General features: G+C 44.7%; 417 protein-coding genes, 13 tRNA genes, 3 rRNA genes, 1 other RNA gene and 4 pseudogenes (2 of these 438 running past the window's edge). 134 read left to right on the forward strand and 304 right to left on the reverse strand.

The features are described 5' to 3' along the window. Positions 1 to 1,238 carry the final stretch of a 6-hydroxymethylpterin diphosphokinase MptE-like protein gene (locus E0Z06_RS10370; RefSeq protein ID WP_165907394.1) on the forward strand. Its footprint begins 1,321 nt before the window's first position, so the window shows 1,238 of its 2,559 coding nt (coding positions 1,322-2,559); its start codon lies beyond the left edge, outside the window; its stop codon occupies positions 1,236 to 1,238. 33 nt (positions 1,239 to 1,271) lie between these two features. Here E0Z06_RS10370 and E0Z06_RS10375 read toward each other — a convergent pair whose 3' ends face one another. The 21 genes from E0Z06_RS10375 to E0Z06_RS10475 form a co-directional block, all read right to left on the reverse strand. After that, complete coding sequence (locus E0Z06_RS10375; protein WP_132584422.1) at positions 1,272 to 4,067, reverse strand: 6-hydroxymethylpterin diphosphokinase MptE-like protein; 2,796 nt, start codon at positions 4,065 to 4,067, stop codon at positions 1,272 to 1,274. Positions 4,068 to 4,083: 16 nt separating this feature from the next. Beyond that, a complete protein-coding gene (locus E0Z06_RS10380) occupies positions 4,084 to 4,389 on the reverse strand; it encodes a hypothetical protein (RefSeq protein WP_132584424.1) in 306 nt (101 codons plus the stop codon). Next, complete coding sequence (fliS, locus tag E0Z06_RS10385; protein WP_132584426.1) at positions 4,389 to 4,826, reverse strand: flagellar export chaperone FliS; 438 nt, start codon at positions 4,824 to 4,826, stop codon at positions 4,389 to 4,391. Before fliS ends, E0Z06_RS10380 begins: the two co-directional genes overlap by 1 nt. A gap of 22 nt (positions 4,827 to 4,848) precedes the next feature. Beyond that, positions 4,849 to 6,309, reverse strand: coding sequence for a flagellar filament capping protein FliD (gene fliD / locus E0Z06_RS10390; protein ID WP_132584428.1), 1,461 nt, complete (start codon positions 6,307 to 6,309; stop codon positions 4,849 to 4,851). A gap of 8 nt (positions 6,310 to 6,317) precedes the next feature. Then, complete coding sequence (locus E0Z06_RS10395; RefSeq protein WP_132584430.1) at positions 6,318 to 6,698, reverse strand: flagellar protein FlaG; 381 nt, start codon at positions 6,696 to 6,698, stop codon at positions 6,318 to 6,320. Between the two features lie 68 nt (positions 6,699 to 6,766). Next, complete coding sequence (locus E0Z06_RS10400) at positions 6,767 to 7,627, reverse strand: flagellin (RefSeq protein WP_132584432.1); 861 nt, start codon at positions 7,625 to 7,627, stop codon at positions 6,767 to 6,769. Positions 7,628 to 7,845: 218 nt separating this feature from the next. Next, entirely contained in the window at positions 7,846 to 8,673 is an 828-nt protein-coding gene (locus tag E0Z06_RS10405) for a flagellin (RefSeq protein WP_132584434.1), read from the reverse strand. Between the two features lie 156 nt (positions 8,674 to 8,829). After that, complete coding sequence (locus tag E0Z06_RS10410) at positions 8,830 to 9,696, reverse strand: flagellin (RefSeq protein ID WP_132584436.1); 867 nt, start codon at positions 9,694 to 9,696, stop codon at positions 8,830 to 8,832. A 197-nt stretch (positions 9,697 to 9,893) separates the two neighbouring features. Further along, the gene (flgL, locus tag E0Z06_RS10415; protein ID WP_132584438.1) at positions 9,894 to 11,129 is read right to left on the reverse strand and encodes a flagellar hook-associated protein FlgL; all 1,236 of its coding nucleotides are present in this window, start codon (positions 11,127 to 11,129) and stop codon (positions 9,894 to 9,896) included. 2 nt (positions 11,130 to 11,131) lie between these two features. Further along, a complete protein-coding gene (gene flgK / locus E0Z06_RS10420) occupies positions 11,132 to 13,165 on the reverse strand; it encodes a flagellar hook-associated protein FlgK (protein ID WP_132584440.1) in 2,034 nt (677 codons plus the stop codon). A gap of 42 nt (positions 13,166 to 13,207) precedes the next feature. Further along, on the reverse strand, positions 13,208 to 14,227 hold the full coding sequence (gene flgJ / locus E0Z06_RS10425; RefSeq protein ID WP_132584442.1) for a flagellar assembly peptidoglycan hydrolase FlgJ: 1,020 nt from the start codon (positions 14,225 to 14,227) through the stop codon (positions 13,208 to 13,210). Between the two features lies 1 nt (position 14,228). Then, complete coding sequence (locus tag E0Z06_RS10430; protein ID WP_132584444.1) at positions 14,229 to 15,320, reverse strand: flagellar basal body P-ring protein FlgI; 1,092 nt, start codon at positions 15,318 to 15,320, stop codon at positions 14,229 to 14,231. A gap of 10 nt (positions 15,321 to 15,330) precedes the next feature. Next, positions 15,331 to 16,008 (reverse strand): flagellar basal body L-ring protein FlgH, encoded by a 678-nt coding sequence (gene flgH, locus E0Z06_RS10435; protein WP_132584446.1) that lies wholly within the window; start codon positions 16,006 to 16,008, stop codon positions 15,331 to 15,333. 11 nt (positions 16,009 to 16,019) lie between these two features. After that, positions 16,020 to 16,808, reverse strand: a complete 789-nt coding sequence (gene flgG / locus E0Z06_RS10440) for a flagellar basal-body rod protein FlgG (RefSeq protein WP_132584448.1) — start codon at positions 16,806 to 16,808, stop codon at positions 16,020 to 16,022. Between the two features lie 36 nt (positions 16,809 to 16,844). Beyond that, positions 16,845 to 17,591 carry a flagellar basal-body rod protein FlgF gene (gene flgF / locus E0Z06_RS10445; protein ID WP_132584450.1) on the reverse strand — a complete coding sequence of 249 codons (747 nt, stop codon included), beginning with the start codon at positions 17,589 to 17,591 and terminating at the stop codon, positions 16,845 to 16,847. Positions 17,592 to 17,748: 157 nt separating this feature from the next. Continuing rightward, entirely contained in the window at positions 17,749 to 19,113 is a 1,365-nt protein-coding gene (flgE, locus tag E0Z06_RS10450; protein ID WP_132584452.1) for a flagellar hook protein FlgE, read from the reverse strand. 19 nt (positions 19,114 to 19,132) lie between these two features. Then, positions 19,133 to 19,831, reverse strand: coding sequence for a flagellar hook assembly protein FlgD (locus E0Z06_RS10455; protein ID WP_132584454.1), 699 nt, complete (start codon positions 19,829 to 19,831; stop codon positions 19,133 to 19,135). A gap of 12 nt (positions 19,832 to 19,843) precedes the next feature. Next, positions 19,844 to 20,269 carry a flagellar basal body rod protein FlgC gene (gene flgC / locus E0Z06_RS10460; protein ID WP_132584456.1) on the reverse strand — a complete coding sequence of 142 codons (426 nt, stop codon included), beginning with the start codon at positions 20,267 to 20,269 and terminating at the stop codon, positions 19,844 to 19,846. Positions 20,270 to 20,271: 2 nt separating this feature from the next. Beyond that, the gene (gene flgB / locus E0Z06_RS10465) at positions 20,272 to 20,673 is read right to left on the reverse strand and encodes a flagellar basal body rod protein FlgB (protein WP_132584458.1); all 402 of its coding nucleotides are present in this window, start codon (positions 20,671 to 20,673) and stop codon (positions 20,272 to 20,274) included. A gap of 75 nt (positions 20,674 to 20,748) precedes the next feature. Beyond that, complete coding sequence (locus E0Z06_RS10470) at positions 20,749 to 21,582, reverse strand: protein-glutamate O-methyltransferase CheR (RefSeq protein ID WP_132584460.1); 834 nt, start codon at positions 21,580 to 21,582, stop codon at positions 20,749 to 20,751. Between the two features lie 16 nt (positions 21,583 to 21,598). After that, positions 21,599 to 22,528: a chemotaxis protein gene (locus tag E0Z06_RS10475; RefSeq protein WP_132584462.1), complete on the reverse strand. Its 930-nt coding sequence runs from the start codon at positions 22,526 to 22,528 to the stop codon at positions 21,599 to 21,601. Positions 22,529 to 22,660: 132 nt separating this feature from the next. On the opposite strand from E0Z06_RS10475, the gene flgA reads away from it, so the two are divergent. From flgA to E0Z06_RS10490, 3 genes are all read left to right on the forward strand, one after another. Beyond that, positions 22,661 to 23,365 (forward strand): flagellar basal body P-ring formation chaperone FlgA, encoded by a 705-nt coding sequence (gene flgA, locus E0Z06_RS10480; RefSeq protein WP_132584464.1) that lies wholly within the window; start codon positions 22,661 to 22,663, stop codon positions 23,363 to 23,365. 77 nt (positions 23,366 to 23,442) lie between these two features. Beyond that, positions 23,443 to 23,763, forward strand: a complete 321-nt coding sequence (gene flgM, locus E0Z06_RS10485; protein WP_132584466.1) for a flagellar biosynthesis anti-sigma factor FlgM — start codon at positions 23,443 to 23,445, stop codon at positions 23,761 to 23,763. After that, positions 23,760 to 24,194, forward strand: a complete 435-nt coding sequence (locus E0Z06_RS10490) for a flagellar protein FlgN (RefSeq protein ID WP_132584468.1) — start codon at positions 23,760 to 23,762, stop codon at positions 24,192 to 24,194. The genes flgM and E0Z06_RS10490 overlap by 4 nt, the downstream gene beginning before the upstream one ends. A 27-nt stretch (positions 24,195 to 24,221) precedes the next feature. Here the strand turns inward: E0Z06_RS10490 and E0Z06_RS10495 are convergent, their stop codons facing one another. Further along, positions 24,222 to 24,680 carry an LPP20 family lipoprotein gene (locus E0Z06_RS10495; RefSeq protein ID WP_132584470.1) on the reverse strand — a complete coding sequence of 153 codons (459 nt, stop codon included), beginning with the start codon at positions 24,678 to 24,680 and terminating at the stop codon, positions 24,222 to 24,224. A 141-nt stretch (positions 24,681 to 24,821) separates the two neighbouring features. Here E0Z06_RS10495 and E0Z06_RS10500 point away from each other — a divergent pair, with 141 nt between their 5' ends. The 3 genes from E0Z06_RS10500 to E0Z06_RS10510 all read left to right on the forward strand — a co-directional run bounded on the left by E0Z06_RS10500 (position 24,822) and on the right by E0Z06_RS10510 (position 26,791). After that, entirely contained in the window at positions 24,822 to 25,958 is a 1,137-nt protein-coding gene (locus tag E0Z06_RS10500) for a flagellar assembly protein T N-terminal domain-containing protein (protein WP_243695491.1), read from the forward strand. A 47-nt stretch (positions 25,959 to 26,005) separates the two neighbouring features. Continuing rightward, positions 26,006 to 26,080, forward strand: a tRNA-Arg gene (locus E0Z06_RS10505). A gap of 294 nt (positions 26,081 to 26,374) precedes the next feature. Then, positions 26,375 to 26,791: a disulfide bond formation protein B gene (locus tag E0Z06_RS10510; RefSeq protein WP_132584472.1), complete on the forward strand. Its 417-nt coding sequence runs from the start codon at positions 26,375 to 26,377 to the stop codon at positions 26,789 to 26,791. A gap of 152 nt (positions 26,792 to 26,943) precedes the next feature. On the opposite strand, the gene E0Z06_RS10515 is transcribed toward E0Z06_RS10510, so the two are convergent. From E0Z06_RS10515 to E0Z06_RS10525, 3 genes are all read right to left on the reverse strand, one after another. Further along, entirely contained in the window at positions 26,944 to 27,486 is a 543-nt protein-coding gene (locus E0Z06_RS10515; RefSeq protein WP_132584474.1) for a cytochrome b, read from the reverse strand. Beyond that, a complete protein-coding gene (locus E0Z06_RS10520; protein ID WP_207903073.1) occupies positions 27,486 to 28,556 on the reverse strand; it encodes a catalase family peroxidase in 1,071 nt (356 codons plus the stop codon). The genes E0Z06_RS10515 and E0Z06_RS10520 overlap by 1 nt, the downstream gene beginning before the upstream one ends. Positions 28,557 to 28,645: 89 nt before the next feature. Then, positions 28,646 to 28,867 (reverse strand): hypothetical protein, encoded by a 222-nt coding sequence (locus E0Z06_RS10525; RefSeq protein ID WP_132584476.1) that lies wholly within the window; start codon positions 28,865 to 28,867, stop codon positions 28,646 to 28,648. A 103-nt stretch (positions 28,868 to 28,970) separates the two neighbouring features. Between E0Z06_RS10525 and E0Z06_RS10530 the strand changes: the two genes are divergently transcribed. Next, positions 28,971 to 29,408: an Rrf2 family transcriptional regulator gene (locus tag E0Z06_RS10530; protein WP_132584478.1), complete on the forward strand. Its 438-nt coding sequence runs from the start codon at positions 28,971 to 28,973 to the stop codon at positions 29,406 to 29,408. A 1-nt stretch (position 29,409) separates the two neighbouring features. On the opposite strand, the gene E0Z06_RS10535 is transcribed toward E0Z06_RS10530, so the two are convergent. Further along, positions 29,410 to 29,991, reverse strand: coding sequence for an SPOR domain-containing protein (locus tag E0Z06_RS10535; protein WP_165907395.1), 582 nt, complete (start codon positions 29,989 to 29,991; stop codon positions 29,410 to 29,412). A gap of 340 nt (positions 29,992 to 30,331) precedes the next feature. On the opposite strand from E0Z06_RS10535, the gene E0Z06_RS10540 reads away from it, so the two are divergent. Together E0Z06_RS10540 and E0Z06_RS10545 are read left to right on the forward strand one after the other, a co-directional pair. Further along, a complete protein-coding gene (locus E0Z06_RS10540; RefSeq protein WP_132584482.1) occupies positions 30,332 to 30,904 on the forward strand; it encodes a FlgO family outer membrane protein in 573 nt (190 codons plus the stop codon). Continuing rightward, complete coding sequence (locus E0Z06_RS10545) at positions 30,904 to 31,572, forward strand: FlgO family outer membrane protein (protein ID WP_132584484.1); 669 nt, start codon at positions 30,904 to 30,906, stop codon at positions 31,570 to 31,572. Before E0Z06_RS10540 ends, E0Z06_RS10545 begins: the two co-directional genes overlap by 1 nt. An 86-nt stretch (positions 31,573 to 31,658) precedes the next feature. On the opposite strand, the gene E0Z06_RS10550 is transcribed toward E0Z06_RS10545, so the two are convergent. From E0Z06_RS10550 to rppH, 11 genes are all read right to left on the reverse strand, one after another. Continuing rightward, positions 31,659 to 32,327: an SPOR domain-containing protein gene (locus tag E0Z06_RS10550; protein WP_132584486.1), complete on the reverse strand. Its 669-nt coding sequence runs from the start codon at positions 32,325 to 32,327 to the stop codon at positions 31,659 to 31,661. Between the two features lie 13 nt (positions 32,328 to 32,340). Next, entirely contained in the window at positions 32,341 to 35,535 is a 3,195-nt protein-coding gene (locus E0Z06_RS10555) for a sporulation protein (protein ID WP_132584488.1), read from the reverse strand. A 107-nt stretch (positions 35,536 to 35,642) separates the two neighbouring features. Further along, positions 35,643 to 36,479, reverse strand: a complete 837-nt coding sequence (locus E0Z06_RS10560) for a fimbria/pilus periplasmic chaperone (protein WP_132584490.1) — start codon at positions 36,477 to 36,479, stop codon at positions 35,643 to 35,645. Positions 36,480 to 36,515: 36 nt separating this feature from the next. Further along, positions 36,516 to 36,974, reverse strand: a complete 459-nt coding sequence (locus tag E0Z06_RS10565) for a DUF4402 domain-containing protein (RefSeq protein WP_132584492.1) — start codon at positions 36,972 to 36,974, stop codon at positions 36,516 to 36,518. A 57-nt stretch (positions 36,975 to 37,031) separates the two neighbouring features. Continuing rightward, the gene (locus E0Z06_RS10570; RefSeq protein ID WP_132584494.1) at positions 37,032 to 37,664 is read right to left on the reverse strand and encodes a hypothetical protein; all 633 of its coding nucleotides are present in this window, start codon (positions 37,662 to 37,664) and stop codon (positions 37,032 to 37,034) included. 12 nt (positions 37,665 to 37,676) lie between these two features. After that, positions 37,677 to 38,306, reverse strand: coding sequence for a hypothetical protein (locus tag E0Z06_RS10575; RefSeq protein ID WP_132584496.1), 630 nt, complete (start codon positions 38,304 to 38,306; stop codon positions 37,677 to 37,679). 458 nt (positions 38,307 to 38,764) lie between these two features. Beyond that, the gene (locus E0Z06_RS10580) at positions 38,765 to 39,598 is read right to left on the reverse strand and encodes a thymidylate synthase (RefSeq protein WP_132584498.1); all 834 of its coding nucleotides are present in this window, start codon (positions 39,596 to 39,598) and stop codon (positions 38,765 to 38,767) included. After that, entirely contained in the window at positions 39,595 to 40,413 is an 819-nt protein-coding gene (lgt, locus tag E0Z06_RS10585) for a prolipoprotein diacylglyceryl transferase (protein WP_132584500.1), read from the reverse strand. Before lgt ends, E0Z06_RS10580 begins: the two co-directional genes overlap by 4 nt. 9 nt (positions 40,414 to 40,422) lie before the next feature. Then, positions 40,423 to 41,217 carry a sulfite exporter TauE/SafE family protein gene (locus tag E0Z06_RS10590; RefSeq protein WP_132584502.1) on the reverse strand — a complete coding sequence of 265 codons (795 nt, stop codon included), beginning with the start codon at positions 41,215 to 41,217 and terminating at the stop codon, positions 40,423 to 40,425. A 60-nt stretch (positions 41,218 to 41,277) separates the two neighbouring features. Then, positions 41,278 to 43,536 (reverse strand): phosphoenolpyruvate--protein phosphotransferase, encoded by a 2,259-nt coding sequence (ptsP, locus tag E0Z06_RS10595; protein WP_132584504.1) that lies wholly within the window; start codon positions 43,534 to 43,536, stop codon positions 41,278 to 41,280. Positions 43,537 to 43,580: 44 nt separating this feature from the next. After that, positions 43,581 to 44,084, reverse strand: a complete 504-nt coding sequence (gene rppH, locus E0Z06_RS10600; protein WP_132584506.1) for an RNA pyrophosphohydrolase — start codon at positions 44,082 to 44,084, stop codon at positions 43,581 to 43,583. Between the two features lie 333 nt (positions 44,085 to 44,417). On the opposite strand from rppH, the gene mutH reads away from it, so the two are divergent. Beyond that, on the forward strand, positions 44,418 to 45,131 hold the full coding sequence (gene mutH, locus E0Z06_RS10605; RefSeq protein WP_347812427.1) for a DNA mismatch repair endonuclease MutH: 714 nt from the start codon (positions 44,418 to 44,420) through the stop codon (positions 45,129 to 45,131). 21 nt (positions 45,132 to 45,152) lie between these two features. Here the strand turns inward: mutH and E0Z06_RS10610 are convergent, their stop codons facing one another. The 3 genes from E0Z06_RS10610 to E0Z06_RS10620 all read right to left on the reverse strand — a co-directional run bounded on the left by E0Z06_RS10610 (position 45,153) and on the right by E0Z06_RS10620 (position 47,256). Further along, positions 45,153 to 45,977 carry a sterol desaturase family protein gene (locus E0Z06_RS10610; RefSeq protein ID WP_243695492.1) on the reverse strand — a complete coding sequence of 275 codons (825 nt, stop codon included), beginning with the start codon at positions 45,975 to 45,977 and terminating at the stop codon, positions 45,153 to 45,155. Between the two features lie 129 nt (positions 45,978 to 46,106). Further along, a complete protein-coding gene (folE, locus tag E0Z06_RS10615; RefSeq protein ID WP_132584510.1) occupies positions 46,107 to 46,751 on the reverse strand; it encodes a GTP cyclohydrolase I FolE in 645 nt (214 codons plus the stop codon). Positions 46,752 to 46,902: 151 nt separating this feature from the next. After that, complete coding sequence (locus E0Z06_RS10620) at positions 46,903 to 47,256, reverse strand: DUF2750 domain-containing protein (protein WP_132584512.1); 354 nt, start codon at positions 47,254 to 47,256, stop codon at positions 46,903 to 46,905. 159 nt (positions 47,257 to 47,415) lie between these two features. On the opposite strand from E0Z06_RS10620, the gene ettA reads away from it, so the two are divergent. Continuing rightward, a complete protein-coding gene (gene ettA / locus E0Z06_RS10625) occupies positions 47,416 to 49,077 on the forward strand; it encodes an energy-dependent translational throttle protein EttA (RefSeq protein WP_132584514.1) in 1,662 nt (553 codons plus the stop codon). A 220-nt stretch (positions 49,078 to 49,297) separates the two neighbouring features. Here the strand turns inward: ettA and E0Z06_RS15585 are convergent, their stop codons facing one another. Beyond that, positions 49,298 to 49,450 carry a hypothetical protein gene (locus E0Z06_RS15585; protein ID WP_165907396.1) on the reverse strand — a complete coding sequence of 51 codons (153 nt, stop codon included), beginning with the start codon at positions 49,448 to 49,450 and terminating at the stop codon, positions 49,298 to 49,300. Positions 49,451 to 49,870: 420 nt separating this feature from the next. Here E0Z06_RS15585 and E0Z06_RS10630 point away from each other — a divergent pair, with 420 nt between their 5' ends. Next, positions 49,871 to 50,710: an alpha/beta hydrolase gene (locus tag E0Z06_RS10630; protein WP_243695493.1), complete on the forward strand. Its 840-nt coding sequence runs from the start codon at positions 49,871 to 49,873 to the stop codon at positions 50,708 to 50,710. A gap of 51 nt (positions 50,711 to 50,761) precedes the next feature. On the opposite strand, the gene E0Z06_RS10635 is transcribed toward E0Z06_RS10630, so the two are convergent. Continuing rightward, positions 50,762 to 51,958 carry an amino acid aminotransferase gene (locus E0Z06_RS10635; protein ID WP_132584518.1) on the reverse strand — a complete coding sequence of 399 codons (1,197 nt, stop codon included), beginning with the start codon at positions 51,956 to 51,958 and terminating at the stop codon, positions 50,762 to 50,764. Between the two features lie 40 nt (positions 51,959 to 51,998). Then, entirely contained in the window at positions 51,999 to 52,706 is a 708-nt protein-coding gene (locus E0Z06_RS10640; protein WP_243695494.1) for a histidine kinase, read from the reverse strand. 149 nt (positions 52,707 to 52,855) lie between these two features. On the opposite strand from E0Z06_RS10640, the gene yciH reads away from it, so the two are divergent. After that, complete coding sequence (yciH, locus tag E0Z06_RS10645; RefSeq protein ID WP_132584520.1) at positions 52,856 to 53,254, forward strand: stress response translation initiation inhibitor YciH; 399 nt, start codon at positions 52,856 to 52,858, stop codon at positions 53,252 to 53,254. 112 nt (positions 53,255 to 53,366) lie between these two features. Here yciH and E0Z06_RS10650 read toward each other — a convergent pair whose 3' ends face one another. The 4 genes from E0Z06_RS10650 to E0Z06_RS10665 all read right to left on the reverse strand — a co-directional run bounded on the left by E0Z06_RS10650 (position 53,367) and on the right by E0Z06_RS10665 (position 62,519). Beyond that, positions 53,367 to 55,049 carry a M28 family metallopeptidase gene (locus tag E0Z06_RS10650; RefSeq protein ID WP_132584522.1) on the reverse strand — a complete coding sequence of 561 codons (1,683 nt, stop codon included), beginning with the start codon at positions 55,047 to 55,049 and terminating at the stop codon, positions 53,367 to 53,369. A 64-nt stretch (positions 55,050 to 55,113) separates the two neighbouring features. Beyond that, positions 55,114 to 56,418, reverse strand: a complete 1,305-nt coding sequence (locus E0Z06_RS10655) for an amidohydrolase family protein (RefSeq protein WP_132584524.1) — start codon at positions 56,416 to 56,418, stop codon at positions 55,114 to 55,116. An 11-nt stretch (positions 56,419 to 56,429) separates the two neighbouring features. Beyond that, positions 56,430 to 59,540, reverse strand: coding sequence for an amidohydrolase family protein (locus E0Z06_RS10660; protein WP_132584526.1), 3,111 nt, complete (start codon positions 59,538 to 59,540; stop codon positions 56,430 to 56,432). Between the two features lie 21 nt (positions 59,541 to 59,561). Continuing rightward, positions 59,562 to 62,519, reverse strand: coding sequence for an EAL domain-containing protein (locus E0Z06_RS10665; RefSeq protein WP_207903075.1), 2,958 nt, complete (start codon positions 62,517 to 62,519; stop codon positions 59,562 to 59,564). A 109-nt stretch (positions 62,520 to 62,628) separates the two neighbouring features. Here E0Z06_RS10665 and E0Z06_RS10670 point away from each other — a divergent pair, with 109 nt between their 5' ends. Then, entirely contained in the window at positions 62,629 to 63,078 is a 450-nt protein-coding gene (locus tag E0Z06_RS10670) for a cytochrome c (protein WP_132584528.1), read from the forward strand. A gap of 20 nt (positions 63,079 to 63,098) precedes the next feature. On the opposite strand, the gene E0Z06_RS10675 is transcribed toward E0Z06_RS10670, so the two are convergent. Then, a complete protein-coding gene (locus E0Z06_RS10675; RefSeq protein WP_132584530.1) occupies positions 63,099 to 63,746 on the reverse strand; it encodes a cytochrome b/b6 domain-containing protein in 648 nt (215 codons plus the stop codon). 55 nt (positions 63,747 to 63,801) lie between these two features. Here E0Z06_RS10675 and E0Z06_RS10680 point away from each other — a divergent pair, with 55 nt between their 5' ends. Both E0Z06_RS10680 and E0Z06_RS10685 read left to right on the forward strand, forming a co-directional pair. Next, the gene (locus tag E0Z06_RS10680; protein WP_132584532.1) at positions 63,802 to 66,147 is read left to right on the forward strand and encodes a penicillin acylase family protein; all 2,346 of its coding nucleotides are present in this window, start codon (positions 63,802 to 63,804) and stop codon (positions 66,145 to 66,147) included. Positions 66,148 to 66,331: 184 nt separating this feature from the next. Next, positions 66,332 to 67,486, forward strand: coding sequence for a chorismate mutase (locus E0Z06_RS10685; RefSeq protein ID WP_132584534.1), 1,155 nt, complete (start codon positions 66,332 to 66,334; stop codon positions 67,484 to 67,486). A gap of 228 nt (positions 67,487 to 67,714) precedes the next feature. On the opposite strand, the gene E0Z06_RS10690 is transcribed toward E0Z06_RS10685, so the two are convergent. Beyond that, positions 67,715 to 69,121: an MBL fold metallo-hydrolase gene (locus E0Z06_RS10690; RefSeq protein WP_132584536.1), complete on the reverse strand. Its 1,407-nt coding sequence runs from the start codon at positions 69,119 to 69,121 to the stop codon at positions 67,715 to 67,717. A gap of 87 nt (positions 69,122 to 69,208) precedes the next feature. On the opposite strand from E0Z06_RS10690, the gene E0Z06_RS10695 reads away from it, so the two are divergent. Continuing rightward, the gene (locus tag E0Z06_RS10695; RefSeq protein ID WP_132584538.1) at positions 69,209 to 70,090 is read left to right on the forward strand and encodes a TIGR00730 family Rossman fold protein; all 882 of its coding nucleotides are present in this window, start codon (positions 69,209 to 69,211) and stop codon (positions 70,088 to 70,090) included. Positions 70,091 to 70,146: 56 nt separating this feature from the next. Here E0Z06_RS10695 and tyrA read toward each other — a convergent pair whose 3' ends face one another. From tyrA to ffh, 8 genes are all read right to left on the reverse strand, one after another. Then, positions 70,147 to 71,280, reverse strand: coding sequence for a bifunctional chorismate mutase/prephenate dehydrogenase (gene tyrA, locus E0Z06_RS10700; RefSeq protein ID WP_132584540.1), 1,134 nt, complete (start codon positions 71,278 to 71,280; stop codon positions 70,147 to 70,149). A 1-nt stretch (position 71,281) separates the two neighbouring features. After that, positions 71,282 to 72,340 (reverse strand): 3-deoxy-7-phosphoheptulonate synthase, encoded by a 1,059-nt coding sequence (locus tag E0Z06_RS10705; protein ID WP_132584542.1) that lies wholly within the window; start codon positions 72,338 to 72,340, stop codon positions 71,282 to 71,284. Between the two features lie 176 nt (positions 72,341 to 72,516). Further along, positions 72,517 to 73,128 (reverse strand): DNA-J related domain-containing protein, encoded by a 612-nt coding sequence (locus E0Z06_RS10710; RefSeq protein WP_132584544.1) that lies wholly within the window; start codon positions 73,126 to 73,128, stop codon positions 72,517 to 72,519. 57 nt (positions 73,129 to 73,185) lie between these two features. Continuing rightward, positions 73,186 to 73,545 carry a 50S ribosomal protein L19 gene (gene rplS, locus E0Z06_RS10715; RefSeq protein ID WP_132584546.1) on the reverse strand — a complete coding sequence of 120 codons (360 nt, stop codon included), beginning with the start codon at positions 73,543 to 73,545 and terminating at the stop codon, positions 73,186 to 73,188. Between the two features lie 22 nt (positions 73,546 to 73,567). Then, the gene (gene trmD, locus E0Z06_RS10720) at positions 73,568 to 74,338 is read right to left on the reverse strand and encodes a tRNA (guanosine(37)-N1)-methyltransferase TrmD (RefSeq protein WP_207903204.1); all 771 of its coding nucleotides are present in this window, start codon (positions 74,336 to 74,338) and stop codon (positions 73,568 to 73,570) included. A 17-nt stretch (positions 74,339 to 74,355) separates the two neighbouring features. Further along, on the reverse strand, positions 74,356 to 74,883 hold the full coding sequence (rimM, locus tag E0Z06_RS10725; protein ID WP_207903077.1) for a ribosome maturation factor RimM: 528 nt from the start codon (positions 74,881 to 74,883) through the stop codon (positions 74,356 to 74,358). A gap of 29 nt (positions 74,884 to 74,912) precedes the next feature. Further along, positions 74,913 to 75,164, reverse strand: a complete 252-nt coding sequence (gene rpsP / locus E0Z06_RS10730; RefSeq protein WP_132584552.1) for a 30S ribosomal protein S16 — start codon at positions 75,162 to 75,164, stop codon at positions 74,913 to 74,915. 190 nt (positions 75,165 to 75,354) lie between these two features. Next, positions 75,355 to 76,722 (reverse strand): signal recognition particle protein, encoded by a 1,368-nt coding sequence (gene ffh, locus E0Z06_RS10735; RefSeq protein WP_132584554.1) that lies wholly within the window; start codon positions 76,720 to 76,722, stop codon positions 75,355 to 75,357. A gap of 149 nt (positions 76,723 to 76,871) precedes the next feature. On the opposite strand from ffh, the gene ccsA reads away from it, so the two are divergent. Next, complete coding sequence (ccsA, locus tag E0Z06_RS10740; protein ID WP_132584556.1) at positions 76,872 to 77,678, forward strand: cytochrome c biogenesis protein CcsA; 807 nt, start codon at positions 76,872 to 76,874, stop codon at positions 77,676 to 77,678. Between the two features lie 65 nt (positions 77,679 to 77,743). Continuing rightward, the gene (locus E0Z06_RS10745) at positions 77,744 to 79,012 is read left to right on the forward strand and encodes an HlyC/CorC family transporter (protein ID WP_132584558.1); all 1,269 of its coding nucleotides are present in this window, start codon (positions 77,744 to 77,746) and stop codon (positions 79,010 to 79,012) included. A 40-nt stretch (positions 79,013 to 79,052) separates the two neighbouring features. Here the strand turns inward: E0Z06_RS10745 and E0Z06_RS10750 are convergent, their stop codons facing one another. Then, positions 79,053 to 79,685, reverse strand: a complete 633-nt coding sequence (locus E0Z06_RS10750) for a hypothetical protein (protein WP_132584560.1) — start codon at positions 79,683 to 79,685, stop codon at positions 79,053 to 79,055. Positions 79,686 to 79,760: 75 nt separating this feature from the next. Further along, the gene (gene gshA, locus E0Z06_RS10755) at positions 79,761 to 81,365 is read right to left on the reverse strand and encodes a glutamate--cysteine ligase (RefSeq protein WP_132584562.1); all 1,605 of its coding nucleotides are present in this window, start codon (positions 81,363 to 81,365) and stop codon (positions 79,761 to 79,763) included. Positions 81,366 to 81,585: 220 nt separating this feature from the next. Here gshA and E0Z06_RS10760 point away from each other — a divergent pair, with 220 nt between their 5' ends. After that, entirely contained in the window at positions 81,586 to 83,130 is a 1,545-nt protein-coding gene (locus E0Z06_RS10760; protein ID WP_132584564.1) for a PAS domain-containing methyl-accepting chemotaxis protein, read from the forward strand. A gap of 91 nt (positions 83,131 to 83,221) precedes the next feature. Here the strand turns inward: E0Z06_RS10760 and pssA are convergent, their stop codons facing one another. The 4 genes from pssA to rluD all read right to left on the reverse strand — a co-directional run bounded on the left by pssA (position 83,222) and on the right by rluD (position 88,637). Then, a complete protein-coding gene (gene pssA / locus E0Z06_RS10765) occupies positions 83,222 to 84,100 on the reverse strand; it encodes a CDP-diacylglycerol--serine O-phosphatidyltransferase (protein ID WP_132584566.1) in 879 nt (292 codons plus the stop codon). A 133-nt stretch (positions 84,101 to 84,233) separates the two neighbouring features. Further along, positions 84,234 to 86,822, reverse strand: coding sequence for an ATP-dependent chaperone ClpB (gene clpB, locus E0Z06_RS10770; RefSeq protein WP_132584568.1), 2,589 nt, complete (start codon positions 86,820 to 86,822; stop codon positions 84,234 to 84,236). A 93-nt stretch (positions 86,823 to 86,915) separates the two neighbouring features. Continuing rightward, complete coding sequence (gene pgeF, locus E0Z06_RS10775) at positions 86,916 to 87,656, reverse strand: peptidoglycan editing factor PgeF (RefSeq protein WP_132584570.1); 741 nt, start codon at positions 87,654 to 87,656, stop codon at positions 86,916 to 86,918. Between the two features lie 6 nt (positions 87,657 to 87,662). After that, on the reverse strand, positions 87,663 to 88,637 hold the full coding sequence (gene rluD / locus E0Z06_RS10780; RefSeq protein WP_132584572.1) for a 23S rRNA pseudouridine(1911/1915/1917) synthase RluD: 975 nt from the start codon (positions 88,635 to 88,637) through the stop codon (positions 87,663 to 87,665). Between the two features lie 123 nt (positions 88,638 to 88,760). Here rluD and E0Z06_RS10785 point away from each other — a divergent pair, with 123 nt between their 5' ends. After that, positions 88,761 to 89,507, forward strand: coding sequence for an outer membrane protein assembly factor BamD (locus E0Z06_RS10785; protein WP_132584574.1), 747 nt, complete (start codon positions 88,761 to 88,763; stop codon positions 89,505 to 89,507). A 58-nt stretch (positions 89,508 to 89,565) separates the two neighbouring features. On the opposite strand, the gene radA is transcribed toward E0Z06_RS10785, so the two are convergent. Next, positions 89,566 to 90,927, reverse strand: a complete 1,362-nt coding sequence (radA, locus tag E0Z06_RS10790) for a DNA repair protein RadA (protein WP_132584576.1) — start codon at positions 90,925 to 90,927, stop codon at positions 89,566 to 89,568. Positions 90,928 to 91,047: 120 nt separating this feature from the next. Between radA and E0Z06_RS10795 the strand changes: the two genes are divergently transcribed. Beyond that, entirely contained in the window at positions 91,048 to 93,570 is a 2,523-nt protein-coding gene (locus E0Z06_RS10795; protein WP_132584577.1) for a PilZ domain-containing protein, read from the forward strand. Here the strand turns inward: E0Z06_RS10795 and E0Z06_RS10800 are convergent. Together E0Z06_RS10800 and serB are read right to left on the reverse strand one after the other, a co-directional pair. Next, a complete protein-coding gene (locus tag E0Z06_RS10800) occupies positions 93,541 to 94,434 on the reverse strand; it encodes an alpha/beta fold hydrolase (protein WP_132584579.1) in 894 nt (297 codons plus the stop codon). The genes E0Z06_RS10795 and E0Z06_RS10800 overlap by 30 nt on opposite strands. 2 nt (positions 94,435 to 94,436) lie before the next feature. Then, positions 94,437 to 95,519 (reverse strand): phosphoserine phosphatase SerB, encoded by a 1,083-nt coding sequence (gene serB, locus E0Z06_RS15865; RefSeq protein WP_132584581.1) that lies wholly within the window; start codon positions 95,517 to 95,519, stop codon positions 94,437 to 94,439. Positions 95,520 to 95,582: 63 nt separating this feature from the next. Between serB and E0Z06_RS10810 the strand changes: the two genes are divergently transcribed. Then, positions 95,583 to 96,185 (forward strand): AhpA/YtjB family protein, encoded by a 603-nt coding sequence (locus E0Z06_RS10810; protein WP_207903080.1) that lies wholly within the window; start codon positions 95,583 to 95,585, stop codon positions 96,183 to 96,185. Here the strand turns inward: E0Z06_RS10810 and E0Z06_RS10815 are convergent. The 14 genes from E0Z06_RS10815 to E0Z06_RS10880 all read right to left on the reverse strand — a co-directional run bounded on the left by E0Z06_RS10815 (position 96,165) and on the right by E0Z06_RS10880 (position 111,360). Continuing rightward, positions 96,165 to 96,977 carry a TatD family hydrolase gene (locus tag E0Z06_RS10815; protein WP_132584583.1) on the reverse strand — a complete coding sequence of 271 codons (813 nt, stop codon included), beginning with the start codon at positions 96,975 to 96,977 and terminating at the stop codon, positions 96,165 to 96,167. The two genes, E0Z06_RS10810 and E0Z06_RS10815, sit on opposite strands and share 21 nt — an antisense overlap. Beyond that, positions 96,968 to 97,606 carry a pyridoxamine 5'-phosphate oxidase gene (pdxH, locus tag E0Z06_RS10820; RefSeq protein ID WP_132584585.1) on the reverse strand — a complete coding sequence of 213 codons (639 nt, stop codon included), beginning with the start codon at positions 97,604 to 97,606 and terminating at the stop codon, positions 96,968 to 96,970. The genes E0Z06_RS10815 and pdxH overlap by 10 nt, the downstream gene beginning before the upstream one ends. A 2-nt stretch (positions 97,607 to 97,608) precedes the next feature. After that, positions 97,609 to 99,348 carry an arginine--tRNA ligase gene (gene argS, locus E0Z06_RS10825; RefSeq protein WP_132584587.1) on the reverse strand — a complete coding sequence of 580 codons (1,740 nt, stop codon included), beginning with the start codon at positions 99,346 to 99,348 and terminating at the stop codon, positions 97,609 to 97,611. A 12-nt stretch (positions 99,349 to 99,360) separates the two neighbouring features. Continuing rightward, on the reverse strand, positions 99,361 to 100,947 hold the full coding sequence (prfC, locus tag E0Z06_RS10830) for a peptide chain release factor 3 (RefSeq protein WP_132584589.1): 1,587 nt from the start codon (positions 100,945 to 100,947) through the stop codon (positions 99,361 to 99,363). A 136-nt stretch (positions 100,948 to 101,083) separates the two neighbouring features. Then, positions 101,084 to 101,527, reverse strand: coding sequence for a ribosomal protein S18-alanine N-acetyltransferase (rimI, locus tag E0Z06_RS10835; RefSeq protein WP_132584591.1), 444 nt, complete (start codon positions 101,525 to 101,527; stop codon positions 101,084 to 101,086). Further along, a complete protein-coding gene (locus E0Z06_RS10840; protein ID WP_132584593.1) occupies positions 101,517 to 101,831 on the reverse strand; it encodes a hypothetical protein in 315 nt (104 codons plus the stop codon). Before E0Z06_RS10840 ends, rimI begins: the two co-directional genes overlap by 11 nt. Before the next feature lie 12 nt (positions 101,832 to 101,843). Next, a tRNA-Trp gene (locus tag E0Z06_RS10845) sits at positions 101,844 to 101,920 on the reverse strand. Positions 101,921 to 102,074: 154 nt separating this feature from the next. Beyond that, on the reverse strand, positions 102,075 to 104,120 hold the full coding sequence (locus tag E0Z06_RS10850) for a S9 family peptidase (RefSeq protein ID WP_132584595.1): 2,046 nt from the start codon (positions 104,118 to 104,120) through the stop codon (positions 102,075 to 102,077). 159 nt (positions 104,121 to 104,279) lie between these two features. Next, a 5S ribosomal RNA gene (gene rrf / locus E0Z06_RS10855) occupies positions 104,280 to 104,394 on the reverse strand. A 152-nt stretch (positions 104,395 to 104,546) separates the two neighbouring features. Beyond that, positions 104,547 to 107,428 (reverse strand): 23S ribosomal RNA (locus E0Z06_RS10860). Between the two features lie 301 nt (positions 107,429 to 107,729). Beyond that, a tRNA-Ala gene (locus tag E0Z06_RS10865) sits at positions 107,730 to 107,805 on the reverse strand. 101 nt (positions 107,806 to 107,906) lie between these two features. Continuing rightward, a tRNA-Ile gene (locus E0Z06_RS10870) sits at positions 107,907 to 107,983 on the reverse strand. Between the two features lie 211 nt (positions 107,984 to 108,194). Then, positions 108,195 to 109,719 (reverse strand): 16S ribosomal RNA (locus tag E0Z06_RS10875). The 16S, 23S and 5S rRNA genes sit together here with 2 tRNA genes alongside, the layout of an rRNA operon. A 489-nt stretch (positions 109,720 to 110,208) precedes the next feature. Continuing rightward, positions 110,209 to 111,360, reverse strand: a complete 1,152-nt coding sequence (locus E0Z06_RS10880; RefSeq protein WP_132584597.1) for a peptidase C39 family protein — start codon at positions 111,358 to 111,360, stop codon at positions 110,209 to 110,211. Positions 111,361 to 111,524: 164 nt separating this feature from the next. On the opposite strand from E0Z06_RS10880, the gene E0Z06_RS10885 reads away from it, so the two are divergent. Beyond that, positions 111,525 to 112,991 (forward strand): RimK family protein, encoded by a 1,467-nt coding sequence (locus E0Z06_RS10885; protein WP_132584599.1) that lies wholly within the window; start codon positions 111,525 to 111,527, stop codon positions 112,989 to 112,991. A 54-nt stretch (positions 112,992 to 113,045) separates the two neighbouring features. On the opposite strand, the gene E0Z06_RS10890 is transcribed toward E0Z06_RS10885, so the two are convergent. The 5 genes from E0Z06_RS10890 to E0Z06_RS10910 form a co-directional block, all read right to left on the reverse strand. Beyond that, positions 113,046 to 113,130, reverse strand: a tRNA-Leu gene (locus E0Z06_RS10890). A gap of 82 nt (positions 113,131 to 113,212) precedes the next feature. Then, positions 113,213 to 114,157 (reverse strand): 2-oxoglutarate and iron-dependent oxygenase domain-containing protein, encoded by a 945-nt coding sequence (locus E0Z06_RS10895; protein WP_132584601.1) that lies wholly within the window; start codon positions 114,155 to 114,157, stop codon positions 113,213 to 113,215. A gap of 16 nt (positions 114,158 to 114,173) precedes the next feature. Further along, positions 114,174 to 115,382: a NupC/NupG family nucleoside CNT transporter gene (locus E0Z06_RS10900; RefSeq protein ID WP_132584603.1), complete on the reverse strand. Its 1,209-nt coding sequence runs from the start codon at positions 115,380 to 115,382 to the stop codon at positions 114,174 to 114,176. A gap of 19 nt (positions 115,383 to 115,401) precedes the next feature. After that, positions 115,402 to 116,037 (reverse strand): uridine kinase, encoded by a 636-nt coding sequence (gene udk, locus E0Z06_RS10905; protein WP_132584605.1) that lies wholly within the window; start codon positions 116,035 to 116,037, stop codon positions 115,402 to 115,404. Between the two features lie 116 nt (positions 116,038 to 116,153). Continuing rightward, positions 116,154 to 119,330, reverse strand: a complete 3,177-nt coding sequence (locus tag E0Z06_RS10910) for a TonB-dependent receptor (RefSeq protein WP_132584607.1) — start codon at positions 119,328 to 119,330, stop codon at positions 116,154 to 116,156. A 313-nt stretch (positions 119,331 to 119,643) separates the two neighbouring features. Between E0Z06_RS10910 and E0Z06_RS10915 the strand changes: the two genes are divergently transcribed. Then, positions 119,644 to 120,831 carry an endonuclease/exonuclease/phosphatase family protein gene (locus E0Z06_RS10915; RefSeq protein ID WP_243695495.1) on the forward strand — a complete coding sequence of 396 codons (1,188 nt, stop codon included), beginning with the start codon at positions 119,644 to 119,646 and terminating at the stop codon, positions 120,829 to 120,831. Between the two features lie 28 nt (positions 120,832 to 120,859). Here the strand turns inward: E0Z06_RS10915 and rlmM are convergent, their stop codons facing one another. The 6 genes from rlmM to mutY form a co-directional block, all read right to left on the reverse strand. Beyond that, positions 120,860 to 121,942 carry a 23S rRNA (cytidine(2498)-2'-O)-methyltransferase RlmM gene (rlmM, locus tag E0Z06_RS10920; protein WP_132584609.1) on the reverse strand — a complete coding sequence of 361 codons (1,083 nt, stop codon included), beginning with the start codon at positions 121,940 to 121,942 and terminating at the stop codon, positions 120,860 to 120,862. A gap of 1 nt (position 121,943) precedes the next feature. Then, positions 121,944 to 122,318, reverse strand: a complete 375-nt coding sequence (locus tag E0Z06_RS10925; RefSeq protein ID WP_132584611.1) for a hypothetical protein — start codon at positions 122,316 to 122,318, stop codon at positions 121,944 to 121,946. After that, positions 122,293 to 122,919, reverse strand: a complete 627-nt coding sequence (locus E0Z06_RS10930) for an alpha/beta family hydrolase (RefSeq protein WP_243695496.1) — start codon at positions 122,917 to 122,919, stop codon at positions 122,293 to 122,295. The genes E0Z06_RS10925 and E0Z06_RS10930 overlap by 26 nt, the downstream gene beginning before the upstream one ends. Then, positions 122,912 to 123,847: a transcriptional regulator GcvA gene (locus E0Z06_RS10935; RefSeq protein ID WP_132584613.1), complete on the reverse strand. Its 936-nt coding sequence runs from the start codon at positions 123,845 to 123,847 to the stop codon at positions 122,912 to 122,914. Before E0Z06_RS10935 ends, E0Z06_RS10930 begins: the two co-directional genes overlap by 8 nt. An 81-nt stretch (positions 123,848 to 123,928) precedes the next feature. After that, positions 123,929 to 124,201 (reverse strand): oxidative damage protection protein, encoded by a 273-nt coding sequence (locus E0Z06_RS10940; RefSeq protein WP_132584615.1) that lies wholly within the window; start codon positions 124,199 to 124,201, stop codon positions 123,929 to 123,931. Positions 124,202 to 124,203: 2 nt separating this feature from the next. Then, positions 124,204 to 125,325, reverse strand: a complete 1,122-nt coding sequence (gene mutY, locus E0Z06_RS10945) for an A/G-specific adenine glycosylase (protein ID WP_243695497.1) — start codon at positions 125,323 to 125,325, stop codon at positions 124,204 to 124,206. Between the two features lie 87 nt (positions 125,326 to 125,412). On the opposite strand from mutY, the gene trmB reads away from it, so the two are divergent. The 3 genes from trmB to E0Z06_RS10960 are packed head-to-tail and all read left to right on the forward strand — an operon-like array spanning position 125,413 to position 127,473. After that, positions 125,413 to 126,135 carry a tRNA (guanosine(46)-N7)-methyltransferase TrmB gene (gene trmB / locus E0Z06_RS10950; RefSeq protein ID WP_132584617.1) on the forward strand — a complete coding sequence of 241 codons (723 nt, stop codon included), beginning with the start codon at positions 125,413 to 125,415 and terminating at the stop codon, positions 126,133 to 126,135. After that, positions 126,136 to 127,155 carry a class I SAM-dependent methyltransferase gene (locus tag E0Z06_RS10955; RefSeq protein WP_132584619.1) on the forward strand — a complete coding sequence of 340 codons (1,020 nt, stop codon included), beginning with the start codon at positions 126,136 to 126,138 and terminating at the stop codon, positions 127,153 to 127,155. A 9-nt stretch (positions 127,156 to 127,164) separates the two neighbouring features. Continuing rightward, positions 127,165 to 127,473 (forward strand): hypothetical protein, encoded by a 309-nt coding sequence (locus tag E0Z06_RS10960; RefSeq protein ID WP_132584620.1) that lies wholly within the window; start codon positions 127,165 to 127,167, stop codon positions 127,471 to 127,473. Here E0Z06_RS10960 and E0Z06_RS10965 read toward each other — a convergent pair. Continuing rightward, complete coding sequence (locus E0Z06_RS10965; RefSeq protein ID WP_132584622.1) at positions 127,470 to 127,868, reverse strand: DUF3293 domain-containing protein; 399 nt, start codon at positions 127,866 to 127,868, stop codon at positions 127,470 to 127,472. The genes E0Z06_RS10960 and E0Z06_RS10965 overlap by 4 nt on opposite strands. A 144-nt stretch (positions 127,869 to 128,012) precedes the next feature. On the opposite strand from E0Z06_RS10965, the gene E0Z06_RS10970 reads away from it, so the two are divergent. Together E0Z06_RS10970 and arcA are read left to right on the forward strand one after the other, a co-directional pair. Continuing rightward, positions 128,013 to 129,635 carry an ATP-binding protein gene (locus E0Z06_RS10970; protein WP_132584624.1) on the forward strand — a complete coding sequence of 541 codons (1,623 nt, stop codon included), beginning with the start codon at positions 128,013 to 128,015 and terminating at the stop codon, positions 129,633 to 129,635. 199 nt (positions 129,636 to 129,834) lie between these two features. Further along, positions 129,835 to 130,542: a two-component system response regulator ArcA gene (gene arcA / locus E0Z06_RS10975; protein WP_132584626.1), complete on the forward strand. Its 708-nt coding sequence runs from the start codon at positions 129,835 to 129,837 to the stop codon at positions 130,540 to 130,542. 4 nt (positions 130,543 to 130,546) lie between these two features. On the opposite strand, the gene E0Z06_RS10980 is transcribed toward arcA, so the two are convergent. Next, on the reverse strand, positions 130,547 to 132,835 hold the full coding sequence (locus E0Z06_RS10980) for an ATP-binding protein (RefSeq protein WP_132584628.1): 2,289 nt from the start codon (positions 132,833 to 132,835) through the stop codon (positions 130,547 to 130,549). Between the two features lie 27 nt (positions 132,836 to 132,862). Continuing rightward, positions 132,863 to 134,713 carry a cyanophycinase gene (locus E0Z06_RS10985; RefSeq protein WP_243695498.1) on the reverse strand — a complete coding sequence of 617 codons (1,851 nt, stop codon included), beginning with the start codon at positions 134,711 to 134,713 and terminating at the stop codon, positions 132,863 to 132,865. Between the two features lie 616 nt (positions 134,714 to 135,329). Between E0Z06_RS10985 and gltB the strand changes: the two genes are divergently transcribed. The 4 genes from gltB to E0Z06_RS11005 all read left to right on the forward strand — a co-directional run bounded on the left by gltB (position 135,330) and on the right by E0Z06_RS11005 (position 143,494). Next, on the forward strand, positions 135,330 to 139,790 hold the full coding sequence (gene gltB / locus E0Z06_RS10990; protein WP_132584630.1) for a glutamate synthase large subunit: 4,461 nt from the start codon (positions 135,330 to 135,332) through the stop codon (positions 139,788 to 139,790). 9 nt (positions 139,791 to 139,799) lie between these two features. Next, the gene (locus E0Z06_RS10995) at positions 139,800 to 141,212 is read left to right on the forward strand and encodes an FAD-dependent oxidoreductase (protein WP_132584632.1); all 1,413 of its coding nucleotides are present in this window, start codon (positions 139,800 to 139,802) and stop codon (positions 141,210 to 141,212) included. Between the two features lie 87 nt (positions 141,213 to 141,299). After that, positions 141,300 to 143,039 carry a bifunctional isocitrate dehydrogenase kinase/phosphatase gene (gene aceK, locus E0Z06_RS11000; protein WP_132584634.1) on the forward strand — a complete coding sequence of 580 codons (1,740 nt, stop codon included), beginning with the start codon at positions 141,300 to 141,302 and terminating at the stop codon, positions 143,037 to 143,039. Positions 143,040 to 143,041: 2 nt separating this feature from the next. Then, complete coding sequence (locus E0Z06_RS11005; protein WP_132584636.1) at positions 143,042 to 143,494, forward strand: YaiI/YqxD family protein; 453 nt, start codon at positions 143,042 to 143,044, stop codon at positions 143,492 to 143,494. On the opposite strand, the gene E0Z06_RS11010 is transcribed toward E0Z06_RS11005, so the two are convergent. After that, entirely contained in the window at positions 143,491 to 144,393 is a 903-nt protein-coding gene (locus E0Z06_RS11010; RefSeq protein ID WP_132584638.1) for a pseudouridine synthase, read from the reverse strand. The two genes, E0Z06_RS11005 and E0Z06_RS11010, sit on opposite strands and share 4 nt — an antisense overlap. 116 nt (positions 144,394 to 144,509) lie before the next feature. On the opposite strand from E0Z06_RS11010, the gene E0Z06_RS11015 reads away from it, so the two are divergent. Further along, complete coding sequence (locus E0Z06_RS11015; RefSeq protein ID WP_132584640.1) at positions 144,510 to 145,202, forward strand: DTW domain-containing protein; 693 nt, start codon at positions 144,510 to 144,512, stop codon at positions 145,200 to 145,202. Between the two features lie 19 nt (positions 145,203 to 145,221). On the opposite strand, the gene kdsA is transcribed toward E0Z06_RS11015, so the two are convergent. The 6 genes from kdsA to hemA form a co-directional block, all read right to left on the reverse strand. Next, on the reverse strand, positions 145,222 to 146,070 hold the full coding sequence (gene kdsA / locus E0Z06_RS11020; RefSeq protein ID WP_132584642.1) for a 3-deoxy-8-phosphooctulonate synthase: 849 nt from the start codon (positions 146,068 to 146,070) through the stop codon (positions 145,222 to 145,224). A gap of 43 nt (positions 146,071 to 146,113) precedes the next feature. Then, positions 146,114 to 146,494, reverse strand: coding sequence for a SirB2 family protein (locus tag E0Z06_RS11025; protein ID WP_132584644.1), 381 nt, complete (start codon positions 146,492 to 146,494; stop codon positions 146,114 to 146,116). A gap of 47 nt (positions 146,495 to 146,541) precedes the next feature. Beyond that, positions 146,542 to 148,101 (reverse strand): response regulator, encoded by a 1,560-nt coding sequence (locus E0Z06_RS11030; RefSeq protein ID WP_132584646.1) that lies wholly within the window; start codon positions 148,099 to 148,101, stop codon positions 146,542 to 146,544. Positions 148,102 to 148,195: 94 nt separating this feature from the next. Further along, complete coding sequence (prmC, locus tag E0Z06_RS11035; protein WP_132584648.1) at positions 148,196 to 149,050, reverse strand: peptide chain release factor N(5)-glutamine methyltransferase; 855 nt, start codon at positions 149,048 to 149,050, stop codon at positions 148,196 to 148,198. Then, positions 149,050 to 150,141, reverse strand: coding sequence for a peptide chain release factor 1 (prfA, locus tag E0Z06_RS11040; RefSeq protein WP_132584650.1), 1,092 nt, complete (start codon positions 150,139 to 150,141; stop codon positions 149,050 to 149,052). Before prfA ends, prmC begins: the two co-directional genes overlap by 1 nt. Before the next feature lie 18 nt (positions 150,142 to 150,159). After that, entirely contained in the window at positions 150,160 to 151,410 is a 1,251-nt protein-coding gene (gene hemA / locus E0Z06_RS11045; protein ID WP_243695499.1) for a glutamyl-tRNA reductase, read from the reverse strand. A 4-nt stretch (positions 151,411 to 151,414) separates the two neighbouring features. Here hemA and lolB point away from each other — a divergent pair, with 4 nt between their 5' ends. From lolB to E0Z06_RS11065, 4 genes are all read left to right on the forward strand, one after another. Further along, entirely contained in the window at positions 151,415 to 152,095 is a 681-nt protein-coding gene (lolB, locus tag E0Z06_RS11050; protein WP_243695500.1) for a lipoprotein insertase outer membrane protein LolB, read from the forward strand. Then, positions 152,092 to 152,937 (forward strand): 4-(cytidine 5'-diphospho)-2-C-methyl-D-erythritol kinase, encoded by an 846-nt coding sequence (gene ispE, locus E0Z06_RS11055; RefSeq protein ID WP_132584652.1) that lies wholly within the window; start codon positions 152,092 to 152,094, stop codon positions 152,935 to 152,937. Before lolB ends, ispE begins: the two co-directional genes overlap by 4 nt. A 78-nt stretch (positions 152,938 to 153,015) precedes the next feature. Then, positions 153,016 to 153,951 carry a ribose-phosphate pyrophosphokinase gene (locus E0Z06_RS11060; RefSeq protein WP_243695605.1) on the forward strand — a complete coding sequence of 312 codons (936 nt, stop codon included), beginning with the start codon at positions 153,016 to 153,018 and terminating at the stop codon, positions 153,949 to 153,951. Between the two features lie 216 nt (positions 153,952 to 154,167). Beyond that, entirely contained in the window at positions 154,168 to 154,896 is a 729-nt protein-coding gene (locus E0Z06_RS11065; protein WP_132584656.1) for a PEP-CTERM sorting domain-containing protein, read from the forward strand. Positions 154,897 to 154,966: 70 nt separating this feature from the next. On the opposite strand, the gene E0Z06_RS11070 is transcribed toward E0Z06_RS11065, so the two are convergent. Continuing rightward, positions 154,967 to 155,158, reverse strand: coding sequence for a CsbD family protein (locus E0Z06_RS11070; RefSeq protein ID WP_132584658.1), 192 nt, complete (start codon positions 155,156 to 155,158; stop codon positions 154,967 to 154,969). Between the two features lie 338 nt (positions 155,159 to 155,496). On the opposite strand from E0Z06_RS11070, the gene E0Z06_RS11075 reads away from it, so the two are divergent. The 7 genes from E0Z06_RS11075 (at position 155,497) to E0Z06_RS11105 (ending at position 158,444) form a co-directional block, all read left to right on the forward strand. Continuing rightward, on the forward strand, positions 155,497 to 156,105 hold the full coding sequence (locus E0Z06_RS11075; protein WP_132584660.1) for a 50S ribosomal protein L25/general stress protein Ctc: 609 nt from the start codon (positions 155,497 to 155,499) through the stop codon (positions 156,103 to 156,105). Continuing rightward, positions 156,105 to 156,707: an aminoacyl-tRNA hydrolase gene (pth, locus tag E0Z06_RS11080; RefSeq protein ID WP_132584662.1), complete on the forward strand. Its 603-nt coding sequence runs from the start codon at positions 156,105 to 156,107 to the stop codon at positions 156,705 to 156,707. Before E0Z06_RS11075 ends, pth begins: the two co-directional genes overlap by 1 nt. Positions 156,708 to 156,750: 43 nt before the next feature. Continuing rightward, positions 156,751 to 157,842, forward strand: a complete 1,092-nt coding sequence (ychF, locus tag E0Z06_RS11085; protein ID WP_132584664.1) for a redox-regulated ATPase YchF — start codon at positions 156,751 to 156,753, stop codon at positions 157,840 to 157,842. A gap of 184 nt (positions 157,843 to 158,026) precedes the next feature. Continuing rightward, positions 158,027 to 158,103 (forward strand) — tRNA-Met (locus E0Z06_RS11090). A gap of 22 nt (positions 158,104 to 158,125) precedes the next feature. Next, positions 158,126 to 158,210: transfer RNA gene (locus E0Z06_RS11095), tRNA-Leu, on the forward strand. A 29-nt stretch (positions 158,211 to 158,239) separates the two neighbouring features. Further along, positions 158,240 to 158,314: transfer RNA gene (locus E0Z06_RS11100), tRNA-Gln, on the forward strand. Positions 158,315 to 158,369: 55 nt separating this feature from the next. Further along, positions 158,370 to 158,444, forward strand: a tRNA-Gln gene (locus E0Z06_RS11105). Positions 158,445 to 158,492: 48 nt separating this feature from the next. Here the strand turns inward: E0Z06_RS11105 and E0Z06_RS11110 are convergent. Further along, a complete protein-coding gene (locus E0Z06_RS11110; protein ID WP_132584666.1) occupies positions 158,493 to 159,677 on the reverse strand; it encodes an FAD-dependent oxidoreductase in 1,185 nt (394 codons plus the stop codon). A 204-nt stretch (positions 159,678 to 159,881) separates the two neighbouring features. Here E0Z06_RS11110 and aguB point away from each other — a divergent pair, with 204 nt between their 5' ends. After that, a complete protein-coding gene (gene aguB, locus E0Z06_RS11115; protein WP_132584668.1) occupies positions 159,882 to 160,778 on the forward strand; it encodes an N-carbamoylputrescine amidase in 897 nt (298 codons plus the stop codon). Then, a complete protein-coding gene (gene aguA, locus E0Z06_RS11120; protein ID WP_132584670.1) occupies positions 160,779 to 161,894 on the forward strand; it encodes an agmatine deiminase in 1,116 nt (371 codons plus the stop codon). Positions 161,895 to 162,005: 111 nt separating this feature from the next. Here aguA and E0Z06_RS11125 read toward each other — a convergent pair whose 3' ends face one another. Next, positions 162,006 to 162,566: a sel1 repeat family protein gene (locus tag E0Z06_RS11125; protein WP_132584672.1), complete on the reverse strand. Its 561-nt coding sequence runs from the start codon at positions 162,564 to 162,566 to the stop codon at positions 162,006 to 162,008. 186 nt (positions 162,567 to 162,752) lie between these two features. Between E0Z06_RS11125 and ppiC the strand changes: the two genes are divergently transcribed. Next, on the forward strand, positions 162,753 to 163,028 hold the full coding sequence (gene ppiC, locus E0Z06_RS11130; protein WP_132584674.1) for a peptidylprolyl isomerase PpiC: 276 nt from the start codon (positions 162,753 to 162,755) through the stop codon (positions 163,026 to 163,028). 22 nt (positions 163,029 to 163,050) lie between these two features. Here ppiC and E0Z06_RS11135 read toward each other — a convergent pair whose 3' ends face one another. Next, positions 163,051 to 164,301 (reverse strand): DEAD/DEAH box helicase, encoded by a 1,251-nt coding sequence (locus E0Z06_RS11135; RefSeq protein WP_132584676.1) that lies wholly within the window; start codon positions 164,299 to 164,301, stop codon positions 163,051 to 163,053. Between the two features lie 52 nt (positions 164,302 to 164,353). On the opposite strand from E0Z06_RS11135, the gene E0Z06_RS11140 reads away from it, so the two are divergent. Together E0Z06_RS11140 and E0Z06_RS11145 are read left to right on the forward strand one after the other, a co-directional pair. After that, positions 164,354 to 164,683, forward strand: a complete 330-nt coding sequence (locus E0Z06_RS11140) for a GIY-YIG nuclease family protein (protein ID WP_279432801.1) — start codon at positions 164,354 to 164,356, stop codon at positions 164,681 to 164,683. Next, positions 164,683 to 165,588 carry an AEC family transporter gene (locus tag E0Z06_RS11145; RefSeq protein ID WP_132584680.1) on the forward strand — a complete coding sequence of 302 codons (906 nt, stop codon included), beginning with the start codon at positions 164,683 to 164,685 and terminating at the stop codon, positions 165,586 to 165,588. The genes E0Z06_RS11140 and E0Z06_RS11145 overlap by 1 nt, the downstream gene beginning before the upstream one ends. 26 nt (positions 165,589 to 165,614) lie before the next feature. On the opposite strand, the gene E0Z06_RS11150 is transcribed toward E0Z06_RS11145, so the two are convergent. The 4 genes from E0Z06_RS11150 to tyrS all read right to left on the reverse strand — a co-directional run bounded on the left by E0Z06_RS11150 (position 165,615) and on the right by tyrS (position 170,914). Continuing rightward, positions 165,615 to 165,791 carry an Arc family DNA-binding protein gene (locus E0Z06_RS11150; protein WP_132584682.1) on the reverse strand — a complete coding sequence of 59 codons (177 nt, stop codon included), beginning with the start codon at positions 165,789 to 165,791 and terminating at the stop codon, positions 165,615 to 165,617. 12 nt (positions 165,792 to 165,803) lie between these two features. Beyond that, positions 165,804 to 166,658 (reverse strand): SPFH domain-containing protein, encoded by an 855-nt coding sequence (locus tag E0Z06_RS11155; RefSeq protein ID WP_132584684.1) that lies wholly within the window; start codon positions 166,656 to 166,658, stop codon positions 165,804 to 165,806. A gap of 164 nt (positions 166,659 to 166,822) precedes the next feature. Continuing rightward, positions 166,823 to 169,537 carry an aconitate hydratase AcnA gene (acnA, locus tag E0Z06_RS11160; RefSeq protein ID WP_132584686.1) on the reverse strand — a complete coding sequence of 905 codons (2,715 nt, stop codon included), beginning with the start codon at positions 169,535 to 169,537 and terminating at the stop codon, positions 166,823 to 166,825. A 174-nt stretch (positions 169,538 to 169,711) separates the two neighbouring features. Then, complete coding sequence (gene tyrS, locus E0Z06_RS11165; protein WP_132584688.1) at positions 169,712 to 170,914, reverse strand: tyrosine--tRNA ligase; 1,203 nt, start codon at positions 170,912 to 170,914, stop codon at positions 169,712 to 169,714. A 148-nt stretch (positions 170,915 to 171,062) separates the two neighbouring features. Between tyrS and E0Z06_RS11170 the strand changes: the two genes are divergently transcribed. Next, a complete protein-coding gene (locus E0Z06_RS11170) occupies positions 171,063 to 172,418 on the forward strand; it encodes a peptidoglycan DD-metalloendopeptidase family protein (RefSeq protein ID WP_132584690.1) in 1,356 nt (451 codons plus the stop codon). A gap of 68 nt (positions 172,419 to 172,486) precedes the next feature. On the opposite strand, the gene E0Z06_RS11175 is transcribed toward E0Z06_RS11170, so the two are convergent. From E0Z06_RS11175 to E0Z06_RS11225, 11 genes are all read right to left on the reverse strand, one after another. Further along, positions 172,487 to 173,032 (reverse strand): ABC-type transport auxiliary lipoprotein family protein, encoded by a 546-nt coding sequence (locus tag E0Z06_RS11175; protein ID WP_132584692.1) that lies wholly within the window; start codon positions 173,030 to 173,032, stop codon positions 172,487 to 172,489. Further along, on the reverse strand, positions 173,029 to 174,687 hold the full coding sequence (gene pqiB, locus E0Z06_RS11180) for an intermembrane transport protein PqiB (protein WP_207903083.1): 1,659 nt from the start codon (positions 174,685 to 174,687) through the stop codon (positions 173,029 to 173,031). Before pqiB ends, E0Z06_RS11175 begins: the two co-directional genes overlap by 4 nt. Further along, on the reverse strand, positions 174,671 to 175,987 hold the full coding sequence (locus E0Z06_RS11185) for a PqiA/YebS family transporter subunit (protein ID WP_243695501.1): 1,317 nt from the start codon (positions 175,985 to 175,987) through the stop codon (positions 174,671 to 174,673). The genes pqiB and E0Z06_RS11185 overlap by 17 nt, the downstream gene beginning before the upstream one ends. A gap of 118 nt (positions 175,988 to 176,105) precedes the next feature. Further along, positions 176,106 to 176,182 (reverse strand) — tRNA-Arg (locus tag E0Z06_RS11190). A 73-nt stretch (positions 176,183 to 176,255) separates the two neighbouring features. Continuing rightward, positions 176,256 to 176,332: transfer RNA gene (locus tag E0Z06_RS11195), tRNA-Arg, on the reverse strand. A gap of 10 nt (positions 176,333 to 176,342) precedes the next feature. After that, positions 176,343 to 176,432 (reverse strand) — tRNA-Ser (locus E0Z06_RS11200). Between the two features lie 165 nt (positions 176,433 to 176,597). Further along, positions 176,598 to 176,798, reverse strand: coding sequence for a carbon storage regulator CsrA (gene csrA, locus E0Z06_RS11205; protein ID WP_132584696.1), 201 nt, complete (start codon positions 176,796 to 176,798; stop codon positions 176,598 to 176,600). Positions 176,799 to 177,094: 296 nt separating this feature from the next. Beyond that, on the reverse strand, positions 177,095 to 179,719 hold the full coding sequence (alaS, locus tag E0Z06_RS11210) for an alanine--tRNA ligase (RefSeq protein ID WP_132584698.1): 2,625 nt from the start codon (positions 179,717 to 179,719) through the stop codon (positions 177,095 to 177,097). 23 nt (positions 179,720 to 179,742) lie between these two features. Then, complete coding sequence (locus E0Z06_RS11215; protein WP_132584700.1) at positions 179,743 to 180,162, reverse strand: regulatory protein RecX; 420 nt, start codon at positions 180,160 to 180,162, stop codon at positions 179,743 to 179,745. A 35-nt stretch (positions 180,163 to 180,197) separates the two neighbouring features. Next, on the reverse strand, positions 180,198 to 180,920 hold the full coding sequence (locus E0Z06_RS11220) for a hypothetical protein (RefSeq protein WP_243695502.1): 723 nt from the start codon (positions 180,918 to 180,920) through the stop codon (positions 180,198 to 180,200). A gap of 116 nt (positions 180,921 to 181,036) precedes the next feature. Then, a complete protein-coding gene (locus E0Z06_RS11225; protein WP_132584704.1) occupies positions 181,037 to 183,103 on the reverse strand; it encodes a S46 family peptidase in 2,067 nt (688 codons plus the stop codon). A 208-nt stretch (positions 183,104 to 183,311) separates the two neighbouring features. Here E0Z06_RS11225 and E0Z06_RS11230 point away from each other — a divergent pair, with 208 nt between their 5' ends. Further along, positions 183,312 to 186,851, forward strand: a complete 3,540-nt coding sequence (locus E0Z06_RS11230) for a hybrid sensor histidine kinase/response regulator (RefSeq protein WP_132584706.1) — start codon at positions 183,312 to 183,314, stop codon at positions 186,849 to 186,851. Between the two features lie 7 nt (positions 186,852 to 186,858). Here the strand turns inward: E0Z06_RS11230 and E0Z06_RS11235 are convergent, their stop codons facing one another. The 6 genes from E0Z06_RS11235 to E0Z06_RS11260 all read right to left on the reverse strand — a co-directional run bounded on the left by E0Z06_RS11235 (position 186,859) and on the right by E0Z06_RS11260 (position 194,009). Further along, complete coding sequence (locus E0Z06_RS11235) at positions 186,859 to 187,077, reverse strand: hypothetical protein (protein ID WP_132584708.1); 219 nt, start codon at positions 187,075 to 187,077, stop codon at positions 186,859 to 186,861. A gap of 101 nt (positions 187,078 to 187,178) precedes the next feature. Next, positions 187,179 to 189,797, reverse strand: coding sequence for a methionine synthase (gene metH / locus E0Z06_RS11240; RefSeq protein ID WP_132584710.1), 2,619 nt, complete (start codon positions 189,795 to 189,797; stop codon positions 187,179 to 187,181). Next, positions 189,797 to 190,861 carry a homocysteine S-methyltransferase family protein gene (locus E0Z06_RS15885; protein WP_132584712.1) on the reverse strand — a complete coding sequence of 355 codons (1,065 nt, stop codon included), beginning with the start codon at positions 190,859 to 190,861 and terminating at the stop codon, positions 189,797 to 189,799. Before E0Z06_RS15885 ends, metH begins: the two co-directional genes overlap by 1 nt. Before the next feature lie 15 nt (positions 190,862 to 190,876). Next, positions 190,877 to 191,803, reverse strand: a complete 927-nt coding sequence (gene metA, locus E0Z06_RS11250; protein WP_132584714.1) for a homoserine O-succinyltransferase — start codon at positions 191,801 to 191,803, stop codon at positions 190,877 to 190,879. 179 nt (positions 191,804 to 191,982) lie between these two features. After that, entirely contained in the window at positions 191,983 to 192,567 is a 585-nt protein-coding gene (locus E0Z06_RS11255) for a glutathione peroxidase (protein ID WP_132584716.1), read from the reverse strand. Positions 192,568 to 192,668: 101 nt separating this feature from the next. Next, positions 192,669 to 194,009 carry a TonB-dependent receptor gene (locus E0Z06_RS11260; protein WP_165907397.1) on the reverse strand — a complete coding sequence of 447 codons (1,341 nt, stop codon included), beginning with the start codon at positions 194,007 to 194,009 and terminating at the stop codon, positions 192,669 to 192,671. A 357-nt stretch (positions 194,010 to 194,366) separates the two neighbouring features. Here E0Z06_RS11260 and E0Z06_RS11265 point away from each other — a divergent pair, with 357 nt between their 5' ends. Further along, a complete protein-coding gene (locus E0Z06_RS11265; protein WP_132584718.1) occupies positions 194,367 to 195,407 on the forward strand; it encodes a glutathione synthetase in 1,041 nt (346 codons plus the stop codon). Between the two features lie 88 nt (positions 195,408 to 195,495). Next, positions 195,496 to 195,690 (forward strand): hypothetical protein, encoded by a 195-nt coding sequence (locus E0Z06_RS11270; RefSeq protein WP_132584720.1) that lies wholly within the window; start codon positions 195,496 to 195,498, stop codon positions 195,688 to 195,690. 50 nt (positions 195,691 to 195,740) lie between these two features. On the opposite strand, the gene fabB is transcribed toward E0Z06_RS11270, so the two are convergent. Then, on the reverse strand, positions 195,741 to 196,955 hold the full coding sequence (gene fabB, locus E0Z06_RS11275) for a beta-ketoacyl-ACP synthase I (protein WP_132584722.1): 1,215 nt from the start codon (positions 196,953 to 196,955) through the stop codon (positions 195,741 to 195,743). A 173-nt stretch (positions 196,956 to 197,128) separates the two neighbouring features. Between fabB and mnmC the strand changes: the two genes are divergently transcribed. Both mnmC and E0Z06_RS11285 read left to right on the forward strand, forming a co-directional pair. Further along, positions 197,129 to 198,985 (forward strand): bifunctional tRNA (5-methylaminomethyl-2-thiouridine)(34)-methyltransferase MnmD/FAD-dependent 5-carboxymethylaminomethyl-2-thiouridine(34) oxidoreductase MnmC, encoded by a 1,857-nt coding sequence (gene mnmC, locus E0Z06_RS11280; protein ID WP_132584724.1) that lies wholly within the window; start codon positions 197,129 to 197,131, stop codon positions 198,983 to 198,985. A gap of 16 nt (positions 198,986 to 199,001) precedes the next feature. Continuing rightward, entirely contained in the window at positions 199,002 to 199,334 is a 333-nt protein-coding gene (locus E0Z06_RS11285; protein WP_132584726.1) for a hypothetical protein, read from the forward strand. A 3-nt stretch (positions 199,335 to 199,337) separates the two neighbouring features. Here the strand turns inward: E0Z06_RS11285 and E0Z06_RS11290 are convergent, their stop codons facing one another. After that, positions 199,338 to 200,207, reverse strand: a complete 870-nt coding sequence (locus E0Z06_RS11290) for an OmpA family protein (RefSeq protein ID WP_132584728.1) — start codon at positions 200,205 to 200,207, stop codon at positions 199,338 to 199,340. A gap of 131 nt (positions 200,208 to 200,338) precedes the next feature. Here E0Z06_RS11290 and rnt point away from each other — a divergent pair, with 131 nt between their 5' ends. Beyond that, positions 200,339 to 201,028, forward strand: coding sequence for a ribonuclease T (gene rnt / locus E0Z06_RS11295; RefSeq protein ID WP_132584730.1), 690 nt, complete (start codon positions 200,339 to 200,341; stop codon positions 201,026 to 201,028). 58 nt (positions 201,029 to 201,086) lie between these two features. Here the strand turns inward: rnt and E0Z06_RS11300 are convergent, their stop codons facing one another. Further along, entirely contained in the window at positions 201,087 to 201,428 is a 342-nt protein-coding gene (locus E0Z06_RS11300) for a Grx4 family monothiol glutaredoxin (protein ID WP_132584732.1), read from the reverse strand. Positions 201,429 to 201,666: 238 nt separating this feature from the next. Here E0Z06_RS11300 and sodB point away from each other — a divergent pair, with 238 nt between their 5' ends. Further along, a complete protein-coding gene (sodB, locus tag E0Z06_RS11305) occupies positions 201,667 to 202,251 on the forward strand; it encodes a superoxide dismutase [Fe] (protein WP_132584734.1) in 585 nt (194 codons plus the stop codon). A gap of 46 nt (positions 202,252 to 202,297) precedes the next feature. Here sodB and E0Z06_RS11310 read toward each other — a convergent pair whose 3' ends face one another. Then, entirely contained in the window at positions 202,298 to 203,254 is a 957-nt protein-coding gene (locus E0Z06_RS11310; protein ID WP_132584736.1) for a sensor domain-containing diguanylate cyclase, read from the reverse strand. A 2-nt stretch (positions 203,255 to 203,256) separates the two neighbouring features. Then, positions 203,257 to 204,267 carry a response regulator gene (locus E0Z06_RS11315; protein WP_132584738.1) on the reverse strand — a complete coding sequence of 337 codons (1,011 nt, stop codon included), beginning with the start codon at positions 204,265 to 204,267 and terminating at the stop codon, positions 203,257 to 203,259. A 128-nt stretch (positions 204,268 to 204,395) separates the two neighbouring features. Here E0Z06_RS11315 and tpx point away from each other — a divergent pair, with 128 nt between their 5' ends. Beyond that, a complete protein-coding gene (tpx, locus tag E0Z06_RS11320; protein ID WP_132584740.1) occupies positions 204,396 to 205,016 on the forward strand; it encodes a thiol peroxidase in 621 nt (206 codons plus the stop codon). Between the two features lie 97 nt (positions 205,017 to 205,113). Here the strand turns inward: tpx and adk are convergent, their stop codons facing one another. From adk to E0Z06_RS11375, 11 genes are all read right to left on the reverse strand, one after another. Next, entirely contained in the window at positions 205,114 to 205,761 is a 648-nt protein-coding gene (gene adk, locus E0Z06_RS11325; RefSeq protein WP_132584742.1) for an adenylate kinase, read from the reverse strand. 233 nt (positions 205,762 to 205,994) lie between these two features. After that, positions 205,995 to 207,926, reverse strand: a complete 1,932-nt coding sequence (locus tag E0Z06_RS11330) for a methyl-accepting chemotaxis protein (protein WP_132584744.1) — start codon at positions 207,924 to 207,926, stop codon at positions 205,995 to 205,997. Between the two features lie 130 nt (positions 207,927 to 208,056). Further along, positions 208,057 to 209,991 (reverse strand): molecular chaperone HtpG, encoded by a 1,935-nt coding sequence (gene htpG / locus E0Z06_RS11335; RefSeq protein WP_132584746.1) that lies wholly within the window; start codon positions 209,989 to 209,991, stop codon positions 208,057 to 208,059. Positions 209,992 to 210,119: 128 nt separating this feature from the next. After that, the gene (gene recR, locus E0Z06_RS11340) at positions 210,120 to 210,722 is read right to left on the reverse strand and encodes a recombination mediator RecR (protein WP_132584748.1); all 603 of its coding nucleotides are present in this window, start codon (positions 210,720 to 210,722) and stop codon (positions 210,120 to 210,122) included. Beyond that, positions 210,722 to 211,048 (reverse strand): YbaB/EbfC family nucleoid-associated protein, encoded by a 327-nt coding sequence (locus E0Z06_RS11345; protein WP_132584750.1) that lies wholly within the window; start codon positions 211,046 to 211,048, stop codon positions 210,722 to 210,724. Before E0Z06_RS11345 ends, recR begins: the two co-directional genes overlap by 1 nt. A gap of 132 nt (positions 211,049 to 211,180) precedes the next feature. Further along, a complete protein-coding gene (gene dnaX, locus E0Z06_RS11350) occupies positions 211,181 to 213,313 on the reverse strand; it encodes a DNA polymerase III subunit gamma/tau (RefSeq protein ID WP_132584752.1) in 2,133 nt (710 codons plus the stop codon). Between the two features lie 45 nt (positions 213,314 to 213,358). Beyond that, positions 213,359 to 213,907, reverse strand: coding sequence for an adenine phosphoribosyltransferase (gene apt / locus E0Z06_RS11355; protein ID WP_132584754.1), 549 nt, complete (start codon positions 213,905 to 213,907; stop codon positions 213,359 to 213,361). Positions 213,908 to 214,266: 359 nt separating this feature from the next. Further along, complete coding sequence (locus E0Z06_RS11360) at positions 214,267 to 216,231, reverse strand: S9 family peptidase (RefSeq protein WP_132584756.1); 1,965 nt, start codon at positions 216,229 to 216,231, stop codon at positions 214,267 to 214,269. An 81-nt stretch (positions 216,232 to 216,312) separates the two neighbouring features. Next, a complete protein-coding gene (locus tag E0Z06_RS11365) occupies positions 216,313 to 219,318 on the reverse strand; it encodes a TonB-dependent receptor (RefSeq protein ID WP_132584758.1) in 3,006 nt (1,001 codons plus the stop codon). A gap of 666 nt (positions 219,319 to 219,984) precedes the next feature. Then, complete coding sequence (locus E0Z06_RS11370) at positions 219,985 to 220,932, reverse strand: class I SAM-dependent methyltransferase (RefSeq protein ID WP_132584760.1); 948 nt, start codon at positions 220,930 to 220,932, stop codon at positions 219,985 to 219,987. Between the two features lie 118 nt (positions 220,933 to 221,050). Beyond that, positions 221,051 to 223,750, reverse strand: a complete 2,700-nt coding sequence (locus E0Z06_RS11375) for a TonB-dependent receptor (RefSeq protein WP_132584762.1) — start codon at positions 223,748 to 223,750, stop codon at positions 221,051 to 221,053. A gap of 479 nt (positions 223,751 to 224,229) precedes the next feature. Here E0Z06_RS11375 and dinG point away from each other — a divergent pair, with 479 nt between their 5' ends. Genes dinG through E0Z06_RS11395 form a run of 4 tightly spaced genes read left to right on the forward strand, consistent with a single transcriptional unit; the run spans position 224,230 to position 228,545 of the window. Continuing rightward, positions 224,230 to 226,269 carry an ATP-dependent DNA helicase DinG gene (dinG, locus tag E0Z06_RS11380; protein WP_132584763.1) on the forward strand — a complete coding sequence of 680 codons (2,040 nt, stop codon included), beginning with the start codon at positions 224,230 to 224,232 and terminating at the stop codon, positions 226,267 to 226,269. 11 nt (positions 226,270 to 226,280) lie between these two features. Further along, positions 226,281 to 227,063, forward strand: a complete 783-nt coding sequence (locus E0Z06_RS11385) for a TSUP family transporter (RefSeq protein WP_132584765.1) — start codon at positions 226,281 to 226,283, stop codon at positions 227,061 to 227,063. Continuing rightward, positions 227,063 to 227,602: a primosomal replication protein PriC gene (gene priC / locus E0Z06_RS11390; RefSeq protein WP_132584767.1), complete on the forward strand. Its 540-nt coding sequence runs from the start codon at positions 227,063 to 227,065 to the stop codon at positions 227,600 to 227,602. The genes E0Z06_RS11385 and priC (E0Z06_RS11390) overlap by 1 nt, the downstream gene beginning before the upstream one ends. A 4-nt stretch (positions 227,603 to 227,606) precedes the next feature. Continuing rightward, a complete protein-coding gene (locus E0Z06_RS11395; RefSeq protein WP_132584769.1) occupies positions 227,607 to 228,545 on the forward strand; it encodes a histone deacetylase in 939 nt (312 codons plus the stop codon). Here the strand turns inward: E0Z06_RS11395 and E0Z06_RS11400 are convergent. Then, the gene (locus E0Z06_RS11400; protein ID WP_132584771.1) at positions 228,516 to 229,613 is read right to left on the reverse strand and encodes a tryptophan 2,3-dioxygenase family protein; all 1,098 of its coding nucleotides are present in this window, start codon (positions 229,611 to 229,613) and stop codon (positions 228,516 to 228,518) included. The genes E0Z06_RS11395 and E0Z06_RS11400 overlap by 30 nt on opposite strands. Before the next feature lie 143 nt (positions 229,614 to 229,756). On the opposite strand from E0Z06_RS11400, the gene E0Z06_RS11405 reads away from it, so the two are divergent. Further along, positions 229,757 to 230,017 (forward strand): late competence development ComFB family protein, encoded by a 261-nt coding sequence (locus E0Z06_RS11405; protein WP_132584773.1) that lies wholly within the window; start codon positions 229,757 to 229,759, stop codon positions 230,015 to 230,017. 151 nt (positions 230,018 to 230,168) lie between these two features. On the opposite strand, the gene ffs is transcribed toward E0Z06_RS11405, so the two are convergent. Together ffs and E0Z06_RS11420 are read right to left on the reverse strand one after the other, a co-directional pair. Further along, positions 230,169 to 230,265: signal recognition particle sRNA small type (ffs, locus tag E0Z06_RS11415), an RNA gene on the reverse strand. Positions 230,266 to 230,377: 112 nt separating this feature from the next. Then, positions 230,378 to 231,301: a DUF3014 domain-containing protein gene (locus E0Z06_RS11420; protein WP_207903084.1), complete on the reverse strand. Its 924-nt coding sequence runs from the start codon at positions 231,299 to 231,301 to the stop codon at positions 230,378 to 230,380. 64 nt (positions 231,302 to 231,365) lie between these two features. Between E0Z06_RS11420 and E0Z06_RS11425 the strand changes: the two genes are divergently transcribed. Next, positions 231,366 to 232,517, forward strand: a complete 1,152-nt coding sequence (locus E0Z06_RS11425; RefSeq protein ID WP_132584775.1) for a patatin-like phospholipase family protein — start codon at positions 231,366 to 231,368, stop codon at positions 232,515 to 232,517. A gap of 123 nt (positions 232,518 to 232,640) precedes the next feature. Then, positions 232,641 to 233,540 (forward strand): GGDEF domain-containing protein, encoded by a 900-nt coding sequence (locus tag E0Z06_RS11430; protein WP_132584776.1) that lies wholly within the window; start codon positions 232,641 to 232,643, stop codon positions 233,538 to 233,540. A 28-nt stretch (positions 233,541 to 233,568) separates the two neighbouring features. Here E0Z06_RS11430 and tilS read toward each other — a convergent pair whose 3' ends face one another. The 18 genes from tilS to rpsB form a co-directional block, all read right to left on the reverse strand. Then, the gene (gene tilS, locus E0Z06_RS11435) at positions 233,569 to 234,864 is read right to left on the reverse strand and encodes a tRNA lysidine(34) synthetase TilS (protein WP_132584778.1); all 1,296 of its coding nucleotides are present in this window, start codon (positions 234,862 to 234,864) and stop codon (positions 233,569 to 233,571) included. Between the two features lie 92 nt (positions 234,865 to 234,956). After that, positions 234,957 to 235,913: an acetyl-CoA carboxylase carboxyl transferase subunit alpha gene (gene accA / locus E0Z06_RS11440; protein WP_132584780.1), complete on the reverse strand. Its 957-nt coding sequence runs from the start codon at positions 235,911 to 235,913 to the stop codon at positions 234,957 to 234,959. 17 nt (positions 235,914 to 235,930) lie between these two features. Further along, positions 235,931 to 239,401 carry a DNA polymerase III subunit alpha gene (gene dnaE / locus E0Z06_RS11445; RefSeq protein ID WP_132584782.1) on the reverse strand — a complete coding sequence of 1,157 codons (3,471 nt, stop codon included), beginning with the start codon at positions 239,399 to 239,401 and terminating at the stop codon, positions 235,931 to 235,933. Then, positions 239,398 to 239,994 (reverse strand): ribonuclease HII, encoded by a 597-nt coding sequence (gene rnhB, locus E0Z06_RS11450; protein ID WP_132584784.1) that lies wholly within the window; start codon positions 239,992 to 239,994, stop codon positions 239,398 to 239,400. The genes dnaE and rnhB overlap by 4 nt, the downstream gene beginning before the upstream one ends. Further along, positions 239,975 to 241,141 (reverse strand): lipid-A-disaccharide synthase, encoded by a 1,167-nt coding sequence (gene lpxB / locus E0Z06_RS11455; RefSeq protein WP_132584786.1) that lies wholly within the window; start codon positions 241,139 to 241,141, stop codon positions 239,975 to 239,977. The genes rnhB and lpxB overlap by 20 nt, the downstream gene beginning before the upstream one ends. Further along, positions 241,141 to 241,911, reverse strand: a complete 771-nt coding sequence (lpxA, locus tag E0Z06_RS11460) for an acyl-ACP--UDP-N-acetylglucosamine O-acyltransferase (RefSeq protein WP_132584788.1) — start codon at positions 241,909 to 241,911, stop codon at positions 241,141 to 241,143. Before lpxA ends, lpxB begins: the two co-directional genes overlap by 1 nt. Positions 241,912 to 241,914: 3 nt before the next feature. Continuing rightward, complete coding sequence (gene fabZ, locus E0Z06_RS11465; RefSeq protein WP_132584790.1) at positions 241,915 to 242,367, reverse strand: 3-hydroxyacyl-ACP dehydratase FabZ; 453 nt, start codon at positions 242,365 to 242,367, stop codon at positions 241,915 to 241,917. 14 nt (positions 242,368 to 242,381) lie between these two features. Next, a complete protein-coding gene (gene lpxD, locus E0Z06_RS11470) occupies positions 242,382 to 243,434 on the reverse strand; it encodes a UDP-3-O-(3-hydroxymyristoyl)glucosamine N-acyltransferase (protein ID WP_132584792.1) in 1,053 nt (350 codons plus the stop codon). Next, complete coding sequence (locus tag E0Z06_RS11475; protein WP_132584794.1) at positions 243,431 to 243,952, reverse strand: OmpH family outer membrane protein; 522 nt, start codon at positions 243,950 to 243,952, stop codon at positions 243,431 to 243,433. The genes lpxD and E0Z06_RS11475 overlap by 4 nt, the downstream gene beginning before the upstream one ends. A 23-nt stretch (positions 243,953 to 243,975) precedes the next feature. Next, entirely contained in the window at positions 243,976 to 246,474 is a 2,499-nt protein-coding gene (bamA, locus tag E0Z06_RS11480; protein ID WP_132584796.1) for an outer membrane protein assembly factor BamA, read from the reverse strand. A 25-nt stretch (positions 246,475 to 246,499) separates the two neighbouring features. Continuing rightward, a complete protein-coding gene (gene rseP, locus E0Z06_RS11485) occupies positions 246,500 to 247,855 on the reverse strand; it encodes a sigma E protease regulator RseP (RefSeq protein ID WP_132584798.1) in 1,356 nt (451 codons plus the stop codon). Next, complete coding sequence (gene ispC / locus E0Z06_RS11490) at positions 247,855 to 249,048, reverse strand: 1-deoxy-D-xylulose-5-phosphate reductoisomerase (RefSeq protein WP_132584800.1); 1,194 nt, start codon at positions 249,046 to 249,048, stop codon at positions 247,855 to 247,857. Before ispC ends, rseP begins: the two co-directional genes overlap by 1 nt. Beyond that, positions 249,048 to 249,911, reverse strand: coding sequence for a phosphatidate cytidylyltransferase (locus E0Z06_RS11495; RefSeq protein WP_132584802.1), 864 nt, complete (start codon positions 249,909 to 249,911; stop codon positions 249,048 to 249,050). The genes ispC and E0Z06_RS11495 overlap by 1 nt, the downstream gene beginning before the upstream one ends. A 5-nt stretch (positions 249,912 to 249,916) precedes the next feature. After that, on the reverse strand, positions 249,917 to 250,681 hold the full coding sequence (gene uppS, locus E0Z06_RS11500) for a polyprenyl diphosphate synthase (protein ID WP_132584804.1): 765 nt from the start codon (positions 250,679 to 250,681) through the stop codon (positions 249,917 to 249,919). A 137-nt stretch (positions 250,682 to 250,818) separates the two neighbouring features. After that, entirely contained in the window at positions 250,819 to 251,376 is a 558-nt protein-coding gene (gene frr, locus E0Z06_RS11505; protein WP_132584806.1) for a ribosome recycling factor, read from the reverse strand. Between the two features lie 59 nt (positions 251,377 to 251,435). Further along, a complete protein-coding gene (gene pyrH, locus E0Z06_RS11510; RefSeq protein ID WP_132584808.1) occupies positions 251,436 to 252,176 on the reverse strand; it encodes a UMP kinase in 741 nt (246 codons plus the stop codon). 121 nt (positions 252,177 to 252,297) lie between these two features. Next, positions 252,298 to 253,170, reverse strand: a complete 873-nt coding sequence (tsf, locus tag E0Z06_RS11515; RefSeq protein WP_132584810.1) for a translation elongation factor Ts — start codon at positions 253,168 to 253,170, stop codon at positions 252,298 to 252,300. Between the two features lie 109 nt (positions 253,171 to 253,279). Continuing rightward, positions 253,280 to 254,008 (reverse strand): 30S ribosomal protein S2, encoded by a 729-nt coding sequence (gene rpsB / locus E0Z06_RS11520; protein WP_132584812.1) that lies wholly within the window; start codon positions 254,006 to 254,008, stop codon positions 253,280 to 253,282. 309 nt (positions 254,009 to 254,317) lie between these two features. Between rpsB and map the strand changes: the two genes are divergently transcribed. Beyond that, positions 254,318 to 255,106, forward strand: a complete 789-nt coding sequence (map, locus tag E0Z06_RS11525) for a type I methionyl aminopeptidase (protein WP_132584814.1) — start codon at positions 254,318 to 254,320, stop codon at positions 255,104 to 255,106. Positions 255,107 to 255,125: 19 nt separating this feature from the next. After that, positions 255,126 to 257,750: a bifunctional uridylyltransferase/uridylyl-removing protein GlnD gene (glnD, locus tag E0Z06_RS11530; RefSeq protein ID WP_132584816.1), complete on the forward strand. Its 2,625-nt coding sequence runs from the start codon at positions 255,126 to 255,128 to the stop codon at positions 257,748 to 257,750. 82 nt (positions 257,751 to 257,832) lie between these two features. Here the strand turns inward: glnD and E0Z06_RS11535 are convergent, their stop codons facing one another. The 6 genes from E0Z06_RS11535 to mpl all read right to left on the reverse strand — a co-directional run bounded on the left by E0Z06_RS11535 (position 257,833) and on the right by mpl (position 263,603). Further along, positions 257,833 to 258,051 (reverse strand): hypothetical protein, encoded by a 219-nt coding sequence (locus E0Z06_RS11535; protein WP_132584818.1) that lies wholly within the window; start codon positions 258,049 to 258,051, stop codon positions 257,833 to 257,835. A gap of 73 nt (positions 258,052 to 258,124) precedes the next feature. Next, the gene (panP, locus tag E0Z06_RS11540) at positions 258,125 to 259,771 is read right to left on the reverse strand and encodes a pyridoxal-dependent aspartate 1-decarboxylase PanP (RefSeq protein ID WP_132584820.1); all 1,647 of its coding nucleotides are present in this window, start codon (positions 259,769 to 259,771) and stop codon (positions 258,125 to 258,127) included. Positions 259,772 to 259,910: 139 nt separating this feature from the next. After that, entirely contained in the window at positions 259,911 to 260,684 is a 774-nt protein-coding gene (locus E0Z06_RS11545) for an ABC transporter permease (RefSeq protein ID WP_132584822.1), read from the reverse strand. Then, positions 260,681 to 261,607, reverse strand: coding sequence for an ABC transporter ATP-binding protein (locus tag E0Z06_RS11550; protein WP_132584824.1), 927 nt, complete (start codon positions 261,605 to 261,607; stop codon positions 260,681 to 260,683). The genes E0Z06_RS11545 and E0Z06_RS11550 overlap by 4 nt, the downstream gene beginning before the upstream one ends. Then, positions 261,604 to 262,245: a flavin prenyltransferase UbiX gene (locus E0Z06_RS11555; protein ID WP_132584826.1), complete on the reverse strand. Its 642-nt coding sequence runs from the start codon at positions 262,243 to 262,245 to the stop codon at positions 261,604 to 261,606. The genes E0Z06_RS11550 and E0Z06_RS11555 overlap by 4 nt, the downstream gene beginning before the upstream one ends. Continuing rightward, positions 262,242 to 263,603, reverse strand: a complete 1,362-nt coding sequence (gene mpl, locus E0Z06_RS11560) for a UDP-N-acetylmuramate:L-alanyl-gamma-D-glutamyl-meso-diaminopimelate ligase (protein ID WP_132584828.1) — start codon at positions 263,601 to 263,603, stop codon at positions 262,242 to 262,244. Before mpl ends, E0Z06_RS11555 begins: the two co-directional genes overlap by 4 nt. A 141-nt stretch (positions 263,604 to 263,744) precedes the next feature. Here mpl and E0Z06_RS11565 point away from each other — a divergent pair, with 141 nt between their 5' ends. The 3 genes from E0Z06_RS11565 to E0Z06_RS11575 all read left to right on the forward strand — a co-directional run bounded on the left by E0Z06_RS11565 (position 263,745) and on the right by E0Z06_RS11575 (position 267,076). Further along, positions 263,745 to 264,716: a class 1 fructose-bisphosphatase gene (locus E0Z06_RS11565; RefSeq protein ID WP_132584830.1), complete on the forward strand. Its 972-nt coding sequence runs from the start codon at positions 263,745 to 263,747 to the stop codon at positions 264,714 to 264,716. Between the two features lie 59 nt (positions 264,717 to 264,775). Next, on the forward strand, positions 264,776 to 265,303 hold the full coding sequence (ppa, locus tag E0Z06_RS11570) for an inorganic diphosphatase (protein WP_132584832.1): 528 nt from the start codon (positions 264,776 to 264,778) through the stop codon (positions 265,301 to 265,303). A 153-nt stretch (positions 265,304 to 265,456) separates the two neighbouring features. Further along, positions 265,457 to 267,076: a methyl-accepting chemotaxis protein gene (locus tag E0Z06_RS11575; protein WP_132584834.1), complete on the forward strand. Its 1,620-nt coding sequence runs from the start codon at positions 265,457 to 265,459 to the stop codon at positions 267,074 to 267,076. Between the two features lie 67 nt (positions 267,077 to 267,143). On the opposite strand, the gene E0Z06_RS11580 is transcribed toward E0Z06_RS11575, so the two are convergent. Next, the gene (locus tag E0Z06_RS11580) at positions 267,144 to 268,382 is read right to left on the reverse strand and encodes a malic enzyme-like NAD(P)-binding protein (RefSeq protein ID WP_132584836.1); all 1,239 of its coding nucleotides are present in this window, start codon (positions 268,380 to 268,382) and stop codon (positions 267,144 to 267,146) included. A 310-nt stretch (positions 268,383 to 268,692) separates the two neighbouring features. Further along, positions 268,693 to 268,905, reverse strand: a complete 213-nt coding sequence (rpmE, locus tag E0Z06_RS11585) for a 50S ribosomal protein L31 (protein ID WP_027670299.1) — start codon at positions 268,903 to 268,905, stop codon at positions 268,693 to 268,695. 204 nt (positions 268,906 to 269,109) lie between these two features. On the opposite strand from rpmE, the gene priA reads away from it, so the two are divergent. The 5 genes from priA to E0Z06_RS11610 all read left to right on the forward strand — a co-directional run bounded on the left by priA (position 269,110) and on the right by E0Z06_RS11610 (position 274,286). Next, complete coding sequence (gene priA, locus E0Z06_RS11590; RefSeq protein WP_243695503.1) at positions 269,110 to 271,284, forward strand: primosomal protein N'; 2,175 nt, start codon at positions 269,110 to 269,112, stop codon at positions 271,282 to 271,284. Between the two features lie 78 nt (positions 271,285 to 271,362). Beyond that, positions 271,363 to 271,959 carry an SPOR domain-containing protein gene (locus tag E0Z06_RS11595; RefSeq protein WP_132584838.1) on the forward strand — a complete coding sequence of 199 codons (597 nt, stop codon included), beginning with the start codon at positions 271,363 to 271,365 and terminating at the stop codon, positions 271,957 to 271,959. Between the two features lie 58 nt (positions 271,960 to 272,017). Next, positions 272,018 to 272,536 (forward strand): ATP-dependent protease subunit HslV, encoded by a 519-nt coding sequence (gene hslV, locus E0Z06_RS11600; RefSeq protein WP_132584840.1) that lies wholly within the window; start codon positions 272,018 to 272,020, stop codon positions 272,534 to 272,536. 11 nt (positions 272,537 to 272,547) lie between these two features. Next, complete coding sequence (hslU, locus tag E0Z06_RS11605; protein WP_132584842.1) at positions 272,548 to 273,882, forward strand: HslU--HslV peptidase ATPase subunit; 1,335 nt, start codon at positions 272,548 to 272,550, stop codon at positions 273,880 to 273,882. After that, positions 273,882 to 274,286, forward strand: coding sequence for a DUF971 domain-containing protein (locus E0Z06_RS11610; RefSeq protein WP_132584844.1), 405 nt, complete (start codon positions 273,882 to 273,884; stop codon positions 274,284 to 274,286). Before hslU ends, E0Z06_RS11610 begins: the two co-directional genes overlap by 1 nt. Before the next feature lie 25 nt (positions 274,287 to 274,311). On the opposite strand, the gene E0Z06_RS11615 is transcribed toward E0Z06_RS11610, so the two are convergent. After that, on the reverse strand, positions 274,312 to 276,309 hold the full coding sequence (locus E0Z06_RS11615; RefSeq protein ID WP_132584846.1) for a bifunctional diguanylate cyclase/phosphodiesterase: 1,998 nt from the start codon (positions 276,307 to 276,309) through the stop codon (positions 274,312 to 274,314). Positions 276,310 to 276,475: 166 nt separating this feature from the next. On the opposite strand from E0Z06_RS11615, the gene rraA reads away from it, so the two are divergent. Together rraA and E0Z06_RS11625 are read left to right on the forward strand one after the other, a co-directional pair. Beyond that, positions 276,476 to 276,961 (forward strand): ribonuclease E activity regulator RraA, encoded by a 486-nt coding sequence (gene rraA / locus E0Z06_RS11620; RefSeq protein ID WP_132584848.1) that lies wholly within the window; start codon positions 276,476 to 276,478, stop codon positions 276,959 to 276,961. Between the two features lie 13 nt (positions 276,962 to 276,974). Further along, positions 276,975 to 278,027: a formimidoylglutamase gene (locus E0Z06_RS11625; RefSeq protein ID WP_132584850.1), complete on the forward strand. Its 1,053-nt coding sequence runs from the start codon at positions 276,975 to 276,977 to the stop codon at positions 278,025 to 278,027. Here E0Z06_RS11625 and E0Z06_RS11630 read toward each other — a convergent pair. Both E0Z06_RS11630 and hutI read right to left on the reverse strand, forming a co-directional pair. Then, the gene (locus E0Z06_RS11630; RefSeq protein ID WP_132584852.1) at positions 278,014 to 279,543 is read right to left on the reverse strand and encodes a GGDEF domain-containing phosphodiesterase; all 1,530 of its coding nucleotides are present in this window, start codon (positions 279,541 to 279,543) and stop codon (positions 278,014 to 278,016) included. The two genes, E0Z06_RS11625 and E0Z06_RS11630, sit on opposite strands and share 14 nt — an antisense overlap. Positions 279,544 to 279,605: 62 nt before the next feature. After that, on the reverse strand, positions 279,606 to 280,832 hold the full coding sequence (gene hutI, locus E0Z06_RS11635; RefSeq protein WP_132584854.1) for an imidazolonepropionase: 1,227 nt from the start codon (positions 280,830 to 280,832) through the stop codon (positions 279,606 to 279,608). 97 nt (positions 280,833 to 280,929) lie between these two features. Here hutI and hutC point away from each other — a divergent pair, with 97 nt between their 5' ends. From hutC to hutH, 3 genes are read left to right on the forward strand one after another with little or no spacing between them, the layout of a single operon-like run. Beyond that, complete coding sequence (gene hutC, locus E0Z06_RS11640; RefSeq protein ID WP_165907398.1) at positions 280,930 to 281,658, forward strand: histidine utilization repressor; 729 nt, start codon at positions 280,930 to 280,932, stop codon at positions 281,656 to 281,658. Beyond that, positions 281,658 to 283,331, forward strand: a complete 1,674-nt coding sequence (hutU, locus tag E0Z06_RS11645) for a urocanate hydratase (RefSeq protein ID WP_132584856.1) — start codon at positions 281,658 to 281,660, stop codon at positions 283,329 to 283,331. The genes hutC and hutU overlap by 1 nt, the downstream gene beginning before the upstream one ends. Before the next feature lie 4 nt (positions 283,332 to 283,335). Next, complete coding sequence (gene hutH / locus E0Z06_RS11650; protein ID WP_132584858.1) at positions 283,336 to 284,871, forward strand: histidine ammonia-lyase; 1,536 nt, start codon at positions 283,336 to 283,338, stop codon at positions 284,869 to 284,871. Positions 284,872 to 285,036: 165 nt separating this feature from the next. Here hutH and E0Z06_RS11655 read toward each other — a convergent pair whose 3' ends face one another. The 6 genes from E0Z06_RS11655 to typA all read right to left on the reverse strand — a co-directional run bounded on the left by E0Z06_RS11655 (position 285,037) and on the right by typA (position 290,818). Beyond that, a complete protein-coding gene (locus tag E0Z06_RS11655; protein ID WP_132584860.1) occupies positions 285,037 to 285,654 on the reverse strand; it encodes a restriction endonuclease in 618 nt (205 codons plus the stop codon). Positions 285,655 to 285,764: 110 nt separating this feature from the next. Beyond that, positions 285,765 to 286,571: an NAD(P)H-binding protein gene (locus E0Z06_RS11660; protein ID WP_132584862.1), complete on the reverse strand. Its 807-nt coding sequence runs from the start codon at positions 286,569 to 286,571 to the stop codon at positions 285,765 to 285,767. Continuing rightward, on the reverse strand, positions 286,568 to 287,479 hold the full coding sequence (locus tag E0Z06_RS11665; RefSeq protein WP_132584864.1) for a bifunctional GNAT family N-acetyltransferase/hotdog fold thioesterase: 912 nt from the start codon (positions 287,477 to 287,479) through the stop codon (positions 286,568 to 286,570). The genes E0Z06_RS11660 and E0Z06_RS11665 overlap by 4 nt, the downstream gene beginning before the upstream one ends. Positions 287,480 to 287,497: 18 nt before the next feature. Next, positions 287,498 to 287,935 carry a D-aminoacyl-tRNA deacylase gene (gene dtd, locus E0Z06_RS11670; protein WP_132584866.1) on the reverse strand — a complete coding sequence of 146 codons (438 nt, stop codon included), beginning with the start codon at positions 287,933 to 287,935 and terminating at the stop codon, positions 287,498 to 287,500. A gap of 2 nt (positions 287,936 to 287,937) precedes the next feature. Beyond that, on the reverse strand, positions 287,938 to 288,849 hold the full coding sequence (locus E0Z06_RS11675; RefSeq protein ID WP_132584868.1) for a virulence factor BrkB family protein: 912 nt from the start codon (positions 288,847 to 288,849) through the stop codon (positions 287,938 to 287,940). Positions 288,850 to 288,979: 130 nt separating this feature from the next. Beyond that, positions 288,980 to 290,818, reverse strand: coding sequence for a translational GTPase TypA (gene typA, locus E0Z06_RS11680; protein ID WP_132584870.1), 1,839 nt, complete (start codon positions 290,816 to 290,818; stop codon positions 288,980 to 288,982). Between the two features lie 341 nt (positions 290,819 to 291,159). Here typA and glnA point away from each other — a divergent pair, with 341 nt between their 5' ends. The 4 genes from glnA (at position 291,160) to glnG (ending at position 295,780) form a co-directional block, all read left to right on the forward strand. Continuing rightward, entirely contained in the window at positions 291,160 to 292,569 is a 1,410-nt protein-coding gene (glnA, locus tag E0Z06_RS11685) for a glutamate--ammonia ligase (protein ID WP_132584872.1), read from the forward strand. A gap of 117 nt (positions 292,570 to 292,686) precedes the next feature. After that, positions 292,687 to 293,205, forward strand: coding sequence for a DUF4124 domain-containing protein (locus E0Z06_RS11690; protein ID WP_132584874.1), 519 nt, complete (start codon positions 292,687 to 292,689; stop codon positions 293,203 to 293,205). Positions 293,206 to 293,283: 78 nt separating this feature from the next. Then, positions 293,284 to 294,360: a nitrogen regulation protein NR(II) gene (glnL, locus tag E0Z06_RS11695; RefSeq protein WP_132584876.1), complete on the forward strand. Its 1,077-nt coding sequence runs from the start codon at positions 293,284 to 293,286 to the stop codon at positions 294,358 to 294,360. Positions 294,361 to 294,364: 4 nt separating this feature from the next. Then, positions 294,365 to 295,780, forward strand: coding sequence for a nitrogen regulation protein NR(I) (gene glnG, locus E0Z06_RS11700; RefSeq protein WP_132584878.1), 1,416 nt, complete (start codon positions 294,365 to 294,367; stop codon positions 295,778 to 295,780). A gap of 34 nt (positions 295,781 to 295,814) precedes the next feature. On the opposite strand, the gene E0Z06_RS11705 is transcribed toward glnG, so the two are convergent. Beyond that, entirely contained in the window at positions 295,815 to 296,282 is a 468-nt protein-coding gene (locus E0Z06_RS11705; RefSeq protein WP_132584880.1) for a Spy/CpxP family protein refolding chaperone, read from the reverse strand. 140 nt (positions 296,283 to 296,422) lie between these two features. On the opposite strand from E0Z06_RS11705, the gene E0Z06_RS11710 reads away from it, so the two are divergent. From E0Z06_RS11710 to E0Z06_RS11730, 5 genes are all read left to right on the forward strand, one after another. After that, positions 296,423 to 297,118 (forward strand): response regulator transcription factor, encoded by a 696-nt coding sequence (locus E0Z06_RS11710; protein ID WP_132584882.1) that lies wholly within the window; start codon positions 296,423 to 296,425, stop codon positions 297,116 to 297,118. Beyond that, positions 297,115 to 298,479, forward strand: coding sequence for an ATP-binding protein (locus tag E0Z06_RS11715; RefSeq protein WP_132584884.1), 1,365 nt, complete (start codon positions 297,115 to 297,117; stop codon positions 298,477 to 298,479). The genes E0Z06_RS11710 and E0Z06_RS11715 overlap by 4 nt, the downstream gene beginning before the upstream one ends. 22 nt (positions 298,480 to 298,501) lie before the next feature. Beyond that, a complete protein-coding gene (locus tag E0Z06_RS11720; protein WP_132584886.1) occupies positions 298,502 to 299,515 on the forward strand; it encodes an alpha/beta fold hydrolase in 1,014 nt (337 codons plus the stop codon). 37 nt (positions 299,516 to 299,552) lie between these two features. Continuing rightward, positions 299,553 to 300,020 carry a tRNA (uridine(34)/cytosine(34)/5-carboxymethylaminomethyluridine(34)-2'-O)-methyltransferase TrmL gene (gene trmL / locus E0Z06_RS11725; RefSeq protein WP_132584888.1) on the forward strand — a complete coding sequence of 156 codons (468 nt, stop codon included), beginning with the start codon at positions 299,553 to 299,555 and terminating at the stop codon, positions 300,018 to 300,020. Between the two features lie 85 nt (positions 300,021 to 300,105). Continuing rightward, a complete protein-coding gene (locus E0Z06_RS11730) occupies positions 300,106 to 301,707 on the forward strand; it encodes a GGDEF domain-containing phosphodiesterase (protein WP_165907399.1) in 1,602 nt (533 codons plus the stop codon). A 1-nt stretch (position 301,708) separates the two neighbouring features. On the opposite strand, the gene gpsA is transcribed toward E0Z06_RS11730, so the two are convergent. Genes gpsA through E0Z06_RS11750 form a run of 4 tightly spaced genes read right to left on the reverse strand, consistent with a single transcriptional unit; the run spans position 301,709 to position 303,922 of the window. Then, positions 301,709 to 302,716, reverse strand: coding sequence for an NAD(P)H-dependent glycerol-3-phosphate dehydrogenase (gene gpsA / locus E0Z06_RS11735; RefSeq protein WP_132584892.1), 1,008 nt, complete (start codon positions 302,714 to 302,716; stop codon positions 301,709 to 301,711). Beyond that, complete coding sequence (gene secB, locus E0Z06_RS11740; RefSeq protein WP_132584894.1) at positions 302,716 to 303,210, reverse strand: protein-export chaperone SecB; 495 nt, start codon at positions 303,208 to 303,210, stop codon at positions 302,716 to 302,718. The genes gpsA and secB overlap by 1 nt, the downstream gene beginning before the upstream one ends. 17 nt (positions 303,211 to 303,227) lie before the next feature. Continuing rightward, positions 303,228 to 303,485: a glutaredoxin 3 gene (grxC, locus tag E0Z06_RS11745; protein ID WP_132584896.1), complete on the reverse strand. Its 258-nt coding sequence runs from the start codon at positions 303,483 to 303,485 to the stop codon at positions 303,228 to 303,230. A gap of 2 nt (positions 303,486 to 303,487) precedes the next feature. Next, positions 303,488 to 303,922 carry a rhodanese-like domain-containing protein gene (locus E0Z06_RS11750; RefSeq protein ID WP_132584898.1) on the reverse strand — a complete coding sequence of 145 codons (435 nt, stop codon included), beginning with the start codon at positions 303,920 to 303,922 and terminating at the stop codon, positions 303,488 to 303,490. A 165-nt stretch (positions 303,923 to 304,087) separates the two neighbouring features. On the opposite strand from E0Z06_RS11750, the gene gpmM reads away from it, so the two are divergent. The 3 genes from gpmM (at position 304,088) to E0Z06_RS11765 (ending at position 307,637) form a co-directional block, all read left to right on the forward strand. Beyond that, complete coding sequence (gpmM, locus tag E0Z06_RS11755; protein ID WP_132584900.1) at positions 304,088 to 305,632, forward strand: 2,3-bisphosphoglycerate-independent phosphoglycerate mutase; 1,545 nt, start codon at positions 304,088 to 304,090, stop codon at positions 305,630 to 305,632. Continuing rightward, positions 305,633 to 306,781 (forward strand): peptidoglycan DD-metalloendopeptidase family protein, encoded by a 1,149-nt coding sequence (locus tag E0Z06_RS11760; protein ID WP_132584902.1) that lies wholly within the window; start codon positions 305,633 to 305,635, stop codon positions 306,779 to 306,781. It begins immediately after the preceding gene. 118 nt (positions 306,782 to 306,899) lie between these two features. Next, positions 306,900 to 307,637 carry a divergent polysaccharide deacetylase family protein gene (locus E0Z06_RS11765; protein ID WP_243695504.1) on the forward strand — a complete coding sequence of 246 codons (738 nt, stop codon included), beginning with the start codon at positions 306,900 to 306,902 and terminating at the stop codon, positions 307,635 to 307,637. A gap of 39 nt (positions 307,638 to 307,676) precedes the next feature. On the opposite strand, the gene E0Z06_RS11770 is transcribed toward E0Z06_RS11765, so the two are convergent. After that, positions 307,677 to 309,899: an EAL domain-containing protein gene (locus tag E0Z06_RS11770; protein ID WP_132584906.1), complete on the reverse strand. Its 2,223-nt coding sequence runs from the start codon at positions 309,897 to 309,899 to the stop codon at positions 307,677 to 307,679. Between the two features lie 161 nt (positions 309,900 to 310,060). On the opposite strand from E0Z06_RS11770, the gene E0Z06_RS11775 reads away from it, so the two are divergent. Next, positions 310,061 to 310,963, forward strand: coding sequence for a TIGR03899 family protein (locus E0Z06_RS11775; RefSeq protein WP_132584908.1), 903 nt, complete (start codon positions 310,061 to 310,063; stop codon positions 310,961 to 310,963). Here the strand turns inward: E0Z06_RS11775 and E0Z06_RS11780 are convergent. From E0Z06_RS11780 to rpe, 17 genes are all read right to left on the reverse strand, one after another. Beyond that, complete coding sequence (locus tag E0Z06_RS11780) at positions 310,931 to 313,081, reverse strand: hybrid sensor histidine kinase/response regulator (protein ID WP_132584910.1); 2,151 nt, start codon at positions 313,079 to 313,081, stop codon at positions 310,931 to 310,933. The genes E0Z06_RS11775 and E0Z06_RS11780 overlap by 33 nt on opposite strands. 141 nt (positions 313,082 to 313,222) lie before the next feature. After that, on the reverse strand, positions 313,223 to 313,978 hold the full coding sequence (locus E0Z06_RS11785) for a TIGR04219 family outer membrane beta-barrel protein (RefSeq protein WP_132584912.1): 756 nt from the start codon (positions 313,976 to 313,978) through the stop codon (positions 313,223 to 313,225). An 8-nt stretch (positions 313,979 to 313,986) separates the two neighbouring features. Beyond that, positions 313,987 to 314,964, reverse strand: a complete 978-nt coding sequence (locus tag E0Z06_RS11790) for a DUF2333 family protein (RefSeq protein WP_132584914.1) — start codon at positions 314,962 to 314,964, stop codon at positions 313,987 to 313,989. A 10-nt stretch (positions 314,965 to 314,974) separates the two neighbouring features. Beyond that, complete coding sequence (locus E0Z06_RS11795; protein ID WP_132584916.1) at positions 314,975 to 315,406, reverse strand: copper chaperone PCu(A)C; 432 nt, start codon at positions 315,404 to 315,406, stop codon at positions 314,975 to 314,977. 89 nt (positions 315,407 to 315,495) lie between these two features. Further along, positions 315,496 to 315,693, reverse strand: a complete 198-nt coding sequence (locus E0Z06_RS11800; protein WP_132584918.1) for a PspC domain-containing protein — start codon at positions 315,691 to 315,693, stop codon at positions 315,496 to 315,498. Between the two features lie 222 nt (positions 315,694 to 315,915). Continuing rightward, positions 315,916 to 316,188 carry a hypothetical protein gene (locus E0Z06_RS11805; RefSeq protein WP_132584920.1) on the reverse strand — a complete coding sequence of 91 codons (273 nt, stop codon included), beginning with the start codon at positions 316,186 to 316,188 and terminating at the stop codon, positions 315,916 to 315,918. Positions 316,189 to 316,366: 178 nt separating this feature from the next. Beyond that, positions 316,367 to 317,362 (reverse strand): tRNA dihydrouridine(20/20a) synthase DusA, encoded by a 996-nt coding sequence (gene dusA / locus E0Z06_RS11810; protein WP_132584922.1) that lies wholly within the window; start codon positions 317,360 to 317,362, stop codon positions 316,367 to 316,369. A gap of 3 nt (positions 317,363 to 317,365) precedes the next feature. Next, a complete protein-coding gene (gene speD / locus E0Z06_RS11815; RefSeq protein WP_132584924.1) occupies positions 317,366 to 318,172 on the reverse strand; it encodes an adenosylmethionine decarboxylase in 807 nt (268 codons plus the stop codon). Between the two features lie 55 nt (positions 318,173 to 318,227). Next, on the reverse strand, positions 318,228 to 318,656 hold the full coding sequence (locus E0Z06_RS11820) for an OsmC family protein (RefSeq protein WP_132584926.1): 429 nt from the start codon (positions 318,654 to 318,656) through the stop codon (positions 318,228 to 318,230). Between the two features lie 85 nt (positions 318,657 to 318,741). Then, positions 318,742 to 319,089 (reverse strand): DUF3802 family protein, encoded by a 348-nt coding sequence (locus E0Z06_RS11825; RefSeq protein WP_132584928.1) that lies wholly within the window; start codon positions 319,087 to 319,089, stop codon positions 318,742 to 318,744. 118 nt (positions 319,090 to 319,207) lie between these two features. Continuing rightward, positions 319,208 to 320,677: a succinylglutamate-semialdehyde dehydrogenase gene (gene astD / locus E0Z06_RS11830; protein ID WP_132584930.1), complete on the reverse strand. Its 1,470-nt coding sequence runs from the start codon at positions 320,675 to 320,677 to the stop codon at positions 319,208 to 319,210. 30 nt (positions 320,678 to 320,707) lie between these two features. Continuing rightward, complete coding sequence (astA, locus tag E0Z06_RS11835) at positions 320,708 to 321,724, reverse strand: arginine N-succinyltransferase (protein ID WP_132584932.1); 1,017 nt, start codon at positions 321,722 to 321,724, stop codon at positions 320,708 to 320,710. A 104-nt stretch (positions 321,725 to 321,828) separates the two neighbouring features. Beyond that, complete coding sequence (locus tag E0Z06_RS11840) at positions 321,829 to 323,046, reverse strand: aspartate aminotransferase family protein (protein WP_132584934.1); 1,218 nt, start codon at positions 323,044 to 323,046, stop codon at positions 321,829 to 321,831. A gap of 271 nt (positions 323,047 to 323,317) precedes the next feature. Beyond that, on the reverse strand, positions 323,318 to 324,448 hold the full coding sequence (locus tag E0Z06_RS11845) for an HDOD domain-containing protein (protein WP_243695506.1): 1,131 nt from the start codon (positions 324,446 to 324,448) through the stop codon (positions 323,318 to 323,320). A gap of 38 nt (positions 324,449 to 324,486) precedes the next feature. Next, positions 324,487 to 325,071 carry an aminodeoxychorismate/anthranilate synthase component II gene (locus tag E0Z06_RS11850; RefSeq protein WP_132584936.1) on the reverse strand — a complete coding sequence of 195 codons (585 nt, stop codon included), beginning with the start codon at positions 325,069 to 325,071 and terminating at the stop codon, positions 324,487 to 324,489. Between the two features lie 20 nt (positions 325,072 to 325,091). Beyond that, positions 325,092 to 326,096 (reverse strand): tryptophan--tRNA ligase, encoded by a 1,005-nt coding sequence (trpS, locus tag E0Z06_RS11855; RefSeq protein ID WP_132584937.1) that lies wholly within the window; start codon positions 326,094 to 326,096, stop codon positions 325,092 to 325,094. Positions 326,097 to 326,199: 103 nt separating this feature from the next. Next, positions 326,200 to 326,880, reverse strand: a complete 681-nt coding sequence (gene rpe / locus E0Z06_RS11860; protein ID WP_279432815.1) for a ribulose-phosphate 3-epimerase — start codon at positions 326,878 to 326,880, stop codon at positions 326,200 to 326,202. 175 nt (positions 326,881 to 327,055) lie between these two features. On the opposite strand from rpe, the gene E0Z06_RS11865 reads away from it, so the two are divergent. Both E0Z06_RS11865 and E0Z06_RS11870 read left to right on the forward strand, forming a co-directional pair. Continuing rightward, positions 327,056 to 327,313 carry a hypothetical protein gene (locus E0Z06_RS11865; RefSeq protein WP_132584941.1) on the forward strand — a complete coding sequence of 86 codons (258 nt, stop codon included), beginning with the start codon at positions 327,056 to 327,058 and terminating at the stop codon, positions 327,311 to 327,313. Next, positions 327,313 to 327,507: a DUF2970 domain-containing protein gene (locus E0Z06_RS11870; RefSeq protein WP_132584943.1), complete on the forward strand. Its 195-nt coding sequence runs from the start codon at positions 327,313 to 327,315 to the stop codon at positions 327,505 to 327,507. Before E0Z06_RS11865 ends, E0Z06_RS11870 begins: the two co-directional genes overlap by 1 nt. Here E0Z06_RS11870 and E0Z06_RS11875 read toward each other — a convergent pair. The 9 genes from E0Z06_RS11875 to E0Z06_RS11915 all read right to left on the reverse strand — a co-directional run bounded on the left by E0Z06_RS11875 (position 327,452) and on the right by E0Z06_RS11915 (position 336,314). Next, the gene (locus E0Z06_RS11875; RefSeq protein WP_132584945.1) at positions 327,452 to 328,324 is read right to left on the reverse strand and encodes a Dam family site-specific DNA-(adenine-N6)-methyltransferase; all 873 of its coding nucleotides are present in this window, start codon (positions 328,322 to 328,324) and stop codon (positions 327,452 to 327,454) included. The two genes, E0Z06_RS11870 and E0Z06_RS11875, sit on opposite strands and share 56 nt — an antisense overlap. A gap of 9 nt (positions 328,325 to 328,333) precedes the next feature. Continuing rightward, positions 328,334 to 329,671 carry an AAA family ATPase gene (locus tag E0Z06_RS11880; RefSeq protein ID WP_132584947.1) on the reverse strand — a complete coding sequence of 446 codons (1,338 nt, stop codon included), beginning with the start codon at positions 329,669 to 329,671 and terminating at the stop codon, positions 328,334 to 328,336. Further along, positions 329,658 to 330,728, reverse strand: a complete 1,071-nt coding sequence (aroB, locus tag E0Z06_RS11885) for a 3-dehydroquinate synthase (protein ID WP_132584949.1) — start codon at positions 330,726 to 330,728, stop codon at positions 329,658 to 329,660. Before aroB ends, E0Z06_RS11880 begins: the two co-directional genes overlap by 14 nt. 24 nt (positions 330,729 to 330,752) lie before the next feature. Beyond that, complete coding sequence (gene aroK / locus E0Z06_RS11890; protein ID WP_132584951.1) at positions 330,753 to 331,271, reverse strand: shikimate kinase AroK; 519 nt, start codon at positions 331,269 to 331,271, stop codon at positions 330,753 to 330,755. Between the two features lie 156 nt (positions 331,272 to 331,427). Further along, positions 331,428 to 333,494: a type IV pilus secretin PilQ family protein gene (locus E0Z06_RS11895; RefSeq protein ID WP_132584953.1), complete on the reverse strand. Its 2,067-nt coding sequence runs from the start codon at positions 333,492 to 333,494 to the stop codon at positions 331,428 to 331,430. An 18-nt stretch (positions 333,495 to 333,512) separates the two neighbouring features. Further along, positions 333,513 to 334,049, reverse strand: coding sequence for a pilus assembly protein PilP (locus tag E0Z06_RS11900; protein WP_132584955.1), 537 nt, complete (start codon positions 334,047 to 334,049; stop codon positions 333,513 to 333,515). Further along, positions 334,046 to 334,645 carry a type 4a pilus biogenesis protein PilO gene (pilO, locus tag E0Z06_RS11905; RefSeq protein WP_132584957.1) on the reverse strand — a complete coding sequence of 200 codons (600 nt, stop codon included), beginning with the start codon at positions 334,643 to 334,645 and terminating at the stop codon, positions 334,046 to 334,048. Before pilO ends, E0Z06_RS11900 begins: the two co-directional genes overlap by 4 nt. Next, positions 334,642 to 335,247 (reverse strand): PilN domain-containing protein, encoded by a 606-nt coding sequence (locus E0Z06_RS11910; RefSeq protein WP_132584959.1) that lies wholly within the window; start codon positions 335,245 to 335,247, stop codon positions 334,642 to 334,644. Before E0Z06_RS11910 ends, pilO begins: the two co-directional genes overlap by 4 nt. Next, complete coding sequence (locus tag E0Z06_RS11915) at positions 335,235 to 336,314, reverse strand: pilus assembly protein PilM (RefSeq protein WP_132584961.1); 1,080 nt, start codon at positions 336,312 to 336,314, stop codon at positions 335,235 to 335,237. The genes E0Z06_RS11910 and E0Z06_RS11915 overlap by 13 nt, the downstream gene beginning before the upstream one ends. 291 nt (positions 336,315 to 336,605) lie before the next feature. Between E0Z06_RS11915 and E0Z06_RS11920 the strand changes: the two genes are divergently transcribed. Further along, positions 336,606 to 339,101 (forward strand): penicillin-binding protein 1A, encoded by a 2,496-nt coding sequence (locus tag E0Z06_RS11920; protein WP_243695507.1) that lies wholly within the window; start codon positions 336,606 to 336,608, stop codon positions 339,099 to 339,101. 34 nt (positions 339,102 to 339,135) lie between these two features. On the opposite strand, the gene argH is transcribed toward E0Z06_RS11920, so the two are convergent. The 9 genes from argH to metB form a co-directional block, all read right to left on the reverse strand. After that, positions 339,136 to 340,527 (reverse strand): argininosuccinate lyase, encoded by a 1,392-nt coding sequence (gene argH, locus E0Z06_RS11925; RefSeq protein WP_132584965.1) that lies wholly within the window; start codon positions 340,525 to 340,527, stop codon positions 339,136 to 339,138. Between the two features lie 5 nt (positions 340,528 to 340,532). Beyond that, positions 340,533 to 341,741 carry an argininosuccinate synthase gene (locus E0Z06_RS11930; protein WP_132584967.1) on the reverse strand — a complete coding sequence of 403 codons (1,209 nt, stop codon included), beginning with the start codon at positions 341,739 to 341,741 and terminating at the stop codon, positions 340,533 to 340,535. 7 nt (positions 341,742 to 341,748) lie between these two features. After that, the gene (locus tag E0Z06_RS11935; RefSeq protein WP_132584969.1) at positions 341,749 to 342,663 is read right to left on the reverse strand and encodes an ornithine carbamoyltransferase; all 915 of its coding nucleotides are present in this window, start codon (positions 342,661 to 342,663) and stop codon (positions 341,749 to 341,751) included. Between the two features lie 42 nt (positions 342,664 to 342,705). Next, positions 342,706 to 343,476, reverse strand: a complete 771-nt coding sequence (argB, locus tag E0Z06_RS11940) for an acetylglutamate kinase (RefSeq protein ID WP_132584971.1) — start codon at positions 343,474 to 343,476, stop codon at positions 342,706 to 342,708. Next, the gene (gene argC, locus E0Z06_RS11945) at positions 343,469 to 344,509 is read right to left on the reverse strand and encodes an N-acetyl-gamma-glutamyl-phosphate reductase (protein WP_132584973.1); all 1,041 of its coding nucleotides are present in this window, start codon (positions 344,507 to 344,509) and stop codon (positions 343,469 to 343,471) included. Before argC ends, argB begins: the two co-directional genes overlap by 8 nt. 139 nt (positions 344,510 to 344,648) lie before the next feature. Continuing rightward, on the reverse strand, positions 344,649 to 347,639 hold the full coding sequence (locus E0Z06_RS11950) for a ligand-binding sensor domain-containing diguanylate cyclase (protein WP_132584975.1): 2,991 nt from the start codon (positions 347,637 to 347,639) through the stop codon (positions 344,649 to 344,651). Between the two features lie 84 nt (positions 347,640 to 347,723). Beyond that, the gene (metF, locus tag E0Z06_RS11955; RefSeq protein ID WP_132584977.1) at positions 347,724 to 348,623 is read right to left on the reverse strand and encodes a methylenetetrahydrofolate reductase; all 900 of its coding nucleotides are present in this window, start codon (positions 348,621 to 348,623) and stop codon (positions 347,724 to 347,726) included. A gap of 16 nt (positions 348,624 to 348,639) precedes the next feature. Next, entirely contained in the window at positions 348,640 to 351,030 is a 2,391-nt protein-coding gene (gene metL / locus E0Z06_RS11960) for a bifunctional aspartate kinase/homoserine dehydrogenase II (RefSeq protein ID WP_132584979.1), read from the reverse strand. Next, a complete protein-coding gene (gene metB, locus E0Z06_RS11965) occupies positions 351,020 to 352,207 on the reverse strand; it encodes a cystathionine gamma-synthase (protein ID WP_132584981.1) in 1,188 nt (395 codons plus the stop codon). Before metB ends, metL begins: the two co-directional genes overlap by 11 nt. Before the next feature lie 182 nt (positions 352,208 to 352,389). Here metB and metJ point away from each other — a divergent pair, with 182 nt between their 5' ends. Continuing rightward, positions 352,390 to 352,725: a met regulon transcriptional regulator MetJ gene (metJ, locus tag E0Z06_RS11970; protein WP_132584983.1), complete on the forward strand. Its 336-nt coding sequence runs from the start codon at positions 352,390 to 352,392 to the stop codon at positions 352,723 to 352,725. 57 nt (positions 352,726 to 352,782) lie between these two features. On the opposite strand, the gene E0Z06_RS11975 is transcribed toward metJ, so the two are convergent. Next, on the reverse strand, positions 352,783 to 353,352 hold the full coding sequence (locus E0Z06_RS11975) for a DUF2796 domain-containing protein (protein WP_132584985.1): 570 nt from the start codon (positions 353,350 to 353,352) through the stop codon (positions 352,783 to 352,785). 128 nt (positions 353,353 to 353,480) lie between these two features. Between E0Z06_RS11975 and E0Z06_RS11980 the strand changes: the two genes are divergently transcribed. Further along, on the forward strand, positions 353,481 to 355,010 hold the full coding sequence (locus E0Z06_RS11980) for a cryptochrome/photolyase family protein (RefSeq protein ID WP_132584987.1): 1,530 nt from the start codon (positions 353,481 to 353,483) through the stop codon (positions 355,008 to 355,010). 25 nt (positions 355,011 to 355,035) lie between these two features. Here the strand turns inward: E0Z06_RS11980 and glnB are convergent, their stop codons facing one another. Then, positions 355,036 to 355,374: a nitrogen regulatory protein P-II gene (glnB, locus tag E0Z06_RS11985; protein WP_132584989.1), complete on the reverse strand. Its 339-nt coding sequence runs from the start codon at positions 355,372 to 355,374 to the stop codon at positions 355,036 to 355,038. 148 nt (positions 355,375 to 355,522) lie between these two features. Here glnB and nadE point away from each other — a divergent pair, with 148 nt between their 5' ends. Both nadE and E0Z06_RS11995 read left to right on the forward strand, forming a co-directional pair. After that, positions 355,523 to 356,350 carry an ammonia-dependent NAD(+) synthetase gene (nadE, locus tag E0Z06_RS11990; protein ID WP_132584991.1) on the forward strand — a complete coding sequence of 276 codons (828 nt, stop codon included), beginning with the start codon at positions 355,523 to 355,525 and terminating at the stop codon, positions 356,348 to 356,350. 105 nt (positions 356,351 to 356,455) lie between these two features. Next, positions 356,456 to 356,959, forward strand: a complete 504-nt coding sequence (locus E0Z06_RS11995; protein WP_132584993.1) for a GspH/FimT family pseudopilin — start codon at positions 356,456 to 356,458, stop codon at positions 356,957 to 356,959. Here E0Z06_RS11995 and E0Z06_RS12000 read toward each other — a convergent pair whose 3' ends face one another. From E0Z06_RS12000 to pilV (E0Z06_RS12020), 5 genes are read right to left on the reverse strand one after another with little or no spacing between them, the layout of a single operon-like run. Beyond that, positions 356,960 to 357,367, reverse strand: coding sequence for a type IV pilin protein (locus E0Z06_RS12000; protein WP_132584995.1), 408 nt, complete (start codon positions 357,365 to 357,367; stop codon positions 356,960 to 356,962). Then, positions 357,368 to 358,435: a hypothetical protein gene (locus tag E0Z06_RS12005; protein WP_132584997.1), complete on the reverse strand. Its 1,068-nt coding sequence runs from the start codon at positions 358,433 to 358,435 to the stop codon at positions 357,368 to 357,370. Between the two features lie 4 nt (positions 358,436 to 358,439). Next, a complete protein-coding gene (locus E0Z06_RS12010) occupies positions 358,440 to 358,811 on the reverse strand; it encodes a hypothetical protein (RefSeq protein WP_132584999.1) in 372 nt (123 codons plus the stop codon). A gap of 10 nt (positions 358,812 to 358,821) precedes the next feature. Next, positions 358,822 to 359,778 carry a PilW family protein gene (locus E0Z06_RS12015; protein WP_132585001.1) on the reverse strand — a complete coding sequence of 319 codons (957 nt, stop codon included), beginning with the start codon at positions 359,776 to 359,778 and terminating at the stop codon, positions 358,822 to 358,824. A gap of 2 nt (positions 359,779 to 359,780) precedes the next feature. After that, positions 359,781 to 360,272 (reverse strand): type IV pilus modification protein PilV, encoded by a 492-nt coding sequence (gene pilV, locus E0Z06_RS12020; protein ID WP_132585003.1) that lies wholly within the window; start codon positions 360,270 to 360,272, stop codon positions 359,781 to 359,783. Positions 360,273 to 360,474: 202 nt separating this feature from the next. Here pilV (E0Z06_RS12020) and E0Z06_RS12025 point away from each other — a divergent pair, with 202 nt between their 5' ends. Continuing rightward, on the forward strand, positions 360,475 to 360,966 hold the full coding sequence (locus E0Z06_RS12025) for a GspH/FimT family protein (protein WP_165907400.1): 492 nt from the start codon (positions 360,475 to 360,477) through the stop codon (positions 360,964 to 360,966). A gap of 266 nt (positions 360,967 to 361,232) precedes the next feature. Beyond that, a complete protein-coding gene (locus E0Z06_RS12030; protein WP_347812428.1) occupies positions 361,233 to 362,099 on the forward strand; it encodes an IS66 family transposase in 867 nt (288 codons plus the stop codon). Here E0Z06_RS12030 and E0Z06_RS12035 read toward each other — a convergent pair. The 16 genes from E0Z06_RS12035 to murJ form a co-directional block, all read right to left on the reverse strand. Beyond that, a complete protein-coding gene (locus tag E0Z06_RS12035; protein ID WP_132585005.1) occupies positions 362,096 to 362,212 on the reverse strand; it encodes a prepilin-type N-terminal cleavage/methylation domain-containing protein in 117 nt (38 codons plus the stop codon). The genes E0Z06_RS12030 and E0Z06_RS12035 overlap by 4 nt on opposite strands. A 5-nt stretch (positions 362,213 to 362,217) precedes the next feature. Beyond that, entirely contained in the window at positions 362,218 to 362,706 is a 489-nt protein-coding gene (locus tag E0Z06_RS12040) for a hypothetical protein (RefSeq protein WP_132585007.1), read from the reverse strand. Positions 362,707 to 362,781: 75 nt separating this feature from the next. Further along, positions 362,782 to 363,195 (reverse strand): type IV pilin protein, encoded by a 414-nt coding sequence (locus tag E0Z06_RS12045; RefSeq protein WP_132585009.1) that lies wholly within the window; start codon positions 363,193 to 363,195, stop codon positions 362,782 to 362,784. After that, positions 363,188 to 366,532 (reverse strand): PilC/PilY family type IV pilus protein, encoded by a 3,345-nt coding sequence (locus tag E0Z06_RS12050; protein WP_132585011.1) that lies wholly within the window; start codon positions 366,530 to 366,532, stop codon positions 363,188 to 363,190. Before E0Z06_RS12050 ends, E0Z06_RS12045 begins: the two co-directional genes overlap by 8 nt. After that, positions 366,532 to 367,032 (reverse strand): PilX N-terminal domain-containing pilus assembly protein, encoded by a 501-nt coding sequence (locus E0Z06_RS12055; protein WP_132585013.1) that lies wholly within the window; start codon positions 367,030 to 367,032, stop codon positions 366,532 to 366,534. The genes E0Z06_RS12050 and E0Z06_RS12055 overlap by 1 nt, the downstream gene beginning before the upstream one ends. A gap of 11 nt (positions 367,033 to 367,043) precedes the next feature. Continuing rightward, positions 367,044 to 368,030, reverse strand: coding sequence for a prepilin-type N-terminal cleavage/methylation domain-containing protein (locus E0Z06_RS12060; RefSeq protein ID WP_132585015.1), 987 nt, complete (start codon positions 368,028 to 368,030; stop codon positions 367,044 to 367,046). Continuing rightward, entirely contained in the window at positions 368,030 to 368,467 is a 438-nt protein-coding gene (gene pilV, locus E0Z06_RS12065) for a type IV pilus modification protein PilV (RefSeq protein ID WP_132585017.1), read from the reverse strand. Before pilV (E0Z06_RS12065) ends, E0Z06_RS12060 begins: the two co-directional genes overlap by 1 nt. Beyond that, entirely contained in the window at positions 368,460 to 368,981 is a 522-nt protein-coding gene (locus tag E0Z06_RS12070; RefSeq protein WP_132585019.1) for a GspH/FimT family pseudopilin, read from the reverse strand. The genes pilV (E0Z06_RS12065) and E0Z06_RS12070 overlap by 8 nt, the downstream gene beginning before the upstream one ends. A gap of 119 nt (positions 368,982 to 369,100) precedes the next feature. Beyond that, a complete protein-coding gene (locus tag E0Z06_RS12075; protein ID WP_132585021.1) occupies positions 369,101 to 369,817 on the reverse strand; it encodes a LytTR family DNA-binding domain-containing protein in 717 nt (238 codons plus the stop codon). Further along, positions 369,817 to 370,851, reverse strand: a complete 1,035-nt coding sequence (locus E0Z06_RS12080) for a histidine kinase (RefSeq protein ID WP_132585023.1) — start codon at positions 370,849 to 370,851, stop codon at positions 369,817 to 369,819. The genes E0Z06_RS12075 and E0Z06_RS12080 overlap by 1 nt, the downstream gene beginning before the upstream one ends. A gap of 91 nt (positions 370,852 to 370,942) precedes the next feature. Further along, complete coding sequence (gene ispH, locus E0Z06_RS12085) at positions 370,943 to 371,872, reverse strand: 4-hydroxy-3-methylbut-2-enyl diphosphate reductase (protein WP_132585025.1); 930 nt, start codon at positions 371,870 to 371,872, stop codon at positions 370,943 to 370,945. 3 nt (positions 371,873 to 371,875) lie between these two features. Next, positions 371,876 to 372,313 carry an FKBP-type peptidyl-prolyl cis-trans isomerase gene (gene fkpB / locus E0Z06_RS12090; protein WP_132585027.1) on the reverse strand — a complete coding sequence of 146 codons (438 nt, stop codon included), beginning with the start codon at positions 372,311 to 372,313 and terminating at the stop codon, positions 371,876 to 371,878. Further along, on the reverse strand, positions 372,310 to 372,798 hold the full coding sequence (gene lspA / locus E0Z06_RS12095) for a signal peptidase II (protein WP_132585029.1): 489 nt from the start codon (positions 372,796 to 372,798) through the stop codon (positions 372,310 to 372,312). The genes fkpB and lspA overlap by 4 nt, the downstream gene beginning before the upstream one ends. Then, on the reverse strand, positions 372,798 to 375,626 hold the full coding sequence (gene ileS, locus E0Z06_RS12100) for an isoleucine--tRNA ligase (RefSeq protein ID WP_132585031.1): 2,829 nt from the start codon (positions 375,624 to 375,626) through the stop codon (positions 372,798 to 372,800). The genes lspA and ileS overlap by 1 nt, the downstream gene beginning before the upstream one ends. After that, complete coding sequence (gene ribF, locus E0Z06_RS12105) at positions 375,623 to 376,597, reverse strand: bifunctional riboflavin kinase/FAD synthetase (RefSeq protein WP_132585033.1); 975 nt, start codon at positions 376,595 to 376,597, stop codon at positions 375,623 to 375,625. Before ribF ends, ileS begins: the two co-directional genes overlap by 4 nt. A 50-nt stretch (positions 376,598 to 376,647) precedes the next feature. Beyond that, positions 376,648 to 378,222 (reverse strand): murein biosynthesis integral membrane protein MurJ, encoded by a 1,575-nt coding sequence (murJ, locus tag E0Z06_RS12110; protein ID WP_132585035.1) that lies wholly within the window; start codon positions 378,220 to 378,222, stop codon positions 376,648 to 376,650. Between the two features lie 175 nt (positions 378,223 to 378,397). Between murJ and rpsT the strand changes: the two genes are divergently transcribed. Then, positions 378,398 to 378,667, forward strand: coding sequence for a 30S ribosomal protein S20 (gene rpsT / locus E0Z06_RS12115; RefSeq protein ID WP_132585037.1), 270 nt, complete (start codon positions 378,398 to 378,400; stop codon positions 378,665 to 378,667). Positions 378,668 to 378,732: 65 nt separating this feature from the next. Here rpsT and E0Z06_RS12120 read toward each other — a convergent pair whose 3' ends face one another. Further along, positions 378,733 to 379,038, reverse strand: coding sequence for a metalloregulator ArsR/SmtB family transcription factor (locus E0Z06_RS12120; RefSeq protein ID WP_132585039.1), 306 nt, complete (start codon positions 379,036 to 379,038; stop codon positions 378,733 to 378,735). A gap of 210 nt (positions 379,039 to 379,248) precedes the next feature. Between E0Z06_RS12120 and E0Z06_RS12125 the strand changes: the two genes are divergently transcribed. Beyond that, positions 379,249 to 380,580, forward strand: coding sequence for a M20/M25/M40 family metallo-hydrolase (locus E0Z06_RS12125; protein WP_132585041.1), 1,332 nt, complete (start codon positions 379,249 to 379,251; stop codon positions 380,578 to 380,580). A 1-nt stretch (position 380,581) separates the two neighbouring features. On the opposite strand, the gene E0Z06_RS12130 is transcribed toward E0Z06_RS12125, so the two are convergent. Continuing rightward, on the reverse strand, positions 380,582 to 380,995 hold the full coding sequence (locus tag E0Z06_RS12130; RefSeq protein WP_132585043.1) for a hypothetical protein: 414 nt from the start codon (positions 380,993 to 380,995) through the stop codon (positions 380,582 to 380,584). 181 nt (positions 380,996 to 381,176) lie between these two features. Here E0Z06_RS12130 and E0Z06_RS12135 point away from each other — a divergent pair, with 181 nt between their 5' ends. Both E0Z06_RS12135 and smrA read left to right on the forward strand, forming a co-directional pair. Then, positions 381,177 to 381,464, forward strand: a complete 288-nt coding sequence (locus tag E0Z06_RS12135; RefSeq protein WP_132585045.1) for a hypothetical protein — start codon at positions 381,177 to 381,179, stop codon at positions 381,462 to 381,464. A 73-nt stretch (positions 381,465 to 381,537) separates the two neighbouring features. Continuing rightward, positions 381,538 to 382,116, forward strand: coding sequence for a DNA endonuclease SmrA (gene smrA, locus E0Z06_RS12140; RefSeq protein WP_132585056.1), 579 nt, complete (start codon positions 381,538 to 381,540; stop codon positions 382,114 to 382,116). A 293-nt stretch (positions 382,117 to 382,409) separates the two neighbouring features. On the opposite strand, the gene E0Z06_RS12145 is transcribed toward smrA, so the two are convergent. Then, positions 382,410 to 383,000 (reverse strand): GNAT family N-acetyltransferase, encoded by a 591-nt coding sequence (locus E0Z06_RS12145; protein WP_132585058.1) that lies wholly within the window; start codon positions 382,998 to 383,000, stop codon positions 382,410 to 382,412. Between the two features lie 3 nt (positions 383,001 to 383,003). Beyond that, positions 383,004 to 383,924: a glyoxylate/hydroxypyruvate reductase A gene (locus tag E0Z06_RS12150; protein ID WP_132585060.1), complete on the reverse strand. Its 921-nt coding sequence runs from the start codon at positions 383,922 to 383,924 to the stop codon at positions 383,004 to 383,006. Positions 383,925 to 384,166: 242 nt separating this feature from the next. Between E0Z06_RS12150 and E0Z06_RS12155 the strand changes: the two genes are divergently transcribed. The 3 genes from E0Z06_RS12155 to E0Z06_RS12165 all read left to right on the forward strand — a co-directional run bounded on the left by E0Z06_RS12155 (position 384,167) and on the right by E0Z06_RS12165 (position 388,420). Next, a complete protein-coding gene (locus E0Z06_RS12155; protein WP_132585062.1) occupies positions 384,167 to 385,540 on the forward strand; it encodes a DUF3300 domain-containing protein in 1,374 nt (457 codons plus the stop codon). A 106-nt stretch (positions 385,541 to 385,646) separates the two neighbouring features. Next, positions 385,647 to 387,503, forward strand: a complete 1,857-nt coding sequence (locus E0Z06_RS12160) for a bifunctional acetyl-CoA hydrolase/transferase family protein/GNAT family N-acetyltransferase (protein ID WP_132585064.1) — start codon at positions 385,647 to 385,649, stop codon at positions 387,501 to 387,503. Further along, positions 387,503 to 388,420, forward strand: a complete 918-nt coding sequence (locus E0Z06_RS12165; RefSeq protein WP_132585066.1) for a histone deacetylase family protein — start codon at positions 387,503 to 387,505, stop codon at positions 388,418 to 388,420. Before E0Z06_RS12160 ends, E0Z06_RS12165 begins: the two co-directional genes overlap by 1 nt. Positions 388,421 to 388,481: 61 nt before the next feature. On the opposite strand, the gene purL is transcribed toward E0Z06_RS12165, so the two are convergent. After that, entirely contained in the window at positions 388,482 to 392,375 is a 3,894-nt protein-coding gene (gene purL / locus E0Z06_RS12170) for a phosphoribosylformylglycinamidine synthase (RefSeq protein ID WP_132585068.1), read from the reverse strand. A gap of 152 nt (positions 392,376 to 392,527) precedes the next feature. Here purL and mltF point away from each other — a divergent pair, with 152 nt between their 5' ends. After that, on the forward strand, positions 392,528 to 393,970 hold the full coding sequence (gene mltF, locus E0Z06_RS12175) for a membrane-bound lytic murein transglycosylase MltF (protein ID WP_132585070.1): 1,443 nt from the start codon (positions 392,528 to 392,530) through the stop codon (positions 393,968 to 393,970). A 190-nt stretch (positions 393,971 to 394,160) separates the two neighbouring features. Here mltF and tadA read toward each other — a convergent pair whose 3' ends face one another. Then, positions 394,161 to 394,646 (reverse strand): tRNA adenosine(34) deaminase TadA, encoded by a 486-nt coding sequence (gene tadA, locus E0Z06_RS12180; RefSeq protein WP_132585072.1) that lies wholly within the window; start codon positions 394,644 to 394,646, stop codon positions 394,161 to 394,163. A gap of 189 nt (positions 394,647 to 394,835) precedes the next feature. On the opposite strand from tadA, the gene E0Z06_RS12185 reads away from it, so the two are divergent. From E0Z06_RS12185 to E0Z06_RS12195, 3 genes are all read left to right on the forward strand, one after another. After that, positions 394,836 to 395,048 (forward strand): hypothetical protein, encoded by a 213-nt coding sequence (locus tag E0Z06_RS12185; protein ID WP_132585074.1) that lies wholly within the window; start codon positions 394,836 to 394,838, stop codon positions 395,046 to 395,048. An 84-nt stretch (positions 395,049 to 395,132) separates the two neighbouring features. After that, positions 395,133 to 395,567: a transcriptional repressor gene (locus E0Z06_RS12190; protein ID WP_132585076.1), complete on the forward strand. Its 435-nt coding sequence runs from the start codon at positions 395,133 to 395,135 to the stop codon at positions 395,565 to 395,567. A 101-nt stretch (positions 395,568 to 395,668) separates the two neighbouring features. Then, positions 395,669 to 396,133 (forward strand): chemotaxis protein CheX, encoded by a 465-nt coding sequence (locus E0Z06_RS12195; protein WP_132585078.1) that lies wholly within the window; start codon positions 395,669 to 395,671, stop codon positions 396,131 to 396,133. Positions 396,134 to 396,176: 43 nt separating this feature from the next. On the opposite strand, the gene E0Z06_RS12200 is transcribed toward E0Z06_RS12195, so the two are convergent. The 21 genes from E0Z06_RS12200 to tsaE all read right to left on the reverse strand — a co-directional run bounded on the left by E0Z06_RS12200 (position 396,177) and on the right by tsaE (position 417,187). Further along, positions 396,177 to 396,680 carry a hypothetical protein gene (locus E0Z06_RS12200; protein WP_132585080.1) on the reverse strand — a complete coding sequence of 168 codons (504 nt, stop codon included), beginning with the start codon at positions 396,678 to 396,680 and terminating at the stop codon, positions 396,177 to 396,179. Between the two features lie 85 nt (positions 396,681 to 396,765). Beyond that, positions 396,766 to 397,854, reverse strand: a complete 1,089-nt coding sequence (gene alr / locus E0Z06_RS12205) for an alanine racemase (RefSeq protein ID WP_132585082.1) — start codon at positions 397,852 to 397,854, stop codon at positions 396,766 to 396,768. Continuing rightward, on the reverse strand, positions 397,854 to 399,236 hold the full coding sequence (gene dnaB / locus E0Z06_RS12210; RefSeq protein WP_132585084.1) for a replicative DNA helicase: 1,383 nt from the start codon (positions 399,234 to 399,236) through the stop codon (positions 397,854 to 397,856). Before dnaB ends, alr begins: the two co-directional genes overlap by 1 nt. Positions 399,237 to 399,390: 154 nt before the next feature. Continuing rightward, positions 399,391 to 399,843, reverse strand: coding sequence for a 50S ribosomal protein L9 (rplI, locus tag E0Z06_RS12215; protein ID WP_132585086.1), 453 nt, complete (start codon positions 399,841 to 399,843; stop codon positions 399,391 to 399,393). A gap of 18 nt (positions 399,844 to 399,861) precedes the next feature. Beyond that, on the reverse strand, positions 399,862 to 400,089 hold the full coding sequence (gene rpsR / locus E0Z06_RS12220; protein ID WP_008218940.1) for a 30S ribosomal protein S18: 228 nt from the start codon (positions 400,087 to 400,089) through the stop codon (positions 399,862 to 399,864). An 11-nt stretch (positions 400,090 to 400,100) separates the two neighbouring features. After that, positions 400,101 to 400,406 carry a primosomal replication protein N gene (gene priB / locus E0Z06_RS12225; RefSeq protein WP_132585088.1) on the reverse strand — a complete coding sequence of 102 codons (306 nt, stop codon included), beginning with the start codon at positions 400,404 to 400,406 and terminating at the stop codon, positions 400,101 to 400,103. 9 nt (positions 400,407 to 400,415) lie between these two features. Continuing rightward, entirely contained in the window at positions 400,416 to 400,796 is a 381-nt protein-coding gene (gene rpsF, locus E0Z06_RS12230; RefSeq protein ID WP_132585090.1) for a 30S ribosomal protein S6, read from the reverse strand. 158 nt (positions 400,797 to 400,954) lie between these two features. Next, on the reverse strand, positions 400,955 to 401,686 hold the full coding sequence (gene rlmB, locus E0Z06_RS12235; RefSeq protein WP_132585091.1) for a 23S rRNA (guanosine(2251)-2'-O)-methyltransferase RlmB: 732 nt from the start codon (positions 401,684 to 401,686) through the stop codon (positions 400,955 to 400,957). A gap of 186 nt (positions 401,687 to 401,872) precedes the next feature. Continuing rightward, positions 401,873 to 404,215: a ribonuclease R gene (gene rnr / locus E0Z06_RS12240; RefSeq protein WP_132585092.1), complete on the reverse strand. Its 2,343-nt coding sequence runs from the start codon at positions 404,213 to 404,215 to the stop codon at positions 401,873 to 401,875. 66 nt (positions 404,216 to 404,281) lie between these two features. Continuing rightward, positions 404,282 to 404,902 (reverse strand): tetratricopeptide repeat protein, encoded by a 621-nt coding sequence (locus E0Z06_RS12245; RefSeq protein WP_132585093.1) that lies wholly within the window; start codon positions 404,900 to 404,902, stop codon positions 404,282 to 404,284. 74 nt (positions 404,903 to 404,976) lie between these two features. Further along, entirely contained in the window at positions 404,977 to 406,284 is a 1,308-nt protein-coding gene (locus E0Z06_RS12250) for a S41 family peptidase (RefSeq protein WP_132585094.1), read from the reverse strand. A 94-nt stretch (positions 406,285 to 406,378) separates the two neighbouring features. Next, positions 406,379 to 407,674: an adenylosuccinate synthase gene (locus E0Z06_RS12255; RefSeq protein WP_132585096.1), complete on the reverse strand. Its 1,296-nt coding sequence runs from the start codon at positions 407,672 to 407,674 to the stop codon at positions 406,379 to 406,381. Positions 407,675 to 407,810: 136 nt separating this feature from the next. Then, positions 407,811 to 408,968, reverse strand: coding sequence for an aminotransferase class V-fold PLP-dependent enzyme (locus tag E0Z06_RS12260; RefSeq protein WP_132585098.1), 1,158 nt, complete (start codon positions 408,966 to 408,968; stop codon positions 407,811 to 407,813). Between the two features lie 62 nt (positions 408,969 to 409,030). Next, positions 409,031 to 409,915 (reverse strand): protease modulator HflC, encoded by an 885-nt coding sequence (gene hflC, locus E0Z06_RS12265; RefSeq protein WP_132585100.1) that lies wholly within the window; start codon positions 409,913 to 409,915, stop codon positions 409,031 to 409,033. A gap of 3 nt (positions 409,916 to 409,918) precedes the next feature. Further along, on the reverse strand, positions 409,919 to 411,073 hold the full coding sequence (gene hflK / locus E0Z06_RS12270; RefSeq protein WP_132585102.1) for an FtsH protease activity modulator HflK: 1,155 nt from the start codon (positions 411,071 to 411,073) through the stop codon (positions 409,919 to 409,921). Positions 411,074 to 411,113: 40 nt separating this feature from the next. Next, a complete protein-coding gene (gene hflX / locus E0Z06_RS12275) occupies positions 411,114 to 412,409 on the reverse strand; it encodes a ribosome rescue GTPase HflX (protein ID WP_132585104.1) in 1,296 nt (431 codons plus the stop codon). Positions 412,410 to 412,426: 17 nt separating this feature from the next. After that, entirely contained in the window at positions 412,427 to 412,687 is a 261-nt protein-coding gene (hfq, locus tag E0Z06_RS12280) for an RNA chaperone Hfq (protein WP_132585107.1), read from the reverse strand. Between the two features lie 82 nt (positions 412,688 to 412,769). Continuing rightward, positions 412,770 to 413,699 carry a tRNA (adenosine(37)-N6)-dimethylallyltransferase MiaA gene (miaA, locus tag E0Z06_RS12285; RefSeq protein ID WP_132585110.1) on the reverse strand — a complete coding sequence of 310 codons (930 nt, stop codon included), beginning with the start codon at positions 413,697 to 413,699 and terminating at the stop codon, positions 412,770 to 412,772. Then, positions 413,699 to 415,426: a DNA mismatch repair endonuclease MutL gene (mutL, locus tag E0Z06_RS12290; protein WP_132585113.1), complete on the reverse strand. Its 1,728-nt coding sequence runs from the start codon at positions 415,424 to 415,426 to the stop codon at positions 413,699 to 413,701. The genes miaA and mutL overlap by 1 nt, the downstream gene beginning before the upstream one ends. A gap of 2 nt (positions 415,427 to 415,428) precedes the next feature. Next, on the reverse strand, positions 415,429 to 416,727 hold the full coding sequence (locus E0Z06_RS12295) for an N-acetylmuramoyl-L-alanine amidase (protein WP_132585116.1): 1,299 nt from the start codon (positions 416,725 to 416,727) through the stop codon (positions 415,429 to 415,431). Continuing rightward, on the reverse strand, positions 416,717 to 417,187 hold the full coding sequence (gene tsaE, locus E0Z06_RS12300; protein WP_132585119.1) for a tRNA (adenosine(37)-N6)-threonylcarbamoyltransferase complex ATPase subunit type 1 TsaE: 471 nt from the start codon (positions 417,185 to 417,187) through the stop codon (positions 416,717 to 416,719). The genes E0Z06_RS12295 and tsaE overlap by 11 nt, the downstream gene beginning before the upstream one ends. A 170-nt stretch (positions 417,188 to 417,357) precedes the next feature. Here tsaE and queG point away from each other — a divergent pair, with 170 nt between their 5' ends. After that, entirely contained in the window at positions 417,358 to 418,485 is a 1,128-nt protein-coding gene (gene queG / locus E0Z06_RS12305; protein WP_132585122.1) for a tRNA epoxyqueuosine(34) reductase QueG, read from the forward strand. Here the strand turns inward: queG and E0Z06_RS12310 are convergent. From E0Z06_RS12310 to orn, 4 genes are all read right to left on the reverse strand, one after another. Further along, positions 418,454 to 418,654: a DUF1289 domain-containing protein gene (locus E0Z06_RS12310; protein WP_132585125.1), complete on the reverse strand. Its 201-nt coding sequence runs from the start codon at positions 418,652 to 418,654 to the stop codon at positions 418,454 to 418,456. The two genes, queG and E0Z06_RS12310, sit on opposite strands and share 32 nt — an antisense overlap. A gap of 20 nt (positions 418,655 to 418,674) precedes the next feature. Continuing rightward, positions 418,675 to 420,177: an acetyl-CoA hydrolase/transferase family protein gene (locus E0Z06_RS12315; protein WP_132585128.1), complete on the reverse strand. Its 1,503-nt coding sequence runs from the start codon at positions 420,175 to 420,177 to the stop codon at positions 418,675 to 418,677. Positions 420,178 to 420,338: 161 nt separating this feature from the next. Further along, positions 420,339 to 420,414: transfer RNA gene (locus tag E0Z06_RS12320), tRNA-Gly, on the reverse strand. 66 nt (positions 420,415 to 420,480) lie between these two features. Then, positions 420,481 to 421,032 carry an oligoribonuclease gene (orn, locus tag E0Z06_RS12325; protein ID WP_132585131.1) on the reverse strand — a complete coding sequence of 184 codons (552 nt, stop codon included), beginning with the start codon at positions 421,030 to 421,032 and terminating at the stop codon, positions 420,481 to 420,483. Positions 421,033 to 421,143: 111 nt separating this feature from the next. Between orn and rsgA the strand changes: the two genes are divergently transcribed. From rsgA to E0Z06_RS12340, 3 genes are read left to right on the forward strand one after another with little or no spacing between them, the layout of a single operon-like run. Continuing rightward, positions 421,144 to 422,178 (forward strand): small ribosomal subunit biogenesis GTPase RsgA, encoded by a 1,035-nt coding sequence (gene rsgA / locus E0Z06_RS12330; protein ID WP_132585134.1) that lies wholly within the window; start codon positions 421,144 to 421,146, stop codon positions 422,176 to 422,178. Positions 422,179 to 422,214: 36 nt separating this feature from the next. Next, positions 422,215 to 423,072, forward strand: a complete 858-nt coding sequence (asd, locus tag E0Z06_RS12335; RefSeq protein WP_132585137.1) for an archaetidylserine decarboxylase — start codon at positions 422,215 to 422,217, stop codon at positions 423,070 to 423,072. A gap of 37 nt (positions 423,073 to 423,109) precedes the next feature. Beyond that, positions 423,110 to 423,805, forward strand: coding sequence for a glycerophosphodiester phosphodiesterase family protein (locus E0Z06_RS12340; protein WP_132585140.1), 696 nt, complete (start codon positions 423,110 to 423,112; stop codon positions 423,803 to 423,805). Between the two features lie 34 nt (positions 423,806 to 423,839). Here E0Z06_RS12340 and E0Z06_RS12345 read toward each other — a convergent pair whose 3' ends face one another. Beyond that, positions 423,840 to 424,232, reverse strand: coding sequence for a MerC domain-containing protein (locus tag E0Z06_RS12345; protein WP_132585143.1), 393 nt, complete (start codon positions 424,230 to 424,232; stop codon positions 423,840 to 423,842). A gap of 167 nt (positions 424,233 to 424,399) precedes the next feature. On the opposite strand from E0Z06_RS12345, the gene priC (E0Z06_RS12350) reads away from it, so the two are divergent. Continuing rightward, positions 424,400 to 424,708, forward strand: coding sequence for a primosomal replication protein PriC (priC, locus tag E0Z06_RS12350; RefSeq protein ID WP_132585146.1), 309 nt, complete (start codon positions 424,400 to 424,402; stop codon positions 424,706 to 424,708). Between the two features lie 15 nt (positions 424,709 to 424,723). Here priC (E0Z06_RS12350) and E0Z06_RS12355 read toward each other — a convergent pair whose 3' ends face one another. The 3 genes from E0Z06_RS12355 to E0Z06_RS12365 form a co-directional block, all read right to left on the reverse strand. Further along, the gene (locus tag E0Z06_RS12355; protein ID WP_132585149.1) at positions 424,724 to 425,269 is read right to left on the reverse strand and encodes a DUF3016 domain-containing protein; all 546 of its coding nucleotides are present in this window, start codon (positions 425,267 to 425,269) and stop codon (positions 424,724 to 424,726) included. 209 nt (positions 425,270 to 425,478) lie between these two features. Further along, the gene (gene groL, locus E0Z06_RS12360; RefSeq protein ID WP_132585152.1) at positions 425,479 to 427,116 is read right to left on the reverse strand and encodes a chaperonin GroEL; all 1,638 of its coding nucleotides are present in this window, start codon (positions 427,114 to 427,116) and stop codon (positions 425,479 to 425,481) included. A 47-nt stretch (positions 427,117 to 427,163) separates the two neighbouring features. Then, positions 427,164 to 427,454, reverse strand: a complete 291-nt coding sequence (locus E0Z06_RS12365; protein WP_132585155.1) for a co-chaperone GroES — start codon at positions 427,452 to 427,454, stop codon at positions 427,164 to 427,166. 290 nt (positions 427,455 to 427,744) lie between these two features. Between E0Z06_RS12365 and E0Z06_RS12370 the strand changes: the two genes are divergently transcribed. The 5 genes from E0Z06_RS12370 to prmA all read left to right on the forward strand — a co-directional run bounded on the left by E0Z06_RS12370 (position 427,745) and on the right by prmA (position 432,981). Beyond that, complete coding sequence (locus E0Z06_RS12370; RefSeq protein ID WP_132585158.1) at positions 427,745 to 429,505, forward strand: protein-disulfide reductase DsbD; 1,761 nt, start codon at positions 427,745 to 427,747, stop codon at positions 429,503 to 429,505. A 220-nt stretch (positions 429,506 to 429,725) separates the two neighbouring features. Then, positions 429,726 to 430,178: a type II 3-dehydroquinate dehydratase gene (aroQ, locus tag E0Z06_RS12375; protein WP_132585161.1), complete on the forward strand. Its 453-nt coding sequence runs from the start codon at positions 429,726 to 429,728 to the stop codon at positions 430,176 to 430,178. Between the two features lie 25 nt (positions 430,179 to 430,203). Next, the gene (gene accB, locus E0Z06_RS12380) at positions 430,204 to 430,659 is read left to right on the forward strand and encodes an acetyl-CoA carboxylase biotin carboxyl carrier protein (RefSeq protein WP_132585164.1); all 456 of its coding nucleotides are present in this window, start codon (positions 430,204 to 430,206) and stop codon (positions 430,657 to 430,659) included. Positions 430,660 to 430,675: 16 nt separating this feature from the next. Next, positions 430,676 to 432,019 carry an acetyl-CoA carboxylase biotin carboxylase subunit gene (gene accC / locus E0Z06_RS12385; RefSeq protein ID WP_132585167.1) on the forward strand — a complete coding sequence of 448 codons (1,344 nt, stop codon included), beginning with the start codon at positions 430,676 to 430,678 and terminating at the stop codon, positions 432,017 to 432,019. A gap of 77 nt (positions 432,020 to 432,096) precedes the next feature. Next, positions 432,097 to 432,981 (forward strand): 50S ribosomal protein L11 methyltransferase, encoded by an 885-nt coding sequence (prmA, locus tag E0Z06_RS12390; protein WP_132585170.1) that lies wholly within the window; start codon positions 432,097 to 432,099, stop codon positions 432,979 to 432,981. A gap of 13 nt (positions 432,982 to 432,994) precedes the next feature. Here the strand turns inward: prmA and lepB are convergent, their stop codons facing one another. The 7 genes from lepB to E0Z06_RS12425 form a co-directional block, all read right to left on the reverse strand. Further along, the gene (gene lepB, locus E0Z06_RS12395; RefSeq protein ID WP_132585173.1) at positions 432,995 to 433,648 is read right to left on the reverse strand and encodes a signal peptidase I; all 654 of its coding nucleotides are present in this window, start codon (positions 433,646 to 433,648) and stop codon (positions 432,995 to 432,997) included. 167 nt (positions 433,649 to 433,815) lie between these two features. Further along, positions 433,816 to 434,403: an outer membrane beta-barrel protein gene (locus E0Z06_RS12400; protein WP_132585176.1), complete on the reverse strand. Its 588-nt coding sequence runs from the start codon at positions 434,401 to 434,403 to the stop codon at positions 433,816 to 433,818. Between the two features lie 277 nt (positions 434,404 to 434,680). Continuing rightward, positions 434,681 to 436,660, reverse strand: a complete 1,980-nt coding sequence (locus E0Z06_RS12405; RefSeq protein ID WP_132585179.1) for a response regulator — start codon at positions 436,658 to 436,660, stop codon at positions 434,681 to 434,683. Beyond that, positions 436,653 to 437,114, reverse strand: coding sequence for a response regulator (locus tag E0Z06_RS12410; RefSeq protein ID WP_132585182.1), 462 nt, complete (start codon positions 437,112 to 437,114; stop codon positions 436,653 to 436,655). Before E0Z06_RS12410 ends, E0Z06_RS12405 begins: the two co-directional genes overlap by 8 nt. Positions 437,115 to 437,117: 3 nt before the next feature. Further along, positions 437,118 to 438,596, reverse strand: coding sequence for a sensor histidine kinase (locus tag E0Z06_RS12415; RefSeq protein WP_132585185.1), 1,479 nt, complete (start codon positions 438,594 to 438,596; stop codon positions 437,118 to 437,120). 23 nt (positions 438,597 to 438,619) lie between these two features. Further along, on the reverse strand, positions 438,620 to 438,832 hold the full coding sequence (locus tag E0Z06_RS12420; RefSeq protein ID WP_132585188.1) for a histidine kinase dimerization/phospho-acceptor domain-containing protein: 213 nt from the start codon (positions 438,830 to 438,832) through the stop codon (positions 438,620 to 438,622). A 21-nt stretch (positions 438,833 to 438,853) separates the two neighbouring features. Then, positions 438,854 to 440,185, reverse strand: coding sequence for a sigma-54 dependent transcriptional regulator (locus E0Z06_RS12425; RefSeq protein ID WP_132585190.1), 1,332 nt, complete (start codon positions 440,183 to 440,185; stop codon positions 438,854 to 438,856). 543 nt (positions 440,186 to 440,728) lie between these two features. Here E0Z06_RS12425 and sul2 point away from each other — a divergent pair. The 3 genes from sul2 to E0Z06_RS12445 are packed head-to-tail and all read left to right on the forward strand — an operon-like array spanning position 440,729 to position 443,244. Continuing rightward, a complete protein-coding gene (gene sul2 / locus E0Z06_RS12435; RefSeq protein WP_001043260.1) occupies positions 440,729 to 441,544 on the forward strand; it encodes a sulfonamide-resistant dihydropteroate synthase Sul2 in 816 nt (271 codons plus the stop codon). A 60-nt stretch (positions 441,545 to 441,604) separates the two neighbouring features. Beyond that, positions 441,605 to 442,408 carry an aminoglycoside O-phosphotransferase APH(3'')-Ib gene (gene aph(3'')-Ib, locus E0Z06_RS12440; RefSeq protein WP_001082319.1) on the forward strand — a complete coding sequence of 268 codons (804 nt, stop codon included), beginning with the start codon at positions 441,605 to 441,607 and terminating at the stop codon, positions 442,406 to 442,408. Then, positions 442,408 to 443,244, forward strand: a complete 837-nt coding sequence (locus E0Z06_RS12445) for an aminoglycoside O-phosphotransferase APH(6)-Id (protein ID WP_000480968.1) — start codon at positions 442,408 to 442,410, stop codon at positions 443,242 to 443,244. Before aph(3'')-Ib ends, E0Z06_RS12445 begins: the two co-directional genes overlap by 1 nt. A 106-nt stretch (positions 443,245 to 443,350) precedes the next feature. Here E0Z06_RS12445 and E0Z06_RS12450 read toward each other — a convergent pair. From E0Z06_RS12450 to E0Z06_RS12520, 16 genes and pseudogenes are all read right to left on the reverse strand, one after another. Beyond that, a pseudogene (locus E0Z06_RS12450) lies at positions 443,351 to 443,755 on the reverse strand (IS91 family transposase); the annotation flags it as partial. A 111-nt stretch (positions 443,756 to 443,866) separates the two neighbouring features. Then, positions 443,867 to 444,172: a LysR family transcriptional regulator gene (locus E0Z06_RS12455; RefSeq protein ID WP_001255015.1), complete on the reverse strand. Its 306-nt coding sequence runs from the start codon at positions 444,170 to 444,172 to the stop codon at positions 443,867 to 443,869. 83 nt (positions 444,173 to 444,255) lie between these two features. Next, positions 444,256 to 445,470: a chloramphenicol/florfenicol efflux MFS transporter FloR gene (gene floR, locus E0Z06_RS12460; protein ID WP_132585192.1), complete on the reverse strand. Its 1,215-nt coding sequence runs from the start codon at positions 445,468 to 445,470 to the stop codon at positions 444,256 to 444,258. A 216-nt stretch (positions 445,471 to 445,686) separates the two neighbouring features. Beyond that, entirely contained in the window at positions 445,687 to 446,571 is an 885-nt protein-coding gene (locus tag E0Z06_RS15760; protein WP_001447541.1) for a DUF3363 domain-containing protein, read from the reverse strand. Positions 446,572 to 446,601: 30 nt separating this feature from the next. Then, a complete protein-coding gene (locus E0Z06_RS12470) occupies positions 446,602 to 448,095 on the reverse strand; it encodes an IS91-like element ISVsa3 family transposase (RefSeq protein WP_001120888.1) in 1,494 nt (497 codons plus the stop codon). 111 nt (positions 448,096 to 448,206) lie between these two features. Then, positions 448,207 to 448,512, reverse strand: a complete 306-nt coding sequence (locus tag E0Z06_RS12475; protein ID WP_001255015.1) for a LysR family transcriptional regulator — start codon at positions 448,510 to 448,512, stop codon at positions 448,207 to 448,209. A gap of 27 nt (positions 448,513 to 448,539) precedes the next feature. Next, positions 448,540 to 449,753 (reverse strand): annotated as a pseudogene (gene floR / locus E0Z06_RS12480) (chloramphenicol/florfenicol efflux MFS transporter FloR). A 216-nt stretch (positions 449,754 to 449,969) separates the two neighbouring features. Beyond that, positions 449,970 to 450,854 carry a DUF3363 domain-containing protein gene (locus tag E0Z06_RS15765; protein WP_001447541.1) on the reverse strand — a complete coding sequence of 295 codons (885 nt, stop codon included), beginning with the start codon at positions 450,852 to 450,854 and terminating at the stop codon, positions 449,970 to 449,972. 30 nt (positions 450,855 to 450,884) lie between these two features. Next, positions 450,885 to 452,376, reverse strand: a pseudogene (locus E0Z06_RS12490) (IS91-like element ISVsa3 family transposase). A 65-nt stretch (positions 452,377 to 452,441) separates the two neighbouring features. Then, positions 452,442 to 452,794, reverse strand: a pseudogene (locus E0Z06_RS12495) (LysR family transcriptional regulator). Between the two features lie 145 nt (positions 452,795 to 452,939). Then, entirely contained in the window at positions 452,940 to 453,362 is a 423-nt protein-coding gene (locus tag E0Z06_RS15890; protein WP_347812429.1) for a hypothetical protein, read from the reverse strand. After that, entirely contained in the window at positions 453,314 to 454,033 is a 720-nt protein-coding gene (locus tag E0Z06_RS15895) for a Bcr/CflA family efflux MFS transporter (protein ID WP_347812430.1), read from the reverse strand. Before E0Z06_RS15895 ends, E0Z06_RS15890 begins: the two co-directional genes overlap by 49 nt. A 216-nt stretch (positions 454,034 to 454,249) precedes the next feature. Continuing rightward, positions 454,250 to 455,134, reverse strand: a complete 885-nt coding sequence (locus tag E0Z06_RS15770) for a DUF3363 domain-containing protein (protein WP_001447541.1) — start codon at positions 455,132 to 455,134, stop codon at positions 454,250 to 454,252. A gap of 30 nt (positions 455,135 to 455,164) precedes the next feature. After that, positions 455,165 to 456,658: an IS91-like element ISVsa3 family transposase gene (locus E0Z06_RS12510; protein ID WP_001120888.1), complete on the reverse strand. Its 1,494-nt coding sequence runs from the start codon at positions 456,656 to 456,658 to the stop codon at positions 455,165 to 455,167. A gap of 210 nt (positions 456,659 to 456,868) precedes the next feature. Next, complete coding sequence (locus E0Z06_RS12515; RefSeq protein ID WP_000743213.1) at positions 456,869 to 457,093, reverse strand: hypothetical protein; 225 nt, start codon at positions 457,091 to 457,093, stop codon at positions 456,869 to 456,871. Next, positions 457,090 to 457,827 carry a recombinase family protein gene (locus tag E0Z06_RS12520; protein ID WP_001366550.1) on the reverse strand — a complete coding sequence of 246 codons (738 nt, stop codon included), beginning with the start codon at positions 457,825 to 457,827 and terminating at the stop codon, positions 457,090 to 457,092. Before E0Z06_RS12520 ends, E0Z06_RS12515 begins: the two co-directional genes overlap by 4 nt. 147 nt (positions 457,828 to 457,974) lie before the next feature. On the opposite strand from E0Z06_RS12520, the gene E0Z06_RS12525 reads away from it, so the two are divergent. From E0Z06_RS12525 to E0Z06_RS12545, 5 genes are all read left to right on the forward strand, one after another. Next, positions 457,975 to 458,307 (forward strand): metalloregulator ArsR/SmtB family transcription factor, encoded by a 333-nt coding sequence (locus E0Z06_RS12525; protein WP_000447876.1) that lies wholly within the window; start codon positions 457,975 to 457,977, stop codon positions 458,305 to 458,307. Continuing rightward, complete coding sequence (arsH, locus tag E0Z06_RS12530; RefSeq protein ID WP_001239389.1) at positions 458,304 to 459,071, forward strand: arsenical resistance protein ArsH; 768 nt, start codon at positions 458,304 to 458,306, stop codon at positions 459,069 to 459,071. Before E0Z06_RS12525 ends, arsH begins: the two co-directional genes overlap by 4 nt. Then, positions 459,068 to 459,574 carry an arsenate reductase ArsC gene (locus E0Z06_RS12535; protein WP_000140066.1) on the forward strand — a complete coding sequence of 169 codons (507 nt, stop codon included), beginning with the start codon at positions 459,068 to 459,070 and terminating at the stop codon, positions 459,572 to 459,574. Before arsH ends, E0Z06_RS12535 begins: the two co-directional genes overlap by 4 nt. Continuing rightward, positions 459,571 to 460,638, forward strand: coding sequence for an ACR3 family arsenite efflux transporter (gene arsB / locus E0Z06_RS12540; protein WP_001272375.1), 1,068 nt, complete (start codon positions 459,571 to 459,573; stop codon positions 460,636 to 460,638). Before E0Z06_RS12535 ends, arsB begins: the two co-directional genes overlap by 4 nt. Positions 460,639 to 460,752: 114 nt before the next feature. Continuing rightward, complete coding sequence (locus E0Z06_RS12545; RefSeq protein ID WP_000131871.1) at positions 460,753 to 460,956, forward strand: hypothetical protein; 204 nt, start codon at positions 460,753 to 460,755, stop codon at positions 460,954 to 460,956. A gap of 36 nt (positions 460,957 to 460,992) precedes the next feature. On the opposite strand, the gene E0Z06_RS12550 is transcribed toward E0Z06_RS12545, so the two are convergent. Next, positions 460,993 to 461,217, reverse strand: a complete 225-nt coding sequence (locus tag E0Z06_RS12550) for a type I toxin-antitoxin system ptaRNA1 family toxin (RefSeq protein ID WP_000211355.1) — start codon at positions 461,215 to 461,217, stop codon at positions 460,993 to 460,995. Positions 461,218 to 461,280: 63 nt separating this feature from the next. Next, positions 461,281 to 461,373, reverse strand: the 3' end of a protein-coding gene (locus tag E0Z06_RS12555) for a hypothetical protein (protein ID WP_000213809.1). The gene runs 156 nt beyond the window's last position; 93 of the gene's 249 nt are visible here — the last part of the coding sequence; the start codon falls outside the window, past its right edge; it ends in the stop codon at positions 461,281 to 461,283.

Consider the following 461,373-nt stretch of genomic DNA (forward strand, 5'->3'; position numbering starts at 1 on the left):
TTGAAAAGATTCAAAGCACTAATGGAAAAAATAGCTACTTTGAAAAGTATTATCGTTCTATCTCAAGAGTTTGCATAAATACAGAGCTACACCACTACGCTGTGAAAAAAAGCGAGGTAGCAATATCAGCCCCAATTTTTATTATCGGAAATGGCCCAAGCCTGGAAAAAGAAATTACAGCTCTGAAAAGCATCAAAGATAAAATAATGATCATTAGTTGTGGTACTGCGTTAACCACGCTATACAAAAATGGAATTACCCCCGATATTCATGTTGAATTAGAAAAGGAACACGACACTTTCATAAGCCTTAAACAACTCCCCCCAGACTACTTAAAAAAAATAACGTTGTGGGCAACTTCCGACATACTTCCAAGCATACCAGAGCTATTCAACTCCTGTAAACTGCATGGTGCATCTTTGTTTGAAGCTGAAATATTAATGCATCTTAAAACCGATTTTAAACCGCTAACACTCAATTACAGCTTTTATACTGTTACCAATTTTGCCTTAGATATTATCTTACAGCGAGGCGGCAACAACATTTATCTTGTCGGCGTTGATTATGGTTTTTCGTTAATTAATATGCATCATGCGAGCTCTTCTGGTTATTTTGATAAGAATGGTCAATCACTTTATGATTACGAGATGGTACATGGCGCGGCTTTTGAGACCCCTGCTAACTTAGGCGGAAACTGTTTAACAATTCCGGCGTTCCTGATTGCAAAAGAATTAATGCAAAAAGCGATACAAAATTGTAGTCAAAATACTTGTCTGTTCAATGTTGGTGCCGGGGCGGAGATTATAGGGACAAGACCGCTGGTAAAACTAGATATAGACTATTTCGAATCACAAGCAGGTATTAATAAAGCAAAGGTTTTTAATGCATTTGAATACTTATCAATTGAACCGGTGAGAAAGATGCGGAGCGATATTGTTAAAAATAGTGCAAACACCTTGGATAATTTAATTCTACTTTGGGATGAAGGCATCCGGCAAGATTTAAATAAGCCATTGCTATTGTTGCTTACGACTACTCAAAGAACAAATATCAATAGCTTATTAGCTATTTCAGACACTAATTATCAAATACTAGACGGTAGCGTACGCTATTTTGAAGCCATACTATATCGGTATATAGCGATAAATGCACCTAGAGATTTTTATATATATCTGGTTACTTACTGGCTTAATTATTTGAAAGACAGCCGTAAAATTCTTATTTTACAAAAAATCTGAGCTTTCTATAGGCCAGTGTTGTAGCGTTATTCGTTAGATCTCGACTGTTGAACTGTCAAACTTAAATGGCTCAGCAATAAACGCCTCAACCGCTTTTTCCAGATAGTTGTGCCACACGCTAAGTACCTGATTAAAGCGCCTGAGTTGCTCTTGCGTGCCATTAACAGGCAGAAGTTTAGTTAGCACACTTAGAAAATACATAGTACTGCCGTTAAACAGCAACATGGTCAAATTACCTTTTTGCTGAACGGAGCTACGCAAATGCAACCATTGTTGGCTGATAATATCACGGGCCTCTGCCAATGAAGCAACAGGAGTTTCAATCAATTTGCACCACTGATCTATCGTAATCCGTAAATATTCCAGATTATAATGCTGCAAAATATTCTCTACAGCAGAGGAGTAATGTTGATAAAACAGTACATTAAACATGTCGTTAAGAAGCTTTGCTGGCTGATCCGGTACATCTCGCAACAGAATATTGTCTGGTAGAAGTGGTGTTGCCCCGCTAATTCTTGCGCCATTACTGCAATTGTATACATCAGTTTTTTGCTGATGAGCGGCAATTACGTCTTCAATCAAGCGGCGCGAAACATCAAACTCCGGTTTGGTATATACCGTAGGCTGAAAGTTACCGGGGATAGGAATACCATCACCATGGACTTTTTTATAGTTGTACAGCTCTTTGCCATCAGCTTTGTAGTATGCCGAGTGCTTAGAATGGTGCTGCGACACATTTGCATAACCTAAATCAACACCAAACAAATAAATATGCTTAAAACCGGTTTTCAGTACAAAGTTTACCACTAAGTTTGACACTGTTGGGTAAGCAAACTCTAACGCCTCGGTATCAAACCCTGCTTGTTTAAGGGTAGACTGAAATAATACCGTAGAGGCTTCACCTTCTTTAAATACCAGATATACATCCTGAAATAACGCTGCAGTATCAGGATGAATACCATTTACAGATAACAACTTGATGCTTTTCAGATAGTCGCGATCTGGCACCTGTGTAACCCAGTCGTAGGTTGAACGGTTTTGTTCTATTTCTGCATGAATGTCGGGCTTAATGCCTAACGTATACAGTGCTTTAAGCGCGGTACCGCAACTGATAAGCATAACCTTGTCGCGATACTCGCGAATGTATTCTATGCAGTCATCAAGGCTTGGCCCATTACCGACAATAAAAACCGGGATATTTTGCGCAGCGTGCACAGGTAAAGTTGCAAGTTTTTTTAAGAAATGATGATTGGCTTGCATGCTGTGTGCGGTATGGGCAATGCCATAACGCACATGATCAAAATACTCTCCTAATGCCAGAATAACTCTTAACTGACTACGTAACATGCGTACAGCTTGAGCAAGCGCTGGTGTGTAGTAGCTGGTCATCATATAAGTATCAGCTATCGCATAAGCACCGCTATGATAAAATTGTTCAGCAAAGTCAGCGAAATACTCCTGACCGGTTCCGCCGATATTCAGATAAATTCGGCGGCCGTTTTTCTCTGCTGTTTCCAGCACCCCAGCCCAATCAGTAACATACAGGCTGGCATAGAAAAAATCGGTGTTAGGTTCGCAAAGGTATAAATTATTTACCTCATGTTGCTGTAACAACAGCTCCAGATGGCGCCCCAAAGCTATGCCAAATATAATCAAAGAGTTAACCTGGGATGGTAACGCTTGTTGCTGATGCTCAATGTCAGCGAATACTGCCTGTAACTCTTTTATCGCCTGATAATGCACATAATGACGAAACTTCCAGGTTACGGTTTGATTAACCATAATATCGTCTTTTGCTGGCTGCTTTATAAACTGCTGTGTTAACTCGGCAGACTCGTATTCAATATCCAGATAAAACGCGGCCTGGCGCCGAATGTGCTGCACGTTAACAGAGCCGTCGCTTTGATTGATAAGCTGCCACCGCGTTGGTTGGTATGCAATGAAGTTCTGGTAAACGTCTGGATACAGCTTTGCGATTGCTTGCATATTTCGCTCAAAACAGAGCCTCTGCTGCGCTGTATATTCAGTGCTGTAAGACTGGTTTGCCAGAATATTCCCCGGACGCTGAGGTAAAAAATCCTGAGCATGTTCAAAACCTAAAAACTGGTAACCCTGCTTCAGCAACTGTTGTGGTTTACCTGAGTTATTAAGCAGAAATTCAAAGACTTCGTCACTCACTTTATGACAAATATGTCGATATAAATAAACCTTTTGCATATCGGTAGACAATGCCTGCAACTCAGCAAGATCAGCACTTACCGTAGCGCCGTTATTACCTATCTGCAAAGAAATTAACGTACCAAGGGAATCGGCCAGCTCAAATATTTCCGCCCAATCTACAGCTTGAATAGAGCACAACAAAAAATCGACTTCAGGTTCATAAATAATCAGATATTTAATGCGTACATTACGCAGCAACTCAGCAATATGGTGCCCTAACCCCAAACCAAATACCATAATAGTATCAACAGCTACGGGTAAAGCTTCTGCCTGCGCTTTGCTAGATAAAATTGGTACTGAATTCAGATTTACATAGGGGGCCTGCAGCCAAAAGCTTTGTGATTCTGCAATAACCTCTTTTTGAGGCTGCTCACCGTACAGCACTCGTCCGGTAGTACAGTCAGTAATATTTAACTCACCGGCCCGTGTACAGAATACAAAATACTGTTTTGCCACAACTTGAAGCAGCGGCAATAAAGCTGGCTGATATTGTTTAAAGGCAACTATATTTTGTTGCAAGCGTTGCTGGATTGAAGCGGAGAGCTGTGTTTCAAGCTTTTGCTGCTGCATATCATCTTGCAACAGCTGATTATTAATATATTTAAGCATAACCGCCTTTATAGCATTAATTATTCTCGCTGTAGCCTTGTTTTGCTTTTCTTCCTTTCTGAATTTTAGTTAACTCAGTAGCAACAGCTAATTTTTCTGCTGTCAATTTATCTATAAAAGCGTTCAGCCAGTCAAGGTTTTTCTGAAGAAAGTCAGCATAGCCTACCGTACTTATATCAGTTGACTGCGTGTTAACCATATGTTTATGGTAACGCTGTGCCAAAGCCTCTAGCTCTTCTACCGGTATATTATCCTGAGATAATAGTGACTCCATCTGCTTGCGCAAATTTATAGTTAGTAGCTCTGGCTCTGATGCCATCATTAGGTTCCTACCGCCAATTGCTGCTGTTTCTGTGCTTGCAGTTGATAGCCTTTCTCTCTGTCGGCGACAGGTATTTGATCCCAAGCTGATTTAATCGTCAGCAAAATTCCCAGTATATCGTTCAACTTATCGAGACTACTTTCACGACTGGCTAGTATAAGGTGGTTTATCATAAAGTCGTATAAAGACCACAAATTGTCGGATATCTCGCCACCGGCCTCCATATCCAAAGAGTTTTGCAGTGCACTGACAATGGCCATCGCTTTAGAAATAGTAGCAGATTTAACAGCAAAATCTTTACGCTCAATAGCGCCTTTAGCTTTAGCGATATTCTCCAGCGCGCCCTGCATCAATAGCTGAATAACACGATGCGGATCAGCAACGGCTAAATCATCCTTAACACCAACGGCTTTATATGCTTTTACACCATAACTCATATCAGATAACCTCGTAAATCAGTTAAGACTTATTAGTATTAAACCCTGGTAAGTTAGTAAGCTGGGATGTCACAGCTGAGGCAGTTCTTTGCATACCGCCTAACAGTGAATCCAGCGCTACATATCTTTTACGCAGGCTTTGTTCGTAGTTATCCATATATCGGTTAGCAGCCTCTAAAGCTTTAGCATTATCTTCAATTTGTTTTTTTAGCGATTTCTCTCGAACGTCAATAACGCCGCCGCCTTTATTAAAATCAGTAATAAAAGAGTCTATCTGTGTTATCAGGCCGTTATCGCCACCAAACACTTTAGCAATACTGTCGAAGTTTTCGTTCAAGGCTTTATCAAACCTCGACTTACCGGATTCGCTGCCAAATTCTGTACTGGTGGATATTTCCAACTTACCGTTTTTGTCCATGGTAATACCCAGTGCATACAAAGTAGACAGCCCACTATCTGCGTCATCTATATTACTGCCCAGCATTCCTCTTAGCTGCCCCATAATATTACGGGGCAAAGAATCGCCGGCAAGTGCACCACCTTCGGCAGTTACGGTTTTGCCATCAGAGCCCAACGTTCGAAACTTAGTCAGGTTATTAACCTGATCGACTAAAGCATTGTAACTGGTTATAAAAGCGTTGATATTTTCTTCAACAGCTTTCTTATCATAGGCAACATCTAAAGAAGCGTTGTTATTTTCCGGCGTTATAGCTTTAACCGTGATATCAATATCCTGAATAGCATTTTTAAACACGTTACTGCTGCTGGTGGTGGTGATACCGTCAATTTCAATAACTGCATTTTGTGCACTGTGTTTTTGCACCATTGCTTGCCCAGCACCCGTTGCAACTGTGGAGATACGGTCTAACTCAGCATTGTTGTTACTTACTGCCAAATCATTACCTTCACCGGTGATATCAGAAGTAAATACCAGTTTGGAACCGACACTGCCACCCGCATTGACAATATTGACATTTACGCCAAAGTTGTCGCTATTTTCATTAATTTTACGCCGTAGCTCATTGAGCGTCATACCTGCGGTTACATCTATATCGAAGGTCTTATCACCTGCGGTAAACGATAGCGTGCCATCCGTCGTGCTGACAACGTCTGTTGCCGATGTAAACGCCATATCTTGCGTCTCAAAGCGGCTACCTGACGCCAAACTGTTAACTTTTATATCAAAGCTGCCAGCTGCGGCGCGGTTTGAAACTGTAGCCTCAATGTAGTTTTTATTATCTGTAGGCTGAACTATAGTGGCTTTACGCGTATTAAGACTTTCACCACTAAGCTTTTTGGCGGCATCCTGGAAAGCAGATAAAGCGGACTTAAGACGACTCACACCCGAAAGCGATGCTTCGAGTGTCGTTTTTTGAGTATTAATCCGGCCAAGCTTTACATCACGTTCGGTTTTAACGAAGGTCTTGACCAATTCTTCCAGCGGTAATCCAGAAGCTGAGCCTAAAAAATTAATACCGGACATAATAACCTCTATACTTTATTGTCGATTAACAGGCCAATAGACTGCCCCATTTCTTCCTGCAACCGTTTAATATCTTGCGCAACTTTCAGCAGCTCTTCAGATGGGATCTGTTTTATCAGTTCATCTGTTTCATAGTCTATCACTTTAATCACTGAACGACCTGATACGTCATCTATTGAGAAACTTAATGACCGTTGCTCCAACGATACCGCCTGATTTACTGCGTCAACGGCTTGTTGTAATTCAGTATTACTGATTTCAGTAACAGGCTTAACTGTTTCCGATGCCTTAACCTGCTCTGGCTCAGCCTGGGCCGAACGCGTAGAGGGTTTATCAGCAACTGGTATGTAGCTTGCCACTGACACATTATTTACACTAATGCTGCTCATATTCAGCCTCCTTATCGGCGCGCAGGGTGAGAATTTTATCGTAAATTCCCACCACTACGCGTATTAGTTTAACCCAATAAAGATAAAGCTGCCTGTGGCCGCTGATTTGCCTGTGCCAATACCGTAGTACTGGTTTGTTGCAGAATCTGGGTACGGGTTAACTCGGCAGTTTCTTTGGCAAAATCAGTATCACGAATACGGCTGCGGGCAGCAGACACGTTTTCAGAAATGTTGGTTAAGTTGCGGATAGTAGCCTGAAAACGGTTTTGCACCGCACCTAAATCAGCACGTTTACCATCAACCGCTTTAATTGCAGCATCGATAGCTGTCATTGCTGCAGAGGCGCCAGTGACTACCCCTCCTGTGAATGCCAAACCACCCGCACCTGCAGCCCCTAAGCCTAAACCATTAGCTGTCCAACCACTAGCGCCACTACTGGCTCTGATATTAACCTTAATAAAGTCATTCGATGAGGCTTGAGCGCCTACCAGTACTTTAGTCGAGAAACTACCGGTTAACAGCTTAGTGCCACCAAACTCTGTGGTGTCAGCAATACGGGTAATTTCTATTTTTAAAGAACTGAATTCTTTTTGTAAAGCGGCAACATCATCGGAATTACTGATACCGTTTTGAGCCTGAATCGCTAACGTACGCATACGCTGCAATGAAGTGGTCATTTCATCAAAAGCGCCTTCAGCGACCTGAGCCAGTGAAATACCGTCGTTGGCGTTACGTGCAGCCTGATCCAGGCCGTTAACCTGACTGGTTAAGCGGTTTGAAATTTGTAAGCCTGCAGCATCGTCAGCAGCGCTGTTAATGCGAAAACCTGAAGATAAACGCTTAAATGCAACATCCAGTGAGTTGCCAGAATTAAATAACTGACGCTGAGCATTCAGCGACGAGGTATTGGTATTTACAAATAAAGCCATGAGTCACTCCTTAGTTGGCAGTAGCGGTGCTACATTCAACTGATGTTTAAAATACGGTTATCCCGTTAATTGAGCCAAGCTGCAACTTGACTTAACCAGTATTTCGGCCGTGAACTCATATACTTTAGGAAAAAAATAACTTTATTTAAAATATTTTTCCCGGATTTTAAAATACTATATATATCAAGAAGATGAACCACACTAGCAGTAGTGTTATTTTAGCCCGCCAATACACTTAGTGCAGCCTGTGGTCTTTGGTTTGCCTGCGCCAGCACCGTAGTACTGCTTTGTTGCAGTATTTGCGTTCTGGTTAGCTCTGCAGTTTCTTTTGCGTAATCGGTATCCCGAAGCTGGCTGCGAGATACCGACACATTCTCGCCAATATTACTGATAGTACGCAAGGTGCTGCCAAGTATATTCTGCTGTGCTCCAAGTGCAGTTCTGACATTGTCGGTAAGCATAATAGCACTATCAAGAGCGGCAATAACTGTGTTTGGCTCATCATCAGCGAGGTTAATATTATCAATATCCAGCCCGGTATCTGCAGTACTAAAGCTATGATTTAAATTAACCGTGATAGTTTGCCCTGCATTGGCACCCACTAAAAAGTTACGGTTGCCAGCCGAGCCGTCTAACACTTTTAAACCACCAAACTCAGTATTTGCAGATATTGCCTGTATTGACTCTCTAAGCGCACTAAACTCTTTTTGCAGCGCTTCAATATCATCAGCGTTATTAATGCCATTGGCAGACTGAATAGTTAATACCCGCATTTTTTGCAGTGCGCCGGCAACTTCGTCCAGGGCGCTGTCAGCGACCTGAATTAAAGAAATAGCATCACCGGCATTACGCGCGGCCTGCTCAAGCCCGCCAATCTGAGTAGTTAAACGATTTGAAATAACCAGGCCTGCGGCGTCGTCGGCAGCCCGGTTAATCTTAAAACCCGATGCCAGTTTTTCAGAACTGCTGCTTAAACCTGAAGTTGCCTGATTTAATAAACGCTGAGAGCTTAAAGACGACTGGTTAGTGTTAACAAGTAAAGACATATGCCATTTCCGTTTCGAAATTGGAAGTGCACACCCTAGCGGGTATATTTATCCGTTTAAAATCTATCGGCAAAACAAGCTCTAACTTTAATTTTTTGTTTTATTTCAAAAACATAAAGCCACCATAAGGTGGCTTTATTTTCAAGACGGATAATATTAACCCTGCAGTAAACTCAGTGCAGCCTGCGGCCGCTGATTTGCCTGCGACAATACCGTAGTACTGGTTTGTTGTAAAATCTGCGTGCGAGTTAACTCCGCAGTTTCTCTAGCAAAATCAGTATCACGAATACGGCTGCGGGCAGAGGATACGTTTTCCGACACATTTGTTAAGTTACGGATAGTCGCCTGAAAACGGTTTTGTACTGCACCTAAATCGGCACGTTTACCATCCACCTGTTTAATGGCAGCATCTATCCGGGCCATAGCTGCCGAAGCGCCAACCACAGCTCCCGCAGCAAAGCTTAAACCGTCAGCAGCACCAGCAGCACCCAAACCTAAACCTGCTGCCGTCCATCCATTAGCACCGCTACTGGCTCTGATATTAACATCAATAAAATCGTTCGCAGAGGCCTGTGCACCTACCAACACTTTAGTAGAAAACTCGCCGCCTAACAGCTTGGTGCCACCAAACTCGGTAGTATTAGCAATACGGGTAATCTCTATTTTTAATGAACTAAATTCTTTTTGTAATGCGGCAACATCGTCGGAATTACTGATACCGTTTTGCGCCTGGATGGCCAAAGTGCGCATACGTTGTAGTGACGTGGTCATTTCATCAAAAGCGCCTTCAGCTACCTGCGCCAGCGAAATACCATCATTGGCGTTACGTGCTGCCTGATCCAGACCGTTAATCTGGCTGGTTAAACGGTTAGAGATTTGTAAGCCTGCAGCATCATCAGCAGCACTGTTAATCCGAAAACCAGATGATAAACGTTTAAATGCTACATCAAGCGAATTACCAGAGTTAACTAATTGACGCTGTGCATTTAATGACGATGTATTGGTATTTACAAATAAAGCCATGGTGGTTCTCCTGCTACTGAGTTCGGTATTGGCAACCATCCGTTTGTTGGGCAGTTGCAATGTTTCGCGTTAATTATTTATCGGAACCGGAGAGGAAAACTTGAGTAGGTTTTTTGCTTTTTTAATTTTTTAACTGATTGATTTTATTTTTAAATAAAAGCTAAAGTCGGCGGCAAACCCGCCGATAAACAGCGTTTTTAACGTATGTAGTCAAACAAACTGACGCCGGATACCTTGACGAAGGTATTGGAGATAGCCTCTAACGCAATCTCCTGCTTGGTAATCTCTGTCAGCGCTGCAGCGTAGTCGACCTCAGAGATATCCGCCCGATAGGCCTTATTATTAATGGTCAAATCTTCATTGGCACCAAATACGCTGTCCAGTACATTTATCCGGCCACCAATCGTGGATAGAGCACTATCAATATTCGAGGCGGCTGAAGTAATCTGATTCACCGTATCGCCAATAATCTGGGTAAAATCAAAGTCGGATATAGCGGGGTCTTCTAGCGCTTTAATAAACTCATCTACGGTAGTCAGCATATTCTTTTTCTCTGGCGGCTGCAAAGAAAAGTCTACCTGCCCTGGCACAGCTGCTACCCCATTTACATTAATGGCTAAGCCATTAAACTGGATAGGAGCATTAGGCGTAAAAGCGCCCGTTACCGGCGGCACTAACGCTGCGCCATTTTGTTGGATCTCATAGGTCGACGGAGCAGTCAGTACAACACTGAAATCGTTATTCGCTGGCGTCAGGCTGTCATATGTCTGTTTGTAGTAGGCATCAAACTGGCCCTGATCTGCCACCACAACATTCGCACTGGTTGCTCCACCGGCACTGATCACTGCGGGAGTTGTTTTAAAGCGGGCATCGACATTTTCAAACACAAACTTGCCACTGTCATTGCCAGGCAAAGCTATAGTAGGTGATATTTGCAGTGCTTTTTGGCCATCGTCGCCCTGAAATTCATATACACCGGTAGCATTATTCAGGCTGTAGCTCTGCTTTTTATCCTGATAGCCAGAGAAAATATAACCGCCTTCTGCATTACGGCTATTCATTAAATCCAGTAATTCAATCTGAATATTTTTTAGCTCCTGCGCTAACGCACCACGCTCAGCCTCGGTGTAAGTAGCATTACCTGCAGCAATTGCCAGCATACTAACTCTGTCCATTGAAGTTCGCATATTAGTTAGTATGGTTTCTTCCAACGCTAAGTTATTTTTTAGTAGTACACTATTATTTTGAAACTGTTTTACCTGTTCTAGGCTTTGATCTATACCCAGCACTTTAGCTGATGCGGCAGGGTCATCTGCCGGTGTGAGAATTCGAGTTTGCTTGGTTAACTGGTCTTGTGCTCGATTCATTTTCTGCTGTGTAGTTAAAATGCCATCTAAACCGGCATTAAATTTCATATTAAACGATAATCTCATACTTACCTCACCGCCGATAATAGCGTGTCAAACACGGTTTGTGATGTAGAAATAATTTTTGCAGCTGCGGCATACGTTTGTTGAAACCGCACTAAATTTGACGCTTCTTCATCTAAGCTAACCCCGGATAACGATTCATACCAAGCGGTGGTTTGCTCTAATAATGCCTTACCTGCGGCTTCATTATTTCTACCTTGGTTAGTGCGCTCACCTATTAGGCTTACCATATCGGCATAAGTTTGGTTAAAGTTAACCGCGTTAGCGCTATTAGGCGCAGATAAGGGGTTTAACCTTGTGGTTTTAGCCGTTTGCAATGCGGATAACTGCAAGCCATTACGGTTATCGTTAAAGCCACCATCGTTAAAACCAATAGTAAAAGTATCGCCTACCGCAGGAATGCCGGTAATTGAAAAATCAAAACCGGGCGCAAAACTAGGCTGTGCAATACCAGCCTGTGCTAACACATTTTGATATTGGTTTGAACCAAAAGCCGCCGTCGCAACTGGGTTACCCAGATTATCGACTATTGAAAAAGTATCAGCACCAACATAAGTCATGGTCCAAGGGCCATTAATTAAGCCTGAGGGTGTGTCAAAACCATAATTTGGCAACGTGGTTGGCGTGGTGTCAGTGACGTTTAGCCCTTCGACCTTCGCATTTCCTAAGTTAGTTACCGTAAAGTCAGTGCGTATTGGCGATGCCAGCGCAATATCCTCTGGCCGTGTCGTAGCCATTTCGATGGTTCTTGATGCCGTACTTAACGGCTTTAATTCAAATTTATCGCCAACCGCAGGGGCACCATTTAGCGTAATTTGTAAACCATATAAATCACCTGAGGCATCTGCCGAATTTATGGTGATAGGATACGCACCTATCGGCACTACCTTATCAGACCCGGCAATAACCTGCCCTTTTGTATCTACAGCTTGTAAGCGCACGCCACCGGCTTCAACCGTTAAAATAAAATCATTCGGTGGTAGGCTATTACCTTTACCAGGCTCAATAGTCATACTCACAGCGCCTGTGCCAGCATTAGAGGAAAAAGCAAAGCCGTTGCTGGTTGGCAAGGTAAATAAATTGCCGCCTATTTCACCATTTAGGTTCATACCTAAACGGTTTTGCGTGTTTAAGGCATCGGTCATCGATAAGGCTAACTGGCCTAACCGATTTTGCGTTGGCACTAAAATCCCTTCACGAAATGCGAGTAAACCGCCAATTTTTCCGCCAACGGCTTCAATATCGATATCACGCTCGACCGTTTTTTTGGTTGAAAGCTGCAGCTTTAATTCGCGCTGTGTTGGGTCTGGATCGCCGCGTAAAGACATTAAATTAAAATCACCGCGTTCAACCACTAATGATTGACCAGTGGCAAGAAACACTAATTTTTCACCATTTTCTGCATCTAGGGTTCTTATATCCACCATTTCTGATAGGTTTTTTATCGCCAAATCACGTTTATCTAATAAATCTAACGGAATGGGCCTGCTTGCGCCCGTGCCAAAAGAGGCGATCTGTAAATTTAAATCAGCAATTTGCTTAATATAGCCGTTGGTTTCACTGGTATAGATATCTAACTGCTGATTGACGAAGTTGTCTTGATCTAGCACTAAGCTAGAAAGCGTATTAAATTTATCGAGTAAGGCTTGCGAGCTACCAATTATTAACTGGCGATTAGCTAATGTTGCCGGTTCATTATTCGCAATCTGAAATTGCTTAAACAGGTCATTAACCCCAGTAGCAATGCTATTGGCCGGATTAGAGAATAATGCATCAACACGATTTGCTTCAGTAACATATTGCTGCGCAAAACTATAGTTTGATGTATCACGGCGCAGCTGCTTTTGCGTAAACTCACTGACTAAGCGTTCGGTAGTGCCTCTACCCACCCCTAAACCAAGAATTTGTGATTCAAATTCGGTGCGCTGGCGGGTGTAACCTTCAGTATTAATATTGGCAATATTATTACTGGTGGTATTAAGCAACGAGCTATTCGCCAGTATCGCCGAAGTACCTATTCGCAGTAAATTATCTGACATTACTCTCTCCGCTAACGCTGTTTAACTGCGCTATATACATAATTATTCGGCTGTATCATCAATTTCTTGAATTTGACTGTTCTGCAAATCCGCTTGCTGTAACGCAGGGCTTTGATAAACAGCCATAATTTTCTGCGCATACGCAGGATCAGTGGCATAGCCCGCTGCTTGTAACTGCTCAAAGTAAGCTTTAGCGTTACCACTGGCATTAACCGCATCTTGATAGCGCGGGTTTTGCTTAATAAAATTAACGTAATCTTGCATGCTATGTTCAGGTGACTCGTATGAGCGAAATTTAGCCTGCTCTTTTTTTGCTATACCGCCGCGGTATTCCAGCGTATCGACAACAGCAGTTTTACCTTGCCAGCCATTATTGGCTTTAATGCCAAATAAATTAAAACTATTGCCACCTTGGCTATCTTTAATCATGCGCTTGCCCCAGCCGGTTTCTAGCGCGGCCTGAGCCACTAAGGCTAACGGGTCTAAACCCAAGGCTTTTGCCGTTTGCCGTGCAGCAGGTAATAAATTTTTCACAAATTCGGCTGGGCTTGTTGCCTGCCAATCCGTTTTAGATTGAGCCACGTCAACTGCATGGTTTGCCGCCAGATAAGGCATAACGTGATCTGTCGTCTCAATACTGGCTTTAGGTTTAATACTCACCTTAGGTAAAATAATTTTTGGTAGTGTTAGCTCTTTTGCTGAGTTATCGCGCACCAGCTCGTGCTTATGAACCTCTGGTGCCGCACTAACGCCGATGGCAGGGCTTAGTTGTTGCACTAATAAATCAGCTAAACCTAGTGCGCCTTTTTGCGCTAATTCCGTCGCCATCTGACTATCTTGCATATCACGGTAAAACTTGGTGGTTTCACTGTTCATCATGCCATCGGCTTCAAAAGCTTCATTGGCTTTGCGCATACTGCCTAGTAGCATACTAAAGAAAATAGACTCGAACTGCTCAGCAGCTTGACGCAATGCGCCCGCCTGATCTTTGGTTGAGTTGCTGCGAATTTGCTGCAAACTGCTTAGATCATGATAAGACATATTGTTCGGCGTCGTATTCATATTAGATCACCACCAATTCGCCATGAATTGCGCCAGCTTCTTTAAGCGCTTCTAAAATAGCCATTAAATCGCCTGGCGCTGCACCAACCGCATTTACTGTGCGTACCAAATCATCTAGCGTTACACCTGGGTCAAACTTAAACATCCGTGACTGATCGGGACGTACATCAATAATTGAGTTTTCTTCCAGCGCCGTTTGCCCACCCGCTAATGGGTTGGGTTGCACTACACGTGGGTTTTCCGCAATGGTTACCGTTAAACCACCGTGCGTTACAGCGGCAGGAAACAGCCTAACTTCTTTACCAATAACGATGGTACCGGTGCGGGAGTTAATAATAATTTTTGCTGAGGTATCACCTGGCTCAAAAGTAAGGTTTTCTAGTGTCGACATGTAAGACACACGCTGGCTGACATCACGTGGTGCCCTTACCTGTACCGAGGTAGCATCTAATGAATATGCCGTTTCAGGGCCCATAAAACCGTTTATTGCTTCTGCTAGTCGTTTTGAGGTAGTAAAATCAGAGCGTTTTAAGTTAAAGGTAATAAAATCACTTTGAGCAAAGGGTGTCACTACTTCGCGTTCAACCATTGCACCATTAGGAATTCGGCCCACGGTAGGCGTATTAACTAATATGCGTGAGCCATCAAGCCCTTCAGCGCCTAAACCGCTAACAATTAAACTGCCTTGTGCTACCGCATAGACGTTGCCATCTAAGCCTGTTAAAAAAGTTTGCATTAAAGTACCACCACGTAAGCTTTTAGCACTGCCAACCGACGATACTGTTATATCTATGGTTTGCCCGGGCTTTGCAAAGGCGGATAACTCAGCGTGTACCGCTACCGCAGCGACGTTTTTTATCTGCGCTTTCATATTACCTGGCAAGGAAATGCCAAAATTGCTTAGCATGGTGCGAAAACTCTGCTCGGTAAACGGGCTTTGTTCACCCGTGCCCGGCAGGCCAACAACTAAACCATAACCCACTAATTGGTTCGGCCGCACCCCTTCTACATCGGCGACATCTTTAATGCGTGCTGCGCTGACAGGTAAAGTAAATACACAGATAGGCAGTATTATTAGAAGCAAACGTTTCATTTATGCTCTCCTAGAAAGGCCATAATGGGCCATTGAAGAACTGGCTTAACCACCCTGGCGATTGGCCATTATGGTGCGCACCCGTGCCACTATATTCAATGCGTGCATTGGCTATCTTGGTCGATTCAACCGTGTTATTTACATCAACATCTTGTGATCTAATAACGCCAGTAAGACGGATATACTCTTTACCGGTATTAAGTGTTAACCACTTTTCACCACGAATTACTAAGTTACCGTTATTAAGTACCTGTAATACATTCACCGAAATATTACCGACTAAACTATTGCTTTGATCGGCTTTTGAATCGCCCTTGTAGTCAGAAGTAGAGCCAGCGCCAAACTGCAACACATTACCCGCCACAGATACCGGCCGACCACTAAGGCCAATCATCGGCTCAATAGACGTTGAGCTATCTTTTTGCATTTCAGTTTTAGCTTTTTTACTTGCCTGCGTACTTTCGCGCAGCACCACGGTAATAATGTCACCTTCGTGTCTGGCTTTATTATCCGAATACAAACTATTAGAGTAATTCCCAGCAAACAATGAGCCACTTTGCGCTAAAGATTTAGCGGGCTGATCCGGTGCCAGTGGCGCGAAATAAGGATCATCCTGCTCGGGCGGTTGCAATGACGCACAACCACTGAACAATAACATGCAGCTTAGCCCTAATAATATTCGCAACATAACGCCCCCTATTACAGCTGCTGAATTGCTGTGCCCAGCATTTGGTCAACGGCTGAAATAACTTTAGAATTCATCTCGTACACACGCTGGCTTTCAATTAAGTTAACGAGCTCTTCCGTTACGTTGACGTTTGAGGTTTCAAGAGCACCCTGCACAATAATGCCTAAGCCTTCAAGGCCAGGGATCCCCTGCACGGGTGCACCACTGGCCCCGGTTTCACTAAACAAGTTTTGGCCAATAGGTTCAAGGCCAGCTGGATTAATAAAATTAGTAACCGTAAGCTGCCCTAACACTGCCGGTTGGCCTTGCCCTGGAAGCTGCACCGATACTTGCCCATCTTGCGATACAGTAATACTTTGTGCATCAGGTGGAATAGCAATGTTCGGTTGCACTTGGTAACCAGCGCCAGAGGTAACCAGATTACCTTCATCATCAACGGTGAATTGACCATTGCGACTATATGAAATAGAACCGTCTGGCATCATAATTTCAAAAAAACCATGGCCTTGAATCATCATATCCAGACTATTGTCCGTGGTAATCATGTTGCCCTGAGTAAAGTTTTTCTGGGTTGCCACCACCTTAGTACCGGCACCTATCATCAAACCGTTAGGCAGTTCCGAGTTTTGTGACGAGGCACCGCCTGGCTGATTGACGTTTTGATACAATAAATCTTCAAAAATAGCGCGGCTTTTCTTAAAGCCTACCGTGCTGGCGTTAGCCAAGTTGTTTGAAATAACCGATATATCGCGCTGTTTCGCATCTAAACCGGTTTTACTTATCCATAAAGCTGGATGCATGCTTGCCTCCCGGGCTTTCGCCCTAAAATAAATCTATTAGCCAACTATTCTGAGTAACTGATTTTGCTGACGATCCATATCTTCAGCGCTTTTCATCATCTTTACTTGCAGTTCAAATTGACGCTGTAAGCTGATCATGTAGGTCATTTCACCCACTGCATTCACATTACTGCCTTCTATCGCACCTTTTAGTAGGCTAACATCTACACTAGCTTCTGCGATTTGGCCGTCTTTGCGACGAAATAAGCCATCATTGCCTTTATCCATCTCGCTATTTAACGGCCGAACTAATTTAATACGGCCTACGACCGCCATAGCTTCTGCTGGTGCGCCCTGCGGCAATACGCTAATACTGCCATCTTGAGCAATTTCGACTTTAGCTAAAGGTACAGGTAATTGGATTGGACCATCATCTCCCATCACCGGTAAGCCACTGGCTGTTTCCAGCATGCCGGCGGCACTAATTTGCAAATTGCCGCTACGGGTATAAGCTTCGTTGCCATCGGGCGCTTGCACCGCAAGCCAGCCATCGCCTTGAATAGCGACGTCTAGCTCACGCTCAGTTAAAATAATTGCGCCTGCGTCAAAGTTTTGACTTGGTCGTTCAGTCAATGAAAACACCCGCGTAGGCAAGCCTTCACCAAATGCCTGCATTGAACGTGCTTGCTCAAAGTCGGCTTTAAAACCAGCAGTGCTAGCATTAGCAAGGTTGTTTGACCGCACGGCCATGCCATTCATATTTTCTTTAGCGCCGCTCATGGCGATATATAACAGGTGATCCATAACGAGCTCCGTTAATCATCTCTACAATAACAAAGCACGTTTAATGCCAACAAACGCACATAATTAATAAATCACTGTAATTCATTGAAAAATGGCGTTATATTCATGCATAAAAAAACACCACCGCAAGCGGTGGTGTTTTTTTAATTTAACAAGTTTAGCGTATTTGCAGTACGGTTTGCTGCAAGGTGCTATTAACTTCCAGCGCCCTTGAGTTCGCTTGAAAATTACGCTGTGCGCTAATTAAATCAACCAGTTCTGTCGTTAGGTTAACGTTAGACTGCTCCAGCGATGAGGCGTTAACCGCGCCAAAGGTACCGGTATTGGCCTGGCCGCCTATCGGCTCGCCCGAGGTAATACTTTGCTTCCACGAGGTATTACCCACCTGCTTTAAGCCCTGCACGTTGGCAAAACGAACTAAGGTCACTTGCGCTAAGTAAGCAGAATCACCATTACTGTAGCTAGCAAGAACTCGACCAAAGGCATCAATATCAACCCCCGTTAAGTTACCAACAGTAGTACCGTCTTGACTTAAATTATTAACGTCAAAATTAGAAGCATATTGCGTAGGCAATTTAACACCCGATGCATCGCGAAAATTTACTACTACTGGTGCTGAAAATTGTGCACCATTAGTAAGGTAGCCATTAGCCGGATCATTTAAATCCGCTGTTGGTACCCCAATTGTTGGCGCAGCTGCTGGCGGTGCTGGCAATCTAAATGAACCGTTTGAGTCAAATTGCAGATTATCGCCACTAAACCAAGAATTAGGATTACGCGTTGCCGGTGCCACTGGTGCCGGAATAGTTGGATGCGCAGTATTATCATCCCACACCAATTTCGTTTCCCACTCTGCCGCAGCAGGTGGTGTAGGCGTAGCTAATTTTCTAAAATATGTTGTAACCGTATGTGCCTCACCTAAGCTGTCGTAAACGGTAACCGAGGTAGAATGGTTATAAGTAGCTCTATCGGTTGGGTCAAAAGTCGTTGAGCCTGTTTCTACAGCTCTAGAATCTAAATTCATGCTTAAAAACACATTACTGGTCGCACGTGGTGCGCCAGCCGACGTTGGAATTGATATTGGCTGTGTCGTACTTAAACTGACCGACTGGTTTTCACCCGTTACAGGGTCTACCGCAAAGCCCTGCAAAAAATTGCCGTTATTATCGACAATAAAGTTATCTTTATTTAGCTTAAACGCACCAGAACGCGTGTAGGTTAAATCCTGAGATTGTCGGTCCGGTGTTAATGCAAAAAATCCTTCGCCAGTTACCGCTAAATCTAGCGAGTTATTGGTAAATTGTAGTGAGCCTTGGCTAAACTGCTGGGCAATAACTGATGTAGCAACACCGTCACCCACTTTAGTGCGGCCAGATGAGAAAATCGACGTTGCGTACACATCGGCAAACTCAGCACGCGACTCTTTAAAACCCGTGGTATTTACGTTGGCGATGTTATTCGCCGTGGTATCTAAATCTTTTTGTGCTGCGGCTATGCCGCTTAATGCAATATTAAAACTCATAATTCACCTCAGCTCGCTATTAACTGTAAGATACTTCTAATACATCACTTAATTTCACTGCGCCTAGCCCAAGCACGTTCAGTGTTATGCCGCCGCCGGCATTATTCATGCTAACGCTACCCACTGGCGCGTATACATTAACCGGTAAGCTGGCGTTAGTTCCGTCGGTATAACTGGCTTCAACTTTAATTTTGTACACCCCTGCGGTCACTATTTCGTCGTTAGCGTCAGTGCCATCCCAAACAAAATCGTTTTTACCCATTTTGGGGTTTTCCACGCTAAAGCTGCGTACCAATTCACCTTTTTCATTTTCAATTCGCACTTGCATCATGTTGGCCGGTTTATCTAGCTCAATGCTGCCGCGAGATAGGGTTTCGCCAGTAAACACCAATTCTTTGGATTGTATAAGCACACTTCGCCCCACCAATGAGGATGCCTGCAGTGCTTGGTTTGATGACATGCTTTCGGCAAAGCCTTTAAAGCTCTTGTTTAGTGAGCCAATACCGTCTGCCATGGTAAAGTTAGTCATTTGCGCGATCATTTGATCATTTTCAACTGGTTTAGTTGGGTCTTGGAACGCTAGTTGCTGCGTTAACAAAGCAAAAAAATCTTCCTGTGTTAGCGCGCCGTTGTTCTTTTCTGCAACCTTATCTTTGGCTTTACTGTCCCAATACATGCCATCTAATGCAGAGTTATTATTACTTACTGAACTAGTCATAATTTATATCTCTTAGTTAGCCTGGCCTAAGCGCAAAGTGCGCATAATCATCTGCTTGGCAGAATCAGCGGTTTGTACGTTAGTTTCATAAGAACGTGAAGCAGAAATCATATTCGCCATCTCTTCCATAATGTTAATGTTTGGCTTATAGATATAGCCATTTTCATCTGCCAAAGGGTGGTTTGGCGAATACTCAACATTAAGTGGGGCGTCAGACTCAACAATGCCTAACACTTTAACACCGACAGTGTCATCTCCTTGACGGCGCTGGGCATCAGATAACTGTGCGGCAAATATTGGGTGTCTGCCTCGATAGGTTTCTTCAACACTACTGCTAACACTATTAGCATTGGCAATATTACTGGCTGTGGTGTTCATCCGCACTGACTGTGCAGTCATACCGCTACCGGTAATATCAAATATTTTGTAAGTGCTCATAATTATTGACCTCCGCCGGTAATGGCTTTTTTCAGGCTACTAATGCGCGCAGTTAGAAAAGTTAAGCTAGTTTGATATTCCAAACTATTTTGCATAAAGGCATTGCGCTCGCGGTGAATATCAACGCTATTACCGTCACCTGTATCCGGCTGATCTGGATTACGAAACATAGTCTCTTGGCTTCTTGCTATAGAAATATTGAAATGCTGTTCATGAGTACGCGACACCGAACCCGACTGTCGAGCCTTGGCGTTGTTAAGGGCCTGCTGAAAATCAATATCTTTAGCTTTATAGCCTGGAGTATCTGCGTTTGCGATATTTTCAGCTAGCACCTGCGCCCGCCGGTCACGAACCAACATGGCTTCAGGGTGCAAACCAAATGCTTTTTCAAAACTGATTGCCATTTTTTTGCCACCTGTTATCTACGATGATAAATCAGCTGCAAAACTCAGGCCAAAAAAGTAACAGGTAGCGAAATATTAGGTTTTCTTGCGGTAAATAATGCCTGGGTTACAGCGAATCATCTCAAAATCTGTATTTAAACTAGATAAAGATTCCGATGCGCCTAAAAGCAGATAACCACGAGGGTTCAAGGATTGAGCAAATTGGCGGATAATTTTTGCCTTTAGATCAGCAGAGAAGTAAATAAGCACGTTGCGACAAAAAATAATATCGAACTTACCTAGTAAGGTGTAACTATCAAGCAAATTAAGATGGCGAAAGCTCACATTTTTGCGTACCGGATCTTTGACACGCATCATGCCTTTGCCGCTATCTTCAAAAAATTTGCTGCGCCGCTCGGGTGATAAACCACGTGATAAGGCTAAACCATCGTATTCGCCGCGCTGGCAATGCTCAAGCATAGTGTTAGAAATATCAGTGCCCAATATATGCACGCCCAAACTAAAGGCACCGGGTTTAATTTGCTGATATTCTAATGCCGTCATTGCGATAGAATAAGGCTCTTGTCCGCTAGAGCTGGCTGCAGACCAAATTTTTATTGAACGGCTAGTTTTTTCCATCTCAGGAAAAATTTGATTTTTTAGCAACTCGTACGGATAGGTATCTCGAAACCACAAGGTTTCATTAGTGGTCATCGCGTCGATAACGGCAGAACGCAGTTGTCGTTCAAATGGGCTTAAGGTTTTACTTACCAGTTCAGACAAAGAGGCAACACCAAAGCGTTGCATCAAAGGTGCTAACCGGCTTTTTACTAGATACTGCTTATTTTCTCCCAGTACAATGCCACACTGTTGCTCAAGAAAATCCCGGAACAATACATATTCTTTATCTAGTAAATCTCTATTCGGCACAGGTCTTCCTTAACAATTAGTCAGCATGTAGCCATTTTTGTACCGATTCTGCTAGCTCATCAGGATTAAACTTAGCGATAAAATCATCTGCTCCCACTTTTTGCACCATTTGCTGGTTGAATACGCCACTTAACGAAGTATGCAAGATAACATGGAGTTTTTTTAGTGTTGCATTAGATTTTATTTCGGCAGTTAAGGTATATCCATCCATTTCTGGCATCTCAATATCTGAAATAAGTAAGCCTACTTTTTCAGTAATAGATTCAGCACAGCCTTTAGCCATGTCTTGTAGGTAAATTAGCGCTTCTTTACCGTTATTTACTAAATGCATTTTTACGCCCAAACCTTCTAAGGCACGTTTAACCTGATTACGTGCTACGGCAGAGTCGTCGGCAATTAAAATTAACCTATCACCTAAATCAGCAGAAATGCTTTGTGTATCCATAGCTTTAGATATCGCGGTAGGTGATGGTGATATTTCTTCAAGAATTTTTTCGACATCAAGAATTTCAACTAGCTCATTATCAATTTCGGTGATTGCAGTTAAATAACTTTGTTTACCGCTTGTGCCTTTGGGTGGCGGTAAAATAGCCTCCCAATTGATATTAATAATGCGCTCAACCGAATTAACTAAAAAACCCTGCACCGAGCGGTTGTACTCAGCAATAATAATAAAGCTATCTTTAGTATTTTCTATCGCCCTACCACCAGTTGCAAGGCTAAGATCAATAACAGAAATGGTTTGACCACGCACATGCGCAATGCCGCGGACAAACTTATTACGTTTGGGTATTGCCGTTAATGGCGGGCATTGCAGCACTTCTCGTACTTTAAACACATTTATACCGTAACGTTGACGGCCAGCAAGCTTAAACAGCAATAATTCTAGACGGTTTTGCCCGACTAATTGCGTACGCTGGTTTACTGAATCTAAAATACCGGCCATCTATTGATCCTTTTTAATACCTTCGGGCGCAATTCTTGCTTAACAACAATAAGTAAATTCAAATTGGCCGTTTAGCGTCAAACTAACATCGTATGTTATAACTACAAGCCAATAAAGCATAGCTGAAACCTTATGAAAAAGTACGAAAATTTATTTAAACAAGCACTTATCATTACAAGCTTTTTCGTTTTTAACGTGATTGCAGCCGAACCAGTTAGCTATTCTCCTGCCGAACTCACCGCCGCGGCTACAGATTGGCTAACCGAACAACTACCGGCTGACGCCAGCCAGAATATTAAAATTGACGTTAACGAGCTGGATTATCGCATTGGCAATAAAAGTTGCGAGATACCGCTGACATTTAATTTAGCGCAAGCCATAACGCAGCGGCAAAATACCATTCAAATTCGCTGCAACACAACTGACAGTTGGCAGCTTTATGTGCCAGTGAAAATAGATGAAATAATTGAAGCCGTAATTTTACAGCAAAATATTTCTGTGGGTAGTGTAATCACGGCCGATATGCTAACAACAGATACGCGCGAGCGGCGTTTTATCCGAGGTAGTTTGGTAACCCATGCTGAGGATGTCGTAGGAGCAAAAACGAAAAGATCGCTATCGATTGGGCAAATTTTAACCTTTCAAGATCTTTGCCTTGTGTGTAAAGGAGATGTTGTTACAATATCGATTAATGATAATAGTATTAGTGTAGCTGCAACCGGTGTGGCCCAGTCTGACGGTAGTTTAGGCGATACTATTAAAGTAATGAATCAACAGTCGAAGCGCGCTATTAACGCAGAAGTTATTGCGGTTAATCTGGTTAAAGTAAAATTTTAAAAAATTGATTAAAGTTTTAGCGCTCTAGGCCGTTAACCTGAGTATAAGGAACTGTAACAAGGTGATGAGGTCATAACATGGCTATTAATATCAATAACTTGCCAAATACAGCGCAAGTAAAAAATGACAAAGTTGAGCAAAATACTCAACGTCAGCAAACTGCTGTGCAGCAAAATGCTACTCAGGGTGCTAACCAAAAACAAGATTCAGTGTCAATTACGCCACAGGCGCAGCAGTTTTCTAAATTAACGGAAAAGGCTAGCAACAGTAGCGGTATCGACCAAGAAAAAGTAGAAAAAATTAGACAAGCGATTAGCGAAGGTAAGTATAAAATTAACGTTGAACAACTTGCCAGGCGCATAGTGCATTTTGAAAGCGAACTGTTTGGTAAAAAATGACTCTCGCTGTTGACTCCGTCACCACCTTATTGACTAAACAACATCAGCACTTGGATGAGCTGATGTTGTTACTGCGGCAAGAACTTGCCGCGCTTGCTAGCCGTAATATTAACGAACTTGAACAAATTTCTTCCGCTAAATATGCTCTGCTACAGCAGCTAGAAGCCACAGATGTAGAACTGGCGAATATCACTGATTTAGAACAATACAAACAACAAGATTGGTTTAAATTAGAGGTTGAAGGTTTAGAGCAAAAATTAGAGCTGTGCAAACAGCATAATAGTGTAAACCAGCAAACCCTTGAACAAAGCCAACTTACATTGGCCCGCTTTAAGACAGAAATATTGTCTAGTAGAGGCAAATCAGGCCTTACCTACACTAATAAAGGTGTACCATCGGTAGATAGCAAAGGTAAGGGTGTTAAAGCCTAGCTACCAACACGCAACACTCATACTTAATTAATGATACCTTACACTTTTAATCGTTTGCTGCGGGTTAGTGTTTTGGTAAATATAATAGACTTGCTCAAAATCTAGCTCTAACTCGGTTATATAAATATTATCAACCGCGTAAGTTTTAACTACCCTCGCCCCACTAATTGCCCCTTTAACTGACGCTTGTAGCTGATTATCAGTTAGCACCATCTCTTGTAACTTATTCGTAGCGTCAATTTTTTGGCCATATACCATTTCGGTAAGCTCTTTGTAGGCATCTAGTTTCGACGCTTTCATTGCTTGTAGCATTTTTTGTTGCTGATCTTTACCTAGCTGCGCATTTATTGGCGCGTAGCCCACGGCACGCAACATAGGGAAAGACTCCGGTTTCACCGTAGCATACTCTACATGACTGCTAAATAATGACGAACAGCCACCTAATAACATCGCACTCAACAAGCCGACACCTAACAATACCTTCATGTTATCTCCTTTCGCCCTGTACATATTAAATACTCCGGCAGCTATCTCACTGTAATAACATTAACACAGCAAAATTCAAGCCAGCATTAAGGCACGTATTTTGCTTGGTTGGGTAAAGCGTTAAAAGTTTGCCGAGGCAGCATGAAAATACAGATTATGATTGGCGCAATACTCAGCGCTGTTGTTAGCATGAATGCGCATAGCGATTGGTATGAAGCAACCGGGCAGGCCTTTATTCAACAAGGTAACACCGCACAAGCACGGCAAACGGCAATAGATGACGCGATAAAGCGTGCCAGTCTAGTTGCCGGCGCTAAGATAAGCAGTAGCCAACTGGTTCAAAATGGTGTTTTGCAAAATGAACGTTTTAATATTTCAAGCCAGGGTGAAATTAAACAATTACAACTGATATCAGAAAGCCATAATGGCAATCTTTTAACCGTGACCGTGCGTATTAATATCGACGCAGACACCAGCGCTTGTGTTGGTAGCTCGTATCATAAACCTTTATTACTAAGCCAAGTTCAGCTGCAAGCGCGTCAAGACGCTATCTATGGTCAACTGTTTAAGCTTGGTACAGATATAACAGTGCAACTAGAACACCACCTACACGATTACAGCCCCGCAGCACTCGTTAAACCCATGACACAAATTGTTACGGCCCAACAGCTGGTTTATCCGGAAACAGATCGCCTATTTAGCCATGGCAATCAATACGTGCTACTGGCAACAATCAACGATTTATCGTTAGGTGAAACCACCAGTAAATTTTGGCAGAAAGAGCAAAAAGAACGATTTTTTGCAATTAATGTCAGCTTATACGACTTATTCGAACAGCATTTAGTTTATCAGCAAGAATATCGCACCAGTGCAGATTGGCCGTATAAAAGCAAAAGCACACCGCAAAGCCATAGCCAAGCATTTTGGCAGCTACCCTATGGCCAGAAAATTGACAGATTACTGCTTGGCGTAGCTGAAGATATACAACAGCAATTACAGTGCAAACCATTATTAAGCAGTATTAGGCAAGTAAAAGATAATCAAATTATGCTAGAGCTTGGAAAAATGCATGGTTTGCGCATTGGTGACGAGTTACAACTATTTCAGTTACAACGTCACCCTACGCAATCAGGCGTTAAGCGCGTTATCGCCGATAGTATTAGTTTAAAAATAACCGAGCTCACCGAGCAAAACGCCTGGGCCAGCGGCAAATCAGAATTACTACAACACATTCAACAAGGCGATGTTGTAAGTGTTAGAAAAAGCACTGACTTTTAATATCTTGATTCCCAAGCACCGTCGAGTCTGGTAAAATTTCGCGCCGTTGCCCCATAGTTAAATGGATATAACGGCCCCCTCCTAAGGGGCAGTTGTAGGTTCGATTCCTACTGGGGCAGCCATTCTACATTTTTGCACCGTCTAATCATTTTCCATTTAACACCAATCATACCTAAACGTTTCGCGGTTTGTTAACGCGCCAAACTTATGTGTAATGCTACGGTGGCGTTTACACAGTAAATAGCCTCATTTCTACCGCAAAAGCCGTTATTTCACCGCTTATTTTTAGATTTAGCTAAAATTTTGTTGTATTAATAATAAGCCTAATTAACCCTATGGCATGCACATACTTAAAACTAATACATTAAAAAATGCTATGGCCTATGCCCTAACCTAATACCGTACAGGAAAGTAAAATGGATACATGTTTATTAAATTGGTTATGGAATAACAGAAGGTTAATTGGCGTGGTGGCTATTATTATTTCCATAGCGACTTGGGCATTAGAACTAACCGATTTAGTTTACGTTTGCCCGTATTGCCGAACCCAGCGCACTATAATTGGGCTGTTAGGCTTATCGTTATTACTGCCAAACACCCGGAACTGGATTAATTTATATTTAGCCAGCACCATTGCCGCTTTTGGCTTTTTTGTTGCAGCCTACCAGCACTTCGAAGGCTGGAAGAAAATTATGTTCGGCAAGTTTGAATGGGGAGAACACTGGTATATTAACCCTTGGTTACTATCGGGTTTTGCACTATTTATAATATCTGGTTTGTTATTACTTATTTGGACATTGCCACGTGCGGCTAAACATGTTGACTCTGAATAAAGAACACATCGTTTAGTAATCATCCCAGATACCTGTGCTGGGATGGTTATAAATACTAATAATGTGCTGATACATTCTATAGACTGCCAAACGACTTATGGTGTTTGGCAGTCTAACTAGATAGTAAATACAATTCGTTTTACAACAGACAATTACTTATTCTTAAACCTAAACAGCATAGATTGCAGCACACTATCTTGTCTGATTAAACCATGATGTAAAGCGGCACTAATGTGCAGCACGATAACAGCAAATAAACTCCACGTTAGTAGCCCGTGTAATTCTCTAAACACGGCATAGGCTTTGATATTAGCGGGTATTAAGCTGGGTAAATTTAAAATACCAAACGGGCTAACGGTTAAACCGGCAGCGTTTTGCATTAACCAACCCGATAACGGTATCACTAACATCAATGCGTATAATACGATATGGCTAGCTTTAGCGGCAAAGCGTTGCATCGCGCTTAAATCTGCAGGTAAAGCCGGTATTTGCATGAATAATCGGTTTATTAAGCGAATAAGCACTAAAACCAGTACCAATGCGCCTATTGATTTGTGTAACTGCAAGGCGGTATGTTGCCAGGTTGCCAAGCTTTGGATCATTGAAACGCCTAAAAACAGCATTGAAATAATCAGTAACGCACTTAACCAATGCATAAATTTAGCACTTGCTGGAAACTCGGTAATTTTAGCCATTAGTGCGCTCCTTGCTGCGGTTGGTTAGTTTGTTGTAATAAGGTTTCTTTAGCGCGCCGACGGTAGGATTCAGCATAGGCCGCACCTCTCGCATTTAAGATTGGGTCTTTAGTTGCTTCGATACCTTTGGGTAACACCAGCGGATCGAAGGTTATACCATTGCAGGTGCCGTCTTGCTGTGCTTGCCACTGCGTTATAACTAGAGTGCCCGCATTGACTTGCTCTCTGTCATCTGGCCAAAGCACCGTTGGGTCAGTTTCATCATCTGTTTGATTAGCCAGTGTAAACATCAAATCAAATTTAACCGGTTGTTGCGCTAACCGAGCGGCTAACTCTAATTGCAACGCATCTGGTCCGGCATTCGCTATAGCATTTTCTGGTTGCTTATCTGTTGCTTGCGGCACTGCGGCCCAGCGCGCCGCGCGGCGTTGGCCTTTGGCGTCAATTAAGTAAAAAGCATTAATGCTATGATATTGTTCAGTAGCAAAGCTACTAGTGGCTTGGTATTGCTGTTTCCAGTGATTAAATGTGGCACTTTCTGGGTGCGCCTGAAAAAAAGCTTTAATTTTACTGGGATCGGGCTTACCGGTTGCGGGATCAGGCGATAACGCCGTTAATTGCTCGAAAAATGCTTCGGGTGTGCGAACGGCTACAACAGGAGGGGTATTCATGCCTGTGCGCCAATGCTCGCCATCTGTTGTAGTAAAACTGAGGGCAAAACTGCGCACCGGTGCGGCTAAATCTGGCGCTAACGGATTATTACCTGCAATAGAAAAACGACCAGTGAAGGTGTTACTACCGGCCTGAAACAAACTCGATTGACTAAAGGGTGCTAAAGCGCCATTAGCAATAAATTCACCCTGCAAACAAACACCTTTGGCATGCGCTCGCCTAAAACCGAAATAGGGCTTAGCGCTTTGCTGCAAGTTAACAAAATCTTGCGCGGTTACATCTTTATTGCCAAAAAGGCCTGCTGCGTATAAAAAGCTGAATACTAGTACTGCTATAACAACAAAAATAAGGCTATAGCGCTTATTAATGTTAATTTTTTTATTAGGTGAAGTAGACATGTCTATCCCAAGGCTGTATTAAAAGTACAGCCATAAGACAGGTCATGATCAGGATATATTTCAGCGAAGAGTAAACTATTACAGCGTATTTAACGTAGCACTAACCCTAACTGGCTTTGCGCAATTAAACGCAATACATACGACAACTTAAATAGCGCGGCAAACACTATTTGTAGCATATGCATTACAGCAACCATACGCAGCGGCAGCGTTTGGTCTTTGAACCATGCCAGATAAGCAGCAGCACAAAATAATACTAAGGTAATAACCATGGCGCTATTAGCGGTAACGAGTAATTTTCTCGCGTTCATAATGCACATTCCTAATGTATATTTATAATGTGCATTATTAATGTATATTAAGAGAAACTCAAGTGTTATTTAGCATAATTTTTAAGCAAACTCCGAGGCCAACGTGCAATTAAAAAAATACACTGATTATGGTTTGCGGGTACTAATGTACTTAGCTTGCCAACCAGAACAAACGATGACCAGCGTACGAAAAATTTGCGATGTATTCAGCCTATCTGCTAATCATGTAAACAAGGTGGTACATCATCTGGCTAAGCTTGAATTGATAGATACTCGACGCGGTAAAAACGGTGGTTTTGTACTCGCGAAACCACTAACAAGCATTCGCTTAGACTATGTTATTCGCCAATTAGAGGGAGATGAAGAGTGGATTGACTGCCATTCGCCAAGTTGCGTTGCACTACCGGCTTGCCAATTAAATAGCATTGTTGCACAAGGAAAGGTGTTATTTTATCAACATTTAAGCCGATATACTGTGGCAGATTTAGTAACAGATAAACGTGCTGAGCTACAAGCTATCTTTGTGCAAAAAATAGCCTAAATTATAAGTCTAGCGTTATACCGTCAAACGTTGTTAATTGACATTGATAATTTTTGCGTTTTAATAAGTTGCAGGCGTTATATGCCTGCTGATTGGTAAGAAAAGGACCAACACGCAAGCTGTATAATTGCTGATTTCGCTGTTTAATTTGCTGTAGTTTAGGTATCAACCCCTGCATAAGGGTTGGATATTCTTGCTGAATAACATACCAACCAAAATTGGCACTCTTAGGCTTTAAAAAACTTGCTACATGCACAGCATATTCGGTAGATAGTGGCATATTATGCTGAGCTGGCTCAACGGGTCTAGTCTCGGCCTCAACAGCCACGGCCTCATCGCTCGGAGGCACCATCTTAGCAACAATCACATTGTCACCATTGACCACGTTATTACCCTCTGCCGCATATTTTTCTGGAGTGCTGTTTAAGTCTGACATTTTATTAACTTCAGCAATTAAAAATGCCAAATCTGACTCCAGCTCTGTCAGCCTTGCAATACCTGGCTTTGCCTCTTGCCACTCTAGTAAATATTGCTTTATCTCTGTGTCGGTCAATCCCGTACTATTTGTATTGTCGCCGGCCATTGCAGTCGCAGATTTATTATAATTAGCACATCCTCCTACCGTTATAACTATAACGACCAATAATGAGATTATGACAAACCGTTTTTTTATAACATTGCGACGATATTTGGGTGTCATTTTTTTGTCTCTTTAATTTTTTACTAAACATTACTTGGTATTAGGCATAATTAATGCCAGTTTTCAGTATTCATCCAATATCTTACGAAAACTGTTACGAAGCCCTGCTTATTGCTTGTAATATCGATGCTATCGATAACTTTCAGCCATGCCATAAATTATGGTCTGAATTTTGCTTGTTGATTTATAAGTTCCAGATTAAGCACTATTACAGGTATTTATTATGCGCTATATTGTTTTTCTTACCCTATCAGCCTTGGTGGCATGCAGTAATCAGCCTGATACCAAGACAATGAAAGCTGGTTATTCGCCAATCATGTCTGAGTACACCTTACATGATTATGCTGGCGATCTTGCAATGCAGCTATTAAAAAATTCCACTAACAACTTGCACGACGGCTCGATAATCGTAGAGGAATTCACGTCATTACAAGACAAACATATTGCGTTGTCGTCTGATATCACACCTCAATTAGGCCGACAACTGCAACAAAGTATGCAGACATTACTCAGTAATGCTGGTTTCCAAGTAGTATCAATAGATAGTGTTAATAATCTTGTCAGCAATCATCACAACAATATGAACTCAGCCGTTACAGTAAATTATATACTGCATGGCTCGCTAACCAACCAACAACATGCCTATATTGTGAATGCTAAATTAATTGATCTGGCAACCCAACGTATTGTCGCGGCTGCAAGCACTGAAATTCCATTAAACGTATTCTGGAGTCGGGAACAAGTGCAACTAAGAAATGGCCATCTTTATCGAATTGAGTCGCAAGGAGTTAAATAATGAAAACAGCATTTTTTATCCTGTCTGCACTGGCGCTGAGCAGTTGTAGTCACTTCGGCCCTAGATCAGCAAAGCAATCAAATAATATAGATCCACAGGTTTTTGCTGATTCTATCGCTTCAGAACGGCAAGTCGCTGCACCTATAGCTTTTCAGCCAGTTAGATTAACCTCAAAATTTACAGAAGGTGGCGGCGCTTCGCAGTATCAAAGTATCACTATACAGCATTATGTCCGAGGTTTAATGCAAGAGATGGCAGTATCGATGCAAGACATCTCAGAACAAACACCTGTAGCTGTAGCGAGTTTTATCTATTTAGATACCGATTTTAATCAGGGTACTTTACTTGGTAATCAGATAGCTGAAAGCTTTATCCATGAGTTGCATAATTTTGGCATTAAAGTGTTAGATTACAAAGTAACTGATTACATTCGGGTAACACCACAAGGCGATTTTGTGTATAGCCGAAACTATGAAGAGTTGGGCGGTAATCTTCCGGCGCAATATGCCGTAGGTGGTACACTAAGCCGTCATCGAGACGGCGTGTTAATCAATGCGCGAATGGTCGAGTTTAGCAGTAAAACTGTGGTAGCCTCTGCCCAAACACTCATCCCCGCCGCAGTGATAAATGCGTTGATACCAAGCTTGGTTGTATTACCTGCACTATAGTAAGCCAAGCTATGCAGAAATATGCGGTCAATAGGTAATGCCGGTTAGTTAGCCATATAAAAACCGGCAGACCAAGAGTAAGTTACTTATAGTTCCGCTAATACAGAGAAATCTGATGCTATATAATTAGTTACTAGACAATTAATACTTAGCATTTTCAGTTGATTGCAACTTTGCACTGCTTGCTGTTTGTTCTCATAAGCGCCCACCTTTAACCGGTAGTAGTCTGTATTGTTGACACTTATTTTTTCATAGTTAGGTTCTAACTTAGCTAATTCAGTCGGGTGTTTTTTCTTCATTTGCTCCCAAACTATCGGTAATCGTAATGGATCAGACAAAGAGGTGATCTGTAGCGCAAAACGCTTATCGATTTTTTCAGCGGTTTCAGATAGTACCTGCGGCGTTACACGACTTGGTGAAACTGCAGAATTATTAGCCACCGTCACGTTAGCAGAGGACGCCGCCGTGGTATTAGCAGAGGCTATGGCAAACTGCTCCAGTTGGCTTATCATCAAATTTAGCTCTTCTTCTATCATCACCAAACGACTGACTGCAGGCTTTAATTGCTGCCATTCTTTTAGTAACTGATCATGCTGTTGCTGCTTATCCATCAATGTCCTTAAATCAGCGGCTACCTGATCTATATGCTGACCATTAATAACATCAACACCAAATTTAGATTCAGGAGCAGACTGACACGCCAACAAAGTGCTGCTTATGGCAACAACCAACATTTTTTTTATCATTTTTCTCATGGTTAGCCTCTAATTAATATTTAAAGCCGTGATACTCTACCGTGCACTTAATATCTGCCTGAAGGAAGTTATCACAACTACGTTGCGCCTGCTGTAATGCCATACCTTCGGCATTGGGATCATCTTCAAAATAAGCTACGCCAAGTACAAATTGTCCAGTTTGGCGTGACTTAATATAGAATGGTTTTTGCCCATATAAAACCGCCAATTTCCGGCGTAAAATATGATAATACAATTTAAGCATTCTGGCCGATTTGAACTGACCAACACTGACTACATAGCCTTCGGCGTTATCTAAAGGCGCCAGTACAAAATCAACACCAACAATAAGATCACCGTCAGACGAAAAACGTAGTTGCTTTTCTCGAACCGTTTTTAATTCTCGTCTGTCAATATAAGCATCATCAACCTTCAGGTTATAGCGCCCAGGTTTTATATTATTAAACAAATACATGCCATCAAATTCAGAACGAGTACTGCCAACAACCTCATTGGTTTCATTTATCAAATTAAGCAAAATATAGGGTGCAGGCGCAGCTTCACCTGCATCATTTTTTAGGTAAATAACACCTTCTAGCTCGCCGGCTTTCACTATCGGAAAATCAAGTTGCTCTAAGTAACCTTTACGCGCCGTAATAGCTACACCAGGAATAGCGGTGATCATAAAAGGGCCGTCGATACTTTCGGCATCAACGATAATGTCAGTCTTCACATTATTAGCAAGTGCTGACAGAATGGCTACGCCATCGCTATTGGTTATACCCCTTTTGTATCCCTGCACTGCCTTAACTTCGACATTATCAAACAGGGGCTCACCCTCATCAAACACGCCATTCATATTTAAATCTTCAAAAACCCTAACCGCAGCCGCACCAGATCGAGAGATCATTCTGCCTGAAGTAAATACAGTATTTTGCATCGATGCATAACCTAAACTAAATCTTAAAGCCATGCCAACAGACCAATCGCCATTAAAGTCATAATCTACATTGGTATTAAGCAAAAAATCATCGTGTTGCCAATTCAGGCCAAGGTTAAACATAAACTGGTCAGTCGGAACCAGATAAGACATCCTAACATCGGAGTTTAACGACGACGCCCAGCGATAGGTGAAAGCGCCACCATAAGACAACAGCTCTGCTTCTGGTTTTATGGCATAGTTGCTATAAAATCGAGTAAATAATTTGCCAAAGCTTTTTCGATACTGAAAACCGCCACTCAACTCAGTTGACGTTAGTAAAGATGCCTGTAATAACTCATTGTCTGTGCCTGGAAGTTGTGTCGTATCAGGTAGCTGCCCGAGCTGCGAACTTTTATTCCAATTCAGGTTATGAGAAAAAGAACCATATCGACTATTAAAACCGATGGCATTGGCAAAGTTATCCATAGTAATACCGTTATGATAGTTCGTTCTGTACCAGCTATTTTGATAGCTAAGCGGCAACGTACTATTTTCTGCTAGCCGCCCATTCATCGTAACCGATAAGGTGTCGTTTCTGTTATCCAACACCGAACGCTCGGTATTAAACAATTGATCCTGTCGGTATGAAAAACTCCAACTGCTATCCCAAAAGCGAGTTCTAAAATTATGGTTAGTTGTTTGTCGGTTGTTTCTATCTACAGAGATTGCTGAATTTAACAAGCCATATTTACCCAAGCTTAAGTTGGCACCTAAAGTATAATATTGCTGTATTTCGCCTTGTTCTGGCATAAACCAGCTAGTACCTGCGCTATAAGCTAGCCAGTCGGTAATACCATAGTCAAAAATTGCCCCGGCTAAAATACCTGTATTTGCAGGGTCTTTATAGTAGTCATTAATTGCAAACAACGACTTGCCCGCGTTTACTACCGATACTCTATAAGTACTTTCACCCGAAGCGACAACATTACTATCAACGATATAAGATTCTACTTTAGTTTCTATCTGTCCCTGCGGTCCGTAAAACACTAGCTCAAAATCGTTACTGCCAAACGACAGTTCAACATCATTAAATTCATAGCGCCCATCTGCTACCGAAATAGAACGATCCAGCAATACACCATTACGATAAAGTTCAACGTCCCAACCTACCTGTACGTCACCAGTCAAATTAACCTTTCTGTTATCTGCTAGTTGGCTTAAAGGCGTATTACTAACCGCAATACCACGGCTTAAACCTTGAGTTCTACCAAAACCAGCGTTTACGGGTGTAACATCCCCCAGTGTAAATTCTGTTGCGCGAAGCGGCCCCAGCAAATTGGCATTTGTCGATTGTTTGGACAGCGTTAGCCTAGCATCCTGTAATAAATTCTGATCCGCACCAGCTAGAAACAACTCGGCATTAAAATACGCCAAGTCTTGGTTAGCCAATACTGAATAATTACTACGGGTTTTGTCATTTGCATGCTTCGCCGCTAACTGTATATCTAATAAAGGCGCAGTAAAAACCGTATACGGTGATTCTTTTTCTGGCATAACCGAGCGACTAACACCGCCGTACCCATCTAACATCCTTGTGCGTCGTGCCGCTCTGGCTTCTACCGGAAATTTCGATTTAGACACAATGTTCACACTCAATCTTGCTTCATCAAGCTCAACACTAAAATCAAACCAGTTAGCAATTTCGGCTATTTCCATATAAATATCATCATCGCGTAACTGATAATTAGCCGCGCTCACATTAAAAACTTTACCTTGTAAATTCACCTCTAATTGTTCGGCTGTGCTGGGCTTTAAACTAAACACATTGCGCTCATTTAAAAACCAGCCGTTGGCCGCTTTCTGGGTTAAATCAACATAAATTGGATATTCAACAATTTGGAAGAAATCCCCCAAACCCAACAAAAAAAGCTGTTGGCTTTTATAAACAAGAATATCAGTAAGCTGTACGCCATTTACCGACAAAGCCAGAATTAGCTCTTCACCAACAGGAAAACGGCTGCTGTATATTGCAGCGTCGGTTAATGCATTTACATTAGGCTGTGCCGTCGCACTTACGGGTAAAGCGTCAAAACTTTGACTACTAGCTGCAATTTCGGCTGGCGGGTTAAATACACTGGCTGCAAAGGTAGCAGGTGCGGCAATGACAGCCTCTGCTGTTGTTTCTGGCGGGGCAGCAGAGGTGGTTTCCGTTGTTATGGCTGCTATCGCCTGCTGTTTTTCACTGATCCGCTGCAATAACTCTTGTAAATTGGCTTGTAAGCTAATTGCTTTATTAGCCTCAGCCACATTAGCGTCAGCTGCAAACAGCTTGAACGAACAAAGCACACAGCATATAAGCAAAACTTTCCGTATTATATTGTTACCGTCAAATTTACTCATAGGCCATGGCTATCTCAATTAATTATTTTTATCATCCCCTTGCTGATATTGAAGGTTTTTTCAAAGAAAACAGTACCCTTGAAATTTTTTGAACCGTCATAAACAACTCGAAGCGTGCCATTTGCTATAGCAAAATCTGCGCCAACCCAATGTAATTTCACCGTTGTTTCTGATAATTCAGGCCAAAAGCTATACTCGGCATTTTTTGCTATCAAACGCTCAGTGCCATTTTCTGGTGTCCAGTAAGCACTAATATCACCAAGTGTTGAATTTAGACCAGTTCGGCGCATTTTTAGGTTTACAGCCCCAGTAGCCAATGCCGGATCATACTGAAGATTTACGCTATCAGCAGCCAGCGAGTATTGCAGTTCACCTTGGCGCACAGTTACCGGAATAGAAAAACTCAGTACAATATTAATACCCAAAGATGCACCTTCATTTTTCACAGCAACATTCTTCTCAGGTGGTACTGCTTTAAATAGTAAATGTGACCTATATTCACCCTTTGCCAAATTAGCGGGCCTGCGCAGTGCCAATTTTATATTTTGCCGCTCGCCGGGTTGCAACGTTACCTGACGCGGAGTAAAACGCAGCATTTTACTAGCAACAGGAAAAACCAATGCCTGCTCTGGTGTTAAATCGGTATAGCCTCCATCAGGTTGCGCCTGCTTTTCTGTCCATTCAAGGCGATAGGTTGTTACCGCATCAGAGGTATTAATCAAGGTAACATCGGCAGAGCGGTCAGTTGGGCCAAACTGCACCCTAGTGGGGTTAATTAGCAAGTTTGCCTCGGCCACAGTAGAAAAGCCGAAACTTAACGCCATACATAACAGCGTAAATACTTTTTGCATGTTGAATACTCTCGTTGTGTAAACAGACACGTTTATTTAATAATCTAAATTTAGGTTTAAATAAACGACATAAGTGGCATTAGAAACATAATTAAACACTGGATTACCCGAAGTACGTAATGTCGCGCCTATACGAAACTGCACAGCACCTGAACTATTAACATTAACAACAGAGGGTATATCAACGGCACTAATTTCAAACTGCGCAGTTGATGGATAAGGCATAGCAGACCAAGCAGGTAAATTAACAGATAAATTAACTAAAGTATAAGCTGCCATACCGTTTAGTGTATACACCCCAGGTGTACCGGGTTTAATAACATAAATTTGATTGGTGCTGGTTTGCTTACCATTACGGGTTATAGTGGTACTGCTAACACTGTTATTATTTCTAATAGCAATTTCACCAAAACTCAGCGGGCTGTCGATTAGAAATGCCGCCCAAGTTGGTTGGCTTAATAAACAACAGGCTACAACTAATAAGTATTTTATCATGAACAGCAGGTCTCGCCCTTATGGCCTGCATGTAAGCTGGCCATAAGGGCTATTTTGTTAATATTCTACGGTAACGTCAAACGTTCCCTTATAAGCTACGCCATCTTGGTAGTTTAAGCCCGCACCAAGCGCTGCTACATGAGTTGCAATTTGTGCCCCTACCCTAAATGCCGCATTACCACTATTGTCTGTCGCCAAGACGGTTGTAATCGGCCCTGGAGCAATACCTGATGTCCGATAGGCAGTAAAGTTACCTAAACTAAAAGTTGCTGCACCGGCTGGTAGCCCTGCAGCAGACAATGTTGTAGCAGTAGGTAACGTTAACTTTAAATCTGTAAATGCAGCAACCCCACTAACGGTAAATTCCGGGCGCGCAGGCACACCACCTATTGACTGAATAACAGAATCAGTATCACCGGCCGTACATAAAGTAGTTGCACCGGATGCGGCGGCGGTCAATGTCGGCGCTGCCGAATCGGAAGACAGAGTCAAAATGGCGCACATATCCGCCCCGCCGCCTGCTGTAGCACGTAAACTACCAAAATCTAAGGTTCCAGTATGCTGAAAATCAATAGCGTTATTCACCGTTACCGTTGCGTCAACAGTTACCGTTTCTGCAATTACCACACTGCTAACAGCAACCAACAAAGCCGCCGTCACGCTTTTTGTAATATTATTTAATTTCATCATCAACTTCCTTTATCAATATGTTACGATAACTTCAAACGTACCCGCATAAGGTGCGGTGTCCTGATATCCTATACCCGCAAGTGCTGCTACATGAGTTGCAATTTCTGCCCCTACTCTAAATGCAGCATTACCACTATTATCTGTCGCTAAGGTAGTTGTAATAGGCCCAGGAGTAATACCTGATGTCCGATAGGCAGTAAAGTTACCTACACTAAAAGTTGCTGCACCGCCTGGTAGCCCAGCAGCAGACAATGTTGTAGCAGTAGTAGGTAACTCTAACTTTAAATCTGTAAATGCAGCAACACCACTAACTGTAAATTCTGGCCGTGCAGGTACCCCCCCCACTGACTGAATAACAGCGACAACGCCAGCACCACCTGGACATAAAGTGCTTATTGCAACTGAACTCAATGTTGCCGTTGCTGTGTTAGCAGCCAGTCCTAAAACCGCGCATTCATCTGCTATTGTAGATGGTTTAGCCCGTATAATACCAAAATCTAAGGTTCCGGTATGCTGAAAATCAATGGCGTTATTTACCGTTACCGTTGCGTCAACAGTTACGGTTTCTGCAATTACCACACTGCTAACAGCAACCAACAAAGCCGCCGTCACGCTTTTTGTAATATTATTCAATTTCATCATAAGTATTCCTATATTGTCTAAGTTTAAGCACGCCTAGTGCAATCAACATTGTAATAGGGCGTACTGTATTATCGACGTCATTAAATTTTTCTTGAGAGCAAAGTTTAAATAAAACTAAAAAAACACTTTTTATTCAATGATATTCAATTTTAAACGACTACGCATTCCTCATCGAAATTGTAATTAGCCGTATAGCAAAGCATTTCACGCTCAGTCATATTGCATCAAGCAGTTAAATCATCAAGACATTATTTATATATAAATAAAAATACCAACTCTCGTTAAATTCAAACAAATGCAAAACCACCTTAAAAATAAACAATTAAAGCAATAAAAAAACAAATAATGCGTTGCCAATGGCGAAATATAACATTTCCTTCTCATTTGCCGGTTTATTATACAGATTTAGGGTGGTATTATTTTACAACCGAATACAAAGCTAACTAAAACCCATTCAGCTATATTGCTACCGGCGCTTTAATATGAGGATGGGCTTGATAATCACTTAGCGTAAAGTCTTCAAATTTGAAGGAAAAAATATCTTTTACCTCGGGGTTTAGCTGCATTTTGGGCAAGGCAAAAGGTTGCCGTGCTAATTGCGTATTTACTTGCTCTAAATGGTTAGAATAAAGATGTGCATCGCCAAGGGTATGAATAAAATCACCCGGTTGCAGGTCGCATACTTGTGCCACCATTAAGGTTAGTAAAGCGTAACTGGCGATATTAAATGGCACGCCAAGAAATATATCTGCACTGCGCTGATATAGCTGACAAGACAACTTGCCATCATTTACGTAAAACTGAAATAACGTATGACACGGCGGCAATGCCTGCTTGCCGGCTGCAGCGTTTTGTTTCGGTGAGATACGGGTATCGGGCAGTACCGCGGGGTTCCAAGCACTAACAATTAAACGGCGCGAGTCTGGAGTACGTTTAATATCAGTTATTAGCTGGCTAATTTGATCTATAGTACCGCCATCAATAGCTTGCCAGCTACGCCACTGCGCGCCATATACTGGCCCTAACTCGCCGCTTTCTGTTGCCCACTCATTCCAAATGGATACGCCATTATCGGTTAAATAACCAATATTGGTTTCACCCTTTAAAAACCACAGCAACTCATGAATAATCGAGCGCAAATGGCATTTTTTTGTCGTTACTAACGGGAAACCTTGCTGTAAGTCAAAACGCATCTGATAACCAAATACACTAATAGTGCCAGTACCAGTGCGGTCAGTTTTTTTATGACCCTGCTCAAGCACATGGCGCATTAACTCTAAATACTGCTTCATTTGTTAGTAACCTGCTTCTGCTGTTTTAACTTAGTATTGTAGGCATAAACTATCAGGCCAACACCAACGATAATCATCGGCAATGACAACCACTGCCCCATCGACATACCCGCGGATAACACACCAAGATGTGCGTCGGGTTCGCGGTAGAACTCAATAAAGAAACGTGCACTACCATAACCCACTAAAAATAAGCCGCCAATACTACCCATAGGGGGTTTAAACCGGCGAAATAGCATTATAACAATAAACAGCAATACGCCTTCTAACGCAAACTCGTATAACTGTGACGGGTGTCGCGGTAATGGGCCTGCGCCTGGGAACAATACCGCCCAAGATACATCGGTAGGCCGTCCCCATAGTTCCGCATTAATAAAGTTACCAAGCCGACCTGCACCAAGGCCTAACGGAATAAGCGGTGCAACAAAATCGCCTAATTCTAAATAGCGTTTGTTATTACGCCATGCAAACCACGCCATAGCCACTAGAACACCTAGTAAGCCGCCATGAAATGACATACCGCCGGTCCAAATTTTAAATAAGTATGAGGGCTCGCGAAGAAAAAGCTCAAACTGATAAAACAGTACGTAACCTATACGCCCGCCCAGCACAACGCCAAGGAAGCCGAGAAAGAGTAAATCGCTAACTTGCTGCTCATTCCAGCCTGAATTAGGCTGTTTTGCCGCCCGATTTGCCAGCCACCAAGCCAAACCAAAAGCAACCAAATACATTAAGCCGTACCAACGTAAGCTTATGGGCCCAATGGAAAAAATAATCGGATCTATTTGCGGAAATGTAATATAACTTGCAGACATAACAACCCTTTAACTAAACATCATCTTCACTGCTATTAGCAGCAGCAATACGCCAAATACACGTTTCATCGTCAGTACCGGCAAACGTTGAGTAAGTTTAGCGCCCAATGGCGCTGTAAATACCGAGGTAGCGACTATACCCAGTAGCGCGGGTATATAAATATAACCAACAAAACCATCACTTAGCTGATAATGCTGCCAACCTGCGATTACATAACCAAGCGAGCCAAATACAGCAATAGCAATACCACTAGCTGCAGCGCAGCCGATAGCACGACGCATATCTAGTGAAAAATAATTTAGCATTGGCACAAATAACGCGCCGCCACCGATACCTAATAAACTAGCAATACCACCTAAAAATGCCGAAATAGCGATCATTGGAGCAGACCCCGGCATTGGTTTTTTACCCTCGGTGGCGCGAGATGCGAGCATACGTATTGAAATCAGTAATACCGCAATGCTGAAAATCATTTGCAATACGTGAGCACTAATATTATGAGCTAAGTAACCGACTGCCCATGCACCTAATGCGGCGCCAAACATAATAGCGCTCGCAATTGACCAAGGCACATTACCCCAGCGATGGTGCGCTAAAACTGACGAGCTAGCCGTAACAATTATTGACGCTAACGAGGTCGCTATAGCCACTAAAATAGCTTGATCAACAGGCACAATACCAAACGCAGGCAACAACATAACTAATGCTGGCACCACAATTAGGCCGCCGCCAATACCCAATAAGCCAGCCAAAAAGCCAACTAAGGCACCCAGTAGCAAGGTGATGATAATAAAAATTAACACAGGCTTCTCATCAGTTTAATAGTGAGCATTGTATAACAACTAACGTAATTGGCTATGCTTTCAACTGCGTATTTGCGTCACTAATTGTTTTTGCTCTAAAAATCGTTGTGTACATAGCCTTACTTGCCTTGCCGACTCGCAGGCCAATACCTCAGGTAGCAGTAGTGCAAGCTCAGCCATTTCCACCCTACGCAATAGCCATTTAATTTTTGCCAAGTTACTGCTATTCATACTAAAATTGCTATAACCCATAGCAGCTAATAGCATTACACCGCCAGGATCACCGGCTAGCTCACCACAGACACTGATTGGAAATTGTAAGCCTTTTGCTTGCTGCGATAGCTGATTTAACGCCCTTAATACCGCAGGATGCATCGCATCATATAAGTTAGCCACACGAGGGTTATTACGGTCAACGGCGAGCAAATATTGGGTTAGATCATTAGTACCAATAGAGCAAAAATCAACTTTGCGAGCTAACTCAGGTAATTGATACATGATTGAGGGCACTTCGATCATTACCCCCACCTTCGGCTTTGGCTGCTCAATAGCAAACTCTTCACTTACTTCAAAACTCGCCTGATTTATTAGCCGCAAGCATTCATCCACTTCGGCTAAATCAGAAATCATCGGTAGCAAAATATGGAGATTATTTAGCGCAAGATTGGCTTTAAGCATAGCGCGAACTTGGACTAAAAATATTTCCGGATGATCTAAGGTTAAACGGATACCACGCCAACCTAGGAACGGGTTTTCTTCGCTGATACTAAAATAGGGTAGCGCTTTATCACCACCAACATCTAACGTACGCATAATAACCGGCTTATCAGGGCAGCTTTCAAGCACCCGACGATATAACTCAATTTGTTCTTGCTCGGTTGGAAAGCGACTACGAATAATAAACGGAAATTCTGTGCGGTATAAACCCACTCCGCCAGTATGTTGCGGATCGGTTGTTTCCAGCTCGATGGCTAAACCAGAGTTGACCATTAAATTAAACGGTGTGCCACAAATAGACTGTGTCGCCAAGGCAATCTCTGACAGATAACCCGCATTTAGCGCGGCATCTTCAGACATTAGCCGTTGGTACTCTTGTCGCACGGCATCAACTGGCGATAACAAAACATGCCCGTGATAACCATCAATAATAAGTTGTTGCCCACGCCAATGTAGCAAAGGCAGCTCGTTAACGGCCATTACCGCCGGCACACCCAAAGCTCTAGCCATAATTGCAGCGTGCGAGTTTACCGAACCCTTTAGCGAGACAATGGCAACTAGCTGCTCACGGGGTACTTCAGCCAGCATACTTGCCGTAACGTTATCGGCAACTAAGACCACATGCTGTGGTAATTTCATGGTACGCTTTTCGGTATCTAACAAATTATTCAGTACGCGTTGGCCGAGATCGCGTATGTCGGTGCCACGCTCGCGCAAATACGGGTCATCCATATCATCGAACTGGCGGGCAAATTTTTCCACTACCCGCTTTAACGCACTTTTTGCGCACCAGCCATCGGCTATTTGCTGTTCAATTTCTTGGCCTAGGCTAGCTGCATCAAGCAGCTGATGATACACGTCAAAAATAGCCAAGGCATCCGGCGGCAAATGGCCACTCATGCGCTGGGCTAAGCGATTAAATTCTACTTTCGTTATTTTTACTGCTCGGTAAAACAGCGCCAGCTCTTTGTCTGGATCGTCGGCACGCTTAATAGATATGGCATTAAAATCATTCGCTGGCTCTAGCACAAAGGCCTCGCCTATCGCGATGCCTGGCGAGCCTGGTAAGCCTTTTAATAACCCAGTGTGATTTTGGCTAGCACCGCTCTCGCTGGCGGCTTGACGCATTTCTGCATTCGCTAATACCGAGGCCAATTGTGTACTTAGGGTGGCTAAAAACGACTCTTCGTCTTCGTTAAATACGCGCTCTGCAGCTTGCTGAATAGTCAGCACACCTAAGACTTTACGATGATGAATGATAGGACAGCCCAAAAACGCAGAAAAGCGGTCTTCACTTACTTCGGGCGTAACTTTAAAACGGGGATGCAAATGGGCTTTAGCTAAGTTGATAGGTTCTTCGCGTTGGCCAACCCAGCCAATTAAACCTTCAGAAAAGCCGATGGCAATAGTACCAACAGCCTCAGGATTAAGGCCGTCGCTCGCCATAAGCATAAAATGTTGTTTATCGTAATTAGCCAGGTATACCGAACAACATTCGGTTGCTAACGCCAGCTTTACGTTTGCGACTAAGCCAGCTAATGCGTCTTGCAGCACTGGCTCTTGTGCAACATCTTGAACAATTCGCCTTAGCTGGCTTAACATAAGAGCCCCATTTTCAGTCTAGCTAATTGTTTAACCTACTTTTATTAACTCTTCTTTTTACTTTCACGGCGAATAAACGGCAAAGCGACCGAGGCAAACTCTTTCATAACTTTTCTGTAAACTTCACGCTTAAACGCCACAACTTGGCGCACTGGATACCAGTAACTAACCCAACGCCAGCTATCAAACTCTGGATGAGTAGTTTTAAGTAAATTTACATCTTCGTCAGCACAAGTCAGCCTAAGCAAAAACCATTTTTGCTTCTGGCCAATACACACAGGATTACTGTCTTTACGAATTAGCCGTTTCGGTAGTTTGTACCTTAACCAGTGCTTAGTTGTGGCAATAATTTCCACGTCGTTAGCACTAAGGCCTACTTCTTCATGTAACTCGCGAAACATGGCTTGTTCTGGCGTTTCGCCATCATCAATGCCACCTTGTGGATATTGCCAAGAATGCTGACCATATCGTTTTGCCCAAAACACCTGTCCTTGGTGGTTACAAATCACTATGCCGACATTGGCCCGAAAACCTTCGGCATCGATCACACAAACCTCTGGCGGATCTTAAAACAATATGTAAAAGATTCTTTCATAAACTAGGGGCTTGGGCAAACGGTATTTTCCAACACAACTTTTACACAGTTATCCACAGCAATAGCAAAACAACCTAAGCCAATGTGTACTTTCTCACAATTTATGTGAGCAACACTGTGCATAACCACATTTAACGCACTGAATAACTGAATTAAGCATTGTTTCAGTCGCATAAAAATGACAACATAACCAAGGAATATCAATCACTTAATTAAATAAAAGCATTTAAACAAATAAATTTTTGCTGTGTGTAAGTTAGTTTGCTGCGTTTTTAAGCAGCTAAACATGGCGAAAAATGCTAGCGTATTCTTGTATTTGCTTATTATGGTTATTATGTACTCATCCCCCGTATCTTTAGTTGAATTGCAGTTGCGAAGTAATGCCCTCGCCGGTTTAACCTTGGGCCAAATTGCCGCGCAATTGCAGCTACCCGTACCGGCCAATTTACAAAAAGATAAAGGCTGGGTGGGCCAATTATTAGAGCAAGTATTAGGCGCCAGTGCCGGGTCAAAAGCCGAGCCAGATTTTCCTCATTTAGGCGTCGAACTTAAAACCTTACCCATAGATCGGCATGGCAAACCTCTAGAAAGCACCTATGTTTGTGTTGCACCCCTTACAGGGATTGCGGGGCAGCAATGGCACGAGTCTTGGGTATGCCGAAAATTGCAGCACGTGTTATGGGTGCCTATTTTAGCCGAGCGGCAAATTCCGTTAGCTGAACGCGTTGTCGGCAGTGCCTTTTTATGGCAACCAAACAGTGAGCAGCAACGCGCACTGCAAATGGACTGGGAAGAATTGATGGAAAAAATTAGTCTAGGTGGTATTGCCGATATTCGGGGCGCACAAGGTAAGCTGCTGCAGCTTCGACCGAAAGCCGCTAATAGTAAAGCACTCACTAACGCGATAGGCGCACACGGTGAGCCTATACGCACCCTACCCCGAGGTTTTTACCTAAAGGCCGGCTTTACCGCAAGTTTACTGCAACAGCAGTTTGGCTAGCATTTAGCATGGATAAGAATATTAATCTAACTTGGTATCATTTGTACCATAATGCACCGGCTCACCAAATAATATCGTGACCAACTGACGCCAAGACCGGCAAGCTTTAATTTCATTTAACATGTGCCGCCACTCGTAAAACGTGATCTGCAGCGGATTTTCAGAATAAAAATCGTCTGTAATGCCATAACGGCAAGGTTCATTATCTTGCTCGGCAACAAAACTACCAAATAGCCTATCCCAGATAATTAGTACCCCAGCAAAATTTTTATTAATATACACTGGGTTACAAGCATGGTGCACGCGATGATGCGACGGTGTATTAAATACCCACTCCAACACGCCTAACTTTTTAACCGCTTGTGTGTGGACAAAAAACTGAAAAGCTAAATTCAATGCCACTACGGCAAACACTAGCGCTGGCGTAAAGCCAAGTAAAATAAGCGGTGTCCAAAATAACCACATACCGGATATTGGATACGTTAGGCTTTGGCGAAATGCGGTGCTAAAATTCATTAACCGCGAGCTATGGTGCGTAACATGCGATGCCCACAACCAACGGATATGATGTGATGCGCGATGAAACCAATAGTAAAGAAAATCTTGCAGTAAAAATGCTAATGCCACGGAGTAAACATTAAGCTCAATAGTAAAAAGATGAAACTGATACAGCCAGATAAAAAATGGCATTAACAACAATAGCGCCAGCATATCGCTGCCTTGGTGCATCAAGGCGAGCACAACATTAGCGGCAGAATCTTGCCAGCGATAACGGCCAACAGTTAACCGGCGAGAACTTAACCACTCCCAAGCAATAAAGCCAACAAATACAGGGCTTAACGCCAACAAGATAAGCTCAACAGGGATCCTCTAACGCTATCCATTAAAGTTTAGTAATACCGAATACTACGGCAAACGTCGTGAAACAGAAATGACAAAGGCGCTTAAAAGCGCCTTTGTTGTTAGGTATTGTGCTTAATAACGTGCAAGAAACTCAGCTCTGGTGCGGGCATCCTCTTTAAAGGTGCCGCCCAAGGCTGTGGTTTGGGTTTTTGATGTCACGTCCATCACCCCGCGCGATTTAACACAGTAATGCACCGCTTCCATCGTTACCGCTACATTATCTGTTTGTAGCAAGGTTTGTAACGCGACTAATATTTGCTGCGTTAGGCGCTCTTGCACCTGCGGCCGCTGCGAGAAAAATCGCACAATACGGTTAATTTTAGACAAACCAATAATACGAGCATCAGGTAAGTAAGCTACAGTAGCTGTGCCGTCAATAGTGACAAAGTGATGCTCACAGGTGCTGGTAAAGCTAATTTCTTTTACCTTCACCATTTCTTTAACTTGCATCTTATTTTCAATTAATGACATTTTCGGAAAATTAGCGTAATCAAGGCCACCAAAAATTTCGTCAACATACATTTTAGCAATTCGATGCGGTGTTTCGCGCAAGCTATCATCCGCCAAATCTAGCCCTAGTGTACTTACCACCTCACTCATCAGGGCGTTTATTTTGTTGTATTTCTGATCACGTGACAGCCCGTTGTGCTGCATTGGCGTTTCTAGCCCCTGCGCTTCTAAAGCACGGCGAACTAATATTGCTTCATCTGATAACATAACTATTCCCAACCCGGCGTTAATAACCATAATGCGAAAACTACAATACGTGCCGCTGAAGGCAATAGTTTACGAAAATAGTTATTTCTTTGCCATTTTATGATCGAAGACAGCTCAAATTGACAACCGCAGCGCCGTCTTATCAGCGGTATTATTGAACCAGTGCTAACGCTTCAAGCAACTCACGCGGCTCTACTTCTGGGCCATTTAAACTTTCGTCCCAGTTAGTGCCAATAAGTACGCCGTCATCATACATTTCTTTTAACCAACCGTCACAAAACACATCTAATGGAATAGCCTCTACTTTATACATATCCCATTCTTCCGAGCAATGGGCTTTAGCGGCAGCTTCATCAGACCAGAATGGCATCACGTCGGTATCTTCAAACTCTACAGATTCAACGACCAATAAATCTTCGCCCTCTGCCAATACATAAACCACACCATTGGTTTTCGCTTCTTCGACAAAACGCTGAAAAATTGGATCTTGCGCAAACTGACTCATATTCATTTCCACCTAAGATAAAGAATTACTGCTATTAGACCAGAAACCGCAGCAAAAAAGCGAGTTTTATCTTCTAGGCCAACTAGCCCAGATTCCTTGTTCAGACAAAATGACGTACAATCAACGGCACTCGTTTTAGGCAGAGAAAAGCATAACATTATGGCTCAATATATCTACTCGATGTATCGCGTGTCTAAGGTGGTTCCACCTAAGCGCACAATTTTAAAAGATATTTCTTTATCATTTTTTCCCGGTGCCAAAATTGGTGTACTAGGTTTAAACGGCTCAGGTAAATCAACCTTGCTGCGTATTATGGCAGGTGTGGATACCGAATTTGAAGGTGAAGCTAAACCCTTAGCCGGTACAAAAATTGGTTATCTACCGCAAGAACCGGTACTAGACCCAACTAAAACCGTGCGCGAAATTGTTGAAGAAGCGGTAAGTGATGTAAAAACAGCACTGACTCGATTAGACGAAGTGTATGCCGCCTACGCCGAAGAGAACGCCGACTTTGATGCGCTAGCCCGTGAACAAGGTGAGCTAGAAGCGCTGATCCAAGCTAAAGAAGGCCATAACTTAGATAATACGTTAGAACGTGCTGCCGACGCGCTGCGTTTGCCGCCGTGGGATGCAAAAATTGAACATCTATCAGGTGGTGAGCGCCGCCGGGTAGCCATTTGTCGTTTGTTGTTAGAACGTCCAGACATGTTGCTACTAGATGAACCAACTAACCACTTAGATGCTGAATCTGTCGCTTGGTTAGAGCGCTTCTTACACGACTACCCTGGTACCGTTGTGGCAATTACCCATGACCGTTATTTCCTCGATAACGTTGCCGGTTGGATTTTAGAGCTAGACCGTGGCTATGGTATCCCTTGGGAAGGTAACTACTCTTCTTGGCTTGAACAAAAAGACGCCCGTTTGCAGCAAGAAGAAAAGACTGAAAACGCACGCCAGCGTTCAATTAAACAAGAATTGGAGTGGGTACGCACCAACCCGAAAGGTCGTCATGCGAAAAGCAAGGCACGTATGGCGAGGTTTGAAGAGTTACAAAGCCAAGAGTTTCAAAAACGTAATGAAACCAATGAGCTATTTATTCCACCAGGGCCACGTTTAGGTGACAAAGTATTAGAAGTTACTAACCTGCGTAAATCATTTGGTGACCGTTTACTGATTGACGATTTAAGCTTTAGTATTCCTAAAGGCGCCATTGTCGGCATTATCGGCCCGAACGGTGCGGGTAAATCAACATTATTTAAAATGATCAGCGGTACTGAACAGCCAGATTCTGGCGAAATAAGCGTTGGCGACACCGTACAACTGGCGAGTGTTGATCAGTTTCGCGATAACATGAACCCGAAAAATACCATTTGGCAGGAAATCTCGAACGGCCAAGATATGTTACAAATTGGCAGCTTTCAGATCCCTAGCCGGGCTTATGTTGGCCGTTTTAACTTTAAAGGTAACGATCAGCAAAAGTTTATTGGTGAATTATCCGGTGGTGAGCGTAACCGTGTACATCTAGCTGCGCTATTAAAGGCTGGTGGCAACATGCTGTTACTAGATGAGCCAACCAACGACTTAGACGTTGAAACGCTACGCGCACTTGAAAACGCGATACTGGATTTCCCGGGCTGTGCCATGGTGATCTCGCATGACCGTTGGTTCCTTGACCGTATAGCCACGCATATTCTAGATTACCGCGACGAAGGTAAAGTTAACTTCTTCGAAGGTAACTATTCTGATTATGAAGCTTGGTTAAAAGCCACATACGGCGCGGCAGCACTGGAGCCCCATAGAATAAAGTACAAAAAAATATAAACCAAACGCCCGCTACTGCGGGCGTTTTTTATTGCTATTTATGATAGCTAGACGACATTATTTATTAGCCAATAAACAGCCCATTAGGGATCTAAATTTTGTTTCCAATCAAACGAATAGTAACTAATGTTAAGCAAGCAATATGTGTTAGCAAGGGAGTAGAAATAAAAAAGCCACGCGGGTTGGGGGCGCGTGGCTTTTTTACAAAAAACAGGGAATGTTACTTACTGATAACCATTGAGCTAGTGTTTAACGCACGGCCCATCATCGTTAGCCAGTTGTTAAGTTTACGTATAAATAATGCTCGGGCAACGGCATTGCTGCCTTTAGCGCTAACATCATGTTTATCTGCTGTGGTATTTAATGTTGTCATGCTGCACCTCGGTTTTGCACTGTTACGTTATGCTGGGTATTATGCCGATTTTTTACACAACTGACGAACGAGTTAAATTAGCACCCAGCCATTAGATATTCTAATGAGTCAGTCATTTTGCATTCATATTCACAAACCTTAAATTTATTAAACATTGCGCTTAAATCGCAAAATAAACTCATTAATATGCACATTTAAGCAATCATTATTCACAATGAGGTTATTAAACCAGCATGAAACCATGGTGTAGCCTAAGATAAGCAGTTTTAACGCGCGACAATAACGGTTAGTTATTCTAATTAAAAACAACTACACTATACACCAACTTTTCAAGACAAAAATAAGCCAACAGCCACCAATCAAAGTCAGTATGCTATTCTAGGTGCGGTTTTAAAACTCGACACTATGAAACGGAACACTATGCAGTACTCATTTAACTTTAATAGTGCTGGCAGCAGTTTGGCCGCGCTAAGCAATACCGCCGATTTTACCCACCTAACCCCAGTGTTATGTTTACATGGCTGGTTAGATAACGCTGCCAGCTTTATTCCATTGACTCAACAGTTTGCTAATCTGCCAATGTTGGCTATTGAGTTTCCCGGTCATGGTCATTCAACGCACCGCAGTAGCGACGCTCATTACTATTTTTTTGATTGGATACAAGATATCGTGCAGCTGTGCCGCCAACAAAATTGGCAACAACTGACTATTATCGGCCACTCGATGGGCGCCATGGTAGCGACTGCGCTAGCTGCCGCATTTCCTGAATTGGTTGCGAAGCTGGTACTGATAGATAGTTTAGGCTTTGTTACCGATACGCCAGCGCACAGCGTGAAGCAATTACGTGACGGTGTACTGTCACGGTTAAAGCCCGCAATACGCAAGCCTAACTACGCTGACATTAACGAGGCAGCTTTCGCTCGGCAAAAACAAAGTGATTTTAGTTTGGTTGAAGCTATGTTACTTGCTAAGCGTGGCACCATTGCTAGCGACAAAGGCATAACCTGGCGGGCGGATATGCGCCTGCGACACAGTTCGGTGTACCGCTTAAGCCCAGAGCAAGCCATAGCGCTAATGTCAGCGGTAACCTGCCCTACGCTTGCGGTCATTGCCCAAGACGGTCCGTTTTATTCCAAAGTAAACGCATTAGCTAAACATTACCAACAGCTGCAAATAGCACTGGTAATGGGTGGCCACCATTGTCATATGACTGAAGCGGAAGCTGTTGCCGAACATATACAGCAATTTTTAGCGCAATAAAAAACCGCAGCAAGCTGCGGTTTTTATTAGCTTATATAGTGCTAAAAACAATTAGCCTTTAAGCACTGTGGCTACCGACTTAGCAAAGTAATCAATATTGCTATGGTTTAACCCAGCAATGCTAACTCGGCTTGAATCAACCATATAAATACTAAACTCACTACGCAGACGAGCAATTTGGGCTTTATCAATACCTAAGAAGCTAAACATACCGTGCTGACGGGTTATAAAGCTGAAATCTTGAGTTACACCTTCACCGGCTAGCTTATCAATAATTAACTGGCGATAATTGTTAATACGATTACGCATTTCTGCCAACTCTTGGTGCCATAACGCTGTTAGCTCGGCGCTATCCAGAATATTCGCCACCACAATAGCGCCATGCGCTGGTGGCATAGAATAAATGCTGCGCACGACACCTAGCAGGTTACTTCTAACAATATCGCTTACTTTGCTATCAGCTGACATAATAGACACTGCACCTATACGCTCACGGTATAAGCCAAAGTTTTTTGAACATGAGCTACACAGCAGCATTTCATCAACAGTATCAGCTAGATGACGCAAACCTTTGGCATCTTCTTCAAGCCCAGCACCAAAACCTTGATAAGCCATATCAACCAAAGGTGTAAAACCGCGCTCTTTAGCTACTTGGGCAAAACGCTGCCACTGAGCAAAGGTTAGATCCATACCGCTAGGGTTATGACAACAAGCGTGTACCAGCACCACATCACCCGCTGGTACGTTGGCTAAATCAGCAAACATACCCTCCTCATCCAGCCCCTTAGTGCTGTAATCGTAGTAGGTGTATTCTTTTACGTTTAAGCCAGCGGCTTTAAACATAGAAATATGGTTAGCCCAAGTGGGTTTGGTTACCCAAATAGTGGCGTTAGGGTTAGCCTTTTTAATAAATTCGGCAGCAACACGCAGAGCGCCTGTACCGCCTGGGGTATGGGCACTGGTTATACGGTTAGCTAGCAACGCCTTATGGGCGTGACCAAAGGCTAACTTTTCAATATGCGCGTTAAAGCCTAAGTCACCAGCCATACCTATATAGGTTTTGCTATCTTCGTTTTTTAAACGCAGTGCTTCTGCTTCTTTTACGCATTTTAATACTGCGGTATGGCCTTGCTCATCTTTATATACGCCAACACCCAGGTCGACTTTATTCGGGTTCTGATCTTCTTTATACGCTGCCATTAAACCTAAGATTGGATCAGTGGCTACCGGTTGTAACTGAGCAAACATAATGTTCTACCTGATTAAAGTTACATGAAAAAGACTGCGCTTATGGCAAGTATGCCGGTATGGTTAAACATACCGCAACCAACAGTGCCATAGCATCAGCAGTGAATACGTGTTTATTAAAATCTTCAGCATCAACAATGCCGACTATTTTGCCTGATTGGTCAAACAGAGGCAAACACGCTTCAGCTTGTACCTTAGGATCGCAGGTATAATATTCGCCGCCAGTGCCTAAATACACCGCAACATCGTTAATCACCTTTGCGCGACCACTTAAACCTACGCTGCTGTTATTGCTGGCTTTAGCAAATTCCGCCGTTAACGGAAACTCTGCACGTGATGGCGCACCGTAATAGGCTAATTTCACCAATACCTGCTGTGCATCAACATTAGGCCTAGCCTGATAAATACCAAACCAATCTAAACCTGAATTCTCACGATAAAACGTGACTATTTTAGTTAATTGTTGCAACGCAATGAGGTTTGTTTCAGTTTGCCCACCTAAGATAGGGCTTAAGTCATAAGGCGTATCAGTTAGTTCACCAAATAGTGAACACGCGCCCCCCTCACCTAACTCTGGAACTTGATACTGCCATTGTACTTTGGGTGCAGCAACACACTGCAAGTAGCTGCGCAGTGTTACTAATATTGCATGTACCTGTGGTGATAAATCACCATACTGGGCTACTAAACCGGAGCGCTGAAGATAGTCAGAAACAGATATCGATGTTGGTACAGAAACGTGCATCATTATAGCCATCCAGATTTCTAAATTTAGTAAGCATTTTACCAGAAGCCATTAAAAAACCAAGCAGGCGCGGCTAATTGAACACTAATTGTTGCCCCAACCGGCATGGACCATTAAGCTGACACTACTGTAACGTAACCTGCACTATTTTTATGGCATCAAATAAAATTTCACTGGCTGACTGGCAAGCAAAACTTAATCCGAGCGGCAATACCACTACGCTAAAAGATGACCCTAACTTGGTATTTAGCACCGCGACGGGTCGCATTAACAATAAACCCAGCGACAAAGTTGTTGGACAAAATTATGAAGATGGCGCAGTGCGCATTCGTCGAGAAACTAAAGGCCGTGGCGGTAAAGCGGTGTTAACCATTAGCGGTATTGCAAAAACAGCGGATGAATTAGAGCGGCTTGCCGCCAAACTGAAAAAAAAGTGTGCCTGCGGCGGTGCAGTAAAAGATGGCGTAATTGAAATACAAGGCGATAAACGCGAGTTAGTTGAGCAGTTATTGCAAGCCGAGGGCTTCAAAACCAAATGGGCCGGAGGTTGATACCAGCGCCTTGGTGCTTGAAAACGAACCGGCTTACCCACACCAACACGCCGTCAACGGTTGGTTTAGGGTAAGTCGATTCTCTTTATCTATTATCAGTGCAATTTGAAGGCTACTTTATCGCTTCACGGTTATACGGCTGACCAAACACTTTATTAAAAAAGCTGTCTTTCAACCAATAGGGGCGCTGTTTAGTGTTAGCGATATCTAGGGCAATATTAAAGTTAATATTGGTAAATACTGCGCCTGCATCATAACGAATTGGCCCATATTCTTTGGTTAGACTTGGAATGTCATCCGATGGCTTATGATAATGCTTAGCAAAGAAACTACCCCAAATTTGTCCACCGTCTTGCTTTGGATCTTGCGATTTAAAGCCTGTCATTAGGAATACGGCGGGGATGCCTTTTTTCACCAAAGTATAGTGATCTGAGCGCGTAAAAATTGCTTGCTCTGGCATTGGATCAGCACTTAACGCAATGCCTTCTTTAGCTGCAGCCTGTTTTACCACATTACCTAATGACGAATGGTTAGCTCCAAACGCAATCATGTCAGCAAAGGGGTACAGCAATACTGGCATATCTAAATTAACGTTAGCGACTAACTTTTCAATTGGCCGGGTTGGGTGGTTGGCAAAGTAATCTGCACCTAATAAACCCTTTTCTTCACCCGTTACCACAACAAATAAAATAGAACGTTTAGGCGCCTCTGGTAACTGTGCAAATAAGCGTGCGGTTTCTAATAAAATAGATACACCGGCGGCGTTATCCATTGCACCATTGTTTATTTTATCGTCGCTGCGTAAATCGTTGCTTAAGCCAATATGGTCAGAGTGGGCAGTAATAACCACATATTCGTCTTTTAATATGGGATCTGACCCCGGCAATACGGCAATTACGTTAGGGCTAGATATTTGCTCATAGTTAGATTTACGGCTTAGTGATGCTGATACTCCTAAATCAAAACCTTTCGGGCTGTGTTTATTATCTAACTGAGTAAAAATATCGACTAGCGATACTGGCGCTTTAGCAAACAATGCCGCTGCCGCGTCAGGATGCATATAGGCACCAGCTTTTAAGTTAGGATAATTATCAGCGGGTACACCATCGGCATTTAACCACTGCATGCTAGGCGTATTTAAATACAACAAGCTAGTCGCGTACGGCCGCGTTTTTTCTTGAATGGGTGTGTGCACGGTAATAACACCTACCGCACCGCGCTCAGCGGCCAATTTAGTTTTTAAACTATTTAAATGTGCCGCTTCTTCGCTAGGTAAACTATCTGGGCGGCCCGCAAGAATAACGACAATTTTGCCCTTAACATCTAAGCCAGCATAATCGTTAATACTAAATTCGTCTGATACCATGCCGTAACCAGCAAACACTAAAGGCGCAGTAACATCGGTGGCCGCATGCTGCATATTAGGCCCGGTAAAAAAAGCTTTCGGGTAACTTAGCTCAGTATTTTTGCCATCAACATGTAGCGTAAATTTTGCGCTATTGGCGGCTAAACGCGCTTTACGCATAGGTACACGCTGGTAATAACTGTCATTTTCGCCGGCCGGTTTAAGGCCCAAGGCTTGCAGCTGCGTGGCAATATATATCGCAGCAATTTCATGTTCTTTGCTGCCCGTGTCACGCCCAGCCAACGCATCGGCAGACAAAAACTGCATATGCGCTTCTATTGCTTGTGCATTCGCAGCGGGTGCTAACACCGCTGAAGTTTGTGATGCGGTGCCAACGCACCCCGTTAACGCACTTAATGTTAGTGCGGTGGCAATAAGTTTTAGCTTCATTTAACGTCCTTAAAATAGCAGTGCCAGCATAGGCTGGCACTGGTTTTATACTTAAGCGGAGCGCTTAGTTAATGCGCTGCTGGTATTTATCGTGCATTTGCTTGTGGTGGTTATTTAAGTCAACCGCCCTACCATCGATCCACAAATGGGTAACCTTGTGGCCCAGATAATCGAAAATATCACCGTCAGATACCACTAGGCTGGCAGCTTTGCCTACCTCAATGCTACCTATTTTATCAGCAACACCCGCAATTTTCGCAGCATTAATGGTAACAGAACGTAACGCTTGCTCTGGAGTTAAACCAAAACTAATGGCCTGACCTGCCGCAAACACCACGTTACGGGTATCCCAATAGCCATCGAGTGACAAGGCATACTCAACACCGGCATCTTGTAATACTTTTGGCGTAATAAAGGCTTGGCTATAATTTTCGTCACCGCGGGTTGGTAAACCATAGGGCGCAGTATAAATTACCGCCACCTTGGCTGCGGCCAGTTCATCCGCCATACGCCAGCTATCACGCCCACCAACAATATTTAGCTTCACGCCATATTCTTTGGCTAATAGCATGGCTTGGCGAATTTGCCGTGCATCATCGGCGTGAACAAACAACGGTCGCTCACCTTTAAACACGGGCAACATGGCTTGCCAACGCGAGTCTATGCCTTTGTTTAATCCGGCTTGTTCCGCATCAAAGTAAGCTTTAGCTGATTTAAAATGCTGCTGTAGTTTTTCTAACTGTGCTGCATTGGCTTTACGCACTTCGTCGGCCGGTTTTGGGTTCCAGCGTGAGCCTAAGCTATCAGCATTAGGCCAGCGCACATGCAACCCCGTACCATCAGCAACCACAGCATCTTGGTAGTTCCAGGCATCTAGCTGCATTAAACTTGACTGGCCCATTAACATGCTGCCCGATGGATACACCATCGCATAAGCAAAACCATTGCTGCGAATAGTTGGAATAACTTCAGAATCAGCGTTATAAGCCACTTTCGCCCGAATATCAGGGTTAGTTTGCGTTACTTCGTTAGTATCGTCAGTTGAGCGTACCGCATCAATTTCAGTTAAACCGAGTTGGTTAGCCAGTGCGATAAGACCTGGATAAACATGCTTGCCATCAAGTGCCAATACAGTAGCGCCCTCTGGTACAGTTAAACCTTGGCCAATAGCCGCAATTTTACCATCAACTATTAACAAATCAGTATTGCTGCTAACACCAGCAGTTACCGTGTGCAAGGTAACACCAGTTAATAATAACGGTCCGGTTGCCGCTTTTGCTGGCACCATATCGTTTGCTAAGCTTTGCCCTGCACTAATGCTGCCAGCTAAGGCAACAATCAGACTTAAACAGGTATTAGATAATTTCATTCTGCTGCTCCTTAGTGTGCACGGCCGTTAGCATGGATGTGAGTGGTAATGTTCCACCAGTCACCCTGATCTTCACAGTGCCATTCTGGCTCATCCTGCTTATAAGCGTCTTTGTCACCGGCTTTTGCAGAGTCATCGGCTCCAAGCACTTTTTGCACTAGCGCGGCCTTTTCTGCCTCTAAGTTTTGCTGAAGCTGTTTGTCGGTGTTGATATCAAAGTACTTAGTACCGGCAATCCAGGTTTGCTGCGCTTGGCTATATACTGACAATGGGTTGGTATTCCACAACACGAAGTCAGCTTGTTTGCCTTGCTTAATAGAACCAGTAACCCCGTCTATTTTCAGCTGTATTGCTGGATTAATGGTAACCATTTTCAGGGCATCATGTTGGTCCATACCACAGTACATTACTGATTTTGCGGCTTCTTGGTTTAAACGGCGCTGCAAACCGGCATCGTCAGAGTTAATACTAACCAACACACCTTCTTTAGCCATTAAACAGGCGTTAGTTGGAATGGCATCTTGCACTTCCATTTTATACGCCCACCAATCAGCGAAGGTAGATGCGCTAGCACCGTGTGCCTTCATTTCTTTAGCAACTTTATAGCCTTCTAAAATATGCGTAAAAGTAGTGATGTTAAAGCCCATCTCTTCGGCAACATCCATTAGCATTAATATTTCCGATGCCACGTATGAGTGAGTATGAATAAAGCGCTTTTTATCTAGTATTTCAACTAACGTCTGCAGGCGATAATCAGTGCGCGGTGGCGCTACATCATCACGCTGACGTTTTGACAGCTTGTTATATTCAGCCCAAGTCGCTTTATATTCTTTAGCTGCTTGGAAAGCATCACGCACTGTGGTTTCAACACCCATACGCGTTTGCGGGTAACGTGAGGTAAAAGAGTCACCCCAGTTAGACTGTTTAACGTTTTCACCCAAAGCAAATTTGATACTTGGTGGTGCCGCTTTCATTTTTAAGCCATCAGCCGACTCACCCCAGCGAAATTGCACAACTTGCGCCATGCCGCCAATAGCGTTGGCACTACCATGTAATAACTGTGCAGTAGTAGTACCGCCAGCTAAACCACGATACAAGTTAATATCTTCTGGGTTTAGTACATCACCAATATGCACTTCTGAGGTAACCGAGTCGGTGCCCTCGTTTACGCCAGCTTCAATAGCTACGTGCGAGTGCTCATCAATGATCCCTGGCGTTAAGTGCATGCCTTTAGCATCGATAACGTCAAAACCACTTGGCGTAGCAAGGTTTTTACCTATTTTGTCGAATTTACCGTTGCGTACAATAACGTCGCTATTTTCTAACACGCCCTCTTTTTCTGCCGTCCAAACCGTAGCATTTTTTATATGCACGTTTTGTTGTTTCGCCTTAGCTGGCAAACCATAAGCACGGTTAGGGAAAGTAAGTTGCGATAACATCGTCGTGTCAACGTTTGCTACCTTGGCTGCTTCTGATTTTTTATCAGTAGCTTGGCGCTGCGCAGTTACCGTTTCAGTGCGGCCTGATAGCTGCCATTTACCGGTTAAGTTGTTATCAACTAATTGACCGCTAAATTGCGCAATCTGCTTATCACCCGTTAGTTCGGCTAAATTAACATTGAACTGCAATAATTGCTGTGCGGCAGTAACATTGTCTAATTTAACGCCCTTAGTATCTGCTGCTGATACTAACTTGGCATTGCCAGCTAGCTTATCGCCACTACCGTCTAGTTTAATAGTAACGGCCTTTCCTGCGATATTAAGCTGGTATTCGCCAGCAAAACTAACCGGATTAACCGCAGTAATAAGATGCTGCCGCCCGCGGATCCAGGTTGCGACTATGGCACCATCGGTAAATAAGTCACCATCAGCCAGTACTAGGTCTGCCTGATAACCTGGAGCAATTTTACCTAACCTATCGGCAACACCCGCGATACGCGCAGGTTCAGTAGTTAGAGCGGCCAAGGCTTTATCAGCCGATAAACCGTATTTAACCGCTTTACGTAAGTTAGGCCAAAATTGCTTGGTATCTTTTAGTTTAAAGGTAGTTAAAGCAAAAGGAATACCCGCCTTTGCTAGCTCGCCCGGGTTAGCTGGTGCACGCTCCCAATGACGTAAATCCGCTAAACTAACGTCGACTTGATCAGCAACTTGCTCAACAGATGGCGCAGCTGGGAAATTCAACGGCAGTATAATGCTACGGCCAGTGGCTTTTATTTCATCACGGCGCACATATTCAAAACCCGAACCTACTATTACTGCATTAGTTAGTTTGAACTCACTCAGTAACTGATGCGCACGTAGTAATGATTTGTCGTCTGAGGTTTCAAAAATTGCACCTGACTGATCAATATGACTTAAATTTTGTAACGCCGCATTAAACTCGATTGGCGAGTTAAAATAACGCGTGTCAGTTTTACCATAAGCGCCGTTATACCAGTTGGCATCGCTTAGTGTTTGGCGAATAAGTGCAATACTGCCCATTAACGATGAAGGGTAGCTTTGCTTTGAGGTGCCTTTACTAAAGGCCATAAACTGCGGACCATTAGCCTTTAATACTAACTCATTGGCGATGCCATCACCTAATGAGCTAACAAACGCCTGACCACGAAAGATACCGTCAAAACGCGCAGACTGGGCGGTAGTAAAGCCTAATTTGCGTAGCTCTGCTGCCGCTTTACTATCAGGTTTAAATTCTGATACCCACTGCTGTTGGGCATGAATAGCACCATTACTGGCGTTGCCACCTTTACGGTCATTTTTATACACCGGCGCATCACGGTAACTACCCGGTGCTGAACGCTCTGCAGGTTTAATACCATATTGGGTGTAAGGGTCAATAAAACCTGGGTATAGGGTGTAACGGCTAGCATCAATAGTTTGATAGCCGGCTGGCACTGATATCTTGGTACCCACTGCGCTAATACGACCGTCCGCAATAAGCACGGTAGCATTGCTAAGCTTTTTGCCTGGTTCGGTATAAACAGTAGCGCCAGTAAGCGCAATCAGGTTAGGGGTTTTATCAACAATACCTTGTGTGGGTGTGGTCTGGTCGGCGTGGCTGCTAGCGGCAAAAGCACTAATCAGCGCGGCGCTTAACAGCGACAAACGCTCTGAGGTCATAACTTATTCCTGGATTAAGAATTATCTGTTAATAACGTAGTTCAGACGACCAAGCTCTTGCTCAGCCAATGGCGTACTAAAATAGTAGCCCTGAACCTGGTAGCAAGCATTTCTTCTTAAAAATTCGACTTGTTCTGCCGTTTCAACTCCTTCAGCCACAACACGAAGATTCATCTTCTGTGCCATGGCAATAATCGCCGCCACAATATTCATGTCGTTACGATCATCCGGAATATCTTTGACAAACGAGCGATCTATTTTTAGCTCATCTACCGGAAAACGCTTTAAATAACTAAGCGAGGAATAGCCTGTACCAAAGTCATCAATAGATAAAGACACACCGAGACGCTTTAACTGATTTAATTGGTTAATAGCCGCATCGGTATCACCCATTAGCATACTTTCGGTAATTTCAAAGGTAATACTGGCTGGGTTTGCACCGGTACGAATTAAAATCCGTTCAATAATTTCAGGTAAGTTATCATCATTAAACTGGCGCGCTGACAGATTAATCGACAAGGTGACATTATGGCCACGGCTATGCTGTCGTGTTAAAAAGCGACAACCCTCCCAAATTATCCATTCACCAATTTGTACTATTAAGCCGGTACTTTCCGCTACAGAAATAAAACGTAGCGGTGGTATTAAAATATTATCGGGTGTTAGCCAACGTAATAAGGCTTCATAACCAGTAATACTATTGTTACGAATATCAATTTTCGGTTGGTAGTACAATAAAAACTGTTGTTCGCGAATGGCTTCACGTAGTTTATTTTCTATTAATAGCCGTTCGTTTGCCGCATCATTTAAATCTTGGCTGAAAAAATGAAAAGTGTTTTTACCACGCGCTTTAGCTTCGTACATCGCTAAATCGGCATGCTTTAACAGTAATTCTTCTTCTGATGCATCTTCAGGGGCAATAGTAATACCAATGCTGGCACTGATAGAAACCTCGTGCTGGCCCAACTTTACCGGTGTACTAAAGGCTTGCTGTAAATTAGCCGCTATGGCTGATGCTTGGGCTCTGTCTTTGATACCACTTAATATTACCGCAAATTCATCACCACCTAAGCGCGCGATAGTATCCTCTTCACGCAGCCTCGCCATTAGTCGGTTTGACACCTCTTTAAGCAGCTCATCTCCGGCGTCATGCCCCAAGGTGTCGTTAATACGCTTAAATTCATCTAAATCAAAATACAATAACGCAAAGTTGTAATAACCACGGTGCGCCATGGCAATGGCTTTGCGCAATTGGTCACGAAAGTAACTTCGGTTAGCTAACCCAGTAAGTGCATCGTAGTAAGCCAGTTGTTCCATTTTTTTCTGGCTTTGCTTAATAAAAGAAATGTCCTGCATTGCACAAACATAATTAGTAATACTGCCCTTTTCATCGCGAATTGGCGCAATAGCCAACGACACCCATAACTGGCGGTCTTGGTGCTGTAATAGCATATCCCCGCGCCAATGCTGTCGAGCGCTGATGGTGCCAGTAATTTCTTCACTAACGTGGCGCATTTCATCAGCAAACAAACTATGCAACGGCTGCTGCAATTGTTCGTTATTACTGCCAATCATCTCAGTTAAAAAAGGGTTAATATACTCAATGTTAAGCCGCTCATCGGTTAATACGATGCCAGAACTAGAAAATGAAACGGCTTTACTTAACTTGCGAGCAGAGTGCTCGGCAACTTCTTTTTCTTCAATACGAATATTAAGGCCAGTAACTAGCTCAGAAATTTCCTCCGACATTCGACCAAATGCCTGATTCAGCAAACCTATTTCATCATGTTTGTTATCCAGCACCACTTTTTGCAAATCGCCACGGGATAAGCGGTTTATGGCGCCAGATAATCTATTTAATCGCTTAAGTATAAACTGATGCACAACCAGCTGTAGCACCAACGCCACCGCTAATGCGACAATTAAAAAAGTTATTAATAAATTGCGCCGAAAACTCTGTAAAGCCGTTAACGCCCGTTTCTTTTCGTTATATACCGCGACGTACCAATTAAGGCCACTAATTGGCGCAGCAGACAGCAAGTATTCCGGAGCTACCGTTGCTGCTTGGTTTAACTGTTTTGGCTTTGCGCTCACCTGAGTGGCGTAGGCTTGTAGGCTGGCACTTTCGAGTTGGATTCTACTGTCAGGCGCCTTTATCGCTGGTGATTGCACTTGCTTATGGAATAACGCACCGAACACCACGCCATTTTCATCAAATAATAAAGCGTGGCCTTGTTGTAAGCTATTACCCAACGCTAATTTATCAATAAGATCATTGAGCACATAGTCAGTACCGGTAACACCAACAAATTCGTCATCGATATATACCGGAATAATCAGGCTAGTCATCCATTTTTGCCAAATAGCATCGTAGTAAACCGGAGTCCAGCGTGGCTGGCGCACCGGATTATTCTCTGGTGTGGCTATTTGATAAAAGTTATCGGCGTGAAAATCATGAGTTACATCAACAGACATAGCCCAGTCCGCTGGCGAGATACGGATAAATTGCTCTTTAGCAATAAAGTAGAAATTAAAAAAGTCGTGTAACATCAACGGCGATAATTCTTGCCATAATGTTGCCGTGCGCTCAAACATCGCCGCAGTGCGCTCAGTATAATTAGCAGCGGAAATAAAGGCGGCAGAAAAGTTATCTTGCACCCGTACACTACCATCAACTAACGGGCTTAAGCGTTTTTTGCTATTTAACTGCTGCGCACTCAATATTCTTGTAACTGCAAGATTTGCTGTGATGGCTTTTTGCTGCTTTTGCGCAATATCGTGGCTTAGTTGCCGAGCAAAGCTTCTAGTTTGTTGTTCAACTACGGCTTGCTGATGCTCAAGCACCATACTTTTTTGCAACGTAAGCGCAACGTAACCAATAGCAACACCAGCAATAACTATTGCCAAAAACACAACTAGTGCAAATTTTTGCCCTAAAGAATACATTCCATGTAATTTAGCTATATTAACGTCCTTCACTCACTCTGCCTAATTGCGAAAACTAGAGGGTTATTGGCAAGGTTCTACTTTCTGGTAAGATACCCTATTTCCATTATTGCATGTAATTTCATCAAAAGAGAATGAATCAATGAAAAAGCCCCTAACTGCCTTACTTTGTCTCGCTGTGTTATCAGTACCTGCAATAGCGGGTAACGCTTTTGTCGATGCCGAAGATAGCATTGAATACCGTCAAGCAGCCTTTCAGCTTATTCGCCATAACGTGGGTGATATTGCCGCTATGGTAAAAGGTGAAATAAACTACGACGCCGCTCGTGTTAACAAGCGCGCTACCGCACTAGCAACGTTAACCACCTTACCTTGGGAAGCGTTTAGCGTGCCAGGTGCAGATAAAGGCGGTAACGCGAAAGCGGCTATTTGGCAAAATTTGGCAGATTTCACCAGTCGTAGTGAAAAACTCATTGCGGATGCGGCTACACTGAAAGTGGCCGCAGATAGCAACGATCAGGCGGAAGTTCGTAAAGCCTTTGGCAACTTTGCCCGTAACTGCAAAGCCTGCCACGATCAGTATAAAGAATAAGTAGCTAAAAATGGCACAATTTAAAGCTGTGCCATTAGTTTACTACCTTGCCACCAATAAAGTAGCGCCAGCATAAAGACGAATAAGACAAAAAATGCGGCGCTATTTTTTAGTTTAATACCTTTGTTTACCAGCTTATCTTTTCCCGTTAGTAAAGGCCAAATTACATTGTGCACCCTTGCGCTATGCCACAGTGCAGCAACAACATGCACCGCCACCGCAATCAATAACACATTAATATTCATTTTATGAAAATCAGACGCCAGCTCAACCCAGTAATTAGGTAATAGGCTAACTAACGGGCCATCATTAATATAATTATTATCAAGTGTTGCTAAACCACTGAGTAATTGCAGCACGACCAGCACAATAAGCAGCACTATCATATAAAATGAAGCCGGGTTATGCCCTGTTACCGGATAAGGTTTACGCAAATAATTAATAGCGGTTACTGGCGTTGTCGCAAACCGACTAAATTTCGCGGTGCTACTTCCTATCACACCCCAAACAAGGCGCGATACCACCAATGCAGCTAGGCTATAGGCTAGCAGTTGATGCAACGCTATCATGCCTTCTTCGCCGGTATACCAAAGCCCAGCGATTAATAATACCTGGCTCCAGTGAAAAAAACGTACTGCTAAATCCCATATTTTTACTTTTTGTGACATTACCTTTAGCCTCCGCTATGCTAAGTTTTTGATTTTATACTAGAGAAGCATAAAGATGAATTGGTGGAAATGGACTCTAAGCGCACTAGCCTTGCTGTTGGCCTTATTTGCCGCGCTAATTTATGGCGCACTACGGCTAAGTTTACCCGTATACGACGGCGAGCAAAAAACGAGCATTGATAATACGGCGCGCTTAGAGCGCGACGCTCTGGGTTACCTAAGCATTCATGCGGCTAATCGCACTGATGCCGCGTTTGCCTTAGGCTTTGCCCATGCGCAAGAGCGTTTTTTTCAAATGGATATTTTACGTCGTAATGCTGCAGGTGAGTTATCCGCCTTATTTGGCGAACGCGCGCTTAATACCGATAAAGCCCAGCGCCAACATCGCTTTCGCTTTCGGGCAGAGCGTGCGTTAGCGCAACTTAGTGCTAATGAACAACAACGGCTTAACGCATATACTAATGGCGTTAATGAAGGCTTGGCATCACTAAGCTTGCCACCTTTTGAATACAGCCTGTTAGGACAAACCCCAGAACCATGGCGCACCGCCGATTCGTTTTTAGTGATCTACAGCATGTACCTCGATTTACAAAGCAAGCTAGGCCGCGATGACTATGCAATGACGGTGCTAAAACAGGCATTACCTAGCGACTGGTATCAGTTTTTACAACAGCATTCTGATATTTGGCAGGCCGCACTGGATGGCAGTGTGGTTGCACCAACAGCTATGCCGGAGTCGGAATATCCAGCCGCACTGCGCCAGCAACGTAATGTCTGCCGTCAATGCACACTTATGGACAGTGCCGATATTGGTAGTAACAACTTTGCCGTTGCCGGTAACCTCACTAGCCATGGCAGTGCAATTTTAGCTGACGATATGCATCTAGGTATTCGCGTACCTAGCACTTGGTATAAGGCCCAACTTAATTGGCGCGAAAACGGAAATTTGCATACTGTTACCGGTTTAACCTTACCCGGTACTCCGGCGATAGTAGCCGGTTCAAATGGCAAAGTAGCTTGGGGCTTTACCAATAGCACCGGCGATTGGCATGATTTAATTGCTTTAAAATTGTCAGATGATAACAAACGCTATTTAACCACAGACGGTTGGCAACCACTAACCTATCAGTATGAAACGATTAAAATTGCCGGTCAGCCAGATCAGACGCTTGAGCTTACAGAAACCCAATGGGGCCCAGTGGTAAAGTTTGGCAATAGCCCCGTTTTTGCCCTGCGTTGGGTAGCGCATGATGATATCGCAGTAAACTTTAACCTACTGCAACTAGAGAAAACCAATACGGTAGCCGAAGCACTTAAGCTAGCGCCCTCTGTTGGTGTACCGGTACAAAACCTATTAGTTGCCGACCACCTTGGTCAGATTGGTTGGAGCCTAATTGGCCCTATTCCAGTAAGGCAACTAACCGATTTTGATACCGCACAAGATTGGAGTAGCGGCACCGAGCGTTGGCTTGGCTATCAGGAAGCTGATTTACAACCACAGTATACCGATGCTGACAGGCTATGGACCGCCAATGCCAGAATGATTGGCGGTGAAGCTTATACTCTTATGGGTAATGGTGGCTATGATTTAGGCGCCAGAGGTTGGCAAATTAAGCAAGGATTAGACGAATTACAACAGGCCGACGAACATGCTCTGCATCAAATTCAGCTAGATAATCGGGCATTGATGCTTCAGCGCTGGCAACAACTGTTACTTCAAGTGTTAGACCCTGCTGCAGTTACACAACATCAGCTACAAGCCTATCGACAGCACGTAGTTAATAGCAGCACTCATGCTAGCACCGATGCAGTGGGTTACACACTGGTGCGCGCCTTTCGTCAGCAATTATTAGAACTGCAATTCGCCTCGCTGTCGGCATTACTTGAGCAACATGATGCCCGCAGCCAAGATTTAAAGTTCTCGTTAGAACCCCCCATGTGGCAACTGTTACAACAGCAGCGTAGCGATACCCTGCCGGCACCATACAGCAGCTGGTCGGAACTCATGCTGGCCGCCGTGCTACAAAGTAAAGCCGAGCTTGAGCACCAATATGGCAACTTAGAACACAGCCAATGGGGGCAAGTTAACCCGGCGAAAATTAATCATCCGTTAGCATCAGCAATTCCGTTACTCGGCGACTGGTTAAATATGCCGGCAACACCAATGAACGGCGATCGCCATATGCCTAGAGTACAACTACCTGGTTTTGGCCAATCAGAGCGTATGGTGGTAGCACCTGGGCAAGAACAGCAAGGTATTTTAACCATACCTGCAGGGCAATCTGGTCATCCGTTATCACCCTTTTACCGTGCAGATCATCAGTATTGGCTAAACGAAGTGGCACTGCCATTTTTACCCGGTGAGAAAAAATACCAGCTGTTGTTAACGCCTCAGGGTTGACTTTAGCCATCTAGACCAACTATGTTAGCTGCTATGAAACGAATAATTATTACGCTCAGCTTTTTTAACTTTACCACCCGACTTGGGAGGCGGTAAGCTGCGCGCGCAGTAAAACCTAAAAACCTCCCATAATGGGAGGTTTTTTTTTGCTTATTTTTAATGCTTAAACCAAGAGATAATTAACATGGAACTGGATGAAATACGTCAAGCAATTAGTGATATCGACCGCCAACTACTGAGTTTATTGTCACAGCGTCGACTACTTGCGCTGGCAGTAGCCGACGCCAAACTAGCCACTAACAAACCGATTAGGGATCAAAAGCGTGAGCAAGAGCTACTGGTATCATTGATAGAGCAAGGCAAACCTTTAGCACTGGATGCACAGTACGTTACTCGGTTATATCACGTTATTATTGAAGACTCTGTATTACAACAACAAGCCAAAATTCAGGGCCAACTTAATGGCACCAACGAACCGACCGTGCGGGTAGCTTTTCTTGGTGGCCAGGGTTCATACAGTTACTGGGCAGCACAAAAATATTTTACCCGTCGTGCTGGGCATATTATTGAACACGGTTGCGATAGCTTTAACGATATAGTGCAAGCAGTAGAAACCGGTCATGCCGACTATGCGGTATTACCAATAGAAAACACCTCGTCCGGCAGTATTAACGAGGTGTACGATATTTTGCAGCATACTCGGTTATCTATTGTTGGTGAACTTACCCACCCGATTGCCCATTGCCTGCTTGGTTTACCGACAACCGATTTGAGTAAAATTCGTCAAGTATGCGCGCACCCACAAGTTATTGCCCAGTGCAGCCAGTATTTACAAGGCTTATCACAGATTAAAATTGAATATTGCGACAGCTCATCAGATGCATTTAATCGCATTAAGCAACAACAAGACCCAACTATAGTCGCTATTGGCGGCGAAGAAGGCGGCCAGTTGTATGGTCTGCAGGTGCTAACGCGCGATCTTGCTAACCAAAAAGATAACGTCAGTCGATTTATTGTCGTAGCGCGTAAACCGGTAACGGTTGCCAAAGCCCTGCCAGCAAAAACCACTTTTATTATGTATACCGGCCAGCAACCCGGTGCCTTAGTCGACGCTTTACTTGTGCTAAAGCAGCACGGCATTAGCATGGGCAAGCTAGAATCACGCCCCATTAATGGCAACCCGTGGGAAGAAATGTTCTACGTCGATGTATTTGCTAATTTAAACGACTACGCCATGACCCGCGCTTTAGAAGAGCTAAATAAAATTACCAAGTTTATTAAGGTGCTTGGCTGTTACCCCAGTGAAGATATAGAGCCAACACAAGTACAGATCGGCTAATTTAACCATAAGGGCCTAAGCTAGGATCCTAGGCCCAGTGCAAACACTAGAGCAGCTTTTGCAACTCATCTTGCAGCTTTTTATCCTGTGTTACGACCATTAACGACTTTACAATACTATTGGCTTTATCTTGCTGTTGCTGCTCAATAAACTGCTACAATGACGCAATATCTTGCATATATTCTATCGTCATAACAGGTAGCATGGGTAACTGTGTTCTGCCTCGCCCTAAAGCTCAATCACATCGCCTTTTTCTGGTATTTGCGTGTTAATGCTAAGCCCAGCTAATTTTGCTTGTAATGCCAATTGCGCCTCAGACTCACCATGCACCAAATAAATACGCGGCTGCCCGCCTATTGCCTGTACCCAGCTTATTAATTCAGATTGATCAGCATGGGCCGAGAAGCCACCAATAGTATGCACCTTGGCTTTAACGACAATATCTTGGCCAAACAACTTAACTCGGCGCTCACCATCAACTAAACGTCGGCCTAAGGTGCCCTGAGCTTGAAAACCAACAAAAATCAAGTGATTAGAGTTTTTCCACAGGTTGTGTTTTAAATGGTGCACGATGCGCCCGCCATTACACATACCGCTACCAGCGATAACAATGGCGCCTTCGGTTACACGATTTATAGCCATAGACTCTTCAACACTTTCAGTAAAACGCAGTATGGGCAATAAATCTTGTAGCTGCATGCCAGGTTTAAAGCCTATAGCTGCAAGATCACTTTGTTCTAAACAACGTAAATACTCATTATAAATACCGGTAATGCTAATCGCCATTGGGCTATCAAGAAATACCACGCGTTGTTTTAACCGGCCTTGGTGATGTAATAAGGCAAGGTAGTATAAAATTTCTTGCGTTCGGCCCAGTGCAAAAGCCGGAATAAACACATTCCCGCCATCTTTATGCGCTTGCTCTAGAGCAGCGGTTAACTCTGCTAGCGAGCTATCAAGATCCTGATGATTTCGATTACCATAGGTGCTTTCCATTAACACTATATCGGCTTGACCAATTTCAGCTGGGTCGTACATTAAAACCGTTGACGGATTACCTAAGTCACCTGAAAACACCAGTTTTCTCATACCCTGATTACCTTTAAGCCACAGTTGCACAATGGCAGAACCCAGAATATGCCCAGCATCTGCAAACTCTAACTCTAAGCCCGGTAAAGGCAGAACACGTTTTTTATAAGGTACTGGCTGACACAGTTGTACTGCGCGTTCTGCATCTTGCAACCTGAGCACGGGATCTTGTAGTTTCTTTCCTGCTCTTGCTGCTTTTCGGTTTTGCCATTCCAAGTCTTTTAAATACAAATGCACTGAGTCTTTCAATAAAACGGGGAGTAATTCTGCCGTGCCGGGCGTACAAATAATTTTGCCATCAAAACCGCGGGCAACTAATAAAGGTAACAAACCGCTGTGGTCAATATGTGCATGCGATAAAATAACTAAGTCGATATCTTTGGGTTTAAATGCAAAACGAAACTTGTGCCACTCGCGTATTTGGTCTGCGCCCTGCACCATACCGCAATCGAGCAATATCTGTTTGTTACCTAATTTGATAAGATAGCAAGATCCCGTAACTTGTTGCGCCGCTCCAATAAACTGTAATGTTGCAGATAACGACATACTATATCCTTATTAACCAAACCATCTAGGCTACAGATTATCACTTTTTCTTTTGCTTAACCTGTAACAATCAAGGAACCGAGTATCATGGCTTCAGACCCACACCAACTGCACGACCGCCACCTAGCCTCTGCCAAACAATCCGCTGAGGCTATAGCTCGGTTGCAAGACAATGCATCCTACCGCTTAGCCTTTGCTGATAATGATTTTCTAACACAAGACGAATTACGCCATGTCCGCTTGCAGCTTGAGTATTTAAAGCCACAGATGGTGTTAGAACACCATAATATTAATGCCACCATCGTGGTATTTGGTAGCGCTCGCTTTTTAGCTCCAGAGCAAGCCGAGACAGAAGTGATAAAAGCTAAACAGCATTTAGCGCAAAATAATTCAGCAGAAAACCAACTCGCGCTGCGAGCTGCAGAAAAACAATTACGCAACAGTAAGTATTATAGCGCGTCACAAAAATTTGCCGAGCTCGCTACCCAGTTTAGTTGTGCGAATACCGATTGTGCGATGACGATTATTAGTGGCGGTGGCCCAGGCGTTATGGAAGCAGCGAATCGCGGTGCCATGAATGCCGGCGGTAAGAGTATTGGTTTAAACATTGTTTTACCAAAAGAACAGCAACCTAACCCATACATTACACCAGAGTTTTGTTTTCAGTTTCATTATTTTGCTATTCGTAAAATGCACTTTTTACAACGAGCTCGCGCTCTAGTAGCCTTTCCGGGTGGTTTTGGTACGCTAGATGAACTGTTTGAAACGCTAACCCTTATTCAAACTAAAAAGGCCGAACGGGTACCGGTTATCTTATACGATAAAGCATTTTGGCAGCGCTTAATCAATTTTGACATGTTGGTAGAGGAAGGTTTAATTAACCCTGAAGACATAAACCTGATTCAGTATGCAGAAACCCCTGAAGATGCATGGCAACAAATAACTGAGTTTTATAAACTTAATAAGTAAACGCGCATATATTGGCAACGCTGCCGCTGATCTTAACGCTAACTATATGTTTTAGCTTAACTTCGACTATCAGCGGCTTTTTGTAATAGCTGTTTACTTTCTTGTAAAAATTGCTCAGCCAGTTCACCAAAAAATTGCTGCCCTTTGCCAAACTGTGCCATTAAGCCAGCTTTATCTTTGCTTTCTAACAGCTGCAGCAGTTCATTAAAACGCTGCTGATAACGCTGTAAAAGTGCCGCTACCGCAGAAGATGAAAGCATAATATCGGCATATAGCTCAGCATTTTGTGCGAACAAACGCCCAACCATAGCAAGCTCTAATCGATATATTGGCGAACTTAGTTGTAATAACATTGGCAAGTCTGCTTTTTCGTCAGCCAAATGCACACCATAGGCTAAAGACGAGAAGTGTCGCATTGCCTGAATAAGCTGCATGGCACTATCGTGCTCATGCGCAACTTTTTCAGTTAGCTCTGCTCCCCATACTTTTAGCTGCTCTAGCAACCATTGATACTGCTCAGCGTGTTGGCCATGGCATACCACCACCACCTGCTTAACTAAATTAGTAACATCAGCGCCAAACATTGGGTGCAAGCCAAGCACGGGGCCAGTGTGCTTATTTAGCATCACGTTTAACGGCTGAACTTTAATACTGGTAATGTCTGCCAACACACAATCTTTAGCTAAAGCAGGTAACTGGTTAATTAATTGCTCAGTTAAGGTAATTGGCACTGCCATTAGCACCAGCGCCGCATCAGCACAAATTGCTTTAGCATTAGGCCAATCTTGCTGCTCTAATATTGCAACCTGATAGCCAGAGCGTTGAAATAAGCTAGCAAACCGAGCACCTAGTGCGCCGCCTCCGCCGACAATAACCACCTTGCCGCCAGTTTTGCGGCAACAAACAAAACCGCTTTCTTGGGTTTGGTATGATTCACGCATTATACGCCGCAGAATATCTTCAGTAAGATCAGCAGATACACCAAGCTGCATCGCTTGTTGCCGCCTTGCCGCAAGCAATTGTTGCTCGCGCTCTGGCACATACACCGGCAGCGCATATTGTTGCTTCACTACGCCAACCTGGGCAGTAACTTGAGCGCGCGCAGCCAGTAGTGCGACTAACTGGCTATCAATACTATCTATTTGCTGGCGTAAAGGCGCTAAGGCTTGCTGGGCTGTTGGCTTAGTCATGTTAGGCTGCAACTACTACGGGTTGCATTTTTTGATGCAAGCTGGCTAGCAACACGGCAGTGGTGTCCCAATCGATACAGGCATCGGTAACTGAAACACCGTATTTTTCTGCTTTGCCATTAGTTAACTCCTGCCGTCCTGCATTAAGGTGGCTTTCTAGCATAATACCAATTATGGCCTCATTACCCGCTTGACGCTGAGCAATAACATTTAATGCTACTTCACCTTGGCGGTTATGATCTTTATTAGAATTGCCGTGGCTACAATCAACCACAATACCACGTGGTAATTTTAGCTTATCTAGTTTAGCCAAGACATCACTAATACTTTGTTCATCGTAATTTGGCGTCACACCGCCGCGCAAAATAATATGGCCATCGGGGTTACCGGCCGTTTGCACTAAGCTCACCTCCCCGCGTTGATTTATACCAATAAAGCTATGGCCACTTGCCGCCGACTGCAAAGCATTAAAAGCGACATTTAAATTACCGTCGGTGCCATTTTTAAAACCAACCGGCATAGATAAACCACTGGCCATTTCACGGTGAGTTTGCGACTCTACTGTACGCGCACCTATAGCAGACCAGCTAATTAAGTCAGATAAATACTGTGGGCTAATCGGGTCTAGCGCTTCGGTCGCCGTTGGTAACTCTAGCTCAACCATTTTTAACAACAGCTCTCGCCCCCAGGTTAACCCCGTTTCTAAGTCAAATGAATCATCTAAATGTGGATCATTAATAAAGCCTTTCCAGCCTACCGTAGTACGTGGTTTTTCAAAATACACTCGCATCACGATATACAAGCTGTCTGCATATTGTAGCTGCAGTTGCTTTAACTTTTTCGCATACTCAATAGCTGCAATTGGATCGTGAATTGAACAAGGGCCAGCAACTACCAGTAAACGTTTATCACGACCATGCACTATGTTGGCAATATCGCGACGAGCAAGTTGCACAAATTTCGCGCCCTGTTCAGATAATGGTAATACCTTTTTTAGTACTGCCGGCGGGCTAAGTGGTTTTGCTGACACCACGCGCAGATCGTCTACTCTTTTACTCATACCACAACCTCAACACCGAGTGTAAACTTTAAATTACACATCGTATTAAATAAATTACAAATGTCGATAATAAAGATCTAAGCAAAGCGCGTCAACCCAATGCAAGCTATTAAAAACAAGATTAAGGCATTTTTTCGCTATAGATATTTTTGTACACAATTACATACAAAATGCGACTAAAATTTCTGCAATAGCTGCTGGTAAGCTTGGCGTAGCAAAATAAATTGCTGTTGATCACCACCTCGATCAGGGTGCAGCTGCAGTGCTTTAACCCGATAGGCCTTTTTTAGCTGAAGTAGGTTAAAACTAAGATCAAGTTCCAGCAGGTTTAGTGCCTCTGCCGTTGGTATATAAGTAGTAGAAGATTGACGATTAACATTCTGCCAAAATGCTTGCAGCTGCTGGTCCAGTATTTGCTCGGTCATAGCATAAAAATTATGCCAATTAAGGTAGTAAGCACGTCGGCCAGCATCCGCTGGTTGCTCAGGGGCAGCTGTAATGGCTAAGCATTGCACTTTGGCTAAGCCAATATTGAGATAGACGTGTTGCTCTAGTATTAGGCTATGTTGTAGACGATATAGCAGATGATACAGCACAAAATGCTGCTGAAACCGCGCAAGATCAGCACTTATTACTTCGTCTGCTTGTAATTTAAGCCCAAGCCGTTGCAATAAATATTGTTCTTCAATCACGCTATTTTCTGGTTGATGCGCCAAAATAAGGCTGTGTAACTGACCTTGTAGCAGGGTAAGAATAGATTCAGCTAAGGGCGCGTTAGATATTGTCATAGCGACACCATGCCAGAAAGAAAAAAGGCCGACAAGTGTCGGCCTTTTAAGAATTGCTTAGTTAAGCTTTTCGCGGATACGCGCTGATCTACCTGAACGATCGCGTAAATAGTAAAGCTTAGCACGGCGAACTGCACCACGACGTTTAACAGTGATGCTGTCTACCATTGGACTGTGCGTCTGGAATACACGCTCAACACCTTCGCCATTAGAGATCTTACGTACAGTGAACGCAGAATGCAGACCACGGTTGCGCTTAGCAATAACAACGCCTTCGTATGCCTGTAAACGAGTTTTATCACCTTCTTTAACTTTAACTTGAACGATTACAGTATCGCCCGGCGCAAACGCAGGAACGTCTTTCTTTAACTGCTCGTCTTCAAGCATTTTGATAATGTTTTGGCTAACTTTGCTCATAACAATCTCACTTTACCTGGAATTAACTGTCTTGTTGCTGCCCCGTCCGGCACTCTTGCTGATGTTCTTGTTGAAACTCAGCCAGTAACCGTCGTTGCTCCTCAGTCAGAGCCAGGAGATTTAACATATCCGGTCGTCTAAGCCAGGTTCTCCCAAGAGACTGCTTTAAACGCCAGCGTCGTATATTTTCATGGTTACCACTCAGTAATACTGATGGCACCTGTTTATTCGATAACACTTCAGGCCTTGTGTAGTGTGGACAATCAAGCAAACCGGATGCAAAAGAATCCTGTTCAGCTGACTGTTCATGCCCAAGTACACCAGGTACTAAGCGAGAAACTGAATCAATCAGTACCATCGCCGGCAATTCACCGCCACTTAATACGTAATCACCAATTGACCATTCTTCGTCAATTTCGCTTTCAATTACGCGTTCATCAATGCCTTCATAACGGCCAGCTACTAATAGTAGCTTAGAATGTTGCGCCAGTTCAGCTACACCTTGTTGGTCTAGTTTGCGGCCTTGCGGCGACAAATATACCGTGTGTACCTTTCCACCTGCAGCTTGCTTCGCGGCGCGTATCGCGTCACTTAACGGCTGCACCATCATCAGCATACCTGGGCCACCACCATAAGGCCGGTCATCTACTGTGCGATGTTTGTCCGTGGCGTAATCCCGCGGGTTCCAACACTGCAACTGTATAATGCCCTGCTTCACAGCTCGGCTAGTGACCCCATATTGTGTTATTGCTTCGAACATCTGCGGAAATAACGATACAACGCCAATCCACAATTTGTTGTTCTCAGGCATTAAAACGCTGGGTCCCAGTCTACGATAATGCGACGCTCGGTTAAATCGACACTTTTAATGACAGAAGTCATTAAAAACGGCAACAACCTTTCTTTCTGACCAAATGCATCAGTACGGTTGGCTTTAACCACTAATACGTCGTTAGAACCGGTTTCCATTATATCGATAACTTCACCTAGGTGATAACCCGCTTCGTTTATTACGGCTAAGCCCATTAGGTCTTTCCAGTAATAATCACCGTCTTCTAACGAAGGCAGTGCGTTGCTGGTTATGGCAATTTCAGCATTTACATAACGCTGAGCCACATCACGATCATTAACGCCGTCCAGTTTTGCTATCAGGCCATTACTATGGCGCTTCCAGCTAGACACTTGCACTGGTTGCCAGTTACCTTGGAATTTTATTTGCCAAGGTGTGTAATCAAAAATCCCTTCCGGGAAGTCGGTGTAAGCGTTAACTTTCAGCCAGCCATTGATACCGTAAACTGCACCAAATTTGCCAAGAACGACTAAATCTTTCTCACTCAAGCTGACTACCCCACACGACCATTTGCTAATTAAGCAGCTGCTTTAGTAGCGTTTTTCACTAAAGTTGTAACGCGATCACTCAGTGAAGCACCTTGTGCTACCCAGTGATTAATGCGGTCTAGGTCCAGACGCAGTTTCTCTTCAGTACCGCCAGCGATTGGGTTAAAGAAACCCACGCGCTCAATAAAGCGGCCGTCACGAGCAAAACGGCTGTCCGCTACCACAACTTGGTAAAATGGACGCTTTTTTGCGCCACCACGTTGTAAACGAATAGTTACCATAAGGCCCTCTAATTTTATCGTTCAGGTTTTAAAAAATAACAACACCTCCAGTCGGACTGAAGGGCTGCAGCATTTTACTGATTTGACGCATAATTGCAAGGCATTTCGGGCTTTTCAGGCAGGGTTTGTCAACATAACGAATAACAGAACCCCTGCCTAATATAAGCAGGGCTTGAAACGCAGAGGAAGCCTAACGCGGCGGCAGTATACCCGGTGGCATTTTGCCGCCCATACCACGCATCATTTTCATTAAGCCGCCTTTACCCGACATTTGCTTCATCATCTTTTGCATCTGGGTAAATTGCTTTAGCAGCTGATTAATATCTTGCACCTGTGTGCCGGAACCTGCCGCAATACGTTTTTTACGTGAGCCTTTTAATAAATCGGGAAATTCGCGCTCTTTTTGCGTCATAGAATTAATAATGGCTTCCATTTTTACAAATTGCTTATCGCCCATTTGATTCATAGCACCTGCTGGCAGGTTTTTCATGCCGGGCAGTTTGTCTAACATTGACATCATGCCACCCATGCCGCGCATTTGTACCAATTGCTCACGAAAATCTTCTAACGAAAAGCCTTTGCCTTTCATTACTTTTTGCGCCATTTTCGCAGCTTTATCTTTATCTACTTTTTGCTCTAGCTCTTCAATTAAGCTAAGCATGTCGCCCATGCCTAAAATGCGCGATGCAATACGATCTGGATGAAACGGCTCAAGAGCATCGGTTTTTTCACCGGTACCAATAAACTTAATGGGCTTGCCCGTTATGTGGCGAATAGACAGCGCTGCACCGCCTCGAGCGTCACCATCGGCTTTAGTTAAAATAACACCGGTAAGTGGCAAAGCATCGTTAAACGCCTTAGCTGTATTGGCCGCATCTTGCCCCGTCATGGCGTCTACAACAAACAACGTTTCAATCGGCTTTACCGCAGCGTGTAAGGCTTTAATTTCATCCATCATTTCGCCGTCGATGTGCAAGCGACCAGCAGTATCTACTAGCAACACATCAAAAATACGGGTTCGAGCAAAAGCTATTGCTGCATTAACGATATCAACTGGTTTTTGCGAAATATCACTAGGGAAAAACTCTACACCAACATCTTTGGCCAGCGTTTCTAACTGTTTAATCGCTGCAGGGCGATAAACGTCGGCCGACACGACCAGCACTTTTTTCTTTTTGCGCTCGGTTAAAAACTTCGCTAATTTAGCAACCGATGTGGTTTTACCGGCACCTTGTAAGCCAGCCATCATCACTACCGCTGGCGGTTGAGTATTTAACGCTAGCTCTTCGTTCGCTTCGCCCATGGCATCTTCAAGCGCTTTACGGACAATTTTTAAAAACTCTTGCCCCGGCGTCAGGCTTTTACTTACTTCAAGGCCGACTGAACGCTCTTTTACTGTAGCAACAAAATCACGCACCACTGGCAAGGCAACGTCAGCTTCAAGCAGCGCCATGCGCACTTCGCGTAGCGTGTCTTTAATATTGTCTTCAGTTAAACGTCCGCGGCCGGTAATGTTTTTTAACGTAGCACTTAAACGATCGGAAAGATTCTCAAACATGGTTTTACACTCAACTGCAATAATGCGTCTGATTATATCAAATACAAACGCTATGCGCAGCCGTTAAGAAACTGTTGCTTCTGATGCTGGGCATATGACGAAAGTTGCAATACAATATCAAACCATTTAAATGAAAGGAAATACCACTGATGTCCACGGCGCTGTTAACTGCACTGGCTTTAATTGCTTACTTGGTTGCCACCGGCTCAGTACTGCTGCGTATTTTCCACCCGCAAGGGCCTCATTTTAAAACTACCTTTACAGCTGCCGTTGTCGGTTTAGTTATCCATATGCTGGTACTGGCAAATATATTATTTACCGCACAAGGCCAAAACTTCAGCCTATTAAATGTTAGCTCATTAGTTTGTTGGTTAATTACTGTCGCAGTAACGCTTACGGCAATGCGCACCCCTACTATTTTACTATTACCGGTAGTCTACGGTTTTGCCGCACTGGTGCAGCTAGCGGTGCTTACTTTGCCTCACTCAGTACAACTGCAGCATTTCGAACAAGATGTCGGCCTGCTCGTGCATATTATGCTGGCCTTTATTGCCTACGCAATTTTAATGATGGCAATGCTGTATTCATTTCAAGTGAGCTACATTAGCAATAAGCTAAAGCAAAAAAACTTTGCCGCAATGACCCGCTATATGCCGCCTTTAGTGCAGGCAGAGGTGCTGCAATTTCGCTTACTAATGGCAGGCACGGCAATATTGGGTTTAGCATTAGTCGTATCCGCACTATTTATGGATAACTGGCTAGCCAAAGAAAACCTGCATAAAAATGTGTTTAGCCTACTTGGTTTTGTGGTATTTGCCATTTTATGTTGGGGCCATGCACGTAAAGGTTGGCGTGGTAAAACAGCAAACATTTTAACTATCACTGGCGCGTCTCTACTCACACTGGGTTACTTTGGTAGCCGTTTTGTACGAGAAGTGCTGCTAAATACACTTTAATCCTTGACTCAACCGACACTTCGTAATATTTAGTACGGGTGTTTGGCAATACAGGTATTTAACTTTTGGACGACATATCAACAAGTACGCTATTTATCATTCTTGGCGTGCTGTTATTCATATCTGCCTATTTCTCCGGATCGGAAACAGGCATGATGTCTGTAAACCCTTATCGTTTAAAACATTTAACAAACGAGAATCATAAGGGTGCCACTAGAGTTAGCGAGCTACTAAAGCGACCTGACCGGTTGATAGGCCTTATCCTTATCGGCAACAATATGGTTAATATCGCCGCTTCAGCTATCGCCACTATCATTGGCATGCGCTTGTATGGCGACCTTGGTATTGCTATAGCAACCGTTGTCTTAACGATGGTCGTGCTGGTGTTCGCAGAAGTAATGCCAAAAACGATAGCGGCGCTGCATCCTGAACGGATTGCATTTCCAAGCTCTGCCTTGCTGAAGTTATTGCTTAAAGTATTTTATCCTCTGGTATGGTTAGTTAACGCTATTACTAACGGTATGCTGGCGATTATGGGTATCAGCTCAGAAAAGCATCAAGGTAATAGTTTAAGCGCTGAAGAATTACGTACCGTGGTACATGAAGCCGGCGCACTGATCCCTGAACAACATCAAAGTATGTTGGTTGGGGTACTCGATTTAGAAAACGCAACCGTTGAAGATATCATGGTACCGCGCAATGAAATTGTGGGTATTGATATTAACGATGAGTGGAAAAACATTGAGCGCCAGCTAGCAAATGTACAATATAGCCGTATTTTGCTGTACCGCGATAGCATTGATGACGCGTTAGGCTTTGTGCATCCGCGCGAACTAATGCGTTTGCTAATAAAAGAGCAATTAACTAAAGCTAATTTGATGCGTGCAGTAAGCGAGATTTACTTTATTCCGGATGGTACGCCACTAAGTACTCAATTACTTAAATTTCAGCGCACTAAAGAACGTATCGGCTTAGTAGTAGACGAATATGGCGACATTCAAGGCTTAGTAACACTTGCCGACATATTAGAAGAAGTGGTAGGTGAATTTACGACCGACATTGCCGAAGATAGCCACGAAGATATTAGACAGCAACCCGATGGCTCTTTCTTAATTGATGGCAGCATTAACTTGCGTGATCTTAACCGTGAAATGCGTTTAGAGTTACCCACCGACGGCCCTAAAACCTTAAATGGTTTAATTCTGGAATACCTAGAAGAAATCCCACATGGTAGCCTTAGTATTCGTCTATCAGGTTACCCAATGGAAGTTATTGATGTGCAAGATAATATGATTAAAACCGTACGTATCTTGCCACTATTAAAAGTGAATTAGTACGATTAAAAAAACCGGCTTTGCCGGTTTTTTTACGCTTTTAACCAAAGAACATTCGCCACAGCCAGCCACGTTTTAAGTCTTCTTCACAGCCCTTTAGCTGCCCTGCATACAAGGTTGCACGGCTATCTACTTTCTTTGCTACCTGTATTAACCAACCTTTCTTGTTATAGGTCCCGCGCTTATAGCCACCCCAACCTTCGTGATAGTTAAGGTACTGCGCATAAGCGTCCCATTTTGATACACCGTTTAGGCGCTGACTTTTGCTGATATACCAGCCCATAAAATCGATGGCATCATCAAAGTTATCTCGGCTGGCCCAAAAACGATTCGCTTCTTTAACGTACTCATCCCAAGTAACGGTTTTAGCCTGTGAATAACCATAAGCAGAGCTAGCACGGCCGTAAGGAATAAAACCGAGAAACCAGCGCATTGGTGGCCGAGCATTGTGTTTAAAGCTACTTTCTTGATACATCATGCTCATTGGCACATGAATAGGCACGCCCCATTTATCGCGAACTTTTGCGGCGGCATCATACCAACTGCGGTGTTCGGAAAAAATTTCACATAGATTTGAAGTGTTTTTCGGCGGAGGAGTAGCACAACCGCTAAGTAATAAGCTTACTATAGCGGTTGTAATCAGGGGTTTAATAACACGTTGAACTTTATTCATTCGGGTGATTCTAACAAGGTGCTCGGATGCAACCAAGTTTTATTCTCCCTAGATATCATTTATGGCTACTTTTAATCAGGTAGCCATTTTTTTATCTTCACATTGCGGCACTTCGGCAAAGTACTGCGTAATATACTGATCAAAATTAACGTCGTCTAGCTGCTCAATATGCTGCTGCTTTAGCAACGATTCTGTCGCTACCGTAACAAGTTGCTGCTCGTTATAATATTGATACGGTTGCTGGGCTAACTGCTGCTTATACTCAGCAGATAATTGTAAAATAAAACTGCCGTTATCTTGCTGCGTGGTCAATAGCTTATGCAGTAATTGGCCAGACAACGTTTGCGCAGGATCTAGCAAACAAATATAAAACTGTTTTAGCGTTGTACTGTAGCTATCAACACCATAAGCAGAGTCTAAATACTGCGCTATTGGCATCATATCGGCAAATAGCTCTTCGGCCCAGTCCAGCATTAGTCGCGGTGTGCCTTGCTGCATAATGTTCAAGTTATTGCGCCGACCTTCGGTAACGACGGTTTTTAAATTTTGCTCAGTAACAATTTGCTCTGCCACCGTCAATTCAGGACTATCTCTTAGCAAGCAGTATAATAAGAAAATATCTAAAAAGCGCATTTGCTCTGCGGTAATGCCGACAGGGCTAAACGGGTTAACGTCTAGCGCGCGCACTTCAATATATTCTACGCCCCGCTTGGCTAAGGCGCAGGTTGGTCGCTCGCCAGACTCGGTAGTGCGTTTGGGCCGGATGGTGGCGTAAAATTCATTTTCAATTTGCAGTATATTGGCATTTAATTGCTGGTACTCGCCGTTAACCTTAACGCCAATCTTTTGATAATCGGCTGATGGTTTGCTAATAGCAGCGTGCAAACCTGAAATGTATTCATCTAAGCTATTATAGGTAATATGCAAGTCAGATTGCGCACTGCTGGTATAACCTAAATCACTCATTCGTAACGATGTCGCATAAGGCAAATACAACGAACCTTTGCCTAGTGACTCGAAGCTGTAGCGGCTTTTTCGTCCTTCTAAGAACGACTTACACATGGCCGGTGAGGCACCAAACAGATAGACAATTAACCAAACATAGCGCTTGTAGTTACGAATAAGTGCCAAATATTGCTCTGAGATAAAATCTTGCAGCTGGCCATCTTGCCCAAGCACTTGTTGGTATTGTTGCCAAAAACTTTGCGAAAACGAAAAGTTAAAGTGCACACCACTAATCGCCTGCATCATGCTACCGTAACGATTAGATAACCCCTTACGATATAGTGTTTTCATCTGTCCAACGTTAGAGCTACCATATTGGGCGAACGGGATCTGTGCTTGATCATTAATAAAACACGGCATACTGCCAGCCCAGAACTGCTCGTCACCAATATTTTTAATAGTGAACCGATGAATATCACTCAACTGCGCCAGCGTAGTATCAATGCTGTCTGTCGCCGGGGTAATAAATTCCAGTAATGACTCAGAAAAGTCGGTTGTGAGCAAAGGATGAGTTAACGCTGATCCTAATGCGATGGCATGCGGCGTTAAGGCTAACTTACCATCTGGTTTTACTCGCAACGTCTCTCGTTCAATACCGCGCCGAATACCCACAATTGCTTTTTTATCAGTTGCTGAATTCAGCTTTGCCAGACGTTGTTGTAAAATTGGGTCCAAGATAATTCCTTATTGGTGCTCGAGTGAGTTAAAATTGGGGGCGTTACGCAAAAACTCAAGACCGAGATTTACTTTAGCCTGCTATTTACGGTTGAACAATCAATTATTACCCCGACTAACGAGCTGTGTAGTAAAACCGCCGGATTTCAAGCTGCAATTGCACCTTTACTGATTTACAATCTACCTATTAGGTAGTAATCCAAATTTCTAAGTCAATAATATGAATCGTCGTAATAAACACATAATAAATGAAGAAGTTGTATACGGTAAAGAACAGGAATTGGTTTCAACCACTGACTTGCGCGGTGTAATTACTTATGCCAACCCCGCATTTTGTGCAGTATCTGGCTTTAGCGCTGAAGAGTTAGTAGGTAAAAACCATAATATTGTTCGCCATCCCGATATGCCAGCTGCAGCCTTTGCCGATTTATGGCAAAAGCTTAAGCAAGGTCAATCGTGGCGGGGTTTAGTAAAGAACCGTTGTAAAGATGGCCGCTATTATTGGGTTGATGCCTTTGTTACACCTATTTACCAACAACATAAGCTTATAGGTTATCAGTCGGTACGGATAAAAGCCGACGCCAAGTTAATTGTCCGTGCCGATAAGAGTTACCCACAAATAGCTGCAGGTAAAATTCCCTCTGATTGGCGCAGCCAGTTTATGCGTAAGCGCATACTAGCGCTTACAGCTAGCCTACTATTAGCCGCTGGCGGCAGTGCACTTTTTGGCAGCCATTTTTTACTTGCATTATTATTGCCCATGGTTTGGGCTCTATGCTGCTTTGACGAACTGTTTATAATTCCTAATAAATTACAGCAAACTAAATTACAGTTTGATAGCGTGTCGCGCTGGATTTACTCGGGTTTTGGCCCGTACGGTATTGTCGATTTTCAACAACAAATGGCGCAAGCAAGGTTACATACCATTTTAGGCCGCACCCTGGATAGCACAACCGCACTAAGAACCATTGCCGAAACGCAAGCCGAAGCCGTGCACCTAACCGAACAAGGCATTAATCAGCAGCACGACAGATTAAAGCGTATTGTCGCAGCAACCTCTGAGCTATATGGCACAGTGCAAGAAATTGCTGGCCGTACTCAAGATACGCATCAACAAGTTAATAATACCCATCAAATTTGCCAGAATGCCAGAATCAGCATGCAGCAAACGGCGAATACGGTGAAGCAGCTCGCCACTGAGGTACAAGGCGCTGCGGCAACGGCAGATAGCTTAGCAGTAGAAGCCGAGCGTATTGGTGCGGTAATGAGCGAAATTCAAGGTATAGCTGATCAAACTAACTTACTTGCATTAAATGCGGCCATTGAAGCCGCGCGTGCCGGTGAACATGGCCGCGGTTTTGCTGTAGTGGCGGATGAAGTAAGAGCATTGTCATCGCGCACGCACAACGCAACTGAACAAATTAAGCAATCAATTGGTGAAATTCAACAAACCTTATTAAGTTGGGGCAAAGTGATGCTGAACAGCCGGCAAAGAGTTGAGATTTGCGTTGAAGAAACTGAGCATAGCCAACAGCAGCTAGCTGATATTTCTCGCATGATTGATCATATTGCCCAGTTATCGTCACAAATTACTACAGCAGCTACACAGCAAGGTGCGGTAGCGCAAGATGTGCAACAAAGCGTTGAACAAATACAGCAGATTGCGCAAAGTAACCTAAGTAATATTCAGGTAGTTGCTGATAACAGCCATGCGTTACAACAACAAGCTGGTGCCATTGCTGATTTAAATAAGAGTTTTAGCTAAAAAAAAAGCCGGGGTACATACCAATGCCCCGGCTTTTTTATATTTGTATCTCGATTAAGCGTTGTCAATACTGCTTTGCAAGCAAGGCATACTACTCTGGCTTATCGGTATTTTTCTCTGCAGTATTGTTTTCAGCGTCGGTTTCGTTATCAGTTACATCATCAACAAAATCTGCATCATCTGAATCACCAACGATATGCTCTAACTTTAGTTTTCGTACACTGCGTATCGTGGTAATTGGCCCCGAGCACGCGTAAATTAAGAAAATACCAAATAACATTTCAGCTGGACGATACGCGATAACAACGAAAGTTAGCACAACCAATAAGATGGCTAAAAATGAGACTCTATCGCGCCAATTAATATCTTTAAATGAATTATAACGGAAGTTACTTACCATCAGCAAACCAGACACAATGGTAATAATGCCGACAATATATCCATATTGATGACCATTAAAATCATAGCTACTGCCAGTCCAAACCATGCCTGCAACTAAAGCCGCAGCTGCTGGACTAGCCAAACCTTGAAAGAAACGCCCATCGGTAACACCTAAATTTGCATTAAAGCGAGCTAAACGCAGTGCAGCACAAGCCACAAACACGAAGGCGGCTAGCCAACCAAATTTACCTAAGCTTGATAAACCCCAATTATAAGCAATTAGCGCTGGCGCGACACCGAATGACAACATGTCAGACATACTATCGTACTGTGCACCAAACTCACTTTGGGTATTGGTAAGCCGTGCCACGCGACCGTCTAGGCCATCAAATATCATGGCAATAAAAACCGCAATCGCCGCATTGATAAAGTACTCATTTGCCAATACTGCGTCAGCACCCGCAAGACGACCTTGCATTGATGCCACAATGGCATAAAAACCAGAAAATAAACCACCTGTTGTTAGCAGGTTAGGTAATAAGAAAATACCCTTACGTGGGGCGGTATCGTTCATTTTTGACTCGTTCATAAAGCAACTTCTGCGTTGTGTAATTACAGTGGATTATAAGTGACATACCTTAACATGAATAGCCTAATGGCAAAAGTGACCGCATTGCGGTCACTTTTTATTCTATGGTTACTTAACTTCTGCAGTGCTTGGTTTAAGTAGCTTGGGGTTTATTACTCACAACAAACTTTTCACCGTTATGATCTAGTACTACTGTGCTGCCTGGAGGCACATCGCCTTGCAATAATGCCTGAGCTAACGGGTTTTCTAAATGTTGCTGAATTGCCCGTTTTAATGGCCGTGCACCATATAAAGGGTCAAAACCTATTTCCGCCAATTTATCTAGCGCTGCATCAGTAATACTGAAGTGATACTGACGCTCTGCCAAACGTTGCTCTAATCGCGCCAGCTGAATTTTCGCAATACTGTGTATTTGCTTACTATCCAGCGGATGAAATACCACGGTTTCGTCTAAACGGTTTAAAAACTCTGGCCTGAACTGTTTAGACAATACCTCCATTAACATGTCTTTCATTTGATTATGGCTATATTCAAGATAGTGCTCTTGAATTAAATCAGAACCCAAGTTTGACGTCATAATAATTACGGTATTTTTAAAATCTACCGTACGGCCTTGACCATCAGTTAAGCGGCCATCGTCCAGTACCTGTAGTAAAATATTAAACACATCTGGATGCGCTTTTTCTACTTCATCTAGCAGGATAACTGAATAGGGCTTACGCCTAACAGCTTCAGTTAAATAGCCACCCTCTTCATAGCCCACGTAGCCTGGTGGTGCACCCACTAAGCGTGATACCGCATGCTTTTCCATAAACTCCGACATGTCGATACGCACCATGGCATCGGGGTTATCAAACAAAAAAGCAGCAAGTGTTTTGCTTAATTCGGTTTTACCCACCCCGGTTGGCCCTAAAAATAGGAACGAACCTATAGGTCTATTCGGGTCAGACAAACCCGCACGTGAGCGCCGTATAGCATGAGCCACCGCTGTTACCGCTTCATCTTGGCCTATTACTTTTTCGTGTAATACCTGCTCCATCCGCAATAATTTATCGCGTTCGCCCTCTAGCATCTTACTTACTGGAATACCGGTAGCTTTAGACAACACGTCGGCTATTTCTTGCTCGGTTACTTTATTACGCAATAACGGGTTTTCATGCATTTCGGCTTGTGACGCTAAATCGAGCTTTTTTTCTAGCTCAGGTATACGACCATATTGCAGCTCTGACATACGTTGTAAATCACTGGCGCGGCGTGAAACTTCTAAATCTAACCGAGCCTGCTCTAACTCAGCTTTTATATGCTGCGTACCTTGTAAGGCAGCTTTCTCTGATACCCAAATTTCATCTAGCTCGTTGTATTTAACTTCTAGCTCGCTAATTTGCTCCTGAATTATCTCACGCCGTTTTTTCGTGGCTTCATCGGTTTCTTTAGCCAGCGCGTTATCTTCTAGCTTTAACTGAATAATACGTCGCTCTAAACGGTCAAGCTCTTCAGGCTTAGAATCCATTTGCATACGAATACTCGACGCCGCTTCGTCTATCAGATCGATAGCCTTATCAGGTAATTGCCGGTCTGAAATATAACGATGCGATAAGGTTGCTGCAGCAACAATTGCTGTATCAGTAATTTCTACTGCATGGTGTAACTCATAGCGCTCTTTTAAACCGCGCAATATAGCGATAGTGTCTTCAACGGTAGGTTCTTCTACCAATACCTTTTGAAAACGACGCTCTAAAGCGGCATCCTTTTCAATGTATTTACGGTATTCATCAAGCGTAGTGGCGCCAAGGCAATGCAATTCACCGCGCGCTAATGCGGGTTTTAACATGTTGCCAGCATCCATAGCTCCTTCGGCTTTACCAGCGCCGACCATGGTATGAATTTCATCAATAAATAAAATAACTTGGCCTTCTTCTTTGGCCAGTTCATTGAGTACCGCTTTTAAACGTTCTTCAAACTCGCCACGATATTTAGCGCCGGCTAGCAGAGATCCCATATCTAGCGATAATACCCGCTTGCCTTTTAAGCCCTCGGGAACTTCATTGTTAATAATACGCTGTGCCAGCCCTTCGACTATGGCGGTTTTACCCACACCTGGCGCGCCAATTAGCACCGGGTTATTTTTGGTGCGCCGCTGCAACACTTGAATACAGCGACGAATTTCTTCGTCACGACCAATAACAGGGTCTAATTTTCCTGCTTCTGCCCTTGCCGTTAAATCGATAGTGTACTTGGTTAGCGCTTGACGCGTATCTTCTGCATTGGCATCGTCAACCTTTTGTCCACCACGCATTTGCTCAACCGCTTGCTCTACGCTTTCTTTGCTTACGCCAATTAAACGTAAAATTTTGCCTAAATCCGATTTATCGTCCGTTGCTGCCAAGACAAATAATTCACTGGAAATAAATTGATCTTTACGCTTTTGCGCCAACTTGTCGCACTGTTGTAATAGCTGTGCGGTAGCTGACGATAGCTGTAAATTAGCGCCCTCACCTTCAACCCGTGGTAAGCGGTCAATAGCTTGGCTAACCTTAGAGCGTAATTCATTAAAGTTAATGGCTAAGCGATTAAGCAATTCGCGCACCGTGCCGCCTTCTTGGTTAAGTAAGGCAAACATTAAATGTACGGGCTCAATAAATTGCTGATCACGACCCAACGCTAGCGATTGCGCATCGGCTATCGCTTCTTGAAACTTACTGGTGAATTTTTCTAGACGCATTTACGCCTCCTATAACCACAGTTCTGATGTGTTATAAGATTGGGTGTTGCTGGCGGAAATTCAAGCAGCTAAACGTCAAAAATTTGACTTGGATCAGTCTAACCAAATCGAACTGGCCATACGGCCGGTTTGTCCGTCACGACGGTAAGAAAAAAACAGTGAGTTTTGTTGATGAGTGCAGTAATAACCACCATATATTTGCCGAACACCGCGTTGTAACAAACGCTGGCGCGCTAACAGATACAAATTAGCTAACCATTTACCATTAGCAGCCGGTTGAAACGCTAACTCTGCCTCTGTAGCTTGGGCAATAAAAGCAGCGCGTACTTCAACGCCAATTTCAAAAGCAGTAGGTCCAATTGCCGGCCCCAAATACACCATAACTTCGGCTGGTTGGGCAAAATGCGCCAAGGTGTTTTCAATAATGCCATTACACAAACCGCGCCAGCCGGCGTGCACTGCCGCAACACGGCTACCTGTGCTGTCACAGAGCAATATAGGTAAGCAATCGGCGGTCATTACTGTGCTAACCACGCCTTTAGCACTAGTTATGCTAGCATCGGCGGTAATAATAGAATTATTCTGCGCCAACAACTCTACTACTTCAGTGCCATGCACCTGATTTAACCACACCGGTGCTGATGGCATTTGTGCTAATTGCTGGTAACGCAAGCGGTTTTCCAGCACATGCTCGGCGTTATCAGCCACATGCTCGCCTAGGTTAAGGCTGGCATAAACGCCCTCGGAGCAACCGCCTTGGCGTGTGCTGCAAACCGCATGCACATTTTTCGGTGCTGGCCAGTTGGGTTTAAGTAATAACGTATTAGCTGACATTTTCGATTAAACGTAATCTAAGCCATGCTCAACCGTATCAGCTCTAAGCGCCGCATTTAACTGCACCATGTCATCAGGTAACGGTGCATGCCACTCTAAAATTTCTAAGGTTATCGGGTGGGCTAAACGCAACATTACCGCGTGTAGCGCTTGACGTTTAAAGCCACGCAATACCGTTAGCAAATGTTCATCCGCTTTGCGCGGTGGTCTTGGCCGGCCAGCATACACCGGGTCGCCAACTAGCGGGTGATTAGCAAACGTCATATGCACACGAATTTGGTGAGTACGACCAGTTTCTAAACGTAAACGTAAACGCGTATGGGCGCGGTATTTTTCCATGACACGAAAATGCGTGGTGGCTGGTTTACCCGACTGAGTAACCGCCATATGTGTACGCTTAGTGGCATGACGGCCTATAGGCTCATCTATTGTGCCGCCTCCGGTCATGCTGCCATGACAAACCGCTTCGTATTCACGCGTTATTTCGCGCGCCTGCATAGCTTCGACCAAATGGGTTTGTGCTGGTATCGTTTTCGCAATAACCATTAAACCGGTGGTATCTTTATCTAAGCGATGCACAATACCCGCACGAGGCACTTCGGCAATACTAGGGCAATGGTGTAATAGCGCGTTTAACAAGGTGCCATCGGCGTTACCCGCTCCAGGATGCACGACCAAACCCGCCGGTTTATTAATCACCATGATGTGTTCATCTTCAAACACAATATTTAGCTCAATAGGTTCTGCTTCAAAGCGCACTTCGTCAGGGATCTCTGCCAGAATGTCAATTTGCTCACCGCCAAGCACTTTTTCCCGTGGTTTATTATGCAATACGCCATCAACCTGCACAGCATCGGCTAAAATCCACTCTTTTATTCGTGAACGCGAATAATCGGGGAACATTTCGGCCAGAACCTGATCTAAGCGTTTACCAAAAAGATGGTCTGGTACAATTTCTGAAAGTTTTAGCTGTTTTGTCATAACGGAAGCAGTTATCCTGTGTGCAACCCCGGCAGGTCTGGGGTAAAATCGCAATAAGGTGTATTTTAGCGATTTTACGTCAGACTAGACAGCCATTTAGCTCAAGTAGTAACGGATTTTTAAATGAAAGTGAATTTTTTAGTGATTTTTCTGCTAGCAATGACATTAACTGCCTGTGCTGGTAAACCAAAAGACGACCCAAATGCTATTCAAACAGCGCAAACCATGTACCAGCAAGCCAAAGAGGTGTTGGATAATGGGTTATATAACCGCGCCATTGACTTGCTAACGACGGTAGAAAGTCGTTATCCATTTGGCCCATTAGCGCGCCAAGTGCAACTCGATTTAATTTACGCCCATTACAAAGTGGGTAATACACCAAAAGCTCTGGCCGGTATCGACCGTTTTATTCGGCTTAACCCGAATCACCCTGAGTTAGATTATGTATATTACATGCGCGGTTTAAGTAACCTGCAGGCGGATGAAAATGCGCTGCACAATATCGTAGGTATTGACCGTGCAGATAGAGACCTTGCCAGCACCCGCCAAGCATTTGATGATTTTAAAACGATGCTAACCAGCTTTCCGCAAAGTAAATATGCGCCAGAAGCAAAAAAACGCATGTTAAGTATTAAAGATACTCTAGCACGCCATGAATTAATTATTGCTGACTACTATATGCGTCGCGGTGCTTATTTAGCCGCAGCAAATCGCGGTAAGTATATTGTCGAATTTTATCGCGACTCACCAATGGTAGAGCAAGCGTTAGAAATTATGGTTGAAAGCTACGATAAGCTGGGTTTAGCGAAACTAAAAGACGATACTTATCAAGTGTTAAAGCTTAATTTCCCGCGAAACAGTAAGTTTTAATACCGATATTAAAGAACCGCTTTAATTTTGTTACGACGAATTAAAGCGGTTCTTTAGCTTAAATTGCTTCTAGTGCTTCTGACAATTTTGTTACCGCAATAACTTCCATGCCGGCAATTGGCTCTTTCGGGCAATTAGCCGCGGGCACTATGGCACGTTTAAAACCATGCTTAGCCGCCTCACGCAAACGTTCTTGCCCGCTTGGCACTGGGCGAATTTCACCGGCTAGGCCTACTTCACCAAACACGACTAAATCGTTGGGCAAGGGTTTATCACGAAAACTAGATACTAGTGCTAATAATGTCGCTAAATCGGCGCTGGTTTCGTTTACCTTAACCCCACCTACCACGTTGACAAATACATCTTGATCAGCCATTTGAATGCCCGCATGGCGGTGCATTACCGCAAGTAGCATCGAAATTCTATTTTGCTCCATACCTAGGGTAACGCGGCGTGGGTTATTCAATGGCGAATGGTCTACCAAACCTTGAATTTCAACTAATAGCGGGCGAGTACCTTCCCATAACACCATGACAATGCTGCCAGATTGATCTTCTTTACCACGCGTTAAGAATATTGCTGACGGATTTTTAACTTCTTTCATACCGTGCTCAGTCATGGCAAATACGCCCAACTCGTTAATCGCACCAAAACGATTTTTAGTACCACGCAAAGTACGATAACGGTTATCGCTGTCGCCATCTAGCATTACCGAGCAATCGATGCAGTGTTCTAGCACCTTGGGGCCAGCTAACGAACCATCTTTTGTTACATGCCCGACCATAATAATGGCGATATTATGTTGTTTAGCAAAACGGGTTAAATACGCCGCACTTTCACGTACTTGCGACACACTACCAGGTGCTGATTGAATGTCAGCTAATTGCATTACCTGAATAGAGTCAATGACCATAATGCGTGGTTTTTCTTGCTCAGCCAAATGACAAATGGTTTCAATGTTGGTTTCTGCCAACATATTTACGTTAGCCGTGGGTAGTTTCAGCCGCTTAGCACGCATAGCCACTTGCTGAAGTGATTCTTCACCAGTGACATAGAGCACGCCGCCAGCACCGGCTAAACCACACATAATTTGTAACAGTAAGGTACTTTTACCCGCACCTGGATGGCCACCAATTAAAATTGCTGAGCCAGGTACTATGCCACCACCGAGCACGCGGTCGAACTCCGCAAAACCACTGCTAAAACGCGGCACAGCTTGTAAATCAACCTGATCTAGCGGAATAACTTTTGCTACCGTTGCACCAGCATACCCTGTGCTTCTGTTTGATTTGGTACTGTTAGTACCTAAGCGCACTTCACTTACCGTATTCCAAGCACCGCACTCGGTGCACTGCCCCTGCCAGCGCATAAAATCTGCACCGCAGTCGGTACAAACATAAGCCGTTTTAACTTTTGCCATAATTTATTTTCTCAAACTAAATGAAAGGCATGGATATTGCTTTTCAATTTGTAACAACGTAGCGTACTACGGATTATAACCCTAAGATGCCAGCATTTTGGCATTTAACCTGACTGAATTATGACGGCAACCGATTTACAACAATATATTGGCGTAATTGACCGCATGAAAAGTTTGCTCAACTCAGCAGACTTCGATCAGGTATTCAGCTTATTAACGTCAGATTTACCAAAATCGAAACAGTTTCTGTTAAAAATGGAACTGAAGCGCATGGCACAGCCATGTAATTATTATATTGATTTGCGCGGTCACGTTGATGCTGATGTTAAACCCTATGACTATATGGGTAAAACACACTATATGGATGACAACGCGGTTAAAATATTTGAAACCGGTCTTAAACAGTACGGCAGCTTTACTCTGGGTTTATATGAAGAAGTACTTAATACCGAAAATAACTTTCGGGTTATGCACCGCAAACAAACCGAAGAGCGTGTACGCAACGCATTAGAGGGCGATGTTGACAATATAGATGGCGATTCAGAACAAGATTCCGAAATACCTGCGTTATATGCCAAGTTAATTAATTTTGGTCAGCACACGGCCCGCCGTGATGAACGCATGCACTTTAGTATTGATGTTGCACTAGAGATCAACGAACAACGTATTTCAGCAAGCACCAGCGACTTATCGGTATCTGGCTGTAAACTAAAGTTACAACAGCCAGTTAAGGCTGATATTGGCCAGCTGGTAAAGTTACATTTTACCGCGTTAGAACAAGAATTTGTGTTGGGTTTAGCCGATGGCGTACTGTATAAAATTATCGATATTGAACAGCAAGCTACAAATAGTTACTGGCGTTTAGAGCGCCAGCAAAGTGAAAACGAAGCGCAATTTGCCGAATTTTTAAAACGCTTTATTAGCGGTAATAAACGGCGCTATAAGGTTAACCTAGACCACGTTAGTCAAAGTTTGCTCAGTAAAGGCTACGAACAATTTTTTGTGCCTCGCACCAGTAGCTTGCCGGTATTTATCGCCGTTAAAAATGGCCAACCAATGCCTTTTTGTGCCTTAACAACAGAATATAACAAACCAGTTTGGCAGTATTTTCTTGATGAGCAACATCAAGCGGTGTTTATCAGTATTCTGAATGTTAAACGGCTTAAAACCATGTTACAAAAAACATCTGTAGAAATGTCGACCATCTTATACAGCTTTACGCATGCGGTTCAGGGCAAACTGTTTTTCTATTCTGCAACCAGTGAAGAGCTAGCTGAGTCTGAACAATTAAAAGAACTATTTCTTGGTTTTGGTGCCAGCAAACTCAGTTGGCGTGTGTTCCATCTTAACTTACAACGCACCCGTGCAGCGCTAGCAGAAATACCAGCCACTATTCCGGAACAAAGCTCAGTTAAGGCGCCAGCGCCGTTAAGTAACTTGATAAAACAGTTTATTCAAGATGTGCGCTACATTGTTAGCCTAAGCGATATAACGGGTAACGAAAATACATTTTGGTACCAAAGTTATCCGGTAGATCAACAACAGTTAAAGCTATTAGCACAATTTGGCCATAAGAAATTAGTTAATCAACCGCCGTGCGAAGCTGTGGCGGTGCAATATGTAAACTTGCGCTCAGAATCACGTTATTTATATAAAACTGCGGTAACAGTAGCTGAACGCGATAGCCCTTTGGCATTTAGCGGTCACAGCCGTGATTTTTCCTCTAAAGGGTTGCAGCTCGAAACCACCTTGCCGGTGCGGTATAAAAAAGGTGATGTCTTACTATTAAGCCTGCCCGATATGCAAAAAATCAGCAATAAATATGCATTGAGTGCATTACCTTACGAAGTAATGGCTGTAAGTAAAAGCCGCACTATTATGAACTTACGCGCGATTGAAGGCAGTGAGCCTCATACCGGAAGATTGTTTTTTCAACAGCTGATTCAAAATAATCGCGCTAAATTAACCTTAGCCGAAGAAAGCCCTAAATATCCTGGTCTAGCTTTAGCCCTGCGCAACCTATACATGAATGCGCACAGCCATTTTACACTTTACGTACATCGCAAGGGCCTTCGTTACGAAATTAGTACCCTCGCTAAAGGCAGCCAAGGTAATAGCTTGCACCAATTGCTGAGCATGTATAGTGGTGATGCGCAGCAATTAGATTTGGCGTTAATTCTACAAAATAACGCAATTAGCCTACACTTTGCACAACAACTAAAACAAATGAAGCGCTTTGATGCTCCTCGTGCTTTTGAGCTATTTATTGTTGTTGACCGCACATCTGCCATGCCCACGCTAGAATGCCGCTACGATTATGAGTTTATCTCCGAGCAAGCTAAACAACAATTTGTGTTAGCCGCAGTACAAAATAGTATTTTGTTTTGCTATAAATTGCTGTTGTCGCGCACCGGCCGCCCCGATACTGAATTTATTGCACCAGAGCTTACTTACATCAGCACTTACGCTATTCATAAAGCTAAGCAACTAGAAGAAGAATTGTGGAGTGTCGCGGGGGTAATAGATGTTATAGATATTTCTGCCGAAATACCTTGGCGCTTCGGTGCATCAACTGAGCAAAGCCAGCAACAAAACGCAAAGCAGCAGGCATTACTAGCTCAATTGCAGCAGCCAGTCACGTAGTTCAACAAAGTGATCGGTTACCGCTAAAGGATGCGTTAACATCGAAATATGATCATAGTTGTGCTGATAACCATTACTGGTTGCTAACAATCTAAAATTTGCCTGAGGTGTGGTTTCTGCAATAAAGGCTTTCACATCATTAGGATGGCCAAGTAAACGATCATTTTTCGCAGCAAAGTGCAGTACTGGTGGCCACTGTAACTGCTGGCTAGCTTGGGCATAGTTAAAGTTATCGCTAAGATCGACAAAGGGTTCACCCTTTATCCAATGCACGGTATCTTGCAAAAACTGGCTTGGTTCATCATCTGCACCAAGTCGTAATGTACGCGCCGGAAAATAATCACATTTTTTACTTAACCAAGGCGCAATCGTGTTCCATATTAGGTTTATTTTTAGATAGCGCTCTAAGCTCTGAACACTGATCACCCGCTTAGAACCGAAACATACAATACCGGCCACCTTTACGGTACTAGCAGGACATCTAGCTAAGCTTGCCATCGCCAATACGCCGCCCCAAGAATGCGCAATCAATATTAACGGTTGTTGCTGCAACTGATAAACATAGTCAATTAACGCCGGTATATCGCGTGTAATCATTTGCTGCTGGCTTTGATTAAAGCCAGTAGAAACATGCGGTTTAGATAAACCTCGGCCAGCAAAATCAGCGCAATACACCATAAAGCCTTGGTCTGCTAGGTAACAACCCAACCCTTTACCAGAATGGCTATAAAAAATACGGCTGTTTTCTATAGCACCGTGCAGCATCAGCACTGGCGCCTGTACTGGTTGATTCGGTAATAAATGGCGAATATGTAATTTATAGGGTGCTAACTCAAGGTATAACGAGCTTTGTTTATGTTTCATACCTAGTCGATTAAATACAATAACTGTAACAATGAGCCATGGCGAATAGCGGCTTTGGCTTGCGCCTGCACCTTAGGTTTAGCGTGAAATGCCACACCTAACGCCGCTACATTTAGCATCGGAATATCATTCGCACCATCGCCAATAGCAATGGTTTGGCTATGGCTAATATTATAAGCCGTGGCCAACTGCTGCACCACACGCGCCTTAGCATTGGCATCAATAATATTGCCAAGCACCTTGCCCGTTAACTTGCCATCAATAATTTCAAGTACGTTAGCAAAGGTTGCCGTTAGCCCCAGTTGCTGCTGCAGTGCGTTGGTGAAATAAGTAAAGCCACCTGAAGCAATAGCCACCTGCCAGCTATGCGCCTTTAAATGCGCTACCAGTTCGGTTAAGCCTGGCATTAACGGTAAGGTAGCTAACACTTGCTGCAGTACTTGCTCTGGCGCGCCTGCAAGTAAGGCTACACGCTCGGTTAGGCTTTGCGTAAAATCTAGCTCACCATTCATCGCGCGCGCGGTCACTGCGGCTACCTGTTCGCCGACCCCCGCCAGTTTGGCAATTTCATCAATACACTCGATGGCAATAGCGGTTGAATCCATATCCATTACCAACAAACCGGGCTGACAAAGTATAGGCCTTACCGGTAAGTAAACTACCTCAATTGCCAAACGAGCAGCCAAGTCGTTAAGCTGTTGTTGCAACTTAAACGTTAACGGTTGCTTTAGTTGCAACTCTAACGCCCCCGTCAGCGCTTTATGGGGTTGATACACTCGACAAGCTAATGTGGCATCGGTTTCAACCACTATTTGCAGCACCTCGGCTAAAGCAGACCAATTTAACTTCGTACCAAATAGCCGTATAACATTAGAGAAGTCACTAACCGTGTTTAGCACAAAGCTGGCCCCCTGTTGCAACGGTAACACATGCTGAGCATGCAGCGCTAAACCTTGCTTTTGCCTCTTTAATTGATAGTTATTACCAGCAGCTAACTGGCCGAAAAGTGGCTCAGTTGACGGTTGTGCAAGACAAACCTGATAGAAGAACGACACGAAAGTACCTATACTTGGTAACACAGCCATGGCATGCTAGCCGCAATTACGCTGTTAACTAGGCGTAATAACGACTAACTTAGCCGGTGTTTTATGGACATTATGCAGAACGATATCGCAATACCCAGCAGCACTTCAAGCACTATTAAGTTAGCGCAAGTTGCTATTTCTATTCTAGGTATTTGGCTGTTGCTGCATTTATGGGTATTAACACAACAACAAGGTAAGCAACTGCTGCAACAACAAAGTAGCCAGCTGATGCGCGAAACTACCGTTGCGTTAGCACACACCGCGGCTTACTTAATTGAACATGACCAGCTAGATGGCCTAGAACAACTAACACAAAACCTCGCAGATAATCCCTATGTGTATGATGTTGTTGTATATGACGCGAACGGTGTGCGTATGAGTTGGTCTGAAAATAGTGCTCCCGCACGTTTACTTTATGCTCCTAGTCAAAAACAACCACTACGGCCGATGGTGCAGCCAATTATTAAAAATCAGCAGCTATTAGGTTACATAAAATTAAGTTTACGCCAGGATACGACGTTAAATGACATTAGTTTGTCGTGGCAACGTTTAATGCAGCAACTGCTGCTAATGCTGATACTGGCCGGTGCTATTGGCTTTTTATTGCGCCGTGGTTTTTCTCGCTTCTCTCGGCAATCAATACGGCTACGTCACCCTAAGTCGTAAAACGTCAACGCTGTTTTGCCACAACTGAGCGGCAATCTGTTCTCGAGGTTCAGAACGTAACTGACAAAGCACGTTAAATACTGCCACTAACTGTGCAGGGGTATTTACCTGCCCTTGAAACCCAGATAACGGCATAGCGGGAGCATCAGTTTCTAACACCAAACAACTAAGCGGTAATTTTCGAATGCTGTTGCGGGTTTTCCCTGCCCGTTCATAAGTAATGGTGCCACCAATACCCAGCTTAAAACCTTGTTCAATAAAGGCATGCGCTTGTTGCTGACTGCCAGAAAATGCATGCAAAATACCACCTTGGTTAAATTGCTGCTGCTTTAACGCTGCCAATAATTGAGGCTGACTTTTTCGATGATGTAAGACCACCGGTTTATTATATCGAGCAGCGACAGCTAATTGAGCACTAAACAGCAGTTGTTGCTGCGCAAAGGTATCGGTAGGTAGCATAAAATCTAGGCCTATCTCGCCCACCGCGCATACTGCGTCGCTATGTTGGCTAAGTAGTAGTTCTAAAGTATCAACTGAGGTCAAGGTATAGCTTGCAGCCCACCACGGGTGAATACCCAGTGCAATATGCCAATAAGGGTGCAACGCCTGTAATTTTAATAAATTAGGCCAAGCTCTCGCTTCAACTGCAGGTATTAATAGCGCAGCAACACCAGCGGCTTGGGCTTGCTGCCATATAGCGTCTTGCGAGCTTGCCAACTCAGGCAAGTCAAGATGACAATGGGTATCAAACAACCGTAGCCGGCTATTTGATTCCGCTGCAGCTACGGACATAACCTTGCGATGTTCCAGCTGCCATCGGCTTGCTTGGTATACATAAAGCGATCATGCAAACGGTGTTCTCCACCTTGCCAAAATTCAATTTTGTGTGGGCGCACCAAAAAGCCGCCCCAAAACGAGGGTAAAGGTATTTCACCCTCTGCAAACTTGTGCTTAATTTCAGCAAATTTTTGCATTAAAGCCAAACGAGTTGATACCGGTCGACTTTGCTCTGACGCCCAAGCCGCCAGTTGGCTTTCTTTGGGTCGTGACAAAAAATATTTCGCTACTTGCGCCGACGACACGCGCTCAGCAGTGCCATAAACAATAACTTGCCGCTCTAACGGATGCCACGGGAAATGCAAACAGACTTTGGGATGAGCCGCAAGCTCAGTGGCTTTACGGCTGCCCAAATTGGTATAAAAGGTAAAACCGTTAGTGTTTACATCTTTAAGTAATACTAAACGTTGCGACGGCTGGCCATCGGTATCAACACTCGCCACGCACATTGCAGTCGGATCAGGCAACTCAGCCGCTATCGCGTCCTTTAGCCATTGCTCAAACTGCGCTATTGGATCAACATTCAGCTTATCTTGCTCAAGTTTATCTTTAGTGTAGCTGCGGCGAATATCATCGATTTTCATCTTTACATACGCTCCATCGTTTCTATACCTAACAATTCTAGCCCCTGCTTAAGCATGCGTGCGGCAAAAATACTAAGCATTAAACGGCTGTCACGTTGCGCCGGTTCAACACCCTCTTTGAGTATTGGGCAGGCTTCATAAAATGTCATATACAGACTTGCCAACTCGTATAGATAATTACAGAGCAAGTTAGGCTGCGCATCTTTAATAACCTGCGCTAATGTTTCTTCAAAGCGAAGTAATTTTACTGCTAGCTGCTTTTCTTGCTCGTCAACCAACAGTACTTTTGCGACAAAGTTGTCGTTGATATCGGCGCGACGTAAAATGCTGCGTACTCGGGTATAAGCATATTGCAGATAAGGTGCGGTAGCACCTTCAAAGCTCAGCATCGCATTCCAACTGAAAATATAATCGCTAGTACGGTTTTTTGATAAGTCAGCAAATTTTACTGCACCGATACCGACTTTACGCGCTACTTCTTCAACTTCTGTATCCGTTAAATCACTGGCTTTTTCTTTCACTACCGCTTTAGCTCGCACTACTGCTTCTTCTAGTAATTCAGCTAACTTAACTGTGCCACCAGTTCTGGTTTTAAAAGGTTTGCCATCTTCGCCCATCATGGTGCCAAACGGGCAATGATCGTAGCTGGTGGCATCGCGCAGGTAGCCCGCTTTACGTGCTACTAGTTCAACTTGTTTAAAGTGTAGCGCTTGACGTGCATCAGTAAAAATAATTATTCGGTCGGCGTTTAATGTGTGGCTACGGTATTGGCAAGCCGCTAAGTCAGTGGTTGAATATAAGAAACCACCACCGGTTTTTTGCACTATAAATGGCGATGGATTACCGTCTTTATCTGCCAGCTCTTGCAAAAACACCACCAACGCGCCCATGCTCTCTTCGGCTAGTGCTTTGGTTTTTAAATCATCGATAATGCCCTGCAACATATCGTTATAAGCACTTTCTGGCTTAATGTCAGCATTAGTTAAAGTAACGTTGAGCTTTTTGTAAAGCTCTTCGCTGTGTTTTACTGAGGTGTCAATAAACAGTTGCCACAGTTTTTTACAGTGTGCATCACCACTTTGTAGCTGCACCACATAATCACGTGATTTATCGGCAAAACCGGCTTCATCGTCAAAACGCTTTTTCGCTTCACGATAAAAGTCTTCTAAATCGGCTAAGGCTACCTGCTCTAAATCTACGCCTGCGGCGAGTTTATCTTCCAAATGCGCAATCAGCATACCAAACTGCGTACCCCAATCGCCCATATGGTTTTGCCGAATAACCTTATCGCCCCAAAACTCAAGCGTGCGCACAACCGCATCACCGATAATGGTGGAGCGTAAATGGCCAACGTGCATCTCTTTGGCTAAATTCGGCGCCGAATAGTCTACTACTACAGTTTGTGGTGTGACGTTGGTACTAACACCTAAGCGAGTATCTATGGCAGCAGTTTCAAGCTCTGCAGCTAACCAAGATTTGGCTAAAGTCACGTTAATAAAACCGGGACCTGCGATCTCAGTTTTTTCGGCAATCCCCTCTAGCGACAAATGCGCTAACAACTGTTCGGCAAGCTGTCGTGGGTTAGTTTTTAATAATTTGGCCGCTGCCATTGCGCCATTAATTTGATAATCACCAAACTCGGGTTTAGTACTTACAGTAACCGCGGCATTAGTATCAGCAGGTAAACCTAAAGCAATAAAAGCCGCTTGAGTTTTTTCCGTTAAAAGGTGCTTAATATTCATCAATCTTACCTGTTAATGTTCACGGGTCTTTAAGAATTTAATCTTCGGATAACGCTCTATAGCCAAATTCAGGTTAACCATGGTTGGCGCAATATAGGTCAGCGTGTCGCCACCATCTAATGACAAATTCTGGCTGGCCTTATTTCTAAATTCATCTAAAGCTTTAGCATCGTCGCTGTATACCCAACGCGCGGTAGACACGTTTACTGACTCATACAAGGCATCAACGTTGTATTCTGATTTTAAGCGATGCACTACTACGTCAAATTGCAGCACACCTACAGCACCAACTATAAGATCATTGTTATCTAATGGCCTAAACACTTGTACCGCGCCCTCTTCAGATAACTGCACTAGGCCTTTTAGCAATTGTTTTTGCTTTAGAGGATCACGCAAGCGAATACGACGAAACAGCTCAGGGGCAAAGTTTGGAATACCAGTAAAATGCATATTTTCACCGGTGGTGAAGGTATCGCCAATTTTTATCGTGCCATGGTTGTGTAAACCAATAATATCGCCAGGGTAAGCTTCATCTAAATGCTCACGATCGCCAGCAACAAAGGTTAACGCTTGCGGGATCAACACATCTTTACCAATACGAACATGGCGCACTTTCATGCCTTTTTCGTACTTGCCCGACACTATGCGTAAAAACGCGACACGGTCACGGTGCTTAGGGTCCATATTTGCTTGAATTTTAAAGATAAAACCAGAAAAACCAGCTTCAGTTGGTTCTACCGTGCGCGTAGTGGTTTGGCGCATCTGTGGTGCTGGTGCCCATTTAGTAAGGCCATCTAGCATATGATCAACACCAAAGTTACCTAACGCAGTACCAAAAAACACCGGCGTTAATTCACCCTTTAAAAACAGCTCTTGATCAAACTCGTGGCTAGCACCCTGCACTAACTCCATTTCATCACGTAGTTGTTGGGCAAAATAACCAATGCGCTTATCTAGTTCAGGGTTATGCAAACCTTTAATGGTATCAACATCTTGAATAGTGTGGCCCATGCCAGACTTATACAAAATGATTTCATCGCGCAGTATGTGATAAACACCTTTAAACTCTTTGCCAGAAGCAATCGGCCAAGTAATAGGAGCGCAAGCAATCTTAAGTACACTTTCTACTTCGTCTAATAAATCAACTGGGTCGCGAATATCACGGTCCATTTTATTCATAAAGGTAATAATCGGCGTATCACGCAGCCGAGTTACTTCCATCAGCTTAATAGTTCGGTCTTCAACACCTTTAGCGCCGTCAATAACCATTAAACAAGAATCGACTGCGGTTAACGTACGATAAGTATCTTCAGAGAAATCTTCGTGGCCGGGCGTATCTAATAAGTTAACTAAACACCCCTCGTAAGGAAATTGCATTACCGAGGTGGTTACTGAAATACCCCGTTCTTTTTCCATTTCCATCCAGTCCGATGTGGCAAACTGGCCCGACTTTTTACCTTTTACGGTTCCGGCTTTTTGAATTAAGTGGCCGAATAACAACACTTTTTCAGTGATGGTTGTTTTACCGGCATCGGGATGCGAAATGATCGCAAAAGTGCGGCGGCTGTTCACTTCTGCTAAAAAAGTATCAGTGCTCATAATATCCAATAGTTTGTTGTCACTTTAGCTGCAGTACCGCAACCTAAGTAGTGAATATGGCTAAAGCCAAGTATTTAATAATGGGGGCGATTATAACAGCTTGAATAGCGCGGGCACAGAGTAGAAATAACAGTGTTTAAATTAGTGCACGATGCATTAACAACGCGTCTTCTGTACCGGTTGCTGCAGTATAGTAGCCTTTTCGTACCCCGTTGATGGCAAAACCAAGATTTTGATAAAGCGCAATAGCGGTAAAGTTAGAGCTGCGCACTTCAAGTAAAGCTTCTGCCGCGCCCTGCGTTTGGCCTTGGCTTAGAAAATGTTGCAGTAAAGCTTTGCCAAAACCTTGCCCTTGTGCTGCTTTTGCCACGCAAATATTAAACAGTTCAACTTGATCAGCCATCAGCTGGGCAATATAAAACCCCAGAATATCATTTTCAGCGTTTAATAATTTAACGTTGAAATAGCTGTTGGTAAAACTGCTAGAAAACGCATATTGCGTCCAAGGGTAAACATTAGCGGCCTGCTCTAATACAACAACAGCAGGGATATCTGCAATAGTAAGCGGTTTAAATATCATCGACAGCACTTAGCAAAGCCCACAAGGCTTTTTTTTGTTCAGGCAATTCTAGCATTGCCAGTGGCGGTGTTAGTAATTGGTTATCTACGAGCAGTGCTTGAGTTAAATCTGCTTGCACCCACCACTGCAACTTATCAGCAAGTAATAGCTCGATATCTTGAGCTAAGGAAAGTGTTAAATCAGGTAAAGATAACTTAGAGCTAGTCGTTTTAGCTGGAGAACTAGAAAAACGTTGATTCAACGCCAAAGGCGCTATTTTTAGTACATCTAGTAAGTGTTTCTGAGCAGAATAAAATTTATTCATAATAAAAAGAAGTGGCAGGGGCGGAGGGATTCGAACCCCCAACCATCGGTTTTGGAGACCGCTGTTCTACCAATTGGAACTACGCCCCTGTTGATGCCGCCATTATACAAAAGCCTGTTCAAAGGTAAAGCAAAAAGCTGCACTAACTCATTCAACTGCATAGAAAACGAGCACCCTGCGTAATTATTAGCTTAGGCTAACATAAGCTCGGCAGTGTTCCCACCGAGCTTACTGATTAATTAGCTACTTTTCTACACTATCTTTGGTTTCACGGTATTTCTCAAACCAATATAGAATATAAGCTGTTTTCGCCATTAAATTACTTGGTCGACTATATATCGAGTGTGAAGCTTCAGGAATTCGCACCATAGCGGTATCAATACCACGCAACTGCAACGCTTGATAGAACTGCTCAGATTCAGAGATAGGGGTACGGTAGTCTGCTTCGCCAGTCATCAGCATAGTGGGTGTTTTAACATTACCGACATAACTAATAGGCGAATACTTTAAGTAATGTTCTGGCTTTTCCCATGGCATGCCAGGGAACCAGTACTGCGAAAAGTAACTATACATATCGGCATTTAACACAAAACTAAACCAGTTGATTACCGGCTTTACCGACACCGCTGCAGCAAAGCGGTCCGTATGGCCAACTGCCCACGCTGTTAACGCGCCACCACCACTACCACCGGTAATAAATAGCTCTTTTTCATTGATAAAGCCCTTAGCTATTACGGCATCGACACCATCCATCAAATCATTAAAATCTGAGCTTGGATAATTATGGTGAATTAAATTAGCAAAATCTTCGCCATAACTCGTGCTACCGCGTGGGTTGGTATATAGCACCACATAGCCCTTAGCGGCCATCAATTGCAGTTCCATACCAAAGTGCGGGCCATACGCTGTATGTGGGCCGCCATGGATCTCTAAAATTAATGGGTACTTTTTGCTGCTATCAAACTGCGGCGGATAAATAATCCAGCCTTGGATCTGACGTTTATCTACTGAGGCGCTGTACCAAAACTCCTCTACTTTGCCGATATCACGCGCAAGTAGTAAATCCGCATTTAACGAGGTTAAGGTTTGCTTTTTACCTTTATGCAGCACCGCCAACTCAGCTGGGTGTTCCGCACTCATCTGGGTATAAGCGACCAAGCCGTTATCCGCTGCCGCAAACTGACCGCCACTATAAGGGCGACTATAAGAACTGCCACCTATATCATTCGCTAACTGTGTACGCTTACCGCTTAGGGCTTGTTCTGCTAGTACGCCTTTACCTTCGTTATCATAAGAAATATACAGTGCTTTGTTATTAGCTAACCACTGAAACTCTTCAATACCGCGGTCTAAGTCCTCGGTTAAATTCCGAATATTACTGCCATCGCTATTCATAACATATAAACGATTTGCTTGATGCGCTAATTTACGATCGTCAAAGCCAACATAAGCAATCAGTTTTCCATCTGGTGATAACAAAGGTTGTGCGTCTGGGCCATCGCGATCAGTTAGTTGCGTGAGTTTTCGATCTGACAAATTAAGTTTAAATAACTCACTATTCATTGGCTTTGATTGCCAATCAGGGTGGCGGTTAGCAGAAAAATATACAGATGCACTATCTTTAGACCAGCTAATGGCACCTGAATGATTAAAATCACCTTCGGTTAACTGTATTGCCGAGCCTCCATCAGCCGACATGATATACAAATGTTGAAAGCCTGATTTTACGTAACCAGCGCCATCAACTCGGTACTGTTTACTATCAATATAGATTGCAGGCTTAGCCCATTCCGCTTTTTCTGGCTTGCCGGATAAGGTTACTGGCGCTTTAGCTGCCTTAGGTGTAAACATACTAAAGGCTAGCCACTTGCCATCTGGTGACCAACTCAAATTACCAGGGCTTTGCTGTAATTGGCCCAATTGTGACGTGCGGCCGCTATCTAACCATTTAACATGAATTTGCCCATTGGCAATAAAGGCCAACCGCTTATTATCGGGGGCCCAACGTGGTGAGCTGGCATTAATATCTTTATCAGTTAACGGTTGCAGTTGTTTACCATCTGCTGAGCTTAACCATAAAGTCATGCGCCGACGGTCAGTTTGTTTATCCATCCAGTTTCGGACAAAAACAACCTGCTCGCCTTTAGCATCGGGCTGGGGATCAGAGACAAACTCGAGCTCGAATACATCTTCGTACTGCAGCGGTGTAGCCGATAGGCCTAAACTGCAAGCACTAACTAATAATGCTGTAGTGAAGCACAGACGGCTTTTTATTATATTTATATTCATCTAGGTGTCCATTTTAGTTATAAACGCCAATGGATACTAACTGAATTACTGCGCCTGACGATAGGCTTGCGTTTAATCGAGGGTAAAAGGAGACAAAACTCTAAATCGCAGACAGTAAAAAAGCCCGACTCATACGAGACGGGCTTTCTTGAATTGGGAGCCTGGCGGTGAACTACTCTCGCATGGCGAATGCCACACTACCATCGTCGCAGCTGCGTTTCACTTCTGAGTTCGGAATGGGATCAGGTGGGTCCACAGCGCTATTGCCACCAGGCAAAAACTTGTAGGGAACACGTTTTAACGCACTGTAGTGCGGCCCGTTAGGGTCAAATCCATGGAAGAATTTGATAAAAACTGTGTTCCGATATTCGGCAATCTGATTAGTAGTTACACACGTATTCTTTCTAAAAACACCTTGGGCGTTGTATGGTTAAGCCACACGGGCAATTAGTATGAGTTAGCTTAACACATCACTGCGCTTCCACACCTCACCTATCAACGTTGTGGTCTTCAACGACCCTTTAGCAGGCTTAAAGCCTGAGGGATGACTCATCTTGTGGCCGGCTTCGCGCTTAGATGCTTTCAGCGCTTATCCGTTCCGAACGTAGCTACCGGGCAATGCCATTGGCATGACAACCCGAACACCAGCGGTTCGTTCACTCCGGTCCTCTCGTACTAGGAGCAACTCCACTCAATCATCCAACGCCCACGGCAGATAGGGACCGAACTGTCTCACGACGTTCTAAACCCAGCTCGCGTACCACTTTAAATGGCGAACAGCCATACCCTTGGGACCGACTTCAGCCCCAGGATGTGATGAGCCGACATCGAGGTGCCAAACACCGCCGTCGATATGAACTCTTGGGCGGTATCAGCCTGTTATCCCCGGAGTACCTTTTATCCGTTGAGCGATGGCCCTTCCATACAGAACCACCGGATCACTATGACCTACTTTCGTACCTGCTCGACGTGTCTGTCTCGCAGTTAAGCTGGCTTCTACCATTACACTAACCGTACGATGTCCGACCGTACTTAGCCAACCTTCGTGCTCCTCCGTTACGCTTTAGGAGGAGACCGCCCCAGTCAAACTACCCACCAGACACTGTCCGCGACCCCGATCAGGGGCCTACGTTAGAACATCAGACATACAAGGGTGGTATTTCAAGGACGGCTCCATCTGAACTAGCGTTCAAACTTCAAAGCCTCCCACCTATCCTACACATGTAGGGCCAATGTTCAGTGCCAAGCTATAGTAAAGGTTCACGGGGTCTTTCCGTCTAGCCGCGGGTACACGGCATCTTCACCGCGATTTCAATTTCACTGAGTCTCTGCTGGAGACAGCCTGGCCATCATTACACCATTCGTGCAGGTCGGAACTTACCCGACAAGGAATTTCGCTACCTTAGGACCGTTATAGTTACGGCCGCCGTTTACCGGGGCTTCGATCAAGAGCTTCGCTTGCGCTAACCCCATCAATTAACCTTCCGGCACCGGGCAGGTGTCACACCCTATACGTCCTCTTACGAGTTTGCAGAGTGCTGTGTTTTTAATAAACAGTTGCAGCCAGCTGGTCACTGCGACTCTTCGCTGCTTACGGAGCAAGTCCTTAACAGCAAAGAGCGTACCTTCTCCCGAAGTTACGGTACTATTTTGCCTAGTTCCTTCAGCAGAGTTCTCTCAAGCGCCTTGGTATGCTCTACCTGACCACCTGTGTCGGTTTCGGGTACGATCACCAATACCTGAAGCTTAGAGGTTTTTCCTGGAAGCATAGCGTCAACAACTTCGTGTCCTTAGACACTCGTCTCGTATCTCAGCCTTAAGAAACCGGATTTGCCTAGTCTCTCAGCCTACTTACTTTCACGCGGACTACCAACGCCGCGCTTGCCTAGCTTTCTCCGTCACCCCATCGCAGTATTGGTCGGTACGGGAATATTAACCCGTTTCCCATCGACTACGCTTTTCAGCCTCGCCTTAGGGGTCGACTCACCCTACCCTGATTAGCATGGGATAGGAACCCTTGGTCTTTCGGCGGGGAAGTTTTTCACTCCCCTTATCGTTACTCATGTCAGCATTCGCACTTCTGATACCTCCAGCAAACCTCCCGGTCTACCTTCAACGGCTTACAGAACGCTCCTCTACCACTTGTGCAAGCACAAGTCCGCAGCTTCGGTGAATGATTTAGCCCCGTTACATCTTCCGCGCAGGCCGACTCGACTAGTGAGCTATTACGCTTTCTTTAAAGAATGGCTGCTTCTAAGCCAACCTCCTAGCTGTCTATGCCTTCCCACATCGTTTTCCACTTAATCATTACTTTGGGACCTTAGCTGGCGGTCTGGGTTGTTTCCCTTTCCACGACGGACGTTAGCACCCGCCGTGTGTCTCCCGAGTAGTACTCATTGGTATTCGGAGTTTGCATGGGGTTGGTAAGTCGGGATGACCCCCTAGCCCAAACAGTGCTCTACCCCCAATGGTATTCGCTCGAGGCGCTACCTAAATAGCTTTCGAGGAGAACCAGATATCTCCGAGCTTGATTAGCCTTTCACTCCGATCCACAAGTCATCCCCTAATTTTTCAACATTAGTGGGTTCGGTCCTCCAGTTAGTGTTACCCAACCTTCAACCTGCTCATGGATAGATCGCCCGGTTTCGGGTCTACACCCTGCAACTATTCGCCCAGTTAAGACTCGGTTTCCCTACGGCTCCCCTATTCGGTTAACCTTGCTACAGAATGTAAGTCGCTGACCCATTATACAAAAGGTACGCAGTCACACCACGAAGGTGCTCCCACTGCTTGTACGTACACGGTTTCAGGTTCTATTTCACTCCCCTTACAGGGGTTCTTTTCGCCTTTCCCTCACGGTACTGGTTCACTATCGGTCAGTCAGGAGTATTTAGCCTTGGAGGATGGTCCCCCCATGTTCAAACAGGATGTCTCGTGTCCCGTCCTACTCGTTTTCACTATAAAGGTGTTGTCGTGTACGGGGCTATCACCCTGTATCGCTACTCTTTCCAGAGTATTCCACTAACACCAATGTAGCTTAAGGGCTACTCCGCGTTCGCTCGCCGCTACTAACGGAATCTCGGTTGATTTCTTTTCCTCGGGGTACTTAGATGTTTCAGTTCTCCCGGTTTGCCTCGTTACACTATGTATTCATGTAACGATAGTGCATAAATGCACTGGGTTTCCCCATTCGGATATCTGCGGGTCTAACGCCTCTTACCGGCTTCCCACAGCTTTTCGCAGGTTAGTACGTCCTTCATCGCCTCTGACTGCCAAGGCATCCACCGTGTACGCTTATTCACTTAACCATACAACCCCAAGATGTCTTGAAATTATACAGTGTGCTTAAGGTTCACAACGTCTTGCTGGTCTATTTTTCCCGCTGCGTTGTTGCACTTCCTCACTTGCTCAGTCATTAACCGAAGTTAACTCCTTCACGCGTTCGTTGTGCGCCTAGCAACAGTAAAAACATCCTGTGCAATATTTTGCACCTTGTTTTTTTACTACTATCAGCTTGCCAAATTGTTAAAGAGCATTTGAGATTAAACTCAAATCAAATCATTCTGTTTAGAACGCTTTGATTTGAATTTTTTTAGAGTAAATAAAGAATGGTGGAGCCAAGCGGGATCGAACCGCTGACCTCCTGCGTGCAAGGCAGGCGCTCTCCCAGCTGAGCTATGGCCCCAATAAGGATCCAATTAAGGAATTGTGTATCAGACAAGGCACTTTGATACGAAGCATACTAGTGTATGTGAGTATCGAAGTAACGCCGTATGATGCGCAATTTGGTGGGTCTGAGTAGACTCGAACTACCGACCTCACCCTTATCAGGGGTGCGCTCTAACCACCTGAGCTACAGACCCGTTTAACTGGTCTGTTTTATCTATCGCTGCGTTTCACTTCTCTCTCAGTCAGTCATTTACATTAGTAAACTCCTTCCTTCGTTCGGCGTGCGCCTTGCGCTAAATAAAACATCCTGCGTTATTTATTCTCATAAACTTCGCAATAAACTTTATTTGCTCTATCTCTACAATCAATCATCTGTGTGAACACTTACAACTTCTTCACTTTAGGTAAGGAGGTGATCCAACCGCAGGTTCCCCTACGGTTACCTTGTTACGACTTCACCCCAGTCATGAATCACAAAGTGGTAAGCGCCCTCCCGAAGGTTAAGCTACCTACTTCTTTTGCAACCCACTCCCATGGTGTGACGGGCGGTGTGTACAAGGCCCGGGAACGTATTCACCGTGGCATTCTGATCCACGATTACTAGCGATTCCTACTTCACGCAGTCGAGTTGCAGACTGCGATCCGGACTACGATATGCTTTAAGAGATCCGCTCACTGTCGCCAGCTTGCCTCCCTCTGTACATACCATTGTAGCACGTGTGTAGCCCTACTCGTAAGGGCCATGATGACTTGACGTCGTCCCCACCTTCCTCCGGTTTATCACCGGCAGTCTCCCTAGAGTTCCCACCATTACGTGCTGGCAACTAAGGATAAGGGTTGCGCTCGTTGCGGGACTTAACCCAACATTTCACAACACGAGCTGACGACAGCCATGCAGCACCTGTCTTACAGTTCCCGAAGGCACTTTCGCATCTCTGCAAAATTCTGTAGATGTCAAGAGTAGGTAAGGTTCTTCGCGTTGCGTCGAATTAAACCACATGCTCCACCGCTTGTGCGGGCCCCCGTCAATTCATTTGAGTTTTAATCTTGCGACCGTACTCCCCAGGCGGTCTACTTAGTGCGTTAGCTGCGCTACTCACGGTACAAGACCACGAACAGCTAGTAGACATCGTTTACGGCGTGGACTACCAGGGTATCTAATCCTGTTTGATCCCCACGCTTTCGCACCTCAGCGTCAGTATTGTGCCAGGGGGCCGCCTTCGCCACTGGTATTCCTCCAAATCTCTACGCATTTCACCGCTACACTTGGAATTCTACCCCCCTCTCACATACTCTAGTCTGCCAGTTTTGAATGCAATTCCCAGGTTGAGCCCGGGGCTTTCACATCCAACTTAACGAACCGCCTACGTGCGCTTTACGCCCAGTAATTCCGATTAACGCTTGCACCCTCCGTATTACCGCGGCTGCTGGCACGGAGTTAGCCGGTGCTTCTTCTGCGAGTAACGTCAAAAATAGCCGCTATTAACGCCTATCCCTTCCTCCTCGCTGAAAGTGCTTTACAACCCTAAGGCCTTCTTCACACACGCGGCATGGCTGGATCAGGCTTGCGCCCATTGTCCAATATTCCCCACTGCTGCCTCCCGTAGGAGTCTGGGCCGTGTCTCAGTCCCAGTGTGGCTGATCATCCTCTCAAACCAGCTAGGGATCGTCGCCTTGGTGAGCCATTACCCCACCAACTAGCTAATCCCATATAGGTGCATCCGATAGCATGTGGCCCGAAGGTCCCACACTTTGGTCCGTAGACATTATGCGGTATTAACAGCCGTTTCCAACTGGTATCCCCCTCTATCGGGCAGCTCCCTATACATTACTCACCCGTCCGCCGCTAGGTCCGAAAACCCCGCTCGACTTGCATGTGTTAGGCCTGCCGCCAGCGTTCAATCTGAGCCATGATCAAACTCTTCTATTAAAGTTCTTTCCGCCACCAAAGTGGCGCTCAGTCTTACTGACTTAAAACATATTTCTATGTAAGTCACTCAACCGATGTATTTCATTTTTGTGAAATCCATCATAAGTGCCCACACAGATGATTGATTGCGAATTGTTAAAGAGCGTGCTTCTGCTTAAGAAGCGGGAGGCGTATGTTACACTTCCCAGTTTTTAAGTCAAGCGTGACGATGATTCTTTATCAAAAACACTCGTCAGGCTTAACTTACTCTCTCATTTCACCGCGTTAGTTACCACCGTGAAGCGAGGGCGCCATTTTAGAGATTTAAGCCCTAGTGTCAAGCGTCTTTTTAAAAGATTTTTGACTCTATTTCTAAAACCCCTCGGAGAGTGCGCTAGCGCTGCACCCCGTGGCATGGCGCGCATTATAGGGGGTTTTAATTGTCGTGCAAGCGGTTATTTCAGAAATATGACAGTTTATGAATCGTTCGCAGAAAAAACCAACAATACGCTATAAAAGTGTACTAAAACTGGCGGTTTTTCTCTCTTTAACCATAACCGCAGCTTTAAGTCGATTTTTGCCATAACTAAAGGCTTTAAGAAATACACTATGCGCTATAGGAATATATTGGCGCTCAGACGCCGATAACCAAGGGATGTCTTCAGTGTCTGGATCATTAATATAAACAAAGTGTTCGTCAACCGCACAAACGACGACCCAATGCGGCGCTTTGCTTTTATCAAACTGCCAGGTACTTATAAGTACCACCAGCAGCGCATCGTTCTGCAACAATTGCTTTATCTTACTGATGTTAAGATCTGCGCTATGCACCGCAATATTGCTTTGTGCGACCTTCTCGCAATAAGAATCGTGTACTCGTTGTAAAATATTTTTTTTGACCTCACTACGAACCGTGTCGGTAAAAAGCACTCCTTCTTTATTAAGAAAGATTTCTACATCAAAGCCACGATGATAAGCAGCAAGAGCTAAACCGCGAGGGCCACAACCACCATGACCTGATGTCATAAAAATAGTGGTCGCTTCGCGCCAGATATCAATTTCTAAAGACGCCGGCGCGTATTGGTTCGGCTGAAAATAGTTAAACACCATAAGTAAGCAAGCTGGGCCACAAGTAAAAGGGGTGGTTTGCGCTATATAAGGTACTTGGCGCTTTACTGAGTCGGTATCAAACTGGATGATCTGCTTTTGCATACAGATAGCATCTGAGTGATCTTCGTAAAAGTCATGCTTTAGCGCAAACTCATGATAGTGTAGTTTGTGATATAGCCTAATCGCGGCAGCATTATCGTAGCGCACCTCAAGACGCAGTAATACGCAGTTCCGTTCAGCAGCAACACGTTCGGCATGTTGCATTAAAAACTCAGCAATGCCTTGCTTGCGAAAACGGGCATCTACTGCCAGAGAATACAACCGAGCTAAACTGGTGCCTCTGCGATAGATCAGTAAAAAATAGCCGGCAAGGTGGCCATCTTGTTCAGCTAGAAATAAGTCACTTCGTTTATCTTTAATAAAACGCCGAAAACTACGAACACTCACACGGTCAGTATCGAAGCAACTTTGCTCTAACGCAAATAAAGCTGGCACGTCTTCAAGTTCAGCACTTCTGATATCTAAGTCGGTCGATTTGTCGTTTAATGCCATTATTGCTTCCGTTATTGCCTTTGGCTGATTTTTAACTACGTTTAGGATAACAACAGCTTAAGAAATGAAAAGCCAACAAAAAATTTAACTTTTGTAGTACAGGTTTCTTCACTGTACAGTTTTAGACTAACACGACATGCTTTAACAAAGTACTGGGAGTAATAATGGCTAAACTAATAATCGTTGTTGATAAAGCTCAAGATTGGGCACCGTTTTATCAATACGATGGCGTAATGACGTTACCAAATTATTTAAAATGGTCGGCAACCAATAAACAACGTACTCGTGTGATTAACTTATGCCGGCAAGCTCAATATTTAGGCACTGGCTACTACTGCTCATTATTAGCTGAAGCGCGAGGCCATAACGTAATGCCATCAGTACGTGCATTTAATAAGTTTAACCGCCATGAAATTGCCGACATTGCTGATGATGTTCCGATAACGCTACTTAATCAGCTAAATAAAGCATTAATTGATGAAACCAGCACTCAACTAACGTTTAACATTTATTTTGGTGAAACCGAGCTTAAAGCATTAAAGAAAGTAGCTACTTATTTGTTTGAAGCATTTCCGGTACCAATATTAAGGGTTGAGCTGCAGAAGAAAAAAACCTGGCATGTAAAAACCTTAAAAATTGGCAGTGTGCATAAGCTGTCTGAATCAGAGCAAGGCTTGTTCGGTAATATATTAGAGCGCTACAGTCATAAAATTTGGCGGGTAGAGCCGGCCAATAAAAAGTTTAAGTATGATTTAGCGGTACTGATTGATGCTAAGGAGAAATTCCCACCCTGCACGCCTAAAGCACTAGAGCTATTTGTTAAGGCTGCTAAGCGTGCAGCTATGGATGTAGAACATATAGGTGCCAAAGATATACATCGTTTGGCTGAATTTGATGGCTTATTTATTCGTGAAACTACCGCAGTTAACCATCACACCTTTCATATGGCATTAAAAGCCGAGCGCGAAGGCTTAGCCGTGATTGACGACCCGAACTCTATTTTGCGCTGTGGTAATAAAGTGTATTTACATACCCTATTCGAGCAGCACAAGGTGCCAATGCCAGATGGCGTTATGCTGTTTAAACAGGATGATGACAGCCTGGTAAAAGCAGCAGACACTTTGGGCTTACCCTTAGTATTAAAAATACCCGATGGCAGCTTTTCGCGCGGTGTCGTTAAAGTAAAAACCTTAAGCGAACTAAAAACACAATTGTCTGCGTTGTTTGAGCAAAGCGCAATTATTCTGGCACAACGTTATACCTTTACCGAATATGATTGGCGTATTGGCGTACTTAACGGCCAAGCTATTTTTGCTTGTAAATATTTTATGGCACGTAACCACTGGCAGATATACAAACATGGTACGGCAAAAACAGAAAGTGGCGGCTTTAGTACTTGCGCAGTGGCCGACGTACCAAGTCATGTTGTGCAAGCGGCATTGCAAGCCTGTGCGCCAATTGGTGATAGCTTATATGGCGTTGACGTGAAACAAGATGGCGATAAAGTTTACGTGATTGAAGTAAACGATAACCCCAACATTGACGATGGCGTAGAAGATTTGCATTTAGGCAACAAACTATATGATCTGATCGTTAGTGATTTTATTCGTCGAATAGAATTAAAACGTTAACCGTCAACCTCAGCCAATTTTAGGCACAAAAAAACCGGCGTAAGCCGGTTAATTTGGTGCAGATGGAGAGACTCGAACTCTCACGCTTTTGGGCACAAACACCTGAAGCTTGCGTGTCTACCAATTCCACCACATCTGCGTTATGTTTCACGCTAGTGCGTTTAACATGGCGTGCAGTATAGCGATAAATAGCATCGCGTCAATAAACAAGTATTAAAATATTACGGCTTTTTTATCAAGCCTATTTCCTCCAAACGCTGCATTAAGTAATCATTTGAATTAATCGCTTGTGGATAGCGATTAGGTTGCTGTTCGTTAATACAGGTTTTTAATGTGTCGATAATGTAATCTGGATTTGGATGCATAAAAAACGGAATAGAATAACGAGGTTCACTCGCAGCTATGCCTGCAGGATTCACAACCCGATGTGTAGTCGATGGTAATAGATGATTAGTTAACCGCTGCAACATATCGCCTATGTTGACCACAATGGTGCCTTCTATAGTGGTAACAGGTAACCAGCTACCATCACGACGCAGTATTTCTAAACCTGCTTCGTTTGAACCAACTAATAGCGTTATTAGATTTATGTCTTCATGTTGTCCGGCACGAATAGACTGAGTTGCAGTGTCTTTAATTGGCGGATAGTGGATCGCGCGTAAAATAGAATTGCCATAATGCACCTTATCAGCAAAGTAGTTTTGCTGTTGCCCTAAATACAAAGCTAAAGCTTCAAGCACCGTATTACCTAACTGCTCAAGTGCCGTGTAAAGTGCATAAGTCGCCGCTTTAAAACCAGCAACCTCAGTTGGCCACACATTAGGATATAAACTCGGATGGGGTGCTGGACCGGATAGCTCTCGACCAACATGCCAAAACTCTTTTAAATCCGGATGCTTGCTGTCCTTAGCCTTCTCTACACCCACTGCAGTATAACCGCGCGCGCCGCCCTGCCCGGGGGTATGGTATTTAGCTTTAACATCAGTTGGTAAAGCAAAAAACTGTTTAATTGCTTGATATGTATTCTCTACCACAGCATCTGGAATACCGTGACCACTAATGCCACAAAATCCAAATTCAGTGTAGGCCTTGCCAATTTCGGCAACAAAGTTATCTTTGTCGGTGGCAAACCGTCTTATATCTAACGTAGGTACTTGCTGTGTCATATAAAAGACCTGTTTTTTAGCCTAAGTAAAAAAAGAACCCTGCCATAGCAGCGCTCATTAAGTTAGCTAAGGTTGCGGCAAGTAAGGCCTTTAGCCCTAGTGCGGCAATATCAGCTCGACGACTTGGCGCCATACCGCCCAAGCCGCCTAATAAAATAGCAATTGAAGAGAAGTTAGCAAAACCACACAAAGCAATAGTAACAATAACTTGTGTATGTGCGCTTAGCTGCTCTTTCACTTGCACAAAGTCGAGGTATGCGACAAATTCATTAATAACCAATTTTTGGCCAATAAAGCTACCCGCCATACGGGCTTCTTCCCATGACACACCCAAAATAAATGCTAAGGGCTGAAATACGTAACCAAAAATAACTTGCAGAGTTAAACCGTCAACACCAAACCAGCCAGCGATACCACCAATAGCACCATTAACTAAAGCAATTAAACCGATAAAAGCTAATAACATTGCACCAACGTTTAGTGCTAACTGCATACCGCTTGACGCACCGGCTGCGGCGGCATCAATTAAATTAGTATGTTGAGTATCAGTGCCGATTTCATCTAGCTCATTTTTTGGTTGCTCGGTTTCTGGCAAAATCATTTTCGCCATTAAAAACCCACCTGGCGCGGCCATAAAGCTTGCGGCAATAAGGTATTTAAGCTCAATACCTAAACCGGCATAACCCGCCAGCACCGAGCCTGCAACAGAGGCTAAGCCACCTACCATTACAGCAAATAACTCTGAACGGGTCATGGTTGGAATAAAAGGCCGTACGATTAATGGCGCTTCGGTTTGCCCAACAAAAATATTGGCTGCAGCCGACATAGATTCAGGCCGACTAGTACCTAATAGCTTTTGTAACCCACCACCAATAATGCGAATAACCCATGTCATTACGCCAATGTGATACAACACAGCAATAAGCGATGAGAAGAAAATAATAATAGTTAATACATGAACCGCAAAAATAAAGCCCTGCGATTTACGACCAATATCGCCAAATAAGAACTCAATACCCGCCGTGGCATAACTAATAATGTTAGCGACAAAATTTGAAATACTTAACAACACGTCTTGACCAAAGGGCACATACAGTACAAACGCACCAATAGCTAACTGAATAGCAAAAGCACCACCTACTGTGCGCCAGTTAATACGGCTACGGTGCGCAGAAGCAATATAAGCTACTAGCAGAAGGACAACTATGCCCACTAATCCCATCATAATTGGTGTTTCCTAATTATTATTTTTCTGCCAACAGCTGGCGTATTTTTGTTTTAATGATATCAACGGCAATTTGATTTTTTCCGCCACGTGTTACTACCAAGTCTGCATATTGCTTCGATGGTGCTATAAATTCAAAAAAGGCCGGTCGCACTGTCGTTTCATATTGCTCTGTTACAGAGCTTAAACTACGGCCTCTATCTTCTAGATCTCGCTTAATACGCCGCAACAAACAGATATCTAAAGGGGTATCCATAAAAACGGTAATATCAAACTGCGAACGTAACCTAGCATCGGTTAATAGCAATATACCTTCAACTAACACCACCTTAGCAGGTTGTACCGTTATGGTCTCTTCAGTACGGGTATGTGTTTTATAACTGTACTGCGGCATTTTAATGGCTTCGCCACTGCGCAACGCGTGCAAGTGTGACGTTAGTAGCTGATGTTCAAAGGCGGCGGGGTGATCATAGTTGGTAAGTATGCGCTGCTCAAACGATAAGTGACTTTGATCGCGGTAATACGCATCTTCAGACAAAATAGCAATACGTTCGTCGCCAAGTTCGGCCACCAATTCTTGATACACGGTTGAAGCAAAAAGGCTTTTGCCAGACGCCGAAGCACCCGCAATAGCTATAATAGTATTTTTACCCACAGAAACATTCACTTTTGCAGAAATTAGCTGGTGATTATCGCTAATTACCGGCGATTAAGGAATAAAAAAATGCCCGCTTTATGCGGGCATTTGACATAACACAGCAAGCGAAGTTATCAGAACTTGTAACTAACGCCTACTTTAACTCTCCATGTTGACTCTTCTGAATCAAAGATGCTCCAGTTGTTTGTATCTACACCACCAAATACTGGCTCATATATATAGCGACCTTGGCTATCCAAGCCAGCGAAATCTACTATTGAAGAATTTGTGAACTCTTGGCGTAACACTTTACCTTTACTGCTGTCGATCAAGTTCAGCAAATTATTAACTGTAAAGTAGATTACACCTTTATGGCCATCAGCAAACCCAGGAACTTCTTGCTGGAACTGGAAGTCAAGTGCGGATACCCATGGAGATTTTCCTGTGCCTTTTGGCGCGAAACCACCAGCATATTGATCTAAGCCGACAGCAGCAAAGTTAGCCATCAGATCATCATAAGAAATAGTGCTTTCAGGACTAAGGTTTGGATCATTTGCACCAGTTGGGATATAAGGCAAGTATGAGCTTGCACTTGCAAACGACGAAGTCTGATCTCCAAACCCGTAGTCGTTAAACATACCCATTACCCAACTAAAACTGGTGCCAGAGCGTCTCTGGAAGAACAAATTGAACTTAGAAGCATATCCACTGAAGAATTCAGTACTGTAACCAACGGTTAACTTGAAGCTGTGTTCAACTTCGTAGTCAGCAGTTCCAACTAAAGCCTCATTTCTATCACGGACTATATTGAAACGGTAGTTTGACGTCGCTGTTGAAGAAGTGCCCGGGTTACCTTCCTCAATGTCCTGATTTGTGTAAGAAGTATACACACTTAAACCACTATCCCAGTTTTTAGCTAATGATGTTGTCCAAATCCATGCTTTACCGTCAACATCTTCATTAGTTAACAATAGATCATAGTGGCCAGTTGGTGCATCAGCATCACACGGCTCATAGGTATTAACACCCGCGGCTGTTTGGCCACTGACACAGCGGGAAATATCAACCCACTGAGAATTGTCAGTCATCCATTTACGCATCACTTCAGTGTTCCAGTAAAAATCTTCACCAACACCCGGAATATCAAAACGATAGTCTACTGCTAAGCGAGCAATCCAATCAGATGGCATCTTGTAGTTTGGATCAATACTATTTGTATCACCGTCACCTGGGTACATCGCAGCTAAAATTGGTGCTGGAATATTCTTCAGGTCAGCGTTACGTATAGTAGACCGGTTAATTGAACCGTTTGGTTTAAATGTGCGGGTGAAATCTGGGTGCACATTATAAATTTCATCATATTGAGGCTGAACTAAAGAATAGCCATCATTCGAAAATGAGTTTGAAACCCAAACATTTGGTTTGCCACCTGAGAAGCGCCCTACACCGGCACGCACAGTTACATCGTCTGTAGCTGTCCACTTGAAATCAACCCGCGGTAACAAAATGTCTAACCCATCAAGGTTTTCTTGATTGCTAAAACCATAACGCTCAACATAATTTGGATTTAGCGCTGGCTTATCACTCACATTGTAACGCTCATAGCGAAGACCTAAGCCCAGCTCCATCGAGTCATTTAAATACCAGTTATCCTGCACATACAGATTTGTCATGCCCAGGCTAAAATCGGCAGCCGCATCACTAGCTACGTTAGTAAAAGCATTTTCATAAGTAAAACCACTTGCAACTCGGTTTTCAAAATCTGCAATGCTATCAAATGTCCAAGTGCCTAGAGAGTTTCGTACAAAAATATTGAATACATCTAACTTACTGTATTCGCCACCGAATTTAAGCTGGTGGTCACCAAGTAAATAAGTGAATTTTGCACCAATTTTCATATCGCTATTTTGCAACTCATTTGCATGGCGATTAGAGTCTGGACCAAAATTCAGAGTGCCGGTTCCGGTACGGACGTTGATATCACCAAACTCTCTGGTTTTCAACGCTGAAATCGATTCTACATCTTTGTAATTGAAGTAAATTTCGCTGGATAAATCAACTGTCCAGTCTGAGAACAAAGAAAAGCGATACAATTCCATATTCTGGGTATAATCGTACCAGTTTGTATCTAACTGCAGAGTGCTGTTACCGGTGCTTTGGTTGCGCAGGTTATTGCCTTCTGTCAGGTTGTATGTAAACGACGCGCGATGATCGTTATTAATGTTCCAATCCAGCTTCAACAAAAGGTTTTCATTTTCTGTGTCAGATGCTGAATTCCACTCACCGGCGTCTACACCATAAACCCGCTGAGCAATTTCTTTAATTTGATCGTACTGTTCTGAAGTAACACGGCTGTCGTTCGCAGCACCGCTGCCCGCTGGGCCATACTCAACCTGAGTTGGCTCTTTTGATTTTTCGTAGTTTAAGAAGAAAAACAGCTGATCTTTAACAATCGGGCCACCAAGAGCAAAGCTGTAAGTATCACGCTCGAAATCCAGTGGTACATCGCCGCTCACAGGATGCTTGGGAGTACCGGCCCATGAATCGCTCATTTTTTCGTAGCTAAAAGAGCCATGAAATTCATTAGTACCAGATTTAGTTACAGCATTTATACGACCACCGGAAAAACCACCTTCAGAAGCATCAAAAGGCGCAACATCAACAGAAACCTGCTCTACTGCATCTAAAGAGATAGGTGAACGCTGAGTAGGATACCCATTAGTATTCAAGCCGAAGTCATCGTTAACGCCAACACCGTCAATTGAAATACTGTTATATCGTGGATTTGAACCACCAATGCTTAATGGAGCATCAGCACCAGGCAATAAATTCACATAAGGGTTCATCCGCGCAACCTCTTTCAGGTCACGGTTAAACGTAGGCGAGTTGGTAATGTCATCAGCACTGAAATAACTGCTACTACCGTTGTTCGACGTACCAGCGATTGCGGCACCCGTAACAGCAATGCGCTCTACCTGACTGGCTTCTAATTGAGCAGTTAGACGGAAAGCCTCACCCAGAGATAAAAAAACATCATTATACGTTTTGGTACCTTCTGCACTGGTAATCGTAATAACGTAGGGACCGCCAACACGCAAACCTGAGCTAGAAAAGGCACCAGAGCTGTTTGTTGTAGCAACAGAGCGTGTTCCAGAAGGTACGTGAAGAATATCCACCCGGGCATCTTCAGCAACCTGCCCAGCGGCTGTTACCACGTTACCTCGAATAGCAGAAGATGTTTCTTGCGCTACTGCGAGATTGTTCGCACCAATAGCAAGTGTGATAGCAATAGCTAAGTGTTTAATTTTCATATCGTATTTTCACCTGGTAGTTATCGGTTTTAAATCAATTTATTTGTAGACAAACACTGTTTTCAATTTAGTAATGGATAATACTAAAAACATATTACATTTTTATTACATTGATTTGATTTAACAGAACTTTTTGCCTTCGCACTTGTCTAAGGCGATAGTGTTATAATTGTAACATAGCTGGTAAGAGTTGCGCACTGTTCAGGTGAAAAACGCTGAAAAAAACTACAGCCTCAATGTTTTCAAGCCTTTACTGGTTTTTATTGCTCAAGCGCCTTATGCTATTACGGCGTTTTATTACTAAGTTGCCCGAATGAACAAAACCTCTATTACTCTTTATTTAAGTGCGTTAATTAGCCTTGGAGCCTCGTTAAACATGAGCGCCAGTGAAGTTACCTTTGCCACTTTCAATGTTAGCATGGAAGCACAAAATTACCTGCCAAGAGGCGAAAACGGCAGTGCCGCGGTATTGGAACAATTACTACAAACCGACGAGCAACCCCAGATCCGCAATATTGCCCAGATTATTCAATTAGTACGGCCAGATGTGCTGCTACTTAATGAATTTGACTATATTGCTGATAGCGATAAAGGCATAAAAGCTTTTATTACTAACTACTTAAATAAAGATCAGGGCGATGCTAAGGCTATTAATTATCCTTATTTTTACTACAATACGGTTAATACTGGCCAACCTAGCCCTTATGATTTAGATAACGATGGTAAAGCAACGGGCACGGGGGCTGATGCCTGGGGGTTTGGTTTTTACCCTGGCCAATACGGCATGGTGTTGCTGTCTAAGTTTCCAATTGACGTCAATAACGTGCGCACATTTCAGCATTTTAAATGGCGGGACATGCCAAACTTTATGCCAACCAAAAAAGCTGATGGTAGCCCATGGTATAGTAAAGAGGCCTGGCATGAGTTTCCGCTTTCATCTAAAAGCCACTGGGATATTCCGCTAAACATCAATGGTAAAACAGTGCATGTATTAGCCAGTCACCCTACACCGCCAGTATTTGATGGCAAAGAAAACCGTAACGGTATTCGTAACCATGATGAAGTGCGTTTTTGGGTAGATTACCTAACTGCGGGCGAAAACAATTATATTTATGATGATAACGGCAACAAAGGTGGCTTAGCCAATACGGCTAGTTTTGTGCTGTTGGGCGATCAAAATTCATCAGCTGATGGTGAAGGTGATGCGTTAAATAGTGGTATTAGTGCATTGTATAACCATGCCAGAGTGAATAATCAGCTGCCACCGCAAAGTAAAGGCGGCGCAGAGCATACGCCGAATAACGCCAAGGCAGCATTTCATACTGCTGATTGGCGCATGCGGGCTGATTACGTATTACCGTCTAAAGCGGGTTTTGTCTTAAAACAAAGCGGTGTATTTTGGCCAGAAAAAGCAGATGCTTTATATCCGTTGGTAGGATCTCGTGGCGCGAGTTCAGATCATCGTTTGGTATGGGTAAAGTTAGAACTTAGCGCTGAGTAATCAGCGCTTAAGCCTGTTAACTAGATAATTAAAAACGTTTAGTTAAGTTCTGAATATGTACGGTAACCTCTTCACGGTCATGGTACAAATGCTTAGCTTGTAAACGATATTTAATACCAGCATCAATCAAACGCTGCTCCAACTGCTGAAGTATTTCGCTTACGGTTTCATAGCGTTTTTTCATTGGTAATTTAAGGTTAAAAATAGTTTCTTGGCACCAGCCATTAACTAACCAATCACCAATGCGTTCAGCTACGCGTTGTGGCTGCTCTATCATGTCGCAGACTAACCAATAAACATTATTTTTGTGTGGTTCAAATTTAAAACCATCAACCATTAAATGCCGCACCTGACCGGTTTCCATTAGCGATTCTGCCATAGGGCCGTTATCTATCGCTGTTACCATCATGCTGCGTTTTACTAGCTGGTAAGTCCAACCGCCTGGGCTTGCCCCTAAATCTACCGCTCGCATACCGCCAGAAAGACGCTGATCCCACTCTTGCTTAGGTATAAACTGTAAGAAAGCTTCTTCTAATTTTAATGTGCTGCGGCTAGGTGCTTCATTGGGAAATTTAAGCCGCATAATGCCATTTTCTAATGGGCTATTATTTTCAGAGTACGATAACGCCACATAACCTTGCTGCCCTGTTAATAAAAACACATGCAACACAGGCGCACGCTTTTGCTCCTTAGGCAATAAAACACCCGCTTTTCGCAGTGCTTGGCGCAGAGGTACCGTTAATTTACGCGCTAATGTAGAAAGGGTTTTCCCGTCGTTGGTCTCTGGATACTCTACCCTTATTTCACCACAACCACTTAGCTCGGCGGCGAGCACGGCTTCAAGTATCGGAGCAATACGATCTGCAGCAGGTAGCTCTAATAGCTCAGCCTGCAGTAAGCTCCATTGGCGAATAAAAATAAATTGCTCGAAGTCATAATCACGATAAAACTCAGCCAGGCTGTTAGCGTCATAAGCTTCAAAAATAACAAAAGCACTATCGCTGGTTAGCTTGCAGTAACCAAAAACATTGTGTAAACCGGCCTTGTCTTGAATTTCCGCTGCACACTCTTTTTCAAAACCGGCGCGACAATATAGTAACAGTTGTCTCATATTAACTCCGCCGCCAAGCCGTTACCGCAAGTAGCAGCCAGGCAGCTATAAGTAACTGGCCGCCTATAGGCGCCAGCTGCGAATAATAAAACGGCAAGGCAAATACCCCTGCCAGTATAGTCCAAACAAAACACCACAAACCTAGGTGCCATAAAAGCGCCACCAGTTTGGTTAGCTTAGCTTCACTACGTTGCTGGGCTAACACCAACAACGCTAGGGTATGAAATGCGAGTAATGCTAGCGCGCTAACAACACGCGCCGCACTTTGCTCGGTTAAACTGGCCTGCCACAAATGCATTAACAAGGCACTTAAACCAACAACAGACGCACCATAAAGCGCAGTTACACTATTATTTATTTGCCAAAAGTATTTCATCAATTTCCCTGCTACAAAATTGCGCGGCTTGAATAATTAACTGCATGTGGGTGGTACCGCTTTTTACTCTAGGTTTTAAATCATGGTCGCCATCAGTTAACCAATAGATCTCAACATAGTCCCAGTGTTTATCAAGTAATTCGCACGCACTACCAAACACATCGCGCTCGCCTTGGGCAATAAATAATGGGCAGCTTAATCTGGCAAAGTGCTCGGTGCGCCAGCTGTCTTTTTTCGGTGCATGAAACGGATAACCAAAGGCAAATACGCCCTGCACTTTCGCTTGCGCCGTTAGCATACTTGCCACCCGACCGCCCATCGATTTACCGCCAATAAACAGTGGTAAATCATTATTAACCTTCGCTAGTTGTGCAACATACTGCTGCTGCAACGCAGGTAACTTTTCTGGCAAACTACGTTTACCACTATCAAGCATGCGCTGCATATAGGCAAAATTAAAACGCCAAACTTCAATACCCCGTAATGCCAACTGTTCAGCCAGTAGCTGCATAAAATCACTATTCGCTGCCGCGCCTGCGCCGTGTGCTAACAATAAACGCGCTTTAGGTTGCACTGCGTTGTTGATAATAATCTCAGTCAAGCACCACCGCATTAGTAAACTGTTGCTCAGCAAACTCCGCTTGCTCAGCTTCTACCATAGCCACCATCCACTGGCGAAATGCAGTAATTTTACCCAGTTCGGTTTGGCTTTCTCGGCAAACAAGATAATAGGCATCTTTTGAAATTAACACATGGTTAAACGGCACAATTAATCGGCCAGAATTAATATCTGGCCTAGCTAATACGTTATGCGCCAGTGCTACGCCTTGGCCATGAATAGCCGCTTGCAACACCATAGACGAGTGGCTAAAAATAGGCCCTTGGTTAACGTTAAAATGCTTATAGTTTTGCGTTGTAAACCACGCCTTCCAAGCTCGGCGCGAGCCATCATGTAATAAATTATGATGCTGCAAGTCAGTTGGCTCAGACAGCGGTTTACTGCTATTTAACAGCAATGGCGAACATACTGGCAACAAGTACTCTGTATGCAGTTTATCGGCATGTAAATTACGCCATGTTCCGCGGCCGTAATAAATTGCCACGTCAACATCATCGGTAAGCGAACCTTCGTCAAGATCAACCGCCTTAATTCGCACGTCGATATCAGGGCGTTGCTCGCTAAATAAGTTAAGCCGTGGTACTAGCCACTGAATAGCAAAACTCGGCTGTAAACTTACGGTTAAAGAGCCTTTTGCACCACGAGCAAGTAGCTTTTCAGTTGATTCATGTAGCTGTAAAAATATTTCTTTAATATCAAGAAAGTAGCTTTGGCCTTCTTCGGTTAATAATAATGAGCGATTTTTTCGCATAAAAAGTTTCAGGCCAAGATGATCTTCCAGCGCTTTAATTTGATGACTAATAGCAGCTTGCGTAACATACATTTCTTCAGCAGCTTTAGTAAAACTTAAATGCCGCGCGGCAGTTTCAAACGCTTTTAATGCATTAAGCGGGGGCAGACGACGTGCCATAACATCTCATTAGTTATTAAATTTTCTAATCTGAACTATAGACTGACATTAGCAGTTAGCCAGCATAGTATTAAGCTGCTACTACTTTTCTACTGGCTTATAACCTTCAATTTCAACCTCTTCGCCTTTAAATAGAAAAGCTTCCATTTGGCTTTCTAAAAATTGGCGATGCTCTGGATTCATCATGTTTAGTTTTTTTTCATTAATCAGCATTATTTGCTTTGCTTGCCAAAGTGCAAAAGCCTCCTTGCTAATAGAGTTGAAAATTTTCTTGCCAAGATCACCGGGATATAACTGAAAATCTAATCCTGACGCGTCTTTTTTTAAATATTCACAAAATACGGTACGGCTCATAGTTAATTATCCTTTTGCTGCGAGTTTAACGCTATCAATTGTTGAAACAGCTGCTTTGCCGGTGCCGACAAACCAACCTCAGGAATGGCATCTATTGTAAACCAAGTTGGCGCCGATTGCTCCTGTACTGCAGTGGGCTTACTACTCAGTTTTATCAGTAACGGCTGGATCCACAGATGAAAATGACTAAACGTATGGCGAAAACCTGCTAACTCGTGGCTATGTTCTAATTGTAAGCCTTGTTGCAATATAAAGTGCGCACGTTCAGCACCTGAGCTAAATTCAAGAAAGCCAAATAAACCTCCCCACAGGCCAGATGCTGCACGTTGCAGTAATTGAACGCTATTATCATGTTGCACTAATAACCAAAAACTCTGTTTTTCTGGTAGCGTTTTTTTGGCTTTTTTACCTGGATATTGTGTTTGTTCACCAGTTAATGCTGCAGCGCAGCGCAACTTCAGCGGGCACGCCGCACAGTTTGGCTTACTGCGGCTACATAGGCTAGCGCCTAAATCCATCATCGCTTGATTAAACTCAGTCACATTTTGCTGTGGTGTAACTTGTTCAGCCAATTGCCACAGTTGTTGCTCTACCGCTTTTTGCCCAGGCCAACCCGCTACAGCTGAAAACCGCGCCAATACGCGCTTACAGTTGCCATCTAAGATAGCAAAATGCTGACCAAGCGCTAACGACAATATAGCGCCTGCAGTTGATCGCCCAATACCCGGCAGGGCCAAAACCTGAGTAAAATCTGTCGGGAATTCGCCCTGATAATCAGTAACAATTTGTTGGGCGGCCTTATGTAAATTTCGCGCTCTAGCGTAATAACCAAGGCCAGTCCACAAGTGTAATACGTCATCTAACGGTGCAGCGGCTAAGGTACGAATATCAGGAAACTGACTGATAAAGCGCTCAAAGTAAGGAATAACGGTGGCAACTTGTGTTTGTTGCAACATCACTTCACTTAACCAGGTTTTATAAGGGCTTTTATCTAACTGCCATGGCAAAGTTTTACGTCCATGCTGCTGATACCAGCTAACCAACTGATTTGAAAACCAAACTGAGTCCTGTTGCTGCAACGTAATTAGCCTATTATTGAACATTGCGCGCAGTATAAGCAGCATAGAATTGCTTGCCAACCATAATCGCAGTTGAGCAAAGCTCGCAATACAAGGATAATGCCGGCCATTGATGATTATGCGGAGCAACACATGACAGATAGTACCCAGCAGCAAGACGAAAAGGCGGACAGCAATACCTATATGCGAAAGATCCGCTCTTTTGTATTGCGCGAAGGCCGCTTAACTAAGGGCCAACAACATGCGCTGGATACCTACTGGGCAGATTACGGTTTAGCTTATCAACCACAAGCGTTAGCACTAGACGACGTGTTTGGTCGCAGTAGTGAAAAGGTGCTAGAAATTGGCTTTGGTATGGGTAAGTCTTTAGTGCAAATGGCTAAAGCCGCACCAGAAAAAGATTTTATTGGTATTGAAGTACACCGCCCAGGCGTAGGTGCTTGTTTATCAGAGGCGGTAAACGAGCAGGTAAAAAACCTAAAAGTATTTGAACACGATGCGGTTGAAGTTTTAGCTAACACTATTGCCGACAATAGCCTAGATACCGTGCAACTGTTTTTTCCAGATCCTTGGCACAAAAAGCGTCATCATAAAAGACGTATTGTGCAAAGTGAATTTGTACAATTATTGCGTAAAAAGCTAAAACCAAACGGTGTTTTTCATATGGCCACAGATTGGCAAAACTATGCTGAACACATGCTTGAAGTAATGCGGACTGCTGAAGGCTTCAGCAATTTATCTAACGATAATACCTATGTAGCACGGCCAGAACATCGGCCACTAACAAAATTTGAGCAACGTGGTCAGCGTCTTGGTCATGGTGTGTGGGATTTGATGTTTAAGAAGGAAAGCTAGATGCTAACCACCGCCAGCCAGCTGGTTTTACGCAATATAAATGATTTAAGCGGTAAGGTGTTACTCGTTGAGCCTATGGCAGATAATTTGGCCACTGAATTACTGCATAAGTCAGATACGCTAACCCTCAGTTGCTATAGCACCGATGCGGCAGTAGCAACTTGCTGGGCTCATCCAGAGGTTAGTTTGTATACCGAAGTAAGCCCCAAGTTTAATACTACTTTTGACTCTATAGTGCTGTTTTATCCCAAAAGTAAAGAGCAACTAGCCTATACGCTTGCTCAGTTAAAAGCGGCAATTACTGGCAAAACCGAAGTTTTTGTTACCGGTGACAATAAAGGCGGCATTAAAAGCCTAAGCAGCCATGCAGAAAAACTAGGACTAAATGCCAACAAACTTGATAACGCAAAACACTGCTTATGGTTTTCCTTAAGTGGTAACTTTCAGCAAGTAACCACGACTAACGCAATAAGCTTTAAAGTTGACGCCGCAGGTGAACAGTTAGTAATACACTCATTACCGGGCGTATTTAACCATGGCAAATTAGATATAGGCACGGCCTTATTACTCGATAACCTACCTAAAATGACCAGCGGCAAGGTACTTGACTTCGCCTGTGGCTGTGGCGTAGTGGGTGCCATGTTAAAGCGTAAGCATCCACAAATTGAGTTGTTTTGTTCTGATATCAGCACCTTAGCAGTTAAAGCCACCGAGCTAACCCTAGCCGCCAATAATTTAACTGGCACTGTTGTTGCGGCAGATGGTTTACCTGCCATACCCAAACAGTTTGACTATATTGTTAGTAATCCGCCGTTTCACACTGGCATTAAAACCGACTACAGTATTGTAGAAACCTTTATAGCGCAAAGTGCAGCACGTTTAAGCGGTAATGGCAGTCTTACACTGGTGGCTAATAATCATTTGGCCTATATGGAATTGCTACAACAATCATTTAAACAAGTAGTGGTTAAAGCAAAAGCCAACGGCTTTACTATTTATCAGGCTAGTCAGAAAAGCTAAGGAAGTAACGTGTATAAACTTGCAGCCGTGTTGTTAGTGTGTTTTTTAAGCTCAGCAAACGCGGCTGATAGTTTAGTTTGCGTACAAAATCCTAAGCGCGTAAAAGCGTGTCCGCACTTGGTATATCGGTTGGCGCAACTGCCCGACATGCCCAAACCAGCAGTAATATGTATATGCGTTAGCGATTTTAACGAACTGCTGATTATACCGAAAACTGAGCAAGAACAAATGCGTTTAAATATGAACAAACGGCAGATGCAGGTTGTTTATGGCAATAAGCTTGAGCCAGTGTTGAATATCTTACAGCGGCGCAATTAATCCGCTAACAATACCAAACGCGCACTAAAACTCCCCAAACTCTCTATTTGCTGCGTCAGTAATATTGGCACCAAAAACAACTCCCCTTGCTCAACCCAGTAAATAGCATTTTGTTCAAACTGCTTACCTAGTTTAATTGCCATAGCTTTGTCACACAGCACAATCCAGCTTTTCTCTTTAAAACTAAAATCGGGCGCACTGCCAATAACAGAACGATAAGGCAAGCGCTGCTGGTTAAGGCAAGCTTCAAGTTCTTTATCTCGACGTAAATTTAAATAAGGATGCTCAGTAATTCCACCGGGGTTTTGCGCGCTAATAATCGCAAAATCAATGTTACAACTTAGCGTTTGATGGCAAAGAAAAACACTCGTTTTATAATGTTCCCACAGACTCATAATTGGTCCTAGTACTAACAAGTGTTTCAACTATAAACCGCTTTACTAATTTTTCCAGTGCTGTTTGCTAAATTTCATTAATGTGCATAACATCAGTACTAATCGCTAGCATCAGATGCTAGTCAAATTGGCTGAGATAACTAAATGATTGCAATAGATAAAACCACTTCAATTAAAAGTGCACTGATCTGGGTGATTATGCTTATCTGCAGCCTAACCTTATGTTTAGCAATGATCATATCCACAACACAAGATGTTAAGTTGCAACGTAAAAAATTAGTGGCACAGCTGCAAGGTTATATTAGCATTATTACATTTAACGCCAGAAACAGTATTTTACGAGCGGACACAGACACAGAGGATCATCGCCTTAAATCATTTAAAGCAGTAGATATTCTGCACAACATCCATATTTATAGTAAAGATTTAGAGTCCGACCAACTACGTTTTTTTGCTAGTTATAATCGAGATGGTGTAGGCCCGTTTCCGGTACAATTTAATAGAGTACAACAATTTCTTACGCCCTCTATCAGTAACAACTATGTCGAATTAAGTAAAGCCATCATAAATGACGATAAAATTATTGGCTATGTCTATATCAGAGCCAGTCAGGATGAGTTAAATGACTATATTCAAACTCGTGTTTTACTGGATATACTTATTGCGCTTTGTGCACTGCTTAGTGCTTTTTTTATCAGCTCTCGGTTACAACGTCGCTTCACCAAACCGATCGAAACCTTACTGCAGGTGATGAAAAAAGTATCTAAAGAAAAAGACTATCAAATGCGCGCGCCCAAAGTCTTTATTTATGAATATAATTTACTTAGCCGCGCATTTAACATCATGTTAGACCGCTTTGAACAACAAATTAGTAAACTACAACAAGCAGAGCAAGAAAATAAGCAATTAACCCAAAGCTTAGAGCAAAAAATTACCTTACGTACCGACGCACTTAAAACATCAAACCAAGAGTTGCTTAATACACTAGCCACCTTACATCAGTATCAAAGCCAGATTGTCGAAACTGAAAAAATGGCCAGCTTAGGTCAGATGGTCGCTGGCGTCGCACACGAGGTAAACACGCCGATTGGTTTAGGGGTTACTGCATCAACCTTGCTGCAAGACAAACTAACCGATGTTCAAACAGCGTTTGAAGACAAAAAGCTCACATCATCGCAATTAGCTAAATTTTTAGCAGATAGTAAAGAAAATTTAGCCATTATTTATCGCAACTTAGAGCGTGCGGCTAGCTTAATTTCCAGCTTTAAACAGGTTGCTGTCGATCAATCTAACCAAAACCGACGCCAGTTTAATATGCTGCAATTAATTAACGAGGTGCTGCTTTCACTTAAGCCTAACCTGAAAAAAACTCAGCATCAGGTTGTGGTTAACTGTGCCGCAGAGCTAGTAATAGACAGCAAGCCAGGACCCATTAATCAAATTCTTATAAATTTAATAATGAACAGCCTGATTCATGCTTTTGACAATATTGAACAAGGTGAAATAAACATTGATATAACAGTTACTAACAACAACTGCCAGCTGGTGTATTCTGACAATGGCGTAGGTGTACCAGAATCTATTAAAAAACGTATATTCGACCCCTTTGTTACCACTAAACGCGGGGAAGGCGGCAGTGGCTTAGGTCTACATTTAGTGTACAACCTAGTAACGCAAGCGCTCAACGGTAAAGTTAATATTGAAAGTACTTTAGGCCATGGAATTAGAATTCAAATCGACTTTCCTGTAATTGTTAAAACAAAATAAAACCTACAAATCAGTGCCTTAATTAAATCAATTTTTAATGAAGCTCAAACCCTAATGTTATAAAACGCCAATTGTTAACAAAAAACTTGTTAACAATTGGACCTATGGTTATAATCGTTCATTATTTGACAATTCGACGTCATCTATAAAACAGTAATATGTTATTTAATTAACAAAATTAACATAAGGTTTAACTCCAATGCAAACACCTGTGATTCTTATCGTTGAAGACGAAGAAGTGACCCGTTTAAACCTTGTTAGCCTGTTTCAAGGCGAAGGCTACGATGTCATTGAAGCTGTAAATGGCGAAGAAATGAATCAAAAACTTACCGAAAACAAGGTAAATCTGGTCGTGATGGATATTAACCTGCCAGGCAAAAATGGTTTAATTTTGGCGAGGGAGTTACGCCAAAAAGAGAACATTGCTTTAATTTTCCTGACGGGTCGCGACAGTGAAGTAGATCGCATTTTAGGTTTAGAAATTGGCGCAGATGATTATCTAACCAAACCATTTAACCCACGTGAATTAACTATTCGTGCCCGCAACCTGTTAAGCCGCACTGTGGCACAGCCTGTGGTGGAAGATCACAAGAGTATAGTTAAGTTTAACGGTTGGACGCTGGATGAAAATAGCCGCAATTTAACCTCACCTAAAGGCGTCGCTCGTCGTTTGCCTAAAGGCGAATATCGCGCCTTGCGTTTAATGTTAGACACACCGGGTAAAATCTTTACGCGTGAGCAATTAATTCGTCATATGACTGGCCGTGATTTACGCCCAAATGACCGTACGGTTGACGTTACTATCCGCCGTATCCGTAAGCATTTCGAGTCTGATGTTGAAAGCCCAGAGTTAATTAGCACCATTCACGGCGAAGGCTACCGTTTTGTTGGTAAGCTAGAAAAGTAAACCTTTACGCTTGGTTTATATACTCAGATAGAGCAGCGACATGCTGCTCTGTTTTTAAGTGAAAATCGACCAGTTGCCCCTCTACACCCTGCCAATTTATCGTCTCTTGCTCAAATGTTTTTGCTTGTTGCTGCACCCACAATAATCCAACTGAAGCTGCTGCGCCTTTAAGCTTATGTGCTGCCTCTTGAAAATCATGCTGTTGCCGCTGTACAGCCGTTTCCATTAGTCTATTTATATACCCAGGCAATAACTGCGAAAATAACTGCACGCTACGGCGCATAGCATCCTTGCCCAAAGAGTTTAGGTAATCGTTAAGTATCACCAAATCCAATACTTGTTCACTAGTATCTGCCGACACAACATTAATTTTCTGCAACCTTACCGCGCTAGGTGAAAACAACCGCGCTAACATAGCATCCAATTTTTCAGTATTAATCGGCTTTGCTAGCGCATCATCAATATGGATATTTTGCAGTTGCTGCTCAGCTTTACGCACATTTGCACTTAATACCACTATAGGTAGTGCCGCCAAATGAGGCTCCTGCCGTATGTAGCTCGCTATTTGCTCACCATTCATATCGGGTAACTGCATATCTAGTAAGACTAAATCTAGATCGTCTTCGGTTTCTAGCAGTGCTATTGCATCTTCTCCAGTTTCAGCATGAATTACCGTGTGCCCGCGCTGCTCTAATAAAGCTATGGCTATTTCAGCATTTAATGGCACATCTTCAATCAATAAAATAGTCAGCGCTGGGCATTCTATCTGCTGCTGTTGCTCTGGCTGCTTGATCTCAGTTGGCAGTTCAATACTAAAACAACTCCCCGCTCCTAATTCACTGCTGACACGGATGCTGCCTTGCATCGCTTCCATCAGTGCTCTTGACACCGATAAACCAATACCCGAGCCCATCATGCTTAAACGCCTGCCATCAGAGGCTTTGTAATACATATCAAAAATATGTGTTTGCTCAGTTGCTGCGATACCAATGCCAGTGTCTCGCACCGAGAACTGTAATTTATTACCCGCCGTATCTAGCTGACAACATAAGCTCACACTACCCGCCGCGGTAAACTTAACGGCATTATTTATTAAGTTCCACAATACTTGGCGTAAGCGCGTTGGGTCTAACCATAAATACACATGTAGTGGCCCTTTACAGCTTAAATTGAACTGCAAACCTTTTTGCTGGCAAAGCAACTCAGCAAAGTTCGCGATATCATTAATAAATTGCTCAAAGGAAATAGTTTGGTAAACAATATCAAGATCTTGGCGGTCAATTTTATCTAAGTCGATAATATCGTTGAAAATATTACCTAAGGTTTCAGCACTACTAAAGATAGTGTTAGCCCAGCCATTTTGCTGCAGAGTTAATTTACTTTCTAACAAACGCCGGCTTAAACCAACAATGCCATTCAGCGGCGTTCTAAGCTCGTGGCTTAGCGTAGCAATAAACTTACCCTTATCTTGGTAAGCAGTTTCTAATGCTTGCTCGGCTAGCTTACGTGACGTAATGTCGCGACCAAAACCAAGTAAGCCAATATAACGGTTATGCCGGTCATAAAATGGCACTTTGCGCATTTCAAACCAGATTATTTCGCCATCGTCTTTAACAAACTCCACATCTAACGTCAGTTCAGACAGCTGCATATTAACTTCGTGCTCGGTTAAAATAGCCGACTGCGCACTGTCTTCAGTGTAAAGCTCGGCCGGATAATTGCCAATTAGCTCTATTGCCGACTTACCCATAATAACTTCAAACATTTTATTACAGCTAACAATACGCCCGGTTTCATCGCGGTAGTAAAATAAGTCAGGAGAGCTATCGACAATTGAGCGAATAAGTAAACTTTGCTCTTCTAATTCTATTTGTGCTCTTTTTCGCTCAGAGATTTCTTTACGTAATTCATCAATCGCGCGCCGCTTTGCCTGAAACGCCTTTTTACGTTCTTCTATTTCAAAGTTTAATTGGCGAATATTATCCTGCATGCCTTCATTTAATAAACGTTCTTGACGAGCAGAATCTTCCAAATAAAACAGTGCTGCATCAAGATGAAGCACTAAATAAAATAAAAACGCGATAAAAATGGGGCCAAACACTGCTGCAACTGCGACAGCGCCTTTAACATAGCTCCAATCAACATGATTGCTAATAACTATGCCCAGCACTGCGCTGACAAACACCGCCAATAACAAAAACAAAAGCTGACATAGTAATGCCAGCTTTAATTTACCCAAGTGTTTAATCCAACTTGCGAAGGTTTTAATTTGGGGATGAACTGGGCCTTGCATTAGGGGTTCACCTTATGACGTAAATTTTTAGTTCGCAGGTTGTATATCCAATATCATGTTGCGGTATGAGCAATATTGCAGCTCAGTACCATTTAGACGAAATGCACCTTGGCGAGCATATGACGACGAGTCTTTATATAAACGTGCGGTATAGCCCTGGCCAACACGTACCGTCTTTGCTGTTGCCTGTTGGCTTTGCGTGACGCAAAGCAGATTAGCTAGCTGCCGGTAGTTATCGCGTTCAAACAGGTCGCCAGAGTACAGTAACGGTGTTTGGTTATTATTAGGTGCAAACTTCCACTCAGCAAAACGGGTACGTAAAATCCCATCTTTTATTTCCAGCTTATCGTCGCGAGTTAAGTAATGGGTATTAATCTTACTAAGGTTAATTGCCGCGCCTTCGCCAGAGCTAAGCGTTTTCTCGTTATCGACAATATAAACACCGCCAGCACCTATTACTTCCATTGTTACTTCTGCTGCAGTATCGCTCTGACCAAGCGACACTAATAGTGCAGTTGTTTCATCAATACCAAAGCCAAAACGGGTTTGGCTATCATTTTGTAACCTAATTAATCGCCCTTGACGGCTGCGCTCAGAAAATTGCGTATCAAGCACGCCCCAAGGAAACAAACCTAAGCCACCCTCAGCGGAGTAAGTAAGGTGGTTCTCCGATAAACCATTGGCGCAGCTTTGATCTTTATCACAGCCACTTTGTGGCGCCGCCAAGTCAAAAGCCCCAAACTGCATCGCATTATAGCTATCACCGTTAGTTATCATTGGCGTTCTATGCCCCTGATACCTGCCTCCAGCCATCAGTGCAGTACCAGCATTGCTTGTTGCAACAATAATATTACCATCCGCCAACATGGCTTCAATTTGTTTTAGTTCAGCGGTAGCCGTGCCGTCAGGTTGACGAAACGCTTGTAACGCTAAACTTTGATCACCATCAGTAATGAAAATCGCGTCAGAACGACGAATTTGTTCTACTGCAGCTTGGCTACCTTTTTTGCAGAAAGCCTCTAATTCTTTTGCTAAATCTGGGTAAACTCGACTGCGCTGATATGTACCATGATAAGCCGCTAAGTATTGCGGTAATTGATCACAACTGGCTTTGTTGTCAACTTCGATATGCTGTGCGGCCTGATATGCCGCATTTAACGGAAACCAGCTCACTTCGGCCCCCGCTTCTTCAAATAAATTAGTATAAAAATCTACCGAGGCAAAGGGATCTCGCTCTGCTGCAGTAATCACTAGAATGCGCGGTTTACGCTGTGTTCCAGCTACTTGCTGTGCCAGTTCAATAATTTTATGGTAAATTTCGACGGTAAACGCATCTTTGGTTTTTGCTAAATTTGCATATTCTTTTTGTCGTACGTTAGCACTGTTGCGCCGCGAACTATTTTCAACAGTTGATATCACCTGCAGTTGGTCGAGAACAAAATTGCGCTCACGATCGGTTAAAGCACTATAGTTAACTCGGCCTGACACCCAGATACCGTCTATTTCAATTTCGGCTGAACGCCACAGCCTTAGTAAATCACGTTCAGTTAAACGATCGCCATTTACTTTGCTGCGCACAAATTCAAGCACCGCCAATGTTTGTTGCTGTTCAATCACCCGCTCTTCACCCCAGATTGCATTATTAGCAATACTAGTTAGCTGCTCTGGCAATACCGCAAACATATCTGCAGATTTAGCTGCTGTAGTAAAAGTATCAGCCTCAGCACAATTACGTGGATGCATAGAGCTGCAAACATTCAGTCCTCCGCCAACTAAAACCATAGTGTAGTCAGGAGATTTTTTCGTGTCTTTTACATTTGCTGCAGACGCGGTGCAAGCGAGTAGAGCTGCAGATAAATACAAGCCGAGTATTTTCATTGTTTTCTTTCTTATATTTAGCGCTAATGCGCTTTACTACCAATAAACAAGATAGCAAGCATAAATTTAACTGTGCATAGATTATCCTGTATTGACTTATTTGCCAATTATACCTAGCCGATAAGCTATATTTTATTCATTTTAACTGCAGGTTTACGCGGTTATATCCACTGTTTAAATTCTAATTATTCCCACACGCTAAGTTATCTACTTATTTACGCACGGCGACAACAGCAAAAGTGCATAAAAATACAAATACAGAAAAAACATAGAGATAGAATTGAATTAAAATCATCAATTCTCATCGCGATAAACTAGGTATAAATAGCAAGAATATTGTCAATTCATGTAATTAATTTTCATTTTTTAATAATTTAAGCTTCATAAAAAAGTACTAATATCTGTTGGCCACTATGCTTGACTTATCACTTAAATGCAGATAAACATAGATTACTTACGTTTAGACGGCTAAAAGTATTTAGTATTTCTATACTGTGCAATCGGCTTGAGAAATAATATTTCGTTATTTTATTTCAACCAAAAGCAAAATCGCCATAACGAATAAAAAACCACTTTAACCGCATATTTATACTGAAAGTTTCAAGAGGGATACTTTATGGCGTTGTACCAACACAACCAAGCACGAGAAAATTGTGGTTTTGGTTTAATTACACACTTAGAAGGCGCTGTAAGCCACCGCATAGTAAGAACGGCAATTAGCGGCCTTGATCGCATGCAGCACCGTGGTGGTATCTCCGCCGATGGAAAAACTGGCGATGGCTGCGGTTTGTTAATGCAAAAACCCGACAGTTTTTTTCGCGCTATTGCTCAAGAGCAAGGCTGGCATCTTGCCGAAAAATACGGTGTTGGCATGATTTTTTTTAGCCAAGACCCAGTAAAAGCCGCACTAGCAAAAAATATTATTGAACAAGAAATTGTCAGTGAAACCCTAAGCTTGGTCGCATGGCGTAGCTTGCCAATAGACAGCACGGTGCTTGGCCCTCTAGCGCTTAGCTCTATGCCTAACATGCAGCAGATTATTGTAAATGCGCCACATGGTTGGACAGATCACGATTTAGAGCGCCGATTATTTATGGCGCGGCGGCGTATTGAAAAACAATTGTCTGACGATAGCGACTTTTATATTCCCAGCTTCTCATCACTGGTAACGGTATTTAAAGGCTTAATGATGCCAGCCGATTTACCACGTTATTTTCTCGATTTAGCCGACATTCGAATGGAAACCGCTATTTGCGTGTTTCACCAGCGATTTTCTACCAACACTATGCCACGCTGGCAGTTAGCACAGCCATTTCGCTTTTTGGCACATAATGGCGAAATTAATACCATTACCGGTAATCGGCAATGGGCACGCGCGCGCCAATATAAATTTGCCTCGCCGTTGCTACCTGACTTACAAGATGCCGCGCCCTTTGTTAGTCAAACGGGCTCTGACTCAAGTTCACTAGATAACATGCTAGAGCTGCTCTTAGCCGGCGGGATGGACTTATTTCGTGCGATGCGTTTATTAATGCCTCCAGCTTGGCAAGCTAACCGCGTAATGGATGATAATTTAAAAGCGTTTTACGAATTTAACGCCATGCACATGGAACCCTGGGACGGCCCAGCCGGTATTGTGATGACCAATGGCCAGCATGTTGCGTGTAATCTCGACCGCAACGGTTTGCGCCCGGCCCGCTTTGTTATTACTCGCGACAAGTTAATTACCCTTGCTTCTGAAGTCGGCATTTGGGATTACTCGCCGGATGAAGTAGTAGAAAAAGGCCGCGTTGGCCCAGGCGAAATGCTAGCGGTAGATACGACTACAGGCAAAATTTGGCGCTCAGAACAAATTGATCATAATTTAATGGCAAGGCATCCCTATCGCGATTGGTTAGATAGTAACGTACAACGTTTAATACCTTACGAGCACTATGAAACCGACCTAATTGGTAAACGTGTTTTTACTGACGATGACATGCTGGTGTATCACAAACTGTTTAACTACAGTTATGAAGAAATAGATCAAATCATTACTGTGCTTGCCAAAGATGGCCAAGAAGCCGTTGGTTCCATGGGCGACGACACGCCAATGGCCGTACTTTCGCGTAAGCCGCGCACGTTATACGATTATTTTCGCCAACAGTTTGCCCAAGTAACCAATCCGCCAATTGACCCATTGCGTGAAGCGCACGTGATGTCGTTAGCCACAAGTATTGGCCATGAACATAACGTGTTTAAAGAAACTGCAGGGTATGCACGCCGCATTCAGTTTGAATCGCCAGTGATGATGTATTCCGATCTTAAGCAGTTAAAGCAGGCTGATGCCATACACTACAAACATCACATTTTTTCGCTAAATTTCGACCCAGCGCAGCAACAGTTACAACAAGCGATACAACAGTTATGTGCCGATGTCATTGACGCAGTGCGCCATAACAATGTGGTGCTAGTTATTCTAACAGACCGGCAAATTAAGCCGCATTTATTACCTATTCCGGCAGCTATGGCAGTAGGTGCGGTACAACATGCGCTAGTTGCTGCTCAACTACGCTGCGATTCAAATATTATTATTGAAACCGCATCAGCCCGCGACCCGCACCATTTTGCCGTGTTAATTGGTTTGGGCGCCACCGGCATTTATCCGTTTATGGCTTATGAAACAGTAGAACAATTAGTAGAAAAAAACGTGATTAACTTAACCGCCCGGCAAGCCGTACTAAATTACCGCAAAGGTATAAATAAAGGTTTATACAAAATCATGTCGAAGATGGGCATTTCGACGGTTGCTAGCTATCGTTGCTCTAATTTATTTGAGGCTGTAGGTATAGCCAAAACGGTAATGCAGCTGTGCTTTACCGATATTCCCTCTCGGATTGAAGGCGCAGATTTTACTGATTTTCAGCAAGACAGCCAACAACTAGCCAATATAGCTTGGTTAAAGCGCAAGCCATTAAACCATGGCGGTTTACTAAAATATGTACACGACGGTGAGTACCATGCCTATAACCCCGATGTAGTGCAAACACTACAAAAAGCCGTGCGTTCGGGTAACTATGAACACTATTTAGAATACAGTAAAACGGTAAACGAGCGACCGATCACGCATTTGCGAGACCTATTTAAGCTTCACAGCAAAACCTCAGTACCTCTGGAGCAAGTAGAAACTGAGCAACAGCTTTATGCTCGCTTTGATAGCGCTGCAATGTCTATTGGCGCATTAAGCCCTGAAGCACATGAGGCGCTTGCTATTGCCATGAATCGTTTAGGGGGCCGTTCTAATTCTGGTGAGGGTGGTGAAGATCCGCGCCGGTTTGGCACCGAAAAAAACTCTAAAATAAAGCAAGTCGCCTCAGGCCGTTTTGGGGTAACTCCGCATTACTTAGTTAATGCAGAGGTAATACAAATTAAGGTGGCACAAGGAGCAAAACCGGGTGAAGGCGGCCAATTACCCGGTGAAAAAGTGACTGCTGAAATAGCCCGTTTACGCTATTCAGTACTAGGTGTCACACTTATTTCACCACCGCCACACCACGATATTTATTCTATTGAAGATTTAGCTCAGCTTATTTTCGATTTAAAACAAGTTAACCCGCAGGCACTTATTTCGGTAAAACTGGTGTCTGAACCTGGCATTGGCACCATAGCCGCGGGTGTGGCTAAGGCGTATGCCGACTTAATCACGGTATCCGGTTACGATGGCGGCACCGGCGCCAGCCCTCTGTCGTCGGTAAAATATGCGGGAAGCCCATGGGAGCTGGGCTTAGCTGAAGTGCATCAAGCCTTAGTCGAAAACGGCTTGCGCCATCGAGTGCGCTTACAAGTTGATGGTGGTCTAAAAACGGGGTTAGACGTAGTCAAAGCAGCCATTTTAGGTGCTGAAAGTTTTGGCTTTGGCACAGGCCCAATGGTCGCGCTGGGCTGTAAATTCTTGCGTATTTGCCATTTAAACAACTGTGCTACCGGCGTAGCGACTCAAGATGAAACGTTGCGTCGTGACCATTTCAATGGCTTGCCCGAAATGGTGATGAACTACTTTAAATTTTTAGCGTTTGACGTGCGTAACTTAATGGCAGAACTGGGCGTAACTGAGCTTACCCAACTAATTGGCCGTACCGATTTACTCCGGATTAAAGCCAGCCAAACACCAAAGCAGGCAAAACTTAATCTTACACCAATACTGCAAGCCAGCGCGGTGCAATCTGATAAGCCTTTGTACTGTGTGCAAAACAACGCGCCATTTGACCAAGGCGCGTTAAATCAGCAGCTACTAGCGCATTGCCAACAAATGGTACTGCATAAAACCGGTGGCACACTTAACCTCAGCATTCGCAATACTGACCGCTCGGTAGGCGCAACTCTCTCTGGCTTTATTGCCCGCCAACACGGAAATCAAGGCATGGCAACCGATCCTATTCGAGCACATTTTACCGGCACAGCAGGCCAAAGCTTTGGGGTATGGAATGCCGGCGGTTTGCATATGTCGTTGCAAGGCGATGCCAACGACTACGTGGGTAAAGGTATGACCGGCGGCCAACTTGCTATTTATCCAGATAAGGGCAGCCCATTTGCCAAAAACGGCTTTACCATTGCCGGCAACACCTGCTTATACGGCGCTACCGGTGGCCGTTTATACGCAGCTGGACAAGTAGGCGAACGTTTTGCCGTGCGTAATTCTGGCGCTTTAGCGGTAGTTGAAGGCACTGGCGATAACTGCTGCGAGTACATGACCGGCGGTGTAGTAGTAGTACTTGGCGGGACCGGTGTTAATTTTGGCGCAGGCATGACAGGTGGTTTTGCCTATTTATTAGATGAACAGCAAGATTTAGCACTGCGTTTAAACCCTGAATTAGTTGAAGCGCTAGACGTAAGCATGCCGATATTACAAGAGCACTTACGCAGCTTACTGCACCAACATGTAGAGCAAACAAATAGCGAGAAAGCGCGCAAAATCTTAAACGACTTTAACCACTATTTAAGTCAATTTAAGCTGATAAAACCTAAAACTAGCGATGTAAATACCTTGCTAGGACACCGCGCGCGCTCATCCGCTGAGCTGCGCGTACAAGCAATGTAGGGAGGCGTAATGGCACAAAATGTATACCAGTTTATCGACGTAAAACGGATTGATCCGCCAAAACGCTCACACAGCGAACGCACTATTGAGTTCGTCGAAATTTACCAACCCATGACCAGCACTCAGGTAGCAGGCCAAGCCGATCGCTGCCTAGATTGTGGTAACCCATATTGCGAATGGAAATGCCCAGTACACAATTATATTCCTCAATGGCTAAAGCTGGCTAACGAAGGCAAGATTATTGAAGCCGCCGAACTAGCACATAAAACCAATAGCTTACCAGAGGTATGTGGCAGAGTTTGCCCACAAGATCGCCTATGCGAAGGTGCTTGTACCCTAGATGAAGGTTTTGGCGCTGTAACTATAGGCAGTATCGAAAAATACATTACCGACAAGGCCTTTGAAATGGGCTGGCGACCGGATTTATCTGCCGTAATTAAAACGCAGCACCGCGTTGCGGTAATTGGTGCGGGCCCTGCCGGCTTAGCCTGTGCCGACGTGTTAATTCGCAATGGCGTAACGCCCGTGGTATTTGACCGCTATCCAGAAATAGGCGGCTTACTTACTTTTGGCATACCGCCATTTAAGTTAGAAAAACAAGTATTAACATTACGCCGCAGTATTTTTAGCGAAATGGGCATAGAGTTTCGCTTAAATACCCACGTTGGTATTGATGTAAACTTCGATAGTTTACTAGCTGAATACGATGCGGTATTTTTAGCTTTAGGCACCTATACACCAATGCGAGGCGCCCTGATCAATGAGCAAGCCAACGGCGTATATGAAGCTTTACCATTTTTAATTGGCAATATTAACCAGCTAATGGGTTGGCAAACTGGGCATGACTATATCAATTTAGCTAACAAAACCGTCGTCGTGCTCGGTGGCGGTGATACCGCAATGGACTGTGTGCGCACCGCCATTCGGCAAGGGGCAAAACAAGTTAGTTGTGCTTATCGGCGTGACGAAGCCAATATGCCAGGTTCACGTAAAGAAGTACAAAATGCCCGCGAAGAAGGCGTAACGTTTTTATTTAATTTACAACCCTTAGGCATAGAGCTTAATGACCACGGCCAAGTATACGGCGTAAAAGTAATAACCACCGCATTGGGTAAAGCAGATAGTAAAGGTAGACGCAGCCCACAACCCGTGCCTGGTTCAGAACAAATACTCGCTGCTGATGCAGTAATTATTGCGTTTGGCTTTGCGCCTAGCCCACCGCAGTGGTTAATTGATTTAGGTGTTGAGCTAGATAGCAAAGGCTGTGTTATCGCTAACGAAAAAAGCACCTATGCGATGCAAACCAACCAGCAGAAAATTTTCGCTGGTGGGGACATGGTATTAGGTTCTGATTTAGTGGTTACTGCTATTGCCCAAGGACGTAAAGCCGCAGAGGGGATCTTAGATTACTTACAGGTTTAACCAAAATAATTAGGTTTTACCGAAGCTAAAACTCTACTATAGCTGCAGTCTGTTAACGAGTAGAAACACACAGGATGTCTAGACGGAATGAGCCAAGCAAAACAAATAGCTGAAATTATTCTTAAAGGCTTTCGTCGGCATTTTAATTTATTTCAAGCCATAACCGCTAAAGCTAAACAGCGGTTTGAGCTGGCCGACTGGCGCGCATTTCAGCAAGACAGTTCCGAGCGGATCTCGTTTTACGATCAACGCGTTATTGAAGCCATTGCTCAGCTTGCTACAGCATTACCCTCACAATGTTTAAATGAAACGCTATGGCAGCAAGTTAAGCAGCATTACATCGAGTTTTTAGCCTTTCATCCGCAAGCGGAATTAGCTGAAACCTTTTATAACTCAGTTTTTTGTCAGCTGTTTGAACGCAAGTACTTTCATAATCAAAACATTTTTGTTGAGTCCACCCTCAGCAAGCAACATTTACCGGCACCGATAGCATCGGTATACGACAGTTATTTCCCATCACAAGATGGCTTAAAACAAACGCTGCGCAATATCGTTGCTAGCTTTGGTTTTATTACGCCCTTTATTAACCTTGACCGAGATATCCGCTTAATAGTGAAAAGCTTTGTTACGCAGTCAGCACATGGCGAGCAGCCGGTATATCAAATTCGTTTTGATATATTAAAATCGGTATTTTATCGTAATAAAGCCGCTTATATTGTCGGCCGTGCGGTAACACCTAATGGCCAACAACCCTTTATTATCCCGATACTACACCGCGAAGGTGCAGGCCTATTTATTGATACCTTAGTCACCGATACTAAGCAGATGACCATTATATTTGGTTTTTCGCGCGCGTACTTTATGGTAGCAACACAGGTGCCATCAGCATTAGTGCATTTTTTACGCGAGCTGCTACCACATAAAACCTTAGCCGAGTTATATGCTGCAATAGGATTACACAAACAAGGTAAAACCGAGTTTTACCGTGAATTGCTTAATCATTTGCATAACAGCAATGATCAGTTTGTCGCTGCACCAGGCGTGCGAGGTATGGTAATGATGGTATTTACGTTACCGTCTTTCCCATACGTATTTAAGGTTATTCGCGATAAATTTGCGCCAAGTAAAGAATTTGGCCGCGATACAGTAAAAGCTCGTTATTTACTGGTAAAAAAGCACGACCGAGTTGGCCGCATGGCCGATACTCTTGAATACTCTTATGTCGCCCTACCGAAAAACCGCTTTTCGCCAGAGCTATTAGCGGAACTACAGCAGACTATTGCTGAATCAATGTGTATAGAAGACGACCTAGTTATTATTAAACACCTATACATAGAGCGGCGGATGATTCCGCTTAACTTATACCTAGAACAGGCGTCTTTAGAAGAAAAAACCCACATTATGGACGATTACGGCAAAGCGATTAAAGAGATGATAGGCGCCAATATATTTCCAGGCGACATGCTATTAAAAAACTTTGGCGTAACCCGACATAAGCGCGTGGTGTTTTATGACTACGACGAAGTACAATATATGCTGGATGTAAACTTTAGACGCTTTCCCAAAACCGACAACTATGAAGATGCACTATTTGCCGAAGGCATTGTTTGCGCGGCACCGGGTGATGTATTTCCAGAGCAAATGGCCACCTTTGTGACACCGCAACCACAAATTAAACAGTTGCTGTTTAGCAAGCACCCAGAGCTATTAGACGCGGCTTATTGGCGCGAAAAACAACACAATATTCGCAGCGGTGTGGTAGAAGACATTTTTCCTTATCCCGACAAGATCCGCTTTTATCATCATTACAACGAAACACAAGGTTAACTATGAAAATTTACGTCGATGCGGATGCTTGCCCTGTCGTAATTAAAGACATTATGTTTCGTGCCGCCGAGCGCAAACAAATTCAAACCATTTTAGTGGCTAATCAGCTTATTAAAGTGCCACCTTCGCGCTTTATTTCTGCGCTACAAGTATCACATGGCTTTGATGAGGCCGATAACGAAATTGTCCGCCGCTGTGAGGTAGGTGACTTAGTTATTACCGCCGATATTCCACTAGCCGCTGATGTACTAGCCAAAGGTGGCCATGCGTTAAACCCGCGCGGCGAGCTATACAGCACCGAGACCATTAAACAAAAATTAACCATGCGCGACTTTATGGACACCCTGCGCGGCAGCGGCATACACACCGGCGGTCCACCACCATTAAACCAAAGCGATCGGCAAGCTTTTGCTAATCAATTAGATAAATTACTGCAACAACACAAGCCCGGCTAGCTACACCAAGAGGTAAGCACTTGCTTACTGCTAAAGCTTTGCTTTGCATTTGATATAGGGTCAATAAAACTCAGTGTTTTTGCCAATAACTGCAGCGGCTGGTTAAATTGTAAATCGGTTTTAGGCTGCAGCACTGGGTAATATTTATCATACAAAATGGGCATACCTAGGCTTTGCATATGCAAACGTAATTGATGGGTTTTACCGGTGTGCGGGCTAAGTTGAAATAAACCTAGCTCGCCCTTTTTAGCCATTAATTCGATATCAGATACCGCATTTACCTTACCCGGCACTATCGCATTAATAAAGCGTGGTTGGCTTTTTTCAATACGGTTTTCAATATGCCAGTTACACGGTAACTCTGCTTGTTGCGCTAGTGTAGTTAGCGCGGCTGTGGCCTGATACTGCTTATGTATTTGGCCGTTACTAAATAGCTGGCAGTAAGCCGCTCGGCTTTCCATGTTAAGTGAAAACAAGACTAAGCCTGCGGTTTCGCGGTCTAAACGATGCGCTGGTACCAGATCAGCTAAGCCCAACTGCTGTTGCAACCTGGCAAGCAAGCACTCATTAACATAGTCGCCACCTGGGGTAACGGGCAAAAAGTGCGGTTTATCGACAATTAAAATATGCTGATCTTGATACAGAATATGATGCGCAAACGGAATAACCGGCTCGGTAATTACTTCTCGGTAGTAACATAACCGTTTGCTGGGCGTAAAAGGCGTGTGCTCAGTAATGGCCTCGCCATTAAACCAATGCACCTTGCCGCTGTTTATGCGCGCTCGCCAAACTGCCTCTGGTATATAAGGAAACTGGCTACACAGAAACTGCAGTACGCTATGCCAACCGTTATTTACCGCGGGCAGGGTAATTTCTGAGGCGTTTGTCGCTATAGACACAGTAGGTTTCCATCATAAAATTGCCGCGCAGTGTAGCATAAAAGTCGTTACAATAGCCGCCCATAAAAGGCGGTAGCTTAGTTGTAGCTGCAGTTGCGCCAGCGCTTGGAGATTGCATGTTACACGTTAATTCGGTTTTAGCTTTACGCTCAGAGCAGCTGGCCAAAGCCACTCGCGTATTTAACGCTCGTGGTAGTAAGGTTAAACGCTGTGAATTATGTTTATTACCATTAACCGACTGCATTTGTGCCGCCAAGCCACAGGTAAAAAGTGACAGTGCCTTTTGTTTTATTATGTACACCGGCGAATGCTATAAACCCAGCAATACCGGCCGCATTATTGCCGATGTTATACCTGACAACCATGCCTTTGTTTGGGACAGAACCTGCCCCAATGCCGCAATGTTGGCGCTGTTAAACGATAGCCGCTATGCACCAATTGTGGTATTTCCACAGCAATATGCAGACGCTGAGCGCTGTATAAACTCGCCGCTTGAATTAGACAGCATTAGAGACGGAAAAACACCGCTATTTGTTATGCTTGATGGCACCTGGCGCGAGGCAAAAAAGATGTTTAAAAGTGCCTATTTGGCTAAGTTACCGGTGTTAGGCATTCAGCCTGAGCAGGCCTCAACTTATCAGTTACGCGAGGCCGCGCACTTGCATCAGTTGTGTACCGCAGAAGTGGCAATAGCAATATTAACATTAGCTGAAGATAATGCCGCCGCAGCGGCATTACAGCAGTACTTTAATGAGTTTAGGCGCGCTTATATTGTCGGTAAGCCGCACCTTAATTTAATAGAAGATTAGTTTAGCCAAAACCTAAAGCCTAGTTTGCCGCCGTATCTAACGGTGCAAAGCTCTTTACTAAATCGTCTACGGCTTTCATTTGCATTAAATACTGTTCTAGCTTAGCCAGCGGTAGTGCACAAGGGCCATCGCATTTTGCTAAGTTTGGCTCTGGGTGCGCTTCAAGAAACAAACCGGCTAAGCCCAGCGCCATGCCTGAGCGTGACAACTGCGCCACTTGGGCGCGACGCCCATCAGCTGAGCTTTCACGGCCACCGGGTTTTTGTAGCGCGTGAGTCGCATCAAAGATCACCGGCGCATAGTTTTTCATTTCGTCCATGCCCAGCATGTCTACCACTAAGTTGTTATAGCCAAAGCTGCTACCGCGCTCACACAAAATAACCTGATCATTACCCGCTTCTTTAAATTTAGTAATAATATGGCGCATTTCATGTGCTGCTAAAAACTGTGGTTTTTTAACGTTAATTACCGCACCGGTTTTTGCCATCGCCACCACTAAATCGGTTTGCCGGGCTAAAAACGCCGGTAATTGAATAACATCAACTACCTCAGCTACTGGCGCGGCTTGATATGGCTCATGCACGTCGGTAATTAGCGGTACATTAAAGGTGCGTTTTATTTCTTCAAAAATCTTTAAGCCTTCATCTAAACCTGGGCCACGATAAGAGTGCACAGAAGAGCGATTAGCCTTATCAAAAGAGGCCTTAAAAATATAAGGAATACCCAGCTTAGTGGTTACTTCAACGTAGTGTTCAGCAATGCGCATTGCCAGATCGCGGGATTCAAGCACATTCATGCCACCAAACAACACAAAGGGTAAATGGTTACCCACATTAATAGCGCCAACTTGAATACTTTGTACAGTCATAACTTATCTCTAATCCGTTGCAAGCGTTTAACTTATTATCTCATTACAGAGCAGATAAAAATACCGGCTGCTTGGTTATTGCTACTCGTATAGCTAAGGCTAACCAGCCTAAGGCGCCAAAAAAACATAACCAGCGAATAGCTTTAGTTCGGCCTTTAAACGCCATAACACCTAAGGCAATATAGGCTAATACTGCTAGCAGCTTTTCTGTTAACCAAGGCGTAACAAACGGATACTGCTGCAGGGTTACCATCAACATTACGGCACTTAACAATAAAATTGTATCTATAACGTGCGGGGCTATTTTAAAAAACTTAGTTTGTAAAATAGCCGCGGGCTTTAAATTTAAAACAAAACGTAATAATAAAAAACTGACACTAATCGCTACAATCAGTAAATGAAAATGTTTAAATGCCATGTACATCAACTTTATCCTTATTATAAAAATAGCCAGCATAGGCTGGCAATAAACTACTTTTGTGTATCAGGGTATTTTTGCAATATTGCCTCAAGCTTATCGACTCGTTGCTTAAATATTTCAACCAGTTTCGGTTCAAATTGCTTACCGGATTCTGAGTCAATAAGCGCTAACACTTGCGCTAATGGCCATGCGGTTTTATAACAACGCCGATGCCGCAGCGCATCGTAAACGTCGGCTAAGGCCACAATACGGCCATACAAATGAATATCTGTGCCTTTTTTACCCGCTGGGTACCCGCTACCATCCCATTTTTCATGGTGGTCGCGCGCAATAATGGCGCCAGCCTGAATAATACTGCGTTTTGACCCTTTTAAAATATCGTAGCCGATATTGGCATGGGATTTCATTACTTCCCACTCGTCAGCCTGTAACTTAGCCGGCTTATTTAAAATATGGTCTGGTATACCCACTTTACCGACATCATGTAACGGAGCGGCAAACATCAGTTTTTCAGCCTCGTCTTCCGCTAAGCCATAGGCTTTGGCCAGATCATAACAGATATAGGATACCCGTTTAACATGATTCCCGGTTTCAGTTGAGCGATGCTCAACCGCTTCGCTTAAACGGTAAACAATTTCGTGTTGTGTATCTTCAATTTCGTGCTGCAACTGCACATTTTCATAAGCTATTTGCACGTTTTGTGAAAATAGCTCGATTAATCGCTTTTGGTTTTCGCCAACAACACCGGGCAAGCCCGAGATATAAAGCAGCGAGCCGTGGGTAAACTTACTGGTGCAATAAGCAACTAAATAGTTATCACGGTAGACAATACCTTTTGAATGTAAGGCCTTATCAAAGGCCTCCATCAACTCTGGCGCTAATACGTCTTGTACCGGTTGACCTTCTTTACTTTCAAACTCGCCTTGCCCAGCAAACACGATAAGTTTACGCGGATCAGCCGCATCGCCGGCAATATTACCGGCAACTAATGATGAGCTAACCAATAACGCGTTTTCATCACAGCCTAATATTGAAGTAAGTTGCTGCAACACACCATCAATAAACTGCTCCATTGAATGCGCAGTAAATAAGTCGGTTGAGGCGGTAATAATTTTTTCTAACCCCTGTCGACTTTGCTCGAGTGATAAAATATCGCGGTACGAGCGTAAACTAGACATAATAACGGTAAAGAGTTTCTGTGCGGTTAACTCAGTTTTAGATTTATAATCGTTAATATCGTAGTTAATGATCACTTGGCGTTCGGGGGCTTGGCCAGGTTGTCCAGTGCGTAAAATAATTCTTACCCGCTCGTTACGCAGTTGTTCGCGAATATAACTGGCGACCAGTAAACCGGCATCATCGGTTTCCATTACTACATCTAGTAGGATAACAGCGGCATCGGGGTGTTGTTGGATTAAGGTTTTTGCTTCTGCGCCAGAATAAGCACTATAAAACTCAAGATTTTTACCTTGAAAGATAAAATCATTTAACGCGAGCTTAGTAACGGCATGCACCTCTGGTTCATCATCAACAATCAGAATTTTCCAGCTACCATGCACCAGAGGTTCAACGTAATCAGACTCGTCAGCAAATAAAAAATCATCACTCATCTATTTTCCTTAATACATGTTGGGCTTTAAGGTAATAGTTAAGTTATATGCTGGTTCGACAATTTGGTCAAAGAAAACTGCTAAAAAGCTGAAATTAATCAGCTTTTTTGCCACCGGTAATTCGCCAGTTATCGCCATAGTCTCGTTTTGATTCAACTTGCTGAAAGCCCGCTTGCACGAATAATGCTTGCACCGCCAAGGCTTGATCATAGCCATGTTCTAACCATAACCAGCCACCGCTATTAAGATAGCGGCTAGCTTGAGCAACAATTTTTGTAATATCAGCCATACCGTTATCTGCAGATATTAGTGCGGTTAATGGCTCAAACTTCAACGCGATTAAATGCGGATCTTGCGGTTCAATATAAGGTGGGTTACTAACAATTAAATCAAACTGCTTACCCGCAAGGCGGCTAAACCAGTCACTTTGCAGTATTGTGCAATTATTAATATTAAGTGCATTACGGTTATGCTCTGCTAGCTTAACCGCATCGGCAATATAATCTACTGCAGTGAGTTGCCAGCTTGGCCGGTTATGCGCTAAAGCTAAAGCAATAGCACCGGTACCAGTGCCTAAATCAAGTACAGCAGCGTGCTCTGGTAAAGCAAGTGCTAATGCCTGCTCGACTAAAATTTCGGTATCGGGCCTTGGAATTAACGTTGCAGGTGCCACCTGTAAACGCAGATCAAAAAAATGCCAATAACCAAACAAATAGGCCAGCGGCTGACCAGATAAGCGTTTTGCAAGCAATTCATTGAGCTGGAAGGTTTGTGTTTCAGTTAGCAGCTGTTCTGGGTAACTATATAAATAGCTGTTGCTTACGCCCAGCACATGACATAAGCATAATCGCGCTTCAATGTCAGGCGTTGGGCTAACATGGCTTAGGGCGTGTTGCTGTTGCCTAAGCCATTGCGCTAATGCTAATGGTTGTTGTGGCGTTGCTGACACTAGCGGTTTTCGTCTGCCAGTGCGGCTAACAAATCCGCTTGGTGCTCATGTTTTAGCGGCTCTAATACCTGATCTAAATCCCCTTCCATTACGTCATTTAAGCGGTAAATAGTCAGGTTAATTCGGTGATCAGTTAACCGGCCTTGTGGGAAGTTATAAGTACGAATACGCTCAGAGCGATCGCCACTACCAACTAATGAGCGACGGGTTGACTCTTCAACCAAACGGCGTTTTTCATCTTCAGCCGCTTGAATACGGGACTGCAAGACACTCATGGCCCGAGCACGGTTTTTATGTTGCGACCGTTCGTCCTGACATTCAACAACGATACCGGTTGGTAAGTGAGTAATACGAATGGCTGAATCGGTTCGGTTAACGTGCTGACCACCGGCACCAGAGGCACGATAGGTATCTACTTTCAAATCGGCTGGGTTAATTTCTATTGCTTCATTTTCTGGTATTTCTGGCATAATCGCTACGGTACAAGCGGAAGTGTGCACCCTGCCTTGAGATTCAGTAGCAGGTACGCGCTGTACTCGATGTCCGCCAGATTCAAATTTTAATGTACCGTAAGCGCCTTCGCCTTGTACGCTGGCAATAATTTCTTTATAGCCGCCGTGTTCACCCTCGTTAGCGCTAATAACCTCTAGCTTCCAGCGATTTTTTTCGGCAAAACGGCTATACATGCGAAATACGTCACCAGCAAAAATAGCCGCTTCATCACCACCGGCACCGGCACGAATTTCTAAAAAGCAGCTGTTATTGTCATTAGGATCTTTTGGCAATAACAAAATTTGTAATTCTTGATCCAGTTGTTCAATGCGCTCTTTAGCCGCTTTGTACTCTTCTTGCGCCATTTCACGCATTTCAGGATCACTGTCTTTTTGCATGTCTTCAGCAGATTTTAAATCGCGCTCTGCTTGCTGATAGTCGGCGAATGACTTACTGATATCTTCTAACTGACTATATTCTTTTGACAGTTCACGAAACCGATTTTGATCATTAATTACGCCAGCATCACTTAGTAGTGCTTGCACTTCTTCGTAACGTTCAGATAATCCTTCGAGCTTGCTGTATACCGATTCTTTCATGGGGTTTTATGTGCTCAATTACAGATCTAACAAAGTGTCGATCATGGTTGGTTTACTTAGTTCATCATCCTGACATAACTGTCGGATGGCTTTAGTTGGGCTGTGCATTAACCGATTACTTAGTTTGGTCGACAATTCGGTTAGTACTTTTTCTGCATCTTGCCCTGCTGATAACTGATTTAACGCTTTAGCTAGCAGTTCTGCCCGCACCTGTTCACAGCGCTGACGATAATCGCGTACCCAATCGACACTGCCTTGTAGCGTTAACCATTGAGAAAATTCAGCCACGCCTACCGTTATTATTGAACGAGCCTGCTCTGCCGCTTGCTGTCGATTACTCATATTTTGTTCAACAATAGATTGCAAATCATCTACCGTATATAAATAAGCATCTTCTAACTCTGCAACCTGCTGTTCAATATCGCGTGGTACGGCCAAATCGACTAAAAACATCGGCTTATGCTTACGCTGCTTTAATGCCTGCTCTACCATACCCTTGCCCACTATCGGCAAGGTGCTGGCGGTTGAACTAATAACAATATCGGCTTCAGCCAGCTGAAAGGGCACCTGAGCTAAGGTAATAGCTGCAGCATTAAACTGCTGTGCTAACAGCACCGCCCGCTCATAAGTGCGATTGGCCACCACTAAGCTACCGGCACCTTGCTCTTGCAAGTGTTTGGCAACTAGCTCAATGGTTTCACCGGCGCCAATTAGCAGCACGCGCACTTTGCTTAGGTTACCAAATATTTGCTTAGCTAAACTGACCGCAGCAAAGGCGACAGAAACCGCATTGGCACCAATTTCAGTATCGGTGCGGACTTGTTTTGCTACCGCAAAGGTTTTTTGAAATAAACGCTCAAACAGCGGGTTAACCGTACCTGCATTACGCGCTTGGCTATAAGCTTGCTTAACTTGACCAAAAATTTGTGGTTCGCCAAGTACTAAAGAATCCAGCCCGGAGGCCACTTGCATTAAATGCTCGGCGGCGGCATTGTCTTGATGCAAATACAGGTGAGGTTGCAGCTCGTTGCCATTAACATTATGAAATTGCGCCAACCAAGCAATTACTTGTTCCGCTTGCGCAGTACTACCGCTAAAATACAACTCGGTACGATTACAAGTAGATAAGATAACGGCATCTGAGATACTGGTTAACGTTGTCAGTTCGCGCAGGGCTTCGGGCAACTGCTCAGGCGCAAATGCTACTTGTTCGCGCAGGGCAACCGGTGCCGTTTTATGATTAATGCCTAGTGCGAAAATGGCTATCACCTGTATGATCAAAATTATCAGGGGCGAATTGTACGAAAAAGCCCTAACTAAGAAAAGCACAGTAAAGGACTTTAGTGTGGTCTATTCCATTTTACGCTTAATGTTTGTTCATTTCTTTGTTATTTGGTTAAGCGCTTGCAGTATATTATCACAGCAAACGCCAAGCGAACGGCCACTTAATACTAACCTGCGCGAGCAACAGCTCATGGCTATGCAGCAGTTTACACTACAAGCCAGCGTTGGCATAAAAACGCCAACCGATTCAACAAGCGCTAACTTGCGTTGGCAACAATATAATAATCGTCAATTTCAGGCGAGGTTAAGTAATTTTTTAGGCATCAGCCTATTTGAACTCAGTCAAAGCGAAACAGGTAGTGAAATTCAATTAAAAGGCGAAACCTATCGCGCCGTTGATACCAGTAGTCTGCTACTACAACTATCTGGTTGGTCGATGCCGCTATATGATATGCCGCTGTGGCTGCGAGGTTTACCGGGTAACAACAGCACGAATATTACCAAAGACCAATTTGGCCGAACAACCTCATTCTCGTTAACTGACAGCACAGGCATTGTCTGGCAGTTAGAATACCAGAGTTTTTTTCCTGATAGCCTATCACTGCCCAAACGTTTGATATTAACCAGCAGCGATAACCAAATTAAAATTGTGATCAGGAACTGGCAATGACAACACTGATTTTACCAGCCGTAGCGAAATTAAATTTATTTTTACATATTACTGGCCGACGACCTGACGGTTATCACAATTTACAAACGCTATTTCAGCTACTGGATACCGGCGATACACTTAGTTTTCGTTTACGTGACGACAAGCAAATTCACTTAGCCTGTAATAACCCCGACTTAGTGAACGAACAGAATTTAGTATTACGGGCCGCACGTTTACTTCAAGCCCACAGCAACTGCTTACAAGGCTGTGATATTTATTTAGATAAGCAATTGCCGATGGGTGGTGGTTTAGGTGGCGGCTCGTCTGATGCCGCAACGACCCTTTTAGGGCTAAATAAATTATGGCGGCTTAATTTGTCTTTAGACACATTGGCCGAGCTAGGCCTTAGCTTAGGTGCCGATATCCCCTTGTTTGTTAGGGGTTATACTGCTTTTGCCGAAGGTGTTGGTGAAAAGTTACGGCCAATAGAACTAGAGCAAAAAACCTACTTAATTGTTACACCAGACTGCCATATAAGCACACAACAAGTATTTCAACACCCTGATTTAATTAGAAACTCGTCACAAATACATTATCAGGAACTGTTAACTACCGCTTGGCGCAATGACTGCCAACCCTTGGTCGAACGTCTGTATCCGATTGTTGCAATAACCTTACAGTGGTTGGTAGAATACGCACCGTGTCAAATGACGGGTACTGGCGCTAGTGTGTTCGCCGCATTCCCGGACCAGACCAGTGCTCAACATGCCCTTAAGCAATTACCGCCCTCATGCCGCGGGTTTATTGCCAAGGGCGTCAACCAGTCGCCTGTGTGGGCTGCGTTGGCAGATACCGAATAAGTAACTGCAGCAGTAATATATTGCTGTTTATAGATAAACCGGATTCAACACTGCCCTGAGGATCACACCGTGCCCGACATGAAGGTTTTTGCTGGTAACGCAATACCAGAACTCGCAAGTAAAATAGCCAGCCGTTTGTACATTAAACTTGGAGATGCCGAAGTCGGCCGTTTCAGTGATGGCGAAGTTAGCGTACAAATTAATGAAAATGTACGTGGTTCTGATGTATTTATTATTCAATCTACCTGCGCACCAACCAATGACAACCTAATGGAATTAATCGTTATGGTTGACGCCCTTCGCCGCGCTTCAGCTGGCCGTATTACCGCCGTAATGCCGTATTTTGGTTATGCCCGTCAAGACCGTCGAGTACGTTCTGCCCGTGTGCCTATTACCGCCAAAGTCGTTGCTGATTTTTTATCTAGCGTTGGTGTTGACCGTGTATTAACGGTTGACCTTCATGCAGAACAAATTCAAGGTTTCTTTGATGTGCCGGTTGATAACGTATTTGCCAGCCCAGTATTATTAGATGACATGCGCAAAAAAAGCTTTGTTTCACCTGTAGTAGTATCACCGGATATTGGCGGTGTAGTGCGCGCCCGTGCTATTGCTAAGTTATTAAACGACGCTGATTTAGCCATCATTGATAAGCGCCGTCCTAAAGCTAATATTGCCCAAGTTATGCATATAATTGGTGATGTTAGAGACCGCGATTGCATTATTGTTGATGACATGATCGATACCGGCGGCACCTTATGTAAAGCGGCTGAAGCATTAAAAGAGCAAGGCGCAAAACGCGTATTTGCTTATGCTACACACCCGGTATTTTCAGGTAATGCAGCGCAGAACATTATGAACTCCGTAATCGATGAGCTCATTGTTACTGACACCATTCCGTTAACTGCAGAAATGAAAGCCATACCCAAAGTACGCCAGTTAACGCTAAGCGAAATGCTGGCGGAGTGTATTCGTCGTATTAGCAACGAAGAGTCTATTTCATCGATGTTTGATTAAATTACACTGATTTTCAAAAAGGCGCCTTACGGCGCTTTTTGCATTTAAAAAACCTAATAAAAACAAAAAACACACACCGTCAACATTTATTACAACATCCCACCTCTTCAGCATTACATACAAGCTAACTAGTTGTTTACAAAGGCCTTACATGCTTGGCATGACATTTGCTATTTCGTTGCAGTTAAAAACAACTATGAAAAGGAAAGTTCAGTTATGAAATTAGCAATATTAGCCGCAGCTGCTGGCTTACTGTTAACCACAAGCGTTAACGCGACTATTATTACCGTGTTTGACAGCATCCCGTCAGGCAGCGCATCGTTTGATAACACTGTGCAAGCAGCCGGTGGTGATCTGTACACTGACGTTTGGACTTCAATATCAAGCGGCACTACCTTAGTACGCCCTGGCTATACCGTCACCCGTAATAATGGTGGTTATATTTATGGTAACAGTTACGGCAGCATGTCAGGACAGACTATTGATATTAGCCCAGATTATAATGGTAGTGGCTCTACGGGTACTATTGTTAGCGGTGTAACCTTTCTGTTTGATGAAGCCATCAACTCTTTTGGCTTTGAAGTAGGCGACTGGGCGACCTGTTGCTTTGGCCCAACGACTGACTTATACATCTCGTTTGATGACGGCGCGCCGATCTTAGTTGCATCAGCCGGTCAAGAAAGCGACGGTATGTTCCCAGGTGCCAATGGTTATGACGTATTCGAAATCTTTGTTGCAGCGTTTGACGACTCAGCATCGTTCTCTAAAGTACAATTCTGGGGTAATGGCTCAGGTGAATATCTCGTTATAGGCGGCCAAATTAAATATGGTTTAGTCGACATTGGTAGCTTGCCACCAGAAACGGTGCCAGCTCCGGCTTCTTTTGCCTTAATCAGTTTAGGTTTACTCGGCCTAGGTTTACGCCGTCGTAAACAACAAAAATAATGGCTATTTAGATAGTAATTATTTTGTAAATTAAAAAAGCCCTCAACTGAGGGCTTTTTGCCAAGCACAACTAGCCTTTAAAGCGGTTAAACTCTTGTTCTGCTTGCTCGCGTGACATACCGTAACGCTCTTGCATTTTTCCGCAGAACTTCTCAGCTCTGCCACTTACTTCTTGCAAGTCGTCGTCGGTTAGTTTGCCCCACTTTTCTTTAATAGAGCCCGTCATTTGTTTCCACTTACCTTCTGCAATATCGCTATTCATAAAATATCTCCAATTCAGAATAGTTAGAAAATACAATGCTAAATTAAATGCCAGCATTGCTGGTCAACCTATAAGTAGCAAGACCTATACCAATCAATAAAAGTTAAATACAATCAACAAGATAAATACAATTCATCCGCAACATTCAGCTGTTCAACCTACACAGAGAGTAAATATTACCTACAACTTTGCAATAAGTTCCGACGAGCTATTAACGTCGGCGGCTATTTCATTTGCAGCAATGTTAGGCTGGTGGTAATATGTTGCGCCCTTGAAATAGGGCACTCAACCTGAGACTGGTCGCAAGTCTTGGGACACACTAATTTTTGGAGTACACCATGTCTGATTTAACCTTAAATGCAGAAGTCCGTACTGACGCGGGGAAAGGTGCGAGCCGCCGCCTACGTCACGAAGACAAAGTTCCAGCTATCATCTACGGTGGCAGCAAAGCACCAGTTTCTATCACTTTAGAGCACTCTAAGCTGTTAAAAGCGCAAAGCGACGAAGCTTTCTACACGCACATTTTGACCATTAAAGTGGGCAAAGAAAGTGTTAAAGCTATTGTTAAAGCTATGCAGCGTCACCCATTCAAGCCGAAAATCATGCACGTTGACTTTCAACGCGTTGAAGCTGGCCATGAATTAAAATCGATTATTCCTGTTCATTTAATCAATGAAGATTTAGCAGTGAAGAAAGGTGGTGTAGTTGTTCGTGCCGCTAACGAAATCGAAATTTCTTGCTTACCTAAAGATTTACCAGATGCTATCGAAGTTGATGTAAGCGAGATAGCTATTGGTACTACTGTTCACTTATCTGACTTAAAAGCACCTAAAGGTGTTACTTTTACACAGTTAGCAAAAGGCGAAGGTCATGACCTTGCTGTTGTTTCTGTGAACAAGCCAGGTGGTAAAGCTGTTGCTGAAGAAGATGCTGAAACTGCTGAGTAATGTCTGACAAAACTCAGTCAACAGTGCAGTTGATTGTAGGGCTAGGTAATCCTGGCCCTGAATACAGCCAGACTCGGCACAATGCCGGCGTCTGGTTTGTTCAACAGCTGGCCCATACCTTTAATGCTAGCCTGAAAAACGAACCAAAATTTTTTGGTTATACCGGCAAGTTCATTTGTGCCGGACAAGAATTCAAATTACTTATTCCCTCAACCTTTATGAATCTAAGCGGCAAAGCCGTGTTGGCAATGGCACAGTTTTATAAGCTGACACCTGAGCAAGTTTTGGTTGCTCATGACGAAATGGCGTTAGACCCTGGTGTAGCTAAGTTTAAACTAGGCGGTGGACACGCAGGCCATAACGGCTTACGCGATATTATTTCTCGACTAGGTAATAATCAAAATTTTTATCGCTTGCGTTTAGGTATTGGTCATCCTGGTCATAAAGATAAAGTTACCGGCTATGTTTTGGGCAAAGCCCCTGCCAGTGAACAACAATTGATTGAACAAACTATTGTAGAGGCGGTATCTTGCTTTGATATCTTAGCTAAAGATGGCTTAATCAAAGCACAAAACCGACTACACAGTTTCAAAGCCAGCTAAATAGCTCGGCGCAGTTATTTACAGCACGTAAAGGATACTAATTATGGGTTTCAAATGTGGCATCGTCGGCTTACCTAACGTAGGCAAATCTACCCTGTTTAATGCCTTAACTAAGGCCGGCATTGAAGCTGCAAACTTCCCGTTCTGTACTATTGAACCTAATACCGGTGTGGTGCCGGTGCCAGATCTGCGTTTAGATAAATTAGCTGAAATAGTTAAACCACAACGCGTACTACCAACAACCATGGAGTTTGTTGATATTGCGGGTTTAGTTAAAGGCGCATCTCGTGGTGAAGGTTTAGGTAATAAGTTTTTAGCTAACATTCGCGAAACTGATGCTATTGGCCATGTAGTACGTTGTTTTGATGACGATAATATTATTCACGTTGCCAATAAAATTGATCCAGCTGACGATATAGATACCATCAATATGGAACTGGTATTGTCTGATATGGACAGTGCTGAACGCGCTATTTTTCGCGTGAGTAAAAAAGCCAAAGGCGGTGATAAAGACGCTAAAGCTGAAACCTTGGTATTAGAGAAAGTAAAAGCGCATTTAGAAAAAGGCGAAACCTTACGTCAGCTTGAATTAGACAAAGATGAGCTGGCGTTAATTGCCTATATGAACTTCCTAACCATCAAGCCTACGATGTATATCGCTAACGTAGCCGAAGATGGTTTTGAAAATAACCCTTATTTAGATATTGTGCAGGCTATTGCAGACAAAGAAGGCGCTATTGTTGTGCCGGTATGCGCGGCTATTGAGTCAGAAATTGCGGAATTAGATGACGATGAGCGTGCCGAGTTTATGGCCGACATGGGTTTGGAAGAGCCTGGTTTAAACCGCGTTATCCGCGGTGGTTACTCATTATTAAGTTTACATACCTATTTTACCGCTGGCGTGAAAGAAGTGCGGGCTTGGACTGTGGCTATTGGTGCTACGGCACCACAAGCTGCTGGCGTTATTCATACCGACTTTGAAAAAGGTTTTATTCGTGCAGAAGTCGTTGGTTATGATGACTTTGTGCAGTACAACGGTGAAGCCGGTGCCAAAGAAGCAGGTAAGTGGCGCTTAGAAGGTAAAGATTATATTGTAAAAGATGGCGACGTAATGCATTTCCGCTTTAACGTTTAAATTATTGCTCTGCCAAAAAAGCCGTTATTTACTAATAACGGCTTTTTTATTGTCTGCTAAACCAGCATTTTGCATATAAAAGCGGCAAACGAACCAAAGTTAGTTTTTTAATGCAAAAAAACGGTTGACGCTATGGGGTCAGTTCTGGATAATACGCGCCACTTGCTTAGGTCAAGTAGTTAGTGGCTACATAGCTCAGCTGGTTAGAGCACAGCACTCATAATGCTGGGGTCGCAGGTTCGATTCCCGCTGTAGCCACCACTTAACTAACCTTACCTTGCATGCGGAAGTGGCGAAATTGGTAGACGCACTGGATTTAGGTTCCAGCGCCGCGAGGCGTGAGAGTTCGAGTCTCTCCTTCCGCACCACTCTTAAGTGGTTGCACACAAGTTTTAGTAGGGGCGTAGCCAAGCGGTAAGGCAGCGGGTTTTGATCCCGTCATGCGTTGGTTCGAATCCAGCCGCCCCTGCCATTAATTTTAGTGTTAATGGTTTGATTTAAAACGATTAACATATCCCCCGTTTTGCAGGGGCGTAGCCAAGCGGTAAGGCAGCGGGTTTTGATCCCGTCATGCGTTGGTTCGAATCCAGCCGCCCCTGCCATTAAACATAAAAAAACCAGCCTAGGCTGGTTTTTTGCTTTCTAACACCTTAGTCGCTACCTACAGCGTAACGCGCAACTAAGGTTTTTAGTAAGCGATTCCGTGATACAACGCTAAGCGCCAGCTGACGCAATTTCCGTATTGGCGCTAGCGTATTGCCAAACGCCTGATAGAAACCATCCATTGCACTCATCATTAACAAGTTCGCCGGCTTGCGTTTACGCTGATAGGTTAACAACAATTTAGCCGCGCCAATGTCAGTTTTATTTTGCCAAGCGCTAAGAATTAATGCCGTTAACTGCTTAGCATCAGCAAAACCCAAATTTACACCCTGCCCAGCTAAGGGGTTAATGGTATGTGCCGCATCACCCGCTAACACCACGCGCCCTGCGTAATATTGATTAGCATCCATACGCGCTAGAGGAAACCAGCTGCTAGCAACTACCTCAACCTGCCCTAACTGCTCAGGAAAGGCATTTAACAGCGCCTGCGTTAGCTGAGCACTATTTAACGCGGCTAGTTGCTTTATACGTGGTGCATCGTCATACCAGACGATAGAAGCTTGCTTACCCGGTAGCGGTAAAAAGGCTTTAGGCCCCGTGCTAGTAAATTGCTGCCAAGTAACATCTTGTTGCTGGTAAGCAGTATTCACTAACGCCACTAAACACGCTTGCTGATATTGCCAACCGTTAGTGCCAATACCTGCTAGCTGACGCAACTGCGAATTAGCACCATCTGCTGCAATAACCAGCTTACTGCTAAGTACTGTGCCAGTGTCTAATGTAATAATCGCTTCGCTAGCAGTTTGTTGTAGCTTAGTTACCGACGCAGGACAAAATTGACTGACGTTCTTAGCAAATTGCTGCCACAGTGCTAGCTTTAGTAAATTGTTTTCAACAATATGGCCTAAATGGCTGCGCTTAATATCTTTGGCAGCAAAGGTAACAATGCTATGGGGCTGTTCAAAGGCTTGTAAACGTTGATAAGGGCATAAGCGCATTTGCTCAAGAGCTTGCCATGCACCTAATTGCCTAAGCCACGCTTCGCTGGCTAAGTTAATTGATGACACCCGTAGCTCCGGTGCACTGGCAGCATTAAATTCTGCTGGCGCTTGCTGTTCTACTAATGCTACCCGCAGGCCGGCCTGACTTAACGCTAGCGCTATTGCCGCGCCAACCATACCACCGCCAACCACGCTGACATCAAATTGCTGTACTGTATTATCTATAGTCATACATTTAATTCACTGTGCTAGTTGCTGCTATTGTACGCCAAGCTAACAATAAAACGAAAACCTGACGCCTTATCATGGCAACCACTAAGTTTTTTTCACATTAAGCGTTGACGACAGCGCAAAAATACGGCATTTTCGCGCCCTGTTTGGCAAGTGTCCTAACTGATGCTAGCCTATTGGTTTTATTTCTGCTGGAGATAACTAATGCGTAATGTAACTGTTGCTGCAACACAAATGATTGGTGGCTGGGATGTTGAACAAAACATTCAGCGCGCTGAACGCTTAGTGCGTGATGCGGTTAGTAAAGGTGCACAAATTGTTCTATTACAAGAGCTATTTGAACGTAATTATTTTTGTCAGAAACAAAAGCCTGACTATTTAGATTTTGCTACCTCGGTAGCCGACAACCCTGCAGTAAAGCATTTTACTAAAATTGCCAAAGAGCTAAACGTGGTATTACCAATCAGTATTTATGAGCGTGCTGGCCACTGCTTATATAACACAGTGGTTATTTTAGATGCCGATGGCAGTAATTTAGGTATTTACCGTAAAAGCCATATTCCTGATGGCCCAGGCTACAGTGAAAAATATTACTTCACCCCTGGCGATACCGGTTTTAAGGTGTTCGATACTAAATATGCCAAAATTGGCGTGGGTATTTGCTGGGATCAATGGTTTCCAGAATGTGCACGTAGCATGGCATTAATGGGCGCAGAGTTGTTATTCTACCCAACCGCTATTGGTACTGAGCCACACGACTCCACAATTAATTCAAGTGGCCATTGGCAGCGCACCCAGCAAGGTCATGCCGCTGCTAACGTTACGCCGCTAATTGCTTCGAACCGTATTGGTACAGAAACCGAAGGCGATTATTCTATTACCTTTTATGGCTGCTCGTTTATTGCTGATGAATCAGGCGAGAAAGTACAAGAAGCGGGCCGCACCGAAGAAGAAGTATTAGTGCATACCTTTGATTTAGACGCTATTGCCGCTACCCGTCGTGCTTGGGGCGTGTTCCGTGACCGTCGCATTGACTTATATGGCGCAGTGCTAACCAAAGATGGCGAAACTAAACAACCTAAAACGCAAGGTAATAACTAAATGGCCTATAGTAATTTAGCTAATACGCCACGCGCTGATGGCTTTAGCATGCCAGCCGAATGGGTTAAGCATAAACAAACCTGGATGATTTGGCCCGAGCGCACCGATAACTGGCGCTTAGGCGCAAAACCCGCACAGCAAGCCTTTGTTGCCGTTATTAAAGCTATTGCTCAGTTTGAGCCAGTTTCAGTAGGTGTTTCTGCCACGCAGTATGCCAACGCCGTAGCGCAACTAACCGATACCGGCAGTAATTTTGCTATTCGGGTAGTAGAAATTGCCAATAATGACTCTTGGTGTCGCGACACCGGCCCGACTTTTGTTAGCAATAGCAACGGTGAAGTACGCGGTATCGACTGGGCGTTTAACGCTTGGGGCGGTTTAAATGGCGGTTTATATTTCCCTTGGGATAAAGACGAACAAGTTGCCAGTAAAATTTTAGGTATTGAACAATTGCCACGCTATCGCACCGATAACTTTGTGTTAGAGGGCGGCGCTATTCACGTTGATGGCGAAGGCACCTTACTGACTACTGAAGCCTGTTTGTTAAATGCCAACCGCAACCCAAATTTAAGTCGTGAGCAAATTGAGCAGCAAATGCGTGATTATTTAGGTATCGACAAAGTGCTGTGGTTAGAGCAAGGCATTTTTAATGATGAAACCGATGATCATATCGACAATATGGCCTGCTTTGTTAAACCAGGCGAAGTGGTATTGGCCTGGACTGATGATCAAAATGATCCGCAGTACGCGCGCTCTAAAGCCGCATTAGATTACTTAGAAGCCAGCACTGATGCTAAAGGCCGTAAAATTATTGTGCACAAGCTGCCACAGCCTGCGCCAATTATTGCCACCGCTGACGAGTACGCAACAGTAGATGATTCTATGATGGCAAAACCACGCGAAGCCAATAGTCGCTTAGCCGGCTCTTACGTTAATTTTTACTTATGTAACGGTGGCTTAATTATGCCTACGTTTGATGATCCTAACGATAAAGTCGCGGCAGACCTATTACAAAAGCTGTATCCAGAGCATAAAGTAGTTAGCGTGCCTGGCCGTGAAATATTATTAGGTGGCGGCAACATTCACTGTATTACCCAACAGCAGCCGGCTAAATAGTATTAAATAAACATTTTTTAATTAAATTGATAGGTGTAAAAACGGTTTGCTTAAGCAAACCGTTTTTTTAAACAACTCAGCGAAATAACTATAACTGAGTAAACACTCGGTTTACTTAACTGGCTTGTCATCTGCGTATTCAATTACAGCGTGAAACTCCTGGTTTAATAACGGCTTACGACAAATATGAATTCGCATTTTAGACCCTTTGCGTGTTTCGGTTCCGCAGTGCATTTTCTGAGCTTTAGCACCATACTTACGTTTATACTCTTGATACATTGGCTCTAACGCGCTTAACTGTTCTTTTGTTAAATTCTTAGTTACCGCTTTATAACGCGTTTCCCAATCACTTGTTTTTTGCTCTATTGCTAAGCGCATCCAAACTAATCCTTGCTCAATATCTAGCGGAACCTCTTCGCCTGTAATTAATAGCAACCCTAATGAGTATTGCGCATACTTTTCACCGTAACGAGCGAACTGCAATAAATTTGGGTACGCTTCAGAAAACTCCCTTCGTTGTACTTGGCCAATAACATTATCAAAGTCCGTTGTGTATAGAGAACTGCGTATCAGCTTTTCCTTTATGCCATCAGCTTCACTAGCTAAAGTAGTTCCACTAAAAGTAGCAGCTAACAACGATGTCGCTAGCACCACTACTAAAGATTTCTTCATTATTGTGCTCCATTATTTGATTACAATTTAACTAATATAACAAAGCAAAAGTTTAATAAAAGTTAATAAATGTAATAAGGTATGTCAAACCTTAGCCTAAGTATAACTTACTAAAAACATAGGTTATGTAGATTTAAACAGGTTTTAGTTATAATAACTCATAATGTATTTGATTTTGAGATTGCAATGAAAGCCTGCGCTTTACATATACTGGTAAAAACCCGCGAACAAGCCGATAAGCTAAAGCAGCAACTGGCCAAGGGTGCCGATTTTGGCAAATTAGCTAAGCAGCACTCTACCTGCCCGTCGGGCAAGAAAGGTGGCGATTTAGGCGAGTTTAGACAAGGCCAAATGGTGAAAGCCTTTGACGATGCCGTATTTAAAGGCGCTGTACTTGAAGTAATAGGCCCGGTGAAAACCCAGTTTGGTTTTCACCTAATTAAAACTTTATATCGCAGTTAAGTTATTCAACTTAGGTAAAGCCTTAGCCTTTACCTAAAGCCTTGCTTCGCAGCTTGGCTTTCTCATTACCCCGCCTAACCGGCTTTTTAACACCACTATTATTTCTCGCTTGAGCTTGCTCAGGTGAAACATAGCTAGGGTCATGCTCATAGCCTGCCAGCACAGTGGCGGTAATTACCTGCTGAATTATGCGCTCAATATCTTGCAAGGCTTTAGTTTCTTCAGGTGTAATTAGCGTTAAGGCTACACCAGTATTACCCGCCCTACCGGTACGACCAATACGGTGTACATAATCCTCCGCGACCTGCGGCAAGTCGTAATTCACCACATAAGGTAGCTCGCTAATATCTAAACCACGTGCGGCAATATCGGTTGCCACCAAAATGCGTACCTTACCGGCTTTAAAATCGGCTAAGGCTTTGGTACGAGCGCCCTGGCTTTTATCGCCATGAATGGCTGCACTTTTTAAACCGTCCTTCTCTAGCTGCTTAGCTAAGCGATCAGCGCCATGCTTAGTGCGAACAAACACTAATACTTGCGGCCAATTATTTTTACCAATGACATGGCTTAATAATTCACGTTTTCGATGCCTATCAACTAAATACGCCAACTGCTGTACGCTATCGGCCGTGGCATTGGTTGCCGCCACTTCAATTAACTGCGGGCAATTTAACAGTTCATCAGCCAGCTGCTTTATCTCAGTAGAATAGGTAGCGGAGAACAGCAACGTCTGACGTTTTGGCGGCAGCTTGGCCATAATCCGTTTTATATCAACAACAAAGCCCATATCTAGCATGCGGTCGGCTTCATCTAGCACTAATACTTCAAGCGCCGATAAGTCGATGGTTTTTTGATGCAAATGGTCAATCAATCGCCCAGGCGTTGCAACCAAGATATCTAGCCCTTGCGCCGCATCGTCGTATTGTGGCCGAATAGATACACCGCCATAAAACACCGCTGAGCGCGTGGTTAAATACTGGCTATATTTACGCACATTGTCATACACTTGCTGCGCTAACTCACGGGTAGGCGTTAATACCAATACCCGAACTTGGCTTGCTGCTACGACTTTTGGCGCATTGAGCATTTGTTGCAGCAAAGGTAAAGTGAAAGCGGCAGTTTTACCAGTGCCGGTTTGCGCACCAGCCAGCACATCTTTACCGGCCAAAATTACCGGTATACTTTGCAACTGCACTGGCGTTGGCGACGTATAGCCTTGCTCTGTCAGCACACGTAAAATAGGCGTAGCTAACGCGAGAGATTGAAATGACATTAAAATTCCTGTTTTGCGCGACGTTTTTTGCGCCAGCCATTGTACAAAAACAATGCGCATCGCGCTATCAAGGCCGCATTATAGCAGAACAGCCACTGAGGCAGTTAGCCCTGTGAGTTGCTGGTATTTATATATGGTACAAACCGCTGCTGGCCAGCTGTATACCGGCATTAGCACTGACCCCGTAAGGCGGTTGCGCCAGCATAGTGGTGATTTGGTTGGCGGAGCTAAAGCATTGCGAGGTAAAGGCCCTTTATCGCTGGTATACCAGCAAGCTATGCCCGATAGAAGCGAAGCCAGTAAAGCAGAGTATAAACTTAAAAAACTGCCTAAATCGGCGAAATTAGCACTGCTTAGCAGTGCCTCGGCAAGTGAGATATAATGGAAAACTTTTTCTTTATTTTGGCCTATTTAGCCATTGGCGCTCTACTACGCTGCCTACCAACCATGCCAGAAAACAGTGGTATAGCACTGAATATGTATGTGTTATATGTCGCCTTACCCGCACTGATCTTAAAAAACGTACCTCAGCTACAATTTTCAGCCGAGCTACTTATTCCCGCTATTACGCCTTGGGTATTACTGGTGGCAGTGGTCGCGGTAGTGTTAGCCCTTAGTAAAGTTTTCCATTGGTCTCGTGAAGTAACCGGCGCGTTATTAATTATTTTACCCTTAGGCAATACCTCGTTTTTAGGCTTTCCGATGACCGAAGCCTTGTTTGGCGCTGATGCCATGCCCTATGCGGTGATCTATGATCAAGTCGGCTCTTTTATCGCTTTAGCTATCTACGTAACCATTGTGGCTGCGCTATATAGCCCAAATGCAGCTAAGCCAACGGTTAAAGGCATTACGCTAAAAATTGTTACCTTCCCCTCGTTTATTGCCTTAGTGATAGGTTTGTTATTTCTTGGCGAGTCATACCCACCATTTTTCAGCCAACTAATTGATAACTTAGCAATAACCTTGGTGCCAGTGGTAATGATTGCTGTAGGCTTTGCTTTAACCATTAAATTTAGTAAAAGCGAAATATCGCCATTAATTAGCGCATTGGGTATTAAGTTAGTAATGATGCCCGCTTTAGCCGCACTATTATGGTTTAGTTTTGGCCAACGCGGTGTTGCGGTAGATGTGAGCATATTTCAAGCAGCAATGCCGCCCATGATCTCGGCAGGTGCCATTGCTATTATGGCCGGCTTAGCACCACGATTGGTTAGCGGTATTATTGGTCTAGGTATCTTGCTTGGTTTAGCTAGCTTACCAATAGTGTTTTGGTTACTACCGTTATAATATTAAGCCGCATTTTAGCTAGCGGCTTAACTTTCGGATCCGCTTTCGCTAGCGGTTGGCTTTAACCGCCCAGCTTTTTTTAGCGCTTCATTAAGTAAATATTCTATTTGGCCATTAACACTGCGAAACTCATCATCTGCAAAGCGCTGTAAGGCGCTAAGCAGTGTTTCATCAATACGTAAGGCGAAGGCTTTTTTGGCCACAACGGCTCCCTACTAATATAAACTACCGGCATTTACTATCGGCTGCACATGGTGATCACCACATAATACCACCAGTAAATTGCTTACCATTGCCGCTTTACGCTCATCATCTAACTCAACCACTTTACGTTCAGACAAGCGCTGTAAAGCGGTTTCAACCATGCCAACTGCACCTTCAACAATTTGCTGACGTGCAGCAATAATGGCTGCGGCTTGTTGGCGTTGTAACATAGCGCTAGCAATTTCAGGCGCATAGGCTAAATGGCTAATCCGCGCTTCTAATACCTGTACACCGGCTTTATTTAAACGGGCTTGTATTTCCGTTTTTAAAAGTTCAGTTACTTCATCAGTGCTGCTGCGTAAACTAATGGCATGATCATTACCCGCATCATAAGCATAGCTCGAAGCCAGATGGCGAATTGCCGATTCACTTTGAATGCTAACAAAATTTTCGTAGTTATCGACTTCAAACACCGCTTCAGCGCTATCGACTACTTTCCATACCACTACTGCAGCAATTTCTACTGGGTTACCGGCGTTGTCATTCACCTTCATTTTATTGCTTTCAAAGTTGCGCACCCGCAGCGACACCTTACGTTTGCTATACAAAGGGTTTGACCAACGCAGACCATTATTTAAATCGGTGCCAACATAACGGCCAAATAACTGCAGTACCGCAGCTTGATTAGGCTGCACCATATAAAAACCAAACCAACAGATAAACACGACAATAGCGAGCAATAACGCCACTAACTTTAATACCGCAGGCAAAACGGCGACACCAGCAATTGTGGCTATTTGTAGTAAAAACAGCATGCCGAGCATACCAAAACCTGCCCTGCTATTAATCATGCGCTCTTTTAACATTAGCAAACACCCTATAGTGATATTATTTTGATATCAAAATAGCATATTGTTAAAAAAGTGCAATAGTATTACAAGGCAGTAAAATAAAACGGTTATAGTGGGGAGTTGTCTGGCGGTTACTAAAAATAACGAGCGGCTGCAGCACAGCCGCTATCAATAAAGGTTTAAACCTCGCCGATCATCTTACGCAGTACATAATGTAAAATGCCGCCATGTTGGTAGTAAGCTAATTCATTACCGGTATCAATGCGGCAATACACCTCAAGCTCTTGCTTAGCACCATCAGCATAGGTAATAACCAGTTTTACTTTATCTTTTACAGTTAACTGATTAAGCCCCAACAAGGTGAAGGTTTCTTCGCCCGTTAGTTTTAGCGTTTTACGATCAGTACCCGCAGGGAACTGAAGCGGTAGCACCCCCATACCAATTAGGTTGGAACGGTGAATACGTTCAAACGATTCAGCCAGTACCGCTCGCACACCTAACATTAGCGTGCCCTTTGCGGCCCAGTCGCGTGATGAGCCAGTGCCGTATTCTTTGCCTGCCACCACGATTAATGGCTGCTGTTTTTGTTGGTAGCGAACCGCGGCATCGAATATAGGCATTTGTTCACCGGACGGATAATGTGTTGTTACCCCCCCTTCCGAGCCTGGCGCCATTTCATTACGAATACGTACGTTAGCAAAGGTACCGCGCACCATAACTTCGTGGTTGCCACGTCGAGAACCATAAGAGTTAAAGTGCTCTTGCTTAACACCTTGCTGTTGTAAATAAGCGCCAGCTGGGCTATTTGCTTTAATTGAGCCAGCAGGCGATATATGGTCGGTAGTTACAGAATCACCCAACAAGGCCAACATCCGCGCGTCAACTATATCGATTATCGGTTTTGGCTTGCGGGTTAACCCACTAAAAAATTCAGGATGGCGAATATAGGTCGATTCTGGCCAAGCATAAGTTTTAGCTTTAGGCACTTCTATAGCTTGCCAGCTAGCATCGCCATCAAACACATGGCCATACTCTTGACTAAACATACTGCTTTGCACCTTGGCGACCTCGCGGGCAATAGCTTGGTTATCAGGCCAGATATCTTTTAAATATACATCTTGCCCTTGGCGATCTTTACCCAGCGGTTGGCTTGTCAGGTCAATATTAATAGTGCCCGCTAGCGCATAAGCCACCACTAACGGTGGAGATGCCAACCAGTTGGATTTTACTAATGGGTGGATGCGGCCTTCAAAATTACGGTTACCCGACAGTACCGCTGAGACGTTTAAATCAGCCTTATTAATGATGTCTTCGATGGGTTTAGCTAGCGGGCCAGAGTTACCAATACAGGTAGTACAGCCATACCCCACTAAATAAAAACCAAGTTGCTCTAAAGGTTGCATTAAACCGGCTTGTTGCAAATAACGGGTAACGACTTTCGAGCCCGGTGCTAATGAGCTTTTAACCCAAGGCTGGCGTTTAAGGCCTTTGGCCACCGCATTTTTTGCTAATAAACCGGCGGCCATTAATACGCTAGGGTTAGAGGTGTTAGTACAAGAAGTAATAGCTGCAATAACCACTGCATGATCATTTAGCTGTAAGCGTTGGCCATCAAGTTCAAAGTTGCGTTCAACCGCTGCGGGCTGCTTTTGGCCACCACCTTCATTTAACAACTCAGCTTCGCGTGCTTTGCTGGCCGGTTCTAGCGCCATAATATCGTCACAGTGGCGCTTTAATTCGCTTAACGTTACTTTATCTTGTGGCCGTTTTGGCCCAGCTAGTGAGGCTTCAACGGTACTAAGATCTAAGCGCAGCGTATCGGTAAATATGGGGGTATTGTCTTTTTGTCGCCAAAAGCCTTGGCTTTGCGCATAGGTTTTTACTCTATCTATTAACTCAGCGTCACGGCCGGTTAGTACAAGGTAATCTAAGGTAATTTGGTCTATCGGAAAAAAGCCACAGGTTGCACCATACTCCGGCGCCATATTAGCAATGGTAGCGCGATCAGCCAGTGCCAATTGATCTAAACCTTCACCAAAAAACTCAACAAATTTACCGACTACCCCGTGTTTGCGTAATATTTGCGTAACGGTAAGCACTAAGTCAGTAGCTGTAATACCGGGCTGTAATTTGCCGGTAAATTCAAAACCAACTACTTCGGGAATAATCATTGATACCGGCTGGCCAAGCATTGCCGCTTCCGCTTCAATACCGCCGACCCCCCACCCTAAAATACCTAAGGCATTGATCATAGTGGTGTGTGAGTCGGTGCCAACTAAGGTATCTGGGTAAGCGAGTACACCGTCATCGGTATGTTCAGCCCAAATAGATTGGCCAAGATATTCTAAGTTTACCTGATGGCAAATGCCGGTGCCTGGCGGTACTACGCGAAAATTACGAAATGCGTTTGCACCCCAACGTAAAAATGCGTAACGCTCATGGTTGCGCTGCATTTCTATCTCAACGTTTTCGCTAAATGCCTGCTCGGTGGCATAGCGATCAACCATTACCGAGTGGTCAATCACTAAAGCAACGGGTGACAGTGGGTTTATCTTAGTCGCATCTTCACCAAGTGCGGCTACTGCCGCCCGCATAGCCGCTAAATCGACCACGGCAGGCACACCGGTAAAGTCTTGCATTAATACGCGTGCTGGGCGAAAAGCAATTTCGCGATCTGAACTACCGGTTTTTTGCCAATCAACCAGCGCCTGAATATCTTCGGTAGTTACAGTGTCGCCATCCAAATTGCGTAATAAGTTTTCAAGCAATACCTTAAGTGAAAACGGTAAGCGACTAATATCACCAAACTGGTTCGCTGCTTTGTGCAGACTGTAAATTCGATAATGCTCCTGGTTTACTTGCAGCTGATCTATAAAGGGATTTGGTTTGGTCATTATTTACCTCGTACTCATTAACTATTTACTTGTTAGTAAAAGAGTATAGTTCATCAGAACCGCAGTACGAAGATTAAAAAGCAGGCAACAACATTGAAGGGCGCAGCAGCTAAGTGCTGCTGCGCAAAATACGATTAAAACCAATATAACGAAATATAGTTAAACTTAGCGCTGTTAAATTAGCGTGATTTTGGCAAACTTTCGTTTACCTACTTGATAGATATCGGTACTACCTTTGCTAATTTCCAGTTTACTATCTTCAACCTTGGTTTCACCATTTAGCTTAACGGCACCTTGTTTTATCATGCGAATTGCTTCTGAGGTGCTATCTACCAAACCCGCTTGTTTTAATAAGTTAGCAATTAACATGCTATCGCCATCACTACTAACGGTCAGCTCAGGAATATCGTCTGGTAGCGCATTTTTACTAAAACGTTGGGTAAAATCGTCATGCGCTGCCTGTGCCGCCGCTTCAGAATGAAAACGGGCAATAATTTCTTTGGCTAGCAGAATTTTGATATCACGAGGATTAGCCCCCGCTACCACTTGTTGCTTTAACTGCGCGATATCTTCTAGCGGACGGAAACTAAGCAAATCATAGTAGCGCCACATTAGCTCATCAGATATCGACATAATTTTACCAAACATATCATTTGGTGCGTCAGTTATACCTACGTAGTTACCGAGCGACTTCGACATTTTCTGCACGCCGTCTAAGCCTTCTAGCAACGGCACCATCATTACAGTTTGCGGGCGCTGGCCCTCATCTTTTTGCAGTTCACGCCCCATCAGCAAGTTAAAGCGCTGATCGGTACCACCCATTTCAACATCGGCTTTAAGTGCTACTGAATCCCAGCCTTGTACTAACGGGTATAAAAACTCGTGTATGGCAATAGACTGATTATTGGCATACCGCTTTTTGAAATCATCACGCTCGAGCATACGAGCAACGGTTTGCCGTGCTGCGAGCTTGATCATTCCCGCAGCGCCTAACTCGTTCATCCATTCTGAGTTAAATGCTACCCGCGTTTTTGCCGGGTCAAGAATTTTAAATACCTGCTCTTTATACGTTTCAGCGTTAGCTAATACTTCGTCACGCGTTAACGGCTTGCGGGTAATATTTTTACCGCTGGGATCGCCAATTAATCCGGTAAAGTCACCTATAAGAAAAATAACTTCGTGACCTAACTGCTGAAAGGCGCGTAATTTATTAATAAGCACCGTATGACCAAGGTGTAAATCGGGTGCGGTTGGATCAAAGCCGGCCTTTATTTTTAAGGGCTTACCTTCCTTTAATTTGGTAATTAGCTCTTCTTCAAGCAGAATTTCCTCGCAGCCGCGTTTTAATTCAGCTAAAGCTAGTTGCCAATCCGCCATTTTAGTCTCCTGATTTTTCATCTGATTATACTAACAAGCCGTATTCTATAGCATGTTCAGCCTGGACGAAACGCACAAAAGTCTGGTGTCAGGCAAAAAAACGGTATATGCTCGCTTTTTATGCATTCTCTGGGATTAGACAGGTCTTATGCGTCAATTAGTTACAAAAATTCCCACAAAACACCGCATTTTAATTGCGGCAACTTCGGTGTTTTTATCCGTTATTTTATTATTACCGTCTGAGCAAGCATCTGCGTCTAAAGGCAGCAAGAACGATAGCTTAGAAATTGGTAAGCGCTACAGCGTTAATACACAACAAAACGACGATGAAGGTATGCTCGATCAAGAGTTAGCCATTGCCGAATTACCGGCATTGCCTGAGGAAGACGTGTCATTAACGTGGTCGGTGCTACAAGTACAAAAAGGTGACGTGTTGTCTGCCTTATTCAAAAAAGCCAACGTTAGCCAACAAGTGATGCTAGACGTGCTAGCACTGGGCAGTCATGTAAAAACTCTGACTAAATTATTCCCAGGCGACCAGCTTGAGTTTGGCTTAAATGCTAATGGTGAATTTCAAGAGTTACGTTATTCGTTAAATCATTTAACGACGTTACGCGTTAGCCGCGATAGCGAAGGCAACTTTGTGGCCGAAGAGCTAAAAAAGGAAGTTGAACTGCGCAGCCAATTTGCTAACGCTGAAATTCGCAGCAACTTTTGGAGCGCGGGTATAGAGGCAGGTTTAACCGAATCGCAAATTATGAGCCTAGCTGGTATTTTTGGTTGGGATATCGACTTTGGTTTAGATATTCGCGCAGGCGATAGCTTTAGCGTACTTTACGAAACCCAATACGTTGACGGCGAGTTTATTAGTAACGGCAATATTGTTGCGGCACAATTTCAAAACCAAGGGCATTTATACCAAGCGGTGCGCCATAGCGACGGCAATTATTATAAACCCGATGGTGCCAGTATGCGCCAAGCGTTTTTAAGAGCACCAGTTAGCTTTCAATATGTTAGTTCTAACTTTAATCCTCGCCGTTTGCACCCCGTATTAAAAACTGTGCGCGCACACAACGGCGTCGACTATGTTGCTCCAGTAGGTACGCCTATTATGGCTGCCGGTGATGGCAGAGTTATTGCTTCTGCATACAGCAACTTAAACGGTAACTATGTTTTTGTGCAGCATGCTAATAATATCGTCACTAAATATCTGCATTTATCTAAGCGCCTAGTAGCCAAAGGTGACAAGGTGCGTCAAAGCCAAGCTATAGGCCGTTTAGGTTCTACTGGCCGAGTAACCGGCGCACACTTGCATTACGAGTTTGTTGTCGATGGGGTACACCGTAACCCAAGAACAATAAAGTTGCCGCAAGCGACACCGCTGCAAGGTAAAGAAAAAGACCTATTTAGCGCGCAGGCGCAACAAGCAATAGCACAACTGCAAACAAATGAGCGGGTATTGCTAGCAAAAACAGCTCCGAACGATGCACTTGCCGCGCCGTAACATTATCTCAACACAAAAAACACCAATAAAAAGCCCGCTACAGTAAGCGGGCTTTCTACATCTAGGTATCAACTACCACTAAGTAAATGTTGTGCTATTTGCTGGCTAAGCTGCTGCACTCCTTGCGCTAAGGCTGCCACTAAAGCGGGATAACCATCATCAGCTAACGGTTGACGAATAACAAAGGGTACTGTGCCAAGTTGATTACTAAACGCAAAGCTGCCACTGATAAGAGCTTGGCCATTAACATCGCTATAGAACTGTTCTAATTGCACGCTTACTCGCAACGTATCAGGCAATGGTTGAAATACGGCAATATAACCAGGTGCTAGCAGTTGCAACCGATTGCGTAACTGCCGCTGCAATTGCTGATCTAGCGCTTCGGCCCAAATATGTTGCCTGGCCACTACTAGCTCAACATCAGACACTTGCAACACTAAACCGCGACCATTTAAGTAACTGGCAACTTGTATCGGTTCAATATAAAACGCTTTTAACGACGCCGCACTGGGCGGGGCTGTAACTGCAGGCACAGGTAGCTGATAATACGTTATTGCTTGCTTAGTACTGCAAGCGCTTAGTGATAAAAGCAGAGCTAATGTTAGTAATCTCATGGTTTTGCTCTCTTCGGTTCTGGATCTGTGGCGGTACTAGCATCAAATATTAAGGCATTACTTTGTTGGTTGAGTGTTTGCAATACCGGCTGTAACTCTCGCAGTACCTGATCCAATGTTTGTAAATTGCCATTCAATCGATCGTACGCCGGCGCACCTGGGCTTAAGCCGGCTAACATACGCTGTAATTCCTGTAAACTTTGCTGCAACTGCGCAGGCAACTGCTGCATTTGCGCACTACCAATAAAAGCCTCTAGCTGTGCAATCATCTTATTTGCGTTTTGCATCATAGCTTCAGTGCTTTGCATAGTTCGTTCACTTTGCACTAGTAATTGCTCTACCGGCAGGTTGTTAATTTTATCTAGCGCCATTAACACTTTTTGTTCAATATTGCTCAAACCACTACGTGCGGTAGGTAGCATCGCATAACCCGCACTTTGGCTTAAAACCAAACGCTGAGTTTGCTGGCTGGTATCAATATTTGGATCTTGATTTATATCTAAATCGATATAAAGCGCACCAGTAAGCAAATTACCCGTTTTAAGCGTGCCATGCATACCTCGAGCTACGGCTTTATCAAGTTCGACCCGTAATTGAGCTAGTGTAAGGTTTTCGTACAGTCGGCCCACCTCGATGCGGATCAAGATCGGAATGCCCTGTTGCTGCGATATTTCAAAGGGTTTATCAACGGCAAAGAAAAAGGGTACCCGTGTCACCGTGCCTACTCTAACACCGCGATATTCAACTGGTGCACCGGCTTTCAGCCCCCGCACCGATTCATCAAAAAACAATAGGTACTCAACAAATTCGCTGTATAGGCCATCCTGAATACTTTGTTTGTTCGGAAATAACTGGAACTCAGTGCCGTCTTTAATTGCTCTACCTGGTTGCCAGCCTTGCATTACGTCAAAGCTAACACCTCCGCTTAATAGCGTAGTAGCAGAGCCGACATCAACCTGTAAACCTTCGGCTGATAAATCAACAGAGAAACCACTACTGAGCCAAAAGCGCACATTTTCTGAAACTAAAACATCAAAGGGTTCGCGAATATAAAGCCGATACAAGTTACGCCGCGCAGATAAATCAAACTCACTTTGCTCTACAGTACCAACCTCATAACCTCGGTATAATACTGGATCGCCAACAGCTAACCCTCCCGACTCTGCAGTGCTAAGTTGGACGCGAATACCTGGTGCATCAGCAGGCGCAACCGGCGGTGTATCAAGTAACTGGTGTTGTAATTGCGGCTCTTCAGAATCACCGGGTTGCAATTCAATATATACACCGGAGAGCAACGTGTTTAAACCGGTAATACCTCCGCGGCCTACCTGGGGTTTTACTACCCAAAACTGCGAGTCGGCATTTAGCAGTGCCGTTATCGCCGGCTTCATGCGGGCTTTAACAATAACCTGCTTTAAGTCATCACTAAGCTCGACAGAAACCACCTGACCTACGTCAACACTGCGGCTTTTAATTTGAGTTTTACCAGCAACGATACCCTCAGCATCAGAGGTGTAAAGTGTCAGTAACGCACCCTGCTGCTGATAATGGTTATATAGCATCCACAAACCTATAAGCACGGCAGCAACCGGTACTACCCAAATAGGCGACCACTGCTTGATAGGGCTTACCTTTGCACTATGTTGTTGCGTCAAAATGGACTTCCTTTTGTTCAGTCAACGGATCCCACAATAACCTGGGGTCAAAACTCACTGCAGCTAACATGGTTAAAATAACCACCGCGGCAAACACTAAAGCGCCAATACCCGGATAAACACTCATAATTAAATCAAACCGTACTAACGCCGCCATTATAGCCACTACCAATACGTCTACCATTGACCAACGCCCTACCCAGTCAACCAGCTTATACACTTGAGTGGAATAGCGCTGACGCCGGTAAATAGGCAAACGAGTTAAATAACACAGCCAAAACATAATAACTATTTTAGCCACCGGCACAATTACGCTAGCAACCAAAATAATGATGGCAACCGGATAAGCACCATCACGCCACATTAGCAGCAGCCCACTGATAATAGTAGAATCGACGGTTTCACCAAAAGATACCGTACGCATAATAGGCAGCAAATTTGCCGGTATGTACAATAAAGTTGCTGCTAACAATAAGGCGATCGTATTTTGGATACTGGCCGGTTGGCGCAACCGCACCTTAGTATTGCAGCGGCTGCATTGATTTTGGCTTAACGGCACCAACGCGGTGCATACCTGACATAATTTTACCTGTTGCCTTAACCCTGTTCTGCCTGGGCGTAACGCGAAAGGTAATTCTGGATAAGGGGCAATTTTTGACCATAGCTCTCGTCGGTCAATAACCTGAAATGCACGTAAATGCAGCAAGCAAAACAAACAAAATGCCCAAAAACTTAAGCCAAGTGAAATATCTGCATCGGCTACTAGTTTAACAAAACTAATAATTAGCCCCATTAAAAAGATATCAACCATACTCCATGGTTTAAGCATGTAAAGCAGCCGCGCTACCCAAGTAAGCGCCGGTAACGGGTATATCAAACCTAATTTAAGGTAGATCACAGCCGCCATACAGGTGGCCGGAATGGCCTGAATAAATAACCAAATTAAAATAGCCAACCACTGATGATGTTGCTTAAAAAGTACTGATGAGGTATCGAAGAAATTCATTTCATTACTGTTGCCAGCAGCATACATGCTAACAAACGGAAATAAGTTCGCTAACAACAACATAAATAATGCAGCGCCGGCATATAACACTGGGCGTAATACAGGCTGTTCGTGCTTAGCATCTAAATGGTGGCCACAACGCTGACAACAGGCTTTCTCACCTGCATTTAATAAGGGTAAGCGCTGTACTAGATCGCAATAACCACATAACGCCATATCCGTAGGCGCAGATGGTGGCTCTGCTAGTGTTGCAGAGCCAGCAAATTCGGTAATCACACTTTCAGCAGAGGTCACGATTTAAGCTTACCCGCAAGTAGACAATGAGATGAAGTTTGCAGTACAGATTTAAATTCTAACAGAGTATAAATGCAAAAACCCGCTAAAGCGTTAACTTTAGCGGGTTGTCTATATATGGTGGACGCAGGAGGATTCGAACCTCCGACCGCTCGGTTCGTAGCCGAGTACTCTATCCAGCTGAGCTATGCGTCCAGGGTGGTACTATTTAAAACAATCTAACAATTTACACTTTTTAAAGCGCGGTGTAAGTACTATCCAATTTAGATGGTGGACGCAGGAGGATTCGAACCTCCGACCGCTCGGTTCGTAGCCGAGTACTCTATCCAGCTGAGCTATGCGTCCATCTAAAAACTGGCGGAGAAAGAGGGATTCGAACCCTCGATAGAGTTTCCCCTATACACCCTTAGCAGGGGTGCGCCTTCAGCCACTCGGCCATTTCTCCGCTCTATGTTGCGGCGTGTATATTAATGTCTCAGGAAAATAAGTCAAACAATTTTTAGGGGCGAAAAGCGCGTTTGCCGACCTTTTAAGCAATTAAATCAATTCAGATCATAAAACGGACAGAAACAGTACAAATCATCAACAACACGCAGAAGTAACCTAAAGTTTAATCATCTTCGCCATACGCTGGGTTAGGTGAACCCTTCTCTGCCTGAATGCGCATATATATCTCTTCTCGATGCACCGATACTTCTTTAGGTGCATTTACACCAATGCGTACCTGATTACCTTTTACACCCAATACAGTAACAGTAACTTCGTCACCGATCATTAGCGTCTCACCAACACGACGAGTAAGAATTAGCATTCGTTTGCTCCTTATTCCTTTTATCCAGCATTACTCACGCCGGCATGCGCACTATAGCATTGTATCATAACTCAGCTGCTTAACTGATTAAAAGGCAGCTGTTTAAATAATTGACGCAGTTAACCGGCATTTTAACGTTTAATGGCAAAAGTAACGCAATTTACCTGTTCGTTTTGGTAAATATGTCGCATTACTTCACAGCTTAAACAACTATTGCTGCGTATTTACGCATTAAAACGACACAGCGATCAATAAAACACAGCCGTTAACTAGGCTTTACTGTCGCTATAACACGTTTAACTGAGTTTTTCTTTGATCAGGTTTTTAGCTGCAACTATTGCTGCGGGCAAAGCAGCAATATCAGAGCCTCCGGCTTGAGCCATATCTGGCCGACCACCACCTTTACCACCTAATTGTTCTGCCACCCACCCGACTAACTGTCCTGCATGTACTTTGCCAGTTAAATCGGCGGTAACGCCAGCAATAAGGCTAATTTTGTCGTCGTTTACCGTCGCGAGAAAAATAACCCCTGAACTGAGTTTGTTTTTCAGCTCATCTAGCATGGTACGCAGTGCCTTAGGCTCAATTGCAGGCAGTTGGCTTACCAGCACGGTTGCGCCGCTAACTTGCTCGGCTTGCTCTAACAGCGACGCTCCCGCCTGGCTAGCTAGCTTATTTTTAAGCTGGTCAATCTCTTTTTCTAACTGTTTGCTGCGTTCAAGTGCCTGCTGTACTCGCTCGCCAATACTTAGCACATCGCCTTTTAACGCACTGGCAACCTGCTGCGCTTGTTGCTCCAGTTGCTGAATATGCAGTATTGCGCCAGTACCACTAACCGCTTCAATACGGCGTACGCCAGAGGCAATACCCGCTTCTGACACTATTTTAAATACACCAATATCACCAGTGCGGCTAACATGGGTACCACCGCATAGCTCAATAGAAAATTCGCCCATAGTCAGCACACGAACTTCGTCATCGTACTTTTCACCAAACAGTGCCATTGCACCGGCAGCTTTAGCCTGTTCTATTGGCATTAGTTGGGTTTGTAGCACATTATTTTGCTGTATTTGCTGATTTACCAGCTGCTCAATAGTGCGAAGCTCTTCTGGTTTTACCGCTTCAAAGTGACTGAAGTCGAAGCGTAATCGCTCTGGGCCAACTAAAGAGCCTTTTTGGCTGACATGTTCGCCTAATACTTTTCTAAGAGCAGCATGCAATAAGTGTGTTGCTGAATGGTTTTGTTTAATTGCCGCACGGCGTGCGCTATCAATTTGTGCATTTACCTTATCGCCAACGGTTATGGTGCCGCTAATATTACCTTTATGGGCAAACGCTTTACCAAGTTTAATCGTATCCGTAACGTTAAGTACGCTACCGTTGGCTAAGGTTAATTTGCCACTATCACCCATTTGACCGCCTGACTCAGCATAAAATGGGGTTTTATCTAAAACAACTAATGCATGTTCAGCGTCAGTAAGGCGGTTAACCGGCTGGCCATCGTGCAAAATCTCCAATACTACGGCATTACCAAACTCATGCTGATAACCGGTAAACTCGGTATGCTGGTTTGAACTAAGGCTAGCGTTATAGTCGGCACCAAAGTTGGATGCCTGCTGCGCACGCTTGCGCTGCTGCGCCATAGCAGCATCAAAACCGGCTTGATCAATGCTGTAATTACGCTCACGTGCGACGTCATTGGTTAAATCAACCGGAAAACCATAGGTATCATAAAGCTTAAACACTAGTTCACCTGGCAGCTCCGTGCCTTCTATCTCCGTTAACGCTTCTTCTAGGATAGCTAGGCCACGTTCTAGAGTTTTACCAAACTGCTCTTCTTCGAGTTTAAGTATCTTTTCAATCACGGCCTGTTTTTCTGCAAGTTCAGGGTAAGCCTCACCCATTTGGCCAACTAAGGCCGCAACTAATTTATAGAAAAACGCGCCCTTTGCGCCAAGTTTATTACCGTGACGTACTGCACGGCGCACAATACGGCGCAGCACATAACCACGGCCTTCGTTAGATGGTTGTACACCGTCGACAATTAAAAATGAACAGCTGCGAATATGATCGGCTACTACACGCAATGATTTATCAGTTAAATCTTGTGCGCCCGTTGCTTCTGCGGCAGCGTTAATTAGTGCAACAAAAATATCTATTTCGTAATTGCTATGCACATTTTGTAAAATTGCTGCAATACGCTCTAAGCCCATTCCGGTATCTACGCTTGGTTTTGGCAGTTGTTCCATCCGGCCATCGCTATGACGGTTAAACTGCATAAACACGATGTTCCAAATTTCTATATAACGATCACCGTCTTCTTCGGCTGAACCTGGTGGGCCGCCCCAAATATGCGCACCGTGATCATAAAAAATCTCAGTACAAGGTCCACAAGGCCCAGTGTCGCCCATCGCCCAGAAATTATCTGACGCATAGGGCGCGCCTTTGTTGTCACCAATACGGATAATACGCTCTGCTGGCACACCAACATCTTTTAGCCAAATGTTATAAGCCTCGTCATCGGTTTCATACACTGTGACCCACAGTTTCTCTTTAGGCAGTTTAACCACGCTGGTAAGAAACTCCCACGCATAGGCAATTGCTTCCTGCTTAAAGTAATCACCAAAGCTAAAGTTACCTAACATCTCAAAAAAAGTATGATGACGCGCGGTATAACCCACGTTTTCTAAATCGTTATGTTTACCGCCTGCGCGCACACAGCGCTGAGCTGACACGGCACGATTATAATTACGCTGGTCTTGGCCCAGGAATACATCTTTAAACTGCACCATGCCGGCATTAGTAAAGAGTAAGGTGGCATCGTTGCCTGGGATCAGCGAGCTGCTGGGCACGATTTGGTGCTGTTTACTGGCAAAATAATCTAAAAATGCGCGTCTAATACTGGCCGATGTCATAGTCATGGAAAAATCCTGTCCGTTGGGCTTTATTCTGTTTGATTAATAGCAAATTGAATTTGTTCATTGCTAAAACCACGGCGCTGCAAATAGGCCATACGTTTTAGCTTATCTTTATATTCTGTTACTTCGGTCTGGCCATACTTTTTTTCATATAGCTTAAGTGCCACATTAAACCAGTCGACATTAAGCTGTAAGGCGCACTGTTGTACTTGTTCACGGCTAATGTTTTGCAGACGGCACTCTTGCACAATGTAGTTCAGGCCATAACCTTTGTTTACTCTGCTACGCACTAGCATTTCGATAAAACGCTGCTGGCTTAAATAATTTTCGGCTTTACACCACTCAATAACTTGAGCAATATCAGCGCGTTCGCCACCTTGTCGCGCTAAGCGCTGGCTAAGTTGTGCTTCGCTATAATCGCGACGGCTTAACCAATTTAGTGCCATGCGTTTAAGGTCTGTAATCCCTACGTCTGCCAAGGTTATACTTCCAGCACCGCATCATCTGTGGTTTTAACTTGCAGAGCAAAAAACTCATTAAAGGACAAAAAGAAGGCGATATTTAGTACCGGTGCAACCAATAATAAGCCAATAAAGAACGTTGGCATGGTAAGCATAATTAACACCAGACTCAATAGCCCGTATAGTGCCAACGGCGTAGTATTACGCCAACAAGCAACAAAACTGGCTTGCATAATAGCCAATAAACGCTGTTCTTTTAAAAAATACGCTATAGCGACGGCATAGGCAAAAACCATCCAAGCTAATATCGAACTTATAGCCAAGATGATGACCAGTGATATATCAACACTGTGTTGCTGATACTGTTTCACCAATTCCATAGCTAAGCTGCTTAGCGGAATTGATACCAACAGATTTAACCCAGCTAAACGAATAAAGGTAGCGCGACAGCTAAGGTCTTTTAACGGCGTAAATAAATCGGTGTAGCTAATGCTTTGCTTTTGCTGCAGTGCTACTACACACTTGTATACACCTGCGGTTAAAAATGGGCTAAGCAAAATACCGATAACAGCAGCAATGGGATGCAGCTGGCTGACTAAACCGATTACACCTAAAGTAATAAACATTAACACCCAGGTTTGTGGCGCCAGCATAAAAATAGCCCAGGCTTGCTTTAACCATCCCAAGGCAGCTAACGCGGGCGCACGGCGTATAATCAATTTTATTCGAAACGGCTTTTCCACAGAATCTCCATAGGCTTTGGTATTTATTTAGCATATTAGTGCAGCAGCTTATAATACTGTAAATCGGTAGAAATTAAGAGTAATGAATTGAAAACCGCCAATTACTGGCGGTTAAATTAACGCGCAGAATGCAGTTCTTTAAGAATTCTTTTGCCGATGTCGGTTTGTTGTAGTTGCCAAATAATAAATCGGCTGTCAACGTGCACTGAGCGACTAAGTTCAGGATCATAATACCAATCCGCTAATAGATTCTCTTGCACGCCAGCAAACATAACGCCCACTAGTTCACCATTAGCATTAAAAGTTGGTGCGCTACCATAACCACTGCAGCTATCAATGTTGCTAAGAAAGTTTACAGGTATATCGGCTACACGCACTGCTATATCTGACGTTGCCACAACGCTTTTGTTATTGTCTTGAGTTTTTAACAAACCCTTTAACCGACTAAATGGCTGGTACCAAACGGCATCCATCGGCTGGTAGCCACTTACCTTACCAACACTAAAACGTAAACTACCATTAGTTTCGGCGTAGGTTGCTTGTCCTTTAGCATCATTATAGGCGAGTAATATTTCCATCACTGCGGCTCTAACGCTCGCCATTTCTACTTGCAACTGCTCGCGCTCATTTTTAAGCTGTATCGCGGTATCATGCATAGCTACGGCAAAACTTAACAACGGGTCGTTACTTTGCTGAAACTGCTCGACGCTTCGGCCCAACCAAGCTTCACGCTGGTTTGCATCGGTTAAGCTGGTGCCGCGATACATTGCAGAAAGTTTATGCCGTACTATTTCGCGGTTAAAACCATCACTCAACGCAAAATACTGATCTAAAGCAGGTAGGCGTTGTGCTTTGGGCAACTGTGCATACTGACCAAGAAAATGTAGCGCTAGCTCCATATCTACTCTGGCATCGAATTGGTTATCTATGTTGTTTAATTGCTGTCGCAATAACTTTAGTTGTTGTCGCCCCGGCTGCAATGCTTGCTTGTATAGTTGAACCGCTAACGCAGGTAGCTGCGCGTATTTTAAGTAATTTAATACCAGATCACGCCGCGCAGCTGCTTGCTGTTTAGTGAGTAATAACTGTAACTTTTCTAGCACTGGAGCATAGAGTTGTTGGCGAACTGGACTACTGTTTATCCAATTAAACACCTCTTGCTGTCGCTGCTGCTTAACAGGTAATAACGAACTGCGTTGATAGTGTTTTAATAAACCTTGTATTTGCACTAGATTTTGTTTGAATTCACTCTGCATTGCATGGTACTGCTTCGCTCGGTCGCTACCTTCAGGCGCTAACTGCTCAATTACCGCGCTAGACTGTTGTAAATATACCAGAGCATCGGGCAGTAACTCTTCAAAGTTAAATTGCACCTCAGCGGCGCTGGCATAGCGCTGACTATGCAGTGAAAAACTTGGTGACAACACCAGCTCGTCCTCTTTCACACCTTGTGTCGACAACCGGACAAAATCCGATTTATAAGCTACGTTTTCTTGCGAATAGCTTGCGCTTTGCTGTTTATTGCCGACATAGGCACGCAGCAGCACGTAATCTGCGCCGTAGCGTGGCCAGTTTTGCTCGCTAATAGTCGGAGCGGTTATCGCGGGGTGATACACTAAACGAATATCAGTCAGTACCTTATACTTGTGCAAATAATATTCTAAGCCATTGTGTAAGCTTACCAACTCACAATGCAGTGCTGACTGCTGGGCGCAGTTAGTTAATAACTCTACTTTTAATTGCTGAAATTTAATATTGCGTGCTTGTACCGAGCTTTCGGTATTGAGCTGGCGGTTAATCGCGACGGTTACATCTTGGCTTTGCTGTAATAAATGCAGTTGAAGATTGGGGATCGGCTGTTCTACATCATTGCTCGAAATTAACTTAGTACCCGTCGGCGCATTTAAATAAGCCGCTACACAGTGATAGCTTGTGAGTAACAAACCAGTTTTTGACACAAAGGCGGTGCTGCAATTGTCTATCCGCCCCGTCACCGCTTGTAAATGCTGCAATGATAAGCTGTGCGGTAAGCTGATATTTAAACCATTTAACTCGCTGCTGTTGGCTTCCAGCTGTCGCGGCAGCCAGAACCCCTCTTCAGCACTAACAACTGTGCAATAGAGTGAAAGGCTTAGCAGCGCAAGGCTTACTATATTTTTCATAACAAAGAATTGGTTACTCATGACGCGCAGACGCTATCATATTCTGCATAAGGCTTTAGTGTGCTTGCGGTAAAACGCCAAAATTTGCGGTAACTGTGCTATAGCGGTGAACATATGTCGACATTACTTTAGCGGCTGACTAAACTACAATCGGCTATTTATTGAAGCAACCTATAATAACATTACCAATAGCACGACGGATGATTGGCAAGGGATGAGCATAGTATCAATGAGAACCTACATTATTAAGTTATGCTTTGCACTTGCTTTGCTAATAAGTTGGCACTCACTAGCATTACAACAGCATGGCACACCACTACTTAGCAACTTCAAACCCAAAGATTATAACGGCGGCACGCAAAACTGGGCATTGATCCAAGACCAGCGTGGTGTTATTTACGTTGGCAATAACGTGGGTATATTAGAATACGACGGCGCTAGCTGGCGTATGATCCCAACCAGCAACAAAGCGGTGGTAAGATCCTTAGCATTAGCTAATAACGGCAGAATATATGTTGGCGCCAAAGGTGAACTAGGTTATCTCGATATAGATCCGGTTTCTGGCACACATTATATTTCCTTACTAGAGCGCATCCCGCCAGATTACCGTAACTTTCAAGATATACGACAAACCTTTACCACCGACGAAGGCGTGTATTTTGTTAGTCGAAATTATATCTTCTATATCACGCCAGACAAAGTTGAAGTGTGGACTAGCAACAGTGCCTTTCTCAAAGCTTTTTATCTACAGCAGCGCCTTATTGTACGCGAAGCAGGCACGGGCTTACTGCAATTGCATAATGGTGAATTTAGCCCAGTACCGGGTGCAGACCTCTTGGCTAACATAACAATATCTATGCTTGAAGTTTATAATCAACACACGTTGCTGGTCGGCAGTCGTAATGGTGAATTATTCTTACTAGACAACAACGGCAGTAAACGCTGGCATACCGATATTGACGACACATTAGCGCACGCATCACTTTATACCGGTATACGCTTAAAAAATGGTGACTTTGCCCTTGGTACCTCTGAAGCCGGTTTATACATTTTAACGCCAGAGGGTAAATTAAAAAGTCATATCACCAGCGAGCTTGGCTTGGTTGATCAAAATATTCGTGCGTTATATCAGGATCACCAACAAGGTTTATGGTTGGCATTAGATCACGGCTTAAGCAGAGTTGACCTAGCCTCAGCCATATCCTACTACAATAACACTAGCGGTTTACAAGGTAATGTGCTGGCACTACATCATCATCAAGGCAGTTTATACGCTGGCACTAGCCTTGGTTTATTTCGCAAAAATGAACAAAATCGTTTTGAAATCTTTAGCAAATTGTCAAAGCAAACCTGGGACTTTATTAGCTTTGAGCAACAGCTGCTGATTGCGAACAGTAATGGTGTTTATGCACTAAACCAGCAACAACTTAATTTAGCGCGAGCATCAAACCAAGCCAGTAAAGTGTTGTACCAATCAAGATTAAACCCGCAACGGGTATTTATAGGCCTACAAGATGGCCTAGCAAGCATGCGCTTTGAACAGGGAAACTGGGTCGATGAAGGTTTAGTACCCGGTGTTAGTGGTAATTTAAACAGCATACTAGAGACAGAAGACGGCGAACTCTGGCTAGGTACACTTGCAGACGGCGTACTAAAAATAAACTTACCGCAAGACTGGCAAGGCGGCAACGCTGTGCCATTACCAGTAAAAAAATTCGGTAAAAATAATGGTCTACCTAGTAAAAACCGTAACTCTGTACATTGGTATAACAACGAGCTACTTATTGCTACTGTTGCCGGTTTTTATCGGTTTGATAATACCGCACAAAAATTTAGCTTAGATAATCAGCTTGCCGCCGCCTTTCGTGGCTCGCAGCCTTGGGTGCGTTATCCGCAACCAGATCAAGATAATAACTTATGGCTACTAACCTGGGACAACGATACCGGCCGCCGACAAGCCGGTGTGTTATTTGCGGATAGTAGCGGCTTATACCGTTGGCAGGCGTCAGCACTTAAGCCATTAGAAGATATTCCACTAGACCGACTACTCATTGACGAGCAAAACGTAATTTGGTTTGGCGGTGCGGAAGGTGTATTTCGTTTTTCATTAAATGAACATCATGACTTACCGCCTAAGCCTCCTTTACTTCGCCAGTTACGCTCTATAGACGGTGCAGCATTATACTCCGGCGGTGCTATACCAGAGCAATTACAGCTTAACGCTGACAACAATAGCCTAAGGTTTGAATATGCTAGCCCTAATTTCAGCCATCTGTTTCAGCCACAGTTTCAAGTAAAGCTACGAGGCCATGATGATAACTGGTCAGGTTGGAGTAACGAGTTGTACCGCGATTACACTAATCTTGCTGGCGGTGAATATCAATTTATGGTGCGCAGTCGCGATCATCAAGGTAATTTGCAGCTATCAGGCCAGCTAAATGTGCATATCGCCTCACCCTGGTATCTCAGTACCTCGGCACTCATTATCTATGTATTGTTTACGCTAATGTTACTTTACCTACTATTCAAATGGCGCATTCACCATTTACTAAAAGAAAAACAGCAACTAACGGCATTAGTAGAAGAACGCACAGCGCATTTACAACACGCCATGGCACAGTATAAACACGCAAAACAAAGTGCCGAAAGCGCGACGCAAGCCAAAGGTGAATTTTTGGCAAATATGAGCCACGAGCTACGTACACCATTAAATGCTGTATTAGGTTTTTCTGAACTGGCGCAACAAAGTGACGACTTAGCCACTCAGAAAAACTACCTAGGTAAAATTATCGCTTCAGGAAAAATATTATTAAGCATTATTAACGACATACTCGATTTCTCAAAAATTGATGCGGGCAAACTAATACTAGAAGAGGTGCCATTTAATTTACGTGATACGCTAACACAGGTAACCGAGATGTTTAGCGCTCAACTGGCACAAAAGCCACTGACGTTTACTTTGGCCGTAGCAGAAAATATACCGCAGCTACTGATCGGCGATGCGCTTAGGTTGTCGCAGGTATTAATTAATTTATTAAGTAACGCAATTAAATTTACCGAGCAAGGTGAAATCCAGCTAAGCATAAAAGCGAAGCACTCTGCTGCAGGCTGGCAGCTGGATTTTGCGGTTAGTGACACCGGCATTGGTATTACTGACACTCAACAACAACTGCTATTTACAGCGTTTAATCAAGCCGACAGCTCTATTAGCAGAAAATACGGCGGTACCGGGCTTGGCCTAACCATTTGTCAGCGACTTATTTCATTAATGGGCGGCAAGCTGCAGGTTAACAGCACGCCGTTAAAAGGCAGTACTTTTAGCTTTAGCTTACTATTTGAACCGGCAACTGAAGACCAAACTGCAGTAATAGCAGAAGAAAAACCTTTAACCATAGCTACTGCAGCTAAACACACTATTTTGCTGGTAGAAGACAATTACTTTAACCAAGCACTGGCACAAATTATTCTACAAAAACTGGGCTATCAAGTACTAACCGCAACATCAGGCGAGCAGGCATTAAAATACCTTGAACAGCATCAGGTTTCACTTATTTTAATGGATATTGAAATGCCGGGTATTAATGGTTACGACACCACCAAGCAGCTACGACAAACAGCAAGGTTTAGTACCATACCGGTAATAGCAATGACGGCGCACGGTTCTGACACCACTGAATTTAGCGCTAAACAAGCCGGTATGAATGATCTATTACTTAAGCCTATAGAAGCAAATGCACTAGCCGAAATAATAGCGAAATGGCTAAGCTAAGCTTAATTTAAGGATAGCTAAGGTCCAATAATTCAGCACAGCAGTAACGATTCGGTAAGTGTTGGTTTAGCTCGGTAAAATAACGTAGTTGTAGTTGCTTATACCAATTGTCTAACATCACGCTAAGCAGCGCTTTATCAAAAGCTCTTTGCAAAGCGACATCACGAAAAGCCGCACGATATAAGGTTGAGCTAAATAGCTCATGCACTATGGTTTGCGTTTGCATAGCGCTGTTTTGTAAGCGTTGCAGCAACCACACCTATCGGTGTGATTGCTGCAACGCTTACCATAAACTTCAATAACTAAGCACTAAATAGTAGCTATTGCTTAACGTAAATTTGGCCCTAACCAGCTTTGAGCTTGCTCTAATGTCCAGCCCTTTTTCGCGGCATATTCGGTTAGCTGATCATCGCCAATTTTACTTACCGCAAAATATTTGGCATCTGGGTGAGCAAGGTACCAACCACTTACCGCCGCACCAGGCCACATGGCATAGCTTTCGGTTAGCTGCATACCAATTTGCGCCTCAACATCAAGTAACTGCCACAAGGTGCCTTTTTCTGTATGTTCAGGGCATGCAGGGTAACCCGGTGCTGGGCGAGTTCCTTGGTACAATTCGCGAATAAGCTGCTCATTATCTAGCGTTTCATCCGCAGCATAGCCCCAATATTCGCGTCGTACTTTTAAGTGTAGATATTCTGCCAAGGCTTCAGCTAACCGATCAGCTAGCGCCTTAACCATAATACTATTGTAATCATCATGTTCGGCGGCAAACTTTGCGGCTAATTCATCGGCACCAAAACCGGTGCTTACCGCAAAGGCGCCAATGTAATCGTTAACACCACTGTCTATCGGTGCAATAAAATCGGCTAAGCTGCAATTAGCGGCATTATTGCGCAGTTGTAGTTGTTGGCGCAGATTATAAAGCCGTGCTCGTTCAGTGCTTCGGGTTTCGTCGGTATAAATAACGATATCATCACCGTCACTATTTGCCGGAAACAAACCAAAAATAGCTTTACCGCTAATATGGCCATCGTTAATCATACTATCTAAAATAGCGTTAGCATCATTAAAAACCCGCCGTGCTTCCATACCAACTTCAGCATGATTTAATATGCTTGGGTACTTGCCCGATAATTGCCAGGTGATAAAAAATGGTGTCCAGTCAATATAGTCACGTAACAGGTTTAAATTAATATCTTGCCATAGCTGAACACCCAGTTGCTTTGGTGCAGGTGCAACCTTGGTTAAATCTAGCTGAAACCGGTTAGCTCTGGCTTCAGCCAACGTTAACAACTTTTCGCCGGGTCGGCTGCGCGCGTGTTGCTCACGTACTATTTCATATTCGTGTTTTATTCGGCTTAAATACTCAGCTTTGTTGTTAGCAATAAGCGACTGCACCACAGATACACTGCGTGAAGCATTAGATACGTACACTACGCCGTGCTGATAATTCGGCTCAACTTTAACCGCAGTATGCGCTTTTGATGTGGTAGCACCGCCAATCAATAACGGCACGGTATAACCTAAGCGGGTCATCTCTTTGGCAACATGCACCATTTCTTCTAACGATGGCGTAATTAGCCCAGATAAACCGACGATATCGACGTTTTGTTCTTTGGCTACACGCAGCAACTCGGCACAAGGCACCATAACGCCCAGATCTATCACCTCAAAATTATTACACTGCAGCACAACACCAACAATGTTCTTACCGATATCGTGTACATCTCCTTTTACTGTCGCCAGCAGCACTTTAGCTTGCGCCCTACCGCCTTCTTTTTCCTGTTCAATGTAAGGCTGTAAATAGGCGACCGCCTTTTTCATGACTCGGGCTGACTTTACCACCTGCGGTAAAAACATTTTACCCTCACCAAACAGGTCGCCAACCACGTTCATGCCGTCCATTAACGGACCTTCAATAACGTGCAGAGGCTTTTGTGCTTGTTGTCGCGCGTCTTCAGTATCTATTTCAATAAAATCGGTAATACCTTTAACTAAGGCATATTCTAAGCGCTTATTTACCGGGAAACTGCGCCACGCATCATCGGTTTTTTCTGCTACGCTGCCATCACCTTTAAACTGTGCTGCTATTTCTAGCAACCGTTCGGTGGCATCGTCGCGGCGGTTTAAAATAACATCTTCAACCCGCTGTTTTAATAGTGGTGGAATATCATCATATACCGTCAGCTGGCCAGCATTAACAATGCCCATATCCATGCCAGCAGCAATGGCATGATATAAAAACACCGAATGAATAGCTTCGCGTACGGCATCATTACCACGAAATGAAAACGATACGTTAGACACTCCACCTGATATCTTGGCGTGCGGGCATAAGCGTTTAATTTCACGAGTTGCCTCAATAAAATCAACAGCATAATTATTGTGCTCTTCAATACCCGTTGCTACGGCAAAAATATTCGGGTCAAAAATAATATCTTGCGGCGGAAAACCTATTTGTTCAGTAAGAATGCGATACGCACGCTGACAAATTGCAACTTTACGTGCTTTAGTATCAGCTTGGCCCTTTTCGTCAAAAGCCATAACAACAACCGCAGCGCCATAACGTCGTAGCAAGCGGGCTTGATATAGAAATAACGATTCACCTTCTTTTAGCGAAATAGAGTTAACAACGGCTTTGCCCTGAATGCATTTTAGCGCAGCTTCTATTACTTCCCACTTTGACGAGTCGACCATAATAGGTACGCGAGAAATATCGGGCTCTGATGCCAGCAATTGCAAATAGCGCACCATCGCGGCTTTGCTGTCTAGCATTGCCTCGTCCATATTAATATCAATAATTTGTGCGCCGCTTTCTACTTGCTGCCGTGCAACATCTAGCGCAGCTTCAAAGTTGCCAGCTAAAATCAGTTTTTTAAATTTGGCCGAGCCGGTAACGTTAGTGCGTTCACCAATGTTAATAAATCGTGCTTGCTGCTGCATTACCACTCCACCGAAAAGGCTTCAAGCCCGGCTAAATTAAAACTATGGCTTACCGCTTTAGGTTGCCTAGGCGCCAAATGCTTTACTGCAGTATAAAGTGCCTTAATATGTTCGGGCGTGGTGCCACAGCAACCGCCAACAATGTTAACAAAACCTTGCTCGGCCCAATCGGCAATTTCGCGCGCCATCTCAACCGGGCCGAGATCGTACTCACCAAATTCATTAGGCAAACCCGCATTAGGGTTGACCGATACATAGGCCTCAGCTATGTTTGCAAGTGTTTCAACGTAAGGCCGAAGTAAATCCGGCCCTAGCGCGCAGTTAAGGCCAAAACATACCGGCTCAACATGCGCCAGCGAGTGATAAAACGCTTCTGTAGTTTGCCCTGATAAGGTGCGGCCAGAAGCGTCAGTAATGGTGCCAGAAATCATTACTGGTAATTTATAACCTAGTTCATCAAACACCTTTAGTACGGCAAAAGCGGCAGCTTTGGCATTTAAGGTATCAAAAATGGTTTCTAACATAATAATGTCGGCACCACCGGCAATTAGGGCATGAGTGGCTTCAGTGTAGGCGTCAACTAATTGGTCAAAGCTAATATTACGAAACCCCGGATCATTTACCTTTGGCGAAATAGACGCGGTGCGGTTAGTTGGCCCTAGCACGCCGGCAACAAAGCGTGGTTTATCTGGTTGTTGCGCGGTAATTTCATCACAAACTTTACGCGCTAATGCGGCAGCTTCGTGGTTAATACGCGCCGCTAGCCGTTCCATTTGATAATCGGCCATGGCAATGCTGGTAGAGTTAAAGGTATTGGTTTCGATAATATCTGCGCCAGCTAATAGGTATTGCCGATGAATATCAGTAATTAACTCTGGCTGCGATAGCACTAATAAATCGTTATTACCCCTAACATCGCAGGGCCAATTGGCAAATTCTTCACCACGAAATGCGGCTTCATCTAAACAATGTTGCTGGATCATCGTACCCATAGCACCGTCGAGAATTAAAATACGCTCAGCCAGCAACTGGCGAAATTGATTTGGCGTTAATCGTGCTGTCATAAAATACTCGATACGTTAAGCCGTTTGGCCAATTTGTTGTAAATCAAAGGGCGTGGCTTGGTACACATAATAATTAAGCCAATTACTAAATAATAAAAAAGCATGGCTTTGCCATAACTTAACAGGCCCCTGCGCAGGATCGTTATTGCGATAATAATTTTCGGGAAATGTTGGCGAGACACCAGAGGCAAGATCACGCTGATATTCATCGTCTAAACTGGTTAAATCGTACTCAGGATGCCCAGTAACAAACACCCGGCTACCGCTAGTGTTTTGTAATAGATACGCACCAGTAACATCGGCTTCGGCTAAAATATGTAAGTCATCATGCTGCTGATACTTTTGTTTTGCTACCTGAGCATAGCGCGAATGTGGCACTAAAAACTCATCATCAAAGCCGCGTACTAACGGACTTAACGGCTGAGAAACTTGCTGCCAATATACGCCCGATAATTTGTCCCCACGTATTTCACGTTGCAAACCATAATATTGATATAACGCAGCATGCGCAGCCCAACACAAAAACAGCGTTGAAGTTACATGTTGATCAGCCCAGCGCAATATATCGCCAAACTGCTGCCAATACGTAACATCTTCATAATCAACTAAGCCTAACGGCGCGCCAGTAATAATTAAGCCATCGTAGTTTTGCTGTTGCACTTCAGAGAAGTAGCGATAAAAGCAGTTTAAATGATTCGATGGTGTATTTTTACTCACGTGGTCATCAATACGTAATAGATCGATATCAACCTGCAGCGGGCTATTTGCTAGCAAACGTAGTAGTTGAATTTCAGTAGCTATTTTATTTGGCATTAGGTTTAAAATGGCAATTTTTAGCGGACGAATATCCTGTGTTTGTGCTCTACTTTCGGTCATTACAAACACATTTTCTGCCAGCAATGCCTCTACTGCGGGTAATTGGTCGATTACTTTAATAGGCATGGCGCAACTCGGTTAGGCTTTAATAGCGTTACTTTGCGCAAAATAACAGAAAATGTCAACATCTAAACGTTTAGACGTCTAAAATAAAATTGTGTTTTCCTCCTGAATTGGTATTTAGGCTAAACGTGCAATAAAAAAGCTAGGCAGAACCTAGCTTAATATAACTAATTAAAACAAGATTATTCAGATTTTAACGCAGCTGCGCCGCCTTGCTGATTTTGCAACAGCATACTTTCTACTGCGCTAATAAAATCTTTATCATCAGGTTTAGTCCGGCTGCCAAAGTGCACTACACTTTGCTCGTCAGCACTGACTAAATATTTATTGAAATTCCAGCTTGGTGTTTCACCGGTTTTAGCAATTAACGCTTTAAAAATCGGGTTAGCATCATTGCCTTTAACTTTTGAACTGGCAAACATTGGAAATTTTACGCCGTAGGTTAAATAACATACCTCAGCCGTTTTTTCCGCATCGTCATATTCTTGTTTAAAACTATCTGACGGAAAGCCTAATACCACTAATCCTTGATCTTTATATTTTTCATACAAGGCTTCTAACGCATCAAACTGTGGGGTAAAGCCACATTTGCTAGCCGTATTGACTACTAGCAAGGTTTTACCTTTAAAGGTATCACACAGATCAACACTTTCACGGGTGTTAAGTTGTTGCATTGAGTGGCCAAGAATATCACCACACTGATTTGCCATTGCCGGCGCAGCTAACATGGCAGCGGTCAAAGCTACGGCACTTAATAATGTTTTCATTGTTATCTCCGGTAAAGCTAAATGTTTAGCTGCTAATGAGTGTTATAGCAGGATAAGTTGTACGTATACAGAACCTAAACCGATCTCTGGTTAACGCTAGACTAAAAACGATAACGCAATTTAAATCGAACAGTACGCGGCTCCATTGGGTGTGAATGCCGATCTTCAACACCGGCTTGATCTTCGCCAGGTAAACGTGATGCATAAAAGTAGTCAATATCGCTGTCTTTACTATCAAGCATATTTAATAACTCTAACGCCAATTGCCATTGTTGAAATTGATAATTATAACCGGCGTTAACAACAGTACTAGCACCAGAGCGCTGCAGGTTAAAACTATCAAGCGTACGCTTACCAAAGTGGCGTAAGCGTAAACTAACTTGCCAAGGGCTATCGGCTTTGTAAATTAGCCCCATGCTTAACACTACTGGCAGCGCACCATCAATATAGTTACCTTCATCTGGGCTTTGCTCGGTAAAACGCGAGTGCGTTATAGCCAGCTCAGTATCAATACTCCAGTTATTACTAAACCAGTAATAAGCGGCAAGTTCAATACCATAGCGCTTTGACGCTCGGCTAGGTTCATTATTGCCGGCATCGCCAACATATAATAGCTCAGAATCTACCTGTAACTGCCATAACGCTAGTGACGCATTAAAAGCACTGTAGTCGAAAAAACGCAGGCCTAACTCGGCACCGTTACTGCGTACCAGTAAATCAACCGGTGCGATATCGTCTAGGGTTACGGGATCAAGTGTTGCGGTCGCGCCACGCGCATCGTTAGAATGAAAGCCTTGTCCAGCATTTAAATATAACTGCCAATTAGGTAAAAACTGATAGCTCAACCCAGCTTTAACCGACACTATACCATCAGATGCCGAGCCGCTGTTGTCTGCTAAATTACTCTCAACATCAACGTTAAAATAGTCATAACGCAAGCCTAAGTGCGCGTTCCAATCGCTATTTAGCTGTAACCTAGTTTGGCTAAACAATGCCGCCGAACCTTGTTGCACGGCGTCGTTACGCACGGTATTTAAGCGAGCACGCTGTTTAGTGTTATACAGGCCTACCTCGCCGATATCATCAGCCCGTAATTGTAGCCCAACCACATGCTCGACAGCGAGCTCGCCTAATTGATGATGCCAATGATGGCTTAACTCACCGCCGTAGACCCAGCGCCGGTCTACCTGTTCAAACTGATCGCCATTTATCGGATCTTCAAGAAAATAGGTAAAATTAGACCATAAATCCATCTGTGCTTTTAGCGCATAAACATTCCACTGCCAAGCATCGCTATACCAACTTGCCGACACACTATAACGCGAACTGTCGCCACCTAAATCAGTATCTAGCGAACCAAACTCGTTAATTAAGCCTTGTTCTACAGCGCGTTGCGGGATCTGATCAGCGGAGTTCCAGTTATTGTCATACGCCATCAGCATTAGCGCTAACTGGCCAGAACCCAGCGCCTGGCTATAACGTGCTTGCAGAATTCTGTTACCGTAAGTGCTAACTGCGGGTTATATAGACTGATAATACTACTAAATTTATCATAAAATTTATGTGTTTATAGTGCGGTTAGCTGCCGTATTGCGGCTAAAATACCACTAAGTACGATATAGCGTAGTACCAGCCTATTTTCTTCCATAAATGTTTACGCTTTAACCACTAACAAACTGCATTAACCTGTCATACTAAAACAAATTTAAGGTGTGTTTTTTTGGCTATCCGCTATTATCCGCTTCCTTTTTCTGGCGGCAGTTTTATGCTTAGCCAATGCTATTGATACAGAGAATATTATGCGTATTTGTTTTTTAATGTACCCGTGGGAAAAAGTTGATCCAGACGGCGATAGCACTATTCGTATGATCCACGAAGCAGTAAGTCGTGGGCATACGGTTGCTATAACCCACGCCACTAATTTAACCGTGCGCGACAGCATTGCCATGGCATTTTGCAAAGTGTTTGTTAAAGGGCAAAAAGTATCAAATAACATTGCCAGCTTTTATCGTAATGCTCAATTTAATCAACAAAAGCTGCCGCTAGCGGCCTTTGACACTATTTTTATTCGGCTTAATCCGCCGCTTGATCCAATAGTGTTGAATTTTCTTGATTCAGTGCGTGAAGATACGTTTATTATGAATGACTTAGATGGCGTGCGTATTGCCAATAATAAGATGTATACCGCGTCACTACACGACCCTAACAATGAGTTTATACCGGTAACACACGTATCAAAAAATAAAGATTATTTGGCTCGTGTGCTGGCTGACTCACCTAACGACAAAATGATTTTAAAGCCGCTTAATGGCTACGGCGGTAAAGGTGTTATTTTATTAGAGAAATCAGCGGCACAAAGTGCACGCTCACTGCTCGATTTTTATATTGGTGATCAAGAGCGTGGCAATTACGTTATTTTACAAGAATACGTAGAGGGTGCAGAGCTGGGTGACATTCGTATTTTAATGTTAAACGGTAAACCTATTGGCGCAATGCGCCGTATTCCTCCAGCAGATGATATGCGCTCTAACGTACATGCCGGCGGCACTGTTGTTAAGCATCAGCTTAGCGATCAAGAAAAACGGCTATGCGCCCACATTGGCCCGAAGCTGGCACGAGACGGTTTATTTTTTGCTGGTATTGACGTTATCAACGGAAAATTAATTGAAGTTAATGTAATGAGCCCAGGCGGTATTGCCCGAATAAACCGTTTAAACGGTGTACGACTACAAGAGAAAGTTATTGATTTTATTGAACAAGTAATAGCAGGAGAAACTCAAGTCTCAGCACGTAAACAGGTGTTTCGCCCACTACTTAGTGAAGCGGAAGCGCTTATTTGAAAAATTTTTATCGTGTTTAACAAAATAATTCACTGTTTTTAATTACTAAAATTCTGTAAATAGGCAAAAAAATATTCGAGGTGTGCTTATGTCACAGGTAGACAGCAACGAGTTTGAACTAGATGATTTGGCTGATGATGTTGAGATCATCAAAGATTTATCACCCAAAGACACTAAATCTAAACAAAAACTGGAAGCTCGGCGGCGTATTGACGATTTGCTAGAGCAAAAAAGGTTACGCCAAGCGTTAGACGACTGGGATTTAGAAGACGAAGAAATTTAATCTATAAAAAAGGGCGCTAAATGCGCCCTTTCTAATTACTACAACCAAACTTAGCCGCGATATTTCTGCATTACCAGCGTAGCGTTTGTGCCACCAAAACCGAAACTGTTCGACATTACTGTATTCAGTTCTGCTGGTGTTGCGGTTGTGACAATATTTAGCCCTTTAGCGGCTTCGTCTAGCTCACCAATATTAATTGATGGCGCGATAAAGCTATGTTTCATCATTAATAATGAGTAAATAGCTTCGTGCACACCCGCCGCACCCAATGCATGTCCGGTCATGGCTTTAGTGGCACTTATTGCGGGTGATTTACCGGCAAATACGTGCTGAATAGCACCTAGCTCTTTTACGTCACCTACTGGCGTGCTGGTACCATGGGTATTAACGTAATCAACTTCTGCATCAACACCCTGCATGGCCATTTGCATGCAGCGTATTGCACCTTCACCGCTTGGAGCTACCATATCAAAACCGTCTGAGGTTGCACCATAGCCTACTACTTCGGCGTAAATTGTCGCGCCACGAGCCAATGCATGCTCTAATTCTTCTACAACCACCATACCGCCGCCGCCGCTAATAACAAAACCATCACGGTTGGCGTCATAGGTGCGTGAAGCCAATTCTGGCGTGTCGTTATATTTAGTAGACAGTGCACCCATGGCATCAAATTCCATCGCCAGTGTCCAGTGCACTTCTTCGCCACCGCCAGCAAATACCACGTCTTGCTTACCTAACTGAATTAGTTCTACGGCGTGGCCAATACAATGCGCACTGGTGGCACAAGCAGAACTAATAGAATAGTTAACGCCTTTAATTTTAAAAGGGGTCGCTAAACACGCAGAGCAGGTGCTAGACATGGTTTTAGGCACTGCATAAGGGCCAACCCGCTTTACGCCTTTTTCCCGCAGTATATCCGCAGCTTCTACTTGTACCTTTGACGATGCACCACCCGAGCCGGCAACGAGCCCAATGCGCGGGTGAGAAATTTGCTCTTCGGTAAAGCCCGCGTCAATCATAGCTTCTTGCATGGCAAGATAAGCAAAAGCCGCAGCATCAGCCATAAAGCGCATAGCTTTACGGTCAATTAATTCGCTTGGGTTAAGTTTAATATTACCCCAAACTTGAGAACGTAAACCAAGCTCAGCAAACTCTTCTGAACGGGTAATACCTGAACGTCCAGCTTTTAACGACGCCAGTACTTCGTCTTTATTATTACCGATACTGGATACGATACCGATACCTGTGATTACAGCTCTTTTCATGCTTTCTCCAACGGACCAAGCTATCGCCGGTCGCTTAAAATGATATTGCGCGCTATTGTACGGAATTTGCCATCAAAAGTGGTCAGCTTTCAGCGCACACTTGTACTCTATTTTTAATATAGCGGTTGCTTAGGGTAAACTACAAGCTGAATTTTGCGTCAGGTTTGCAATCTATGTCTACGCTTAGCAATGCTAAAATACACTTTAATGAACAAGGTACGCCAGTTGCGTCGCTGTTTGACGACGTTTATTTTTCTAATGATGGCGGCTTGGCAGAAACAGACTACGTGTTTTTGCAGCAAAATGGCCTGCCACTGCGCTGGCAAAGCCATGCTGATACCGCATTCCATATTATTGAAACCGGCTTTGGCACTGGCGCAAACTTTTTGCTTACTTGGCTGCGGTTTCGCCAGTATCGACAAAGCTTGCCAGCTGCGCGATGTCAGCGCTTATATTTCAGTAGTATTGAAAAGTACCCATTAAGCCATACTGATTTGCGCCGCGCACTAGCAGTGCACGCCGAGCTGTCTGAATTAGGCCTGCTACTGCTAAAAAGCTACCCGCTTTGTGTTGCCGGCTGTCACCGACTTAGCTTTGATAATGGCACTGTATTGCTCGATTTATGGTTTGGCGATGTTAATAGCCAGCTACCACAACTAAATGCCAAAGTGAATGCTATTTATCTTGATGGTTTTGCTCCCAGTAAAAACCCCGATATGTGGCAGCCGCCATTGTTTAATGGCCTTGCTCGACTAAGCACCGCAGGCACTACACTAGCAACCTTCACCGCAGCCGGCTTGGTAAAGCGTGGCTTACAAGATGCGGGTTTTACGGTTGAGAAAGTAAAGGGTTTTGGCCGTAAACGCGAGATGCTTAGCGCTTATATGGCAAAACCGGCTAAGGCGGTTAACGCAGAAATAAGCGGCGTTACTATTATTGGCGGTGGGGTAGCGTCATTTTGTCTGGCTCTAGCATTACAGCAGCGCGGTATTGCCGTGCACCTTATTTGTGAGGACCAAAGTGTAGCCTTACAAGCTTCACAAAATAGACAGGCAGCGGTATACCCCAACTTGCACGCCCACATCACCGATGAAAGCTTATTGCACGTACAGGCATTTTTGTTTGCGCGAAACTTCTATCAACACTGGGCAAAGCAAGGGCTAGACTTTGCCATGGACTGGTGCGGCGTGCTGCACCTTGCATCCAATGAACAGCTAGCTCAACGCCAACAAAAATTTATTGAAAAAGCACTGTATCCTACTAGTTTAGTGTGCGGGGTTAGTGCCACTGAAGCCTCTGCCATAGCCGGTTTAGCCGTCCCCCATTCAGGTGTGCATATCCCATTAGGCGGTTGGCTTAGCCCGCAACAGTTTTGCCTAGCCGCACTGGCCTATCTAAAACAAAGTAGCTCATTTCAAATTAGCTTTAATTGCCAAGTAAGTGCAATAACCCAACAGCAACAGCATTGGTTGCTCACTACCACAGCGGGGAATGTTAATGCGCAGGTTCTAGTATTGGCAACCGGCAGTAAACTCGCTAGTTTTAGCCAAACGGCAGCCTTGCCACTGAATAAAATTCGCGGCCAAGTTAGCCATGTTCAGCAAGCCGCTATGGCACCACTGCAAACCGTGCTTTGTCATAACGGCTATATAACGCCACAGTGGCAAGGCATACATTGCTTAGGGGCAACTTTTGACCGCCATGCAACAGTAGCCGAGGTAACCGCAAAGGATAACGTCGAAAACTTGCAGCAAGTAAATGAGCAATTGCAACAACCTATATGGCTTTCCCAGGCGAAGGTTATTGGTGCTACAGCCTCTTTTCGCGCGTCATTTCCAGGTAGCATACCGGCAATTGGCGCTATTAATAACAGCGCCAATTTATATATACTGGGCGGAATGGGCGCTAGAGGTATAATGTTGTCACCATTATTGGCAGAATTAGTTGCTTGCCAAATTTGTGCAGAACCTCTACCGTTAAGCCAGCAGCTTATTAGCAAATTAAGTGCTTCGCGCTTTTATAAAGAATGATATAAAGGATACTATTATGCGTTTAGTCGCAGTATTTAGCTTAACCCTTTTGCTAGGGCTTTTTAGTAGCATAAGCCATGCGAAGGACTTCTATCAGATACCCTTACCGACTGATGCGCGCGAATTTGCTCGTTTAGATAGCAAAATGCCGGCGGTAATGAGCTTTTTTAGCCAACAAAACGCGTCTGATTTACGTGAATACTATATTCAACAATTAGGGCAACCCAACAGCGAACAAACCCTGTACGGTCGCGAAAATTTGTATTTCACGGTAAATAATAAACAGGTACGCATTTTAATTTCTAGCCGTAACAATTGGCGTCAAGTAGACATTATGGTGCAAAACTAAGCCTTAAGGCTTAGTTAGCTGTAACACAACCCTACGGTTAATTTTTCGCTCTAGTGCTGTATCGTTCGGCGCTACGTGTCTACGCTCACCAAAGCCCTCTACCTGCACCCTCTCTTCTGCCACTCCAGCGGCAACAAAAAAACGTTTTACTTTCTCAGCACGTTTTACCGACAGCTGTTCGTTCATCCAACGCCCACCATAACTATCGGTATAGCCTTGAATTTCAATAAAATCTATTTCTGGATCATATTTTAAATATTCAGCAATTTGGCCTAAGCGCCGTTCTGATTCGCGTGTTAGCTCGTCACCACCGGTTTCATAGCTTAATACCGTAAACGCAATATCATCAAAACCATAGGGTAATAATTGAGAAATGCACTGATTAAATTGCTGGTACGACTTGGGAAATTGCACTGGGTTCATTGCCGCAACAACTTTGTCATAGGGGCTGTACCAGTCGCTAAAGTAAAACGTTGGGCTAAAGCCATGCTCTAATTCGGTTAATAACGTCCATGCGGCCTTTTTCGGCAACTCCCCATTGTATTGTTTTAATAACTTCATACTCGCCACGGCTTTGCTTGGCTCACCGGGACGCCACGCTGGCGGCACCGACAACACTTCAGCTAAACCGTAATGATCAGGTAAACGCTGCATTTGTAATTCAAAGTCTAAATTTAAGCCTTTGCTGGCTATACTGCGAAATACCGCCTGACCAAACTGCGGAATGTCGTGTTGCAATTGGCATTCTAGTGGTGTGTTTTTACTTAACGCCCACATAGACTGCTCAATAGTGGCAGAATATTGACGCAGCTGTGGCTGAGCAGCCACTGACGCTGTTAGCAATATCAGGCTAGACGCAATTAATGTTCGCATTTTCTGGCTTCCCACTACATTAGATACTCTTTTAATGACTTACCACTAAAGCTAAGCAAACACTATGCCGTAACAAGACGCTAGCGTAATTTTTTGGCATAATAGCCGTTCATGGATAAAATGGCGATGTTATGACCGAACCAATATCTCAGCTTGCACAGCGCTTTCGAGGCTACTATCCAGTAGTTATCGACGTAGAAACCGCAGGCTTTAATGCTAAAACCGATGCTTTGTTAGAAATTGCCGCCACCTTGTTGGATATGGATGATGCAGGCAATTTAGTGCCGCTTAAAACCCTACATTTTCATGTGGACCCTTTTGAGGGGGCAAACTTAGATGCTAGCTCACTGGCTTTTAACGGTATAGATCCATTTAACCCACTACGCGGTGCGGTGCCAGAGCGAGAAGCAATAACACAAATATGTAAAGCCGTGCGCAAAGCTCAAAAAGATGCAGGCTGTCAGCGTAGCGTCATCGTTGCGCACAATGCTGCTTTTGATCAGGGCTTTTTTAATGCAGCTATCGCGCGGTTAAACTACAAGCGCTCGCCGTTTCACGCCTTTGTATCTTTTGATACCACCAGTTTAGCCGCGTTAGCATTAGGCCAAACTGTACTAGCTAAAGCTTGTCATGCTGCAGGTATAAAATTTGATAATAAAGAAGCGCATAGTGCACTTTATGATACCGAGCGTACTGCGGAATTGTTTTGCTACATTGTGAATAGCTGGAAACAGCGTGGCGGCTGGCCGTTATCGCGGGCGCTAACACAAGAAGATGCTGGCGACAGTGAGCCTACGGCAACATCTGGCTTTGCTGATTAAACTCAAGCTTAACTAAGCAAAAAGGCCGCTGTTGCGGCCTTTAGTAGCGTTAAGATGCTTATTCTTCAACGGTATCCGTTTTATGTTTATCAGCTGTTTCTTTAATCAATGGCTGCAATTCACCACGCTGAAACATTTCTAAAATAATATCACAACCACCAACCAACTCGCCGTCTACCCATAGCTGTGGGAACGTGGGCCAATTAGCATATTTTGGTAACTCGGCGCGGATCTCCGGATTTAGCAAAATATCAACATAAGCAAACTGCTCACCGCAAGAGATAAGCGCTTGTGATGCCTGTGCAGAAAAGCCACAACTTGGGAACTTAGGAGAACCTTTCATAAATAATATAATAGGGTTTTCAGCAATTTGCTGTTTAATTTTATCTAGCGTTTCCATTAACACCTCACAACATTCGTATTTTCAGATTGGCTAACATTTTACGTGGTTCTGTTGCCGCTAACACTTGAGATTTGTAAAAAAAAACCCATATATATGCGACAGCTTAACGTACTGATCAAGACCACCTATAATACCAGATCAGTTTATAACCAACACTGCAAAACTTGAGTATTTTAGTCAGGTTTTGTAGTCTACGCCTCGCAGACAACATAAACAACGCCAATGGAGAACGACTATGGCTTTTGAATTACCAGCATTACCTTACGCAAAAGACGCTTTAGCACCACATATTTCTGCCGAAACATTAGAATATCACTATGGCAAACACCACAATACCTATGTGGTAAAATTAAACGGTTTAATTGAAGGTACGCCTTTTGCCGGTAAATCGTTAGAAGAAATAGTCCGTAGCTCTGATGGCGGAGTATTTAATAACGCCGCTCAGGTATGGAACCACACGTTCTACTGGCATTGCTTATCACCAAAGGGTGGCGGCGAGCCAACCGGTGCAGTAGCAGACGCTATTAACGCGAAATGGGGCTCTTTTGCTGCATTTAAAACAGCGTTTAATGACAAAGCCGTAAATAACTTTGGTTCAAGCTGGACGTGGTTAGTGAAAAAAGCTGATGGCAGTGTAGACATTGTTAATACCAGTAACGCCGCTACGCCATTAACAGATACTAGCGTAACACCAATAATGACAGTGGATTTATGGGAACACGCGTATTACATCGATTACCGTAATGCCCGCCCAACCTACCTAGATGCATTCTGGGCACTGGTTAATTGGCAGTTCGTTAACGATAACCTAGCAAAATAAGTTAAAGGCTAGAAATAAAAAAACCGGTTTTTACCGGTTTTTTTATTTAACGGTAGTTCGTTACCTGATTACGACCACCGGCTTTAGATTGATATAAGGCTTTATCTGATGCTTCTATCCATTGCCGATGCTCTGTCATATCAGGTGTATATTCAGCTAACCCTATGCTTAGGCTAACGTTAATCTTATGCTCTTGGTAGTTAATGGGTAATGATTCAACTAATAGGCGTAATCTTTCTGCTAATACGGCTGCTTGCTCTAACGTGGTGTCTACTAATAATATTGCATACTCTTCGCCGCCATAACGGCCAGCAATATCGGTACTGCGCAGGGTTTTACGCACGGCATCAGCTATAGCTTGAATAACGACATCGCCAGCAGCGTGGCCGTAGGTATCGTTCACACGTTTAAAATGATCGATATCACACATTAGCAACGTACTGCGGTGCTTATAGCGCTGCAAGCGATTGAATTCTTGAATTAGGCTCTCTTCCCAATACCCGCGATTATACAGCTGGGTTAAAAAATCAATTTTTGTTAGCTGGCTCAACCTGCCATTCATCGACTCTAATTCGATGCGGCTTACCGCCACATCGGTTACGTCATAAATAATAAAACACAGATGGGTTACCTTACCACGGGTATCAGATAGCGGAAAAATAGTGCTATTTTGATACATATATTCTGCGGTGCTCGTTATGGGTCGATAATTACGAAACTTAAAAATATAAGGTCGCTGCTCCCAAATAGTAAAAGCACGATTTTTTAGTAAGATCACCGGATCACATTTACGCCGTAACCAGTCTTCATCAATTTCTGAGAATAAATCAAATAGATAACGATCTCTAACCTGACGCGGTGTTAAGCCACTATGGTTTTCCATAAAGCCGTTCCAAACTTGGATTCGGTAATCACAATTTAGCACCACTAAACCCACATCGACTGTCTGAAACATATCCATTAGCCAGTGCACTTCTGATACATCTACCTGCGCTTGCGACATCGTTACTCCTCTAGCAGAAATGCGATTTTGTAATTCAGTGTTTTCAAGCTGTCCTCAGTAAACAGTAATAATAAATCACAGCTAATATTATAATTTTCAATACCGTAACTAAGCTCTATCGCTAAAGTTTTACGCCAACGTTTGGCATTAGCTTTAATCAGTTCACTTACTGCCGCATGCTGACCTAGCACTACGGGGTGACCTTGGCTAAAGCTCATATCAATTTGTTCTGCTAACCCTTTAAGTACGGCCCCAATCAAAATATTGGCGATGTCCATTAGTAACTCTAGCTCAATCTCTGGGGTTGGCTCGCCCTGATAATTCATCAAGCGGGCAATATCTTTAAAGCTGGAATCAGTGAGGATCAACAAAGCTTCACCAGACACTCCGCCACCAATAAAGCCTTGACATACCGCTGATGTCGCAGTTTCATGTTCTACAGAGGCTAGCGCCATATGTAGTTCACTCACTTCAATCAAATTAACATTGGGTATTGGCAGCTTAACAAACACATTTAGCAGGCGCGCTAACAAATCACCTGCTTGCCCCATAGCAACGTTGGTTAACTCTTGCAGCACATCACGCATCTCAGCGCTTAGTTCTGCTGATACTACAGCGGTCGCTGCAGGTGATGCGGCGGTAGCTTCTATCTCTATTGCGTGCTGTTGCATCAGCTGCTGCAGCTTAGCGACATCTACCGGTTTACGAATAAAATCAAGTGCGCCTAGGCTTTTTACCCGCTCAAAAGCTTCGGGCTGCACATCACCAGATACCACCACGACATTCACCTTTAGCTGTCGCTTTTGTATCTCAAGCAATACCTGATAACCATCCATCACTGGCATATTTAAATCGAGAAACAGCCAATCAATTTTCTGCGTCAGTAACGTATCTAGCGCTTCTGCACCATGACCGGCAAAAAACAAGTTAGCTTGCCACTCCTGTGGTAGAATTCTGGCAAGTTGTTTACGAGCCAAGTTGGAATCATCACAAATTAGTACCGCTGTCGTCATCGGGGTCTCACTTAGTACAGACTTAATGTCAGTCTAGACTGAAATTTCTAGTTAGGCCGGGCACTGCAAAAATATGTTGTATTCCAGCGAATTACTTTAATGTGCTCAATCTTAATAGGAGCTGTATTATGTCTACATTTTTACATGTTTATAGTAAAACTGTTCTAGCATTCGCTTTAGCCAGTTTAAGTTTTACCCTGTCAGCGGTTGATTTACAAGCTCGGTTACCTGAACGTTTAAGCCAAGTAAAAGCGGGCGAACAAAATATTATCTTACTAGGTAAAAAAATTAACATTGGCGCACACGCACCAGCATTTAAAGTGGTAGATGGTAACTTTAAAACCATAAAATCAACTGATTTCAAAGGTAAAACGGTAATGATTAGCGTAGTGCCAAGTATTGATACCGGCATTTGTTCATTGCAAACTAAGCGCTTTAATTCTGAAGTTGCTACCTTGCCCGAAAATGTCGTGTTACTAACTATCAGTACAGATTTACCTTTTGCCCAAAAACGTTACTGTCAGCAAGAAGCGATAGATCAAGTATTAGTATTATCTGATGCGGTATGGCGTGATTTTGGTAGTAATTACGGTTTATTAATCAAAGATATGGGCTTATTAACGCGTGCCGTATTAATTATTGACCGCGACGGTAATCTTGCTTACCAGCAGCTCGTTGGCGAGCTAGCGCAAGAACCCAATTATGACGAAGCACTGGCGGCGCTAAAAGATATTGTCGCTAAAAGTTAACTTACTTCGCCTAAATGACGTCACTAATTATAAATAACATTATGATTAGATATAAAAAAAGCCCTAATAATTAGGGCTTTTTTACTGATACCTTAACTTACTTGCTTAGCGCAGTGGCTAATTCATTCGTTACAGCATCAACGGCTTTAGTACCATCAATATGATGATAACGCGTATTGCCGGCATCAGCTTCAGCACGGTAGTAACCGACTAACGGCTCTGTTTGCTCATGGTAAATAGCCAAACGCTTACGAACAGTTTCTTCAACATCATCGGGACGAATAGCTAAATCTTCACCGGTAACATCATCTTTTCCGTCTGCTTTTGGTGGATTATAGCGAATATGGTAGACCCGACCAGACGCAGGATGCACGCGGCGACCGCTCATGCGCTCAACAATAACGTCATCCGGCACGTCAAATTCGATCACATGATCAATGACAATGCCTTTATCTTTCATCGCATCAGCTTGCGGAATTGTACGTGGAAAACCGTCTAACAAAAAACCTTTACTACAATCTGGTTCAGCAATGCGCTCTTTAACAAGCCCGATAATAATGTCATCTGACACTAACTGGCCGGCATCCATTACTTGCTTGGCCGCTAAACCCATTGCAGTACCTGCTTTAATCGCCGCCCGCAGCATATCTCCGGTGGAAATTTGTGGAATGCCATATTTACTCATTAAAAACTGAGCCTGAGTTCCTTTTCCGGCACCAGGGGCACCCAACAAAATTATGCGCATAGCACTACCCTCATATTTTGGGATTGATTAATAATAATGACAGGATCTTTACATAATGTGCCGGCTGAGACAAGAAATTTGTCGGCTATGCAGCACTGGTCGGGCTAATTCATTGAGTTTTAATCGTCTCTATGTGTAATGCGGGCTTCCAGAGGGTTTTGAAGGCTAAAGCGGCTGTATATTACAGTTATTTCTGCCGCTTTAACCAATATCCTTCGACTAAAGTTATCGGATTAAATTCTAAACTTAGACAACAACGCCTTTAATTGCTCAGCTAAGTGCGATAATGAGTCACTGGCTTGGCTAGACTGCGTCACATTTTCTGCGGTTTGGTAAGCCACATCGCTAATGCTATGCAAATTTCGATTTAGATCGCGCGACACTGTCGTTTGCTGCTCTGTTGCCGTAGCAATTTGCTGCGCCGTATCATTAATTAACGACACTGCTTGGCTAATAATATTCAGTGCATCACCGGCTTTAGTTGCCTGTTCGGCAGTTCTACGCGTTGCCTGTTCAGATTTCATGGTAGCATCAACCGCATTATCAGTGCCGCGTTGTAACTTCTCAATCATCTGTTGAATTTCAGTAGTTGAGGCTTTTGTTCGGCTAGCTAAAGTGCGAACTTCATCAGCTACTACGGCAAAACCACGCCCAGTTTCCCCTGCCCTTGCAGCCTCGATAGCCGCGTTTAAGGCTAATAGGTTAGTTTGTTCGGCAATACTTTCTATGACCTGCAAAATATTGCCAATTTGATCACTGTCTTGTTTTAAATGGTTGATGATTTCTGCAGCACGACTCACTTCTTCAGATAAACCACTAAGATTTTTTACTGTGTCGGCCACAACTTGCCTGCCATTTTGTGTTTCTTTTTCTGCAGAACCGGCAGCATCAGCGGCTTGTTGGGTGTTTCTTGACACCTCCTCTAGTGAGGCGGTCATCTGGTTCATTGCTACTGCAGAATTATTAATTTCACTATTTTGCTGATCAATACCTTGTTGAGTTTGTTCGTTAATTTGTGATAGCTCTGTTGCTGCGGCCGCTACTTGATCAGCATAATCGCGAATTTGCCCCAGCATGTTACGCAGGTTTTGCTGCATTACATTAATAGACGCCAGCAAACTGGTTTTATCACCAGATTTAAGTATTACCGTTGCCGTTAAATCGCCATTTGCGACCTGATGCACTATGTTGGCCGTGTAATCAGGTTCACCTCCTAGCGTACGGGTAATGCTGCGTACCAAGCTAATACAGACAATTACCGCAATAATTAACACTACTGAAGAAATAACGATTAGCGTCCATAACATTTCGCGCACCGCACTTAAGCTTTCAAATTCGCGGCTTTCTAACACTAAACCCCAACCTAGCATCGGAATATAACTATAACTGCCAATAACGGCAGCATTAGCCGCATTATTATATTGGCCAACATCACTACGTTTTTGCCGGATACCTTCTGCCGCTTGTGTAGTTAATGCCTGTTCACTATTGGTAATTGAGGCGGCAGGGGTAATAGCCTTGCCTTCACTATCTAATAAATAAATTTCAGTAAAATCATTGCGGCTAAGTTGATTTACTTTATTGAAAATAGTCGTTAGTTGCACGGCACCGCGTATCACACCCACTATTTTATTATTAAAACGAATTGGAATAGCTATTGTGCTAACGCGATTGCCGGTAGCTCGTGAGACTATGGGCTGCGAAAAAGCATTTTCGCCGGCCATTGCCTGCTTAAACCAACCTCGGTCAGCAACATTAAAATTGTTGGCTTCTTCGGCACTTAATATACTGGCTTTACTATTAGCAAAACTAACACCAGCCAAACCGACGCCGTCTGGCGAAACTAAGAAAATGGTATCGTAATGCCCATCTAACTGGGCTAACTGCTGCATTAAAACCGCAGTTTGGTCTAACTCAAGCTGTTGTGCTTGTGATAACGAGGCAAGATAACGCATTTCATCTTGACGCTCTAGCAACCAATCAGTAAAAGCACTGGCATTTAGCGCACTGGTGGTTTCTAAGCTATTTACTACGGCGGTAGTTTGCGCGTTACGATATTCAGCAAACACCAAACTGGTTAGCACCAAAATAGATATTAAGATTAAACTGACCATAATGACCGTTAGCCGGCCAGCAAAACCTATATTACGCCACAACCCAGACATAGATGCCCCAGAAAAATAGAACTAAGTAGCTGAAAGTATAGAGGCAAATAGGAATTTTGAAAGAAGAGAACAACAATTATTAGCGGTATAGCGCAGGCACAGCAAATTCGCTGTGCCTGCGAGTGTCAACTTACTTAGCTAAAGATAACAGTAGGTTATTTAAACGCGAGACAAAACCCGCAGGGTCTTTTAAATTACCGCGCTCCGCCAGCAATGCTTGATCAAACAGCACTTCAGCCCATTGCTTAAAACGGTCTTCATCTGGCTCATCTGCTACGTGTTTTACCAACTGGTGCTCTGGGTTTAGCTCAAAAATCGGCTTAACATCTGGCACCTTTTGCCCAACTGATTCCATCAGCTTAATCATCTGGGTACTCATGTCATGCTCATCAGTAACGACACAAGCAGGGCTGTCAGTTAAACGGTGACTTACTTTTACCTCTTTTACTTGCTCGCCTAAGGCATTTTTAAACCGGCTTAGCACATCAGCGAAGGCCTTTTCAGTTTCTTGCTGCGCTTTTTTCGTTTCGTCGTCATCTAATTTCGATAAATCCAAACCACCTTTGGCCACTGAACGCAGTTTTTTACCGGAAAATTCAGTTAAATGCTGCACTAGCCATTCGTCGATCCGGTCAGACAGTAGCAATACTTCTAGGCCCTTCTTACGCAGCACCTCTAAGTGTGGGCTGTGTTTAGCACTAGCGTAGCTATCCGCTACTATGTAATAGATTTCGTCTTGGCCTTCTTTCATGCGGCTAACGTAGTCAGCCAAGGCCACATTTTGCGTGCTGTCTTCATTATGAGTAGAAGCAAAGCGTAATAACGCGGCAATTTGCTCTTTATTGGCCATGTCTTCCGCAGGGCCTTCTTTTAGCACCTGACCAAATTCATTCCAAAATATCTGATACTGCTCTGCATCTTTACTCAGTTTTTCCAGCATCTTTAATGCGCGGCTAGAACAGCCTTTACGCAGTGCTTGGGTAATTTTTGTATCTTGCAAAATTTCGCGCGATACGTTTAATGGTAAATCGCTAGAATCGAGTAAGCCTTTAATAAACCGCAGGTAGCTAGGCATAAACTGCTCTGCGTCATCCATAATAAATACACGCTGTACATATAGCTTTAAGCCATGCTGGGCGTCACGATTCCACATGTCAAAAGGTGCTTTTTTCGGTACATATAACAAGCTCGTGTAGTTGTTATTACCTTCAACCTTGTTATGGCTCCAGCTTAATGGCTCGCTCCAGTCATGCGAAATATGCTTATAAAACTCTTGATATTCTTCATCAGTAATATCTGATTTATCGCGAGTCCACAGTGCAGTGGCTTTATTTACCGCTTGCCATTGGCCTGGTACTGCGGCAATTTTTTCACCATCGGCGCCATCACGCTCTGGTTGTTCTTCTTGCCATAATTCAACCGGAATACTGATGTGGTCAGAATACTTAGTAACAATACTTTCTATTTTCCAGCGACCTAAAAACTCATCTTCGCCTTCACGCAAATGCAAGGTAATTTCAGTACCACGACTGTCTTTCGTAATAGGGGTAATGGTGTAATCGCCTTCGCCAGCCGATTCCCATTCAATGGCTTCGTTCGCTGCTGCGCCAGCTTTAAGCGTGCGCACAGTAACTTTGTCGGCGACAATGAAAGCTGAGTAGAAACCCACGCCAAACTGACCAATTAATTTAGAGTCTTTACCTTGATCGCCAGATAATTGTGAGAAAAACTCTTTGGTGCCCGATTTAGCAATAGTACCTAAATGGCTAATGACTTCATCTTGCGTCATACCAATACCGTTATCACTAACTGTTAGCGTGCGGGCTTTTTCATCGATGCTAATACGTACGCGTAATTCGCCATCATTGCCGTAAAGCGAGCCATCCGATAGCGCAAGAAAGCGCAGTTTGTCTGCGGCATCAGATGCGTTAGATACCAGTTCGCGTAAGAAAATTTCTTTGTTTGAATACAGTGAATGGATCATCAGCTGCAGCAGCTGTTTTACTTCGGCCTGAAAGCCGTGGGTTTGCTTTTGGCCCGCTGAAGTGGCTGTAGTATCGCTCATGGTGCTAATCCTCAAACATCAATGTTTTACAGTTCTACATTAGGCTGCAAAGCGCAGCCAAACACTGACAACTAATATGGGGAGAATTAACCAGATTTCAAGCTAGGAGCGAACAGATTAACGTATTTCTAAAAAACGTTGCGCCCGCTAAAGGCATGAGACAGCGTAGTGCCGTCAATAAATTCTAGTTCGCCGCCTATTGGTATACCTTGGGCGATACGCGAAACTTTTACTTGTTGCTTATGGCACAACTCAGCAATGTAAAATGCAGTAGCATCGCCTTCTACCGTAGGGTTAGTGGCTAATATCAGTTCAGTAACCTGCCCTTCGGCCAAAGTTTTACCGAGTACATCTAAGCCTAAGTCTTTAGGCCCAATGCCGTCTAACGGCGATAAATATCCCTTCAGCACAAAATAACGGCCTTTAAACTGGGCGGTTTGTTCAATAGCCAGCTGATCGGCTGCCGAACCCACCACACAAATAATGCCATCTAACGCCCGTTTTGGATCAGTACAGATATGGCACAGCTCAGTTTCACAAAAAGTACGACACTGCTGACAATGACCAATTTTTTTCATTGCCGCAGTTAACGCAGCGCCAAGTTGCAAACCCGCTTCACGGTTACGTTCTAGTAACGAAAACGCCATGCGCTGCGCCGATTTTGGCCCAACACCCGGTAAAATACGCAGCGCATCAATTAGCTGTTGTAACAGTGGCGTATGACGACTCATTAGAATGGCATTTTCATACCTGGTGGTAACTGCATACCACCGGTAACAGTCGCCATTCTTTCTTTGCTTGTTTCGTCAACACGACGCACAGCATCATTAATTGCCGCAGCAATTAAATCTTCCAGCATGTCTTTATCATCTTGCATTAAGCTGTCATCAATATTAACACGACGAATATTGTGGTTGCCCAGCATAGTTACTTTTACTAAACCCGCGCCGGCTTCGCCTGTTACTTCCATTGCAGCAATTTCAGCCTGCACTTTTTGCATTTTGTCCTGCATGGCTTGCGCCTGCTTCATGATGTTACCCATACCGCCTTTAAACATAGCTTTACACCTGCTAAAAATTAAGATTATTTATCAATGCAATTACACTGAGCTTTTAGTGGCGATAAGATAATAACTTCGCCAGGAAAATACAAGTTGCGCCGAATTAAAGCGCCAAGTTTACAATTGTTATCAGTTTACTAAAATGGTATCGAGCAATAACTGCGCGTCAAACATCTGTTGTAACTGCTGCACATTTTCGTCTTGCTGTAATAAGCTTGTTACGTAGACCAAACGCTCTTGCACAATTTTTTGCTGAATACTCAATGGGCTAGTTGGCACCTCAGCTTGATAACTTATCTCAACCGTTAATGGCTGATTAAAACTATGCTCTAACACTTGCTGCAGCTTTACCCGAAAATTATCGCTATCTAAATGCTGCTGACTTTGCGCAACTACCAACTTTAATGTATTACCGTTTAGCTGCATTGCTGAATTAAGCAAAAATAAGCGACTAAGGCCACCGGTATCAAGCGTTTCTACTCGCGCAGCCCAAGCATCTACTTGCGCGGCAAAGCGAATAGAGAAATTCTGTTCATTAATGCTGCCGTCAAATTGCTCCATCGTCGGCGCAGCAATATTTGCCGTGGCCACAACAGACTGCTGCATATCTTGTTCATAATGCTGCCATAATGCATCGGCTGAGGCAGCATCATATTGCGGAATATCGCTGTCGCTAGTGTCATAGTTATCGTCAAAGTCTGGCTCGACTGTGCTATTAACGACCGCTGTTGCGGGGCTAATTGGCAATTTGCTATTAGCACTGACCTTAGCTAAATTTTGCGTCGTTGCAGTGGCAACCGGCGCCTGTGGCTGCGCTACAGATACCTGCACCGCCGGTGTTGGAACTATCGCCTCTGGCACAGAAGCAAGCGCCTGGGGGCGCTCAGGCTTTTTTTCCGGTGGTGCTGCCGTAACGTGCACCCCGCGCCGGGCCATAATCCCGGCAATTCCAGGAGCAATACCAACCGAGGCCTCGGCTGCAACCTCAGTAACTTCAACGTCAGTAGGTTCGACTGCTGGTTCAGGAATGCTTAGCGCTTGCAGTGGTATCGCTGCCTCAACCGGAGCATTACCTTCGGGTATTTGCTGCTTTGGCGCATCAGCGTGCGCTGCTGACTTAACGGTTCTACTAACCGCGGCTATAACTGGTCGACTAACCGCTGCCGTATTGGGTGCTTGAGCTTCAGGAATAAATGCCATGGCACGTAATAGCGCCATTTCCAGCCCAGTTAATGGGTCTGGTGCATAAGGTAGCTCTTTTTTGCCACTAATTAACAATTGGTAATATAGCTGCACCTGAGCCGGTGCTAGGGTATCAGCCAATTGCTGAACATATTCCTGTTGCGCGGAGAAACTCGCGGCACTAGCGCTGAACTGCGTTAACGCGGTTAAATGCAATAACGACAGCATGTCGTCTAATACTTGCGAAAAATGGCTTTGCTGCTGCACCAAGGCCGCCAACTGAGTTTGCAGCTGCTGTACATCTTGGTTCAGTATTGCTTGCAACAATAGTTGCGCCCAGCTTTGATCAAGAAACCCCAACATAGTACGCACGGTGTCTAACGTAATATTAGCGTTACTTTGCGCAATGGCCTGATCGGTTAAGCTTAACGAGTCACGCAAACTGCCTTTTGCCGCACGCGCTAACATAGTAAGTGCTTCAGGCTCGTTTGGAATTTGTTCTTCGCCAAGAATAAAGGCTAAATGCTGCTCTATTTGCTGAGGGCTTAATGCAAGTAAGTTAAACTGCAAACAGCGCGATAATACGGTAATAGGTAGCTTTTGCGGATCCGTAGTTGCCAGCAAAAACTTTACGTGCGGTGGCGGCTCTTCTAACGTTTTTAATAATGCATTAAAGCTATGCTTCGACAGCATGTGTACTTCATCAATAAGATACACTTTAAACCGACCACGGCTTGGCGCATATTGTACGTTATCAAGTAAATCGCGGGTGTCTTCAACCTTGGTGCGCGATGCGGCGTCAATTTCCATTAAATCGACAAAATTACCAGCGTCTATTTCTAAACAAGCACTACACTGGCCACAAGGGGTAGCGGTAATACCTTGCTCACAATTTAAACTTTTGGCAAAAATACGCGCGATCGTGGTTTTACCGACACCCCTAGTACCGGTAAATAAATACGCGTGGTGTAGCCGATTATTATTAAGGGCATTACCAAGCGCGTTTTTTACATGCTCCTGCCCAACGAGTTGGCCAAAATGCTGTGGACGCCACTTACGCGCTAATACCTGATAACTCATACGGCTGTTGATATCTCAGTTGGTGTGTTGGCTAACAGACTAAACTTAATCGCCACTATACTCAACCAGGCTAAGAATATTTAGCCCCGCCAGCTCCAACCTTTTAACACCACCTAAATCTGGCAGCGCAATAACAAAGGCAGCATCATCAACAATACCACCCAGCTGCCTAACGAGTTTGGCTGTCGCATCAATAGTGCCACCAGTAGCTAATAAATCGTCAACCAATAAAACTTTATCACCAGCACTAATAGCATCGGCGTGCAGTTCTAATGCGTCTTCGCCATATTCTAGCTGGTAACTTTGCGAAATACGCTGACGCGGCAGCTTGCCTGGCTTGCGTACTGGCACAAAAGAAATACCCATTGCATACGCCAATGGCGCACCAAAGATAAAACCACGTGACTCAGTACCGACAATTTTGGTAAAACCTTTACCGCTGTATAGCTGATAAAAGGCATCAATAACTTTTTTGAAACTTGGGCCATCTTGCATCAAACTAGTTACATCACGAAAGACAATACCCGGTTTTGGGTAGTCAATAACCGTCTTAATAACCTGTTTCAACTCAAGCGCTAATGCTTGCTTGTCCATATCAAAAACCTTTATTAAACGTCCCGAGTGGGACAAAAAAGCCGCCCTTAGGCGGCCTTAATATTATGCAGTGCATTAGGATAAAGCTTGAAACCAACCGATAATTGGTGCCAAGCATAATAAAGCGACAAATGCGCCAACCAAGGCTAAAAACTGCCATAGATTAAACGAGTCTTTGAAATTTTCGTCAGTCATTGCACTACTCTTCCGTTATCAGCGAATTTAATAAGCTAATGGTAATGAATTTTGTGGGGTTTGGAAAGGCATAGGTACACTTTTATAACAAAAGGCCCGCAAGCAGGCCTTTTGGAAACTCATCAACTACAGATGATATTCAGTGATAAATACATACACTAAACTTAGTGGCCAATATATTTATCGAAGAAAGTAAGCATCTTCTGCCAACGCTCTACGTTATTTTCTGGCTTATAAAAACCATGACCTTCTTTCTCTTTCACCATCCACTCATAAGGATGGTTTCGCTTCTCAAGCTCTTCTTTTAACTTATATGCATGTATTATTGGTACCCGTTTATCTTCGCCGCCATGGATAATAAACACCGGGGCTTTTAATTTATCTAATTGTTTCAGCGGCGAATTCATATCTAATTGTGCTTTATCTGTACCAAGTACTTTTTCTAAATAACGCACACCAGATTCACGTTCTTGAATATCACCATCTGTAAACATTAGGTTTAAGTCATAAACGCCAACAAAACCGACTACACACTTATATAAATCAGGCTCTCTTACCGCGCTCATTAAAGCCGCATAGCCACCATAAGAACCGCCGTAAGTACATACGCGATCTTTGTTGATGATACCTTGCTCTGCCAAATGTAAGACACCATCTGTCATATCGTTAATCATTGTTGTACCCCAATTGCGGTACCCAGATTGCAAGAATTTCATACCAAAACCACCAGAACCACGGAAGTTAGGCTGTAGTACAGCATAACCGCGACTAGCAAGCACTTTTGCATCACGCGAATAGCCAACGTCATCTCGAATACCGTGCGGGCCACCGTGAGGTAGCATAATTAATGGCAGATTTTTTGCGTCGGCATTTTTTGGTAAGGTTAATACTGCATGTATAGATAAACCATCACGACTCTTGTAAACAATACCTGTCGTGTCCGGCATTAAATCTTTATTTAACCACGGCGCAGCATTAAGCAAGTACGACAGTTTTTTCTCTGGCGCATTGTAAATATAGAACTCTTTACCACCATCTTGACCTGATACAGTGACAACCATCAATTTCTCATCTTTAGTGACGGAGGAAATTGAAACATCACGCGAGGGAAAAGTTGCCATCAATGAACGATATATTGTAGAAAAGCTATCTTTTGCATCATCAAAAATAATAACGTCATTTTTTTCATAGTTATAAGCCGCACCTATAACCTTATCCGGCACACCTTTAACCAAGTTAAATACCGGCATTAAATCTACAGATGGATGCTCGGCAATTACCTTTTGTTGCATGGTTGTCGTATCGTAAAGTGTTACTGCATTAGTTTCTGTTTCCGTATTGCTTATACCTACTACCGTTTTATTATCCGCTAAAAATGCATACGGCGTAAAAAAACGTCCTTCTAATGGGGCTTTACTTAACTCTCTCCATTCATTTTTTGCCGTATCACGATAAAGTAATATAAGTTCCTGATCGTTTTCAGGGTTAGAACCAATAACAATACGAGCATCGCCATTGTTATCTAAAATTAAACTGGCCGCACTTTCGTTTGATGATTTAATTGGCATCTTAGTAACGGGTGTTACCCTACCATTATAAATATTCAAACGGCGCAAGTGCATATAAGGCGACTGCCGACTATAAGGACTACTATTTACTAAAATATAATCTTTATCATCTGGTAATAAATGCGATATAGATGAAAAAGAGTATTCTTTATTTTTGGCTCTTGGGCCAGTTAGGGTAATAGGCTTAGTACCGTCAGCATTTACTGCAAAAAGCTCTCCAGCATAAGCGGGCATATCTAAAGCACCAGCTAATCGAGCCACCTCAAACACTATGCGATCATCATTTGCCCAATAAAAGTTTCTAATCGTATCTTTGTCTTTTAAATACTGATTCGAAAGTACTTTATTGGTAGCAATTTCAATTACCGTTAACGACACATTTCCTGAATCTTCTTGCGACGTTGCCGCTATAAACTGTCCCGTTGGCGAAATTTTAATATCAAGGAACTGGTATTTTTTAGCAAAATTCTCTAACGATATAACTTCAGCTGTCTTTGTTTCTGCGAAAATATAAGTGCTTGCAGTAATTAAGCACAGCAAAGTTAACGTACGAATAAACATATCCCTATCTCCAAAAAAATAAAGCCCTAAAAAGGGCCTTATTACATTACATTAAACTAAGCAACATTACATTAAATATTCTTAGAAGTTATAAGTCATATTTAAAAATACACGGCGGCCAATTGAATCATACTGCGAGTATAGCGCAGAGTAACCTGCTTGGTATAAACCAGCGGCAGCACTAACGATTGGCGGTTCTTTACCAAATACGTTAGCTACACCTAAAGTTACATCAAAACCGCCATCAAATGTTGTTGCTACTGATGCAGTATGTGTAATGTAGGTTGGTGTAGTTGCAACGAAGTCATAAACAACTCCGCGGTACGACGTAGTAGTGTCATAGTCGTAGTATTTAGATTCATCACCTTTACCAGTGATATACGTGGCCCAGCTATAACGCCAGCCATCATTGTTTAATGTCATACGGGCTGTACCAGAATGTTTAGGTTGGCCAATATCACCAATGTAACGACCTGGTTCACTTGTTTCGAACAACTGATACATTTGGTTAGTTTGAATATTGTGTTTATAGTCTAAACCAACCTTACCAAATGAAGTATCGAAGCTATAGTTAACACTTAAATCGATACCGCTCATTTCTTGCTTAGCAACGTTTAAGTAACCACCACGAATTTCATCAATACCGTAGTCGCCGTTAGTACCGTCGCGGCGAGTAAACTGGTTACAAAGCGGTTCGTTTGCAAAATTCTCTGAACGGTAACAGTTAGAGGTAATGCTAGAACCCGAAACCGAAGAAATTTGGCCGTTAATTACATATTTATAATAATCAACCGACGCGCCTAAGTTATTGTCTTCGCTTGTCCAAACTAAGCCTAAGGTTTCTGCAGTTGAGGTTTCAGCTTTTAACGTACCTGCACCACCACTAGTGTATGAGGTTGCTGATGAACCGCCAGAAGTATAGTCAGCTGGCACACCATCAGCTTTACAGTTAGCTAGCACACGATTATCAATAGTGCCGTCTGCTTCCTTACCTGACCAGTTCAAACATGGATCGGCAGCACTTTGACCAATGAAACCGCTTTGATTGCCCAAATATAACTCAAATAATGCTGGTGAACGGAACGACGTACCACGTGACGCGCGAACACGGAAACCTGCAGCAATATCCCAGTTCAAGCCAACTTTATACGTTGTGTCGCTACCGTAGGTATCAACATCAGTCCAACGACCAGAAACAGTAAGGTCTAACTGTTTAGCAAACATCACATCCGCTAATAGTGGAATTTGCACCTCAGCAAACACGGCTTTAGTAGTTTGCTTACCCGCAGTAATACCTGAGCTTGAAGAGCCCCACAAGTTACCATATAGGGTTTGTTCACCTGGCACGTCATTTAACTCATCGTGCTGTAACTGAACACCAAACGCGGTACCAACAGAACCAGCAGGCAATTGCATTAAATCACCAGAAACAACCGCTTCTAAAGTAGATTGACGGTAAGTGGTTTGACCGCGGTCCCAACCGAATAAAAAGTTACGCTCTGCTGGAGTTAGGTTACCATCGTTAAAGTCTGGGTCTAACCAATTAATGTCAACACAGGTTTTACCAGAGATTGGCGTTACTTGGCCGTTACATTCGCCGCCAGCTGGGTTAGCTACTGTTGGCAATAACGACTGAGCTAAATCCATAGAGTCTTGGTAAATAATTTTGTTTTTATAGACACCTTTGTTGTAACTGTTTTGGTATGAAACTTCCCAATCCCAATCGCCAACACTACCCTCAGCACCTAATACGTAACGCGTGTAATTAATATCTGTCTCTGAACCAGTCCAGTCAGTCATAGCAACAGCCATTAATGATGACGCACCGCCCCAGCCTTGGTTGTATCTATTTTCACCAACAACACCTGCACCTAAAATGCGGACATCAGCATTCCAAAATTGGCGAAAGCTATTAATTTCTGTTGAACGGCGGCTATGCATAACGTCACCAAACAAACGAACATCATCTGTTAAGTTATAGTCACCTTGCATATAGGCAGTCATTACTTCAGTTTCTGGAGTAAACGATTGTAAATCTTGGAAACGATGATCGGTATTTGCGATAGCATCTGACTCACGGTCATAAGAAACCGGATACCAATTAGATGGCAATGTAATACCATTAGGGCCAGTAGCTGGCGGCATTGGACGAGCACCAACACCTGCTAATACGCCTCCAAAATCATACTGAGCTTTCATGCCTGGCAAAAAGTTGCCGGTCGGCATGTTGGCTTTACTATGTTCATATACCCAAATACCTGACTGAGTATCAGCACAGTGATAAGAACCCGTACGTGGGTCGATAGGGTCACCACGTTCGCCAGTAACCGTATCGAATAATACCCGTTCTTTACAAGCGAAGTAATCACGATCGCCGCGCGCTAATTCCTCTTGTAGTTTATAGTCAGCCATTACACGTATAGAACCTTTATCAAAGGTTTTACCAAAAGTTATATCAGCGCGGAAGTTCTCACCACCAGAATCAAACGGCTGACTTCTGCTTACGTTGACAGATGAGTCATCACCTTTTTTTGTGATGATGTTAATAACACCAGCAACCGCATCAGAACCATAAAGTGAAGATGCACCATCTTTTAATATTTCAACACGTTCAATTAACGATACCGGTAAGCTATTTAAGTCAAAAGCGTTAACCTGACCACGCGTACCGGCAGGACCCGCACGACGGCCGTTTAATAAGATAAGCGTACGGTTAGAGCCTAAACCACGCATAGAGATTGATTCGTTACCAGCACCACCTGCAGTAACATAACCAACAGTTAATGCTGACGTTAACTGGTTAGAACCTGATGCAACAGTAGAGGTACGTAATAAATCACCTAATGTTGCTAAACCTTGGGTGTTCGCGATGTCTGCGCTAATAATTTCAACTGGAACTGCAGAATCAAAACCATCGGTACGAATACGTGAGCCGGTTACTATAATACGCTCTGGTTGTTTTTCTTTTGCTTCTACATCTTTTTCGTTTGTTGCATCTTGTGCAAAAACAGCTGAGCTAAAAACAGCTGCCGTACCGAAAAGCAAAGCATTGCGCACAGCTTTGCTAATTTGGTTAGTGTTATACATTCTTTATCTCCCTGGACCACTGTATCTAGTGATTCTATTATTTTTATGTCAACTTACTAATATATTTAGTCGCTGATTTTTTTACAAACTTTAGCTCCTGGCCATACCTTAAACGCTAAAGCTGCTCAATAATAACCACAGCTGCTGTTTGGGGTCAAGAGAAGAGAAAGCACGCAAATGGTAAACAATTTAAAAACTTAATAAAACACATCCAACTTTGGACATTTAAACTTACAGTCAGTATATGTTTAGCGAAGAAAAGTTTATAAATACAAATTCAAATTATTGTTTTTAAAGCTCTTTTACTAGTCAGCTGTAACTGCACTATTATTGAAAAAATAGAGGAAATCAGAAGATTTAAATTAAGTTCTATTTTGTGTTTATATTATTCACACGCCCTGTAAAAGCAGTTATGCGGGTATGCACAAGGCTTGATAGGATAATATTCGTGTTAAAAATAACAAATACACTTACTTTTTAATACGTTAATAGTCATCAAGATAAATAGGGAAATCTATAAAAAGTTGAAAGTATGCCTATACCTACCATATTACTTCAATACTAATGGCACTCGACCATAATCACGCATTAAATGTTAAGCTAAAGTATAGAAAATATCTTCCATAAAGCGCTACTGACCTCACCGCATAAATGTTTTTTAAGTTATTATTTTTCTAATCGTAATATCCAACATAAAATACCCTCTTGAATCTGTAGTGGTTGCAAACTCACCTTATTCCAGTTGAGCAAACAAAGCTCTTTAACTTTTTCCGCTTGTTGTTCAGTCCAAGCGCTAGCTATTTGCTCTTTGATTCGCTGTAAAAAATACTGTAAATCCTGCTTAATTCTCTCTACTTTAGCTACAGTCAAACTTTGCGATTGCATAATTAATTCAACTAAATCTTTAGCAATTAAATTAAACCAGTCTTGTTGGTTTTCCTCTGTGAATCGCAGTTGAGTTTGCTTAAACGTTTCTAACAGCGCTTTATTATGCTCAGTAAGTTGCTGCAGTTGATGAGTTGTTGGTTCCTTAATGTTACTCAGTGATTGGCATATATGCGCATACAGCGATAGCTGCTCTATTAAACCGTTCTCATAAAGTAATTGATGCAATACCGTAATACCAGCTATGCAATCTTGTGTGATAAAAGAGCGGCTACTATGCACCAACGCTATAAACTGACCATTATATTTTAACACTCGGTGTATTTGTTCTAAAGCGGTTGTTAACGGCGCATATTCAAAACCAAATTGACTTATCACTAAATCAAAACTGCCATCACTAAACGCTAAGTGCTCTGTTGGCATATTACCGATAAATTGAATTTGCTGTAAGGCGTTATAACAATCATCAAGAACACCAAATAAAGCAAGCGGATTAATGTCTGCGGCATCTGTTGCAATAAGTTTATAGCTCGTGTTGTATTGTTGCGCTAGTACGGCTAAGCCACCGTTGCCGGTTGCTATATCCAAAATCGCCGTATTATTAGCAAAAGACTCAAATATATCATGCCAAAATAAGGCTATATCGCCGCTATAGCCTTGCTGATGATAACTTTCGGCAAAACTATTTAACGTTTTTGTATTGTTCCAATACGAATTCCAATGTTGCATCTTTAACACTTTTCTCGTTTTCAAAATATAAAAAAGGCGGGTAAATACCCGCCTTTTTAAAGATTAACCAGGGCTCACCTAAGCAATAGCTGGGTGCAACCGAAGTTTTATCTAAGCCTTAAAAAGACTGTGATAAACGGATATAAGCAATACGTCCGTAAGCATCATATAAGTTGAAGTTATAGTTACGACCATCATAACCTATCAACTGAGGTTCTTTTTCAAAGATATTTTGCGCACCAATAGAGATTTTTGTATTGGTAGGCAATGTGTAGCTAATTTGCATATCGTGCGTTACCCATGTACCAACGTGGCCGGTACGAGAAACTTGACCGGTTGGATTACCATTTGCATCTAACACTTGATCCGTATCTTCAAACTGTGAGCCTACCATGTTGATATTCCATGAAACATCAACGTTTTCCCAAACATAGACGTTCGATAACGACGCGCGTTGACGTGGATCACCCATGTCATTAATTACGTTACGACCACCATCAAATTCGCTACTGAAGCGATGACCGAATTGTAAATTTTGCTTCAACCGACCCGCAGCGCCAAAATCAAAATTAGTCGCTACGTTAAAATCTAGCCCCGTGATCTGCCAATTACCTTCGTTAGCATAACCTTGCGTGATTAAATCAATACCGCCGTTTGGTAAACGAGCTACACCTAAACCAGCTGGAATTGGGTCACCCGATTGTTCGCGATCTAATATAGTATTAGCACCAAAGAAACGGATTAGATTATCAATCTTAATATCATAATAATCTGCAGAAACACTTAACCACTCAACTGGTTGATATGCTAAACCCAAAGATATCTGCTTAGAAGTTTCTGAGTTAATTTCTGAGTTAGCTAATGTAATGGCACTTACTTGTACATCACAACCTGCGGCTAAACCTAAGTTCAGGCATGAAGGATCATCAGATACACTTGGGTTATCTGGTGCTGGTGCTTGAGTTAAGATATCAAGCGTTGGTGCACGGAAACCTTCACCGTAAGAACCTCGGAATACTAAACCGTCCATTGGCTCATAACGTACTGATACTTTTGGTGAAAAATCACTACCGTAATCAGAATATTTATCATAACGACCAGCTAATGAGAACTCTAAACCATCCATTACTGGAATTAATGCTTCCACGAAACCACTTTTAAGGTTACGCCCACCGCCAGCGCTGTTACCTGCTGAACCACCTACTTGACCAGCCTCTGACAATGAGTCATAGGTATCTGAGTAGTCTTCTTTACGGTATTCAGCACCAACGATCATTTGAATAGCGCCCGCATCGGTTTCCGCCACATCAAAAGACGCAGAACCGAATACTTCTTCTTGATCAAACGTACCAATACGTGACGTAGTTACGTTTAAGCCTTTTATTGTTTCTTGATATGCGCTCTTTTCAGCATCCGTAGTAAAACGCGTACCAAAAGGATCATTTAACATGTAAGCACCGCTATCTACAGCGGTACGAGCGTTAGACCCCATTAAGTAACCACGGCCAATTTCGTAAGTTTTAGTTTTATTTTTACGTACACCAAAATCAACAATAACACTACCAATAGTACCTTCTACACCAACTAAAAAGTCAGTTGACCAGTTGTCTACTTGGTTGTCACGGTTGCCTAACGCGGCAAAACGGTGACGGAATTGTACTAATTCTGGATTAAAAGATTCTGGAGAATTACCATCTGCTATATGCTTCGCTAAAGCCTTATCTCTTTTATCTTGGAATCCTGCTGCAAAACTTGCATTGTAGAAGGGGCTAGCAATGTTAAAAGGGTTATTGGGGCTATCATCTGACATAAACGCTGCATCACCGGCATCGTTTAATGATGGCGCATAGCGGCCAAAAGATTTAGTTTTTGATATTAAGGTATGCGAGAAAATTTTCCAGTCATCATTAATATTATATTCGGCTTTTAAAAACCCAGATTGGTTACCGGTAGAGGCTTCGTTAGCATTGGTTGCGTTAAAGTTATATAAACAAGAACCCGCACCAGCAGCGCCAGTGTAAAAGAAGTTTTCTAGGCTATCACACTCGGCTTGAGAAATGACTGATTTATAACCAGTAGGACTTAAATAGTTAACGCCAAAGCTTGAGCCACCTGGTTGTACCCAGTCATAAGCGTTTTCATATATGATGTCACGGCTGTTCCATGATACACCACCTACTACGCTGGCATTGTCGCTACTAGAACCAAACACAGCTGAACCTTCCTCACGATCACCGCCTTCATTCGGTAAACTAACGGTAGATTTACCCACACGGAATTCAACACCATTAAAATCTTTGCGTGTAATAATGTTAATTACACCGGCGATAGCATCTGAACCATATACTGCTGATGCACCATCAGATAATATTTCGATACGCTCTACTGCCGCCATAGGGATCGAGTTTAAATCCTGCGAGCTACCGGTAGATGGTGATTTGGGTAAGCGGCGACCGTCAACTAAAATTAATGAACGCTCAGAACCTAAACCACGTAAATCAACACTTGATACACCTTGTGCAGAGCTACCTGATTGAGGACGGAAAGAACCCGCTGAGTTAAAAGTTGTGTTGCGAATTAAATCAGATACTGACGTTTGGCCTGAAAAGTCAATCGCCGCACGGTCAATTACAGTAACAGGTACAGATTGTTCTAAATCAGTACGCTTGATACGCGAACCGGTAACCTCAATCCGTTCTACTTTAGCAGCTTCGTCTTCTTCAGCAGCATTTACAGAAGCTGTAAATGCTGTAGCTGACGCAGCAGTAAAAGCAATAGCTAAACGTACCGCTTTGCTTAATTTATTATTCGTATACATGTATTTCTCCCTGGACCACTGTAGTTAGCGGTTCTATTTTTTAATCGTTGCCAATATTTTTATCGCGCCTGGCACTCCGCTCAACTCGGAAAACCTCCGAACTGTCGACCCTGATAATAAACTCAAGCTTTCAGCAGGGTCAACAGCTTTGTTGGAACAATTTTCAAATCTCGTTGTCGCCTTACAAAATAACAGTCACATTTTCGAATTAAGCTTTGAATTTTCAAATTTTAAAAACACACACAAAAACAATTAATGATTTTTTTCAAAAACTTAAAATAACTTTCATTGTTTATGTTCTTATATGCCGTAGCGAATTTATTTTAACTACATTATGCGTAAAGATTTAATTACATTTTCTAGCTATTTTTAAATGTGTGTTATGTGCTCCATTGGGCGTTTATTCCGAATTTGTTGCTTTTGCCTATCGCGGTAATTCTGTATACAATCAAATAACTGTATATAAATACACATTAATTATGCTAACTGACCAGCTAAAAAGCCAAATTCGTGCGATACATACACGCTTAAAAACTTCGCTACCTAATTACCAAGCGCGGGCGGGGCAAAATCAGTTGGTGGCGGAAATTGCGAAAATTATTTCGGGTACTTATCATCGTCGTGAGCGTATTGGCTTAATTGAAGCAGGTACGGGTACCGGTAAATCGTTGGCCTATATGTTGGCGGTTATTCCGTATGCGCTAGCGCAGAAAAAAAAGGTGGTTATTGCTACTGCAACGGTGGCGCTGCAAGAGCAGTTGGTAAATAAAGATCTGCCGTTTTTTCAGCAACACAGCAAACTTAACTTTGAATTTAGCTTAGTAAAAGGCAGGCAACGTTATGCTTGCATTGAGCGTTTACGCCAGCAGCAAAAGCACCCAGAATTATTTGCTACAGTGCAAGATGCGGCATTTGACTGGCAACAACTGCTAGATAAATGGCAACAAAGACAGTGGCTTGGCGACAGAGACACGCTTAGCTCGCCTTTAGCCGAGGATATGTGGCAACGCATTGTGGCCGACCCTATGCATTGCCATAAAGGTGATCGACGCCATGCTACCTGCCCTTTTCATCTCGCACGTGCAGAAATAGCCACTGCTGATGTATTAGTAGTAAACCATGCCTTGCTACTGGCCGATTTAGCTAGCGGCAATAGTATTTTGCCACCACCTGAAGAAACTCTTTATGTTATTGACGAAGCGCATCATTTGCCCGACATTGCCCGTGATTACTTTGCCGCTCAAGCGCAGTTAAGCCACAACAGTGTGTGGTTAGAAAAAGCGGCAAAAACTATTCAACAACTGATTACTTTGTTACCGGCAACGGTAATGAAAGAACTGCTGCGCTTTGACGATAGTTGCAACGAGTTAAATAGTTTATTAAAACCCATAGAGCGCTGCATTAATGAATTTAAGCCGCGCTGGTTTGGCGATAAAACTGAATATCGCTTTGCTGACGCCGCCTTGCCTAGCCTAATACAGCAACAAGCCGAACAGCTTGCTCAGGTAAGTCAAAAAGCGCTAAACCAGTTAGATAAAGTGCAGCAACACTTGCAAGACTGCATAACAGAGCAGCAACTGCCACTAAAGCAAAGTTTAAACTTATTACAAGAGCTAGGTTACTTGCGGCAAAAAATCGAACAACAGCAAGCGTTATGGCAACTGTATGCGATGGAGCAGCAAAAAAATGTCTATCAAGCACGCTGGGTTGAGTTAAATAATCAAAACCAATATGTCATTGGCCATGCCTGCCCGCTTGGTGTGGCAAATAAACTAGAACAGCTGCTATTTAGCGACGCTTTTGCCGTTATTTTGTGTTCTGCTACGCTTACTGCGCTTAATTCGTTTCAGTATATTAAGTACGATCTAGGGCTAAGCCAATTTGAAGGCGTACAAACGCTGCAAGTATCGTCACCGTTTGATTATCCGCAGCAAGGTCAGCTGATTATTCCAAAAATGAAAACCGAGCCGACAGAGCAAGCTTATACCGACGAGCTAGTATTATTATTGCCTAAATTTTTGCCAGATGATCAAGCTAGCTTAGTGTTATTTGCCTCATATTGGCAAATGCAGCAAGTAGCCGAAGCACTGCGTAGCAAAGGTTTTTCATTGTTAGTACAGGGCGAAGCTTCACGCCAAGCTCTATTGCAACTGCATAGTGATAATTGCAAACACAACAACCGTAGTATTTTATTTGGTACGCAAAGTTTTTCTGAGGGTTTAGATTTACCCGGTAAGTTATTAACTAATTTGGTTATTACCAAACTGCCGTTTGCCGTGCCAACCTCGCCATTAGAAGAAGCTTTAGCCGAAGCCATTACGCGCAAAGGCGGCAACCCCTTTATACAACTGACTATTCCTGCGACGGCAAAAAAACTGGTACAAGCTTGTGGTAGACTATTGCGCCAAGAACAGGACAAAGGCAGGATAGTTATTCTGGACCGACGCCTAGTCAGCAAATCATATGGTAGCGCTATGTTAAATGCGCTGCCGCCGTTTAGTCGTAACATAGAGTATTAACAGGACATGCCTTGTTTGCTGAATTAGCCGTAGAACCCTCAGTATTGCTGATCCTCTGCACCGTTGCTTTTATTGCTGGCTTTATTGACGCCGTTGCCGGTGGCGGTGGTTTACTTACTGTACCAGCATTACTTACTGCCGGTTTACCACCCCATGTGGTGCTAGGTACTAATAAACTGGCAGCTACCTTTGGCTCGCTCACGGCGTCGGTAACCTATTATCGTAAAAAACTATTTAACCCCACTTTTTGGCGACGTAGCTTAGTTTATACTGCTATTGGCGCCGTACTGGGCACCCTTGTTGTCGATCTTATTAGTAAAGAAGCTCTCGAAAAAATATTGCCTATTCTTATTTTGCTGGCGGCAATTTATACCTTATTTAACCGCATGCAACCTGATGACCGGCTGCAATTACCGGAGCAAAATAATAAGCTGTTTTGGCAACAACGCGGCCAGGGTTTAGTATTGGGGTTTTATGATGGTATTGCTGGGCCAGGTGCCGGTGCCTTTTGGATGGTATCAACCATGGCTATGTATCGGATAAACTTGCTACTAACCTGCGGTGTAGCGCGCACCATGAACTTTATTAGCAATGGCTTTTCATTAGTGGCATTTATTGCCCTTGGTCATGTTAACTTTGCGCTGGGTATTGCCATGGGCTTGTGCCTTATGCTGGGTGCTTGGTTGGGTGCGCATTCGGCCATTAAATTTGGTAGCCGTTTTATTCGCCCGATGTTTATTACTGTGGTTATTGCCATCGCCCTGCGCTTAGCTTGGCAAGCTTGGAGTAACTAATGGATTTACTGGGCACCTTGGCGCATCAATTACAGCAGCTTAAACAGCAAGCGGAACAAATTGATCAACAACCCAGTTATGGTAAACCACAAAACTGGTTCGACAGCTCGGTGTTTAGCTGTCGCTCACCGCATTTAACCGACTACGTACTTGAAGCGCAGCGACACTTACAGCATTTACAAACAAACAACCTCTCTAGTGCCACCAAACAACGTTTAGTGCAACGCTTAAGTGAGCAAACCAGCGCGCTAACCCGTGCCTTTCGTAATGTCGATACTAGGCACAAACCGGCGGCTAAAGCCGTAAAAGTAAAGGCCGCAGTACAACAGCTTAGCGCTACTAGCCAACAGCTTTATCAGCAACTTAGCGATACCCAAGAGTTTGAGCGACGGTTATTAGACATGATAAGTCTGGCTAATCGCGATAACTCGGCAGATGCGATACAACGCAGTTTAGCGCTGCATGCTAGGCTAGGCCGTTGTCGTAAAGCGTTAACCGATATTGAGCTACAAATTCAAGATTTAGAGCAACGAAACTAAGATTATGCCGCAAGCCCTACCAGCTATGCTGTATCACCCTTGCTATAGCGACCTTCAGTTACCAGAGCGTCACCGCTATCCCATTACTAAATACCGTAGGCTATACCAAAGCTTGCTTGATATTGGCGTGCCGCCTAGTGCATTTACAGAGTCGATAGCGGTTAATACAGCACAATTGGCCCAGGTACACTGCCCTGCGTATATTCAAAGCCTGCAAGATGGCAGCATCGATGCCAAAGCGATGCGCCGTATAGGTTTTCCTTGGTCAGCCGAGCTATTTGAACGTTCGTTACATTCATTAGGCGGCACCTTACAAACAGCCCAAGCCGCATTACACAGTGGCATCGCCTTACATTTAAGTGGCGGCTATCACCATGCGTTTTACGCAGAAGGCTCTGGTTTTTGTTTATTTAATGATCTTGTCTTTACCGCAAAAACCATGCTAAACCACGGTGTCGATAAAATTTTACTAGTTGATTTAGACGTACATCAAGGTGACGGTAGTGCTGTAATGTTGGCTGATGAGCCTGGTATTATTAGCTGTTCGATACACTGCGAAAAAAATTTCCCGTATCGCAAGCAACGTTCTGATTGGGATCTAGGCTTAGCCAAAGAGTGCACCGATACAGAATACCTAGATAGCGTACAACAAAGCCTATACAGCTTACTTAACTGGCATAAGCCTGATCTGGTTATTTATGATGCCGGCGTTGATATTCACCAGCATGATGAACTTGGTTTATTAACTATTTCTACGCCAGCGCTGTATCAACGAGACCTGCTGGTGCTGCAAAGCTGTGTTGAGCGCGCTATTCCGGTAGCCGCTGTTATTGGTGGCGGCTACCAACGCAATGTTGATGCGCTAGTGCACCTACATTTACAACTTTTTAAGGCGGCGTTTACGCTATTAGGCTCACATTTCGCCAGCGAAATAGAAACCTAAACGGCGTTTAATTTCTGGCGGCAGTGCCGGTAAATCTGCCTTAGGCAATAAGAACGTGGCCATATGAAATAAATCGGTAAAAATACGGTTTTTCTCTGTCGTACGCTTTAGGTAATCATGGCCAGATGAGCCACCGGTGCCTATTTTCGTACCCAGCATACGTTGCACCATCATGGCGTGCTTATAGCGCCAGATGGTTAGCAGTTCATCAATTTCAGTTAAGCAGGTTAATAGTTGGAACGGTAAATTAAATACCGGCTCTTCCTGATACAGCGTAATAAACAATGCCGACAACATGGCACGCTGGCTTAGGCGAAAACTGCCTGCTTGCTGTAATTGTTGGTATTTTTCATTATCTAATAATGCCGCAAACTTGTCGGCAGTACGCTCAATTTCGGCTAATTGTTGTTGCCGGTCTTGCTCGCTCATTTGTACTATTGCCTGAACCGTAGTTTTATCTTCAGCCAGCATGCTTTGTGTTGCTTCGCGGTACATTTGCCAAAAGCTAAATTTTTCCAGCTCTAAAAATGGCATGCGTTCGAGCCACTTTTCAACCCGCTCAAATAAGCTAGGTTGGTGCTCTAGTTGTTGTAAAAACTCACGGTCTTTATCATTTAATCGGCTGTAAAATGAGTTTTTGTCAAAGTCGATGCGAAAATCGCTTTTTAAACCTAAGCCAATCTCTAACATTTTAAACTGAATACTTTGAAAGCCTGACGCAGGCACCAAATAATCGCGAAACGACATAAAGTCTTGCGGCGTCATGGTTTCTATTACGCTAATTTGCTGATTTAGCAATTTTTGAATGGTGATAATACGCTTAAGCTTATGCAATACGCCGGTTAATTGCTGATCTTTCACTTCTTCAGCAGCAAACACCTCAATTACCGCTTTTAACTCGTGTAAAATTTGCTTAAACCATAGCTCGTAAACCTGATGCACAATAATAAACAGGGTTTCGTCATGGGCTTCATTGCCATACTTTGCGCTTTCTGGTGCTTGTGCGGTTAGCACCTTATCTAGTTGTAAGTAATCGCCGTAATAACAAGGTGTGGTATTTTTTTGCATGAAGGTTCTTCTATTATTATTTTATAAACGCATATCAGTTTGTAAACATTGTAACAGCCACTTGGCGTAACTCAATCTTTCAGTGGTGTTTTAAGCCAAAGCTGATTATGCTCTGCTATAGACATTAACAGCATGAGGTTGCTATGACACTGGACAACGATATACACAATTATTACGAAAAGTTGACGTTAGAGCATATTGTTGAATTAGGTTTAGACCAAGATAAAGACGCTGAATACCTAGCCGATTTATGCTGTATTTCTCTTAACCTATTGCCGCCTCGATACATTAGATACGAAGTAGATATGGCGTTTTATTTACCACAAAGTGAACGTTATGAAATGCAAATGAAGGTACAAGAAGCAGTAACCAGAGCCAGACAGTTTTTGGATGGTAATGAGTGAGCGTTAAACTAGAACAAGCGCCAGCGCATATAAAGTTGGCGGTCGATTTGATTATGTTGTTTGAACAACAACAAATTGACAACGATACTATTTTGCAAGCTTTAGATATTGTGAAAAAAGACATCGAGCATAAGCGGGGTTTGGGTGGCAACCCCACCAGCCACATCCCGGCACATACATCATAAACTGTGGCTGCTTCCTTCCGGACCTGACCAGGTTCGCCTACTAGTATTGCGAGAGGACCAATGGAGTTACCATTGAACTGCTGAATGCTCAGCAGGCGCGCATTATGCTAAAAAGCTTAGGCTGTTGCAAGCCCGATACCGCCTGATTTATTGCCAATTTAAACCAAGTACCCATTTAAAGTGGTTTCAGTAACAAGGTTTTATATTGCTGCAAGCGCTTTTTAACGGTTTTCTGGTGAGCTGGCCCTAAACGTAGCAGCTGTTTTTGTGCGGCCGGTAATTGTTCAATTGCTGGATCAGCAAACTCGTACATCACCGATGATCGCGTAAGCTCTAATGGGTACTCAAGCTCAGGCGTTGCTAATAACTCATCAATTGCGTCCACAACACGGCTTTTAAATAATTTATCGGGGTAACCCAGTTCAGCATAAGCTTGCTGTAACAATGGCTCATAGCGATTAAATAGCTTAAGTAACTGCTCTGGCGGTACGCTATCCAGTAATTGTACATAAGGCGTGTAACGAGCAAAGCTGGTGTCATCTAGCTGCATCTTGGCGTTATCTGCAACAGAGAACTTTTCTTCAAGTGGCTGTAGCACTGGAAACCCTTTTACCAGCTGACCTTGCGCGATATTATCTACCTGCACCGTAAAGTTACGCAGCATATCTTCTGTAACAAATAGCGCAGCTAATCCCGGCTGCCAATTTAATGCCAGTAAGCGCTCTTTTACTTCAGCGTCAGATCCATCTAAAGTTGGAAGAATAGTATCAACTTCAGGTTCTTTCACTACGTCTGCAACACTTTCGGGCTCAGCGATATTTACCACAGTATCTGGCTTAGGTTCAGTTAAATCAGGTTCTAGCAACGGTTCAGGCTCAAGCTCCTCAGTTGGTTGCGGCACAATTTCAACTGGCGGCATTAAGTTAACTGGCGCTTCGGCTACCTGTTCTTTACCAAACAACAGCCATACTGCGATAAGTATTACCACTACCACCGCAGCAATGGCTAAATAATAGACTTGTTGCTGTTTACTCGACTTTGGTTCGGTCATAACACCCTCGATAACTAACTTACGGCACAACACGATAAAGCGTTGCATTCTGTGATGATTCCAGCAATATATTAAGCAATGAGCCTGTAGTCTGGAAAAAGTTCAACTCTTTATGTCTGAGCATAATAATAAACCCACTAAAAAAACCGCCCTATTATTAACAGGTGGTGGTGCCCGAGCAGCTTATCAGGTAGGCGTATTAAAAGCGATTTCGCAGCAATATCCTCGTAGCAGTAAACTACCATTTCAGATTATTAGCGGTACTTCTGCTGGTGCAATGAATGGCGTTGCTATGGCATGTTATGCTTCCTGTTTTCACTTGGGTGTGAAAAAACTAGAATGGATTTGGCGTAACTTTCATACCAGTCAAGTTTATTATGCTGATTACTTTCGCGTATTTCGGCAATTATTTCGCGGTATGTTCAGTGCTTTTCAAGCGGATTATGCCAATAAAAAGCCGGTTAGCTTATTTGATAACAAACCGTTGCGACAAATGCTGACTAAGGTGCTCGATTTAAAACGTATCGATCGCAATATTTTAGGCGGTTATTTATCTAGTGTGTCGGTTACTGCATCTTGCTATAACAATGGCGACTCTATTACCTTTTTTCAGTCTGACGAAGCGTTAGAGTGGCGCAGAGCCAAACGTTGCGGTCAGCGGACACTGCTAGGTGTGCACCATTTAATGGCGTCAGCTTCTATACCAATGGTGTTTCCTTCGGTACGTATTCACCAGCAATACTTTGGCGACGGTTCGGTAAATCAACTAGCACCGCTTAGTGCGCCAATTCATTTAGGTGCAGATAAAATTTTTATTGTTGGTGTTGCCGATCCACGAAAAAATGAACCGGCGCAGCGCATGTTACATCATCCTGATCTGGCAACTATTGCCGGACATTTGTTAGATACCGTATTTACTGATTCGCTAAACTCCGATTTAGAGCGTATGCAACGGGTAAATACTACCGTAAATACTATGCGCCAACACGGTGTAACCACCGAATTAAAGCCGCTGCAAAGCTTTGTCATTAACCCAAGCCAAAATTTTGGTCAAATTGCCAGCGAACATTTTCTGTCTTTACCAATAGCAGTGCGCACCATACTAAGAATGACCGGTATTCGTCAGCATTCAGATTCAAGTTTGGCCAGTTATCTGTTATTTGAACGGCACTACACCAAGCGGCTAATTCAACTAGGTTATGACGATGCCATGGCGCAAATGGACAGCATTATGCAGTTTTTGCGCGAAGATAATGACGACTAGCTTAGGTGTCGTCAAAGCTTTGACCCAAAACGTCATTAAATACATAACAGACTGATTAAAAACAATATTTAATTTATGGCCTATTTTTTGCTTAGTTAACAAAAAGCAATAATGGACATCATCATGGAATACTTATTAGTTCAAGACGTCGCTCTGAGCTCGGCGCCTAGTTATGCTGCGATGACAAAGTTACCGCATTGGTCGCAGTTACCTGAGTGTTCCGAGCAAAGCTTAATTAGCCAGTTGCAAACCACATTGGAAATTCAGCAACAGTTGAATATTGTTTCAATGGCTGCAGGCAAAGTTTTGCCGCTTTCAGCATTGTCGTTAAAAACCGCCGTCGGTGATTTTATCGCCATCGGTTCAAGCCAAGCGGAATTTGAACATCGCAGTGTACTAGTACTAAATCAACAATGTTTAGCCGAGCTAATTTATCATAGCGACTACCCCTTTACCCCTATGGTGCAGCGCGAGTTATTACTATTAGAAAGTGAGTGGTTGTTTGCATTACGCAACGCATTAGTGGTTAGCCGACTACAGCAAATGGCATTAAAAGATACGCTTACGGGTTTGGGCAATCGCCGATTTTTTGACGATAGCTTTGCCAAAAATGTGCAACTGGCAAAACGACATCATGAACGCTGCACCCTAATATTGTTAGATTTAGATAATTTTAAACAAGTTAACGACACTGCTGGACATAGTGCCGGCGACGAAGTGCTGCTGGCAGTAGCTGATTGCTTACGTGATACCTTACGTGCCACGGATAGCCTGTTTCGTTTTGGTGGCGACGAGTTTGCGATAATTTTATCGGAACAAGATACCGACAATGCCGAGTTGGTAGCGCGACGCTTGGTTAAAGTAATTAACCAGCATTATTTATGCAAACAGTATAACGTTAGCGCTAGTGCTGGTTTAGCTACTTTAACGGCTGAACAAAGTGGCCAACAATTGTTTTCTGCAGCTGATGCTGCCTTATATGCCGCTAAAGCAGCAGGCAAACGTACAGTTTGCATTGCCTAACTAGTCGCGGTTTAACCCTGTTTATGCTTTAGGCTTGCCAGCTCAGCCACCGAGTTGCCAGCAGTGGCGACACACTACTGGCATACCCAGCTACCGCCACTATTTGATTATCAACTACTATTAATGGTACCCGCAAACGCTGCCACGGCGGCACTTGCCACAGCTTAAACCACTGCTTTAGTGGTTTACTTACCGAAGCGCCAAAAGGCTTAAAACGTAAGCTTAACTGGCCAAATACCACACTGGCATTAGTAATATTTAATGGAATAGCCGCACCTTGCTGCTGCAAAGAAAATACTAAGCTTCCACAGTATGCAGATAATTTTAGCTCTGCCTCACCTTGCCAGTTTAGGCCTTGCAAAGGTACCGCTAACTCAGCGGGTGTTAGCAGATATAATCTGTCGGCAAAACGTCGTAGTTGATAGTCCGCCAACTGCAGTTCTGGGCTAGCATCAATACGCGCAGCGATAACCTGTTGCTTTAATGTAGTAAGCCACTGGCTATCTGGATTTAAGTTATAACCTGCCAACCAACGTCTTATTACTAAATCTTGCTGCGCGGGTATTTGTTTAGTTAGCTCAGGTAACGACAGCGTGTTGGCGCTAACGCATTGTGCTAATGCTAGCTCAGTGTAGTGATCAGCCAACTGTTGTAACTGGGCTAAATGCTGCATGCTGCGCACAGCCGAACTAGTGAAATGTGGCCAGCGCTGGCGCAGAACTGGCGTTATATGTTGGCGAATAAAGTTACGCTCAAAGCGAGTGTCGCTATTACTGTCATCTTCAACCCAAGTTAGTTGCTGTTGATTTGCATACTGCTCTAACTCAGTGCGGCTAAAGCCTAACAACGGCCGCAGTAAACTGCCTTTAGCGAAATTACGCCGTGATGCAATACCCCTTAAACCCGCAGCACCAGCGCCACGTTTTAAAGCGAGGAATAGAGTTTCTAGTTGGTCATCACCATGGTGCGCGGTTAATAGTGTATGTTGTTTAGAGCAAACAAAATCAGACAGTGCTTGATAGCGCGCATCGCGGGCTTTTTGCTCTAAATTATCACTACCTTGTAATTGAACGCGGCACTGAGTAAAGGCTACTTCTCGAGCTGTGCATTGCTGTGCGCAAAATTCGCCCCACTGCGACGCATAATTACTGATGCCATGATGCACATAAACAGCCTGTAATGAAAAGGGTTGCAGCTTACGCGCTTTAACCAGTAAATCGAGCAGCACCATAGAATCTAGGCCACCACTTAGCGCCAGCACCACGTGGCTGTCGCGCTGCAATTGCAATCTACTAAGCAGATAACTAGGGCTAAGTTCAGACATCGATAATTTTCATTACGCCAAAATAGGTGTTTAGGCTACCACAAAACAAAAAGCCAGTGCAGAGGCACTGGCTTTTACTAAGCTAAAACAGGTTAACAGTAACCGTAAGACATTAAACGCTTATAGCGTACATCCAATAATTCAGCAGTATTCATTTTCTCTAACTGCTGTAAATCGCGTAATAAAGTCTGTTTTAAGGTTTGTGCTATCTGCTCTGGCGCACGATGCGCGCCGCCCAAAGGCTCAGGCAGCACTTCATCAATGAGCTTTAACTCTTTAATGCGCTCAGCAGTAATGCCCATGGCCTCAGCAGCGAGTGGCGCTTTTTCAGCGCTTTTCCATAAGATTGACGCACAACCTTCTGGCGAAATAACAGAATAGGTACTGTATTGCAGCATGTTAACTTTGTCGCCAACACCAATGGCTAGTGCGCCACCAGAGCCACCCTCACCAATCACGGTGCAAATAATTGGCACTTTTAAACCGGCCATAACTTTAAGGTTACGCGCAATAGCTTCTGATTGACCACGCTCTTCTGCACCGATACCTGGGTATGCACCTGGCGTATCAATAAAGGTAAGAATTGGCATGTTAAAGCGTTCAGCCATTTCCATTAACCGTAATGCTTTACGATAGCCCTCTGGGCGCGGCATACCAAAATTACGTTTTATTTTTTCCCGCGTGTCACGGCCTTTTTGGTGGCCAATGATCATAACTGGGGTATCACCTAAACGGGCCGTGCCACCAACAATAGCTTGATCATTAGCGAAAGTGCGGTCGCCGGCTAAATCATCAAAATCTGTAAACACATGCTGAATATAATCCAGTGTGTATGGCCGCAGCGGATGGCGGGCTAATTGTGCAACCTGCCACGCGCCGAGTTCGGCGAAAATTTTTCTGGTTAAACCAAGGCTCTTTTCTTTAAGTTTATTTATTTCTTCTTCTAAGCCTAAATCGTAATCACCGTTTCGGCTTACGTTACGCAATTCGTCTATTTTTGCTTCAAGTTCAGCAATGGGTTGCTCAAACTCCAAATAATTCAGCATCATCGACAGTCACTACCTAATTAATTAAATTCTAGTTCTATTGTTGCCAGTTGTTTTAACTGGTGCAACAAAGCATCGGCTGGCGTTATCCACCATGTTGTCCCTAGCTGTAACATAATTTCGCCTTCCTGGCGTTGATAACGCAGCTTAACCGGCACAGTGCCAGCCTTAAACTCGCTTAATACCTGCTGCAATCTTTGCAGGTAATTGTGGTCTATATTCGACGATTGTACAGTGATATTCAGAGATCGTAGAGACTTTTCTCGTACCGAAGTGATCTCGCATACATCGCGGCCGGTCATTGTAAGGCCACCGTTAAAATCATCAAAGCTGACCTGTCCAGTTATAACCAAAATATGGTCTTTTTGTAGCTGTAACTCAAACATTTCTAGCATATCGGGGAAAAAACGTACATCTAATCGAGCGGATTTATCGTCAAGTGTAACAATGGCCCAGCGCCGACCTTTTTTATTAATCATTATTCTAACCGACACCACCAAACCTGCCACGGTAATACTTTGATCTTTTCTGGTCGGTTGTAAGTCTACTAAGCGACAATGTACATAACGCGGTATTTCGTCTAGATAACGGTTTATCGGGTGCCCCGTTAAATATAAACCTAAGGTTTCTCGCTCACCCTCTAACCATACTTCATCAGGCCAAGGCGCTACCTGCTTAAAGGCAGCTGCGGCGTTTTCTGGCTCTGGGCTTAATAAGCCAAATAAGTCGTCTTGCCCTACTGCTTGCGCTTTAGCATGTTGATCCGCTGCTTTCATTGCCTCTTCTAGCGTTGCTGATAGCGCAGCGCGATGTGGGCCGAGTTGGTCCATGGCACCGGATAAAATAAGTTTATCTATTACTCGCCGATTCAGTTTCTTTAAATCAACCTTGGCACAAAAATCAAATAAATCGGTAAATACACCGTGTTTAGTACGTGCTTCAATAATGGCTTCTATTGGGCCTTCACCCACGCCTTTAATCGCGCCAATACCATAAACAATGTGGCCTTGCTCATTTACGGTAAACTTATGCACACCGGCGTTTACGTCAGGCGGGATAAGCTTTAGTTTCATCCGTTCGCATTCATCCACCAGCGTGACTATCTTGTCGGTGTTATCCATATCAGCTGACATTACCGCAGCCATAAACTCTGCCGGATAATGCGTTTTCATCCAAAGCGTTTGATAGGATACGAGTGCGTATGCCGCAGAGTGTGATTTGTTAAAACCATAACCAGCAAATTTCTCAACTAAGTCAAAAATTTTAATCGCTAGTTCTGGATCAATATTGTTTTTGGCTGCGCCATCTTGAAACGCATCACGTTGCTTGGCCATTTCCTCGGCATTTTTCTTACCCATGGCTCGGCGCAGTAAGTCAGCGCCACCTAACGAGTAGCCCGATAAGACTTGGGCAATTTGCATTACCTGCTCTTGATACAGAATAATGCCGTATGTCGGTTCTAAAATAGGTTTTAGTGATTCGTGCTGCCATGTCGCATCAGGATAAGATATAGCTTCACGTCCACGTTTGCGGTCAATAAAGTTATCTACCATGCCTGATTGCAATGGCCCTGGGCGAAACAACGCCACTAGGGCAATCATATCTTCAAAACAGTCTGGCTGTAGGCGGCGAATTAAGTCTTTCATACCGCGGGATTCAAGCTGGAATACCGCGGTAGTATCGGCCTTTTGCAGTAAATCAAAGCACTTTCTATCGACTAAAGAAATAGCGTTAATATCAATTAATTCACGACCTTCTTTTTCTAGCCGCGTATTGGTCATATTAACTGCCCACTGCAAAATGGTCAGTGTGCGCAAGCCAAGAAAGTCGAACTTAACTAAACCCGCATATTCGACGTCGTTTTTATCAAACTGCGTAACTGGGTTATTACCTTCGTTGTCACAGTATAACGGTGAAAAGTCGGTGATCTTAGTGGGAGCTATTACTACCCCACCTGCATGCTTACCGGCGTTACGGGTAACACCTTCAAGCTGGCGCGCCATGTCAATAAGATCTTTTACTTCTTGATCTTGAGCATATAGCTCGGGCAAGCGCGGCTCTTCTTTAAAGGCTTGATCTAACGTCATACCCGGTGTCATCGGGATCAGCTTAGAAATACGGTCAACAAAACCATACGGGTGGCCTAATACTCGCCCCACGTCGCGAATAACGGCTTTAGCCGCCATAGTACCAAAGGTAATAATTTGCGACACCGCATCACGGCCGTACATATCCGACACGTGCTCTATTACTTCATCGCGCCGGTCCATACAAAAGTCGACGTCAAAATCAGGCATAGATACCCGTTCAGGGTTTAAAAAACGCTCGAACAGTAAATCAAATTCTAACGGGTCTAAGTCAGTAATACTCAGTGCATAAGCCACTAGTGAGCCGGCGCCAGAACCTCGGCCGGGGCCAACTGGAATATCGTTATCTTTACTCCACTGAATAAATTCCATCACGACTAGGAAGTAGCCGGGAAACCCCATTTGATTAATAACATCTAATTCAATTTGTAACCGTTCATCATAAGCAACCCGGTTAGTTGCGCGCACGGTAGCATCAGGAAATAGCTTGATTAAACGCTGCTCTAAACCTTCGCGTGATTTCATTACCAAAAAATCGGCGTCGCTCATGCCGCCAGTAGGAAATGCCGGTAAGAAATACTCACCCAAACGAATGGTTACGTTACAACGCTTGGCAATTTCAACCGAATTTTCCAACGCTTCCGGTAAGTCAACAAATAACAGCTGCATTTCTGCTTCAGATTTTAAATACTGCTGCTCAGTATAATTTTTTGGCCGACGTTTATCGTCTAGGGTAAAACCATCATGAATTGCCACGCGTATTTCATGCGCAGGGAAATCTTCTGGTTTTAAAAATACCACCTCGTTAGTCGCAACTAAGGGTAAATTGTATTGCTCGGCCAGCGTTACGGCTTTTTGAATGTAGTGCTCTTCATCAGGCCTACCGGTACGAATAACTTCCAGGTAAAACCGATCAGGAAAATACAGCTGATAGAACTCGAGCAACTGATTAATACTTTGATTATTTTCTTTTAATAGCGCCTTGCCTAATACGCCATCTTTACCACCAGACAAAATAATAACGCCGGCAGAAAACTCTGCGAGCCAGTCATGCTCAATTTGTGGTTTGCCATCAACATGGCCACGTAAATAGGCTTTAGAAATAAGCTGGCTAAGGTTTTGATAACCGGTATTATCGGCGGCAAGTAGCAGTATACGGCTGCACTCATTACCGAGTAATGCATGCTGCACGTAACAATCGATACCAATTATTGGCTTAATACCCGCGCCATGTGCAGCACTGTAAAAGCGCACTAAGCCGCAAAAATTCATTTGATCAGTTAGCGCCAACGCTGGCATGGCTAAATTTTGCGCGGCTTTAACAATAGGTTTTATTTTGGCAACGCCATCGACCATTGAAAAGTCGCTGTGTACGCGCAAATGAATAAAGCTAGGCTCTCTCATAGCCCTTGGCACTCCAGAACCTGGCGCACTGGTTTAAAGCTGCGCCTATGCTGTGGTAACACGCCATGCTGGGCAATCGCTGCCAAGTGCGCAGCTGTCGGGTAGCCCTTATGGGCAGCAAAACCATATTGCGGATACGCCTGATGTAGCAAATGCATTTCATTATCGCGCGTTACCTTGGCCAAAATAGACGCAGCGCTTATTTCTGGCACTAGCAAATCGCCTTTTATTATCGCACTAGCGGGTAAAGTAAAATCTGGCGTTCGGTTGCCATCGACTAATACCCATTCTGGCTGCACACTAAGTGCAGCTACCGCGCGACGCATCGCCAACATAGTGGCATGGAGAATATTAAGCTCGTCAATTTCTGCTGGCTCCGCGCGGCCTAGCGCCCAGCATAGTGCATTGGCTTTAATTTGCTCAGCAAGTTCTATACGACGCTTTTCGGTTAGTTTTTTTGAGTCAGTTAAGCCAGCAATAGGCTTTGTTGGATCTAAAATTACCGCAGCAGTAACCACAGCGCCAATTAATGGGCCGCGCCCTACTTCATCGACACCACAAATTAGACTAACGTTAGGGCGTTGGTACAACATTATTATTCACTACCTGTAGAATAGCTTGTGCGGCTTTAGCACTCGCATCGCATTTTATGCTGTGATGAATAACCCGATACTGTTGCAGCAACTCATCTCGCTCTGAGGTTAATAGCGGTGTCATGGCTGCCACCAACGCATTGGGTGTGACCTGATGTTGCAGTAACTCCGTAACCATACCGCGGCCTGCCAGTAAATTAGGTAGGCTAAAATGCGCTAACTTCACTAACCTGCGACCTATTTGATAGGTTAACCAGTTTGCTCGATACGATACGACCATTAAGCATTTTGCTAGCATCGCCTCTAAGGTTGCCGTACCTGAAGTAATAAAGGTAGCGTCTGCGGCCAGTAAAACTTGGCGTGCCTGACCAATAAACAGTTTAATATCTAGCTCTGGGGCAATCTGTTGCTTTATTTCGTTAAACTGTGCGGCTTTAGCTGCTGTTACCATATTACAGATAAGCTGCAACTCAGGGAATTGCTGCTGTAGTTGCCTTGCCGCCAGTAAAAAATCGGCGGCTAGTAGCTTAATTTCATTAGTCCGACTGCCGGGCATGATCGCTAGTGCAATTTTGTCGCAATCTAAGCCAAGCTCGATTTTTGCAGCGACTTTATCTACATCTAACGGCATAGTATCAGCCATGGTATGGCCAACAAAGGTACAAGGCACTTTGTATTTATCGTAAAAAGCTTTTTCAAACGGTAATAACGACAGCACCATATTAGTAGCGGCGGCAATTTTAAAAATACGTTTGTGCCGCCATGCCCATACTGACGGACTAACGTAGTGTACGGTTTTTATACCCGCTTGCTTTAATTGCAGTTCTACCGGCAAGTTAAAATCGGGCGCATCAATGCCAATAAATACATCAGGTTTATCAGCTAGCAATGCAGCAATAATTTCCCGTTTTACCTGCAGTAAACGCCGCAGCCTACCAAGCACTTCAACAATGCCCATTACCGCCAGCTCTTCCATATCAAATAGCGCATTAAAACCAAGAGCCTGCATGCGTGGCCCGCCGATACCATAAAATACCGCATCAGAATGAATGGCTTGTAAAGCGGTAATGAGATCAGCACCTAAAATATCGCCGGAGTGTTCTCCGGCGATAATGGCTATTTTGAGTGGTCGTTCAGCTGCAGACATTAGCGCACGATACCTCTACTGGCATTGGCAATAAAGTCGGTAAATAGTTTAAGCTCGGGTGTAGTAGCGGCTTTCTCTGCTAGAACGGCCAAAGCTTCGGCTACCGTCTGGTTTTTACGATAAACCTCTTTGTAAGCACGGCGTATTTCCAGCAAAGCTTCACTGCTATAGCCTCGGCGCTTTAACCCTTCAGTGTTAATGCCGGCAGGTACGCATGGCGCGCCATGCACCATCAAATACGGTGGCACGTCTTTGAGTACAATAGAGCCGCCGCCACAGAAACTATGTGCGCCAATATGTACAAACTGGTGTACGCCGGTCATACCGCCTAAAATTGCCCAGTCACCAATGTGAACATGCCCAGCGGCTTGCGCACCACTAGCAAAAATAATATGGCTACCAATAACGCAGTCGTGAGCAATATGAGTGGTATTCATAAACAGGTTATGACTACCAATAATAGTTTTACCCTGGTCTTGTACCGTGCCGCGATGCACTGAGCAGCCTTCACGAAATACGTTATAATCGCCAACAATCAACTCGGTGGCTTCACCTTGGTATTTTTTATCTTGGCAGGCCTCGCCAATGCTGGCAAACTGGAAAAAATGATTACCCTTGCCAATAGTGCTCGGCCCTTTAATGGCAACGTGTGACTCTAAAACGCAGTCATCACCTAACACTACACCATGGCCGACATAACAAAACGGGCCAATTTTTACATTATTACCAAGCTTTGCACTAGCTTCTATTACTGCCGATGGATGGATCACGTTTTATAGCTCTCTTCTGGCGCACATTAATTCAGCCGAGCATACCACTTGGCCATCAACTTTAGCTTCACCGTAAAACTTCCAAATGTTGCGGCGTTCTTTTAAAAACTTCACTTCTAAAATCATTTGATCGCCAGGCACTACAGGCTTTTTAAAGCGTGCGTCATCAATAGCGGCAAATAAATATAATTCGTTATCAGAGCGCTCGGTAACCGTTTTAAAACCTAAGATACCGGTAGCTTGAGCCAAAGCTTCTAAAATTAAAACGCCTGGAAAAATAGGCATGTTTGGGAAATGCCCAGTAAAAATGGGTTCATTAATTGAAACGTTTTTTACTGCCGTTAAACTTTCGCCCGGCGTGTAATCAAGCACCCGGTCGATTAATAAGAAAGGATAACGGTGTGGCAGTAATGCCATAATTTCCTGAATTTGCAGGCTGTTTAATTGGTTAGCCAAGGCTATTCCTCTATCTAGTTTTCAGTATCCTGTGCCGGAGGCACAGTAGCAAGCTGGCGTTCAAGCTGCTTTACTCGCTGATATAATTGATCTATTTGTCGTAACTTAGCCGTATTTTTCCGCCAATCTTGATTGGTGGTGGCCGGTAAACCTGAGGTATAAATACCTTTTTCAGTAATTGGCTTCATTACCATGGCCATGCCACTAATATTAGCGCCATCGCAAATATCAATATGGCCGTTTATTACTGCTGCGCCACCGATAATACAGTAGCGGCCAATATTGGTACTGCCGGCGACCACCGTGCAGCCAGCTATAGCAGTATGATCACCAATTTTCACGTTATGGGCAATCTGGCACTGGTTATCAATAATAACATTGTTACCAATTATCGTATCTTCTATTGCGCCTCTATCGATAGTGGCATTAGCACCAATATCGCTATCATCACCAATAATGACGCTACCAGTTTGGGGTATTTTCAGCCAGTTACCACGTTCATTGGCAAAACCAAAACCATCAGCACCAATAATAGCACCGCTGTGTATAATGCAGCGCTTACCGATGTTAACCTTATGATAAAGCGTAACATTAGCCCATAACCGAGTGTCATCAGCTACTGTTGCGTTTTCACCAATAAAGCAACCCGCACCAATTTGCACATTATTGCCAAGCACAACTCCAGCCGATACCACTGCATTGGCGCCAACGGAAACGTTTTCACCAAGCTTAACACTGGCATCGATCACAGCCGTTGCGTGAATACCATTAGCAGCCGCAGGCGTAGTATCCAGCAGCTGTGCGACACGGGCAAACGCAACATAGGGGTTTTGTACCACTAGTGCATTAACAGTGGGTGCAACAAAAGGTACATCGTCACTAGTAATTAACACCGCGGATGCCGAAGTTTCTGCTAAAAATTTACGATATTTGGCATTGGACAAAAAACTGATCTGGCCCGACGTTGCATTGGCTAATGATGCAATGGAAACGATGCTGCAAGCAGCATCGCCAATTAGCTGAGCATCTAAATGCTCAGCCAGTTCAGAGAGCGTAAAACTGATCATTTTTTCGCTTTACTAACCTGAGTAATTACCGATTCAGAGATATCAAACTCTGGCTTAGCATAAACAGCAGCGCCCGAATTTAATACCATGTCAAACTTTTCACGTTCAGCAACTACATCAATGGCAGCTTTAATTAACGCTAAAACCTTGTTGCGCTCTTCGGCTTGACGATTACGAATTTCTTCATCTAACGGACGCGCTAACTGCTCGTATTGTTGGCGCTGATCTGTAACCGCTTTCTTTAGTTCATCTTGCTGTTTATCGCTCATGGTTGGCCCATCGCGACGCAGCTTTTCGATATTAAAGCCAATATCTTTTTCTAACTTACTTACCGCTTCTATACGCTGAGAAAATTCATTCTTAATGGCTTCTTGCATCGCAGCAGACTGCGGTATTTTAGCCGCAACTGCTTGCACATCAACATAAGCGATTTTCATTTCTTTAGCCATGCTTGTGCCAGCCATTAACAGACCTGCTACAAGAATAATTACTGATTTTACTGCACGTGTCTTTAACATCTTTTAATCCCTATTTTTCTAATCTAGAAAGTTGTACCAATATTAAAACTAAAGTTTTCTTGTAAATCGCCTTCTTGCTTTTTAAGTATCTTTGCCAAGCTGAAAGTTAATGGGCCCATTGGCGAAATCCACTGTAAAGATACACCAGCGGTGGCGCGAAACAAGCTCGGATCTGAATAATCGATCAATAAAGGCTGAGCCTGACGACTTTGCTGAGCATACTGGATTTGCTTTAAGTCAGCATAACGCGCCATGTCAAACTCAGTATCCCAGACGTTACCAGCATCAACAAATAAACTGGTGCGCACCGAGTTACGATAATCATCACTTAAAAATGGTGTTGGCGTTATAAGTTCTAAGGTTAGAACCGCAGTGGCGTTACCGCCAATAGAACGTTGCGACACCTGATAGCTATCATTATTCGGTGAGTTAGGATAACCATTAGACATGTTATCACCCGGTAAGCCTGGTACCGTGTCGGCATAACGAAATACAGCATGTGGCCCAATAATTCGGCTTTCAAAACCACGAATATTTTGGCCACCACCATAAAAGTTTTCTGTAAAGGGTAAGGTATAGTCATAGCCATTTTTACTGCCGTAACCATTACCATAACCCAGCTCAATTTTAGATAGAAATGACCAGCTGTGATCATTGCTTAGCGGTATATAGTTACGCCCTTCAAATGAAGTTTTAAAGAAAGCTAAATCTGAATTAGGCGTAGTAACTTTTATGTTTGCGCCCAAATAGTTACCGGCCGTAGGAAATAAACCACGGTTTAACGTGCTACGTACCCAACCCGCTGATAACTCATAGTTGGTAAAATGAAACGCTGCATCTGGATTTAATTCATCTTTTAATACCGCGCGAAAATGCCTTAGCTGATCATAATCATCACGTAAGTTAATTTTATTAACTACGTAGTTCGCGCCAAAATTTAAGCGATTATATTCGTTTATCGGATAACCTATGTTGGCACCAAAACCATAGCGGCGTTGGTTATAAGCCTCAAGGTTTGATGATGCACTGCTATAGTCGGTATCAGAGTAAAATACCTGTCCACCTAAACTTACGCCGTCCAACGTAAAATAAGGATCGGTGTAGGTTGCACTAATCGACTTTTGATATTTATTCGTGTTTAAGCTAATACCAGCGCTGTTACCTGTGCCAAAAAAGTTTTCTTGTTGCACACCTATTTGGAATGACAAACCCATATAGTTGCCATAAGAAATACCGGCATTAAAACTACCCGATGGTTGTTCTTTAATTTTAAAGCCAATGTCGACTAAATCGTCTTCGCCGGCTACCGGAATCGTTTCAAACTCTACGTTTTCAATATAAGGCAGACGTTGAATACGTTGTTTTGATAGTTCTAGGGCATCGTTCGATAACCATGCCCCTTCCATCTGACGTAGTTCACGGCGCAGCACTTCATCTCTGGTAGAGCTATTACCTTGCATATTAATGCGACGCACGTAAACCCGCTTACCAGGGTCGACACTGATAGTTAGCTCAACCTCTTTGGTATCATCGTTAATTTGCGGAATAGTACGCACTTTAGAATTCGCGTAACCAAAACGAGCCAGTAACTTAGCAATACTTTCCTCGGTGTAAGTAACTAGAGCGCCGTTATACAGTTGGCCCTCTTTAAGCGGCAATACTTGAGTAATAAACTCGTCTTGGCCGATGAGATCACCAACAAACTTTACGCTTTTTATATTATACTTTTCGCCTTCTTTAACGTTTAACGTTACGTATACCGAAGTTTTATCTGGGCTAACTGATACCTGCTCAGAATCGATATTAAAACGCAGATAACCACGATCTAGGTAGTAGCTATTTATCTTTTCTATATCGCCTTTCAGCGTTTGCTTTTGGTAGCGATCAGAAGACATAAAGCGCCACCATGGCAAGTCTTGCTTCGATTCAATATTTTTTAATAATTCTTCGTCAGAAAATAACTTGTTACCAACAATATTAATCTGCCGTACTGATGCAGCATCGCCTTCTTCGAACTTAATTTTTAGATTAACGCGATTGCGCGGCAAATAAGTAACGTCTATTTTAACGTCAGCCTGATATTTACCCACACCATGATAAAACTCAGTTAAGCCATTTTCGATGCTTTTTAAAATAGTTTTATCTAAGGGTTCGCCAACCTCCACATGATTACCAGACAGGCTTTCTAGTAGCTGTTCTTCTTTGATGTCTTTATTGCCATCAAATTCTATTGCATTGATGGTTGGCCGTTCGCGTAGCCGATAAATAATCGTGTTACCGTCGCGAAACACCTTAATATCATCGAAATGCCCCGCAGCATACAAAGTACGAATACTGCGTGACAAATTAAACTCATTAATGGTGTCGCCAACGTTAAAAGGTAAGTTATTTAACGCCGCGCCAAGCGCTACGCGTTGCAGGCCTTCTACCTGAATATCTTGAACCGTAAAAGATTCTTCAGCAAGCACCGAGTTACTAGCAGAGGCAAGTAACATCGCGGCTACTAATCGTTTAATTGTCATTATTGAACTACTTATGATTAGTTATTTACAAACGAGAAATATCGTTGAACAGCGCAATTCCCATTAGCATTAGCAGAATTAGCGCTCCAAACCGGAAACCTATCTCCTGCGTCTTTTCAGAGACAGGTTTACCACGTATTAGTTCCAGCAGCATATACATTAAATGACCACCATCAAGTACTGGCAGCGGTAGTAAATTAATAACGCCCAAGTTAACACTTATCAATGCTAAAAACGATAAAAAAGCTACCAAACCTATACTGGCGGTAGTGCCAGCACCCTGTGCAATCGAAATTGGTCCGCTTAAATGCTTTACTGACACGTCGCCCGTTATAAGTTTACCGATCATAGAGAAACTTAATCGGGTGAGCTGCCACGTATGAGCAACACCTGCGCCAATAGCATCAAAGGCACCATACTGTTGGGTATAAAGTACCCCAGCCGGCCAGTCAGTTACTTGGGGGGTAACGCCCAGCACACCTTGCGAAAAACCGTCTTTAGCAATCACCAAGGTAGGCGTTACCGTTACGTTTAGCTGCTGTTCTGCACGCTGAATTAGTAATGTCAGTGGCTGTTCTGCAGAATTAGTAATAATGCCTTGTAACTGCTGCCAGTCATTAATAGCGTCATCATTAATACTTAAAATTTTATCATTAATTTGTAAGCCCGCTTTGTCTGCGGCAGAATCTTTTTGTATTGCGGCAATATTGGTCAGTACTTTAGGTTTAGCTAAACCTAAACCTAAACTATCAAATACGCTCTGTTTTTCCGGGTTAAACTTCCAGTTTGTAGTATCTAACACAACAGTGCGTAACTGTTGTGTCGTTAAATCTTTAAGTTCTAATTCAATGCTATCTCGGCCAATTTGTTCTACTAATAACAAGTTCACACTATTAACGTCGCTAGCTTGATGTTGGTTAACCGCGATAATTTGCTGCTGTGCGGGTATACCGGCCTGCCATGCTATTGACTGCGGTGTAATATCTGCAACAACTGGGCGCATCGTTTGCACACCAAGCATATACATTAACCACAACACTAAAATGGCAAAGATAAAGTTTGCTGCAGGGCCAGCAGCAATAATGGCCATACGCTGCCATACCGTTTTGTGGTTAAAGGCCAGGTCTTTGAATTGTGGTAAAACAGGATCTACCCGTTCATCCAGCATGCGGACATAGCCACCAAGTGGAATTGCGGCAATAACAAATTCAGTGCCTTGCTTATCACGCCAGCGCAGTAATGCTTTACCAAAACCAATAGAAAACCGTTTAACTAATACGCCGTTTTTGCGCGCTACCCAAAAATGGCCAAACTCGTGCACGGTAATTAAAATGCCCAAGGCGACAATAAACGACAATAAATTCCAAATCGCACCCGACATTAAACACACTTCCTAAGTTGCAACTGCGCGTATTGCCGCGCGTCTTGATCGAGCGCTAATATATCATCGAGTGCCGCAACCTGAAAGCCAGCAAAATGTTCAAGGCTATTGCCGTTAATGCGCGCAATATCGGTAAAGCGTATTTGTTTCGCCAAAAACGCCGCTACCGCAACTTCATTAGCCGCATTTAGCGCTGTGGTTGCACCTTGCCCAGCGGCGCAGGCCGCCATCGCTAAATATAAATTCGGATAACGTTCCGGCTCAGGTTCAGTAAAGGTAAAATCGCGCATTTGCTTAAAGTTAAGCGGTGCAACAGGGCTAGCGATACGCTTAGGGAATGCTAAGGCATGCGCAATAGGTGTACGCATATCGGGTTGGCCTAACTGAGCCAGTACCGAGCCATCACTATATTGCACCATTGAATGAATAATACTTTGCGGATGAATTACCACTTCAATATCATCAGCTTGGCAATTAAATAACCAGCGCGCTTCGATAAACTCTAAACCTTTGTTCATCATGGTGGCGCTATCGACCGAAATTTTATGCCCCATGCTCCAATTCGGATGGGCCACGGCTTGTTCAGGTGTAATTTGGGAAAACTCAGTTAATGCCTTACACAAAAACGGGCCGCCACTGCCGGTGAGCAGTAGTTTATTAATACCAAAATCTTGCAGAGTTTGCGCGTGAGTGTTTAGCTGTAAATTAGCCGGTAAACACTGGAAAATAGCATTATGCTCGCTATCTATCGGCAATAAGGTGGCACCATGTTGTTTTACTTTGCTGATAAACAACTCACCGCTCATCACTAGCGCTTCTTTATTGGCCAGTAACACCGTTTTACCTTGCTCGACTGCCGCCAATGTTGGCAGCAAGCCCGCTGAACCAACAATAGCCGCCATCACCATATCTGCATCAGGATGCGCTGCAAGCTGACATAGCGCATCAATGCCCGATAACACTTCTGTATGACTACCGGCGTGTTTTAATTCTGCTGCCAATGCTTTAGCGGCGTTGTTATCCAGCATCGCCGCATAGCGCGGCTTAAACGTCAAACACTGCTGTAGCAATTTTTTAGTTTGCGTCGCCGCGGTTAACGCCAGCACCTTATAGTCTTGGGGATGTGCCGCTAATACCGATAAGGTACTTACGCCGATAGAACCGGTTGAGCCGAGGATAACCACCTGACGCATTAGTAAAAGCCACCAAAAATAGCGACAAGAATCGCAAACAACGGTGCCGTCGCGGTTAAACTGTCAATGCGATCTAAAATACCGCCATGCCCAGGCAAAAATTTTCCGCTGTCTTTTTTGCCAGCAACGCGTTTAAACATACTTTCGGTTAGATCACCAAACACAGACAATACGGTTAGCAGAAATGCCGACACATACCAAACACCCGTTTGGGCTGGCCAATCTTGTAGATACGCCAACACGGTAACCGCTATTGCCACTAGCGCTAAGCCACCCAGCATACCCTCAACGGTTTTGCCTGGGCTTACCTGAGGTAACAATTTATGTTTACCGAACGGTTTACCAACAATATACCCGCCAATATCAGCCGCCCAAACCAAGGCCAGCAGACAGACAATTAACCACGCGCCAGTAAAGCTAGACGCCGCGTAATCAGTAGAACGAATAAATAACACCCCAGCCCACGCCGGAACTAATGTTAACCAGCCCATCAGGGCTTTGCCCCAATCACTATTGGCCCATAAGCTTTTACTTTTGGGGTACGTTAGCACCAACGCAATGGCTAGCAACCACCAGCCCACTCCGGCCAGTAGCACGGTGCTTAGTAAAATATTATTTTCTATTGGCCACTGGGTTTGTGCGGGTAGCTGCCAATACAGCAGCGCCATAACCACTGCGGTTAAGCTAACGTAAGCTGTACGCATTGCTGTGTTAGCAAGGTTACATAAACCACTCCATTCCCATGCGCCTAATAAAAATGCGGCTGAGATAAACAGTGCAAAACCTAGTAGCGGTAAATAAAATACGGCTAACAATGCTAAAGGCGCCATAATTAACGCTGTAATAACCCGTTGTTTAAACAATCTTGTTATCCTTTACCTTGAGTCGCTAGTTGCCGGATTTGTTCTCCGGTACAGCCAAAGCGTCGCTCTCGGTTTACAAAGGCGGCTATCGCTTCTGAAAACACTTGCTGATCAAAATCTGGCCATAAGATTTCAGTAAACCAGAACTCGGCGTAAGCGGCCTGCCACAATAAAAAGTTGCTGATACGGTAATCACCACCAGTGCGAATTAATAAATCCAGCTCTGGCTGATCATGCATCTGCACGTGTTGAGCAAATAGCTGCTCGTCAATTTGCTCTGCAACTAACGTCCCCTGCTGCACCTTTATCGCTAACGTGCGTGCAGCATTAACTATATCCCATCGTCCGCCGTAATTTGCGGCAATATTTAATGTTAACGCGGTATTATTCGCGGTTAGTTGCTCGGCTTTATCAATACTAGCGCGCAATTTATCGCTAAACGCGGATAAGTCGCCCACTACTTTTAGCCTGACATTGTGTTTATGTAATTTTTTTACTTCACTTTGCAGCACCATTAAAAATAGCTGCATCAGCGTTGACACTTCGTCTTCTGGCCTGCGCCAATTCTCACTGCTAAAGGCAAATAAAGTAAGTGACTGAATTCCCAGCTCACGACAAAAGCTTACGCTGCGCCGCACGGCTTCCACGCCTTTTTTATGTCCCCAGACTCGCGGCTTGCCCTGCCGTTCGGCCCAACGGCCGTTACCATCCATAATAATTGCCACATGCTTAGGCAAACTTTGCGGTTTGAGCTGCGTCAATGCAGTCATAACGTGCGACCTGTCCTTATCTTGAGTTCATCAGTCTATTGCTGATCAACCTTATTACCATGTAAAACTTACGAACAAATAAAAAAGCGTCGCAAAGCTTTAGCGTCACGACGCTGATACGTTAACAGAAGTGCGAATTACACTTCCATTAATTCTTTTTCTTTATCCGCTAATACATCATCAATTTTCTTGATAAAGCTATCGGTTATTTTCTGAATTTCATCAGCGGCGCGACGTTCGTCATCTTCGCTAATTTCTTTATCTTTTTGCAGCGTTTTTAAATCAGCATTAGCATCGCGACGAATATTACGCACCGCAACTCGGCCGTTTTCTGCTTCGCCACGTACCAACTTAACCAACGATTTACGACGCTCTTCCGTCAATGCAGGTAATGGCACGCGAATAGTAGTGCCAGCCGACATTGGGTTTAAACCTAAGTCAGAGGCCATAATTGCCTTTTCTACCGCCGTGGTAAGGCTTTTATCAAATACGGTAATAGCCAGTGTACGTGGGTCATCAATAGATACGTTAGCTACCTGACGCAGCGGCGTATCAGCGCCATAGTAAGACACCATAATACCATCTAATAAACTTGGGTGAGCACGGCCGGTTCTTACTTTGGTTAATTGAATTTTAAGCGCATCTACGCTTTTTTCCATACGAACGTTACTGTCTTTAATAATGTCGTTAATCACGATCTCTATCCTTTTTATTCATTGCATCAGTTACACAATGCAGTACTAAGCGCAGTAGTTTACTGTAAATTTTCTGCGTGGTCGATTACTGTGCCCTCTGGCTCGCCCATAATCACACGTTTTAACGCGCCGGCGGTGTTCATATTAAATACTCGAATTTGTAAATTGTGATCACGTGCTAGCGTAAATGCCGCTAAATCCATCACTTTAAGCTCTTTGTCTAATACTTCAGTGTACGTTAGCTGTTTGTACAAGGTTGCACTAGGGTCTTTTACTGGATCGGCAGAGAAAACACCATCTACCTTGGTGGCTTTTAATACCGCGTCGGCACCAATTTCAATACCGCGTAAGCATGCTGCCGAGTCAGTAGTAAAAAACGGATTACCGGTACCCGCAGAGAAAATAACCACGCGGCCTGATTTTAGTAAGCTAATGGCTTCAGCCCAGCTGTAGTTATCACATACGCCATTTAATGGAATAGCACTCATCATTCGTGCATTAACATAAGCGCGGTGCAGCGCATCACGCATAGCTAAACCATTCATTACCGTAGCCAGCATGCCCATATGGTCGCCTACTACACGGTTCATACCAGCTTTTGCTAAGCCTTCGCCGCGAAAGATATTGCCACCACCGATAACAATACCCACCTGCACGCCAAGCTCAACTAATTCTTTAATTTCTTGTGCCATGCGGTCTAACACTTTGGGGTCAATACCAAAGCCTTCGTCGCCCATCAGTGCTTCACCACTGAGTTTTAATAAAATTCTGCGGTAGGTCGGTTTTGGATTAATACTCATGAGATCCCCATAGTGCCAATGAAGTTAAGGTAATTGCGGGTAAAAAAAACCGCGGCTTAAGTCGTGTAAACTTAGAGTCGCGGTTATTCTAGCGTTTTTTGCAGTCAGGCAGAAGTGTAAATTACTTCTTAGCCGCCGCGATTTGCGCTGCGACTTCAGCGGCGAAGTCTTCTTCTTTCTTCTCGATGCCTTCACCTACTTCTAAGCGAATGAAAGAAACAGCTTTAGCACTGTGTTGTTTCAGGAAATCGCCAACAGAGATAGAAGGATCTTTTACAAATGGCTGACCTGTTAAGCTTACTTCACCAGTAAACTTGCTCATACGGCCGGCAACCATTTTCTCAGCAATTTCTTTGGCTTTACCTGAGTTAATTGCGATATCAATTTGAATTTCGCGCTCACGTTCAACCACATCAGCAGGTACGTCTTCTGGCGTTAAGAAGCCAGGAGTATTTGCAGCAACATGCATAGCTACATCTTTCGCTACGTCTTCATTACCGCCTTCCAACACAGCTAATACACCGATACGGCCAGAATGCACGTATTGACCGATAACTGCACCTTCAACTACCGCTGCGCGGCGTACGTTGATGTTTTCACCAATTTTAGCAACCAGTGTAGCGCGAGTATCTTCAACCGAAGTACCGTTTAAGTCTGCAGCTAAAATAGCTTCTGCAGTGAACAGCTTGTTAGCGTGGGCTAGATCAGCAACCGCATTAGCAAAATCTAAAAAGTTGCTATCGCGCGCAACAAAGTCAGTTTCGCAGTTAAATTCAATCGCTAAACCAATACCATTAGCTACGCGAGTGATAATAGTACCTTCAGCGGCAATACGACCTGCTTTCTTGGCAGCTTTGGCCAAACCACTTTTACGCATAGCGTCAATTGCGGCTTCAACATCACCTGCAGTTTCTTCTAATGCTTTTTTACAATCCATCATGCCAGCGCCAGTGCGCTCGCGAAGTTCTTTAACTAAAGCGGCAGTTACAGCCATGAGAGCTTCCTCGTATTAATTCTGGTTAGACAAACAGGGGCCAAGCCGGCCCCTGTCGCAATTTGGCACTGTGTTAACGCAAGCTTAGCCTGCGCTAAAAACAGAGAAATTACTCTGCTTCAACGAAGGCTTCGGCTTCTGCCTGTACTTCGATGTTTTTGTCACGACCTTCCAGGATAGCTTGACCTACAGCAGCTAGGTATAACTGAATAGCGCGGATCGCGTCATCGTTACCTGGTACTACAAAGTCAACGCCTTTTGGATCAGAGTTAGTATCAACGATAGATACAACCGGAATACCCAGGTTGTTAGCTTCTTTGATCGCAATGTGTTCATGGTCAGCATCGATCACGAACAATACGTCTGGCAAGCCACCCATATCTTTAATACCGCCTAAGCTCTTTTCCAGCTTGTCCATTTCACGAGTACGGTCTAAAGCTTCTTTTTTAGTCAGCTTGTCGAAAGTACCGTCTTGGCTTTGCGCTTCCAGATCTTTTAAACGCTTAATTGACTGACGCACTGTTTTCCAGTTAGTCAGCATACCGCCTAACCAGCGGTGATTTACATAGAACTGGTCTACCTTGGTTGCCGCTTCTTTGATAGCTTCAGATGCAGCACGTTTAGTACCAACGAATAAGATCTTGCCTTTCTTCGCTGCTACTTGCTGAATGAATGCCAGTGCATCGTTCATCATAGGAACAGTTTGTTCCAAGTTGATGATATGTACTTTGTTACGCGCACCGAAAATGAATGGCTTCATTTTTGGGTTCCAGTAACGAGTTTGGTGACCGAAGTGCACGCCCGCTTGGAGCATGTCGCGCATAGAAACTTTTGCCATGATTTATTTTCCTGTATAAGGGGTTAAGCCTCCATGTATCCCATATGCCGACCTTGGGCTGACTGTTGTTCAGTGCAACGCAAAGCACCCCGGAATATGTGCCGATACATGTGTGTTTTGTTTAAATTACGCCAATTGCAGCAGGTTAATGTAAAATGTAGAACTAAAGGTTCTACAATAAACACGAAACCAATTTGCTAATTTGCGGCGCGCTTTATACCATATACACCACGCAAACACAATAAGATGTGTATTTTCGCAGCAGTGCCAAGGCTACTAATATCCCGCCGCACCCTAGAGAGAGAAGGTATGACAGCAACTATTAAAACTACCGCCGAAATCGAAAAAATGCGCGTAGCTGGGCGCTTAGCCGCCGACGTATTAGAAATGATTGGGCCTTTTGTTAAAGCCGGTGTTACTACCGACGAGCTTAATACTATTTGTCACGACTATATCGTTAACGAGCAACAAGCCATTCCGGCGCCACTTAATTATCATGGCTTTCCAAAATCCATTTGCACCTCAGTTAACCAAGTGATATGTCACGGTATTCCGGCCGATAAAAAGCTAAAAGATGGCGACATTATTAATATCGATATCACCGTAATTAAAGACGGTTACCACGGTGACACCTCAAAAATGTTCGTCATTGGTAAGCCAAGCATTATGGCGGAGCGGCTAATTAGAGTAACGCAAGAATGCCTATATTTAGCGCTACATAAAGTTAAAAACGGCGTACGTTTGGGTGATATTGGCCATATTATTCAGCAACACGCTGAGCACCATAGCTATTCTGTAGTACGTGAATATTGTGGTCACGGTATCGGTGCCGTATTCCATGAAGACCCGCAGGTATTGCACTACGGCAAACCTGGCACCGGTGATGTGCTAAAAACGGGCATGTGTTTAACCATTGAACCGATGATTAACGCAGGCGCGCGGCAAAGTAAATTGTTAGCCGATGGCTGGACGGTCGTAACCAAAGATCGCAGTTTATCTGCTCAGTTTGAACACACTATTTTAGTAACAGACACCGGCTGCGAAATTTTAACCCTACGCAGTGATGATACTATTGAGCGCATCTTAACCGCCCAATAGCAACATAGGAGTTGGGTGTATGAGCCAGGCGGTAACCTATAGCAAAGCACTGCCAGACAGTTATAGCTTGGACAGCTACAAAAAGGTCTTTGCCGACTTTCATGATTGGTTAAGCAAAAGCTTTGCGTTATATCCAGTTAATGCCTTAGTAAAAGCTCGCGCGCACTTTATCGATCAGGTGTTACTGCAGCTATGGTATAAGTTTGACCTGCACAAGGTTAAAGACCTAAACCTGATAGCGGTTGGCGGTTATGGCCGTGGCGAGCTGCATCCCTGCTCCGATATTGATTTACTAATCCTGACGAATGAACCTTTAACCAGTACTCAACAAGACGCTATAGCACAATTTATTGCCACACTGTGGGATTTACGCTTAGAGGTGGGCCATAGCGTACGCAGCTTAGATGAAACCATAACGCTGGGTAAAGACGACATTACCATTGCGACTAACTTACTTGAAATGCGCTTACTTAGTGGCAATAAGCTGCTATATGAGCAACTACAGCTCGATATTAACCAAGATAGTTTTTGGACTAGCCAAGCGTTCTTTCAAGCTAAACGTAATGAACAGCAGCAGCGTCATGCGCAATATCATGGCACCAGTTACAATTTAGAACCCAATTTAAAAGCTAACCCCGGTGGGCTGCGTGACATTCAAACCATAGGCTGGGTAGCAAAACGGCACTTTCAAACCCGCACCATGCGCGAATTAGTGGCTTATCACTATCTCACCGAAGATGAATACCAAGAGCTGATGGAGTGTGAAGCCTATTTATGGCAAATGCGCTTTGCCTTACATTTAGAAGCCGGCCGTAATGAAAACCGCATTTTATTTGATTATCAACCGGCAATTGCTCAGCGCTTAGGCTTTGGTGCAGATGGTAAAGCCTCAGTCGAACGCATGATGAAGCGATTTTTTCGCACCGTGCAACGGGTGTCTGAATTAAACGAAATGCTACTACAGCATTTTGACGGTAGTATTTTAAATCATAAAGAAAAAGTAAAAACGCTGATCCTAGATGATTATTTTGAGCTACAAGGCCATTTAATTGCCGCGCGCGACAATGCCGTATTTGCTCGGCGCGATAACTTATTACGCCTATTTTGGCATATTGCTAATAACTCAAATATTACCGGTGTACATTCAGCCACTATGCGGCTGATTCGCCAAGTGCGACGCCGGCTAATGGGCGATTTACAAGATTACGAAGCCTGCCGCCAACTATTTTTAGCTATTGTGCGCCACCCGCGCGGCATGGATAGAGCCATTACGCTTATGCATCGTTATGGCGTGCTAGCGGCTTATTTACCGCAGTGGCGCAATATTGTTGGCCAAATGCAGTTTGATTTATTTCACGCTTACACCGTAGACGAGCATACGCATCGTTTATTAAAAAACTTGTATAAATACACGCTAACCGAATACGAAAACGAATTTCCGCTATGCAGCGATATCGTAAAAAAAATGGAGAAACCCGAATTATTGTACTTAGCCGGCATTTTTCATGACATTGCTAAGGGCCGCGGCGGAGATCACTCCGAGCTCGGCGGCATGGACGCACGCGAGTTTGCCAAACTACATAAACTCAGTGAGTTTGATAGTAAGCTTATTGTCTGGTTAGTAGAACATCATTTACTAATGTCGGTTACCGCACAGCGACGCGACATTTACGACCCCGCCGTAGTAACCGAGTTTGCCGAAAAAGTACGTGACGAAACACGGTTAAACTACCTGTATTGTTTAACCTTGGCCGACATTCGTGCAACTAACGACAACTTATGGAATGATTGGAAAGGATCGCTATTACGTGAGCTATTTTTAGCCACGCAAAAAGCCTTTCGCCGTGGTTTAGAAAAGCCAATGGATTTGCGCGATCTTATTCGCGAAAACCAAGCAGAAGCCATGTCGTTACTACTTAAGCATACCTTTAGTGAAACTGAAATTAACCAATTATGGGGCCGCATTAAAGCCGACTATTTTGCCCGCTATAGCGCCAAACAAATTAGCTGGCATTGCGAGCATATATTGCGGCACAAAAACCCTAATGAGCCGCTGGTGCTTATTAGTAAAACACCGATCCGCGGTGGCACTCAGGTATTTATTTATACTAAAGATCAGCCAAAACTGTTTGCCCGTTTAGTCGCAGCGCTTGATAGTAAAAAAGTAAACATTTTTGACGCACAAATTATGACTAACAAAGACGGCTACGCCATGGATACCTTTGTCATTTTAGAACAAAACGGCCATGCGGTAACCTCGCCTTCTCGTCAGCAAAGTATTAAGCGCGCTCTAGAATTGTATATTGCCGGCAAACCTGATTTGTCACGGCAAAAAACAAGGCTATCAAGGCAAATGCGCCAGTTTAACGTACCACCTAAAGTGGTATTTTTGCCAGGTAACACCAGTAAACGCACTATGATAGAGCTAGCCGCACTTGATACGCCGGGCTTATTAGCTAATATTGGCGAAGTGTTTCAGCGCTGTGACGTGAATATTCATGCCGCTAAAATTACCACTATAGGTGAGCGCGCAGAAGATTTTTTTATGATTTCCAACAGTGACGACCAAGCGCTATCTCTTGAACAGCAAACTATATTAAAACAAGCGCTTATAGACCAACTTTCGCAACAAGCAGAAAATTAGTAATAAGAAAAAGGTCAGCAAAGCCTAATGCTAACCAGTCACCCTAACCGATATTTCATTAGCGCTTAAGCATACACTTGGTTTAAGCGCGAAATTTTGCCGCATCAATAATTGCCCACAAATGCACAATAACAGCAATAATGCCGGGGATAATTAAAAAGAACGTGCCATACCCCGCTGCGCAAATCACAAAAAACAAAATAGCTGCCAAAATACGCCCTTGCACCAGCTGACCTAAGCCTGGAACAAAAAAACTACATAGTGCTGCAAGAACGTTACCGCCTGAACCCTGACCTGACATATATTCACTCCAGTTACTAAAAATAACTAACCGATATTAGCTGGTAATACATAATAGAACAATCTGTTGTATATTAGGTCGTTATCTCTTTGGCCAACTGTAGTAATTTCGGGTAATAGTCTTTATCAAGCTGCGCTAGCTGATCTTGCTCCACTAACACATCATGTAATATTTGTTCAGTAGTTAATGGGTTAGCAAGTACTACGCGAAACACTATAGTTTCTTGACGGTTATATTGTACCGGCATTAAGCGCGTACGCGAGACAAACGATTTACCCTCTTCACGCTGACGTTTTTGAATAAACTTGGTTAGCCCATTTAGCAGCTCGTTAAAGCGTTGTAGCTGTTCTGGGCTGGCTTGTCTCATCGCTTTTTGCACTATTGCAGGGACATAACGATAGGTTAATAAACACAGCTCTGGCTCGGTAATTAACTCAAAATCAATATTATGCGAAATAAGCGTAGCAAAATAACGGGCTTTTTCTAAACTGCGGTTAATCAGTATTTCATAACCATCACGGCCAATCACCTGTAAGCAAGCATGCACTAACATTGCCATGCCAGGCCGTGAGCCTTCTAAAGTTTGGCTACCTAAGTCTTTTGACCCTTTACGCAAAATATATTCAGCGTGGTGCTCTATGGCATGCGCGGCTGACGGATGTTTAAACACCACCATACCAGCCCCCATAGGCACATACATTTGTTTATGTGCATCTATAGTTACTGAATCGGCACGCTCTATGCCATCAAGTATATGTCGATATTTATTTGATAATAACGTCGCTCCACCCCATGCGGCATCGACGTGAAAATGACATTGATATTGCTGTGCGATATCCGCTAATTGGTGCAAGGGATCAACATTACCGGTTTCGGTGGTCCCCGCTACACCAACGATAGCTAACACGCGAATATTAGCCGCCGTTAGCTCAGCCATTTTCTCTGCTAGTGCCAAAGCATCTATTTTATTGTTGGCATCGGTTTTTACAGCAATTAATGAATCACGCCCTATACCTAGCACATCGGCCGCTTTTCCCAGTGAATAGTGGCCACGTTCGGATACCACTATGGCTAAACCATCATAGCCATAGTGTTTCATCGCTTTAAATAAGCCTTCGCGAGCAATGCCTTTAAACTCACCGTCGGCTCTAAGTAAACGGTTACGGGCTATCCATAATGCGGTGATATTGGCCACCGTACCACCAGAACAAAACGCCCCCAACGAATGATTAGCACTGTGCATCCATTTTTTATAAAAGCCGTCGTTTTCGCCATAAACTAAATGATGCACCATACCAAGCACTTGGCGCTCCATCGGCGTAAACGCTTTGGATGTTTCAATTTTTACCAGATTTTGGTTTAAGCCAACCATCATCTTGGACAATGACAGCACAAAATAAGGCAAAGCTGAGGTCATATGGCCGATAAAGCTCGGTGCGGCGGTATGGACAGAATGTGCCACTAATTTTTGCATCAGGCTTTCAGCGTAATCTGAAACAAAATTCGGCATTTGCGGAATTTCATGAGTTTGAAAATCACGCTCGATTTGCCACAGCGGCTTTTCTACCGCAACAATACTTTTACGCAAAAAACCGGCCAAATTTTGCGACAAATTCTGCTCAATAATACTCAAGGTTGAGTCTGGCGCTTCAGGAACAGTAAAGATACGCCACAGCGCTTCTTCTGAGGCCGTAGCCTGTCTTTTGCTCGATTCTTTCATGCTGTTGCTACTCTGCATACGGGTTTAGCTATCACTAAAACGGCCGGAAAAAGGCGCTTACTTTACTGTAAGCGCAAAAAAAAGTCTGCAAAAAAATACCGTTCAGGCCCGACCTGTTAAGTATCAATTCAGTAGCAACTTAACTACGTAAACCGATGCCACGATTAATTAGATACAGCGCATAGCTAAACAGTGCAGCAATAAAGCCCAATACCACCGCCAGAGCTAGCCACAGGTTGACGTCGGTTATACCCAAAAAGCCGTAGCGAAACGCGTTAACCATATACACAACAGGGTTAAGCGCGGCTACATGCTGCCAAAAACCGGGTAATAAGGTTAACGAATAAAATACACCACCTAAATAAGTAAGCGGAGTTAGAACAAAAGTAGGCACAATACTTATATCGTCAAACGACTTCGCATGAACGGCATTAATTAGCCCGCCTAATGAAAACAGCATCGACGTAAGTATTACGGTAATAATGATCACTGCGATGTTATGTATTTGAATGCTGACAAAGAATAACGACAACAAGGTAACAATTAAGCCCACCAAAATACCGCGCGCCATACCGCCACCAACATAACCCAGTACAATAATATAGTTGGGTACGGGTGCGACTAATAACTCTTCAACATTACGTTGAAATTTAGCACTAAAAAACGACGAGGCGACGTTAGCGTAGGAGTTAGTAATGACCGCCATCATAATTAAACCGGGTACAATAAACTCCATATAGCTAAAGCCGCCCATTTCGCCAATGCGCGAACCAATTAAGCTACCAAAAATAACAAAATACAGCGCCATAGTGATTGCTGGCGGTACTAAGGTTTGCAGCCAAATTCGTAAAAAACGGTTAGTTTCTTTGGTTAAGATACTTTTTAACGCTACGCTATAATTTGCCTTACTCATTGCGTGGCTCCTTTACTTCCATCTACCAATGAAACAAATAATTCTTCTAGTCGGTTGGCTTTGTTTCGCATTGACAACACCTTGATATTTTGTGCGCTTAGCTGGGCAAAAATTGGGTTTAAGCCCTGTGCATTTTCAACATCAACTTCTATGCTATGGCTATCTAATTGACGCCAAGTGAAACTCTCTAAGCTAATAGTGGCTGGCTCACCAGCAAAATCGAAAATAAAGGTTTCTTTAGTTAACTTAGATAACAAGGCTTTCATGGTGGTGTTTTCTATAATTTGGCCGTTATCGATAATGGCGATATTACGGCAAAGCATTTCGGCTTCTTCCAAATAGTGCGTAGTAAGTATAATAGTTACGCCTTGCTGATTAATTTTGCGTAAAAACTCCCACATTGAACGGCGCAGCTCGATATCAACACCAGCGGTAGGCTCGTCTAAAATAAGCAGTTTTGGTTCATGCATTAAGGCGCGAGCAATCATTAAGCGGCGTTTCATGCCACCCGATAATTCACGCGAGCGTGCATTACGCTTATCCCACAACCCAAGCTGGCCAAGGTATTTTTCGGCGCGTTCTAACGCTAACTTTCTTGGTACACCGTAATAACCAGCCTGATTAACCACAATTTGTAGCACCGTTTCAAACTGATTAAAGTTAAACTCTTGCGGCACTATACCTAGCTGACTCTTGGCTTGCTCTAATTGGCTATCTAGGTCAAAACCAAATACTTGAATGCTGCCTTGGGTTTTATTAACCAAGGAACTAATAATACCAATGGTGGTACTTTTACCTGCGCCATTGGGCCCAAGCAGGGCAAAAAAATCGCCTTGTTTTACCTGTAAATCAATACCGCTTAATGCGACAGTACCGCTTTTATAAACCTTATGCAGCCCTTTAATATCTAACGCTAAACTCAATTCTGTTCTCCTGTCGCAGCCGACTCGCCGCTATAACCCCAACGGTTTAATAACTGATGCGGTACTTTTAAATGATCTAAAATGCGCGCTACCATAAAGTCGACCAGATCGCTTACCTGCTTTGGTTGATGATAAAACCCCGGCGCCGCAGGCATAATGGTAACGCCCAGCTTGGCTAGCTTAAGCATATTTTCTAAATGAATAGCGCTAAGTGGGCTTTCACGCGGTACTAATATTAGCAGGCCGCCTTCTTTTATAACGACATCAGCCGCGCGCTCAATCAGGTTGTCACTTATGCCAGCCGCAATACTGGCAACCGTGCCAGTAGAACATGGGCAAATAACCATTTGTTTTGGCGCAGCAGAGCCAGACGCTACCGGTGAAAACCAATCTTCTTTGCCGTATACCGTTAATAGCGACGCAGCGCAACCAAAGTGTTGGCGCAGCATATCAGAGCATTTGTCCGGTGAAGCCGGTAGTTTAACGTCGTGTTCGGTAGCAAATACTACGCGCGCCGCACTGGAAATAAGCAAGTGCACCTTAATACCCTGCGCCAGCAGCAACTCTAGTAAACGCCAAGCATAGGGCGCGCCTGAGGCACCACTAAAAGCTAAGGTAATTTCTTTAACCACCGTCATAGCGGCTCCCATTTGTGTTGCAATGCGTTAATGAGTTTGTCGTGAATGCCACCGAAACCGCCGTTGCTCATTATAACAATGCTATCGTTTGGCTGCGCTTGTTCTGTTAACAATTGAACCAAGGCATCAATATCGCGCAGCAGTGTCGCCTTTGGCGCTAACGCTCGAGTAATGGCATCTAATGACCAATTGGCGTTGGCTGGTTCAAATAAAAATACGCTATCAGCCAACGCAAGCGATAATGGCAACGCTGCTTGGTGCACGCCCATACGCATGGTATTTGAACGTGGTTCTAATACGGCTAATACTCGGTTCTGGCCTACTTTATTGCGAATACCTTGTAAGGTAGTGCTAATAGCGGTGGGATGATGGGCAAAATCGTCGTACACCTTAATACCGGCGATATCGGCCTTTAGCTCCATCCGCCGCTTTGGTGTAATAAAGCGGGTCAATGCATCTAAGGCTACTTGCACCGGCACACCAGCATGACGCGCGGCAGCAATAGCCATTACCGCATTATCTACGTTGTGCTGACCGCTTAACTGCCAGTTTAGCTCGCCGAGCTTTTCGTTTTTATAATATAAAGCGAAGTGACTGCCGTCGCTTTGTATTAATTCGGCTTGCCAATCATCACCATAGCTTTGCCGCTCACTCCAACAGCCCATATCTAAGGTCTGCTTTACCGCAAGCGTATCTTCAGGCGATAGCACCAAGCCATTGGCCGGCACCATACGCAACAAATGATGAAACTGCCGTTGAATTGCGGCTAAATCGGGGAAAATATCTGCATGGTCATATTCTAAATTATTAATTACCAACGTTCGTGGTCGGTAATGGACAAACTTAGAACGTTTATCAAAAAATGCGGTGTCGTATTCGTCGGCTTCAATAACAAAAAACGGTGATTCACCTAAACGGGCTGAACAATCAAAGTTTTGTGGAATTCCGCCAATTAAAAACCCCGGTTTTAAACCGGCGTAATCCAAGATCCAAGCCAGTATAGTACTGGTGGTAGTTTTGCCGTGTGTGCCGGACACCGCCAACACCCAGCGATCATGTAGTACTTGCTCGGCTAACCACTGCGGGCCAGAAATGTAACGTAAATTAGTATTAAGTACATATTCAACCGCGGGGTTACCGCGCGATAACGCATTACCAATAATAACCAGATCGGGCGCCGGTTCTAACTGTGCAGGATCCCAACCCTGGGTTAGTGCTATACCCAGCTGTTCAAGCTGAGTACTCATTGGCGGATACACATTGGTATCCGAACCCGTTACCTTATGCCCAAGTGCTTTAGCAATAGCGGCAATACCGCCCATAAAGGTGCCACAAATGCCGAGAATATGAATATGCATAACATTTCCTGAAGATTAATTGCCGCTATTGTAGCAAAAGCAAACTAGTTGGTAGTAATAACTGCAATTTGCGAATAAATTCTTTAAAATACGTCAGTTTTAACTGCTTAAGCAAAATAATTACGGATAAGGAACCCTTACATGCGCCGCATATCGCCAGTATTGCAACAGGACGGAGTCGACAGCAACTTACTTTCATTGATTAAAACCATACTGGCTGCCTGCCGAGAAATTGCCTTTCGCGTAAGCCAAGGAGAACTGGCTGGAGTATTAGGTTCTACCTTGGGTGAGAATATTCAAGGGGAAACCCAGAAAAAACTCGATATTATTGCTAACGAGTTACTAAAAGAAGTCATTCTTGAAACCGGCGTAGTAAAAGCGATCAGTTCTGAAGAAGAAGATACCATTGTTGCCGGTAACCCAAAGGGTAAATACCTAGTCACCTTCGACCCACTAGATGGCTCTTCTAACACCGACATTAATAGCTTAATTGGTACCATCTTTTCTATATTGCCAGCACCCGAAGATAAAGCCGCCGATGACGCCAGCATGTTTTTACAACCGGGCACCGCACAATTAGCCGCGGGCTACGTGCTTTATGGTCCATCTACTATGTTGGCACTTACTACGGGCAAAGGCACACGCTTATACACTTTAGATAAAACCTACGGCGGCTTTTTATTAACGGAAGAGCTGGCGACTATTCCAAAATACACCGCCGAGTTTGCCATTAATATGTCAAACCAGCGTTACTGGCAACCCGCTATGCAAACCTATATTGCCGATTTACTGCAAGGTAAAGAAGGCCCGCGTGGCAAAAACTATAATATGCGCTGGATAGCCGCCATGGTAGGCGACGTGCACCGCGTGTTATGTCGTGGTGGTATTTTTGCTTACCCTCGTGATAACAAAGATGCCAGCAAGCCAGATAAACTACGGCTAATGTATGAAGCTAACCCAATGAGCTTTCTGGTAGAACAAGCCGGTGGTGCTAGTTCAACCGGTTATGAGCGGATCATGGACATAGTGCCGGTTGATATCCATCAGCGCGTATCAGTAATACTCGGCTCAAAACATGAAGTAGAAAGCTGTATTGCTTATCATCAACGATAGCCATTTAAACTACCGGCGCTATAATAAGCGCCAATTTTAACGAACCTAAGGATCAGCCCATGAGCTTAAGCGATGTAGCTGCAGGTAAAAACCTACCTGACGAAATTAACGTAATTATTGAAATTCCGGCCAATGCCGACCCAATTAAATACGAAGTAGACAAAGACACCGGTACAGTGTGGGTTGACCGTTTTATGTCAACACCGATGTTTTATCCATGTAACTACGGTTTTGTAAACCAAACCTTATCATTAGATGGTGATCCAGTAGACGTGTTAGTACCTACACCTTACCCACTAATGCCTGGTGCAGTAATTAAATGTCGCCCAGTGGGTGTATTATTTATGACTGACGAAGCGGGTGAAGATGCTAAAGTTATTGCCGTACCAGTAAGTAAGTTAACGAAACTGTACGACCATATTCAAGATATTAACGACGTACCAGAGCTGCTGAAAAACCAAATTCAGCACTTCTTTGAGCAATATAAAGCGTTAGAACCGGGCAAATGGGTAAAACTCAATGGTTGGGGTGATATTGCCGCCGCAAAAGAAGAAATAGTATCTTCGTTTGCCCGTGCCAAAAAATAATTCTGCTTAGAGACTCACCAGCTTAGTGCCCACTAAGCTGGTTATTATTTAACCTACCAAAGTCAACTACAACAAGCATTTGCATAAATAAGTCTTTATACTGCGCATAAACCAATTCGAATATAATATTGTAGTATTACAGGGGCATGCAGTATGGATATATTAAGACGTCTGTCTATCGCGAAGAAAATCTATCTAATCCCTATCATAGGCACGTTGAGTTTTGTTATTTACCTTGTTTTAGCCAGTATCACCGCACTTAATAACGTGACTACGTTAGAACAAACTCGCGATGTACAATTTCCTGTACTGCAAGCTGCACAAAGCTCATTAGTATTACTAGAGCGGATAAAAGAGTCGCTAGCCAGTGCAGTTACCACCGGTGATGCTGAAGCCTTAACCGGTGCGGCCGGTTTTAGCAATAAACTACATGAATCACTGAATCAAATTTCCCAGCTTAACCGCGCATACACTAGCGATATCAATACGATTAAACAAAGCTATGACGCCTATTACCAGGTGGCACATAAAGTGTCACAAGAAATGATTAATAACACCGCTGATTTTACTACTCTGGCACAGCGGTCAGAGAAAATGAACGCCAATTACGATACCACCACCGGTTTATTAAGCCAGTTTAGTCGTACTCGGTTAACGGAATTTACCACCGCTATCGACGCCGCTAGTGAGCAAGCCGGCACACTCATTACAGTTGGCATAGTCATGGGGCTCATTACCACATTAGTATTATTTGGTACTGCCTTTCCGGTAGCGCAAGGTATTAAAAATAGTTTGGGTAATATGATTAGCTCACTGCAAGATCTGGCTAAAGAAAATGGCGATCTTACCGTGCGTATCAACACCAGTAGCAAAGATGAATTAGGTGATTTAGCACACTGGTTTAATAGCTTTATGCAAAAGTTACAGCATCTGGTGAAAGACATCGTTAACACCGCAGTACCGCTGTCGGCATTAGCCAAAGATTTACGCGTATTAACCGATGACACCAATAAAACCATTGCGCAACAACGCAAAGCGGCAGATCAAGCCAAACACGCTGTTGATGATATGGGCGCAAGCGTAATGGCAGAAGTTAATAGTGCCAACGAAGCAGCAAAAGCGGCCAATCAATCCAGCGACGCTGCCGAGCTAGGCCAAAAAACGGTTACGGCTACCGTAAAAAACATTCAACTATTAGCCGGCAACGTGCAAGAAGCGTCAGATGTCATTGTGCAACTAGAAAAAGATGCGAATCAAGTTGGTACTGTACTTAGTGTCATAAAAGGCATTGCCGAACAAACCAATTTATTGGCATTAAATGCGGCCATTGAAGCCGCGCGCGCTGGCGAGCAAGGCCGAGGTTTCGCGGTAGTGGCTGACGAAGTACGCACTTTGGCGTCACGTACACAAAAGTCGACTGAAGAAATTCAGCGTACTATTGAACAACTGCAATCAGCCGCGCGCTTAGCGGTGCAGAAAATGCAACAAAGCACTAATCAGGCTGGTAATAGCGTTGAGTCTGCGAACGAAGCCGGTAATGCACTGCAATTAATTACGCAAAGCATTACGCAAATTCGTTTAATGAATCAACAAATTGTCGACGCTACTGATGAACAACAAAAAATGACTAATAATATTGTACAGCACGTTGACGATATTTTTACTAATACCGAACACAGCTCAGAAAGTGCAAACTACATTGCCACGGCAAGTAGTGAGTTAGCTTCGTTAGCGCAAAATCTAGAGAGTATTACCCGCTTATTCCGCGTTTAATTAGTCTTATTCAGCCAACAAAAAGCCGGTTTAAAACCGGCTTTTTGTAATTGAACAGCAACACTTTTTAATAGTAGTTTTCTGGTAATGGAATGCGCGCTACACCCGAAGCAACCGCGGCTTCAGCTACGGCTTTGGCAACGCGTGGTAACAACCGTGGGTCCATTGGTTTAGGAATAATGTAGGTTTTGCCAAAACTTAGCGCATCCACCTTAGCTGCTGTTAATACTTCTTGCGGTACAGGTTCTTGCGCAATAGCACGAATTGCATTTACAGCTGCAATCTTCATTTCGTCATTAATCACTTTAGCCCGCACATCTAGCGCACCGCGGAAGATAAACGGGAAACACAGCACATTATTAACCTGATTTGGGTAATCCGAGCGGCCTGTTGCCATAATAATGTCATTACGTGCTGCATGTGCCAGCTCAGGTTTAATTTCTGGATCTGGGTTAGAGCAAGCAAATACTACCGGATTAGCAGCCATTAACTTTAATGTTTCGGCGGGCAAAATATCTGGGCCTGACACACCAACAAAAACATCAGCCCCGGTCATTGCATCTTCTAACGTGCGCTTATCGGTGTTATTAGCAAACAACAACTTATACTGATTTAAATCATTACGTCGAGTATGAATAACACCCTTGGTATCAAGCATATAAATATGTTCGCGTTGTGCGCCACATTTAACTAATAATTCCATACAAGCGATAGCCGCGGCGCCAGCACCTAAGCAAACGATAATGGCATCTTTAATATTCTTACCCTGAATTTGTAATGCGTTTAGCATGCCCGCGGCAGTAACAATGGCGGTGCCGTGTTGATCATCATGAAACACCGGAATATTGCAGCGTTTAATCAGCTCTTTTTCAATTTCAAAACACTCAGGTGCTTTAATATCTTCTAAATTAATACCGCCAAAGGTGTCAGCAATATTGGCTACCGTATTAATAAACTCTTCTGTAGTGCGATGTGTTACTTCAATATCAATGGAGTCGATATTGGCAAAGCGTTTAAATAGTAAGGCTTTACCTTCCATTACCGGTTTAGATGCCATTGGCCCTAAATTACCTAAGCCTAATATTGCCGTACCATTAGTGATAACCGCAACCAAATTACCTTTACCGGTATATTTGTAAACATTATCAATATCGTTAGCAATTTCACGCACAGGTTCAGCCACACCAGGGCTATAGGCTAATGCCAAATCGGTTACTGTTTCAGCAGGCTTACTAATTTCAATACTAATTTTGCCGGGTTTAGGCTCGGCATGATAACGCAAGGCTTGTTCTTTGAAATCTGACATCTATTGGGTTCCGCTGTTTGTTGTAAGGTGTGCCGCATAGTAATAATTAAGGTATTACGCATGAAGGTTGTCTATTCTAAAGACCTGTTACAGCGAAGAGAACCGGAATCGGTCTGATCGTACCAGCGCAAAATACGCTAACAAGCTATAACACTTTAGTAGTGGCCTATTTTGTTATAGCAAGTCAGACCAGTAGCAGCTATTTTTTCGCTAAATAGTGATTATTAATAACCGTAGAAACTAACCTGATTTTTAGGCACAAAAAAAGCACCTTACGGTGCTTTTTTCAGTTTGACGATAACTGAACCGATTAACGGTTGCCCAGTACAGAGAAACGTTTTTTGAAGCGATCTACACGGCCGCCTACGTCTAACACTTTTTGCTTACCGGTATAGAACGGGTGGCAAGCTGAGCAAACGTCTAAGTGAATGTCTTTGCACAGTGCTGATTTTGTTTTGAATGCATTACCGCAAGTACAAGTTGCAGTAATTTCTTTATATTCTGGGTGAATACCTGGCTTCATGGGTTACCTCGTTAGGCCGCATCGCTATCCGGTCAATTCTTGCCAGACACCATACGTAATTACAGTTAATTTAGGGCGCGTAGCTTAATTGATAGCCGATTAAGTTGCAATAGTTGAAATAGCGAAGCGGATAAATTTTCTTTTACTTGGCATTTAACTAGCCTGTCCTTACACTTGGCAGCTGCGTTTAAAAGAGGTATTGCTGTGATTGTAGTACGCGTGGCACTGCCGGTGCCACTGAGGCAACATTTTGACTATCTTATCAATGCCGACCCAAAACCCCAGGTGGGTTGCCGAGTATTAGTCCCTTTTGGCAACCGTAAACTGATCGGCATTATTTGGCAAATTGCGCCAACTGATAGCTTTGATGCCAGTAAACTAAAAGCCGTGCTTAGCTTGCTCGACACCAGCCCAGTACTTCCGCCATTACTTTGCCAATTGCTAAGTTTCGCTGCTGACTATTACCATTATCCATTAGGTGAAGTGCTAATTAGTGCGCTACCCGCGTTGTTACGTGAAGGCCGAAATTTAAATGACTATCAACCCAAAGCCTATCAGTTAACCGATACAGGTAAGCTGCTCAACATCACGGCATTAAAGCGCGCACCGAAACAACACGCGCTATGGCAAGCATTACAGGCGCATCAGCTAACTGAATCGGTATTATTACAGCAGCATAGCCGCAGCACGTTAAAGCAATTACTAGAAAAGCAGTTAGTCGAAGAGTTAATTGTGGCCCCCATCCCCTTTACACCACCAGAGACTGAAGCTACGGGGCTTAAATTAACGCCTTCGCAAGCACTAGCGGTAACTGCCGTTAATCACGCCAGCGGCCGTTTTGAGCGATTACTATTAGAAGGCGTTACTGGCTCGGGTAAAACGGAAGTGTACTTGCAAGCCATTGCCAGCTTATTGCTAAAGCAACAGCAAGTATTAGTCATAGTGCCAGAGATTGGTTTAACGCCACAAACCCTAGCCCGTTTTCAAGCGCGCTTTAACGTGCCAGTACTTTGTTGGCATTCAGCCCTTACCGACAACGAACGCTTACATTGCTGGTTACAAGCCAGCACCGGCGCTGCCGCCATTATTATTGGCACGCGCTCGGCATTATTTTTACCATTTTGGCAGCTTGGTCTGATTATTATCGATGAAGAACATGACCAATCGCTAAAACAACAGGATGGCTTTCGTTATCATGCTCGCGATTTAGCGATTAAGCGCGCGGCACTGCAACATTGTCCTATTTTATTAGGCTCGGCAACACCGAGCTTAGAAAGCCTACACAATGCACTAAGCAAGCGCTTTATTCATCTGCCGCTACCCGACCGCGCCGCTGGCCAGGCCTTACCCAGCTTTGAGCTGGTTGATTTAAAGCAGCAAGTACTACAATTTGGTTTAGCTAGTCAAACCCTAGCGCAAATCAAGCAACAGCTAACTCTCGGCTTACAAGTAATGTTATTTTTAAACCGGCGCGGCTTTGCCCCAGCACTCAGTTGCCAAGAATGCGGCTGGTTAACCGAATGTCAGCGCTGCAGTGCTTTTACTACCTATCATAAACAAAGCCGCCAGCTGGTATGTCACCATTGCGGCGCCAGCAAAGCTATTCCACGCCAGTGTGGCGGTTGTGGCAGCACTCAACTTAAACCGCTGGGCCAAGGCACTGAACAGCTTGAAGAAAATTTACAACTATTGTTTCCCGACATTGCCATCACCCGGCTTGATCGCGACAGCACCAGACGTAAAGGTGCATTACATCAGGCATTAGAAGATATTCACCAAACTGGTGCACGGCTGATTGTTGGTACGCAAATGCTGGCTAAAGGACATCACTTTCCAAATGTGAGTTTAGTGGTCATCGTTGACGTAGATGGTGCATTGTATAGCAGCGATTTTCGCGCACCAGAACAACTGGCGCAACTGCTTACTCAGGTTGCCGGCCGCGCGGGCCGTGGCAGTAGCGGTGGTAAAGTGTTATTGCAAACGCAGTACCCCGAACATGCCCTGCTACAAGATATTATTCAAAACGGTTACGCTTCTTTTGCTCGCAGCGCTTTGGCTGAACGTGAGCAAACTCGGCTACCCCCGTTTCAACACTTAGTGCTATTTAGCGCAGAAGCACATCAATCCATCGATTGCCAACAATGGTTACAACAGGTGACCGACTTTATGCGGCAATATCCGGCACTGCAATTGCTGGGGCCTATTCCTGCGCCACTGGAACGCAGAGCCGGTAAATATCGCTGGCAGCTGCAACTTTATAGCGCAGGTAGAAACACAGTGCATCAAGCGTTAGACCAGCTATTACTGCAAATTGCCAGTTGGCCGCTAAGCCGAAAAGTGAAATGGCAACTCGACGTAGACCCAACTGATCTGACCTGAACCCCAGCGTTGTGTTTCTTTTTTTAGCCAACCTTGTAGAATAGCCGTTTAATTACGCTGTAGCAGTATTACTACCTTATGCCTCAAAAAGACTATATAAAAGCCAGCCGGCCAAAAGCTAAAGCCAAACCGGCAAACAAGCGCCCTGTGCGGCGCAATAGCAAAGCTAAACAGCCAGCACCGGCGAAGCCATGGCTATTATTAGTTGTTACTTTTTTACTGATTGGTGGCTTTATTTATTTTTTATGGTTTTTAAACCAGCAACCCGCTGGCACAACACCATCTGCGGTGATACCAACAAAAACACCGATTAAAGCACCGCCTAAAACGACAAAACCTAAAGATGAGCTACCGGCCAAACCAACAGAAGAGCCGTACCAATATATTAAAGAATTAGAGAACAAAGAAGTAAAGGTTGAAGTTACTGAGCAGCAGGCTGGTGGCCCTTATCAAATGCAGTGCGGCTCATTTAGAGTAGAGCAGCAAGCTGAAACCATGAAAGCGCAAATTGCCTTCGCTGGCTTTGCCTCACAAATTCGCCGCACAGAAGGTGCAAACGGTGTCTGGTATCGAGTTGTACTTGGTCCTTATACATCCAAACGTCAGGCCACCACCGATCGCAATCGCCTACGCCAACAGAGTATTAATACTTGCCAAATCTGGAATTGGTCTTGAAATTTCGTTAACGCAGCCACACTTAAGCCCTAAGTTAATAACGCCATAGGGCTATTTCATGACTACTATTGTTTCTGTGCGCCGCGATGGCCATGTCGCCATTGGCGGTGATGGCCAAGTCTCTCTTGGTAACACTGTAATGAAGGGCAATGCCCGCAAAGTGCGCCGTCTTTACAATAATAAAGTTATTGCCGGCTTTGCTGGCGGCACCGCCGACGCCTTCACCTTATTTGAACGCTTTGAAGCTAAATTAGAACTGCATCAGGGCCATTTAATGCGCGCGGCCGTTGAACTCGCTAAAGACTGGCGCACCGACCGTATGTTGCGCAAGCTAGAAGCTTTACTCGCCGTAGCCGATGCTAACACCTCGCTAATTATTACCGGTAATGGTGACGTAGTGCAGCCAGAGCAAGATTTAATTGCCATTGGCAGTGGCGGCCCCTACGCTCAAGCCGCAGCCACCGCCTTACTAAACAACACTTCGCTGAGCGCGCGCGACATCGTCGAAAAAAGTCTGACTATTGCTGGTGATATCTGTGTTTACACTAATCACCATCAGACCATTGAAGAATTATAAGCAGGAAACGTATGTCTGACATGACCCCAAGAGAAATTGTACACGAACTAGATCGGCATATTATTGGCCAAAATAAAGCCAAACGCGCGGTCGCTATTGCGCTGCGTAACCGCTGGCGCCGGATGCAACTTGACCCCGCACTGCGTCAGGAAGTTACGCCCAAAAACATTTTAATGATTGGCCCCACTGGCGTGGGTAAAACAGAAATTGCTCGGCGCTTAGCTAAGCTAGCCAACGCGCCCTTTATCAAGGTAGAAGCCACTAAATTTACCGAAGTAGGCTATGTTGGCAAAGAGGTTGAAAGCATTATTCGCGACCTAACCGACAGCGCGGTAAAAATGTTTCGTGAACAAGCCATCGCAAAAAATCGTTTTCGCGCCGAAGAAGCCGCAGAAGAGCGTATTTTAGATGTATTACTGCCTCCCGCGCGTGAAAATTGGGGGCAGACTGACAATAAACCGACTACAGATAACAGCACGCGGCAAACCTTTCGTAAAAAGCTGCGTGAAGGTCAATTAGACGATAAAGAAATTGAACTTGATTTAGCGCAGCCGAACATTGGTGTCGAAATTATGGCACCGCCAGGCATGGAGGAAATGACATCGCAGTTACAAAGCATGTTTCAAAACCTGGGGAGTGAAAAAACTAAAAAGCGCAAACTAAAAATTAAAGATGCCCTGAAGCAATTAGTAGAAGAAGAAGCGGCTAAACTGGTTAACCCAGAAGAGCTTAAAGCCCAAGCCCTTGAAGCCGTTGAGCAAACCGGTATAGTATTTCTTGATGAAATAGACAAGATTTGTAAGCGTGGCGAAACCAGCGGCCCCGATGTATCGCGTGAAGGCGTACAGCGTGATTTACTACCCTTGATAGAGGGCTGCACCGTAAATACTAAGCACGGCATGGTAAAAACTGATCATATTTTATTTATTGCCTCTGGCGCATTTCAAATGAGTAAACCGTCAGATTTAGTGCCCGAGCTGCAAGGTCGTTTGCCAATACGTGTAGAGTTAGAAGCGTTAAGTGCCGCTGATTTTGAACGTATTTTAACCGAACCTAAGGCTTCACTTACCGAGCAATCTATCGCCATGTTAGCCACTGAAGGCGTTAACTTAAGCTTTAGTGAAAGTGGCGTTAAAAGTTTAGCTGCTGCTGCTTGGCAGGTTAACGAAAGTACGGAAAACATTGGTGCCCGCCGCTTATATACCGTAATGGAACGCTTGCTAGAAGAAATATCCTTTGACGCAGCCGACCATGCCGGTGAGCACATTGAAGTTGATGCCGCCTATGTAGAGCAGCATTTAGGTGCGTTGGTTAAAGACGATGATTTAAGCCGGTTTATTTTATAATGACGACTCACAGCACTGACAACCCAGCTAACAGTATTAACGTTAGTAAATTGCATTATCACCAGCAACGTCGTGAACTAGATGTTAGCTTTAATGATGGCAGCCATAGCTGTTTCAGTGCTGAGTTTTTACGCGTGTTTTCGCCATCGGCCGAGGTACGTGGCCATGGTAAACCTAAGCTGGTCACCAATAAAAGGCAGGTGGCCATTAGTAAGCTAATACCTGTGGGCCATTACGCTATAAAGCTTATATTTGACGATAGCCACGACAGCGGCATTTACAGCTGGCAATATTTAAAACAACTCGCCGAGCAACAACCAGCGCTTTGGCAGCAGTATTTACAACAACTTAATGCAGCTAATGCCAACCGTGATGGTTTAATTGCCGTTCGTATTCGCACGTAACACCCTACAGCTGATAATAGCGGCCTTACCATGACCCCGGTTTACTGCAGTACGCAATAGCTTCAGCTTCAGGTAGCGGCTTAGCAAAGTAATAACCTTGCACACTGTCACAAGACATATTATGCAGCAATTGCAGCTGCATTGCCGTTTCTACCCCTTCGGCTAAAATACGTTTACCTAAACCATGGGCCAATTTAATCATGGTTTTTACAATCATCATATCGGAATCATTGCTCGCCATATCCATAACAAAACTACGGTCAATTTTAATTTTTTCAATCGGCATACGCCGCAAATACGCTAACGACGAATAGCCGGTACCAAAATCATCTATCGAGACCCGAATACCCATTTGCTGCAATTCAAGTACATGATTAAAGCCTTTTTCAATATCATTCATTGCCGTGTTTTCGGTGATCTCAAGCTCTAGTAGCTCTGGCGACACTTGGTATTGCTGCAGTAATTGTTTAATTTTACTTTTCAAACCATCTTGCTGAAAATGTAACGGCGACATATTCACTGCCAATGGCACCTTTAAGTGCTGTTTTTGCCACGCGCTAATGGTTTTTACCGCTTGATGCAATACCCAAAAATCGAGTTGTTGGCTCAAACCTAGTTGCTCAACAAAGGGTAAAAACTGCGCAGGCATTAAAAAGCCTTTTTCAGGATGCTGCCAACGTATCAGCACTTCAAACGCATCCAACGAGTTATTGCGCAAATTAATTTGCGGTTGAAAATACAACACAAACTCATCATTACGCATCGCAGCAAGCAGTTCACTTTCCCAGCTAATAAGCCGTGCTGATTCGTCTTCCATACCAGCCTGATAAGCCAAAGTGCGGTTTTGCAAACGTTTAGCCTGATGATATGCAATATTGGCTTTTTGCAACAGGGTTTCTGCAGTATTACCGTCGTGTGGGCTGCAAGCTATACCAATAGTGCAACTTAAATGCAGTGAGCCACCGGCTAACTCAAAGTTCTTTTCTACCAACTGCTGTATATGCCGTAGTGCAAAGTGTAATTGGGTTACATTATTTATATCTGTTAACGCCAAGGCAAAAATATCGCCACCGGTTCTGGCTACCAATGTCGGCTTTAAAATACTAGCTTCAAAGCGTTGGCTTAACTGGCGCAGTAAACTGTCACCTTGTTTTAAACCCACCGACTCATTAATGGTTTTAAACTTATCTAGTCCTAGCATTAAGAGATAAATTGGCGTCACGGTTTGCTGTAGTTTTTCTTGCAGTTGCACTAGCAACGCATCGCGATTAAGTGCGCCGGTTAACTGATCATAACGGTTTAAATAGCGGGTTTTTTCGGTTAATTGCCGATTAGCATTATGCTCGTTTTCATGTAACCAAATAAGCAACGCCAACCCTAAGCAACAGAGCAAAAATAGCTCAGCACACTTATAAGCAAGTATTAGTTGAATAGACGCCAGTTCCAACGTGGTAGTTAGCAGCCAAACAGTGCTAGTGACATACAACACACCCCACACTAACAGCGTGAATACCGCCAAGCGCTGGCCAAAGCCGCGCTCCATTCGGTGCAATAAGCTTACTGCTGCACTTAACAGAATCACACCCATAATCAACAGGCGAATATAATACTGAAAATACTGCTGCCAAGCATCAAGGCTTTCGTTCCAGCCAAACGGCAACACGCTTAGTACACCAAGACCACAAAGCAAAATAAATAATTTGTTAGCAGATAACCGGCTAAGTATATGCGCATCACCAACCCGCGTTTGCACCATACCTCGCAGTAAAAAGATGGCAAAGCTATAGCTACTGACAATAATCACAAATTGAAAAAAAGCGGATGTTTGAGGGTACGGCACGAAATAGGCTTGCAACAGTATCGTTATCTGGTAAAGCGCAAATGCTGATAACGCATAAAACCAAGATCGAATATAACTTTGCAGATATAGGTTACTTAGGCTCCACATTAAATAGCTAAGCAACAGCGCAATACCGGCTTGGGTAGCATACACTGCAAGTCTGGCAAATATTTCTGGCGCCACGGAATTTACCGGTTAAGTTAACTAAACATACCTTAGCAAATATAATGGCATTGCTACAACCAGCAGCTAATGTTAAATCGCTGAAAAGGCAATAATAATAGTTTGAGCTTACCTAACTCAGGGCTATACTGTACTGCCTTATTTCTCTTTACTGCTGGAGGTTGTTATGGAATACAACACGTCTGAATTATGTGATCTTTATGCCGATCAAGTCGATGTGGTTGAACCATTGTTTGCGAGCTATGGCGGCAGACGCTCTTTTGGTGGCCAAATCCATACAGTAAAGTGTTTTGAAGATAATGGTTTAGTACGGCAAATGTTAAGTGAGCCTGGTGTTGGTAAAGTATTACTGATAGATGCCGGTGGCTCTGCACGCCGTGCCATTATCGACGCTGAACTAGCCTCATTTGCAGCAAGCAATGGTTGGGAAGGTATTGTCTGTTATGGCAGCGTACGTGATCTCGACTTATTAGAAGATTTTGATATTGGCATTCAAGCAGTAAATGCTATTCCGGTAGGTGCTGATGATAAAGGTTTTGGTGAAACTGAAGTGCCAGTTAACTTTGCCGGAGTAACCTTTTTACCTGGTGATCACCTGTATGCTGACAGCACGGGTATTATTATGTCACCAGATGCGTTGGATATAGAATAAGCAAAGCTAGGCCATGTTAAATCTGTTTACCCCGTCACAATTATCGCAGTATGTTACGCCGCGCGTTGGTGAAACGCGCGTAGGCCAAAGTATTCAATATGCCGATCTTAAGCAGGACTTAACCCAACAACTGGCACAAGCTAAAAGTGCCGGTTGCCGTTTTGTGTTGTTAGGCGTGCCCGAAGACATAGGCCCCAGAGCAAACTTAGGTTTTGCTGGTGCCGATAAGGGCTGGCAGGCTTTCCTGAGTAAGTTTTTAAATTTTCAAACTAACGCGTTTATTCCTTCTAAACACATTTTACTGCTGGGCAACATTCAATGTGACGACCTGCAGCAAAAAGCATTAACACTGGATGTCACTCAGGCCGACCAGTTACAACAACTGCGGCAGTTAGTTAGCATTTTAGATAACCGGGTACAACACGTTAGCCAGCAAATATTTACCGCGGGGCTTTATCCTATTGTTATTGGCGGTGGCCATAACAACAGTTATCCATTGCTTAAAGCCTTAACCAGTCAAAGCGGGCAAAAAGCCAATAGTGCGAATTTAGACCCGCATTCAGACTTTAGGCCTCTAGAAGGTCGCCATAGCGGCAACGGCTTTAGTTATGCGTTTAATGACGGTTATTTACAGCACTATTTTGTCTTAGGTTTGCATGAGTTGAAAAATTCGGCAGCTACCTTAGCTCAGCTACAACAAGCTGGTGCAGAATACAGTAGTTATCAGCGTATTTTTGTCCGTCAAGAATTAAGCTACCAACAGGCATTAGAGCTGTGCATTAAAAAAGTTACGCTAGGCAACGGTGATATTGGTATCGAGCTAGATACCGACAGCATAAGCTTAATGCCGGTTAGCGCTTTTACTAATTGTGGTATTAGTGTGCAAGCAGCAGAGCAGTTTGTTTATCAATTAGGCAAACTATCTCGTAGCCGTTACTTACATTTAGCTGAGGCAGCACCAAGCCAACACCCTGCTGGCCTGGCAGCCGGCAATAATGAAGCAGGGCAAGTATTAGCAGCGTTAGTTGTCGCGTTTATTCAAGCTAAACAAGTTATTGCGTTATAACATGGTTCTTTTGCCACTGCTTTAACCACACCACAAAGCCGCTTAATTCAAACGGCCGAGAGTATAAAAAACCTTGGCCTCGGTTACAGCCAATACGCAGCAGTTTTTGCTCTACGTCTATTTCTTCAACGCCTTTTGCGATAACGCCAATATCGAGGTTACGCGCCATATCAATAAGCGCACTGGTAATTGCTGATTGCGTATCAGACTTGTGTAAATCATTAATAAATGAGCAATCTACCTTTACTTGCTGTACCGGCAATTTGCGTAAATAGGCTAAAGACGATAAGCCAGTACCAAAATCATCTAGTGCCAAACCCACACCCAATTGATGAAGACGCCGCATCATACTCAGTGACGTCTCAGGCTCTGCGGCGAACGCACCTTCGGTTATTTCTAAAACCAATAACTTTGGTTTCACGTTATGCTGGGCAAATAACAGCTCAAGGCTATCTACTAATTCATCATTCAATAAATCCTGGCTAGAAATATTTACCGCTATTTTGCTAACTAAGCCAGCTTTGTCTAAGGTTGCAATCATCGCAATGGCTTCGTTTAATACCCACTGTGTTAATGGATAAATTACGCCGGCTTCTTCGGCCAACGCTAAAAAACTACTCGGAGCCATTAAACCGCGAATAGGATGGCGCCACCGCACATAAACTTCAGCAGCTAATACCTCTTTAGTGCGCATATCAACCTGAGGTTGTACATATAAGCTTAATTGCTGATCGGTAATAGCTTGGCGTAACTGCGCCATTAACGTCAGTTTATCTTTAGAATAATTAAGCATTTGCGCGCTAAAAACCTGACTATGGCCGGGCAACATTGTGTGGTTTTGTAATGCCAAGTAAGCCCGATCTAGTAGCTCGCTAAACTCAGTGCTGTGCTCAGGATAATGAGCAATACCCGAGTGCAGCTTGTAATCGACGATACAGCCGTGAACTATCATTGCTTCAGGAATGTTTTTCTCTAAATTGTCGGCGACAAATTCCGCTAAATTTTGATGGTTACTGCGGCTTATCCATACAGCAAAATCGACACCACCAAGATGACACAACCGCACAGGAACTTGCTGACGAAACTCAAAGCTTAGCGCATCGTCTACCGTTTTAAGTTGGTCATTAATACGCTGGGCAATTTGCGCCAAAATAAGGTTGCTATTAGCGTGGCCAAGCAGCTGATTAATTTTCTCAAACTGATATATTTTAATTAATAACAGGGAAAATTGTTGCTCAGGCTTACGTTGCAACAACTCATCTAACTGTTGCTGTAAAAAAAACTTATTGGGAAAACCACTAATATCATCATGTAAGGCATAAAAACCTAAACTACTTTGCTGTGCAGTGTGGTTAAACTTTTTTTGCTTATGTAAATCGAACTGTAATTTAATAAGATAAATAAAGCTTAAAAGCAACAAGCCGCTAAGCAAGCTAATAACAGGTAGCAGCGAGCCTTCGGTTTGCGCCGCTAAAGGGGTGCTAAATAGTGCTATACCATACAGACGAAACGACACTGCTGCACTCCAGCATAATTAAAGTTATTAGCTTAAGCTAAATTAACCTGTTGTAAAGCAGATTACAAATGATGATTTATTTCTTTACCATTAATAATCAGCTGCTTAAGTGGGTTAACACCAAATTGGTAGCAAAGCTCAGCCGGTTGGCTAATAGCATAACATGCAAAGTCGGCGCGCTGCCCTACCGCTAAGGTGCCGCGATCAGCCAAACCTAAGGCGGCAGCGGCATGTCGTGTCACGCCCAGTATGGCTTCTTCTGGTGTTAACCTAAATAATGTGCAAGCCATATTCAACATCAGTGGCAACGAACACAGTGGTGAGGTGCCGGGGTTTAAATCCGTAGCTATTGCCATTGGTACCTTGTATTGGCGTAATAAAGCTATTGGTGGTTGCTGAGTTTCGCGTAAAAAATAAAATGCACCCGGTAACAACACCGCTACCGTGCCCGCTTGAGCCATCGCGGCAACACCGGCTTCGTCTAAAAACTCAATATGATCTGCCGATAAGCCGCTAAACTCGGCGACTAAAGCGCTACCACCTAAATTAGACAATTGCTCAGCGTGAGCTTTAACCGGTAAACTTAATGCCGATGCGTGTTGGAATACTTTCCTACATTGGGCAATAGAAAAACCAATCCCTTCGCAAAACACATCTACCGCATCAATTAATTGCAGCTGCTTTAATACCGGTAACATTTTACATACGGCATCAATATAGCCATCGGCGTTATCAGCAAATTCAACCGGTAAGGCATGTGCACCTAAAAACGTTTTTTGTATTGAAATAGCATGCTGCTTATTTAGATCAGCAGCCACTTGCAGAATTTTTTGCTCTGATACTAAATCTAAGCCATAGCCAGACTTAATTTCAACTGTGGTTACACCTTGGGCTAATAACGCGTTTAATCTCGCTTCTGCTAGTGCCAATAGCTGTTGATGACTGGCCGCCCGAGTTGCTGCGACAGTAGATTTAATACCACCACCTGCGGCAGCGATATCTTGATAACTCGCGCCGTTTAAACGCATTTCAAATTCATTAGCACGGTTGCCGGCATAAACTAAATGTGTATGACAATCAATAAAGCCGGGTAACAACCACTGTTCGCCAGCGTCATACAACAGCGTAGATGAGGCATCGAATGCCGGCAATCCTGCTTGGTTACCAATATAAGCAATAACACCGTCTTTTACCGCTAGCGCCCCATTATTAATAGCACCATAAGCTGCACCATTGTCAGTCATAGTGGCAATATTGGCATTAACCCAGATAGCATCAAACTGCTGCATAGCCTACTCCTGTTGCGTTATTTTCAGTAATTTTACACCAACAGCTTGTATATACAACCAAACTAGCTTATTTTTATATAGTCTAGTTGGAGGAATCATGGCTATTGCTAAGTTTGCTGAAATTAAAGAATACATGCTAAGCCAAATTGAAATTGCTGCTTGGCCTGAGCACAGCAGAGTGCCATCAGAAAATGAGTTAGCCGAGCAGTTCAGTGTTAGCAGAATGACTGCACGTCGTGCTTTGCAAGAGCTAACCGAGCAAGGGATTTTGTATCGTACTCAAGGCGTAGGCAGCTTTGTTGCAGCGCTAAAATCTCAGTCTTCACTATTAGAAATTCGCAATATTGCCGATGAAATTCATAGCCGTGGCCATGCCTACAACGCGCGTTTATTGCAGCTTACTGAGCTGCCCTGCCCGGCTGTTATTGCTACAGCACTAGGGCTAAAACGTAACGAACCGGTGTATTTCTCTTTAATTGTGCACTTAGAAAACAATCAGCCGTTGCAACTGGAAGCACGTTACGTTAGCCCGCATTTAGTGCCTGGCTATGTACAGCAAGATTTTAATCAACAAACACCACACCAATATCTTAGCTTTATTGCGCCGCTAACCGAAGCTGAGCACACGGTTGAAGCCATTTGGCCGGATGACTTTACCTGTAAACATTTAACGTTAAAAAAGCCTGAACCCTGCCTGCGTCTAACGCGACGCACTTTCAGCCGAGAAGGCGCAGTTAGCTTGGCGTACTTAACTTCACCAGGTAGCCGCTATCGTTTAGGCGGCCATCTTAATTTTTCTTTTGCGACCAACAAGGGAGTGATCTAATGACAGACCCACGTATTGATAACAGCCGGGTGATCCGTGCTGATCGCGGTAACACCATAACAGCGAAAAGCTGGCAAACCGAAGCCGCTAAACGCATGCTAATGAATAACTTAGACCCTGAAGTAGCTGAACATCCGCAAGCACTAGTGGTATATGGTGGTATTGGCCGTGCTGCGCGTAATTGGCAGTGCTATGACAAAATAGTCGAGGTGCTTAACCGTTTAGAAGATAACCAAACCTTATTAGTGCAAAGCGGCAAACCGGTTGGTGTGTTCCCAACTCATCCTGATGCGCCACGCGTGCTAATTGCCAACTCAAATTTAGTACCGGCGTGGGCTAACTGGCAACACTTTAACGAACTAGACCGCAAAGGCCTAATGATGTACGGCCAGATGACCGCAGGTTCTTGGATCTATATCGGTACCCAAGGCATTGTTCAAGGCACCTACGAAACCTTCGTTGCCATTGCTAATCAGCACTTTTCTGGCAATGCCAGCAATAAATGGGTATTAACCGGTGGTTTAGGTGGCATGGGTGGCGCGCAGCCACTAGCAGCAACTATGGCTGGCTTTAATATGATTGCCTGCGAAGTTGACGAAAGCCGTATCGATTTTCGCTTAAAAACGCGTTACGTAGATAAAAAAGCACTATCGCTTGATGAAGCACTAGCCATGCTAGAGCAGGCAAAAAAAGACGGAAAGCCTACCTCAATTGGCTTACTGGCTAACGCTGCAGATGTGTTTGCTGAACTGGTAAAACGGGGCATAACGCCAGATGTAGTTACCGATCAAACTTCTGCCCACGACCCGTTAAATGGTTACTTACCACAAGGCTGGACTATGACGCATGCAGCCGAACAGCGTAAAACTGATGAAGCTGGCGTAGTAAAAGCGGCTAAGCAGTCAATGGCGGTGCAAGTTCAAGCCATTTTAACTATGCAGCAGCGCGGAGCAGTAGCCACTGACTATGGCAACAATATTCGCCAAATGGCACAAGATGAAGGCGTAGCAAATGCCTTTGATTTCCCAGGTTTTGTACCGGCGTATATTCGGCCATTATTTTGCCAAGGCATAGGCCCGTTTCGTTGGGTTGCGCTGTCGGGCGATCCTGAAGATATTTATAAAACTGACGCCAAAGTTAAAGAGCTAATTCCAGACAATCCACATTTGCATAACTGGCTAGATATGGCTCGTGAGCGTATTCAATTTCAAGGCTTACCAGCACGTATTTGCTGGATTGGTTTAAAAGATCGCGCGCGTATCGCTTTAGCATTTAACGAGATGGTAAAAAATGGCGAGCTATCAGCACCCGTAGTTATTGGCCGCGATCACCTAGATTCTGGCTCGGTTGCTAGCCCTAACCGTGAAACTGAAGCCATGCTTGACGGCTCAGACGCGGTATCAGATTGGCCGCTGCTAAATGCTTTATTAAATACCGCTGGCGGTGCAACTTGGGTATCACTGCATCACGGTGGTGGTGTTGGTATGGGATACAGCCAGCATAGCGGTGTAGTCATTGTTGCCGACGGCACCGATGCCGCAGCAGCGCGCTTAGGCCGCGTATTATGGAACGACCCTGGAACTGGCGTGATGCGCCATGCCGACGCGGGTTACGATATTGCTACCGACTGTGCCAAAGCACAGGGTTTAGATTTACCTATGGTTACGGAGTAACAACATGAGCTTTAAACTGAATGTAGTTCCTGGCAGCCTAACATTGGCGCAATTACGTCAAGTGCAACAAGGCCCAGTGACGCTGACATTAGACGACTCTGCAGTCGCCGGCATTGAGAAATCAGCGGCTTGCGTAGCCGACATTATCAAAAAAAACCGCGTGGTGTATGGCATTAACACGGGTTTTGGTTTGCTAGCCAGCACGCGAATTAAAAATGAAGAGCTAGAACTGTTGCAGCGCTCTATTGTGTTATCGCACGCGGCAGGTTTTGGCGAGATAATGGATGACAGCACGGTGCGTCTATTAATGGTGCTGAAAATTAACTCATTAGCCCGCGGTTTTTCTGGCATTCGTTTATCGGTAATTAACGCGTTAATTAAGCTAGTTAATGCCGAGGTCTATCCCTGCATTCCGAAAAAAGGCTCTGTGGGTGCATCAGGCGATTTAGCGCCATTATCACATATGGTGTTGCCACTAATTGGCGAGGGCGAAGTTAGCTACAAAGGCCAAATTTACGATGCGGTAGAAGGTTTAGCGCTAGCCGATATGCAGCCTATTACTTTAGCAGCCAAAGAAGGCCTTGCACTGTTAAACGGTACTCAGGCTTCTACCGCCTTTGCTTTAGAAGGGCTATTTAGAGCTGAAGACTTATTTGCGGCTGGCTGTGTTATTGGCGCCATGAGTGTTGAAGCGGCCATGGGCAGTCGCTCACCGTTTGATGATCGTATTCACCAAGCACGAGGTCAGCGCGGTCAAATTGACGCGGGTACAATTTATCGTCACTTGCTGGGCAAGAGCTCTGAAATTGGTGAAGCACATCAAAATTGTGAAAAAGTACAAGACCCATACAGCTTGCGCTGCCAACCACAAGTAATGGGCGCTTGTTTAACACAAATTCGCCACGCGGCGGCCGTGTTAGAAGTTGAAGCTAACGGTGTCACCGATAACCCCTTAGTGTTCGCTGATGATGGCGATATTCTGTCTGGCGGTAATTTCCACGCCGAGCCTGTAGCGATGGCGGCTGATAACTTAGCGTTAGCTATTGCAGAAATTGGCTCAATATCAGAACGTCGTATGGCGCTATTAATTGATGCTACTTTAAGCAAGTTACCAGCATTTTTAGTACCTAATGGCGGTGTAAATAGCGGCTTTATGATTGCGCAGGTTACAGCTGCAGCCTTAGCATCGGAGAATAAATCACTGGCTCACCCGGCGTCAGTTGATAGCTTACCTACCTCAGCTAACCAAGAAGATCATGTGTCAATGGCCACTTTCGCCGCTCGTCGTTTAGCTGATATGGCTGAAAACACCACCGGCGTATTAGCGGTAGAATATTTAGCGGCAGCTCAAGGTTTAGACTTTAGAGCACCGTTAAAATCAACCGTGGCAATTGAGCAGGCAAAAGGTTGGTTACGCGAGCAAGTGAGTTTTTATGGTCAAGACCGTTACTTTGCACCAGATATCGAAAAAAGTGCTGAGCTATTGCGTCAACGCCAGCTAAATAGTCTTATTCCTGTAAATCTACTGTGTAGTTTCTAAATTATAAAGCGGCTTCCTGCCGCTAAAATCATTCTACACTAAGAAAAAAGCTGGACGTTGTCCAGCTAGGCAGGAAGCATTATATCCCTATGTTTTTATTATTTCCTTTCGCAGTCATATTGCCAAAGATGCGAAAAAAAACCCGATGAAAAAGTGATATCAATACTAAACTAGCGCAAATTGTTGGGCTTTATCCTGCTTTTGCTGCTTTTTTAAACGCTTTACATCTAACAATTCAATATTTGCTTCGCGTGCAAAAATTCGGGCCTGGTTACTAAAGCCCAAGTAGCTTACTGCTATACCCATTTTGATATCAGCCGCAAGCATCTGCTGAAACAAGGCTCTAATATGATTAATGTCTACCAACTGCTCTTGATGCTGTAAATACACTAACTTCTCAGCCCCGTTACCTTGTAAGCATTTATATTCAGTGCTTACTTTAGCAGACGAAAATAACTTGCCCTGTTGTAAAAGAAAATCTTCCGCATGTTGCATAAACTGTTGCTGTTTATTTACCGTTGATAAAAAACGGCGCAACGGCCAAGCTAAACCGTTTATTTTGTGTTGTTGGTCTAACTCAAAAAATGCCATAACATTAAACACTAACGCAGCAATAAACATTAACACAAACACCCACAGCATAAACGCAGACCAAAATGCGGATAACACCCAGTTATTGTTACTTAATAACAATGAATGCTCAGCAAATAATAAATATACGGCACCGGCGGCAATACCTAACACAGTACTAACAGACGATACCAACAACCATTTATTGTTCATTACACCCTCAACGCTAAAGTGCTGAAGTGCAGATTAAGCGCTAACAAGAACAAATTCTTAATAACAAACTGATAAATACCTTATAAAGGTAAAAATTGGTTAGATATGCATCAAAAGCAGTAAGCTAATGCGTCACCAGCTGATATAAAGCGATATTGAAAGTTATACTGGGTAATAAATTTTTGCGAGTTTACATAACGTTGTGACAACGTTTCTGGCACAAACTGAACTTGCGTACCGGCCAGATCGGTAGCACGCTGATAAAAGTCTCGCCGTGATAGTTTTACCGGACAACTAAGATTATAGATTGCGGATTGCCAATGCTCTGTTGGTAAAATAGATTGCACTGCGCCAATAATATCAACAGCGTGAACCATATTTATTAATCCGTTAGGATCGGGTAAGGTTTTATTGGCAACAAAACGGCCAGGATGACGCCCAGGGCCCATCAAACCGGCTAAACGTAATGTGATACAGCGCGGAAATTGCTGTAAAGCTTTTTCTCCAGCAACAAGCAACTGCACTCTAGGCAAAGATTCTAATAAAAGACTGTTTTCATCAACATTACCATCTAAGCCTTGATAAATCCCGGTCGAGCTAAAGTGGATCAGCGCTTTGCTGCCTGCTTTAGTAATAATACTGTTCAGCTGCTGCAGTGACTTAACATAACTATTTGTGCCCGACTGCTGCCCCGGCGCTATCGCACAGATCACCACTGCATTACTAAATGCGTCTGCTACATTTTCAGGGCAATTGTCTTGCAGGTTTAAATCGAGTACCAGCCCTTTGACACCGGCCGGCAAATTAACCAGCGATTGTGCGTTTCGTCTAGTGACAACTAATTGATGTCCATCAGCACACAGTGCTACTGCTAACTGTTGCCCTAACCAGCCATAACCAACAATAACAATTTTCACTTTACCGTTCCTTTAACCGGTAACACAGCATAGCGGCCAGTAAACTCAGCAGCGAGCTTATCAGCTGAATAAATAGCCACCTTAATTTTCTGCAGCACTTTTTGTCCTTCAGACAACGGGTTAAGATCACCAATGCAGTTTTGTAATACACAACGCGCCTGCGGCAGTTCGGCTACCGGTTTAAAGTACTTTATTGTGCCTTCAGCTAATACTTGGTCGCCCTGCAAACCTAGTGCTTGCAGTTGCAAGTACAACATGCCCCAACCGGTAAGCGTGGCCAAAGCGTAAATACTGCCGGCAAACATGGTGTGATGTAAATTAATATTAGGCGCTAGAGGCGCATTGCAGCGCAGCTCATTACCGTTAAAACTAGCTATGGTTAGCTGCATATATTGGCTTAGTGGAATGGTCCTTTGCCAAGTATCGTTAAGCTGATGGCACCATAGCTGATGCTGTGTACTGTTAGTTAAACAGACCAATTTATGCATCACTGAATGCGCTATCCCGAACTGTTCTGGTGCTGGCGCAATTAATTTATAACCATAATTTTTATAAAATGGTAGCGCGGTTTCCCTCGCGTTTAGCTGCACGCGCTGACACTGCCACAGCACCGCTTGCGCTTCTAACCCCGCTAAAATACGGCTACCAACACCTTTGCCTTGATACTCATCAGCTACTGCCATATAACGGACTTGAGCTGTCTCACTGTCTATTTTATGCAAACGTCCCACGCCAGCAATAACACCGGCATTGTTCACTAGCATTAGATGGTAAGCTGCTTGCTCTAGCTGATCTTGTTCAGAGCCTACTGGTTGCCGCCATGGTGCGCGCAATATTTGCCAGCGCAAATGATAATAACTTTGCCATTCTTGTTCTGTGACGGGCGAACGTAATTGCCAGTGGCGCATAAAGCTGATTCCGAAAAGTTAGTTTGACAGTAAAAATGTTACCGGCCCATCATTAACCAAGCTGACTTGCATGTCAGCACCAAACTGGCCAGTAGCCACCTCTAAACCCAAAGCTTGGCATCGGGTAATAAAATCCTGATAATATTGCCATGCTTTATCTGGCGTTGCCGCGGGCGTAAAACTGGGGCGTAAACCGGACTGCGTATCAGCAGCGAGTGTAAACTGCGACACCACTAATAAGCTGCCTTTCACCTGCTGTACGTTTAAATTCATCTTGCCGTTATCATCAGCAAACACACGATAATGACAAACCTTGTGTACCAGTTTAGCTAATTCAGCGTCACTATCGGTTGCTTCAACACCCAGCAGCACTAATAAGCCATGCTGTATTTTACCAATAATGACATTATCTACGGTCACTGAAGCCTGTTTTACTCTTTGTATAAGTGCCTTCATTGTTACACCACGTCTTTATGTTGTGGTTCGTCCATTACTGAATCGCTAGTAATTTGATCAGGATCGTCGGCATCCGGGCGTTCAGTATCTGCAGCCAGCTGCTGCAATAATGCGGTAAGCTCAGCACCAAGCAGTACCACTAACCACGACATATAAACCCAGACAAATAAAATAGGCACCAGCGCCAGCGCACCATAAATAGTGTCGTAGGATGGAAAGTGTGTCACATAAAAGGCAAAACCGCGTTTCGACAGCTCAAATAAAACCGTAGCCAATAGTGCGCCAGCAATAGCATGGCGAGCTCTCACTTTAATATTTGGTACCACTAGATATAAAATAAAGAATGCTAATAACGACATCAACGATGGCAAGGTACCAAGCAGTAATGTTGAAAAGCCAGGCGTATAGTCATCAGCAAAACGGGTTAATCCAACCAAATATGAACTCAGCGCAATAGACGAGCCAAACAAAATTGGCCCGAGCGTTAATATCATCCAATAAATAGAAAAGGAAATAATCGGTCTTGGCCGTTTGGTTACGCGCCAAATTTTATTCAGCGTTTTATCAATGTTATTAATTAATAGCAGCGCGACGATCACTAAAGCAAACACGCCTACCGCTGTCATGCCACCGGTATTACCAATAAACTGGCTAATATATTGCTGAATTTCTTCACCGCGCGATGGAATAACATTAGCATAAACAAAGGCTTCAATATTTTGGCGAAACGCACTAAACATTGGGAATGCGCGCAACATAGTAAACATTACCGCAATAAATGGCACCAATGATAATAACGAGATATAGGCAAGATAGCCGCCAATCATAGTGATTTGATCTTGCTGACAACGCTGAATGTACAGTTTAGTAAAGCGTATCGCGTTTTCTAATTTATCTTGCCAATCAGGGCGCATAAGGTTTCCTTTGTTACAAACACTATCCGAGGATACAAGAAAAGCAGCGCGGCAACCAGTATCCGCACCTCAGTAGATTGTGACAATAAAAAAGCCGGCACATTGGCCGGCTTGTCACTATCTAACAGAATTAATCTGAGTTACCACGATTCGCACGTTTACGGTCATTTTCAGTTAAATGACGCTTACGTAAACGAATAGACTTAGGCGTTACTTCAACCAATTCATCATCATCAATAAACTCAAGCGCTTGCTCCAGTGTATAACGAATTGGTGGTACTAAAGTAATGGCTTCGTCAGTACCAGAAGCACGTACGTTAGTTAACTGTTTACCTTTTAAGCAGTTAACTGTTAAGTCATTGCTACGGCTATGAATACCAATAACTTGGCCTTCATAAACTTCTTCAGCATGACCTATAAACATACGACCACGTTCCTGCAACGAGAAGATGGCATAACCAGCAGCTTTACCCATAGCGTTTGAAATCATTACGCCGTTAGTGCGCTGACCAATAGTGCCGCCTTTATACGGGCCGTAGTGATCAAAGCTGTGGTACATTAAACCAGTACCTGAAGTGATGGTCATAAAGTCAGTTCTAAAACCAATTAAACCACGGCTTGGCATCATGAAATCTAAACGAATACGGCCTTTACCATCTGGCTGCATGTTAGTGATTTCCGCTTTACGCTCACCCATTTTTTCCATGATTGAACCCTGATGCTTCTCTTCACAGTCAATGGTAACGTTTTCCATTGGCTCCATTTTCACATCATCGATCACTTTCATGATTACTTCTGGACGCGATACAGCCAATTCATAACCTTCACGACGCATACTTTCAATTAATACGCTTAAATGCAATTCGCCACGGCCTGACACACGGAATTTATCACCGTCGCCCGTTTCTTCAACTCGTAACGCGACGTTGTGTTTTAACTCTGACTGTAAGCGATCTAAAATTTGACGTGAGGTAACGAACTTACCTTCTTTACCAGCAAAAGGTGAGGTATTAACTTGGAACGTCATTGTTACCGTAGGCTCATCAATGGTTAATGGCGGTAACGCTTCAGGTTTAGTGGTAGTACAAATGGTGTCAGAAATTTTCAGCTCGCCTAAACCGGTAAAGGCAACAATGTCACCCGCGGTGGCTTCTTCAATTTCAACACGCTCTAAACCTAAGTAACCAAATACTTGGCCAACTTTAGCATTACGCTTTTTACCATCAGCACTAAGAATAGTGACTTGCTGGTTTGGCTTTAACGTACCACGCTTAATACGGCCGATACCGATAATGCCTAAGTAGCTAGAATAATCTAACTGAGAAACTTGAATTTGGGTTTCGCCGTTTAGCTCTACTGATGGTGGTGCAACGTGCTTAACAATAGCGGCGAATAAATCGTCGATATTTTCTTTTTTATCGTTGTAATCTAAGGTTGCCCAACCGTTTAACGCCGATGCGTAAACAATTGGAAAGTCTAACTGTTCGTCAGTAGCACCTAAGTTGTCGAATAAATCGAATACTTGGTCAATAACCCAATCTGGACGCGCGCCCGGACGGTCAATTTTATTTACTACTACTATTGGCTTTAAACCATGAGCAAACGCTTTTTGCGTTACAAAACGTGTTTGCGGCATTGGGCCATCAACCGCATCAACCAGTAATAATACTGAGTCGGCCATTGATAGTACACGCTCAACCTCGCCACCGAAGTCGGCGTGGCCCGGTGTATCAAGAATGTTAATGTGATAGCCATTCCAGCGTACCGAGGTGTTTTTCGCTAGGATAGTTATACCACGTTCAGATTCCTGCGCATCAGAGTCCATCATGCGCTCTTGTAATTTAGCGCGAGCATCAAAAGTGCCTGATTGCTGTAATAGTTTATCAACCAAGGTTGTTTTACCGTGGTCAACGTGAGCAATAATGGCAATATTGCGCAGTTTATCTAAATTTGTTGCAGTAACGCTCATGTAAACTATCCTCTGTGGCACTAGATGACCATAATGACCACCAGGCAAAACTAACTGAAACTTAAGGGCGCATATTCTACTCTTTTTTTATACAGAAAGAAAAACTGCAACAGCAGTTTTAGCAATTTATTTTTTAGCAGTGCGTTAATGTATCGTTATTAGCCTTGTGCATACGCACCTAAAAAGAGCAACGGCGCACCAAAATAGTGCAAACTAATATGGGCTTTAATTGGAAATTCAAACATAACACTTATTATCAATAGGTTACATGTTTGGCATATAACTAGCATTAAACAAATGACTGTAGTAAGTAGCTAAAAACTAATTAATTGGAGGAATGCATGTCTGCATCATCTGTACTGAGTTTAATGAAAGAAAATGAAGTTAAGTTTGTAGATTTACGTTTTACCGACACTAAGGGTAAAGAGCAGCACCTTACCATTCCAGCTAACCAGATTAATGAAGACTTTTTTGAAGACGGGAAAATGTTTGACGGCTCGTCAATGGCTGGCTGGAAAGGCATAAACGACTCAGACATGATTTTAATGCCCGACACCAGCACCGCGGTGTTAGATCCGTTTTTTGAAGAAACCACATTAATTATTACCTGTGATGTTATTGAACCAAGCACTATGCAAGGGTATGACCGTGACCCTCGTTCTATTGCTAAACGCTCGGAAGAATACCTAAAGTCGACCGGTATTGCCGACACTGCGCTGTTCGGCCCAGAGCCAGAGTTTTTTATGTTTGACGACATTCGCTTTGAAACCAATATGTCAGGGTCTTTCTTCAAAATTAACTCCACTGAAGCGGCTTGGAACTCAGGCACGAGTTACGAAGAGGGCAATAAAGGCCACCGTCCAAGCGTAAAAGGCGGTTATTTTCCGCTGCCACCAGTAGACTCAAGCCACGATATTCGCAGCGCTATGTGTATGGTGCTAGAGGAAATGGGGCAAACAGTTGAAGCTCATCATCATGAAGTAGCTACTGCTGGACAAAACGAAATTGCTACTAAATTTAATAGCTTAACAAAAAAGGCAGATGAAACTCAGCAGCTAAAGTATGTAGTACAAAACGTTGCTCACCTGTATGGTAAAACCGTTACCTTTATGCCAAAACCACTGGTTGGCGATAACGGTTCAGGCATGCACTGCCATCAATCATTAGTTAAAAACGGCGTCAACTTATTTGCTGGTGATAAATATGCTGGCTTGTCAGAATTAGCGCTGTACTACATTGGTGGTTTAATTAAACATGCTAAAGCGTTAAATGCGTTTACCAACCCATCAACTAACTCATACAAACGTTTAGTGCCTCACTACGAAGCGCCGGTAATGTTAGCGTACTCGGCGCGTAACCGCTCAGCATCTATTCGTATTCCGTTAGTGTCTAGTGCTAAAGCACGCCGTATTGAATGTCGCTTTCCAGATCCAGCGGCTAACCCATACCTGGCTTTTGCTGCCCAGTTAATGGCAGGCTTAGACGGTATTCAAAATAAAATTCATCCTGGCGATGCCATGGATAAAGATTTATATGACTTGCCAGCAGAAGAAGCAGCGAATATTCCTAAGGTAGCCAGTACATTGGAAGAGGCGCTAAACGAGTTAGATAAAAACCGCGCAATATTTACTAAAGGCGGCGTTATGTCTGATGCAATGATCGATGCTTACATCGGTATCAAACGTGCCGAAGCCCTAAGAGTAGCTGTAGCTGTTCATCCATTAGAATTTGAACTTTACTATAGCGTTTAAGCTACTGGTTCAATATGAAGCTCACTACGGTGAGCTTTTTTTGTAGAAAAATAATACAAAACACGTTAAAGTAGCGGCCAATAAAACAATAATAATAAAATGCAAATGGACGCAGTTATGAATAAAATAGGATTTGTTTTAATATTATTGCTAGCAAGCAGCGCGCTATATGCTCAGGACAATAAAAAGGTTTTTGTTACCAAAGACGCTAATGGTGTTATAGTGTTTTCTGATAGCCCGCAAGCTGGTGCTGAAGAGCTTAACCTATCAAGTCGAGCCAACATCATGGCTGCGACAGATCCAACCTTACCTGCACGTAAACCTCCAGCCAAAGAACCCTATACGGTAGATATTGCCCAGCCTGAAGACCAAGCCACAGTGCGTGACAACACTGGCTCTGTTTATGTAACCGGTAAAATTGGTCCGATGTTTGAACGCGGCCTGCGAGTGCGGTTATTGGTAGATGGCCAACCTCTAGCAGAGCCGCAAAGTAATGCGGTATTTATATTACGCGATATTGAGCGCGGCGAACATAAATTACAAATGGAACTGTTTGATCAGCAAGGTAAAGTTATTGCCACTAGCCCGGTTACAACATTCTACTTACACAGAACGTCAACAATATCGGCTAACTAAACTGTATTTCATGCATTTCACACTAAACTGAATTACACTACTAGCGCTACGCACCACTTTGGTGCAAAGGGTGACATAGTGACACAATTTGATAACGCGACAGAGCAACTACACACTAATATTACTGAACAGCTAACCACCGCCGTTATGCTGTTAGATGCTAACTTGCAGATCCGGTATTTTAATACCGCATGCTGTGCAGTGCTAGGTTTAGGCGAAAAACGCCTTAACCATCAACCATTCCCTAGTTTATTCCAACATACAGAACTCAGTTCTACTCGCTTACACAGCGCGCTAACTGATAAACAAGGTTTTGGTGTTAGTGAAATACAGGCGGTATTAGCTGATGGTAGGCATTTACTGTTAGATATCGCCGTAACCCTTAGCGAACAACCGATGAATCACCTATTACTTGAAATTCGTCAAGTTAATCATCAACGTAAAATAAGTTTAGAGAACTTACAACAGCATCAGCACGTTGCTGCACGTGAGTTAATCCGTGGTCTCGCCCATGAAATTAAAAATCCGCTTGGCGGCTTACGCGGTGCCGCGCAGTTGCTAGAAGAATCGTTAAACGAAGAACAAAAAGAATATACCCAACTCATTATTAGCCAAGCAGACCGATTGCGAAATTTGGTAGATCGTTTATTGGGCCCATATCGGGTTATACACAGCGTTAATAACAATTTGCATCAAGTAATAGAACAAGTGCGACAGTTAGCTGTAATGGATAACCCCGCTAATGTACGTTTTAATCGTGATTACGATCCGAGCATTCCTGATTTTTCATTTGATGCCGAATTACTTGAGCAAGCGTTACTTAATATTATACGTAATGCCCAGCAAGCACTAAGCAACACAGCACAACCTACAATATCGATTCAAAGCCGAGTGCTGCAACAACATACCTTGCACGGTAAAAGACATAAACTCGTGGCGTTAGTTCGAGTTATAGATAACGGCCCAGGCATTCTTGCTGAAATAAAAGACACACTATTTTACCCGATGGTGAGTGGCCACGCTAATGGCACAGGGCTGGGTCTTTCTATTGCGCAAACCCTTATTCATCAACATGGCGGCTGGATAGACTGCGCTAGCTGGCCGGGGCATACTGAATTTACCTTATATTTGCCTATTACGCAGGCTGAGGATTAAGCTAATGGCACCGACAGTATGGATTGTAGATGACGATAATTCTATTCGTTGGGTACTAGAGAAAGCATTAGCCCGAGCACAAATTGCCTCAGAAAGTTTCGCCTCTGCCGATATTATGTTGCAACGACTGCGGCACGAGCAACCAACGGTTGTCGTATCAGACATTCGTATGCCAGGCACTGATGGCATGGCGCTGCTAAGTAAATTACAGCTATTAGCTCCCAATTTACCCGTTATTATTATGACGGCGCATTCCGATCTGGACAGCGCAGTTAATGCCTTTAAGCGCGGCGCGTTTGAATACTTACCCAAACCCTTTGATATTAACGACGCCATAGCACTGATCCAACGCGCTATTGAGCACGCTCAAATAAACCAGCCCAAACTCAGTGTTAGTATTCAAACCCTATCTAGCCAAATTATTGGCGAGTCTCCGGCAATGCAAGACGTATTTCGCGCTATCGGCCGCTTAGCGCGATCCAGTATCAGTGTATTAATTAACGGCCAATCGGGTACGGGCAAAGAACTGGTTGCTGGCGCGTTACACCAACATAGCCCACGCAGTGCCGCGCCATTTATTGCATTAAACATGGCCGCTATACCGAAAGATTTAATAGAGTCAGAATTATTCGGCCATGAAAAAGGCGCGTTTACTGGTGCCAATAGTTTACGTAAAGGTCGCTTTGAACAAGCTAATGGCGGTACGTTATTTCTTGATGAAATTGGCGATATGCCACTAGATGTGCAAACACGTTTGCTTAGAGTACTTGCTGAAGGTCAATTTTACCGAGTGGGCGGCCATCAAGCCGTTACGGTAGACGTGCGTATTATTGCTGCTACCCACCAAAACCTTGAACAGCTGGTTAGTGAAAACAAGTTTCGTGAAGATTTATTTCATCGACTTAACGTCATTAGAGTGCACTTACCACCACTGAAAGAGCGTCAGCAAGATATCGCTAAACTGGCACAGCACTTTTTGCAACTAGCAGCTAAAGAGCTGAATGTAGAAGCTAAAATACTCAGCCAAGCCGCTGAGCAGTTTCTAACCCAATTAGAGTGGCCAGGCAATGTGCGCCAGCTAGAAAACACCTGTCGCTGGCTTACCGTAATGGCCAGTGGCAAAAATATCGCCATAGCTGATTTACCCCCCGAATTTATTGCAGCACACAAAAATACGCCGTCAACGGTTCACATACCCGCATCAAACCAAGCGGCCAATTGGCAACAGATGTTAGCGTTATGGATAGCAGATAAACTAGCGGCTGGTGACGACAACATTTTAGCCAGTGCAGCACCTGAGCTGGAACGTATTGCCTTGCAGCAAGCGCTGCAATTTACCCATGGCCACAAGCAAGAAGCAGCAAGACTGTTAGGCTGGGGACGAAATACCTTAACCCGAAAACTGAAAGAGCTGAAATAAAGCAGCAAGCCAAAGCTTGCTGCTTTTAACTAACTTAAGACTGTTTACGCTGCGATTTTCTTTGTTGCCAATGCGATTTCTGTTCCGCCATTTGCAAACGCTGCTCGTCAGTTAACACTTGCAAGATCTGGTGCCTTAGCTCCATCCTTGCTACGCGCTGTTCAAGGCGCGCACTCTGCTGTTGCTCCAATAACTGGCGTACCGCTACCGCATCAAACTGCGTCGCCTCTATTAATTCCCGTAATTGTTTGCGTTCAGTGTTGCCGATACGTTGTTCTTTGTGCGCAACGCGATGCTGCTGCACTAACTGCTTAACTTGCTCGCGTTGCTCCTCGGTAAGCTTTACCTTACCTAGCATGCGCTGCATCGGCATAGCTTGTGAATGACGTGTGCCTTTATGATGATGGCCGTTATGGCCGTTGCTATCAGCAAGTACAGCTGTTGAAAAACTCGTTGCTGCAGCAATAACACCTAAGCTAAATATAAGTTTGGCTACTTTCATCGGATACGCTCCTGTTATAAGACGAGATAAATATAAGCGTTTAAATGCAAAGCAGAGCAAAGACGAGGTAAAGATTCTGTAAAGGTATATTGCCCTGCGCAGACATTAGGTAAACTCGCATTAAATAGTAAGGAGTGGTTATGCCTGCAATTCTAATGATTGATGACGACGTTGGCTTATGTGAGCTAGTTGCTGAGTATCTAGCGCTAGATGGCTACCAGTTTACAGCCGCTCACGATGGCCAACAGGGTTTAGATTTAGCGAAAACCGGTGAGTTTGAGCTGATATTATTGGATATCATGCTACCCAGTTTAGATGGGTTGTCGGTACTTAAAGCACTACGCTCAGGCCAATATTGCCCAGTGTTAATGCTAACCGCACGCGGCGACGAGGTGGATCGCATTGTTGGTTTAGAGCTAGGCGCTGATGATTATCTAGCAAAACCGTTTAACCCCCGTGAATTAGTGGCGCGGATTAAAGCCATATTGCGCCGAGTAGAGCTAACTAGGGCGCCAGTAACAGAACAAAATAGCCCTATTACTGTTAACGGCTTGATGATAAACCCACAAAACCGTCAGCTAAGTTACAACGAGCAACAGATCAACCTAACAGCAACCGAGTTTCAGCTATTAGAGTTACTAATGCGCCGCGCCGGCGAGGTTGTAACTAAAGATGAGCTTAGTCGCGAGGTGCTCGGTAAACGCTTACAAATGTATGATCGCAGTTTAGATATGCATATTAGCAATATTCGCAAAAAAGTAGCGCCGTTTTGTCCCGATGAAAAAATACAAACACTGCGCGGCAGCGGTTATTTATTTCTAAAGGGGGATGCATGAATTGGTTAGGCAGGCTTAACCCATTTAACTATTTAGCCGGTCGAATTTTTCTCTGGTTTTGGCTGGTATTAATAACGGCTGTGTTTGGTACGCTGGCACTATCGCGTGCGGTAATTGAACAAACTGAAATTCGCCGCTTACCGCAAGGAGTTATTCAACAACTACAGCAACAAATTCAACCCTTTGCCGACAGCCAAAACAGTGCCGAATTACAGCAGCGTTTACAAGAACGTAGGCCTAATCGCTGGCTATTAGTCAATGCCGACAGCAATACCGTATTAACCCCGGAATTATTGCCGCGTGACTTTGACCAGCACTGGTTAACCGAGCTATCGCAACTGTCATTACCTCGTTGGCTAAAGCACCATAATACCTCGCTAGCTGGCCCTTTTATCTTAAAAGTGGGCCAAGATACCGTTGCACTATATCAAAAGCGTGAACGGTCGCCGCAGCCTTGGTGGCAACTGAGCGAAATGCCACAACATGTATTACTGATGTTAACCTTACTTATTTCTGCTATTGCCAGCTTTATTTTAGCCATATCTATTTCACGACCATTACGAGAGCTGCTGCAACGTAACTTACAGTTTGCTGACGGTGCTTTAAATAGCCGCGTTACCAACTTAAATAAACGTAAAGATGAACTTGGCCAACTCGGGCATAGTTTTAATACTATGGCTGAGCGCATTAGTACCCTCCTTACTAATCAACAACGCTTATTGCGTGATATTTCACATGAGCTGCGCTCACCATTAGCACGAGCCCAGCTGGCATTAGGCTTAACCGAGCGGCAACAAAACCTTGAACAAATACCTAGATTAAAACAAGAATTAGATCGGCTTGATATTATGCTGGACGAACTACTAACCTACAGTAAATTAGACGCCGGCCAGTACCAACTAGAAAAGCAACAGTTTGATCTAACCGAGCTGCTTGCAGAGATTATTGATGTTAACCAAGTAGAAGCCGACGCTAAGCAGCAAACAATTGAGCTAGTCGCACCACAACAACTACTAATTAATGCTGACAGTCGCCTATTAGCTCGCGCCATTGAAAATGTGCTACGCAACGCCATAAAATATAGCCCAGTGCACAGCAACATTAGCTGTATGTTACAGCAACACGCTCAGCAGCTATTAATCACTATTTGTGATCAAGGGCCCGGCATTGCCGAAAGCCAATTAGAGGCAATTTTTGAACCCTTTTATCGTGTGTCAAATAGTCGTACAGCAACCACTGGTGGCACTGGGCTAGGTTTAGCTATAGTTACTCAGGTGATTCGCCAGCATGGTGGGCAAACCACAGCAACAAACGCTAGCGTTGGCGGGCTTTGTATTAGCCTAACATTACCGGCTAACTAATTTTAATAAAACAGGCGCTGACTTGAACACTACAGCTATAGCATATCCAAGCATACGGCCACTTTTTTCTGCCCGTGAGATTAGTGATGGTTGGTTAAATCAGTTAAAGCCGTTTTGGCAAAAAATGCAAAGCGGTGTGCTAACCAGCGCCGACAATTTGCAGCTACGTTACTATTATCATTTAGTACCCAATGCCCAGAACGCTATTGTTATTAGCAGCGGCCGGATGGAAATGGCGTTAAAATATGCTGAATTATGCTTTGAGTTAACCCAAGCTGGCTATAGCGTATTTTTACTGGATCATCGCGGCCAAGGTCTATCACAGCGCGAGCTTAGCAACCCGCACAAGGGCTATGTTGCTAACTTCGAGTTATATCAACAAGATTTTGCGCAGTTTGTGCAACAGATTGTGCTGCCAAGTCAACATCAACGCCATATTGCGCTAGGCCACTCAATGGGTTGTGCTATTTTGGCTAGCTATCTACAACAGCCACACCCGTTTCAAGCCGCCATCTTAGCGTCGCCCATGTTTGGTATATATACGGGGTTAGTTCCTACTGGCATTGCTACAACCATTACTTGTACCTTTAGTGCACTTAATCGCGCCGTTAGTAAAACACCTTGGTATTTTTTAGCTCAAGGTAACTATCAAGAAAAAGCTTTTCGGCATAACCCGCTGACCAGTTGCCAACAGCGTTATCAGGGGGTATTGCAGCGGTATCAAGAGCAACCGCAAAGCCAACTTGGCGGTGTAACCAGCGCGTGGATCGATGCGGCAATTGTTGCTATGAACCAAATACAGCAAGATGCAGCCAAATGGCATACTCCCACCTTACTGCTGCAAGCGGGTGCTGATAAAGTTGTTAGCAACCATGCGCAAAATGCTTGGTATCAACAACTACCATCTGCTGTGTTACATCAAAAAGTTATCTTAGCCATGGCTAAACATGAAATTTTCATCGAGCAGGATCATATTCGACAAAAAGCCATTACTGCCATTAATACTTTCTTAGCGCAGCTGCCGTCAATACGCTAATTTGTTACACTAGTGTCCGAAATTAAACGGAGCTTTTATGCTACACGTCGTGCTATTTGAACCTGAAATACCGCCTAACACTGGCAACATAATTCGACTTTGTGCTAACACCGGCTATATGCTGCATTTAATCGAGCCGTTAGGCTTTGCCTGGGATGACAAGCGCATTAAGCGAGCTGGATTAGATTACCATGAGTTCGCTCAGGTGCAGCGCCATGTTAATTTTGCCGCATTTGTTAATACTATAGCGCCAATTCGCATGTTTGCTTGCACCACCAAAGGCCATACTAAACATTCTGATGCCACTTACATGGCCGGTGATGCACTTATCTTTGGTCCAGAAAGCCGAGGTTTACCCCTGGAGGTGCTGCAACAGCTACCCACAGAGCACTGGTTACGTATTCCAATGACCGCTAACAGCCGCTCGATGAATTTATCTAATGCCGTAGCCGTTTTTGTCTATGAATCTTGGCGTCAATTAGATTACACTGGGGCAAGAACCTAGTTTTATATAGTGTATAGTTTGTACAAAGGATTGTCTTACCACTATATTTAACCCTGTAAATTTGGTTACAAGGATGTATGCCACTATGTCGATGTTAAGCGGGTTGTCTACAGCAAGTTTGTTTTTTGCCTTAGCCCCAGTTGATCACGCCAGCACTCTGCTTGGGTTATTAGGCCTAGCAGCCGTGCTTTTGCTGCTGGTCGCGTTCATTGTGGTTTATAGTAAAAAGCTAAACCACAGTAACAATCTACTTATTGCACAGCAGAAAATACTCGATAGTGTGATACAACCCACCGAAGATTGCCTCACCCCACACGAACAAAGCAGCAACACAACTTTTCAGTTTGAACAGGCCAATGCAACGACGCTGCAGATCCGCGATAACCAAACCAAGTTATTTACGCCAGAGCTTTTATTAGAGTATCTGCAATCTTTCATCAATTTCAGTAACGAACGCCAGCCTAAATTTGCACTATTAATGCTGAAGTTTAGCCAGCTATTTGCCTCTGACAGCGCTAAGCCTTTAACGCTGCTAGCTAATGTTATTGAGCAATTAAGTACACAGTTAACAGCGACGCTTGATCAGAATTATATTATCGCCAGGTATAATGCTGATACCTTTGCCATCGTGGTACCGCCACATATGTGTAATGCGCAACTTGAAATAGCACTAAACCGTTTGGCGCATCGGCTACTGCCACTGCCTGAACACCTTAACATCGCCGATGCTAAAGTTGCGCTGCAATCGTTGATTGGCATTAGCATTTATCCACTAGATGGCTGCACTCCACCAGAACTTATTTTTGCCGCGCAACGTGCGGTGCAACGTGCTGCTAAAATGGGCAATAATAACCTTCAGTTTGCAGATACCGCGCTACAACAACGCGTATTTGAATATCAAATTTTAGAGACTGAATTAGATAAGGCGTTACGCCAAAATGAAGTAGACGTTTACTATCAACCGCGCATTAGTATTGGTAGTAACCGTGTCGTCGGCTATGAAGCCTTGCTAAGATGGCATAGCCCCAAACGCGGTGTTTTATTGCCAAAGCAGTTTCTTAACGTAGCAGATGAAACTGGGCTAGTTATTCGTTTAGATCAGTTAGCATTTAAAACCTGTTGTGCGCAATTACAGCAGTGGCAGTACACCGGTACTAATAGAGGTAGAATATCGCTAAATATTGCTAGCCTTAGCTTTACCCAAACCGACTTTGTTTTTTACTTAACGCAACAGCTTGAACACCACGCGTTGGACGCGGCTCAATTTGAATTAGAACTGCATGAAGACATTCTACTGCAACCTGATGCGGTAACCACCAATAAGCTCAAACAGCTTGCAGAGCTTGGTTTTCATCTCACCTTAGATAATTTCGGCGTTGGCGTGTCATCGTTATCCATGTTAAGAAATACGCCATTACATAGCATTAAAATAGCCGCAAGTTATATTAAACATATAGAACATAACGAACAGCAACGTAACATTACCGCTAGTTTAATTAGGCTGGCTTCTTATTTACAACTCGACGTTATCGCCACAGGTATAGAAAACGAAATGCAGGCTTATTTATTACATGTAATGGGCTGTGATATTTTGCAGGGACATTTATTTAGCCAAGCGCTGCCATCGACAGAGATTCCAGATTTACTCGCCAGAGAAAATAGACTGTTACGAAAAGAGGTAAGCTAATTTAGCTTACCTCATCACGCTTCTCTCTACCAAGTAAGTCTAACGCCGCGGCTTTTACATCTTTGCCCTGATACAAAACAAGATAAATCTGTTCTGTAATAGGCATTTCTACGCCAACCCGCTGCGCCAAGTTAAATACCTCTTTAGCATTACGGAAGCCTTCAACAACCTGACCAATGCTTTGCATCGCATCTTCTACGCCTTTGCCCTGCCCCAGTAATAGGCCAAAACGACGATTGCGCGACTGATTGTCCGTGCAGGTTAGTACCAAGTCACCCAACCCCGCCATACCCATAAAGGTATCTTTTTTTGCGCCAAGCGCACAGCCCAAACGCGACATTTCCGTTAAACCACGGGTAATTAACGCGGTACGCGCATTAGCACCAAAACCTATACCATCGGCCATACCCGCACCAATAGCAATTACGTTTTTAACCGCACCACCAAGCTGTACACCAATAAAGTCGGTATTGGTATAGACACGGAAACTTTTAGCACAGTGTAGCAAGTTAGATAATTGGCCAATAAACGCAGCATCGGTAGACGACAGTGTGATTGCCGTTGGCAATCCCATTGCCATTTCTTTAGCAAAGGTAGGACCAGAAAATACCGCCAGCGGTATAGTTTCGCCTAATACTTCGCGCGCTACATCTTGCAATAAACGGCCAGTTTCGGGCTCTAAACCTTTTGTCGCCCACGCTACTCGAGAATCAGGTCGTAATAATGGCTTTATTTGTTGCAAGGTTTCAGCAAAAGCATGGCTAGGCACAACGAGCAGAATATCTCGACTGCTAGCTACAACCGCAGCCATATCAGCAGTTACTTGCAACGAATCAGGAAAACGCACATCGGGTAGGTATTTTTGATTAAGGCGCTGCTCCGACATCTGTTGCATGTCTTGTGCATTGCGCCCCCACAAACTAATCGAATTACCGTTTCGTGCAAGACAAATAGCAAGGGCAGTGCCATAAGAGCCTGCCCCTAGTACAGCAATAGCTGACTGCTGCATTAGTTAACCGTTACGGCCTGGACACTTTGTGCTTCGGCTTGACGCTGCTGCACATATTGGGCAAATAATGCATCAAAGTTAACCGGCGCTAAATTAAGCTGCGGGAAGGTACCGCGATTTACTAAGTTTGATACCGCTTCACGCGCATAAGGGAATAACGCATTTGGACAAAATGATGCCAGCATATGAGCCATTTGTGCATCTTCCATTGGCCCAATTGAAAAAATACCCGCTTGCTGTACTTCACATAAAAACGCGACTTCACCTTCAACCGTGGTGGTAACCGTTAACGATAATATAACTTGATAAACGTTCTCTTCTAGCTTTTCACTACGAGTATCTAAATCTAACTTAACTTCAGGCTTCCACTCTTTGCGGAAAATTGCCGGTGCGTTAGGCGCTTCAAATGAAATATCTTTAACAAAGATACGTTGGATCGCAAATTGTAAACCTTGTTGTTCAGTTGCAACGCCATTTGCTTGTTGTTCGGCCATGATAATTCCTATTATATTTATAAGTTAAGTAAAGGGTCGAGTTGTCCGCTGGCATCAAGGGCTAACATGTCATCACAACCACCAATATGGCGAGCGCCAATAAATATTTGTGGCACAGTAGTACGGCCACCTGCTCGCTCGATCATTTCAGGGCGTAACTCTGGTTTTTCGTCAATACGAATTTCCTGATAGCCTACACCTTTTTTGTTCAACACCGATAATGCGCGAGTACAATAAGGACAATATGCTTTGGTGTAAATAGTCACTTGTGACATCACTACCTCTTAGTTTTTACTACCGGTAAATTAGCGCTACTCCAACTACCCATGCCGCCTTGTAATACAGACACAGAAGTGAAGCCTTGCTTTAATAAGCTAGCAGCTGCTTTTTGTGCAGTTACACCAGCTTGGCATATTACAATAATGGGTTCTGCTTTATGCTTTTCAAGGCCAGCAAGTTGCTGTTTTTCAATTGCCGTCATTTGCACATTACGTGCGCCGGTAATATGACCTTTGTTAAAATCAGCTTCATTGCGAATATCAACTAATATCGCGTTTTGCCGATTAACCTGCAGTGTTAACTCCGTGGTATTAACTTGCTTAATGGCAGAAAAACGTGATTTAACTAAACTACTAATTAACATCACAAATAACACCACCCACACCGCACTTAAAATAGGATGATTTGTTGCAAACTCTATATACTGCTGCATATTCACTCTGCTTTTAACTGAAAATTTTCAACGCCGAGTATACTTAGTTTCAGTGAAGAAAGCAGCACTGTGCACACCAGAAGCTGAACACAATACTGGAGAATTATGCAAAATTCGGTAATATAGCAGCTCGCTTTTTGCCTAATTCTTAACAACGGAGCTTACATGACAAGCCAGAAAAAACCTTTGGTGTTATTAATTCTTGATGGCTGGGGTTATCGAGAAGATGTAAGCAACAATGCTATCGCACAGGCAAATACCCCAGTTATGGATCAACTATGGCGAGATTACCCTCATACTTTAATCTCTGGCTCTGGTTTAGATGTTGGCTTGCCTGATGGTCAAATGGGCAATTCAGAAGTAGGTCATGTAAATTTAGGCTCAGGTAGAGTGGTGTATCAAGATTTTACCCGCATTACTAAAGCCATCAGCGATGGCGATTTTTTTACTAACCCAACATTAGTCAATGCCGTAACAAAGGCCAAGCAGCAACATAAAGCCATACACATTATGGGTTTACTATCACCAGGTGGCGTGCATAGCCACGAAGATCATCTATTGGCTATGATTAAACTGGCCGAACAGCAACATGCTGGGCCTATTTACTTACACGCTTTTTTAGATGGCCGCGATACCCCCCCCCGCAGTGCTAAGGCATCATTGGAAAAAATACAGGCTCACTTTACACAAACAAAAAGCGGTCAAATTGCTTCTGTTATTGGCCGCTATTTTGCAATGGACCGAGATAAACGTTGGGATCGGGTGCAAAACGCCTATGACTTATTAACCCAAGGTAAAGCCGACTTTCAAGCTAGCGATGCATTACAAGCGCTAAGCATCGCATACCAACGTGATGAAAATGACGAATTTGTAAAGGCTACAGCCATATTGTCTAGCTCTGGTAACCCGATACAAATGCAAGATGGCGATGCGCTTATCTTTATGAACTTTCGAGCTGACCGCGCACGCCAATTTAGCCGTGCATTTATTAATGACGACTTTGCTGGTTTTGTGCGTCAATACCGGCCAAAACTTAGTAGCTTTGTCATGTTAACCGAGTATGCCGCCGATATAAAAGCGTCCTGCGCTTACCCACCAGAGCGCTTAAATAATGTATTAGGCGAATGGTTAGCCAAACACAATAAAACTCAGTTACGCATTTCTGAAACCGAGAAATACGCGCATGTAACGTTTTTCTTTAGTGGCGGGCGCGAAACGCTATTTCCCGGCGAACAACGTATTTTGGTCGACTCGCCTAAAGTCGCGACCTACGATCTACAACCTGAAATGAGCTCAACCGAATTGACAGACAAACTGGTGGCTGCAATTCATAGCCACACGTTCGATGTCATTATTTGTAATTATCCTAATGGCGATATGGTTGGCCATACGGGCATTATGTCAGCAGCAATAAAAGCCGTTGAAGCGGTAGACCACTGCATAGGCCGCGTAGTTGCCGCCTTGCAAGACGTAGGTGGTGAATGTTTAATTACCGCCGACCATGGCAATGCGGAACTGATGTTAGACACGGATTCTGGCCAAGCACACACGGCACACACTAGTGGCCCAGTACCGTTAATTTATGTTGGTCGCTCAGCTAAGGTAACTGAGGGCGGCATTCTCAGTGATGTCGCACCCACTATGCTGCACCTAATGAACATGCCAATACCGCCTGAAATGACCGGCAAAATTTTAATGCTGCCACAATAAATGCAAACTACGTTAACTCGCGTATTCGTGCAGTCAGTATGCTGGCTGCTGTTGCTTTTTGCCCTACCTACGCTGGCACAACAACAAGCAAAAGAGAAAGAGCTCGCAGAGCTAAAGCAGCAAATTCAGCTTACTGAGCAGCAAGTTAAGCAGCAGCAAAAGCAATTAGAGAAATCTGAACAAAAACTACAGCAATCGGATAAAGCACTAGCCGAAGCCGCGCTAGCCACACGTAAAACGGAGCAAGAAAAGCAGGCATTAGTAATACGTGAACAGCAATTGCTAGCACAGCAAACCGAGCTTGAACAAACCCTGCAACAACAGCAGGCCATGTTAGCGTCACAGTTAAAAAGCGCTTACAGCTTAGGCCAGCACGATTACAGCAAGATGCTGCTTAATCAGCAAGATGCTGCTAAATTAGAGCGGGTATTAAGTTATTACCAGTATTTTAATCGCGCTAGGCTAGCGCAGCTTGCGGCTTTAAACAAAACCATAAACCAGCTACAGCTAGTGCTAACGGAACTAACTGACAAACAACAGCAGTTAGCCACAGCACTTCAAACCTTACAGCAACAACAGCAGCAATTAGCCCAAGCAAAAGGCGAACAGCAGTTAGCGGTAAAACGTTTACAAGATACCTTAAAACAACAAGGCCGGCAGCTAGATTATTTGCGCCAAAACGAAACCAGTATGCAAGCTACATTAGAAAAGTTACGTAAGCTGGCGCAAAAAGCTAAAGAGTTAGCGGGTTTAAACAAACAAAAAGGCAAGCTTACTTGGCCACTTAACGGTAGCTTGCTACAACGTTTTGGTGAAAACCGCGAAGGTGGCGTATCATCACGTGGCATCCTGATCCAAGGCAGCGAAGGCGAAGCCATTAAAGCCGTCGCCGACGGCCAAGTTATTTATGCCGACTGGCTCAAAGGTTACGGTTGGGTTATTGTGCTAGACCATGGTGCCGGTTTTATGAGTCTATACGGACATAACCAAAGCTTATTAAAGCAACCTGGCGCGCGTATTAATGCTGGTGAAACTATAGCGCTAGCGGGCATGAGTGGCGGACAGGCATCAGCCGGTCTGTATTTTGAAATACGCAATAAAGGCGAAGCGGTTAATCCATTACAATGGTTAGCCCAAACAAAGCGCTAAATATTTACCCTGATAATTTGTAATTGCGCACTTCGTTTCATTAAGTTGGCGTGGCCGTAACCAGCACCAAGAGAATAATAATAACGTGCAAAGACTATTTATAATTTGTTTAGCTTTATTGAGCTTAAATATACAGGCTGCGGATAACAAACCGCGTATTGCTATTATTATTGATGATATCGGCTACCATAAGGCCGATCTTAAACTGATAGATTTACCTTTTGCGCTTACCTTTTCGGTGCTGCCATATACCCCCTATGGTCAGAGTGCTGCACGCTACGCGTTTCAAGCACAAAAAGACGTAATGCTACACATGCCTATGCAAGCCTCTAATAGCAAACAACCTGGACCAGGTGCGCTGACAGCTGATATGTCTAGGCAGCAAGTGCATAAAGCGCTGCAACTAGCATTAGCCGACATTCCCTACGCTATTGGCATTAATAACCATATGGGCAGTTATTATACGGCTCAAGAACAACCAATGGCATGGGCGATGGAATATTTGCAAAAACGCCATTTATTCTTCGTCGACAGCCTAACAACCGCACAAAGCAAAGCAGGAAAGTATGCTCAACAATATGGGGTAACAAATTTAAGTAGGCAGGTGTTTTTAGATAATGAGCAAACTGAAGCGGCAATTTCAAAACAGTTTGAAACACTATTACGTATTGCGCGAAAACGCCAAACGGCGATAGCTATTGCCCATCCGTACCCAGAAACCTATACGTTTTTACGCAAAAACTTACCTAAACTACAAGAGCAAGGCATTGTTTTAGTAAGTATTACCCAGTTATTACCACAGAGTCATAATGTGATAGCGGCGGGGTTTACTGCACCGGCTAGTTCTGCGCCGTAATAATTTACTTTAAAAAAAACCGCCAATGGCGGTTTTTTACTATTGCTTTTGTTGTTGTAAATAATGCAGTAACTCTGCAGGCGGCATCGGTTTAGCGTACATAAAGCCCTGCACCTCATCACAGCCCATTAATTTTAATGCCTGTTCCTGCGCTTTGTTCTCTACGCCCTCTGCAATAGTAAATAACTGCAGACGCTTACCCAAATTTATAATGGTTTCGGTAATGACTTCACCCGCAGTTAAATCGAGGTCGCGAATAAACGCCCGATCAATTTTAATTCGGTCTAACGGTAGCTGTTGTAAATAACTCAACGATGAAAAACCAATACCAAAATCGTCAATTGCGACTTTAATACCAAAGCTTTTCAACTTCTGTAATGCATCAATCACCATTTTTGGCTCATCCATTACCACCGACTCGGTAATTTCCAATTCAAGGTATTCCGGTTTAACCTGGTATCGATTCACACAATCGATAACTGATTGTACAAAACCATGATTTCGAAACTGCGGCATAGACACATTTACGGCGATTCTTAAACCGGTATAACCTTGTTTCTCCAAGGCCTTAATATGTAAGCAGGCTTGCTCTAATACCCAGTTGCCAATATCTATAATTAGCCCAGAATATTCAGCTAATGGAATAAACACCGCAGGAGAAATAAATTGACCATTCGCCTGTGGCCAGCGCAGTAGCGCTTCCATACCAACCATGCGCTGACTAGCCAGTTCAATCTGCGGTTGATACCACAACTCCAAGCGGTCGTTAAAAAAGTCATGTCGCAGCATTCTGAGCATAGCTAAACGCTCTGCCATCTCTTCTTCCATATCAGCGGTGTAATACTGATAATTAAACCCTAACCGCTTTTTGGCTTTATTTAGTGCTATATAAACATGCTTTAAAATAATTAACCCTTGCTCGGCACTATCAGTTAACCGACAAAGGCCAAAGGTAGCATTAACTTGCAGCGTATACTCAGAGGCATGAAAGGGTTCGTTAAACACCGCATTTAAACGCTCTGGTGTAAGCTCACTTTCTGGCCCTACCACACCAAATACATCAGCGCCAATGCGCCCTAGCTGGCATGTTTCACCAAAATATTCAATTAAGCGAAAAGTAATGGCGATCAATAATTCATTGCCAACATCTTGGCCTAAGCCATCATTCACATCAGAAAAGTGATCAACATCAATTAACACCGCAATGTTGTTTTCTGCCTCGTAGCGCCTGGTGTCTTGTAAGATCTGAATAAATTCGTTTCGATTTGGCGTTTTGGTTAGAGGGTCAATATAAGCCGCATGTTTAAGTTGCTGAAACAACGTTACATTTTCATAACCAATTGAAATATTGGTTAAAAAAACCTCTATTAGCTGACGATCAAGGGCCTCTACTGGCCGATTTGTTTCAATATAAACTGCCGCACTATGTTTATCATTACCCAGATAAAGCACGGTATCTAGATCAGTGAATATATGCTGGCGGCTTTGTAAGCATTGAGTAATTTGGTTAACAATACGTATGTTATCTAACCGGTTAAGTTGGCATTTAATATAGGGCGCAAACTGCCCTGCCGCACCTAGTACATAAATATTTTCGCTAGCGGTACCATCATCTTCAATTTGTGCACAAAGTACGCCTTCAGCATGTAAACCTATTAACGACGATATTTGCGTAACCACACCCTCAGAAAATTCATGTAAAGAGTGCTGTTCCAGTAAATTGGCGCCAGCGTTGATTATTTTTTGTAAGCCGCGACGGCTCTGGTTAATAGTACGAATTTGCTGATACGAACGTAAAGAAGCAATTATTGAGGTAACTAACTTACTGCGGGTTAATTCGGTTTTCGTTTTATAGTCATTAATATCATATTCTTTAATGACACTTTCTTCTGGCGCATAACCCGGTTGGCCGGTGCGTAGTACAATACGCAGCTCTTCCATACACAGCTCGTCACGGATCTGGCGTACTACCTTTAGCCCAGCATCATCAGACTCCATCACTACGTCTAGCAGCACCAAGGCAATTTGTGGGTTTACACGCAAAAACTCTATTGCGGTTTTACCAGAATAAGCATGATGAAATACCAACTGTCGTCCCATAACCACTAAATCGTTCAGCGCCAACTTAGTAACGGTGTGTATTTCTTCGTCATCATCAACGATCAACAGATGCCATTCACCCAACGTCTGCTCTATAGCTGACCCTGCGGGATCATCCTCTGCTAAAAACAGAAAATCTTCATCCGTATCCAATGATGCCATAACTCAACCTTAAATAATGATTCTCATTAAATATACATGCTTAGTTTGCATAAGGGTAAGTTATAACATATTTTATTTTGAGCAAGCCTTATAGTGTTACTTGCGACAAATTAGTGCAACAACACGACTATTCTCATTGCTGTCTAGTGGATAACATTGTAATGACCAAAATAAATACCCTAACTGGCCAACAGCGCTTACAGCAACTGGCTAAATCGCAGTTTGGTAGTGCGGTTATACCACCGGTAGAAGCCGCAGGGAAAAGCACCAACTCAGAGCAAGGGCAATTTAGCGATAAGCATCGTCAACTATCTGCGCGCTCTGGCGCGAGTGTGGCAACGGGATATGCGGGGTTAACGTTAACACAGCGCGCTGAACGGCGCATACAAATGCAGCTAGAACGGCAGCAACAAAATCTTGAGCGTATTATGGCGCTAGCGCTAGAGTACTGCCCGGAATATGTGTCAACACAGGATATTGACCCTGATTGGTTTCAGCAGTTTTGTGATCTAACACTAGATATTTCTAATTTTAGTATGCAACAGCTATGGGCCAAGATTTTGGCTGGCGAAATTGCCAGCCCAGGCAAGTTTTCATTAAAAACACTACATACGTTAAAACGTATGAGCTTTAAAGAAGCACTAGCACTGCAACAAGCGGCGAATTTGAGTTGCCGTACGCGGCAAGACCCCACCGCACGTATCTATTTTGGTTATAGCCACCGGCCGTCATTATGGCGGGTATTAACCGGCCGCAGCCGAGCCGTATTAAATCTTAATCAATTTGGTTTAAGCTACACACAAATACTAAGCCTAATTGATATAGGTTTGTTACACAGCTCTGAAATTGAAAGCGGCGAGTTGCCTATTGGCCAGGCTCTAAACTGGCAATACCAACATCTGAATATCATTGGTACCATCAGCAGTAAAAATGTGGTGCTACAATATTATAAATATACCGCCAGCGGCGCTGAGTTATTACCGCTATTAAGCACTCAGCCAAACCAGCAGTATTTAGATGCCCTTAAACAATTACTGGTCGGTATTGTTAGCTTTTCCGATTAAACACCAACGCAAGATTAAGTCTAGCTTTGTCGCTTCCAGTGGCTTAAAAATTACGTCATTCATACCCGCACTAACAAACGCATTTACTTCCTCTTCTAGCGCATGAGCGGTAAACGCCAGTATTGGCGTATGCAGATAGGCAGGTAGCTGGCGTAATTGCTTAGCGACCTCTGTTCCAGCAATATCAGGTAGTTGTATATCCAGTAGAATAGTATCAAAAGTATACTGTTGACATAGCTTTAGGGCGTCAATACCACAGCTAGCGGTATAAAGTTGTACTGGTTGGTCTTTTAACAATACTTGTACAAACGCAAGGTTAGTTGCATTGTCGTCGACTACTAACAAACTAGGATGACTTGGCGTTGTCGGCGCCGTTAAGCGCAGATCATCAAGACAAAATGGATTGGATCTTACTTCTAGCTGTAACGCCTCACGCCATACTGGCAATTGCGCGGCAGAGGCATAACAGAGTACACGGCCAGGTTGCCGACTAAGCCACTGCAACTGCTCTCGCCACTGCGACAACTCTGCAGGCTCCGGCAACATAATAACCGCAGTGTCATAAGAAAACTGCTTAGCCGCTCGTTCTAGCTCGGCTAAGTTAGTACATTGTGCCAACTGTTCGGCAAGCGGTGTTAAGCCTTCAGCTCGCTCTACAAGGCTGGCATGCTGCTGATCACATAGTAAGAGATGAGGCACTTTAGTTGGTACTAGTGCAACTGCGTCGGTTACAGGTAAAACTAGGGCAATTGTGCAACCTAGCCCTTCTAAAGACTGTATCGTCAAGCTTGCTTGTAATTGCCGCATTAATACGATCAGAATACCAACGTCACTCTCATGCCACTGCAATGAGCGGGTGTCATCACCAGCTAACAACTGCCGGATCCTTGATGAAATACCATCACCATTTCCGGTAATACTAAGATGTAAGGCAATATCAGACTGGCTAACCTTAAGCTGTACGCGCAAGGTTAGATCAGAAACAGACTTAGCTCTACTGGCTATTTGTGCCATAGTTACCAGCAACATTGCTAAGTGTGCAGATGAAAAACTAATTTCGTAGCTTAAATTATCAGCCGTTTCAAATAACTGAAGCTCTATCGCTTTACTACTACATAATTGCTGCAGTACAGAGCGCTGATCAGCAAGAAAGGTAGACAGTTTAAACTGCTGCGGTGGCTCTTTAGCAGTGCCAAGCTCTAGCTTTAGTAATCGTATTTGCGCTAACAGATGCTCGGTTAATTCGTTATCACTTAATTCGGCATGCTGCCGTATTTGCTGCAAGCTAAACAAACGGTTTTGTATCAACTGTTCAGACGACGAACACTGTAACTGCAATGCAGAATATTGCTGCTGAATTTGCTCACACTGCTGTTGCACTTGCTCAAGCTGCTGCTGCAATTGTTGGTTGGTTTGTTCCGCTGCTATGATTATTTCCGATTGATATTGGCTTAGCCGATTTAACGCTGGCTTTAAAATCACTAATTCCGGTACCAACTCTTCGTTAAGTTTAACATTAAGCTGGCCGTGGCATAGTTGATTTAGTTTGTGCACAATTAAACTAACATCGGTATGTTGACGCTGTGCCAATTGCATTAGATGCTTTTGCAGCATCATCAGCACGACGAGGCCGATTAAGCCCACAATACCAATGGGCGGCAACCAATCCCCAAGCCCAATTACTGGTTCAAATACCAGTAACAGATAATGCGGCTCTAAGTATGCGTTACTGCTTTTACTGCCATTGGTAACATCTTGAGTATTAAGTGGCTGTAGTGCTAATAGCTGATTGGCGTAAGACTGTATAGAAAATGAATGAACAGGTTGGCTATAAGTGAAATTTTTAACTACGCCAATGGCGTCTGTCGTGACAAGCACCTGATGTTGCTGATTATAAATAGCAATGGCATTTAAAGGCACGGCACTGGTATAACGTAGATTATTTAACTGCGCCTTTAATAGTTCGGTATCTTTTGTTTTTAGTAATGGTTGAATACTAGACTGCAACATTGCAGCCATCTGTTCAATTTGAATATGTTGTTGGGTTTCTGCTTCAAATTTAAACCACAGCCCAATAAATGATGCCATAGCAATAAGTGCAATTAACCATGGCAGCATTATCTGCCGAAAATAATTGGGCAAAATTAAACCTGAACCATTAAGGATGCGGTAACTATAAAGCTATTCGATTAGTGTAACAAGGTAACTATGCGGTAATAATATCAGGTGCGCTGCAGTGAGCCGCAACGCACCAGTAAATTAAAAATGAAACTCTACACCGACAAAAACACCAGTAAAATCGAGATCGGCATACAGATCATCGATATCATCAAGCCTTAAATTAACTGCTCGATAGCCTGCTTTTAAACGCATATCAACTGCTAAATTATCTAACAGCGCATAACCAATGCCTGCTTGTACATCATACAAGCGGCTACCGCTATAGGATACAAAACTACCTTGCGCAAACAGGTCAAGGCCAGTTAACGGCAAACCAACGTTAGCCGATGTGTAAAGCATAGGGATAATTTGTGATACATTTTGCACCCCAGCAAGGTTGCCTGCTGTTTGCGATACACCAACACTGCCCTTAATGTATTTGCCATTAACGCCAAAGTCTAAGCTAACCAGATCGTTATCAAGAATTTCATAATACAAAACATAATCAGTGTTAGTTAAATCAACCTGATTATTAACTTGGCTACCAGCAAGAAAGCCGCTATCAGCAAAACTAAAATTAGCATCAAGCGTGGTTACGCCACTGGCTTCCAGTTTATTATGCTGCAAGCGAATATTAGGTAATAAAGGAATAGGATGCTCTAGCGCAACATAAAATGACGTTTGCGTTTTATCATCAAACTTAAACTGCTGCATTGCGCCAGTATCGGCAAAGCTACCTTTGGTTGCTGCGTTCCAACCATCGGCACCTATATACAAACCAAGCAATGTATCGGCGCTAACCGCACTACTTAACAAGATACTGCTTAGCGACAATATTAATGCTGTTTTTTTCATACTGTGTTTTACCCTTGTGTTAATAATTCAGACAAATCGATAAGCGCCGCATTTGCCCGAGAAATATAATTCGCCATCACCAAACTGTGATTCGCCATTAAGCCAAAGCCACTACCATTAAGTATCATTGGGCTCCAAATAGTTTGTTGCGTAGCCTCAAGTTCACGAATAATTTGGCGTAAACTCACCATGGCATTTTTTCGTTGTAGTACATCCGCAAAATCAGTCTCAATGGCTTTTAAAAAATGTAATAACGCCCAACTTGCGCCTCGCGCTTCGTAAAACTCGTCATCTAGTTTCCACCAACTGGTTTTTACCATTGAACTGTCAGCTACATTAGTTGACTGGCGTGCTGAAGTTTCACCAGCTAAATCGGTGTTCACCCTGTCTTGACCAACACTGGCGCTTAAACGCTGAGAATAACTACCAAGACGTTTTTGTACCGCATTTAACCAATCGCGTAAATTATCGGCACGGGCATAAAATTGGCTGTCAGGTTTGGCAGGATCGGCCAATTCAGTGCGATACAAATACAGTTTAGCAATAGCTTTACGGTATTCAGACTCAGCACTGGGAATAGCCCAATTACGATGATCAATATTAAACATCGGTTGCGCCAGTTTTAAATGTACGTTTTCTGTAGATTGTGACTGCGAGCGGCTGAAGTCTTTACGTAATGCTAGCGCTAGGTCGCGCGACATTTCTAGCACGCCTAATTCCCATGCTGGCATATTATCTAAAAACACAAACGGCGGCATAATATCATTCGAGATATAACCACCGCGCTTATCTAATAAGGTTTCACTTACCCTTATCAACGCCGTTGTGGTGCTATAACCAATCATCGCGTCGTTGCCAAGTTGCTGTCGACTTTGTTTAATTTCATCAACCAGCATATCTGGCTCTTGGCTCACCCACCAACCCGTTATATAAAACAGCACCAACACTAGCGCGAGTAGCGCACCAATGATTTTTTTATTTAACATTTTATATCCTTTAACGTTTCGGCATTGCCACTACGGGCAATGACAGCGTTAACTGCTGGCCATTAGCAAACTGTAATACAACATCTATTGATTGACCAATGCTTAGGCTGCTAACCGGTTCAAATAACATTAAATGTAAACCACCGGGTGCAAGCGCAATGCTGTTTCCGGCTGTTATAACTATTTGCTCAACTTGTTCCATACGCATCATGCCGTCTTTATGGCTATGTTGATGCAACTCAGCGCGCGCAAACGCCGGTGTTGTTGCGCCAACGAGAACTTGGTCTTGGGCTGAACTATTATGCAGTGTAAAATATGCCGCAGTAACCGTGCGACCAGGCATTGGCAAACGCACTTGCCCACTATCGCCAGTTACAGCGCTCTCGGTTGTGGCAAATGCACTGGCACTTAAAAACAGCAAGGCAGTAAAAAATAATCGCATGTTATTTCCCCTTGAAAGTCACTGTCTTATATTACACCAGTTTCGCTAACCGCACAGCCTGTAACGTAAATCAATATTTGTAATACCGTTTAACGGTCTGGCAAAACAACCGCAGCAACCAAGTAGGCGACTATTATGGCGGTTGGAAATAGCAGCAACAATACAATAGCGAGTAACCGAATTAACCACCGCGGTTGTTGATAATAACCAGCAAAACCAGCGCATACTCCGGCAACTTTGCGATAGGCTCTTGCGCAGTACCAACGGTTAGTATCATAAGTTGCCATTTGTATAGTCTCCGGTTGTGTTGTCATAAGGTGTATTATTTTTTTTTGCTATCCACATCAATACAATGAATAGCGTAAAAGTGAGTAATTCAGTGCTTATCCAGCTCATTCCTTTTACTCCGTTAACGGTGCAAGCCACTGCCACAACAGCATCGCTGACAAAATACTTAGCGCAGGGCTTAAAAAAATCAGCAATAACCAGCTAGATGACACGAGCACGGTTTACTTAGCCGCGCGCTGCAATGGCTGGTCTGCTTTATAAGCCAGCATCTGACGCACTGCACTATCTGGTGTTTTAGCCAACCGGCTATTTAACTCGTTAGCTGTTTTTGTTAGCGCTAATTTAACATCTAGTAGCATGCTATGGCGCAGTTCGATAAGTTGCACGCTTGCCACTGAACGCATCTGTTCAGATAGTTCATTAGCCGATATTGCTGTGCTATAAATGCTTGCAGCGAAAGTAGTGGTAAGCAAAAGTGTAGTAAGTGCTTTCATTATTATGTCCTTAAAATAGTTAGCTCAATTTACTGCATTACACACTAGGTGTTTCAAGTGCTGTGCCAACCATGAAAAAACACGTAACTCATTGATTAAATTTAAAAACAAAAAAGGCGAGCCGTTTTGCATCGGCTCGCCTTTTATCTGAAAACTAAAATGTGGTTAAATTAGCTAACTAGGTAGTCAATTCCGCTACTGGAGTGATTTTTGCCAACGCCTGTAGCAATAACTCAGGTGTAGCCGTGCTTAAATGCCCCTGCTCGCTCAGCAAGCGTCGCCATTGTCGTGCACCTGGTAGTCCTTGAAATAAGCCCAGCATGTGCCGTGCAATGTGCCAAAAACGCGCGCCCTCGCACATTTGTTGCTCGATGTACGGCAACATCTCTAGCACCACCTGCTGCGGCGTTCGAACGGTGCCAGTAGCACCATAAATTAGCTCGTCCACCGCACTTAATAACATTGGATTGGTGTAGGCTTCGCGCCCCACCATTACACCATCTAAATGCAGCAACTGCTGCTGCACTTGCTCAAGCGTTTTAATACCGCCATTAATACTGATATTTAGCTGTGGAAACTCGCGCTTTAATTGATACACCCGCGCATAGTTTAACGGCGGAACTTCGCGATTCTCTTTGGGGCTCAAGCCCTTAAGCCACGCCTTGCGCGCATGCACAATAAATTGCTGGCAACCTGCTGCCGCTGTTGTAGCAACAAAATCTTGTAAGAACTGATAATCATCTGAGTCATCAATACCAATGCGGGTTTTCACGGTAATAGGAATGCTAACAACGTCTTGCATCGCTTTAACGCAATCAGCTACCAGTTGCGGTTGTGCCATTAAGCACGCGCCAAACATGCCGTTTTGCACCCGGTCTGACGGGCAACCAACGTTAATATTTACCGCATCATAGCCGCGCTGCTCAGCCAACTTAGCACAATGCGCCATATCAGCTGGGTTAGACCCACCCAATTGCAACACCACCGGGTGCTCTTGGGTATTAAACGCTAAATAATCCCCACTGCCATGAATAATAGCCCCAGTAGTAACCATCTCGGTATAAAGCACCGCATGCTGAGTTAACAACCGGTGAAAATAACGGCAATGCCGATCAGTCCAATCCAGCATGGGCGCAATAGAAAACTTATGATCAGTTTGTACTAAAGAGGTCATTAATTACTTCATATCAGGCAGGTTGCGGCCGTAAAACACTTCGCGCATTTCACGAAATACCTTTTTGCTAATGGTTTTTTGCTCTTCTGCTGTCATAGAGTCGGTGCCCATACCAAACAAATAATTGTTTAGGTCGGCTTCTTTTAACATCATTTTGGTATGAAACAGATTATCTTGGTAAACGTTTACGTCGATCATCTGGAAAGCACGCTTGGTATCTTCATCCATAAAATTTTGAATTGATGAAATAGGATGGTCAATGTAGTGCTTGGTACCACTGATATCACGGGTAAAACCGCGTACACGATAATCAATAGTCACAATGTCAGATTCAAAACTGTGAATTAAAAAATTCAGCGCTTTTAACGGCGAGATAATACCGCAGGTAGACACTTCGATATCGGCACGAAAGGTACAAATACCGTCATGCGGATGCACTTCTGGGTAGGTATGTACACAGATATGGCTTTTATCTAAATGCGCTACTACAGCGTCAGGGCGCGGGCCTGGGTTTTCTGAGTTATCAGGGTCGACCAGTATTGGCTCTTCACTTACTAATATAGTTACGCTGGCGCCTTGCGGATCATAATCTTGGCGTGCAACGTTTAAAATATTGGCGCCAATAATATCAGTAACTTCGGTTAAGATATCGGTAAGGCGATCCGCATTATACTGCTCATCAATATATTCAATATATTCTTGCCGGTGCTGCTCGGTTTTAGCATAGCAAATGTCATAAAGACTGAAACTCAGGCTTTTGGTCAGGTTATTAAACCCGTGTAGTTTCAATTTTTCAAAAGGCTTTACCACTTAACACGCTCTCCGCTAAAAACCGCTCACCGGTTATAAATTAAATTACTCTGGTTTATTCTGCTGTTGGCTTTAAATCTGAAGCCTTAACACTAAAGGAATGCGTTACTGCAACACTACCCGATAGCATTATTGATACTGAACAATATTTATCAGCTGACAACTGCACTGCTCGTTCAACCTGCTTTTCACTTAGGTTAAAACCGGTTACTTCAAAATGCAGATGTATTTTGGTAAACACTTTAGGAATAGTTTCAGCGCGCTCTGCGCTTAGCTTTACTTCGCAGTCTACGACTTGCTGACGGGCTTTTTGCAAAATACTAACGACGTCAACCGAGGAGCATGCTCCCGCGGCCATTAATACCATTTCCATAGGGCTGGGCGCGCAACTATCACTACTATTGCCATCAAAGACTACAGCATGACCACTGCCAGAACGACCAATAAAGGTGTTGTTATCTTGCCACTTGACGCTTGCTTCCATTACCGCCCCCTATTTCTAAAAATAAAGAGACTATTCTACGGAAAAGCAGCGAGGGTATCTAGCCTATTTGTTATCAGGGTGGGAGCTAATCGAGTAAATCGGCAATAGCATTGTCGAATAAATTTTTGATTAGTAACGAAACTTCATTAATAAGTTCAGCTTGTTGGTTAGTGGCGTTTTTTTCTAACACGCTAGCGAGCACTTCCTGAAAGTCATACATGATGCCATCAACTTCACGAATAATCATACTGCGGTGATTTATTTCTAGCTCGGTGTGCTGAGTACAAAGTGCGATGATTTGCTCAGCAATAGACTCTTCAAGCAGTTCGCCAATGGTTTTCTTGCCCTCGCCATTACCCGTTGCTTCAAACAAGGATAAATGCTCAGTCAAAAACTGGATCAAGTGTTCGTATCCTGGTTTGTCTGTGACCATAACTTGCTTACACCCGATCTGCGGTAAGAAACACCAATAAGTTATCGTTATTTAAGCAAAATAACACAAATAAAACAAATCGGGGCGTAGGCCCCGATAAGATTTATTTTTTATTCGCTTAGAACGTTAAACCTGGTGACAGCTGTTCAGGCATCACCACTTGCTCTAGTTCAACCGATGCCACTGGATACGCGCAATAGTCAGCAGCATAATAAGCGCTGGCTCTGTGGTTACCACTTGCGCCGATACCACCAAAAGGTGCGGCAGAACTAGCGCCAGTTATTGGCCGGTTCCAGTTAACTATACCAGCGCGGATACGACGGAAGAAATGCTGATATAACTCAGCGCTGTCGCTTAACAGGCCTGCCGATAAACCAAATCGAGTACGGTTGGCACTATCAATTGCTTGGTCAAAATCAGTAAAACGGAATACTTTTAACAGCGGGCCGAAATGCTCATCGTCTGGAAAATCAGTTACGTTAGAGCATTCAATAATACCCGGTGTAACCAATGCTGTGCTTTCATCTAAATGACGCATTTCTAAAAGTACCTTGCCACCTAGCTCAACCAGCTGTTGTTGCACCGCCAGCATGCCCTTGGCTGCAGCAACCGAAATCATTGAGCCCATAAAAGGCTGTGCTGCTGCATCATAAATACCCACGGTAATGTTTCGGCTTACCTCTAACAGGCGCGCTAAAATCGCGTCACCTTGGGCGCCAACCGGTAAATATAATTTACGGGCACAAGTACAGCGTTGACCAGAAGAGATAAACGCTGATTGCACAATATCGTGCACTGCGGCATCAATGTTACTAACGTCTTGCACAATCAGCGGATTGTTACCGCCCATTTCTAAGGCTAAAATTTTATCTGGACGGCCAGCAAATTGCTGGTGTAAATAATGGCCAGTGCGCGAGCTACCGGTAAAGAAAATACCATCAACGCCATCATGGCCTGCAATGGCTTTGCCGGTGTCTACTTCACCTTGTAATAAATTTAATACGCCTGCTGGAATGCCGGCCTGCTGCCATAGCTTCATGGTGTCTTCCGCTACCTTTGGCGTTAATTCTGATGGCTTAAACAACACCGCATTTCCTGCCAATAACGCTGGAACAATGTGCCCATTGGGTAAATGACCTGGGAAATTATAAGGGCCAAATACAGCAACTACGCCATGAGGTTTGTGACGAATAAAGGCTTTACCCTGTGGCATGGGATTTTCTTTGCTACCGGTACGTTCTTGGTAAGCGCGTACTGAAATATCAATTTTACCAATCATTGCGCCAATTTCGGTACGCGCTTCCCACAGGGCTTTACCTGTTTCTTGCGCTACTGATAACGCCATAGCTTCTTTATTTTCTGTTAGCAATTCAGCAAATTTTTTGACTATGGCAACACGCTGTTCAAAACTTAAACCGGCCCAGTGATATTGCGCTTGGCGAGCACTTTGTACCGCCATATCGACCTGATTGGCAGTGGCCGCATGACCCTGCCAAATTTGCACGTTTTTTGCCGGATCTAGTGAGTTAAATACACTGCCTTCACCTTGCAACCATTGGCCGTTAATAAATTGTTCCGCGTGTTTCATTAAATACCTCTGTTAAATTCAGCTTGCCGTTTAAATACGGGTTACTCTTACCCAGTCACCTGCAGCCACTTGCAATGCCTCAGCTACCGCAGCGGGTATAACAACCTGTTCGCTATATTCATTTATATCTAACGCTAACCAGGTAGCACGATAATCTGCCAACTTAGTGTTACTAATTAAAAAGGGTTGGCCTTGCGTAACTGTGCCTATTTGCACTTGTAAACGCTGGCTATTACGCACTGAGCGAATATGCTCTACCCGAGCTTCAACCGTAGGGCCAGCATCAAAAATATCGACATAGCCCCGATTAGAAAAACCTTCCGAGCGTAACAGCGCAAGCGCAGGTTTAGTTTGTTCGTGCACTTCACCAATTACCGCCTGAGCTTTCTTGCTGAGCAAGCTAACATAAATAGGATATTTCGGCATCAGTTCAGCGATAAACACCTTCTGGCCAATGCCGGTTAGATAATCTGCTGTAGGGAAATCAACACTAAAAAAATGTTCTTGCAACCACTGCCAAAACGGTGAGCTACCATCACTTTCAGATACACCGCGCATTTCGGCAATAACCCGATCAGCAAAACGTGATGAAAACTCAGCTAAAAATAAAAATCGCATCTTTGATAATAACCGACCGTTATTTTTCTCACGGCGGTTTTCTCGTAAAAACAATGTACACAACTCACTGACACCAGTGTAGTCATTGCACAAGGTTAATATGTCTACGGTTTTATATACACCCAGCGAGCGCGAACTATGTACCACCTTACCTAAATGGTAATGGTAAAACGCATCTTCAAGCCCTACTGCGGCTTCTATTGCGCTGGTACCACAAATTTCACCAGTGGTGGTATCTTCTAATACAAAGAGATAGCCTTCATCACCTGGCTGGCTAACGACCTTGCTGAATGACTGTTCCGAGCGGGTGATCTTGCGCATCAATAGCTCGTCATTTACCGGTAGTGAAGTAAAACCATGCCCCGATTCCACCGCAATACCATATAAGGCGGGGTAATCATCTGCACGGATTGGGCGAATCACCATCATCGTCGCTTACTCCAATTTTGCTTTATTGTTTGGGGCAAAATTACCCCATGGCTTCATGTTATACAGTGTTTATTGCTGCTTAAATTTATGACGAAAATTAAAGGTTATACGCCAATAACCTGCTTTACTGCCTGCTCAAAACGCTGCATACCGGCGGTAATCTCATCTGGGGTAATAACCAATGAGGGCGCAAAGCGCACCACATCAACCCCGGCTACTAGCGCCATTAAACCCTGCTCAGCCGAGGCTAAGAAAAACTCACGAGCACGGCCCTTATATTGATTATTTAACACCGCACCGAGTAACATGCCTTGGCCACGAATTTCGCTAAACACCTGGTACTTTTCATTAATTGCCTTAAGTTGCTGGCGAAATAACTGCTCATTGCTTAATACTTGTGCCATAACATTAGGCTGGTTAACCGTGTCTAAAACTGCCTCAGCCACCGCACAGGCTAGCGGGTTGCCACCATAAGTACTGCCGTGTGTGCCCACTTTTAAATGGCTGGCAATATCTGTGGTGGTTAGCATAGCACCAATAGGAAAACCGCCCCCTAACGATTTAGCCGTAGTAAGAATATCCGGGGTTACACCGTAATGCATATAGGCGTAAAGCTTACCAGTGCGGCCTACGCCTGTTTGCACTTCGTCCATAATAAGTAGGGCATTATGTTGATTACACAGCTCACGCACACCTTGCATAAACTCGGTTGTGGCCGGAATAATACCACCCTCGCCTTGTATCGGTTCTAAAACTACCGCACAGGTATGCTCAGATATTAATGCTTTAACACTAGCTAAATTGTTAAACTCAGCATGTAAAACTGCGCCTGGTTTAGGGCCAAAACCATCAGAATAAGCAGCTTGGCCACCTACTGTAACAGTAAAAAAAGTACGGCCGTGAAAGCTTTTACTAAAAGAAATAATCTGATCTTTTTCTGCACCAAATTTATCTAGTGCCCAGCGTCTGGCTAGCTTGAACGCGGCCTCGTTAGCTTCCGCGCCTGAATTAGCAAAATACACTTTTTCGGCAAAGGTGGCGTCAACCAATTTTTTTGCTAAGCGCAGTGCAGGCTCGTTGGTCATTACGTTACTTAAATGCCAAAGCTGTTCAGCTTGCTGCTGTATTGCCTTAACCAAAGCCGGGTGACAATGCCCCAAACTGCTAACCGCAATACCCCCAGCAAAGTCGATATATTCGCGGCCTTGTTGATCCCACACCCGAGAGCTTTTGCCCTTTACCGGTATAATGCCTGCTGGCGCATAGTTAGGTACCATAACGTCATCAAACAATTCGCGAGTTACCTGAAGCGGGGTGGTCATACGAGGATCCTTTGTTATCTAGTTATTGCTTTATTATCAGGCATTATTACAGATCCAACTAAGGCTGTCTTGCCTGCGGCAAGACCGTAAATATAGAAATGACAGGGGTTACGGATAGATTTGCATACTTACTGAATAAGTAAGCAGGTATAGATAGGCTATTTAGAGCGAGCTGCATTTACTTGCCTAAGGCTACTACAGGTATTTGCATGAATACCGGCTTAAAACCTGATGTTTTATAAAAAGTGCATGATTATGGCGTGATATTTTTTTAAATATCGATGCCAAAACGCCTTAAATTGGTTTGCTTTAGTAAACTAAAGCTCTCATTAGTTAATTGAACACTGTTAAACCACTGTTTGCTTTCATCATCGCTGATCTTATTTTGCTGCTTTAACGCCTGCCATTGCACAAAAGTTTGTGCTTGTTGCAGCAAACGAGTTAACGGGCTACTACCGTTATAACCAACCCCTTCAGCAAGCTGATCAAGCGTTTGACACAATGGTAAGGTTTGCAGCTGCCAACGTGACGTAATATCAGCACTAAGCACGACCGCGAACTCTTGCATACTTTCGCATAAAAAGCTGGCATCAGGCTCTAACACATCCAATGCATCTGTCAATTGCACATCGCGACTGGTGCGGGCTTGTAACAATTGGTTTTGTCTTACTTGTTGGTAAGTCCGTAGATAGTTTCTTGTCACCACAGCGTGGCCTAAGGTATGAAATAAGCCAACACAAAATGCATTATAAGGATGCTCTGCGCTATTTTCAGCTAGGCGTTTAGCTGCAATAGCTACGGCTAGAGAGTAATCCCACAGTTTATTTTTTAACAACGTAAAAGGGTCGGTTGAATGTGGCATCATGCGCCGCATGGCGTATACCGGCACAATCAACTGTAAACTTTCTACACCCAAAAAGCGCACTGCGATTTTAATATCTTTTACGATGGCACCTGACGATGTGCGACCACGATACTGTGATTGATTAACTAACTTTAGCAAGTCTTCGCATAGCCAAGTTACGCAAGAAATCAGCGGGTCTAGCTTATTAACGGTAATAGCTCGTGTGCTTAAGGCATCAAGTAGTTGATAAAACTCGGCGGTTGGGTCGAACAAGGACGCTGTTACATGATCAATATTATGTAGTTTTCGTACTAATTCATCGGCAACTTCTTCGTGTAAATTTGCCTGAGCAAACTCGGTAAACTGCGCCTTTGCTTTTACACCCGCCATACGCAACTGCTCAGCTTTAGCTTCAATGGCAAGCAAAGTTCGCTCGCCAGCGGCTTGTCCGGCGCGAACTTGATACCCCAACCTTTGGCTATCGGGGTTAACACCCACTAGCTGATCGAAAAACCGTTGGTTTAGGTTGTCGGTTACGTTCGGCCCAGAGTTTATCACGTTTAGTCGTTATCCTTGTGCGGCATATAAATTACTACTTATACCCTAGACTGTAAAAAATTCGCCAATAAGTCTTTACCTTGCTGGCTTAAAATAGCTTCAGGATGAAATTGTACACCGTGAATACCTAAACTAGAGTGAGCTAAACCCATCACCTCGTTTAGGCTATTATCGGCATTGGTTGTCCATGCAGTAAGTTCTAATTCAGTTGGTATCGAGTCTAGTTGCACCACCAGCGAATGATAGCGCGTAACATCTAACGGGTTAGATAAGCCGTTAAATACCGATTTGTTATTGTGTGTTACTAAGCTATTTTTACCGTGCATCACCTGGCGCGCCCGCACTACTTTTGCGCCAAATACTTGAGCAATAGCTTGATGACCAAGGCATACACCCAATATCGGTAATTTGCCCGCGAACGCTTCAATAGCCTGTAAAGAAATGCCCGCTTCGTCAGGCGTTTTTGGCCCTGGTGAAATAACTAAAAACTCTGGTGCAAGCTGCGCAATTTGCGTCAAGCTAATATCGTCATTACGTCGCACCATGACCTGCTGCCCTAACGCAGCAAAATACTGCATTAGGTTATAGGTAAAAGAGTCGTAGTTATCTATCAACAGCAACATAGCAAGTTTAGCCTGATAATTTAAGGGGCAACAAAACCTACCGCGTCATTTACACGTGCCAGCGTAACTGCTGCTCGCTCTCGGGCTTTTTCTGCACCTGCACGCATTACGGCATTTAACGTAACTTGATCAGCACGTAATTCAGCAAAGGTTTTTTGTACCGGCTCAAGCAAGCTAATTACTGCATCAGCCACATCACCTTTTAAATGACCGTACATTTTACCTTCATATTCGCGCTCAAGTGCAGTAATGGCTTTGCCAGTTACACCACTTAAAATGCTCAATAAATTTGCTACACCGGGCTTAGCATCAATATCAAAATAAACCCGTGGCGGATCTTCAGAGTCGGTGATCGCTTTTTTGAATTTTTTGCTTATCATTTTAGGATCTTCAAGCAAGCCAACGAAATTCCATGGATTTTCATCTGACTTTGACATCTTTTTGGTTGGTTCTTGTAAACTCATCACCCGTGCGGCAACCGGCGGCATAAAGGGTTCTGGCACGGTAAAAATATCGCCATGCAAGGCATTAAACCGCAAAGCGACATCACGCGCTAATTCAAGGTGCTGTTTTTGATCATGGCCAACCGGAATTTGATTGGCTTGATACAATAAAATATCAGCCGCCATTAATACCGGATAAGTAAACAAACCGGCGTTCACATTCTGGGTATGCCGTTCTGATTTATCTTTAAACTGCGTCATGCGGCTTAATTCACCAAACTGGGTATAGCAGTTTAATACCCAGGCTAATTGGCTGTGTTCAGGCACGTGCGATTGCATAAATACTGACGAGCGCTTTGGATCGATACCACAGGCTAAATACAACGCTAGGCTATCTAACGATGCCGCGCGCAAGGCTGCCGGCTCTTGTCGTACCGTTATTGCGTGTAAATCAACGATGCAGTACAAACAATTATAATCATCCTGCATTTTGTCCCACTGGCGAAGCGCACCAAGATAATTACCAATGGTAAGTTGCCCAGAAGGCTGTGCACCGCTAAGCACAATTGGCTTACTGCTCATAGTTCAATCCATTTAAATATCGTGCTGCTAACAGGTTTTCAGCACTTACAAAATTAATGTGCTGCATTATAACTAAAGCAGTTATTTGCAACAGCAAAAAAGCCTAGTTAGTTGCTACTTTTGCCAGTCGTTGCCGCATCTGAGTTATCACCTGCGCATAATCTGGGGCATTAAAAATTGCCGAACCAGCGACAAACATATCGGCTCCGGCGGCGGCAATATCTGCAATATTATCGACATTAACTCCACCGTCTATTTCTAAACGAATTGCTAAGCTGCTTTGGTCGATAATACGCCGTGCTGCAGCAAGCTTATCTAACGTTGCCGGAATAAACTTTTGCCCGCCAAAACCCGGGTTTACTGACATTAGTAAAACAACATCAACTTTATCTAACACATAATCGAGATAACTTAATGGCGTAGCAGGGTTAAACACTAAGCCTGCTTGACAGCCGTGCTGTTTAATCAGTTGCAAGGTGCGATCAACATGCCGAGACGCTTCTGGATGAAACGTAATGATACTAGCACCTGCAGAGGCAAACTGTGGCACTAAGGCATCAACCGGTTCTACCATTAAATGTACGTCGATCGGTGCGGTGATACCATAATTTCTCAATGCTTGACACACCATTGGCCCCATCGTCAAATTAGGTACATAGTGATTGTCCATTACATCAAAATGCACTACATCTGCGCCGGCATTAAGTACTGCGGCAACATCGTCACCTAGCCGAGCAAAATCTGCTGATAGTATTGAAGGGGCAATCAAATAAGGTTGCATAATATGATTCCAAAGATAAGTAGAATGCTGATGTTACTGAATTTGAGTAAAAAAAGCACGACAAGTGGCAATAGAATAATATCGCAACACCAACGCCAGATGGCGAAGAAACAATCAGCTTGAATCAATAGTTCAATTGTTTTATTATCTAGCCAATATAAAGTTAAACGGATCTAACATGAAATTTACAAAGCCATTAAAAGCGGCACTAATTTCAACTGGCATTATTGCCGGTACTGTTGGTCTTATGTTACCTGCCGTGCATACCAACAATAAATGCCAAACTATTGCAGATGTAAGCACCGCACCTCAATGCGTTAATGCTAACCAGCAAAGTTGGTTTAGTTGGTTTCAGGGAAAAAGTCGCTCTACGCAGTTCCATTTTGTTGATTTACTAGAGCTGCTCACTAGATTATCTCCCGCTAAGGCAAATTAATGCCAGAGCAAAAAACCAAGTTTAGGCAAGTTATTAAAGCCGTATTTGGTGCCATGATTGGTGTGCAATCGGAACAACAACGTCAACAAGATTTCTCCGCTAGCGGGCCATTGCCCTACATTGTGGTCGGTATTCTATTTACCCTACTTTTTGTCGCAATACTGCTAGCTTTGGTGTCATGGGCACTAGCATAGCTTGATACACGGCAAATAATTCCGCCACCTTACCCCTGCTCGCACCTTTTTGGCTAATCGAACGATTAACTTGCAAGCTATGTAACACCGCTTGCTGATAAATTTTCCGGGTCCAAGTGGTGTCATGGTTACTTATTACTACCGCTACGCCGCGCTGTTGCGCTTGCTCAGCTAAATTAGCTAGCTGCGCTTGGTCATCTAAGTCAAAGCCTTGGCGCGCATAGCTGGTAAAGCTAGCGGTCTTACTTAAGGGCACATAAGGCGGATCGCAATAAATTACATCACCGGTTTTAGCTTGCTGCATTATTTGCTCGTAGCCGGTGCAGCTAAACTCTGCTTTTTGTGCTTTTTCAGCAAAAAAATACAACTCTGCTTCAGGAAAGTACGGCTTTTTATAACTGCCAAATGGCACGTTAAATTTACCCGATAGATTATAGCGACATAGGCCGTTGTATCCGTGCCGATTCAAATACAGAAATAATAGTGCTCGCTCATAACTATCACTGCTCTGGTTAAATTGCAGCCGGAATTGCAAGTAGGCATCACGCTGGTTAGTTTGCGGCGTAAATAAATTTCTGGCATCGGCAATAACGCTTTCATACTGCGTTTTTAGTAGTTGATATAACCCGATTAAATCAGCGTTAATATCATTTAGTTGGTAGCGTGAATAATCTGTATTTAAAAAAACTGAGCCGGCACCAACGAACGGCTCTATTAGCAAGTCACTAGCCGGTAAATGGCCAGATAGTGCAGGGATGAGATTATATTTTCCGCCAGCCCATTTTAAAAAAGCGCGACTTTTTTGCTTAGCAGCCATATTTAATGCTTAATCCTGCGCACTATACTGTCGTGCTTTTATCTCGGTTTGTACCGATTGTAATACTTTAACGAACGGACCGGTGGCGCGCAGTGCCTCAGGTAGCTGCTTCAGTTGCACTTTAACCGATGCAGCATCTGCAAAGGGTGCCAATAATATCACCAACTGCATTTTACCCTGCCAGTTACGTTGATAACTTAATGTGGTTAATTGCGGATAGGTTTTCTTAAAGCGTTGCAGGGCTGCGGCACTAGATAGCACGGCTAACTGCACCGCTAGCTGATTTTTTGGCATTTTCAGCAGCAGAGCTTCATCATAAGCATATACTGGCTCTGCACTAGTATTCTCAACTACAGGCGTATCAACAGCTTGTACCGGCGCAACTTCTGGCTTTACGCTAGCGCCAGCGTCCAGTTTAGCGTCAGCAACCGGTTTTGCTTCAGCAATGCTTGATGTATTGCTTTTTGTTGCTTCAGCTAGTTCAGTTTGGACTGGCTCGCTAACATCTAAGCCTAGTGGTTGCTGCTCATTTTTACTAAGTTCGGCTTCGGTGTTCACAGCTGGTGGCGTTTCAGTCACTACAGGCACAGGTTTAGCTTCAAAATCGCGCGCCACAGGATAACGGATCTCTTGTACGGGCTTTTCGGCCTTTGGCCAGAATATATATAACAAAATAACCAGTAGCACGGCTGCAATAGCAATATAAAGCGGCGTTTTATTAACTAATGCGGTTGTGTTATCTGCTACTACGCGCTCGTTATAGCTTTGGCGAACCGGCAACAATAGTAAGTGCATATTGCCGTTTGCGTTGGCTAACCGCTCTGCCAGCTCGATACTATTTAACTCTTCATGCGATAACAGTTGCTGTGCATCTGCGCTAGAAATACGGTTTATTGTTAAGGTTAATGCCGCGTTGTCTTGGGTATCTGCAGAAAAACAAAACTGCAGGCATGGCAGCAAGCTAATTTGCTGCAGTAGCTCGGCGGAGTATCGTTCAGCGTCATCAATAATAACCAGTAATGGCTGCTGCTGGTACGCGGCTAATACTTGTTCAACCAATGCTGAATTAGGATCAGCGGGTAAATTAAACCATTGCTGCATCAGCTGGGCATGAACCTGGCTTTCTTCAACTGTCGAATTTAACAGCGCGATATTGTGCTGTTCAGAAAAGAGCTCAGCAATATTCATGGCTAAAGTTGACTTGCCACTGCCATCAGCTCCAACAATATAAATATGTTTATTGTCATTAAAGGCTAATTGCAGTAGTAACCGTTCCATCCATTCTTGCTGTGACGGTAACAAATACGTAAGTTCAGGTAAACGTCGCTGTAAATTAGTAATGTCCATTGGTAAATACCTCTGTCAATTCTGCTTCGATAACATCGTCAACTACAGCGACTTGACCAAATGTCGTTGGCAAGACAAAACGGATACAGCCGTTGCGTACTTTTTTGTCTCGTTTCATAAAGGGAATAAAATCGGCTATTTTCATTGCCGTAGGCGGCTGTGTTGGCAAATTGAATGCTTGCAACAAGCTAATAATACGGTGCAACTGCTCGGCGGTTAAACTACCACGAGCTTGTGCTAATTGAGATGCCATAACCATACCTACGGCTACCGCCTCGCCATGTAACCAGCGGCCATAACCCAGCCACGCTTCTATGGCATGACCGAAGGTATGACCAAAATTGAGTAGCGCCCGCTCACCTTGCTCGGTTTCATCACGACTGACAATATCAGCCTTCATCTGGCAACAATGCGCAATCATTTTCGCCAAGATAGCCGGCTCAAGTTGTTTTATCTGGCGTTGATACTGCACCAGCCAATGGAAAAAATCTATATCGCTAATTAAGGCATACTTAATGACTTCGGCCATACCAGCTGAAAATTCTCGTGCGGGTAAACTAGACAGAACCGAAGTGTTAATTAATACCTGCTCGGGTTGGTTAAACACGCCAATCATGTTTTTACCCAGCGAATGATTAACCGCAGTTTTACCACCCACTGAAGAGTCTACTTGCGATAATAATGTTGTAGGTACTTGTATAAATGCGACACCACGCTGATAACACGCCGCAACGAAACCCGTAAGATCACCAATAACGCCGCCACCCAAAGCTACCAGTAATACATCTCTAGATACATGCTGCTGCAGTAAGAACGTCAGTACCTGTTCAAACGAGCTTAGCGTTTTGTACTCTTCACCATCGGGCACTAAGAAATGCTGTACGTTTGCCGCCGGAAACAGTGGCTGTATTGCGGCTAAATATAGTGACGCTACAGTGGAATTTGAAATAACCACAACTTGCTGTCTTGCCGCCAACGACGGCGCAAGATTAGCAAAGTTGTTATCAATAGAAATGGTGTAGCTGCGTTCGCCAAGTTGTACGTCAACTTTTTGCATCAGCAGCTCCCAATTAGAATTAAATTAAAAACCTACTTGGTCAATAATTTGGCTTGCCACAGCACGAGCACTTTGCTCATCTGTGCGTACCGTAAAGTCGGCTATCTCAGCATAAAGTGGATTACGCTCAGCCGCCAATCTTTCTAGTACTTCTTTTGGCGCTTCTTCCGTTTGCAATAACGGCCTACGCTTGTCACGCTGGGTGCGAGCAACCTGTTTCTCTATTGGTGTCTCCAAATACACAACGATACCACGGGCGGATAAACGATTACGGGTTTCTTTACTCAGCACAGAACCACCTCCGGTAGCCAGCACTATACCCTGTAATTCGGTTAGATCCTGAATGACATTTTCTTCACGTACACGGAAGCCTTCTTCACCTTCTAGATCAAATACCCAAGCAATATCTGCACCGGTACGGCGCTCTATTTCTTGGTCTGAATCGTAGAACTCAAGGTGAAGCATGTCTGCGAGATGTCGTCCAATTGTGCTTTTACCTGCACCCATTGGACCAACGAGGAAGATATTACGTTTTTCTGCCATTACTAATCAGCTAACTCAGTGAAAAGTTGAATTCAAGGACCAAAAGGCTCCCACGAAAATTTGAAGCGCTGAATTATGTCAGGAATAGCCTTTTGTTAGCAAGCTAATTCTGAAACAGCGCACCGCCGCGATTATCGCGGCGGTGGTCTTTAGCGGTTAAAGGCCATCAGTTATGATCTTCGGTGTTACGAAAATCAGTAGCTCATTTTTCTCATTTATCTCGCGTTTTGATCTAAACAACGCGCCAACAAATGGGATATCACCAAACAAGGGAACCTTGCTTACTGTTGATAAAATCTGTTGCTGATAGATACCACCTAACACAATAGTTTCGCCATTATCTACCAATACTTGGGTTTGTATTTGTTGCGTATCTATCGCCGTTGCTGGGCCTGTTGGCGTTTGCACTGTCTCACCACGCGTGTTCTGCGTAATAATGAGATCTAAGATAATTTTATTATCCGGCGTTATTTGTGGTGTAACCGTTAAGCTTAATACTGCCTTTTTAAACTCAACGGTTGTTGCACCACTTGATGAAGCTTGCACATAAGGTATTTCAACACCTTGCTCGATACGTGCTTCTTTTTGGTTCGCCGTAGTAATACGTGGGCTAGCAATAATTTCGCCTTTATTTTCTTGCTCAAGTGCTGAAAGCTCTAAATCTAGCAAGGTGCCGTCGGCTAAACGGGCAATATGAAACGCAATACTACCGGCAGGGTTTGCCGCAGGTAAGTTCACGTTCCAACGGTTGTCTAACGATGGCATGGTGCCATTAGCAATACTATTGGCGCCTTGTGCGTTGCCCGAAACACCTTTATTGCTGCCACTGCTGCTTTGCTGGTCACTAAAGCCCCAACGAATACCTAGCTCATCCGAAACACTGTCACGTACGGTAACCATGCGCGACTCTATCAGCACTTGACGCACTGGAACGTCTAAACGCTCAATTAGTTTACGCACACTTTCAATATTAAGCGCCGTATCTTTAATTAAGATGGTGTTGGTACGGTCATCAACGTTAACTGAGCCTCTTGAAGACAACATGGTTGCGTCTTTATTGCTAAGCAGCTTAGCGATATCAGCAGCTTTGGCATAGTTTACCGTTAAGAAGTCGGAGTACAGAGGTTCTAAATCGGCTACAGTTTGCTTGGCTTCAAGCTCCCTGGCCTCACGCGCAGACAGCTCGTCTGTTGGCGCAACCATCAGAATATTACCTTCCATACGTTTATCTAAACCTTTTACGCGCAGCACGATGTCAAGTGCTTGGTCCCAAGGTGTACCGTCTAAACGTAAAGTAATATTACCGGTTACTGAATCACTAGTTACCAAGTTAAAACCGTTATAATCCGCAATAATTTGTAACACGGTACGTACAGAAATATCTTGGAAGTTTAATGATATAGCACGGCCTTTATATTCTTTGCCGCCACCTAAAATACTACGATTGGTGGTATCGCGTTCAACGTTTAACGTAAAAATGTTATCTATTTGCGAATAAGTAAAGGTAAACTCCGAGGTGGTATCTATAACTAAACGTGATGAAGCACCTTCTTTAAAGGTTTCAATGCCTTTAACAATGGTACCAAAATCAACCACATCTAACTGATACAGTAAATCGTCTAGAATATCGGTATTGTGAAACTCAACCTCCAATTTACCTAAGCGTTCGCGCACATCCACTGCTGCGGTGTTATCGCGTAAAAACACCAGCACCCTGCCTTCACCCTTATCACCACGACGGAAATCAATCGCGTTAATACGGTTTATATAAGTAGGTTTAACGTCAGCGGCTTGGCCAATTGAGTCAGACGTTGGGTTATCCGATATATGAATATAGAATACGTTACCCTTAACACGAGTACGGTATATTTTCAGGTAATCTAAATAGATAACTGTTTTAAAACCTTCGCCTTCAAATTCTGAGACAACGCGCTTTACGCCAGACTTGTCTATCATTACTTCTTTAAGCTTTTCTTCGTAGTCTGAATCGTTAAAAAACAATTCTATACGCGCAGGCTCATTAAATACCTGAATGCTCGGGTCTGCATACAGTTCTTCATCGAAAATAAATTCGATTTCTGTTTCACCGGTTAGTAGCGGGTTATATTTAATATCATATAGTAGTGGTACCGCCGAAGCAGGTAATGAAATTAACATTAAGGTTGCAAAACACAGTAACGTGCACTGAAGTGCGCCAGACATTTTTTTAATTATTTTATCCATGATTTACTCGCATACCTATCAATTACTTGCCGCTGACGACGCGTCGGCCATCTGCAACATGGTCGTCCGTTCTTTCCAGCAACCGGCGCCATCGGGGATTAACTCAAGCAACTCAATATGAGTCGGTTCAACGTTAATTACTCGACCATGAAATAAGCCAATATAATTATTAAGCGTTACCCTGTGTAACGTCTTATCTGATGCCTCAACTAAAGCCCAGATCTTGCCAACATCACCAAGAGTACCACGCATCTTTAAGTTATCGACGGCGTATTTCTCTAATGGCTCTTTTCTGCGTCGAGGATCAGGATGTAAGCAATCCTGAACTTGTAAAAACTTATCCTGGATTGCCTCAGGCCGTGGTGCTGAAAACGGGCTGCGCGCATTCTGCGAGCGATACGGGATATGCTGAAACTCGCTTATTTCAGGCAAAGGTTCAACCCGAGCCTTGGTTGCAGCCTTAACGTCTGCAACATAGTTTTGCACATCACTCAGATCACTAAAACATCCGCTTACTAGCACAGCCAGTGTAACTATTGATAAACGTCTTATCATGGCTGAACCTCCTTATAACGGTAAGTTTTAGCCACTACGTTAAAACGCAAACGCTCATCTTTTTCGGTTGTAATCGAAAAGTCATGAAGACTAACGATCCGTGGTAATTTCGCTACTTCACTAACAAAATTACCAAATTGATGGTAATCACCAACCACTTCAATTTTTATCGGCAACTCGGTATAAAACTCTTTTTCTATTTCCGGTTCCCAGTTAATACGTATAAAAGTTAAACCACTAGTTGTACCAACATAAGTAATATCGTCTAACAAACCAGGTGTTTCATGCGTTGTAGGTAACTGTTTTAATAGGAATGAAAATGTTTGTTCCATTTCTACCATTTGCTGTTTATATAAATCTAAATTTACCGCTGCTGCATATTTTGTACGATACACTTGGCGTAACTCGGTCTCTTTATTGGTTGCAGTCGATAATTCATCAATTTTACTATCAACCAATAAAAAGTAACTCAACACAATTACCGCAATAGCGAGCAAAGCGGCAAATATTACTTTTGCTGCTGCAGGCCATGACCCCATATTTTCTAGGTCAAGATCATTAATATCGATTTCTGAAAGTTTAATATTAAGGCTCATTTAGCACCTGCCTTAGCCGGAGTTGCTGGTTTGGCTGGTGTATCAGAGCCCTGTACCGCTTCATAACCTTTTACCGTTAGATGCATTTTAAAGTTACTCAATAAACTTATGGAATCTTTACCCGCCTCAATAAACTCAAGATAAGGATTTGATAACAATTCAGACTCTTCAGCCTCGCGCAACATATTCGATAAACGGTTATTAGATTCACTTTTACCGACTAATAGTAGCGATGTGCCCTTTTTCTCTAATTGAGTTAAGTAAACTCCAGCAGGTACAGCACTGGCAATTTCATCCATTATTTGTGTACCCAAGTTTCGGCTACCTTGTAATTGTGAAATTAACGCCATGCGCTGCTGTAAGCTTTTCTTTGTCTCATTCAAAGTACGAATCTCGGCAATACGCTGATCCAATACTTTAATTTCATTTTGTAAAAAGCTATTGCGCTCTAACTGGCCTTCAATTCTTGCGTTGTATGTCATATTAATAACAAACACCAACAGAAAACTTAGCACTGCTGTAATCGCTAATACTGATAGATATTGTTTTTGCCGCTCTTTACGCGCTGCATCGCGCCACGGCAATAGGTTTATATATGCCATGACGAAAAACTCCTCAATGCTAAACCACTGGCAACCATTAATTGCGAAGAATGGCGATTAAGCTGCTCGCGATCAACCGACGTCGCTATTTCCATTGTTTTAAATGGATTTGCCACTATGGTATGAATGCCAAGCTCATCGATAAGGAGTCTATCAATGCCTTCAATTAATGCCGTACCGCCAGAGATAATAAGGTAGTCCACCGCATCCTTACCACTGCTCGTTAAGTACATTTGTATACCACGGCGGACCTGTTGCAATAACATAGTCTGAAACGGCGCCAGTACTTCAAAAGTGTAGTTAGGGGGTAAATCGCCACTCACTTTGGCTAATTCAGCTTCTTCGTAGCTCTTGTTGTAGTACGATAAAATACTACGAGTGTATTGATCGCCACCAAACATTTGGTCACGAGTGTAAAGCGTTTTGCCATTCTCAATGATACTTAGCAGTGTCATCGTGGCACCAATATCTACCATAGCAACCACTTTAGTTGCTGCGTCATCGGGTAATTGTTTAAAGCAAAGCTCGGCAGCTCGGCTTAAAGCGTAGCTTTCGATATCAACAACTTTTGCGGTAAATCCGCCATTGCCTAAAGCCGCAACCCGGGCCTCTATACTTTCAGTGCGTGCAGCACTTAAAAGCACGTTTACTCTAGACGGATCTGCTTCATTAACATCAAGCTTTTCGAAATCTAAACTGACTTCATTTAGTGGGTAGGGAATTAGGGTGTCGGCTTCAACTTCGATCTGACTTTCTAATTCAGCATCAGTTAAGGACACATCCATAAATATGACTTTACTGATCACGGTGGATCCAGATACAGCTGCAGCGGCAAATTTGACGGAGCGCGGGATCTTTTTACGGATCTTACTCAACACATTGCCTACGGCTTCGATATCTTGGATCTCTCGATCAGACATAGCACCTTTGATCATGGGTTCGACAGCAAACGCTTCTACTTTGTAAACGCCATTATGTTGGCTAAGTAGCACAGCTTTTACTGAGTGAGCACCAATATCTATGCCCACCATCATTGGTGTTTGTTTACTGAACAGGCGATTTATCATAGCTTCCTGCGGCCAATTTATAGTTATAATTATTATTTAATTTTTAGCTTAGTCGCTAATTTTTGGCAAGAAAAAGCGTTTAATCTAATGCTAATAAATATATACTAGCAGCGTTGTAAAGGAATTGGGAGTAAAAATTGGTGCTATTCAGTGTCTTGGGTTAAAAAACTTTTAATTCTATGTCTTGTTATGGGTGTTCTTGGCATCACAACGATCGCTGGGATCTATTATTATCTCAAAGATGATCTACCTGATGTTACAACCCTACAAGACGTTAGACTACAAACCCCTATGCAGGTTTTTACTGCTGATGGCGAACTGATCTCGCAATTCGGCGAAAAACGCCGCATTCCGCTTAAATTAGAGGAAATGCCGCCTTTATTAATACAAGCTTTTTTAGCCGTTGAAGATACTCGATTTTATGAGCATCCTGGTATAGATATCATTGGTATTTTTCGCGCAATGACCGTTGTTGCGTCTTCTGGCGATTTTAGTCAGGGTGCCAGTACTATCACCCAACAATTAGCGCGTAACTTTTTCCTAACTAGAGAAAAGAAAATTTCGAGAAAAATTAAAGAGATTTTCTTAGCTATCCATATTGAACAGCTGTTATCAAAAGATCAGATCTTAGAGCTTTATCTCAATAAAATTGAACTGGGCCAGCGATCTTTTGGTGTCGGCGCCGCAGCTCAAGTCTATTTTGGTAAAACCGTAAATGAACTAAGCGTTGACGAAATGGCTATTATCGCCGGGTTACCTAAAGCGCCTTCAGCCTTAAACCCTATTCGCTCTGCATCTAACGCCCGAGCCAGACGTAACGTTGTCTTAGGTAGAATGCTCGACATTGGTGTTATAGACCGAGCAACATACCAACAAGCTATTTTGGCGCCAATCACTAGTAAGTTACATGGTGTACAAATAAAAGCCTCTGCACCTTATATCGCTGAGATGGTGCGCCAAGAGGTGGTTAATCAATTTGGCGAAGAAACGGCCTATTCTGTTGGGCTGCGTGTTTATACCACTATTAATAGCAAACAACAGGCAGCAGCCAAATTAGCACTGCAACAAAATTTATATGATTACGATGAGCGTCATGGTTATCGTGGGCCTGTTGCGCAACTTTGGCAGTCAAAGCTGGTTGAAACTGATTCTGCGGAACCTTCCTTCAATCAGATAGAGCCATTTGAGCGTGATGCCATACTTGATTATCTTAATAAGCAAACCAGCTTAGAAGATTTACACCCCGCTGTTGTTACTAAAGTTAATGCCGAGCAAGTAACCGCAATACTCGCTGGTGGGCAAGAAATTGAACTGAACTGGGATGGCTTAAAATGGGCACGGCATTTTATTAGTGACGAACGCCAAAGCGTTGCACCGAAAACGGCATATGCTATTTTAAGCCCTGGCATGCATGTTTTAGTGCGCCAACAAAACCAAGCGTGGCGCTTATCGCAAGAACCGGAAGCAAGTAGCGCTATAGTGGCTATTGATCCTCACAATGGCGCGATTCGATCTTTAGTTGGCGGTTATAGCTTTAGCCAAAGCCAGTTTAATCGGGCGACACAAGCGAAACGCCAAGTAGGTTCGAACATTAAGCCCTTTGTGTACTCTGCCGCGTTAGAACACGGCTATACCCTTGCATCTATTATGAATGATGCGCCGATCCATCAATGGGACGATAACGCAGGCATCGCATGGCGGCCGAAGAACTCGCCAGCAGTGTATGATGGACCGATTCGTATCCGCGAAGCTCTGGCAAAATCGAAAAACGTGGTTTCGATTCGCTTATTGCGCGGCGTGGGTATTGATAACATGATTAACCATTTACAGCGTTTTGGCTTTGCCACCACAGACTTACCACGTAACGAAACACTTGCGCTTGGTTCGGCATCCTTTACGCCGCTAGAACTTGTTACCGGTTATGCGGTGTTCGCTAATGGCGGTTATTTAGTAACGCCGTATATTATTGAGCAAGTATTCAGCGAAGATGGCAAAGTGCTATTACAGCATAATCCGGCTATTGCTTGTCAAGATTGCGTCAATACACCAGAGCCAGAATCAGAACCTATCCAACAACCCATTGATGCCGAAGCACAGTTAGATCTCTTGTTAAATAATCCGTTACCGGGGGTTAATAGCGACAATGCTGTTGATAGTCAATTATCAGTAGTTGGCGAGCAAAAAACTAAACTCGCGCCGCAAGTTATCTCAGAACAAAATAGCTTTTTAATTGCTGACGCATTAACAAGTAGCGTCTGGGGTGGTGGCAGCTGGAATCATGGCACTGGCTGGAATGGCACAGCATGGCGCTTACAAAGCTTAAAACGCCGCGATGTGTCAGCTAAAACAGGTACTACTAACGATTCAAAAGATACCTGGTTCTCTGGTTTTACGCCTGATTTAGCGGTAACAGTTTGGGTAGGCTTTGACGATGCTAACCGCAGCCTTGGCCGTGCTCAATGGCACGCTAACATGGGGCAGCAGCAAAGCGCAGGTAGTGAATCTGGTGCGCGTACTGCATTACCCGCTTGGCTAGATTATATGCAAACCACGTTAAAAGATTTGCCGGCAAAACAGGTATCGCCACCTGTAGGTTTAGCGTCTGTTCGAATTGATTTGCAAAGTGGTTTACTTAGCCGACGCACGGACCATACCAGCGCTTTTGAGTATTTTAAGCCAGGCAGCGAACCTACGCAGTATGCGGGTAGCGATGTTCAGCAAATTAGTTTTGATAAAGCGTCTGATAAAAAAACCGAGACACCAGCAGAAGAGATTGAGTTATTCTAATAATAAAGCCCGCTTAGCGGGCTTTATTATTATCTTAAATAGTAGATTGTATTGTTTCAAACCAGTTTTGTGCATCTGCTAATGCGTTAGCTACCTGCGGTGGTGCTGTACCGCCAAGTGCTGAGCGCTTTTGCAAACCGGCCTCTAATTTTAGTGCAGGATAAACATCAGCAGCTATTAACGCGCTAAATTGCTGCAATTCGGCTAGTGGCAGCGCTTCTAATGCTAACTGTTGTTTTGCTGCATGCACAACTAGCTCGCCAACTACTTCATGCGCATCACGAAACGGCATGCCTTTACTGACTAAATAGTCTGCAAGATCAGTAGCATTGCTATAACCCAGTTCTGCGGCTATTCGACACTGCGCTACATTAATAGTTAGATGAGGTAAAACCGTGGCTAATACTAGTAATGATTGTTGCCAAGTTGCCATTAAATCAAAAAAGCCTTGCTTGTCTTCTTGCATATCTTTGTTATAAGCCAGCGGCAAGCCTTTAAGCACGTGTAAAATTGCTACTAAATGCCCTAACACTCGCCCGGTTTTACCGCGCAGTAACTCAAACACATCTGGATTTTTTTTCTGCGGCATTAATGACGAGCCAGAACTTATTGCGTCACCTAATTTGAAAAAACCCGCTTCGCCTGAACAAAAGAAAATGACATCTTCAGATAAGCGCGATAAATGGGTCATACAAATACTGGCACAAGCTGACAGCTCAACCACATAGTCTCTATCTGATACCGCATCCAAACTATTAAGCGCAGCACTGGCAAAGCCCAAGCGCTGTGCCAGCTGCTGGCGGTCAACGGCTACACCAGTGCCAGCTAGTGCGCCGCAGCCCAATGGGCAAACATCTAGACGTGCCAATGCATCGTCTAAGCGGCTTAGATCTCGCTTAAACATTTCGACATAAGCCAATGCCCAATGCGCCACCAACACGGGCTGCGCTCGCTGCAAATGCGTAAAGCCGGGCATTACCGCGCTAGCCGCTTGTTCAGCAAAAGTTATTAACGACGCTATAGCGCCAAGTAACGATTGCCGCACGCTCTGTGCATTTAATTTACTCCATAGCCTTAAGTCTGTAGCGACTAAGTCATTACGACTACGACCGGTATGTAGTTTTTTTGCTACGGCGCCTAACTTCTGCGTTAACTGCGCTTCAACCCAGCTATGAATATCTTCTTCACTGGTTTGTAACGGCAACTTAGGATCAGCCTCTACCGCAATAGCTAAATCGGCTAATGCGGCATCAAGTTGCGCGGCTTCATCGTGCGTAATAATAGTGGCTTTAGCCAACTGCTGCGCCCAAGCTCGCGATGCTTGGATATCTTGTTGCGCTAACAAATAATCAAAGCTAAGTGAGTCGTTAAAACTACGAAACTCCGCCAGTGTTGCTTCTTGAAAGCGTCCGCCCCACATTGCCATAATAATTAACCCTTTTGTTGCTGGTGTAATGCACGGATCCGGCTAGATAAACTATAAAGCCGAATAAAGCCGGCGGCATCTTTTTGGTTATACACTTCGTCACCTTCAAAGGTGGCAAAGGCCTCAGAATACAGTGAGTTTGGCGAGCGACGCTTAGCCACAGTAACATTACCTTTATACAGTTTAATTACTACATCACCGGTTAACTGTTCTGCCAACGAGGTTGCTGCAGCTAATAATGCGTCTTTTAACGGCGTAAACCAACGCCCGTCATACACTAGCTGCGCAAATTCTAAGCCTACTTCTTCACGATACTTTAATGAGCTACGATCATACACCAGCGTTTCTAAGCCTTTTAAGGCCGCCATTAATATAGTGCCGCCTGGGGTTTCATAACAGCCGCGCGACTTCATACCCACTAAACGGTTTTCAACAATATCAATTCGGCCGATGCCGTGTTCAGAGCCAAGCTCGTTTAATAATTCAATGGCAGCAACCGGCGCTATGGCTTGATTGTTAATGCTAACTAGCTCGCCCTTGTCGAAACTAAGTTCAACATAAGCGGCTTTATCGGGCGCTTGCTCGGGTGATTTAGTCCACATCCATACTTGTTCTGATGGCTCGCACCAAGGATCCTCTAGCTCACCACCTTCATGAGAGATATGCCACAAATTAGCATCGCGGCTATAAATTTTAGTTGCTGAAGCTGTAGTAGGAACATTTTTTTCTGCTAAATAATTAAGTAGCGACTGGCGCGAGTTAAACTGCCATTCACGCCAAGGCGCAATAACGGTTAACTGCGGTGCTAAGGCAGCAAATGCACCTTCAAAGCGTACCTGATCATTACCCTTTCCGGTGCAACCATGGCATAACGCATCGGCTCCTAACTCAAGTGCTAGTTTAACCTGAGCTCTGGCAATGACTGGCCGCGCCATGGATGTACCCAGCAAATATTGTCCCTCATAAACCGCACCGGTTTTTAGGGTTGGGTAAATAACTTCTTTTACCAACTCTTCGCGCAAATCTACTATATAACAAGAGCTTGCACCTGAGTTAATGGCCTTTTGCTCAACACCGGCCAGCTCTTCATCACCCTGCCCTACGTTGGCAACAAAGGCGATAACCTCACAGTTATAATTGTCTTTTAACCAAGGCACGATAGCTGATGTGTCTAAACCGCCAGAATAAGCTAAAACTACTTTTTTAATACTCATAAAATCCTCAACTAAATAAACTAATTAATACGGCATTTTGTGCATGCATGCGGTTTTCTGCTTGCAACAGCACTAATGACGCAGTGCTATCGAGCACCTCGCTGGTTACTTCATGTTCGCGATGTGCTGGTAAGCAATGCATAAAATATTGAATGTTTAAGCTGTGCATTACCGTGCTATTGATTTGGTAAGGCATAAATGTGTGTTCGATAACGGCAGGATCAGCTTTATCGCCCATCGACAGCCACGTATCGGTGTAAATGGCATTAACGCCTTTAGCTGCGGCTAACTGATGACTTAATAACAATTGCGCACCGGTTTGCTTAGCAATATGTTTCGCTTGTGCCATCACTTGTGCACTAGGCTCAAAACCGGGTGGCGTAACTACCGTCATAGTCATGCCACTTAATGCCGCGCCAAGCATTAATGAGTGGCAGACATTATTGCCATCACCGACATAAGCTAGATGCACCTTAGATAGATCGCCAAACCGTTCTTTAAGCGCTAATAAATCAGCCAGCGCTTGGCACGGATGATACATATCGCTTAACGCATTAATGACCGGTTTTTGGCTGGAGTTAGCTAATTGCTCTAAGGTGTTTTGCGAGAAAACTCGCGCCACAATGGCATCGGTCCAGCAGGCTAAATTACTACCGAAATCGGCAATCGTTTCCCGTTTTCCCATAGCACCATTTTGTTGATCTAAATAAACACTGTGTCCGCCGAGCTTATATATACCCACGTCAAAGCTGACTCGCGTGCGCAGCGATGGCTTTTCAAATATCAGCGCAATACTTTTACCGGCCAGCGCCTGAGTATAGTTTTGCGGTTGCTGTTTTACCTTTAACGCCAAATTTAACAAAGCATCAAGTGCTACTGGGCTTAATTCAGCCAAGCTCAATAATTGGTTCAATTTACTCATTTCAATCGACTTGCCGCTGCTGCGGCATCCTTGTTTAAGGGACTAACAGACGATGCGGGTGCCTACTGCTTGCTGTCGCATCAGATTTAACAGATCTTGCGGATGTTGCCAGCCCGCGACGGTGATACTTCGTCGCAACGCTTGTGCTGTATCTAACGCGGCATCTAATTTTACTTTCATGCCACCTTTAATAATGCCTTTTTGCACTAATTGTTCAGCTTGTGCTGCGTTAAGTTCAGTAATCAGCTTGCCTTCGCCATCTAAAATACCGGGTACATCAGTAAGTAATACCAGCTGCCCTTGTACTAACTGACAGATAGCCGCTGCGGCTAAATCAGCATTCACATTAAGTAATTGTGCCTGCGCACCGTGGCCAATAGAACAAAATACGGGTGTAAAGCCATCGGCTAATAAGCTCTGTAACAACCTAGCGTCTTGCGGCTTTGCCACACCTACTGCACCGAGCTGGCTGTTAAGTTCAAACCGACAGCTATTACCTGCGGCTAAGGTTAAACCAACAGGGTTTAAACTTTGCAACGAGGCTCGAGCGACCAAATGTGCATTTACCGCTCCTGCTAAGGCACCCGCTATAACGGGCATTTGTTCCGGCGGCGAAATACGCTGGCCATCAAGTTTTTCAGTAGCAAAACCAAATTTAGCCAACCATTGATCAACCTGCTCGCCACCACCGTGCACTAACACCAATGGGTAATGCTGCTTTAGCTCAGCGCATACCGCTAACAAGGCATCTAAAGCAGCGTCGTCCTGTAATAACCGGCCACCCATTTTTAGTACTAATGGCGTATTATTCATTTACTACTCCGGCAAATAAGCCTGCGGTTTCTGGTTTAGAAAAACGCACGTTAGCCGCTTGCATCGCTTGCGCTGCAGCGCCTTTTAGCAAATTATCAATCGCTGATACCACCACTAGCTGCTCGCCATCTTGTTGCCAAAAAATATCGCAATACGGCGTACCTGCAACATCAGCGACGTTGGGCGAATGAGAAAGTAGACGCACTAGGGGTTTATTGGCATAAGCCTGTGTAAAAACGCTAGTTATTTCATTGGCGCTAACGCCTGGTTTTAACGTCACGACACTAGTAGCTAAAATGCCACGTTTGAAATTACCTAAATGTGGTGTAAATACCACTTTTCGGCCTAAATTCTGTTCAATTTCTGGCCGATGCCGATGTTTAAAGAAGCCATAAGCATTTGTGCCAACTTCACAAAATGAGGTACTTAATGCCGCTTTACGGCCAGCACCCGACACACCACTAATGGCATTGATTACTGGAATGCAATTATCTGCTACTAAGCCGGCTTTAATTATTGGCAGTAGAGCTAATGTGCAAGCTGTCGGGTAACAGCCAGGCACAGAAATTAACCGTGGCAACGGCGTTGTTTGCCATTCCATTAAAGAGTAAACCGCTTCTTGTAATAATTCAGGATGCTGATGCTCATAACCGTAATATTGCGGATAGAGCTCGGCTTGCTTTAAACGAAATGCACCAGATAAATCAACAACATCAATACCTTGCGCTAACAACAGCGGCGTTACCGCTTCACTGGCTTCATGTGGTAATGCTAAAAAGGCGACATCAACTTTACCGCTTAATTCAGCTGCTAGCGTATCTAGCCAAGGCTGCACCATAATATCGAGTTGCTGTTTATAACGTGGGTACAGCGATGAGAATGATTCTGGCGTACGTCCAGCTGATGCATAGGCACCACAAAGTTCGAAAAAAGGGTTACGCGCTAAAATAACAGCAAGCTCAGCGCCACTATAACCGGCGGCGCCCAGCACGATACTGCGAATTAAAGCATTAGATTGGTTAGCTGCTGACATTAGAAACAACTCTCAAATAGTAAATACCCGTTAGGTATAGCACGAAACAGCCGTTAGTGTAGAACGACTGCCATGCACATTCAAGAATTTTTATGCTGTTTTTGTGAATTTTTATACAAATTTTCTTTTTATCTATTAGCTAAGATTCAGCCACCACTATTTTATTTCTACCACCCTGTTTTGCCTGATATAAGGCCATATCAGAGTGCGATAATAGTTTGTCATGTTGCATGCCATCAGCATAACGAGCGATACCAATACTAATTGTGATATGCAAGTTAGGCGAAAACTCGGAAAAGTCTAATTGTGCTACGGCTTGACGCATGCGCTCACAAATCTCGGCCGCAACCTGAGTTGTGGTATTGGGCAGTAATACGGCAAACTCTTCACCACCCCAACGCGCCACAGTGTCATCCTCTCGGCAATAACGACGAATAGCCACCGCAACTTTTTGCAGTACTTTATCGCCAATACTATGGCTAAAGGTGTCATTAACTTGTTTAAAGTGATCAACATCAAGCAGCACTAAACATAGCGGTAACTTATTTCTACGTGCTCTAGCACACTCTCGAGCCAAGGATTCATCAAAGGCTCGGCGATTCGCTAAACCAGTTAACGCATCCAACCTAGCTTGTAATTCAAACTCTTGTGCTTGTCGCCGGATATGTTGCAGTAACTCTGAGCGTTCTCTATCAATTATTTGTAAATTGTCAGCTTGTTGCTGCAGCTCAAGCGTTTTGTTCGCTACCTGTATACGTAATTTACGCTCGCGTTTATGCTGTGCGGTAAACCGCCAGCGCAGTACTATAGCAATAAGTAGCAATGCCGCGAGCATCGCACTGAACCAGAAAATAGGCCGCTGCCAAAAGTACGGCAGAATAATAAAATTAAAACTAGCAACTTGTTCACTCCAAGCGCCTTGCGGATAAGACGCCCGCACCGAGAACTGATAGTGTCCAGATGGCAGATTAGTGTATTCAGCAATAGTATTGTTGCCACGTGCAACCCAAGAACTATCAAAACCATTTAGTTTAGTGCTGTACTGAATATGCTTGGGCATGATGTAACCCAGACCAGCAAACTGTAGCTCTAACCTGTGCATGCCCGCACCAAGTTGTAACTCTTGATCCAAAGATATAAGTGCACCATCAACTTTTAAGTGTTCTATTACTACCGGTAAACTATTTATATAAAGTTTTTTTAAATCAGTAGGATAAACCTCACTAATACCTTTGGATGTGGCAAATATAATACTGCCGCTGGCGGTAACAGTAGCCGCCTGCATAGAGCCACCGTTAGCTTGAGCGCTTTGCATACCGTCACCTTCACCAAATAGCTCATAGCTAACAGATGGCAACGTGCCAGACAAAAACTGGTTAATGGACTCTCGGTCTAAGCGTAATATGCCTCTGTTGCTGCTTAGCCATAAATTTTGTTGTTGATCTATTACAGCTTGAAACACTTTATCAAAAGGTAAGCCAGCATTGCGGCCAATAATTTGTGCGCTATCAGTATTGAGATCGTAAGCCACCAACCCGCGGTCTGTAGTTATCCATAACACATTAGCTTTAGGGTCTGCGGCAAAACCAAAGGCATATTCTGCGTTATCTAAGGTAGTAGTATCTAAGGTTGTCATACGGCCATCAGGTTGCCGAATAGCCACACCGCCGCCAGTACCAACAAACAACCTGCCGTCAGTATGCTGATAAAGCGTCATAACAAAGGGTGTGGGTAACCCATCGGCACTGCTATAGTTTAAAACACCGTCTGCATTAATAAAGCTCAGCCCTTGCGAAGTGCCAATCCACACTCCGCCATTTTTTTCCGGTAATATCGCCCTTACTTCATTGGCTAATAAACCGGAGGTTCTATCGTACTGAGTTGTTACTTTACCATTAGCATAACGCAGTAGGCCGTCGGTATAAGTGCCAATCCAAAGCCCGCCATCATTACCCTCTGCTAAACTTAGTATCGATTGTCCTTTACTTGCGGCAGATAAGCTTACGGTTGCAAAACCACTAGCAGTGCGCCGGCTTATGCCTTGGCTGGTACCAACCCAGACTGAGCCATCAGAGTGAGCTAATAATGCGCGCACGTAATCACCCACTAAACCATTTTCGGTAGTGTAGGTTACAAAAGGCGCGGCACGTAAACGAATTAAGCCACCATTAGTACCAGCCCAGATGCTATTTTCGTTATCTAAATATAATGACAAGATGCGGTTATTGGGTAAGCCACCAGCGATATTAAGCGTTTCAACACCTAGCTCACTGTAGCGAAGCAAACCTTGGTCGGTAGAACCGATCCAGATTTGATCGTTTTGTACTAAAAGTGCCGATACCGCAATATCGGCTAGCGCTGTTGAAAGCAGTGCGATATCACCTTGATTATAGCGAAATAAGCCTCGCTCTGTACCAATAAGCAAACCGCCAGCATAGGGTCGCAGCACAAAAACCGCAGCTGAAGGTAGGGCATTAACCAAGTTAATCTCGGGATTCGCCGCGTTGGTATCTAGCCACACTAAACCACGCGGTGTGCCAGCCCAAAGTCGTCCGTTATCATCTATTAGTAAACTATGTACCACATCACTGGTTTTACCTGCAGTAATACTAAACTGCTGTCTAGTGCCATCTGGCCGCTGGCGGAACAAACCTTGGCCTTCGCTGGCTAACCAAAAATTACCATCAGCGTCTTCCGCAACGGCGTTAATCAACACATTAAATGACGGCCAGTTTTGCCAGCCTTTGGCGGTATACCTACTAACACCACCTCTAGCACCAGTCAGTAATAAGTTTTTGTTATGGTCAAGCGTTAACGAGCGCACACCAGAGTCAGGTAAACCGGTTAACGGCCCTCGACCGAATACTTCAAATTCCCGACCGTTAAAACGGGCCGCGCCTTCCCAAGTCGCTAACCATAAATAGCCATCGTTACTTTGGGTAATGCTGTTAATGGTGTTATGAGGTAAGCCGTCACGGGTAGTCCAGCTTTCCTGGAAATAATGGCTTAATTTGGCAGGGCTAGCGCTTAACGGTAAGGCTATGTTTAGTAGTAAAAAACCGAGTATTAGCGTGTTACTTTTCACGGATAATAACCGCAATAAAAAAGAGTATTTAGATACATCAAACATTGCGGTAAGTCTCTGCTCGTTAAACAATCGCTACAACAGCAATTGTTTAAGATTACCGCAAATTGCTTAAACCACCAAGTTTAACTATGCCGCTATTGCTGGCCGAACACCCAGTAAATGACAAATAGCATAGCTAAGCTCACTGCGGTTAAGCGTATAGAAATGAAAGTGATCAACTCCTTCTCGGCTTAATACCTTAACCATTTCCATCGCGATGTTCACACCAACTAGATTGCGGGTTGTGGCATCATGCTCTAATCCGTCGTAGGCTTTGTACATCCATTGCGGTATAGCAACATTGGTTAGGCCAGCAAATTTTTGGAGTTGGGTAAAATTAGTTACAGGTAAAATGCCTGGAATAATATCAACATCGATACCAATTGCCGCACAACGATCGCGATAACGTAAAAACTTTTCAATATCAAAGAAAAACTGGGTAATGGCTCTAGATGCTCCAGCATCTACTTTGCGTTTTAAATTAAGCAAATCAAACTGACCATTTGGCGCTTCTGGATGTACTTCAGGGTAAGCTGCCACTGAAATATCAAAATCAGCCACTGACCGTAAAATATGTACTAAATCTACGGCATATAAATCGGGTTTACCGATACTGCCGGCAGGTAAGTCACCACGCAGCGCAACGATATGACGAATACCGCTTTGCCAGTAGTCTTTGGCAATGGCAACTAACTCGTCTTTTGATGCATCAACACACGTTAAATGTGGAGCAGCAATTAAGCCTGTACGCTGTTTAATTGACTTAATAATATCGTGCGTGCGATCGCGCTCGCCCGAATTAGCACCATAGGTTACCGAAACAAAAGACGGTGCCAGCGGCGCTAAGCGTTCAATGGACTGCCATAGTGTTTGTTCCATTTGCGCGGTTTTCGGTGGAAAAAATTCAAAACTAACGTTAACTTTGCCGGCGATATCCTGCAAATTCCGATTAATTGCGTCTAAATATTGTGCATTTGCAAAAGCCATATTTGTTCTCTTCGCGTTACGCCAGTAAAACCGGCTGAGCCGCCTTAGCGACTAATTGTTTTACCAGAACTGCTAAGTCGGCATGTAAGCCACCTGCAGTTACCACACGCCCAGCTCCTGGGCCTTTTAATACCAGCGGATTGTCGGCATACCATGCAGAGCGAATAACAAATACGTTATCGCAAGGCGCAATAGCCGCAAGTGGATGTGTAGCGCTAAACTGCTGCAGTGAAACACTGGCCGTTGCTTTACCCTCTGCTAGCGACAAGCTACCTACGTAACGCAATACCTTGCCTGCAATTGCGGCTTGCTCATATAGCGTTGCCATCCGCCGATCAAGCTGCGCTCGGTTAGCCAAAAACTCTGGCCAATTATTAATACTCAGATCGAGTGGTAACAAGGGTGCTAACGCGATGTCGTCAAGCTCAAGCGCAACATCTAGCTCGCGGGCTAGCACTAATAGTTTGCGTTGCACGTCAGTACCGGATAAATCATCTAGTGGGTTGGGTTCCGTTAGCCCGGCTTGTTGTGCTTGTTCTACGTAATCAGAAAACGCAGTTTTGCCATCAAACATGCACAGCAACCAAGATAAGGTGCCAGAGAAAATTCCGCTAACTTCAATAATGCTATCACCGGCACTGCGCAACTCTTGTAAAGTACGCTGTATCGGAATACCTGCACCGCAAGTGGTATTAGTTAGCCATTGCCGTTGATGCTGCACCAGTGTCTGCTTAATAACGGCATACTCAGCGCTAGGTAAGGTTACGCCTTGTTTATTCGCGCTAATAATGTCACAACCAGCAGCAATAATTGCCGGATACAACGCGGTAAACTCGCGGCTAGGCGTAATATCAATTAGCACCTTGGCGCCGCTAAGTTCTTGCAAATAAACGAGTAACCCCGACGCATTCCACGTATCAGCCCCCGCTAGTGCATCTTGCCAATTTGTCGCATCTAAATGAGGTTGCAGCAAAGCGTGGCGCGAATTAAGCACGCCAACGAGTTCAAGCTGTATTTCTGCTGCTAAGCGTTGCTGCTGAGCGGCTAACATTGATAGAAACTCCGTACCGACATTACCGCTACCAGCGACAATAATTTTAAGCCCGGGTTTAACTTTCAGCAGTTGTTGATGTATTGCTTCTAAGGTGTAGTTAGCAATAGCGGCGGCAAATAACCAAATTACTTGCTGCTCGTTTTCATAGCGATGCAACACACCCTGCGCTTGAATAAAGGCCTCAGCCACTGCCGATACTTGTGCACTGGTATTAGGCTTTAAAAACGCCAAGGCATAGTATTCTTGGGTATCGCGTACTGCGCTAATATTTTGCTTATTTAAGTACGCTAATGCGCTTTCGGTTGCGCCAGTTGGTAATAGCCAACTTATATTTTCACCTAACTGCGGCAGAGCAATTACCGGTTGCTGTAATTGCAGGGACAGTTCGGCCGCGCTACTACGATTAGCTTGATGCAACGTCAGTAAACTGACATTTTGTAATTCAGTAATAAAACCTTGTTGCTGCGCTGCGCGCTGCGTTACTTTGCAACCAGCAAGTTGGGGCTCAAAACTGCTGCGAACAATAAGCTCCGTATTACCGTTAGTAAGTGGTGACAACGTGCGTGCATGCAATACGGGGTTACCTAACTGTGCTAGCTGGCACGCCTGTGACCAACTTACTTGCTGATAAGGAATGGCATTGTGCACCTTACGCGGGTCGGCGCTGTAAATGGCTTTAACATCAGTCCAAATAGTTACACTGGAGGCTTGCAGTAAAGCAGCCAATAAAGAGGCGCTGTAATCGCTGCCATTTCGCCCTAACGTAATACTCGTACCCTGTTCATCACGGGCGATATAACCGGTGACCACATGAATAACGACGTTCTGAATATGGCTGCGTAATAACTCAGTGCTGTGCAGCCAATCAGGCTGATGCTGCTTTAACCGCAAAAAATCGCGGGCATCTATTGCCGCAGCCGATAAACCGCGTTGACGTAATAGTTCAGCTAATAACTGCGCGGATACTAACTCGCCTATGGCCAGCACATCGTTATGTCTCTGCTGTGCTAAGGCCTCCGGTATTGCGGCTAAATAGTGTTGTAGCAGCACAATAAGCTGTTGTGCTGCGATAGCCGGTAAGGTTTCATTAATGAGCAATGCCAATTGCTGATACAACGTCGATACGGCTTGATCACGCTTAGCTATGTCATCAGCTAACGCAATAATATGCAGTAATAAGTCGGTGGTATCGCCAGGAGCTGACACCACTAGCCATAATGCTTGGCGACTATCTTGTGTCGCAACAATATCGGCTACGGCAATAACTCGTGAGGCTGTAGCTAAACTAGAACCACCAAATTTATGTACCTGCGTTAACCCGGAACTCAAGGTTGGATTTGATTTAGCCTGCATAACGTGTGTCTCCAACAGCCAGCGCAAGTGCCGCTAATGCCTGTTGCAAATCGGCTAGCAAATCATCGATATTTTCTATGCCTAATGATAGGCGCAGTAAAGCTGGCCCAATGCCTGCTTCAGTTTGTGCTTGGGCATTCATCGACGCTTGTGTCATTGAACCCGGGTGGCAAATCAAGCTTTCAATACCACCTAATGATTGCGCGAGGGTAAAAATACGCAATGCAGAGAAAAACACCGGTAATTGGCTAACGTCACATGCTAAATCGAAGCTACACATCGCACCAAAACTAGTCTGCTGATTAGCGGCAACACTATGCCCAGGATGGTCAGGCAAGCCGGGGTAATACACCTTAGCAACCAAAGGCTGTTGCAGAAGAAAATCAACAACGCGTGCGGCATTATCTTGCTGTAACGCAATACGCAGCGGCAGTGTACGCAAACCACGTAACGTCAGATAACAATCAAAGGGCGCACCAGTAATGCCTAAACAGTTAGCCCACCATTTTAACTCGTCGCCTAGCTCTGGTGCTTTGCATATCAATACACCACCAATTACATCGCTGTGGCCATTAATATATTTGGTGGTTGAATGCACAACAAGATCGGCGCCAAGAGCCAAAGGCTGCTGTAATATTGGCGATAAGAAGGTGTTGTCAACAACCACTAATGCGTCTAACGTTTTTGCCAATGTGCAAACTGCGCGAATATCGGTAATTTGTAGTAACGGATTAGACGGTGTTTCTAACCAGATCATCTTTGGTTGCACAGCGCTAACGTGCGCTTGCCAGCCCGCTTGCTGAAAATTAATAATTAATAACTTAAACGCATGTTTTTTGGCAGCTAAATTAGTAAATAGCCGGTAACTACCACCATAACAATCATGGGGTATTACTAAGGTATCGTCAGGTGTTAATAACTGCAGTGCTAATAAGCACGCGGCCATACCGCTGCTAGTAACAATGGCTTTGCTACCGCCTTCTAAGTCAGCCAACGTTGTTGCCAATAGATCGCGGGTTGGGTTATTTGACCGCGAATAATCGTATTGCTCAGGCTGTTGAAACGCGCCTAGCTTGTAGGTTGTACTTAAGTACAATGGCGGGATCACCGCAGAAAATGCAGTATCCTTTGCAATGCCAGCCTGAGCTGCAATAGTTGCAGCATGACCCGTTGACATAATCAAATCTCTTCTAGATGTTTAGACGTCTAAAAGTATACATTTAGATATTTAGATGTCAAAGCATTTAGACGTCTAAATTATTATTTATTGCACGCTATTTGACTAGTTGCCATAACACGATAGAATTTCCGCACTTGCGCGAGCAACAAAACATAATGACTTAATTACAAGGTAACAATATGGCTAAGTGGAATGGGGAATATGTTCACCCGTACGCGGAACACGGTAAAAAATCAGAACTCGTAAAAAAAATTACTGTGTCTATTCCGCTGAACGTATTAAAAGTGCTAACGGATGAGCGTACACGCCGTCAAGTTAACAATTTAAGGCATGCAACTAATAGTGAATTATTATGCGAAGCGTTTTTACATGCCTTTACTGGACAGCCGCTGCCTGCAGATGAAGATTTACGTAAAGACAACCCTCATCAGATCCCCGCAGAAGTGCGCCAGATCCTGACTAGCATGGGTAAAGCAATTCCAGTAATTATTGAAGCAGATAACGACGAAGAATAAACTGATTATCCGTTTAACGTGCAACAAAAAAACCGCCAACTGGCGGTTTTTCTATGACTAAAATTTTATTGTACTATTACCAAATGTAGCATTAGTCGCGCCTTGTTGGCCATTTATAACCCACTGCACCTCAATATTTTCTAGCGTCGGAATTAAGTTGAAAATATGCAGCTGTAACTCATTTAACTTCGCAGGCCGTTGGCATAACAACGCATAGTTAGCATAAAAATCCGCATGCCCTTGTTTGGTATGAAGCTGGGTTAAATCAGTACTCGCTTCAGCCTGCGCCAACTCACAATTAGAATCGACATTAAAGCTAAACCAAGCAGCTTGGTTAAACACCACAATAGCTGCGGTTATTTCTTGCTGTTGTTCTGCCGTCACTGGTTTATGTTCAAAGCCAACAACACTTTGCGCCGCTGCCTGAAACGCCAACTGCATTTCATTACCCTCTAACACTATAGTTAGTATGCCATGGCCATGCACGTGAGACCCAAGAGAGGTGATATCTTCGTGTTCATGAGCAGCATGCTCATTTGTAGATTGGGCAAACTCCTGTGCTACAACAGTGCCTGATAACATTAGATTACAAGCAAAAAACAAACTAGATAATAATGAAAACTTCATGGCATCGAGCCTAATATAAGCCAATAATTATGTGACAACATAACACATAATTTATTGTCTTCGCTAGCTTATGATCGATGCACAAGCACAAACCGTAATGCCCATAATATTTAAACTAGGTAACAATTATGGCAAAGCTTGTTGTGGTATTAGGTGATCAATTAAGCCCTGCTTTAGCTAGCCTGCAAAAAATTGGTCCTGACGACATAATACTGCTGGCAGAGGTGGCCGAAGAAGCCAGCTACGTTAAACACCATAAGCACAAAATTATATTAATTTTTAGCGCTATGCGTCATTTTGCTGCGACATTGCAACAGCAAGGTAAGCAAGTGTGCTACCTAGAATACAACAAGAGCGCCAGCATACGCAGCATGACGGACGCAGTAGCTTATGCGCTGCAACAACACTGCGGCATACAAGAAATTGTGATCACGCAATGCGGTGAATATCGGCTACAACAAACCATAAATAGTTGGCCGCAAAAGTTCGCTATACCGGTAACACAACTAGATGATGACCGGTTTATTTGTTCTTTAGCACAGTTTTCGCACTGGACAGAGGGTAAAAAACAACTACGCATGGAGTATTTTTACCGCGATATGCGCCGCCATACCGGGTTACTGATGGAAAACGGTCAGCCGTTAGGTGGCAAGTGGAACTATGATGCAGAAAACCGGAAAGCCTGCCCCAGTAACACTACGCCCATTATGCCGCTGCAATTTTCTTGTGATGACATAACCGACACGGTTAAACGTTTAGTACAGCAACAGTTTGCTGATCATATGGGTTCAGTAGATAATTTTAGTTACGCCGTTACCGGCAAAGATGCAAGGCAAGCATTTTTACATTTTGTCGCACAGCAATTACCACAGTTTGGCGATTATCAAGACGCCATGCTGCTCGATAAACCTTTTTTGTTCCATAGTATTTGCTCAGTTTATCTAAATTGCGGCTTGTTAGATGTACGCTGGATGTGCAATAAGGTCGTCGCAGCCTATCATAACGGCGATGTACCGCTTAATGCCGCAGAGGGTTTTATTAGGCAGCTAATTGGCTGGCGCGAGTATGTTAGAGGGTTGTATTGGTTACTAATGCCAAACTATGCAGAGCATAATCAGTTAAATGCACAGCGTAATTTACCTAAATTTTACTGGCACGGCAAAACCCAGATGCGTTGTATGCAGCAAGCAATTAGTAGCACTATTGAGCACGCTTACTCGCACCATATCCAACGTTTAATGATCACCGGCAACTTTGCACTATTGGCTGGGTTATCGGTGAAACAAGTTACTGACTGGTATCTTGCCGTGTATGCCGACGCCTATGAATGGGTTGAGCTGCCTAATACGCTTGGTATGGCATTATTTGCGGATGGTGGTGTGTTAGCGTCCAAACCCTACGCCGCTAGTGGCGCCTACATTAATAAAATGAGCAACTACTGTAAAAATTGCGCCTACAAAGTAAAGCAAACTACCAGTGATGACGCCTGCCCGCTTAATGCACTGTATTGGCACTTTTTACATCGTAATCGCGAGAGCTTAGCGACAAACCCACGCATGGCCCTAACCTATGCTAATTGGCAGCGGCGTAACGATGAAGATAAAGCCGCTATTTTAGCCAAAGCCGAACTAACGCTGCTGCGTTTGGAGCAATTATGAAAAAGGCGAAAAACACCTTAATAATTTAGATAGCATCCTCATCTTCTTCACCCGTACGAATACGAATGACTCGTTCAACTTCAAAGACAAAAATCTTTCCATCGCCGATGCGACCAGTTTGTGCGGTTTTCATAATAGCTTCTATACACCGCTCTACTTGCTCATCTGGTACGACAATTTCTAACTTCACTTTAGGCAAAAAGTCGACCATATACTCGGCGCCACGATAGAGCTCAGTGTGGCCTTTTTGCCGACCAAAACCTTTTACCTCGGTTACCGTCATCCCAGTAATATTAATATCGGCTAAGGCTTCACGTACATCGTCTAACTTGAATGGTTTAATAATCGCTTCAATTTTTTTCATCGCCATATCCGTCTATTTCACACTTAGGTTACAGCCAGTATAATACAAGCCCGAGTGCGGTTCAGCAGTTAATCAGTAAGAATGAGTTACTGCAACGACAACAAAACACGATAAGATAGACTGATTTTTTAGCAGAGGTCCAATTGCGATGAATGCAGCACAAATAATTGCCGAAATGCGGGTGTTACCGCAAATAGACCCGGTATTTGAGATCCGACGTCGAGTCGATTTTATTAAAACCCGGCTGGTAAACTCAGGCATGAAAACCTTAGTGCTAGGCATTAGTGGCGGTGTTGATTCAACAGTTTGCGGTCGCTTAGCGCAGTTAGCTATTAACGAATTAAACCAAACCAACAGCGGTTATCAGTTTATTGCCGTGCGCCTACCCTACGCGACACAACAAGATGAAGCTGATGCACAACTGGCAGTAGACTTTATTCAACCCAGTAAAGCACTATCAGTAAACGTACAACCGGGCGCCGACGGCATACACGACGCAACCTGGAACGCAATGGCGGCTCTAGACCTAACCAATACTACTGCAGCACAAACCGATTTTGCTAAAGGTAATGTAAAAGCCCGTACGCGGATGATTGTGCAATATCATATTGCCGCACTAACCGGCGGTTTAGTGCTAGGCACCGATCATTCGGCAGAAAACATTACCGGCTTTTATACTAAATGGGGCGATGGTGCTTGCGACCTTGCCCCCCTATTTGGTTTAAATAAGCGCCAAGTAAGATTATTAGCTAAAACCCTTGGCGCCGCAGATATACTGACGACTAAAGTACCCACCGCAGATTTAGAATGTTTGGCACCACTAAAAACTGACGAGTCAGCACTTGGCCTTAGTTATGAGCAAATAGACGATTTTTTAGAAGGTAAACCCGTAGCGGCTAGCGTTAGTGAAAAACTGATTAGCATTTACTTAAAATCTCAACATAAACGCCAAGCTATTCCTACAATTTATAATTAGTTGCCTCTGCACTAGCTAAGAAACACACAAATTAAAAGCAAATATTTTACATGTTAGCAATAAACGCTATGCTTCCTATAAGTTCAACATTGCAGGAAGCATAGTATGTCGCCACGCATATCTGCAGGCTTTAGCTTGCCCGAACTCATGGTTACGCTTGCCATTTTAATTATTTTTGCTGGTACTGCGCTACCTAATATGTTGGAATTTATAGATCAGCAGCGCGCTAGCGCTTATGTTCGACAATTTAGCCAACATTTGGCCTATGCCCGAGTTGCCGCCACTAGCAGCAATTTACCGGTGCAAGTTTGCCCGCTGCAAGCTGGACAATGTGTTAATCAATGGCAAAGCACACCTGTACAATTGGCACTGCAATATCCCAATAACACCAGCTTACTACTTCGCGAATTACCCCAAGTGTATGTCGCACATAAGTTAACTTTTAACCGTGATGCGATAACTTTTCGTCGTGATGGCAGCTTAAATGGCTTTGACAATGGCACTTTTATTTACTGCGGTAAAGATGATGCAACCTGGCACTATACACTTACTGTAAACCAAGCTGGGCGAAATCGTCTGAGTAAACTTAGTACGCCTTGTCCTAATTAATTATTCCCAGCACGGTAAACTTGATAGGTTATTTACATTGCGCTGCCCAGCTTGATTTAATGTAAACAGTAAGCAGTCACTATCAGCACGCTGAGCGCCGATAGCTTCTGCGCTAATTTCATAAAGCGGTTCTGTGTTATCTATCGTAACGTTAAACTGATAACGCGATGAACCACCCTGCGCATTCAGCCCTAGTATAATCAAGTCGTTAGAATAACTACCGTAATCTGCTAAATACTGCTCTTGTGCGTTGGCCAGTTGTAATAATTGGGTAATAGCATCTGAACGATAACTTCTCAGTACGTAATGCTGATAACTTGGATAACAAATTGCCGCCAATATACCAATAATAGCCAGCGCAATTAGCAATTCTATTAAACTAAAACCTCTAGTGCGTAGCAGCTGCATTTAATGTGCACCATGCTCAGTTTGAAAGGTCGCAAGCCTTATCAATTGCGGAAATTCCGTTTGTGATAATTCATCGACACAATCCGCACAGTCGGCATTAATGGCCAACAGCTCGGTCAGAAGCGTTTGGCTTAGTTGTGCATTTTGTAAACTTAGTGCTAACTCACCTTGCTGATTCTTTTTCAACACCAGCTTACCGGCATCAGTAGTATTAAGTAGCCAGCTGCGGTTAGCATAAATTAAGCCGGCATGGTGTAAGTGCACCGCATGCAACGCCAAGTTAGCGCCCGGCGCAATTGAACAATCAGTATTAACAACCGCTGCAGGTGCACTGGTTAAATACACCACCCCCGCATACACTTGTGGTGTTGCCGTAATGCGTTGATTAAGCCTCATAAACCAACCTCCGCCTTGTTGTATTTGTGACCAAAGTAGCTCATCAATGCCATATAGCGGCTCATCAGCAGTAAGGTTTGTGCGATCACTAAGATCTGTAAGCTGCCATGGCGTTATTTGCCCAGCTTGATGTTTAACGGCAATCAAAATATCACCAGCTGAAGTTCTTGCAATAACCAACAACATAATTTGTCGGCGCATTACACCATTACTATCCGGTGTCGTTATTTGTGCGAGTTGCAGTGGCTGGTTAAAGATCGCGTGAGTTTGACTAAAATCGGCAACTAACACCGGCGATGCAAACCCCTGCGCTGAGAGCGGAACAAACCAAAGTAGCCCAGTAATATCAATGCTATATACCGCATCAGCTAAACCGTCATAATTAAGATCAATCGCTATTGGCTGCGCCTGAATACGACCAATACTGCTCGTTAATGTCGGCCAGCTACTAACTTCATCTAACAACGCTAATGTGTCAGCGCTATGCATTTTTAGCACGCCATCAGCTTGCGGCACTTGTAGTTGCACATTATTACTTAACAGCACCTTGCGCGGTGTATGCACATCTTGCACAGTAGGAATATTTACTTCAATTGGTACAGGGCTATTTAAATCGCAACAAAAACCCGCACCACTAAGCAAAAGCAAATTGAGATAAAACCAAGGTTGCATGATCTTACTCCTCGTTTTCTACCACAGTTTTTCTTAGAACTACGCTGCTATAACTGGCATAAAAATAACGATTGTCAGAATAAACGTCAGTATCTAACTGCAATACCTCACAGGTTAAACTACCAACCGACCACGCTGCATACTCTGCCGGACAAGTGGTTAATAACTCATTTGGTGCAATAGCAGCATCGGCCAATTGCGGGATCTGCTGCATATGTTGTTGCAACGCTTGATGGGATAACTGCAGCTGCTGTTGCCCAGAAAATGCGGCTTTATGGCTTAATTGACTAACTAATAGCATGGCAGAAACCAACAAAGTCATCACTAATAAAAATATCAATGCCATCACTAATACTATTCCCTTAACCGCAGCCATATCAGTGCTCCTATAACGCCGTATTATGAAAATAAATACTGCTACTAACCAACAAGCGCCGATAATTATCGCTCGGAGCAACAAACTGTTGTTGCCCCATAACGTATACCTGCTGGTTGGTGTAATGTGAGTCAGCCTGTTTAGCGCGTAATAATAAATAGTATCTAAGACTAACGATTCTGCCACTTTGTTGCTGCCATAGCTCTGCAGGTACTTGGTTGGTCGCTTGGTAATAGTTTAACTCACCGTCAAAAGTGCTATCGACACCAAATTCAAAGTGCATACGTTCAACACCGTCAAGTATTGAGTCCGTGCTCATCACCGCTTGTCCTGCTTGATTTCTACTTAAGCGTTTACGCATTAATACCGGTATATTTTCCCCGTTAACCTGCTGCTGCGCTAGGTAAAACACCACATGCTGATAAGGGTAATAGCTGTAGCTCTGATGCAATGCAGGGCTGTCACTATCAACAAAGCGCGCATGTTGCCAATTTGTTTCTAGATAAAAGCGATTTTGTCGCATCTCACTCACGGGTGTATTCAAACCAATTAAACGCTTCACCTGTAACAATTCAGTTTGCGGTAGTGGGTTATTAACACAATTTAGTTGTTGCTGATTACTCGTGATCGTTTTCGCGTATAAGGTAACAAAACTCTTTGCTAACTGCGGGAAACTGCCGCTATCTATAATAGATTCAGCACAGTCGTTGCTCGGTATAGCTGGCAATGCAAATAACGTGGCTTGCTCAGGCATGCTTCTACCACCCCAAAATCCGGTATTGGTAAGCTCATTTTGTAGTAATGTCATTAACAACTGTGCGTTTTGCTGCAGCTCGGCCAATTGCTGAGCCTGACGAGTTGAACGACTAACAGTACTAAATGCGGTTATTACCATACCCAGCAAAAACACGCCTAATAACATAGCAATAAGTAGCTCTGTCAGGGTGAAACCACTTTTGCGCCACACTGCTACCAAGCTCCACCTTGCACAGCAAATGCACCACGCCCGGCACTAGCATCACAGGACGCTAACTGAGGCGCACTATTCGCTGAGCGTTGCTGCCAACTTACCTGAAGCTGCGCAGTATTAGCCTGTGACTGAAAACAGAACACCGGTTGATGCAATGTGCTTGATAACGCTTGCAGCGTTTCAAACCAACTATTTAACTGCACGATGGCAAGTTGCTGCGCATTACAAGGGGTATTTTGGCTACAAACAGGCGTAGTTAAGGGTTCAAACTGAAGGGTGATTTGTGGTGCAATAGCATCTGCTAAACGCGGATTAGCCCAGATTTCATTAAACAGCGCGTTACTCATGGCTACAGCTTGCGTACGCTGTATCGCATCTTGTAGCTGGCGCAAACTTAGTGTTTGCGCAGCTAATAATCCCAATAAACCTACTTTTAACACTAATAAGGTTATCAGAACTTCAATCAGACTAAAGCCATGTTGTATTCGCATATCCCTATGCTCACGGTTAACTAAAGTTAACTATAAAGTTACAACAATATTTCAATTGGTCAAATTAAAAGCTGAATTTTTCTACAGAGATCTGTAAAGCATTGTTTATGTTAATTAATTTAATGTAGGAATATGCCATCTGCCTCCGCTACACTGCTGTTTGTGTTGTGGTAAATCAGAATGAGAGTTGTAGATGCGGCGAATGTCAGGCTTTACTTTGTTAGAGTTGATGGTAGTAGTAGCAGTAGTGGCGATTTTGGCCGGTGTTGGCATACCTGCTATGAATAACTTTCTGGAAGACTCGCGCGCAGAGGCGAGGCTAACCGAAGTATCTCGGATGTTTGCTTTTGCTCGCTCTCAAGCTGCTTCAACCAGGTCACCGGTAACCATTTGCCCATTAACCAATAACGCCTGTGGCAATAACTGGCAAGGCCCGATCAGTGTATTTAATGACCCCAACAATAATCGTCAGCTAGATGCAAACGAAACCGTGCTGCGGGTTACTGAGGCCTCAGCAGCTAATGACACCATCAACTTTGCCATCGCAGGTGTGACTTTTTCCGCTAACGGCACTGCCAGTGCAAATGGCATGATGTCGTATTGTCCGGCAGGTAAAGCCGATAAAGCAGCACAACTGACGTTATTACAATCTGGCCGCTCCAGGGTGAGTAAACAAGGTGTGAATTGCCCATAAGCATCAAATAGCTGTAAAAAATGCCGGCAAGCCGGCATTTTTTTGCTGCGAAGTTATCGCAAAGTATTACGGTCTAACTCACGTGCTACGGCTTTACTAAATTCGCCATCTCGCTCGACGCATTCAAAAACCTGGGTAATAGCAAGGCGGGCACCCCGCTCTACCGCAACCTGTTCGTTGCGCAGCATACGTTCAAGATTGGCATTTTGATTTTTCGGTTGATTGCGATAGTCACGAATTACCTGACGTTTATCAGATAACTCTAAGTGACACTTATAACCATACTCCGACCCTGTTTTCCGGATAAACTGGAACCACTGCAGGCGTTGATGAAAAACACGTTATTAGAGCAACCGGTGCTGTGGGCCGATGAAACAACAGTCAACGTGCTGGATGTGGAGAAAAGTAATTGCTACATGTGGGTGTACGGCTGCGGCCTCGAGTCATCAACGGGGGCTAAGCTGGTACTGTTTGATTACCAGGATGGTCGTGGAGGTAAACATCCCAAAGCTTATCTTGATGGTTACAACGGGTATCTGCAGGTGGATGGCTATGCCGGCTATGAGCAAACGGAAGCGACCTTAGTCGGTTGCTGGGCGCACGCCAGGCGTAAGTTCGTCGAAGCACAAAAAGCCCATGGTAAAGGCAAAACCGGCAAAGCTGACTGGGCCATCCATCATATCCAGAAGCTGTATGCGCTGGAAAGTAACCTGAAAACTCAGAGCGCTGAAGTGAAATACCGAGAGCGACAGAAGGTCGCCAAGCCCTTGTTGCAACAACTGTTGGATTGGCTGGAGAAATCCAAAGACACCATTCCAACAGAAAGCCCGCTGGGTAAGGCCATCACCTACAGCCTGAATCAATGGCCGAAGCTGATACACTATCTGGATGATGGCAGATTGAATATCGACAACAACCGCGCCGAGCGTGCCATAAAGCCCTTCGTCATCGGCCGCAAAGCCTGGTTGTTTGCCAATACCACATCAGGAGCTAATGCCAGTGCAACACTTTACGGTTTGGTCGAAACAGCCAAAATCAACGGCCTCGAGCCGTCCGAATACCTGACCAGACTGTTTACCGAATTGCCACTAGCTGACACAGAAGAGAAACTCAGGAAGTTACTGCCGTTCTAAATCAACCAGCGACCACGCGAAAAGGTGTGGTTGCTGTTACGTTTACTGATCATCAATGACAACAGCATGGCAATCAGCAGTTCTGACAGACTAAAACCTGCCGTGTTGCGCATCAGACCTACCCCCGGTTGGCTGTTATCAACAGGCCGGCTCTGTCAGCGCCTCTACGACAACCGGTTATTTGTTCTGGCTGCTGCGCCAGCCGGCGCCGCCAGGCCATCGTCAGCTGTATTGTCGCCCCCTGTGGCGTAACACAGACTGCAGCGTCGTGTAAGCCACCGGAGGGATGCTGCAAACGCAGCAATATACGATTTAGTTGAATGGCATTGATGTATTCAGCAGAACAGCTGGCGGGTGGTAAACAAGCCGCCGGTCTGGAACCTTCGGTAAAAGCGGTAACTTCACTTAGCAGCGGCAGCAGCGCCCGGTTCGCCGCCAATTCGCTCACAACACTGTTACTCAGTGCCACAGCCTGAGTGCGTTGCAAAGCGTCCTGCACCTGTTTTATCGCCAGTGTCTGGCCTGCCAACACGCCAAGCAACCCCAGTTTTAAAATCAGCAGACTCACCAGCGCTTCGACCAGACTGAAACCATGTTGTAACTGCATATCCGTATGCCCAAGGCCAATCAATTTAACCTTAAAGTTACAACATTATTTCAAAAGATCAAATTTAAATGCTTTTTACCAGCAACGGTCGACATCCGCAGCAGTAAAACCGCCTTGCGCCCCCTTTTGTCCGGTATGTGTCAGCAGCAAAGTGCCACAGCCATCGCTTTGTATCGAGGTCGGCGCTGCACTAAGCCTGTAAGTTCGCTCAGCAACAGCCGCAAGCGCAAAAGTGTAACGCGCAGCCAGATCGTTGCGGCATTGCAAATTAGGCAGTACAAAACCATTTGGATTGTAGCGCATATTCTGTGTGTAGCTGCGCTCCATAACTTGTGATAGTTCCATTAAACACGCTTGGGCGGCAGTGCGGTTTGATGTTAATACATAGTCACGATAAGACGGGAAAGCGACAGATGCCAGAATTCCTATTATCAATACGACTATCATCACTTCTACCAGCGAAAACCCTGTTTGTTTGTTTTTATTCATTAGTTAACTCCCGCCAAGTCAAGCGACGTCCCAGCGCAACCACATTTATTGGTCGGCTTGGTGGTGTTGATGCATCACCCTGGCCAGACACTTCGGTGTAAATTGGTTTGCCATCTTTGTCCTCAGTTTTAATTACGGTGTAGCCAACCGTTGGTGCTGCTGTTTTTACACCGCTAGTCGGCACACCGTTAGAAAAATTAGCCGTATTAAAGAAATTGCGTTTTAAGCGCCCACCTTTATAAGGGTCTATCGCCATACGCCAACTTATACCTCCGGCTAAACAGGGATCATCATCAGGTTTCAGCGTGTTGATAACCAGCACGTTATCTATCATCAAAGGAGGTAACACTACGCGCTCACCACCGGCACCCAAATCAATGTACCAGCCTTTTTCAGCACTCTGTAGTGCAGTACTTGATTCCAGAGCACGATAATCGCCGCTTTCCTGATAAGTTCTGGCTTTTAAATTACTTCGGGTGAGTGTTATGGCGGTGTTATTTTCACCGGTTTCATCAACAAAACCATAAATGGTCTGCTTACTGGTACTGGTTTTATCCGTCACCGATAAATAACTGCCTGTACCAAACATAACCCAGGTTTTACCGGTACTAGGCTCACGACTAATAGAAATACCAGAGGTTATTGGTTGGGGTTCAGTCCCTATTTTAGCAGTGAATATAGGAGAGTTGCTGTTAGCTAGTCCCCATTGGCTGGTATTTGATTTGCTAATATCGAACTTCCAGATATTACCCTGATAATCGCCAGCATAGACATAATCTACATTGCCATCTAAGTCCATGTCCCAACTTTCCAGCTGAGCAAAACCATTAGGGGCAGCACTAGAGGTTGGCAAAGCAATTTTTTTAATCGTTGCGCCAGTGGCTAAATTAAATACCAGAATGCCACCTTTATTAGTGCTGTTGTTATAGCCATAGCCAATAATACCTATCCACTTACCATCATTAGCTCTGGCAATTAGCACCTTCCCCGTGTTCTGACCTAGTTCAGGGTGTGATACCTCCCATAATGGCGTAATTTCCGCCGGATTCGTGGCGTCCAAAGCAAAGATACTATTTGTACTACCCGCTGCACCACGGCCCAGTGTGCCCAGCACTAATGTTTTCCATTTTGCACCGGTACCACCGATATCAACATAGGCATCGCCCGCTGCTAGAACACCATCAACATAATATTGATGCTGATAATCCGGATCGGCCAGATGCTTTAATCTTGGCAATACAGCTTTAGGCACATAGGCGAATAATTCTTTACCTGCCCCGGCACCTAAATTTGCATTATCGCTAAAAGCATGCAGCATACCGTCATTTGTACCAACATAAACTACGCCTTTACGTGCTTTATTGGCTTCTATATGAGCTAAATAAGAGGCTGACTCAGGCCAGCCGTTACGATGGTAGTTTTTACGCTCAGCAGCACCAACGTATAAAGGCGCTGAGTGGGCAATATCACCAAGTAACGAACTGCGTGTACGAAACACACCATTAGTTTTACCAATCTCTGACGACTGATCTCCACGTAAATAATTAACTAGTTTTTCTTTATTATTGATTTCAGCAGTTGTCGTCAGTGCTAATTCTGTTGTGGTGACCTCTGTCGCCTTAAAATCACTAAGTGTAGTGCCTTTAAAGTACTTTATATTACGGACGTCGTGACTTGGTATACCTTCTGATGCTTTCCAGGCTATTTTCATGCCGTTATCAGCATCGTAAGTCCATAAGTCACCTGACCAGTCATCCCCTTTGTATCGGCCCTGAAATATCTTAGCGCCCGTTTGTGAGCTAGTACTTACACCCCCAAGGTTAGATGCCGAGCCAGTACCCGAATTCATCTGCTGCAAAGCTTTGGCTAGTTTGCCAGCAAACTCCCCGGCTTCGCTGGCGTTAAAGAAACCGCCCCGGCTATTTACCGCGGCATGCAGTAAATCATCTAATTTTGCCGAGTCACGGGCGGCCGGATTAGGCCATTTAATCTCGGTTTTATTTTTTATCGCATCAAAAGCCGCATCTGGATTACTTGGATAGAGTTCAGTGGGTATACCCAAGGACACACCAAAGGTAGTCATATTCTGCCAAAATGCCGGATTGTATTCTTTATCATTTACCGGAACTAAATTATCCACTAAAGGTAATAAATCGTTTTTCCAGTAATGCATAGCAATATCGGCCAGCGTGTTACTGTACTCATCTTTAAATGGATCGCTGGATTTATACTGGCCAGTTTCCGTACCGGGCCCCGGAATTAGCGGACCATCATCTTTATCCGCGTTATCTACGCCGCTGTAATCATCATTGTAGTAACCATCGGTCATTAATATAGTAAAGCTTTGCCGGCAGGTACGGATCTTGCTATCTTCATCTGACGGATTGTCACGCCAAGGCTTGTTTTGCTGAAAATATTTACCGGCAGCATCTAATGCCGTTCTTAAAGGAGTACCGCCAGAAGCACCTTGAGAATATAGTGAATTATAAAATCCACTGCGCCCGGTACCACTGAACTCAGTAACATCCGTTTTAACCAAACCAGAATGGTTCAGAGCACCATAACCAACACGCATCTCCGGTTTTAATTTTTCATGCGCGAAGGCTTCACCTATCGCCCACTTAGAGGTTTGAATACGGGTTCTATAAAACGCAAACCAGTTAGCAAATTTTTGCTTCTCGGTATCGGACACTTTTTTATAGTCGTAGCACCTGTCATCATAAATGCCATGAGTACAACTTGAGTTATAAGTGTAGTAAAACGCATGGCCGGCTTTGCCATTCGGGCTGATAGTAAAACCGGTACGCCAGGAATTATTAAACGCGGCCTGATAATAAAAATCATCCATTATTGCGCGGTAATTAGTTTCCAGGTTGATCGTGCCGCTAGATGGATCATAACCGTTAATCGGTGCTGCCTTAAAACTTACTTCATCCATAACGCTGCCATCAGCTTTTCTCGGCCGATCATATTTTTCATTTGGATTAAAGTAAGATTTATTCTGAGCAGATGACGCCAGATAGCGCTTACCGGTCATATCATAATAACAAGTGTTGTTGGCTCCCGCATAACTGCCTGCGCCTTTACAGACTTCAGTAAAATATCTCGGATCCCATGAGTACTTCTCCAGCTCACCTACCAAGCTGTCTGGGGTAAAGCCCCAGCGCATAGACCCGGAATCATCAATAACAAACAGAATATTCGGTGGCAAGCCCGTCGCAGTTTGCAACGGGTTGTCGGCAATACTAATAGTATTTGCGGCAGCTTCACCTATTGCCATTCCCAGGGCGGAGCACAGCAGTACACAACTGAATTTACCAGAAAGCAGGCTTTTCATTACAACGGTACTCCTATAGTGGTTTGCAACATGACTACAGCACGGCCAACGGCCGGTGCTGTACGCGCTGTTATTCTGAAGGCTTCCATTTCGCAGTCTACCGCCGGGTTAGCTGAAACAGCCCGGCAACCGGCAGAACTTTGATACAAGCCTAAATGTTCAATAATAAATTGGGTTGCTGGCATCTCGGCTGAATCAGCGGCACGGGCTTGCCATACTGTTGCAGGATCAACCCAGTAATCAGGAGTTGTAGCCGTAATTATGCGCTCTGGCAGTAAGTTTGGCGTTGCCAGCTCATTGGCTTCAACCAAACGTTCGGCGGCAAATATAGTGGCTTCTACGGCTTGTAGTGAGAGCTCTTTGTCGTATAAGTTAGCTGTCATTTTTTCCTGCACACCCGCATTTCGCATTGAAGTTATTGCTAAAGTGCTAATAGCTAACAATAACAACAGTGCCACTATCAGTGCGACTCCACGATGCTTTGCAATTGAATGGGTCATTTTCTACTCCACTAGCGATTACGCAAATTAATCATATAAGTAAACGTCAAGGCATCTGCGGCCAGTTGCACATTAGCCGGTGCAACCATTTGCAACTGCACTTGAACTGCAATAACGTCTGACCACTGAGCTACATTGTCTGCAGCCCGCAAAGCGGTATTGGTGCTTTCCAGATAACGAAAAGTTAATTGTTGAACACCGCGTAATATCTCATCCGTTGCCAGTGCGGTATTATTGCCGGTGCGTCGTGGGGTCCCGCGGTATAAACTGCGCACGCCGTTTGCTGCGCCGATATACCAGGATACAGCTTCAAACCGGGTTAACATGGCGTTATTGCCAAAACGGTGCGGCGAGCCGTTAGTAGTACATACCGTTGGAAACCCCAGGCCTTTACTGCAATTGCCCGGAGTCTGAGAGCCGCCGGTATTATGCACAACAGTTTGGTTAGGCGCATTTGGCCCTGTCATCTGAAAAATCGCGGTATGGTTGTCATCACAGGCCATAACAATATCGCCCCGCGCTAAACCATGATTGGCCCGGTTTACAAATAACACAGCTGAGGAGGCGTTAGGCTGGTGATCATGAATCGATACGCTAGTGCCACCACCGAACATAAGTTGAATTGCCTCAGAATTATTGACCGGTGCTGGCGAACCCAAGGCAGTCGGTACATTAGCAGCCGTGTAACCCAGAATACCCGCCTGATTAGCTTGCCAGTTCGCCCACCAAGCTGTGCCTGCATTGTTGAGTACATTGGAAACACTGCCGTTATTGGTACAGCCTGAAAAACCTGCGCTTCGAATATCATGCGCCATCAACTGAAAGGCAATGCGGGCATTTTCCTGCATACTCGATAACGCTTCGTTAACACGGTAAGTTGTTTGGTTTGCAATAAACACCCCGGTTACACCGCCAATAAGTACTAAACCCAGTACCATAGCGATCATCAGTTCAACCAGAGTTAAACCCTGCTGTTTCACCCAATATAGTGCTTTCATTACAACGTCACCCTGTAGTTTAATTGCATCGCATCACTGCCTTGCACACCCCGGCTATCATCCCAGCGCACATTAATGAGTACTTCGCTGCCATTTACCGCCGCAATTAAACAAGCGCTCTGCCCCAGCCGTAATTTTAAGTGATCTGCCCATACTTTATGCTGACTGCCACCATCTTCGCAGTTACCAAGGTATTCATTGCGGGCTCTGGCGGTACCCAGTCGTTCAGCTGCGACATTTGCACGCATATTTTCACCCAGGCTATGCGCGACAAGGGTTGCTACAGTGCGTTCGTGTGCACTTTGCACATTTCGAACACCACTGCTTTGCAGCGCGGCGACGCCAAGCAGACCAATGCCCAAAACCAAAACAGCTATCATCACTTCTAACAAAGAAACGCCGCGTTGTGTTTTAAGCGATAAGACAGATTTATGCACAGGTCGTTACTCCTCTGGTAATACTAATACTGCCACCGGCTACAAAATTTAACGTCCGGGTATTGTCGGTAACAGCTGAAGAGGTAGTGCAAACCCGCAGACTAGAAGCAAATCCAGCACCATTATTGTCACGGACTAAACCTGCACCGGTAAATACAATATTTGTCGCCGCCGGGCCTGAAATATTTAAACCACTGGCCACTCGGCCCTGTGCGACAATATCATTACCCACTATTACCAACCAATTGTCCCAGTCAGCGCTCGCGGCACAGCTTGTACCATCTGTAGTGGCACACAGCATTACGTTTTGTGAGCGTTTGATAGCTTCACTTCGTGCCATATGAAAAGCAGACAATAATTGATTAGTCGCGCTGGTTAATCGGTTCCCCTGCACCAAACTATTAAAAGACGGTACAGCGACGGTAGCGACGATTGCCAAGACCGCAATGGCTACCATTAATTCAACCAGAGTAAAACCGGCTCGCGCTTTAGTTAGTGCTATTACACGGCACATAATGATTCCTGTAAGTTAACGGCAAATTTTAAGAATAAATTTTACTGCTTTACCCTAGCAAGGGTTGCTTTGCCAAACCAGTAGATTCTGGATAAGTGGTTATTTCAGCCGATAAGTGGTTAGCATAGTGATAACTGCTGCTTTACTCTGGCTAAAGCGCGGCGGCTAACTTCAAGTTTATCTGCGACATTGTCCAGCAGTATATAGTGCGTACCATCGGCCATTGTTTGCAGCGATCTAAACCAGGCTTTGTTAATTAAACAATTGCGGTGAATACGCAACAGCTGCTGTGGGTACTGTTGCTCAAGCTGCGTTAAACTTAAATCCAGCAAAGCAGAGCCTTCTGTAAATACCATTCGGGTGTATTTTTGGTCGGCTGTAAAGTAATACACGGCGCTTAGCTTAGTTTGGCGTTGTTGCTGGCCAAGCTGATAACTTATCTGTACCGCTTTGTCGCTGCTTTTATCCAAGTGCGCCCTTGTCAGCGCGCCTACTTTTTGCAACGCTAATGCAAGTCGCTCTTGTGAAACCGGCTTTAGTAAATAATCACTGGGGCTAGCTTCATAAGCTGCTAATGCATGTTGTGGGTGCGCGGTAACAAAGATCACTGCAGGTGGGACCGGTAACTGCAATATCTGACAACCTAACTCAATACCAGACTGCCCCGGCATAGCAATATCCAGCAACACCAACTCAGGTTGCAATTGCTGAATATATTCCAGCGCTTGCACTGCTGTTTCTGCTTGTGCAACACATTGGTGTTCTGGAAACTGTGCCAGCAGTCGCACTAAACGCGATCGAGCCAGTGGTTCATCATCAACAATAAGAATACGCATTAGTTATGCCTCTGACTTAACGGAATAACCAGTTTAACTCTGAAGATGCCTGCACTATTGCTGGCAGTAAGCTGGGCACCATTACCATAGTGCAATTGCAAACGTTGGCGAATATTGTCTAATGCAATACCGTTACCCGGCCTGTCGCTGTGTTTCGATTCAAACGGATTAACAATCACAACAGCTAACGATTGGCTGCTTTGTACTATATCAACCTGCAACGTAGCAGGGTGGGTACAGCTTTCTATACCATGTCGCACTGCATTTTCCAGCAGTGGCTGCACCGTCAGTGCAGGTATTTTAATTTGCTGTAGATTTGCAGGCTGCAGCCATTCTACCGTCATTCTATTACCCAGCCGCCATTGCTCAAGCGACAAATATTGCCTGGCCAAAGTTAATTCATCTACCAGCCAGACCTGCTCGCCGGCATGTAATGCTGCACGAAATAGAGCAGACAAATCCAGCAAGGCTTGTTCAGCCGCAGGCGGGTCAATATGGATCAGTTCTGCCACGGTATTGAGGCTGTTAAATAAAAAATGTGGTTGAATACGAGCCTGCAAAGCCGTTAGCTCCGCTTTGCTTTGCGCTTGTAGTTGAATGCTGCGCTCGCTGTGCATAATAAAAAATTGCATGGCAATAATAGCGACAATTAGCGCCACCATCAGATTGCTGAACAGAAAAACCGCTAACGATTGACTAAACTGACCCGGCCTATCGGTCATAGCAATAAAAGCCAGATAGCTGATTACTAAGGTTATGGTCAAAAAAATTATACAGCAGGCTAACAATATCTTAGCTGGCGACAATCTATTTAGCCCAGAACGAAGCAAACAAAACAACAAGGTAGTTAACAATGCCACCCAATGCACAAACAGACTAATTAAGCCCAGTCTTAACCACAGATCGTTATGGATACCTGGCGCAAACGCCAATACTACAGCCACTGCCTGAGCCAGCACGGCGCAACGTAATAAAAAGCGACCATGGCACAAATACGGTAGTTGTAACTCCGGCAATCTCAACTGTATCGACATAGCTTACTCAGAATAAAATCTCTGAGGCAGTGTACACCGAGCGTGATAGAAAAGTTAAGCATGGCCTGCAAGGCTGCAGGCCAGTGAGGGTTTACCTAAGCTCTGCAGGTATCGCAAACACCACGTTTTCTTCACGGCCGGGGTTTTCGGTTAAAGTTTTTCCGCCCCATTGCTGTAATTGTTTAACAACCTGCTGTACTAGTACTTCAGGTGCTGACGCGCCAGCGGTTACGCCGACGGCTTTTACGCCATTTAACCATGCCTGTTGAATATCATCGGCAGTATCTATTAAATACGCCGTACACCCCATTTTGTCGGCAAGTTCGCGTAACCGGTTTGAATTACTACTGTTCTTTGCGCCAACTACTAACAGTAAATCGGCTTTACTGGCTAAATCACGCACGGCGTCTTGCCGATTTTGTGTGGCATAGCAAATATCATCTTTGCGCGGTCCTTCAATATCAGGAAAGCGTTGACGTAAGGCGTCAATGACATCAGCAGTGTCATCAACTGATAACGTGGTTTGGCTACTAAAACATAATTGCGCTGGGTTTTTAACAACAAGCGCCGCAACATCTTCTACCGACTCAACTAAATAAATACCACCAGCAGAATTGTCGTACTGGCCCATAGTACCTTCAACTTCAGGGTGTCCGGCGTGGCCTATTAAAATACACTCGATACCCTTGCGGCTGGCGCGCGTGACTTCCATATGCACTTTGGTTACTAGTGGGCAGGTCGCATCAAATACCTTTAAACCACGTTGCTTCGCGTTTTCACGCACGGCTTGAGAAACACCGTGTGCGCTAAAAATAACAATGTTGCCATCCGGTACTTCATTTAGCTCATCCACAAATACCGCGCCACGGCGGCGTAGGCCATCGACTACAAATTTGTTATGTACCACTTCGTGGCGCACATAAATTGGCGGTTCATATAATTCAAGCGCACGTTCAACAATGCTAATAGCTCGGTCGACACCAGCACAAAAACCACGTGGATTGGCTAACAAAATATCCATAATTTAGCTTACCTGTATTATTTCGACACTAAATGTCAGTGTTTGGCCCGCTAGCGGATGGTTAAAATCTATTGTGACGGATTCACCAACCACATCACGCACTAAGCCTGGGATTTCAGAACCATCTTGCATAGTAAAACCAATAATTGCGCCCACTTCTGCCGGTGCATCAGGCGAAAACTTACTACGGTCCACATAGTAAATATTATCTGGATTAGGCATACCGTAAGCGTCCTCTGGTGCCAGCGTAAAGGTTTTCTTATCGCCAGCTTTAAGGCCAGTTAGCTGCGCTTCAAACTCAGGCGATATGCTGGTATCGCCCATTTGCACTTTAGAGGGTTTATTATGTACGCGAGTACTTTCTGCGGCGCTGCCGTCAGATAGCTTAATATCAAAGTGAAAAATTACTGTGCTATTTGCACCTATTACTGACTCATTCATTTTTTCACCTCGTTATGGCTAAAGCTGTCCCAAATTAATAATACGGCACCGATACAAATGGCCGAGTCAGCAATATTAAACGCCGGATAATGCCAATTTTGATAATGCAGGTGCAAAAAGTCGATAACGTAACCGTACAAGGTGCGATCGATCAAATTGCCAATAGCTCCGGCTAATACTAAACTCAGCGCTAAATTAAGCTTTAGCTGAGTTTTGTTATTGCGTGCTAACCACACCGCAAGCAGCACACTGATGACAACCGCTATGGCAGTAAAAAACCAGCGCTGCCAGCCACCGGCGTCACTCAAAAATGAGAATGCCGCGCCGTGGTTTCGCACATAAGTTAAGTTAAATACCGGTAGCAGTGGTATTGACTCAAATAACTGCATATTAGCAATAACAATCTGTTTAGTCAGTTGATCTAACACTAACACCAGCAGCATTAACCACCATAAGCGCCAACCGCTGTTTTTAAATAACGTCATTAAGCAAATGCTCTCATCTCGCCCACACCTTCTACGTTGGTCACGCAGCGCAAGCATAAACCTGGATGCGCCGCATTAGCACCAACATCGTGGCGATGATGCCAACAGCGCTCGCACTTATCACCTTTAGATGCAGCAACATGCACGCTTAAGCCGGCAAGTTCGGTTTTAACTGCATCACTTGGTACTGCTGCAGTGCTAACCTGTGCGGTTGAGGTAATAAGCACAAAGCGTAATTCGTCACCTAATTTTGCCAGATCAGAGGCAAGAGCGTCTGATGCGTACAGCGTTACCTCAGCTTGTAACGATGCGCCAATTTTTTCTTCACGACGTGCAGCTTCCAATACTTTGTTTACTTCATCGCGAACTTGCAATAACTGCTGCCAAAATTCATCGCTAAATTTACCAGTGGTTAAACCCGTAAAGCCGGTATACCATACATCAGTAAACACAAACTCGTCACGCTCACCTGGCAGTTCTTGCCAAATTTCCTGTGCGGTAAAGCTCATTATTGGTGCCATCCAGCGCACCATGGCTTGGGCAATATGGTACAGCGCGGTTTGACAAGAACGGCGGGCTAAACCATCGGTATGCGCGGTATATTGACGATCTTTAATCACATCTAAATAGAAGCTACCCAATTCTACGGTACAGAAGTTCATCAGCTTGCCACTAACCTGATGGAACTGATAGTTGTCATAGGCATCGACAATTTCTTGCTGCAGCTTAGCGGCACGGTTAACGCCCCATAAATCTAATTCGACCATTTGCTCAAAAGGCACTAAATCGGTTTTAGGGTTAAAACCATTTAAATTAGCTAATAAAAACCGCGCGGTATTACGAATGCGTCGATATTTATCAGCGGCACGATTTAAAATTTCATCTGACACGGTCATTTCAGAGGTGTAATCAGTGGTGGCAACCCATAAACGTAAAATATCGGCGCCCAGCTTGTTCATTACATCTTGCGGCGATACCACATTACCCAATGATTTAGACATTTTACGGCCATCACCATCTACAGTAAAACCGTGGGTTAATACCTGCTTATAGGGTGCTTTGTGCTTAATGCTCACGCCGGTCATTAATGACGACATAAACCAACCACGGTGCTGATCCGAGCCTTCTAAATATAAATCGGCTTGATCAGCGCCGCCAAACTCGTCGCGTACGCCAATGACGCAAGCATGAGTTACACCAGAGTCGAACCAGACATCTAGCGTATCAGTTACTTTTACATACTGATTAGCATCGGCGGCAATCAGTGTTTTAGCGTCTAAATCAAACCATGCTTGAATACCGTCTTTCTCAACCAGCTTGGCAACTTGTTCCATTAACGCAGCCGTATTTGGATGCAACGCACCGGTATCTTTATCAACAAACAGCGCAATAGGTACGCCCCATGTACGCTGGCGTGAAATACACCAGTCTGGCCGACCGGCAACCATCTTTTCAATTCGTTGCTGGCCCCAATCTGGGATCCAGCGGGTTTGCTCAATTTGCTCTAACGAGGTTTTCCGTAAACCGTGCTGATCCATGCTAATAAACCACTGTGGCGTAGCACGGAAAATAATCGGTGTTTTATGGCGCCAGCAATGCGGGTAGCTGTGTTTGTAGGCTTTATGTAGCAACAAAGCACCGGCTTCTTTTAGCGCGTCAACTACGCTGTCATTGGCCTTAAAGACATGCTGACCCGCAAATAACGGTGTATCGGGTAAATAAACGCCGTTGGCACCCACTGGGTTGGCAACTTCTAAGTTATATAGTTTGCCAACAATAAAGTCTTCTTGACCATGGCCCGGCGCAGTATGTACGCAACCAGTACCCGACTCCGTTGTTACGTGCTCGCCCATAATAAGTGGCACATTAAAATCATATAACGGGTGTTTAACTTGCACCAGTTCAAGCGCAGCGCCTTTGGCAAAACCTAATGCATGATAGTGTTCTATGCCAGCACGAGCCATTACGTCATTGACAAGATCGGTAGCAATAATTAACCGCTCAGCACCATTTGGTCCCTGCTCAATTTGCACTAAGCTGTAATCTAACTTGGCATTTAACGCCACCGCTCGGTTGGCGGGAATAGTCCACGGCGTGGTAGTCCAAATAACGACCGATACCTTACCTTGGCCACGCTTATCTGCGGGATGATCAAAACGATCAACTGCGGTTTCATCAACTAAGGCAAAACGCACATCAATAGCCGGAGATACCTTATCTTGATATTCGACTTCAGCTTCCGCTAATGCCGAGCCGCAATCGGTACACCAATGCACCGGTTTAAAGCCCTGCTGTAAGTGACCATTGCTGATAATTTTAGCTAATGAACGAATGATATTGGCTTCAAAATCGAAGTCCATAGTGCGGTATGGGTTTTGCCAGTCGCCCAGTACACCTAAGCGAATAAAGTCGGTGCGCTGTGCATCGATTTGCGTTGCCGCATATTCGCGGCATTTTTGTCTAAATTCGGCAGCGGTAAGTTTAACGCCGGGTTTACCGTATTTTTTCTCTACCACCAACTCGATAGGCAGGCCGTGACAATCCCAACCTGGCACATAGGGCGCATCAAAATCAGACAAGGTTTTAGCTTTAACAATAATATCTTTCAATATTTTGTTAACAGCATGCCCAATGTGAATATTGCCGTTAGCGTACGGTGGGCCGTCGTGCAAAATAAAGCTTTTTTTGCCTTTTTTTGCTGCACGAATTTTGCCGTATAAGTCTGCTTCGGTCCATTTAGCCAGCATTTGTGGTTCACGCTGCGCCAGATTGGCGCGCATCGCAAAAGCCGTTTCTGGCAAATTCAGGGTATGCTTGTAGTCGCTCATCCGTTTGGTTCCGTCTTATCAGTAGTTGCGTGCGCTTGTAATAAAGCGTTACGCTGAAAAAATACTTTTGCTGCAGTTACATCCGCAGCAATTTGTTGTTGTAACGCAGCTAGCCCATCAAAACGTTGCTCACTTCGCAGCTTATGCTGCAACACAACTTCAATCTGACTACCATATAAATCGCCTTTAAAATCAAAAAGATGCGCCTCAAGTTGCTGCCGCTGTCCTTGTACAGTCGGGCGATTACCTATATTTGCTACGCCATGAAACTGCCCAAACACGGTGCTGGCCGTTATGGCGTAAACACCAGCAACGGGCAACTTACGCCGGTATAAAAATACATTGGCGGTGGGGAATCCTAAATCACGGCCCAGTTTACGGCCATGGCGCACTCGCCCCGTTAAAGCAAAAGGCCGCCCCAACATGTCAGCAGCCAACTGTAGCTGATCTTCTGCTAAGGCTTGACGCACTAAGGTGCTGCTAATTCGCCGCTCACCTAGTATCAGGCTAGACGTACTATACAAGCCAAACTGATGTTGCTGTGCCGCTTGCGCCAACATGTCGAAGCTGCCACTACGGTTTTTACCGAAATGAAAATCATCACCAACAATTAAATGTGCTACGCCTAACTGATCCAATAATAGCTTCTGTATAAACTGCTGAGGCTGCTGCGCGGCAAACTCAGCGGTAAAATTAACACACAACAGGCGATCAATACCCAGCTGAGCTAATGCCGTATACTTTTCTCTAAACCGAGTTAAGCGCGCCGGTGCGGCTAATCCAGCAAACAACTCAAGTGGTTGCGGCTCAAATAGCATAACGCACGACGGTAATTGCTGTTGCTTAGCAATAGCAATTACCTTAGCTAACACCGCTTGATGGCCTAAATGTACACCATCAAAATTACCGATGGTAAGCACACAACCACGATGTTGCGCCTGAATATTATGTAAGCCGCGTATAAACTCCATGCCTGCCGTTTCTAACTGCTGATTATAAACAGTGCATTATACCCATTTAATCAATTGCTTTCAGCAATTGAATTGGCGCTAAAATCACGCAGTCTCACACCCATTAGCATCAATAAAGCAAAATACGCCAACACGGCCAGCACACACAACGCTGATAACCGCCATATTTGTGCATTGAAGCTCAATTTAAGCCATTGGGCTAAATTTGGGGTTTGCCAATACAGTAACGCTGCCATAATGCCGCTGGCGCACAGCAGTTTTGCTAAAAATAGCAATGTTGCTTTAGATAATTGGTACACACCAGCCACTTTTAAACCGCGATATAATAACAACGCATTTAAACTTGCAGACAATGCAGTGGCTAAGGCCAAACCAACATAGCTTAGAAATGGCGCAAGCATTAGGTTCATTACCATATTGGCTAACATGGCAATAATACCAATACGTACTGGCGTTTTTATATCTTGCCGCGCATAAAAACCGGGTGCTAACACTTTAATTAGCATGTAACTAAGCAAGCCGGTACTGTAAGCAACTAAGCTATACGACACCATCATTACGTCATGTTGCGTAAACTCGCCACGCATAAACAACAAGGCAATAATCGGTTTGGCTAAAATCATTAACCCTGCCATTGCCGGAATGCCAAACAGCGAGACAAAACGCAGCGACCAATCTAGCGTCTGACTAAAGCGCAGTGCGTTATCACTAGCATGGTGCCGAGATAAGTTAGGTAATATTACCGTTGCAATAGCAATACCAAACAAACCTAGCGGAAACTCAATTAGACGATCTGAGTAGTACAACCAACTAACCGCACCGGTCAGTAAGAAAGAAGCGATTACCGTATCCAATAACAAATTAATTTGGCTAACCGACACGCCAAATAACGCAGGCAGCATTAATTTGCGAATTTTCACCACATTTTCGTCGCGCCAGCCCCAACGTGGCATTTGCAACAAACCAGCTTTGGCTAAAAAAGGTAGCTGAAACAGTAACTGTACGACACCGCCAATAAATACCCCCCAAGCTAACGCTAAGGCCGGCTCATCTAAAAGCGGTGCCATATAAACTGCACAAGCAATCATCACGATATTTAAAAATACTGGGGTAAATGCGGCAACGGCAAAGCGATTATAAATATTAAGCACTGCGCCAGACAGCGCAACGAGGCTAATAAACCATAAATAAGGAAAAGTGATTTTCAGCATTACGCTAGCAAGCTCAAACTTATGGGCGTCTGGGCCATCGTTTAACCATTCAACAAACCAGCCCATACCAAACAACATTGCTACTAATGGCGATGCGATAACACCAAACAATGTCACTAAGGTAACAACCACACCCAAGCTACCGGTTACTTTTGCCACTAATAAACGCACCGCATCATCGCCGTGCTTTGCTTTAACTTCCGCTAATACAGGAACAAACGCTTGAGAAAATGCACCTTCAGCAAATAGGCGGCGTAAAAAATTGGGGATACGATTAGCAAAAAAGAATACATCCGCGGCTGCGCCTGCACCAATAAAGTTGGCCACCACCACATCACGAACTAAGCCTAATACACGCGAAATCAATGTCATAAAGCTGACAATAAGACCTGATTTTAATAGCTTTGCCGACACTTTTACGTCCTTATTTTAACCCGCGACTATTCTGCACGTTTATTGCCGTGAATTACCAGTAAAAATCACGATTAAAATCGGTGTTTTTTCTGTGAAAGCATTTGACAACGGCACATTAAATAGGCATATTATGCGGCCTTTAATAGGTCCAGTTTAGTTTTTTAGGAGTGTCACCTTGGCTAACATTAAGTCTGCTAAGAAGCGCGCAATTCAATCAGAAAAACGTCGTCAGCAAAACGCCAGTCTACGTTCAATGATGCGTACTTTCATTAAGAAAACCAACGCAGCGGTATTAACTGCTGACGTAACTGCTTCAACTGAAGCGTTTAAGAAAATGGTGCCTGTTCTGGATCGTATGGCCGCAAAGGGCTTGATCCACAAGAACAAAGCAGCACGTCATAAGTCACGTTTAAATGCACATGTTAAAGCATTAAGCGCCGCTTAAGACACAGTTTCAACAAAAAAGCCGGTTAATACCGGCTTTTTTGTTGCTGTTATTCTAGGTTGGAGCTATTTCATATCCTCTGCACAATAGAGTTTATGCAGTAAGCCAATTAACGCCTCGGCTTCGTTACTATTAATACTGTAGTACACTGTTTGTGCAGCTTTACGTGTTTTTACTAATTTATGCTTACGCAGTAATGCTAAATGTTGCGACAACGCTGACTGACTAAGCTCTAGTTTTTCGTTCATCTCACCTACTGATAATTCTTTTTCCAATAAATGACAAAGAATCAGTAAGCGTCGCTCATTAGACACGGCTTTTAGTAACTTTACCGCTTTTGCGGAATTTTTTAGCATATTTTGTAAATTCATTACACCTAGCCCTGTCAATTGGAAGGTTTAATATTACCGAGTTACAGCATTAGTCACAACATTTTGCGATCAGCTATGCCTATATTCATTCGTTTAGGCAATAAAATCACTCCGTCCGAAAAATACACATTTCTACCGACCTACGCTGTAACGTCTAACTAAAAAAGTGCTAAAGTCGTAAACACTAATAACATCAGGATAATATCAATAATGAAATGGTGGCTAACTACAATAGGTGCAGCGCTAAGTTTAAATATCGCCGCAAAAGATTTTACGCTAGATGACACGCTCGCGTTTCAAATCACAGAATCGTTAACGGTAGAAGTCGGCCCACGCCTTGCTGGCAGTGAAGCCGATGCCCGCGCTGTCGTTTGGGCAGAGCAAAAATTTAAACAACTGGGATTTGATAAAGTTTGGTCCGAGCCTTTTACTATGCAGTATTGGCAGCGTGGCCAAGCTAGCCTTAACGTTGGCGAGCCTTTTCGTCAGAATTTAGTTGTTACCGCTTTAGGTGGTTCTATCGCGACGCCTTTTGACGGTATTAACGCGCAAGTGGTTATGTTCGATAGTTTAGATCAGCTAAAACAAGCCAGCCCTGGCGAAGTAAAAGACAAAATTGTGTTTATTAATAAAAGTATGGGCAAAGATAAACTGGGCAGTTTTTACGGTGACGTAGTGGGTGCGCGTAGCCAAGGTGCTGTTGAAGCAGCTAAGTTAGGTGCAAAAGCCATTATTATTCGCTCAGTGGGCACCAGCATTAACCGTTTTGCTCATACCGGCATTATGCGTTACAGCGATGATGTAGCTCGTATTCCTGCTGCGGCTATTTCCGTGCCAGATGCTATGCAACTATCTCGTATGCTGAGCCATCAACCTGAGCTTAGCTTACAATTACAAATGCAAAATAAACTACCTGGTGACGTTACTAGCCACAACGTAATAGCGGAAATTACTGGTAGCAAGTACCCGAATGAAATTGTGCTAATTAGTGCTCACTTAGATTCTTGGGATGAAGGTACAGGCGCATTAGACGATGGCGCTGGTGTAGGCCTTGTAATGGCAACTGCAGCATTATTAAAGCAGCAAGGCCGCCCAGAACGCACGGTACGTGTCGTGTTGTTTGGCAATGAAGAAGGTGGCTTGGTCGGTGCACGTGCTTATGCGGCAAAACATACTGCTAATTTAAAAAATCATGTATTTGCTTCTGAATCAGACTTCGGTGCTGGCCGTATTTGGCGGTTAGACACAGGTTTCGGTGAAAAATCACAATCGTTTGCCAAAACTCTACAACAAAAGCTAGCGAGCTTCGGTATCGAAATGGGCACTAATACCGCATCAGGAGGCCCAGATGTATCTATACTGCGTGCTCAAGGTGTGCCTGTAGTTAGCTTGCAGCAAGATGGTACAGACTATTTTGATTATCACCACACGCCTAATGACACCCTAGACAAAGTTGACCCTGAGTCGCTAAAGCAAAACTTAAAAGTGTGGTTATTAACTACTGCAACTATTGCCAATAGCCGCGTTGATTTAAGAAAATAAGTTAGCCTCGAGTTCGTGAACGCAGCGGGTTGAACTTCTTTACTGGTTCAGGCCGCTGATGTTTACGATAGCTGGTGCGCAATATCCATAAATGGATGCCTATTACCAGCATAACCGTAGCAAATGGATATAAATACATATTGCTACTAACAACAAATAACACTAAAGCAAATGTAAAATAGCTAAAGGGCAACAACTCATACAACCAAAATGGCATAATGCCACCGTATTTTTCTCTGGCTTTTTTGATATCAGAACGTCGGTTATCAGATCGTAAAACCCAGATCACGGCACCGGCAAAGCTGATTAATACACCAGCAACCAACGCCAACCAAGATTTAACACCAAGCATCATACTAATTCCGGCTGCAACATAAACATAGGGCAGCACTTCATATAATTTCGCTGGTAGCATAATCACTCTCCCTGTTTAGCTGCAATTAAGTGTAGAACAGCTTTTTGCTACTGCAAACTCACCTTTCTAACTGCATTAATATAACTAATCTGAAAGATGTAAAATTCCTCAGTTGAGTAACCCTCTACGCCGCCGCATAATATGCACAAAATTTGGTCAGCAGTGTCTTAAGGAGAGCGCAATGGAACATATTTTGTTCGATATTATCAGCTGGGTTGGCTTAACAATCTGTATTGGCGCTTTCTTTGTTAAGGACGTATTCTGGTTGCGCCTTACTACACTAATTGGCTGTAGCCTGCTGTTTGTTTACTATAGCCATATTGATATTCCGCAAGGCGTCATCTCAAACTTATTAGTATTATTAATTAATGCATACTATTTACTACGCTTTGCCAAAGCACGTAGAGCAGAAAAGATAGCCAAGGATTTAACAATTCCAGCTAGCGCACTAACCGTTCAAGCGAAGTAACAACGCACAGGCACTTTTTCCAATAGCTTAGGCGGGGTATAATTAACTGCCTGGTGAGACAAGAGTGCCTAGTATGCAAAACGATGATTTAGACTTGTTTCTGTTAGAGATGTCGGGGGTTAAACCGTTATCTCAAGATGAAGTAATGTTAGAGCCGGGAGAGTTTAACCCAACATTGGCTCAGCAAGCACGGCGCAAAGCCGCAGAGCTAGAAATGGAATATGATGCTAATTACCTTAGCATGGAATATGTCGATCTTGTAAAGCCAGACGAGCCTTTCACTTATAAAAAAGACGGTGTGCAAGATGGTGTCTATCGTAATTTACGCTTAGGTAAGTATGAATTAGATGCCACGTTAAATCTTTTAGGTAAAAGCCTAACCGAAGCTCGCCGAGAACTGTTCTTCTTTATTGAAGACTGCCACAAACGCGGCATCCGTACGTTGCTTATTCAGCATGGTATGGGGCGAAACAGCAAACCTCATCCGGCCATTTTACGTAGTTATGTATTTAAATGGTTGCCTCAAATACCTATAGTACTAGCATGCAATACTGCACAACGACAGCATGGTGGCTATTCTGCAAGTTATGTTTTATTGCAAAAAAATGCCGAGCAAAAGCGAGAAAATCGCGAGTTACATAGCAAGCGCTAGATAGAACAATCCCCAGCAAGCTGGGGATTGTTGTTAGTCATTCCATTTGACTAGATTCGATTCCTGCTACCCGCACAACAGACAGATAGCTTCGGCTTTAGTTAAAAATGCCGATAACGCCATTAAACAAACAATAATAGCGACTGCGGTAAAGCCAAAACTACGATTGGACGCTTTACTCATAATTAGCCTCAATGACTCTTTTTATTATTTTGTGTAGCAAATTGGTTTAAATTTACTTAAACCGATAACTAGTGTAGTTAAGTTGTAACAAACTTACAATAACTGTGTATTTACCCAGCATTTTCAAGATGATAAGCGAGCGTAGAATAAACAAAGTTCTCGGTTAACAAACGACTATCATTTAGCTCTGGTAAAGCTTCTACGCTATGTTCAGTGTGCATTAGCGTAAAGCCAGCTTGTTGGTAGTTTTTCAACGCTGCCGGATGATCAGTCGAACAAGTATGTAGCCAAATTTTGGCCGCCTGCCACTGCGATGCTAGCATAATTGCTGCCTGAGCTAAGGATAAGCCTAACCCTCGCCCCACAAATGGTGGTAATAGACCAAAAAACTTAATTTCTACACTCTGATCAGAATGTTTCAACAATTCAATATAACCCGCTGGCGTACCCTGTACCCATAGTAACCAAGTGCGCACTTGTTGCTGTGTAAGATATTCTAACCACTGCTGATAACTCCAACTTAAACGACTAAACCAGCGCCATGGCCCTCCTACTGTTCTAAACATAAATTGACTAAGTTCTGGGCTGGCTATTTCTGCCTCAACTAACTGCACACCACTAGGCCAACTAACCTGTGTTGGCGCGCTGCCCTCAAACTGTAAAAACCAAGTGGTAACTGCGGTTTGTTTGATCATACTCATTAGTTAGTATCCACGCTCAACATTAACCAAATTCAACATGGGCTCACCACGCTGGCTGCGCTGATAGTTATTGGCAATTTGTTCAATCACAGCAGTAACACTCGTTACCGCAGATACATGTGGCGTAATTAAAATTGCCGGATGCTGCCAAAATGGATGAGTTTCAGGTAAGGGCTCTTGACGAAAGACATCCAAACAAGCCGCCTGCAATTTACCGCTATCTAATGCTTGCAATAATGCCCTGTCATCAACCAGAGCACCGCGGGCAACGTTAATAAAAATAGCACCGGCTTTTAGTTGATTAAAAAAGGCATCAGTTAACAAGTTTTCTGTAGCGGGTGTTAGCGGCAGTAAACAAATAACAATATCGGCATTAGCCGCCGCCGCCGACAAGCCCGCCGCACCATAATAGCTGTCTATGTTATTTAATTGCTTTGCTGTTCTGGCCCAGCCACTAACACGGTAACCTAGCATGGAAAAATGCTGTGCCGCTGCAGCACCCAACTCGCCTAAGCCAAGCACGCAAATATTGCTGAGCCGACGTGGGCCTTTCGGTTGCCATAATGTTTGTTGCTGCTGTTGCTTAAATTGATCTAACCGCAACCGATAATGGCTTACAACACCATCTAAATAACGCACCATGGTTTGACTCAGGCTGTTATCAACGATACGAGCAATTGGCACGGCAGGCAAACTTGTATCAGCTAAAATTGCATCAACGCCGGCACCAAAGCACTGAATCGCTTTTAAACTCCTTAAATTAGCTAAGCTATCTTTGGGTTGCTTCCACACCACCGCAAATTCAACCTTGTCGGGTTCAGTTATTGCTGGCCAAATTTCTATGTCGGTGCCAGGCAACGCCAGTGACAAACGCTGATGTAAATCATCAAGTTTGCGATCGGGAATAATAAGGGCAATAGTCATCTATTTTTCTGGCTCCAACAATTTGTTATGCTGCTGATATAGCGGGCTTTTATGCTAACGTTTTAAAGGTAACATTGTTTAGTGCTATTTTCAGATAAATGCTTAGTACTTTTTTATAAATTTAGCTATGTAAAGGTTTAGTAAAGTTCAGTTTCAATTCAGCCCCAGAGACCTATAAGCTATACAGTGAACAAAAAGCCGTCAGTGCTACACTTAACTAACGGTAAACTGAGGATAGCAAGATGAAAAATCTGATGCTGCAATTAAGTCGACTACTTACCGCTTCTATACTGGTAATGAGTACCGCAACAATGGCTTGGGCTGATGATGATATTTTATCACAAGCCGAGCTAGACCAAATGCTAGCGCCGGTGGCGTTATACCCAGATACTGTATTAACCCATGTACTAATTGCTGCTACTTACCCGTTAGAAGTGGTACAAGCATCGCGTTGGGCTAAAGCAAACTCTAACTTAACTGGCGACGATGCGGTTAACGCCGTTGAAAGCAAAAGCTGGGATCCGAGCGTTAAGGCCTTAGTTGCATTTCCACAGCTATTAGAGCGACTCAGTAGCGATCTAGACTGGACTGAGCAGCTTGGCGAAGCGTTTTTAGCTGACGAAACGCAAGTATTGGCTAGTATTCAAACCTTGCGACAAAAAGCCTATGCTAACGGCTCGTTAAACGATAACAAGCATGTGGTGGTAGAACGCGAACGTGAAGTCATCATCATAGAGCCTGCACGTAAAGAAGTCATTTATGTGCCGGTGTACGATACGCGCGTTGTATACGGTGATTGGTGGTGGCCGTCTTATCCTCCAGTATATTGGCAGACCGCCGGGGTGCAATTTGGCAGAAGCCCATTTTATTGGGGCGTTAGCGTTAACGTACGCCCATGGTTCTATTTTGGTATTTTTGATTGGCGCCAGCATCATGTCGTCGTAAACCATCATTATTACCATACTCCGCCGCGTTATTACCCGCGTCGCCATACCCACTTTGTTAATGCACATCGCTGGACACACAACACTGAGCATCGTCGTGGGGTGCAATACCGACATGCACGCTTAAATCGCGATTACAATTCAGGTTATGGCTATAGTCAGCCAACACGCGAAACAAAAGGTATACCGGCGCGTCGCACCCGAGTTGACAGTAATGTTACCGTTCGTGAAAACAAACAGCAGTACCAGCGCCGCACGGCCGAGCAAGTTAGATTGCCAAACCGTGAATTGCGTGCCAACGATAATACCCCACGCCAACGTAATGAAGCATTGCGCCAACAATTAAACACACCACAGCGCGAGCGTCAGGCTATAACCGAGCAGCGGCGCGCGCCAATAAACAGCACTGAGCAATTACGCCAACGTGAACAGGCAAGGCCATTGCCACGTATAGAACCCAACCAGGTAAAACCAGAACAACGCCAGCAATCACAACATGTTCAGGTACAGCAGCGCCAAGCACAACCAGCGCAAAACGTTCAAGTGCAACAACGGCAACCACGAGCTGAGCGTCAACCTCAGGTGTCAGCGCCTCGTGAACAGCGTGCCGCAACAACTACACGCAATAACATGGCGCAAAACCAAGAACGGCGTGCAAGACAGATTGATTAGTAATATCTTTCTCGCTACTTACTAGACTAAAGGCGACTGCTTAGCAGTTGCCTTTTGCTTTAAACTGGGTTCAGATATAAAGTTCTGAGTTAGTGGGAGCACAACATTGGCAAGTATTCCAGCAACACTAAACTGGCAGCAGTTGTTAAAATCGGGCGACCGTATTTTTATTGGCTCACATGCCGCAGCACCCGCCCAGCTAATTGATAACCTTATAGCCAATGCTAAACAACTGCATGATATCGAAATTGTTCAGGTATCTACGCTAGCCGACAATAAGTGGGCCGAACCACAGCATCAGCAATTGTTTAAAGTTAACGCACTGTTTATCGGTGGTGACAAGGTACGCCAAGCGGTAGCCGAAGGCCGCGCCGATTATACCCCGTGTTTTATGTCAGACATTCCGTCATTATTTAGCGATGGCATTCTACCGCTCGACGCTGCATTAATTATGGTCAGCTTAGCCGACGAACACGGCTATCACTCGTTGGGTGTGTCGGTTGATATTGTATCTGCCGCCGCAAAATCAGCAAAAAAGGTCATTGCGCAGGTTAATCCTGCTATGCCTGTTACCTATGGCCAAGCCTTTATTCATCGCGATCAGATAGATGCGTTTTTTTATGCTGAAGAACCTTTGCCTGAACTGCCAGCACCCGAACTGGATGCCATTACCGAACGTATTGGCCAGTATGTGTCACTGCTTATTGATGATGGCGCGACGATTCAAATTGGCGCTGGCAAAATCTGTGCTGCGGCGCTGCGCTATCTAGGTAATCACAAAGATTTAGGCGTACACAGCGAGCTTGTCACCGATGGCGTGATGGAGCTAATTAAAAAAGGCGTGATTAATAATCGACGTAAAACCTTTCATCAGGGTAAAACTGTTACTAGTTTTTGTGTTGGTAGCAAAGCACTATACGATTTTGTTGATGCTAATCCACATATGGGCTTCTACCCTAGCGAATACGTTAACTCACCCACCAATATCGCCCGTAACGACAATATGATCGCCATCAACAGTGCGATAGAGGTCGATTTAACCGGGCAAATTGTCTCTGATTCAATTGGGCATTTGTTTTATAGCGGTATTGGTGGTCAAGTTGATTTTAGCCGCGGCGCTTCAATGAGCAACGGCGGCAAACCCATTATCGCCCTGCCCTCAACGGCTAAAAATGGCACCGTGTCACGTATAGTGCCGCGTATTTCCGACGGTGCGGGCGTAGTCACATCACGTGGCCATGTGCATTATGTCGTTACAGAATTTGGCGTCGCCTCGTTACGAGGCAAGAGCATTCGTGAGCGTTCGCTAGAGCTTATTCGGGTGGCACACCCCAAGTTTCGCCAACAACTATTAGAAGAAGTACGTAAAAACTATTGGGTGCCGCATTATCAACTGCATACACCAATGGAAGTGCCCGAGCTGGGCAGTGTTGGTTTTAAAGAACTGCATATTGATGGTGAAGCCTTTGACCTGCGCCCGTTAAACCCTTCTGACGAGCGGCGCTTACAAGAATTTTTTTACTCTCATACCAAAGAAACACTGCAAATGCGTTATAGCGCAGTGCCGACCCAAATGAGTCGTGAAAAATCCTGTACCTTAGTCGGCGTTGATCAATCTCGTGATCTGGCGCTGTGTATTGTGAAACAAAAAGGCTCAGTGGTGCAAATACAGGCTGTTGGCCGCTATTATTTACTCAATGACAATTTAAGTTGCGAAGTTGCTTTTGTTACCCGAGAAAAGCATCAGGGTAAAGGCATGGCCAAGCGCTTGCTACAAGAAATGATTACTATTGCCCAGCTACGCGGTTTAACCAGCATGACCGCCTATGTGCGTGCAGAAAATAAAGCCATGATCACGATCTTTCAAAAAGCAGGTTTTAGCCGATTACCTGGTGATGACCCAAGCGAAGTTTATATGCAGCTGCGCTTACCGCGCGCTGACATTAATGAGCAGCGTAGCTAATGGCCATTACACTATTTAGCCACCCAAGCTGCTACCTGCATTTAGCGGGTGATGACCACCCCGAGCAACCTGCCCGCTTAAACGCAATAAACGATCAACTTATTCGCTCAGGTATGGAGTTTGTGGTGCAGCAGCGTGATGCCACGCCAGCACAGCGCGAAGATTTATACGGCGTGCACGCTAAACTTTATATTGACGAAATTTATGCGAAAGCACCCAGCGAAGGCCATATTTGGCTAGATCCTGATACGCAAATGATGAAACACAGTTTAAACGCCGCGTTGCATGCCGCTGGCGCAGCAATAAACGCAGTTGACTTAGTAATGAGCGGCGATAACCAGCAAGCGTTTTGTAATGTGCGCCCACCTGGCCATCACGCTACCCATGATCAAGCCATGGGCTTTTGTTTATTTAATAATATTGCCATTGCAGCCGCCTATGCGTTAAAGCATTACTCGTTAACTCGAGTTGCTATAATCGATTTTGATGTGCATCACGGCAATGGCACTGAAGATATTTTTGCCGGCGATGAACGCGTATTATTTTGCTCATCGTTTCAGCATCCGCTATACCCATTTAGTGGTGAACTAAGTGCCGAGCCCAATATCATCAACATTCCGCTAGCCGGCGGTTGTAAACCGCAACAATGGCGTGAGCAAATTGCACAACATTGGCTGCCTAAGCTCGACCAGTTTGCACCGCAGTTAGTTTTTATTTCAGCCGGTTTTGACGGCCATCGTGAAGATGATATGTCTGAATTTATGCTGACAGAAGACGATTACGGCTGGATCACTCAGCAGCTAAAGCTAATAGCCGATAAACATTGTCACGGTCGTATAGTGTCAACCTTAGAGGGCGGCTACGCCTTAAGTGCGCTGGGCCGAAGTGTGGTGGCTCATTTAAAAGCGATGTTATAAATTTCATATCAGGCTATTACTGATAAAAAACCCTGCCGTAGCAGGGTTTTTCGTTATTGGTTTAGCCTAGCCAAACACGGGCGTTGCGGAACATGCGCATCCATGGGCTATCTTCTTGCCAGCCATCTGGCTGCCACGAGTTAGCTACTGCACGGAATACCCGTTCAGGGTGTGGCATCATAATAGTTACGCGACCATCAGTTGTAGTAAGCGCGGTAATACCCGCCGCTGAACCGTTCGGGTTCTGCGGATATTGCTCGGTAACTTTACCGTAATGATCAACAAAACGCATTGCTACTGTGCCGCTGTGGTTGGCCTTAGCAAAAGCTTCATTATTAGCAAACTCAGCATGACCTTCACCGTGCGATACGGCAATTGGCATACGTGAGCCGGCCATGCCAGCGAATAACACTGATGGGCTTTGCTGAATTTCAACTAAACTAAAGCGTGCTTCAAAACGCTCTGACTTATTAGTAACAAAACGTGGCCACAACTCAGCACCTGGGATCAGGCTCTTTAAGTTTGACATCATCTGGCAACCGTTACACACCCCTAACGAAAAGGTGCTATCACGTAAAAAGAAGTCAGCAAACTGTTGGCGCGCCATATCATTAAACAATATCGACTTAGCCCAACCTTCACCGGCACCTAATACGTCACCGTATGAGAAGCCACCACAAGCGACCAAACCATTAAAATCGGCTAATTTAACGCGGCCAGATAAAATATCGCTCATATGTACGTCAACCGCACTAAAGCCGGCGCGGTTAAATGCCGCCGCCATTTCAACGTGCGAATTAACGCCCTGCTCACGTAACACGGCTATTTGCGGCTGCGCGCCTTTAAGAATAAACGGTGCTGCAACATCTTGGTTTAAATCAAAGCTTAGTTTTACGTTTAAGCCTGGATCAGCAATGTCAGCTTTAGCGGCAAACTCTTGTTTAGCACCTTCGGGGTTATCACGCAGTGCTTGCATTTGGTACGTGGTTTCTGCCCAAATACAGCGCAAACGCGTGCGGCTATCTTGCAACACTGACGTGCCGCCACGGCTAAACACTAAATCATCACTGGTATTTACACTGCCAATAACATGGCTGCTATTAGCTAAGTTATGCTGGGAAAATACTTGCTTAACGTAATCCAGCTCGCTGTTGCTAACTTGAATAACGGCGCCCACTTCTTCACTAAACAACACCGCCATGTCGTCAGCACCTAAGGCGCTAATATCAACATTAAAGCCGGCTTTACCGGCAAAGGCCATTTCAGCTAAGGTAACAAATAAACCACCGTCTGAACGGTCATGGTAGGCCAGTAGTTTTTGCTCACGCGTTAACTGTTGCACCGCATTAAAGAAGTTAATTAATAACTCTGGGCTGTCTAAATCAACCGGTGTTTGGCCCAATTGTTTATAAACTTGCGCTAAACACGATGCGCCTAACCGATTCTGCCCTTGACCTAAGTCAATTAACAGTAAGCTGGTATCGCCTTTGTCAGTGCGCAGCTGCGGTGTAACCGTATTGCGAATATCTTCAATGCGAGCAAAGGCGGTAATGACTAACGACAGCGGTGAGGTAACGGTTTTGTCTTCACCATCTTGCTGCCATTGCGTTTTCATTGACATAGAGTCTTTACCTACTGGAATAGTGACTTCCAGTGCTGGGCATAACTCTTCGCCAATGGCCTTTACTGCAGCGTACAAGCCCGCGTCTTCGCCTGGGTGCCCTGCTGCCGCCATCCAGTTTGCTGATAGCTTAACTCGCTTTAAACTACCGATATCAGTAGCCGCAATGTTGGTAATTGCTTCAGCTACGGCAAGACGCGCCGATGCAGCAAAATCAAGCAGAGCCACAGGCGTACGTTCGCCCATAGCCATAGCTTCACCATGGTAGGTGTCGTAGCTAGCTGCGGTAACACCACAGTTAGCTACGGGTATTTGCCATGGGCCAACCATTTGATCACGGGCAACTAAACCCGTAACACTGCGATCGCCAATAGTAACTAAGAAGGTTTTTTCAGCAATAGTGGGTAAACGCAACAAGCGCTCTACCGCATCTTTTATGGTTACACCGCTTAAATCTAACGCTTTACCTGCGGCTTGCTTACTTTGCACGTCGCGATGCATTTTTGGCGCTTTGCCTAATAATACGTTTAGCGGTAAATCAATTGGCGTAGTACCAAAGTGCGTGTCGGTTAGGGTTAAATGCCGCTCGGCGGTGGCTTCGCCAACTACGGCAAAAGGTGCGCGCTCGCGCTGGCATATTTTTTCAAATACCGACATTTTATCTGCTGGTATTGCCATAACGTAGCGCTCTTGCGACTCGTTACACCAAATTTGCAGTGGCGACATTCCAGGCTCGTCGTTAGGCACGTTACGCAGTTCAAACTTACCGCCCACGCCACCATCGTTTACTAGCTCTGGAAACGCATTTGATAAACCACCGGCACCCACGTCATGTAAAAACACGATAGGGTTATCAGCACCTAACTGCCAGCAACGGTCGATAACTTCTTGGCAGCGTCGTTCAATTTCTGGGTTTTCACGCTGCACTGAGGCAAAGTCTAAATCTTCTGCCGACTGCCCGGACGCCATAGACGAAGCCGCACTACCACCTAAGCCAATGTTCATCGCCGGGCCGCCTAGTACAACTAGTTTACAGCCAACGGTTAGCTCACCTTTTTGCACGTGTTCAGCGCGAATATTACCCAAGCCACCCGCTAACATAATAGGTTTATGGTAACCGCGAACTTCCTCACCATTATGGCTGGGTACTTTTTCTTCGTATGTACGGAAATAACCATTAATGGCCGGACGACCAAATTCGTTATTAAATGCCGCGCCACCCAATGGGCCATCAAGCATAATATCCAGCGCCGATACGATACGGTTTGGCTTGCCGAAATCGGTTTCCCATGGCTGTTCAAAGCTAGGAATACGCAAGTTAGAAACGGAAAAGCCAACTAAGCCTGCTTTGGGTTTTGAACCAATACCGGTCGCGCCTTCATCTCGAATTTCGCCACCAGCACCCGTAGCCGCACCTGGGTAAGGTGAAATAGCTGTTGGGTGGTTATGGGTTTCAACTTTCATTAACACATGAATATCTTCATGATGATACTGATAAGTATTATTGCCAGGCTGGGCAAAGAAACGCCCTGCTACTGAGCCTTCCATTACCGCTGCATTATCTTTATATGCTGACAATACGTAGTCAGGTGTTTGCTCAAAGGTGTTTTTAATCATTTTAAACAGCGATTTAGGCTGTTCTACACCGTCAATGGTCCAATCGGCGTTGAAAATTTTGTGACGACAGTGCTCTGAGTTTGCTTGGGCAAACATATACAGCTCAACGTCATTCGGGTTACGCCCCAAAGCAGTGAAATTCTGATATAGATAATCAATTTCATCATCTGCTAAGGCAAGACCCATTTCAGTGTTGGCGGTTTCTAACGCTGCACGGCCACCTTGCGTAATATCAACCGAGCTTAAGGCTGCTGGTTCGGCCTTGCTAAACAAAGCTTTAGCTTGCACCATATCGGTAAACACTGCTTCCATCATACGGTCGTGCAACAACGCAGCAACTTGCTGCAACTGCGGTGCACTAAGTGCGGCATCGCTTTGAATATAGTATGCTATACCCCGCTCTAAGCGAGACACCTGCGTCAGGCCACAGTTATGGGCAATATCTGATGCTTTAGATGACCAAGGCGAAATAGTGCCTGGTCGTGGTGTTACGAGCAGCAGCTGGCCATGGGGTTCATGGCTGGCAATAGCGGGACCGTAAGTCAGTAATTTATCCAGCGTTTGTTGCTGGGCGTCAGTCAATGCGCTGCTTACATCAGCAAAATGCATAAACTCAGCATAAATATTACTGATAGCTAAGTCACTTTGGACACATTGGTCGAGTAACTTCTGAATTCTGAAATCGGACAGTGCTGGCGCACCACGCAGGATCAACATAGGCTTTTTTTCCCGTGGGTTGAACGACGATGGAACCTAAAACAGGCGCGCCATTATAAAGAAATTTCTACCGAAGTGGTATGAGTAAACGCTGACGTTACAACAGAAGTTTGCTATAACAGCTCGGACAACGTAGTAAAGAGTGTAACTGCATGCGCAAAAGTGGCTTCTTAATACTGATATTAATCTGGCTTACTGGCTGTAGCCCCGAACCGCAGCAAAGCCAACTTTTTAATATATATCAAAAGAATAGCTTAAAAGTTGGTGTGCTACATGGCCCGACTAGCTACTATGTTGGCGTGGATGGACCAACCGGATTTGAGCTAGAACTTAGTCAAGCGCTAGCTGACAAACTCGGTGTCAAATTAGAAATATTTCCCAGTTATTATTTAGAAGAATTACTACAAAAGCTGGATAGCGGCCAAGTTGACTTTATTGCCGGCGGGCTCACCCTGACCGAAATGCGCAAAGACAAGTATCGGGCTTCGCCCGCCTATCGCTGGGTTAACGAAGTATTAGTGTTTAAACAAGGCAATGCCTGGCCACGTTCATTAGATGATTTAACTGATGCTATCGTGGTAGTAAAAGACAGTAGTCATGTTGAAACCTTGCAGCAACTTAGCTTAGACCATCCCGCGCTTAACTGGCAGCAGCATCCAGAATTAGATGCAGAAGAAATATTACAACAGGTTGTCGACGGTAAAATAGCTTATACCGTAACTGATTCAAACCAACTGGCATTGAACCGGCGATTTTATCCAAACTTAAGCATTGCCTTTACCGTACGCGATAATTTACCGGTTAGCTGGCTACTTGCTAATAACGATGATGACTCGTTATACGCGGTACTTATCGAGTTCTTTGGCGCTATGTATCAAGGCGGTGAACTCATCGCCTTAGAAGACCGTTATTTTGGCCATGTGCAGCTATTCGATTATGTTGACACTCTCGCGTTTATTGATGCCATAGAGCAAACCTTACCACCATTAAAGCCCTGGTTTTTACAATACGCGGGGGAACTAGATTGGCGTTTACTGGCGGCGTTAAGCTATCAAGAATCACATTGGAACCCCCAAGCCAGAAGCCCAACCGGCGTACGTGGTTTAATGATGCTAACCTTACCCACAGCGCAACAAATGGGCGTTACTAGCCGCTTAGACGCACAACAAAATATTCGCGGTGGTAGCCGCTACTTGCATCGCCTTTTTAGCCGGATACCAGAACGCATTGCGATGCCCGATCGTTTATGGTTTGCTTTAGCTTCCTATAACATTGGCTGGGGTCACGTTGAAGATGCACGCAAATTAACGCAGCGCGAAAAAGCCGATCCAGATAAATGGTTAGACGTAAAACAACGCTTACCATTACTACGACAAAAAAGTGTGTATCAAACCACTAAATATGGCTATGCGCGCGGCGATGAAGCGGTAAACTATGTTGATAATATTCGGCGTTACTATGACACCCTGCTGTGGGTTGATGAACGCCAACAAGCAGAACAGCGTTTAGAACTGCAAAAACAAAGATTAAGCGAACAAAGTAGTGAACAAGTATTGCCAGAACCCAGTGAGCTCAACAACAAGGTGCCCTATTGAATCTTGCGACAAAAGCACCCATAGTACTGATCGAAACGCATTAATGAGGTCGGTATGTTACAACGAAAAAAACCAAAAATTAAAACCAAACGTCGTCGTTTACTCGATATGGTAGCTTGCCGTAGGCGTATTAAACGCAATGTAGCAGTAAACAAACTACACCAACGGCGTCGCCATTATGTTGGTTGTGTTAGTTCGCCGAACGAGACTGCTTAAGCTTTTTTTGTTCGGCTCTGCGCTGGCGAAAAAAGTTAGATAATTGTGCGCCACACTGCTCTGCTAACACCCCAGCTTCAACCACCAACTGATGATTAAACTGATGCTGCTGCACCACATTTAGCACTGAACCTGCGGCTCCAGTTTTGGCATCACTGGCACCAAATACTAAACGTTTTACTCGGCTATGTACCATCACTCCGGCGCACATACAGCAGGGTTCAAGCGTAACATACAGTGTGCAGTCAGCCAGACGGTAATTATGTTCTGCTGCCGCTGCAGCGCGTATTGCTTGCATTTCGGCATGCGCCGACGGGTCATGTAGGCTGATCATCTGGTTCCAGCCTTCGGCTAACAGTTTACCGTCTTTTACTAAAACGGCGCCAACGGGTACTTCGCCTTGCTGCTGTGCTTTTTCTGCCAAACTAATCGCATATTGCATCCAGTCTTCGTCAGTCATAATGGCTTACAATTAAATACTAGAATTGCGGCCAAGTTTACCACTATATTCTGGTTAAAATTGCTAAATTTTAGTTTCATTATAAAAAAAGCATTCGCCAATATTTTTTATGTTGTTGATATTTATCAATTTTACATATTGGCACTGATGTTGCCTCGTAATATGTAAATAAATAAAACGGAGAATACTATGGGACCCTTTGAAATTGCTGCTATCGCTATTATTGGCGGTATCGCACTGTCAGCGTATAAAGTGCATAACAGTAATAAAGACAAAGCTGACTCAGTGCAGCTAGGTGAAATTAAAGCCGAGCAAGAGCGGCTTAAACAGCGCGTTGCCACGCTGGAAAGCATTGTTACCGATAAGTCGTATCAACTAAAAGATCAAATAAATCGGCTTTAAGCGAAGTGCTTTAACCGCTCCTGACAGCGTGGCAGTTCACGCGCAATATGATACACTGCGAAGAACTGCTGACAGGAGCTAACAATGTCGACGGAAACTCTGGTTAATCGCGCTCGCACGCTATGCGAAAAAAACGGCGCTCGCTTTACTTCAATTAGAGAAAAGGTGTTTCGGCTGCTAGCTAATCTTAACGGTGGCATTGGCGCCTATGAGTTACTTGAGCAGTTAAAACAAACCGAACCCGGAGCTAAACCGGCTACGGTATATAGAGCATTAGAGTTTTTAACCGAGCAAGGTTTTATTCATAAAATTGAATCCAGCAACGCGTTCTTGTTATGCCATCATTTTGATCAGCATCACCCAGCACAATTACTGATCTGTGATCAATGCGGCAACGTAACAGAGCTGCATTCAGATGTGTTACAAGAAGAATTTAATCGCCAGGCAGTTGCGCAAGGTTTTGTCATTAAGCATCAAACCATAGAAGCTAATGGTTTATGCAAAACCTGCCGGGCCTAATAAAACTTATCTATATCAAGGTTGTGGCTTGTTAATTCAGCAAAAGGTTTCTAATCTTAAGCAAGCCGTAATCCTGTTCCCGTATTCTGATAGGCGTTAACATGAATGTTGAATTTATAAACCCGTTTTTATCGTCATTAGTTAATGTGTTAAGCACCATGGCTAATACCACTATTACACCAGGCCAACCACGCATTAAAAAAGATGAGTTGGCGCGCGGTGATGTGTCTGGCTTAATCGGCATGGTAAGCCCGCAAACCAAAGGTTCGTTTTCTATTACCTTTGAAGAATCGTTAGCAGTAGAACTTATGTTTCGTATGCTTGGTGAACGCCCCAAAGGTATCACCGCCGATGTTACTGATATGGTTGGCGAAATTACCAATATGGTTACTGGTGGTGCCAAACGTATTTTGGGTGAAAAAGGTTATGACTTCACCATGGCTACACCTGTAGTAGTATCGGGTAAAGGCCATACTATTTCGCACAAATCAGAAGGTGCTAAAATTCTAATGCCATTTGATTCTGATTTTGGCAAAGTACATATTGAAGTGAGTTTTGATAAGTAATATCACGGGTTATCGCTGCTGATACTAGCAGCGTAATACCCACTCAAACAAAAAAACTATTTTTCACTCTTTGCGCTGCGGCTGGCGAGTGATATTGCTCTAGCAGATCTTTCGCCGCTAATTCAGTGCGCTCTTTTTGTTCTCGATTGCGGTTGGCTTGCTCGACTAAGCTTTCTAACGCATCGTTAAGCTGCTCTAACTTCTGTTCCAAAATAGATAGCTGCTTATCTTTAGCTGGGCTTGCTGGCTGTTCAGACAGCGTGTCTATTTGTTGCTGTGTCTCTTCAATTTTTTTCGTAATCTCATCGTACTTTTGCTTATCTAAACCAATACGGTTAGCTAGCATTTGTTCCATTAACTGCGCTAAAAAAGCTGACTGGTTTTCATTGTTAACATTTGGCTTAGGTTGTTTTGGCTCAGCATGCTTTAGTGTTGCAGGTGCGGCCACCTGATCGGCAACATTTTGCCGTTGCAAGCTTGCATCGTCTAATTTTAAGGCTTGGTATTGCAACTGAAGATTATTGAAAGATAATCCTGGCACTGTCATTAGTATGCTCCTGCTATACGGGCTAATAATCGTGATTTTTAACTCTCCACGAATACAGCAGGAACTATGCCAAATCTATTTTGGGTTAATTAGCGGTATCTTTGTAACTAAACTGTACTCGGCTGGTGATATTGCACAATAGCTCGTAGGCAATAGTATCAACACAGTGCGCCAGTTGTTCTACCGGCAAACCTTCACCCCACAACACAACACTGTCGCCGACAGCAACAGGCTCAGCGCCTATATCAACCGTAATCATATCCATAGACACGCGGCCGACAATCGGCATTCGTTTACCACGTATTAGCACATCAGCATTGTTACCCGCGCCGCGTGGGTAGCCATCGCCATAGCCCATCGCCACGACTGCCAAACGGGTATTATGCGCCGCTATCCAGCTGCCACCATAACCCACGGCATCGCCGGCCTTAACCTCGCGCACAGCGATAACACTACTGGCTAACGTCATTGCAGGCTTTAAACCTAACTCAGCCCCCGTGTTATTTGACACGGGTGACACGCCATACAGCATTAACCCCGGTCTTATCCAATCGGCGTGGCTTTGTGGCCAATTTAACACTGCCGCAGAGTTTGCTAATGAGTGTTCACCTACAGCGTGTTGCGTAATCTGTTGAAATAGCTGTAACTGGGCTAGTGTCGCTGGGTTATGCAGTTCATCTGAGCTGGCAAAATGACTCATTAATCTAAGCGGCCCTTGCACATTATCACTTTGGCTTAAACGTTGGTATAACGCGTTAAATTCGTCAGGGTATATACCTAAGCGATGCATACCTGAATCAACTTTTAGCCAGACCCGTACCGGAGCATCTAACTTTGCATCAAGTAAAGCTTCTGCCTGTTCGCGATAATGAATGACTAACTGCAAGTTAGATGCAACCACTTGCTCTAACTCATCCGCATGAAAAAAGCCTTCAAGTAACACTATAGGTTTTGCAATACCGCCAGCGCGCAGCGCTAAGGCTTCATCAAGCCGCGCCACCCCTATAGCATCAGCCTGCTTTAATGCCTGAGCTACCGGCAACATACCATGGCCGTACGCATTAGCTTTTAGTACTGCCAGCACTTTACTATTTGGCGCTAACTGCTTAACACGAGTAAAGTTATGGTTTAACGCACTAAGATCAATAATGGCTTGGGGGCGACGGCTTTGCATTAATCATCCTCAAACCGAGCGCTGCCGGCGTAATTGTCAAAGCGCGAGTAACGACCGTGGAAGGTTAAGCGCACGCGGCCTATTGGCCCGTTTCGCTGCTTGCCAATAATAACTTCAGCCGTGCCTTTATCTGCGCTATCTTCGTTGTACACTTCATCCCGATAAATAAACATAATTAAGTCGGCGTCTTGCTCAATAGAACCCGACTCACGTAAGTCTGAGTTTATTGGTCGCTTATCAGCACGTTGTTCTAGTGAACGATTTAACTGCGACAGCGCCACTACTGGCACCTTTAATTCTTTGGCTAATGCCTTTAATGAGCGCGAAATTTCAGCAATTTCTAACGTACGGTTATCGCCCATACCCGGCACTGTCATTAACTGTAAATAGTCGACCATAATCATACTTAGGCCGCCATGCTCACGCGCGACCCTTCTGGCTCGTGAGCGCACTTCCGTTGGCGTTAGCCCTGAGCCGTCATCAATGTACATTTTGCCTTTGGTATTCAATAGCTCAATAGCTGAAGATAATCTTGCCCAGTCTTCATCTTGTAACTGGCCAGTACGCACCTTGGTTTGGTCAATACGACCCAGCGAGGCCAGCATACGCATCATTATTTGTTCTGCCGGCATTTCTAGGCTGAAAATTAATACCGGTTTGTCGCTAGTAATAGCTGCGTGTTCACACAGATTCATAGCAAAAGTGGTTTTACCCATCGATGGGCGGGCAGCAACAATAATTAAATCCGATGGTTGCATACCATGGGTCATTTTATCTAAATCGGTATAGCCGGTAGAAACGCCGGTGACGCCATCGTGTGGCGAGCGAAATAGCTCGTCAATTTTTTCAATGGTTTTCGCCAGTATGCTATTAATTGGCTCGGGACCTTCATTAGCATTAGTGCGTTGCTCCGCGATTTTAAATACTTTAGTTTCAGCGAAATCTAACAGCTCAGCTGAGGTGCGGCCTTGGGTATCGTAACCCGCATCGGCAATATCATGCGCCACTGAAATCATATCGCGTACTACAGCGCGTTCGCGCACAATTTCGGCATAGGCCAAAATATTGGCAGCACTGGGTGTATTTTTCGCAATTTCGCCCAAGTAGGCAAAGCCACCGACATCGTCGAGCTGTAGGTTTGCCTCTAAATTTTCAGATACCGTAATAATATCAATAGGCTGTGTAGCTTCAGCTAAGCGCGACATTGCAGAAAAAATAAATCGGTGAGCGCGTAAATAAAAATCTTGTTCTACCACTTTTTCGGCGACACGATCCCAAGCATCATTATCTAGCATTAAACCGCCAAGCACTGACTGCTCAGCTTCAATAGAATGTGGCGGCATTTTAACCGCAGCAACCTGCTTATCTTTATTACTGCTCATAACACCTGTTTCAGTTAACGAAAACAATATAATGCTAACCCGCCAACGGCAGATCACAAAGCAAAGTCAGAGATTTTTTTAGTGGGTGGTGGAAATAACAGCGGGCAACAAACAAGAGGAAAGCGCACCGAATTACCAGTGCGCTTAAATAGCATTAAGCTTCAGCGATTATCACAACTTTAACAGTTGCGATAACTTCTGCGTGTAACTGAACGTCGATATCGAACTCGCCAGTTTCACGTAAAGTACCGTGTGGTAACTTAATTTGAGCTTTTGATACTTTAACGCCAGCTTCAGTGATCGCATCAGCGATATCACGTGTGCCAACTGAACCGAACAGCTTACCTTCGTCGCCAGCTTTAGAAGCGATAGTCACTTCACCCAGCGCAGCAATTTTAGCAGCTTGGTCGTTACAGGCAGCTAAGTCAGTTGCTAATTTAGCTTCTAATTCAGCGCGGCGTGCTTCGAACTTTTCTACGTTAGCCTTGGTAGCTGGAACTGCTTTACCCTGTGGGAATAAGAAGTTACGAGCATAACCTGACTTAACAGTTACATTGTCACCTAAACCACCAAGGTTTGAGACTTTGTCTAACAGAATAATTTGCATTGCTTTATCCCTTCTGTATTAACTGTGTGAGTCGCTGTAAGGCAGCAGAGCCAGGTAGCGAGCGCGTTTAATAGCGCGAGCCAGTTGGCGCTGATACTTAGCGCTGGTGCCAGTAATACGGCTAGGTACGATCTTGCCGCTTTCTGTAACATAGTTTTTCAGAACAGCGGTATCTTTGTAATCAATCTCTACAGTGCCTTCTGCAGAAAAACGGCAGAATTTACGGCGACGGAAAAAACGTGACATTTGTCTGTCTCCTAACTTATTTGTTCAAATTGTTGAGCATGCAGTACCAGCTTAGCTTGTCCACTGCGGCTTTGGTGACGATTTAAAAAACCAGTAACCTTGACCATGTTGCCCAACGTTAAATGTCGGGTATGTTGTGTTAATGCAGCTCCGGTAATTACCACCTGTATTCTGACGTAAACTTGACGGTTTAGGCCAGCTTCCATCTGATTACTGCGGTGTTCTAACACCAGAACGGTATGCGGTATGCCCGCGGGACTTTCGCTATGTTCGGGCTGACGGCAAATACTGCCAACCAGTACGGTGCAATTGTCCATTAACGCAACTTACTCTTCGTTTGATACTTGCTCTTCTTCGTTTTCACGAGGAGCACGCTCACGACGTTCATCACGTACCTTCGCCATTGGTGATGGCTCAACTACGGCACTGTCAGTGCGCATAATCAGATTACGTAAAACAGCGTCGTTGAAGCGGAAGTTAGTTTCCAGCTCATCAATCACAGTTTGTGGTGCTTCTACGTTCATCAGAACATAGTGAGCTTTATGCAACTTCTGGATTGGGTATGCCAATTGACGACGGCCCCAGTCTTCCAGACGGTGAATAGAACCACCCGCTTCTTTGATCGCGCCAGTGTAGCGCTCGATCATGCCAGGTACTTGTTCACTCTGATCAGGGTGAACCATAAAAACGATTTCGTAATGACGCATTGTAGCTCCTTACGGTTAGTAAGCCTCGGGGGAACTCGGCCGGGGTTCTCATAGAGGCAAGGAACGTTAGTGTATGGCCGAAGGTCGCATATACTACGGACTTAGCGCGTAAATAACAAGCAGTATCTGTGGTTATACGAAGGTATTCTTAACAAGGGTTAAGCGCGTTGGCGCACTGCTTCAAACATACAAATGCCAGCAGCAACTGAGACGTTTAAACTAGATACGGCGCCAAACATTGGTATTTTTACCAAACTATCGCAGGTTTCGCGGGTTAAACGGCGCAGGCCTTCACCTTCAGCACCAAGCACTATGGCTAATGGGCCTTTTAAATCAGCGTCGTAAACTAGGGTTTCGGTTTCGCCAGCGGTGCCTACTATCCATAAACCAGCCTCTTGTAGCTCGCGCATAGTGCGCGCTAAGTTAGTAACGGTAATAAAAGGTACACTTTCGGCAGCACCACAGGCAACTTTGCGCACGGCGGCAGTAAGTTTAGCTGAACGATCTTTCGGTGATACTACGGCATGCACACCGGCGGCATCGGCGCTACGTAAAATAGCGCCTAAGTTATGCGGGTCGGTTACGCCGTCGAGAATTAAAATAAACGGCTTGTCTTTACTGGCAACTATCGCGGCTAAATCGTTTTCAGTGCCACTGCTTTGCAAGCGAGCTTTTGCCACCACGCCTTGGTGCTGGCCGCTAACCATATCGTCTAAGGTTTTACGGTTACAAAATTGTACTGATACACCATTTTCTCTAGCTTGTTGAATTAATGGTTGCATACGCTTATCGTCGCGATCTTTCATCACGAACAATTCCAGTACCTCTAACGGTGCGCGTTGTAATAGTGCGGCAACCGCATGAATACCAAATACCAGATCTGCGCTCATTGTTAACCCTTAATGCCGACACTTAAAAAAGGCCGACAGTTTACCTTAGATTGCGAAATTTGCGAACTAACGAACCAATTTACCCACGCCAACACGCCGTAAATATGTCCCTATAGGCTCGTTTCCGGCATCCATGCCGTCAACGGTTGGCTTAGGGCAAACTGATTCGTGTCGACAATAGTGTAGTTACTTAGCCTTACGCCGTGGCTTTTTACCCGCAGTGATATTACGTGCACCCTTGGGTTTAGCCTCACTCGCTTTAGCTGATACTGGCGCTTTGCCGGTGCCACGTTTAGCGGCTTTACCCGAGGCGGCTTGCTTTGAACCTTTAATATCGGCTTTACTCACAACGCGCGTTGGCTCACCAACAAGCACTAAATCAATTTTACGCGCTTCTAGGTTAACCGCAGCCACCTTAACTTTTAGTAAGTCACCCATGCGATAAATCACTTTGCCGTGTTCGCCCGTTAACGTATGACGTTCAGCATCAAAGTGGTAATAGTCGTTTTGCAATGACGTAACATGTACTAAACCTTCAATATACAGCTCGGTTAAACGGACAAATAAACCAAAACTTGTCACTGTAGCTATTACACCTGCGAATTCAGACCCAATATGGTCTTGCATATATTCACATTTTAGCCAATCAGCTACTTCGCGTGTGGCGTCATCCGCACGGCGTTCAGTCATTGAGCACTGTTCGCCCAGTGGCGCAATTTCGGCTTCGGTATAAGCTCGCGCGCCCGTTACTGGTTGTCCCTGCTTCGCTAACAAAGCTTTGATACCACGATGTAGCACCAAGTCTGGGTAGCGACGAATTGGCGACGTAAAATGGGCATAAGCTTCAAGGGCTAAACCAAAATGACCTTGGTTATCACCTTGATACACCGCTTGCTTCATTGAGCGCAGCATAGTCGTTTCAATTAACTCACGATCAGGCCGCTCACCTAGCTTTGCTAGAGTTTCGGTTAACTCTAACGGCGTCGGTTCTTTTGATAAATTAGCTTCAATACCCAGCTCGGCTAAAAAGCGGCGGAAGTTATCAAAGCGATCGGCATCGGGGCGTTCGTGTACACGAAACAGCGTATGAGCGTCATGCTTTTCAATAAAGCGCGCCGCGGCTACGTTGGCCATAATCATGCATTCTTCAATAATCTTGTGTGACTCAACCCGATGCACCGGCACAATTTGTTCTATTTTACGATGGCTGTTAAAAACAAATCGCGTTTCGACTGTTTCAAACTCCAGAGCACCACGCTGTCCACGCACTTTAGCCAGTGTTTTGTATAAGCGGTTTAACGCTTCAATATTAGTTAGGTTAGCGTCGTACTGCTGACGTAACTCCGGGTCGCCCAGCAGTATTTTATGCACCTTGTTGTAGGTTAAGCGTGCACTTGAATGCATCACCGCCTCATAAAACTGATAGCTATCGAGTTTGCCGTTGGCACTAATGTGCATATCAGCTACTAAACATAAACGATCGGTATGTGGGTTTAACGAACACAAACCGTTGGATAACGCTTCAGGTAGCATTGGCACGACGTGATCAGGAAAGTACACAGAATTACCGCGCTCTAACGCATTTTTATCTAACGGGGTCTCTGGCTGCACGTATGCACTCACGTCAGCAATAGCAACCCATAAGCGAAAACCGCCATTGTCTTTAACTTCAGCATATACCGCGTCATCAAAATCGCGGGCATCTTCACCGTCAATGGTAATTAAACCCAGCTTAGTTAAATCTACTCGGCCTGCTTTAGCTGAATCAGGTACTTCTTCGCCGTATTTCGCGACTTGCTTTAATACAGACTCAGGGAACTCATGTGGTATTTGATGATTGCGAATGGCAATTTCAATTTCCATACCCGGCGCCATATGTTCGCCAAGCACTTCAATCACTTTACCTACTGCATTTACTCGCTTTGATGGCCGCTGGGTTATTTCGGTTAATACAACTTGGCCATGCCTAGCTGCACCTTGTTCGCCATCTGGTATCACAATATCTTGGGTAATACGTGGGTCATCGGGCACCACGACACCTAAGGCAAAATCTTTAAAATAGCGGCCAACTATTGGCTCGCTACGCGGCGCGATCACTCGCACGATGCGCGCTTCGGTTTTATCTTTACTATTAATACTTTGCGCCGTGGCTAATACCTGATCGCCGTGCAGCAAACGCTGCATTTCAAAATTAGGTATAAACCAATCAGGCCCGCCTTGTTCAAGCTTTAAAAAGCCAAAACCTTCACGATGGCCAAGCACAGTGCCTTTTACTAAATCCATATTATCAATTAAGCCGTAACGGCGGTTTTTGGTATAAATTACCTGGCCGTCACGCTCCATTGCCCGCAGACGTTTTTTTAACGCAAATACCGCGTCATCGTCAGTTAGCCCTAACTCAGTTACTAGCTCTTCAAAATAAGCGGGGCTTTGGCGTTTTTCGATATGCGCAAGAATAAATTCTCGGCTGGGGATAGGGTTGTCATATTTTTCCTGCTCACGCGCAAGATGCGGATCATTTACCGTCATTAAAGTGTCTTTTATTTCCTAAATTATATTAAGTGTAACAGCTAAAACTGTATATGAGTATGAACTTCATTTAGCTGACCGTTTCGCATTTGCTACCACTTTGGGTGGCATTTTTTCGGCCAGTTTTGCCAGTTGCTGGGTAATTTTTTTATGGGTCGCGGCATCGGCCGTTACCGCATGATGCAGCCAACGATAACTTTGTTCAAAGTCTACCGGGCTGCCATGGCCATCAATAAGTATTTGCGCTAACCGCAACTGCGCTTTTAGATTGCCCAGCGCCGAGGCCTCACGTAAATATATAATGGCTTTGTTCATATCTGGTTGCACAAAACGGCCAGTATGATAATAACGGCCTACCTGCTCTAAGCCTTCAGGTAAACCTTGCGCTGCAGCTTGCAGCATTAAATCCCAACCGCGCTCTATATTACGCGGCACACAAACCGCATAGGCTAGCATATCACCGTATAAAAACTGATAAGCTGGCAACTGCATAATGTCGGCTCTGGCTTCAATATCTTTGACTAGCTGACAATCGTCTTTACGCACGCGTTGCAAGTGGCTATTGGTACGAATAAGCGTTAATAGCTCATCTTGAGTATATAACTGCACTGCGTCTAGCTCTTGCGCTTTAATAGTCAAAGTTTGTAATGCTAAGCTAAGTAGCACTAACCAAAACGGTTTTATCATAATTTGTGCCTAAAAATTGTCAGCTAAGCTGTTATCGGCCATACACAGCAATTATTAAGCAATTTTCACGCCGACTACTGCTCATTGTTTACCTGCCAAGGCGCCGTACTTCGCGGTTTAATTGCCAGCATACGATTCATGCTGGTTGCTACAGCCTGCTGATTACAGCCGTTACCCGCAATATAGGCCAAGGCCGTTGCATACAGCGGGTCATTTGCGGTACCCCAATCACCAGTTGTCGCACTAGCAACCGCACATTCAGGTGTTAAACCAGAAAAATAATCGCCTTGTCCCTGCGCGTTCACAGTCTGAAAGTTAATCGCAAACAGTACATAATTATTAATAAGATCAGGCTGCATACCCACAGGTTTACCACAGGTGGGTTCACCAATTTGCACCACATCAATAAATGGCGCTAACGAGTTAATAACTAATTCACTCGCTGAACAGGTGCTGCCGGTAGTAAGGGTAAATACGCGATTTAAGTTTAAGGCGCTACGCCCTGCGCCAAGAGAAAACAATGAAGTGTTATTTTTTCCGCTGTTTTGGTCGTTATACTGATACTTTACAAAAGTTTGCCCTTGCACCGCATTGCGAGCAATTTGTGTACTTAATTGGTTAGCTACGCGGATTAAACCCCCACCATTATAGCGTAAATCTAATACTAATTCGTTAATATTTTGCTGAACAAAATAAGCAAAGGCTTGTTCTAATTCAAATTCGGATAATTCAATAAAACTGTTAAATACTAAATAGCCAACACGCTTATTACCCTGCACAACCACTGAGGTATGTAGTACGGTGTTAGTGGCAACATCCCGCTTAATTAAATCAGCAGATAATGTGCTGTTATCTGGCTTTTTCCAGACAAAATTACGGACTACACCTGCGACATTTGGGCCGTAGATGTCATCGTTAGTTATTTTCCCTGCATCTAACTGACTTAGCCAGCTAGCCACACTGCGCCCTTCAATTTCGACAATTTTGTCACCTCGGCGCAGGCCGTTTTGCGCAGCCGAACCGTCGTCAAATACATAAATAAGTTGTAACGCCCCATTATTATCAGCACGTACTGTAGCAAAACCATAACCAAAGTAGGTAGCATTAATGTAACGGTCTTCGTATTCTTGTTCAGTTAATACAAAGCTAAACCGATCTTGTGGTGCAGCAACAGCATCAAGTAAGACTTGTGGTGTAGCATAATTTGCCGGCTCAATCGTGGTTGGTAATGCCTGATACCATAAATAATCTTTTTGTAACGCACAAAAAATCTTGGCATTGGTATCAGTGCGTTGGCATAGCTGAGTTGGCGCAGTAATGTCGCCTCCGCCGCCACAGGCATTTAACAATACAGATACCGCGAGTAAAATAATTTTGCGCATAACTCACCCTTTCTTAAGCTGTTTGTTACAGCATAAAACAAAAACGCTACCAAAGGGCAGCGTTTTATACGAGGTAACATGCTTACAACACCACTTAGGCAAATGGATGACGCAGTACTATCGTTTCAACTCGGTCCGGGCCTGTCGATACGATATCAACCGGTACGCCTGTTAGCTGCTCTATACGACTAATATAGTTACGCGCGGCCTGTGGCAACTTATCTAACTGCTGCACACCAAACGTTGTTTCGCTCCAACCTGGCATTTCTTCATATACTGGTGTTACTAAGTCGTAACCTTCAGCAGCCAATGGCGGCACATCAGCAACATTACCTGCGCTATCTTTATAGCCAATGCATATTTTGATGGTTTCAAGGCCGTCTAGTACATCAAGCTTAGTTAAACAAAAACCTGAAATACTATTTAGCTGCACGGCACGTTTAACTGCCACCGCATCAAACCAACCACAGCGACGCTTACGGCCGGTAGTAGCACCAAACTCGTGTCCCTTAACACCTAAGTGTTGACCAATTTCGCAATCAAGTTCGGTTGGGAATGGGCCTGAACCTACGCGCGTGGTATAAGCTTTAACAATACCTAGCACATAATCAAGGTAACGTGGGCCAAAACCTGCACCTGTCGCTACACCACCTGCAGTAGTGTTAGATGAAGTAACATAGGGGTAAGTGCCATGATCGATATCAAGTAACGTGCCCTGTGCGCCTTCAAACATAATTTCTTTACCGGCTTTGCGCGCTTTATCGAGTAAATCCGTTACATCAACAATTAGCGGTTTTAGAATATCAGCAATAGCTAGCGCATCGTCTAACGTTTTTTGATAATCAACAGCAGGTACTTTGTGATACTGGGTTAAGGTGAAGTTATGTAAATCCATGACTACTTTTAACTTTTCAGCAAACAGTTCTGGATTAAACAAATCGCCAACGCGTAAACCGCGACGGGCAACTTTATCTTCATACGCTGGGCCAATACCGCGACCCGTCGTGCCAATAGGCTTATCACCCAGTGCTAGCTCGCGCGCTTTATCCAGTTCAACGTGAAATGGTAAAATTAGCGGGCAGGCTTCACTTAACAGCAAGCGTTCTTTAACCGGAATGCCACGCTGTTCGAGCATAGTCATTTCTCTTAAAAAGGCTTCTGGTGATAATACTACACCGTTACCAATCACACATTTTACGTTTGCACGCAAAATACCCGATGGAATTAAATGCAATACGGTTTTCTCACCGTCAATTACTAAAGTGTGGCCAGCATTATGGCCGCCTTGATAGCGCACCACATAACAGGCTTTATCTGTTAATAAATCGACGATTTTACCTTTACCTTCGTCACCCCATTGGGTGCCGAGTACAACGACGTTTTTGGCCATGGTCCCTACATCATGGAGAAAAATTAGGTGTGGAGTCTACCAAATTGGCAACCAAGTTTCAGCCGTCTGGAAGAAAAAAAGCCGCTTTTTTATCAGCGGCTCGTTTTATGGTGTGTATTCAGCAGGTTAAATAACGCTATGCTAAGCAATTTAGGTCATATTGTTCGCTATTATGATACAACGCGAAGCCAAAACGTAACCGGTCTCCGCGATAATCCGTTTCTATACCGGCACGTTTAAGTACAGCAGCTAGTTCTGCCACCTCTACTAAGCTGCCAAAACGGAAGGTCAGAAAGTGGCCATGACAACTTAGATCGTGGGCAACTAGGGTTTTACTATTTAATTGCGGGTGATTAAGTTCAGCTAACTGAGCTAAAAACACTTGCTGTAATTGCTGTACGTATTGATGAATACGACCAACACTAATGCCTTGCTGCTTAAATAGCCGCAGTACCGAATTTAACCGATACAGCGCCGTATAATCCATGGTCGCACCAGCAAAACGGTAGCCATCTTCGCTATATAATATCGCCGCAGATTTTTCTGCCGTTAACGTACCAAACTCGGCAAACCAGCCGGTATACAACGGCCGTTCGCTACTGCCGACAGGCACGGCCATAAAACAGCAGCCTTCACCACCCTGTGCGTATTTATAGCTACCGGCTATATAAAAAACACGTTCAGCTATTGCAGAAAGATCGGTCGGTATTGCCATAAACGCATGATAACCGTCGATAACAATCATCGTATCCGGGTTAGTGGCAAGCTGTTGCACAAAACCAGTTAAATTAGCTATGGCATAACCCGAGTTAAAAAATACCTGACTACAAAAAATAAGTTGATACTGTTGCGCCGATGCCGCGGCAGCGAAACGTTGTTCAAAGGTGGAGAAAGGTTCAGTTGGAATAATATCTAGCTGTATATTATCGTATTCAGCCAAGCGCTTTACTTGTCGTGTGAAGCTATAAAATTCGCTGTCTGTGGTTAGAATTTTAACCGGTTGGCGTAAATCAAAACAACTAAGTAAGCGCATAACCAGTTCATGAGTATTAGGCGCAAACACCAACTGCTCAGGATGAGGTAAGTGCAAAACATCGGCAATAAGTTGCTGGGTTTGCGGCACTTTTTCGGCAAATATATAACGCCATTTATCATCGACGAGCCTTGCGGTGTCATCCCAATATTCCAACATAGCCTCACGTGTAATATCAGGCCAATAGTGATGTGAGTGACAGGCAAAATGTTGCTTGCCTTTATTAGCATTTAAAAATTGCTGATAAAACTGCTGGTACATGGCTCCCCCAGTAACTATTTGTTATAAAAAAGGCCCTTTCGGGCCCTTTAAACTAAATGTGCTTACTTACCTGATTTTTCTGATTTCATATATTTAAAGAAATCATTATCTGGCTGCACTACTAACACGTCACTTTTACTATCGAAGCTCTTTTTATAGGCTTCCATGCTGCGCACAAAGGAATAAAACTCAGGGTTCTTACTGTACACGTCTGCATATACCTTAGCGGCTGTTGCATCGCCATCGCCACGCACAGTACGCGAGTTACGCTCAGCATCGGCCAGCATTACTGTTACCCTAGCATCTACATCAGCGCGGATAATTTCAGCTTCTTCCATACCTTTAGAACGATGCTCACGGGCTACAGCCTGACGCTCTGCACGCATACGAGCAAATATTGAATTACTAATTTCGTTTGGTAAGTTAATTTGCTTAACTCGGACGTCAACTACTTCAATGCCAAACTCATCAGCAGAAGCGGCAACCTGAGATAACGCGCCTTGCATTAGCTGAGTACGTTCGCCAGAAACAATTTCTTGAATGGTTCTTGAACCAAACTCAGAACGTAAACCGTTATTAATTATGCCTTTTAAGCGGTCTTCAGCTTGGGCTTTATTACCACCACGAGTAGCAACAAAGTACGCACCAAAATCTTTAATCCGCCATTTAACGTAGCTATCTACCAATAAGTCTTTTTTCTCGGCAGTAACAAAACGATCCGCCGGATCGTCCAACGTTTGAATACGTGCATCAAACATTTTTACGTCTTCAATAAACGGAATTTTTATATGTAAGCCAGGGCCAAATACTTTAACTTTATTAGCATCGTCAACTTGAATTTTACCAAATTGAATGACAATAGCGCGTTTGCCTTCTGCGACAACAAACAGTGAAGACACCACTACAACTGCCAGTACTACGAAAATAGCAATTAGAAAATTCTTCATTTTTTATCCCCTACCAGTACGCGGCTCACTGCCACGGGCAGTGTTTTGTCTTACTTCAGTATTGCTGCTATCTAACTGAGTACGCGGCGTAGATAACGTTGCTGGTTGGCTACGTTGTTCAGTTGAACCTTGATTGTTCAACATTTTATCTAACGGTAAATACATAATATTATTGCCATTTTTTACGTCTACCAGCACTTTAGATGTGCTGCTATACACTTGTTCCATAGTTTCTAGATAGATACGATCGCGAGTTACTTTAGGTGCCGCAATATATTCTGGTAATAACTTTTCAAAGCGCGCTACTTCACCTTGTGCTTTTAACACAATTTGTTGCTTATAGGCTTCGGCTTCTTGCATTACACGGTTTACTTGACCACGAGCACGAGGTTCAATTTCGCGAGCATAGGCATCTGCTTCTTTGACAAAACGTTCTTGGTCTTCTTGCGCAGAAATCGCATCATCAAACGCAGCGCGCACTTCTTCTGGCGGCCGCGCATCGCGGAAATACACATCGACTACACTTAAACCCGTTTTGTAGGGTTCCATGATCATCTCAAGCTCAGTACGCGTATTCTGCCGCACCACTTCACGGCCACGCGTTAACACGTCATCCATAATTGAGTGACCAATAACAAAGCGAAGCGCAGAGTCAGTAGCTTCTTTCAAGCTGTTATCAGCATCGACAACCGAGAACAAATATAGCATCGGGTCGAGTATTTTATACTGTACTTCAAAGGTAACTCGCACCAAGTTTTGATCTTGAGTTAACATAAAGCCATCAGTACGCAAGGTACGCACTTCATCAACGTCTACCGGAATAACAGTATCAACAAAGGTGGGCTTCCAATGAATACCAGCAGTAACTTCACTATGGTATTGACCAAAGCGTAAAATCACACCGCGTTCAGCCGTTTGAATGGTATAAAAGCCACTAAAAGCCCATACCAGCGCAGCAACAACTAATATCAACAGCGAAGCAGCAGCAAAGCCACCACCGCTATTGCCACCAGAAGATTTACCACCGCCAAAAACGCCGCCTAGCTTTTTGCCGAAGTTACGAAATACTTCATCTAAATCTGGTGGCCCCTGATCACGACCGCCCTGTTTCCACGGGTCGTTATTTTTACCATTGTTGCCGGGCTCATTCCAAGCCATGCTCTACTCCGTTCTAAGTTGCAAAATAAAGGTTAATGTATCAAATTACCGGCGCGCTGACGATATAGTTTTCTAGCACGCCTTGAGACTGCTTTAAATAACGCTGCCATACGCTGTCACTAATTCGCAATTTCAGCTCACAGTTACCCTCGCTGTCAAACTGTTCGTGCGCGATACAATGCTGTTGATGAAACCGCGACCGCCACACTGACTGAGCCGGCGGTAGCAACAGCATTACATCAACAAATTGCTCGGATAACAGTTGAGTTATCGCTTGCACTAATAAATCGATACCGGCGCCGGTAGCCGCCGATAAATACACCGCGGCAGGTTGGCCGTATTCATTATATTCAATACGCGGCGCTTGATGTAGTAGGTCAACTTTATTAAAGACTAATAACTGAGGTATTTGGTCGGCGTCTATTTCTTCAAGAATAGCGTCAACCTGCTGCATATTGCTGTCTTTACGTGCATCAGCAACGTCAACAACGTGCAGTTGAATATCAGCTTCACGAGTTTCTTGTAAGGTAGATTTAAATGCCGCCACTAGATCATGCGGTAAATGCCGAATAAAGCCAACAGTATCAGCTAATATAATGTCGCCGATGCCTTTTAGTTTTAGCTTGCGTAATGTCGGATCTAAGGTAGCAAATAACTGATCGGCAGCGTACACGCCTGCGTTAGTTAGCCGATTAAACAGCGTTGATTTACCTGCGTTGGTGTAACCCACCACTGATACTACGGGCACTTCAGCTTTTTGCCTGGCTTTGCGACCTTGCTCGCGCTGAGTTTCTAGTTTAGCTAACCTAGTTTGTAGCGCTTTAATACGCTCGTTCAATAAACGCCGGTCGGTTTCAAGCTGTGTCTCGCCCGGGCCACGCATGCCAATACCGCCTTTTTGCCGGTCTAAACCTTCCCACCCCCGCACCAAGCGAGAGGCTAAATGCTGTAACTGAGCCAGTTCAACCTGCAACTTACCTTCAAAGGTACGGGCACGCTGGGCAAAGATATCGAGAATAAGGGTAGTACGGTCAATAACTCGAGCTAAACAAACGCGTTCAAGATTACGCGTTTGCGCGGGACTTAAGGCATGATTGAAAATAATAACATCGGCTTCTGTTTCTGCTACTAACGCAGCAATTTCAGCCGCCTTGCCGGAGCCAACAAAAAATTTTGCATCAGGCGCACTTCTGCTCGTCGTAACGACTTGCAGGCATTCAACGCCAGCAGAAGACACCAACAATTTGAGTTCACTCAAATCTTCGCTGTTGTGCTGCTGCGAAAAGTTTACATGGACAAGGATCGCTTGTTCCGCAATAACGCTAATGTCAGACAAGCGAAAGCTCCCTGTTATTATTCCGTATCGTCTTCGTCGTCACCCTGACCATTACTATGACTGATCATTGTATTAACGGCACGTGCTGGCACGACGGTTGAGATGGCGTGTTTATATACCATCTGACTGACGGTATTTTTCAGTAAAATAACAAACTGATCGAAAGATTCGATCTGACCCTGAAGTTTAATACCATTCACCAAGTAAATTGACACTGGAATACGTTCCCGTCTCAAGGTGTTTAAAAATGGGTCTTGTAAAGATTGGCCCTTTGCCATGTGCCGCTTTCCTTTTATTATTAGTGTGTCTTATATGAGTATTATTTTTTTTATTTCAAGTTGTTAAAGCATTTTTATTTATTCAGCTTAGCGAAGTTAAAATCGCTTGCAAGTTTTCTGTCACTGGCGCGTCGCTTTCTAGCCAATTTAACTGCGACCAGCCACGTAACCAGGTTAATTGCCGTTTTGCTAACTGTCGCGTTGCCGCAATGCCCCGCTCAGTCATCTCAGTGTAACTGCACTCGCCATCTAAATACTGCCACATTTGCCGATAACCTACGCAGCGGATAGAGGGTAAATCAATATGTAAATCAGTACGCTGCCGTAAAGCTTGTACTTCTTGTTCAAAACCTGCCGCTAACATTTGCTCAAAACGCAAGGCGATGCGTTGATGCAGAACCGAACGCTCGGCAGGCGCAATAGCGAATTGGTGTACAGGAAAAGGAAAAGGTTCCCCTTTGTCTGCGGTTAATTCTGTTAAAGTCCGACCGGTAATTCTGTACACTTCTAGCGCACGATTAATTCGCTGCGGATCATTCGGATGAATGCGCTGCGCGGCAATAATATCAACCCTTGCTAATTCATCGTGCAACGCTGCCCAGCCTCGGCTTTGAGCTTCACGCTCAAGTTGAGCCCGTATCTCTGCATTCGCTTCAGGTAATGGCGATATTCCCTCAAGCAAGGCTTTAAAATACAACATAGTGCCGCCAACCAGAATTGGAATGTTACCACGATGTTGTATTTCAGCAATTAATCTTAACGCATCATTACGAAAATCTGCCGCAGAATAGCTCTCAGCGGCATCGCGTATATCAATAAGATGGTGCGGTGTAACTTTCTGCTCGGCTGCTGTTGGCTTAGCAGTGCCAATATTCATATCGCGGTAAACTAATGCACTATCAACACTAATTAACTCTGACGGGATCTGCTGATGTAACGCCGTTGCCAGTGCCGTTTTGCCAGACGCCGTTGGCCCCATTATAAAAACTACATTATTTAATGCTTGGTTCATTAATTTAGTTCCGTTAACAAACTCAGCGTTGTTTCTAGCTGCAGCGGCACACTTAACCAAAACTCTGGCGCATTAAGTAATTGCGGTATGGAGTGTAACACCGCCCTAGCCGATACCCTATTAGCGTTAAGTAGCATAGACAATAAATGCTTTATTAGCTGCTCTGGGCTATCTAGGCATAACTGCTCAAGCCAAAGCGGTAACCATTGGCTAATAGCGCTATGCCTCAGCCAGCTAGGCACTGCTCGAATAATCAGTATCTTATCGCTAAGTAGTAAATCAAAACCTAACTGATTAAATTGTTCTGCTTGTTGCGTTAATAAGGCAATTTGTTCGACATTAACGGTTATACGTTGTGGCAAGAGTATGGGTTGCGCCGGTTGCGGATGCACAGAAAAATAGGCCGTAAGTGTCGGTATTAAATCGATAACGTGAATATTTTCTGCCTGTTGCTGCAATAAATAGCGATTATCAGCGATCAGTAACGCTGCAGTGCTAACGGCGTGCTCGGTAGCTTGCTGTGTCACAGGTATGGCAACAGCGGGCTCAGTGTTGGCCTGATGTTGCCAATACGATAGCTCACGATTTACCGCCGCGGCTGAGGCTTGATATGACGACGCAGTGCGACCTGCGCCCTGCCATTGGCGCACATGACTTGCTGAGGGGTAAGCCTCTCTACTTTGCTCCTGCACTTCAGATGGCGCGACTATGGCTAGCTGAGGTCGAGGTGTAAGCTGGTGCAGTGCATCAGTTAAAGCTGACACGACAAAATCATGAATTAATCTGGCTTGATGAAAGCGCACCTCATGCTTTGCTGGGTGCACGTTAACATCCACCTGACGTGGGTCGAGCTCTAAATACAACACAAACGCCGGTTGCTGATCAGCAAGTAAGTGCTCACCATAAGCTTGGCGAATAGCATGATTAAGTAGCTTGTCGCGCATCATGCGGCCATTAACGTAGCTGTACTGACACTGCAGCTGAGCAGAACAAGCTTCAGGTTGCACAATCCAACCCCAAATACGCACATCGCCATATTGGTTTTCAATAAAAGCAGCATGCTCGCTAAAGGCACGGCCACATAACGCGGCGACGCGTTTTTGCCGCTGCTCTGCTGAATCAGCCGCTTTTAAGCGGCGTACTGGTTGACCATTGTGTGTTAATTGCCACGTTACGTCGTAGCGGCTTAAGGCTAAACGTTTAACCAGTTCGTCAATATGGCTAAATTCGGTTTTATCGGTGCGCAAAAATTTACGCCGCGCTGGCGTATTAAAAAATAAATCGAGCACTTCAATGCTGGTACCAACAGGATGCGCCGCTGGGCGTACATCTACGTGCATATCACGACCGGCAGCAGTTGCTTGCCAAGCCGCGCTCTGATCATGCGTCCGCGAGGTTAATGTTAGCCGGGATACCGAGCTAATACTGGCAAGGGCTTCTCCACGAAAGCCCAAGCTGCTAATGGCCTCTAAATCATCTAGATCAGCAATTTTACTGGTTGCATGCCGACTTAGTGCCAATACCAACTCTTGTTCTGGTATCCCGCTACCATTATCCCGCACCCGAATAAGTTTGCTGCCGCCTTTTTCTATATCTATTTCAATAACATCTGCGCCAGCATCTAGGCTATTTTCAACCAGCTCTTTTACTACTGAGGCTGGCCGCTCAACAACCTCTCCCGCCGCTATCTGATTCGCCAGCTGCGGGGATAATATTCGGATCGCCATATTTAAGGGATCCGTAGCGTCTGGCCAACATTAATGCTGTCAGAGCTTAACTTATTAATATGCCGTAAGTCGTCGATAGAAACGTTATAACGCTGAGCCAATAGCGATAATGATTCACCGGCGCTAACTCGGTGTTCACGTGATCGTTGTTGCGCGAAGAGCGAATCTGCTGGCGGCGATTTTTCAAAATGGCGCTTTAATGCGGTAAATAATGACTGCGCTAGCTTAGACTGATGACTAGCTGACTTTAATAATTTTTCTTCTTGTGGGTTAGAAATAAAACCAATTTCTACCAAAATAGACGGAATATCGGGTGCTTTAAGTACGCCAAGGCTGGCAGCTTGCGGCTCTTTTTTATGCAAAAAGGCAATTCGGTCTAACTCTAACAATACTTCGCTGGCAACTTGATGTGCGGTAATCATTGAATGATTCATCGACAAATCTAATACTGTTTGTGCCAGATAACGCTCATTCACTGAATCTTTAATAATTTCAGCTACACCACCAAGCAGCTCAGAATGTCGCTCAGTTTGCTCCAGCATTCGGCCCACTTCGGTTGTCGCACGACGCATTGATAATACCCAAACCGATGCCCCGCGCGGTTGCGGCGAAGTAAAGGCATCAGCGTGTATTGATACTAACAAATCAGCTTGCTGACCCCGAGCAATTTCGGTGCGTTTGTTTACATGAATATAATAGTCATTGGTGCGCACCATCATGGCTTTCATGCCCGGCTGAGCATTAATTAATCTTGCCAACTGTGTTGCAACCGGCAAGGTGATGTTTTTTTCATAAAAACCACTAGGGCCTATAGAACCAGGGTCTTCGCCACCATGTCCAGCATCAATAGCAATAACAATATCGCGTGCCGCACGAATAGCGACTGGCGGTATGTTTTCTACTGGGCTGTCATCAAATAAGTCGACCACTAAACGGTGGCCGTATGGCGGTGTGGGCGGCAGCGCAAAAACACTCGTTTTAGTCGCCTTGTTTAAATCTAAAACAATACGCATCTTGTTGGCATCGCCACTGCTACGAATGGCTTTAATTAGCGCAGACTCACCGGATATTTGCGGTAAGGTACTACCGCCTTTAATGTTGCTTAAATCTATAACCAGTCGCTCTGGCTTATTTAGGGTAAAACTTTTGTGTACAGGCGCTGCCGCCATATCAAACACTATGCGGGTATTATCTGGTGACGGCCACACCCGCACACCCTGAACCTGATTTGCCGCCGCGACTGAGCTCAGTAAAACCAGTAACAGTAAGCAGCTTTTAATTATGTAATTATTATTTTTCATTATCTGCTAAGGCTTTTATTATGTTGGCACCCACATTGGTATTTGCCGTTAGCGTTACCTGTCGGTGCTCTTGCTGAAAAACTAAGTGTATGTCGAGATCGGGTATAGGTAAATAACCCATGCCTTGCTCCGGCCATTCGATCAAACATAACGTATCGGCACGAAAATAGTCGCGAATACCCATAAACTCTAATTCTTCGGCATCACGTAAACGATATAGGTCAAAATGAAACACAGTAAAGCCAGCAAATTGATAAGGCTCAACCAAGGTGTAGGTTGGACTTTTAACCGTGCCATTATGGCCAAGCGCGTTAAGTAAGCCACGGCTAAAGGTGGTTTTACCTGCGCCTAAGCTACCATGCAAAAATAACGTTTGCCCAGGTTTTACATAGCGCGCAAGTTGCTGTGCCAACAATATTGTTGCCGCTTCATCTTTTAATACACTCTGATATTGCGCCACCGGTCACCACACTGTTTGCTACCATGAATAAATCGCTGCCATGTTAACAAATTAAGTCACTAATGAGCCAGTAAAACCGCGTATTACCGCTTTAGCTAGCGCAACAGGTTAGCCGAGCTGCAACAATTTATGCTAAATTACCCACCCTTACATCAGTTACTACTGTTTCTATGGATTATGCAGCGCTAGCGCAACAAATAAAAACGTGGGCAAAAGAGTTAGGTTTTGCTGATCTAGGTATTACTGGCGTTAGTTTGCCCGACGCCGAGCGCCACTTACAACACTGGCTAGATGCTGGCTATCACGGTGAAATGGACTACATGGCTAGCCATGGCATGTTAAGAGCAAGGCCCGCCGAATTAGTTCCCGGCACAGTTAGGGTGCTTAGTGTACGAATGGATTACTTGCCGCAGGGTGCGGGTTTTGCTACAAACTTGGCTGACCCAACGCAGGCCTATATTAGCCGCTATGCGCTAGGCCGAGATTATCACAAACTGATACGCAACCGCTTAAAGCAATTAGGCCAACGCATTAACCAGCAGGTGGCTGAACTAGGTTTTCGTCCCTTTACCGATTCAGCACCAATATTAGAACGCCCACTAGCCCAACAAGCTGGCCTAGGTTGGGTGGGTAAACACAGCTTATTATTAAACCAAGAAGCCGGTTCGTGGTTTTTCCTTGGCGAACTACTCATCAATTTACCGCTGCCTATTGATACACCTCATGATGGCAATTGCGGTAGCTGCGTGGCTTGCATCACCAGTTGCCCCACAGGCGCTATTGTTGCGCCCTATGTAGTTGACGGCCGTCGCTGTATTTCGTATTTAACTATTGAGCTTAAAGGCGCAATACCTGAAGAGTTTCGCTCATTAATTGGCAACCGCATTTATGGCTGTGACGACTGCCAGTTAGTTTGCCCAGAAAACCGTCAGGCCCCACTATCAATAGAAGCCGACTTTCAGCGCCGAGAACAATGGCAAAACCAAAGTTTACTCAGTTTGTTTAATTGGCAAGAACACGAATTTCTGAATTACACTGAAGGCAGTGCAATTCGTCGTATTGGTTTTGAGCGCTGGCAGCGCAATATTGCTGTAGCTTTAGGTAACGCACCGTACAGCGATACGGTTATTAGCGCTTTACAGCAAAAGTTAGCAGACACCACTGCCTTAGTTGCCGAGCACATTCACTGGGCATTACAGCAGCAAAAACGCAAAGGCTGGCAGCAAGACTCATTAATACCCCGAAAAACCGCACGTTTAGTGCGTATTATCGAAAAAGGTTTGCCTCGAGATGCTTAAGTTTGGCATCTCGCTCATCTTTTCGTTGTTTAGCCGCAATTAAAATTTGTTGCTGTTGTTGTTCGCTCGCCGTGCTCCACTGCGTGATCTCGGTTAATAGCCGGCCACAACCAAGACAGCAGTCTTGCTGATCTAAACAGCAATTTCGAACACAGGGCGAACGCAACATAACTACCTTCTTTATTTAGCCTACACTGCGCTCGTTGACAGCATAGTGCCGGTTTCCTCTAAACGCTGGTGCCAAGATAAGGCTTCAGTTAATAAGTGTGGTGTATGCCCACCTTTTGCGCAAGCTCGGTTATAGTAATCTAATAAAGCTTCACGATAGGTCGGGTGAACACAATGCGTGATCACCTGAACTGCGCGCTCACGCGGTGCTAAACCACGTAAATCAGCTAAACCTTGCTCTGTTACTAAAATATCAACATCGTGTTCCGTGTGATCAACATGGCTTACCATAGGCACGACACTAGAAATAGTGCCGTCTTTAGCCACCGATTTAGTAACAAAAATAGCTAAATGCGCATTGCGGGCAAAATCACCAGAGCCACCAATACCATTCATCATTCTAGTGCCACAAACGTGGGTAGAGTTAATGTTGCCGTACAGATCAAATTCTAGCGCAGTGTTAATGGCAATAATGCCTAAACGGCGCACTAATTCAGGATGGTTAGATATTTCTTGCGGTCGCAGTACCAGCTTATGTTTATATTTATCTAAATTACCAAACACACTTTTATTACGCCGCTCGGATAAGGTAATGGAGCTTCCTGAAGCAAAATCCAGTTTGCCGGCATCAATTAAATCAAAGGTAGAATCTTGTAGCACTTCAGAATACATCGTTAAGTGTTCAAACGACGAGGCGATTAAGCCAGTCATTACTGAGTTGGCGATATTACCAATACCCGCTTGTAATGGGCCAAGATTTTTTGGTAAGCGCCCATCTACTACTTCTTGTTCTAAAAATGCGACTAAATGATTAGCAATTGCTTGTGTGTCGGCATCAGGCTCAGTAACGGTTGAAGGTGAGTCAGTTTTATCGGTGAACACTATGGCAACAATTTTTGCCGGATCAATTGGAATGGCAGTACTACCAATACGATCATCCGCTTTAACTAATGGCACTGGCGTGCGCGTTGGCCGATAACTGGGAATGTAGATATCATGCAAACCTTCTAAATTTGGGTTTTGACCAAGGTTAATTTCAATAATCACCTTTTTGGCAAAAATAGCAAAGCTTGCCGAGTTCCCCACTGACGTAGTTGGCACAATATGGCCTTGCTCGGTAATGGCAACTGCTTCAATAATCGCAATATCGGGCAGCTTTAGCTGATGATTACGCAATTGCTCTACGGTTTCAGATAAATGTTGGTCAATAAACATAACTTGACCGCTGTTAATCGCTTTGCGTAATGTACTGTCAACTTGAAACGGCATCCGTCGTGCCAGCATACCGGCTTCGGTCATTTTTTTATCAAGATCGTTACCTAAAGATGCGCCGGTCATTAAGGTAATTTTCATTGGTGTAGTTAACGCTTTTAGTGCCAACGCTTGGGGCACTGCTTTGGCTTCGCCAGCACGGGTAAAACCACTCATTCCCACGGTCATACCATCTTCAATCATGTCAGCGGCAAGTTCAGCTGACATTACTTTAGTGTGCAATGAAGCAAGGCGAATACGTTCTAACGACATAAGCTATTATCTCAGTACGACAAAAAGGGCGTCATTCTATGAGTAAAGATAGCAGCTGACTAGCCAACCTAGACTTAAGTCTAATAAGAATAGAGCAATAAATCACTCGGCGTAAAATAGCAATAAAAAAAGCCGCTAAAAAGCGGCTTTTTTTATTAATTTGGAGCGAGTAACGAGGTTCGAACTCGTGACCTCGACCTTGGCAAGGTCGCGCTCTACCAGCTGAGCTATACTCGCAAAATCTAACGCTGTTGCGTTCTGATGGCGCGCATTTTACAAAATCGGTTGGCTTATGCAAGCATTTTATTCAGGTAATTTAAAAAAATGCGTGCGATAGGTTACTAATTCAGCAATTGACTCGCGAATATCGTCTAGCGCTAAATGGCTGCCGGCTTTTTGTACTTTCGCTAATACATCAGGGTGCCAGCGCCGTGCCAATTCTTTTACCGTACTCACGTCTAAATTACGGTAGTGAAAAAAAGCTTCCAATTGTGGTGCATATTCTGCTAAAAAACGCCGGTCTTGGCCAATGCTATTGCCACACATTGGCGATTTACCCGCATTTACATATTGCTGTAAAAAGGCAATTGTTTGCTGCTCAGCCTCAGCTAAGCTAACGCTACTTGCACGACAGCGGGCGGTTAAACCACTTTTGCCATGTTGCTCAACACACCAAGCACTCATATTATCTAGCACCTCGTCCGATTGTTTAATAGCAAACACCGGCCCTTCAGCGAGTATATTTAACTGACTATCAGTAACTATGGTCGCCATTTCTAGAATAACGTCGGTTTTTGGCTCTAGTCCGGTCATTTCTAAATCAAGCCAAACTAGATTATTATCATTTACACTCATCAAAAGCCCTTACGCAGCATGCTGCTTTGTTCATTTACAGAATACGGGTATCATACACGCCCTAAGCTTAGCAGTAATAGCATCCTTTACATCAGAGCGAAAACAGACGCCGTGACGAAGAAAAAACATCTTACCCAGCGCCAACAGCAGCGCATTGTCGATAACGCCAGTAAAAGGCTAAGGGTAGCAAAAAACAAAGGTGTCGAATCTGTTGATGACGCCAGCTTTGCCGCCGTAGAAACCGGTTTAGTATTAAGCCGCTTTGGCCAGCACGCCGACGTTGAAGATCAGCACGGCGACGTGGTGCGCTGTAATATGCGCCGCGCTATTGCCTCACTGGTAACCGGTGATCAGGTAATTTGGCGTCGCGCATTGCACCCCACAGGTGGTGTAGATGGCGTAATTGATGCGGTAGAAGAACGCAGCTCAGTGCTATTACGCCCCGATTTTTATGATGGCCTAAAACCAGTAGCCGCTAATATCGACTTAATGATTATTGTTTCAGCTATTTTACCTACGCTGTCACTAAATATTATCGACCGCTACTTAGTTGCTGCCGAAATAACCGGCATTAAACCCTTGCTGGTCATTAATAAAGTAGACTTACTTAGCGCAGATGAACTACAAGCTACCGAGCAGCAACTCGCGTTATATCAAAAGCTTGGCTATGACTTTTTGCTGGTTAGCGCTAAAGCCAACTTGGGCATGCAGCAATTACTCGATTACTTACATAGCGGCACCAGCATCTTTGTTGGTCAATCCGGTGTGGGTAAATCATCATTAATGAACAGCCTAATGCCAGGCCTAGCGGCACACACCCAAGAGGTTTCGACTAACTCAGGTCTTGGGCAGCATACAACCACGGTATCGCGGTTGTATCATTTACCTAATGGTGGAGATCTAATAGACTCACCGGGTATTCGCGAATTTGCTCTATGGCATTTAACCGCTGAAGAAGTAACGCGCGGTTTTGTCGAGTTTACGCCTTGGTTAGGGCGCTGCAAATACCGCGACTGCAAACATATTGCCGATCCGGGCTGTGCCATTCAGCATGCCGTCGAGAATGGCGAGGTTAGCCATGAACGCTACGACAGCTATTTAAAAATTCTCGCCAGTATGGCGCAAGATAAACCCAATTATTTTTAACCGAGCACCAATAACTAACTTATAACTGAGAGCACAATGGATAATTTAAAAATTACCCTGCAGTATCTGCTGCCAAAGCATTTAATTTCACGCTTAGTAGGTAAACTTGCCGCGGCAAAACTGGGCTGGTTTACACATTTTTTAATTAACCGTTTTATTAAGGCTTACGGTATTAATATGGCTGAAGCGCAATTTGAAAACGCCGAGCAATATGCCAGCTTTAACGAATTTTTTACTCGGCCATTAAAAGACGGCATTCGCCCACTAGCTACTGAGACCAACATTATTGCTCATCCGGTAGATGGCTGTATTAGCCAACTAGGCCCTATTGTGCAGGGGCAACTGGTGCAAGCAAAAAACCATAGCTATTCGCTGCAAGCGTTATTAGGCGGCGATATAGCCACTGCCGAGCCATTTATGGGCGGCGAATTTGCCACTATTTATTTAGCACCTAAAGATTATCATCGCATTCATATGCCAATTACAGGCACATTACGGCAAATGATTTACGTCCCTGGAGACCTGTTTTCCGTTAACCCGTTAACCGCTGAAAACGTACCCGACTTATTTGCCCGCAATGAACGCGTAGTCACTATTTTTGATACCGAGTTAGGGCCAATGGCCTTGGTATTAGTAGGCGCAACTATTGTTGCCAGCATTGAAACCGTATGGGCCGGCACGGTAACGCCACCAGCCGGTAAGCATGTATTCCGTTGGAATTATCCGGCACACGGTAAAACCGCGATTACGCTAGAAAAAGGCGCCGAAATGGGCCGCTTTAAATTAGGCTCTACTGTCGTGTTGGCATTTCCAGCTAATAAACTACAATTTTTAGCTGAGCAACAAGCAGGCACAGTAACCCGCATGGGTGAGCCGTTTGCTAAGCTAAACTAACGTTTAGGCCATAACTAATTTTTCAAGGTGGAGATAAATGCAAATTATTGCCCATCGCGGTGCTAGCGGCGAATATCCAGAAAACACGCTGTTAGCATTCGACCACGCCATTATGCAGTGTGCCGACGCTATCGAACTTGATGTGTTTGTGGTTGATGGCGAATTAATTGTCATCCACGACTACCACTTAGCACGCACCACTAATGGCACTGGCAGTATTTATCAGCACAGCTTAGCCCAGCTAATGCAGCTAGATGCCGGCAGCGGCGAGAAAATTCCTACGCTGTGGCAGGTGCTGCAGCGCGTGCAAAATAAGTTATGGTTGAATATTGAATTAAAGGGTGAAAACACCGTAGCGCCGTTACTAGCACTGCTGCAACAAGCCGAGCAACAACTTGGTTTTGACTGCCAGCAATTGCTAATCTCGTCGTTTAACCATCATTTATTATTACAGCTAAAACACACTAGGCCGGAGTTAAAGCTCGGTGCGCTAACAGCCAGTTTACCCATTGATTACGCGGCCTTTGCCCAGCAGCTGCAAGCTTACTCGGTTAACTGCGATATTAGTTTTATTAACCAAGCCTTTGTTGATGATGCTAAAGCGCGTGGGCTGAAAGTGTATGTGTATACGGTTGATAGTGCAGATGACATTGCCAGAATGCAGCAATATGGTGTAGATGGCATTTTTACTAATTATCCAGCAAGAAGTCGAGGCTGCTTATTGCCGCAGTAAAGTGTAGGTAAAGCTAAGTTAACTCACTTGGCTGTTAATGCTCGTCTTCACAGCTATTGCAGCTATTACATAAGCGCATATTCATTACGTGCGCTAATACTACCAGCGCCGCACCTACCATTAATACGACGTGCTCGTAATCCGCGCCCCAAGTATCCTTTTGCCAGTAAATAAAACCGCCAAGAAATAACGAGTAAAACGGATAAAGTTTACGGTGGTAACGATGAAAACCAATAAACAACGTAATAAAGCCCAGCACCATAGTAATCAGTAATACAATGCGTTCAAAAGCGTGATTATGCACTGCACTTAACCCCAACAAAGGCAATACAGGCAGAATAACCGGCAGCAAAATACAGTGAATAGCGCAAAGCGACGTTACTGTAATACCGATTTTATCAAATGCATTTCTAACCGCTGCTAACACGATGCTCACTCTAGATAGTAAAACTAATGAAACGATATAGTATAACAAAACATTTGCGAAGGGAACGGTTCGTGTAAAAAATACTTTTGTTCTCACCCGCCACGCGTGCTGAAGTGAATACAGGCTTATGGCATAATGCCGCCATTATTTTTTAGGTAAGCGCGATTATGGATACTTTACTTACGCAACTTGATGACAATTTGAAAGAGCTGTACCGCAAAGCCGTAGACGCTGATGCACTGCTTGATAACTTGCAACAGCAAGGCCATGCCAAACACCAACGCATTTTTGCTGATAGCCAATTATTTCAAGCGTCTAGTAATCGCTTTATGCCTTATTTAGCCGAAACGGCAGAACAGGTAGCCGCAATGCGCCATAGTCAGCAGTTTAACACCGCTACGCTGCAGCGTGTTGTGCAGCAGTTAAAGCAGCTACACAGCACGCTAGCTGAGTTTCGCGCAGCCATCAGTAGCTAAATTAGCCGACATATTTTACTGACTTACTTTAGGTAGTGCCGCGCTATGCTGCTCTACTTTTGGTAATAGCACCTTGTTAAACCAGTTTTGCAACATGGTTTGTTCATAATGAAAATCGTTAGAATTAGTATTTTGCCCTATGGTTTGCATAAAACCCAGATCGCGTAGCTTTTCTTCTTCGTTTAACAGTTCTTCGCCAAAATTATCACGCAGTACATGGTTAAACTTAATGGCGGGTGAGTATAAATCTTTCACTATGCGTAGCGCATTACCAGCACCACCTGCGAAGTAGTCTACATCACCGGCAAGATCGATATCAGTAACCGTAACCTGCCAGCTATAGCCTTCTGGCAACTTGGCGGCGAGCTGTTGAAAAAACTCATCAAACTTTTTCATTACCCGTTCACGGTACACTTTACGATTATCGTTTGCAGGTTGAATATCAGTAAATTTTTCTGGCTGCTGCCATTTTACTTCAACCTCGGCAGAGTGCAGCTCGGCCGAATAAATTGTGCTGCATAGCAGCGCCGCAAATCCGCAAATAACAAGTTTATTACGCATCGCCAATCTCCTGCTGTTGTTAGGTGAGTTTAGTCACACCATTAGAGCCTAAAGTACATATTAAGTTTAGTTACTGTTACCACTATAACGCTAATTGCTAACACTATGCTCGTAATGTTTTGTATAAAGATGTAGCCAAAACACCTTAGCCTAAAAACAAAAACCCCAGCAATGCTGGGGTTTTAAGTAAGTGATAACTTACCAACGGTTTACATCATACCGCCCATACCACCCATGCCGCCCATATCAGGCATTGCTGGGCCATCAGCTTTTGGTAATTCAGTAACCATGGCTTCGGTAGTAATCATTAATGAACCTACAGAGGCCGCAAACTGCAGTGCTGAACGCGTTACTTTAGTTGGGTCTAAGATACCCATTTCTAGCATATCGCCGTACTCACCCGTTGCCGCGTTGTAACCGTAGTTACCTGTACCTTGCTTAACTTGGTTTACGACTACTGATGATTCATCACCAGCGTTATCAACGATTTGACGCAGTGGCGATTCCATTGCACGTAAGGCAATTTTAATACCGTGGTTTTGGTCTTCGTTAAGGCCACGTAAATCCGCTAATTTAGCTGCTACGCGCACTAAGGCTACGCCACCGCCAGGTACTACGCCTTCTTCTACGGCAGCACGGGTTGCGTGCAGCGCATCTTCAACGCGGTGTTTTTTCTCTTTCATTTCAATTTCAGTTGCCGCACCTACTTTGATTACAGCAACACCGCCAGCTAATTTAGCTAAACGCTCTTGCAGTTTTTCTTTGTCGTAATCTGAGGTTGCTTCTTCAATTTGCTGGCGTATTTGCTTCACGCGGGCATCAATAGCACCTTGCTCACCAGCACCGTCAATAATAGTGGTGTTATCTTTGGTGATCACTACGCGTTTAGCTGTACCTAACTCTTCTAAGCCGGCTTTTTCTAATTCCATACCAATTTCTTCAGAAATTACCGTACCGCCAGCTAAAGTAGCAATATCTTGCAGCATGGCTTTACGACGATCGCCGAAACCTGGTGCTTTTACTGCAGAAATTTTAACGATACCACGCATGTTATTTACTACTAACGTAGCTAACGCTTCGCCTTCTACGTCTTCAGCAATAATTAACAATGGCTTACCTGATTTAGCTACGCCTTCTAATACCGGTAATAACTCACGGATGTTAGAAATTTTCTTATCAATAGTAAGAATGTACGGGTTATCCAATTCTACCTGGCCCGCTTCTTGGTTGTTGATGAAATAAGGTGACAAGTAACCACGGTCAAACTGCATACCTTCAACCACATCTAGCTCGTTTGCTAGACCTTGGCCTTCTTCAACAGTAATAACGCCTTCTTTGCCTACTTTGTCCATGGCATTGGCAATAATTTGGCCAATTTCATCGTCAGAGTTAGCTGAAATAGTACCTACTTGAGCAATAGCTTTAGTATCAGCACATGGTTGCGACAGTAATTTCAATTCAGCTACTGCAGCAATAACGGCTTTATCAATACCGCGTTTTAAATCCATTGGATTCATACCGGCTGCAACCGCTTTAACACCTTCGTTAATGATGTTTTGCGCTAATACTGTTGCAGTAGTTGTGCCGTCACCAGCCTCATCATTGGCTTTAGAAGCAACTTCTTTCACCATCTGCGCGCCCATATTTTCAAACTTGTCTTCTAGCTCAATTTCTTTTGCTACTGATACACCATCTTTAGTGATCAGTGGCGCGCCGAATGACTTGTCTAAAATAACGTTACGGCCTTTTGGCCCTAAAGTTACGCGCACAGCGTTTGCTAAAATATTGACGCCTTTAAGCATCTTGTTACGGGCTTCATCGCCAAAACGTACGTCTTTTGCTGCCATTTTCTTTAATCCTTACATTTAGTTAATGCGTTATACGGTTCAAAAAATTAATCCAGAATTACACCTAAGATATTGTCTTCTTTGGTGATCACGTATTCTTGACCATCAATTTTCTCAGTGCGCTCAACATAAGCGCCGAACAGTACTTTGTCGCCAACTTTAACGTCTAACGGTTTTACATCACCGCTCTCTAAAACGCGGCCATTGCCCACTGCAACAACTTCACCACGAGTAGATTTCTCTGCTGAAGCGCCAGTTAGTACAATGCCACCAGCTGATTTGCTCTCAGCTTCTAAACGTTTGATGATGACACGGTCATGTAATGGACGAATATTCATGCTCTATCTCCTAAAGCTTCTTTGTGATTTAACATGGGTGTTAAATTGTGTGCTGCATATATGGGGTAACGCGAAAAAGAAACCAAGGGCTAAGGCTAAAATTTCTTAGTCTTTTGTTTAATAAATATTTATTTCAGCAGTTAGTGAAATAACCTGCGTAAATACAAGGTCTTTACTTACACGAAATTTATGACAAATAGAAAGCCAAGCCTCGGCTATTGTCGTATTCTGTAACTGAGCAATGTTGCACTACAGCTATGTAGGCGCGGTATATGAGGAAATATAAGTAGATGTTTAAAGTATTTGTTCTGCCATTTTTATTATGGTTTGCCTTAGCAGGGGCTGCACTCGCACAACAAAATTCAGTGCTCGATAGCTTACTTAAGCCGACTGACAATTTTTTGCCTGTTGACCAAGCCTTTGAGTTTGATTTTATTCAGCAGGACAATGCATTAATTATCAGCTGGAACATTGCTGATAACTACTATTTATACAAAGACAAAATTAAACTCGGCGGCATTGCGGTGAGTTTTTCTCACCCAACGTACCCTGCTAGTATGCAAATTGAAGATGAGTACTTTGGTGTAACTGATGTTTATTTTCATCAACTTACACTGCGTATTCCGTTAACTGACGTTAGCGAAGATGCAGTATTTAAAATTCAGTATATGGGCTGTGCCGAAGCAGGTCTTTGCTATCCGCCAGTCACTAAAGAAGTACCGCTATTATCGGTTACCCCCGCCAACGCGGCATCAACCAGCACGCCCTCAAGTTCGCTGCCAGCATCAAGCCAAAACCAACTGGCAGAGAAATTAACTGCGGGCGCCAGCATTGCTACCTTAGCAGGGTTCTTTTTATTGGGTATTGGTTTGGCCTTTACGCCATGCGTATTCCCAATGTACCCAATTTTAACTAGCATTATTGTTGGCCAAGGTGCGGGTTTGTCCAATAAACGCGCCTTTACCTTATCGTTTTCTTACGTGCAGGGTATGGCTATTACTTATTCATTACTTGGGCTAGTTATTGCTAGTTTAGGGATGAAATTTCAGGGCTATATGCAGCACCCTGCTGTACTAATTGTTGCCAGTATTATTTTTATTTTGTTAGCGCTGTCTATGTTTGGTGCATTTAATTTAAGCCTACCATCAAGCTGGCAAGAGAAAATTAGCAAGGTTAGTAACAAGCAACAAGGTGGCTCACACAAAGGCACCTTTGTTATGGGCGCGCTGTCGGGTTTAATTGCATCACCGTGCACCACCGCACCGTTATCGGCAGCATTATTGTATGTTGCCCAAAGCGGTGATTTACTGCTTGGTGCCATAACCTTATATATTTTAAGCCTAGGTATGGGCTTGCCATTATTATTGTTGGGCAGCTCAGGTGGCAAACTTTTGCCTAAAGCGGGTAACTGGATGAACGCGGTAAAATCGACCTTTGGCTTTTTGTTATTGGCCGTACCGCTTATTTTACTTGACCGTATGTTGCCGTTTAGCTATGTATTGGCCGCGGGGTCATTATTAGCATTGGCGTTCGTTATCTACATATACCGGGTGCTCTTTAGCCTGCAAAATTCCAGCGCGAAGGCGATACTGTTAATTATTGGTCAACTGCTTATGGTCGCTATCTTGTATTTAAACATGCAGCATTGGTGGCCAGCGCCAGCAACCTCAACTACCGCAACACAAACACAAAGCACAGGTTTTGAGTTGGTTACTAGCTTAGAACAACTACAACAAAAAGTAGCCAATAGTGATGGCCGCTACACTATGGTCGACCTGTACGCAGATTGGTGCATTGCCTGTAAAGAATTTGAGCACTTAACTTTTCCTAAACCTGAAGTTCAGGCGCAGATGCAAAACATGCAATTACTAAAGGTTGATGTCACTAAAAACACCCTTAAAGATCAAGCCGTGTTGGAACACTACCAAGTGTTAGGCTTACCAACTTTGCTATTTTTCAGCCCAGACGGTACCGACCTAACTCAGGCTCGCGTAACTGGTTTTAAAAACGCCAGCGAATTTTCCGCACACTTACAACAACTGCAACAGTAAGCAGATCGCGGTGTTTCTTTGCCAACGCCGCGACCTTTTCTTGTCTTTCTGGCTGATAAGACCAGTATTTTGCTGCGATTTGTCACGATTTCACTATAATAAGGCGCTATTGTTAAGCTAACGGCTTTGTTGCAGTATGTTTTTACTACGCAAATACGGTTAAACCCTAGCTTTAGCAAGGTTTAGCCGAATTAAAACAATTAGTGGGAATTACGCACCGATGGCGGCAACTTATCGAATTTTAGTTTTAAATGGCCCTAACTTAAATATGTTAGGTGTGCGCGAACCTGAAGTATATGGTTCGGCTACTTTGCAAGATATTATTACCGACCTGACGGAACAGGCAGCAGCGAAAGATGTCAAACTCACACATTTACAATCTAACGCTGAACACGAACTAGTGAATGCCATTCAACAAAGTTTAGGGCAACAAGACTATATTCTGATTAACCCGGGTGCATTTACCCACACTAGTGTGGCTATTCGTGATGCGCTGCTGGCTGTGGCTATTCCGTTTATTGAAGTACATTTATCTAATGTGTATGCCCGCGAAAGTTTTCGCCGGCACTCGTATTTATCTGATATCGCCAAAGGGGTGATCTGCGGTCTGGGGGCCAAAGGTTACCACTATGCTTTAGACTCGGCGGTAGCAGTTTTGAAAACAACCAAATAGTAATAACTAAATCAGGCTAAAAGACATGGATATTAGAAAGATTAAAAAATTGATCGAGCTGTTAGAAGAGTCAGGTATTTCTGAGCTTGAGATCACCGAAGGTGAAGAGTCAGTACGCATCAGCCGTAACGGCCCTGCACAGCATTACGCGCCAATGCAACATTATGCACCAATGCCACAACAAGCAATGCCAGCGCCTGTTGCACCAGCGGCTATTGCAGCAGTAGATGCACCAAAAGTAATAAGCGGCCACGTGGTTAAATCACCCATGGTTGGTTCGTTCTACCGAGCGGCATCACCAACGGCTAAAGCCTTTGTTGAAGTGGGCCAAACAGTTAAAGTAGGCGATACTTTGTGTATTGTAGAAGCAATGAAGATGATGAACCAAATCCAGTCTGATAAGGCCGGTGTGGTAAAAGAAATTCTGCTTGAAAACGGCGAGCCGGTTGAGTTTGACCAGCCTCTCTTTGTGATTGAATAACGCAAAAGGCAGACTGATGCTAGAAAAAGTACTGATTGCCAATCGCGGCGAAATTGCACTACGTATTTTACGCGCGTGCAAAGAGCTGGGCATAAAAACGGTTGCTGTACACTCTACCGTAGACCGTAATTTAAAACACGTGTTGCTGGCCGACGAAACCATTTGTATTGGTCCGGCCGCTTCACCACTGAGTTATTTAAATATTCCTGCACTTATTGCTGCGGCTGAAATAACCAATGCTCAAGCTATTCACCCAGGTTATGGCTTTTTAGCTGAGCGTGCCGACTTTGCACAACAAGTAGAAGAAAGTGGCTTAATTTTTATTGGCCCACGTCCAGAGTCTATTCGCACTATGGGCGATAAAGTTGCGGCTATTGAAGCAATGAAAAAGGCTGGTGTACCTTGCGTACCGGGTTCAGACGGCGCAGTAGGCGACGATGCCGAAACTAATATGGCAATTGCTAAACGTATTGGCTATCCGCTTATTGTTAAAGCCTCAGGCGGCGGCGGTGGTCGTGGTATGCGTGTAGTGCGTAGCGAAGCCGATTTAGTTACCTCAATTGAAATGACTAAAGCTGAAGCGAAAGCCGCATTTGGTAACGACATGGTGTACATGGAGAAGTTTTTGGAAAATCCACGCCACGTTGAAATTCAAATATTAGCTGATGGTCAAGGCAACGCTATTCATTTAGGTGAACGCGACTGTTCAATGCAACGTCGCCACCAAAAAGTGGTGGAAGAAGCGCCAGCACCAGGTATTACTGATGAACTGCGAAACTTTATTGGTGAGCGCTGTGTGTCTGCCTGTAAAGTAATGAATTATCGCGGCGCCGGTACCTTTGAGTTTTTATTTGAAAACGGTGAGTTTTTCTTTATTGAGATGAACACCCGAATCCAGGTAGAGCACCCAATTACGGAAATGATAACCGGTGTTGACCTAATTAAAGAACAGCTACGTATTGCTTCTGGCATGCCACTGACGATTAAACAAGAAGATATTGTCATTCGCGGCCATGCTATTGAATGTCGTATTAACGCTGAAGATGCAAAAACCTTTATGCCATCACCAGGTAAAATTACTCGGTTTCATCCACCAGGTGGTAATGGCATTCGCTGGGATTCGCATATCTATGCCGATTACACCGTACCACCAAACTACGATTCAATGGTCGGTAAGTTAATTACCTATGGTGAAACCCGCGATATCGCTATTGCGCGCATGCGTAATGCGTTAGATGAATTGCTAGTAGAAGGTATTAAAACCAATATCGAATTGCATAAAGACATTATGCGCGATGAAGGCTTCTGTAAAGGCGGCACTAATATTCATTACTTAGAACATAAACTAGGTATCAATTAAGTATTTGCCACAGATTAAAAGGCCGCATTTGCGGCCTTTTTGCTATAATACGCAAAATTTTTACTAGCGAGACTACTATGCCTTGGATCCAATTGCGCGTTACAACTACTGAACAAAAGGCAGAACAAGTTAGCGATATGCTAATGGGCTGGGGCGCTCAAGCTGTTAGTTTTGTTGATGCCCACGACACGCCTATTTACGAACCTATGCCCGGCGAAGTTATTTATTGGACAAATACCATAGTGGTGGGTTTGTTTGATGCCGAGCATCCAATGGACAAGGTCGTAAAGCAGTTAGAACAAGTGGCGTTTTTTAAGCAGGGCGTAGAATATAAGCTAGAGCAATTAGAAGACAAAGACTGGGAACGTGAGTGGATGGATAACTTTCATCCAATTAAATTTGGTCAGCGTTTATGGGTTTGTCCAAGCTGGCGTGATATCCCCGACCCAACTGCAGTTAACGTAATGCTTGACCCAGGCTTAGCCTTTGGCACCGGCACCCACCCTACCACAGCGCTTTGTATGCAATGGTTAGATGCCACAATAAAACCCGAGCAAACCGTCGTCGACTTTGGCTGTGGCTCAGGCATTTTAGGCATTGCCGCATTAAAGCTAGGCGCAAAACGGGTGGTCGGTGTCGATATTGACCCGCAAGCGATTGAAGCTAGCACAGCTAATGCCAAGCGCAATAACGTGGATGGCCAAATAGAGCTTTACCTGCCGAAGGATCAACCCAGTGATTTTCAAGCTGATGTGGTAGTCGCTAATATTTTAGCCGGGCCATTAGCTGAATTAAAACACGTTATTAGTGCTTATGTAAAACCCAACGGGGTGCTGGCATTGTCAGGTATTTTAGAAAGCCAAGCCGATAGTGTAATGGCCGCTTATGCAGATGAGTTTAGTTTTGACCCCATTGCGGTGCAAGACGAATGGGTGCGCCTAAGCGCACGCAAGCACAGCTAATATTTACCTATATTTATAATGCCGCCAGAAATCGTGTGCTGCGCGGCAGATAGTAATTATCGTGGTCGAGCGAAACTAACACCGTGCTCGCGCGGCCGACTATTTCAGCTCGTGGTACAAAGCCAATTACCCGAGAGTCGGCGCTGTTGTCACGGTTATCTCCCAACACTAAATAATGCTCTGCTGGCACAGTTACTGGCGCAAAACTATCTCGCCCACTAGAAAACGCGGCTAATTTCACACTATGCTGGATATTGTCTAACTGCTCATTCAGCAACACACTATTGTCATCCTCGTTAGCATTAGGTTGCGAATACACTAAGCGTTGGCCGTTAATGGTCAGCACATTATTGTGCATAGCGATGACGTCACCCGGTATACCAATAACGCGTTTAACCAGCCGGTTGTTGGCAGCTTTTGAGACAAAGATCACGATATCGCCACGTTCAGGATCAGCGAGTTTTAGTAAAGACGTTGTAGTAAAGGGCACGCGTAGATCATAGGCCATTTTGTTAACTAGCAGACGATCGCCTATTTGAATGGTGGGTTGCATTGAGCCTGACGGTACATCGTTCCAGTCAGCGACAGCACTTCTGAACATAAACATTAAGGCTAAAAATATAATAACACTGCGGTTATCACGCCACAGCTGTTGCAGTTTGTTCATGTCTTACTCCATTAAGTTAGCTTTTGCTATGACCTTAATGGCTATATTAGGTTCACATTACGTCCATTTATTGGGCTTGTTACCGGCGTCCATGCCGGTCCGTTTGGTTTAGCGTAAGCTCGCTGAAACCTGCGGTGTTACGCAATACCTGTACCCAACTTACATAATTAGAAGGTGTACTGAATACCCACGCTGACGTAGTCAACCTTGGTATCAAAGTTATCGATATCGGCCAAGATACCAATTTCATCGCGGTCAAATTTCACATCAAACCGAGTGTAATCTAAACGTAAGTCTAAGTTTTTACTTAACGCATAAGACATACCTACACCGTAAAACAAATCTGAACCATCAACATCTGCCTTGTCATCTGTTGCACTAATATCGGCTTTCCACCAAACATTACCACCTTGCGCATATAGCGTAAAACGCTCGCCAAGCGGCAGGCCAGCTTTTAATGCTAAAGTGTAACCATCCAGTTCAGTATTAAAAATATTATTGCCGTATTGACCAAAATCGATATAACCGGCTTCTAAAGAAAACGCTTGATTAAACTGCGCACCGACAAAAAGACGCGAGGCGTTATCTTCTTTATCAAAATCTTGGTCATCACCATCAACGTTGAGTAAGCCGTACGCAGCACCGACATAGATGCCAACATGGTCAACTTCGTCATTATTAGGCGCGGCAAAAGCATAGGTAGAAGACAATAAAAATGAAGATACGGTTAGGGCGGCTAAATAATGTTTTTTCATTGTAAGCTCCGTGAAATCAAATAATTAAAAATAAGCGTTAGCTTGGGTTTCACGTTAAAGTGTTACAAGCTTTATGCCACTTATACGGGAAAAATAAAAAACATTAAAATCAATAGGTTAAGTGCAAATCATCTTTGTAAGTTATTAACCAATACGCGTTAAAATTGTAACACTCACATTACAACAAGAAAAACTTACACACTTAATAATAAACAAGAAACGGGCAGATCGTAGGTAAATGTGGGGGGTTATGCGGAAGATTAGCGGTTAACTTTTATTATTCATAACAGCCTTTTACCAAATTACTTAGCATGTGTTTAGTCACCGGTTTTAGCAAACTCTGCTGCACAATGGCCGGCTTAGCATCACTTTCCTCAACGTTTTGCCCACTTATTATCACAATAACGTTATCCGCGTCGCTCTGTTCAATACGCTGCACTAATTGCCAACCGGAGCTATCTGGCAAACCCATATCCAGTAAAATTCTATCGAAGTGATCATGCTGCGCCAATATCTGTAAGCATTGTGCCGCACTGTGCGCCAGTGTTACCTTAACGCCTAAACTTTCTAACAATAGCTGTAATAGCTGCGCCGCTTCAATATCGTCCTCTACCACTAAAAACTGCAGCTCTACGCCTATGTTAGCGATTGGTGTTAATGCTACTTCAGGTTCAGCTGCTACTAGATAACGCTTTAATACGCTATACAGCTGCTTTTTCGTTACTGGCTTATACAACAGCTCAGTAAAACCAATATCGGACAGTTGCTGATGAATGCCTTTGGCCATAGTCGCCGTTAGTGCCACTATCGGTTGCCTATAACCCAGCTTGCGAATATCAGTTGTGGCTTGTTTGCCGTCGACTACCGGCATATGTAAATCCATTAAAATTAAGTTGTAATGGCTCTGTGACGCCAACTTAGCTTTAACTCTCTCAATCGCTTCGGCGCCATTTCTAGCGTAACTTACTGTAGCGCCGGTGGCGCTAACCCAGTGCCCTGCCAGTTTACGCAAATCAGCGAGATCATCGACGATTAATACCTCACCGGTTAATTGCAGTTTTTCGCCGGTTTCTTGCGGTTCGCTATATGTTAGCTCAGCATTAAATTGGCTAAGGTTAACGTCAGTTAAATCACCGGGGTTAATTGAGAACGTAAAGATGCTGCCTTTACCTTCTTCAGAGGTAACATCGATGCTACCGCCCATATGCTGAATAAGTTCAGCAGATATCGCCAAGCCTAACCCTGCGCCACCTTTCTTGCGAGTAAACATATCTTCTATTTGCATAAAAGGTACAAAGATATCTTTTAACCGCTTAGCGGGTATACCAACACCGGTATCGGTGATCCGAAAGAACAGCATTTGCTGCTCGACTTGCTGTTGCAGCCAAACCTCAACTTTAATGCTACCCGCGTCAGTAAACTTTATTGCGTTATAAATCAAATTTATCAGCACCTGACGCAAACGCGTACCATCGGCGATAATCGTATCCGGTAGCGCGGTTAGCGCTGTTACGTCAAACTGCAAGCCGTTATCTATAGCGGTAACATTTAATAAGGTGTAAATATCAATTAACAGATGCCGCAAGGCAATAATTTCTGGCCGTAGCTCTAATTTATTTGCGGTTATTTTTGATAAATCCAACACGTCATTTAACAAGCTGAGCAAATGTTTACCGTTGTTAAGAATAATATTTAGTTCTGGCCGTGCTTCTAACGCGCTATCGGATTCTAACAATAATTCGGTATAGCCTAAAATGGATGATAGTGGCGTACGTAGCTCATGGCTTAGGTGGGCTAAAAATCGGTCTTTTGAGCGGCTATCTGTTTCAAGTTGTAACCTGTTGATCCGCTCCAGCTCATACTCGCGGCGGCTTAGAGCATAACGTATTGCTCTGGCAAAGCGTGCCTCACTTAGCTCACTTTTAACTAAAAAATCTGCCGCGCCATATTCTAATGCCTGTAAATCTAGCTGCTTATCGGGCTGGCCAGTTAGCATAATAATTGGCGTTGATACGCCAGCATTTATGGCCTTTTTAAGTAGCGATAAACCAGTATCGGCATCAAGCTGGTAATCTAACAAGCACACATCAAAGTGGCCTTCAGTTAGCTTTTGTAAACCTTCGGCCGAGCTTTTAACCCAGGTTAATTGGCTATCTAACGCGGTTAAGTCATCAAGATGACCACGAGTAAGGATATAGTCATCTTCATCATCTTCAACCAGCAAAATTTTTGCTTGTTTAACCGCAGTCTTAGTCATCGTGATGTTCGGGTAACTCTACAAATTCGACCCAGTACTTACCTAAAGTACGCATTAAATCGACCAAGCCGTCAAAATTTACCGGTTTAGTGATGTATGAAGCTGCACCTAAATTATAGCCTCGGACCATATCTTCCTCTTGCTTTGACGTGGTTAAAATAACCACTGGAATACCACGCAAGCGCTCATCGCTTTTAATATTCCGTAGTGCTTCTCGGCCATCCATTCGCGGCATATTAAGATCTAACAAAATTAAACTAGGCCGCGGGCAAGGCTCATCTGAGGCATATTTACCTTCTTTGCGCAGGTATTCAAGCAGTTCTACGCCGTCCTCCACGCAATATAGGGAATTAAGTACCCGGCTTTCGCGCAATGCATCTTGGGTTAGTAACCGGTCATCTTCATCATCGTCGGCCATTAAAATCGTAATAGCGCGTGCTTTGCTAAGTGGCATTATCTAGTCTCCCCGAGCACCAAAAGGTGTACCCTCGGCCGGTAAAATTATAGTGAAAGTTGCGCCAGCACCCAACGTCGCTGATGCACTAATTAACCCGCGGTGGCGCTCGACAATGCGCCGGCAAACCGCTAAACCAATGCCAGTACCTTTGTATTCTGAACGGCCATGTAAACGTTGAAACGGTGTAAAAATTTTCTCAGCGTATTCTTCAGCAAAACCAATACCGTTATCAGTCAGCGTAATGGCATACCACGTTGCGCATATATCCTGCTGCATAACATTAGGTTGGTGCGGTGCAATTGTTATATTAATGGCAGGTGCTACATCGGCGTTACGAAACTTAATCGCGTTAGATAGCAAGTTAAGAAACAGCTGCTGCAGCTGGCTATGATCGGCCTGAATAGTCGGCATAGGCTCAATAGTAAATTGTGCGTTACTTTCTTGGATCGCAATTTCTAGATCATCAAGCACACTAATTATTACGGTATTTAAATCGGTAGCGCTAAAATCGCGACCGCGGGTACTAATACGTGAAAAATCTAACAAGTCATTAATTAATGCTGACATACGATGGGCCGCATTTCGCATTCGCGTTAAATAGTCTAAACCTTGCTCACCTAAGTTCTGGCTAAATGACGACTCTAACCTATCGCCAAAGGCTTGTATTTTACGCAGCGGTTCTTGTAAATCATGCGAGGCGACAAAAGCAAAATCTTCCAGTTCGCGGTTGCTGCGACTAAGTTCTTCCGAGTACAACTGCAAATCATGAGTACGCTCGGCTACCTTCTGTGTTAGACCTTCATTTTGCTGCTCAAGCGCATTTAAGTATTTCTTTTCTTTGCTCTCGTTTCGCCACGACAGCACTAACATCAGTATCACCAGCACACTACTAAGCACGCCAGATATAACGAAATTAAGTAGGGCTTCATCCCGGCCTTTAGATAAACGTTCAAATAAGGTTTTACGAAAAGCTTTTTCAGTCTGGCGAACGGTGTATACCTCTGCGCGTAATTGTAAATAAATATTTTGACCATGGTCAGTTTTTAATAAGGTTAACGCTAGTGCCTCTTTATTTTGCCGAGCTAATTCGACCGTTTCGACTAGTTCGGTTATTTTTGCCTCAGATAAACGTATAACATTATCTATTCGCAATTGCTGCTCTGGCATTTCAGAGCGAACCGCTGCCATTTCAGTTATTTGTGCTTGTACATTTTTTAACGCTGCCAAGTAAGGCTCTAAATACAATATATCTTCAGTTAGTAAGTAACCGCGCTGGCCAGACTCAGCTGACAACACTGACATATGTAAATCATCAAGCTTAACAATAATATCGCCGGTGTTGGTTAGGCTAGTTTGAGTTGAGGTAAGTTTTTCCATTGAGCTAACAGCCAAAATCGCATTAAACACAATCAAGCACATCATTACCGCACCCAGTAACAACCAACTGGTGCGGGCGTTATTAAGCAGCTTGCTGGCCATCTATAAACTCCCTTTCATCGGCATTACTTTGTCGGTGCGATTAGGTCTTGCAGTAATTGGCTGCATTCTTGGCAAGATTGTAATATTTTGTCAGCAGCCTCTGCCAATTTGGCTGCGGGCAACTGGTTTTCTAATACCAACTTAATTAGCTCGGCTTGCATAGAAATACGGTTTAATGGTTTGCGAATATCGTGTATTTGCTTTTCTAATACTGTAGGTTGCTGTTCTATCGGCATGTGCTCCTCCGGGGTAAAATACTAACTGAACTCACCTAAACCGCCGTAAGCATTAAGTCGGTTATAAAGGGTTTTGGCACTAATGCCCAGCATTTCAGCAGCCAACGTTTTGTTGCCATCTACGTTTTTCAAGGTTAAATAAATAAGCTCTTTTTCGACTTCCTCTATCGTTTTACCGGCCGTTAAGCCACTATTTTTCGGTTTCGTGGTAGAAAACGGTGAGGCAAAAGACGCTGGCAGTTCAACGCTAGTTTTTGTCGGATCACTCATAATGTAGGCCCGATGCACTGTATGGCGCAGTTCTCTCACATTACCGGGCCAGTCAAAATTGGCTAAACGTTCTAACTGTGCGGCAGTAAAACTGTAATTAGTATCATTTTCTTCATTTAACCTGGCTAAAAAAGCGTTAGCTAATAGTGGAATATCGGTACTGCGTTCTCTTAACGGCGGAATTTCTAGTGGAAACACGGCCAAACGAAAATAAATATCTTCGCGTAATATATGTTGCTCAGCAATACTTTGCATACTGCGGTTAGTGGCTGACACAACCCGACAATTCACGGCAATTTCTTTAGTGCCGCCAACACGCACTACGTTTTTTGTCTCTAATACGCGTAGTAAATGTGGTTGCATATCTATGGGCATTTCGGTTACTTCATCAAGAAACAAGGTACCCGAGTGCGCGCGCTCAAATACACCGACTTTTTGTGCTACGGCTCCGGTAAAAGCACCTTTTTCATGGCCAAATAATTCGCTACTAATTAGCTCTTTTGACAAGCCGCCGCAGTTTATTGCGACAAAGGGGCCAGAAGCTTGGCTTGCGGTGTGAATAGCCGAGGCTACCAGTTCTTTACCCACACCGCTTTCGCCCATTAGCATCACGTTAGCATTAGATGCGGCAACCCGCTCAATCATAGTATAGAGGGCTTGCATCGGTGCCGACTCGCCTAGCAGGCAGCCAAAGTGCAACTTAGCTTGGTTAGATAATTTTTTCTTTTTTGCTTTAACTGGGTTAAGTACGCGCTCTAAATCTTCACGCTGAATAGGCTTAAGTAAATAATCAACCTTAGGCCCGCAAAGATCAGCAATAACCGATTTTACCGAGGGGTGGCCAGTAATAAAGGTTACCTTGGGCACAGGAAATAATTGCTGCACCCGATCCATTAAATGAATACCACTGCCATCGGGCAGCATAAAATCTAGCAAAATATGATCAAAGTTATTATGGACTAGCCATTCATTGGCTTGCGCCAAGTTTTCTGCCACAGACACAGTATGGCCAAGAAACTCGATAATATGGCAGGCTACATTGGTAAACTCTTGATCATCATCGACAAGCAATATTGATAGCAATGGTAAATTCTCATATCAGTAAATTAACGAAAAATGTGATTTAAGCCATATGTTACGGTGATACCTGAAGTTACCAGCCTATAGTAGGTGATTAAACCCAGCATGAATAGCACTTAATTAACCTTTTGTTTGCAATGTGCACACCTAATATTTGGCTCGTCAACGAAAATTTAGATTTTACTCGCGGATATAAAAAAGACGCCGAAGCGTCTTTTTTATTCAATAGCCAAAAATAACTATTCCCACTCTATTGTAAACAAGACATTTTTATCTTTTATATTCAATGGCTTATTTTCCTGCTAATTGGTAATACCATGAAAAATACCATGCTCAGAAAAGGCTTAACAATATTTTGAAAAATTGCCTACTGAGCGCTGCCGCACAGCTCCATAGGCCGCTTTCCTGGCTTTGCTTCCAGATGTATGCTATTCTGCTCCTGCAGCTAATGGATCACCGCAAACAGGTTACTCGCCTGGGGATTCCCTTTCGACCCGAGCATCCGTATGAGACTCATGCTCGATTATTATTATTATAGAAGCCCCCATGAATAAATCGCTCATCATTTTCGGCATCGTCAACATAACCTCGGACAGTTTCTCCGATGGAGGCCGGTATCTGGCGCCAGACGCAGCCATTGCGCAGGCGCGTAAGCTGATGGCCGAGGGGGCAGATGTGATCGACCTCGGTCCGGCATCCAGCAATCCCGACGCCGCGCCTGTTTCGTCCGACACAGAAATCGCGCGTATCGCGCCGGTGCTGGACGCGCTCAAGGCAGATGGCATTCCCGTCTCGCTCGACAGTTATCAACCCGCGACGCAAGCCTATGCCTTGTCGCGTGGTGTGGCCTATCTCAATGATATTCGCGGTTTTCCAGACGCTGCGTTCTATCCGCAATTGGCGAAATCATCTGCCAAACTCGTCGTTATGCATTCGGTGCAAGACGGGCAGGCAGATCGGCGCGAGGCACCCGCTGGCGACATCATGGATCACATTGCGGCGTTCTTTGACGCGCGCATCGCGGCGCTGACGGGTGCCGGTATCAAACGCAACCGCCTTGTCCTTGATCCCGGCATGGGGTTTTTTCTGGGGGCTGCTCCCGAAACCTCGCTCTCGGTGCTGGCGCGGTTCGATGAATTGCGGCTGCGCTTCGATTTGCCGGTGCTTCTGTCTGTTTCGCGCAAATCCTTTCTGCGCGCGCTCACAGGCCGTGGTCCGGGGGATGTCGGGGCCGCGACACTCGCTGCAGAGCTTGCCGCCGCCGCAGGTGGAGCTGACTTCATCCGCACACACGAGCCGCGCCCCTTGCGCGACGGGCTGGCGGTATTGGCGGCGCTGAAAGAAACCGCAAGAATTCGTTAACTGCACATTCGGGATATTTCTCTATATTCGCGCTTCATCAGAAAACTGAAGGAACCTCCATTGAATCGAACTAATATTTTTTTTGGTGAATCGCATTCTGACTGGTTGCCTGTCAGAGGCGGAGAATCTGGTGATTTTGTTTTTCGACGTGGTGACGGGCATGCCTTCGCGAAAATCGCACCTGCTTCCCGCCGCGGTGAGCTCGCTGGAGAGCGTGACCGCCTCATTTGGCTCAAAGGTCGAGGTGTGGCTTGCCCCGAGGTCATCAACTGGCAGGAGGAACAGGAGGGTGCATGCTTGGTGATAACGGCAATTCCGGGAGTACCGGCGGCTGATCTGTCTGGAGCGGATTTGCTCAAAGCGTGGCCGTCAATGGGGCAGCAACTTGGCGCTGTTCACAGCCTATCGGTTGATCAATGTCCGTTTGAGCGCAGGCTGTCGCGAATGTTCGGACGCGCCGTTGATGTGGTGTCCCGCAATGCCGTCAATCCCGACTTCTTACCGGACGAGGACAAGAGTACGCCGCAGCTCGATCTTTTGGCTCGTGTCGAACGAGAGCTACCGGTGCGGCTCGACCAAGAGCGCACCGATATGGTTGTTTGCCATGGTGATCCCTGCATGCCGAACTTCATGGTGGACCCTAAAACTCTTCAATGCACGGGTCTGATCGACCTTGGGCGGCTCGGAACAGCAGATCGCTATGCCGATTTGGCACTCATGATTGCTAACGCCGAAGAGAACTGGGCAGCGCCAGATGAAGCAGAGCGCGCCTTCGCTGTCCTATTCAATGTATTGGGGATCGAAGCCCCCGACCGCGAACGCCTTGCCTTCTATCTGCGATTGGACCCTCTGACTTGGGGTTGATGTTCATGCCGCCTGTTTTTCCTGCTCATTGGCACGTTTCGCAACCTGTTCTCATTGCGGACACCTTTTCCAGCCTCGTTTGGAAAGTTTCATTGCCAGACGGGACTCCTGCAATCGTCAAGGGATTGAAACCTATAGAAGACATTGCTGATGAACTGCGCGGGGCCGACTATCTGGTATGGCGCAATGGGAGGGGAGCAGTCCGGTTGCTCGGTCGTGAGAACAATCTGATGTTGCTCGAATATGCCGGGGAGCGAATGCTCTCTCACATCGTTGCCGAGCACGGCGACTACCAGGCGACCGAAATTGCAGCGGAACTAATGGCGAAGCTGTATGCCGCATCTGAGGAACCCCTGCCTTCTGCCCTTCTCCCGATCCGGGATCGCTTTGCAGCTTTGTTTCAGCGGGCGCGCGATGATCAAAACGCAGGTTGTCAAACTGACTACGTCCACGCGGCGATTATAGCCGATCAAATGATGAGCAATGCCTCGGAACTGCGTGGGCTACATGGCGATCTGCATCATGAAAACATCATGTTCTCCAGTCGCGGCTGGCTGGTGATAGATCCCGTCGGTCTGGTCGGTGAAGTGGGCTTTGGCGCCGCCAATATGTTCTACGATCCGGCTGACAGAGACGACCTTTGTCTCGATCCTAGACGCATTGCACAGATGGCGGACGCATTCTCTCGTGCGCTGGACGTCGATCCGCGTCGCCTGCTCGACCAGGCGTACGCTTATGGGTGCCTTTCCGCAGCTTGGAACGCGGATGGAGAAGAGGAGCAACGCGATCTAGCTATCGCGGCCGCGATCAAGCAGGTGCGACAGACGTCATACTAGATATCAAGCGACTTCTCCTATCCCCTGGGAACACATCAATCTCACCGGAGAATATCGCTGGCCAAAGCCTTAGCGTAGGATTCCGCCCCTTCCCGCAAACGACCCCAAACAGGAAACGCAGCTGAAACGGGAAGCTCAACACCCACTGACGCATGGGTTGTTCAGGCAGTACTTCATCAACCAGCAAGGCGGCACTTTCGGCCATCCGCCGCGCCCCACAGCTCGGGCAGAAACCGCGACGCTTACAGCTGAAAGCGACCAGGTGCTCGGCGTGGCAAGACTCGCAGCGAACCCGTAGAAAGCCATGCTCCAGCCGCCCGCATTGGAGAAATTCTTCAAATTCCCGTTGCACATAGCCCGGCAATTCCTTTCCCTGCTCTGCCATAAGCGCAGCGAATGCCGGGTAATACTCGTCAACGATCTGATAGAGAAGGGTTTGCTCGGGTCGGTGGCTCTGGTAACGACCAGTATCCCGATCCCGGCTGGCCGTCCTGGCCGCCACATGAGGCATGTTCCGCGTCCTTGCAATACTGTGTTTACATACAGTCTATCGCTTAGCGGAAAGTTCTTTTACCCTCAGCCGAAATGCCTGCCGTTGCTAGACATTGCCAGCCAGTGCCCGTCACTCCGCGGTCTTCACTGCGTGATCGAGTTGATCGACACCCGCCGTGACACGCTCCATGAAGTGCCTGCCTGCGTCTGTTAGCCGAACGCCCCGCGCATGGCGCTCAAATAGCAGGACACCAAGGTTATCCTCCAGCGCTTTCACACGCGCGCTGACGCTCGACTGGCTGATACCAAGTGCCTTGGCCGCATGCCGAAAATTCAGATGCTCGGCGACGGCGATGAACTGAACAAGGGAAATGAGCGGTATCCTGCCAGACAGGATACCGACATTCACGAGGTTTCGATGGTTAGTGCGCCGCATCGGAGCGGGCCTGCTACCAGTCGTCGGTTAGACGACTGGCGACTTCTCGGTGGCAGCCCCACGGAGAAGTCGCCAGTCGTCGGTTAGACGACTGGCGACTTCTCGGTGGCAGCCCCACGGAGCCGAAGGAGCACCAGCCCCAACGAAACCAGTACCGCCATCGCCGTGGCGTAACAGATCACGGGCCACGCTGTGTCACCGTTTAAAAGTGCCACCGCCAATGTCCCGACAATGCTGACTATCAGGCTTTGAACGCAGAAGTAGAACGCGACCGCTGATCCCGCGATGTCGTCGAACTCTGCCAAAGCGCCGTTCGCGGTAACGGACACCGTGAAGACAATACCGACCGCGACAACCCACATCGGTAGGATGAAGGTGAGGAATGACGGCGAGCCGTAAAGTTCGCCGATCCCCAACAGGACCGCTCCGCAAACAAGCAACGCCATCCCACGCGCCACGCATCCTGCGATGCCCCATCTGGCGACAAAGGACTTCGCGAAACGGGTTGTCACGATCATTACAAGCGCGACAGTGGCGAAGGCAAAGCTGAATCCGATCTCGGAATATTCCGCTTGGCCTATGAGCACACGGGGAGCCGTCGAGAAGAAGACGAAGAAGGTGCCCATACCGGCGCTAAAGCCGACAGTGTAAACCCAAAAAGCCGGACTCGCGAAGATCGGCAAGACAGATCGGCGCGTCTTGACTTGATCCAGAGGGCGGGTTTCGTGCCACCTGAAACCCGCATTTAGGAGTGCGAGCATCGCCAGTATAGCCAAAGTAATGAATATCGCCTGCCATCCCAAGAACTCGCCGATCAATGCTCCGGCGATAGGGCCGAGCGCAGGCACGAACGCCAGCATCGAACTGAAAAGGCCGTAGATGACGACACCCTCAGGACGGTTGGCATAAACGTCGCGAACCGTCGCGAACGTCGCCACCAGCATGGCCGACGCGCCCACTGCTTGAAGTAGACGGAAAGCGACAAAGGCCGGTGCAGTTGAAGACCAAGCTGCTCCCAGAGACGCAATGACGAAAGCCGTTGCGCCCGCAAGTAGAATTGGCCGTCGCCCGATTCTGTCTGAGAGCGGACCAAAAATCACCTGGCCCACGCCGAGCATCACCATATAGAGGCTCAACGTGAGTTGGATCATAGCGGGCGTCGTGTTCAGGATGCCGGGCATCGCTAGAACGACAGGGAGATAAATATCCATCGCCAGTGAAGCGAGGATGTCGAAAGGAGCCATCAGCAGCAGTGCTGCCGGCAGCGTATAGGCCCACGCGGGGCGTGTGGTGGTCATGACGAATCAACCCTCGATTAAGGAATACCGGGCGACGTCTGCTCGTCAGCAATCAGATGAGACTAGCCTTACAGAGCGCCGCAACAACAATACTGGTTGTTGCGGCTTACTTGTCTGCTGACTTGGAATTTCCCATCTGATTACTCCACGCTTACGAATATGAATTGCTACATTTTATCCGATTATCTTTTGCTTCGCAATGCGGCATGGGCGCACTCAGCGTTCCAGCCCCCTCTGCCGCCCTAACTGCCACGACACCGACCCGCCCTGCACGATGCCCATAACCTCGCGGCCGAGTTGGCGGTCGATGATCGGCCGCCACGGGACAAGGGTGAACTCATGGGATTTCTCGACCACGGCGAACTTGCCGCTCGATAGATGCACGGTTCCGGTAAACTTGCCGCTGACGCTCTCGCCGTCCGTGGCGGCGCGGAACGGCAGGCCCTTACTCAAAGCCATATCCGATCCGACGCCGGCTACCTCGCGCTCCCGCAGGATGGCGAGAAGGTTGCGCCGGTAGAAGACGCGGCTGTCCCGGCTGCGGGTGGCGTCGCCCTGTTCGATATGGTGCTCGCGGCGCTGGTCCATGGCTTCGCGGACTTGTTGCCCGAAGCCGGTTGGCGCAAGGTCGGCCGTCTCGCCGTGGATCAGCCGCCGGTCCAGCCAGGTCGCGCCGTCCGATCCGATCTGTTTGTTCAGATCGACCGGGGAAAGGACGCGAACGCTGGCCTGACTGTCTCGGCCGGCGTCATGGGCGGCGGCACGGCTGACCAGATCATCGGGGATGCGCCATTGGTCGGCGTCGATCCGCTCGACGATACCGGCCCGGCGTAGCGCCTCCAGCCGGCGCACATGGGCATCGACATAGCCCTCATAGTCGCCGCCTGGAACGCGGCACGTATAGGAAGAATAAACGCCCTTTTCACCCAAGTCCAACAGCTTTGGACCGCAGTTGACTCTTTCGACACCCCTGCGATGCAACCCAATCCGGCTGACGGGGAGCCAGCAACGCTGAAAATTTACCCTCCTCTTTCCCACTAGCGGCTCCTTTTCCGACAACCAGCACGGCGGATCCCTGCCGCGGCGCTGTGAACGCAGCATTTTGATTGGTATCGTTGGCCTTCAGGCTCGTCAGTCAAACAGACCCAGGAGCAGCTCAGCCGGTGGCGCCCGGCTTTCGGGTAACGCCCTGGTCCCGCTGGTTTCGGCTTTGTGCTTCAGGTGATCAAGGATCTGCTTGATCACTATAGGGTCTTCAATGCAGGCGATGACTTTCATGGCGCCGCCGCAGCCGCTGCAGGTCTCGATGTCGATATTGAAAACACGCTTGAGCCGTTGCGCCCATGTCATCGACGCTCGCCGTTGTGCTGGTGTTGCCGGTTCATCAGCCACCCTGACCTTGTTGCCCCTGCCCCGTTTTGCCGGCGTGACCAACGCCCGGTGCCGACTGTTGGGTGCGAACACCCCGTGGAAGCGGGTTAGGTTGACTCTGGGCTTCGGTACCAGGGCGGCCAGCCTTGCAATGAAATCCAATGGTTCGAAAATGACGTGCGTGGTGCCGTCCCGGTACGGCGTCTTGAGCTGGTAGCGCACGTTGCCGCCTCGTGTTAACGACAGCCGCTTCTCGGATACCGCCGGGCGGCTGATGTACCGGCACAGCCGTTCGAGCTTCTTGCGTTCATCGGCCCTGGCCGCCACGCCGGCGTGCAGGCTGGACCCGGCTACCTTGCCAATCCCGTCACCGAACGGATCACCACTGGTCGGCAGAGTTTGCAAAGTGAACACCTTTCGCCCCGCCTGTGAACCGACAGCGATACGGTAAGTGATCGAGTGCCCCAGCAGGGGTGTCATCGGGTCGTCATCCACCGCATCCGAGGCCAGATAGCTGTTTTCGACATCCCGTTCCAGCAGGCCTTGCCGTTCCAGATAGCGACCCACCCGGTGGGCGATGGTGTGCGTCAGCTGGGTGAGCTCTGGGCTGGTCGGCGCCTTGACCCAGCGGAAACGCGCTGAGCCGTGGGATTGCTCGACATACACACCGTCGAGAAACAGCATGTGGAAGTGAACATTCAGATTGAGCGCCGATCCAAAACGCTGGATCAGGGTGACCGCGCCCGTCTTGGCCACTTGGTGGGTATGGCCCGCTTTCTTGACCAGGTGCGTGGCAATGACGCGGTAAACGATGCCCAGCACCCACCCCATGATCTCGGGCCGGCTGGCAAACAGGAAACGCAGCTGAAACGGGAAGCTCAACACCCACTGACGCATGGGTTGTTCAGGCAGTACTTCATCAACCAGCAAGGCGGCACTTTCGGCCATCCGCCGCGCCCCACAGCTCGGGCAGAAACCGCGACGCTTACAGCTGAAAGCGACCAGGTGCTCGGCGTGGCAAGACTCGCAGCGAACCCGTAGAAAGCCATGCTCCAGCCGCCCGCATTGGAGAAATTCTTCAAATTCCCGTTGCACATAGCCCGGCAATTCCTTTCCCTGCTCTGCCATAAGCGCAGCGAATGCCGGGTAATACTCGTCAACGATCTGATAGAGAAGGGTTTGCTCGGGTCGGTGGCTCTGGTAACGACCAGTATCCCGATCCCGGCTGGCCGTCCTGGCCGCCACATGAGGCATGTTCCGCGTCCTTGCAATACTGTGTTTACATACAGTCTATCGCTTAGCGGAAAGTTCTTTTACCCTCAGCCGAAATGCCTGCCGTTGCTAGACATTGCCAGCCAGTGCCCGTCACTCCGCGGTCTTCACTGCGTGATCGAGTTGATCGACACCCGCCGTGACACGCTCCATGAAGTGCCTGCCTGCGTCTGTTAGCCGAACGCCCCGCGCATGGCGCTCAAATAGCAGGACACCAAGGTTATCCTCCAGCGCTTTCACACGCGCGCTGACGCTCGACTGGCTGATACCAAGTGCCTTGGCCGCATGCCGAAAATTCAGATGCTCGGCGACGGCGATGAACTGAACAAGGGAAATGAGCGGTATCCTGCCAGACAGGATACCGACATTCACGAGGTTTCGATGGTTAGTGCGCCGCATCGGAGCGGGCCTGCTACCAGTCGTCGGTTAGACGACTGGCGACTTCTCGGTGGCAGCCCCACGGAGCCGAAGGAGCACCAGCCCAACGAAACCAGTACCGCCATCGCCGTGGCGTAACAGATCACGGGCCACGCTGTGTCACCGTTTAAAAGTGCCACCGCCAATGTCCCGACAATGCTGACTATCAGGCTTTGAACGCAGAAGTAGAACGCGACCGCTGATCCCGCGATGTCGTCGAACTCTGCCAAAGCGCCGTTCGCGGTAACGGACACCGTGAAGACAATACCGACCGCGACAACCCACATCGGTAGGATGAAGGTGAGGAATGACGGCGAGCCGTAAAGTTCGCCGATCCCCAACAGGACCGCTCCGCAAACAAGCAACGCCATCCCACGCGCCACGCATCCTGCGATGCCCCATCTGGCGACAAAGGACTTCGCGAAACGGGTTGTCACGATCATTACAAGCGCGACAGTGGCGAAGGCAAAGCTGAATCCGATCTCGGAATATTCCGCTTGGCCTATGAGCACACGGGGAGCCGTCGAGAAGAAGACGAAGAAGGTGCCCATACCGGCGCTAAAGCCGACAGTGTAAACCCAAAAAGCCGGACTCGCGAAGATCGGCAAGACAGATCGGCGCGTCTTGACTTGATCCAGAGGGCGGGTTTCGTGCCACCTGAAACCCGCATTTAGGAGTGCGAGCATCGCCAGTATAGCCAAAGTAATGAATATCGCCTGCCATCCCAAGAACTCGCCGATCAATGCTCCGGCGATAGGGCCGAGCGCAGGCACGAACGCCAGCATCGAACTGAAAAGGCCGTAGATGACGACACCCTCAGGACGGTTGGCATAAACGTCGCGAACCGTCGCGAACGTCGCCACCAGCATGGCCGACGCGCCCACTGCTTGAAGTAGACGGAAAGCGACAAAGGCCGGTGCAGTTGAAGACCAAGCTGCTCCCAGAGACGCAATGACGAAAGCCGTTGCGCCCGCAAGTAGAATTGGCCGTCGCCCGATTCTGTCTGAGAGCGGACCAAAAATCACCTGGCCCACGCCGAGCATCACCATATAGAGGCTCAACGTGAGTTGGATCATAGCGGGCGTCGTGTTCAGGATGCCGGGCATCGCTAGAACGACAGGGAGATAAATATCCATCGCCAGTGAAGCGAGGATGTCGAAAGGAGCCATCAGCAGCAGTGCTGCCGGCAGCGTATAGGCCCACGCGGGGCGTGTGGTGGTCATGACGAATCAACCCTCGATTAAGGAATACCGGGCGACGTCTGCTCGTCAGCAATCAGATGAGACTAGCCTTACAGAGCGCCGCAACAACAATACTGGTTGTTGCGGCTTACTTGTCTGCTGACTTGGAATTTCCCATCTGATTACTCCACGCTTACGAATATGAATTGCTACATTTTATCCGATTATCTTTTGCTTCGCAATGCGGCATGGGCGCACTCAGCGTTCCAGCCCCCTCTGCCGCCCTAACTGCCACGACACCGACCCGCCCTGCACGATGCCCATAACCTCGCGGCCGAGTTGGCGGTCGATGATCGGCCGCCACGGGACAAGGGTGAACTCATGGGATTTCTCGACCACGGCGAACTTGCCGCTCGATAGATGCACGGTTCCGGTAAACTTGCCGCTGACGCTCTCGCCGTCCGTGGCGGCGCGGAACGGCAGGCCCTTACTCAAAGCCATATCCGATCCGACGCCGGCTACCTCGCGCTCCCGCAGGATGGCGAGAAGGTTGCGCCGGTAGAAGACGCGGCTGTCCCGGCTGCGGGTGGCGTCGCCCTGTTCGATATGGTGCTCGCGGCGCTGGTCCATGGCTTCGCGGACTTGTTGCCCGAAGCCGGTTGGCGCAAGGTCGGCCGTCTCGCCGTGGATCAGCCGCCGGTCCAGCCAGGTCGCGCCGTCCGATCCGATCTGTTTGTTCAGATCGACCGGGGAAAGGACGCGAACGCTGGCCTGACTGTCTCGGCCGGCGTCATGGGCGGCGGCACGGCTGACCAGATCATCGGGGATGCGCCATTGGTCGGCGTCGATCCGCTCGACGATACCGGCCCGGCGTAGCGCCTCCAGCCGGCGCACATGGGCATCGACATAGCCCTCATAGTCGCCGCCTGGAACGCGGCACGTATAGGAAGAATAAACGCCCTTTTCACCCAAGTCCAACAGCTTTGGACCGCAGTTGACTCTTTCGACACCCCTGCGATGCAACCCAATCCGGCTGACGGGGAGCCAGCAACGCTGAAAATTTACCCTCCTCTTTCCCACTAGCGGCTCCTTTTCCGACAACCAGCACGGCGGATCCCTGCCGCGGCGCTGTGAACGCAGCATTTTGATTGGTATCGTTGGCCTTCAGGCTCGTCAGTCAAACAGACCCAGGAGCAGCTCAGCCGGTGGCGCCCGGCTTTCGGGTAACGCCCTGGTCCCGCTGGTTTCGGCTTTGTGCTTCAGGTGATCAAGGATCTGCTTGATCACTATAGGGTCTTCAATGCAGGCGATGACTTTCATGGCGCCGCCGCAGCCGCTGCAGGTCTCGATGTCGATATTGAAAACACGCTTGAGCCGTTGCGCCATGTCATCGACGCTCGCCGTTGTGCTGGTGTTGCCGGTTCATCAGCCACCCTGACCTTGTTGCCCCTGCCCCGTTTTGCCGGCGTGACCAACGCCCGGTGCCGACTGTTGGGTGCGAACACCCCGTGGAAGCGGGTTAGGTTGACTCTGGCTTCGGTACCAGGGCGGCCAGCCTTGCAATGAAATCCAATGGTTCGAAAATGACGTGCGTGGTGCCGTCCCGGTACGGCGTCTTGAGCTGGTAGCGCACGTTGCCGCCTCGTGTTAACGACAGCCGCTTCTCGGATACCGCCGGGCGGCTGATGTACCGGCACAGCCGTTCGAGCTTCTTGCGTTCATCGGCCCTGGCCGCCACGCCGGCGTGCAGGCTGGACCCGGCTACCTTGCCAATCCCGTCACCGAACGGATCACCACTGGTCGGCAGAGTTTGCAAAGTGAACACCTTTCGCCCCGCCTGTGAACCGACAGCGATACGGTAAGTGATCGAGTGCCCCAGCAGGGGTGTCATCGGGTCGTCATCCACCGCATCCGAGGCCAGATAGCTGTTTTCGACATCCCGTTCCAGCAGGCCTTGCCGTTCCAGATAGCGACCCACCCGGTGGGCGATGGTGTGCGTCAGCTGGGTGAGCTCTGGGCTGGTCGGCGCCTTGACCCAGCGGAAACGCGCTGAGCCGTGGGATTGCTCGACATACACACCGTCGAGAAACAGCATGTGGAAGTGAACATTCAGATTGAGCGCCGATCCAAAACGCTGGATCAGGGTGACCGCGCCCGTCTTGGCCACTTGGTGGGTATGGCCCGCTTTCTTGACCAGGTGCGTGGCAATGACGCGGTAAACGATGCCCAGCACCCACCCCATGATCTCGGGCCGGCTGGCAAACAGGAAACGCAGCTGAAACGGGAAGCTCAACACCCACTGACGCATGGGTTGTTCAGGCAGTACTTCATCAACCAGCAAGGCGGCACTTTCGGCCATCCGCCGCGCCCCACAGCTCGGGCAGAAACCGCGACGCTTACAGCTGAAAGCGACCAGGTGCTCGGCGTGGCAAGACTCGCAGCGAACCCGTAGAAAGCCATGCTCCAGCCGCCCGCATTGGAGAAATTCTTCAAATTCCCGTTGCACATAGCCCGGCAATTCCTTTCCCTGCTCTGCCATAAGCGCAGCGAATGCCGGGTAATACTCGTCAACGATCTGATAGAGAAGGGTTTGCTCGGGTCGGTGGCTCTGGTAACGACCAGTATCCCGATCCCGGCTGGCCGTCCTGGCCGCCACATGAGGCATGTTCCGCGTCCTTGCAATACTGTGTTTACATACAGTCTATCGCTTAGCGGAAAGTTCTTTTACCCTCAGCCGAAATGCCTGCCGTTGCTAGACCATTGCCAGCCAGTGCCCGTCACTCCCGCGGTCTTCACTGCGTGATCGAGTTGATCGACACCCGCCGTGACACGCTCCATGAAGTGCCTGCCTGCGTCTGTTAGCCGAACGCCCCGCGCATGGCGCTCAAATAGCAGGACACCAAGGTTATCCTCCAGCGCTTTCACACGCGCGCTGACGCTCGACTGGCTGATACCAAGTGCCTTGGCCGCATGCCGAAATTCAGATGCTCGGCGACGGCGATGAACTGAACAAGGGAAATGAGCGGTATCCTGCCAGACAGGATACCGACATTCACGAGGTTTCGATGGTTAGTGCGCCGCATCGGAGCGGGCCTGCTACCAGTCGTCGGTTAGACGACTGGCGACTTCTCGGTGGCAGCCCCACGGAGCCGAAGGAGCACCAGCCCCAACGAAACCAGTACCGCCATCGCCGTGGCGTAACAGTCACGGGCCACGCTGTGTCACCGTTTAAAAGTCCACCGCCAATGTCCCGACAATGCTGACTATCAGGCTTTGAACGCAGAAGTAGAACGCGACCGCTGATCCCGCGATGTCGTCGAACTCTGCCAAAGCGCCGTTCGCGGTAACGGACACCGTGAAGACAATACCGACCGCGACAACCCACATCGGTAGGATGAAGGTGAGGAATGACGGCGAGCCGTAAAGTTCGCCGATCCCCAACAGGACCGCTCCGCAAACAAGCAACGCCATCCCACGCGCCACGCATCCTGCGATGCCCCATCTGGCGACAAAGGACTTCGCGAAACGGGTTGTCACGATCATTACAAGCGCGACAGTGGCGAAGGCAAAGCTGAATCCGATCTCGGAATATTCCGCTTGGCCTATGAGCACACGGGGAGCCGTCGAGAAGAAGACGAAGAAGGTGCCCATACCGGCGCTAAAGCCGACAGTGTAAACCCAAAAGCCGGACTCGCGAAGATCGGCAAGACAGATCGGCGCGTCTTGACTTGATCCAGAGGGCGGGTTTCGTGCCACCTGAAACCCGCATTTAGGAGTGCGAGCATCGCCAGTATAGCCAAAGTAATGAATATCGCCTGCCATCCCAAGAACTCGCCGATCAATGCTCCGGCGATAGGGCCGAGCGCAGGCACGAACGCCAGCATCGAACTGAAAAGGCCGTAGATGACGACACCCTCAGGACGGTTGGCATAAACGTCGCGAACCGTCGCGAACGTCGCCACCAGCATGGCCGACGCGCCCACTGCTTGAAGTAGACGGAAAGCGACAAAGGCCGGTGCAGTTGAAGACCAAGCTGCTCCCAGAGACGCAATGACGAAAGCCGTTGCGCCCGCAAGTAGAATTGGCCGTCGCCCGATTCTGTCTGAGAGCGGACCAAAAATCACCTGGCCCACGCCGAGCATCACCATATAGAGGCTCAACGTGAGTTGGATCATAGCGGGCGTCGTGTTCAGGATGCCGGGCATCGCTAGAACGACAGGGAGATAAATATCCATCGCCAGTGAAGCGAGGATGTCGAAAGGAGCCATCAGCAGCAGTGCTGCCGGCAGCGTATAGGCCCACGCGGGGCGTGTGGTGGTCATGACGAATCAACCCTCGATTAAGGAATACCGGGCGACGTCTGCTCGTCAGCAATCAGATGAGACTAGCCTTACAGAGCGCCGCAACAACAATACTGGTTGTTGCGGCTTACTTGTCTGCTGACTTGGAATTTCCCATCTGATTACTCCACGCTTACGAATATGAATTGCTACATTTTATCCGATTATCTTTTGCTTCGCAATGCGGCATGGGCGCACTCAGCGTTCCAGCCCCCTCTGCCGCCCTAACTGCCACGACACCGACCCGCCCTGCACGATGCCCATAACCTCGCGGCCGAGTTGGCGGTCGATGATCGGCCGCCACGGGACAAGGGTGAACTCATGGGATTTCTCGACCACGGCGAACTTGCCGCTCGATAGATGCACGGTTCCGGTAAACTTGCCGCTGACGCTCTCGCCGTCCGTGGCGGCGCGGAACGGCAGGCCCTTACTCAAAGCCATATCCGATCCGACGCCGGCTACCTCGCGCTCCCGCAGGATGGCGAGAAGGTTGCGCCGGTAGAAGACGCGGCTGTCCCGGCTGCGGGTGGCGTCGCCCTGTTCGATATGGTGCTCGCGGCGCTGGTCCATGGCTTCGCGGACTTGTTGCCCGAAGCCGGTTGGCGCAAGGTCGGCCGTCTCGCCGTGGATCAGCCGCCGGTCCAGCCAGGTCGCGCCGTCCGATCCGATCTGTTTGTTCAGATCGACCGGGGAAAGGACGCGAACGCTGGCCTGACTGTCTCGGCCGGCGTCATGGGCGGCGGCACGGCTGACCAGATCATCGGGGATGCGCCATTGGTCGGCGTCGATCCGCTCGACGATACCGGCCCGGCGTAGCGCCTCCAGCCGGCGCACATGGGCATCGACATAGCCCTCATAGTCGCCGCCTGGAACGCGGCACGTATAGGAAGAATAAACGCCCTTTTCACCCAAGTCCAACAGCTTTGGACCGCAGTTGACTCTTTCGACACCCCTGCGATGCAACCCAATCCGGCTGACGGGGAGCCAGCAACGCTGAAAATTTACCCTCCTCTTTCCCACTAGCGGCTCCTTTTCCGACAACCAGCACGGCGGATCCCTGCCGCGGCGCTGTGAACGCAGCATTTTGATTGGTATCGTTGGCCTTCAGGCTCGTCAGTCAAACAGACCCAGGAGCAGCTCAGCCGGTGGCGCCCGGCTTTCGGGTAACGCCCTGGTCCCGCTGGTTTCGGCTTTGTGCTTCAGGTGATCAAGGATCTGCTTGATCACTATAGGGTCTTCAATGCAGGCGATGACTTTCATGGCGCCGCCGCAGCCGCTGCAGGTCTCGATGTCGATATTGAAAACACGCTTGAGCCGTTGCGCCCATGTCATCGACGCTCGCCGTTGTGCTGGTGTTGCCGGTTCATCAGCCACCCTGACCTTGTTGCCCCTGCCCCGTTTTGCCGGCGTGACCAACGCCCGGTGCCGACTGTTGGGTGCGAACACCCCGTGGAAGCGGGTTAGGTTGACTCTGGGCTTCGGTACCAGGGCGGCCAGCCTTGCAATGAAATCCAATGGTTCGAAAATGACGTGCGTGGTGCCGTCCCGGTACGGCGTCTTGAGCTGGTAGCGCACGTTGCCGCCTCGTGTTAACGACAGCCGCTTCTCGGATACCGCCGGGCGGCTGATGTACCGGCACAGCCGTTCGAGCTTCTTGCGTTCATCGGCCCTGGCCGCCACGCCGGCGTGCAGGCTGGACCCGGCTACCTTGCCAATCCCGTCACCGAACGGATCACCACTGGTCGGCAGAGTTTGCAAAGTGAACACCTTTCGCCCCGCCTGTGAACCGACAGCGATACGGTAAGTGATCGAGTGCCCCAGCAGGGGTGTCATCGGGTCGTCATCCACCGCATCCGAGGCCAGATAGCTGTTTTCGACATCCCGTTCCAGCAGGCCTTGCCGTTCCAGATAGCGACCCACCCGGTGGGCGATGGTGTGCGTCAGCTGGGTGAGCTCTGGGCTGGTCGGCGCCTTGACCCAGCGGAAACGCGCTGAGCCGTGGGATTGCTCGACATACACACCGTCGAGAAACAGCATGTGGAAGTGAACATTCAGATTGAGCGCCGATCCAAAACGCTGGATCAGGGTGACCGCGCCCGTCTTGGCCACTTGGTGGGTATGGCCCGCTTTCTTGACCAGGTGCGTGGCAATGACGCGGTAAACGATGCCCAGCACCCACCCCATGATCTCGGGCCGGCTGGCAAACAGGAAACGCAGCTGAAACGGGAAGCTCAACACCCACTGACGCATGGGTTGTTCAGGCAGTACTTCATCAACCAGCAAGGCGGCACTTTCGGCCATCCGCCGCGCCCCACAGCTCGGGCAGAAACCGCGACGCTTACAGCTGAAAGCGACCAGGTGCTCGGCGTGGCAAGACTCGCAGCGAACCCGTAGAAAGCCATGCTCCAGCCGCCCGCATTGGAGAAATTCTTCAAATTCCCGTTGCACATAGCCCGGCAATTCCTTTCCCTGCTCTGCCATAAGCGCAGCGAATGCCGGGTAATACTCGTCAACGATCTGATAGAGAAGGGTTTGCTCGGGTCGGTGGCTCTGGTAACGACCAGTATCCCGATCCCGGCTGGCCGTCCTGGCCGCCACATGAGGCATGTTCCGCGTCCTTGCAATACTGTGTTTACATACAGTCTATCGCTTAGCGGAAAGTTCTTTTACCCTCAGCCGAAATGCCTGCCGTTGCTAGACATTGCCAGCCAGTGCCCGTCACTCCCACTCGATTGTAAACAAGCACACAAAACCCTTTAGTGACAACAATTTGCAAGAACTATCAGGCTCAGTGCCATGAAAAATACCATGACCAGATCATGAGGTTGAACACGGCTTGCGCCGGCAGCGTTCACGCTCCTGGTCGGCGATCTCGCCCGGCTGCAATGCTAGCTCAGCATCGGTCATGCGCTCCAGCACGTCGCGTAGGCGGATGGTGCAAGGAATGGGCGGCAGCTCGAACTCATAGCCGCCGGCGATCATTTCGGCCGCAATCTCCTCGGTGATGAAAAACGGCTCGTCGTCTTGGTTCGGCTTCTTCATGCCCTTTCCTCCTGGCGCTCATCCTGGCCGACAGCGGCCAGGGCATCGGCTTCCGTCAATGCGTCCTCCACGAACGCGCCGTGCTGCTTCGCTTCGGCCTGGCTGACCTCGGCCCATATCCGTTTCACCTGGGCCGCACTGTACCCGGCCAGCTCGGCGGTCTTGTTGATGCTGTAGCCGGACTTGCGCAGCGCGACAACTTGGGCGCGGCGCTTCGGATCAGCACGGCGGCCCTTGTACCGCCCGGCCTGGCGGGCCAACTCAATGCCTTGGCGCTGGCGTTCGCGCCTGTCCTCGTAGTCGTCGCGGGCCATCTGCAAGGCCAGGCGAAAAAGCATGATCTGCACGGCTTCCAGCACGATCTTGGCGACGCCCTGGGCCTCGGCCGCCAGGTCGGATAGATCGACCACGCCAGGGACGGCCAGGCGTGCGCCTTTGGCCTGTATCGAGGCCACCAGGCGCTCGGCCTCGGGCAAAGGTAGGCGGCTGATGCGGTCGATCTTCTCGGCAATGACCACCTCGCCGGGCTGTAGGTCGCCGATCATGCGCAGCAGCTCAGGCCGGTCGGCGCGTGCGCCGGATGCCTTCTCACGGTAGATGCCGGCGACGTAGTAGCCGGCGGCCTTCGCGGCCGTAGTGATCGCCTCTTGGCGTTCCAAGTCCTGCGCGTCGGTGCTGACGCGCAGATAGACCCGCGCCACCATCGGCGCGGCTACTGGCTTCGTCCTGCGCATACTTGCGGGCTCCTTTGGGCATACTCAAATGCACCCATCTTAAACTGGCAGGCCAATTTATCACATATCGATCTAAATGCGCCTAGCTCATTTTTACAGCTTAAATGAGCTATTGAGCACACTCCATATTTCGACTATTATTGAAACATGGAAACGATAAATGCTGTAGCCGCCCTGGCGGCCATCGCTCAAGAATCGCGCCTCGCGGTGTTCCGGCTTCTCGTCCAGGCCGGCCCCGCCGGCATGGCCGCCGGAAAAATCAGCGAAGCGGCCGGCATCCCGCCGTCTTCGCTATCCTTCCACCTGAAAGAGCTGGCACACGCCGGCATGGTCACGTCGCGGCAAGAAGGCCGATTTGTGATCTACGAGGCGAACTTTTCGACGGCCACTAACCTGGTGGCCTTTCTCACGGAAAACTGCTGCGGCGGCCAGGTGTGCAACCTGTCTTGCACCACGGAAGCCGGGAAGGTGTTGGCATGAGACTTCGCCATCTTTCCGACCCCGATTCTTTGCCCGCTTTGGACAAATCCTTTGCCATCGAGCGCCCGGCGCTCGGGCTGGCACCCGACGCCCCGCCGGTGCGTATCCTGCTGCTGTATGGCTCGCTGCGCGCCCGCTCGTTCTCACGGCTGGCCGTCGAGGAAGCGGCCCGGCTGCTGCAATTCTTTGGCGCAGAAACACGCATCTTCGACCCGTCCGATTTGCCGTTGCCCGATCAAGTGCAAAGCGACGATCACCCGGCCGTCAAGGAGCTGCGCGCCCTGTCCGAGTGGTCAGAGGGACAAGTCTGGTGCAGCCCGGAACGCCACGGTCAGATTACCAGTGTCATGAAGGCGCAGATTGACCATCTGCCGCTTGAAATGGCCGGCATCCGGCCGACCCAAGGCCGCACCCTGGCCGTGATGCAGGTATCCGGCGGCTCGCAGAGCTTCAACGCCGTGAACACCTTGCGTCTGCTCGGCCGCTGGATGCGAATGTTCACCATTCCGAACCAGTCGAGTATCGCCAAAGCGTTCCAAGAGTTCGACGCGGCGGGCCGCATGAAGCCCTCGCCGTACTACGACCGAATAGCCGATGTGATGGAAGAACTGGTGCGCTTCACGGCGCTGGTACGGCCGCACCGTGAAGCACTGACAGACCGCTATTCCGAACGGAAAGCGGCCGGCCACGTCATCGACGAGGCCACCGATCTTTCATCCATCGCCATTGCTCCCCAGCCACTACCAGAAAGCGAAACATCATGACCGAAAGAATCTATAACGTCCTCATCCTCTGCACCGGCAATTCGGCGCGCAGCATCATGGCCGAAGCTCTCATCAACACGATGGGGCAAGGGCGCTTCCGCGCCTACAGCGCCGGCAGTCACCCAACCGGCAAGGTCAATCCCTTCGCCGTCGAAAAGGTGGAGTCGGTGAATTACCCGACCGAGAATCTGCGCAGCAAGAGCTGGGACGAGTACGCCACGCCCGACGCACCGAAGATGGACTTCATCATCACCGTCTGCGACAACGCCGCCGGCGAAATGTGTCCGGTGTGGCCTGGTCAGCCGATCTCGGCGCATTGGGGATTTGAAGACCCGGCCGCCGTCGAAGGCACTGACGCCGAGAAGCGCCGGGCCTTCGAACAAACCTTCCGGCACATGATGAACCGCGTCCGCCTGTTCGTGAATCTGCCTCTCAAAATGCTTGACCAGACGGCCATCAAGCGCGAGCTGGCGAACATCGGCAAGACCGAGCAGGAAGCATGAGCGCCGGCGCACAGGCCATCGCCGCGAAGCCGCGCCAGGCCCCGATGAGCGGCTTCGAGCGTTACCTGACGCTGTGGGTGGCCCTGTGCATCGTCGCCGGTGTTGCGCTCGGCCAGGGCCTTCCTGACGTGTTCCAGGCCATAGGCCGCATGGAAGTGGCCCAGGTCAATTTGCCGGTGGGCCTGCTGATTTGGGTAATGATCGTCCCGATGCTGGTCAAGATCGACTTCGGGGCGCTGCACCAGGTCAAAGAGCATTGGCGCGGCATCGGCGTCACGCTGTTCGTGAATTGGGCCGTCAAGCCATTCTCGATGGCCCTGCTGGGGTGGCTGTTCATCCGACAAGTGTTCGCTCCGTTCCTGCCGGCCGATCAACTGGACAGCTACATCGCGGGCTTGATCTTGCTGGCCGCCGCGCCCTGCACGGCAATGGTGTTCGTGTGGAGCCGCCTTACCAACGGCGACCCGCTTTTCACGCTCTCGCAAGTGGCTCTGAACGACGCCATCATGATCGTGGCCTTCGCGCCCATCGTCGGCCTGCTGCTGGGCATGTCCTCGATCTCGGTGCCTTGGGACACGCTGCTGATTTCGGTCGTGCTCTACATCATCGTGCCGGTGATCCTGGCGCAGCTCTTGCGGCGGCATCTGCTCAAGCAAGGACAGGCCGCCTTTGAACGGGCCATGCAGAAGATCGGGCCGTGGTCGATGGCCGCGCTGCTGCTGACGTTGGTTCTACTGTTCGCCTTCCAGGGCGAGGCCATCATCCGGCAGCCGTTAGTGATCGCCATGCTAGCCGTGCCGATCTTGATTCAAGTGTTCTTCAATTCCGGGTTAGCCTACTGGCTGAACAAGCGGGCGGGGGAAAAGCACTCTGTCGCCTGTCCTTCGGCCCTGATCGGTGCCAGCAACTTCTTCGAGCTGGCCGTGGCGGCCGCCATCAGCTTGTTCGGTCTGCACTCCGGCGCTGCATTGGCAACCGTGGTCGGCGTCCTGGTCGAAGTGCCGGTGATGCTGCTGGTCGTGCGCGTGGTGAATCGCTCGAAGAGCTGGTACGAACGAGGTTGAACATGAGTAGGAAAAAACTGAGGAAATGATTGCAGATTGCCGCGCCGGCCGCTTCCTGGCGCATTCGATCACTGACCTGGAACACCTAGTATCCATGCTTGCTGAGGTCGCCCGATGACAGACCCAAAGAACCTAGAGAACAGGCTGCATGAGAAGGCCGACCCGGCCCGCGCCGTTTCCACTGGTCGGGTGCGCTACACACTGGCCGAACTACTGGCCGACGCGGAAGCATCCGGGGCTTACCCGCTGCCGCCGGAGGAACGCGAATGGATGGATGCGCCGTCTGTGGGTCGGGAATGGCCAAACAGTGAAGATTGAAAAAGGCGGCCAGTTCGAGTGGCCGCCCTTTCGTCATTAGCTGCACGCTTGGCGCAAGGCGTTCATTGCTTCTTGAAAATCAGCCTGTGTCGCCCGGCCCGTTTCAGCTTGGTAGTACACCACCATAAAAGCATTAGCGACGGCTTCGGCCAATGGCCCAAGGCTCCGCGCTTCCGCTTGGTTGATGTACTCCAAAGAAGAAAGAATAGCCGCTGCTTGATGCACTGCTTGCCCTGGTTCGATAATATGTTGTGTTGTCATAATTCACCTCTCCAGTAGGTGTTGATTGAAAGTGCCGGGCTGGTTGTGGCCAGCCCGGTGCGCCTACAGGTACAGCCCCGCCGCCTCCGCGAATGCTGACCGCTCATTCCTGCCGCCATTAACCTCAATACTTATCGGCTTAGTTTCGCTCTCTCT

Origin of the sequence: Rheinheimera sp. D18, assembly GCF_004345025.1 — a bacterium.
Lineage (GTDB): Bacteria > Pseudomonadota > Gammaproteobacteria > Enterobacterales > Alteromonadaceae > Alishewanella > Alishewanella metallidurans.

Bases quoted from the DNA above. Each gene is read 5' to 3' on its own strand.
- E0Z06_RS10375 (WP_132584422.1), bottom strand. From the start codon at position 4,067: ATGCTTAAATATATTAATAATCAGCTGTTGCAAGATGATATGCAGCAG.
- E0Z06_RS10380 (WP_132584424.1), bottom strand. From the start codon at position 4,389: ATGATGGCATCAGAGCCAGAGCTACTAACTATAAATTTGCGCAAGCAG.
- fliS (WP_132584426.1), bottom strand. From the start codon at position 4,826: ATGAGTTATGGTGTAAAAGCATATAAAGCCGTTGGTGTTAAGGATGAT.
- fliD (WP_132584428.1), bottom strand. From the start codon at position 6,309: ATGTCCGGTATTAATTTTTTAGGCTCAGCTTCTGGATTACCGCTGGAA.
- E0Z06_RS10395 (WP_132584430.1), bottom strand. From the start codon at position 6,698: ATGAGCAGCATTAGTGTAAATAATGTGTCAGTGGCAAGCTACATACCA.
- E0Z06_RS10400 (WP_132584432.1), bottom strand. From the start codon at position 7,627: ATGGCTTTATTTGTAAATACCAATACCTCGTCGCTGAATGCTCAGCGT.
- E0Z06_RS10405 (WP_132584434.1), bottom strand. From the start codon at position 8,673: ATGTCTTTACTTGTTAACACTAACCAGTCGTCTTTAAGCTCTCAGCGT.
- E0Z06_RS10410 (WP_132584436.1), bottom strand. From the start codon at position 9,696: ATGGCTTTATTTGTAAATACCAATACATCGTCATTAAATGCACAGCGT.
- flgL (WP_132584438.1), bottom strand. From the start codon at position 11,129: ATGAGATTATCGTTTAATATGAAATTTAATGCCGGTTTAGATGGCATT.
- flgK (WP_132584440.1), bottom strand. From the start codon at position 13,165: ATGTCAGATAATTTACTGCGAATAGGTACTTCGGCGATACTGGCGAAT.
- flgJ (WP_132584442.1), bottom strand. From the start codon at position 14,227: ATGAATACGACGCCGAACAATATGTCTTATCATGATCTAAGCAGTTTG.
- E0Z06_RS10430 (WP_132584444.1), bottom strand. From the start codon at position 15,320: ATGAAACGTTTGCTTCTAATAATACTGCCTATCTGTGTATTTACTTTA.
- flgH (WP_132584446.1), bottom strand. From the start codon at position 16,008: ATGTTGCGAATATTATTAGGGCTAAGCTGCATGTTATTGTTCAGTGGT.
- flgG (WP_132584448.1), bottom strand. From the start codon at position 16,808: ATGCATCCAGCTTTATGGATAAGTAAAACCGGTTTAGATGCGAAACAG.
- flgF (WP_132584450.1), bottom strand. From the start codon at position 17,591: ATGGATCACCTGTTATATATCGCCATGAGCGGCGCTAAAGAAAATATG.
- flgE (WP_132584452.1), bottom strand. From the start codon at position 19,113: ATGAGTTTTAATATTGCATTAAGCGGCATAGCCGCAGCACAAAAAGAT.
- E0Z06_RS10455 (WP_132584454.1), bottom strand. From the start codon at position 19,831: ATGACTAGTTCAGTAAGTAATAATAACTCTGCATTAGATGGCATGTAT.
- flgC (WP_132584456.1), bottom strand. From the start codon at position 20,269: ATGAGCACTTACAAAATATTTGATATTACCGGTAGCGGTATGACTGCA.
- flgB (WP_132584458.1), bottom strand. From the start codon at position 20,673: ATGGCAATCAGTTTTGAAAAAGCATTTGGTTTGCACCCTGAAGCCATG.
- E0Z06_RS10475 (WP_132584462.1), bottom strand. From the start codon at position 22,528: ATGGCCGGTATTTTAGATTCAGTAAACCAGCGTACGCAATTAGTCGGG.
- flgA (WP_132584464.1), top strand. From the start codon at position 22,661: ATGAAAAAGTACGAAAATTTATTTAAACAAGCACTTATCATTACAAGC.
- flgM (WP_132584466.1), top strand. From the start codon at position 23,443: ATGGCTATTAATATCAATAACTTGCCAAATACAGCGCAAGTAAAAAAT.
- E0Z06_RS10490 (WP_132584468.1), top strand. From the start codon at position 23,760: ATGACTCTCGCTGTTGACTCCGTCACCACCTTATTGACTAAACAACAT.
- E0Z06_RS10495 (WP_132584470.1), bottom strand. From the start codon at position 24,680: ATGAAGGTATTGTTAGGTGTCGGCTTGTTGAGTGCGATGTTATTAGGT.
- E0Z06_RS10500 (WP_243695491.1), top strand. From the start codon at position 24,822: ATGAAAATACAGATTATGATTGGCGCAATACTCAGCGCTGTTGTTAGC.
- E0Z06_RS10510 (WP_132584472.1), top strand. From the start codon at position 26,375: ATGGATACATGTTTATTAAATTGGTTATGGAATAACAGAAGGTTAATT.
- E0Z06_RS10515 (WP_132584474.1), bottom strand. From the start codon at position 27,486: ATGGCTAAAATTACCGAGTTTCCAGCAAGTGCTAAATTTATGCATTGG.
- E0Z06_RS10520 (WP_207903073.1), bottom strand. From the start codon at position 28,556: ATGTCTACTTCACCTAATAAAAAAATTAACATTAATAAGCGCTATAGC.
- E0Z06_RS10525 (WP_132584476.1), bottom strand. From the start codon at position 28,867: ATGAACGCGAGAAAATTACTCGTTACCGCTAATAGCGCCATGGTTATT.
- E0Z06_RS10535 (WP_165907395.1), bottom strand. From the start codon at position 29,991: ATGGCCGGCGACAATACAAATAGTACGGGATTGACCGACACAGAGATA.
- E0Z06_RS10540 (WP_132584482.1), top strand. From the start codon at position 30,332: ATGCGCTATATTGTTTTTCTTACCCTATCAGCCTTGGTGGCATGCAGT.
- E0Z06_RS10545 (WP_132584484.1), top strand. From the start codon at position 30,904: ATGAAAACAGCATTTTTTATCCTGTCTGCACTGGCGCTGAGCAGTTGT.
- E0Z06_RS10550 (WP_132584486.1), bottom strand. From the start codon at position 32,327: ATGAGAAAAATGATAAAAAAAATGTTGGTTGTTGCCATAAGCAGCACT.
- E0Z06_RS10560 (WP_132584490.1), bottom strand. From the start codon at position 36,479: ATGCAAAAAGTATTTACGCTGTTATGTATGGCGTTAAGTTTCGGCTTT.
- E0Z06_RS10565 (WP_132584492.1), bottom strand. From the start codon at position 36,974: ATGATAAAATACTTATTAGTTGTAGCCTGTTGTTTATTAAGCCAACCA.
- E0Z06_RS10570 (WP_132584494.1), bottom strand. From the start codon at position 37,664: ATGATGAAATTAAATAATATTACAAAAAGCGTGACGGCGGCTTTGTTG.
- E0Z06_RS10575 (WP_132584496.1), bottom strand. From the start codon at position 38,306: ATGATGAAATTGAATAATATTACAAAAAGCGTGACGGCGGCTTTGTTG.
- E0Z06_RS10580 (WP_132584498.1), bottom strand. From the start codon at position 39,598: ATGAAGCAGTATTTAGAGTTAATGCGCCATGTGCTTGAGCAGGGTCAT.
- lgt (WP_132584500.1), bottom strand. From the start codon at position 40,413: ATGTCTGCAAGTTATATTACATTTCCGCAAATAGATCCGATTATTTTT.
- ptsP (WP_132584504.1), bottom strand. From the start codon at position 43,536: ATGTTAAGCCAGCTAAGGCGAATTGTTCAAGATGTTGCACAAGAGCCA.
- mutH (WP_347812427.1), top strand. From the start codon at position 44,418: ATGGCGAAAAATGCTAGCGTATTCTTGTATTTGCTTATTATGGTTATT.
- folE (WP_132584510.1), bottom strand. From the start codon at position 46,751: ATGTTATCAGATGAAGCAATATTAGTTCGCCGTGCTTTAGAAGCGCAG.
- E0Z06_RS10620 (WP_132584512.1), bottom strand. From the start codon at position 47,256: ATGAGTCAGTTTGCGCAAGATCCAATTTTTCAGCGTTTTGTCGAAGAA.
- ettA (WP_132584514.1), top strand. From the start codon at position 47,416: ATGGCTCAATATATCTACTCGATGTATCGCGTGTCTAAGGTGGTTCCA.
- E0Z06_RS15585 (WP_165907396.1), bottom strand. From the start codon at position 49,450: ATGACAACATTAAATACCACAGCAGATAAACATGATGTTAGCGCTAAA.
- E0Z06_RS10630 (WP_243695493.1), top strand. From the start codon at position 49,871: ATGCAGTACTCATTTAACTTTAATAGTGCTGGCAGCAGTTTGGCCGCG.
- E0Z06_RS10635 (WP_132584518.1), bottom strand. From the start codon at position 51,958: ATGTTTGCTCAGTTACAACCGGTAGCCACTGATCCAATCTTAGGTTTA.
- E0Z06_RS10640 (WP_243695494.1), bottom strand. From the start codon at position 52,706: ATGATGCACGTTTCTGTACCAACATCGATATCTGTTTCTGACTATCTT.
- yciH (WP_132584520.1), top strand. From the start codon at position 52,856: ATGGCATCAAATAAAATTTCACTGGCTGACTGGCAAGCAAAACTTAAT.
- E0Z06_RS10650 (WP_132584522.1), bottom strand. From the start codon at position 55,049: ATGAAGCTAAAACTTATTGCCACCGCACTAACATTAAGTGCGTTAACG.
- E0Z06_RS10655 (WP_132584524.1), bottom strand. From the start codon at position 56,418: ATGAAATTATCTAATACCTGTTTAAGTCTGATTGTTGCCTTAGCTGGC.
- E0Z06_RS10660 (WP_132584526.1), bottom strand. From the start codon at position 59,540: ATGACCTCAGAGCGTTTGTCGCTGTTAAGCGCCGCGCTGATTAGTGCT.
- E0Z06_RS10670 (WP_132584528.1), top strand. From the start codon at position 62,629: ATGAAAAAGCCCCTAACTGCCTTACTTTGTCTCGCTGTGTTATCAGTA.
- E0Z06_RS10675 (WP_132584530.1), bottom strand. From the start codon at position 63,746: ATGTCACAAAAAGTAAAAATATGGGATTTAGCAGTACGTTTTTTTCAC.
- E0Z06_RS10680 (WP_132584532.1), top strand. From the start codon at position 63,802: ATGAATTGGTGGAAATGGACTCTAAGCGCACTAGCCTTGCTGTTGGCC.
- E0Z06_RS10685 (WP_132584534.1), top strand. From the start codon at position 66,332: ATGGAACTGGATGAAATACGTCAAGCAATTAGTGATATCGACCGCCAA.
- E0Z06_RS10690 (WP_132584536.1), bottom strand. From the start codon at position 69,121: ATGTCGTTATCTGCAACATTACAGTTTATTGGAGCGGCGCAACAAGTT.
- E0Z06_RS10695 (WP_132584538.1), top strand. From the start codon at position 69,209: ATGGCTTCAGACCCACACCAACTGCACGACCGCCACCTAGCCTCTGCC.
- tyrA (WP_132584540.1), bottom strand. From the start codon at position 71,280: ATGACTAAGCCAACAGCCCAGCAAGCCTTAGCGCCTTTACGCCAGCAA.
- E0Z06_RS10705 (WP_132584542.1), bottom strand. From the start codon at position 72,340: ATGAGTAAAAGAGTAGACGATCTGCGCGTGGTGTCAGCAAAACCACTT.
- E0Z06_RS10710 (WP_132584544.1), bottom strand. From the start codon at position 73,128: ATGACAATATCTAACGCGCCCTTAGCTGAATCTATTCTTACCCTGCTA.
- rplS (WP_132584546.1), bottom strand. From the start codon at position 73,545: ATGAGCAAAGTTAGCCAAAACATTATCAAAATGCTTGAAGACGAGCAG.
- rpsP (WP_132584552.1), bottom strand. From the start codon at position 75,164: ATGGTAACTATTCGTTTACAACGTGGTGGCGCAAAAAAGCGTCCATTT.
- ffh (WP_132584554.1), bottom strand. From the start codon at position 76,722: ATGTTTGAGAATCTTTCCGATCGTTTAAGTGCTACGTTAAAAAACATT.
- ccsA (WP_132584556.1), top strand. From the start codon at position 76,872: ATGTCCACGGCGCTGTTAACTGCACTGGCTTTAATTGCTTACTTGGTT.
- E0Z06_RS10750 (WP_132584560.1), bottom strand. From the start codon at position 79,685: ATGAATAAAGTTCAACGTGTTATTAAACCCCTGATTACAACCGCTATA.
- E0Z06_RS10760 (WP_132584564.1), top strand. From the start codon at position 81,586: ATGAATCGTCGTAATAAACACATAATAAATGAAGAAGTTGTATACGGT.
- pssA (WP_132584566.1), bottom strand. From the start codon at position 84,100: ATGAACGAGTCAAAAATGAACGATACCGCCCCACGTAAGGGTATTTTC.
- clpB (WP_132584568.1), bottom strand. From the start codon at position 86,822: ATGCGTCTAGAAAAATTCACCAGTAAGTTTCAAGAAGCGATAGCCGAT.
- pgeF (WP_132584570.1), bottom strand. From the start codon at position 87,656: ATGTCAGCTAATACGTTATTACTTAAACCCAACTGGCCAGCACCGAAA.
- rluD (WP_132584572.1), bottom strand. From the start codon at position 88,637: ATGACAAAACAGCTAAAACTTTCAGAAATTGTACCAGACCATCTTTTT.
- E0Z06_RS10785 (WP_132584574.1), top strand. From the start codon at position 88,761: ATGAAAGTGAATTTTTTAGTGATTTTTCTGCTAGCAATGACATTAACT.
- radA (WP_132584576.1), bottom strand. From the start codon at position 90,927: ATGGCAAAAGTTAAAACGGCTTATGTTTGTACCGACTGCGGTGCAGAT.
- E0Z06_RS10795 (WP_132584577.1), top strand. From the start codon at position 91,048: ATGACGGCAACCGATTTACAACAATATATTGGCGTAATTGACCGCATG.
- E0Z06_RS10800 (WP_132584579.1), bottom strand. From the start codon at position 94,434: ATGAAACATAAACAAAGCTCGTTATACCTTGAGTTAGCACCCTATAAA.
- serB (WP_132584581.1), bottom strand. From the start codon at position 95,519: ATGGCTGTGTTACCAAGTATAGGTACTTTCGTGTCGTTCTTCTATCAG.
- E0Z06_RS10810 (WP_207903080.1), top strand. From the start codon at position 95,583: ATGGACATTATGCAGAACGATATCGCAATACCCAGCAGCACTTCAAGC.
- E0Z06_RS10815 (WP_132584583.1), bottom strand. From the start codon at position 96,977: ATGTCCGTAGCTGCAGCGGAATCAAATAGCCGGCTACGGTTGTTTGAT.
- pdxH (WP_132584585.1), bottom strand. From the start codon at position 97,606: ATGAAAATCGATGATATTCGCCGCAGCTACACTAAAGATAAACTTGAG.
- argS (WP_132584587.1), bottom strand. From the start codon at position 99,348: ATGAATATTAAGCACCTTTTAACGGAAAAAACTCAAGCGGCTTTTATT.
- prfC (WP_132584589.1), bottom strand. From the start codon at position 100,947: ATGAGCACTGATACTTTTTTAGCAGAAGTGAACAGCCGCCGCACTTTT.
- rimI (WP_132584591.1), bottom strand. From the start codon at position 101,527: ATGATATTTAAACCGCTTACTATTGCAGATATCCCTGCTGTTGTTGTA.
- E0Z06_RS10840 (WP_132584593.1), bottom strand. From the start codon at position 101,831: ATGAATAAATTTTATTCTGCTCAGAAACACTTACTAGATGTACTAAAA.
- E0Z06_RS10850 (WP_132584595.1), bottom strand. From the start codon at position 104,120: ATGAATATAAATATAATAAAAAGCCGTCTGTGCTTCACTACAGCATTA.
- E0Z06_RS10880 (WP_132584597.1), bottom strand. From the start codon at position 111,360: ATGGCATTAAACGACAAATCGACCGACTTAGATATCAGAAGTGCTGAA.
- E0Z06_RS10885 (WP_132584599.1), top strand. From the start codon at position 111,525: ATGGCTAAACTAATAATCGTTGTTGATAAAGCTCAAGATTGGGCACCG.
- E0Z06_RS10895 (WP_132584601.1), bottom strand. From the start codon at position 114,157: ATGACACAGCAAGTACCTACGTTAGATATAAGACGGTTTGCCACCGAC.
- E0Z06_RS10900 (WP_132584603.1), bottom strand. From the start codon at position 115,382: ATGATGGGATTAGTGGGCATAGTTGTCCTTCTGCTAGTAGCTTATATT.
- E0Z06_RS10910 (WP_132584607.1), bottom strand. From the start codon at position 119,330: ATGAAAATTAAACACTTAGCTATTGCTATCACACTTGCTATTGGTGCG.
- E0Z06_RS10915 (WP_243695495.1), top strand. From the start codon at position 119,644: ATGAACAAAACCTCTATTACTCTTTATTTAAGTGCGTTAATTAGCCTT.
- rlmM (WP_132584609.1), bottom strand. From the start codon at position 121,942: ATGAGACAACTGTTACTATATTGTCGCGCCGGTTTTGAAAAAGAGTGT.
- E0Z06_RS10925 (WP_132584611.1), bottom strand. From the start codon at position 122,318: ATGAAATACTTTTGGCAAATAAATAATAGTGTAACTGCGCTTTATGGT.
- E0Z06_RS10935 (WP_132584613.1), bottom strand. From the start codon at position 123,847: ATGGCACGTCGTCTGCCCCCGCTTAATGCATTAAAAGCGTTTGAAACT.
- E0Z06_RS10940 (WP_132584615.1), bottom strand. From the start codon at position 124,201: ATGAGCCGTACCGTATTTTGTGAATATTTAAAAAAAGACGCGTCAGGA.
- mutY (WP_243695497.1), bottom strand. From the start codon at position 125,325: ATGCTGCTTATACTGCGCGCAATGTTCAATAATAGGCTAATTACGTTG.
- trmB (WP_132584617.1), top strand. From the start codon at position 125,413: ATGACAGATAGTACCCAGCAGCAAGACGAAAAGGCGGACAGCAATACC.
- E0Z06_RS10955 (WP_132584619.1), top strand. From the start codon at position 126,136: ATGCTAACCACCGCCAGCCAGCTGGTTTTACGCAATATAAATGATTTA.
- E0Z06_RS10965 (WP_132584622.1), bottom strand. From the start codon at position 127,868: ATGAGTCTGTGGGAACATTATAAAACGAGTGTTTTTCTTTGCCATCAA.
- E0Z06_RS10970 (WP_132584624.1), top strand. From the start codon at position 128,013: ATGATTGCAATAGATAAAACCACTTCAATTAAAAGTGCACTGATCTGG.
- arcA (WP_132584626.1), top strand. From the start codon at position 129,835: ATGCAAACACCTGTGATTCTTATCGTTGAAGACGAAGAAGTGACCCGT.
- E0Z06_RS10980 (WP_132584628.1), bottom strand. From the start codon at position 132,835: ATGCAAGGCCCAGTTCATCCCCAAATTAAAACCTTCGCAAGTTGGATT.
- E0Z06_RS10985 (WP_243695498.1), bottom strand. From the start codon at position 134,713: ATGAAAATACTCGGCTTGTATTTATCTGCAGCTCTACTCGCTTGCACC.
- gltB (WP_132584630.1), top strand. From the start codon at position 135,330: ATGGCGTTGTACCAACACAACCAAGCACGAGAAAATTGTGGTTTTGGT.
- E0Z06_RS10995 (WP_132584632.1), top strand. From the start codon at position 139,800: ATGGCACAAAATGTATACCAGTTTATCGACGTAAAACGGATTGATCCG.
- aceK (WP_132584634.1), top strand. From the start codon at position 141,300: ATGAGCCAAGCAAAACAAATAGCTGAAATTATTCTTAAAGGCTTTCGT.
- E0Z06_RS11005 (WP_132584636.1), top strand. From the start codon at position 143,042: ATGAAAATTTACGTCGATGCGGATGCTTGCCCTGTCGTAATTAAAGAC.
- E0Z06_RS11015 (WP_132584640.1), top strand. From the start codon at position 144,510: ATGTTACACGTTAATTCGGTTTTAGCTTTACGCTCAGAGCAGCTGGCC.
- kdsA (WP_132584642.1), bottom strand. From the start codon at position 146,070: ATGACTGTACAAAGTATTCAAGTTGGCGCTATTAATGTGGGTAACCAT.
- E0Z06_RS11025 (WP_132584644.1), bottom strand. From the start codon at position 146,494: ATGTACATGGCATTTAAACATTTTCATTTACTGATTGTAGCGATTAGT.
- E0Z06_RS11030 (WP_132584646.1), bottom strand. From the start codon at position 148,101: ATGAGTGATGATTTTTTATTTGCTGACGAGTCTGATTACGTTGAACCT.
- prfA (WP_132584650.1), bottom strand. From the start codon at position 150,141: ATGAAAGAATCGGTATACAGCAAGCTCGAAGGATTATCTGAACGTTAC.
- lolB (WP_243695500.1), top strand. From the start codon at position 151,415: ATGATCAAAATTATCAGGGGCGAATTGTACGAAAAAGCCCTAACTAAG.
- ispE (WP_132584652.1), top strand. From the start codon at position 152,092: ATGACAACACTGATTTTACCAGCCGTAGCGAAATTAAATTTATTTTTA.
- E0Z06_RS11060 (WP_243695605.1), top strand. From the start codon at position 153,016: ATGAAGGTTTTTGCTGGTAACGCAATACCAGAACTCGCAAGTAAAATA.
- E0Z06_RS11065 (WP_132584656.1), top strand. From the start codon at position 154,168: ATGAAATTAGCAATATTAGCCGCAGCTGCTGGCTTACTGTTAACCACA.
- E0Z06_RS11070 (WP_132584658.1), bottom strand. From the start codon at position 155,158: ATGAATAGCGATATTGCAGAAGGTAAGTGGAAACAAATGACGGGCTCT.
- E0Z06_RS11075 (WP_132584660.1), top strand. From the start codon at position 155,497: ATGTCTGATTTAACCTTAAATGCAGAAGTCCGTACTGACGCGGGGAAA.
- pth (WP_132584662.1), top strand. From the start codon at position 156,105: ATGTCTGACAAAACTCAGTCAACAGTGCAGTTGATTGTAGGGCTAGGT.
- ychF (WP_132584664.1), top strand. From the start codon at position 156,751: ATGGGTTTCAAATGTGGCATCGTCGGCTTACCTAACGTAGGCAAATCT.
- E0Z06_RS11110 (WP_132584666.1), bottom strand. From the start codon at position 159,677: ATGACTATAGATAATACAGTACAGCAATTTGATGTCAGCGTGGTTGGC.
- aguB (WP_132584668.1), top strand. From the start codon at position 159,882: ATGCGTAATGTAACTGTTGCTGCAACACAAATGATTGGTGGCTGGGAT.
- aguA (WP_132584670.1), top strand. From the start codon at position 160,779: ATGGCCTATAGTAATTTAGCTAATACGCCACGCGCTGATGGCTTTAGC.
- E0Z06_RS11125 (WP_132584672.1), bottom strand. From the start codon at position 162,566: ATGAAGAAATCTTTAGTAGTGGTGCTAGCGACATCGTTGTTAGCTGCT.
- ppiC (WP_132584674.1), top strand. From the start codon at position 162,753: ATGAAAGCCTGCGCTTTACATATACTGGTAAAAACCCGCGAACAAGCC.
- E0Z06_RS11135 (WP_132584676.1), bottom strand. From the start codon at position 164,301: ATGTCATTTCAATCTCTCGCGTTAGCTACGCCTATTTTACGTGTGCTG.
- E0Z06_RS11140 (WP_279432801.1), top strand. From the start codon at position 164,354: ATGCGCATCGCGCTATCAAGGCCGCATTATAGCAGAACAGCCACTGAG.
- E0Z06_RS11145 (WP_132584680.1), top strand. From the start codon at position 164,683: ATGGAAAACTTTTTCTTTATTTTGGCCTATTTAGCCATTGGCGCTCTA.
- E0Z06_RS11155 (WP_132584684.1), bottom strand. From the start codon at position 166,658: ATGTTAAAAGAGCGCATGATTAATAGCAGGGCAGGTTTTGGTATGCTC.
- acnA (WP_132584686.1), bottom strand. From the start codon at position 169,537: ATGACCAAACCAAATCCCTTTATAGATCAGCTGCAAGTAAACCAGGAG.
- tyrS (WP_132584688.1), bottom strand. From the start codon at position 170,914: ATGGCGGATTGGCAACTAGCTTTAGCTGAATTAAAACGCGGCTGCGAG.
- E0Z06_RS11170 (WP_132584690.1), top strand. From the start codon at position 171,063: ATGCGTCAATTAGTTACAAAAATTCCCACAAAACACCGCATTTTAATT.
- E0Z06_RS11175 (WP_132584692.1), bottom strand. From the start codon at position 173,032: ATGAGATTACTAACATTAGCTCTGCTTTTATCACTAAGCGCTTGCAGT.
- csrA (WP_132584696.1), bottom strand. From the start codon at position 176,798: ATGCTAATTCTTACTCGTCGTGTTGGTGAGACGCTAATGATCGGTGAC.
- alaS (WP_132584698.1), bottom strand. From the start codon at position 179,719: ATGACTATGACATCGGCCAGTATTAGACGCGCATTTTTAGATTATTTT.
- E0Z06_RS11215 (WP_132584700.1), bottom strand. From the start codon at position 180,162: ATGGCACTAAATTGGTTAAGCCGTCGCGATTATAGCGAAGCACAACTT.
- E0Z06_RS11225 (WP_132584704.1), bottom strand. From the start codon at position 183,103: ATGAGTAACCAATTCTTTGTTATGAAAAATATAGTAAGCCTTGCGCTG.
- E0Z06_RS11230 (WP_132584706.1), top strand. From the start codon at position 183,312: ATGAGAACCTACATTATTAAGTTATGCTTTGCACTTGCTTTGCTAATA.
- E0Z06_RS11235 (WP_132584708.1), bottom strand. From the start codon at position 187,077: ATGCAAACGCAAACCATAGTGCATGAGCTATTTAGCTCAACCTTATAT.
- metH (WP_132584710.1), bottom strand. From the start codon at position 189,797: ATGCAGCAGCAAGCACGATTTATTAACATTGGTGAACGCACTAACGTT.
- E0Z06_RS15885 (WP_132584712.1), bottom strand. From the start codon at position 190,861: ATGACAGCACGATTAACGCCAAATCAATTTCGCCAGTTGCTGGCTGAG.
- metA (WP_132584714.1), bottom strand. From the start codon at position 191,803: ATGCCTATTAAAGTAATCGACCAATTACCCGCAGTAGAGGCATTGCTG.
- E0Z06_RS11255 (WP_132584716.1), bottom strand. From the start codon at position 192,567: ATGAAAACATTATTAAGTGCCGTAGCTTTGACCGCTGCCATGTTAGCT.
- E0Z06_RS11260 (WP_165907397.1), bottom strand. From the start codon at position 194,009: ATGCTGATGGCGTATGACAATAACTGGAACTCCGCTGATCAGATCCCG.
- E0Z06_RS11265 (WP_132584718.1), top strand. From the start codon at position 194,367: ATGCGTATTTGTTTTTTAATGTACCCGTGGGAAAAAGTTGATCCAGAC.
- E0Z06_RS11270 (WP_132584720.1), top strand. From the start codon at position 195,496: ATGTCACAGGTAGACAGCAACGAGTTTGAACTAGATGATTTGGCTGAT.
- fabB (WP_132584722.1), bottom strand. From the start codon at position 196,955: ATGAAAAGAGCTGTAATCACAGGTATCGGTATCGTATCCAGTATCGGT.
- mnmC (WP_132584724.1), top strand. From the start codon at position 197,129: ATGTCTACGCTTAGCAATGCTAAAATACACTTTAATGAACAAGGTACG.
- E0Z06_RS11285 (WP_132584726.1), top strand. From the start codon at position 199,002: ATGCGTTTAGTCGCAGTATTTAGCTTAACCCTTTTGCTAGGGCTTTTT.
- E0Z06_RS11290 (WP_132584728.1), bottom strand. From the start codon at position 200,207: ATGCGAACATTAATTGCGTCTAGCCTGATATTGCTAACAGCGTCAGTG.
- rnt (WP_132584730.1), top strand. From the start codon at position 200,339: ATGACCGAACCAATATCTCAGCTTGCACAGCGCTTTCGAGGCTACTAT.
- E0Z06_RS11300 (WP_132584732.1), bottom strand. From the start codon at position 201,428: ATGGAAACGCTAGATAAAATTAAACAGCAAATTGCTGAAAACCCTATT.
- sodB (WP_132584734.1), top strand. From the start codon at position 201,667: ATGGCTTTTGAATTACCAGCATTACCTTACGCAAAAGACGCTTTAGCA.
- E0Z06_RS11310 (WP_132584736.1), bottom strand. From the start codon at position 203,254: ATGTCGCAAGCGCAGGTAGATGTATCAGAAGTGCACTGGCTAATGGAT.
- E0Z06_RS11315 (WP_132584738.1), bottom strand. From the start codon at position 204,267: ATGACGACAGCGGTACTAATTTGTGATGATTCCAACTTGGCTCGTAAA.
- tpx (WP_132584740.1), top strand. From the start codon at position 204,396: ATGTCTACATTTTTACATGTTTATAGTAAAACTGTTCTAGCATTCGCT.
- adk (WP_132584742.1), bottom strand. From the start codon at position 205,761: ATGCGCATAATTTTGTTGGGTGCCCCTGGTGCCGGAAAAGGAACTCAG.
- E0Z06_RS11330 (WP_132584744.1), bottom strand. From the start codon at position 207,926: ATGTCTGGGTTGTGGCGTAATATAGGTTTTGCTGGCCGGCTAACGGTC.
- htpG (WP_132584746.1), bottom strand. From the start codon at position 209,991: ATGAGCGATACTACAGCCACTTCAGCGGGCCAAAAGCAAACCCACGGC.
- recR (WP_132584748.1), bottom strand. From the start codon at position 210,722: ATGAGTCGTCATACGCCACTGTTACAACAGCTAATTGATGCGCTGCGT.
- E0Z06_RS11345 (WP_132584750.1), bottom strand. From the start codon at position 211,048: ATGTTTAAAGGCGGTATGGGTAACATCATGAAGCAGGCGCAAGCCATG.
- dnaX (WP_132584752.1), bottom strand. From the start codon at position 213,313: ATGAGTTATCAGGTATTAGCGCGTAAGTGGCGTCCACAGCATTTTGGC.
- apt (WP_132584754.1), bottom strand. From the start codon at position 213,907: ATGGACAAGCAAGCATTAGCGCTTGAGTTGAAACAGGTTATTAAGACG.
- E0Z06_RS11360 (WP_132584756.1), bottom strand. From the start codon at position 216,231: ATGTTTATTCGTACGTTAACTTTGCTGTGCTTAATTACTGCAAGCACT.
- E0Z06_RS11365 (WP_132584758.1), bottom strand. From the start codon at position 219,318: ATGTATAACACTAACCAAATTAGCAAAGCTGTGCGCAATGCTTTGCTT.
- E0Z06_RS11370 (WP_132584760.1), bottom strand. From the start codon at position 220,932: ATGCAACATTGGAATTCGTATTGGAACAATACAAAAACGTTAAATAGT.
- E0Z06_RS11375 (WP_132584762.1), bottom strand. From the start codon at position 223,750: ATGTATACGAATAATAAATTAAGCAAAGCGGTACGTTTAGCTATTGCT.
- dinG (WP_132584763.1), top strand. From the start codon at position 224,230: ATGCTAACTGACCAGCTAAAAAGCCAAATTCGTGCGATACATACACGC.
- priC (WP_132584767.1), top strand. From the start codon at position 227,063: ATGGATTTACTGGGCACCTTGGCGCATCAATTACAGCAGCTTAAACAG.
- E0Z06_RS11395 (WP_132584769.1), top strand. From the start codon at position 227,607: ATGCCGCAAGCCCTACCAGCTATGCTGTATCACCCTTGCTATAGCGAC.
- E0Z06_RS11400 (WP_132584771.1), bottom strand. From the start codon at position 229,613: ATGCAAAAAAATACCACACCTTGTTATTACGGCGATTACTTACAACTA.
- E0Z06_RS11405 (WP_132584773.1), top strand. From the start codon at position 229,757: ATGACACTGGACAACGATATACACAATTATTACGAAAAGTTGACGTTA.
- E0Z06_RS11420 (WP_207903084.1), bottom strand. From the start codon at position 231,301: ATGCAACGCTTTATCGTGTTGTGCCGTAAGTTAGTTATCGAGGGTGTT.
- E0Z06_RS11425 (WP_132584775.1), top strand. From the start codon at position 231,366: ATGTCTGAGCATAATAATAAACCCACTAAAAAAACCGCCCTATTATTA.
- E0Z06_RS11430 (WP_132584776.1), top strand. From the start codon at position 232,641: ATGGAATACTTATTAGTTCAAGACGTCGCTCTGAGCTCGGCGCCTAGT.
- tilS (WP_132584778.1), bottom strand. From the start codon at position 234,864: ATGTCTGAACTTAGCCCTAGTTATCTGCTTAGTAGATTGCAATTGCAG.
- accA (WP_132584780.1), bottom strand. From the start codon at position 235,913: ATGATGCTGAATTATTTGGAGTTTGAGCAACCCATTGCTGAACTTGAA.
- dnaE (WP_132584782.1), bottom strand. From the start codon at position 239,401: ATGAGAGAGCCTAGCTTTATTCATTTGCGCGTACACAGCGACTTTTCA.
- rnhB (WP_132584784.1), bottom strand. From the start codon at position 239,994: ATGTTGTACCAACGCCCTAACGTTAGTCTAATTTGTGGTGTCGATGAA.
- lpxB (WP_132584786.1), bottom strand. From the start codon at position 241,141: ATGTCTGCAGCTGAACGACCACTCAAAATAGCCATTATCGCCGGAGAA.
- lpxD (WP_132584792.1), bottom strand. From the start codon at position 243,434: ATGATCAGTTTTACGCTCTCTGAACTGGCTGAGCATTTAGATGCTCAG.
- E0Z06_RS11475 (WP_132584794.1), bottom strand. From the start codon at position 243,952: ATGTTAAAGACACGTGCAGTAAAATCAGTAATTATTCTTGTAGCAGGT.
- bamA (WP_132584796.1), bottom strand. From the start codon at position 246,474: ATGACAATTAAACGATTAGTAGCCGCGATGTTACTTGCCTCTGCTAGT.
- rseP (WP_132584798.1), bottom strand. From the start codon at position 247,855: ATGTCGGGTGCGATTTGGAATTTATTGTCGTTTATTGTCGCCTTGGGC.
- ispC (WP_132584800.1), bottom strand. From the start codon at position 249,048: ATGCGTCAGGTGGTTATCCTCGGCTCAACCGGTTCTATCGGCGTAAGT.
- uppS (WP_132584804.1), bottom strand. From the start codon at position 250,681: ATGACTGCATTGACGCAGCTCAAACCGCAAAGTTTGCCTAAGCATGTG.
- pyrH (WP_132584808.1), bottom strand. From the start codon at position 252,176: ATGAGTATTAATCCAAAACCGACCTACCGCAGAATTTTATTAAAACTC.
- tsf (WP_132584810.1), bottom strand. From the start codon at position 253,170: ATGGCTGTAACTGCCGCTTTAGTTAAAGAACTTCGCGAGCGCACTGGC.
- rpsB (WP_132584812.1), bottom strand. From the start codon at position 254,008: ATGGCAAAAGTTTCTATGCGCGACATGCTCCAAGCGGGCGTGCACTTC.
- map (WP_132584814.1), top strand. From the start codon at position 254,318: ATGACAGCAACTATTAAAACTACCGCCGAAATCGAAAAAATGCGCGTA.
- glnD (WP_132584816.1), top strand. From the start codon at position 255,126: ATGAGCCAGGCGGTAACCTATAGCAAAGCACTGCCAGACAGTTATAGC.
- E0Z06_RS11535 (WP_132584818.1), bottom strand. From the start codon at position 258,051: ATGTCAGGTCAGGGTTCAGGCGGTAACGTTCTTGCAGCACTATGTAGT.
- panP (WP_132584820.1), bottom strand. From the start codon at position 259,771: ATGAAAGAATCGAGCAAAAGACAGGCTACGGCCTCAGAAGAAGCGCTG.
- E0Z06_RS11545 (WP_132584822.1), bottom strand. From the start codon at position 260,684: ATGAGTAAGGCAAATTATAGCGTAGCGTTAAAAAGTATCTTAACCAAA.
- E0Z06_RS11555 (WP_132584826.1), bottom strand. From the start codon at position 262,245: ATGACGGTGGTTAAAGAAATTACCTTAGCTTTTAGTGGTGCCTCAGGC.
- mpl (WP_132584828.1), bottom strand. From the start codon at position 263,603: ATGCATATTCATATTCTCGGCATTTGTGGCACCTTTATGGGCGGTATT.
- E0Z06_RS11565 (WP_132584830.1), top strand. From the start codon at position 263,745: ATGCGCCGCATATCGCCAGTATTGCAACAGGACGGAGTCGACAGCAAC.
- ppa (WP_132584832.1), top strand. From the start codon at position 264,776: ATGAGCTTAAGCGATGTAGCTGCAGGTAAAAACCTACCTGACGAAATT.
- E0Z06_RS11575 (WP_132584834.1), top strand. From the start codon at position 265,457: ATGGATATATTAAGACGTCTGTCTATCGCGAAGAAAATCTATCTAATC.
- E0Z06_RS11580 (WP_132584836.1), bottom strand. From the start codon at position 268,382: ATGTCAGATTTCAAAGAACAAGCCTTGCGTTATCATGCCGAGCCTAAA.
- rpmE (WP_027670299.1), bottom strand. From the start codon at position 268,905: ATGAAGCCAGGTATTCACCCAGAATATAAAGAAATTACTGCAACTTGT.
- E0Z06_RS11595 (WP_132584838.1), top strand. From the start codon at position 271,363: ATGCCTCAAAAAGACTATATAAAAGCCAGCCGGCCAAAAGCTAAAGCC.
- hslV (WP_132584840.1), top strand. From the start codon at position 272,018: ATGACTACTATTGTTTCTGTGCGCCGCGATGGCCATGTCGCCATTGGC.
- hslU (WP_132584842.1), top strand. From the start codon at position 272,548: ATGTCTGACATGACCCCAAGAGAAATTGTACACGAACTAGATCGGCAT.
- E0Z06_RS11610 (WP_132584844.1), top strand. From the start codon at position 273,882: ATGACGACTCACAGCACTGACAACCCAGCTAACAGTATTAACGTTAGT.
- rraA (WP_132584848.1), top strand. From the start codon at position 276,476: ATGGAATACAACACGTCTGAATTATGTGATCTTTATGCCGATCAAGTC.
- E0Z06_RS11625 (WP_132584850.1), top strand. From the start codon at position 276,975: ATGTTAAATCTGTTTACCCCGTCACAATTATCGCAGTATGTTACGCCG.
- hutI (WP_132584854.1), bottom strand. From the start codon at position 280,832: ATGCAGCAGTTTGATGCTATCTGGGTTAATGCCAATATTGCCACTATG.
- hutC (WP_165907398.1), top strand. From the start codon at position 280,930: ATGGCTATTGCTAAGTTTGCTGAAATTAAAGAATACATGCTAAGCCAA.
- hutU (WP_132584856.1), top strand. From the start codon at position 281,658: ATGACAGACCCACGTATTGATAACAGCCGGGTGATCCGTGCTGATCGC.
- hutH (WP_132584858.1), top strand. From the start codon at position 283,336: ATGAGCTTTAAACTGAATGTAGTTCCTGGCAGCCTAACATTGGCGCAA.
- E0Z06_RS11655 (WP_132584860.1), bottom strand. From the start codon at position 285,654: ATGAACAATAAATGGTTGTTGGTATCGTCTGTTAGTACTGTGTTAGGT.
- E0Z06_RS11665 (WP_132584864.1), bottom strand. From the start codon at position 287,479: ATGCGCCACTGGCAATTACGTTCGCCCGTCACAGAACAAGAATGGCAA.
- dtd (WP_132584866.1), bottom strand. From the start codon at position 287,935: ATGAAGGCACTTATACAAAGAGTAAAACAGGCTTCAGTGACCGTAGAT.
- E0Z06_RS11675 (WP_132584868.1), bottom strand. From the start codon at position 288,849: ATGCGCCCTGATTGGCAAGATAAATTAGAAAACGCGATACGCTTTACT.
- typA (WP_132584870.1), bottom strand. From the start codon at position 290,818: ATGAGCGTTACTGCAACAAATTTAGATAAACTGCGCAATATTGCCATT.
- glnA (WP_132584872.1), top strand. From the start codon at position 291,160: ATGTCTGCATCATCTGTACTGAGTTTAATGAAAGAAAATGAAGTTAAG.
- E0Z06_RS11690 (WP_132584874.1), top strand. From the start codon at position 292,687: ATGAATAAAATAGGATTTGTTTTAATATTATTGCTAGCAAGCAGCGCG.
- glnG (WP_132584878.1), top strand. From the start codon at position 294,365: ATGGCACCGACAGTATGGATTGTAGATGACGATAATTCTATTCGTTGG.
- E0Z06_RS11705 (WP_132584880.1), bottom strand. From the start codon at position 296,282: ATGAAAGTAGCCAAACTTATATTTAGCTTAGGTGTTATTGCTGCAGCA.
- E0Z06_RS11710 (WP_132584882.1), top strand. From the start codon at position 296,423: ATGCCTGCAATTCTAATGATTGATGACGACGTTGGCTTATGTGAGCTA.
- E0Z06_RS11715 (WP_132584884.1), top strand. From the start codon at position 297,115: ATGAATTGGTTAGGCAGGCTTAACCCATTTAACTATTTAGCCGGTCGA.
- trmL (WP_132584888.1), top strand. From the start codon at position 299,553: ATGCTACACGTCGTGCTATTTGAACCTGAAATACCGCCTAACACTGGC.
- E0Z06_RS11730 (WP_165907399.1), top strand. From the start codon at position 300,106: ATGTCGATGTTAAGCGGGTTGTCTACAGCAAGTTTGTTTTTTGCCTTA.
- gpsA (WP_132584892.1), bottom strand. From the start codon at position 302,716: ATGCAGCAGTCAGCTATTGCTGTACTAGGGGCAGGCTCTTATGGCACT.
- secB (WP_132584894.1), bottom strand. From the start codon at position 303,210: ATGGCCGAACAACAAGCAAATGGCGTTGCAACTGAACAACAAGGTTTA.
- grxC (WP_132584896.1), bottom strand. From the start codon at position 303,485: ATGTCACAAGTGACTATTTACACCAAAGCATATTGTCCTTATTGTACT.
- E0Z06_RS11750 (WP_132584898.1), bottom strand. From the start codon at position 303,922: ATGCAGCAGTATATAGAGTTTGCAACAAATCATCCTATTTTAAGTGCG.
- gpmM (WP_132584900.1), top strand. From the start codon at position 304,088: ATGACAAGCCAGAAAAAACCTTTGGTGTTATTAATTCTTGATGGCTGG.
- E0Z06_RS11760 (WP_132584902.1), top strand. From the start codon at position 305,633: ATGCAAACTACGTTAACTCGCGTATTCGTGCAGTCAGTATGCTGGCTG.
- E0Z06_RS11770 (WP_132584906.1), bottom strand. From the start codon at position 309,899: ATGGCATCATTGGATACGGATGAAGATTTTCTGTTTTTAGCAGAGGAT.
- E0Z06_RS11775 (WP_132584908.1), top strand. From the start codon at position 310,061: ATGACCAAAATAAATACCCTAACTGGCCAACAGCGCTTACAGCAACTG.
- E0Z06_RS11780 (WP_132584910.1), bottom strand. From the start codon at position 313,081: ATGCTGCCATGGTTAATTGCACTTATTGCTATGGCATCATTTATTGGG.
- E0Z06_RS11785 (WP_132584912.1), bottom strand. From the start codon at position 313,978: ATGAAAAAAACAGCATTAATATTGTCGCTAAGCAGTATCTTGTTAAGT.
- E0Z06_RS11790 (WP_132584914.1), bottom strand. From the start codon at position 314,964: ATGTTAAATAAAAAAATCATTGGTGCGCTACTCGCGCTAGTGTTGGTG.
- E0Z06_RS11795 (WP_132584916.1), bottom strand. From the start codon at position 315,406: ATGCGATTATTTTTTACTGCCTTGCTGTTTTTAAGTGCCAGTGCATTT.
- E0Z06_RS11800 (WP_132584918.1), bottom strand. From the start codon at position 315,693: ATGGCAACTTATGATACTAACCGTTGGTACTGCGCAAGAGCCTATCGC.
- E0Z06_RS11805 (WP_132584920.1), bottom strand. From the start codon at position 316,188: ATGAAAGCACTTACTACACTTTTGCTTACCACTACTTTCGCTGCAAGC.
- dusA (WP_132584922.1), bottom strand. From the start codon at position 317,362: ATGACCTCTTTAGTACAAACTGATCATAAGTTTTCTATTGCGCCCATG.
- E0Z06_RS11820 (WP_132584926.1), bottom strand. From the start codon at position 318,656: ATGGAAGCAAGCGTCAAGTGGCAAGATAACAACACCTTTATTGGTCGT.
- E0Z06_RS11825 (WP_132584928.1), bottom strand. From the start codon at position 319,089: ATGGTCACAGACAAACCAGGATACGAACACTTGATCCAGTTTTTGACT.
- astD (WP_132584930.1), bottom strand. From the start codon at position 320,677: ATGAAACACGCGGAACAATTTATTAACGGCCAATGGTTGCAAGGTGAA.
- astA (WP_132584932.1), bottom strand. From the start codon at position 321,724: ATGATGGTGATTCGCCCAATCCGTGCAGATGATTACCCCGCCTTATAT.
- E0Z06_RS11840 (WP_132584934.1), bottom strand. From the start codon at position 323,046: ATGACCACCCCGCTTCAGGTAACTCGCGAATTGTTTGATGACGTTATG.
- E0Z06_RS11850 (WP_132584936.1), bottom strand. From the start codon at position 325,071: ATGTTGCTGTTGATAGATAACTACGACTCTTTTACCTATAACCTAATG.
- trpS (WP_132584937.1), bottom strand. From the start codon at position 326,096: ATGAGCAGTAAGCCAATTGTGCTTAGCGGTGCACAGCCTTCTGGGCAA.
- E0Z06_RS11865 (WP_132584941.1), top strand. From the start codon at position 327,056: ATGAAATTTACAAAGCCATTAAAAGCGGCACTAATTTCAACTGGCATT.
- E0Z06_RS11870 (WP_132584943.1), top strand. From the start codon at position 327,313: ATGCCAGAGCAAAAAACCAAGTTTAGGCAAGTTATTAAAGCCGTATTT.
- E0Z06_RS11875 (WP_132584945.1), bottom strand. From the start codon at position 328,324: ATGGCTGCTAAGCAAAAAAGTCGCGCTTTTTTAAAATGGGCTGGCGGA.
- E0Z06_RS11880 (WP_132584947.1), bottom strand. From the start codon at position 329,671: ATGGACATTACTAATTTACAGCGACGTTTACCTGAACTTACGTATTTG.
- aroB (WP_132584949.1), bottom strand. From the start codon at position 330,728: ATGCAAAAAGTTGACGTACAACTTGGCGAACGCAGCTACACCATTTCT.
- aroK (WP_132584951.1), bottom strand. From the start codon at position 331,271: ATGGCAGAAAAACGTAATATCTTCCTCGTTGGTCCAATGGGTGCAGGT.
- E0Z06_RS11895 (WP_132584953.1), bottom strand. From the start codon at position 333,494: ATGGATAAAATAATTAAAAAAATGTCTGGCGCACTTCAGTGCACGTTA.
- E0Z06_RS11900 (WP_132584955.1), bottom strand. From the start codon at position 334,049: ATGATAAGACGTTTATCAATAGTTACACTGGCTGTGCTAGTAAGCGGA.
- pilO (WP_132584957.1), bottom strand. From the start codon at position 334,645: ATGAGCCTTAATATTAAACTTTCAGAAATCGATATTAATGATCTTGAC.
- E0Z06_RS11910 (WP_132584959.1), bottom strand. From the start codon at position 335,247: ATGGCATATATAAACCTATTGCCGTGGCGCGATGCAGCGCGTAAAGAG.
- E0Z06_RS11915 (WP_132584961.1), bottom strand. From the start codon at position 336,314: ATGATAAATCGCCTGTTCAGTAAACAAACACCAATGATGGTGGGCATA.
- E0Z06_RS11920 (WP_243695507.1), top strand. From the start codon at position 336,606: ATGCAGGTTTTTACTGCTGATGGCGAACTGATCTCGCAATTCGGCGAA.
- argH (WP_132584965.1), bottom strand. From the start codon at position 340,527: ATGGCAATGTGGGGCGGACGCTTTCAAGAAGCAACACTGGCGGAGTTT.
- E0Z06_RS11930 (WP_132584967.1), bottom strand. From the start codon at position 341,741: ATGAGTATTAAAAAAGTAGTTTTAGCTTATTCTGGCGGTTTAGACACA.
- E0Z06_RS11935 (WP_132584969.1), bottom strand. From the start codon at position 342,663: ATGAGTAAATTGAACCAATTATTGAGCTTGGCTGAATTAAGCCCAGTA.
- argB (WP_132584971.1), bottom strand. From the start codon at position 343,476: ATGAATAATACGCCATTAGTACTAAAAATGGGTGGCCGGTTATTACAG.
- argC (WP_132584973.1), bottom strand. From the start codon at position 344,509: ATGTCAGCAGCTAACCAATCTAATGCTTTAATTCGCAGTATCGTGCTG.
- E0Z06_RS11950 (WP_132584975.1), bottom strand. From the start codon at position 347,639: ATGTTTGATGTATCTAAATACTCTTTTTTATTGCGGTTATTATCCGTG.
- metF (WP_132584977.1), bottom strand. From the start codon at position 348,623: ATGGCTTTTGCAAATGCACAATATTTAGACGCAATTAATCGGAATTTG.
- metL (WP_132584979.1), bottom strand. From the start codon at position 351,030: ATGCAGGCTAAATCAAATCCAACCTTGAGTTCCGGGTTAACGCAGGTA.
- metB (WP_132584981.1), bottom strand. From the start codon at position 352,207: ATGTCAACGGGTCATGCTGCAACTATTGCAGCTCAGGCTGGCATTGCA.
- metJ (WP_132584983.1), top strand. From the start codon at position 352,390: ATGGCTAAGTGGAATGGGGAATATGTTCACCCGTACGCGGAACACGGT.
- E0Z06_RS11975 (WP_132584985.1), bottom strand. From the start codon at position 353,352: ATGAAGTTTTCATTATTATCTAGTTTGTTTTTTGCTTGTAATCTAATG.
- E0Z06_RS11980 (WP_132584987.1), top strand. From the start codon at position 353,481: ATGGCAAAGCTTGTTGTGGTATTAGGTGATCAATTAAGCCCTGCTTTA.
- glnB (WP_132584989.1), bottom strand. From the start codon at position 355,374: ATGAAAAAAATTGAAGCGATTATTAAACCATTCAAGTTAGACGATGTA.
- nadE (WP_132584991.1), top strand. From the start codon at position 355,523: ATGAATGCAGCACAAATAATTGCCGAAATGCGGGTGTTACCGCAAATA.
- E0Z06_RS11995 (WP_132584993.1), top strand. From the start codon at position 356,456: ATGTCGCCACGCATATCTGCAGGCTTTAGCTTGCCCGAACTCATGGTT.
- E0Z06_RS12000 (WP_132584995.1), bottom strand. From the start codon at position 357,367: ATGCAGCTGCTACGCACTAGAGGTTTTAGTTTAATAGAATTGCTAATT.
- E0Z06_RS12005 (WP_132584997.1), bottom strand. From the start codon at position 358,435: ATGCAACCTTGGTTTTATCTCAATTTGCTTTTGCTTAGTGGTGCGGGT.
- E0Z06_RS12010 (WP_132584999.1), bottom strand. From the start codon at position 358,811: ATGGCTGCGGTTAAGGGAATAGTATTAGTGATGGCATTGATATTTTTA.
- pilV (WP_132585003.1), bottom strand. From the start codon at position 360,272: ATGCGAATACAACATGGCTTTAGTCTGATTGAAGTTCTGATAACCTTA.
- E0Z06_RS12025 (WP_165907400.1), top strand. From the start codon at position 360,475: ATGTCAGGCTTTACTTTGTTAGAGTTGATGGTAGTAGTAGCAGTAGTG.
- E0Z06_RS12035 (WP_132585005.1), bottom strand. From the start codon at position 362,212: ATGCGCAACACGGCAGGTTTTAGTCTGTCAGAACTGCTGATTGCCATG.
- E0Z06_RS12040 (WP_132585007.1), bottom strand. From the start codon at position 362,706: ATGCAGTTACAACATGGTTTCAGTCTGGTCGAAGCGCTGGTGAGTCTG.
- E0Z06_RS12045 (WP_132585009.1), bottom strand. From the start codon at position 363,195: ATGAATAAAAACAAACAAACAGGGTTTTCGCTGGTAGAAGTGATGATA.
- E0Z06_RS12050 (WP_132585011.1), bottom strand. From the start codon at position 366,532: ATGAAAAGCCTGCTTTCTGGTAAATTCAGTTGTGTACTGCTGTGCTCC.
- E0Z06_RS12055 (WP_132585013.1), bottom strand. From the start codon at position 367,032: ATGACCCATTCAATTGCAAAGCATCGTGGAGTCGCACTGATAGTGGCA.
- E0Z06_RS12060 (WP_132585015.1), bottom strand. From the start codon at position 368,030: ATGAAAGCACTATATTGGGTGAAACAGCAGGGTTTAACTCTGGTTGAA.
- E0Z06_RS12070 (WP_132585019.1), bottom strand. From the start codon at position 368,981: ATGTGCCGTGTAATAGCACTAACTAAAGCGCGAGCCGGTTTTACTCTG.
- E0Z06_RS12075 (WP_132585021.1), bottom strand. From the start codon at position 369,817: ATGCGTATTCTTATTGTTGATGATGAACCACTGGCTCGATCGCGTTTA.
- E0Z06_RS12080 (WP_132585023.1), bottom strand. From the start codon at position 370,851: ATGTCGATACAGTTGAGATTGCCGGAGTTACAACTACCGTATTTGTGC.
- ispH (WP_132585025.1), bottom strand. From the start codon at position 371,872: ATGGATATTTTGTTAGCCAATCCACGTGGTTTTTGTGCTGGTGTCGAC.
- fkpB (WP_132585027.1), bottom strand. From the start codon at position 372,313: ATGAATGAGTCAGTAATAGGTGCAAATAGCACAGTAATTTTTCACTTT.
- lspA (WP_132585029.1), bottom strand. From the start codon at position 372,798: ATGACGTTATTTAAAAACAGCGGTTGGCGCTTATGGTGGTTAATGCTG.
- ileS (WP_132585031.1), bottom strand. From the start codon at position 375,626: ATGAGCGACTACAAGCATACCCTGAATTTGCCAGAAACGGCTTTTGCG.
- ribF (WP_132585033.1), bottom strand. From the start codon at position 376,597: ATGGAGTTTATACGCGGCTTACATAATATTCAGGCGCAACATCGTGGT.
- E0Z06_RS12120 (WP_132585039.1), bottom strand. From the start codon at position 379,038: ATGAATTTACAAAATATGCTAAAAAATTCCGCAAAAGCGGTAAAGTTA.
- E0Z06_RS12125 (WP_132585041.1), top strand. From the start codon at position 379,249: ATGAAATGGTGGCTAACTACAATAGGTGCAGCGCTAAGTTTAAATATC.
- E0Z06_RS12130 (WP_132585043.1), bottom strand. From the start codon at position 380,995: ATGCTACCAGCGAAATTATATGAAGTGCTGCCCTATGTTTATGTTGCA.
- E0Z06_RS12135 (WP_132585045.1), top strand. From the start codon at position 381,177: ATGGAACATATTTTGTTCGATATTATCAGCTGGGTTGGCTTAACAATC.
- smrA (WP_132585056.1), top strand. From the start codon at position 381,538: ATGCAAAACGATGATTTAGACTTGTTTCTGTTAGAGATGTCGGGGGTT.
- E0Z06_RS12145 (WP_132585058.1), bottom strand. From the start codon at position 383,000: ATGAGTATGATCAAACAAACCGCAGTTACCACTTGGTTTTTACAGTTT.
- E0Z06_RS12150 (WP_132585060.1), bottom strand. From the start codon at position 383,924: ATGACTATTGCCCTTATTATTCCCGATCGCAAACTTGATGATTTACAT.
- E0Z06_RS12155 (WP_132585062.1), top strand. From the start codon at position 384,167: ATGAAAAATCTGATGCTGCAATTAAGTCGACTACTTACCGCTTCTATA.
- E0Z06_RS12165 (WP_132585066.1), top strand. From the start codon at position 387,503: ATGGCCATTACACTATTTAGCCACCCAAGCTGCTACCTGCATTTAGCG.
- purL (WP_132585068.1), bottom strand. From the start codon at position 392,375: ATGTTGATCCTGCGTGGTGCGCCAGCACTGTCCGATTTCAGAATTCAG.
- mltF (WP_132585070.1), top strand. From the start codon at position 392,528: ATGCGCAAAAGTGGCTTCTTAATACTGATATTAATCTGGCTTACTGGC.
- tadA (WP_132585072.1), bottom strand. From the start codon at position 394,646: ATGACTGACGAAGACTGGATGCAATATGCGATTAGTTTGGCAGAAAAA.
- E0Z06_RS12185 (WP_132585074.1), top strand. From the start codon at position 394,836: ATGGGACCCTTTGAAATTGCTGCTATCGCTATTATTGGCGGTATCGCA.
- E0Z06_RS12190 (WP_132585076.1), top strand. From the start codon at position 395,133: ATGTCGACGGAAACTCTGGTTAATCGCGCTCGCACGCTATGCGAAAAA.
- E0Z06_RS12195 (WP_132585078.1), top strand. From the start codon at position 395,669: ATGAATGTTGAATTTATAAACCCGTTTTTATCGTCATTAGTTAATGTG.
- E0Z06_RS12200 (WP_132585080.1), bottom strand. From the start codon at position 396,680: ATGACAGTGCCAGGATTATCTTTCAATAATCTTCAGTTGCAATACCAA.
- alr (WP_132585082.1), bottom strand. From the start codon at position 397,854: ATGCAAAGCCGTCGCCCCCAAGCCATTATTGATCTTAGTGCGTTAAAC.
- dnaB (WP_132585084.1), bottom strand. From the start codon at position 399,236: ATGAGCAGTAATAAAGATAAGCAGGTTGCTGCGGTTAAAATGCCGCCA.
- rplI (WP_132585086.1), bottom strand. From the start codon at position 399,843: ATGCAAATTATTCTGTTAGACAAAGTCTCAAACCTTGGTGGTTTAGGT.
- rpsR (WP_008218940.1), bottom strand. From the start codon at position 400,089: ATGTCACGTTTTTTCCGTCGCCGTAAATTCTGCCGTTTTTCTGCAGAA.
- priB (WP_132585088.1), bottom strand. From the start codon at position 400,406: ATGGACAATTGCACCGTACTGGTTGGCAGTATTTGCCGTCAGCCCGAA.
- rpsF (WP_132585090.1), bottom strand. From the start codon at position 400,796: ATGCGTCATTACGAAATCGTTTTTATGGTTCACCCTGATCAGAGTGAA.
- rlmB (WP_132585091.1), bottom strand. From the start codon at position 401,686: ATGAGCGCAGATCTGGTATTTGGTATTCATGCGGTTGCCGCACTATTA.
- rnr (WP_132585092.1), bottom strand. From the start codon at position 404,215: ATGACGGTAAATGATCCGCATCTTGCGCGTGAGCAGGAAAAATATGAC.
- E0Z06_RS12245 (WP_132585093.1), bottom strand. From the start codon at position 404,902: ATGATAAAACCGTTTTGGTTAGTGCTACTTAGCTTAGCATTACAAACT.
- E0Z06_RS12250 (WP_132585094.1), bottom strand. From the start codon at position 406,284: ATGCGCAAAATTATTTTACTCGCGGTATCTGTATTGTTAAATGCCTGT.
- E0Z06_RS12255 (WP_132585096.1), bottom strand. From the start codon at position 407,674: ATGGCCAAAAACGTCGTTGTACTCGGCACCCAATGGGGTGACGAAGGT.
- E0Z06_RS12260 (WP_132585098.1), bottom strand. From the start codon at position 408,968: ATGTACCAGCAGTTTTATCAGCAATTTTTAAATGCTAATAAAGGCAAG.
- hflC (WP_132585100.1), bottom strand. From the start codon at position 409,915: ATGAAGAATTTTCTAATTGCTATTTTCGTAGTACTGGCAGTTGTAGTG.
- hflK (WP_132585102.1), bottom strand. From the start codon at position 411,073: ATGGCTTGGAATGAGCCCGGCAACAATGGTAAAAATAACGACCCGTGG.
- hfq (WP_132585107.1), bottom strand. From the start codon at position 412,687: ATGGCAAAGGGCCAATCTTTACAAGACCCATTTTTAAACACCTTGAGA.
- miaA (WP_132585110.1), bottom strand. From the start codon at position 413,699: ATGAACCAAGCATTAAATAATGTAGTTTTTATAATGGGGCCAACGGCG.
- mutL (WP_132585113.1), bottom strand. From the start codon at position 415,426: ATGGCGATCCGAATATTATCCCCGCAGCTGGCGAATCAGATAGCGGCG.
- E0Z06_RS12295 (WP_132585116.1), bottom strand. From the start codon at position 416,727: ATGAAAAATAATAATTACATAATTAAAAGCTGCTTACTGTTACTGGTT.
- queG (WP_132585122.1), top strand. From the start codon at position 417,358: ATGGATTATGCAGCGCTAGCGCAACAAATAAAAACGTGGGCAAAAGAG.
- E0Z06_RS12310 (WP_132585125.1), bottom strand. From the start codon at position 418,654: ATGTTGCGTTCGCCCTGTGTTCGAAATTGCTGTTTAGATCAGCAAGAC.
- E0Z06_RS12315 (WP_132585128.1), bottom strand. From the start codon at position 420,177: ATGTCGTTAGAACGTATTCGCCTTGCTTCATTGCACACTAAAGTAATG.
- orn (WP_132585131.1), bottom strand. From the start codon at position 421,032: ATGAGTGTAAATGATAATAATCTAGTTTGGCTTGATTTAGAAATGACC.
- asd (WP_132585137.1), top strand. From the start codon at position 422,215: ATGGATAATTTAAAAATTACCCTGCAGTATCTGCTGCCAAAGCATTTA.
- E0Z06_RS12340 (WP_132585140.1), top strand. From the start codon at position 423,110: ATGCAAATTATTGCCCATCGCGGTGCTAGCGGCGAATATCCAGAAAAC.
- priC (WP_132585146.1), top strand. From the start codon at position 424,400: ATGGATACTTTACTTACGCAACTTGATGACAATTTGAAAGAGCTGTAC.
- E0Z06_RS12355 (WP_132585149.1), bottom strand. From the start codon at position 425,269: ATGCGTAATAAACTTGTTATTTGCGGATTTGCGGCGCTGCTATGCAGC.
- groL (WP_132585152.1), bottom strand. From the start codon at position 427,116: ATGGCAGCAAAAGACGTACGTTTTGGCGATGAAGCCCGTAACAAGATG.
- E0Z06_RS12365 (WP_132585155.1), bottom strand. From the start codon at position 427,454: ATGAATATTCGTCCATTACATGACCGTGTCATCATCAAACGTTTAGAA.
- E0Z06_RS12370 (WP_132585158.1), top strand. From the start codon at position 427,745: ATGTTTAAAGTATTTGTTCTGCCATTTTTATTATGGTTTGCCTTAGCA.
- aroQ (WP_132585161.1), top strand. From the start codon at position 429,726: ATGGCGGCAACTTATCGAATTTTAGTTTTAAATGGCCCTAACTTAAAT.
- accB (WP_132585164.1), top strand. From the start codon at position 430,204: ATGGATATTAGAAAGATTAAAAAATTGATCGAGCTGTTAGAAGAGTCA.
- accC (WP_132585167.1), top strand. From the start codon at position 430,676: ATGCTAGAAAAAGTACTGATTGCCAATCGCGGCGAAATTGCACTACGT.
- prmA (WP_132585170.1), top strand. From the start codon at position 432,097: ATGCCTTGGATCCAATTGCGCGTTACAACTACTGAACAAAAGGCAGAA.
- lepB (WP_132585173.1), bottom strand. From the start codon at position 433,648: ATGAACAAACTGCAACAGCTGTGGCGTGATAACCGCAGTGTTATTATA.
- E0Z06_RS12400 (WP_132585176.1), bottom strand. From the start codon at position 434,403: ATGAAAAAACATTATTTAGCCGCCCTAACCGTATCTTCATTTTTATTG.
- E0Z06_RS12405 (WP_132585179.1), bottom strand. From the start codon at position 436,660: ATGACTAAGACTGCGGTTAAACAAGCAAAAATTTTGCTGGTTGAAGAT.
- E0Z06_RS12410 (WP_132585182.1), bottom strand. From the start codon at position 437,114: ATGCCACTTAGCAAAGCACGCGCTATTACGATTTTAATGGCCGACGAT.
- E0Z06_RS12415 (WP_132585185.1), bottom strand. From the start codon at position 438,596: ATGGCCAGCAAGCTGCTTAATAACGCCCGCACCAGTTGGTTGTTACTG.
- E0Z06_RS12420 (WP_132585188.1), bottom strand. From the start codon at position 438,832: ATGCCGATAGAACAGCAACCTACAGTATTAGAAAAGCAAATACACGAT.
- sul2 (WP_001043260.1), top strand. From the start codon at position 440,729: ATGAATAAATCGCTCATCATTTTCGGCATCGTCAACATAACCTCGGAC.
- E0Z06_RS12445 (WP_000480968.1), top strand. From the start codon at position 442,408: ATGTTCATGCCGCCTGTTTTTCCTGCTCATTGGCACGTTTCGCAACCT.
- E0Z06_RS12455 (WP_001255015.1), bottom strand. From the start codon at position 444,172: ATGCGGCGCACTAACCATCGAAACCTCGTGAATGTCGGTATCCTGTCT.
- floR (WP_132585192.1), bottom strand. From the start codon at position 445,470: ATGACCACCACACGCCCCGCGTGGGCCTATACGCTGCCGGCAGCACTG.
- E0Z06_RS15760 (WP_001447541.1), bottom strand. From the start codon at position 446,571: ATGCTGCGTTCACAGCGCCGCGGCAGGGATCCGCCGTGCTGGTTGTCG.
- E0Z06_RS12470 (WP_001120888.1), bottom strand. From the start codon at position 448,095: ATGCCTCATGTGGCGGCCAGGACGGCCAGCCGGGATCGGGATACTGGT.
- E0Z06_RS12475 (WP_001255015.1), bottom strand. From the start codon at position 448,512: ATGCGGCGCACTAACCATCGAAACCTCGTGAATGTCGGTATCCTGTCT.
- E0Z06_RS15765 (WP_001447541.1), bottom strand. From the start codon at position 450,854: ATGCTGCGTTCACAGCGCCGCGGCAGGGATCCGCCGTGCTGGTTGTCG.
- E0Z06_RS15890 (WP_347812429.1), bottom strand. From the start codon at position 453,362: ATGGGCACCTTCTTCGTCTTCTTCTCGACGGCTCCCCGTGTGCTCATA.
- E0Z06_RS15895 (WP_347812430.1), bottom strand. From the start codon at position 454,033: ATGACCACCACACGCCCCGCGTGGGCCTATACGCTGCCGGCAGCACTG.
- E0Z06_RS15770 (WP_001447541.1), bottom strand. From the start codon at position 455,134: ATGCTGCGTTCACAGCGCCGCGGCAGGGATCCGCCGTGCTGGTTGTCG.
- E0Z06_RS12510 (WP_001120888.1), bottom strand. From the start codon at position 456,658: ATGCCTCATGTGGCGGCCAGGACGGCCAGCCGGGATCGGGATACTGGT.
- E0Z06_RS12515 (WP_000743213.1), bottom strand. From the start codon at position 457,093: ATGAAGAAGCCGAACCAAGACGACGAGCCGTTTTTCATCACCGAGGAG.
- E0Z06_RS12520 (WP_001366550.1), bottom strand. From the start codon at position 457,827: ATGCGCAGGACGAAGCCAGTAGCCGCGCCGATGGTGGCGCGGGTCTAT.
- E0Z06_RS12525 (WP_000447876.1), top strand. From the start codon at position 457,975: ATGGAAACGATAAATGCTGTAGCCGCCCTGGCGGCCATCGCTCAAGAA.
- arsH (WP_001239389.1), top strand. From the start codon at position 458,304: ATGAGACTTCGCCATCTTTCCGACCCCGATTCTTTGCCCGCTTTGGAC.
- E0Z06_RS12535 (WP_000140066.1), top strand. From the start codon at position 459,068: ATGACCGAAAGAATCTATAACGTCCTCATCCTCTGCACCGGCAATTCG.
- arsB (WP_001272375.1), top strand. From the start codon at position 459,571: ATGAGCGCCGGCGCACAGGCCATCGCCGCGAAGCCGCGCCAGGCCCCG.
- E0Z06_RS12545 (WP_000131871.1), top strand. From the start codon at position 460,753: ATGACAGACCCAAAGAACCTAGAGAACAGGCTGCATGAGAAGGCCGAC.
- E0Z06_RS12550 (WP_000211355.1), bottom strand. From the start codon at position 461,217: ATGACAACACAACATATTATCGAACCAGGGCAAGCAGTGCATCAAGCA.